Genomic DNA, 460,308 nt, shown 5'->3' on the forward strand with positions numbered 1-460,308 from the left:
CGGCACCTCGCCTAGGCTCGGCGTTCCCTCGCTCCGGTGTCCATCAGGGGGCATCGCCTACGGTCTGCTTCGCGACGACCTCCTCTCGATGTGTCCGGCTGCGCCGTACGGCGCTGCGCGCCCACCCCCTGATGAACACCTCCACTCGGCCTCCCGATAGGGGCGGGTGGATCAAGATCAACGGCGGCAGGCGAGCTAACGCTCGGCCTGTTGAGTGGTGGGGGCGAGTTCGATTTTTGTAGGAGCTGCCGCGGGCTGCGATCTTTTGATTTTGGCGACCTGACAGTCGGCCAATCTCCCGCAGGTGCATTCAGTTCAACTGTGGGAGCTGGCTTGCCTGCGATGGCGCCCTGACAGCCGACCAATCTCTTGTTGGTGTACACAGTTCAACTGTGGGAGCGGGCTTGCTCGCGAAGAGGTCATCGAATTCAACATCTCAGTTGACTGTCAGTCCGCTTTCGCGAGCAAGCCCGCAGTCCGGCGCTACCGCTCTTCCGGTTGATCGAAACTATCCAGTGCCCGATTCACCAGCAGTTCCCCCAACGAGACCATTTGCTGAATCGCCAGCGCCACATGCCGGCGCGTGCCTTCAAGCTCGAATGCCAGATCGCTGGCCAGCACATTCAACGACGCCAGGGTTTCCGAGGCATGCGCCAGCAAGGTTTCGTTATCCAGATCAGGGATGACCGCAAAGATATTGGAGGGGCGTTTATCGGGCAGGTTGCCCTTGTCGAACGGTGGTTTCAGGTAGTGATCCAGCGCCCGCTCGGCGGCGTCGTGGAGTTTTCTCGAGTCGTTGGAGGCGTAAGGGGAAGTACTTGGGGTTTCAGGCGGATTTGTAGTGATTTTGTCCAAGATGACGCTCCTAAGTGTACCTAACCTAGAGTGTGTTCGGACGGTCAAACCCGGTCGCTGAATTGGCAGCGACCACCAAAGACTAGTGATGCGGCTTCCCACCGACAACCTGAAAACCATGTCGGAAGCTTCTCTGAGTCCTACGTTCCGGCGGCAGTTTAAAGACGGTGCGGAACTACTCCCGTAGCAGCTGCCGAGCCTGCGAGGCTGCGTTCGGCTGCGTAGCAGTCGTTGAATCAGGCCGCGGGTCCTTCCAGGTAAAACGTGGATGCAGGATTTGCGAGGACTTCGTCCTCGAACGCAGCCTCGCAGGCTCGGCAGCTGCTACGGTTCGGAGCGTGGGAACGATTTCATCGGCCACAAAAAAGGCGACCACCTCGCGGTAGTCGCCTTTCTCTTAACTGCGGTTAACGCTTATTCCGACAGTTTGTAAGCGATCACATAGTCGCCCATCTTGGTCCCCAACGAACCATGACCGCCAACCACCAGCAGCACGTACTGTTTGCCGTCCTTGCCGGTGTAGGTCATCGGTGTGGCCTGACCACCGGCCGGCAGGCGCGACTTCCAGAGTTCCTTGCCGTTGTTGACGTCATAGGCGCGCAGGTACTGGTCCAGGGTGCCGCTGAGGAAGCCGACGCCGCCGGCAGTAACGATCGAGCCGCCCATGCTTGGCACGCCGATCGGCAGACCGATAGGCAGTGGCGAGCTGTCGCGGCTGGTGCCGTTTTTGCGCTTCCAGACCACTTTGTTGGTGGTCAGGTCGATACCGGCGACGTAGCCCCAGGCTGGAGCTTGGCACGGTACGCCGAATGGCGACATGAACGGGTGCATGGTCACCGCGTACGGTGCGCCGGTGTTGGGTTGGATGCCCGAGGTCTCGCTCTCGCGCTTGCTCCCGGCAGCCACTTCAGCCTGCGGGATCAGTTTGGAGACGAATGCCATGTAGTTCGGGCTGGTGAACAGCATCTGGCGAACCGGGTCGAGCGACACGCTGCCCCAGTTGAACACACCGACGTTACCCGGATAGATCAGGCTGCCCTGCAACGACGGCGGGGTGTACTGACCTTCGTAGCGCAGTTGCTTGAACTGGATGCGGCAGAGCATCTGGTCGAACGGGCTGGCGCCCCACATGGCTTTTTCGGTCAGTTCAGGGCCGAGCAGGTTGAGGTCCGAGCGGGCCTGGGTCGGCGCGGTATGGTCGCCGGTGACTGCGCCTTGCGGCGCCGGCACTTCGTGAATCGGCACGATCGGTGTGCCGTTACGACGGTCGAGCACATACAGGCTGCCCTGTTTGGTCGGTGCGATCAGCGCTGGCTTGATGCCGTCGGCGGTCTTCATGTCGAGCAGGGTCGGCTGGCTGCCGACGTCCATGTCCCACAGGTCGTGGTGAGTGAACTGGAAGTTCCAGCGGACCTTGCCGGTCGCCAGGTCCAGGGCCACCATGCCGGCGCTGAATTTCTCTGCGCCTGGCGTGCGGTCGGCACCCCACTGGTCAGGCATCTGGTTGCCCAGCGGCAGGTAGACCATGCCCAGTTTCTCGTCGACGCTGGCCAGCGACCACATGTTCGGCGAGTTGCGGGTGTAGGTCTTGCCCGGCGCCAAAGGCTCGGTCGCCTCAGGGTTACCGCTGTCCCAGTTCCAGACCAGGTGACCGTCGCGGATGTCGAAGGCGCGGATCACGCCGGACGGCTCGTTGGTCGATTCGTTGTCGGTGACGTGACCGCCCATGATCACCAGATCACGGGTGATTGCCGCCGGCGAGGTGGCGTAGTAGCCGCCGGGGGTGAACGGACCGATACCTTGGGTCAGGTCAACCACACCGCGATCGCCGAAGCCTTCGCAGACCTTGCCGGTGTCGGCGTTCAGGGCGATCAGACGAGCATCGGCGGTGGGCAGGTAGAGGCGACGCGGGCAGGCTTGCGCAACCGCTTTGCCAGCTTCGGAGATGACCGCGGCCGAAGCGTTGTCAGCCTTGGCGTAGGCGTTCTCGTCGTAGTAGGAAACGCCACGGCAGGTCATGTGGGCGAAGCCCTTGAAGCCCACCGGGCTCTTGATCTGCGGGTCGAAGCGCCAGATTTCCTTGCCGGTGTCTGGGTCCAGCGCCAGCACCTTGCTGTGGGCGGTGCAGGCATAGAGCATGCCGTTGACCTTCAGCGGGGTGTTTTCGTTGGTCAGCTCCACCGGGTCATCGGCGGTCGGCAGGTCGCCGGTGCGGATGCGCCAGGCTTCCTGCAACTTGCCAACGTTGGCCGGGGTGATCTGCTTCAGCGGCGAGTAGCGGTCGCCGAATTCGGTGCGGCCATAGGCCTGCCACTCGCCTTCGGGCATTGCTGGTGCGGTGCTGGTCATGTCGGCAGTGTCGCGGCCCAGCTCGCCCATGATCTCACCCGGGTGGGTGAACTGGCTGGCAACCGCGGTCGCGCCGGCCAGAACCACGGCCACGCTCAGCGCGGCAGTGCCCAGCGGAGCGGCGCCATCACGCAGTAGCGGACGGCGGAACCACGGCAACAGCAGGACTACGCCAAGGGCGAACCACAGCGACAGACGTGGCACTAGTTGCCACCAGTCGAGGCCGATTTCCCACAGCGCCCACACCGTACTGGCGAACAGCACCACGGCGTACAGGCCCAACGCCGCACGGCGGGCAGCCAGCAGCAAAATCCCGGTCAGCACCAGGCCGATACCGGCCAGCAGGTAATACAGCGAGCCGCCGAGCATGCTCAGCTTGATCCCCCCGGCCAGCAAGGCCAGGCCCATTAGCAGAAGCACGATACCGAGCAGGCTCGGTAGCAGACGGCTTCGACTCAAAGCACCATCAGTGCTCATAGTGTGGTTCTCCGTGACGTTTTAAGTAGTCCCGCGCCTGTTCACTGTAGATGACGATCAGGCGCAGGCAGGTTTCAGTACAAAAAGCTCAGTTGATGTACCCCTTGTGGGAGCGAGCTTGCTCGCGATGGCGGCTTGATATTCAACATCGATATCGACTGACAGATCGCTATCGCGAGCAAGCTCGCTCCCACAGGGTTTTGTAGCGTTTGTTAGAACGAGGACTGGATTTTGATCCCGCCGATCAGCGCGTCATCGACCTCATTCACGCCACCCGGATGGCGGATGTATTGCAGGTTCGGGCGCACGGTCAGCCAGTTGGTCACATGCACGCCGTAATAGAGTTCGGCGCTGTATTCGGTGTCTTGCGGCGGCAGGTAGGACGGGTCGTTGAAGTCGAAGACCCTGTGCGCCTCGTTGATCGCCTCGGCGTTTTTGCGAAAGGCCGGGTTGACGTGGACCCGGGCCATGGCGAAGCCGATGTCGTCCTTGCTGCGGGCATCGAACAGGCCTTTGTAGACGACGCCGGCCTGGACATAGTTGTCGACGGCGTTGGTCTTTTTGTCGTGCATCGTGCCGTTGGCAAACACACTCAAGCCTCGCGAGTTATCACTGGCGCGGCTGGTCAGCTGTTGCTGCACGCCCAGCCAGACGCCGTGCTTGCTCGATGCGCTGCGGTAGGGCTGACCACTCAGGGCGGCGGGTTGGCCGTTGCTGTCCTTATAGACGTCGGTGGCCTTGGCGCTGCTGTAGTAGTAACCGGCGCGGTATTCGCCCGGCAGACCGTTGAGTTTCGGTGTCCACACCAGCTCCACCGGCAGCACCGTGCCTTGGGTGCCGCTGCCGCTGAGCTTGAAGCCGTTGTCGCGATCCAGGTTTGACGGGTTCTGTTCATAGGCGCCGATTTGGGCGTAGAGCTCAGGCGTCAGGTGATATTTGACCCGCAGCGCCCATTGGCTGACCGGCCAGTTGTACCAGATGCCACCAGCCCAGTTGCCGACCTGAGACCCGCAGAACGCCAGGTTCTGGAAATCGCAGGGGAAGCTGTTGAAGTCTTCGCCTTCGCCAAAACGACCGGCCTTGATGTCGAGTTTCTGGTCGAAGAATTTCTGCTGATACCACATCTGCGTCAGCCGGGTGGTCTGGCCACGGCCCCAGACTTCCTGGGCCGAGGTGAAACCGCCGACACGCGGATCGTTGACCCGGTCGTTGCTGATGTTGTTGCCGCTGCGTTCGGTGATGGTCAGCTGAAATTCAGCGTCGTGCCAACCGAGGATTTTTTGCAGGTCCAGGTGCGTGCCGAGGCCGAACTGGTCGCTGTAGCGCGCGGTGCGGTCGTGGTCGTAGCCGCCGTGCAGGTTGCTACCCATCTCGCCGGTGTAGTCGAGCTTGAAGTCGTAGCCTTTCTCCGCGAGTTCGGTGCGTGTGCCGTTCCAGTCGCCGAGCATCCACGGTGAGTCGCTATCGAATGCAGGGGCAGCTTGAGCGCAGGTGGCAAGGCCGAGGGCGCTGAGCCCACCGATCAGGCTTATGGCTTTTCGGGCAGCAACAGTTGGGAAGACAGCGCTGTCTCGCAAAGTCTGAATGTCAGGCATAGAGAAGGAGTTCTTGGTCTTTTAGGGGAAGAGAGCTGAACGCTGCGAAGGGAAATCGGGCAGGTGAAGCGATTCAGCTTTTAGGGTTGCAAGGATAATGATCTGTAACAAAGAGAGAAAGGGCTTTTCTTGACATGGATCATTTCGGATTTGGTAACAGTGTGAGCAACGCATAAGTATCTTGCTGTCCTACGCCCTACGCCCTACGCCCTACGCCCTACGCCTGTAGCAGCTGTCGAGCCTGCGAGGCTGCGTTCGGCCGCGCAGCGGTCGTAAAGTCAGGCGGCGCGTTCTTTCAGGTAAACCGCGTACTCAGGATTTACGAGGACTGCGTCCTCGAACGCAGCCTCGCAGGCTCGACAGCTGCTACGGGTGTTGGCGGGGAATGGGGGGGAGGCTAAGCCTCCGCGCGGCACAGCTCGCTGACTATTTGCGCCAGTGCGTCATGCCGTGAAAAGTCCTCGGCAATGGCTCTGGCGTTCGCACCAAATGCTGGTGTTTGCAGGATCTGCTCCACCGCATGGGCAATCGCCTTCTCCGCCGGATAACTGGTGCCCAGATTGATCCCGCACCGGGCCCAGACCACTCGCGCAGCAGTTTCGGCTTTGTCTTCGCCGGTGCCGGCAACGATGATCGGTACGCCATGACAGAGTGCGCCGTTGACCGCGCCATAACCGCCGTTGGTGATGAATACCGAGGTCTTGGGCAGCACCTGATCGTAGGACACGAAGTCGGTGAGCCGGGCATTGTCCGGTAGCGCCGCATCGGTGGAACGTCCGCCAGTGAGGGCGAGCACCTTGACCGGCAGATCCGCCAGCGCTCGCAGGGTTGGCAGCAACAACTGGTTCAAGTCGGCGTTGGCCAGGGTGCCTTGGGTCACCACTATCAATGGCCGGTCATCGCCGGGAAACAGATCAGCCACGGTGTGGGTCGAGGGGCGCTTGACAGTCAGCGGCCCAATGAAGCGCACGCTGTCGGGCAAGTCCGCACGAGGGTATTCGAAGGCCGCGGTGGAGAGCTGGAGGAATCGGTCCGCGTTGAGAATCAAGCTGTCGGTGACCGCCGATTGCAGCAGCGGATGTCCATGCTCGCTGAGTGTGGCGTTGAAGTACGCCTGCACCTCATCAATCAATTGTTGGGTGGTTGGCTCCACCAGGGTGCTTCGGCTGAGGTCGTCGGGCAACAGTGCCGGGGGAATCCTCGGCCCGTAGAAAATCGAATCACGCGAAGACCAGGTCAGCGGCGTGACGCCAATGCACACAATCTTCGGTCGTTGAGCTTGTGGACCGAGCAACAGCGGCAGGGCGCCGTAAAAGGTGTTTTCGATCAGCACCACGTCAGGTGCGAACTCGCTGATCAAGCGGCGCAGGTCCTGATCCTGCAACGGCATGGCGTCGGCGAAGAAGTTCTTCAGTGCCAGGGCCATTTGCGCCGGGCCCGGTGGCAGCGTGGCGCGTAGCGGGAAGTGGCTTTCCAGATGACGGTAGTCGAAGTCGATGCGCTCATCGAAGGGATAGAACCGAGCGCCGGTTGTTTCGACTTCCTGGCGAAACAACTGGCCACTGAGTACGGCGACCTGATGTCCCAGCCGGATCAGTGCTCCGGCAATTTTCAGCAAGGGGAAGATGTGTCCCGGCGTTGCGGTAGCGGCAATCAGAATGCGTGCCATGGTGATGTCCTTATCGTTTGAGCGCAGTGTTGATGCACACTGGCGAGCCGTGGATATGCACCCGCTGCAAGTGCCGGGCACAGCGGCTGGTGAAGGCCTCGCGACCGTGCAGCAGGGAGAAGTTGTCGGCGATCACCACGTCGTTTTGCTGCCAGGCATGGGCGTAGAAATAACGCGGGTCATGCAGGCGTTCGTGCAGGTCCTGTTCAAAGTGCTCAATCTGTTCCGGCGCCAGGCCGTGGTATTCCAGCGCATGGCGGTTGAGGAAGCGCATGTCTTTTTCGGCCGGCTGGTTGTAGCGCAACACCCACTGCCCATCGCGTGGGTCGGGGACCAGCAAGGGCGAGCAGACTTCGCCGCCGTAGTGCACGACTTTCTGGATCCGGTACGTCACGCTAATGGTTTTCCACAGCTCTACACGCGCGGACGGTGCGTCGGCCAGCAGGGCTCGAGTGTTGAGGAAGGTGGTACGGCCGCCCTGGTTTTGTTCCGGTGCATTCAGGCAGTTGAACAGCTGGAACTCCGGGATTGTTGGCTTGTACATGCCGTCCCAGTGCAAGGGCACGCCGCTGTGATCGAAGATATGGTCGGTGGCGTCGAGGTGCTCGCGCACATCCAGCACCGCGCCGAATGGCCACATTTTGATTTCGCCCCACTGCTCGGCATAGCGGGTCAGTGACGGTGAGTCGACAAAGGTTGGGGCGAACCCGCGCAGAATCAGCAGGTGATGCTCGCGGGCCAGGGTCCGCAGTTCGCTGACGGGCAATTGTTCAACGGTCTGCCCGCTGAAGGCGGGACGGATCAGCAAGCCAAAGGGGCGGTTAGCCGTGACATGGAAGGACGTTGTGGCGTTGACAGCGTGATGGTTCATGGTGAATTACCAGACGTAGAAAGGACAGGACGCAGCGCTCAGGCCACTTCGACATGGCGCTGCGTGGTGACCTGGTAATGGCTGTGCGCGCCATCGACCCACACCGGTTCGGCGTTGATTTCCAGGGCTTCGGCTTTCTTCATCAGCACGAAGGTGCCGTCGATCTGCACGGCAGTGCCGTGCCATGGGGTCAGCCAGTCGTCCTTGGTCGGCAACATGTGGATGCCCATTTTCAGGCTCGATGCCGGCTGTGGATGGATCGACAGGCGAATGGCCTCGGGGAAGCACTGGGCCAGCAGATTGCCCCAGGCCCAACTGCTCTGAATCACCCCGTAGGCACGTTGCCGCGCATCACGCTGCAACGCGGTTTTGGAGCCTTGGTAGTCTGGCAGCAAGCCGTCTTCATAGAGAAAACGGGTGATGGCGCGGTACAGTCGCGTGCCGTCTTCATCGCTGATCAGTTGATCGCGGATCTCCTCCAGCGGGTCGGCATAACCTTTGATCAGGGTTGCGCGCAGGGTGTTGTAGTCGCTGCTCAGCGCAGAAAACTCCTGAATATCCCCCAGGTTCAGCACCTCCAGCTGCGACAGTTTTTCATCGCGGATCAGCGCTTTGATCTGGTGTTGATAGACGTTGATGGTGTCGTCGGGGACGCCGATCAGGTCGGAGAACACATGACCGTCGGAGCAGATCGTCAGCCGGGCGCCCGGTGCGTAGTGCTGCTGGATGTTCAGGCAGACCTCGTTGAGAAACCTCAGCGAGAGTTTTTCGGCCATGTCCGGCACCTCGCCCAGTACTTTGTTCGGGTTCGGTGATTTGGCCGGGAATGCCGGCAGCACAAACTGGATGGGGCGGTTCTGCGCCACGAAGGCTTCGATGCGCGGTAACTGGATTTGCCTGACGAGGTGGTCTTCTGCACGGATGTCCTGGTCGGCCGCCGAAAAGCGTCGGCGGTATTGCAGGATCTCGTCGAGGATGATCGAGGCGTGGGACTTGTGAGTGATTCCTTGCACGAAAGAGCTCCATTTGTTGTAGGAAACAAGAAGGCGTCAGCGTGAAGGGGGCGATAGGGCGAAGTGCGGTACATATGTATATGTTTTGATTTTTTTTACGTGCACGTGAGGGACGCGGGCGCGGTTACCGATTGTCTGGAAGTCACCTACAGTTAACCCTGCGATGACGAGCGTCATTGCCCAAGGCCCTTCCACCGCAGGACACCCTCGGCTAAGGTGCGCGGCTTCCTCTACTTTCTTCGTTCAAAGGCCCGGCATGACCGAACAGAACACCAACCCGCTGCACGGCGTGACCCTGGAACAGATCCTTAACACGCTGGTTCAACACTACGAATGGTCGGGGCTGGCCGAGCGCATCGACATTCGCTGTTTCAAGAGCGATCCGAGCATCAAGTCGAGCCTGACCTTTCTGCGCAAAACCCCGTGGGCCCGGGAGAAAGTCGAAAAGCTCTACGTAAAGTTGATGCGCACCAAACGTCCGCTCTAAGGAATCGCAATGCCCGCCGAGCCGACTCGACTGTCGCCCGTCATGAGCCGTTTTACCCGTTTGGCCGCCGTGCTTGGCTGGCTGGGATTGAGCATTCAGCTGTACCTGGTGTTTTACGGTCGCTGGAGTGTCAGCGCCAGCCAGCTCGGTGGGCTGGTGAGTTACTTCAGTTACTTTACGGTCCTGACCAATACGCTGGTGGCCTCGGTGTTGACCTGTGCCGTGACTACGCGTGAGTCGAAAGGCCGTACGTTTTTTTTACAGCCGTGGGTCAGCAGTGGGATCGCCGTGAGCATTACCCTGGTCGGCCTGGCGTACAGCCTGTTGTTGCGGCATTTGTGGCATCCGCAGGGCTGGCAGTTCGTTGCCGACGAGTTGTTGCATGACGTCATGCCGCTGCTGTTTCTGTTCTATTGGTGGCGGTGCGTACCCAAGGGCACCTTGCGTCTCGGGCACATCGGTTTGTGGGCGATTTACCCGGTGCTGTATTTCGCTTTTACCTTGCTGCGTGGGCACTCGCTGGGGCTCTATCCGTATCCCTTTATTGATGTCGAAAAACTCGGTTATCCCCAGGTGTTTATCAATGCCAGCGGGATATTGCTGGGGTTTGTGCTGATTGCACTGGTGGTGGTCGGGCTGGATCGCTGGCGCGGACATAAGTAACGACACCTCTTTGCGTGCTGCCCCCCGTAGCAGCTGCCGAGCCCGCGAAGCAGCCGTAAAATCAGGCAGCGCGTTCTTTCAGGTAAACCACATACGCAGGATTTGCGAGGCCTTCGGCCTCGAACGCAGCCTCGCGGGCTCGGCAGCTGCTACAGGATGTCGAACACCGTCAGGTGATCACTCTTCGTCGCTTTCGTCGAGTTTCCAGTAGCCGACGGCTTTCACCTGATCCTGATTCAAGCCCTTCTCGTCCAGCAGCACGCGGCGGATCTGTCGTGAGGCTCTGGATTCTGTCGCGATCCACGCATACAACTCGCCACTCGGCATGGGCAGTTGTTGCACGGTGGTCAGCAGGTGGTTTTTGCCGGCTTCGCGCAAGACCCAGATCACCTTGACCTCTGCCGGGCTCTCGAGGATTTGCTGTTCGGCGCCGTTTTCGATTTCCACCACCACCAGAGCGCGACGGTTATCCGCCAGGCCTTCGAGGCGGCGGGCGATGGCGGGCAGGGCGGTTTCGTCGCCGATCAACAGATAACTGTCGAACACATCCGGCACGACCATCGAACCCCGTGGCCCGCCGATGTGCAGGAACTGGCCGGGCGCGGCCTGCGCCGCCCAGGTCGCGGCAGGGCCATCGCCGTGCAATACGAAGTCGATGTCCAGTTCCAGCGTGTCCAGGTCGTAACGACGTGGCGTGTAGTCACGCATCGCCGGCATTGGCCCGTTGTCCTTGCCTGCGCCCAGCACCAGGGTTTCCAGTGTGGCGAGTTCCGCGGCGGTTTGCGGGAAAAACAGCTTTACGTGGTCATCGGTTCCGAGGCTGACGAAGCCGGCCAGTTCCGCTCCGCCGAGGGTGATCCGGCGCATGCGCGGGGTCAGGTCGACCACCCGCAGCACTTCCAGACAACGGCGTTTGAGTTCGTGGCTGACGCGGTGAATGGTTTGCACGATGACTTCAGTCATTCGCCTTCTCCTGAACAGATTGAACGACAGGGCCATCGACGATGGCTTTGGCAGTGTTGTTGAGCAGGTCGCGCACCCGCAGGATTTCTTCCGGGCTCCAGCGGCCGTGATGCATTTGCAAGGCGTGACGCAGGTTGTGCACCGCTTCGTGGATCTCGGCCGGTCGGTCTTGCCCGCGTAACGAACGCTTGCTGACCTCGATGCGCATGCGCACGCCGTCCAGGGCAATTGCCTGCTCGCTTAACGACAGACGTCCGGCGTCGGTGATGCTGTAGCGTTTTTTTCCACCTTCGGCATCGCCCTGGATCATTTCGCTTTCTTCAAGGAAGGTCAGGGTCGGGTAGATCACGCCGGGGCTCGGACAGTAGGCGCCGTCGAACATGCTTTCGATCTGGCGGATCAGGTCGTAGCCGTGGCACGGCTGCTCGGCGATCAGTGCCAGCAACAGCAGTTTCAGATCGCCGGGGGCGAAAACGCGCGGGCCGCGACTGCCGCGTTCGCGGCCGGGGCGTTTCTCAAAGCCGTCGTGGCCGTCGCCGTGCTCGCGGTGGGGGGAATGATGGTCTCTCATTTTTTGCTTCTCTTGTCATGCTTAGACATAACTTAAGATATATCTTTGCGGGTGAGCAAGGCATTTTCGGAGAGAGCCTTGCCTTGGCCGACGAGCGGTGGCGAGCCTCTGAGCTGTCATTCAGAGCAGTGGCGGAGACTTTTATCCTGAGGCCGGTTATTAGCCTGAAAGTTAAAGCTATCGCTCTAATGTACTTGAGCATATATTCTAAATTACTTAAAGGTCCCGTATTTACAAGTTGAAACCGCTGTATGGTTTTTTAGAAATAACTGTAGGTAAGGCATAACCTACAGTTAGTGTTTTGTATTTTGGTTTTTTATATTTTTTTCTGTCCTGTCATGAAGTTCTTGAACTACGCGGTCGTCGGAAGTTACCTGCTTACATTCCAGAGTGAACAGTCGATCATGCCCTGGCGTTGAAAGTCCAAACCAACACGAGCCTTTTTCGGGTAGGCGTTGTTTGAACTTTCAATGAGCCAATCCTTTTCAAGAAAACAGGTACTGAATGATGTTCAAGAAATTCGCAATCGCTGCTCCACTGGCTGTTCTGGTTCTCCAATCCTCCATGGCCTTCGCTGCAGGCGAAGCGGCTCACTCCATCAGCCTCATTGCTCACGTGCCAACCAATGGCTTCTATGTGGTACCGACTGACCCGGACCTGGTGAACAAGGACCAGGACATGAGTTACCAGCCGACCACCGGCAAGATGGGTGAAGTCAACGGCTTCTTCGATGTGCGCAACAACAACGGTTCGGTTCACGCCAGCCTGGAAAGCGCGCCGAAGCTGATCTCCGGTGCCACAACGATCGATCTGCAAGTGTTGCTCAACAACAAGGTATTGACCACGACACCGCAAATGGTCGTGGGTGAATCTGAGTCCGACGTGAACTACCGCGCACCACTGAATATCAAGGCGTTGACGACCAACAACGTGCCGGGCGACTACACCGGTTCAGTGGCAATGATCTTCGATGCCGTTCCGCCGGTCCAGTAATCGGACGATCAGGCACTAAACGCTAACTTCTATAAGTAGCGTTACCCGGCGGACAACCTGTATGGCCTGTCCGCCGGATTCCAACCCGTTCGCAATCAGAGTAAGAGTTCATGTTCCCGATGACACCCATCGCGGCTGCGCTTGCGCTGTTGTTTTGTGCCAGCGCGGCAGCGGCACCTGTTTCTGCCGGTACGACACCGCGAAGTCTGTTGGCCCAGGCCAAAGGTTTGCCAGCAGATTTCGAGGAACATTTTTTCGATGTGCCGTTGGCCGTCAGGGTGGAGCTCGATCAACAGCCACTGGGGGAAGCCATGGTGGTGTTGTCCCGTGACGATCGCATTACGTTGCTCGCATTCACCGATACCAGCGAAAACCGTTTCGGCCCCGCCGAACAAGAGAAGTGGGCCGCGTTTCTCAAGCCTGGCGTGGCGCTGGGGGCTTGTACCGGTTCCTGCCCGGATCAGGTACTGGCGGTGCATTACAACCTGGAAAACTCACTGGTTTCGATCCTCACCGAGAACGCCGAGCGCGATGTCGAAGCCAAACGCTACTACGATCAGCCCGACGGCGGCAGTAGCGGCCTGATGGTGCGTAACCAGCTCAACCTCAATGGCGGCCAGGATCAGGATCTGGGCGGACGCTTCGGCCTTGAAGCCAGCGCCAGCCTGGGCAACTGGAGCCAGACCTTCAACATGCAACTGGCCCGCCTCGGCGGCCCGGATAACAAGCTTTACCGAGCCGTGCATGAGCTTTACACCCAGCGCGAACTGCAAGGCAGTTTCTTGCGCCTGGGCTATTTCACCCCCAATTCCGAAGGACTGACTCGCCAACCCCGTACGTTTGGCACCAGCCCCGACACGGCTGTCGGTGTCATGTATGGCAGTTCCGACAGCCTGGCCATCAACAGCCCCATGCCCAGCGTCTATCCGATCTACGTCACGGCCAATCGCCAGGGCTCGGTGGAGATCTATCGCGATGGTCTGTTGATCAATACCCAGTCGGTGCCGGCCGGTTTGCAGACCCTCGACACCCGCCCATTGCCGGGCGGTATTTATGAAGTGGAAGTGCGGCTGATCGAAGATGGCCAGATCACCTCCACCACCCAGGAGCTGGTCTACAAACCCAACAACTGGCGTAACCTCGACGAGCGCTGGCGCTACAACCTGTTTGCCGGGGAAGAAAGCAAACTGCTGAGTAACTGGGACCAGCAGTCCAGCGGTAGCCCAACAGCCGGGGCCTCGATCAACTACCTGATGCATCCGCGGGTGATTCTAGGGCTGTCGGCGCGACAGATTCGCGAAAAAATGCAATATGGCACGTCCATCGACTGGACCCTGGCCAACCACATCAGCCTGTATGCCAACGTCTACCAAACGCAGGATCACGGTACCGGCCTCGATCTGCAAAGCCTCTACAACTATGGCGCCGGCAGCCTGGTGATCAGCCACAACCGTAGCTGGCTGGACACTACCGATATTTTCGAGACCCTGCCGGACGGCACTCGGGTGCGTCAGCGCAATGTATTCAAAGGCGAAACCAGCAACTCTTCGCTGGCGCTCAACCATCGGCTGAGCAGCAAGAATTCGCTCAATGCACGGGTGTCCCACAGTGAGGGCAATGTCAAAGGGGTCGGCGTCGATCTGGGTTGGAGCCAGCGCACCGTGCTGTTTGGCAGCGACGCCAACTGGCGCCTGTCGCTGTTCGATCGGCCGGGCAGTTTCAGCAGCGGCAATGATCGTAATCGCGGGGTCGATTTGAGCCTCAGCCTGGCACTGGGCACACCCGGCCAGCAGATCACCGGCAGCATCGGTTCGCGCACCGCTCGTGACGGCGGTCGTGACAACAACGCGTCGCTCGGCTGGCGTAAAGACCTCAAGGATCATGTGCTGCAAAACATCTCGGTCACCGCGCTCACCGATACCTACGGCGTCGGTGTGTCGAGCCTGGCGAATTTTCGCACCGATGCGATCAATGGCGATGGCTTCATCCAGCGTTCCTCCTACAACGGCAACTTCACCGGTGGTTTGAACATGGACAGCACGCTGGTGGTCGGCGGGCAGCAGATGCTCATGACCAGCCAGTACGAAATGCGTGGCGCCGGGATGATCGTCGATGTCGAGTCGGACATCGACGGCATCATCCTGCGCGCCGATGACTACAGCGGCGGCAGCGCGGCGTTGAAGCCGGGGCGCAATTTCATCCCGATCACGGCGTACCAGAACAGCTCGGTGAGTTTCGATTTCGAAGGCAACCATGTGCCGGCGGCCACCATCGAGCCGGCGCGTACCCGCTATCACCTGAACAAGGGCGGGGTCGACTACCGCAAGATCCAGGTGATGAAAACCCTGACCGTGTTGGGTCGGCTGGTCAACGAACAGGGGCAGCCGCTCAAGGGCCACCACGTGATCAACCACGCCAGCCGTGGCGTCACCGAGGTCGACGGCTTCTTCTCGATGGAAATGAACGCCGGTTCGCCGACCCTGGAAGTGCGCCAGGATAACCGTCTGCTGTGCCAGTTCCGTCTCAACGAGAAAGAACATCGCAGCGAAAACAACGTGTTGATGATCGGGGATTTGCGTTGCACGCCGGACACGCTTGCCGATGCAACCATTACCGATCAGAAGGCGGGCTAGGCCTATGAAAAGATTTGCTTTCTGGTTGGGGATATCGATGACTCTGAGTCCCCTTGGCTCGCATGCGGCAAGTCAGGAAATCCGGGCGTTGTTCCAGCCTGATCCCGCTCATCCAAACAAGAATGAATTTGTCAATCAGACGCCGAACAGCGGGTATTGCGCGAACTATCCGGCGCAGTGCGCCGATCACAAGATGTTCAGCATCCAGCTGCCGATCCGTTTCAACTCGATTCGCACCATACGGGCAGGCGAAGCTATCGCACTGAAAGTGCCGGCGAACTGGCGACAACTGACGATCACCAATAGAGATACACAGGAGACGGAAACCGTCGAGGTGCGCATTATCGGCATCGGTTCGGACTTCATGTTGAGTGATACCGCCGCCAATCTGGTGGGTGTGACGGACACGCTTGAAGGTCATCAGAAGCTGTGGACCACCAGCAGTTGGGTTTATGCACCGGCTCCCTGTCAGTACAGCGGAGTTGGCGCCTACTCGCCCAAGACCTACCGTTTTTTCTGGAAGGCTCCGGTCGAAGCAGCCTGTGCCAAGGTGGCCGCTTACACCATTCCGGCCATGTCGTTTGAAGGCGTCGATATCGCTTACGAACTGCGAACCCCCAATCCCCTCGGAATGTCCTCCGGGCTTTACACCGGTTCTTTGGCCTATACGCTCGGCTCGGGCGGGGATTTCGATTTCGGGCCATTGATGGACCCGGACGACAGAAGCCTGACCCTCGACTTCGTGCTGGATGTGCAACACACCTTGAAAGTCGACCTGCCGCCGGGGGGCAACAAGGTCACGTTGGAGCCCGAGGGTGGCTGGCAACGCTGGATCGACAGCGGGCGCAAGCCCGACCGGATTTACCGTGACCAACTCTTCTACATCTCGGCCTCGTCGCGCTTCAAAGTCAAGATGCTGTGCGACTCACTGGGCGGTTCCGATTGCATGTTGCGCGGCTCGATACCGGGAGGTAGCACCATGGTGCAAGTCAAACTCGACTTACCTTCCGGTATCGACGGCCCTGGTGGGGGTAGCGGTCAAACGCTCGCCCATAACCTGTGGATAGGTCCTTATCAGCCCACGCAGTACGTGGACCGAAAACCCGGCACGTTGCGATTTGAAATGCCGCGCAGTTCGATCGAGTACCTGCTGCGGCCTGGGGCCTCCGGAACGGCGCGTGGAAACATCACCATCATCTGGGACTCCGAAATCTGATCCGGCGCGTTAACCCTTTTCATTTTTTTCATGAGGTTCAAGACGATGACACGTCTGTTTATGTTGTGGCTGCTGGGTGTGTTTAGCGGGATGGCGAACGCCGGGCCGCAAATCAATGTCGGCACCGTGTATGACTATCTGGATGGCGACAAGAGTACCTACTTGAAACGGGTATTCAACAGCGGCGACAGCACCGCGTTCGTCAAGGTCAATGTGCTGGAAATCGTCTACGGCGCGGATGGCAAGCCGCAGGAGATCCCGGTCGAAACCGCTGCCGACGGTGCGTCGCGCAATGGAGTCATGGCCAGCCCGGCGCGGCTGATTGTCCCGGCCCAGGGCATGCAGGGCACCCGCTTGCTGTACCTGGGTGAACGGGACCGCGAGCGTTACTTCCGGGTGCGTTTCGTGCCGGTAGTGCCGGAAAAGGAAGATGAGTTCCTGGTCAACGATGAGGAACGTGATGACTACAAAAAGACCCTGTCGGCTGGGGTCAACGTGATGACCGGTTTTGGCACCGTGTTTTTCGTTCGGCCCAAGAATACCCGCTACGACACGGTGATCAATGACACGCCCGGCCGTTACGTGTTGCGTAACAACGGCAACACGGTGCTGGTGGTCGATGAATTCAAGAGCTGTTCGCTGAGCGATGAAGCCGACTGTGGGGCCACCACCAAGCACCACGTCATGGCCGGCCATACCTTCGAGTTCGACAAGGAAAAGGGCCGCGAATACCGATTCAAACTGATCGAAGGCGACAACAAGAAAGATCTGAAGGTGGCGAGCCGCTAACGATCTACCGCGTCAATGGAAGCAGGTATCGAACATGAACAAGCATTGCGCCGTCGTCGCACTGATGGCAATCACCGGACTGATGAGTGACACGACCTGGGGGGCCCGGGAAGAACATATCTTCGAGGTGTCCCTGACGATCCCGAGTCGGCCGTTTTATATCATTCCCGCGGAACCGGACTGGATCCACCGTCCTCAGCATCTCGAATGGAACTACCCCACCTCGACCATGGGTGGGTTGCGCAAGTATTTCGACGTGCGGCATGACACCAGTGCCATCGAAGCGCGGCTTGATAGCCCGGCCTACCTGTCGAACGGACGGTCGGGCGAGGATATCTGGCTGCGGGTCAGTTTCAATGGCGTTGTGCTGGGGCCTGAGGTACCGCCGCGAGAAGTGGTGTCGAAGGAAGACGCGGCGGTGGGCAAACGGGTGCTGCTGGAAATCGACCCGGTGAAACCCGCCGGCGGTTATCGGCCGGGAGACTACAGCGGCAACGTGATGCTGCTGTTCAACGCCAGGGCGCCGGGTGCTTGAAGGCCCGTTACACACTTCCACTGATCAGCAGGCGGTTTGCACACATGAAAAGGTCTACAGGCTGGCTGGGGTTGCTTGCGGCATTGAGCATGTCGGCGCCGCAGGCGGCGAATCAGGAAATCCGTGCTGTCTTCCAGCCCGATCCTGCCAAGCCCGGTAAAAACATGTTTATCAACACAACGCCGAACAGCGGTTATTGCGCGGACTATCCCGCGCAGTGCGCCGACAACAACATGTTCAGTATCCGGGCCCCGCTGACGTTCCAGTCGGTGCGTTCGCTGGTACCCGGCGACAACGTGTCGGTGCGCGTCCCTTCCAACTGGCGTCCGCTGGTCGTGACCAACAGGGATACGCAGGATACGGCGATCGTCGAAGTGCGCATGGTGGGCGTCGGCTCGGAATATCACCTGAGCCACACGGCCAGCAGTCTGGTCGGCATTACCAATCCTATCGAAGCCCATGGCCTGCTGTGGGGCAGTAGTTTTGTTTATGCTCCGCCCCCCTGTCAGTACGCCGGTATGGGTTTAGCGAACTCTTACACGTTCCGGTTTTTCTGGAAGGCACCGATCGAGGCAGCCTGCACCAAAACGGCTGCCTACAGGATTCCGTCGATGGCGTTCTCCACGCTCGATTTCGCCTACGAGTTGCGCACGCCCAACCCCCTGACCATGTCGACCGGGCAGTACACCGGCTCGATGCCTTACCTCCTCGGCTCAGGGGGACACATCGATTTCGGCCCATTGATGAGGCCAGTTGACAACTACCTGACCCTGGACCTGGTCCTGGACGTGCAGCACACCCTTAAAGTCGACCTGCCACCGGGTGGGAACAAGGTATCCCTTGAGCCCGAGGGCGGTTGGCAACGCTGGATCGCAAGCGGTATTCCGCCCGCGCGGATTTACCGTGATCAAGCGTTCAATATCTCTGCATCCGCGCGATTCAAGGTCATGATGCAGTGTGATTCGTTTCAGCCTTCCGGGCCAGATTGCCGATTGAGAGGACAGTCGAATACCACTTGGGTGCACACAAAGCTCAGTCTGCCCGGAGGTATCACGGGTCCCGGTGGGGGGGCGGTAAAAGATCTCCCGTTGATGAACAACGAGTGGGTGGGCCCGTTTCAGCCAGGCAGCTATGTGGATCGCCAGTTGGGCAACCTGCGTTTCGAGATGCCCCAGGACGCCATCGCGTATGCGGTGCGCCCCGGCGTCAATGACACATTGCCTGCGCAGATCTTTTTGCTCTGCGGGCATGTCGGCTGCCTGTACCCAATCCTGTTGGGCGGTTCGCAGATCGTCCAGCTGATCGAGTTTTTCCTGATGAATGCGTTTGTTGTCCTCGAGTTCTCCCGGGTAGGTTTCTCGCAGGTACCCACTGGCTTCTCGGGAGTTCCTTGCCTAGCAAGGCCTTCATTTCTGTGTCATCGAGGAAGTCCACGAGACGTTCCGCAAATTTGCCGGCCATCATGTCTGGAAGGCCGATGCTGAGTGTTGATTCATCCGGGGCATTGGCGTTGCCATAGGTGCGATGCGCCCCGCTCAAGTCAGCATTTTCATAGACCTTCAGGGCTTTGTCGGCGGGCCAGCCCGGCAAGTCCGGGGCTATTCGTTCAAACCAGTACGATGCCGGATCCAGAGGTTGCCCGGTACGAATGAGCTGGACTGTATTCTTGGTCTCATCCCAGGTCTTGAAGCGTGTGAGGGTATCGGCCAGCAACGGTGGCGGTGCGGCGTTCTCGACGTGCATCCTGCGTAACGAGTCGTCTGGAGTGCCGCTGATACTGCGAAGGTATCCAAGCTCCGTGTCGGTGTAGCCATCCACGGTGTGGCCCAGACGCCTCATCAGCCTGGAGCCTTCCCAGTCTTGCGGTTTTTCTCCCTCATGGGTCCAGGCCCCTTGACCGTTGTGACGCAGTTGCGGTGAATAAGCCTGTGGACGAGACGGGTGCTGGATGCGATGAAGGCCGCTGTCTGGATCGTGTTTCACCTCGTAATGCTTGCCTTCCAACGGCAAGATATTTTTGCCCGCGTGCTGGTGCAGACCCAGAGCGTCGGGATTCGACGTGGCGGCCAGCTGCAGATTCGGTTGTTCGTAAGGCTTGAGATCCGGGTTCCATAACCGGGTCTTGCCGTCGGACGATTGCACCGGCTTCATGCCGTCGACCAAGGGCGACAGTTTGAGACGAAATTCGTTACCGATCGCGGTGCCAGCGCCGAACGCGGCAAGCTGAATGACATCGGTAACGACCCCCACCACGTGGTCGGCCACCTCGGTCCAATGCCCTTCGGCCAGGTCCACCACGCCTTCGATGACTTCGGTGGTCAATTGATAGGCGGTATAGGCCAACATCAATTCACCCAGACCCGGAACAAAGGGGGTTATCACCAATAAGGCTGCGTTGAAAATGTCCGAGAGCATTTTCGTGAAGTTGTCCCACCACGCCCAGCGTGCCTCCCTGTCGGCTTTGGCCGTCGGCACGGCTATCTCTTGGGCGTCATTGATGATCTTGTTGATCTTTACCTGGTAAAGGTGCTCCCAGAGGTCCTTGGTGATCGGCGAAACACGAAACTCCAGGTAGGGCTTGTCCACGGGGGTTGAGCGCCATGACGGGCCTTGATCGAAGGGATCTTTTTCATACCATTCGATGATGTTCAGTCGCTGGTCGAGACCGGCGAAGAAATGTCCGCGCTGCTGCTGATCGACGAACTGGCTGAAGAACTGCCAGTAGTTGCCTTGGGTCGACGAGATGAGTTGGTTTTTCTGCAGCTGGCGCGTCAGCTCTTGCACGAACGCAAGGCCTGAGGTGTATTCCTTCAGCGGATGCTCGGGGTCATGGGGGACATACGCAATCAACCTGTCAGTACCGCGGCTTTGTTGTGCGACTGCGGTAAAAAGCACGATACCGGTCAAGGTGGCATCCATGATCGAGAGCTCGCAGCACTGCATGACTTTGCCATCCAGTGTGAGTCCGGTCTGGCCATCGATCATTCCCAGAACGACGTCGTGGGCGTTTTGCGTGACGTCCTTCTTCATCAATGCCAGATGCGCCGCTGCCTTGAGTGCGGTTTTCTGACTGGTATTGACCTTGTACTCGAGGACTGCTTTCGCCACCTCGTCATGCGGCAATAAAAATCGCCTGAGGTATCGGTTGTACCGAACACCGATATCCAGTTCCCGGCACAGTGTCTTGAATTGCTCAATGGACATCTTTTTCTTGATTGGTTTTACATCGAAGTGTCCATGTGCATCGGGTTTGCTAATGAAGTCGGAGTCAGCGGTAAATGCCTCGGCGCTTGCAAAGTTATGCAGCGCTGCATCCAGTAAGGATACGGTTCGGCTCGCGTAGCCCGGTTGTGTGTTAATGACATACCAAGGGGTTTCTTTGGGGAAGTAAAGGCGTAAATAAGTGGACTTTACATCTTCGTCAATTCCATGGATTTCTTTCAGTTTTGAGGTGAGCAGCGGTTCGGCGAACGAATAAATGTCCTGTATTTTTTCAAACAGTTGATCTGTCTGGTTTTGCGCATCCCAGGCATGCAGATTGGCGCTGTTCAGCCTGTCGTGGCCGTCATTGTCATACCAGTCCTTGATCGTTGCCCGCGTTGCGCTCAGCGCAAGTGCTCGGTTGAAAGAAGTATTTTTGAATGTGTCGCTTACCGAGTTTTTTATCAGTTCATAGTGATTGCCTTTGTTATGATTTGAAACGATTGAAGTTGTAGGTTGGGTGTCTTGCAAGTTTGCCATGAACATTGTCTTGGGTGTTGAGTGAGTCAGTAGCGTAATCCTCCTGGCCTGGAAAAAAAGTCGGAATAGTTGTTGGTAATGACTGGAATGTGACGTGTGATGCTTATTATTTTGAATGGAAGTAATACATAAATAGTGACTGTGGTTGCTCACGTTAAGTTATGGCGACCAAGTGGTCGCCTGCCGTCACCGCTGCGATACTTGAACCGGCTGACACATTGTGTGGCTGCCCGGTTGCAAGTAAGGCGTGAGAATCGGCGCCATACCCTTGAGCACCTGCACCGGCAACGCCGAGGTGAATTTAAAGGATTCGGCCGAGGCGCCTGGCACGAAGGCGGTGAGGGTGCCGAAGTGACTCTCGCCAATGTAGAACACGAACGTGGCGGTGCGGTTGATCGATTTCGAGCTCAGAACACGTCCCCCGGAACCGAAGGCTTCAATGCGGTTGTCACCGGTGCCGGTCTTGCCGCCCATGGCCAGCGGGGTGCCGTTTGGCAGTTTGAACGTACCGGCGACCCGTTTGGCGGTACCGGCGTCTACCACTTGTGACAACGCTTCGCGCATTGCCGTCGCTACTTCGGACGGCATCACTCGTTTGCCTTTGTCCGGGTCATTGATCACCGTTGTTTCATACGGTGTACCGGCGGCGAAATGCAGGCTGTCGATGCGCAGGGTCGGCATCCGCACGCCATCGTTGAGGATCGTCCCGATCAGCTCTGCCAGAGCTGCTGGCCGATCGCCGGAGCTGCCGATGGCGGTGGCCAGTGATGGCACCAGGTGGTCGAACGGGTAGCCGACTTTCTGCCAGCGCTGGTGAATGTCGAGGAAGGCTTCGATCTCCACCATGGTCCGGATGCGGCTGTCGCGAGCGCTCTTGTGCCGGCTCTTGAACAGCCAGCTGTAGACTTCCTGACGCTCGAATTCACTGGCTTTGACGATCTGGCTGAACTTGGCGTCAGGGTGGTTCAGCAAGTAGCCCATCAGCCACAGGTCCAGTGGGTGGACCTTGGCGATGAAGCCCTGGTCGGGCAGGTCAAAGGCGCCCGGCCCATAGGTTTTATAGAGTTTCTCCAGGCGTTCGTCAGTGAGTTTTTCGTTGGGTTTTCCCGTGGATTTTTCGATATTTTTATCGGTTTTCTTGGCCGTTTTCAGGTGCGCGCGCACAAAGCTGTTGAAGCTTTCCTGACTGGCCTCGGGCAACAGGTAACGGTGCACCGCGGCCAGGCGAATCGCCGTCGGGTGCATGCTGTCGAGGAAGGTCTCGAGGCGAGCCTGGGTGTCCTTCTTCTGGTACTTCTTCCAGAAGCGCAGTAAAAACGCGGTGCCCTCATGGTCGGCGAATTGCGCCAGATACTCCTGGCGCCGTGGGTTGTCATCGTCACTGAGCAACTGGCCGCTGCTGTTGGGGCCCGAGTAAGTGCTGTAGCGCACCAGGTCGCGCATCAGGCGAATGAACGGCAGGTTGATCGATTCGCGCAGGGCGTCGCGCAGGGTCGGGCTGCGGCCGTTGTCTTCCTTGCGGAAGTTGTGAAAGGTGTGCAGGCCGCCGCCAGTGAAAAATGATTCGCCGGGGTTGGCCGAGTACGTACGGTTGAGCGCTGCATCGAGCATTTTCGGCAGGCTGCGGTCAGCGTTCTGGATCAGGTAATCAACGGCCCAGCGGCTGATCACGTCCTGCTCGGGGACCGCGGTTTTTTTCAGCACGGCCGGTGGCTGGTCGCCATAACGGTCGTGCAGTTCGGAGATGATTTGCAGGTAGGAGGTCAACACCCGCAGTTTGGCGGTGGAGCCCAGTTCCAGTTTGCTGCCTTCGTTGATGTCGAAGGGTTGATCGGTGCTGTCGGTCTGCACGCGCACCCGCGAGCCATCGGGGGTCCGCTCGAACAGGGTGAAGCTGTAACGCACCTGGGTCGTGCTGGTGGGGGTCAGCAAGTGTTCGCCAAGCAGGCCCAGTTGTGCAGCATAGGTCGGGTCGGCCAGATGCTTGAGGTACTCGGTGGCTTTGGTTTGCAGGTCGTACTGCAAGGTGCTGGTGGCCGACAGGTCGAGGCGATCGAGGTCATACAAAGGGCGATTGAGCAGGGCGGCCAGTCGGCTGCGCGCCACACTGATGCCCTTGTTGGATTCGATCGGCTGAATGGTCGGCTGTTGTTGCCAGTCGCGGTAGGTCACCTTGCTGGCCAGTGCGGCAGCGGACAGCGGGTCGTCGATCACCCCATTTTGTGCGAGCAGGCGGATGTGGCTGTCGGTGAGGTCTGCCAGTTCGTCACGGCCATTGGCCAAGTAGTGTGAAGGCCGACGCTGGGCGATCATCAGCGACAGTACCTGGCGCAGGGCCAGACCGCGTTGAGACAGACTCAGCGGGTCACTGGCAACACTCGCCAGGGCTCTATTGACCTGATTGAAGTCGGCGCCGTACCACACGCGCAACCCTTCGGCCATGCCATGCACTTCACCGTGGCCAGGCACTGCCGACAACGGCACGCTGTTGAGGTAATCGCGCACGATGTTTTGACGAGCCGCGAGGGTTTGCGGGCCATCTTGATAAGCGCGCACGCTGGCGGAAATCATCTGGCGGATTTTCTCGCTGCCCGACACCGTGAGGCCATCGGGCGAGTGGCGGTATTTTTCCAGTTGAGTGGCCAGGGTGCTGCCACCGGCAGTCTGACCGGGCAGGTGCAGCAGTTTGGCGATTTGCGACCAGGCCGCCTTGCCAAAACGCGGCCAGTCCACAGCGGGGTTGGCCAGGGGTTGTTTGGGGTCGAGAAGGTCGCGGTTCTCGATGAACAGCAGGCTATGCACCACCAGTGGCGGGATTGCGTCAAAGCTCGAATACAGCTGCTGCGGATAGTTGTACTGATACAACGGCGAGGCGCGGCAGTCGGTAATGGACAGGCCAGCCTGGATTTTCTCCGCGTAGGGCACGAAGAAGCCCTTTTCGCTGTAGTCGAACAGTTTCGGTGAGAACCGGGTTTGCGCGGAGATCATGTAGCCACGCTTGAGCAAACGCGGCAAAAACTCACCCAGGGAGCTGTAGCCCAGGCGCTTGTCGAAAGGCCCGGCACCCGGATAGAAAATCGAATCGCTGGGCCCCGGTTGCATCGAGTAACTCAGCGATGCAGCAAACTGGCTGAATTCGCGCGATTGCAATTTCGAGGTGCGCATTTCCTTGGAGGCTGCCCAGCCGAGCGCAATCAGAATAATCAGTAACAACAACCAGAACAGTCGCCAACCATAACGAGGACGGCGAGTTTTTTTCGGTGAAGGCGCTTCTTCCACGCTATCGGTTGGTTCCACAGTTTTACTCGAATCGGATTGCCACAAAGCGCCCATAGTCGATTGATCCATTCACGCAGATTTATCGGACTTGTCTGAAGCTTAGTCGCTGGTTGGAACTGGTGAAAAATTTGTGAATGCAGAATTTCCGACGGTCGTCTGATCGTGACCCTGTGGGGAGGGGGCTTGCCCTCGTTGGCCGTTCCGCGTTCGGGCGTAGCAGTCGCAGGTAAAGGGCATGCGGTGTAGCCGAAGGAATGGGGGTACCGGTTTTGGGGCCGCTTTGCAGCCCAGCGGGGGCAAGCCCCCTCGCCACGGGTTCTGTGTTTGGTTCCAGATTTGGATGTTCACAGCCAGCTTGCATCCCAGAGCGAATAGTCTCCGATGTTTTCCACCAACCCGGCCCGCAATGGGTTGGCGACGATGTATCGGGCGAATGGGCGCAGGTCTTCACCGTCGCGTATTGCCCTGTCGTGGTAACCGCTTTGCCAGAGTGGTCCGTGCCGTCTCAGGGTTTTGTTCACTATCAGGGTGCAACGTGACTTGGTAGATCCCACCACGTGACTCAGTTGGTGATCTTGCAGTTCCAGTAACCAATGAAAGTGATCGGGCATTACTACCCAGGCCAATGAACTTACCTGGCCTTGGTCGTGAGCTCGTCGCAGTTCAGCGACAAGCAGGCGTCCTATCCGCCAATCGGAAAATATGGGTTGGCGATTGTGAATGACTGCAGTGATGAGATATGCGCGTCCAGCTTCGGAATATCGACCGAGCCGCAGGCGGTGAGAGTTTGGTTGGCTTGGCAATCCATTGCCTCCTGAATTCATCTTTGTGATTAACGCTAGCGCTCTATTGGCGGTTCCGGCGCTCTACTTGTTGCGTGAATATTCTGAATACAAAGCAGGACTCATGTGGCGAGGGGGCTTGCCCCCGTTCGGCTGCGCAGCAGTCGTAGATCTGTTACACACCGTGTGTCTGAAGAGCTGGGGATGCAGGTTTTGGGGCCGCTTCGCAGCCCAGCGGGGGCAAGCCCCCTCGCCACAGGATGACCTTCAGTATTGAGTGAGGGGTGAAAGGTGCGGGCTAGAGCTATCAAGCCGGTAAATACGGCCTAGGTAGGGGCATGACGCTGCACCATTGCTGTGCAATACTCGCTGCCGCTTCACTGGCGAGTTCACGGCTGAATCCCAGGTAATGCCCCTCCGCAAGGACCGCTTTTTCCGAGAGTTCTGGCTGAATCTTGTCATTTATAGAGTGAAAAGCCCTGCATGGAGCTTTTTATACTGCACGCCCCCGCTGATCTTGCAGGTTTTGTCCTACAGGACGGATCGACCCACGAAGTGGATCCGGTTTCAGGAAGTTCAGGCTTACCGCTCCGGGCTTCGACACTCGGTGGTCATATCCAATAACAATATGGAGGTTGTACCCCTATGCCCGTTGGCAATCACCAGCCCCTCGGCGAGACCGCTCACGGCGGCCCGCTCAAACGCGAACTCGGCGAACGGCATATTCGCTTGATGGCGCTCGGCGCCTGTATCGGTGTCGGTCTGTTCCTCGGTTCAGCCAAGGCCATCGAAATGGCCGGCCCGGCAATCATGCTGTCTTACATCATCGGTGGCCTGGCGATCCTGGTGATCATGCGCGCCCTTGGCGAAATGGCGGTGCACAACCCGGTCGCCGGCTCGTTCAGTCGTTATGCACAAGATTATCTCGGCCCGTTGGCAGGCTTCCTCACGGGCTGGAACTACTGGTTCCTGTGGCTGGTGACCTGCGTCGCGGAAATTACCGCGGTGGCGGTGTACATGGGCATCTGGTTCCCTGATGTGCCGCGCTGGATCTGGGCGCTGGCGGCGTTGGTGAGCATGGGTTCGATCAACCTGATCGCGGTCAAGGCCTTCGGTGAGTTCGAGTTCTGGTTCGCCCTGATCAAGATCGTCACCATCATTGCGATGGTGATCGGCGGTGTCGGTGTGATCGCATTCGGCTTCGGCAACGACGGCGTTGCGCTGGGGATTTCCAACCTGTGGAGCCATGGCGGTTTCATGCCCAATGGTGTGCAGGGTGTGTTGATGTCCCTGCAAATGGTGATGTTCGCCTACCTGGGGGTCGAGATGATCGGCCTGACGGCCGGTGAAGCGAAGAACCCGCAGAAGACTATTCCGAATGCCATCGGCTCGGTGTTCTGGCGCATCCTGTTGTTCTACGTCGGCGCGCTGTTCGTGATTCTGTCGATCTACCCGTGGAACGAAATCGGCACTCAGGGCAGTCCGTTTGTGATGACCTTCGAGCGTCTGGGCATCAAGACCGCTGCCGGCATCATCAACTTCGTGGTGATTACCGCCGCGCTGTCGTCCTGCAACGGCGGTATCTTCAGCACCGGGCGCATGCTTTATAGCCTGGCGCAGAACGGCCAGGCCCCGGCCGCTTTCGCCAAGACCTCGAACGGCGTGCCGCGTCGCGCCCTGTTGCTGTCGATTGGCGCGCTGCTGCTGGGCGTGTTGCTCAACTACCTGGTGCCGGAAAAAGTCTTTGTCTGGGTTACTGCCATCGCGACCTTCGGTGCGATCTGGACCTGGGTGATGATCCTGCTGGCGCAGCTCAAGTTCCGCAAAGGCCTGACCCCGGCTGAACGTGCCGGTCTCAAGTACCGCATGTGGCTGTACCCGGTGAGTTCCTACCTGGCGCTGGCGTTCCTGGTGCTGGTGGTTGGCCTGATGGCCTACTTCCCGGACACCCGCGTCGCGCTCTATGTGGGGCCTGCATTCCTGGTGCTGCTGACGGTGCTGTTTTATGTGTTCAAGTTGCAACCGACCAACGTCCCGCAGGGTGCGGTGCGCTCGGCTTCGTAATCGTATGAGGCTGTAAAAGCAAAAGCCCCGGTCGAGTGACCGGGGCTTTTTGGTTTCAGGCGGCTACCACTTGCGCCGGTCGGTTCAGCCGTTTGTTCCAATCCAGCCACGCGGCCAGTACCGCCATCAATCCCGCCCCCAGCAGGGCGCTGAAAATCTGCATGAGCAACGCATCACCGGCCAGCGAGTTGAGCATGTCCGCCAACGGCGCCAGCAGCACACCCAGACAAAACACTTCCAGCGAATAACGGCCCATGCGGCAGCTTTGCCGCGCCAGCCAGTTTTGCGTCCAGCCGCTGTTGGGCAAGAGTTTGGCGATGACGTAAGCCAGTGCCAGAAAGTGCAGCAGCCGCGCCGGTGACAGGTTGGTCTTGCTGATCGGGTACAGCCATTCGCCAAGCATCCGGGGCATGAACGCGTCATGCACCGTCGGCCATTTCCACGACACTGCGATCAGTCCGGTGATCAGCAGATAGGTCGCTGCCGCAACAAACAGTGGCTGATGTGGCAAGGCGCGGGTGTCCGGTACAGCGAGGCGCTGACCATGAATCGCCGCTGCACCTCCGAGGATAAACAGCAACTGCCAGGCCATCGGATTGAAGAACCACACGCCACCGTCAGTGGCCGCCAGGTTCCATTGAAACCACGGCGCCAGCATGTACAGCACCACCGACAACCCGACCACGTACTCGGCCTTGCGCAGCAACATCGGCAGCATCAGCGGCAGCCCGAGCAACAGCAGAATGTACAACGGCAACGGGTCCATCAGGTTGGGTTTGAAGCGCAGCAACAACTCATCGACCAAGGCCTGCTGCGGGTTGCTGAGGAAGTATTGCAGGCCCATTTCCTGGACCAGGTCACGGGTTTCCACGTGACTGTTGGCGAAGAACACGATGCCCATCAGCACCGCCAACAGAAAGATATGCGCCACGTACAGCACCCAGGCGCGGCGCAGGATTTTTACCGTCGCAACCAGCAAACCATCGCGTTGGGCAATCTTGCCGTAGGCCAGCACCGCCGCGTAGCCCGCCAGAAACACGAAGATTTCCGCCGCATCGCTGAAACCGAAATTGCGCACTGTGAAATGGGCGAGGGGGTTCTGCGGCACGTGATCCCAGAAAATGAAGATCAGCGCCAGTCCGCGAAAGAAATCGATACGAAGGTCGCGTCCTTGGGTCATGACAACGGGCTCTTGAAAAGGGGGGGTAAAGAGTGGTCCGCGGCGCAAAGGGTTGTGCGCCGCACATCGGCGGCGCGCAGGGTGGCGTGATTTGGCGGTAATTGCAAAGGCGGGCTATTACCGGATGTCTCTGCCGCAGGAGCAGCAGGGTGGGACACATCGATGATGGCTGAAGTGAGCCTTTTGGCCATTGGTCTAATCGTTGGCTGGAAAGTAGACAAGTGAGGCAGGGGTGCCAAGCTCTTTTCAGAGCGCGCGTTCAAACTGGAAACAAACGCAATGAACTTGAGAGCCGCATTTCACGGTTTCCCCAAATTCGTGTCGGTTGGCCTGCTGAATACGTTGATCCACTGGTCGACGTTTTTTGTTCTGCACACAGTCATGAGTTTTCGCCAGGCACCCAGTAACTTCGTGGGTTTTTGCCTAGCCGTTTCATTTTCCTTTTATGCCAATGCGCGATACACCTTCAAACAAAAAACCAGTCTTCTACGGTATTTGCTGTTTGTCGGGTTCATGGGCGTGTTGAGTTATGGCGTGGGGTATGTGGCGGATCAGTTGCTGCTGCCGGGGTTGATGACGTTGGTGGTCTTCTCGGGTATCAGTCTGGTCTGCGGTTTTTTGTACTCGAAATATGTCATCTTTCGGGGGCGTAAACAGTGAAGATCTCGCTGATTGTTCCAGTGTTCAATGAAGAACAGGCGATTAACCTGTTTTATCAGGCGGTTCGTCAGGAACTGTCGATCGCTGATTGCGACGTCGAGATCGTGTTCATCAATGACGGCAGTTCCGACCAGACCGCTGCGCAGGCCAAAGCCATCGCGCTGGCTGACGAGCATGTGCTGGTGATCAATTTTTCGCGCAACTTCGGCAAGGAGCCCGCGTTATTTGCCGGGTTGGAGTACGCCACCGGCGATGCGGTGATACCGATGGATGTCGACTTGCAGGACCCGATCAATGTGATCCCGTTGTTGATCCGGGAGTGGCAGAACGGGGCGGATGTGGTACTTGCCAAGCGCCACGATCGCACCGCCGACAGCTATATGAAGCGGCACAGCGCGGCATTGTTCTATCACCTGTTGAACAGGATCGCTTATACCCGGATAGAAGAGAACGTCGGTGATTTTCGGTTGATGGACCGCAAGGTCGTGAACGTGATTCGCACGCTCCCGGAGCACCGGTTGTTCATGAAGGGCATCCTCTCGTGGGCGGGCTTCAATACCGCCGTCGTCGAATACGATCGGGCCGAACGCGTGGCGGGCACCACCAAGTTCGATATCTGGAAACTGTGGAATCTGGCACTGGAGGGGATTACCTCTTTTAGTACGGTGCCCTTGCAGTTGTGGACGTATATCGGTAGCGCCATTTCCCTGTTTGCAATTGTCTATGCCATTTACATGGTGCTGGACAAGATTTTCTTTGGCAATAACGTACCGGGTTACCCTTCGTTGATGACCGCCATTCTATTCCTGGGCGGTGTTCAACTGATTGGTATCGGCATATTGGGTGAGTATGTGGGTCGGATTTATATTGAATCGAAACACCGACCGAGGTACGTGGTGAAAGATATTGTGGGTGGCAAAGGTCAGCGCGAATCGTAAAAAAACAGGTGAGGCCCGGGCCGGGAAAGGAGCGCCAAAATGAAGGTGGCGAGTGTATTGAGTAGGGAGTTGCTCGGCCGTGAAGTGTTTGTGTTTTTTTTACTCGCCACTCTTGTTTATGTACTCCCCCTGATACTGGTTGATTATTACTATATAGATGATAACTGGCGGTCCTTGGCGGCCGGTACTGGCTGGACGGAGCAGGGGCGGTTACTGGTCGAGCTGTTTTACAACGTCTTGAGCTTCACCTCGGGTGCACCCGACCTGTTCCCCTTACCCCTGCTGATCGCCACGCTTGCCATGGCGTTTGCCTTGACGAAACTGACGATGCATTACTACAAAATGCCCAGTGTTTCATGTTGTCTGGTGTTCCTGCCACTGTGGTACAGCCCGTTTTTTCTACAGAATTTATCTTATCAATATGACGGGCCGGCAACAGTGTTGAGCCTGGTGGCGGTGATCTATGCATTGGTATTTCAACATAAAGCTGGCGTCGTTCAGGTACTGGTGCCCGGCGCATTGATTGCAGCGGGGCTCAGTTTGTATCAACTGAGTATCAATGTGTTTTTGGGGTTGTGCTGCATCGAGTTCGTGAGAGCTCTTGATAATAAGGAATCCCTTGCCTGTTTGTTATCAATGGCAGGAGCGAAAGCCTTGCAGTTGGTGGCAGGCGTGATCATTTATTTTTTGTTGGCCTATCCACTCATGACCCATGAGCGCCTGGAGATGATTCCGTTTAATACGAACGGGCTATTGTTGATCCTGAACAATGCAGGTGTGTTAGTCGGAAAAATCGGATTGCTTTTTCAGGGCGGGAATCGTTGGCTGGCGTGGATGGTGCTGGTGTTTGCTGTCGTTGGAGGAGGGCGGGTTGGGCGAAATATTACCCAGGGGAAAGAGCCGTCGTTAAATAAGATGCTTTTGTTTTTTTTGTATTTCCTTATGGTTTTATTCCTGGTTTTTCTGGTGTCAGGTTCGGCCCTGTTATTCAGGTTTTTCAATGAGGGTGCCAGAACCCTGTTGGGTTTTGGCGTGCTGCTGGTATTTTTGTTTTACCTGGCTCATCAGTGGTTGGTGACGGTTGACGCCAGGCTTGGTGTTGCATTGATTGTGCCGTTGCTCAGTATGCTGTCGATGTCATATGCCTATGGACGGGTACTGAATCTGCAGAAAGAGTTTGGGCTGAATGCTGAATTCAATATGGCCTATGATATTGCTTCCCATCAACGCTTGCGCGAAGCGAAGCGGATATACATGTCGATTAACTATTCAAACAGTTGGTTGCTCAGCGCCAAGGGAAGTTTTGAGCGGATCCCGGTGCTGAAATACATACTTAATATTGATTTTTACATGTTGTCTGAAAACCTGCTCAGGGCGGGCATTACCAATGTCGTTATTGAAGATGAGCGGAGGAATGCGACGCTGGTAGGGTATCAAAGGTACACACCGGTGGTGGACAGTAAATTCTACTCTATGTACCTGATTGGCGATTATGGCTTTATCGTTATGAAGGAAGTGCCCTCTTCTGGAGAAGACAAGTGGTAAGGAAAATCGATGGCTCAACTATCAGCACGCTCCAGAGTACGTGCTGGATACTGCTGATTATTCTCGTGGCGGCAGGGGTGCGTTTTTACGCCTTGAGCCAACCCGCTGTCTGGGCCGATGAAGGGTTTACCTTGCTGTTGAGTTCTTATTCGCCTTCTCAAATCCTGTTCCATACGGCCCGGGATGTGCACCCGCCGCTGTATTATCTGCTGTTGCATGAATGGATGAATGTGTTCGGAAATGGCGTTTTTGCTGCTCGAAGCCTGAGCGCACTGGCGGACGTGGTCACCGTCGGGCTCGGCATCTGGCTGGTTTGTCTGGTCAGTACGCGACGGGCGGCGATGCTCGCCGGAGTCATGTTGGCGTTACTGCCCATAGCGGTACGCTACAGTCAGGAAGTTCGCATGTATGCATTGCTTGCGCTGTTAATGATAAGCGCGACGATTGCTTTCGTTTACTGGGTAAAAGGCTCAGGCAGTCATTGGCTGCTTGGCGTCTATGCGTTGCTGATGGTCGCGGGACTTTATACTCACTATTTTGCCGCGGTGTGCATGGCGTCACACTGGGCCTGGCTGTTGGTATCGAGGTTTAAGTGCAAGTTGTTAGCGCCTGCATGGTGGGTGGCCAATGGAACGGTCATTTTACTGTTCATGCCCTGGGTTCCGAGCCTGATGAACCAGTCAAGGTTTTCCGGGTTTAACTGGATAGCGCCGCTGGATGTTCCTACGGTGGTGTCAGCGCTCTGGCAGTTTGTGAGTTATAGCGATGGGCCAAAAGAATCAATCTGGCTGTTCTACAGTGTGCCGTTATTGATGTTGCTGGTATCAGCAGTGATTGTCATGCGGGACACGAGTGAGAAAAAACTCGGCACGTTGCTCGTCATGTATACCTGGTGTCCATTGGTATTGATTGCAGGGGTCTCACTGATTCGACCACTGTTTGTTTACCGTTATTTTGTGTTTGCTGCGCTGGGCTTTCCGATGATCCTGGCGGTGGCACTGGATGCACTGTGGGGGCGCGCAAAAACGTTGTTTTTTGTCTTGTTGCTATTGATAGTGTCGATGGAAAGTGTCGGGTTATATAACGTTCATCAACGGGGCCATGTTGTGTATGCCGAAGTCAACAAGGTCGATGTGTTGGCGGAATACATCAATGCCTCTGCTCGACCTGATGACGGTGTCGTGGTTGCCAACAGGTTTCTTTACTATCCCTTTGCGTACTACAACAAGACCGGCGTGATACCGAGGCTTTATACACCGCCGCAAAAGGACGGTACTTCCGGACGTCCCGACGGCTATCTGACTTCGACACTGACTCAACAAAACGCAGATAAGGTCTATCTCGATAATCTCGAACGCCTGACGCCGAGCTCAGGTCGGGTGTGGGTGTTGGACGGCCGTGGTGACGGGGCACAACAGGTCGTTATCCCTGAAAGCTGGCGGCTGCTCGATGCTTTTACCCAAGGGGATGGGGACGTCCGATTATTTTCAGTGAGTCCCGGAATTCCGTGAAGACCAAAAAAAAACAATCCGGGGCAGCTCCTTTGGCTAGCCTTTACCGATGACAGCAGGCCGTTTTATCGAGAGTGTTTAGCGTAAACACGGATTCACGATGACGCTGAGTCGTCCGTGGACAGGCACCTGTTTCTATCAGGTTTACGTTGTCGGGGGGGGGGGGGATATGCGCTTTCTGCGTCGTGACGATACGGGGTTTCTATCCCTGCGCTCATCGGTAGATAACGGTGGGTGGGTGCTGGTCATGATGCTCGCGGTTGTTGTTCGGTTTTATTGCATCAGCCTTCCTTATTTCTGGACCGATGAAGCGTTCTCGGCGTTGGTGGGGGTTCAGTCGCCGGAGCGTATCTGGTTTCACCTGGGGCATGACGTTCATCCGCCACTGTATTTTTTAGTGCTCCATGCCTGGATGGCGGTTTTTGGTGAGGGTGTGCTTGCGATTCGGACCTTGAGTGCGCTCGCGGGGGTGGCGACAGTCGCGTTGGGTATATGGCTGATGCGATTGATCAGCACACCAAGGGTGGCCTTGCTGGCCGGGTTGTTTCTGGCCTTGTTGCCGATATCTGTTCGCTACAGCCAGGAAGCCCGGATGTACACGCTGGAGGGGGTATGGCTGCTGGGCGCAACCATCGCCTTGGTCTATTGGCTTAAAAGCGCTCGCAACCGGTACCTGATGAGCTATCTCGTGCTCATGACAGCCGCGTTATACACCCATTACCTGGCTGTTTTATGTTTGTTGTCTCACTGGTTATACCTCGTTGTCTTGCGTCTTCAGCGAGATAAAACCCTTCACTACCTTTCGCGGCCAATGTGGTGGGGCACGAATGTGGCCATTGTTGTTCTTTATATTCCCTGGTTGATCAGTCTGGGTAATGAGCTGTTTTTAAATACGGAGCAGCTAAAGACCGGAGGGGATATTTTCTGGATCCCTGAATTGACGATCTATACGTTGCCTTCAGCGGTCTGGAAGTTTTTAACGGTGAAGAGTGGACTGGAGTTTGCCAGCCCGGTTTATGTACTGCTTCCGGCGCTGGTAATGGTATCGGTGGTGTGGGTCGGGCTCAAGGAAAGAAGCCGGTTGAAATTTGAGCTGTTACTGGTTATCTACGTGCTGTTGCCGGTGTTGATTGTCTTTGTGGTGTCATTCGGTTTCCCCATCTTTGTTGAGCGGTACATGGCATTTGCGGCGCTGGGCTTGCCGATGATTGCGGCGTTGGCAATCAGCCGGCTTGCCCGTCGTACACGTGCCCTGGCGTGGATATCTGTCCTGTTGATGGTCGGTGTTCAACTCTTTGGACTCAATACAATCTATCAACAACAAGATGATCTGGATGATCCACGCAACGCATCCCAGTATCCGCTTGACGACATTGTGTCGCGTATCAATGAGAACGTGATCGCAGGCGATAACATCATTGTGGATGGTGCGTACTGGTATTACAGCGTCGCTTACTACAATCGCTCCGACATTCAACCACGGCTGTTTCAGGCGCCCTGGGATAACAGCACGGCTCACCGACCTAACGGTTATGGTGCGTCCACGTTGATTTACCAGGACCGGGATAAAGTCTTTCTCGACAACCTTGTCAGCGTATCGCCCGACATCAAGCGAGTGTGGTGGGTGACATCGACGCGCCTGGCGGATGATGAAAACCATTTTCCAGGCAATTGGCAGTGTGTGTTCGCGCAAGGCGCGGGGGACATGGAGCTTCGACTCTATGTCACCCGCGCTTCCGCAGAGCAGACCATCACCACCACCGGCGGCTGTGCTACTCAGCCACCTGATAGTCGCGTGTATGCGTTACACGGCATTGGCCTCAAAACTGTCGGCCCGAGCCATCTGCCACATCCGTGAATAGAACTCGCCGTTCACTTCCCCGGTCAGCAACTCGCCGGGTTTGAGGAACACATGCAATTGGGAGAACAGTTTGATCTCGGTGGCTGACATGCGCCGTACCAGATGTTTGGCCGACAGTTGCGACGGGTGTTCGAGGCCTGCCGCAGCGAGCATTTCGGCCAGGGCCTTGAGCGTGCTGCGATGGAAGTTGAACACGCGCTGGGCCTTGTCCGGTACCACCAATGCGCGTTGGCGCAGGGTGTCCTGAGTGGCGACGCCGGTCGGGCACTTGTTGGTGTGGCAGCTTTGCGACTGGATGCAGCCGATGGCGAACATGAAGCCACGGGCCGAGTTGGCCCAGTCGGCGCCAATCGCCAGGACGCTGGCGATGTCGAAGGCACTGACGATTTTGCCGCTGGCGCCGAGTTTGATCTTGTCCCGCAGGTTCAGCCCCACCAGGGTGTTGTGTACGAACAGCAGGCCTTCACGCATCGGCACGCCGATGTGGTCGGTGAACTCGACCGGCGCAGCGCCAGTACCGCCTTCCTTGCCGTCGACCACGATAAAGTCCGGCAGGATGCCGGTTTCCAGCATGGCCTTGGCAATGCCCATGAACTCCCACGGGTGGCCTAGACAGAACTTGAAGCCCACCGGTTTGCCGCCCGACAGCTCACGCAGTTGCTTGATGAAGTGCATCATTTCGATCGGCGTGGAGAATGCGCTGTGGCGGGATGGCGACACACAGTCCTGGCCCATCGGAACGCCACGCGTGTCGGCAATTTCCTGGGTCACTTTGTGTTTGGGCAGGATGCCGCCGTGGCCGGGTTTGGCGCCCTGGCTCATTTTGATTTCGATCATCCGCACTTGCGGGTCCTGAGCCTGGGCGGCAAAGCGTTCCGGGTCGAAGCGTCCGTCGGCGGTACGGCAACCGAAGTAACCGCTACCCAGTTCCCAGGTCAGGTCGCCACCGTGTTCGCGGTGGTAGGGGCTGATGCTGCCTTCGCCGGTGTCATGGGCGAAGTTGCCGAGTTTGGCGCCCTGGTTGAGGGCGCGGATCGCGTTGGCGCTCAGTGAGCCGAAGCTCATGGCCGAGATGTTGAAGACCGAGGCCGAGTACGGTTTTGTACATTGCGGACCACCAACGGTCACCCGGAAATTGCTCGGGTCACTTACGGGGGCTGGGCGCATCGAGTGGCCGATGAACTCGAAACCCGATTGGTACACGTCGATCAGCGTGCCGAAGGGTTTATCGGCGCTTTCGTTCTTGGCCCGCGAATAGACCAACGAACGCTGGGCCCGGGAGAAGGGCAGGGCATCGCTGTCGGATTCGAGCAGGTATTGGCGGATTTCCGGGCGAATGCCTTCGACCAGATAACGGATATTGCCCAGGATCGGGTAGTTGCGGCGTACCGCGTGAGGGCTTTGCAGCAGGTCGAAAATACCCAGCAGGCTCAGCAGGCCAGTGACGATGGAGATTGGCCAGAGCCAGTCGTATTCAAGAAACGGCAGGCTGGCGAGGGTGAAAATCACACAGACGGCAAAGAAGGCGTAGCGGCTCAGGAGTGACAGGCTCATACGGTTTCCTTGGGTTCGGACTCAATCAGTTATTGGATCTACTTCGTAGCAGCTGCCGAGCCTGCGAGGCTGCGTTCGGCCGCACAGCGGTCGTAAAATCATGCAACGCATTGTTTCAGGCAAACCGCGTACACAGATTTGCGAGGACTTCGTCCTCGAACGCCGCCTCGCAGGCTCGACAGCTGCTACACGGGTGCGGCTCGGCACCTATGTCAATCGCTGGCCAGCCAGCGACTACGTGTTTTGTGCCTGGAGAAATATAGAGAACAGTTCGGACTGGGATTTGATCCCCAGCTTGCTGTAAATGTGTTTCTTATGGACTTTCACGGTTTCGGCAGAGATTTCCAGCTTACGAGCGATTTCCTTGCTGGAGCAACCGCTGAGCATCCAGCGACCGACGTCCAGCTCTCGGGCTGTCAGTTGTGTGCCCTTGAGCTGTTTCACCGAAGCTTCGAGACGCAAGCGCCAGTCGCTGTGTTGGGCCGGTTGCGCAGGCGTCAGTGTTTCATTGATCTCAAACGGCAGGCGCTGACGCATCAGGCTCGACACCCAAGGCTGGATCAGTGACAGCAGGGCTATTTGTTCGCTGCTGAAACGCTGCTTGCTACCCAGCGAAAGGCACAGCGTACGGTCACCCTCAAGTTGGCAATTGAACTGGATTTCGTCGGCCACCACATTCAGACGAAAGTAGCGCTGGTAATACTCGGTCAGTTCGAAATGCTCCGGCGCCACCTCGGACAAACGGTAGAGGCCGGTGCGCGATTGTTCGCGGCAGGCGATGTAGAAGGGGTCCAGCAGGAACAATCCCATGAGGTAGTCCTGAAACAGCTGGTCCGGGCTGCCGCCCTCGCTCGGGCTTTCGGCGAACACCTGCGGGTGTTGATCGTCATTGAAAAGCAGCGCCACCCAGCTGTCGAAGGTCACGTACTGATCCAGCAGGCGCAGCAGTTGCGTCCAGAAATTGGGTGTGTCCAAGGCGTCAATCAACTGCCCGACCGAGCGGTGCCAGGCGATGTCTTCCAGCGAGAGTTTCATTCGTCGATCCCTATCGGCCGATTTGCTGCGGTGCATACTGGCGCACAGGGACTGGCCGGGCAATCACCGAAAGATCGCAGATTCAGGTGACGAGGTTTGACTGGCGGATTGGCAGTTCGATCCGAAAGGTGGTGCCCACCCCGACTTCGCTGCGCACGGTAATGTCGCCACGATGCTTTTTCACAATGCCATAGGACAATGACAGGCCTAATCCGGTCCCCTGGCCCACCGGTTTGGTGGTGAAGAAGGGATCAAAGATTTTCTGCAGGTATTCGGGCGCGATGCCTGAGCCGGTGTCCGCCACTTCGAACCAGACCTTTTCCCCGGCAACCCCATTGCTCAGGGTAATGGTCCCGCGTTCGGGGCCCATGGCCTGGGCGGCGTTGACGATCAGGTTCATGATCACCTGATTGATCTGCGAGGGCAGGCACTCGATTTCGGGAAGCGTCTGATACTGCTTGATCACATCGGCCTTGTATTTGAGTTCGTTGGCGACAATGTTCAGCGTCGAATCAATGCCCGTTTGCAGGTTGACCGACTGCCACTCCTGGCTGGCATCCACGCGTGAGAAGTCCTTCAGGTCCCTGACGATTTGCCCGACCCGGTTGATGCCGTCCTTGGACTCCTTGATCAGCAGCGGAATGTCTTCGCGCAGGAAGTCCAGTTCTGCGTCTTTGCGCAATGTTTGGAGCTGTTCGAGAAGTTCAACGGAGCCAATGGCTTTTTCGGCCCCTTGATAGGCGTCGAGCATGCCCTGCAACTGCTTGAAGTAACCCTCCAGGGCGCCGAGGTTCGAAGAAATGAAGCCAATGGGGTTGTTGATTTCATGGGCGACACCGGCTGCCAGTTGTCCCAGGGACGCGAGTTTTTCCGACTGTATCAACTGGCTTTCGAGCAGCTTGCGTTCGTCGATCTCCTGTTGCAGTTCGACGCTCGCTTGCTGGAACTGCCGGGTCCGTCGTTCTACCAGGTGCCCCAAATGATCCAGTTGCACACTGGCGCGTTCGGTCATGTCCCATTTGCTGGTCAGGGTATTGGCCATCTGCTGGACTTCGATGTTGTCGAAGGGTTTTTTCAGGATCAGCAGCCGGTCGTGGGCCTGCAAGCGATTGAGCAGTTCATCCCAGGAGTAGTCGGAATACGCGGTACAGACCACCACCTGCAAACGCGGATCGGCTTGCCATAAGTGCTCGATGGTTTCGGCGCCATCCCAGCCCTGGGGCATGCGCATGTCGACGAACGCTAGCGCATAAGGGCGATTGTCCTGTCGGGCCTGGACCAGTTTGCCCAAGCCTTCCTGGCCAGCATAGGCCGAGTCCAGTTCGAAACTTGTGGTCGTTGTCTTGATTTGCGTACCGAACAGCGCCGACTCCATCTCGTCCAGCTCGCCGTGTTGCGGCAGCTCAGGAGTCAGGATCTTGCGAAAGTCGTCATGGATCGACGGGGTGTCGTCAATCAGCAGGATGCGTCGATTCGATGACTCGCTCATGTTTCACCTTCAGCGATTTTCAGGGGGATCTTCAAGGTAAACAGTGCACCTTTTCCCGGACCGTCGCTGTGGGCCGTCAGGTGCCCATTCATCTCGATGGCGGCGAGGGCGCAACTGTGCAGACCAAAACCGTGACCTTCCTTGCGCGTGGTGAAACCGTGGGCAAAGATCCGGGTCATGTTCTCGGCCGAGATACCTTCGCCTTCGTCCTTGACGCTGACCTGCAGCGTTGCGTCGTCGACCACCTTGACCCCCAGGGTCATTTCCCGGGGACGGTCGCTGAGGTCGGACATGGCGTATTTGGCGTTGCTGATCAGGTTGATCAGGATCAGCAACATCCGGTGTTTATCGCCCATGACCGTGGGCACTTCGGCGTAGTCCTTGACCACGGTGACATGGTGGCGGGTCAGGGCGCCCGAGTTCATGCGCAGGGCGTCTTCAAGCAGTTCGCTGACTTGAAGTGGCTCCATCAGGCTATTGGCCCCGGCGTAGGACTGCTGGGTGGCAACGATGTCCTTGATGTGGTCAACGCTTTTGCTCAATTGCGCCAGTTCGTCGGTAATGCCCTGCTGCTCAAGGGCAATGGCATCCACCAGTTGATTCAGGTAACCGGGCAGCAATTTGCCTTTTTCGTCTTCGGTGATGAAGTGCCCGAGGTCGCCCTGGTGCTCGTTGATCAGTTGCATCGCCTTGCCCAGCCCCAGCGCCTTGCTGTTGCGCAGTTTGCGGGTGACCAGGTCGGCGGAGATATTCACGCTGTTGAGCACGTTGCCGACGTTGTGCAGCACGTTGGTGGCGATCTCGGCCATCCCGGCCTGGCGTGCGGTGTCCAGCAGTTCGCTTTGGGTGTCCTTGAGTTCACGGGTGCGTTCTTCGACCCGCTGTTCCAGGCTTTCATTGGCGGCTTGCAGATCCCTGTTGACCCGGTTGATTTCCGCAAAACTGCGTAGCAGCCGGATGGTCATAACCAGCAACAGCAGAACCAGCAGCGCTGAAAACACCAGCATGTACAGGTGATATCGCTGCTCGTTCGCGTCGATCAATTGCTCGTCTTTATTGAACAGGTCGGTGATGTCGTCCAGGCGTGCAGCCACCGGTATCGCTTCGATCCGTGTCAGGAGGCTGTTGACGATCGGTTGTTCGCGCAGGATCAACGCGATGTGATTGCCCAGAATGTCTATCGGCTCATGAAATTTATCGGGCAGGCGCAGTTTGTTCACCGCCAGTTTGTTCTGGCCTACCAGGATGTCGGCGGCCCTCTCGTCATTGGTGACCTGTGCGAACTCCAGACTGCTGAGTAACAGGTCGTAGGTGTCGGTGGCGATGTTCTGCAGTTGCAGTTTGTCGTGATCCGGGAGGTGGGCGAGCTGGTTCTGGATATCGTCTTCGGCAGTCGGCAAGAAAGCCAGGGAGTTGCGCAATACCGCGTTATGGGATTTGAACTGCTCTACCAGGCGGGTCTTTTCCTTGATCAAAGCGAGGTAGGCGTCATAACGGGCCTGCCAGATTGCCGAGTCACTGTGCTCGTGGGCGGGTTCGATAGTCTCGAATTGTTGCCACAGGCGAGTCATCTCGGTCAGGGGCGCGACCAGCGGATCGTAGTCATGGCTGATGGCGATCCTGGCCTTGAGAATCTCGGTTTCCCATTGCGCGTTGAGTTGCTTCATCCGACCGATCAGGTCTCGAGCGTCGGGATAGCTTGAGGCCGGGTCGGAGCTGGACTTTATGTACAGGAACACCAGTGTGGAAGCGAGCAACAGGGTGATGCCGCTGAGCAACAGCAAACTGAGTCGACGGGACACTTTCATAAGGGTTTGCCTCCCCACTCGCCGGTCAGGGTCTTGAGGAATTTGATGATCAGGGCCTTGTCTTCTTTGGAGGGGATGCGTCCCAGCTGGAACTCGAACATCACATCAACGGCGTCTTCGAGGGTTTTCGCCGTGCCGTCATGAAAGTACGGCGCGGTCACCGCAACGTTGCGCAGGCTGGGGACCTTGAACACGTTGCGGTCTTCCTCGTCCTTGGTCACCAGGTAGCGGCCCAGGTCCGATTCGGTCGGGTTGCCCCGTGCCTGGAAGTAATCGCCCATCACCCCGAACTTCTGGAACATGTTGCCGCCGATGTTTACCCCTTGATGACAGGCGATGCAGCCGTAGTCCTTGAAGCGTTGGTAACCGTATTTTTCATCGAGGCTGAGAATGTCGGTATTGCCCTTCAAGTACTGGTCGAAACGCGAATTGGCGCTGAGCAGTGTGCGCTCGTAGGTGGCCAGGGCGTTTTGCACATTGGCCGCCGTGACCCCATTGGGATAAGCGTTGCCGAACGCCGAGTTGTAGGCCGGGTCAGTGGCCAGCATTTGCACCACGTGTTCCCAGTTGCTGCCCATTTCAGTGGGACTTTCCACCACTGCGTGAGCCTGGTCTTCCAGGGTCGCGGCGCGACCGTTCCAGAACTGCCGGAAGTTCAGGCTGGCATTCAACACGCTGGGGGTATTGATGCTCAGCGGCTGGCCGTTGAAACCGATGGAAAATGCCTTGTTGTCGGCGCCGCCCTTTTCCAGGCGATGGCAGCTGGCACAGGACAGGCTGTTGTTGACCGACAACCGTGTTTCGTTGAACAGCTGACGACCCAGTTCGACGCGCTGAGGGTCTTGCGCAGGTACCGGTGGCAGCGGTTTGAGGGGTTCGTCCAAAGGCTCGGCGCTCGCCGTCAGGCAGAGTCCGAGCATCAGTGTGGTGAGCAGCGTGAATCCATAGGGTGACATCTGATGATTCCTTTGCCGGGTGCCTGCACTGTTGGAGCGTCGGTCTACGTGTGCGGTAGTGTCTGCTGGCTGTCGGTGAGCAACTGTACGAATTCCTGGGGGAGTACGGCTTTGCTGAAGAAGTAACCCTGACCTTCCTCACACTGAAGCGCCTTGAGAAAGTCCAGTTGTTCCAGGGTTTCCACGCCTTCGGCGATGATATTGAGGTTGAGGCTCTTGCCCAGGCTGATGATGGCGCTGACCAGCGCGGCGTCGTTGTTTTCGGTGCTCAGCCCACGAACGAATGACTGGTCGATTTTCAACACGTCGACCGGGAACCGTCGCAGGTAGCTCAGGCTGGAATAACCGGTGCCGAAGTCATCGATTGCCAGGCGCACGCCCAATGCCTTGATGGCGTGCAAGGTTTGCACGGTGGCCTCGACGTTCTGCATCAGCACGCTTTCAGTGATTTCGAGTTCCAGCAGCGTTGGGTCGAAGCCGGTCTGCTCGAGGATTTTCACGATACCGTCGACAAAGTCGCGCTGACGGAAGTCGATGGCGGAAACGTTGACGGACATGCTGATCGCCGGCAATCCGGCCAGTTGCCAGGTGCGGGCCTGTTGGCAGGCCTGGGTCAATACCCATTTGCTCAGGGGAACGATCAGCCCACTGTCTTCGGCCACCCCGATGAAGTCTGTTGGGTACACCCAGCCGTGACCGGGTTTGAGCCAGCGGATCAAGGCTTCCGCACCGACCACTTTGCCAGTGCGCAGATCCAGTTTGGGTTGGTAATGCACGACGAACTCATTGCGCTCCAGCGCCAGGCGGATGCCGGACTCGATACTTTGCTGTTCACGGGCGCGCTGATTCATGTCGTCGGTGAAAAAGCGGAAACCGTTGGTACCGTTCTCCTTGACGTTGTGCATCGCCGTTTCGGCTTTCTTGATCAGCGGCACGGCATCGAAGCCGTCGTCCGGGTAGATGCTGATGCCCAGGCTGGCGGTCACGCTCAGGTCATGGCCGGCGATGTGCTGCTGGGTGCGGATGGCGTTCAGCAGCTTTTCGGCAACCCCTTTGGTTTGCTGGGGATGGTTGATGTCCGCGAGGATTATCACGAACTCGTCGGAGCCATAGCGAAACACCGAATCGGACTCACGCACCGTGGCCACCAGGCTCTGGCCGACCCGTTTGAGCATTTCGTCACCCGTCGGATGGCCCAGTGCGTTGTTGATGCGCTTGAAGCGGTCGAGCCCCAGAAATATCACCGCGAGTTGTTTGTCGTGTCGCCGTGAAAGGGCCAGGGACTGGGTCAGCCGGTCACCCAGCAGGGTGCTGTTGGGCAGGCCGGTGAGTACGTCGTATTGCAGCAGATGAGAGACTTTGAGCAGTTCTTGAACGCGGTCCTCGATGGTGCGCTCCAGGCTGAGCATTTTTATCGCGGCGTCCTGAGCCATCTGCCATTTCCAGGTCAGGGCACTGGCCATCTGGCGGATTTCCAGGCTGTCGAAAGGCTTTTTCAGCACCAGCAACTGGTCGCCGAACGCCAGGCGTTCGGCCATCGCTTCCCAGGTGTAGTCAGAGAAGGCGGTGCACAGGGCAATTTGCAGGTGCGGGTCGACCTTCCAGAGTTGTTCGATGGTTTCCAGACCGTCCCAACCCGGCGGCATGCGCATGTCGGTAAATGCCAGGGCATAGGGCCGGCCTTCGGCCTGAGCGCGCTTGACCAGTTCCAGTGCTTCTTTGCCCTGGTAGGCGGAGTCGAGGATAAACGTCGGGCGAGAGGGTTGTTCAGAGCCAAACAGCAGTTTTTCGGTGCCGGCCAGCGTCTGCTCGTCTGGCGCGTCGGGACTCAGAATCTTGCGAAAATCATGATGGATCGAAGGCATGTCATCGATGATCAGGATGCGCCGGTTGGTGGGGGCGAGTGATGGTTTCATCCCCGTTCCTCCGGTGGCTGAGGCGAATCTTCGTACACTGGGTTTGTTTTGCCGGGGAAGGTCACTGGCACGATGCTGCCGGCCATCAGCAACGCCGCGGCCTGCTGGCTGCTGACGGCTTTGCTGAAGTAGTAGCCCTGAGCGTTCATTGGCGAGCCGGTGGAGATCAGCGAGCTGCGCTGTTCCTGGGTCTCGACGCCCTCGGCAATGATGCCGATCCCCACTTCGCGGGCGAAATTGATGATCGCGCGCAGGGTCGTGGCGCTGGCGGGATCGCGGGTTGCGGTGTCGATGAAGGCCTGGGCGAGTTTGAGGTGATTGACCCGATAGGTCTTGAGGTAGTCGAACGAGGAGTACTCGGTGCCGAAGTCGTCGATGGCTATTTTCACCCCCAGCTCACGCAGGCGTGGCAGCACATCGTTGTGGGTCCATTTGGTTTGCGCCAGCGTCGCTTCGGTGACGTCGAAGCGCAGGTCCCAGGGGCAGAGGTTCCACAGGGCCGTGGTGCGCAACACGTCGTAGATCAGGTCCGGACCGCTCTTGAGTTGGGCCAGAGAGAGCTTGATTGCAATCACCGGAGGCGCCATGCCTGCATCGCGCCACTGACGCATTTGCTTGCAGGCCCGATCCAGCAACCAGTGCCCCAGCGCGATGATCGCGCCGGTTTTTTCCGCCGCAGGCAGAAACATCTCGGGCTCCAGTAATCCACGTTCTGGATGACTCCAACGGACCTGGGCTTCCATGCCGAGGATTTTCCCTGTGCTCAGGTCGACTTCGGGCAAATAGTGCAGTTCGAGCTCATCGCGCTCGATGGCTTGTTTCAAATCGTTGGCAATGGAAACCCGATCGAGTACTTCCTGATTGATCTCCTCGGAGTGGAAGTGGTACTGGTTGCGGCCTTTTTCCTTGGAGCGGTACAGCGCCATGTCGGCCTGAGCCAACAGACTCTCGGCACTCAGGCTGGTACTGGAATAAGTGCTGATGCCGATGCTGACCGAAACCCGTACGTTGTTGCCATCGAGGGTGTAAGGCAGCACCAGTTCATCGCGGACCTTGCCCGCCAGGGCCGCCGACTGTGTCGGATCGCCGGCATCGAGCTGCACGATTGCAAATTCGTCACCACCCAGACGCGCCACGATGTCGTTTTCGCGGACGCAGGCCTTGATGCGCCGGGCGACTTCCTGCAACAGCAAATCCCCGATGGGATGGCCCAGGGTGTCGTTGATGCGTTTGAAATGATCGAGGTCCAGGTAGAACACGGCGAATGTTGCCGCCCCCCGACGCGCGGCAGCGAATGCCTGGTGCAGACGTTCGAGGAGCGTCGCGCGATTGGCCAGCCCAGTCAGCCCGTCGGTGCGTGCCAGCAGGGAAATCTTCTCTTCGGCCAGCTTGCGTTCAGTGATGTCGATGATGATGCCTTCGACTTCCAGCAAGCGTCCGTCCTGGTTACGCACCGGCACGTAGCGGTTTTCGACCCAGCGCCAGTCGCCGGTACCGGTGCGCAGGCGAAACTCGATGGACGCCCCCGCCGCATCCCGGTCGAGTATCCGCGCCATGGCATTGTCGACTTTGCCCTGGTCCTCGGGATGAATCAGCTCCTGAGCCCAGTTTGCCGACGCCACCAATTGTGCGGCCACGTGACCGAACTTGGTGATGTTGTGGGAGATGTACATCAACGGAAACGAGGGTTCGCCGCGCAGCCGGTACAAAATGGTCGGGCTGTTCTGCACGATGATATTGGCGTCGGACAGCTCGCGGGTTCGCTCTTCGACCGCCAGCTCCAGCAGGTTCATCTTTAATGCGGCGTCTTCGGTCATTTGCCATTTGACGGTCAGGGCGCTGGCCATTTGACGGATTTCGATGGCATCGAAGGGTTTCTTCAGGATCAGCAGGCGATCGCCCAGCTCCAGCCGTTCGGCGATATCGTCCCAGGAATAGTCGGAGTACGCGGTACACAGGGCGACTTGCAGCTTTGGATCGACCTGCCAGAGCCGTTCGATGGTTTCCAGACCGTCCCAGCCGGGCGGCATGCGCATGTCGATAAAGGCCATCGCATAAGGAAGGTCCTTGGCCAGGGCGGCTTCGACCTTGCCCAAGGCTTCCAGGCCCTGAAAGGCGCTGTCGAGCACGAAACCCACGTCTGAAACCACCACTTGCGTGCCGAACAGGGCTTCCTCGGTGCTGCTCAACGCATCGTTATCGAGCGCGTGGGGGCAGAGGATCTTGGCAAAGTCCTGATGGATGGAGGCGGTGTCGTCGACGATCAGGATCCGTCGGTTGTTCCGCGCATACGGTGCCTTCATTGCAATGCACCGTTGCAGATGACCCAGCGCTGCGTTGTGTTCATGCGGCATCCCTTCCTGATCACGGAGCGTTACAGGTGCAGATCTTGGATCCAGGTACCCAGAGCATAGTCTGCAGCTGTTGAGTTCGCCGCCCGCTGCGTGGCAAATCTATTGCGAACTGTGCTGAAAAACCGTCTAGCCTGTAGTTCAGGCCCAGAAGTAGGGGACATTTCCTTGGGCGCTCACGAAACGATTGGGTTGTTTCAGATGAGGTAATGCCATGGATGAGCTGCTTAAACCCCGAGTGCTACTGGTTGATGATGAGGAGTCGATTCTCAATAGCCTGCGCCGGCTGTTGCGCGGCGAACCCTATGAAGTGCTACTGGCCGTAAGCGGCGTCCAGGCGCTGGAGATCATGGCTCAGCAACCGATCGATCTGGTGATGACCGATGCCCGCATGCCCAACATGGACGGTGCGACCCTGCTGGCGCACATCCACGAGCGCTATCCCGATACCGTACGCATCCTGCTGACCGGCTATGCCGACCCGTCGATGATCATCAAGGCGATCAATGAGGGGCAGATTCACCGTTACATCAGCAAACCCTGGAATGACGAGGAAATGCTGCTGACGTTGCGTCAGTCGCTGGCGTATCAACGCTCCGAGCGCGAGCGGCTGCGTCTGGTGCAATTGACGTGGGATCAGAACGAAGAGTTGAAGCTGCTCAACGTGTCCCTGGAAAAACGCGTCGCAGCACGCACTGCCGAACTGCAGCAGACCGCTGACATGCTCGATCTGGCCTACGAAGAGCTCAAGCACAGCTATGTCACCGGCACCGAGGTGTTTTCGCTGCTGGCCAATCTGCGTTTGCCACCGGCCAAGCAAACCAACCGGCAAATCATCGATCTGGTGCGTATCTACTGCCAGACCCATGGGCTGGACGAGGCCAGCAGCCGCGACCTGACCATGGCTGCGGCGCTTTACAACATCGGCAAGCTGAGCTGGACCGACAGCATGATGACGACCCCTTCAGACCTGTTGCATCACGCCGAACGGGAGCTGTATCGCAGTTATCCGAAACAGAGCGAGTCGCTGTTGATGACCCTTGAGCCGATGAAGGATGCCGCGCGCCTGATCCTGCATCACCAGGAACGCTGGGACGGCAGCGGGTTTCCCGATCGCCTCAAGGGGGAGGCAATCCCTTTGGGATCGCGCCTGCTGAAGCTGGCGGTGGACTTCATCGAATTGCAGTGCGGGCTGATTCTTGAGCGAAACATGAACAGCGATGAAGCGCTGCTGTTCATCCGCAAATACACCGGGCGTCTCTACGACCCGGAACTGGTGGAGGACTTCGTTCAGGTTTGCGCCACGTACCAGCGCGATATCACCCTCGGCGATCCGACGGTCAAGGTGCTGGGCACCCGCGACCTGGCGGCCGGGATGGTGCTGGCGCGCAACCTCAATGCCGACAACGGCATGCTGCTGCTCAATGCCGGCAAGGTGCTCAATGGCCCGCTGGTGGAAAAACTCATCGCCTTCGAGGCGATGGAGGGCGCCAAGTACAGTGTGTTTGTCCATGTGCCAGAGGCGTCGCAAACGGCTATCTCCGTGTAGGAACGGTAGTTTTTCGAGGTGACGCGGAACCTGCGCTCATGTGATCCTTGGCTCTTTTGTCCAAGGCCATCGTTGATCCATGACGCTTTCATCCGCTGTTTCACCGCGCATCATCCGCATCGCCGCCGCCCTGCTGATCGGCCCGGACGGCCGAACCCTGCTGGTGCGCAAGCGCGGGACCCAGGCCTTTATGCAACCGGGTGGCAAGATCGAGGCCTGTGAGCAACCGGTCGAAGCGCTGGCCCGCGAGCTGGAAGAGGAACTGGGATTGGTCATCGATACCACTCAAGCGGGTTATCTGGGCAAGTTTTCTGCACCCGCCGCCAATGAGCCGGGGTGTGTGGTCGAGGCCGAGATTTTTCAGCTGGATATCCAGCAACAGGTCACCCCGGCAGCAGAGATCGAAGAAGTGCTGTGGGTTGATCCGCACAACGTCATTGATGTCATCCTGGCGCCATTGACACGGGACCTGATCCTGCCGTTTTATCGAACCTCCCTGACGGCTTCGGCCTGAAGCACATGACAATCCAGCGACTCGATGCCAGCCATGCACTCGCTTACCGGGCGCTGATGCTTGAGGCCTATGACCGTCACCCGCAGGCGTTCACGTCGAGTGTCCGCGAGCGCGCGGTGATGCCCTTGAGCTGGTGGGAGTCACGCTTGACCAGCCCGCTGGACGTGCTGTTCGGCGCGTTTGAAGACGGCGAACTGGTGGGCATTGTCGGCCTGGCCTTCGAGGCGCGGGAAAAAGCCCGGCACAAGTCAACGCTGTTTGGTATGTACGTGTCAGACACGGTCAGGCAGCGCGGGCTCGGCTACCAACTGGTTCAGGCGCTGTTCACTGAGGCTCGGGGTCGGCCGGGGTTGAAGCTGATTCAATTGACCGTCACTGCGGGCAATGACGCCGCATTGGCGTTGTACCAGCGTTGCGGTTTCGTGCAGTTCGGGCTTGAACCTCTGGCGGTGCGGGTGGGCGAAGAGTACTTCGACAAGATCCATATGTGGCGCGAGATCTGAAACCAGTGCGATTACCTGTGGGAGCGAGCTTGCTCGCGATAGCGGTGTGTCAGTCGCATCAATGCTGGATGTGCCGCCGCCATCGCGAGCAAGCTCGCTCCCACAGTTGATCGGCGTTGCCCGATCCATGTGAGTCAGCGCACCGCACTGACGCCATCCAGGGTCGAGAGCGAGGTGTCCTTGGCCGTGTCCAGCAGGCAGTCGCGCATGTACGGTGCGTCGAGCATGTCGGCACGGATTGCGGCATACAACGTGGCAAACAAACCTTTTTCGCTGAGGCCCTGGCCATCAAACACCTCTTGCCTCTGGTCGGAAACCTGTGTCTACCTGTTATTTCTGACAGTAGGCAGCGCATCGGTACTGGGTGTTAGATGAGCGTCAGCCCGGCCGCTCACGTTGCGGCGACTCTTGCGAGAAGGAGATTGCCTATGAACGTTCCAGTTATCGCTCCCCAAACACAAGCCCCTATCCCGGCTCTTGACCCGATAGAGGTCGAGCCGACGATCGGTAATGATCTGGATTCGTTCGGCACCATCGGCAAGTTCAGAGCACTGATCAATACGACGAAACTGCTGTCGAGTGACAATTTCTATGTCGAGCTTACTGGCGAGCCCGGCACCCCGGCAGGTGGACAGTCTAAAAGCCCCACGTTACCTCTGGGGTCGGCAAACCCCACCAGGTCGCTGAATCTGGACAAAAAGGTCGTTGCGTTCCTTCTGGGCAAAAAAATGGAGGTGACGTACACCATCATACGGGTCGGTGAGGCCAATGAAACCTCTAAACCGCCCCTGGTTCTCAACGTGCTTCCCCTACCAAAGAGCGAGTTGAAAGCAGCGCTCATCCTGGAGGCAGAGAACGCCGGTAACGGGCCCGGACTGGACCTGATCGGCAGTACCGCCGACCTCACGTTGCGCTTGAAAAGCTGGCCGCTGATTGCCGAAAAGCAACGGTGCTGGATTTACCTGGAAGGCAAGAAAGCCGGTAATGTCGATCACCTGTTCACCGTGTTGCAATCGGAGCCTGTGGATGGAAACTGGATCACTCTCGGTTATCGCGATGTGACGGTGCCTCGCAGCTATTTCGCAGAGTTGATCGACGGCTCGGAGCTGAAGCTCATCGTCAAAGTCGCGCTGAATCAGGAAGACGACGAGACCCAGGCGTTTGATTTCGAGGAGCGAATTTATACGGTCAAGAATGTCGCCGTAGAGAACCCCGAAATCACCGAAGTGAAGGACTCCTTAGGCGTGCCGATCTCCAATCCCGGCTTGGCCAGCAGTATGCCGTTGAAACTCAAAGGCACGATGGATTCGGTAGACAAGGTCAAGATTTATAACGGCAACACGTTGCTGGGTGAGAGCGAGCAGACGGGGGCCGCCACATGGGGGTTCGATACGTCGAAGTTGCCTCCCGCAACGTATGCGCTCCAGGCCATAGGGCAGGGTGGCAGTTCAGGCACATGGGACATTACGGTGGTGAATCCCGTGACTATCCGCTCCGTCGAGGAACTCAACGGTGGACGCTTGATCCCCCGTGACGGTTCAACCACTCAGCGCGATGTGATGTTCAGAGGAACAGCCCATCCCTTACTTGAACTTAGATTTGAATCGCTGAGTAGCTATGCGGGGAATACCACGGTGTTGCCAAATGGCGAGTGGAGCCATCGCGTTGGAACGCTACAAACTGGAAATGTCAGAATCTCGGTTGGCGCAGACGAACCCAAATATGGTTGGGGGTCAGATTTTTGGGCATTTGAAGTCAAGAAGCCGTAGTCAATGTGGACGTTAACCCCCAAAGCTTATCGAACTCGACATAGGTCGCACCAAGGGAAGTTTCCCTTCATTTACCGGACGACAGCTTTTCAAGCTCCGTGTGATGGCCAGGCAGCGGCTATGGCTCAAATGCCTGGAAATTTACTGTGGCAGTGAGGTAGAAGAAGACTCTGCCAGACAGAAAAAGCCAGTGGAGAGTTGTTCCCTCCGCTGGCTTTTTATTGAGTCAGCGCACCGCGCTCACCCCATCCAGGGTCGAGAACGAGGTGTCCTTGGCCGTCAGCAGGAAGTCGCGCATGTACGGCGCGTCGAGCATGTCGGCGCGAATGGCCGCATACAGCGTGGCAAACAAACCTTTCTCACCCAGCCGTTTGGCCTTCACGTAACCCCGTGAACTGTACTCATGCAGCGCCCAATGCGGCATGCCGCAGACGCCACGACCGCTGGCCACCAGTTGCATCATCATCACCGTAAGCTCCGAGGTGCGCACTTGTGCCGGTTCGATGTCGGCCGGCTCCAGGAAGCGGGTGAAGATGTCCAGTCGATCGCGTTCCACCGGGTAGGTAATGAGGGTTTCGCTGAGCAGGTCTTCCGGGACGATGTACGGCTTGTTCGCCAACCGATGCTGGTTGGCCACCGCGAGCATCGCTTCGTAGGTGAACAACGGCACGTAGGTAATCCCGGCTAGCTCCAGCGGGTCGGACGTTACTACCAGGTCCAGGTCGCCACGGGCCAGGGCCGGCAGTGGGGCGAAGGAGAAACCCGACGCCAGGTCCAGCTCGACTTCCGGCCAGGCGTCACGGAACTGGTCGATGGTCGGCATCAGCCACTGAAAGCAGCTGTGGCATTCGATTGCCATGTGCAGCCGTCCGGCGGTGCCACCGGCCAGTCGTGCGATGTCGCGCTCGGCACCGCGCAGCAGCGGCAGGGTCGCATCGGCCAGTTGCAGCAGGCGCAGGCCGGCGCTGGTGAAACGCACCGGTTTGGTTTTGCGCACGAACAGTGGCATGCCCATGCGCTCTTCCAGCTCTTTGAACTGGTGGGACAGGGCGGACTGGGTCAGGTGCAGACGGTCGGCGGCTTCGACCAGGCTGTCGGCCTCGCGCAAGGCGTGCAGGGTCTTCAGGTGACGGATTTCGAGCACCGGGGTCTCCATGAATAGATTTTGTGATCAACACGAAAAGGTTGAGTTTGTCTCATGTTGGGTTGGCTGTCGACAATAGGCCATCTTTTACAGGGAGAAACACATCATGGCCTTGGCCCACACACTCGGTTTTCCACGCATCGGCGCCGACCGCGAGCTAAAAAAAGCCCTCGAATCCTACTGGAAGGGCGACCTCGATCAGGCCGGGCTGAAAATCGTCGGCCGTGAACTGCGGGCCAGACACTGGCAAGTGCAGAAAGACGCCGGTATCGACCTGCTGCCCGTGGGCGACTTCGCCTGGTACGACCAGGTGCTGACGCACTCGCTGACCTTTGGCGTGATCCCCGAACGCTTCGACAGCGCCAGGGATGCCCAAGGCCTGCCGACCCTCGACACCTTGTTCGCGATGGCCCGTGGCGCCAGCGCAAAGTGCTGTGGCGGTGAGTCAGCCAAGACGCACCATGCGCAGGAACTGACCAAGTGGTTCGACACCAATTACCACTATCTGGTCCCGGAATTCAGCGCCGACCAATCGTTCAAACTGAGCTGGGAACAGCTGTTCGATGAAGTCGACGAAGCCCATGCCCTCGGTCACCGCGTCAAGCCGGTGATCATCGGCCCTTTGACTTACCTGTGGCTGGGCAAGGCAAAAGGTAACGACTTCGACAAGCTTGATCTGCTCGAACGCCTGCTGCCGCTGTACGGCGAAATCTTCAATCGGCTCAAGGCCCAAGGTGTGGAATGGGTGCAGATTGACGAACCGATCCTGACCCTCGACCTGCCGCAAGCCTGGAAAAACGCCTTCGAGCGCGCTTACCACATCCTGCAGTATTCGCCGCTGAAAAAACTCGTGGCCACCTACTTCAGTGGCCTGGAAGACAACCTCGGGCTGGCCGTGAGCCTGCCGGTGGACGGCTTGCACATCGACGCGGTGCGGGCGCCGGAACAACTGGGCCAGGTACTCGATCGCCTACCGACGTACAAAGTGCTGTCGGTGGGCCTGGTCAACGGTCGCAATGTCTGGCGTTGCGAACTGGAACAGGCGCTGGCACAACTGAAACCGGCGCAAGAGCGCTATGGCGACAACCTGTGGGTCAGCAGTTCGTGCTCGCTGCTGCACAGCCCGGTGGATCTGGACCGTGAAGACACGCTCGATGCAGAGCTGAAGAGCTGGCTGGCGTTCGCTGTGCAAAAGTGCGGTGAAATCGCCGTGCTGCGTGATGCGCTCAACGATCCGCAAGCGCCGAAGGTCCAGGCTGCGCTGGCGCAGAGCCGTGCCGTGCAGACCAGCCGTGCGCAGTCGCCACGTATCCACAAAACCGAGGTGCAGGCGCGCATCAGGGCCATTCGCGACACCGACAGCCAACGCCACTCGGCGTTTGCCCAGCGTATCGAGTTGCAACGTGCACGCCTGCAACTGCCGGCTTTCCCGACCACCACCATCGGCTCGTTTCCGCAGACGGCGTCGATCCGTCTGGCGCGCCAGTCGTTCAAGCAGGGCAAGCTCTCGGCCAACGATTACACCGACGCCATGCACAGCGAAATCCGCCACGCGGTGCAAATCCAGGAACGCCTGGGGCTCGACGTGTTGGTGCACGGTGAAGCCGAGCGCAACGACATGGTCGAGTACTTTGCCGAGCAACTCGACGGCTACCTGTTCACCCGTTTCGGCTGGGTTCAGAGCTACGGTTCACGCTGCGTGAAACCGGCGATCATCTACGGTGACCTGAGCCGTCCGAAGGCCATGACCGTCGACTGGATCACCTACGCCCAGAGCCTGACCGACAAGGTCATGAAAGGCATGCTGACCGGGCCGGTGACAATGCTGATGTGGTCGTTCCCGCGTGAAGACGTGTCGCGTAAAGTCCAGGCGCAACAGTTGGCGCTGGCGCTGCGCGATGAAGTGGTCGACCTGGAGCAGGCCGGGATCAAAATCGTCCAGATCGACGAAGCGGCGTTCCGCGAGGGCTTGCCGCTGCGCCGGGCGCAGTGGCCGCAATACCTGGACTGGGCGGTGGAGGCGTTCCGCTTGAGCGCGTCTGGCGTGCGCGATGAAACCCAGATCCACACCCACATGTGCTACAGCGAATTCAACGACGTGATCGAATCCATCGCGGCCATGGACGCTGATGTGATCACCATCGAGACCTCGCGTTCGGACATGGAATTGCTCGAAGCCTTCAAGGCCTTCGACTACCCGAACGACATTGGCCCGGGCGTCTACGACATCCACTCGCCACGGGTGCCGGACACGGCCGAGATGGTCAAGCTGATGAGCAAAGCCGTGCAGCGGATCCCGGCCGAACGGCTGTGGGTCAACCCGGACTGCGGCCTGAAGACCCGGGCCTGGCCGGAGACGGAAGCGGCGCTGGTGAATATGGTGGCGGCGGCGCGGCAGTTGCGTAGTCAGCTGGCTTAATGAAAAACCTGTGGGAGCGAGCTTGCTCGCGAAGAGGTGTGTCAGTCGACATCAATGTTGCCTGACGCACCGCATTCGCGAGCAAGCTCGCTCCCACATGGATTGCTCCTGACTGCCAGAAATCGTGGCTAGCCGCTCCTTTTAAGCCTCAGAGATTTTCGAAGTGCGGCAACACCGCCGATCTTTTGCCGATATCGGCGTAAGGCAGGTCGGCGTCGTCAGCATGGGTCAGAAACCGGTGCTCCGGCAGTTTCAGGTGGGCTTTCTCAAAACCGCTGAATTCAGGCGCGGCTTTGGAATAATGAAAATGGGCATACCACAGCACCTTGGGTGGCGTGTGCGTCATATCCCAGACTTCGTACTCCTGCATATAGTCGTAGCGACCGTCCCGACGCTTGCCCAGGTTTTTGATCGCGCTGGTTTTGCGAATGACCACCGCGTTGTGAGTGACGAGGTCGTCGAGCATTCCATCGGTGGGTTTTTTGCTCAGCAGCGACTGCTGGGTGCGCAGGGCGCGTCCAGTGGCGATAAGTTCGGTGGCCTTGTCGCGCAGTTGCTGGATAACAGCATTGCTCGGGGCAATCTCCTCGATGCCAAGGGCGCGGCGGGTGAGCTCATTCGCCTCGCTGAGCATCATGTGTTCCAGGTCGACCGGGAGCATGTTTTGATCCGCATAGTCCTGAACCCTGGCCTGATAGGTGTCCTGTGATTGCATTCGCTGGCGGGCATCGGCCACCAACGAATCGAGGTTCCTGTGATGGGCGTGAGATGGCGGCGGCGGCGGCGACGGGTTCAGCAGACGGAACTTGCCATTGCTCCCTTGTTCCCAGATCTCCTCGTATCCACTACGCCCGGTCAGGGTGTAGCGGCGTTTTTGCGTGGAGGGTTCCAAGTGCTCCACACCGATCAGCAATTGATCGGTTTCAGTGGTGAAGACTTTTTTACTGATTTGCCCTGCTGGTGTCGCAGGTGCAGGCAGATCGATGGCCTTGCGAGCCCTCTCAGCCATTTTCTCTATACCGTCCATCAACAGCGGCACGGCTTCCAGGTGGAAGTGCTGTGGGTAGCTGGCGGTCCACGCATTCATATCGCGACGAAACTGGTTGTAACTCTCAATGCACTCTTGAAGAATCTGGTTGCGCTGAGCCTTGGTCGCACTGACTTGCGGCAGACTGTATTGAGCGAGCAAGCCCCGGTCGACCCGGTCCCTGATCGCTCGCGCCTGACCTTGAAGAAAGAACCAGGATAAATCGTTGCTGGTCTCATAGCGGGTGACCATTTCCAGCAAATTGCCTGTTCTCAAGTAGAGGATGTTTGCTTCGCTCAGGCGCCCGTTCAGCATGGTGACTTCCTGAGTCAGTTGGGCTTTTTGTGCGCTGACGGTGATGCGTTGGTACCAGTGGTTAAGCTCTCGCAGATGGGCGTCAATCGTGTTGAACTCCTTCACCATTTCAAGCCGCAGCTTCCTGATGTCTTCCAGTACGCGCAACCGCTCGGAGAGGGCTGTTGCAGGTAGCGCATCAAGCCTTTGCGTGAGTGCATCGATACTGTCCATCAGGGGACTGACGCGATGGTTGGCCAGGAACAACCGTTGCTTGTACCGGTCGGCGTGCATCAGGGCGACGTTGCTTTGGAAATCCAGGAGCACGCGCCTTTTGTTGCCGTGGGTGAGTGGAAGCAGGTCTACCAGCGTCTGGTGATAACGCCCGGCCAATTCGATATCGCCAATGAGGGCTGTTTCAAGCTGCCGCATCAGTGTTGCCGTACGATTGGCTGGAGGCGTGGTGTTGTAGGTGTCCAGGAGCGCATCGGTACGCTTTATCCGTGCATCGATTTGCAGCGCAATATTGTCGGCGCCCTCAGTCAATGCATGATTGCGACGAAACGCCTCGTCGACCCACCAGCGCGGCAAGCGCTCTCGGATGGCCCGCGGCCAGACGGGATCAAGGGTGTCTGCCAGATGCCCCAACAGGTTGCCACCACCGGGTCCTCCTCCTTCGAACGTCACGCCATGGACGCCAAAGTAAGTGTCCCAGTGTCCGGCTTCATCCAGCGCGATAGGTTGTTTGTAGGTTTTTTGAGTGGTGCCTTTCAAACGCCAGTTGCGCGAATCCTTGCTCCGCTCAACCTGGTAAACCCGTCCCTGGCGCACGATGAAGTCACCGTCGGCATGGCGATAGATATTGCGATAGATCCCATGGGTTGCAGTTTGCACTTGTGACAACGAGAGCGGTTTTTCATACTCGTAGCCGGCGAAGCGTTCGACCACCCTGCGCGCCTCGTGCAGGGAAGGAGCCTGCGTTATTGCACGTTTACTCAGCGCTGTCAGTTGACGCAATCGGGTCGCCGAGCGGGCGCCCTGAGGCGTGCCGGCGGCAACGCCTGGGAGGATGTCCATCGCTGCATCGATCAGGCACAACAGCATCGACTCGATCTCTGACAGTCCATCGCCGACCTCGCCACGCACGAATGCCGAGACAGCGTGATTGGCGCTGTTCCAGGCGTCATACAAGGCAATTGCGGTCCCGACGAAAGGCACCAGGCCAAGCGCCATTTTCATGTAGTTGAACACCCGTGGGCCCTGGAGCGTGTAACGCTCCAGGTACAAGGCATCGTTGGAACGGGACGTAGCGCGATGAGCTTCGATCAAGCGCCCCTTATGCGTATTGAGTAGATGGGCGGCCAGCGATGTGGTTGAGGGCCAGCGCGGGCCAACCCCGATCATGGCATCGAAGTGCCTGAGCGAGGCCTGATTGATGCGACTGATATGCGCCTGGACATTGCCTTGCAGAGCGCGCCCCGCCAGATAGCTGACCATCTCGTCGCGCAGGCACAGATTGAACAGGGCCTTGCGAGCCGTCTCCAGGTTGTTGTAGCGCCGTAGAAATTGACCGTCCGGGCTGTCTGGCAGATAGAGCAAGGTCATCGCACTGACTTGTTCCTCGATGAAGGTCACGCCCGCCAGAGTGACGGGACCTTCATTCGGCGTGTCCTTGCCGCCAGCGCTCAAATACGCCGGCCAGAGCACGATGCGCTTGCCATCGACGTGCCAGGCTTGCTGGGTATCGGCGTCGATGGCGATGTTCAATACCTGCTGTTCATCGCGGCTTATCTGCTTTTGCAGGCGGGCGCATTCGCCTTGCAGCTTGAGCATCAGCTGCCACGGCTCGATCAAGCATTCATGCCGATGCTCTCTCACGAACGCAGGTTCATCAGCCGAGCCCATGAATGTATCCAGAATCAATTTTTCATAGGCCTGAGCCAGGTCCAGCTCGGGCAGGATCCTGCGAAGATAAGGCAGGGTGATACCAGTCGTCAGGGCCTGGCGTTCGCTTTCATCTTCTGCTGCAACCTCCACCCGCATGTACGACAGCCGCAGCACTAACGGCTCCAGATTCATTGACGGGGTATTGTCGATATTGTGTTGGGCCAGGTCCTCGAGCGCCATCTTGCTGCGTGTGGCGCTGGGGAGCAGAACGAGCTTTTGTGGGGTTCCCGGCGCGCCGGGGGCAGGGATGAAATGCTTTTCCCACGACACCGAATCGGGTAGATCGAGCTGCACTTCAAAGTGGCCTTTGATGGAAAAGTCGCTTCGCAGCCGGGCATGCAGGCGCTGTCGGGTGAAGTCATTGCGAGGAATCAGCGCAATTTCCAGTTGCTCGTGGCTACGGTGCATCGCTCCGATGTAGGCCTGGATCAGTGCCTTGAGTTCGACGCTTTCATTCGCCCTCTGTTTTTTCAGCCAGTCGGGCAGGTGCGTGGCCAGGGTCGCGCTGCGGTCTTGCTCCAGACGGTGCGAGAGCGTCAGATGCCGTGCGGCATGCAAGGGCACCTGCAAGTTGGCCAGGGCCTGGAGGCGTAGTTTTTCCAGTTCATCGGCACGTTGTGCTGCCTGAGATTCATGGGTGTAGCGCTGACGAATCTGCGCGGCATTCTGTTCAAAATCGCCGGTCAGTTCATTCAGGCTGTACTGAATAGGGTCAGTGGTGATCCTGTTCAGGTTCAGGGCCCGGTGATCGTCCTGGTCCTGAATCTTGAACACCTCGCGCTCCAGCGCGCCTACGCTACTGAACCGTTGCAAACCGCCACCGGTGCCGGGCCAGTAAAGCAGCACGCTGTGCGGCGATGCCGCGTCGAGGAGCGAGCCCGGTGGCGCAATGACCCACGGACCGCTCAGTGCCTGGGTGGTGACCGTCGTTTTATCGCTGTTCTTTGCTGTCATGGTTAGTGACAGGCTGGCTACTACGCAGGTCGCACCGGGATCGCTGCCGTCGGGAACATCCAGCAAGGTCTGGAGCAGGCGGTATTCATCCTCGGTCAAATGCTCAAGGGCCCGTTGCAGTTCGGCCTCGGCACGCAGACCTGCCTTGTGCGCCTGATAGAGCGCCGTGAATTGTCGATTGAACGTCGTCAGGTCCAGGACACGAGACCTGTAAAGCAGTGCTGCGGCTGCCTTGTCGGCGGATTGCACGGCTGTTTCCAGGGCGGTGAGCGAGGCTTTGAGTGTTGTATGGCGGTCGCTTTCGAGATCGTTTCCCAAAAACCTTTCGAGCGCTTTGCTCTGCGCGTTCATGGCTGCCTGGCGCTCGGACCATGGGACATCGGCGTACAGGTTGCCGAATAGCGCCTGTTGATCGCCACTGGTGCTGCCGGCGATGGCTGGCGTGTTCTCAGGAATTGGCGGTAAGGCGAAGATAGTGGCACCACGGATATCGGGGGTTTTCATGCGTGCGCTGGCGAGTTGCGCCTGTTGCCAGTGCAAAAGAAGTTCGGTGATTCCGACTGTCAGTGGCTGAGTTCTGCTGCTGTATTCGAAACGGATGTCAGCGCTGGGCAGGTCCTGCGGGACGAGTGACTGTCGCGACAGCCAATCTTCCATGTCACCACGTTTTGCGAAGGCTTTTATCGCGACCGGTCGATAGGGCAGATACAGCCAGTGAGTCACAGGATGTGAGTCACCCACGCTGATGACCCAAGCGGCAGGGTATTGCACTTTAGTGTTGTCGCTCAACACCAGAGCCAGTTGTTCTGTGCGTACGGGCTGGTTGTTCAGGCGCAAATCAGTCGTCGTCGAATCCAGGAGCATCAACAGCGTTTGCAACTGTTCGGCAGTCAGGGCTCTTTGCGCGAATGCAACCTGGACGACCGCCTCGAAATGGTCGCGGTACAACCGGGCGGCCCGATCGCGTCGGGACAGCGGTGTACCCGGCGCTCTGGCGGCCCAGTAGGCATTCCAGGACTCGGTGTCGATCGTGACTGGCGTAGCCGGCGCATTGGCGAGCAGCTCGCCCAAGCCGATGCTGCTGTCGCGCCAACGGGCGGAAGCGTTGAGGAGCAGGCTTTCATCGAGGTTAACCGGCAAGGGCGACAAGGGCGGTCTGACGATCGTGGCAGGGACGGGGAGGTCGGGAAAGAATCTATCGGTCATTGAGAAATGGCTCGGTCTGGGTGGAGTGGCAGATCCACTCCTTGACGAGTCATTTAAGGGAAGTCTTGCGGGGCATTGGCACTACATAGTTATCGCGGCAGTGCTCGGGCTGTTGCTTGATTAATCTCGTTGGGCCATCCAGCTCAATGGGACATTTTATTAATCGACCATTCGGCACTCTTCATCAAACTGTCACGTAACTGTGGCAGCGCGCTTTAACAAAGTTCATCAGACTCGCGCTCTACTGGGGTTCTGCGTTTTGGTGTTTTTCATGCGGGTACGATTTTTTTCTACTGCGGTTTTTCTGGCCGCGCTGTTGTTGGGTCTACCGTCTTTGGCGGCGTCGCGTTGCGATGTCAATGTTCCGACCGAGCGGGTCGATCTGGCGCAGGTGAGCCTGGCGTACCAGAGCATCGGTCGTACGTCCGACCCTGCGTTGCTGCTGGTAATGGGCCTGGGTGGCCAGTTGATTCACTGGCCGGACGAAGTGGTGGTGGCGCTGTGCGAGCAGGGTTTCCGGGTGATTCGCTATGACAATCGCGATGTCGGGCTGTCGACCTGGCGTCAGGCTCCGGCCAACGCCAACCTGACCTTTGAGGTGCTGCGCTACAAACTCGGTTTACCCGTAGCGGCGCCGTACAGCCTGACTGATATGGCTGACGACGCACTCGGCCTGATGGATGCGCTGCACGTGGAGCAATTCCATGTACTGGGCGCGAGCATGGGCGGAATGATCGCCCAGCACCTGGCGGCCATGGCACCGCAACGGGTCGAGAGCCTGACGCTGATCATGACCAGCTCCGGCGCCGAAGGGCTGCCGGCGCCGAATGCGGCGCTGGTGCAATTGCTCTCACGGCGCAGTGCGCCGAACCGTGAGGTCGCACTGGAGCAGCAGGCCGATCTGCTGGCAGCGCTGGGCAGTCCGCAGGTGAGTGACGATCGTCAGGCACTGTTGCATCAGGCCGCGGTGGCGTACGACCGGGCGTTCAATCCTGAAGGCGTGAAACGCCAGATCATGGCGATCCTCGCTGAGCCGAGCCGGGTGGCGTTGCTCAACCAGCTGCGGGTGCCGACGCTGGTGGTGCACGGCACCGCTGATCCGCTGTTGCCGGTGATGCATGGCATTCACCTGGCGGCGCATATCCAGGGCAGTCAGTTGAAGCTGATTCCGGGGCTGGCCCATCGTTTTCAGGAAGCGTTCAAGGCGCCGTTACTGGCGGCGGTGTTGCCGTACCTGAGAAACCACCGTGAAGACGCCTCGCATTGGGCGCAGATCGATCCGGTACAGGCGCCGAATCTGTTGTAAGGCGGATCGTCCCCACGCGCAGCAAAGGAATGCCTCTACGGACGCTGCGCGTTCGGCTGTTGAAGGGACGCGGAGCGTCCCGGGCTGCATTCCCACGCAGAGCGTGGGAACGATCATGCGGAGGAGCGTGGGAACGATCTTCAGCGGACGATTTTGTCCACATGAATCCCGAGTTTCTTCAGTCGATACCAGAAGCTGCGCTCCGAGATACCGATCAGTTGCGCGGCGGCCGCTTGCACGCCATTGCTTTGTTGCAGGGCGGCAAGAATGTACGATTTCTCGACTTCCACCAGCGCGGCATCGAGGTCCGATGGCACGCCAGTACCTTCGTTGAGGGACACGCGGGCACCGTCGACGGTGGGTTTTGAGGCAAACAGGTACGCCGGCAGATCGTCTTCCTCGATCACTGCACCCGAGGCCACGATGGTGGCGCGTTCAACGCAGTTCTGCAGTTCGCGGATATTCCCCGGCCATGAATAATTGGCCATGGCCTGCAAGGCTTCCGGGCTGAAACCGGTGATGCGTTTGCCGGCGGTGGCGCCCAGGGTGTGAGCGAAGTGTCGGGCCAATGGCGCGATGTCTTCAACCCGTTCACGCAGGGCGGGCAGGGGGATCGGGAACACATTGAGGCGATAGTAGAGGTCTTCGCGAAACTCTTTGTTGGCCACCGCTTCCAGCAGGTTCTTGTTGGTGGCGGCGATCACTCGCACATCGACTTTGCGCTCGCGCGGGTCGCCCACCGGCTCGATCACTCGCTCCTGCAAGGCCCGGAGGATTTTTGCCTGCAAGGCCAGCGGCATGTCGCCGACCTCATCAAGAAACAGCGTGCCCTTGTCGGCCTGCATGAAGCGCCCGACCCGGTCCGCCACGGCACCGGTGAAGGCGCCTTTGCGATGGCCGAACATTTCACTTTCCAGCAATCCTTCGGGGATCGCCGCACAGTTCACGGCGACGAAGGGTTTGTCGGCGCGGTTGCCGTGTTTGTGGATGGCCCGGGCGACCATTTCCTTGCCGGTGCCGCTTTCGCCGGTGAGCAGGATGGTCGCATTGCTTTCGCGTACCGAATCCACTGCTTGCAGCACTTGACGGAAGGTCGGGCTGTCGCCCACCAGGCTGTCGATCTGCTGGTGTTCTTCAAGCTCGGCGCGCATGCGCTGGTTGTCTTTGAGAATGTCGCGAAATTGCAGGGCCTTGTTGACGGTGATGTCCAGCTCATCGATGTCGAACGGCTTGGCGATGTAGTCGAAGGCTCCATTGCGCATCGACTGCACGGCATTTTTCACCGTGCTGTAGGCCGTCATGACGATCACCGGCAGTTGCGGGTAGCGCACTTTGACTTCCGCCAGCAACTGCGGCCCGTCCATGCCGGGCATGCGCCAGTCGCTGATCACCAGGTCGATGTCTTCCTGTTCCAGTACCTTGAGCGCGTGCAGGCCATTGCTGGCGGTGAACACCTGGATGTCGTTCTGGCTCAGGGCTGAGGCCAACAAGTCGCAAAGCTTGGGCTCGTCATCGACCACCAGAATGTTATGCGTCATCACTGTCCTCGTCGTCGCTGTCGTCTTCACCGTTGGCCGGAATGTACAGGCTGAATGTGGAGCCGGCATCTTTTTCGCTGACGCATTCGACCCGTCCGTCGTGGTTTTCCATGATCGAGAAGACTTTTGCCAGCCCCAGACCGGTACCTGAAGCCTTTGTGGTGACGAACGGTGTAAAAATCCGTTCGAGCATGTCCGGTTCGATGCCCTGGCCGGTGTCGGAAACACTGATGACGGTGTATTCCTTATCGCTGGAAATGCCCAGGGTCAGGCGACCGCCGTCAGGCATTGCGTCAATGGCATTGATCACCAGATTCAGGCAGGCCTGTTTGAGTTGCCGGGCGTCGGCGTACATGGTTGCGGCCGGCGCGTTGTCCTCGATCCGAGCGTCGATGTTGTGGGTCGCAAGTTCCGGGGCGCAGAACCCGATCAGCTCATCGACCAGCGGTCGCACCAGTTGGGTCGAACGCATGGGCGCGTTGGGCTTGGCAAAGTCGAGGAATTCGGTGATCAGGTCGTTGATCCGGCTGACCTCGCTGACCACGTATTCCAGATGCCGTTTGTCGGTCTCGGGCAGGTCGGCGCGACGGTGCAGTAATTGGGTCGCGGTTTTGATGATGCCCAGCGGGTTGCGGATTTCATGGGCCAGGCCCATGGCCACTTCACCGAGGGCGTGCAAGCGATCGCGGCGGCGCAGTTGCGACTCCAGGTGCTGCAACTCGCCGAGACGTTCGGTCATGTGGTTGAAGGTGCTGCTCAGTTCGGCCAGTTCATCGCTGCCATAGACAGGCACTCGCTGACGATAATCGCCGTCGATCACCGCCCGAACGCCTTTGGATAGCGCGCGCAGGGGCTGGGTCAGGCGTTGCGAGACCAGCCAGCCGACACCCAGTGACAGCGCCGAGCTGAGGATGAAAATCAGGATGAACAGATTGCTCTGGTTCACCAGCCCGACCAGGCTGTTGTGGCGCAGCAGGCCACTGAAGATCACACCCTGAAGTTCACCGCTGTCATTGAGGATTGGCCGATAGATGCCGCTGTAGTTATTGGTGAACTGTTCGATCGGTTTTTTCGTGGTGCGCAGGATTTGCTCGATATCTTCGGGCACCTTCATGGGGTGATCGTCGAAGCGCTGGGTAGCGAAAATTTCCGAGAAGTCTTCGTCCTTGGCCAGGTACAACCGCAGGTCAAGGGAATGCACATCGGCGACGCTGGTGAGAAAGCTGCTGTCCAGGTAGTTGGCGAGGACCAACTGATAGTCGACCCCAGCCTGGGTTGTCTGGAAGGTCGAGACCAGGATGCCGGTGGACGCGCCCGTGACCTGAATGGTTTGCAGGACGGCTTTGGGCGCAGTGTTGATTTGCTGGACGATGTCGTCGGTCACGGTACTGAACAGCACTTTGTGATCGCTGGTGCGCACCAGCGCCACGACGTCGATGCCCATGGCTTCGGCAATGTCGGCGCTGAGGCGGTCCTGCCGGGCCGAGAGCCGGTCGTTGATCGGGCGGATGTGGCGCAGCAACAACTGGGCGACCCGCGTGTTTTCGCGCAGGATTTCCCGGACCTCGTCTTCGACGATCTTGGTCGATTCCTGCAACCAGATGCGCACGTTGCTATCGAAGATCTGTGACAGCGTGGTGGCCGCCAGTTCCGCAGCAATCATGGTCGGAATCACGCTGACCAGCCAGAATGCCAATACCAGCTTGCGTTGCAGGCTCCAGCGGGAGATGGCGAAGGGCAGGGCTTTACGGCGTCGGTCTTGTTTCATCAGGTTTCGCTTATCGCAGCAGCCATGGCGGGGTCGGACTTATCCGGTCGGACAAACAGTTTCACGAGTTTGAGCAAAGCGTTGAGCAGCGCGTTTCGGTGGTGAAAAAACAGCGTATTGCCTTCGAATTTACAGCCGAGCCGCAGCTTACTGGCATAACCGGCCTGGCCACACTCGTACAGCGCAATCTTGTGTTGAATACAGTAGTCGACATTGGCCAGCCAGCTTCTGAAGTACAGGTTGTACTCGCGGGTCTGTTCCAGGTCGTGGGCAAAAAATTTGTCCACCAGTCGATGTTCGTCCAGCAACAGCAGATTGAACGCCACCAGTTGCTCGCCCACCCAATACAGCACGCACGCGGCACGTTGGTCGAGGTGTTCAAGGATACTGGTGAAATACTCTGCCGACAGTCGTTCGAACTCCAGATCACTGCGCGCCAGGGTGGCTTCATACAAGCGCATCATCTGCGGCAATACATCGTCGACCGAACGTCGCCATTCGATTCGCGGGCCTTGTGCCCTAAGTTTGCGGCGTAAATCCTTGCGGGTGGATTTGCCCAGGGTGCCGAGGTAGGCATCAAGCGACCCAAACTCGATCGGCAATACCGCACTCGGTAAACCGGGCATGGTTTGCAGCCCGGCCTCGCGGCAGACGTCAATCCACTGCTGATCGTGGCTGGGTGCATCCTTGACGGCCAGAAGGCCGATACCTGCCTGGTTGGCATCGTTGCGAGCCAACGTCAGTAACTGACGCAGCAGTGCCGGACGTCGGTCTTCGGTGATGTGGCTGGCGGTACCTGCGTGGCATTGCTCGGTCACTGGCGATCCCAAGGCATACAAGCGAATATCCAGCATACCCGGCAGCCATTGGCGCAAGCGCTGCGTGATGCGTTTGCCGATGCCCTGCACCGTGGTGTCGAGCGAGTACTGGGTGGTAAATGCCGCGGCTGCGGCAATCAATGTGCTGCCTTCATAGAGTGCAAGGTAGCGCCACTGGAAGTCGGCGACCCCCGCCCGTTCAACGGCCCGGTAATAATCCCAGTCCTCCAGTTCCCCAGGGAAGCAGTCATTCCAGGCGCAGCGTTCGATGGCCTCGATGGTTGAAAAGGCATGGGCGGTAATCACGTCTTGTCCTTAAGCTACGCCAGTTGTCGATACTCTTCAGGCTTGCCAGGCTTCATGGAAAGCTGATGGACAAAGTCCGCGCTCAGGTCCACGACGCGGCGGTATTCCAGGTCAACTGTGATCATGTGATAGCAGTTGTCCAGCATGATCTTGGTGACCGGGCCGCCGAGATGACGTTCGACGTAATCGGCGTTCCAGCGGCTGGTGATGTCGTCCTCGATGGAGTGCAGTACCAGGGCCGGTGTCTTGATCGACGGCATGCGCTTCTTGACCACGGCATTCATCCGGTGCAATTCGCGCACGGTGACGCCTTCCATGGTCAACAGACCGGCATTGCTGCTTTCGCCGTCCTTCATCTGACGTTCGACGATCGCCCGCAGGCGCTCGTTCTTGATGCCATAAGGTGGCTTCTCTTCGAAGCTGCAGATGTGCACGCCGAACGGAATCTTCATCAACAACGGCGTCAGGAACGCCAGTTTGTGGATGCTCCAGCCGTCGTAGCGCAGGGTGGTTGAATACATCAGCAGGCCGGCGACCTGTCCTGGATGCTCGGAGGCTACATACATGGACATGACCGCGCCCATGGACAGACCGCCGACGAACACCTGTTCGTGCTTCTGGCGTATGCCCACGAATGTTTTGCGTACACCTTCGTACCAGTCCTGCCAGCCGGTGGCTTGCAGGTCGGCGTTGTCACCGCAGTGCCCGGCCAGGGTTGGCACGTACACCGTGCAACCCGATTTGGCCAGGCCAATGGCAACCCGACGCAACTCCGTCGGGGTGCCGGTCAGGCCGTGGATCAACAACACCGCGACCTCGCCACTGCCGAGAACGAAACCGGTACTGCCTTCTCCGAGATCGATCTCTGTTTCTTTCATCGTTTCATGGCCCGATCAAGCAGGCGGTCGAGCAGGGCGATGCCCAGGTCGATTTCCTCGTAGCTGATTTCCAGCGACGGGGCCAGGGTGATGACGTTCTTGTAGTAGCCGCCCACATCGAGAATCAGGCCCAGACGCTTGCCGTCGATTTCGATGTCGCCCTTCATGCCTTCTTCAACCATGAAGTCCAGGGTGGCCTTGTCCGGAGTGAAACCGTCCGGGCCGCAGATTTCGCAGCGCAGTGCCAGGCCCAGGCCGTCGACGTCGCCGATGATCGGGTAGCGTTTCTGCAGGTCCTGCAGACCGTCCAGGAAGTATTTGCCCTTGGCCATGACCATCGAGCCGTAGTCGACTTCGTGGGTCATCTTGAACATTTCCAGACCGACTGCAGTGCCCAGCGGGTTGGACGCGAAGGTGGAGTGAGTCGAACCTGGCGGGAACACCTTCGGGTTGATCAGCTCTTCGCGAGCCCAGATGCCGCCCAGTGGGTTGAGGCCGTTGGTCAGTGCCTTACCGAAGACGATCACGTCCGGTTTGACGTCGAAGTGTTCGATCGACCACAGCTTGCCGGTACGCCAGAAACCCATCTGGATTTCGTCGACAACCATCAGAATGCCGTGCTGATCCAGCACTTGCTTGAGTTCGCTGTAGAAGTTCATCGGCGGAATCACGTAGCCGCCGGTGCCCTGGATCGGCTCGACGTAGAAGGCTGCGTATTCGCTCTGGCCGACTTTAGGGTCCCACACACCGTTGTATTCGGTTTCGAACAGACGGGCGAACTGCTGCACGCAATGGCTGCCGTATTCTTCCTTGGTCATGCCTTTCGGGCCACGGAAGTGGTACGGGAACGGGATGAAGTTGGCACGCTCACCGAAGTGACCGTAGCGACGACGGTAGCGGTAGCTCGAAGTGATCGACGAGGCGCCGAGGGTACGACCGTGGTAGCCGCCTTCGAAGGCGAACATCAGGCTCTTGCCGTTGGTGGCGTTACGCACGACTTTCAACGAGTCTTCGATGGACTGCGAACCGCCGACGTTGAAGTGCACGCGACCGTCGAGGCCGAACTTGTTCTTGGCGTCGACCGCGATCATTTCCGACAGCTCGATCTTGCCTTTGTGCAGGTACTGGCTGGCGATTTGCGGCAGGGTGTCGATTTGTTGCTTCAGGGCGTTGTTCAGACGCGGGTTGGCGTAACCGAAGTTGACCGCCGAGTACCACATTTGCAGGTCGAGGTAGGCCTGGTCGCTGGTGTCCCACACGTACGAACCTTCGCAACGGCTGAAAATGCGCGGTGGTTCGATGTAGTGAACAGTGTCGCCGTAGGAGCAATACTTGGCTTCTTTTTCCAGAAGGATCTGGTCTTCAGCGGTAGCGATTCGGATATCAGACATGGTGGAAGAGTTCCTGATTTTGTAGCGAGAGTTCAGAAGAGGTTTCAAGCGCGAAGGCAGTGGCGTTGGCGGCGCTGCCTGCAGGCAGTTTGGCCAGCAGGGCCGGCAGTTCGGCGAAGCTGTCGAAGCGGGCGTAGGCGATGCCATTGCGTTCGCAATGTTCGGCCAGGCGGTCCTTGGCAAATACGAAGTCGGCGGTGGACGCCACGCACATGTCGGACTGACCGTCACCGATCACCAGCACGCGTTTGCTGCTGGGTGTGGATTTGCATTTGCAGTTGCCGGAAGCTGCACGGCAGGCGTCGCTCGAATACGGGAAGTCGATGCGCCAGCTGTTGTTGTCGACCTGGCGCAGGCGGTTGGCGAGGATCGGCAGGAGGCTGACGTAGTTACGCGCCAGAATCCGTGCGATACCTTGTTCGATGCCGTCGCTGACGACTTCGATGGAAGCACCCAGGCCGACCACGTGGTCGACAAAGTCAGGGAAGTCGGCATCGATTTCGACGCTGTCGAAGAACTCGAGCAGTTCGTTGGGGGTTGCCTTGACCAGCGATAGCTGGCGGCTGAGGCATTCACGCGAGCCGATAGCACCGCTCAGCCACTCGTCCTCGATCGCTTCCCAGCTCGGGTCGGCGAAACGTTGGAGAATGCTGTCGATCACGTCGGTGCGGGTGATAGTCCCGTCGAAATCACACACGATATGCCAGTCAATCATCTGCATTACCTATTGGGCAGGGGCGCGCTGATGCGCTTGCAACGGGGTATAGCAGGGAATGTGCCAAGTTGTTTCAAGCCCCATAGGCTGGGGCCCTGAGGTATGCTTGGCAGGAAATGTGTCCGGCTAGCTACAATTTTTGTAGGTTGCTACAAACAACATGAGTGCTTGCGCAGCAAAGTCGACCTGGGAGTTGATGCGCGCCTGTACTGATAAGGAATCGCTTTATGTTCAGGAACATTTGCGCACTGCTGGCCAGCCTGCTGTGCCTTGGCGGCTTTTGCGCCACCGCGCAGGCTGCCGGGATAACTGGTGAGGCGGGTCTCGGCATGAGCAATCAGCCCTATGACCCGACGGGTAGCCGTTATGAAACCGTGCCGGTGCCTTACTTCGATCTGGACTGGGGCGATGTCAGCCTCAGCACCGACGACGGTTTGACCTGGAGTGCCTTGAAAACCAATGGTTTCAGTGCCGGACCGTTTATCAATTACATTCCGGGACGCAACTCCAATGGCACGTTGCGGGGCCTGCACAATGTGTCGGCCATGGGCGAGGCCGGTGGCTTCGTTCAGTACAGCCCGGCTGATTTCTGGCGAATTTTCGCTTTCGTCGGCCATACCGTGGGTGCTAATCGCGGCCAGGGTGGTGTGCTCGGTCGGGTCGGCGGGGAAGTCGGTTATCCAGTGGGGCTGGGGATCATTGGCAGTAGCGAACTGAACGCGAATTTTGCCGATCGCCGGCAGACACAGACGTTCTTTGGTGTTTCCGAGAAAGACGCCCGGGATTCGGAGTTCCGTCCGTACAAGGCCAGTGGCGGCTTGCAGAATGTGGCGTTGACCCAGAACTTCGAGTTCCCGCTGGCCGCAAAGTGGTCGCTGGTGACCAGCGCCACCTGGAGGCACCTGACCAACTCGGCGGCGGACAGCACTATCGTCAAACAAGAAGGCCGCGTGAACCAGGGCGAAGTACAGGCGGCGATCAGCTACAAATTCGATTGACCTGAGCTCAGATCCCCCGTAGCAGCTGGCGTAGCCTGCGTTCGGCTGCGCAGCAGTCGTAATCAAGTAACACTCGGTATTTCTGGAAGCACCGGGTGGCCGGATTTACGACTGCTACGCAGCCGAACGCAGCCTTCGGCAGCTGCTACAGGTAAGTTTGGTCTGCTGTTTGCAATAGCTATGGAGAACTCAATTTCTCAGGAGTGCTTCATGGCTCGTCCCGCGTATCGTTTCCTTGCCTATTCGCTGTGGGATCTGGTCCCGATTGCGCTGGGTGTGGCTCATTTGGCGTTTGTTCTGTGGTTGGTGCTGGCCTTCCATGACCTGTCGTGGTGGGCCATTGTGCCGCTGGCGCTGGTCTATGCCGTCAGCCTGTCGTGGAGCATCAACAGCATTTCCCACAACCAGATCCACAACCCGTACTTCACCCTTGGCTGGATGAATCGGGCATTCGATCTGTTGTTGTCGGTCACCATCGGTTTCTCGCAGACCCTCTACCGCGACATCCACAATCGCCATCACCGTGGTAATTCAGACTTGCCGGATGCGCACGGAAAAACCGTCGATCCGCTGTCGATCTACCTGCGTGGCAAGGATGGGCAACCTGAAAACCCTTGGTCGTACACTTTTCTCAGCTTTTTCCGCGATGATCCCAAGCCGTTCTACGAAGAAATGCAGCGCAAGCGGCCGAGCGATGCGCGCTGGGTCAAGGTCGAGATTTATGTGACGGTGGCGGCGTATGTGGCGCTGGCGTTCTATGACTGGCATGCCGTGTTGCTGTTGCTGCCGTTCTGGTATCTGGGCCAGGCGCTGTCGTCGCTCAATGGGTATTACGAGCATTTTGGCGGTAATCCGGACTTGCCGATCGCTTGGGGCGTGAGCAGCTACAGCGTGCTCTACAACCTGATCTGGATGAACAACGGCTATCACGCCGAGCACCATTACCGGCCGAAAATGCACTGGACCCAGGTCAAGGCGTTCCATCGCGAAATTGCCGAGCAGCAACGAGCGGCGGGGGTGAAGGTGATTCCGGTGTCACACGGTTTGGGCTTTCTTACGGCCCACCGCAAAGGCTGACCCAAAAGCACTTTTGTGGCGAAGGGGTAAGTTAAGCCGCGACACGATCCGTAGCAGCTGGCGAAGCCTGCGTTCGGCTGCGCAGCAGTCGTAAAATCAGGCACCACGTTACTTCAGGTTAACCGTGGAGGCAGGATTTACGGCCGCTTCGCAGCCGAACGCAGGCTTCGCCAGCTGCTACAGGGAGTGTGCCGAGCCTTAATAGGGCAGTGGTGTTTCAGGTTTCTTCGCCTTCCGCCAGCAATGCTATCCCGCCCATGATCACCGCCACGCCCAGCCAGTGCAGTAGGCTGATATGTTCGCCGAGGCCGAGCCACGAGCCGAGCAACACGCCGACAAACACCAGGGAACTCAGCGGAAATGCCAGTGACAGGCTGCTGCGCCGCAGGATCAACATCCAGACGAAAAACGCCCCGATGTAGCAGGCGATGGCCGTCAGCACCCCAGGATTGCCGGCAACGGCGGCCAGCCATTGCAGGTTGAAATCCATCTGCCCCAGTTGATCGCCACCGACTTTGGTGGCGATCTGACCGCCACTTTCAAAACCGATCAGCAGCATCCAGAGCACCACGGTGCCCAGACGTCCGTGCAACCAACCCATAGTGCTGTTCCTTTCCATCATCGATTGAGCTTCAGGCATGGGCGACACACACGAGCATCACGCCCGCCGTAATCACCACGGTGCCCAGCCAGCGCCGGCGGCTGACGGTTTCACCGAGCACCACTTTGCCCGCCAGTACCACGCCGCAATAAGCCAATGCCGCGGATGGAAACAACAGGCTCAGCGGCGCGCGGGACAGGGCTTCGAGCCAGACAAAGAACTCGATGGCGTAGGCGCCGATCCCGCACCAGAGCAACGGCGCGTTGAACACCTGGCCCCAGAATGCATTCAGTCGAAAGCCGCCTTCGAGCTCCGGTAAACGGTCCAGGCCCAGCTTGAAACAAAGCTGACCGATGACGTCCAGAACAATCGAAAACGCCACCAGTAACACCACGGTCAAGGTCACGGGAATAACTCCTCGAACAGGCTGATCAGCGCCTGGTTGGTTGCCGCATTTCGCAGCAGATCGTCTTCGCTCCAGCGCTCGGGAGGCGGCTGGTCGGATTTGGCTTCCCAACGCTTGAACGCGTTGCTGAAGGCCGGTTGGGCGAATTCGCCGCAGACATCGATGCCGAGGATCCGTTTGCTCGCGGCCAACATGCGCAGGGCTTGCAGCAAGTGCGTCAACCGCATGCCGCCCTGATCCCAGTTGGTCGCGGCGTCTTCACTGGCCAGCACATCCTTGTCGATGGTGATCCACACCGCTTCGGTCGGCAGGCTCTCGATCAATTGCTGGAGAAACACCGGCCAATCGAGGTCCGCCAGGTTGCGCCAGTGCAGCAGGTTTTCCCGCTGTTGATGCCCGGCACCATCGCCGATCAAACCCCAGACCTGAGACGGCGGGTGCTGCCAGGGGAACAGCTGCAAGTCGCCACGCTTCAGCGCGCCGAGGTTGCCGCCACGCAGCTGCGGGTTATGCAGGTCATCGCTGCACGGCCCGAGGGTGACGATGCGTTTGATGTTCGGCAGTTTCAGTGCCCGGTTGACCCATGAACCGCAATGCCGACGCGGCGCGAAACGCACCCAGTCGGGATGGTTGTCGAAATGAATCAGGCTGACCGGCTCGGTAATCTCGGCAAGAAAAGCCGGAGTCAGGTGGTGGTAGTCACCGGAACCTATAAAGAAGATTTCCGGCTGCGGCCCCGTATGGCGGGGCCGTTCGCGCAGGCGTTCGGAAAAGCGTCGATAGTTTTTCTCGCTGGACCACAAACGCAGTTTGGGGCCGAGATCGAGCAGGTCCAGACGCTTGGCGCGACCGCTTTCCAACAGTCGGGCAATCGGCGCCTGGGCTGTGAGGCTGTGGTCGAGATCAAGGATATTCAAAACGTGTTTTACCCATGGCAGCGCCCCTGCAAGGCCGGCGCGAACAATCGTAAACGCAGGCCTGACGGGCTTTAGCGGGTAAATGCAAGGGACGGGCCAGCGTCGGGTTTGAATGACCGGGTTTGATCGTTCCTACGCTCCGCGTGGGAATGCCTCTAGGGACGCTCTGCGTCCAGTGACGCGGAGCGTCACGGGCTGCATTCCCACGCGGGAGCGTGGGAACGATCGAGTGGGAGCAAGCCGCCACAGGGGGGTGGTCAGGCGTGAACGCGGACCCAAACAGAAACCAACACCGTCGCCGCCATCAGCCATGCGAGCGCCGCCACCGCTAATGATGCCTCCAGTCGCAGCCGATCCACCATTACGTACAGTGTCGCCAGATAAACGAAGTACGGAATGATCGACCACATGCCAAACACGATGGTGGTCTTCAGGTCGTCCAGCGAGCGGCCCTTGCCGACGATGTAGTGGGCAATCAGTGCAAAGGTCGGAAACAGCGGCACCAGGCCTGCGATGTAATAGTTTCTGGTTTTGGCGAGGAAGGCGAGGATCACCACCACCGCGGCGCCCAGTGAAGCTTTCAACAGTAGATCCACGGAAATTCTCGCAGTGGGTTAGTGGCTCAAGCCGTATTTTTTAACTTTGTCGAACAGCGTGGTCTTGGCCATGCCCAGTTCCAGGCTGGCCTGGGTCAGGTTGCCGCCGCTGCGCTGCAAGGCGTCGTTGAGCAGGTTACGTTCGAAGGCTTCCACCGCTTCGGAGAACGCCAGGCCTTGGGCGGCACCACCGCTGCCGGATTTCTTGAAGGCCGGCAAACCCAGGGCAAATCGCTCGGCGACGTTGCGCAGCTCGCGCACGTTGCCGGGCCAGTCGTGGCTCATCAGGTTCGACAGGGTCTGGTTGTCCAGTTCAGGCAGCGCACGGTCAAAGCGCAGGGACGATTGCTGCAAGAAGTGTTCGAACAATTGCAGGATGTCTTCGCGGCGCTCACGCAACGGCGGCAGTTCCAGCGTCACTACGTTCAAGCGGTAATACAGGTCGCTGCGAAACTGACCGGCGCGGCTCAAGTCGTCGAGGTCGGACTTGGTTGCCGCGATCACCCGGCAGTCGACCGCAACGCTCTGGTTCGAGCCGAGCCGCTCCAGCGTGCGCTCCTGCAATACCCGCAGCAATTTGATTTGCAGCGGCAGTGGCATGCTTTCCACTTCGTCGAGGAACAACGTGCCGCCGTTGGCGTGTTCGATCTTGCCGATCCGGCGTTTGCCGGCGCCGGTAAACGCATTCGCTTCATGACCGAAGATTTCGCTTTCGAACAGGTTTTCCGGCAGTCCACCGCAGTTCAGCGCGACGAATTGCTGCGACTGACGGCGGCTGAAGTCGTGCAGGCAACGCGCGACCAGTTCTTTGCCGGTGCCGGTCTCGCCTTCGATCAGCACGTTGGCCGAGGTGTCGGCGACGTTGGCGATCAGCTCGCGCAGGTGCTGCATGGCGGGCGAGCGCCCGATGATCCGGCCCTCAAGGGAGTCACGCTCGGCCAGTTGTCGGCGCAGCGAGGTCACCTCTCGGGCGAGGCTGCGTTGCTCCAGGGCGCGGCGTGCGACGTCGACCAGGCGTTCGGGGGAGAACGGTTTCTCCATGAAGTCGTAGGCGCCTTTTTGCATCGCGCCCACCGCCATCGAGATGTCGCCATGGCCGGTGATCAGCACCACCGGCAGGCTACGGTCGCGGGCCTTGAGGCGGTTCAGCAGTTCCAGGCCATCGATGCCCGGCAGGCGGATGTCGCTGATGACGATCCCGGCAAAGTTGTCGCCGACCCGTGCCAGGGCCTCTTCAGCGCTGCCAACGCCTTCGCAGGGGATGTCTTCCAGGGCCAGGGCCTGCTGGCAACCGAGCAGGACATGGGGATCGTCTTCGACGATCAGCACACTAAGATCGTTGTTCATATCGGCTCGGCGGGAAGGGGGCTTACCAACGGTAAGCTGAGGACGAAAGCGGTACCACCGCTGGCCGGGTGCTCGACGCCGAGGTGACCGCCGGTGGCGGCCGCCAGGCTCGCCGACAGGGTCAGGCCAAGGCCCAGGCCCTGTTCGCCGGGTTTGGTGGTAAAGAAAGGTTCGAACAAGTGCTTGCGGGCTTCGGCGTCGATACCGTGGCCGTTGTCGCGGACGCGCAGGCGATATTTGCCGTCGACAACGTCACCTTCCAGCCATAACTCGGGTAATGGCTGCGCTTGCATGGCGTCCAGCGCGTTGCCGATCAGGTTGACCAGGATCTGTTCCAGGCGGGTCTGGTCGATCTGTACTTGCACGTCGCTGAACTCGCGGTGCAACAGCAAACGAGCGCTTTCAAGGCGTGCGCCGAGCAATTGCAAGGCGGCATCTACCGCTTTACCGAGGCTGGCCTGGCCCTGATCGTCGCCGCGCCGGGCAAAGGAGCGCAGGCTGGCGGTGATCCGGCCCATGCGGTCGATCAGATCGTTGATGGTTTTCAGGTTGGCACTGGCAATGTCCAGCTGACCGCGCTCAAGAAAGCGCACGGTATTGCCGGACAAGGTGCGCAACGCGGCCAGCGGCTGGTTCAATTCATGGGCAATGCTGGTGGACATCTGGCCGATGGCGGCAAGTTTGCCAGCCTGTACCAGTTCATCCTGAGCCCGGCGCAGCGTTTCTTCGGCCTGGCGCCGTTCGCGGATCTGGCTTTTCAGGCGCTCGTTGCTGGCCCGCAGGTCGGTGGTGCGTTCGGCAATCTTGCGTTCGAGCTGATTGTTGGCTTCTTGCAGCGCTTCGCGGGCGGCGAGGCGGGTGGCGATGACTTTGCGCCGTTCGTTCCAGGCAATCAGCAGGAACGCCACCAGCGCGAAGGCCACCGCGACCAGGATGCCCTGGTTGATCGCTTCACGACGCAAATCCCCGAGCGGTGTGAGCAGGGTGAAATTCCACGGTGTATCGCTCAAGGGACGGGTCTGCGACAGGTAGCTGATTTCCTGTTCATCGGAGACCAGTTCGGCGTTGGCCGGGAAGGTGATTTTTTCCACGCCTTCGGACAGTCGCTCGCGTGCCAGCGGTTCCAGTTCGTTGAGCGGGTACCAGTAATATTGCAGGCTGCGGGCCAGGCGCTCCTTGGTGTCGTCGCTGAGCGGGCGAACCGATTTGAGCCGGCGCGCCGGGTCGCTGGACAGAATGATGATGCCATTCTCGTCGCTGACAAAGGCTTCCAGGCGTGCACGCTGCCAACGCTCTTCCATGGCTTCGAGGCGGACTTTGACCACCGCGACGCCGATGATTTTGCCTTGCTCTTCCAGGCCATGCGCCAGGTAGTAGCCGGGTTCGCCGCTGGTGCTGCCGATGCCGTAGAACCGTCCGGGCTGGCCGCGCACGGCATTCTGGAAATACGCACGGAAGGACAGGTCTTCGCCGAGGTAGCTGTCGACATCGCGCCAGTTGCTGGTGGCCAGTACCCGACCGGTGGTATCCATCACGTAGATTGCCCGACTGCGGCTGCGCCGGTTCAGGCCTTCGAGGTAATTATTGACCGCTTGCCGGTGCTCGGGCGTAGGGTCGGCCAGCAGCTCTGAAACACTCGATTCGAGCTCCAGCAGGCTGGGCAGGTAGGTGTATTTGCTGATCTCGCTTTCAACTGCGCGGGCGTGCAGTTCCAGCTGACGCTGACCGTTCTCGCTGAGGCTGCGAATGCCGTAGTGCTCGCTGACCGAGAAGCCGACGTAACCCAGCCCGATCATCAGCAAGATGACCAGCGGTGGCAGAAACAGGTGGCGAATCAGACGGGGTTTCACGGCAAGTGATGGCGGCGCTGCGCGATAGAGGGTGGGGTCGCATTTCATCACAGATGCCTTGGGTCAACCACAACACAAATCTCCAGACCACCACCGGCCCCTGTGGGAGCGAGCTTGCTCGCGATAGGGGACTAACAGTCGACATCATCATTGACTGGTAGGCAGTCATCGCGAGCAAGCTCGCTCCCACAGGTGGGGAGCGGTGTTGTTATCAGTGCTGCAGAATCTTGTCGAGGAAGTGCTGCGCGCGGTCCGAACGGGCGTTGATGTCACCGAAGAACTCTTCCTTCTTGCAGTCTTCGATGATTTTGCCCTGATCCATGAAGATCACCCGGTCCGCCACTTTACGGGCGAAGCCCATTTCGTGCGTGACGCACATCATGGTCATGCCTTCGTGGGCCAGTTGCACCATCACGTCGAGCACTTCATTGACCATTTCCGGGTCGAGCGCCGAGGTCGGTTCGTCGAACAGCATGACGATCGGGTCCATTGCCAGCGCGCGGGCAATCGCCACACGCTGTTGCTGACCACCAGAGAGCTGGCCCGGGTGCTTGTGGGCGTGAGCCGAAAGGCCGACGCGATCAAGCAGTTGCAGGCCTTTCTTGGTGGCTTCTTCCTTGCTGCGGCCCAACACCTTGATCTGCGCGATGGTCAGGTTTTCGGTGATGGTCAGGTGCGGGAACAATTCGAAATGCTGGAACACCATGCCAACGCGCGAGCGCAGTTTCGGCAGGTCGGTCTTCGGGTCGGCGATGGACGTGCCATCGACCACCACGTCGCCTTTCTGGAACGGTTCCAGGGCGTTGACGCATTTGATCAGGGTGGATTTACCGGAGCCGGACGGCCCGCACACCACAATCACTTCGCCTTTTTTGACCTCGGTGCTGCAATCAGTCAGTACCTGGAAGTCGCCATACCACTTGTTGACATTCTTGATAGAAATCATACGGCAAACCTTTTTTGCAGACGCTTGACCAGCCGTGAGGCGGCAAAGCTGATTGTGAAGTACACGAGACCTGCGATGATCAGGAACTCATTGGCGCGGCCGATGATGTCGCCACTGGCGCGCGTAGCATTGAGGAAGTCCACCAGGCCAACGGTGTAGACCAGCGAGGTGTCCTGAAACAGGATGATGCTTTGTTGCAGCAACAACGGGGTCATCTTGCGAAACGCTTGCGGCAGGATGATCAGGCGCATCATCTGGCCGTAGCTCATGCCCAACGCCTTGGCTGCGCCCATCTGACCTTTGGGAATCGACTGCACACCGGCACGGACGATTTCGCAGAAGTACGCCGCTTCGAACATCATGAAGGCCACGATGCACGAGGTGAACGCACCGATCGGCGTGTCTTCGCCGGTGATCCAGCGCAGCACGAACGGTACCGCCAGGTAGAACCAGGTGATCACCAGCAGCAGCGGGATCGAGCGGAAGTAGTTCACGTAAGCGCCGGCAATGTTCGACAGCAGCTTGCTGTGAGACAGCCGCATCAGCGCCAGGATAGTGCCGAGAATGATCCCGCCGACGACGCCGAGCACCATCAGTTGCAGGGTCATGACCATGCCGTTCCACATGCCGGGGACGGCCTGGACGACGCCACTGAAATCGAGATCCATTATTTACCCCCCACGGAAATCAGGCCGGGCACCGCAACTTTCTTCTCGACCATGCGCATCAGCAGCATCAGGCTCATGTTCAGGGTGAAGTAGATCAGGGTGGCCAGGGTGAAGGCTTCGAACAGGTTGGCGGAGAACTCGGCGGTCTGTTTGGTCTGCGCGAGCAGCTCCATCAGGCCGATCAAGGAGGCGACGGAGGAGTTCTTGAACACGTTCAGGAATTCCGAGGTAAGCGGCGGAATGATGATCCGGTAGGCTTGGGGCAGCAGCACATTCCAGTAGATTTGCGGCAGCTTGAAGCCCATGGCGCGGGCGGCCGATTCCTGGCCACGCGGCAGCGCCTGGATACCCGTGCGCACTTGCTCGCACACTCGGGCGGCAGTGAACAGGCCCAGGCACACGACGACGCTCAGGTAGGCCGAGGTGGTCGGATTCAGGTCCTGCTTGTACCAGTCCTGCAGGTTTTGCGGCAACAGGTCGGGTACCAGGAAGTACCAGATGAACAGCTGAACCAGCAGCGGTACGTTACGAAAGAGTTCCACATAGCAGGTGGCGATGCCCGATACCAGGCGATTCGGTACGGTACGCATGACGCCGAGCACCGAGCCCAGCGTCAAGGCGACGATCCAGGCCACGATGGCGATGGCGATGGTCCAGCCCAATCCCGTGATGAACCAGTCGAGATAGGTCTCGCTGCCCACACCGGTGGACTTGAAGAACACGCCCCAATCCCAGTTGTAATTCATTAGGGTCTCCCCTCAGATCAATCGATGTACAAGTGCCCGCCTGGGAAACTCCGTTCCCTCTGATCTCGACGATCAGGCACACGCGATCGGCTCGACAACCACCGGTTCGAGTGTTTCCAGAAAGTGCCAGCAGGTAGTGACAGCCTCCTGAAAGGGTGCAGACCCTGTCAGGAGGTGGGTTAGTCAGAAATCAGGATTTCTTTTCTTCAGCCGCTTTGTCGGTCGGGTTGGCGATCAGGGCCTTGAGCTCGTCGCTCATCGGGAACATCAGGTTCAGGTTTTTTGGAGGGATTGGCTGCATGAACCACTTTTCGTAGATCTTGTTGATCTCGCCGGACTTGTAGGTCGCAACGATGGCGTCGTCCACAGCCTTCTTGAACGGCGCGTCGCCCTTGCGGACCATGCAGCCGTAGATTTCGTAGGACTGTGGAGTACCGGTCACGGCCCAGTCAGTCGGCTTCTTGGCCTTGGCCATTTCACCGGCCAGCAAGGCGTCGTCCATCATGAAGGCGACAGCACGGCCCGATTCCAGCATCTGGAAGGATTCGCCATGGTCTTTGGCGGAGATGACGTTCATGCCCATCTGCTTGTCGGCGTTCATCGACTTCAGAATGCGCTCGGACGTGGTGCCGGCGGTGGTCACGACGTTCTTGCCTTTGAGGTCGGCGAAGTCTTTGTACGGCGAATCGTTTTTCGACAGCAGCTTGGTGCCGATTTCGAAGATGCCAACGGAGAAGTCAACTTGTTGCTGACGCTCGACGTTGTTGGTGGTGGAACCGCACTCGATGTCCACAGTGCCGTTCTGCACCAGTGGAATACGGGTTTGCGAGGTGACCAGGTTGTATTTGACCTGCAGGTTCGGCATGTCCAGGTCTTTTTTGATGGCTTCGACGATTTTCAGCTGAATATCGTGGGAGTAGCCGACCGGTTTGCCGGAAGCGTCTGCAATGTAGGAAAACGGAATAGAAGCGTCGCGATGCCCCAGAGTAATGGTGCCGGACTCTTTGATCTTCTTCAGGGTGCCGGTGAGTTCGGCGGCGAAAACTGGCGTGCTGATCAGAGCGGCCGCAATGGCTGCGCCCAGGATATGGGGAACGATACGCATCAAATTTTCCTCAACATTGTTTTTATAGTGAGCCAGCTCATCGGCCCTTTTGTACTGCGGAATGCCTTGACGGCTCCTGACGTGTTGGCACATCAGACATTCGTCCCAAGTTGTAGAGCATGACTCGTGCCAGGCTTGGCCTTGTCGATTAAATTATTGATTTTAAAAGAAATTAAATATTTTCGGTGTTGGGTTTAGCACTCAAGAGTCCGGTTAACCGAATCGACTGATGGGTCGCGTTCGGAAAACCGAATGCAATCCCCCTGTCACCGAATGTCCTGTGGGAGCGAGCTTGCTCGCGATAGCGGTGTGCCAGGCGACCTCGATGCTGGGTGTGCAGGCCTCATCGCGAGCAAGCTCGCTCCCACAGTGGATTTGTGATGTGCATCAGAATACAAAAAGCCCCTGGACCTTTCAGTGCCAGGGGCTTTCGTTGAACCGGATTACCGATCAGGCCGCTTCGATCTTGCTGCGGTTCTGCTCGAGCTTGTTCAGGTACAGCTGCACGTTCTCTTGTTCCGCCTGGGTGGTGAACAGGCCCAGTTTGCTACGACGCCAGAGAATGTCGTGAGCGCTGGTGGCCCATTCTTCGCGGCACAGGTAATCGACTTCTCGGGTGTAAAGACCGCCCCCCAGGTGTTCGCCCATGTCCTTCAGGCTCTGTACACCTTCGAGCATGCGCCAGGTGCGGCTGCCATAAGTGGTCGCCCAGCGTCGGGCAATATCCGTCGGCAGCCAGTCGAACTTGTCGCGAATCAACGCGCTCAAGGCTTGTGGCGTGGTCATGTCTTCGCCGCCCGGCAGGGTCGCTTGTGCGGTCCAGCTCGGCTTCATGTTCTTGAAGTACGGTGCCAACTGCGCCATGGCCGACTCAGCCAGTTTGCGGTAGGTGGTCAGCTTGCCACCGAACACCGACAGCAGCGGAGCTTCTTCAGTGCCGCCGGACAGTGCCAGGGTGTAATCACGGGTCACGGCCGACGGATTGTCGGATTCGTCGTTACACAGCGGACGAACACCGGAATAGGTGTGCAGGATGTCGCTGCGGCTGACTTGTTTCTTGAAGTGCGCGTTGACCACTTTCAGCAGGTAATCGGTCTCGCCTTCAGTGATCGAGACTTTTGCTGGATCGCCGGTGTACTCGCGGTCCGTGGTACCAATCAGGGTGAATTGATTGAGGTACGGAATGGTGAACACGATGCGCTGGTCTTCGTTCTGCAGGATATGCGCGTGTTCGCCTTCGTACAGCTTCGGCACGATCAGGTGGCTGCCCTGAATCAGACGGATGCCGTAAGGCGACTCCATCTTCAGGTCATCACGAATGAACTTGGCGACCCATGGGCCGGCGGCATTCACCAATGCCTTGGCGCGGATCGAGAACAGGCTGCCATCGGCACGTTCCAGGTTCAGTTCCCACAGGTCTTTGCTGCGACGGGCACTGACACAGCGAGTCTGGGTGTGAACGTGGGCGCCTTTTTCGCGGGCGGCCATGGCGTTGAGCACCACCAGGCGGGCGTCGTCGACCCAGCAGTCGGAGTATTCGAAACCTTTGGTGATTTCGCTTTTCAGCGCGCTGTCGGCACCGAACTTCAGGCTTTTGGAGCCGGCGAGTTTTTCCCGTTTGCCGAGATGATCATAAAGGAACAGGCCTGCGCGGATCATCCACGCCGGGCGCAGGTGCGGGCGGTGCGGCAACACGAAGCGCATTGGCTTGACGATGTGCGGGGCCTTGGCCAGCAGTACTTCACGCTCGGCCAGGGCCTCACGCACCAGGCGGAATTCGTAATGTTCGAGGTAGCGCAGGCCGCCGTGGATCAGCTTGCTGCTGGCGGACGAGGTATGACTGGCCAGATCGTCCTTTTCGCAAAGGAACACCGAAAGACCGCGACCGGCGGCATCCGCTGCAATCCCCACACCGTTAATCCCGCCACCAATGACGGCGATATCGTAGACCTCGGCAAGAGGGGGCATAGGCAAGGTTGAAGTGGGCATCGGCTGGCCTCGGGGTTCTTTCAATATTTGAATTCGAACATTAATGTTCATTTGTGAAAATGGTAGCGCATAAAACCGGGCGCAGCTAGCTGACTTCGATTGAAAATTCTGATCGAAGAGAGGGGAAAGGAAAATTTTCGAACATTCAGGCCCTCGGTAGGGCGCGGAAGGTGTGGTGAATGGGCGGCCGCCATCGCGAGCAAGCTCGCTCCCACAGGGATTGCGCGGACTCTGTGGGAGCGAGCTTGCTCGCGATGGCGCCGGTATAGGCGACGAAAATCTCGGGGGGGGGTTAAACCACTTCCAGCCGAATCTTGTGCTGGCTCAGCAGTTGCGCCAGCGCTGGAACCGGCGCGTGGTCGGTCACCAGGCAGTCGATCAGGCTGATCGGTCCCAGGCGGACCATGGCGTTACGGCCGAACTTGCTGGAGTCTGCTGCCAGCAAGACTTGCCGGGCGTTGGCGATGATCGCCTGGGAGACCCGCACTTCCTGGTAGTCAAAGTCGAGCAGGCTGCCGTCTTCATCGATACCGCTGATGCCGACCAGCGCAAAGTCGACCTTGAACTGGTTGATGAAGTCGACGCAGGCCTGGCCGACTACGCCGCCATCACGGCGCACGTTGCCACCGGCCAACAGGACTTCAAAGTCATCCTTGGCGCTGAGGATCGAGGCGACGTGCAGGTTGTTGGTGATCACCTTGAGATGGCTGTGATTGAGCAGCGCCCGGGCGATGGATTCGGTGGTGGTACCGATATTGATGAACAGCGAGGCGTGATCGGGAATTTGTGCGGCGATGGCTTCGGCGATGCGTTGTTTCTCATCGCGCATCTGATCGGCCCGCATGGCATAGGCGGTGTTTTCGACACTTGAATCGTAAGCAGCGCCGCCGTGATAGCGACGCAACAAATTCACTTCCGCCAATTGATTGATATCGCGGCGGATGGTCTGCGGTGTAACAACAAATAGCTGAGCCATTTCCTCGATGCTGACGTAGCCGCGTTCGCGGACCAGTTCGAGGATTTGCTGCTGACGGGGAGGCAGATTCATAGGGCTTCCTTTGGGCTGCCGTGCAAAATTTGCCCATGATGCCGTAGGAATCTGCTCCCGACCAGTTACAACCGGATACGAATCCGGTACTTGGCTTATTCAGCGCCCTCGTGCGGTTCCCAGTTGCGGGTGCGGCTGACGGCTTTTTTCCAGCCGGCGTAGAGTTTTTCCTTCGCGGTTTCGTCCAGTTGCGGGTCGAACTCGCGCTCGATCACAGCCTTGCCGCGCAGTTCGTCCAGGCTGCCCCAGAAACCGCAGGCCAGGCCGGCCAGGTAGGCGGCACCCAGTGCAGTGGTTTCACGCATTTGCGGGCGTTCGACCTTGGTACCGAGGATGTCGGCCTGGAATTGCATCAGGAAGTTGTTCGCGACCGCACCGCCATCGACGCGCAGAGCCTTGAGGCGTTCGCCGGAGTCGTGTTGCATGGCGTCGAGTACGTCGCGGGTCTGGTAGGCAATCGACTCCAGTGCTGCGCGAATGATGTGATCCACGCGTACGCCGCGAGTCAGGCCGAACAGCGCGCCACGGGCATACGGGTCCCAGTACGGAGCGCCGAGGCCGGTGAAGGCCGGTACCAGGTACACGCCGTTGCTGTCCTTGACCTTGTTGGCGAAGTATTCGGTGTCGTGAGCGTCGTTGATGATCTTCAGCTCGTCGCGCAGCCACTGAACGGTGGAGCCGCCGTTGAACACTGCACCTTCCAGTGCGTAGGCGACTTCGCCGCGTGGGCCGCAGGCGATGGTGGTGAGCATGCCGTGCCGGGATTTCACCGCTTTGTCGCCGGTGTTCATCAGCAGGAAGCAGCCGGTGCCGTAGGTGTTTTTCGCCTGGCCCGGTTCAACGCACATCTGGCCGAACAGTGCGGCCTGCTGGTCACCGGCAATACCGCCGATGGCGATGCCGCTCTTGGTGTGGCCATAGATTTCCGATGACGACTTGACCTCCGGGAGCATCTCGCGCGGGATGTCCAGCACTTCGAGCATCTTCGCGTCCCACTCCAGGGTGTGGATGTTGAAGAGCATGGTGCGCGAGGCGTTGGTGTAGTCGGTGACGTGGGTCTTGCCGCCGGTAAATTTCCAGATCAGCCAGCTGTCGACGGTGCCGAACAGCAGTTCGCCTTTGCGTGCGCGTTCGCGGCTGCCTTCGACGTTGTCGAGGATCCACTTGAGTTTGGTGCCGGAGAAGTACGGGTCGGTGACCAGTCCAGTGGTTTCGCTGATGTATTGCTCGTGGCCGTCGCGCTTGAGTTGCTGGCAGATCTCGGTGCTGCGGCGGCATTGCCAGACGATTGCGTTGTAGATCGGTCGGCCGGTGGTCTTGTCCCAGACTACAGTGGTTTCACGCTGGTTGGTGATGCCGATGGCCGCCACCTGATCGTGATGCAGGCCGGCTTGTGCCAGGGCCTCGACCATCACGGCGCTTTGGGTCGCGAAGATTTCCATCGGGTCGTGTTCGACCCAGCCGGCCTGCGGGTAATGCTGGGCGAATTCACGTTGTGCAGTGCAGACCACGTTGGCGTCACGGTCGAAAATGATCGCCCGGGAGCTGGTCGTGCCCTGATCGAGGGCAATGATGTAGTTCTTATTCTGAATGTCGGTCATGTCGATTGCCTTGGACGAAATAAGGGAGTGGGTTGGGACGCGTGCTCAATGGTGGGCAGGATCACGCGCTACCGCTTTCAGGAAATTCGTGCTTTGCCTTCAATGGCAGGTTCTGCATCCTTTGTCGCAATTACGGGGCTTGGCAGGTGGCGGGCAATCAGCCCGCGATACGCTGCCGCGCCGAGGCAGGCACCAACGATCGGTGCAAAAACCGGAATCAGGAAGTACGGAATATCACGGCCGCCAGTGAAGGAAATTTCACCCCAGCCAGCGAAGAAAGTCATCAGTTTAGGACCGAAGTCGCGTGCCGGGTTCATCGCAAAACCGGTCAGCGGACCCATCGAGCTGCCAATGACGGCGATCAGCAGGCCGATCAACAGCGGCGCCAGCGGGCCTTTAGGCAGGCCATTGTTGTCGTCGGTCAGGGACATGATCACGCCCATCAGGATGGCGGTGATGATCACCTCCACCAGAAACGCCTGGGCTGTCGACAGAGCAGGGTTCGGGAACGTGGAGAACACCGAGGCCAGTTCGAGGCTGGCTTGTGTGCCACGAACCATTTGGTGAGTTTGTTCGAAATCGAAGAACAGGTTGCTGTAAAGCGTGTAAACCAACAACGCTGCGCAGAAGGCGCCAGCGACCTGGGAGAAGATGTAGAGCGGCAGTTTACGCTTCTCGAAATCGGCGAAAATGCACAGCGCGATGCTGACGGCCGGGTTCAGGTGAGCGCCGGAAACACCTGCGGTCAGGTAGATCGCCATGCTGACGCCGATCCCCCAGATGATGCTGATTTCCCATAGTCCAAAGCTGGCACCCGCGACTTTGAGCGCGGCAACGCAGCCTGTACCAAAAAATATCAATAAGGCAGTACCCAGGAACTCGGCCATGCATTGGCTTGAGAGCGATGGCTGTTGTGATGCAGTTGTCATTGAAAACCTCGTTTTTGTTGTTGTTGGGCGCTCTTCTCGAAATGGTCGGAGCGCGATTTTCACCGAGGCAGGATCCCCATCCTGGTCTCGGCCTACTGCGGGGTACTGCGTAGAAATGTTCGCACATTATTCAGATTCGAAAAAATATAGACAAGAAACACTGCTGTCAAAGGTCGAAAGTGAACCATCAGTCATATTTAAACTATTAATCAGGTGAATGATCATTTGGATGGCTGCGGGAAGTGGCTGGTTTTTTCCCCGCGCTTGGCTGTTTCTGGGCGGGCAGGAGTCGGTAATAGAGCCTTTTGCTCGGTGATGGCCTAGAATCCAGCGCAGTATTTTTCTGCTATCGCCAGGCTTGGAGCTGCCATGACCCCCGCATTGGATCTGTTGAAAAAAGTTCGTGCCGAACATCGTGTGCACAGTTATGAACATGATCCGAAGGCTGCGTCCTACGGTCTGGAGGCAGCGGAAAAGCTCGGGCTGGATCCGGCGCAAGTGTTCAAGACGCTGTTGGCCGCGAGTGAGAAGGGCGAGTTGCTGGTGGCTGTCGTACCGGTCGTCGGAAGTCTGGATTTGAAAGCGCTGGCGCATGCCGCCGGGGTGAAGAAAGTCGAAATGGCTGATCCCGCCGCTGCGCAACGGGCGACCGGTTACTTGTTGGGGGGCATCAGTCCGTTGGGGCAGAAGAAGCGTTTGCGCACGTTCATCGATAACAGTGCTCAGCCTTTCGCGAGCATTTACGTCAGCGCGGGTCGACGCGGTCTTGAGGTCGAGTTGGCGCCGACGGTGCTGGCCGAGCACACCCAGGCCAAATTCGCCGATATCGGCCGGGCCTGACTGCCGCGCTGTATGGTAAAAATCGGCAGGTTCTGTCTCTGGTTGCCGGTTAATGGCTGATGCATGCTCGCCTTCGCCTAACAAGAAGGAAAACACTCATGCAGCTAGCGTTTCATCAGGTCGACGCGTTCAGCGACCAACCGTTCAGTGGCAATCCGGCGATGGTTTATCGGCTCGACGCCTGGCTCGCCGATGAGCTGATGCAAAAGATCGCCGCCGAACACAACCTTGCCGAAACTGCGTTTGTGGTGCGCGAGGCGCAAGGCTGGCGTATCCGCTGGTTCACACCGACCACCGAAGTGCCGTTGTGTGGCCACGCGACGCTGGCCAGTGCTTATGTGTTGTTCGAGGTCTATAAAGAACCGGTGGAGCACCTGGACTTCATCAGCAAGTCGGGCCCCTTGAGTGTGAGTCGGGAAGGCGAGCGGCTATGGTTGGACTTTCCGGCGATTGAACTGCGCGAAGTCGGCGTAACCCTCGATGTGGAGCGGGCGCTGGGAGTGCAGGCGGTTGATGTGCAGGGTTCCAACGAATTGTTCGTGGTGCTGGAGTCGGAGCAGGCGGTGCTCGATTGCCAGCCGGACATGGCCGCGCTGGCAAAGCTGCCTTGGCCTGGCGCGATCGTGACGGCGCCTGGCTTGCGGCATGATTTCGTCTCGCGGTACTTCGCACCGGCCATCGGTATCAACGAAGACCCGGTCACCGGTTCGACTCATTGCAGCCTGATTCCGTACTGGGCGCAGCGTTTGGATAAATCGAGCCTGACGGCGTATCAGTGTTCGGCGCGGGGCGGGGAGTTGTTTTGCCGCCTGGAGGGCGAGCGGGTGAAAATCGGTGGTCATGCGACGCTGGTGGCCAGCGGGACGCTGATGTTGGGCTAACTGACAGCGGCAATCCAGTGTGGGAGCGGGCTTTTGTGGGAGCTGGCTTGCCTGCGATGGCATCAACTCGTTTCGGCACTAAACCGAGTCGCCTGCATCGCGGGCAAGCCCGGCTCCCACAAAAAACCGCTTTCACATTAGTCCGTATTGTTCAATGCGCAGCGCTGTACCGACGAACCCCGGACTCTACCGCTGGAATGTGCGCCGCTGTGCTGCCGGCTGCCTGGAACAGCACCAGGTGCTCGGCGGCCACGCGAATGCCGACATCGGCGCCGACCAGATGATCGGCATGGCTCGGGAAGATCGATTCCAGTTGGCTGCCGGTCGGCAACTGCAGGCGATACAGCGTCGATGCACCCAAAAAGGTCTTGCCAACGATCCGTGCCTTCAGCGGGCTGTCGGGCGCGTAAACGATATCGTCCGGGCGCAGCAACACATCCACCGCGCCACCGGCAGGCCAGGTGTACGCGCGATTACCGCGCAGCACACCGAGTTCGGTCTGTACCGATTCCGGGGTCTGCAGCTGACCGCGAATGAAATAGCCCTGACCGATAAAGCTCGCCACAAACGGTGTTTGCGGTTCGTGGTAGAGGTTGTAAGGCGTGTCCCACTGCTCCAGTCGACCTTCCTTGAACACGCCAACCTGATCACTGACGGCAAAGGCTTCTTCCTGGTCGTGAGTCACCAGAATCGCACTGGTGCCGCGAGCCTTGAGGATGTCCCGGACTTCATGGCTGAGCTTGCGGCGTAATTCGCCATCGAGGTTGGAGAACGGTTCGTCGAGCAACAGCAGTTGCGGCTCCGGTGCCAACGCCCGGGCCAGTGCCACGCGCTGTTGCTGGCCGCCGGAAAGTTCGTGCGGGAAGCGCTTGCCGAGGTGCTTCAGGTTGACCAGTTCAAGCATCTCTTCGGTGACGCGGTCTTTCTGTGGATGCTTGCGAATGCCGAAGGCGATGTTCTCGGCCACGCTCAGGTGCGGAAACAGCGCGTAGTCCTGGAACACCATGCCGATTCGGCGTTTCTCCGGCGCGAGGGTGAAACCGGCGCTGGAGATGGTTTCACCGGCCAGCTGGATCTCCCCTTCGTGAACCGGTTCAAAGCCTGCAATCGCCCGCAACGTGGTGGTTTTACCGCAGCCGGAAGAGCCGAGCAGGCAACCGATATCACCGGCATTGAGGTGCAGGTTGAGGTTCTGGACGACTCGCTGGTCCTGATAACCGCAGGCCAGATTACGCAAATTCAGCAGTAATGGATGACTCATGCGTGGTGGTACGAAGGCTCAACGAGAAACTCGAGCAGAGCCTTTTGCGCATGCAGACGGTTCTCGGCCTGATCCCAGGCAACCGAACGCGGGTCGTCGAGCAGGTCGAGGCTGATTTCTTCACCGCGGTGGGCGGGCAGGCAGTGCATGAACAACACATCCGCGGCGGCCAGATCGAGCAGGGCACGATTAACCTGGAACGGTGCGAACAGCTTGAGGCGTTTGGCGGTTTCTTCTTCCTGGCCCATGGAGGTCCAGACGTCGGTGCTGACCAAATGTGCGCCACGTACCGCTTCCCGAGGATCGCGGACGATGGTCACCCGATCTCCGGCCTTGGCCACGAACTCAGGATTTGGCTCATAGCCTTCAGGGCAGGCGATGCGCAGCTGGAAGTCGAACTGGATCGCCGCTTCTATATAGCTGTTGCACATGTTGTTGCCGTCGCCGATCCAGGCCACGGTCTTGCCCTGAATCGAGCCGCGATGTTCGAGGAAAGTCTGCATGTCGGCCAGCAACTGACACGGGTGCAGGTCATCGGACAGGCCGTTGATCACGGGCACGCGCGAGTTGGCGGCGAATTCGGTCAGGGTGCTGTGGGCAAAGGTACGGATCATCACCGCATCGAGCATGCGCGACATGACGATGGCGCAGTCGCCGATCGGTTCGCCGCGACCCAGTTGGGTGTCACGGGGCGACAGGAAAATCGCCTGGCCGCCTAGCTGGATCATGCCGGCCTCAAACGACAGCCGGGTGCGCGTCGAGGATTTCTCGAAGATCATCCCGAGTACGCGATTTTTCAACGGCTCGAACAGTACGCCGCGGTTACGCAGGTCTTTGAGCTCAATGCCTCGACGGATCACGCTGACCAGCTCTTCGGGCGTGCAATCCATCAGGGAGAGAAAGTGCCTTGCGCTCATCATTGACTACCTTTTTGCAACAGACCGCAGATACTCAAAGCCTTGTTTAACTGAAAAACGGGCGAGACCTGCGGCGAAAGCCGCACGGGGCGACGAAATAGGGGGAGACGCGATATTGACATTAAATGTCGCGTCTTACCAATAGGCTACGGTTTTTAGGGGATTTCAGAGGGGCTACGGGATGACCGCAGTCGCGCTTTTGAAGCCTGTTTCCTGACAGCAGCGACCTCTTTGTACACTGCCCTCGCGCGCCTTGGCAATCAAGCGGGGCGGGCTAAGCACAGTCTCGGTCGGTTTCTGACCTCTCGGCCGGGGTGGTTACAGGCAGGATCCGGCCTGCCTTCGCTTGAAACATTTGCTAATGCAAAGTGCTGGGTTATAACTAAGTCACGAGTGACACAGGAAGCTTTGGAATGGAATCGAAAGAACAGCAATTGCTGGAACTGCTGGGGCTCACGGCGCGCACCCTGACTCACCTGACCGCTTCCATGACCTCAATGTCCTTTGAGTTGATGCGCAGCGAGGATGACGTGACCAAGGCTGCGGGTCGACGGATGATCGACCGCATGGCCACCGTCAGCGCCGGGCTCGACGAGCACTGGCGCCTGATCGGCGAACTCACGGGCGTGCACATTGCCCAGGAGCAGATCGAAACCATCCAGGAAATCCAGCTTCAAGCGCCTCCCAGGCTTCCGTAGGGTTGATATCTGCGGGCCTGATAGGCCTCGATTCACAAGACGAACGTCGCTGGCGCAGCGGACAGTCGCGGCCCATAGTTTTGTTCCCGCAACCTCACACGGGTTGCCCTGAATAAAACAGAGAATGGCCATGACCAAAACTCTTCATCACCGTGCCTGCCACCTGTGTGAAGCCATTTGCGGCTTGACCATCGAAACCACTGCAACCGACGACGCTGGCGTGCAAATCACCTCGATCAAGGGTGATCCGCAGGACAGCTTCAGTCGCGGCCATATCTGTCCCAAGGCGGTGGCGCTGCAGGATATCCAGAACGACCCCGACCGCCTGCGACAGCCGATGCTGCGGGTCGGCAGCGAGTGGCAAGCGATTGCCTGGGACGAGGCTTTCGCTCTGGTGGCCGAGCGCCTGTCGGCGATTCAGGAGCGCCATGGCCAGAACGCCGTCGCGGTTTATCAGGGCAATCCCAGCGTGCACAACTATGGGTTGATGACCCACAGCAATTACTTCCTCGGCTTGCTGAAAACCCGCAACCGCTTCTCTGCAACCTCGGTCGATCAACTGCCTCAGCATCTCACCAGTCATTTGATGTACGGCCACGGTTTGCTGCTGCCGATTCCGGACATCGATCACACCGATTTCATGCTGATCCTGGGCGGCAATCCGCTGGCCTCCAACGGCAGCATCATGACCGTGCCGGATGTCGAAAAGCGCTTGAAGGCGATTCAGGCCCGGGGCGGCAAAGTGGTGGTGGTCGATCCGCGTCGCAGCGAAACGGCAGCGATTGCCGATCAACATGTATTTGTCCGTCCGGGCGGTGACGCGGCCCTGTTATTCGGCTTGCTCAATACGTTGTTCGCTGAAGGCTTGAGCCGTGACAGTCATTTGCCGGTAGACGGGCTGGAGGAGGTTCGTCAGGCCATCGCTTCCTTCAGTGCCGAGGACATGAGTCCGCTGTGCGCCGTGCCGGCCGAGCAGATTCGTCAGTTGGCGCGAGACTTCGCCAGCGCGAAGACCGCCGTGTGTTATGGCCGTATGGGTGTTTCGACCCAGGCGTTCGGCACCTTGTGTCATTGGCTGGTGCAACTGATCAATCTGGTCACCGGCAACCTGGATCGGGTCGGCGGCGCGCTGTGCACCGAGCCTGCGGTTGATCTGGTGGCGTCGACCTCGGGCGGGCACTTCAATCGCTGGCAAAGCCGCGTGTCTGGCCGTCCGGAATACGCCGGTGAGTTGCCAGTCTCGGCGCTGGCCGAAGAGATGCTCACCGAAGGCGAAGGGCAGGTGCGGGCGTTGATCACCGTGGCCGGTAACCCGGTGTTGTCGACGCCTAATGGCCGGCAGTTGGAGCAGGCGCTGGACGGGCTGGAATTCATGCTCAGCATTGACCTGTATATCAACGAGACCACGCGTTATGCGGACCTGATTCTGCCGTCGACCTCGGCGCTGGAAAACGATCACTACGACACCACGTTCAATATGTTCGCGGTGCGCAACGTCAGCCGTTTCAACCGGGCGATCCTGCCCAAGCCCGAAGGCGCGCTGCACGATTGGGAGATTTTCGTCGGCTTGGCCCAGGCTTTTGCGGCGAAGACTGGCAAAGAGCTGAAGCCGACGATGCCTCCGGCGAAGATGATCGACCTCGGTTTGCGAGCAGGGCGCTATGGTGATGCGTCGCTGCATAAGCTGTCGGTGGCGAATTTGTTCGATCATCCTCATGGGGTCGACCTTGGCGCTCTTCAGTCAAACCTGGCACCGCGTCTGAAAACCGCCAACCAGCGCGTGCAGGCGGCGCCGCCGGAGATCCTCGCCGACCTTGCTCGATTTGCCGCATTGCAGGCGCCGGCTGTCGATGAGCTATTGATGATCGGTCGCCGCCATGTGCGCAGCAATAACTCGTGGATGCATAACTATCACCGTTTGGTGAAAGGCAAACCGCGTCATCAATTGCTGATGCACCCGGACGATCTTTCCAGTCGCGGGCTCAGCGATGGGCAGCGGGTACGGGTCAGCTCGCGGGTCGGGGTGATTGAAGTCGAGGTGCTGAGCAGCGTCGAGATGATGAAAGGCGTGGTCAGCCTGCCGCACGGTTGGGGGCATGCCCGGCCGGGAGTGCAGATGACCATTGCCATGGGGCAGCCAGGCTCCAGTGCCAATGACCTGACCGATGAGCGCCAGCTCGATGAGTTGTCCGGAAATGCGGCGCTTAATGGTGTACCGGTGACCGTCGCGGCGGCGTAAGTGTCTGTCGGGGAGACCGAGCATGGCGCTCGGCTTTCCGTTACAATGCGTCACCGTGCCGACAACTGAGTCGGAAAGTTCAGCCGAGGTGCTCCATGGATATCATTGAAACTATTAAAGAGCAGATTGCTAACAACACCATTCTGCTTTACATGAAAGGCTCGCCGAATGCCCCACAGTGTGGCTTCTCCGCGAAAGCCGCTCAGGCCGTCATGGGCTGTGGTGAGAAGTTCGCTTACGTGGATATCCTGCAGAACCCGGAAATCCGTGCCAACCTGCCAAAGTACGCCAACTGGCCAACCTTCCCGCAATTGTGGGTCGCTGGTGAACTGGTCGGTGGTAGCGACATCATGACTGAAATGGCCGCTGACGGTTCATTGCAGGCCCTGATCAAAGACGCTGCGGCCAAAGCTGCTGCTGGCAAGACCGAAGCTTGATTTATAGGCAGAAGCGGCCACCTGGCCGCTCTTGCTGGTAATAAAAAGCCCCGCCTCTCGTAAGAGGGCGGGGCTTTTTATTGAGTCGAGTTCAGTGCTGTAGAACTTACTCGTCGCCCATCTGCGATTGCAGATAGTTCTCAAGACCGACTTTATCGATCAGGCTCAGTTGAGTTTCCAGCCAGTCGATATGCTCTTCTTCGGATTCGAGAATATCTTCAAGCAGTTCACGGCTGCCGAAGTCCCCGACTGTTTCGCAATGAGCGATAGCCACTTTGAGGTCGGCATGGCCGGTACGCTCGATGCGCAGGTCGCACTCAAGCATTTCCTTGGTGTGCTCGCCGATGTGCAGCTTGCCCAGGTCCTGGACGTTTGGCAGGCCTTCGAGGAACAGGATGCGCTTGATCAGCTTGTCCGCGTGTTTCATCTCGTCGATGGATTCGTGGTACTCGTGCTTGCCGAGCTTGTTCAGGCCCCAGTCTTCATACATGCGCGCATGCAGGAAATACTGATTGATTGCGACCAGCTCATTGCCAAGAATCTTGTTGAGGTGCTGGATAACCGTGATGTCGCCTTTCATGTGGGGTCCTGCCCTTTAATTACCCTGTAGACGGCGAAGTTTGAGCTTGGCAGTTGTTAGTGTCAAACCTAAGTTATTGAATACTATATGAAAATTAATCGGAATAAGAATGTTTGTGTTCCGCATCCTAACGCTAAGCGATTGAATTACAGGCATAAAAAAACCGGACGCTAAGTCCGGTTCTTTCGAATGTTCTATTTACGCTGTCGAAAATTCTACGGGGTAGGGGATCGCCGCCTGGCTCAATTGAAGGTCGGCCAGGGTTTCGCGAACCACTTGCTTGGCAAGGCAGGCGCATTTGCCGCATTGGCTGGCAACGCCGGTGGCTTGGCGTACCTCGCGGTAGCTGCAGCAACCTTCATAGATCGCATCGCGGATTTTTCCGTCGGTGACACCAGTGCAAAGGCAGACATACATAAAGTGAGAACCGTTGTGGGTTATGACTCAATTGCGACGGATCTTAATGTTAACGAGAATGATTGTCAAAGTGGTTTCGACAGGCTTTGCGCCAGGGCAGCGATTGCCTGACGAACGGCATAATGCGGCCCGGGATGGTGTCATCAAGCCTGCGCCGAGGTTTTTGATGTCGTTGTAAAAAGCGCTAAGGACAGGTGAAAAACGCGGTGTATGATGTCCGGTCTTTGCGAAGGGCACTCGAGTCATGAACCTGTCGTTTATCCGCGACAGACTGGTTCGATGCCGTTCTTCACGCCACCACACCAGGAGATATCCAATGAGCGTACTCGTAGGCAAACAAGCCCCTGACTTCACCGTACCGGCCGTACTCGGCAATGGCGAGATCGTTGACAGCTTCACCCTGTCCTCGGCCATCAAAGGCAAATACGGCCTGGTGTTCTTCTACCCACTGGACTTCACCTTCGTTTGCCCGTCCGAGCTGATCGCTCTGGACCACCGCATGGCTGACTTCAAGGCACGCAACGTTGAAGTGATCGCTGTTTCGATCGACTCGCACTTCACCCACAACGCCTGGCGCAACACCCCGATCAATGCCGGCGGCATCGGTCAGGTTCAGTACATCATGGCTGCTGACATGAAGCACGACATCGCCAAGGCCTACGACGTTGAGTCCGAAGGCGGCGTGGCTTTCCGTGGCGCATTCCTGATCGACGACAAGGGCGTTGTTCGCTCGCAAATCGTCAACGACCTGCCATTGGGCCGTAACATGGAAGAGCTGATTCGTCTGGTCGACGCCCTGCAATTCCACGAAGAGCACGGTGAAGTTTGCCCGGCCAACTGGAAAAAAGGCGACAAGGGCATGACTGCTTCGCCAGAAGGCGTTGCGGCTTACCTGACCGAGAACGCTGGCAAGCTGTAAGCCACGCGTCAGGCATAAAAAAACCGGCCGCTGAGGCCGGTTTTTTTATGGGCAGGATAAATCCGGCGACTGAATCAGTCGTTGAAATCTTCCCAGCCGCCCATTTGTTTCCAGCGATTGACGATGCCGCAGAACAGATCGGCAGTCTTCTCGGTGTCGTAGCGCGCCGAGTGGGCCTCGCGACCGTCGAAGTCGATGTCGGCAGCCTGGCACGCCTTGGCGAGGACCGTTTGACCATAGGCCAGACCGGCCAGTGTTGCGGTGTCGAAGCTGGAGAACGGGTGAAACGGGTTGCGCTTCATGTCCAGGCGCGCAACGGCGGCATTGAGGAAGCCCAGGTCGAAGCTGCTGTTATGGCCGACCAGGATCGCCCGTTTGCAGCCGTTGGCTTTCAGCGCCTTGCGCACGCCACGGAAGATGTCGGTCAGTGCCGCTTCTTCACTCACGGCCATGCGCAGTGGGTGATCCAGCTTGATCCCGGTGAACTCCAGCGCTGCAGCTTCGATGTTGGCGCCTTCGAACGGCTCTACACGGAAGAAATAGGTGTGATCGGGGTACACAAAACCTTTTTCGTCCATGCTGATGGTCGTGGCGGCAATTTCCAGCAAGGCGTCAGTGGCACAGTTGAAACCACCGGTTTCAACGTCGACGACAACCGGCAAATATCCACGGAACCTGGCTGCCATCGGGTGACGTGAACCACCTCCGCCTGAACTTTCCTGTTCGTCGTCGAAATGGTCTTCACTCACGCGTGTTCCTCCAGCAGGCGCCAGCGCAGTTTTTCACCGGCGCGCAGCGGGATGACAGTCAGCTCGCCGAACGGCAGGCTGGTTGGGGCGGTCCATTCTTCGCGGACCAGGGTAATGCGGTCGGTGTTCGCCGGCAGGCCGTAGAAACGCGGGCCGTTGAGGCTGGCGAAGGCTTCGAGCTTGTCCAGCGCATTACGCTGTTCAAAGGCTTCGGCGTACATCTCGATCGCGGCATAAGCGGTGTAGCAACCGGCACAGCCACACGCGGCTTCTTTGGCGTGTTGGGCGTGCGGGGCCGAGTCTGTGCCCAGGAAGAACTTCTCGCTGCCGCTGGTGGCGGCGTCAAGCAGGGCGACCTGATGGGTGTTGCGCTTGAGAATCGGCAGGCAATAGAAGTGCGGACGAATCCCGCCCACCAGCATGTGGTTGCGGTTATACAGCAGGTGGTGAGCGGTGATGGTTGCGCCAACGTTGGCCGAAGCCTCGTTGACGAACTGCACGGCATCGCGGGTGGTGATGTGTTCGAACACCACTTTGAGCGTTGGGAAACGCTCCACGACCCTGCGCATGTGCTCGTCGATGAAGATTTTTTCGCGGTCGAAGACATCGACATCGCCGCGGGTGATTTCACCGTGAATCAGCAAGGGCATCCCGACTTCGGCCATGGCCTCGATCGAAGGGAAGATCTTGTCGATGCTGGTAACACCGGAATCCGAGTTGGTGGTCGCGCCAGCCGGATACAACTTGGCGGCGTGAACGAAACCGCTGGCCTTGGCCTCGCGAATTTCATCGGGTGTAGTCCGGTCGGTCAGGTAGAGCACCATCAACGGTTCGAAACGGCTGCCGGCCGGGCGCGCAGCGAGAATGCGCTGGCGATAGGCGTCGGCTTCAGCGGCGTTACGCACCGGTGGTACCAGGTTAGGCATGATGATGGCGCGACCAAAGGTGCGCGCGACATCCGCGACAGTATTGGGCAACACAGCACCATCGCGAAGATGAATATGCCAGTCGTCGGGACGCAGCAGGGTCAGGCGGTCGGACATTGGGGATTCCAGGCGGGTCAAACTCAAGGGAATGCTACCGGAAAAGACTCTTCCAGGCACTCGCTATCAAGTTTTGCAGCAAGCTTCCGATATGACAAAGGTATGCCGTAATTATGTGTATCGGTCTTTTTGTTGTAGAAGCCAGTGGAGCCTCCCGTGCGCCAGCGTTATTTAGCCTTGCTCAGCGTGTTTGCCAGCCTTCCTGCCATGGCGCTCACTTTCCAGACGCGTCTGGAGAGCATCGAGTGGACGGTCGAAGGCGACAAGTTCGAATGTCGCCTGAGCCAACCGATAACCGATTTCGGCTCGGGCGAGTTCGTGCGGCGTGCAGGTGAGCAGGCAACCTTTCGTCTGAAGGCTTACAACCCGATGATCACCGGCGGCTCGGCGACGTTGCTCGCAGCCGCTGCGCCTTGGCAGCCGGGGCGCGGCGATATCAATCTGGGGTCGGTCAAGGTCGGCAGTGGTGATGTGCTGTTCAACAGCTCGCAACTCCAGGCCGGACGCCTTATCGGTGGTTTGATGGACGGTCGCAGTCCGCTGATTCGTCATTATTCGCGCGATGGCGGAGTGTCGGAGGTCCGTTTATTGCCGGTCAGTTTCAGCAAGGCCTACGCCGATTATCAGGCGTGTGTCGCCAAGTTGCTGCCGATGAATTACGAGCAGGTGAAGCAGGCTGAGGTTGGTTTTCCGGGAGGTGGTATCGATCTGGATGCGCAGGCCAAGGCCAAGCTGCAGGTCATGCTGACGTTCATGAAGGCCGACCCGACGGTCAATCACATCGAACTCGACGGCCATTCCGATAACAGCGGCAATCGCCTGACCAACCGTGACCTGTCCCGGCGCAGGGCGTTGGCGGTGATGGACTTCTTCAAGGCCAATGGCATTCAGGAGTCGCAAATCACGATGCGCTTTCACGGCGAACGTTATCCGTTGGCCCCCAACACCAACACCGCCAATCGGGCAAAGAATCGCCGGGTCAACGTTCATCTTGAGCGCGTTGCACCCACCGATAAACCGGCACCGCAAGTCAGTTCGGCAAGCAGTGCCGCGACGACCTCCTGAACCGGCTGAAATCGTCGCCCGCTCGACATAATCTGTCGCTTCATCATCATAAGCTGTCGCGCCTCTGTAATTTATCCTCTCGCAGCGGTAGACTTCTTGGCTTTCCGTAGAACCCCGTGGAGTGATGGCATGGCGGACGTAAACAAGGTCGTTCTGGCGTATTCCGGCGGCCTGGACACTTCGGTGATCCTCAAGTGGCTGCAGGATACTTATAACTGTGAAGTGGTGACCTTTACCGCTGACCTGGGTCAGGGTGAAGAGGTCGAGCCGGCCCGCGCCAAGGCACAAGCCATGGGCGTAAAAGAAATCTACATCGACGATCTGCGCGAAGAATTCGTGCGTGATTTCGTTTTCCCGATGTTCCGCGCCAACACCGTTTACGAAGGCGAGTACCTGCTGGGTACTTCCATCGCTCGTCCGTTGATCGCCAAACGCCTGATCGAAATCGCCAACGAAACCGGCGCTGACGCCATTTCCCATGGTGCGACCGGCAAGGGCAACGACCAGGTTCGTTTTGAACTGGGTGCCTATGCACTCAAGCCTGGCGTGAAAGTAATTGCCCCTTGGCGCGAGTGGGACCTGCTGTCCCGCGAGAAGCTGATGGATTATGCGGCGAAGCACGCGATCCCGATCGAACGTCATGGCAAGAAAAAATCCCCGTACTCGATGGATGCCAACCTGCTGCACATCTCCTATGAAGGCGGCGTGCTGGAAGACACCTGGACCGAGCACGAAGAAGACATGTGGCGCTGGACCGTCTCCCCGGAGAACGCCCCTGACAAGCCGCAGTACCTGGAACTGACTTACCGCAATGGCGACATCGTTGCACTGGACGGCGTCGAAATGACTCCGGCTACCGTGCTGGCGACCCTGAACCGTATCGGTGGCGAACACGGTATCGGCCGTCTGGACATCGTCGAGAACCGTTACGTCGGCATGAAGTCCCGTGGCTGCTACGAAACCCCTGGCGGCACCATCATGCTGCGTGCTCACCGGGCGATCGAGTCGATCACTCTGGACCGCGAAGTGGCTCACCTCAAAGACGAGCTGATGCCTAAATACGCCAGCCTGATCTACACCGGTTACTGGTGGAGCCCTGAGCGTCTGATGCTGCAACAGATGATCGATGCTTCCCAGGCGCATGTGAACGGTGTGGTTCGCCTGAAGCTGTACAAAGGCAACGTGATCGTTACCGGTCGCAAGTCTGACGAGTCGTTGTTTGACGCCAACATTGCTACCTTCGAAGAAGATGGCGGCGCCTACAACCAGGCTGATGCAGCCGGCTTCATCAAGCTGAACGCTCTGCGTATGCGGATTGCCGCAAACAAAGGCCGCAAGCTGTTCTGATGCTGTTGGCTTGATCAACGATTGTGGCCCCGTTTGTAACGGGGCCACAATGTGATCGAAGAATTCGTGTGTGGCTGTTTATCTCCTGAATCGGTGTCACCAGGCCTTGCGCTTCAACTTCCTGGATTGTCTGTATCCCCCTTTCTTTGCTGTTTCTGTCAGAGACTATTTACCCGGCGACGGTACTGGGTAGGTGTCAGTGCTGGCTGACGACGGTCACCGCCAAGGTGCTCAAGTTATAAATCAGGTAAAAAGAGTCGTTGGGCTCCAGGGCTTTTGCATCTGATTTTTTGAGTGCTCTTTCGTTAATCAAATGTTCCGACTCGCCATTTGTCAGAAAGACGATCACTTCGCGGTGGTGGTGTTTCCTTGAATAGAGAGCGCTCATCAAACTGTCGACATCTTTCTTTTTACGAGTCCATCGTGCATCAACGATCCGCATGCCATGTATCGACACAGGTAAAGACACTGGGTGTTGGGTCGACAGGTTCGCGATGAAGGTTATATGGGCGGGTGGAGCGGGCGCGTTCTGAAGCAGATAGTCGGGTTTACCTCCTTTGATCGAGTGGGGTTGATTGTCTTCTTCAACAGGGTCGTTGAGGGCGGTAATTCTGTTTTTTTCCGCTCGAGCAGCATCGTCGATGACTTTTACAAACTGCTTGCTCTTTTGAAAGTCAGAAGGTGCATACAATGATTTGTAATTGAAGTTTAGCGTGATAAAAAATAGAAAGAGCAGGTAAAAAGGAAAGCTGATAAGGAACCAGATGTAAGTCTGGCGCTCCTCGTTGTCAAGGAAGGGCAGCGATACGGCCGCCGAGGTTTCGGAGAGTGTCGCAAATATCGCAATGATGGTCATCGGGTTGGATATTCTTTTTTGAGGTTTTGTCATTTTGATTGCTCATTAAATAGTGATCTATAGTGGATTCCTTGTGGGTGAAGATGTTGAGTGGCAGTGATTGTCCGGTATTAAATATTTACTGTTTGTAAAGGGGGTTGTGGAGCGCTCTGCTTTGCAGTTTTATCACTGTTTTTAACGGATCAATAGCCTTCTTTTTATGTGATTTATGTAAGAGTAGGAAAAAGGGTTGTTTTATGGCGGTAGGCTCAAGTTTCGAATGGGCCTGTATGGTGTGTGTAATGTCAGCTGATTTTTTGATGCCCGCTAAAGAAAACTGTTGATCAGAGGAGGGTAAAGCCACGAGTAAACTTTAAGCGACATTGTTTTTTATGAAATCCTGTAGGGCGAATCCTTGTTGTTTGTAGGGATTGTCTCTCGGTGTGGGTGGTTGGGGTGGGCAGCATCCCAAGGTCGAAACGACTACGCTATTGTGCGGGCTCTAAAAATTCGAACAGCGAAAATTGGACTTGCCCATGAATAAAGTGCTGATCGTGGATGATCACCCCGTCATTCGTCTTGCTGTACGTATGTTAATGGAGCGTCATGGCTACGAAGTCATTGCCGAAACGGACAATGGTGTCGATGCCTTGCAACTTGCTCGTGAACAGATGCCGGATATCGTGATACTGGACATCGGTATTCCGAAACTCGATGGCCTGGAAGTTATTGCGCGCTTGACCTCGACCACCATGCCTTTGAAAGTGCTGGTCTTGACGTCACAGGCCCCCGGTCACTTTTCAATGCGTTGCATGCAGGCAGGGGCAGCCGGGTATGTCTGCAAGCAGCAGGACCTCACCGAGCTGCTCAGTGCAATCAAGGCAGTATTGTCCGGGTACAGCTACTTTCCGAATCAGGCCTTGCACTCGGTTCGCTCAAGTTTGGGGAATGCAAGTGAAGCAGACATGGTGGATCGTCTGTCTGGAAGGGAGATGATGGTTTTACAACAGTTGGCCCGAGGCAAGACCAACAAGGAAATTGCCGATGGCATGTTCCTCAGCAATAAAACCGTCAGTACTTACAAAACGCGTCTGCTATTAAAGCTCAATGCTCGTTCGCTGGTAGACCTGATCGAGCTTGCGCAGCGTAATGGTCTGGTTTGAGTTTCTCGGGGGCGCAGTGCTTTGCGCATGGAGACGCTTGAAGGTAAGCGGCATCTGGTTGGATTTTGAGTTGCCGGATGGCTTGCCCTGATGTTCGGGCGCTCCGGGTTCATTGAATCAGAGGGCATTGCCCAGTGGTTGAGGGCGTGCTGAAAAGCCTCCATTTCGGGAGGCTTTCAGGTGTCAAAGGTCAAAATCGTAATCGGCCAGCTGCTTTTGCAAGCGGCGCTCCTCCAAGAGATTATCGATGGTGCGACGTTTGCTCAGGTTGGTCTTCGCTACCTCTACCACAGGCTCGGCATCATCGGCCTCAACGGAGATGAAGTCGTCTTCTGTGTCCAGTTGTTCTTTGCCAGTGCTCATAACGTTAACTCCAGGCTAAGACTGCCATTGGCGCCTCTTATATCGACATTCTCCTGGCGGGTAAAAAAGATTTTTTCAATCGGTAAATCAATAAAAGTAATAGAACCTCAATCGTCAGAGGTCTTTTGCTTGTATTCGCACAGGTCTTCGATACGGCAACTGCCACAGCGGGGCTTGCGAGCCAGGCAAACGTAGCGCCCGTGGAGGATCAGCCAGTGATGAGAGTCGAGCAGATACTCCTTGGGCACAAACTTCATCAGTTTCTTTTCCACCTCGACGACATTCTTGCCTGGCGCTAATCCTGTGCGGTTGCTGACCCGGAAAATATGCGTGTCAACGGCCATGGTCAGCTGACGAAAAGCGGTGTTGAGCACCACGTTTGCGGTCTTTCTACCTACCCCGGGCAGCGCTTCCAGCTCCTCGCGGGTTTGCGGTACTTCACCGCCATGAAGCTCTACCAGCATTCGGCAGGTTTCGATGACGTTTTTTGCCTTGCTGTTGTACAGGCCGATGGTCTTGATGTACTCGGACAATCCTTCTACACCCAGCGCATAAATCGCTGCCGGGGTATTGGCCACCGGAAACAGCTTGGCGGTGGCCTTGTTGACGCCCACGTCGGTGGATTGCGCGGAAAGGATCACGGCGATCAGCAATTCGAAGGGCGAGGAGTAGGCCAGTTCGGTTTTCGGTTCCGGATTGTCTTCGTGAAGCCGGCGGAAAATTTCCAGGCGTTTTGCGGCATTCATGAGTAGAGCAGTTCCTTGAAGGCGGTCAGTGTGAGGTTGAGGCACCAGGCCAGGCTTGTTTGGCAGCTATGAGCAGTCCCAGCAGGATAAACCCGCCGGGGGCGAGGACGGCCAGTCGTATGCCGCCGTCAGCGGCAAACAGCCAGCCTTGTGCGTCGGAATCGGCAAACCCGATCAACCAGGACAGATGGCTGGCGAAAGAGCCATTGCCAATAGCTTCTCGCAACACGCCCAGAACTACCATCAGCCCAAAAAACAGGCTGGACAGGCGAACCCGGTCTCTCGCGCTTACCTGGGTAAAAAAACCGCCGTGCTCCAGCACAATGCACTGCAGGGCAATCAGTCCGGCATAAATTCCCAGTTGCCGATGCAGTTCAAAGGCCCAGGCCTGCAATGCCAATGTGGCGAGGCTGGTCAATGTGACGGCGAGCGAAATGCTGATGATCAACTGCATCGACGGGGCGATCCGCAGCCGCAACATGCTCATCTTCAGGCCGTAAACACCAATGACCAGCAGCGACAGCAGCGACAGGCTCAAGGTGTTAACCAGGGAGTCGCTGGCGCCGATCAACAGGGTCAATACCAGCGAGTTCTGCAACATCGAGGACTGGTTCATTGTCCGCTCCCGATCAGTTGTGGCTGATGCTCGTCGAAATAGCGTAACGCATCATGGAGCGCGTTGATCACCGCCCTGGATGTGACGGTTGCCCCGGTCAGTTGGTCGAACTGCCCCTGATCTTTTTTCAGTGCCCAGCCACTGTCACCGGGGTCGTTGCGCGACTTGCCGAAAAAGCCCTGAAGCCAGGGATTGGGCTGGTCGGCGATTCTCCCGCCCAGCCCGGGTGTTTCCGATTGCTTGAGGGTTTTGACCCCCAACAGCTTGCCGTTGATGTCGATCACGATCAGCAGTTCGATCGCGTTTTCGTAACCCGTCACCTGGCTGCGTAATATCACTGCGCTGGGTTTTCCACCTGCTGTGGCCAGGTACCCGCCCAGCAAGGTGCTGTTATTCAGCGCGATATCCTTGAGTTCGAGTGGCTGGTCCAATGGCTGATTGTCGTAGCTGCCGGCTGGCAGCATGTCGAACAGCTTGCGGCTTTCGATCAAGCGCTGCTCGGTCGAAATGTGTGGCGCAGCGGCGTGTTGCAGGAAAAATGTCGCGCCTGCACCCAGTCCGGCCACGACGACCAGCATCAGCACGCTGAGATTCCGGTTCATGGCGTACGAGGCTCTGGTTGTACGGCAGCGAGGCGTTCCAGGGCCGGTACGCAGAGATTCATCAGCAGCACCGCAAAGGCCACCCCGTCGGGATAACCGCCCCAGGTTCGAATCAGGTAGGTCAGCAGGCCGACGCCCGCGCCGAACATCAGGCGGGCTTTGGGGCTCTTCGCTCCGGACACCGGTTCGGTCACAATAAAGAATGCCCCGAGCATGCTCGCACCCGTCAGCAAGTGAAAGAGCGGCGAGCCGTGGGAGTCCGAACCCGAGCCGTTCCAGCACAGCAGACTGATGACGAACAGGCTGCCGAGCATGCCGACGGGGGCATGCCAGCTGAACACCCGCTGCTGTAACAGGAAAGCGCCGCCGGCGAGGAAGGCGAGGTTTACCCATTCGATACCTTTGCCGCCAACGTGGCCAAACGCCGGGTTGCCGGCGAAGAGTTCGTCCATGGTCAGGCTTTTGTTGATTCGCAGGCTATCCAGCGCAGTGGCTGTCACCCAGGCGTCTGGCTGCTCGGCACCGCTGAAGTTGAAACCGAAAATCTGTTGCAGGCCGGCGAGCAGATTCATCCCGTGGGACGTTGGCCAGTGGGTCATCTGTCGCGGGAAACACACCAGCACCAGCGCAAAACCGAGCATGGCCGGGTTGAACGGATTTTTGCCAACACCTCCATAAAGGTGCTTGCCGAAAAACATCGCGAATGCCGCAGCGCTGACCGTCAGCCACCATGGACAGTAAGGCGGTAACGCCAGTGCCAGCAAGGTGGCGCTGACCAACGCGCTGCCGTCGCTTAACGCAGGCTTGAGCGGGTACTTGCGCAAGCGTAGCACCAGCGCCTCAACCGCCAACGCGCTGCCGCAGGCCAGCAGCAGATTGATCAGAACGCCCCAGCCAAATAACCAGAACAACACCAGCATGCCCGGCACGGTGGCCAGTAAAACGCGCTTCATCGCCTGTTGCAGGCGATCATCGACCGGTTCAAGGGGCGACATAGGCGTTTACCTGGCGCTCGGCTTCGCAGAGCCTTTCGCGGGCCTTGGCCAGGAGCTCCGCCGGCGTATCAGGTTGCCGCTCGAGCTTGCTGACATCGGCGCGGGCATAAGCCAGTTCGGTTTTCAGTTGCCGCAGTTGAGCGTCGACGGGGCGCTTTTCGACGCGTACCAGATCGGGAGCCGGTTTTTCGCTGGCGCCTTCGGCAGCGTGCAGCGCTTGCTCGGCTTGAGCCAGGGCTGCGCTGAGCGCTTCCAGTTGCTCGGCCGGGGCTTCGCTGGCCTGGGCTTTTTTGAGCTCGGCGCGACGCATCGCCAGCTGGATTTTCGCGCGTTTGAGTTCGGCATCGTTGGCCGGCACCGTCGGTTGCACAGGTACTGACGGCATGGTGCTTTCGAAGTGCGCCAGGGCCTGCTCGGCGGTTTCGAACTGCTGCTGCAAAATGATCAACTGCGACTGTTGTTCGAAGGTCGGTGGATGCCCGAATGCCTTCAATGATTTGTTCAACTGCGCGCGACTCATCGCCACATCGATCTTGGCTTTTTTCAGCGTGGCATCGGCGGCAGCGGCTTTTTGTGCCTGGACCCGGGCAATGGCGTCCTGCAGCGGAGTGCTGCTGGCGTCGCTGTGTTGTGCGGCTTTTTGCGCGCGGGCCAGTCGTTCGGCGTGCTTTTGCTTTTCCTCACGACGCAGGCGCGCATTGCGCTGTTCGAAGCGCTGCCTTGCGTGATCGCGTTTGGCGGTGCGTGCCTGCAGTTCTTCGGGCGTGAACGCCAGGCCACCGATAACCGGCAGCACCTTGGCCGAGGGCAAAGGATGCATTTCGATGCAATCCACCGGGCAGGGTGCTACGCACAGATCGCAGCCGGTGCATTCGTCGATAAGCACCGTGTGCATCAGTTTTGCCGCACCGACAATCGCGTCTATCGGGCACGCTTGAATGCACTTGGTGCAGCCGATGCATTCGGCTTCACGGATAAATGCAATTTGCGCCGGTGCCGAGCCACGGCTGACGTCCAGTTCCAACACCGGGATTTTCAGCAGTTCGGCCAGCGCTGAAATGGTTTCGTTGCCGCCCGGCGGGCACTTGTTGATTGCCTCGCCATTGGCAATGCCTTCAGCGTAGGGCTTGCATCCGGGGTGGCCGCATTTGCCGCATTGGGTCTGCGGCAGGAGTGCGTCGATACGTTGAATCAGACTCATGTTTTGATCAGTCCGCTGAAGCCGAGAAAGGCCACTGCGATCAGTCCGGCGCTGATCAGGTCGATCGGCAGGCCACGAAAGGGCAGGGGCACATCGTTATTGAGCGTGCGCTGACGCAGGTCGCTGAACATACTCAGCACCAGCCAGAAACCCAGCCCGGCGCCAAGACACAGCGCTGCGTGATAGCCAAAGCCCTTATCACTCTGCATGCCGAACAGGCTCAGCCCCAGAACGCCAGCGTTACCTAGCAACAACGGCCACAAGCCGTCGAACGGTAACTGCGGCAGGGCACGCGTCAGCAGATTCAGCACCGGGGTGATCAGCAGCACGCTCAAGGGCAAAAACACAAACAGGTACAAGGACGTCAGCCCAAGCGGTATCAGCAACCAGTGATAGGCCGCATAACCCGGAAGGCCGCTGAGCAACATCAGGCAGGTGGTTGCAATGCCCAGGGCATGAACCTGACGACGCTCGATGGCAGGCTCACGCGTCGACTGCATCAACGGATCGACACCCAGCGGCCAGTGCACGATGAAGTTATTGATCAGGGCGGTGCTGATGAGCGTGAGCAGAATGTCGGTCATGGGCGTGCCGGGTTGAGCGAACGGGCCTGTGCATAAAGATTAGGCATTATCCGGCAAGCAGATATGAAAATCCCACCGCCGCGAGTCAACGCGACGGTGGGATCGGTTCAGCCAGGCACCTTACTTGATGCGCTGACCCGGCTTGGCGCCGCTGTCCGGGCTCAACAGGTAGATTTCTTCGCCACCTGGGCCTGCCGCCATGACCATGCCTTCGGAGATCCCGAAGCGCATTTTGCGTGGCTTGAGGTTGGCGATCATCATCGTCAGGCGACCTTCAAGCTTGGCCGGGTCCGGATAAGCGCTCTTGATGCCGGAGAACACGTTGCGTTGCTCGTCACCGATATCCAGGGTCAGGCGCAGCAGCTTGTCCGCGCCTTCCACGGCTTCGGCCTTGAGGATCAGGGCCACCCGCAGGTCGACGGCAGCAAAGGTATCGAACTCGATCTCTGGCGACAGCGGATCCTTGGCCAGTTCGCCATTCCCTTGTGGGGTGGCATCGCCGGTGTCGGTCTGGCTGGCGGCCAGGTCTTCTTTCGAAGCGTCGGTCATGGCCTGCACCTTGACCGGGTCGATACGGGTCATCAACGGTTTGAACTCGTTCAGTTGATGGTTGCTGAGCAGGGTCGTGTGATCGTTCCAGGTCAGCGGTGCGACATTGAGGAACGCCTCGGCGTCGGCAGCCAGCAATGGCAGCACGGGCTTGAGGAAGATCACCAGTTGGCGGAACAGGTTGACGCCCAGGGCGCAGATCGCCTGGACTTCCTCTTGCTTGCCTTCCTGCTTGTTCAGCGACCATGGCGCCTTGTCGGCGATCCAGGCGTTGGCGCGGTCGGCCAGGCCCATGATTTCGCGCATGGCACGGGCGAAGTCGCGAGCCTCGTAAGCCTCGGCGATGCTTGGCGCGGCGGCCAGGAACGCTTCGGTCAGTTCTGGCGCGGCATTACCGGCCACCAGCACACCGGCGTTGCCTTTGTGAATGAAACCGGCGCAGCGGCTGGCGATGTTGACGACTTTGCCCACCAGGTCGGAGTTGACCTTCTGCACGAAGTCTTCGAGGTTCAGGTCCAGGTCGTCGACGCCACGGCCGAGCTTGGAGGCGTAGTAGTAGCGCAGGTATTCCGGCGACAGGTGGTCCAGGTAGGTTCGGGCCTTGATAAAGGTGCCGCGGGACTTGGACATTTTCTGACCGTTGACGGTCAGGTAGCCGTGTACGTTGATGCCGGTCGGCTTGCGGTAGCCCGCGCCTTCAAGCATGGCTGGCCAGAACAGCGCGTGGAAGTTGACGATGTCCTTGCCGATGAAGTGGTACAGCTCGGCGGTAGAGTCCTTGGCCCAGTACGCATCGAAGTCCAGTTCAGGACGACGTGCGCAGAGGTTCTTGAAGCTCGCCATGTAGCCGATTGGCGCGTCCAGCCAGACATAGAAGTACTTGCCCGGTTCGTCCGGGATTTCGAAACCGAAGTACGGCGCATCGCGGGAGATGTCCCACTGTTGCAGGCCGACATCCAGCCATTCGGCGATCTTGTTCGCAACCGCGTCTTGCAGGGTGCCGCTGCGGGTCCATTCCTGCAGCATCTGCTGGAAGTCCGGCAGCTTGAAGAAGAAGTGCTGGGAATCCTTGAGCACCGGCGTGGCGCCCGAGATCGCCGACTTCGGATCTTTCAGGTCGGTCGGCGCGTAGGTGGCACCGCACTTTTCGCAGTTGTCGCCGTACTGGTCTTCAGTGCCGCATTTCGGGCAGGTGCCCTTGATGAAGCGGTCGGCCAGGAACATTTTCTTTTCCGGGTCGAAATACTGGGTGATCGAACGCGTGGCGATGTGCCCGGCGTCACGCAGCTTCAGGTAGATCTGACTCGACAGCTCACGGTTTTCTTCGGCGTGAGTGGAGTGGAAATTGTCGAAGTCCACCAGGAACTCGGCAAAGTCGGCGCTGTGTTCAGCCTGTACGTTGGCGATCAGTTGTTCCGGGGTGATGCCTTCTTTTTCTGCGCGCAGCATGATGGCCGAACCGTGGGCGTCGTCCGCGCAGACATACGTGCATTGATTGCCGCGATGCTTCTGGAAGCGCACCCACATATCGGTCTGGATGTACTCAAGCATATGGCCAAGGTGGATTGAACCATTGGCATAGGGCAGGGCGCTGGTGACGAGGATCTTGCGTGGCTCGGACATGGGGCTCGGCTACTTGATGAAACGGAGGTCGGCCACTATAAAGCGCCGGCGCATATTTTTCACCCCGTGGGTGCGTTTTCCACCGCCCCCGTACCTCGTAGCAGCTGCCGCAGGCTGCGTTCGGCGGCGCAGCCGTCGTAAATCCTGCCACCACGGTTTATCAGATAGACCGCGTCAGCCGGATTACGACCGCTTCGCAGCCGAACGCAGGCTGCGCCAGCTGCTACGGGTCCGTGATTGGCCATTCGAATTTTGTCACATCCTGAAAGCATGCCGTCCGACGTGCGGAACAGGTACGATAGCCACCATGTTCTCCCAGCCTTGTTATCGGAGTTGCCCATGAGCGCCGTCAATCGCGCAGCGGTGGAAGCCGTCCTTCGTCAGTACACCGACCCTTACTTGAACCAGGATCCGGTCAGCGCCGGTTGCCTGCGCAGCATCGACATTCAGGGCGACCGCGTCAGCGTTCAGCTGGAACTGGGCTACGCCGCCGGCCTGTTCAAGAGTGGCTGGGCGCAAATGTTGCAAATGGCGATCGAGGGCCTGGAGGGCGTGACCTCGGCCAAAGTCGACATCAGCACTGTGATTGCCGCGCACAAGGCTCAGGCGCAGATTCCAGGCCTGGCCAACGTCAAGAACGTGGTCGCGGTGGCGTCCGGCAAGGGCGGTGTGGGCAAATCCACTACCGCCGCCAACCTCGCGCTGGCGCTGGCCCGCGAAGGCGCCAAGGTCGGGATCCTCGATGCCGATATCTATGGTCCGAGCCAGGGCATCATGTTCGGCATCCCGGAAGGCACCCGACCCAAGATCAAGGATCAGAAGTGGTTCGTGCCGATCGAGTCGCATGGCGTTGAAGTCATGTCCATGGCGTTTTTGACCGACGACAACACGCCGATGGTCTGGCGTGGCCCGATGGTCTCCGGCGCCTTGCTGCAACTGGTGACGCAGACCGCCTGGAGCGATCTGGATTATCTGGTGATCGACATGCCGCCAGGCACCGGTGACATTCAACTGACCCTGGCGCAAAAAGTCCCGGTGGCTGGTGCGGTGATCGTCACCACGCCGCAGGATCTGGCATTGCTGGACGCGCGCAAAGGCGTGGAGATGTTCCGCAAGGTCAACATTCCAGTGCTCGGCGTTGTGGAAAACATGGCCGTGCACATTTGCTCCAACTGCGGTCATGCCGAGCATCTGTTCGGTGAAGGCGGCGGCGAGAAGCTGGCCAGCCAATATGGCGTCGAACTGCTGGCATCGTTGCCGCTGTCGATGGTAATCCGCGAGCAGGCTGACGGCGGCAAGCCAACAGTAATTGCCGAGCCGGACAGCCAGATCGCGATGGTCTACCAGGAACTGGCCCGTCACGTCGGTGCGCGGATTGTCTTGCAGGAAGCCGCCACGCCAGCGATGCCGAACATCACCGTCAGCGACGATTGATACCTGTCAGATAGAACACTAATAACTGTGGGAGCGAGCTTGCTCGCGATGAGGCCATAACATTCACCATTGAAGGTGACTGTTACACCGCTATCGCGAGCAAGCTCGCTCCCACATTTTTTTTGTGTATGGCTTAGATACGCAAACCGCCGTCCATCTCCAGGATCCGGCCGGTGTAATAGTCGTTCTCGAAGATATAGGCCGCCGAATGGGCGATCTCTTCGGGCTTGCCCATGCGCTTGAGCGGAATGCCGGAAGTCATTTTCTCCAGCGCTTCAGGCTTCATGCCCAGGGTCATTTCGGTTTCGATGAAGCCCGGCGCAATACCGGCCACACGAATGCCGTAGCGCGCCAGTTCCTTGGCCCAGGTTACGGTGGCCGCAGCAACCCCGGCCTTGGCGGCGGAGTAGTTGGTCTGGCCGACATTGCCGGCGCGGGAGATCGAGGAAATGTTGACAATCGCGCCGCTGGTCTTCAGCTCGATCATTTTCGCCGCTACTTCACGGGTGCACAGGAATACGCCGGTCAGGTTGACGTCGATCACGGCCTGCCATTGGGCCAGGCTCATTTTGGTCATTTCGCCGTCCTTGACCTTGATCAGCAGGCCATCGCGCAGGATCCCGGCGTTGTTGATCAGGCCGTGGATCGCGCCGAAGTCTTCGGCAACCTGGGCGACCATGTGCGTCACCTGTTCTTCATTGGCGACGTTGCACAGGTAAGCGCGAGCCTCGACGCCGGCGGCTTTGCAGGCGGCGACGGCCTGGTCGAGCTTCTCCTGATTGAGGTCGACCAACGCCAGTTTCGCGCCCTTGGCGGCGAAATACTCGGCCATCGAACGACCTAAACCCTGGCAACCGCCGGTGATAATGATTACTTTGTCAGTGAGTTGCATTCGCATGCCCCAATAGCAGGTCAGAGTGGTTTCCTTTTAGAGAGCCTCTCGATCTGCACCTGACGTGGCCTGGCTGCACATGAGAATTGCCCCGATGGCGTCGCTGGAACTTTGCCCAGGTGCCTGTCCGTTTTTTTGACGGATTCTATATAAGGAGTCATAAATTGAGCGTTGAAGCTGCCAAGCATGCCCGAGAATTGCTGCTCAAGGAATACCGTGGAGTGCTCTCGACACACTCCAAGGCGATGCCCGGTTTCCCGTTCGGCTCAGTGGTTCCTTATTGCCTGGACGAACAGGGCCGGCCGCTGATCCTGATCAGCCGGATCGCCCAGCACACTCATAATCTGCAAAAAGATCCCAAATGCTCACTGCTGGTGGGTGAGCGCGAGGCTGAAGACGTGCAGGCCGTTGGTCGCCTGACCTACCTGGCCGAAGCGGAAAAAATCGAAGACCAGGCCTCCATCGATGCCGCCGCCGAGCGTTATTACCGCTATTTCCCGGACTCGCAGAATTATCACAAGGCACATGATTTCGACTTCTGGGTACTCAAACCGATACGGCATCGCTACATCGGCGGTTTCGGTGCGATTCACTGGGTCGACCAACTGACCCTGGCCAACCCGTTTGCCGGCAAGGCCGAAGCGAGCATGATCGAACACATGAATGCCGACCACGCCAAGGCCATCGCCCATTACGTCGAGCTGGCCGGCTTGCCGAAAACCGCACCCGCTCAGTTGGCCGGCATCGACGCCGAAGGCATGCACCTGCGCATTGGCCAGGGGCTGTACTGGTTGCCGTTCCCGGAGGTTTGTAATACGCCGACACAAGTACGCGAAGCCTTGGTTTTGCTGGCTCACGCCGAGCAATGGCCGAAAAATGCGACAGCCGACGCTTGAAATCACGAAACGGCGACGTCATCTACGTTCTACTTGCAAGGCATTCTTGCGTTGAGGAACCATTTGATGCGCCCTTTTTTGTTGCTCTTTCTGCTGTTCCCGGTGTTGGAGCTGTTCGTATTCGTCAAGGTCAGCGCGGCCATCGGGTTTTTCCCGGCGCTGCTGCTGATCATTCTCGGCTCGATGTTCGGCGTGTTCGTGCTGCGCATCGCCGGCCTGGCTACCGCATTGCGTGCTCGTGAAAGCCTGAACCGCGGCGAGTTGCCAGCGCAGACCATGCTCGAAGGCCTGATGCTGGCCTTGGGCGGCGGTCTGTTGATCCTGCCAGGTTTCATCAGCAGCGTGATCGGTCTGATCATGATCTTGCCGATCACCCGTCGGCTGCTGGCCAACGCGATGCGCAAGCGCGCCGAAGAGCAGGCAATTCGTCAGCGTGCCTTTGCCGATGATCTGCAACCGCGTGGCGGCCCGGCTCCGCGTCAACCGCTGGGCCGTGAGCCCAACGTGATCGAAGGCGAGTTCGAGCACCGCGATTCCAAGTAACTGTTTCAATGACACGGCACCTTCGGGTGCCGTGTTCGTTTCTGTGGTCGGTGCCGTAAAAAAAATCACTGCCCAGCCCTTGTAATAAGCTTATGCGCCCTTATGTAACGGTCACCGCAAGGTTTCTGGTGAAGATCACCAGACAGACTTCCGCGGTTCGCTTGACGAGCCGCAACCGGCAACGCCGGAATTTAACCCGCCGGGATTACACCGGCCGCTGAAAACCACAATTAGGAGAGATCGACAATGAAGCTTCGTCCTCTGCATGACCGCGTCGTCATCCGTCGCAGCGAAGAAGAAAAGAAAACCGCTGGCGGTATCGTTCTGCCAGGTTCGGCTGCCGAAAAAGCCAACAGCGGTGAAGTCCTTGCTGTAGGTACCGGCCGCGTGCTGGACAACGGTGAAGTGCGTGCGCTGGCCGTGAAAGTGGGTGACAAGGTTGTGTTCGGCCCGTACTCCGGCAGCAACACTGTGAAAGTCGACGGTGAAGACCTGCTGGTAATGGCTGAGAACGAGATTCTCGCTGTTATCGAAGGCTGATTTGCGCTCAATTTCCCGCTACTACAAAAGTATTTAAGGAATATCGATCATGGCTGCTAAAGAAGTTAAATTCGGCGATTCCGCCCGTAAGAAAATGCTCGCCGGTGTCAACGTCCTGGCTGACGCAGTAAAAGCGACCCTGGGCCCTAAAGGCCGTAACGTGATCATCGAGAAGAGCTTCGGCGCTCCGACCATCACCAAGGACGGCGTTTCCGTAGCCAAAGAAATCGAACTGAAAGACCGTTTCGAAAACATGGGCGCGCAGCTGGTCAAAGACGTTGCCTCCCGTGCCAACGATGACGCAGGCGACGGCACCACCACCGCGACCGTTCTGGCTCAATCGATCGTCAACGAAGGCCTGAAAGCCGTCGCTGCCGGCATGAACCCGATGGACTTGAAGCGCGGTATCGACAAAGCGACCATCGCTATCGTCAAAGAGCTCAAAGCCCTGTCCAAGCCATGCGCTGACACCAAGGCAATCGCTCAGGTCGGCACCATCTCGGCCAACTCCGACAGCTCCATCGGCGACATCATTGCCGAAGCCATGGAAAAAGTCGGTAAAGAAGGCGTGATCACCGTTGAAGAAGGCTCGGGCCTGGAAAACGAACTGTCGGTTGTAGAAGGCATGCAGTTCGACCGTGGCTACCTGTCCCCGTACTTCGTCAACAAGCCAGAGACCATGACCGCCGAACTGGACGGTCCGCTGATCCTGCTGGTCGACAAAAAGATCTCGAACATCCGCGAAATGCTGCCAGTACTGGAAGCCGTTGCCAAAGCCGGCCGTCCTCTGCTGATCGTTGCCGAAGACGTTGAAGGCGAAGCCCTGGCGACTCTGGTAGTGAACAACATGCGCGGCATCGTTAAAGTTGCTGCTGTCAAAGCCCCAGGCTTTGGCGACCGTCGCAAGGCCATGCTGCAGGACATCGCTGTTCTGACTGGCGGTACCGTTATCTCCGAAGAGATCGGCCTGAGCCTGGAAAGCACTACCCTGGAACACCTGGGTAATGCCAAGCGTGTGATCCTGTCCAAAGAAAACACCACCATCATTGACGGTGCTGGCGTTGAGGCTGACATCCAGGCTCGCGTTGTTCAGATCCGTCAACAAGTGGCTGACACTTCGTCCGACTACGACCGTGAAAAACTGCAAGAGCGTCTGGCCAAGCTGTCCGGCGGCGTTGCAGTGATCAAGGTTGGCGCCGGTTCCGAAGTTGAAATGAAAGAGAAGAAAGCTCGCGTTGAAGACGCCCTGCACGCTACCCGTGCAGCCGTTGAAGAAGGCGTGGTACCTGGCGGTGGCGTGGCACTGGTTCGCGCTCTGCAAGCGATCTCCGAGCTGAAAGGCGACAACGATGACCAGAACGTAGGCATCCAGTTGCTGCGTCGCGCTGTTGAAGCGCCACTGCGTCAGATCGTTGCCAACTCCGGCGATGAGCCAAGCGTTGTTGTCGACAAGGTCAAGCAGGGCAAGGGTAACTACGGTTACAACGCTGCTACCGGCGAATACGGCGACATGATCGAAATGGGTATCCTGGACCCGGCCAAAGTGACTCGTTCGGCTCTGCAAGCGGCTTCGTCGATTGCCAGCCTGATGATCACCACCGAAGCCATGATCGCCGAGATCAAGGAAGACGCACCAGCTGGCGGCGGCATGCCAGACATGGGCGGTATGGGCGGCATGGGCGGCATGATGTAAGCCAGCCTTACCCTGTACGAAAAAACCCCGCTGGCGTAAGCCAGCGGGGTTTTTTATTTTCTGTGAAGATGATCGTTCCCACGCTCTGCGTGGGAATGCTGCCCGGGACGCTCTGCGTCCCTGACAGGGTTTGGATCAACAGATCTATCCCTGAGCCACTCTTGGCCTTAAGCTGCGCGGTCCAAGACGGCCGTAACTGTGTACGGAGCAAGTGCCCATGCGAATTCTATTGGTTGAAGACAACCGCGACATCCTCGCCAATCTGGCTGATTACCTGGGGCTTAAGGGTTATACCGTGGATTGCGCGCAGGACGGTTTGTCAGGTCTGCACCTGGCGGCCACCGAGCATTACGACCTGATCGTGCTCGACATCATGCTGCCCGGCATCGATGGCTACACCCTGTGCAAACGCCTGCGCGAAGATGCCCGGCGCGATACCCCGGTGATCATGCTGACCGCCCGTGACCAACTGGATGACCGCCTGCAGGGCTTCAAGTCCGGTGCCGATGATTACCTGGTCAAACCGTTTGCCCTGTCTGAACTGGCGGCGCGCATCGAGGCGGTCATGCGCCGTACCCAGGGTGGCGGTCGCCGTGCCTTGCAGGTTGGCGATCTGAGCTATGACCTCGATACGCTGGAAGTGACCCGCGAAGGTCGCCTGCTGAAACTCAACCCGGTAGGCCTCAAGCTGCTGGCGGTGTTGATGCAGAAGAGCCCGCACGTCTTGCGTCGTGAAATACTCGAAGAAGCCCTCTGGGGTGATGACTGTCCAGACAGCGACAGCCTGCGCAGTCACGTCCATCAGTTGCGTCAGGTGATCGACAAGCCGTTCGCCAAACCTTTGCTGCAAACCGTGCACGGCGTCGGCTATCGTCTGGCCGAGGGGCGTGATGGAGTTTAAGCAGAGCCTTGCTCAGCGGATCATTATTGCCTTTGCCTTGATGAGTGCGTTGGTGGCGGGGGCATTCGCCATAGGCATTGTGGCGACCGTGCATCTGGTCGAAGCAAAGCTGATTTCTGCAGGCCTGGGTGGCGATTTACAGCGCTTGCTGTTGATGGACAGTATGGCCGACTGGAGTCACCGTCCCGAGCCCGATCAGTTGTTCTACTTCAGTGGAGGCCCCGGCGACTTTGACTTGCCCAGGGATCTGCGGCATCTGAATGCGGGCTTTCATGAAGTATTTCGCGAGCAGCTGTCATACCACGCGCTCGTCGAGATCGTTGACGGCCGACGCTACGTCCTGCTGCAGGATCAAAGCGATTTCGAAGAGCGCGAGCGAGTGCTGTTTGCCGTGGTACTGGTGGGGTTTGTATTAAGTCTGGCATTGGCGGTGTTCCTCGGTTGGGTGCTTGCGCGCAAGGTCATGGCGCCGGTAGTCCGGCTGGCGCGCCAAGTGCGTCACCGCGATCAACTGCTCGGTCTGGCACCGCCCCTGGCGCCGGACTATGCCGCCGATGAAGTCGGTGAGCTGGCCGTCGCCTTCGACGCCACGCTGGGCCGATTGCGTCAGGCGCTTAGCCGTGAGCGGCTGTTCACCAGCGACGTCAGTCACGAGCTGCGCACCCCGTTGATGGTATTGGCCAGTTCCTGTGAGCTGTTGCTGGAGAATCCGGACCTCGATCAGCGCAGTCGCAACCAGGTCGAGCGGATTGCTCGTGCCTGTGAAGAGATGCGCGATCTGGTCCAGACCTTCCTGATGCTCGCCCGGGCCCAGCGCGAAGATGCCAGCATGTCGCCGCAACAGACCCTGGGGCAGGTGGCCGAGGACTTGCTCGGCCTGTGGCGCCAGCCGATCGAGGACAAGGGGCTCACGCTGTTTTATGAACCCGGCAACCCGACGGATACGCGCTATAACGCGACATTTCTGCACGCGGTCATGGGTAACCTGTTGCGTAATGCCTTGCACTACACCGACAGCGGGTTCATTCGCCTGACCATTCTGCCCCGCGGTTTTCTGGTCGAAGACAGCGGCGTCGGTATTCCCGAAGAGAAGCGCGAAGCGATGTTCGAGCCGTTTGTGCGCGGTGGTGAGAAGCGTGGGGAGGGGCTTGGGCTGGGCCTGTCGCTGGTGCAGCGAATTTGTGAAAACCAGGGCTGGAGCGTCAGTCTCAGCACCATGGAACCCAACGGCTGCCGCTTTTATGTCGAATTGGGCAAGCCGGACGCCTGATGCCTCGGTCGCGACCGTAGAAGCGGAGTTCAAGCAGGCGGATTTTCGGGTTCAGGAACATTTGGGCTTTATCCCGCTCTATGGCATGCAGCGCGTTTATATATTACGAAAGAGGCAACAGGATGGCAGTTGGACAGGTATCGGAAATGGAAGTCGCTCCTGAAGAACGCTTCAATTATTTCTGGAATCAGCGTGGCGAGTGGGTAGAAGCACCCAATGTGCGTCGAGGCGGGGAAAGTGGTGTGCAGCGGGTTCGTGCCACCAATGGTCGGCTGCTCTATGCCAAGCGTCAGACGGGGCACATTTACCGAAGCTGGTTGCACCCGTTCGGTCGCCCGACGGTGTTACGTGAGCTTGATGCGCTGAACGGTCTCCGTTCGCTGAATGTTCGAGTGCCTGAGTTGGTGTTCTGTGGCGCCCAGCGTGATCCGGTGCATCAGTGGCGAGCGCTGTTGGTGACTGCCGCACTGGACGGTTTTGTCGAGATTGAAGACTGGTATGCCAGCGGTGGACGCGAGCGCCACGGCGAGGCGTTGCATGAACGAGTGCTGCAAGACCTGGCCGAGAACCTGGCGCGGATGCACAAGGGGCGCTGGCAGCATAGCTGCTTGTATATCAAACACGTTTTTGTGCGCGTTACCGGTGAAGGTGAAGCGGCCAGGGCCGAAGTGGCGTTGCTCGATCTGGAGAAGTGCCGGCAGCGTCTGACCCGCCAGCAAGCGGCTTCGCATGACATGAAACAGCTGCGCCGCCACTCGTCGTGGGGCTCGGCAGATTGGGAGAAGCTCAACTATTTTTATAACAAGGCATTTGGCAGCTCTATCAAAGGTTTGTAGCGATGAAACTAGAAATTGCTAGGGGTCTTTTTTTGGCAGGAGCCTTGGCAGTTGTTTCATTGGCGGTGGTTGGACTGGAGCAGCCACGTACGCAAGTGCTCAGTGCAAAGCATGGGGGCGCGCATTGCCCGCTACCACGGGCTGCGAAGTCAACTACGGTGACCCACTCCGATAATGATGAATTGTTGTTGTTCATGCTCGGCATGACTCAGGGAATGAAACACCAGAGTTGAAAACCCTCAAGCCCACATCAAAGGCCTCGTATACGCGAGGCCTTTTGTTTTTGAACCCTGATCTTCAATTTGCCGCTCTCCCCCTGTGGGAGCGAGCTTGCTCGCGATGACGGCTTAACATTCAACAATGATGCCGGCTGTCAGTGAGCTATCGCGAGCAAGCTCGCTCCCACATACGGAACTCTCAGGGTTTGTCGGGCTTGGCCAGCAACGTGTAGATGCAGGGCAGCACGAACAGGGTGAACAGTGTCCCGATCGACATACCCGTGGCGATCACCATCCCGATATCGTAGCGGCTGACGGCCCCCGCGCCGGTGGCGATGATCAACGGCACCATGCCGAAGACCATGGCAGCGGTGGTCATCAATACCGGACGCAGGCGAATGGCTGCCGCTTGTTCCACGGCTTCGCGTGGCGCCAGGCCCTTGTCCTTGCGCAACTGGTTGGCAAACTGGACGATCAGGATCCCGTGTTTACTGATCAGCCCGATCAAGGTCACCAGCCCGACCTGGGTATAGATGTTCATGCTCGACCAGCCCAGGAACAACGGGATCAGCGCGCCGCAAATCGACAGCGGCACGGTCACCAGAATCACCAGTGGGTCGCGGAAACTTTCGAACTGCGCCGCCAGCACCAGGAAAATGATCGCCAGCGCCAAGGCAAAGGTCACCCACAAGGCGCTGCCTTCCTGGACGAACTGCCGCGAGGTGCCGCCGTAATCGAAGGCAAACCCCGGCGGTGCTTCTTCCTGGGCGATCTGGCGCACGGTATCAATCGCCTCGCCCATGCTGACTGTCGAAACGCCGGAAAGAATCGCCGAATTGAGTTGCTGGAACTGATTCAGCTGTCGCGGTCGTGCCCGGTCACTGATGTTGATCAAGGTCGACAGGGGCAACAGTTCACCTTTGGTGTTTTTGACGTAGTAGTTACTCAGCCAGTCAGGGTTGTCCCGGTAAGGTCGTTCGACCTGGGCGATGACCTTGTAACTGCGCCCCTCGATGGTGAAGCGATTGATCTCGGCTTCTGCCAGCAACGTCGACAGCGTCACGCCCAGATCCTCCATCGAGACGCCCATTTGAGCGGCCTTGGCGCGGTCGATATCAACCACCACTTCGGGCTTGTCGAAGGCCAGGTCGATGTCGAGGAACGCGAACTTGCCGGATTCCAGGGCACGCTTCTTCACCCGATTGACCAGCTCCAGTAATGGCTCGTAGTCATTGGCGGTGTTGATCACGAACTGGAACGGCAAGCCTTCACCCGTGCCCGGAAGAGAGGGCAGGTTGAAGCCGAAGATTTGCAGGCCGGTGATGCTCGAAAGCTTTTTCTGCACCTCAGGCAGAATTTGCATCTGGGTTCGTTTGCGCTCATTCCAGGGTTTGAGCAGGAAACCGCCAATACCTGACTGCACGCCATTGAATCCGTTGATCTGGAAGGACGAGTAATACTCGGGAAACACCTTGAATATCGCGAGGAATTCGTCGGTGTAGGTGTTCAGGTAATCCAGGTTGGCCGTTTGCGGGGCGTTGGCCATCATGAAAATGACGCCCTGGTCTTCATCTGGTGCCAGTTCCGATTTGGTGAACTTGAGAAACACTGGAATCAGGCACAGCACGATCACGGCGAACACCAGCACCACCGGCCGGGTATTGAGCGTGCCGTGCAGAACGCTCTGATAACGACGCTTGAGTCCTTCGAAAATCAGATCGAGGCGATGGGCCAGGCCTGACGGGTTTTCATCGTGACGCAAGAGCAGCGCGCACATCATCGGCGACAGCGTCAGGGCAACGATCCCGGAGATCACCACGGCACCGGCCAGGGTCAGCGCGAACTCCTTGAACAGAGCGCCGGTCAGGCCCGTCAGAAAGCCGATGGGCGCATAGACCGCCGCCAGGGTGATGGTCATCGAGACCACCGGCATGGCGATTTCCCGGGCGCCTTCGAGGGCTGCATCCAGCGGCGTTTTGCCTTCTTCTATGTGCCGGTGGATGTTTTCCACCACGACGATGGCGTCGTCCACCACCAGGCCGATCGCCAGCACCATCGCCAGCAAGGTCAGCAGGTTGATCGAGTAGCCCATCAGTTGCATGAAGAACATCACGCCGATCATCGACAGTGGAATGGTCACCACCGGGATCAGCACCGAACGCAGCGCGCCAAGGAACAGGAACACCACGACAATCACGATCAGCACGGCTTCGAAGAGGGTTTTCACCACTTCATTGATCGAGGCCTGAATGAACAACGTGGCGTCGTAGGCAATTTCAGCCTTGAGGGTGGGGGGCAGCTGGGATACCAGCTCCGGCATGAGCTTGCGCACTTCCTTGATCACGTCCAGCGGGTTGGCGGCCGGTGTGGCCTTGATCCCGATGTACACCGACGGTGTGCCGCCGAAGGAGCTGACGGTGTTGTAGTTCTCGGCGCCCATCTCCACGCGCGCCACATCCCTGAGCAGGACCCGACTGTCGCCGTCGACTTTCAGCGGAATCGCGGCGAAGGCTTCGGCGGTCTTCAAGTCAGTGTTGGCGTTGATACTGGTGACGACGTACTCACCTTTGACTTCACCGGCGGCGGACAGGAAGTTGTACTGGCGTACGGCGTTGGTGACGTCACTGGCACTCAAGCCGAAACCGGCGAGTTTTACCGGGTCGAGCCAAAGACGCATGGCAAACACCTGGTTGCCGAGAATGGCGGCTTCAGCCATGCCGGGAAGAGTGGCGAGCTTGGGCTGGATCACCCGCGACAGATAATCGGTGATCTGCGGGTTGCTCAATTCCTTGCTGTAAAAACTCATATACATCAGCGCCGAGGCACCTGCGGCTTCCTTGCTCAGCACCGGGTCTTCCGCGTCTTTGGGCAGCTTGTTCTTGACCTCGTTGGCTTTGGCCAGCAGCTCGGTGAACAACCGGTCGCTGTTGGAGCCGATGCGCGCATAAATCGAAATCACCGAGAAGTTCTGGCGGCTGACCGAGGTCATGTAGTCGATGCCTTCGGCACTGGCCAGGCTTTGCTGCAAGGGTTGGGTGATATAGCCCTGGATGGTTTCGGCGTTGGCGCCGGGGTAGGCCGTGGTCACCGTGATCAGCGCGTTCTCCATTTGCGGATATTGGCGCAGCGGCAGTTTGCTCCAGGCCTGGAAACCCAGCAGCACAATCAGCAGGCTGACCACGGTGGCGAGCACTGGGCGGCGAATGAACGGATCGGTAAAAGCCATGGGAATTCCTTGATCAGTTCGTGCGCGGTTGGCTGGTCTGTTCAGTTGGCAGGTTCTTGTCGGGGCTGACGACAATGTGCGTGCCGTTGTCGAGTTTGATCTGACCGGCACTGACCACTTGCTCGCCGTTCTGCAGGCCTTTGTTGATCAACACCAGGCCTTCGCGCCGCTCGCCGGTTTCGATGAAGCGCCGCTCGGCGATCAGGATCGGCTGGCCCTGGTCATCTTTCTCGACGTTGCCGTTCGCGTCCTTCTTCTGGGCGACCACGTAGAGCGAGTTGCCATAGAGGGTGTAGGTGATCGCGCCTTCCGGTACGACGATTTTGGGCTGCGGGTCCGGCAGCATGACCTGCAGGCTGGCGAACATGCCCGGCAGCAGCTTGCCGTCCGGGTTGGCGAGAGTGGCTCGTACCAGCACGTTGCGGGTGCTGCTTTCGACCTTGGGGTTGATCGCGCTGATGGCGCCGGGGAAGTTCTCGGTCGGGTAGGCCGGGACCGTGACTTGAACCGCCTGACCGAGGGCGATTTTCGGCACCGATTGTTCCGGCACGAAGAAGTCGACGTACAGGCTGCTCAAGTCCTGCAGGGTGGCAATGACCGTGCCGCTGGGCAGGAAGTCGCCGACGTCCACCTGACGAATGCCGATAGTGCCGCTGAAGGGCGCGACGATGTGTTTCTTCGCCAGCGCAGCCTTGAGCTGATTGACCGTGGCCTTGTTCTTGGCGAGTACAGCGGTGAGCCGGTCGAACTCGCCCTTGGAGATCGCCTGGCTACCGACCAGTTGACTGCCACGGCCGTAATCCAGTTGCGCCAGGCCCAGATCGGCCTGGGCGGTTTCCAACAGGGCGCTTTCAACGGCGCTGTCGAGCTGTACGAGCGGCTGGCCGGCCTTGACCTTCTGCCCGGATTCGAACTGCACGTCCTTGACCGTACCGGCGATCTCCAGACTCAGGTTGACCCCTTGCAGCGCCTTGAGTGTGCCGACCGTGGGCAAGCGGGTTTGCCAGGGCCGTTCGGTGGCCGTGGCCACGGCAACGCTCACCGGTGGTCTTGGCACAGCGAAGGTCTGGATCATCTTGTAGATGGAGAAGGCCTTGTAGCCTCCCAGCATCAGGACGATCAACAGCACAACACCCAACATGATCAGCATGCGGCGACGCAGCATATTCCACTTCCTTGGAAAAAATCAGGCGAGACAGACCGAACATTACTCCGTGTATGCGGGTGATTCCAGATAGCATTTTCTCGGCGCTCACGCCTGCCCCGTAGCAGCTGGCGCAGCCTGCGTTCGGCTGCGCAGCGGCCGTAAATCCTGCCGCCACGGTTAGCCTGACACACCGCGGCGTATGATTTTACGACTGCTGCGCAGCCGAACGCAGGCTGCGCCAGCTGCTACGGGGGAGTGTGATTCAGACCAGATGCAGGTGGTTTATTGATCGTTCCCACGCTCCCGCGTGGGAATGCAGCCAGTGACGCTCCGCGTCTCCTGCCGAAGCGGACGCAGAGCGTCCGGTGAGGCATTCCCACGCAGAGCGTGGGAACGATAAAACGATCAATTTGGCAGCGCAGATTTCAGACCAGATGCAGGTGGTTATCCCAGAGCCCTGCGGGGAGTTCGAGGGGTTTTGCCATCAGCGGTGTCTGCCGACAATCATAGAAACGGCAACGCCCTTGTCCCGAAGTCACGACAAAACCATCGGCCACTGCACCGACACCGGCACAGTCGGGCAGCGGTGCATCGAGGCGCACTTCGCCGCTGTCCAGGTCCCAGATGAAAAACCGGTTGCCACGCGGCGCGGTGAGTGCCACCAGCCGCAAGTCACTGTGCACCGCGACACTCGCGGTGTAGTGCCCCATGGCCTGCAACTGGTGCTCGGCGACCGGGAATGGGACAAAGGGCTGGCCGGGACGCTTGATCGCCAACAGCTCGGATGATTCATGGGCGGCGCCCATGAACTGCTGGCCGGTGACAATGGTGCCGTCGCTGGCGATCCCCATGTGACGCACGCTGTTCATCTGCTGGGCCAGGGTTTCCTTGCTCAGCAGGCTGCCGTCGCGTTGCATCAGCACCAGGCTGGGTTCCATGGCGTCGAGGTTCATCTCGACCCGGCTTTCGGCTTCGGTACGAATCCCGCCGTTGGCCACCACCAGGGTTTCACCGTCGGGCATCCATGACACCTGATGCGGGCCGATGCCGTGGGTGGAAATCTCACCGCTGTAAACCAGCCGCTGACCCTCGAAACGGTATACCCCGAGCAGGCCGCGACCCGGGTCGCTGGTGTCGTTTTCGGTGGCGTACAGCCAGTCGCCGCTTTTATGAATAACCGCGTGACCGTAGAAGTGCCGGTTCGGTTGCGACACCACGGTTTGCAGCAGCGTACCGTCACGCAGATCGACCAGATAGCTCTCGGTGCCCGGCCGTCGCGCGACGAACAGGGCTATCGGCAGAGCAGGGTGGTTGATGATGTCGTGGCAGCGCTGGCCGACTTCGGTGGCGAACACTCGAGTGCCGTCCAGCCGATAGCCGACGGCGTAATGTTTGCCGTCGCTGTCGTCGCGTGCCGAAAGCAGCAAAGGACCGTGGTCCTTTTGCTTGAACAGCTTCCAGCCGCCCAGCGTCACGGCGCCCAGCAACAAACTGCCTAAAGTCAGAGCCTGACGTCGCAGCATGGCGCTACCCCTCATCAGTCACCGTCGTTGGCGTTGAAGCCCAGTTGGATGCCCAGCGCCTTGGCCAGTTCACCTTCGTGCAGGCGATGGACGACGTTGAGGCTGTCGTAAAGGTCGTTGAGTTGCTGGCGACCGGCATCGTCTGTGAGCATTTCGGTCAGCGAGCGCTGGCTGCTTTCAAACAGTTTCAACGACGCGGCGTAGGCGGCATCGATCTTGTCCGCCAGCGGCTTTTGTTCGGCCGGCAGCAGGCCGCGCAGGCCCTTGTTGTCGACGCCGACCCAGACCGTCCGCGCGGCAGCCAGGCTCGATTCCATGCTTTGCAGCGACGAATGACTGCGCCATGCATCTGCCTGGAACGGCTGTGGAATGCCCTTGGTCTGACGACCCATCGGCGTGCCGAGTTTTTTCTTCAGGGTGTCCAGTGCGGTCACTTGAGCGCGCAGCAAATCGGCGATGGCTTCGTGGGAGTCGGCATAACGCTGGTTCGGGAATTTGCTCATCTGGGCCAGCATGCCGTCGGTGCTGTTCCAGCTCGCGAGGATCTCTTCGGCCAGCTGTTTCTGACGTGCGCCGATGGCAGTCAGCAGCGGGCAGTAACGGGCTTTTTGCGCGGCGTCGGCCACGTTGGTTTTTTCGTCGAACAGAATGTACTCATAGGCCGAGAGGCCCTGCACGACGACGCTGGATTTGGCCAGCGCAGCGGCATCGATTTGCGGTTGTGCGCTGACCAGTTGCTCGACCTGACGGCCGACCAGGTTTTTCTTGTCCGGCCAGAACTGCACCTGCCAGGAGCGATTGCCTTCGGCCAGCGGGCCGACCAGCAACGGTTGCAATTGTGCCCAGGCTTTTTGTGCATGGAGGAAGTCGGCGCGAGCCGTTGCCAGGTCCGCCTTGCCTTCGCAGTAGGCCAGCGCACTGACGGCCAATTGGCGGTCGGCTTCAACCCAGCGACTGTAGGTCGGCAGGATCACTTGCTTGGCGATGGCTGCCGAGGTGACGGCTTGAGGGTCCTGGGGCGAGCAGGCACCCAGGACGAGTGCGGCAAGGCTGGTGAACAACAGCTTGGGGCGGAACATGTCGGGCTCCCTTTTTTATGGGCAAAAGCGTATGGGAAATGCGTCAAAGAGAATTCAAAAAGGCCAGCAATGCAGCGCGTTGCTCGGCATTGAACGCTAAAACCTGCTGCTGCGCCGCGCGTGCTTCACCGCCGTGCCACAGCACGGCTTCGAGCAGGTTGCGGGCGCGGCCGTCATGCAGAAACTGCGTGTGGCCACTGACCGCTTGCGTCAGGCCAATGCCCCACAACGGCGGGGTGCGCCAGTCGCGGCCTGAGGCCTGGAATTCGCTGCGGTTATCGGCCAGCCCTTCGCCCATGTCATGCAACAGCAGATCGCTGTAGGGGCGAATCACTTGATTGGCCAGTTCCGGTTCTGCGGCATTCGCGGCGGTGGTGAATTTCGGTGTGTGGCAGGACTGGCAACCGGCCTGATAGAACAGGTTTTTACCGGCCAGCACCTGCGCCCCGTTGACGTCACGGCGGGCCGGGACGGCCAGGTTACGGCTGTAGAACAGCACCAGGCGCAAGATGTTGTCGCTGACTTCCGGCTCGCCATCCGGGCCATTGCCGTTAGGCGCCTGGAGGCAGTCAGTCTGGGCCGGGGTGCAATCATCGAACGGTCTCAGACTGGTGGTGAGGCCCATATCACCGGAAAACGCGTGAACGTTTTGCTGATTGAGATTCGGTTGCCCGGCTTTCCAGCCAAAGCGCCCCAAAACGGTCTTTTGCTGCGCGTCATCCCACACCAGGTTCGGACGTCCGGCGATGCCGTTTTTGGCTTTAGCCTGGGCGTCGGCGTTGGCCAGAATATCGGCGTCGGAGATGGCTTCGAGCAGTCCGAGGCCAATCATCGGCGGGGCAACTCGAGCGGAGAAAAGCGTGTCGGGATGCATCGGGCCGTAGCCCAGTTGGGTGATCAGCAGCCTGGGTTTGCGCAGTTCGATTTCAGTGCCATCGGTAAAGCGTACCGGGACTGGATCATAGTCGACTCGAACCTTGCCTTCGGGGGCAACGCCGGGCACGGCCATGTCCTGGAGTTGCCCGCCGTAGACCGGCTCAGGCACCACACCCATGTGCTCAATGACCTTGGCGTAGGCCGGGGTGTTGGGGATCGACAGGCGCACCAGCATCGATACCGCGTTATCGGAATCGGCTGTCGGCGGATGACCGCGACCGTCCTTGATATGGCAGTTCTGGCAGGCGTTGGTATTGAACAGCGGGCCGAGGCCGTCGCGGGCGGTGGTGGTCGAAGGGGCGATCACCCAAGGGCTGCGGAAAAAGCTGTTGCCGACGCTGAAGTCCAGCCGACGGGTCGGCGAGAGATTGGCTGAAGGCAGGGAGAACGCATTCTGGTCGGTCTTTCTGACAGTCGCCGCGCCACCGGAGCGGGCTTCACCGGGTTCGGCCTTGGTAAAACGCGGGGCGTCATCGCAGGCACTCAGGCCCAGGGCCAGAAGCAGTGCAGACAAGCGAAGAGGCAGCGAAGGCATCAGCAATCCTGAAAGACGAGCAAAACAAGGGCGCAAAGTCTAACAGGGCAGAAGAGTTTGAATAAGAGGAATTATCGTTCGCTCTCACAGGTAAACCGCGATCCCCCCCCTGTGGGAGCGAGCTTGCTCGCGATGGGGTCATCATTGCCGACATTGATTTTGAATGTGTGACCGCTATCGCGAGCAAGCTCGCTCCCACAGGGACGGATGCCAGGCTGACAAAAAAGGCGACCCGAAGGTCGCCTTATTGGTCGGTCAGTGTTGATCAGAACTCGTGATCAGCGTTGTCCGGGTTCAGGTCGCTGATGCCCAGTTTGCCGGCAGCCTGTTCGATCGAGGTGGTCTGCTTGACCAGTGCCGCAATGGCGTCACGCACAATCTGGTTACCCGCGGTGTTGCCGGCAGCGATCAACTGGTCGTAGTGCTCACCCTTGTTGGCGTGATCAACCATGACCTGGATTTTCGCCTCGGTGGCGGCCAGATCAGCCTTGAGCGCAGCATCGGCAGCCGGGTCGGCTTTGGCCACCAGCGACGACAGGCTGGCGCCGGTCATTTTGGTGCCGTCGGTGCGGGTGTATTCGCCCAGGTACACGTTACGAATGCCTTTGGCATCGTAGAAGTGCGAGTTGTGGGTGTTGTCGCTGAAGCAGTCCTGTTCGTCTTCCGGGGAGTTGGCTTCCAGGGAAACTTTCATGCGCTCGCCTGCCAGTTCGCCCAGCGAGAGGCTGCCCATGCCGAAGAGCATTTTGCGCAAACCGCTTTCTGCCGGTTCTTCTTCCAGCTCGGCGCGGTAGTTGTCAGGCACGTTCGGCTTCCAGTTGCCGACCATTTCTTCCAGGTCGCTGACCAGCAACTGGGTCACGGCTTTCAGGTAAGCGCGACGACGATCGTTGTGGCCACCGGTAGCCCCGGCGCCTTCCAGGTAGTCCGAAGCCGGACGGTTGCCAGCACCAGGGCCGGTGCCGTTCAGGTCCTGGCCCCAGAGCAGGAATTCGATGGCGTGGTAACCCGTTGCGACGTTCGCTTCGGAACCGCCCAGCTCGTTCAGGCTGGCGAGTTTTTCCGGCGTGATGTCGGTCACGTCGATCTTGTCTTCACCCACCTGGATGGTCGTGTTGGCGATGATGTTGGCGTTGGCGCCCGGGTTACCCAAGGCGTGCTCGTAGCTCTTGTCGACGTAGTCGATCAGGCCTTCGTCGAGCGGCCAGGCGTTAACCTGACCTTCCCAATCGTCGATGATGGTGTTGCCGAAGCGAAACACTTCGCTCTGCAGGTAAGGCACGCGTGCGGCGACCCAGGCTGCACGAGCAGCTTTCAGGGTTTCGGCATTCGGCTTGGCGAGGAAAGCGTCGATGGCGGCTTGCAGGGTTTTCGCAGTGGATTCGGCATCGCTGAAGACCGCAAAAACCATGTCGGCGTAGTGCGCGACAACGGCTTTGGCTGCGGCCTCATCGACTTTGCCAGCGTCAGCAGGTGCAGCAGGTGCAGCAGGTGCTGCGGTGCTGGCGGCCGGAGTAGGCGCTTGAGGAGCAGCAGCCTTGTCTTTTCCTTCGCCGCAACCGGCGAGGGAAATAGCGATGGCCAGCAAACTGGCGGTAGCCAGAGGCATACGAATCATGGCGAACATCCTGCTTCGGTAAATAATGGACAGGCGCGGGGGTGCGCAAAACTGCGACATAATGCAAATCTTTCGCATTATGTGTAAAGGGCCGCGATTGGAAATATTTCTTGTTTACGAGGGTGGTTGCGCCTGCACATGACCTGCACATGACCTGCACATCACTTGTAGCAGCTGGCGCAGCCGGCGTTCGGCTGCGAAGCAGTCGTAAATCCTGACGCCGCGATTTACCTGACACAACGCAGTGCCTGATTTCACGACTGCTGCGCAGCCGAACGCAGGCTGCGCCAGCTGCTACAAGGTCCGAGGTGAGATCAAGCTGCGTACTTACAAGATCAACGCATTACTGCGTTGGGCCTGTTTCAGATAAGCGGCCAGCTCTCGCGCAGGCAGCGGTTTGCTGTAGAAATAGCCCTGACCTTCGTGACAGCCTTCAGAGATGATGTAAGCCTCTTGTTCGGTGGTTTCCACGCCCTCGGCGATTACCTGCATGCCAAGGCTTTTGCCGAGCTGGATGATTGCGCGAACGATGGTTGCATCGTCGTCGTCATCGAGCAGGTCCTGAACGAAGCTCTTGTCGATCTTGATCTTGTCCAGCGGCAGACTTTTCAGATAACTCAGCGATGAGTAGCCGGTCCCGAAGTCGTCGATGGCGATCAGCGCCCCCGAACGGCGCAGGCTGAGCAGGTGTTGCGCGGCGGTGCTGATGTCTTCCATCAGGCCGGTTTCGGTGACTTCCAGCTCAAGGCTGCGCGGCGGCAGGCGATACATTTGCATCAGGTTGTTGACCACCCGCGGCAGCTCGGCGTGGTGCAGTTGCACGGTCGACAGGTTGACCGCCATGCGCAGGTCGCTGAACCCCTGGTCATGCCAATCGCGCAGTTGTCGGCAGGCCTGGTCCAGCACCCATTCGCCGATGGCGATGATCGTGCCGTTCTGCTCTGCCAGTGGAATGAACAGATCCGGCGGCACCAGCCCGTGTTCCGGGTGTTGCCAGCGAATCAGTGCCTCGACACCGACCACCCGGTGATCGCGGTAGCTGACCTGCGGTTGGTAAACCAGATAGAACTGATTGCGGGTGAGGGCGTCGCGCAGGTCTTTTTCCAATTCGCGGCGACGACGCATTTCGCTGTCGACGCTGGCGATATAGAACTGATAGCGATTGCGCGAACGGGTCTTGGCCAGGGTCATGGTCTGTTCGGCTTTCTGCAACAGCTTCTCGGTGCTGTCGCCATCTTCCGGGAACAGGGTGATGCCGATGGTTGCGCGCAGGCGGATTTCCTGATGATCGAGGGCAAACGCCGCTTCCAGGTCATCGAGGATGCTTTGCGCCAGCTCGGCGGCTTCGTAGGGTTGCTCGATATCGGCCTGAACCAGCGCGAACTGATCGCCCCCCAGGCGGGCGAGCGCGCCGAGACGGCCACTGTGGGCACGCAGACGGTCGGCCAGGGCCAGCAGCAATTGGTCGCCGGTCTGGTAGCTGAATTGCTCGTTGATGCCTTTGAAATCGTCCAGGCCCACACACAGCACGGCGACCCGGCGTTGCAGGCGGCCGGCGTCTACCAGAATCTTGTCCAGTTGCTGCTGCAATTGCTGACGGTTCGGCAGGCCGGTGAGGAAATCGTATTGCGCCATGCGCAACAGGCTGTTTTCGGCTTCGTGGCGTAGGTGGGTATTGCGTTCGATGGACTCGAGCAACTGGTTGGCGGTGTTGATCCAGATCCCCAGTTCGTTCTTTTCGTGGCCCTTGAGCTGCGGAATCTTGTGTTCGCTGGGACGGTCGGGATTGACGTTGGTCAGGTGTTCGATGATCCGTGACAGCGGTTTGGTCAGCAGCCAGTGATAGACCAGGTACAGCACCAGGCCCATGGCCATGGCCCGCAATACGCCCGAGATGAAGATGATCACCGAGCTGACAATAAAGCCCTGACCGTAGGTGGCGGTGTCGAGGGTGATGCTGAGGTCGCCGTAATATTCGCTGTAGGGGCCGCGTCCCACCAGTTGCGTGGTGAACGTGCGTTCCTGGCCCAGAATAAGGTCGGTCAGCCAACGGCTGTGAGAATGCTGCAAGTCACGGGATTTTTCCGCAAGCATGGCTTCATTGGGATGGCCGATGGAGGCCATGCGCACGGCGTCGTCCTGGAACAGGCCTTCGATAACCTGCATACCCATTTCCCGATCGAGGCTGTACACGGCCTGGGTCGAGGGGTCGCGGAACATGTCGAGGATGCGCTGGGCATCATTGGCCACGGCCTGGCGCGTTTTATAAGCATCGAAAACAATCTGCGCACAGCTCAACACCACACCGACGATCAATGCCGACAGGAGCACGACCCGGAGCAACTTCACCGACAAGCTGTTTTTGAGTTCCAGCTTCAAAGGGTTTTTCCTTGTTCCGTGCGGGTAACGTCAAGTTGCCATGAGTATTGGCAATCCGATGATGGCAGTCAAAGGGACAATCAAGCCATGCAAATTTTGTCTGCCGGCTTGGCCTCATTACCGGGGATGGTTGGCAATGGGAACCTATTAGTAGTGTTTCGGTAGACAGCTCCCGCAACTTGAGGGGCAGGGGCGAATATTTGTGTCTGGTTGATGGTAGACGGCTGTGGCGCAGGGGCAAGGGAACGCTTGTTTTCGGGGTGTTGCAGGTGGGTTTCACAATGTTCAGCCATAAAAAAACCCGGCAATGCCGGGTTTTTTGACTGCAAGCAGACTTAAGCGGTGAAGGTTTTGCCTTCGAACTGCTCAGCCACGAACTTCCAGTTGACCAGGTTCCAGAACGCTTCAACGTACTTCGGACGCAGGTTGCGGTAGTCGATGTAGTAAGCGTGTTCCCAGACGTCGCAGGTCAGCAGCGGGGTGTCGCCGCTGGTCAGCGGGTTGCCGGCGCCGATGGTGCTGGCCAGGGCCAGGGAACCGTCAGCTTTTTTCACCAGCCAGCCCCAACCGGAACCGAAGGTGCCGACCGAAGTCTTGGTGAATTCTTCTTTGAACTTGTCGAACGAACCGAAAGCCGCGTTGATTGCTTCAGCCAGTGCGCCGGTTGGTTGACCGCCAGCGTTTGGCGCCAGGCAGTTCCAGTAGAAAGTGTGGTTCCAGACCTGAGCGGCGTTGTTGAAGATGCCACCCGAAGAAGTCTTGACGATTTGTTCCAGGGTCTTGCCTTCGAACTCGGTGCCTGGCACCAGGTTGTTCAGGTTCACGACGTAGGTGTTGTGGTGCTTGTCGTGGTGATATTCCAGCGTTTCCTTGGAAATGTGCGGCTGCAGTGCATCGTGTGCGTAAGGCAGTGGCGGCAATTCGAAAGCCATGGTGATTCTCCTAATCAGGTCAGTTGCGGTGAGCGCAAGGCCGATCACGGGCGGCCAGACAAGCGCCGGGAGTTTGTACTCTTTGCGGCGCAGGTGTCGGATCATAGCACCGGGGGGGCGGCTTAACCACGCAACAACTGTGTGGAATAGAGGTTTGAAGGGGGTGCCCTCACTCAATGGCGGATCGCGTTGGAGCTGTGATCGTGCCAGGCAAGGCGCGGGACGCAGAAGATGCTTTTTGCCTCTTCAAGTCCCGCAACGCCGCATGGCACGATCACAGCTCCAACCCGGAGGGCCGCCGCCCCGCAAAGCGCAATCCGTCGTTGTTCGTCGCTCATTTGGACCACCAAACTTCACTCCTCACGCCTAGTCTTGCGCTTTGCGGGTCGGCGGCGCGACCGCCATTGAGTGAGGGCACCCCCTTAAGCCCTTTGTAATAATCAGGCAGCGCTGATCAGTTGAAAGGCCACGGTAAACATCATCACCGCCACCAGCAGGTCGAGAATCCGCCAGGTGCTTGGGCGTGCCAGCCACGGCGCCAGCCATGCGGCGCCCAGCGCCAGGGTGAAAAACCACAGCAATGACGCACTGGCCGCGCCCACCACATAAGCGCCGGGTTCTGTTTGTTGGGCCCCGAGCGAACCGATCAGCAACACGGTGTCCAGATACACGTGAGGGTTGAGCAGTGTCACCGCCAGTGCACTGAGCAACACCGCGCGCAATGAACGTACGGTCTGGTTCTCACCCTGTTGCAGGCTTTGCCTGGAACAGGCACGACGCAGGGCCAGGCTGCCGTACCACAGCAGGAAGGCCGCGCCACCCCAACGGGCGATCGCCAGCAACAGTGGATTTTGCGCGAGGATCGTCGCCAGCCCGAACACTCCGGCGGCCACCAGTAACGCATCGCAGGTCACGCAGAGCGCCGCCACTGGCAGGTGATGTTCGCGGCGCAGGCTTTGCGCCAGCACGAACGCATTTTGCGTACCGATCGCCATGATCAGTCCTGCAGCGACCAACAGGCCGTTCACATAGCTTTGCCACATAAGGGTTACTCCGCGTTTGCCGCGAGTTGCCGCAGTACCGACATCGCGCGTTTGGCGTCGGCCTGGCCGACAAACAAATGGTCGTGGTAATAGCCGGCAATCACGTTGCAGCTGATTCCGGCCTGGCCGAGGGCTGTGGCGAATGCGGCAGTCAGGCCTACGGCTTCGAGGGCTGAATGCACATTGAGGGTGATCCACGCCGCCAGGTAGTCGAAACTCAATCCGGCCTTCTCGGCTTGCGAGCGCTCAAGGATCACCGTCAGGCCTTCCTGTTCGCGAAAGCTGCCGATGATTTCGTAGTCCTTTGGCAAATGGCCGTCGCGAAGCGTGCAGAACACGTATTCGCCGTTGTTGAGCTGCGGGCTCATGCTGCGCAGCAGGGTGTTCAGTGAGGTTTCGCCAGCCATGTCGCTGATCCTTGTTGAAGAGTTCTTGCTGGTCATTCTCCAGTCCCAGGCTGTATAAGAAAAACCAATATTGCTGATCGCTCATTAGGAAAACTGATGTTCGACTATAAATTGTTGTCCGCCCTTGCTGCGGTGGTCGAGCAGGCCGGGTTCGAACGCGCGGCTCAGGTGTTGGGGTTGTCGCAATCGGCGATCTCCCAGCGCATCAAGTTGCTCGAAGCGCGTATCGGCCAGCCGGTGCTGGTGCGGGCCACGCCGCCAGCACCGACCGAGATTGGCCGGCGTCTGCTCAACCATGTGCAGCAGGTGCGTTTACTGGAACGTGACCTGCAAAGCCTGGTGCCGGCGCTGGACGAAGAAGGCCTGCCGGAGCGCTTGCGCATCGCGCTCAATGCCGACAGCCTGGCCACGTGGTGGGCCGAGGCGGTGGGCGATTTTTGCGCCGAGCAACATCTGTTGCTCGACCTGGTGGTGGAAGACCAGACCGTTGGCCTCAAACGCATGCGTGCCGGTGAAGTGGCAGCGTGCGTGTGTGCCAGCGAGCGCCCGGTGGCCGGTGCCCGCAGTGTGTTGCTGGGTGCCATGCGTTACCGCGCGCTGGCCAGCCCGGCGTTTATTGCCCGGCATTTTCCCCAAGGGGTCAGGGCCGATCAGTTGGCCCGCACGCCGGCGCTGGTGTTTGGCCCGGATGACTTTTTGCAGCATCGTTACCTGGCGTCATTGGGCGTGGACGGTGGTTTCGAACATCATCTGTGCCCGTCATCCGAAGGTTTTATCCGTCTGACCGAAGCCGGCCTGGGTTGGGGGCTGGTGCCGGAGTTGCAGGTGCGCGAACAGCTTGAGCGCGGTGTTCTGGTGGAGTTGTTGCCAGATAAACCGATTGATGTGCCGTTGTACTGGCATCATTGGCGCAATGGTGGCCAGTTGTTGGGGTTGCTCACCGAGCATCTGGTACGTTTATCCAGGCAGTGGCTGGTGCCGTTGGACTGACGGGCAGCGTCAAGAGCACACGAAATCTGTAATGCGACACGCATGAAAAACGAAACACATCGGAGCAACTCATGAAAATTCTGGTCACCGGCGCAAGCGGCTTCATTGGCGGGCGCTTTGCGCGATTCGCCCTGGAGCAGGGCCTGGACGTGCGGGTCAACGGCCGCCGGGCCGAAGGCGTCGAACATCTGGTACGGCGGGGCGCGGAGTTCGTCCAGGGCGACTTGAGTGATGCAGAACTGGTTCGCGAGCTGTGCGCAGACGTCGAAGCCGTGGTGCATTGCGCGGGTGCGGTGGGGCTTTGGGGGCGTTATCAGGACTTCCATCAGGGCAACGTGCTGGTCACCGAAAACGTGGTCGAAGCCTGCCTGAAACAAAACGTCCGGCGGCTGGTGCACTTGTCGTCACCCTCGATCTACTTCGATGGTCGCGACCACCTGGGGCTGACCGAAGAGCAAGTACCCAAGCGCTTCAAGCATCCTTATGCAGCGACCAAATACCTGGCCGAGCAAAAAGTCTTCGGCGCCCAGGAGTTTGGTCTTGAAGTACTGGCTCTGCGCCCGCGCTTTGTCACTGGCGCAGGTGACATGAGTATCTTCCCGCGTCTGCTGAACATGCAGCGCAAAGGGCGTTTGGCAATCATCGGCAACGGCCTGAACAAGGTCGATTTCACCAGCGTGCAGAACCTCAACGAAGCCATGCTCAGCTGTTTGCTGGCGACGGGTTCCGCGCTGGGCAAGGCCTACAACATCAGCAACGGTGCGCCGGTGCCGCTGTGGGATGTGGTCAATTATGTGATGCGCCAGATGGACGTCCCCCAAGTGACTCGCCACCGCTCCTATGGCTTGGCCTACAGCATTGCTGCGCTGAACGAGGGCTTTTGCGCACTCTGGCCAGGGCGTCCGGAGCCGACGCTGTCACGTTTGGGCATGCAAGTGATGAACAAAAACTTCACCCTCGATATCAGCCGCGCCCGGCATTATCTGGACTACGATCCCAAGGTCAGTCTGTGGACGGCGCTCGATGAGTTTTGCGGCTGGTGGAAGGCCCAGGACCCGGGCGCAAAATAAACTCTGAACCGAGCCAACTGATCACGGTCGATCAATGCGGCGAGTTCAGGGTTTATACTCGTCGCATTTAGCCATCACTGTGGTTCAGAAAGGTTGCCTCATGTCCATGCGTAACGATGCCAACGACGACTTCGATGATGTACCGAGCCTGCGTGCCGATCCCCTCGATGCCGACGATTTTCCAACCGCCGCAGCTGCCCGTGAACACTCCGGCGTACATGCGCGAAGCGCGAGCAGGGGCAAAGTAAAAGTCCCGAACACCGGCCCGTTGTGGGCCTTGGTCGGGGCGTTGCTGTTTGCCTTTGCCGGCCTTGCCTGGTGGAGCTTTCAGCAGATCTCGCTGATGGAGCAGCAACTGGTCGCGACCCAGGAAAGCTTTGCCCGCATCAGCGAGGAAGCCGCCGGACGCTTGCAGGATATTTCCGGCAAAGTGGTCGCCAGTCAGTCGAATGTCACCAGCGACAGCGAAGCGCTGAAACTGAAAATCAAGCAACTTGAAACCAAACTGGTGGAGCAGAACCAACAGCAGCAAGGCGTGGTTGGCCAGGCGTCGGACCTGGACAAGCGGCTGGCACAGATCGCTGCGCAAAGCGTCGAGCAACATGCCGTCAATGCTCAGTTGCAGACCGATCTGAAAGCCCTGAGCACTGACGTGGCGACCCTGAAAAATACCCCGAGCGACACCAGCAAGTTCGATGCCCAGCTGAAAAGCCTCGGTGCCGAAATCGCCGCGTTGAAGAAACAAGGCAACCCGAGCGCGGCGATCGAACGCCTGGAGCAAGAAATGGTGGTGATCAAAAGCCAACAGGACAACCGCCCGGCTGCCGCTCAAGGCAGCAATGCGAATGTCGCCGAGTTCGACGCCTTCCGTGGCCAGGTCACGCGCAACATCACCACCTTGCAGAGCCAGATCCAGAACTTGCAACAGCAGCTCAACGCTCGACCTTGATGCGGGGCGAAATCCTTGTGGGAGCGTGGCTTGCCCGCGATTACGGTGGGTCAGACGACATCTAATCGTCTGACAGTCAGTCATCGCGGGCAAGCCACGCTCCCACAAGGTTTTGCGCTGTCTATCAGTCAGTGAGCTTTATCTTCCCGCCCGCGCAACACTCTGTTCGGCATCGCAATCGCCGCCGCCAGCCCCAGCAACGACACCGCCGCGCTAACCATCAGCAAATGCCGGAAGGTCAGCAGCAGCTCGGCGCGCAAGGCGTTTTGAGCGTCGCCCGGTGCGGCGTTCAAACCATCAAGCAAGACGTTCCCGGAGCTACCCTCGGCGATCAGCGACGAGCCGGTCAAATGGGCGAAACTCGAATCCTGCAGCAGCGCCAGCAACAAGGCCGACATCAATGCCACGCCGACCGCGCCACCGAGTGAGCGAAACAGGTTGGTGGTGCTGGTGGCGACGCCGATGTCGCGTTGTTCCACCGAGTTTTGCGTACCGACCAAGGAGGTCGGGAACTGCATGCCGGCGGCAATGCCGCTGAGCATCATGAAGAAGCTGCTGATGAGCACCGCTTGCGGTGGGCTGAACGCCATGCCGAGAATCGCGATCGGGGTGAGCAGGGCGCCTGTCAGGATCATCGGTTTGTAGCGACCGGTCACCGAGGTCCGGCGACCGGCGAAGTAGGCCCCCATCGGCAACCCCATCGCCAGCGGCAACAGGTGCAGCGCCGCACTGTCGGCCCCGGCCCCGGTGACACTTTGGAAGCGCAGCGGCATCAGCACGATCAACGAAATCGCCTGGAAACTGGTGAAGAAAATCGTGCACCAGCAGAGGAGCGCATTGCGGTTGGCGAACAGGTGCATCGGCAGCAACGGCTCGCGCGCCCGCCGCTCATGCCAGACGAACAGCGCCAGCGTCAGCACCGCGCCCGCCAGCAACCCGAGCACTTCGCTGCTGCGCCACGAATGCCCCTGGCCAATCTGAGTGATGCCCAGCAGTAACGCGGTCAGGCCGATGATCATCAGCAGCGTGCCCAAGTAATCGATGATCGGCTTGCGCTGCGGCACCGGCAAACCTACCAGCGTGCGGTTGGCCACCAGCCAGGCGCCGAGGCCCAACGGCAGGTTGATCAGGAACACCCAGCGCCACGACAGGTACTCGGTCATGTAACCGCCGAGCACCGGCCCGGCCACACTGGCCACTGCGTACATGCTGCTGAAGTAACCCTGATAACGCCCGCGTTCGCGGGGCGGCACGATGTCGCCGATGATCGCCTGACTGACCGAAATCATTCCGCCAGCGCCGATGCCCTGAATGATCCTGGCGAGGACCAGTTGCTCCATACTCTGGGCCATGCCGCAAAACACCGAGGCCAGGGTGAACAACCCCATGCCGAACAGCATCAGCCGGCGACGGCCGTAAAGGTCGCCGAGCTTGCCGTAGATCGGCACTGCCACGGTCATCGCCACCATGTAGCCGGAGATGACCCAGGCCAGCAGGCTGAAATCCTTGAACTGGGCGGAAATGGCCGGCATCGAGACGGCGACGATGGTTTGATCCAGCGCCCCGAGAAAGATCGCCAGCATCAGGGAGACCAACACGCTGCGGATGGCCGGTTTGGTGGAGTCAGGCTGGTTCAGATTGGTCACGGGTCAAACCTGCGGGCGGTGATTAACCCGCAAGAGGCAAGGCGAGCGGGGATGCCCGCCAGTGTAAGTCGATAGCCTGCTATTCGATAGCCTCATACGGAAGCCCGACGTAATTTTCTGCAATGGTTTTTCGACCGGCTTCGGAGTCGACGAAGTATTCGAGTTCCGATTCGCTGATGCGCTGGCTGAAGGCATCGTTGCCTTCGAACGTGTGCAGCATCGAGGTCATCCACCAGGAAAAACGTTCGGCCTTCCAGACCCGGCGCAAGCAGATTTCCGAGTACTTCTCCAGCAGCTCGGTGCGGCCGTCGCGGTAGACCTTGAGCAAAATGTTGAACAAGGTGCTGACATCGCTGGCGGCCAGGTTCAGGCCTTTGGCACCGGTGGGCGGGACGATATGGGCCGCGTCGCCGACCAGGAACATCCGCCCGTACTGCATGGGCTCGACCACAAAACTGCGCAGCGGCGCGATGCTTTTTTCGATCGACGGTCCGGTCACCAGCGTATCGGCAAGCGCCTGCGGCAGGCGCGATTTCAGCTCCTCCCAAAAGCGTTGATCGGACCAGTCCTCGACTTTCTCGTCAGTGGGCACCTGCACGTAATAGCGGGTACGCGTGGTCGAACGCATGCTGCACAATGCGAAGCCGCGAGCATGTCGGGCGTACACCAGTTCATCGTGGACCGGCGGGGTGTCGGCGAGAATACCAAGCCAGCCGAACGGGTAGACCCGTTCGAAAATGTTCAGCGTGTCGGCGGGAATCGATTGCCGTGCGACACCATGGAAACCGTCGCAACCGGCGATGTAGTCGCAGTCCAGGCGCCAGGTTTCACCGTCCTGTTCAAAGGTCAGGAACGGTTCGTCGGATTTCATCCCGTGGGGTACCACGTTACTGGCTTCGTAGAGGGTCGATGCCCCCGCCGACTCACGTGCGGCCATCAGATCGCGGGTGACTTCGGTCTGGCCGTAGATCATCACGGTTTTGCCGCCGGTCAGGGCGTGCAGGTCGATGTGCACCTGGCGCTCACCGAGGGCCAGCTGAAAGCCGCCATGCACCAGACCTTCAGCGTCCATGCGCTGGCTGACGCCGGCCTGGCGCAACAGATCGACCATGCCCTGTTCCAGGACCCCGGCGCGGATTCGCTCCAGCACATACTCAGGCGTTTGGCGTTCGACGATGACTGTGGCGATACCGGCGTTGTGCAACAACTGGCCGAGCAGCAGGCCAGAGGGGCCGGCACCGATTATGGCGACTTGGGTTTTGAGGGTTTTCATTGTTGTTATGGCTCGCAAGCTTCACGCGGACAAAGTCGGTGAATGGTTTTATGAATCGAGTGCTTGCATTTTTCGCTTGTGAGTCGGTCAATTGAAGGTGAAAACTGCGCCGAAACCTGTACATTTCGCCAATCGGGGCGATTATCGCCCGTTAAGCTGAGGCCTGGACTGAAGTTATGAACAAGCCTGCCCTTCCTGCGATTCCTGTATTCAAACTCTATGGCGAGAGCCTGGACTGGCCGACCCCTGACCTGTTGCATTGCGAAACCATTTCCAAACGCAGCCGGGAACATCAATGGGAAATCAAACCCCATCGGCATGCCGATTTATGTCAATTGCTGTTCGTGTACAAGGGCCAGGCGGAGCTTGAGATCGAGGGCCAGCGTACGCAGCTGAGCGAAGCCGCGATCCAGATCCTGCCGCCGCTGTCGGTGCATGGTTTTCGATTTTCCGAAGACGTAGAAGGCTTTGTGGTGACGCTGGCGGCGCCGCTGGTGGCTCATCTTCAAGCGCAACTGGGCAGTTCGGTGAATGCCCTGGCAGTGGCCGAGAGTTACTCGGCAGGAAGCGACGCGGACTACCTCAACAGCCTGTTTTCAGCCTTGCAGAATGAATACATCGGGCACCAGCCCGCACGCGAAATGCTCATGCATTCGCTGGTCAGCGTGATCATGGTGTGGGTCAGCCGCCAGGTGATTCAGCGCCGCGCCGCCAGTCAGCGACCACAGCGTGCACGCGAATACCTCAACGGGTTTATTCAACTGGTGGAAGAGAATTATCGCCAGCACGTGAAGGTCGAGGATCTGGCACACCGATTGGGGATTTCCGTGTCCCACCTCAACGGCACCTGCCGCGAGCTGGCGGGACAACCGGCATTGCAGATCATGCATGAGCGTCAGTTGCTGGAGGCCAAACGACTGCTGACCTACACCAGCATGACCATCTACGAGATGTCGGATGTGTTGGGGTTCTCCGACCCAACCAACTTCACACGGCTGTTTCGGCGCCGCGTCGGGATCTCACCGAAAGCGTTTCGGGATCGCTTGAAAGCCGATCAGGATAGTGAGGGCTAGGGGCCCTAATGCCTGTCAGTTAAGGCACAAACCTGTGGGAGCGAGCTTGCTCGCGATAGCGGTGGGTCAGTCAACATTGATGTCGAATGTTATGCCGTCATCGCGAGCAAGCTCGCTCCCACATGGATTGCGCTTAACCGACTGGCATTGGGCTAGGGGCCTGGTTATTTGAGGTTCAGGGTCGCGGTGTGTGGAATGCACCGTTCGAAGTTGCAGCTGGCGTACTCACGCGGAAGCTGCCGGGCCTGTTCAACGCGATAGGCGGCGGTGCCATACAACGCCAGCGCGGCGGTGCAAGTGATAAAGATCGCGAGATACCTTCTGGTTTTGACGTTCATGGCGCTGACCTCTGAACCGGTACCCCTTATGTTTTAAGGGGTACTGATATCAGCATAGGTCAGTGGTGGTGAGTTGCCATAAACCCCCCTCGCCACAAGGTAGGTGTTCTGCCTTTAAAGGCCCACATCCCACGCAGGTGTTTCGGGAAATCTCGACACCAGAAAATCCAGCATGCTGCGCAGCGCTGCGGGCATGTGTTTGCGTGAGGCGTACACCGCGTACATGTTCATCTGCCGGGGTTCGGCGTGCGGCAGCAGGCGCACCAGTTCGCCACTGTGGATGTGCACACCGGCCTGGTAGCTGGGCAGCATCGCCACGCCGGCACCGGCCATTGCTGCGCGCAACAGCGTGCTGGCTTCGTTGGCGCTGATGTTGCCCTGCACTGGCACCGAAACCTGCTCGCCGTCCTGTTCGAAATGCCAGAGGCTTTTGCCGAAGTAGGAGTGGGTCAGGCAATTGTGCTGGCTCAAATCCTCTACCCGTTGCGGTGTCGGGTGTTCGCGCAGGTAGGCGGGGGAGGCGCAGATCACTGAACGGCAGACGGTCAGCCGCCGGGCAATCAGGTTCGGGTCCAGGTCGTTGCTGGTGCGGATCGCGAGGTCAATGCGCTCGTCCACCAGGTTCACCGTGCGATCGAGCATTTGCATGTCGATACTGACGCCGGGAAAGCGTTTGACGTACGCCGCCATGGCGTCGGCCAGTTGCGCCTGGCCGAACGAGGTGCTGACGCTGATCCGCAGCAAGCCGCGCGGCGCATCGTCCGGCTCGCTGACGGCGGCCTGCATGTCGCTCGACAGATCGAGCATCTGCCGGCAACGCGGCAGGATCTCGGTGCCGGCGGTGGTCAGGCTGAGTTTGCGCGTGGTGCGGTGCATCAAGCGCGCCCCGACCCAGTCCTCCAGTTCGGCCAGATAGCGCGACACCACCGGGCGCGACAGGTCCAGATGATCGGCCGCGGCTGACTGGCTGCCGAGGTCGACGACGGTGACGAACACCCGCATTGCTTGGAGACGATCCATGATTTGCCCGCTTTCAGAAACAAACTATGTTCAAGCATCGCATTTTTTGTAGCGAGTCAGGCAACTAAGCTCTGTCCCATCGCCAAACACGGCTTATGCACAACGGAGCAGCACCATGATCGGCTTCACTTCTCTCAAGCGCCTTTTACTCGCCACCGCCACCCTGGGCTTTGCCGCTCATGCGGCAGCCGCCACTCCGGCACTGACCCTGGACGTCTACAACCCGGGCGCCGCTGCGATTTTTCCGGTGACCTCGGTACTGGTCAGCGGTGAGAAAGAAGCGATTCTGGTGGACGCGCAATTCGGCAAATCCCAGGCCGAACAGGTGGTGGAAAAAATCCGCGCCAGCGGCAAGCAATTGACCACCATCTACATCAGCCACGGTGACCCGGATTACTACTTCGGCCTGGACACCCTCACCGCCGCGTTCCCGAAAGCCAAAGTGCTCGCCTCACAGCCAACGGTTGATCACATCAAGGCCACCGTTGAAGGCAAAGTAGCGTTCTGGGGACCGAAACTGGGGGCCGATGCACCGGCAAAAACCATCGTGCCGGGTGTGCTCAAGGGCCATAGCCTGACCCTGGAAGGCAAGCAGCTCGACATCATTGGCCTGGACGGCAAGCAACCGGACCGGACCTTTGTCTGGATCCCGTCGATCAAGGCCGTGGTCGGCGGTGTAGTGGTCGCGGAAAACATCCATGTGTGGATGGCCGATACTCAAAGCGCGCAGTCCCATGCCGACTGGTTGACTACCCTGAAGACCATCGACAGCCTGAAACCGAACACCATCGTTCCAGGTCATTACCTGGGTGACAGCGCACGTTCGCTGGCCGCTGTGCATTTCACCGCCGACTACATCAAGGCGTTCGACGCTGAAACTGCCAAGGCCAAAGACTCGGCCGAGTTGATCGCCGCGATGAAAAAGCGTTACCTGAACCTCGGCGAAGAAAGCTCGCTTGAGCTGAGCGCCAAAGTCGCCAAAGGCGAGATGAAGTGGTAACCCAGTTTCACTGAGTAACCGAATGATCGTTGATCGTTCCCACGCTCCGCGTGGGAATGCAGCCCGTGACGCTCCGCGTCACACTTGAACTGGAGAATCTCATGAGCAAGATCGCAATCATTGGCGCCACCGGTCGTGCCGGTAGCCAACTGCTGGAAGAAGCCCTGCGTCGCGGTCATAGTGTCACCGCCATCGCCCGCGACACCTCGAAAATCAGCCCACGTGCCGGAGTCGTCAGCAAGAATGTTGATGTTGCCGACGGCGCGGCGCTGCAAGCGGCGGTTGCAGGTGCTGATGTGGTGATCAGCGCGGCACACTTTTCGACGATCCCGGCCAGCGCGATTATCGAGCCGGTCAAAAAGGCCGGCGTGAAACGTTTGCTGGTGGTCGGCGGTGCCGGTTCGCTGTTGGTGCCGGATGGCAGCAAAGTCATCGAATCCCCGAACTTCCCTGAAGAGTACAAGGCCGAGGCCACTGCCGGTGGCGTCTACCTCGACACCTTGCGTCAGGAAAAGGATCTGGACTGGACCTTCCTTTCACCGTCGGCGCTGTTCGTCGAAGGCGAGCGTACCGGCACCTTCCGTGTGGGCAAGGACCATCTGCTGGTGAGCGCCGAAGGCAAGAGCTGGATCACCTTCGCCGACTACGCGATTGCGATGATTGATGAAGTCGAGAAGCCTGCGCATAGCCGTCAGCGGTTTACCGTAGGCTACTGACCCACAGGACACCACGCGCTCCCTGTAGCAGCTGGCGCAGCCTGCGTTCGAGCGCGTAGCGGTCGCAATCCGGCACATGCGGTTTACCTGAAGAATCGCGTGTGCAGGTTTTACGAGCGCTGCGCACTCGAACGCAGGCTGCGCCAGCTGCTACGGGGGGAAGCGTTTGAGATCAGATTCAACGCGCCTGCGCCTGCACCACCAACCACTCCATCAATTCACGCAGCTGTGGCGACGGTCCGGGTTTCTGCGGGAACACCAGGTAATACCCCAGCCCCGTTTTCACCTTCAAATCAAAAGGCATGACCAGCCGTCCGGCACTCAGGTCATCGCCGATCAACGACCAATCCCCAATCGCCACACCCGTTCCTTGAGACGCCACGGACATCGCCAGGTCCAGGGTTTCGAAATGCTGACCCTTGCCGAGTGTGTTGAGGTTGACGTCCGCCGCTTTCAGCCAGGCCTTCCAGTCCCGCTGATCGCGCGTTGGGTGCAGCAGCAAATGTTGACTCAGGTCTGACGGGCTGTGCAGCGGCACCGGGCCGTCGAGCAGTGGCTGCGAACAGACCGGCGTCAGTTGCTCGTCAAACAGGTGCAGTGACGCCAGTGAACTGTCCGGTGGTGCGCCATACATGACGGCGGCGTCGAACTGCTCGCGATGAAAATCCACGCCATGTTGCACCGTGGTGGTCAGTTCCACCGGCACGTCCGGACGTTCCTTTTGCCATTGCAGCAAACGCGGCAGCAGCCAGCGCATGACGCAGGTCGGGGCCTTGAGCTGCAAGGTTTCGCGGTGTGCACCGACCTGTTCCACGGCCTCATCGATCAAGCCGAACACTTGCTGAATCCGTGGCAACCACTCGAGTCCCTCGGCCGTCAGGCTCAAACCGCGTGCCTGACGGTGGAACAGCGTGTAGCCCAAATGCTCTTCCAGCCCGGCAATCTGCCGACTCACCGCGCCCTGAGTGATGTGCAGCTGCTCGGCCGCCCGGGTGAAATTGCAGCACTGGGCCGTGATCAGGAACGTGTGCAGCGCGGGAAGGGGGGGAAGTCGTTTCATGGGACGCCAGGCATGAGGTGAGGACATGGCGAGTATGACTTTTTATCGATTGTTGCGGCTACCCGCTGACCGTTCCAATAACGCCATGACTGAGCACCGCGGCGAGCCATCCAATGCCGCGCGGGGCCAGCGTCTCAACGAACAAGAAGGGTAAAGATATGGCGACGTGCGGCGAAGTATTGGTCAAGTTACTCGAGGGTTACGGGGTCGAGCAGGTGTTCGGCATTCCCGGCGTGCATACCGTTGAGCTGTATCGCGGGCTGGCCCGTTCGAGCATCAACCACGTTACTCCGCGTCACGAGCAGGGTGCCGGCTTCATGGCTGACGGTTATGCACGCACCAGCGGCAAACCGGGTGTGTGCTTTATCATCACCGGCCCCGGCATGACCAACATCACCACCGCCATGGGCCAGGCCTACGCCGATTCGATCCCGATGCTGGTGATCTCCAGCGTGCAATCGCGCAGCCAGTTGGGCGGCGGACGCGGCAAGCTGCACGAGCTGCCGAACCAGGGCGCACTGGTGGCCGGCGTTGCGGCGTTCTCCCATACGCTGATGTCCGCTGCCGAATTGCCAGGTGTGCTGGCCCGTGCTTTCGCTTTGTTCCAGGCCGGTCGTCCGCGTCCGGTACACATCGAAATTCCGCTCGACGTGCTGGTCGAAGATGCCGATGCTTTGCTCGCCAGCCAACCGGTGAGCATCACTCGCGCCGGTGCAGCGCCGTCAGCCGTGGCGCAGATGAGCGAACTGTTGGCCAACGCCAAACGCCCGTTGATCCTCGCCGGTGGCGGTTCGATTGACGCGGCGGCCGAGCTGACCCGGCTCGCCGAATTACTCGATGCACCGGTGGCGCTGACCATCAATGCCAAAGGCATGCTGCCGTCGGCTCACCCGTTGCTGATCGGTTCGACCCAAACGCTGGTGGCCACCCGTGCCCTGGTAGCTGACGCCGATGTGGTACTGGCCATCGGCACTGAGCTGGCCGAGACCGACTACGACGTGACCTTTGCCGGCGGCTTTGAGATTCCGGGCACTTTGCTGCGGGTCGACATCGATCCGGACCAGACCGTGCGCAACTACCCGCCGAAGGTGGCGCTGGTCTCCGACGCACAAAGCGCGGCCCAGGCCTTGCTCGACGGCGTGGCCAAATATTCGCTGGCCGAACGCAGCAGCGACTGGGGCCAGGCTCGTGCCGCCAGCTTGCGTGCCGAACTTGAAACCATCTGGGACGCGCCAACCCGTGCGCAGACCTTGTTCTTGCACACCGTGCAGGATGAGTTGCCGGAAGCGGTATTTGTCGGCGACTCGACCCAACCGGTGTACACCGGCAACCTCACATTCAACCCGGAGCGCCCGCGTCGCTGGTTCAACTCGTCGACCGGTTACGGCACCCTCGGCTATGCCTTGCCGGCGGCTATCGGCGCGTGGCTCGGTGGTGGTCAGGAGCGCAACAGTCGTCCACCGGTGGTGTGCCTGATCGGCGATGGCGGCCTGCAATTCACCTTGCCGGAACTGGCCAGCGCGGTGGAAGCACGCACCCCGGTCATCGTCCTGCTGTGGAACAACCAGGGCTACGAAGAGATCAAGAAGTACATGGTCAACCGCGACATCGAACCGGTTGGCGTCGACATCTACACCCCGGATTTCATCGCCGTGGCCAAAGGCCTGGGCTGTGCGGCACATGCCGTCAACGGCGTTGAAGAGCTGCGCGCTGCACTGCGTGCGGCCACCGATCGCCAGGGCCCGACCCTGATCGAAGTCGATCAGACCCAGTGGATGAAGGCGGTGTCGGCATGAGCTTTCCAATCATCCAGGAAGGGCTGTACATCGACGGCCAATGGTCGGCCGGCGACGAGCACTTGCGGGTCATAAATCCGGCGACCGAAGCGCTGTTGACCACCGTCAAAGGCGGCGATCAGCGCGCGGTCGATCAAGCGGTCACGGCGGCCAGCGCGGCGTTTGTGCAGTGGTCGAAAACCAGCGGTGCCGAACGCGGCGCGGTGCTGCGCAAGATCGCCAATGGAGTGCAGGCACGCCGCGAGCGCTTGATGCATTTGCAGTCGAGCAACAACGGCAAGCCACAGTTCGAAGCGGGCATCGACGTCGACGACGTGATCGCCACGTTCGAGTATTACGCGGGTCTGGCCGAAGCGCTGGACGCCGGCCAGGACCGCGTTGTGGAACTGCCGAGCGAAGACTTCGCCGCCCGCGTGCGCCGTGAAGCGTGCGGTGTGGTCGGGTTGATCGTGCCGTGGAACTTCCCGATGGTCACCACCGCCTGGAAGCTCGCGCCAGCCTTGGCGGCGGGGTGCTGCGTGGTACTCAAACCTTCGGAAGTCACGCCGCTGCCGGAGCTGGAACTGGCGGCGATCATCGCCGAGAGCGGCTTGCCCGACGGTGTGTTCAACCTGGTCTGCGGTACGGGCCTGGCGGTTGGTGCACCGCTGTCGGCTGATCCGCGTGTAGCGAAAATTTCTTTCACCGGCAGCAACGCGGTCGGCGTTCAGGTCATGCAGCGTGCGGCGGAAACCGTCAAAGGTGTGAGCCTGGAACTGGGTGGCAAATCCTCGCTGCTGGTGCTGGCGGATGCCGATCTCGACCTGGCCGTCGAGCTGGCCTGTGGCGGTGGTTTCTTCAACGCCGGACAGATGTGTTCGGCCACCAGCCGGGTGTTGGTTGCCGATGAACTGGCGGACGAATTCCTGCTGCGTCTGACGGCGGGGGCCGAGGCGATTCGCGTGGCTGACCCGTTTGACCCCGAGGTTGAAATGGGCGCGTTGGTCAATCAGGCGCAATACCAGCGCGTGCTGGGCCACATTGATCGCGGCTTGAGCGCGGGGGCGCGGCTGGTGTGTGGCGGTGACCGGCCTGCCGATCTGCCGCATGGCTATTTTTTGCGGCCGACCATTTTCACTGAAGTGCCCCTCGACAGTGCGTTGTGGTGTGAAGAGATTTTTGGTCCGGTGCTCTGTGTGCGCAGTTTTGCCACGGAGCAAGAGGCGATCGAGTTGGCCAACGACAGCCAGTTCGGTCTGGTGGCCAGCGTGGTCAGCCGTGACCCGGTGACCGCCGAACGGGTCGCCAACGCCTTGCAGGCGGGGCTGGTGTGGATCAACGCGCCGCAGGTGATCTTCCCGCAGACGGCGTGGGGCGGCTACAAGCAGAGCAGCATCGGCCGCGAGTTGGGGCCGTGGGGCCTGCAGGCGTTTCAAGAAATAAAGCACGTGATTCGCGCCGTCTGACGGCACGAAAACGGCCCACGCATGCCTCGTAACGAGGCATGCGCCAGGGACATGGCACCAATGATTTTTTTTCGATTGTTGCGCGTTTTGCGTGACCTCAGGATGAACCCGCAGACCTCGCTACAACCCTTGTAACACGGGGGCTGGCAGCGGATCGAAGAGCGCGGGCGCAAGGGATGCTCCTAACTCATACCTACAACAATAAAGGGAGTCCTTCATGGGCGATCATGATCTGAACAGAAGACAATTCATCAAGACCGTCGGTGTTGCATCGGTTGCGGCGGCCGCCATGAGCATGCCGTTCATCCGCGCCAACGCCAGCGATACACGCTTTCAGGGCAAGACCCTGCGGCTGTTGACCTGGTCCGATGACACCGGGCTTGCGGCGCTGCGCAACATCGCCGCGACCTTTGAAGCCAAGACCGGCGCCAAGGTCATCGCGGACCGTACCGGCAGTACTTCGGAAATGGTCGCCAAACTGAAGGCCGGTGGTGATCGCCCGCAATACGACGTCATCACCCTGGCTGGCGTCGGCGCTGAAGGCCTGGCCGCTGCCGGGTTGCTGGAAAAGCCTGACCTGAACCGCATTCCCAACCTGATCGACGTACCGGAGAAATACCGCACCGGGGCCAACGGTCACGGTATCGGTTACCTGCTCTGGTGCAACAGCCTCGTCTACAGCAGCCGCACGCAGAAAGAAGCCCCGGACAGTTACGCGGCCCTGTGGGACGCAGACCTGGCGCCGAACATTTTCCTGCCGCCGCCGAACTGGACCGAGGCCATGGACCTGATCATCATCGCCGCCAAACTGGCCGGTGGTGACGAACACAACATCGAACCCGGCTTCAAGAAACTCGCCGAGCTCAAGAGCCGCGTGGTGACCCTGGGCGAAAACCCGAACCAGATCGCCGAGCTGTTCCGCACCGGCTCCCTGGACATGGGGGGTCTGTACGCTCCCGCGTTCTTCCCGAAACAGATTCGCGACCCGGCCTACGGTCTGAGTGCAACCTTTGGCATGAAGGAAGGTTTCTACACCGACCTGATGCAGTCGGTCATGCCGAAGAACCGTCCGGGCGATACCGACCTGGCCTATGCCTTCATCAACCACTCCCTCGACCCGCTGGTGCAGGGCAAGATGGCCGAAGACATCTACAACGGCCCGGTCAACGCCAAGGCAATCATCTCTGCCGAAGCGCGCAAGAGCCCGTACATCCTGACGCCGGAGCAGATTGCCGAGAAGGCGATCATGCACGACAACGCCTTCCTGGCGACTGTGCATGACCAATGGATTCGTCGTTACACGGAAATCTTCTCTTCCTGACGTCTGCCGAACACAGCCCTTTGGAGCACCACAACCCCCCTGTGGGAGCGAGCTTGCTCGCGATAGCGGACTGTCAGTCGACATCAACGTCGACTGATGAGCAGTCATCGCGAGCAAGCTCGCTCCCACATGGAAAGTGCGCTGGCTTCACGTCCTGTGTTCACTCAGCTGCTTTCCATTGACGAGACCATTGCTATGGAACACCAACCTCTGACCCAAACGGTCGGCGCCGCTGTCGTACGCCCCCGCTTCGGCGTTTCGCCGACGACGCGCGCCTGGTTATTTCTTTCGCCATCGATGCTGTTTCTCGGTGTGCTGATTGCTGCCAGCCTGCTGGTGTTGCGCATGAGCGTCGGCACCCAAGGCGCGGAATGGAGCGGTTTCAGCCTGGCCAGTTATGCCCAGCTGCTGGAACCCTATTACCTCAAATCGCTGATGCTGACCTTGCGTCTGGCATTGATCAGCGCGGTGATTGCCGTGCTGCTGGCGATTCCGGTGGCGTACACCATGTCGCGCCTGACCTCGCCGTTGCTGCGTCGAGTGTTCCTGGCCGCCGTGCTGTTGCCGTTGCTGGTCAACCTGTTGCTGCAAAGCTACGGCTGGCTGGTGATCCTAGGGCCTGGCGGGATGCTCAACCAGGCACTGATGGGCCTGGGCCTGATCAAGCGTCCGATCATGCTGCTCTACAACCAGAACGGCGTATTGATGGGCCTGGTACAAACCGCTTTCCCGTTGGCCGTGTTGCCGATTGCCAGCGCCATGCGCGGCGTTGCCCGTACTTACGAGGAAGCCGCGGCGACCTTGGGCGCGAGCCGCTTGAAGGTGTTTTTCCAGGTGGTGCTGCCGATGAGCATGCCGGGAATCATCACCGGTGCGACCCTGGTATTCGCCTACAACGCCAGCAGCTTTGTGGTGCCTTTGCTGCTCGGTGGCCGGCGGGTGCCGATGCTTGCAGTGATGGTGCATGACCAGATCGCCCCGCTGATGAACTGGCCGGCCGCCTCTGCGGCGGGTGTGGTGCTGATCGTCACCACGCTGGCCATCATGACCTTGTCCGAATACATCACTGGCCGTCGTCGGCGCATGCTGGAGGCTTCGCAATGAGCACGTTGAGCAAGAAGCGCCTGTCGCTGTTGCCAGGCGATACCGGTAAATTTGCCGGGATCCTTTCAGGTGTCATCCTGTTTCTGGCGGTGTTGCCGATCCTGACCATGATCGTCATGTCGTTCAGTGGTTCTTCGAACCTCGACTTCCCGCCCAGCAGTTACAGCCTGCAATGGTACAAGGCCGCCTGGCACACCTTCGTGTCCCCGGACGCCAGCGATGTGCTGAGCCTGGGCAAAGCCATGACCACCAGCCTGATGGTGTCGTTCATGGCCATGATCTTCGCCACCCTTGTTGCGGTGCCGGCGGCGTATGCGCTGACCCGTCTGGAGTTCCGTGGCAAAGCCGTTGCACTGCAATTGATGTCGCTGCCGTTGGTGTTTCCGATGGTGGTACTGGGCCTGGCGTTGTTGCTGGTGTTCGACAGCCTGCCGTTCCAGATGACGGTTTCGCGACTGGTGATTGCTCACGTGATCCTGGCCTTGCCGTTTGTGGTGAAAAACTGCACCGCGGCGATGCTGTCTATCGGCAGTGAAGTCGAAGAGGCCGCACAGATGCTCGGCGCTTCGCCGACGCGGGCGATTGTCGATGTGGTCGTGCCGTTGATGAAGTCGGGGATCCTGGCCGGGATGCTGCTGGCGTTCATTGTCTCGTTCAACGAATTCACCGTGACCTACTTCCTCTACACCATCGATGTCATGACCGTGCCTATCTGGATGTTCAGCCGCACCGTGTCGTCGCTGGACCCAACCGTATTCTCGTTTGCCGTGCTGATCGTGCTGATCGACTTCGTCCTGATCTGGGCGTTGGAGAAGCTGGTTGGTGAAGGTGGCGTTTCCTTTTGATTTGAGGTAAGCAACATGACTGGTTTGATTCTGGAAAACGTCGAGAAACGTTACGGCACGGCGTGTGCGGTCAAGGACGTCAATCTGCACCTGCCTGAGGGCAAGCTGGTGTGTTTTCTTGGCCCTTCGGGCTGTGGCAAAACCACCTTGCTGCGAATGATCGCCGGCCTGGAAACCCTCTCCGGCGGCGAGATTCGTCTGGACGGTGAAGACATCGGCAACACACCGGCGCACCTGCGCAACTTTGGCATGGTGTTTCAGTCGCTGGCGCTGTTCCCGCACATGACGGTCGGCGAGAACATTGCCTATCCGCTGAAACTGCGTGGTGTGAGCAAGGCCGATCAGCAGGCGCGGGTGGTGGAGTTGCTGGAACTGATTCAGTTGCAAGAAATGATTGATCGCCCGGTTGCGAAGCTCTCGGGTGGACAACGCCAACGCGTAGCGATTGCCCGGGCGATTGCCTCGCACCCGAAAATCCTCCTGCTCGACGAACCGCTGTCGGCCCTCGATGCCAAGCTGCGCGAATCGATGCAAGTGGAGATTCGTCAGCTTCAGCAACGCTTGAACATCACCACCATCATGGTCACCCACGACCAGCGCGAAGCCATGACCATGGCCGATATCGTGGTGGTGCTGGGGCAGAATCGGGTGCAGCAGGTCGGCACGCCGATCGAGATCTACCGGCATCCGGCCAACGAGTTCGTCGCCGACTTTATCGGCTCGGGGAACATTTTCCCGGCCACCGCATTGGGTGACGGCAAAGTCGGTTTGCCCGGTGGCGATGCGCTTCAGGTGCCGATTTGCAGCAGCATCGTGGTGGGCGAAAAGGTCAAGATGCTGGTGCGTCCCGAGGACCTGCAGCTGTCGCACCCACAGGCAACTGCCGGTAATCGCTTGCTGGGCAGGGTGACGTTCGTGCGCGATATCGGCGCGACCATCGAAACCACGGTCGAGTGTTCCGGGGTGTCGCTGACAGCGTTGAGCACGCCATGCCAGGGCATTGGCCTGAGCATCGGCAACCCGGTGTCGGTGACCATTCCATCTGAAGCCTGCCGCGTACTCGGCGCCTGACTTTAGAGACGGGTTGCTTTAACTGGCGCTATCGCGAGCAAGCTCGCTCCCACAGGTGATCGGTTGTGTTCACAGAATCTGTATTCACAAATGATCCACTGTGGGAGCGAGCTTGCTCGCGATGAGGCCGGCACAGCCTGCCGAAAAGTCTGATCAAACAGACATCCGCAACCGCGCCAGATCCCGCAACGGCGGCGCACCAAACAGTCGGCTGTACTCGCGGCTGAACTGCGAGGGGCTTTCATAGCCCACGCGGTATCCTGCCGCCGAGGCGTCGATGCCCTCGGCGAGCATCAAGCGCCGCGCTTCCTGCAGACGCAGTTGCTTCTGATACTGCAGTGGACTCATCGCTGTCATCGCCTTGAAGCGATGGTGCAGGGTCGACACGCTCAAGTTCACTTCCTTGGCTAATTCATCAATGCGCAACGGCTGCTCATAGTTGCCGTTGAGCCATTTGATCGCCTGACCGATGCGATGGCTCTGGCTGTTGGCGACGGCGATCTCATACAGCCGATGGCCCTGTGGGCTGCGCAACAAGCGATAGAGAATCTCCCGACGAATCAGCGGCGCGAGCATGGCGATGTCTTTCGGGGTGTCGAGCAAGCGCGCCAGACGCAGCACGGCATCGAGCATCGGCTGATCCAGCTGTTCGACATACAGGCCACGTCCGGCAGGGCGGGTGGGCACGCCGATGGGCCCGGCGTCGGCGATCAATGCGGTGATTTCCGCCGGGTCGATATCCAGGCGCAAGGCCAGGATCGGTTCCTCGGGCGAGACATCGACCACCCGCCCGCTGAGCGGCATCGAGACCGAGACCACCAGATAGTTAAGCGGGTCGTAGTTGAAGACTTCGTCGGCCAGCCGAACTTCCTTGCGCCCTTGGGCCATGATGCACAGTGCCGGTTGCGCGAGCACCGGGGCGAAGTCGTGGGACTGGCTGTGCCGAGACAAAAACAACGAACCGATGGCCGTCGCGTAGCTGCCATCCTCGCAGGTATTGCGACGAATGATTGCCGAGAGCTCCACACGCTGTTTTTCCATGTTGGCGTCCAGCGGGGCGTGAGTGGAATCCAGAGATGGCATGCAAAACATCCTCGGCAAGGAGATGGGATGAGCACAGCTTAAATTTGTGCAAGTCCAGGTGGTAGGCGAATCCTGCGCAAAACTTGCCTGATCCTGCTGTGTGGTCGGATTCAGCATAGAGAACGTGAACAGAACGCGGGAAAACTTGCTTGAAACCCCTTTGTCACATTTGCGCAGCTGACCTGGCACTGGTTTGGCGGCAGTCAGCTGCGGGTGCAGGATTGTGCAATAAGCCGGCAGGAATCGACTAACGGGCCTGGCGCCTGTCGCTTAATCTCTGTCCCTGTTGCAGCTTCTCTCAGGCTGCAGATCGTCTACATCAGGGAGAGTCGAACATGTCCACGCAGATCCCCGTCAGCCATATGGCTTTTGTCCGCGCTCGTGCAGGCCGCTCGATGGAGTTGGGCGCGCGTTTGAGCAGCCTGATCGAACCGTCGCGTCAGGCCAGCGGTTGCCTGCACTTTGCCTTGCAGCATTCGTTATGCGATCCCGAACTGTGGCTGGTGTCCGGTTTTTGGGTTGACCAGCAGGCCATGACCGCCTATTTCGGCACCCCGGCCATGCAGATCTTTGCCGAGCTGGTGCAAGAGTTGGTGGTCAACAGCCTGGATTTCCATACCTTCAGCGAAGTCTCGGCAGCTCAGGCTCGCGGCGAATATCCGCAGTTCAACAGCGCGTCACTACACCAGTTGGCCAGTTGACGGTTTAGAATGGCCGACTTTCCATTGGCCAGGATCCGCGACATGGCACGTAAAGAGTTTGCACAGTTCGAAGCTGTTTCCGCCGTAGTACCGGGTGAGGGAGGCTACAGCGCCGCCATCGCCGTCAAAGCCCTGGGTGGCTCAGGCGCCCCGCGTTTTCACAAAATCCTCGATGAACAGAAATTCAAGACCGCCTTCGAAGCCGATCAGGCTGCCGAGCAGAAGCTTGAGCAGTTGACCGACGTCGCCGAAGACGGCGAACTGGTCTGGTAACCCTTTGGCTTATGCCTTGGTCGCCCCCGGGCGGAACATCTTGAACAAGGCCTCAGGCCCCAACTGAAAGTAATCCGCCGGCCCACCGCCGCGCAGAATCGGTTCTGCCGCGGCGGTGTCGTACACCCCATCCTTGAGCAGCCACTTGGCGATATGCACGGCGACCACTTCGCCGAGGATCAGCCAGCTCGGCACCACTTCCTTGTCTGCACGTTGCAACTGAATGATCTGCGTGACCTTGCACTCGAAGGACACCGGGCTTTCAGCGACGCGCGGCACCTGAATGATTTTCGAGGCTGCCGGCGTCAGCCCGGCCAGTTCGAACTCGTTGACGTCGGCCGGGACCGTCGCGCAGCTCTGGTTCATCTGCTCGGCGAGCGGACGGGTGGCCAGGTTCCAGGCGAATTCGCCGGTCTGCTCGATGTTGTTCAGGCTGTCTTTACGGCCAATGCTTGAGAACCCGATGATCGGCGGAATGTAGTTGAACGCGTTGAAAAAACTGTACGGCGCCAGGTTCAGCCGGCCTTCGGCGTCCTGCGAGGAAATCCAGCCGATAGGCCGCGGGCCGACGATGGCGTTGAACGGGTCGTGGGGCAGGCCATGGCCCAGGGCAGGTTCGTAGTAGTGAATGTCGTCGGGCATTGCGCGGGTTCCTGAATGCAAGGCTTGAAGGGATGAAGGTCATAGTGCAAGGGCTGAAGGCTTATTTCCAGCTGTCATGGAACATCAAAACAATGAGAGCCAATGTGGGAGCGAGCTTGCTCGCGATGATGGCGGCACATCCAGCATTGATGTGACTGACTGACCGCTATCGCGAGCAAGCTCGCTCCCACAGGGATTGTGTTGGCTTTAGACATTTCTTGTTCCCCCTGAAACAACTAAGCCCGGCCGAAGCCGGGCTGTGAAGTCTGCCCAAGGTGTTAGCCGATAGCGGCGGCAGTACCGGTGCGATCAAAACCATCGGCGGCGATAGCGTCAGCGGTACCGGTGTGATCAAAGCCGTCAGATGCGACCTTGGCCGAGCCAGTGCGATCGAAGCCATCAGCAGCGACTTTGGCCGAGCCGGTGCGGTCGAAACCGTCAGCAGCGACTTTGGCCGAGCCGGTGCGGTCGAAGCCGTCAGCGGCAACCTTGGCCGAGCCAGTGCGATCGAAGCCGTCAGCAGCGACTTTGGCGGAGCCGGTGCGATCGAAGCCATCAGCGGCGAAAGACGCCGAGCCCGTGTGATCGTAACCATCAGCCGCCACAGCGGCAGAGCGTTCAGCGGTGAAAGCGCCAGAACCGGTGCGGTCGTAACCGTCGGCGGCGAAGGTGTTGGCGGCCAGTACGGAGAGAGTCAGAGCGAAGATCAGTTTGGTTTTCATGATGTGTACTCCAAGTGTGTTTGCGTGTTGTGCGTTGGGTATGGAGCTCATACTACGCACATAAAATTGATTAAAAAGCGCAAATAAATGCTAAAAACAATCGATTAAATAGATGTTAAGGCCGTGGCAGAGTATTTCCAGACGCTGCTTCGAGGCCTGCATTGTGTATACGCACGAGACGTCGATATGGATTCAAACGGCGATAGCGCAAGAGTGTGGTCAGGGCATTAACGGATCGTTATCGGTTCGTCGCGGGTTTGGCGGGGGGATTGGTGGTGTGCAGAACAAGTACGCGAGTCGTGGGGCTGCTGAGTTGTCTTGATCGGCTCGGGACCGAGGCGCGGCCATCGCGAGCAAGCTCGCTCCCACACTGACCGAGTCAGGCACAGACTTTGTGTCTGACATCGATCCAATGTGGGAGCGAGCTTGCTCGCGATGGGGCCATGGCAGTCACCGTTGCAGTGACTGCCAAACGCGGTCAGTCAGTCTCGATCCGCGAGTGCTTGCGGGTGTCCTTCATAGTCACATACACCAGCAACGACACCGCGATGCAGGCCGTGACATACCAGTAATAACCGGTTTCCATGCCGATGCTCTTGAACCACAGGGCGATGTATTCAGCGGTACCGCCGAAGATCGACACCGTCAGCGCATACGGCAGGCCCACACCCAGGGCGCGGATTTCGGTGGGGAACAGTTCGGCTTTGACCACCGCGTTGATCGAGGTATAGCCGCTGACGATGATCAGCGCCGCCATGATCAGGAAGAACGCGCCCCACCAGGTCTGGATGGTGTGCAGGGTGGTGAGGATCGGCACGGTGAACAGGGTGCCGAGAATGCCGAAGGCAATCAGGATCGGCCGCCGCCCGACTTTATCCGACAAGCCGCCGATGACCGGTTGCAGGCACATGAACAGAAACAGTGTGGCTGCCGAAATGGTGGTGGAGTCGGAGATGCTCATGCCGACCGTGTTCACCAGGTATTTCTGCATGTAGGTGGTGTAGGTGTAGAAGGCCAGGGTGCCGCCCATGGTCAGGCCGACCACGGTCATCAGTTCCTTGGGATGACGCAGCAGGGTGCGCATCGCGCTTTCTTTGGACTTCTCTTTCTTGGTGAACGACTCGGTTTCTTCCATGCCGCGACGCAGGTACAACGCAACGATGGCACACAGTGCACCGATGCCAAACGGAATGCGCCAGCCCCAGTCGTACAGTTGTTCAGTGGTCAGGGTTTGCTGCAGCACGATCAACACGCCCAGGGCGATGAGTTGGCCGGAGATCAGCGTGACGTACTGGAAGCTCGAGAAGAAGCCGCGACGTTCCTTGGTCGCCATCTCGCTCAGGTAAGTCGCCGAGGTGCCGTACTCGCCACCGACCGACAGGCCCTGCAGCAAGCGGGCGAACACCAACAGAATCGGTGCGCCGACGCCGATGGTTTCATAACCCGGGCTCAACGCGATGATCAGCGAGCCGAAGCACATCAGGTACACCGACGCCATCAGCGCGGCTTTACGTCCGGCACGGTCGGCATACAGGCCCATCAGCCAGCCGCCAATCGGGCGCATCAGGAAGCCCACGGCGAAAATCGCAGCGGTGTTCAGCAGTTGGGCGGTGGTGTCGCCTTTGGGGAAAAAGGCTTTGGCGAAGTACAGCGAGAAGGCGGCGTAGACATACCAGTCGTACCACTCGACCATGTTGCCGACAGAGCCGCTGAAGATCGATTTGATGCGGCTGGCCGTGGTCTTTTCTTTGGCAGGCACAGCTGCCGACCCAAGAGGCAGGGTTTGTGAGTTATCCATGACGGATCCTTCATTTAATTGTTTTTGTGGAGCGCGCGTAAACGCAGCCTGCGAGAGCTATAGCAGGAGCTGTGCCAAGGGGGAGAGGGGCGGTTTAGAGGGGTTTGAAGGAATGAGTGAGCGGAAAACCGCTTATTTTGAAGGGGGCGTGAGCGGAAAATCGCTTATTCAGTTCATTGATTTGCGTTGCCTGTACCTGCGTCATCGCGAGCAAGCTCGCTCCCACAGTGGATCGGCGGCATACACAAAATCCGAGCCTGACTCAGTCAGTGTGGGAGCGAGCTTGCTCGCGATGAGGCCAGTACAGACACTACAAAAACTCAGCTTTCTCGCAGGAACATCTCTCGGGTCAGCCCATGCCGCTGCATCTTTTCATTGAAGGTCCGGCGCGGCAGTTGCAGTTCTTCCAGCACGGCTTTGATGTCGCCCTTGTGCCGGGTCAGCGCGGCTCGCAGGCAGTGGGCTTCGAAGGCTTCCTGCTGGGCGGCAAGGGACTGGCCGGGCTCGATGCCGACCGGTTCCGGTTCACCCAGGCCCAGCACCTGACGCTCGGCGACGTTCGCCAGTTCGCGCACATTGCCCGGCCAGTCGTGGCTCAGCAACCGACTCAACTGCGGGCCACTCAGAGGGGGAAAGCTGCGTCCCAGCCGCTGTGCGGCGGCATGAGCGAAGTGCTCGAACAACAATGGAATGTCCTCACGCCGTTCGCGCAACGGCGGCAGGCGCAACTCCGCGACGTTCAGCCGATACGCCAGGTCTTCGCGAAAACGCCCGGCGCGGGCTTCATCCAGCAGGTCGGGCTTGGTCGCGGCGATGATCCGCAGGTCCACGTGAATGCTCTGGTTGGAGCCCAGCCGTTCGAGCTTTTGCTCCTGCAACACGCGCAGCAATTTGACCTGCTGAGCCAGCGGCATGCTTTCGATTTCATCGAGGAACAAGGTGCCGCCATCGGCGTATTCAAGCTTGCCGATACGTTTGCCCTGAGCACCGGTGAAGGCGCCGCTTTCATGACCGAACAACTCGGCTTCGAACAGCTGCTCGGGGATCGCCGCACAGTTCAGTGCCACGAACGGCTTGTCAGCGCGCGGGCCGAAATCATGCAGGCAACGGGCGACCAACTCTTTACCACTGCCGGTTTCGCCGCGGATCAGCACGTTCACCGGCAGCGCCGCGAGGTCCAGCACCTGGCGGCGCAGGGTCTGCAAACCACGGGAGACGCCCAGCAGGCTGGCGTCGAGTTTGCTGCGGTTGTCGGCTTGTTCGTGCAGGGCACGGTTTTCCAGTACCAGTCGACGTTTGTCCAGCGCCCGGCGCAGGCTGCTGAGCAAGGTTTCGGGGCTGAAGGGTTTTTCGAGGAAGTCGTAGGCGCCATCGCGCATGGCTTCAACGGCCATCGGCACATCGCCGTGACCGGTCAGCAGGATCACCGGCAAATCGGTGTCCAACTGTTGCAGCCGGGCCAGGAGTTCCAGGCCGGTCATGCCGGGCATCCGCACGTCGCTGAGGATCACTCCGGGAAAATTTGCCGGCAGCTGCGCCAGGCATTCATCGGCGCGGCTGAACAGCTGGACCTCGAACCCCGAGAGGCTCAGCCACTGTTCGACGGCATCCCGAATACTGCTCTCATCGTCGACCACGATCACCGAGTTCAACATTGAATGTGCGCCTCCAGATCGATGGGCAACGTGAGGGTGAAAACCGCGCCGTCGCCGTGATTGTCGGCGCTCAGGCGACCACCAAGTTCATGCACGATGGCGAACGATACCGCCAGCCCGAGGCCCAGGCCATCACCCACCGGTTTGGTGGTGAAGAACGGGTCGAAGACATTGGGCAGATCCTGCGGCGCAATACCGCCGCCGTTGTCGGCGACGCTCAGGCACCATAGCTGTTCGTCGGCTTCAAGACGGATTTCCAGGCGCTTGAGCGGTTTGTCACGCATCGCATCGAGGGCGTTGCGCAGCAGATTGATCAGCACCTGTTCCAGGCGAATTGCATCGCCGCGCACCCAGGCCGGGCGACTCAGGTGCAAGACGCAGTCGATCTGTTCATCGCGCAGCCGGGCGTCGAGCAGTTGCAGCGATTGATCGACCACCGATGCCAGGTCCAGCCGCTCGCGCAATCCACTGGGGCTTTTGCGCGCGAATGTCTTGAGGTGGCCGGTGAGGGCGGCCATGCGCGTCAACATCTCATCCACCGGCTTCAGCGCTTTATACGCATCGTCGACGCGGCCGTGATCGAGCAGCAGGCGCAAGGTCGCGAGCTGCATGCGCTGGGCAGTGAGTGGCTGGTTGATTTCATGGGCCAGGGCCGCCGACATTTGCCCCAGCGCCGCGAGTTTGGCCGATTGCACCAGACCGTCCTGGGCGGTGCGCAAATCGCGGGTGCGCTCTTCGACCAGGCGCTCGAGCTCTTCGCGGCTGCGCTGGCGCAACCTGGCCAGACGCCAACGTTGACTGAGGAACAGCAGCAAAAACACCAGTGTCAGCCACACTCCGGCGGCGGCCAGCCCGGCGTTACGCAAGTCTTCGAAGGCCACTTGCGGGCGACGCAGCAGGTGCAAGGTCCAGCCTTCGGTGCTCAAGGGCAGCGACTCCCACAGGTAATCCGCCGCACCATCGGGACCGTCGACGCGGGCCAGGTAACTGTTCTGGTCAAAGTGCCGAATCGGCTGATGATCGAGCGGGGTCAGCGGCTGCTTGTCGTATTGGCGCGTGGCTTTGAGCTCGGCGCGATCAGTGTCTGACAGCGCGCCCAGCAACCGATAGCGCCATCCCGGCTGATTGGCGATAAACACAATGCCCCGCGCATCGCTGACCAGCAGGGTGTCGCTGCCCTGACGCCATTCACGTTCCAGCTCTGGAAACTCGAGTTTCACCACCATGGCGCCGAGAAACTCGCCGTTATCGCCTGTCACCGCACTGGACAGAAAATAGCCGGGAATTCCACTGGTCACGCCCACCGCGTAAAAGCGCCCGGCGCCCTGGCTGCGGGTCTGGCTGAAATAAGGGCGGAAACCGTAATTGTGGCCAACGTAGCTGCTGGGCAAACGCCAGTTACTGGCAGCCACCGCAAGGCCCGTGTGATCCAGCAGTTCCAGGGTGGACGACTGCGCCGCACCGTTGATCTTTTCCAGTTTGCGGTTGAGTGCGTCTTGCTGCTGCGGGCTGACCGGGCCATCGAGCGCCGAACGCAGTTCCGGGTCCAATGCAAGCACGGCAGGCAGCGCGCGGTAGCGTTCGATCAGGGTATGCAGGGAATTGGCGTACAGCGCCAATTGTTGATTGGCGCGGGCGGCGTCGTCCACCTGGGCCTGGCGTTCGGCGTGGCGCATGGCAAGACCGGCGGCCAGGGCCGCACCGGCGAGGATCATCAGGACGTAGAGCGTCAGACGCAAGGAGCGAAAGGTCGGGAACATGTTGCGACAGTTCAGGTAGGGGAAAGCACCATAGCATGGAGAACCTGAAAAGTCGGGATGGCTCCAGAGAGGTGTCGATCGTCATCTTTTCCTGATGTATTCGGAATACTTATCAAGCAATACGATGCCTCGTTCTGCCTGGGCGATGCGGGTCTCCCTCTTTTGCTCAAGTTTTTCGAGTTTGATTGTTTTTGAATCGTTTGTTCCGAGATGGCCGGTTGCACTGTCAAATACCTTATGTGCAGCACCTTTTACGCCGTCTGCATAAAACTCGGGGACCCCTAAGGTATTGAAGGCTGCCGGTACGTCGCTTCCGTCTTGCTCGAGTAACTCCACAATCCGAACGAGCCCGAAGCGTAACGCTTCAATGCTTTCCTCTGGTATGCCGATATGGGCGATACCCGCATCTTTGATGGAGGTTCCAGCCTCGATAATGCTGCTTGCAGCGGGAAGGCCCGCTTCTCCAAGCGTAATTGATACCGCCAGCTTTGCGGATTTTTCCTGCCCTTGGCTGGTTCGTGGATCATAGGAACCCATGATATTTTTTACTTTTTGCCGGGTGAAAAGTCCGGTGGACTCAGCGTGTATTGTATGTGGATCAAGTTTTGAAGCGTTGGGTAGCATCGAGGTTGAGAATTCCCCCTTCTTGCCAAGTTCGTCTGCGATCAGGCCTGTAATAAATGAAGCTGCAAAGGCTACGATGGGGCCTGGGACACCGGGTAAAGCAAGCTTTGTCGCTGTAGATACACCTTCTTTGGCCAATCCTTTTGCAGCGTGGAACGTCAGGTTCTTAATCAGGCGTTTATTGATGTCAGTTGAGTTGAAACTGTTATTGATCTGATAGTTCAAGGATTTCAGTTCCTTGCCCAAGGTGGACAAGACACTGGCGTAGTAAGTCAGATCTTGCCGTAACTGTTCGTGATCTTCTTTGTTGGTACCGCCGTTATCAATGGAACGAATGGGGTTGCTGCCGACCATTTGGTACCGATTCAACCCGTCCACATTCCCCGCGGGATCGGGGCTGACCCAACGCCACAACCACGGCGCGTAATACCGGGCGCCATAGTAATAAAGCCCACTGACATCCATCTCCTTGCCCGAATAGCGAAGGGTCTTGTAATCGGCCTCCACCTCTGACCGCGCTGCGTACCAGCAGGTACCGCCGTAGGAGTAATAGAACTCCAGGCTGATCAAGGCGCCATTGCGATCCAGCTCCAGAGCGATGGAATTGAGGTGATCGCCGAGGTGGTAACGCAATTGATCGGGCTCGATGTCGGCAGGTATTCCACTGACCCAATGCAGGCAATGCACACTGCCCACGCCGGTCGACAGGGTGATGACGTGCAGTTGCTGGCCATCGCTGCGGGTGCGGATTTCCAGTCCTGGCAAATAGCGCACGTCGTGGAAGTGGTTGGCGGATGGGGTATGCCACACATGGTGTTTGTAGACCCGCACACCTTGGCTATAGAGATAGGTTTCTTCATCGTCGGGAAGGCCGTTGCTGTGGGTGAGCAAGGTCACTTTGGCCAGTTGATCGCGGGTGTTCCAGCTCATGGGCTGGCCACGTTGCAGTAATAGCTGGTTGCCGTGGGGGTCGAAGAGATTTTTGAAAATCGGTACCGGATCGCCTTCTTCCCAGCTCACCCCCCGGTTGCTGTGTTCATCGATGCACATTTGGCGAGTGAAGTTATTGCCGTCGCGGCGGTGACATAACTTCGTCAGGTTGTTGCCCCGGTCGTAATCGTAGTGCTGGGTGTAGTTGAAGCGGCGACCGGGGTCGATGGGCGTGATCAAATCAGGCAAGCTTGGCTGAGGATTGGGTTTTTCGGCCTCGAAACCACTCGCCCGGATCAGACGGTACAGCGAGTCATAGGCGAATGTGCGAAGTCCATCGACGCGCTGGTTGGCGAAGAACACCGTGCTCAGTGTGTGGTCTTCGATGCGCAGCACATTGCCCACGCGATCGTGGAGGTACTCAAGGTCCTGGCACAGCGCTTTACCAGGTATTCCGGCTTTGAGCGTATGCAGTCGACCGTCGATGGGGTTGTAGCCCCAGATGCTGACTACGCCATTGCCGGCGCGCTGTTCGATGACTTTGCCGTCGGCGTTGTACTGCGCGTCTTTGAGAATGTCTTGACGCGGGCTGGCGGTGTCGAGTTGAAGCATGACTTGCTTGAGTTGCCCCGCAATGTTGTAGCGAGTGTGCTGCAGATGGCCGCCGGCATCGGTTTGGGTATCGAAGTGATCCGAATCCAGATAAATCAGTGCCGGGGCACCGCTGCCATCGAGGTCGGCGATTCGTACCCGCGCCGCGTCGAACTTCCCGTACTCGAAGGGCAAGGTGTCCATGACGAACCCTTTGCCGAAACGTCCGTGGCCCAGGTTCGGCCAGCATTTGATCTCGTCGTTGCGAATGCGGCACAGGTCCGGCAAATCGCTACCCAGCATACGGCCCAGAAACACCAGCTCGCTGCGTGAAGTGCTGAACAGCGGCAGGCTGTCGTTGTCGGGCTCGTGGGGCACGTCCTTCGCGGGCCCAAAACCGTCTTCCCGGAGGCTGGGATAAAGACGCACGCTTTTTGGACCGATCAGCGCCAGTGAACTGAGGCCATTGCCGGTCAGGTCGCCGAACTGTGCCAGAGCGTTGAAGAACTCCAGGGGAAAGTAGGTGAAGGTACTGAACGGCGACCAGCTGCGGTCAGGGTTCAGGGCAAAGAAACCACTGTAGTCCGGTTGCGCAAGGATCCAGTCCAAACGCCCATCACCGGTCAGGTCGTTGAGCGACTGCTTTACCGGTTTACTGCCATCGGCTACCGGAATGGTCGGCAATACCCGCCACGGGCCGTAGATGATTTCATCGGGGTGGTTTGGCCCGCGCTGCGGCTCACGGTAGTACCAGGCCTGATCGTATCGGCAGAGGAAGCCCGGTACACCCTCGCCATACAGGTCGAGGCATTGATGGTGTTCCCCGTCCTGGATACCGGGCACGTGTTCAAAAGGGAAGAACGGCGTCGGCTGGGTGTTGATATCGGGCGATGAATACTCGAACTCCATGGGCGGCATGTTTTCCACCGCATCACTGGCGTCGTAGGCTTGGTAGTGCGCGGCGCACAGCTGGCTGTAGAACGCTGGCTCCGGGTGGTATTCCAGTAACAGGCGTTTGACCAGCGCAGGCTTTGGCCCCAGTTCAGCGGGGAAGTAGTGAAACATCAAGACTTGCTGGCACAGGCGTCGAGTGCTCAATTCGAAGCCATGGCCGTAAGTAAAGAACGAGTCTCGGCGAATTAGCCACTCACCGATGTCATCGTCTGGTTGTAGAAACGGTTCCCCGTAAACGGGTTTTTTACTCCAGTCGAGCGTGCGTTCACCATAGTCGAACAGCAGATGAAAGTGCCAATCCAGCATGGCCGGGTTGTCCACCGTCCAGGCGTACAGATGCTTGCTGGCGCTGAAGTTGCCGTAACACACACGCCGCAGATAGCGCTGGGCCCGGTAATCGTGGGGTTGATCGTCGAGCAGGTCTTCAGGTTTGTACTCGTAGGCGATGTGGTCGCCATGGGGGGTCATGCTTTCGAGCAACAGCCAGGCGCCGACCCGTAGCCTGTCGTGCGGATCGGCGCGTCGCGAAGCCTCGGTCTTGCCGTAGATATGCAGACTGCCGTCGGCCTGGTGCACCAGCCAGAACGGTGGTTCGCCAGATTTGGCGCTCGGTTGCCAGAGTTCGAACAGATCGAAGGCGCCTTCGACCCGAGGCCAGTAACGGACCACTGAATGCTTGCCGACAGGTTCACCGTTGTAGTGATCTTCGAAGCGTGACTGGATGTGCCCATCCTTATCGAGCTCGGGCATCATCGGATCACCGCTGGGGCTCAGGAAGACGTCGTCTTGGAGGTAACGCGGCACGCCTTTGCTGGTCTGGCGAGTGATGGTGCTGACGGTCAAGCGCCAGCCGATGCCAAACGGGCCGTTACCCGCCTGGCTGTCGTAGCTCAGCCCCAGTGCCGGATTAAAGCCGCGTCCCGACGAGATCGGCAGAGGCAGCTGGAAGGAGGCCTTGCCGCTGGTGCCAATCGCGCCCCAGCTTTTGCCAATCGTGGTAATCGCGGCACTCTTGGCAATGGAAGGCGGGGTGATGCTTTGGGAGGCTTGATCTTCCATGGTCGACCCTGTTCCAGCCTGGCGAGCGGATGACTCACGCTACCAAGTTGGGTACACGCCGTAACCTGTCAGACCTGACAGGTGAGAAGGGTTTTTCTAGAACGAATACGCTTAACTGCAAGGTTTTTTATCGCCATCTGTTTATAACGTCTTGCGCGGAAGGCAGGCGAAAAAAAACCGCGCTGTTTTTGCAAACAACGCGGCTTTCTTTTCCAGCGGTTAAAGGCTTACTGCACTTCTACCGCCAGGCTATCACTGATTTTCTTCTGCCAGATGGCCGGGCCGGTGATGTGCACCGACTCGCCCTTGCTGTCGACCGCAACGGTCACCGGCATGTCTTTCACGTCGAACTCGTAGATCGCTTCCATGCCCAGTTCGGCGAACGCCACCACGCGGGATTTCTTGATCGCTTGCGCCACCAGGTAAGCCGCGCCGCCGACTGCCATCAGGTAAACCGCCTTGTGGTCCTTGATCGCTTCGATCGCTGTCGGGCCGCGTTCGGATTTGCCGATCATGCCCAACAGGCCGGTTTGCTCGAGGATCTGGCGAGTGAACTTGTCCATCCGCGTTGCAGTGGTCGGGCCCGCCGGGCCAACCACTTCTTCGCGCACCGGATCGACCGGGCCGACGTAGTAGATGAAGCGACCCTTGAGGTCTACCGGCAGGGTTTCACCCTTGTTCAGCATCTCGACCATGCGCTTGTGCGCAGCGTCGCGACCGGTGAGCATCTTGCCGTTCAGCAGGACGGTTTCGCCCGGCTTCCAGCTCTGCACTTCTTCCGGCGTCAGGGTGTCGAGATTGACGCGGCGGGCCGACGGGCCGGCTTCCCAGACGATTTCCGGGTAGGCGTCCAACGGTGGCGCTTCCAGCGACGCCGGGCCGGAACCGTCGAGCACGAAGTGCGCGTGACGGGTGGCGGCGCAGTTGGGGATCATGCACACCGGCAACGAAGCGGCGTGGGTCGGGTAATCCATGATCTTCACGTCGAGCACGGTGGTCAGGCCGCCCAGGCCCTGGGCGCCGATGCCCAGTTGGTTGACCTTCTCGAACAGCTCCAGGCGCATCTCTTCGATACGGTTCTGTGGGCCGCGGGCCTTCAGCTCGTGAATGTCGATGGATTCCATCAACACTTCCTTGGCCATCACCGCGGCTTTCTCGGCGGTGCCGCCGATGCCGATGCCGAGCATGCCCGGTGGGCACCAGCCAGCGCCCATGGTCGGAACGGTTTTCAGCACCCAGTCAACGATCGAGTCGGACGGGTTGAGCATGGCCATTTTCGACTTGTTCTCGGAACCGCCACCCTTGGCTGCCACGTCGACTTCCACGGTGTTACCCGGAACGATCGAGTAGTGGATCACCGCCGGGGTGTTGTCCTTGGTGTTCTTGCGAGCGCCCGCCGGGTCGGCGAGGATCGAGGCACGCAGGACGTTTTCCGGCAGGTTGTAGGCGCGACGCACGCCTTCGTTGATCATGTCGTCCAGGCCCATGGTCGCGCCATCCCAGCGCACGTCCATGCCCACGCGGACAAACACGGTGACGATGCCGGTGTCCTGGCAAATCGGACGGTGGCCAGTGGCACACATGCGCGAGTTGATCAGGATCTGCGCGATCGAATCGCGGGCGGCCGGCGATTCTTCACGCAGGTAAGCCTCGTGCATCGCCTGGATGAAATCCACGGGGTGGTAGTAGGAAATGAACTGCAGGGCGTCAGCAACGCTCTGAATCAGGTCGTCTTGCTTGATCACGGTCATGAGTCGCGCTCCTCTAAAAGACGGGAACATTCAATAAGGTGCTTGCAGTTGGGGTGCATCGGTCGGCTGCAAACACCTTTCAAGGCACGCCGGGGTTGCTGGCGCGACGCTAAAAAGGCGCGGCAGTATACCGCGCCTCGAAGCCGGACACACCCGCCGGCAGTCAAACCTTGGTCGCATGCCACAACACCGACTTTCAGACGACAGGGCAGTTGTGGCGAGGGGCAAGCCCTAATGCCGGTAAGTCCAGGGATTTCAGGCTCGGCATATTCCCTGTAGCAGCTGGCGAAGCCTGCGTTCGGCTGCGAAGCAGTCGTAAAATCAGACACCACGTTTTTTCAGATTAACCGTGGAGGCAGGATTTACGGCCGCTGCGCAGCCGAACGCAGGCTTCGCCAGCTGCTACGGATCGTGTGGCGGCTTTTGCCCCCTCACCAGAAGGGATCGATGTACTTTATCGCCCCAAATTTGAATGGTCATTCTTGAGGTGCAACACTAAAGTGGCATCCGGCATTCCAGAGTCGGAGACTGTTATCAGCCCCCCTTCACCCGGTGAGTCAACGATTGACCCATAACGCTATCCAGAGTCTGTTACTCAAGCGCTTCATTTTGGCGACGGGTACGTATGCGCTGGTGTTATTGCTGCTGTGGCTGGCGATTCTCAGTGGTCACTATCAAGGGCCGGTGCGCGGTGCAGTGATCGGCACGCTGCTGGTGATACTCAGCCAGTCAGTGTTGTTCGCGGTGTTTTCCACCGGGCGCAATCTGCGCTTTGCCGACCCCAGCCTGACCGAAGTTCAGGTGCTGCTGGGACTGGGCTGGCAGACCTGGGTGATCGCTCATCTGGACGTGGCCCGTGGCGCCTTTCTGGTGTTTTACCTGTTGATTCTGCTGTTCGGCCTGTTCCATCTGCCGCGCCGAGCGTTTGTCCGGTGTGCGGTATTGGTTTTTGTAAGCTTTGCAGGCCTTAACCTCTGGGAAGGCTATCACCTCGAACTGGCCGACCCGGCGCTGGCGGCGCTGCAAGTCTGCGTGTTGTTTATCGTGCTGGTCTGGCTGACGCTGTATGCCCGCTACGTTCAGACCTCGCGCCAACGCATGCGCAAGCGGCGGTTTGCCTTGCAGGCGCATCAAGACACCTTGCGCGGGATGATGCGCCAACTCGAAGACCTGGCGGCCACCGACGAACTCACCGGGCTGTTCAACCGCCGGCATTTTCTGCGTCTGGCCTCGCGCGAGCTGCACAGCATGGAAGAGGGCGCGGTGCATGGTCTGGCACTGATTGACCTCGACCACTTCAAACGCATCAACGACAAGTATGGCCATGCGGCCGGCGATCAGGTGTTGCAGGCGTTCGCCGGTGTCGCCACGGCCTGCCTGCGTGAAGATGATGCGCTGGCGCGTTATGGTGGTGAGGAATTTGTGCTGTTGCTACCCGATTGTGATCCCGAGCGCCTGACCTCCTGCTGCGAGCGGCTGCGCATTGCCTTTACCGAGGTCGAGCTGATCGGTCTGCACGTGCAGGACCTGAGCCTGTCCGCCGGCATGACTTTGCTAGAGCCGAGCGATAATCTGGACGATGCCTTGCAGCGTGCCGATCAGGCGCTTTATCGCGCCAAGCGCGACGGTCGCAATCGCTGCGCCGCGGCTTGGGAGAACATCGATGCCTGAGTTGCGAGTGGGCGAACTTCAGTGGTCGGTGGCCGCGGGCAGCAACCTGCTCGATGCCCTGAACCAGAAGGGCATGCACGTGCCCTACAGCTGTCGCGCCGGCAGTTGCCATGCGTGCCTGGTGCAATGCGTCAAAGGCGAGGTGAGCGATCGACGCCCCGATGCGCTGAGCGCCGAGCAACGTATGCAAGGCTGGCGGCTGGCCTGTCAGTGCGAGGTCGTCGATGACCTGCACGTGGCGGTGTTCGATCCGCTGCGTGATGGCTTGCCGGCCACCGTTGAGGCGGCCGACTGGTTAAGCCCCAGCGTATTGCGCCTGCGTTTGCAGCCTGAGCGTCCCCTGCGTTATCAGGCCGGTCAGCATCTGGTGCTGTGGGCCGGGAACGTAGCACGCCCGTATTCGCTGGCCAGCCTGCCGCAGGAAGATCGCTTTCTGGAGTTTCACCTCGACTGCCGCTTGCCGGGCGAATTCAGCGATGCGGCACGCGTGCTGAAAATCGGCGACCCGATTCGCCTGGGCGAATTGCGCGGCGGTGCGCTGCACTACGACCCCGACTGGCAAACCCAACCGTTGTGGCTGCTGGCGGCCGGCACCGGATTGGCGCCGTTGTTCGGCGTATTGCGCGAGGCGTTGCGCCAGGATCATCAAGGCCCCATTCGGGTCATTCACCTGGCCCATGATGCCAGCGAGCATTACCTGGCCAAACCCTTGGCCGCACTGGCTGCACAGCGTCCCAACCTGAGCGTCGAGCTGTTGACGGCGGCTGAGTTGTCGGCGGCTTTGGCGCAATTACGCCTTGTTTCCCGGCAAACCCTGGCCTTACTCTGCGGGCACCCCGACAGTGTCGACGCCTTTGCCCGGCGCCTGTACCTGGCAGGGCTGCCGCGCAATCAACTGCTGGCCGATGTGTTCGTGCCGCGGGGTTGAGCGCGAAATCACTTTCACGAGACTCACCATGACCAACGCCATCCTGCTGGAACGTGAGCGCGGGCTGCTGACCTTGCGCCTGAACCGCCCGGACAAGAAAAACGCCCTGACTCGCGCCATGTACAGCCAGTTGGCGGACGCCCTGCAACAGGCCGACGCCGACCCCGAGATCAACGCCATATTGATCACCGGCACCCACCAATGCTTCACCGCCGGCAACGACATCGCCGATTTTCTTGAAGAACCACCGAGCGACCTCGCAAGCCCAGTGTTCCAGTTCATGCGCAGCTTGCTGGAATGCCGCAAACCGGTGATCGCTGCGGTGGCCGGCGCCGCCGTGGGCATCGGCACCACCTTGCTACTGCATTGCGACCTGGTGTACATCAGCACGGATGCGAAGTTGCGCATGCCATTCGTCAACCTCGGGTTGTGCCCGGAGTTTGGTTCCAGCCTGATCCTGCCGCGCTTGCTCGGGCAAGCGAAGGCCGCCGAGCTGTTGCTGCTGGGCGAAGGATTCAGCGGTGAACAGGCCGCCGCCTGGGGCATCGCCACCGCCGCGCTGCCTGATGGCGAGGCCGCACTGGCCAAGGCGCGCGAGATGGCATTGCGCTTCGAAACACTGGCGCCCGAAGCGGTGCGTATCAGCAAGCAGTTGATGAAAGCCCCGGACCGCGAGCAACTGCGCAAAGCGATCGAGGAGGAGGGCAACCTGTTTGTCCAACGGCTGCGCTCGCCGGAAGCGATTGCGGCGTTGTCGGGGTTTATCAACAGAACCTGAAGGTTGCAGATCCGTCCGTAGCAGCTGTCGAGCCTGCGAGGCGGCGTTCGGGGACGAAGTCCTCGCAAATCCTGCATACGCGGTTTTCTGGTAATAACGCGTTGCCTGTTTTTACGACTGCTTCGCAGCCGAACGCCGCCTCGCAGGCTCGACAGCTGCTACGGGGGCGGTTCTGCACTGTATTTCAACGTGAGGTTGTGGTGTTCAGGAAGCGGGCGATGAGGGCTGCCTTGCCGCCGGTACCAACTACCAATACCTTCCCATTCTTTTGCAGAGCCATGGCATTGGCGACCGTGTAATGGTCCTCGAATTTGGCAGAGCTATAGCCTTTCCCGTGACCAAAGTCCGTATCCAGTGTTCCATTACTCAGGTGGCGAGCCACCACGAATGAGGGATCACCGCCTGTCGGTCCCATTCTTCCGGCCACGATGGTTTTTCCATTGAATTGGCCGACGCCATAAAACAGGACGTTGCTGCCTGCCGCGAAGGATTGAAACAGCAGCTTGCCGCTATTGAATGTTGGATCGAGTTGGCCGTTCTTGGCGAAGCAGGCCAGCGCTCCTTTGCGTGGAGACAACCCCCAACCTGCGGCAAGAACCTCTTCTGCGCCAAGTAGGGCGAGCTTTTCGAACGTGAGTTCGGGGTCGGCGAGCAGTGCGAACCCTTTGTCGGCGAAGCCTTCGTCAAAGGGGCCGTCTTCATTGAGACGAGCCACCATGCCTTTACCTGCCAGCGTTCCGCACACGGTGATTTTTCCGTTGTGCACCAGAACGTCTTTGATGGTGCTATTGCCCCAGTGCTGATTGGTCACCGGGACACAACCGGTCTTGTTAAAGCTGGTATCAAACGAGCCGTCATCGTTGAGCCGAATCAGCAGCGCAACCAGGGCAATCCAGATCGGCATGTACATTTCCATGACCACATAGATTTTCCCATCCGCCACCGTGCAAGGCCCCGAGGCGCCGTTGCTGGTGGTCGTCAGCGGTGTAGCGCCCAGGCCAAGGCTTTTGGCAAGGTTTACAGGCGGTTTGACCGTCAGCAGGCCTTTCACACCAAAGCGTTCATCCAAACGCCCGTCGTCATGAAGGCGAGCCAGCACAACCTCACCTTTTTTCCTATCGATACCGGACAGCAGGATTCTGGGTTGACCACCGACCTCGAGAAAAAGGATCTGGCACAAGTGGGTGTCTTGCATGGGGCCAAAATGTACGACTACGTAACCATCCTTGCCGAACGCCGTAACTAAAGTACCATCCGTGTGCAGGCAGGCAATGCCTAGCTTGTAGATACCATCGTCATTGGCGTCGACGCCTCCACCGACGTAGATCCTGCCGTTCGGGCCTTCGGCAATACATTCACCTGTCGTATTTCGGGCATTGGGAAACTGCAGAATGACTTTACCGTCTTTGTCTTCGCCAAATTCCAGGTCAAGATCACCGTCGACTTGAGCGTTCGGTGCTGTGTACTGGCTCATCGTTCTATTCCTTTAATGGGAGTGAGTTATCCGTCGAGAACTGCCAACGACGAGCCGTAACAACCAAGCGCACGTACGCCTTGATGACAGCGATAGCAGCAGTGGACGGAATCAATTAAAGGGGTTGAACGGAGAGGGCGTCTACTGTCAAACCTGACAGGTGTGGTGTTGGCGTTGCGCTTTTATTCTTGATTGATGGCGGCGTCGGATCGTCAGCAACTGCGCAAAGCGATCGAGGAGGAGGGCAGCCTGTTTGTCCAGTGGCTGCGTTCGCCGGAAGCGATTGCGGTGTTGTCGGGGTTTATCAACAGAGCCTGGATTTTTGTTGACTGGGCGGGCCTCATCGCGAGCAAGCTCGCTCCCACAGTTGATTTGAGGTGTTCACCCAATTTGTGTCCACTACAAACCCCCTGTGGGAGCGAGCTTGCTCGCGATGGGGGCGGACCGGGCGACGCATGTCCAGGGTCAAAAACCAAAAAGCCTCGTCATTCACATGACGGGGCTTTTGCGTTTCAACGGTCCGAAACTCAGACCATCTTGTCGCCAACGTGCAGGATCTTCATGCCGTTGGTGCCGCCGATGGTGTGGTAGCTGTCGCCCTTGGTCAGGATGACCCAGTCGCCTTTCTCGACCACGCCGCGTTTGAGCAACTCGTCGATCGCGGCCTGGCTGACTTGCTCAGGCGGCAGCGATGCCGGGTCGAACGGTACGGTGTAGACGCCACGGAACATGGCCGCGCGGGCCTGGGTTTCGCGGTGCGGGGAGAACGCGTAGATCGGCACCGAGGAACGGATGCGCGACATGATCAACGGCGTGTAGCCACTTTCGGTCAGGGCGATGATCGCCTTCACGCCCGGGAAGTGGTTGGCCGTGTACATGGCCGCCAGCGCGATGCTCTGGTCGCAGCTTTCGAACACTTTACCGATGCGGTGGCTGGAGGTTTTGCTGGTCGGGTGCTTTTCAGCGCCGATGCAAATCCGCGCCATGGCCTGGACCGCTTCGAGCGGGTATTGGCCGGCGGCGCTTTCCGCCGAGAGCATCACGGCGTCGGTGTAGTCGAGCACGGCGTTGGCCACGTCGGACACTTCAGCGCGGGTCGGCATCGGGTTCTGGATCATCGACTCCATCATCTGGGTCGCGACGATCACCGCTTTGTTGTGGCGGCGTGCGTGCAGGATGATCTTCTTCTGAATACCCACCAGCTCAGCGTCGCCGATTTCCACACCGAGGTCACCACGGGCGACCATCACGGCGTCCGAGGCCTTGATCAGGCCGTCGAGGGTTTCGTCATCGGCCACGGCTTCGGCGCGCTCGATCTTCGCCACCAGCCAGGCGGTGCCGCCGGCCTCGTCGCGCAGTTGGCGGGCGTATTCCATGTCGGCGGCGTCACGTGGGAAGGACACGGCGAGGTAGTCGACTTCCATTTCGGCGGCGAGCTTGATGTCGGCCTTGTCTTTTTCAGTCAGGGCCGGAGCCGTCAGGCCACCACCGCGACGGTTGATGCCTTTGTGGTCCGACAGCGGGCCGCCGATGGTCACGGTGCAATGCAGTTCGGTGGCGGTGGCGGTATCGACGCGCATCACCACGCGGCCGTCGTCGAGCAGCAGCTCGTCGCCCACGCCGCAATCCTTGACCAGGTCCGGGTAGTCGATGCCGACCACTTGCTGGTTGCCTTCGGTCAGCGGATGGCTGGTGGAGAAAGTGAATTGATCACCGATCTTCAGTTCGATGCGCTTGTTGGCGAATTTGGCGATACGGATTTTCGGGCCTTGCAGGTCACCCAGCAGGGCGACGAAGCGGCCGTGCTTGGCGGCGAGGTCACGCACCAGCTTGGCGCGAGCCTTGTGCTCGTCGGGGGTGCCGTGGGAGAAGTTCAAGCGGGCGACGTCCAGGCCAGCCAGAATCAGCTGTTCGAGAACTTCCGGCGAGTTACTGGCCGGGCCAAGGGTAGCGACGATTTTGGTACGACGGACGGACATGCAGAGACTCCTGAGTTCAAGCGCTGAGTGAGGCTACTACGGTCCGTGGGTGTAGTCATTGTTCGTTTGCACTACTTTTTCGTTTGTTTATTGAAACGAACATTCCTGAAAATTTTCGTAACCGTCCAATGAGAAGCACCTACCGTTTGTCGGCACTGTTAGTTTTAACAGGTAGGCAGGCATCAGGGGGCGGGGTTGAATGCTCTGGAACCTCGTTAATAAATGACGAGTCAAGGAGATGAACATATGACCACGGCTACTCAGGTACTGGTTATTCCGGTAATCGTTCAACCGGCAGAGGGTGCAACAGAGCACAACAAGGTCAGGGTATCGGGAACCGCTACGGCAGGTGCCGTCGTTACCATTGCCAAGGCAGGGGACCCCAGCCATTTGCATTTGAAACTCGTCGCGGCGGCGGACGGTCATTGGTCAGGTCCTTTTGCTGAAAACCTGCCCAAAGGTGTGCATCGGATTCAGGCACACCAGACCCTTAACGGTGTCGTATCTCCTTGGTCATCACCTCGAACATTTACAGTCATCTGACCGACACAGTTTCCGGTGTTCAAAAGCCCACTGAGCCTTGGCGGTTCAGTGGGCTTTTTTCGCTTGATCCGGTGATTGAAGATTTTCGCCGACGGGTCGATACAGAGCACAAGACAGGAGAACCCCCATGCGATTCGTGCTCATTGCCGCCCTTGCCCTCAGCGCCACGGGCTGCACCCGTTGGTCGATGGACCATCATTTGAACAACGCCTACCGCGCTTATGACCGAGGCAATTGCGAGGACGCGATGCTCGAGTTGTCCCAGGTCGATCGCAACAGCCGGGCGCGGCGCTATATACAGCCGGAAGTGTCGATGCTGCGCGGCCAGTGCCTGGAACGCCAGAAGCTCTACGTCGACGCGGCCCAGACCTACCAGTTCATCATTGCCCAGTACCCGGACAACGAGTACGCGTACCGCGCCCGCGCACGGCTGGAAACCTTGCAGTCGCTGGGCTGGTACCCACCGCGCAGCAGCGCCAAAAGTATGCCCGCGCCTTTGTAATGCGGCAGGTCTTTGAAGCAAACGTCGAAATACGCTGCAAGACCGCCCCTGTAGCAGCTGCCGAGCCCGCGAGGCTGCGTTCGGCTGCGAAGCAGTCGTAAAATCAGGCAACGCGGTCTTTCAGTAATACCGCGTCTGCAGGGTTTACGAGGACGTTGTCCTCGAACGCAGCCTCGCGGGCTCTGCAGCTGCTACGACGGTTTAGGCAGAAAAATGTGTCGATACCCGGGCATTTAAAGGCTTGGGGTGTGCCCGCCTTGAGCTAATCTTCGATTAGCGCGTTTTAGAATGTTCAACCTAAATCACGTTGATACCTGTGACCGGCAGCGGCGACGATCGCACCGGAATCGGGGAGAGCGCTCCTGTCTGGCAGGCACGTTCCGAAGTATCAGTACGACCCTGCTCAGGGGGCTTTCCATCGTGATAAACAGCCTGTTCACTGACCGCCGGATCGAGCGGCATCAACTGCCGTATTTTCTGAGAGTGTTCAACAGCGTCACCGACAAGCCTGTCGGCTTTATCGGCAATGTCACGGATGATGGCCTGATGCTCATTTGCCCGCTGCCGATGATGGTCGGTGCAGCGTTTGACCTGCGCCTGAAAATCCCCGCCAGCGAAGGTGTCTTGCAAGTCATCGACCTGCGTGCCCGTTGCCTGTGGTGCCGTGAAGACGCCACCCCCCACCACTACGACGCCGGTTTCGAGGTGCAACGCGCACCGCCTGAATACGGGCAGCTGGTGAGTGCCTTGCACCAGTACTTCAGCTTTTACCCGATGCCGGCTTCGGTCTGATCTTCTACGCACATTCACTGCCAGAAACACCGCCCCGTAGCCCGTAGCAGCTGTCGAGCCTGCGAGGCTGCGTTCGAGGACGCAGTCCTCGCCAACCCTGCGTACGTGGTTTTACTGAAAGACCGCGTCGCCTGATTTCACGACTGCTTCGCAGCCGAACGCCGCCTCGCAGGCTCGACAGCCGCTATGGGGGTGTCTCAAGGTTTTGCGGTGGTGTTTTTTGGGTGGAGGCCGGGAAGCCAGCCGCCACCCAAGGCGCCTACAGCTGCAGCCCGTAGTTGATTGGCTGGATCGGGTACTCGTTGTCCAGCGCCTTCTCGACCAACAACAACCCGTGCTCGGTCAATTGATGGATCGCCAGCGCCAGGTTGCGGTGCTTGTCTTCCAGGTCATCGGACAGGTCGAGGATCAGCGTGCTCACCGAGCAGAATGTCTCGTAGGTGTAAGCCATCAGGGCTTCGTTGTTGATATCGGGGAGCACGGCGAAGAACTTCAGCGAACGCCGTTCATAGTCGCGCGGGTTGCCGGTGCCGGGTTTGAGGTAGTGATCGAGCGCCTTGTGCGCGGCGGCGTGGAGCTTTTTCGAGTCGGGGGAATCGTAGGGGGAAACGTTGTCGTATTCGGGGGGATTCGGCGTAGCTTTGAACATTTTCCTGTTTCCTTGAGTGGGGCTGCCACCGACTCGCGACTAAACGAGGGGTGGCGGCTGAACGCAGGTTAGTCGACCGGGAGGAAACACGAAAAACCGGCGCGCCCGAGGGCGCCCTGCGCACAGCCACCATAGAGTTCAGGGATAGGGAATACCTGACCATCTGGAGCGCAGTGCACCTACGTGTAACCTCCGAGCGACTAAACCCGATCGCTGATGGGCAGCGACACGAGAACAATAGAAGCCAGGGCCAAGGTGCACAAGCCGGCGGATTCTGGCGGATCTGTAGGCTGCGGCGCAAGGAGATGTAGCCCCGGGATGAGGACTCGTGTGGGTTGTCAGCGTTGGTCTCGGATCGACTACCGTTCGTCAGAACTGTCAACTATGACAGGTTAACTGTTTTTTGTTGATGAGATACAAAACAGCCATGCGTGATTAATCTCACTAGTGGAGTTATAAGCAATGGCCGATGACAGTCCACAAAACCCCATGGCTGTAACCTCATTCATTGAGCCTGCCAATAATGCAACTGTGAATTCTCCCGTGAAATTTTACGCGATGGTAGAGGGTGTGTTTCTCGGTGAGTGGCCCTACGAATTAAAAGATATAACAAATAATAAAATGTATACGGGGAATACGCAGATTCTGGTAGGGATGAAAAGAACACTGGAGTTGGCGGGTGGCAGCTACACTTTCGGCTGCCGGATAAAGGTTTCAAACTCTAGCTGGACTGATTGGGGGTATGTAAGCTTTGTTGCGAAGATTATCACTCCGGTTATCGATTTGCCGAATGAGGGCGAATCTACCGGGAGACAGCCAACATTTACCGGGAGGGGAACACCTGGTGCGTCGCTACGATTAGTTAAAGCACATGATGCGAATACCGTTTGGAGTGAAACAGTAAAAATTCCAGATACAGGGACGTGGACCGTAGGCGTTAATCGAGAGTTGCCGTTTGGGCGCTATTCAATGACGGCAGAACAAGTTTACTTCGAGAGCACACTCTACGCGCTGGCCCGTACTATCAACGTTACCGCCCCCCCGCCCACGATTACCTTGCCCAGCTCAGGCTCCCTTGTGTCCAATCCTCTTAAATTCAAAGGGGCCGGGAGTGCCGATGCCACTATCGTCGTGGTGTCTTCTTCAAATCACTCGATCGCGTATTCAGACGGGATTAAGGTGCCCGTCTCAGGTCTCTGGGAAGTATCGGCTAAAAACTCTCTCTCAGGCCTGCACTCTGTACAAGCTCAGCAGACGGATCACCGCGATTATCGAGAACGGGATGTCGCCCATCTTCGAGGGCATCTGCTGGCCCGGGGCTGAGGCCATTCTTGTCTTCAGTGATAGCCCCGACACTCACCCCATTTCAGGTGAGACCGGCGACTGGTGCTTTGAGCGTCCCACTCCCTTTGCACCCGAGGTGGTGCATACGGTTAAGGTGTTCCAAATATTCAATGGGGAGACTTCGCCGGAGGCGAGCAAGACCTTTAGTGTGCACAGGTTTCTTGATCAACCAATCATTACTAAACCTCAGCAAGATGAAGAGGTTGGCCCCAACCTGACCATCGAAGGTAAAAACGGAGTGGCGGGTGCCACGATGCAGCCGCGCGACGCCCAATTCGACAGGCCCTTGGGTCACCGACCTGGTCCAGGTTAAAGGCGAAGGCCAGGACGGTGAGGGTGTGCTGACGGACTGGTTCAACCCTGATGAGACGTTGGCGGTGGCTATCAAGGTCATTGGCGCGGAGTGGCAGGCTACGGCCAATAAGGCGCTGAAACCGGGGGGGAACTGGCTCCGGTTTAAGCAACACCTTGCGGATGGACCGCAAGACCCACCTGTGCACTCTGACTGGGCCGAAAGCAATCGCTTCGAGGTGGTCCCGTCGAAGTCAGCATCTGAATAGTCCCGTTCACGACTCCGACGAACGGTCGACGCTACTGTCAGTTATGACAGTAGACGCCAGCCGTGCGCGGGCGCCCAATCCGGCTATTGAATAGAACGTCGCAACGCACTGTCATCCCTACCAGGAGCTTCACCATGGCGGCCACCAAGACTCCTCGCAAGACTCCCGCCCCCCTCCTGCAGCTGTACAACCAGGTGTTTCCCCCGAAGCTGCGCAGACGCAAAGGTTATGCATTGCTGGGGCGTTACATCAGGCAAGGAGGATCGGTTTTTACGTTGGTGGAAAAGGGCGTCCATGGCCTGGTGCGTGACTTCGGCATCAGTCCGACCGATGCGCAACACTTTCTGCGGCGCGCCAATGCACTGGCATTCCATGTGCAGCGTCAGTTCATCGAGCAGACCTTGACCGGCGCAAAGCCCCCGCAGAGAAAGCCGCTGAGCGGGCCGTTGTCGATGGTCGAGGGACCGAGTTACGAGCAGTTGTTTTCCACCGATTTCGATGCGCTGTGCCCGCCTGACGCGCTGGAGTCCATCACCTCGCCGGTGGCGTATCTGATCTGGCTGCTGATGCGGATCCGCAATCACATTGAGCCTCATGGCGACAAGGATAACCAGAACCCCGACCTAAGAATGATGCCGCTCATGGATCGACGCAGGGACATTGAACCGTCGCTTATCGACTTCATATCGGTTCATCAATCAGTGTCCTCGGTGGACATCATCATCCCGGTACTGGAAACCTTCATCAAGGCTCACAGCGAGGGGGACGTTGACGTAGATGACGCCATGAGCGAGGCCCGCTTTCCCAATGGAATGCCCTACTCCCGTGCCTGGACGACGATTGATTTTGTCGCCCGGCATCATGACCTGTCGGTGGGGGAGATGGCGCGGGTGGTTGACCCGGCTTCTCCGTATTTTCTGTCGCCCTATGGGTGGGGCGGTCATGCGGGGCGAGCCTTGTTACAGGCTTTGGGGTTGGGGCCTTATCAGCAGGCGTTGTTGATCGAGTCGCCACTTAATGCCGGGGACGACGGCGCAGTGGAGCGCTTTTATACACTGAACTTCGGAACCTATGGTCTCGAGCATCGGAATATCTATCAGGTACCGTTTTTCTGCGAAAAGACAAAACTTGAGGCGCGGCAGCTTGAGGCGTTGCTGTCGATTCGAAGTTTTGCCCCGACGCGGTCTGCCAATGTGCCTCTAAATAAAAATGACGCATCGTTGATTCCAACGGGCGCGCAGTCCGGGTCGGTTTACCTTAATGCGGGCGAGACCCCTTCTGTCGGTATCGATTTCGGGGAGGACGCGGGGAGCTTCCTTCACCGGTTGACGGATTGGAGCAACTCACGCGTCGACCGCATGAACCGCAAGTTGCGTCTGGACCAATGGTTGGGGCTGCCTCCCGATCAGGTCGATGCGTTGCTCATGGCGGCCATCAATGCCGAGGCTCACGCTCAGCCGCCAGAACACAAGTGCTGGATATCGAATAACACGCTGCAGGCCATTGGCTTGTTTCAGGAGTTGCGCGAGCGCTGTGGTTGTAGCGCCGAGGACTTCGCTGTGTTTATCCATGAACTGTCGATTTTTGGTCGTGGTGAAGTGCTCTCGCAGTTTGATCGGGTATTCAACGCGCAACCGTTTTCTTCCGAGCCGTTGCAGATCGGTGATTGCACGTTCCCAGTGTCCCCTGCCCCTGGCGAGGAGGGGTTGACCGTCCATAAGATCTGCCATGCCCTGGGGATCAACCTGCACACTTACCGTCACCTGGCGGAGGCCATTGCCCAGGCGCTTGGGCGCAAGCAAACGCTGGAACGTGACGTGAAGACGCTGTCGAGCTTTTTCCGCATGGTGAAGCTGCCCCGGATGCTGGGTATTACCCCGGTGGAGGCCATCGTGTTGCTCATGACGTTGGGGGGCGTCAGCTGGCTCAACGCGCTGGCCGGTGTGCCCCGGATCCAGTCGAACAAGCAGCCAGGCATACCCAGTGTGCTGGACGTGATTTATGGCATGAACTCGTGTGTTGACTGGTGCACTGAGCATGAGCTGCCCATGGCCTGGATGCTGCAGCAGGTTACGCCCAATACGGTGCCGCCGGCAGCATCCTCGGATGAGCGCCAGTTGTTCGAACACCTGCAAAGCCTGCTGAGCGCTGCGCTGTTTTCCAATGCCGCATTACTGATGGCCGGTGTTCCACCATTGGCGGGTGGAGCTGACTGGCTGGACTTGCTGGCCGCACTGGTCGACCACAAAGGTTTGGTGCTGACACAAGCGGAAGCGAACGAGCGCGATTACCTGACGTACGCCCGCGAGCTGCTTGATGTGGCGGTCAGGGCCGGCATTGGCGAAGGCGATGCGGCCTCACGCGCGCCGATCGTCGAGAAAATGCTCGAGGTGCTGCTCCTGGCCAGGGCGGGCCAGGTGTCGGTGGTCAAGGAATGCCTGGCGCTTTACGCGGGGTTGAGGTCGGAGCTGGTCGTGCTGGTATTGACCTGGGCGGGGGGCACTGTTTATCAGGTCCTCGGGCAAGCGCTTGAACAAAGGGTTAAGGACGATGAGGTGTCGGCCTACCGGCGACGGGCAGAGGACGAAGCTGGGGGGCTTCTGATATTGCTGGCCGAGGTCCGCCGTCGCAGTGCAGTGGCGGTGAAATTCGACCTTGGCACAGCGGTTCTGGAGGATCACCTGAGCTACGGCTACCGCGCCTGGATGAACCTTGAGGACAAGCACGAGCTCTCGTTGAGCACACTGTATTACCTGACAGTACTGACTCAGGCGTTTGCATTGGGTGTCCATAGGGGCCGGCTCCGTTGGTAATGCCGACGCAGTGGTGGTTGATCGCATCACAGGTCAACCTGTCAAGAATGTGATAGTGCTCTGGAGTTTCGCAGGCAAGCCTTTAGCCCCTACAACCACAGATGATGACGGCAGGACGAGCAATACATTCAGTACACTCCTGCTGGGGCGTCAGAAACTCACGGCTAAGGTAGAAGATAGCACCGGTAGTTCAGCCAAAAAGGAAAGGGACGTGATAGTGACGTGGACTGAGTAAGCGGTCGGAGCAGACAGCGCCATACTGCGGCCCGATTTCAGCCTGGCGTTTTTGACTAAAGCACCCCGGCCTTCTTCCAGCTCAAATACCGCGTCACCAACTCCGCGCCCAGTTCGCTGGGCCGCACATCCAGCACCGGCACTCCATGGGCGCTCAAGCGTTCATGGAGTGCGGCCCGGGCATTCAAGTAATCAACCGTGCCGCAATAGGCCAGCGCTTCAGGCAAGGTTTGCACCGGTGTTTGACGTAACTGATCCAGAACTTCTTCGCGCAGGCTGGCCACCAGCACCCGATGTTGTTTACCGATGCGTTTGGCTGCGCTGAGTAGTTCTTCGTCGTCTTCGTCACGCAGGTTGGTCACCAGCACCACCAACGCCCGGCGTTTTTGCCGGGCCAGCAATTGGCTGGCGGCGGCCTGGTAGTCGGCCGGGCGTTGGCTGCTGTCGAGGTCGTAAACAGTGTTGAGCAACACGTTGAGCTGGCCGGTGCCTTTGACCGGTGCGAGGTAGCGTGGTTGATCGCCGGCGAAGGTGCAAAGGCCCACGGCGTCGCCCTGACGTAACGCCACGTAGCTGAGCAGCAGGCAGGCATTGAGCGCATGGTCGAAATGCGCCAGTTCACCATCCTGGCTGCGCATGTGGCGACCGCAGTCGAGCAGGAAGATGATCTGCTGGTCGCGCTCGTCCTGGTACTCCCGGGCAATCGGTGTGCGTTGGCGGGCGGTGGCTTTCCAGTCGATCTGACGCAGGCTGTCGCCTTCGCGAAACTCACGCAGCTGATGAAACTCCAGACCCAACCCGCGCCGCTGCCGCTGGCGGACTCCGAGCTGGCTCAGCCAGTTGTCGACGGCCAGCAACTGCGCGCCATACAGGCGGGCGAAATCCGGATAGACGCGGGTGCTGTCGGTGACGTTCAGGTAGCGCCGGGCAGACCATAGACCGAAAGGGCTGGGCAGGTTGATTTCGCAGCGTTCGAAGCTGAAATGACCGCGCCGCAGAGGGCGCAGGCGATAGCTGATCAGGCTGTGCTGGCCGGGTTGCAGTTCGACCGAGTGCGGCAGGTGTTCGAAGCTCAGGCCGTCGGGGACGTGGTCGAACAGTTGCACGTTCAGTGGTTGCGAATAGTCGTGCGCAATCTCCACATGGACTTCACTCCAGCGCCCGAGCGCGAGGCTGCCGGGCATCTGGCGTTGCACGACGGGCGACGGCAGGCGCATCAGCCGGACGGCATCGAGTAGCGCCAGCAATAGAAGCGCCAGCAACAAGCCCCAGTTGATCGACAACAGGCTCGGCGCAACGCTGAAGCCTAAGGCTCTGAAAGCACCGAGCACGATGCTCAGGCCCAGCAGGACCGCAAGCCAGATCAGCAAGAGGCGGGTGGGTTTCATCGATTCAGCCGACTCCTGAAGGTACAACGTTGCGCGCGCCTTTCTCCTGTAGCAGCTGGCGTAGCCTGCGTTCGAGTGCGTAGCGCTCGCAAACGGCTAATACGCCATCTATATGAAAGAACGAAACCTGCAAACCTGCGAGCGCTACGCACTCGAACGCAGGCTACGGATCTCATTGGGGTGGAGGCATTCATATCCTTGGCGCCGGAACCTGATCAAGCAACTGCCTGAGCACCTGGTCGACCTCCAGCCCTTCGATATCCAGCTCCGGGGCAATGCGCACGCGATGGCGCAACACGGCCAGTGCGCAGCCTTTGATGTCATCCGGAATCACGAACTCGCCACCGCGCAGCAGCGCCCGTGCCCGCGCGACCCGCACCAGGGCAATCGTCGCCCGTGGGCCGGCGCCGAGGGTCAGGCCGGGCCAGTTGCGGGTGGTGCGCGCCAGGCGCACGGCGTAGTCCAGCACCTGTTCGTCCAGCGGCAGGTCGCTGGCGATCCGTTGCAAGGCCAGTACATCCTTGGCTTGCAGGACGGTGCGCAGCGGTTGCACATCGAGCATGTCGGCGCGGGTCGAGCGGCTGACCTGACGAACCATGTCCAGCTCCTGAGCGGCGTCGGGGTAGTCCATGCGTACCTTGAGCATGAAACGGTCGAGCTCCGCTTCGGGCAAGGGGTAAGTACCTTCCTGTTCGATCGGGTTTTGCGTCGCCAGCACCATGAACGGTTGCGCAATCGGCAGGGCGCGGCCTTCAAGGGTGACCTGGCGTTCTTGCATGGCTTCGAGCAGCGCGGCCTGGGTTTTCGCCGGTGCGCGGTTGATTTCGTCGGCCAGCAGCAGGTTGGTGAATAGTGGGCCTTTGCGCAGTTTGAACTGTTCGGTTTGCAGGTCGTACACCGCATGCCCGGTGACGTCGCTGGGCATCAGGTCCGGGGTGAACTGAATACGCGCAAACTCGCCACCGAAGCAGCGGGCGAGGGCACGCACCAGCAAGGTCTTGCCCAACCCCGGAACACCTTCGAGCAGCACATGGCCACCGGCAATCAGTGCGCTGAGCACATCGTCAATGACCACGTCCTGGCCGATAACGGCCTTCTGCAATTCAAGGCGCACCGCTTGCGCCAGTTGGCTGGCGCGCTGGCGTTGTTGGGCGGCATGGGTCAGGCCGGCAGGTTCGATGGAGTCATTCATAAGGCATTCCTGAGGGTTTGCAGGTGGGCGACCTGACGGCTGAACTCAGCGCTGGACAACCGCTGTTCGGTCCGCGGGCTGAGTGCCTGGCTGATGGCGCGGGTCGGTTGACCGGTCAGGCGCGCGAGCACCTGCCATTGTTCGGCGACGCCAAGTTGTTCGAAGCCTGGGTGACGGTGTCGGGCGCGGCGCAGTACATCCTGTTGCAGAGTCTGCAGCAGGCTCTGCTGACCGCTGCGGCGCAGCATGAAGTGTGCGCTGGCACGCAAGTGTTCCTGAAGTTGCCGACGGGCTTTGGGGGCCGGTGCCTGCACGGGCCCCTGACGTAACCCGGCATGCCAGATCCACAGGCCGATCAACGCGATAAGCGCCACCAGTGCCTGCGGGAAATAACGCAGCAGCAAGGTCGGCAGGTTGTCGTGATCGATATTGAAAAGCAGGGTCACGCCGGTGTCCGAATACAGGTACCAGAGCAGCCAGGCATTGTCGTATTGGTCGATGTTCGGGTTCTTCCACAATTCGGCGTCGGTGACCACCGTGATGGAACCCAGGCCATAGCTGAGTTGCATCATGTGAGTGGCCAGTGCGCTGTTGGCCCAGGACTGCGCGAGGTTTTTCGGGTCTTCGAGGTGGAACTGCGGATCGAAGCTGGCGTAGGCCGGAGCGTCTTCGTCTTCGAGATAGAGTTTGGTCAGGTTCGGGTAAGGGTCTGCTTCGGCGCCAGGGGGTGGATTGCCGAGATCCTTGCTCATGGATTGATGCAGTTGCACCCGGTCGAGCAGCAGGTCGCCGCTCTTGCCGGTTTTTTCATCCCACAAGGCTTCGGCCACAAACAGCAAACGTCCACCGGCACGGGTCCAGTTCAGCAGCTGATCGGCCTGGCGCGGGGTCATGTTGGCGCGATCACCGAGCAGTAACAGGCTTTGTTGATGCGGTTCCAGATACGGCAGGATGTCGAGGCTGTTGGCGTGAGTCACGGTCAGCCCTTGTTGACGCAAAAAGTGTTCGGCCGCCAGGTACGGGTTGGCCCGGGCTTCGGGGGAAGGACCGTGGTCGATGACTTCCTGATAGGGCGTGGCCTGCTGGTACAGATAAACCGCCAATGCCGCGAGCAGCCCGGCAATCAGCAGGCCAGGCATCAGGCGCCGATTCAACGTGCGGCTCCCGGGCCGAACAACGCCCGCCAGCCGTCACACAGTTCCTGTTGCAGATGCGCCGGAGGCAAGCGATGCCCGTAGGCCATGTTCTGCCAGTGCACCGTCAACGTGCTGCTGAAGGTTTGCAGGGCCGGTTCTTGTAGCTGTTGGACCCGTTCCAGCACCTGGCCCTCGGTGTCGGCGGTTTTCAGCGGAAGGTTGAAATCGTGCAGCAAACGGCTGAGCAAGGCCCGGTAGAGCAGCCCGAGGGCTTCGCGGGGCTGGGTCGACCAGAGGCTTTCGACGCTGGCGGCGATATCGTCCGGCAGGGTTTCGCGGCCCAGGTCAAGGCCGAACAGTTGCATCGGCGCCGGGTGTGCGGGCGTGTTGCGCAGTCTCGGCCGGCGGCTGACAAAGGTCCGCAGCCAATCTCGGTAGCGCCAGATCAGCAACGCGAAGGCACCGATGACGCTCGCCCACAGCAGCACCTCGATGGCCTGTGCCAGGCCGGCGAAGCGCTGGCTGTCGAGCAGTGCAAAAAACGCTTTGAGCCAACCCGGTGTTTGCGTGTCGGCAGGTTGATCGGGCGTTTCTTTACCAAAGCGATAGTGGGTAACGGTCTGCGGGTTCTTGAACGGTGGCGTGTCGAGTATGGCCTTGATGCTGTGGCTGGCGGCCTGGCTGGTCAGCGGCTGCTGGAGCAGGCGCGGGCTGTCGGGGGCGTCGGCGGGTTCGGCGGCCCAGAGTGACTGCGTGGCGGGCAACCACAGTAGCCCGAGCATCAGCAGGCAGGCAGCAACGCTGCTCAGGCGTTGGCGCAGACGGCGGAACACCAGTTCGATATCCCAGGCTTCGAGTCGGGTGCGACGGTTCAGGTACAGGCTGAAACCGCAGGCGACATAGATCGGTTCCCACATGATCAGGATCAGCGCGTAGAGCGCATTGATCAGGTGGTCCAGCCAGAGCCAGTCTTGCTCAGGGGTGGCGATCAGCGTTTGCCAGTCCCAGTTCAGTTCGATTTGCGCGGGCAGCAAAAGATAGAACAGCACCATCAGGCCGATCCACAGGGCGACTTCCAGATGTGCGCCAATCAGCGTCAGCCAGCGTGCTGCGCCGCGATCGCGTTGTTGCAGCACGACCAGGCGCTGCTCGCGCGCCAGACCGCTGAGCGCTTCAAGCTGCACGACCGGCATGATGAAACTGCGACTCAGGCCAAAGCGCCGCCATGTCAGGCTGGCCAGCAGCTGTGGTTTGAGCAGTCGCGGCCATTGGCGCAACGCCTGCCTCAAGGTCGGGGTCTCGCCGAACAGGGCGCTGGAGAGGATGTACAGCGGCAGCCGTTCGAAGGCCGGTTTCAACCACCAGAACAGCAGCACGGCCATTGAGGGCGAGTCCCACAGCAACAGGCTCAGCAGGGCAAACACCGGCAGCGTGACGATTGCCCAACTGGTCATCAGCAGGCGGCGATGTTGCTGGCTCAGCAGTACGCCGAGGTCCATGGCTTCCCAGGTGGTGCGAGGGCGGATGACCACACTGGCGTCACTCAGGCGCATGGCGTGTACGTCCGGCAACCATCAGGTAAGTCGCCATCACTAACCAGAGGGCTGCGCCCACCAGGTATTTGATCAACGGGGCAAGCCCGGTGCGGGATGACCAATAGGCTTCGATAAACGCGGCAAGTAGTAGAAACAGCATCACGCCGCAGATCATCAATACGCTTTTATGCGCCGCCAGGCGAAGTGCTTCACTGCGTGGCAAGCGGCCGGGGGCGATCAGCGCCCAGCCCAGTTGCAGGCCAGCGGCGCCGGCCAGGGCGATGGCGCTGAGTTCGAAGGCACCATGGCCGATAACGAACGACCAAAAGTTTTCCCCGTAGCCGATGTGCGTCAGGTGACCGGCGACCGCACCGATCATCAAACCGTTGAAGAACAGGAAAAACACGCTGCCCAGGCCAAACAGCAATCCGCTGGCATAGGTCTGAAAGGCGATGCCGATGTTGTGCATGATGTAGTAACCGAACATCACCCAGTCATCGCTGGCTGCACGTTCACCCATGCGCCCCAGGTGACCGGCTGCCGGGTCGTACATGCTTTGCATCTCGGACACCTGCCCGGCCGGGACCAGGTTATAAATCAGCTCGGGGAACAGGTAAACCAGCACACCGATGCCGATCAGCGAGCCGAAAAACAGCAGGCTTGAGACCAGCACGAAAGGCCATTGCTCACGAACCAGTCGCGGGAAACCGGCGAGGACAAAGGCCAGCAGATGGGCGCCGACCCGGCCGCGATGCCGGTAAAGCTGTTGGTGCCCGCGCAGGACCAGCTGTTGCAGAGGGTCGATCAGGTAGCTGCTGTAGCCGCGCTCCTGTGCCAGTGCGAGGTGCTGGCACAACCGCCGGTAATCCTTGGGGAACGCTGTGCCATTGATGGCGTCGGCTTTGCCCCGTTCGAGCAAATCGAGTCGTTGGGAAAATTGATCCCATTCGGCCCGATGGCGATTTTCGAAAAGGCTCTGCTTCATGTCGGCCCCAGCAAACCGCGCGCGATGCCATTGAGCTTGGCAACTGCATGGGGCGGTGAAACGTGGAGCGGCTCGGCGAGGATGCTGGCGAGCTCATTGACCCGTTCGCTGGAGAGCTCCGCCTGACGCTCGGCGAAACCCAGCACTGCGCGTTGTTCATTGAGGGTCAGCGCAAAGGGCAGGTGCAGTGCCGGCGCCTGCGGAATCTGTGGTCGGGTGACCGCTTGTTCGCGGTAGATCACCAGTGTGCCGGCCGCAATATCGCCCAGCCGTTTGAAGGTCGGATGCTGCAGGCAACTGATGGCGCCGAGGCTGTAGCCGAACGGCAGCATGTCGACGAACCGCAGCAGGTTGCGGATCAGCGAGGCCGGCCAGCCAACGGGCGTTCCATCGTCATGCACGACGCGCAACCCCATCAGCTGTTTACCCGGCGAGCGGCCCTGGTTGAGGACCTCGAACAGCACCATGTACCACCAACTGACCAGAAACAGCAGCACCGAGCCCAGCCCGATGCCGACGTTCCCCAGCAAGGCCAGGAGCATAAACAGCAAGCCCAGCACCAGCCCGCGCACCCCCAGGTCGATGGCAAATGCCAGTACACGGGGCATCAACCCGGCCGGTCGCAGTGGCAGATCGATGCCTTCCGGCGTTTCAACCTGATACCGCGTGTCCAGTGGCGGGGGCAGCGTTGCTTTCCTTGGCAGTGCTGACGTCATGCGCATGATCAACCTGAGGTGGATTCAATACCGACTCGATGCTAGCAGCCTTCGCAGCGCTAACGACATAACTATGTATGACAAGGTATCGACGAGAAATGCTTGAATAGCAAGATTGCTGGTCGGCGCCGCGTTTGAGCGCCTAGACTTCGCCCGTCTCAAGTTCAGGAACGCCCCGTGACCTCCATCTTCTGGTACGACTACGAAACCACAGGCATCTCACCGCGCTGCGACCGTCCGCTGCAAATGGCCGGGATTCGCACCGACCTCGACCTCAACGAGATCGACGAGCCGGTCAATCTCTACTGCCAGCCAAGCGACGACATCCTGCCGCACCCGGCGGCGTGCGTGATTACCGGCATCACCCCCGGCCGCCTGGCGGAGCACGGCTTGAGTGAGGCCGACTTCATGACCCGGGTTCATGCGCAGCTCGCGGCCCCCGGAACCTGTGGTGCCGGTTACAACACCTTGCGCTTCGATGATGAAATGACCCGTTACAGCCTGTACCGGAATTTCTTTGATCCGTATGCGCGGGAGTGGCAGGGCGGCAACAGTCGCTGGGATCTGATCGACGTGGTGCGTGCGGCCTATGCGTTGCGCCCGGACGGTATCGTCTGGCCCGAAGAGGACGGCCGTGTCACGTTGAAACTCGAACGCCTGACCGCCGCCAATGGCATTGACCATGGCCAGGCTCACGATGCGTTGTCCGACGTGCGCGCGACGATTGCCTTGGCGCGGTTGATCCGCGACAAGCAGCCGAAACTCTACGACTGGCTGTTCAAGCTGCGCAGCAAGCAGAAGGTCATGGATCAGATCCGGCTGTTGCAACCGATGGTGCATATCTCCGGACGTTTCTCGGCAGCCCGCAGCTATGTCGGGGTGGTCTTGCCGTTGGCCTGGCACCCGCGCAATCGCAATGCATTGATTGTCTGCGACCTGCATCTCGACCCGCAGGGGCTACTCGATCAGGACGCCGAGACCTTGCGTCAGCGTTTGTACACTCGCCGCGAGGATTTGGCCGAAGGCGAATTACCGGTGCCGCTCAAACTGATTCACATCAACCGTTGCCCGGTGGTGGCACCGTTGTCGGTGTTGCGCGCCGAAGACCAGCAGCGATTGCAACTGGACATGGCGCAATATGAGGCGCGTGCACTGCGTCTAAGTGACGCACAAGAAGTATGGCGAGATAAAGTTCTGGCCATTTATGCCCGCGAGGATTTCACGCCGAGCGAGGACCCTGAACAACAGTTATACGACGGCTTCATTGGCGATCGGGACCGGCGTTTATGCGAACAAGTCCGAAATGCGGACCCGATGCAATTAGCGCAAGAGCAATGGCCGTTCGATGATGAACGTTTGCCGGAATTATTATTTCGTTATCGAGCCCGTAACTTTCCCGAGACCTTGAGTCACGAGGAGCACGAGCGCTGGAGATTATTCTGTCAGCAACGTTTGTCAGACGCCGGATGGGGAGCGCCCAATACCTTGCAGGGGTTTAATGAGGCAATGGTGCAATGGTCGCTTAGTGCTACAGCGATTCAGCAACAGGTACTGGACGAGTGGCGCGAGTATGTCGACTCATTACGCAAGCGTTTGGAGCTTTGAAACAATCGGTACAAATACCTGAAAGCGGGGCATAAAAAAACGCCAGCGAAGGCTGGCGTTTTCTGGTGTTCGCAAATGAACCTGCGAAGCGGGTTGCGGCTTAGCCCAGCAGGGTAGCCCAGCCTTCAACCACGTCACCGCCCCACTTGGCTTTCCACTCTTTCAGAGTCTTGTGGTTGCCACCTTTGGTTTCGATGACTTCGCCGTTGTGCGGGTTTTTGTATTGTTTAACCTTGCGAGCACGCTTGGTGCCGGTAGTTTTTACAGCGCCGCGTGGTGCTTTAACTTTGGACTCTGGATCCAGCAGGGCGATGATGTCGCGCAGGGACTTGGAGTATTCGCCCATCAGGGTACGCAGTTTGCCTTCGAATTCCAGCTCGGTTTGCAGTTTGTCGTCTTGGGACAGGTTCTTCAAACGGGCTTGCAGCTCTTTGATAGCTTCTTCGGTGGCACGGTATTCGTTGATCAAGGACATGAGGACTACCTTATGTTGGGCGCTGGATGACAGGGTACAGTGGCGCAATAATAGTCAGGGTGTTTCATCAAGTAAACATTTAAGCCGGCTTTTATTTAATTTAATTAGAGTGTTCAGCGAAAAAAGCCTCACGCCGCTGTTCAAACTTGTCAGGGCTTCATCACAGATATTCACAAAAGCCTGCTTGCGTATTTCGCCAAAGAACATTGTTGAGCGTTCAGAGGCCGCCAATCGGTAGGGCGAGGCAGTGTTCTACAGGGCGGGGCATCAGGAATACTGCAGTTTTGCTGCGTAATCGCTAGAATAGCGGCCTTTGCGAAGTTCTGGAGTTTTTCCCCCATGCGCACTTTTCGGCTAGTGATTGCTTGCCCGGACCGCGTCGGTATCGTTGCTAAAGTCAGTAACTTTCTGGCGTCACACAATGGCTGGATCACTGAAGCGAGCCATCACTCGGACACTCTCAGTGGCTGGTTCTTCATGCGTCACGAAATTCGAGCCGATTCGCTGCCGTTCGGCCTTGAGGCGTTTCGTGAGGCCTTTGCACCGATCGCCGAAGAGTTTTCGATGGACTGGCGTATCACCGACACCGCGCAGAAAAAACGCGTGGTATTGATGGCCAGCCGCGAATCCCACTGCCTGGCCGACTTGCTGCACCGCTGGCACAGCGACGAGCTGGACTGTGAAATTTCCTGCGTGATTTCCAACCATGACGACCTGCGCAGCATGGTCGAGTGGCATGGCATTCCTTATTACCATGTGCCGGTGGACCCGCAGAACAAAGAGCCGGCATTTTCCGAAGTGTCGCGCCTGGTCAAACAGCATGACGCCGAAGTGGTGGTGCTGGCGCGTTACATGCAGATCCTGCCGCCGGAACTGTGCACCGAGTACGCTCACAAGGTGATCAACATTCACCACAGCTTCCTGCCATCGTTCGTCGGCGCCAAGCCGTACCACCAGGCGTCGATGCGTGGCGTGAAGCTGATCGGCGCGACCTGCCACTACGTGACCGAAGAGCTGGACGCCGGTCCGATCATCGAGCAGGACGTGGTGCGCGTGAGCCACAGTGACAGTATTGAAGACATGGTGCGTTTCGGCCGTGACGTCGAGAAGATGGTGCTGGCCCGCGGCCTGCGCTATCACCTGGAAGACCGCGTGCTGGTGCATGGCAATAAAACCGTAGTGTTCTGATGATCGTTCCCACGCGGGAGCGTAGATCGTTCCCACGCGGGAGCATGGGAACGATCTACGCAAGAGTGAGGTAGGGGAGATGGCTGATCCACTGGATAAGGCAACATCCAAAGCCCCCGCGACGTTGGGCGAGGGGTGTTTGAGTCGGTACGACCCGGATGAGCTGAGCCCTGAAAACGGCACGGAGTTTCCCGGTGCTGCGCAGCTGTGGGAGCAGTTGAAGCCAGACGCTGACGATGAAACTGCGAGCCCTGAAAAGATCCCGAGCGCAACGCATAACCTGTAGCAGCTGGCGAAGCCTGCGTTCGGCTGCGAAGCAGTCGTAAAATCAGGCACCACATTTTTTCAGGTTAACCGTGGAGGCAGGATTTACGGCCGCTGCGCAGCCGAACGCAGGCTTCGCCAGCTGCTACAGGTCGCGTACTGGCTTACTAAGCCTGTTTGAACTTCATCAGTTTGTTCAGCAGTGGTTTACCGGCCATCACCAGGAACACCGGTGCGCCGGCCAGCAAGTAGAAGTAATAGGTCACCGCTCGCCAGATCAGAATCGCGGCCGCCGCCGTCGATTTTCCCACCATGGGCGCCAACAGCGCTGCCGACGTCAATTCCGCTGCGCCGGCACCGCCCGGCAACAGGCTGAACTGCCCGGCGCTGAGTGAGAGCATCTGGATCAAAAAGCTCCAGGCCCACTGAAGATCCGTGCCCAACCCCCGCAAAGCCAGATACAACACGCTGTAGCGCAGTAACCAGTGCACGCAGGTCAGCGCAAATACGCTGATCAGTGTGTGCGCAGGCAACTTGAGTGTGTCCGTGAAGGCTGCGAGAAAGTGCAGCAGCTTGCGTGCCCAGCGGCGCCGGGTGGCGGGGTTGAGCTTGAAGTGCTTGAGCACGCGACCGCTGAGGCGAATCAACAGGCGATGGTAGCGTGCCACCACCACACAACCGAACAGGCCGCCGACCATCGAAATGGCGCTGAGCGTCAGCATCCACTCCAGGTTCTGACTCAGGTGCTGAAACAGCGCATACACCACGATGGCGATCAGCGCGCAGAGAAAGAACAGCAAATCGCTCAACTGATCCATGGCGAACACCGCACTGCCATGGGCCGGGCGTACGCCATTGCGGGCCAACAAGGCCATCAGTGTCAGCGGTCCACCGCCGCCGCCCGGGGTCGCGCAAATCGCGAACTCGGTGGACATCACCACCCCAAGGCATTTCAGGCGGCCAATCCGGCTGCGCTGTTCACCCAGCAACAAGCGCAGGCGCAAGGAGTTGGTGAACCAGCAGAGCAGGATTATGCCTGGCATCGTCAGCAACAATGTCGGCGGAAAGTGCTGCAGCCGTGGCCAGAGTTCATTGGCGCCGAGCAATAGCGGGATCAGCAGCGCGCAGAGCAGGGCTGCGACCAGCCACAGGACGCGACTCATGCGGCGTGACCGACCTGAGCGCTTTGCGTGCGCAGCCACTGGGCCTTGGTCATTGGCACTCGGCCGTCATTGAGCAAGCGTTCGAGGGTGTGCAGCCAGTAAGTGCGGGAATACTCATGGCGCAGGTCGACCGGGTGTACGCCCAGGCGAATCACCGGGGCGTGCTGCCAGCGCAATTCGCGTTGAGTGCTGACGATTTTCGACACACCACGACGCCAGGCACTGCGCGCGCTCCAGACCAGGCCCGGGGCGTCGATCGGGGAGAAATCCGGCAGGCGATACAGGTGCTGCGGATCACTGGTGTAGCTCAGCGGTAACTGGCGCAAGGCTTGCCGCGTGCCCTCGCTCATCAGCCAGGCCGGTGCAACAAAACCCTCCAGTGGCCAGTGGTAACGGCTGAACAATTCGATCCCGGCGAGCAGGCGGGCCAGCGCAGCCGGTTGCGAAAGGCTGTAGAACTCGCCTTCATGGGTGTAGACCCGGCGCATGAACCAGTCACGGGGGCGCGCCGTTAGCGGGCTGTCATCGCAATGGTAGTAACCGTGAAGTGCCAGTTCGTCGCCGCGTTCGATACGGCGGGTCAGCACGCACCGAAAATCCGGATGGCTATCGAGGTGGTGGTGTTTATGAAAATCGGGGACGACCAACCACGTCATCGGCACCTCGCCGAGCGCGTCCACCGCTTCGACAAACGGCTGATAGTCGGCCCAGGTTTGCGGGGTGACGTCATGCAGCACCAGAAGCAGGCTGGGCGTGTTCATGGCGTCAGCCATTGCTCAGCAGCGACAAAGGGGCGCCGAGGACTGCGTAATAGTGACCCAGCAGGCTGTTGACCACTGAATCCCAGGCGTAATGCTGTTCGACATGGCGGCGGGCGTATCGACCGAGATCGTTACGCTGTGCAAACAGTTCGCGCACCGCGTTGGCCATCGCCACTGGATTGTTGGGGGCGCAGAGTATGCCGCAGCGCTCGTTGATGATTTCGTTGAAGGCGCCCGCCGCCACTGCGACCACTGGAATGCCACAGGCCATGGCTTCGAGAACCACCAGGCCAAAGGTTTCCTGATCGCCTGCATGCAGCAAGGCATCGGCGCTGGCCATCAGCCGGGCCACCTGTGGTGCAGGGCAGAACTCATCGATCAGCGTGACGTTATCCGGTACCTGTGCCGACACCGAGGTGCCGACCAGCAGCAGGTGATAACGGTTTCCCAGACGCTTCATGCAATTGAGCAGGACGGGAATGTTTTTCTCCTTGGAACCTCGCCCGGCGAATATCAGCAGTCGAGTGTCTTCGGCGATCTTGAGTTTCGCCCGAAGATCCGGATCACGGGCGTCTGGATTGAAGGTTTGCAGGTCCACGCCCAAGGGTTGGACGTAAACGTTTTTGACCCCAAGCCCCATGAGCTTGTCAGCCATGATCCGGCTCGGCGTCAGCACCCGGTCAAAGTTGCCGTACAGCTTGCGGATATACGCTTCGACATTGTGCGTGATCCAGTTGCCCACACGGTTGCTCGCCAAATGCGGCAAGTCGGAGTGATAGAAGCCAATCACTGGAACATCCAGTTCACGCCGCGCATCCAGTGCTGCCCAGGCTGTCAGGTAAGGATCGCCGACTTCTATCAGGTCCGGTTGCAGGTCGTGCAGGGCATTGCGCCAGGGCGTCAGTCGCAGCGGGAAGCGATAGCCTTTGCCGAAGGGCAGGGCCGGGGCGGGTACCGTGTAAACACCGTCCTGCTCGCTCAGCCGTGCCCCCGGAACCAGCAAGCTGTGACGAATCCCCGGCTTGCGGCCCAGACGGCGGTGCTTGGCATCCAGATAGGTGCGCACGCCACCGCTGGCCGGTGCGTAGAACATGGTGATGTCAGCGATATGCACGATGACCCTCCCTTCTATCCGTTGTTCTCCTTAGGGATGACCCTTATGAAGAATAGATGTTCGGTTGGGTATTTGTGGCGGGGTGTCAATGAGGTGTTGTGGTGTTTGGCAGGCCGTTATCGCGAGCAAGCTCGCTCCCACAAGGGTTCGCGCTGAACCTGTGGGAGCGAGCTTGCTCGCGATGGGGTCTTCAAAGGCGCATCAGATTCTGAAACTGCCTACCAACTGCTTCAACCGCGCCGCTTGCTGCTCAAGATCGGAACACGCTCGCAGCGTCGATTGCAGGTTTTCCACGCCTTCCTGATTCAGGGTGTTGATTTCGGTGATGTCGACGTTGATCGACTCGACCACGGCGGTCTGTTCCTCGGTGGCGGTGGCCACCGACTGGTTCATGCCGTCGATCTCGCCGATGCGCAAGGTCACGCTGTTCAGGCGCTCACCGGCGAGGTTGGCGATCTCCACGCTGTCCTGGCTGTGACGCTGGCTGTCGCTCATGGTGCTGACCGACTCACGGGCGCCGACTTGCAGCTCCTCGATCATGGTCTGCACTTGCTGCGCCGATTCCTGGGTGCGGTGCGCCAGGTTGCGCACTTCGTCGGCAACCACCGCGAAACCACGTCCGGCCTCACCGGCCCGCGCCGCTTCAATCGCCGCGTTGAGTGCCAGCAGGTTGGTTTGCTGGGAGATGCTGGTGATCACCTCGAGAATCTGCCCGATGTTCACGGTTTTGCTGTTCAGCGACTCGATGTTGGTGCTGGAGGCGCTGAGCATGCTCGACAGCTGATTCATCGCCGCGATGCTGCGGTCGACCACTTGCTGGCCATCTTCGGCCAGGCTGCGCGCATCGCTGGCCTGGTGCGAGGCTTGCGCCGCGTTACGGGCGATCTCCTGAGCCGCAGCGCCCAACTGATTGATTGCCGCTGCCACGCTGTTGGTCCGGCTCGATTGTTCGTCAGAGTTGAGCATCGACGAGTTCGAGGCGCTGACCACTCGCAGAGCGACTTCGTTAACGTGCTCGGTCGCCGACGACACTTCGCGGATCGAACCGTGGATACGCTCGACGAAGCGGTTGAACGCGCTGCCCAGGATGCCGAACTCGTCCTGGCTCTGGATGGTCAGGCGGCGGGTCAGGTCGCCTTCACCGTCGGCAATGTCCTGCATCGCGCGGGTCATGACGTGCAGTGGCTGGATCAGGATACGGATCAGCATGCCGAGCAAGGCGATGATGATTGCCACGGCAATGATCGTGGCAATGATCGCTGAGGTGCGGAAACTGCTGAGCATCGCGAAGGCTTTGTCTTTGTCCACCGACAGGCCGACGTACCAGTTGACCGATGGCAGGCCTTTGATCGGCGTGAAGGTGACGATGCGGGTTTTGCCATTGACCTCGACTTCAGTGATGCCGCCACCGATACGCGGGGTGTTCGTCGGGTAAGCCTCGCTGAGGGATTTCATCACCATGGCTTTGTCGGGGTGAACCAGGATCTTGCCGTCGGCGCTGACCAGGAAGGCGTAGCCCATGCCACCAAAGTCACGCGCGGTCAGGGTCTCGATCAGGGTTTGCAGGCTCAGGTCACCGCCAACCACCCCCACGCTTTGTCCGGCTTTTTTCGAGGCGGTGGCGATGGAAATGATGGTCTGGCCGGTCGCCGCATCGATGTAAGGTTCGGTGAGCGTCGAGCCGTTGCTGTTTTCCGCGCCTTTGTACCAAGGACGAACCCTTGGGTCGTAGCCATCCGGCATCTTGGAGTCGGGGCGGTTGATGAACGTACCGCTGGCATCGCCCAGGTACCGGGCCATGAAGGTCGACGCCAGGGCATTCTGCTCAAGCAGGTTGGCAACGTTGCCGTGTTCGGGGTTGAGGGCGATGTTCTGGGCCAGGTTTTCCACCATCAGAATCCGCCCGGAGAGCCAGGACTGGATATTGGAGGATGTGACATCGCCCATCTCATGCAGGTAATTGTCCAGGTCCTGGCGAATCGCGTTGCGCTGTAGATAGTCGTTGTACAGCGTGAACGAAGCGAAGGCGGCAATAACGATGAGCGCGGCGGCAAGCAGGATCTTGTGGCTGAAGCGCAGATTTTTGTTCATGGCTTGTGGTGTCCGCTAAGGTCATATTTGTTGGGGCGTGTTGCGTTGAAAAGCGCGCGCAAAATAGGCGCTGTTGCACATAAGCTGATTATTCCGTCTGTCCTTAGGGAATTATCGGACCTGATTTTCAGTCTGGTCTCTTGCTTGTATCTATCGGCTGCGCAGGACTAAAGCTTAATCAGGAGCGACGAAATGCCTGACTCATTGCAATTCGTTATCGGCGCAGGGCTTGAAGTCGGCGATGCGACAGGCGGTCAATCAGCTGGGGCGACAACGGGTCCGCGGTTTGATGGGGTCATTGCCGGACGGCAGCAAACGCCGCTAACTTTCTTTTGGATGCGCACGGTCAAAGTGTGGGAGCGGGCTTGCTCGCGAAGACCATCGATCAGTCAGCATTAATGTTGAATGTTGGACCGCTTTCGCGAGCAAGCCCGCTCCCACATTATGAAATGTGTGTCAGGTCTTGGGTTTTGCGTGCGCCGCCAGGCGTTCCAGCGCTGCGCGCAATTTCGGATCACTGATACCGTCAGCGGTGGCCTGAATGGTCGCCGCTGCATCGCTCGACAGGTCCATGGTGTGGCCGGCGGCCCCTTGCTGCACGGTGGGTGGCTGTACCTTGAACAGGATTCGCGTCAGGCTGGCGAACTCGTCGAACAGCTGTAATTGCCGTTGCAGACGCTTTTGCTGATAGCGCAGACGGGTTGCCCAATGACCGTCGGTGACGATCAGCAGCAGGCTGCCCTCGCGCCACGACGCCACATGACAATGCTCACGGGCGGCCGGCTGCAGCTGGCTTTCCAGCAAACGTTGTAAATGACCCAGGCGTTGTGCGTGGCCGAAAATGGCTTTTAACGGTTTGGCTTCGCGAAGCAGAACGGCGGGTGCTCTGGCCGTAAGAGGGCGAAATGCCATGATCAGACACCTGAAGTAACAGAGCCGCCATGGTAGCAGAAAGCACTTGATGCGCCTGAGCCATTGCTTTGTGAGCGCTTTACTCATTAAATCAATGAGTAACTTCTGGCGTGAATGGCTTGAAGTTCAGCAAAATGCCCTTATTTTAAGTGAGCCCCGTAACAGCGCTGTGCATGCATCGTGGAACAACGCCACTTTCCTCACCATCGTTTCCGGGTAGAATGCTCGTTCGCATGCGGCCATGAGGGCTGCACGGGCGACTCACGGGGCCGCCCTCCATCCCTTTGTGTGGAAGATCCTGCCGATATGTTTGCGCCTTTGTTAAAGAAACTTTTTGGAAGCAAGAACGAGCGTGAAGTCAAACGCATGCTCAAGACGGTACAGATCGTCAATGCCTTCGAAGAGCAAATGGTGGCCCTTTCGGACGATCAGCTGCGCGCCAAGACTGATGAGTTCAAGGCCCGTATCGCCAAAGGAGAAAGCCTCGACAAACTGCTGCCTGAAGCCTTTGCGGTTGCCCGCGAAGCCGGCAAGCGGATTATGGGCATGCGCCACTTCGACGTTCAGTTGATTGGCGGCATGACCTTGCACGAAGGCATGATTGCCGAAATGCGTACCGGTGAAGGCAAGACCCTGGTGGCGACACTGGCGGTTTACCTGAATGCGCTGTCCGGCAAGGGCGTGCACGTTGTGACCGTGAACGACTACCTGGCTCGTCGTGACGCCAACTGGATGCGTCCGCTCTACGAATTCCTCGGCCTGAGCGTCGGCGTGGTAACGCCGTTCCAGCCGCCGGAAGAGAAGCGTGCTGCCTACGCCGCCGACATCACCTACGGCACCAACAACGAATTCGGTTTCGACTACCTGCGCGACAACATGGCGTTCAGCATGGAAGAAAAATTCCAGCGTGAACTCAATTTTGCCGTGATCGACGAAGTCGACTCGATCCTCATCGACGAAGCCCGTACCCCGCTGATCATTTCCGGTCAGGCCGAAGACAGCTCCAGGCTCTATATCGAGATCAACAAACTGATCCCGCAACTGGAACTGCATATCGAAGAAGTGGAAGGCGAAGTCACCAAGGCTGGTCACTACACCGTCGACGAGAAGACCCGTCAGGTCGAGCTCAACGAAGCCGGTCACCAGTACATCGAAGAAGTGCTGACCCGTATCGGCCTGCTGGCTGAAGGCGAGAGCCTGTACTCGGCGCACAACCTGGGCCTGCTGACCCACGTTTACTCCGGTCTGCGCGCGCACAAACTGTTCAATCGCAACGTCGAATACATCGTCCAGGACGGTCAGGTCGTACTGGTCGACGAACACACCGGTCGTACCATGCCGGGTCGCCGTCTGTCCGAAGGCCTGCACCAGGCTATCGAGGCCAAGGAAAACCTGAACATCCAGGCCGAAAGCCAGACCCTGGCGTCGACCACGTTCCAGAACTACTTCCGTCTCTACAGCAAGCTGTCCGGCATGACCGGTACGGCTGACACCGAAGCGTTCGAATTCCACCAGATCTATGGTCTGGCGGTGATGGTCATTCCACCGAACAAGCCGCTGGCGCGTAAAGACTACAACGACCTGGTGTTCCTCACCGCGGACGAGAAGTACGCTGCCATCGTTGCCGACATCAAGGAAAGCATGGCTCAGGGCCGTCCGGTTCTGGTGGGCACCGCGACCATCGAAACGTCCGAGCACATGTCCAGCCTGCTCGTGAAGGAAGGCATCGAACACAAGGTTCTGAACGCCAAGTTCCACGAAAAAGAAGCTGAAATCATCGCGCAGGCCGGTCGTCCCGGTGCACTGACCATCGCCACCAACATGGCCGGTCGTGGTACCGACATCCTGTTGGGCGGTAACTGGGAAGTGGAAGTCGCCTCCCTCGAAGATCCGACGCCCGAGCAGATCGCCCAGATCAAGGCCGACTGGCAGAAGCGTCACCAGCAAGTGCTCGAGTCGGGCGGTTTGCAGGTGATTGCCTCCGAGCGTCACGAATCGCGCCGTATCGACAACCAGCTGCGTGGTCGTGCCGGTCGTCAGGGTGACGCCGGTTCCAGCCGTTTCTACCTGTCGCTGGAAGACAGCCTGATGCGCATCTTTGCCTCTGACCGGGTGAAGAACTTCATGAAGGCCCTGGGCATGCAGCCTGGCGAAGCGATCGAGCACCGCATGGTGACCAACGCCATCGAAAAGGCTCAGCGCAAGGTTGAAGGCCGTAACTTCGACATTCGCAAGCAACTGCTCGAGTTCGACGACGTCAACAACGAACAGCGTAAAGTGATCTATCACATGCGTAACACGTTGCTGGCCGCTGACAACATCGGCGAAACCATTGCCGACTTCCGTCAGGACGTGCTCAACGCAACGGTCAGCGCGCACATTCCGCCGCAATCGCTGCCAGAGCAGTGGGACGTCGCCGGTCTGGAAGCGGCCCTGCAAAGCGACTTCGGCGTGACACTGCCGATCCAGCAATGGCTCGACGAAGACGATCACCTGTACGAAGAAACCCTGCGCGAGAAGCTGATGCACGAGCTGCTGGCGGCGTACAACGAGAAAGAAGAGCAGGCGAGCGCCGAAGCGCTGCGCACCTTCGAGAAGCAAATCGTGCTGCGCGTTCTGGACGACCTGTGGAAAGACCACCTGTCGACCATGGACCACTTGCGTCACGGCATCCACTTGCGTGGCTATGCGCAGAAGAACCCGAAGCAGGAATACAAGCGCGAGTCGTTCACGCTGTTCTCCGAGCTGCTGGATTCGATCAAGCGCGACTCGATCCGTGTGCTGTCGCACGTTCAGGTTCGCCGCGAAGATCCGGTCGAAGAAGAAGCGCGCCTGCGTCAGGAAGCCGAGGCATTGGCCGCACGCATGCAATTCCAGCACGACGAAGCCCCTGGCCTCGAACAGCCGGAGTTGTTGGGTGAGGAGGTCGATGTGGCCCTTGCTGCCGCTCCAGTGCGTAACGAACAGAAACTGGGTCGCAACGAACTGTGCTACTGCGGTTCGGGCAAGAAGTTCAAACACTGTCACGGCCAGATCAACTAAGATTTCTGCCAGACATTGAAATACCCGCGCCGCGACCGGCATCAGCCGTCGCGGCGTTTTACCATTTAAAACACCGATGCCAGGTTAAAAAGAACAGGGCGACGACGGTGCAGACATTACATTAAGAGGAGCGCTTTCATGGCTGTTGGTCTTGGTCCTTTGCCAACGTTGCACCCGGTTGCCGGTTTTGAACTCGGTATCGCTTCGGCCGGCATCAAGCGCCCCGGGCGCAAAGATGTCGTGGTCATGCGCTGCGCCGAAGGTTCCACGGTGGCCGGTGTGTTCACGTTGAACGCGTTTTGCGCGGCTCCCGTGATTCTGGCCAAACAACGTGTACAAGGTCCGGTACGTTACCTGCTGACCAACACCGGCAATGCCAACGCCGGTACCGGTGAGCCTGGTTTGGCTGCCGCCGAGCGCACCTGCGCCAAGCTGGCTGAATTGACCGGCGTCGACGCCAGTCTCGTGCTGCCGTACTCCACCGGCGTGATCGGCGAACCGCTGCCGGTCGAGAAGATCGAAGGCGCGCTGCAAGCTGCCCTCGACGACTTGTCGGAAAATAACTGGGAGGCTGCGGCCACCGGGATCATGACCACCGACACCCTGCCAAAGGGTGCAAGCCGGCAGTTCCAGCATGAAGGCGTGACTATCACCGTCACCGGTATCAGCAAAGGCGCCGGGATGATTCGCCCGAACATGGCGACCATGCTCGGTTACATCGCCACCGACGCCAAGGTTTCCCGCGAGGTGTTGCAGAACCTGTTGCTGGACGGCGCCAACAAGTCGTTCAACCGCATCACCATCGATGGCGACACCTCGACCAACGACTGCTGCATGCTGATCGCCACCGGTAAAGCCGCGCTGCCGGAAATCACCTCCGCCAGCGGTCCGCTGTTCGCGGCGCTGAAGCAGGCGGTGTTTGAAGTGTGCATGGACGTCGCCCAGGCCATCGTTCGCGATGGCGAAGGCGCGACCAAGTTCGTTACCGTTGAAGTCAACGGCGGCGGCAATCACCAGGAGTGCCTGGACGTCGGCTACACCGTGGCGCATTCACCATTGATCAAGACCGCGTTGTTTGCCTCCGATCCCAACTGGGGTCGTATCCTGGCAGCCGTTGGCCGTGCCGGCGTGCCGAACCTGGACGTGAGCAAGATCGACGTGTTCCTCGGTGAAGTCTGCATCGCCAGCCGCGGTGCCCGCGCCGCGACTTACACCGAAGCCCAGGGCTCGGCGGTAATGCAGCGTGAAGAAATCACCATTCGTATCGAGCTGGGTCGCGGTGATTGCAGCGAAACCATCTGGACCACTGACCTGTCCCACGAATACGTGAAGATCAACGCCGAATACCGCACGTAACCAGGATTTAGACCGAGTTGTCCCATTCGCGAGCAAGCCCGCTCCCACAGGAGATCTTCAGTGAACACAGTATTTGTGTACAACAGGATCAAATGTGGGAGCGGGCTTGCTCGCGAAGACGGACGACCAGACACTAGACATTCTGGCTTGTTCCCCTGACGAGAAGGCACCAAAACATGAGCCTCCACCTGATCATCGGCGACAAACTGTATTCCTCCTGGTCCCTGCGCGGCGCTCTGGCGCTGGAACTGGCCGGCGCGACCTACACCGAAGAACTGATCAAGCTGAACCAGCCGGACACCCGTGAACGCCTGCTCAAGCATTCGCCGACTGGCAAAGTCCCGTTGCTGAAAACCGAACACGGGACCATTGCCGACTCGTTGGCCATCGCCGAGTACCTGGTCGAGCGTTTCCCGAACGCCAACCTCTGGCCGAAGGATATTGCCGCCCGCGCCCAGGCCCGTTCGGCCTGCGCACAAATGCACAGCGGCTTCTTCGCCATGCGTGGCAACATGCCGTTTGACCTGAGCCATGATGCGCCGTTGTCGCCGATGCCGCCTGAAGTGCAGGTGGAGATCGAGCGGATGCTGGCGTTGTGGGCTGAATGCCGCGCGGTCGCAACCGAACCCGGTCCGTTCCTGTTCGGTAGCGTAAGCCTGGCGGACGCCTTCTTCGCCCCGATTGCCGTACGCCTGCGTACTTATCAAGTGGCGTTGCCGGCGGTTGATGCGGCTTATGTCGAGGCGATTTACCAATGGCCAGCCTTCAAGGCCTGGCAGAAAGCCGGTTTAGAGGAAATAGTGCGGTGAAACGAGTTCACGTAGCAGCGGCTGTCATCCGTGATGCCAGCGGCAAGATCCTCATCGCTCGCCGCGCCGATACCCAGCACCAGGGTGGCCTGTGGGAGTTTCCCGGCGGCAAGGTCGAGGACGGCGAAGCGGTGCAAGCCGCGCTGTCGCGCGAGCTGCAGGAAGAGTTGGGCATTGTGGTCAGTGCCGCTCGGCCATTGATCAAGGTTCAGCACGACTATCCGGACAAGCAAGTGTTGCTGGATGTCTGGGAGGTCTCGGCGTTTACCGGCGAACCTCATGGCGCCGAAGGCCAGCCTCTGGCGTGGGTAACGGCGCGTGAACTGCGCGACTACGAGTTTCCGGCCGCCAACCAGCCGATTGTGGCGGCTGCGCGTCTGCCAGGCGACTACCTGATCACCCCGGAAGGCCTGGAAACGCCGGCCCTGCTGCGCGGTATTCAGAAAGCCATCGCTGGCGGGATCAAGCTGATCCAGTTGCGTGCGCCTAATGGCTATGACCCGCAATACCGCGATCTGGCGGTGGATGCCGTGGGTTTGTGTGCCGGCAAGGCGCAACTGATGCTCAAGGGGCCGTTCGAGTGGTTGGGAGATTTCCCGGCCGCCGGTTGGCACCTCACCGCCGCGCAATTGCGCAAATACGCCAGCGCCGGGCGTCCGGTACCCGCCTCGCGCTGGTTGGCGGCGTCCTGTCACAACGCTGAAGAACTGAGCCTGGCCGAGCAGATGGGCGTGGACTTCGTCACCCTGTCACCGGTCCAGCCGACCCAGACTCACCCGGACGCGTCACCGCTCGGTTGGGAGCAGGCCTCGCAGTTGATTGCAGGGTTCAGCAAACCGGTGTTTCTGCTGGGTGGTGTTGGGCCTGCCGAACGGCAGAAAGCCTGGGAAGCGGGCGCGCAGGGCGTGGCGGGGATTCGGGCGTTTTGGCCTGAGGCCTGATTCTGCGGTGTGGCTACTGGCCTCATCGCGAGCAAGCTCGCTCCCACATTGGATTTGTGTACGCCTCGATCCACTGTGGGAGCGAGCTTGCTCGCGATGACGGCCTTACAGACGACAATTCTCTTCCGGGCTAAGCCTCAGGCTTCGCTGCTGCCTGCCACAAAATCTCCGCAATCCCCTGGCGCTTGGCAATCAGCCGGGCCGCCACAAACAACAGGTCCGACAAGCGATTGATGTACGCCAGGCCAACCCCGGCCAAGGGCTCCAGCGCATTCAAATGCTGACAACGCCGCTCGGCACTGCGTGCCAGGCTGCGGCAGACGTGGGCTTGGGCAATCAAGGCTGAACCGCCGGGCAGTATGAAGTTCTCCAGCGGTCCCAACTCTTCGTTCCAGACATCGATCGCCGCCTCCAGGCGTTCGACTTCTGCGGCATTCAAGGCCTGATACACCGGCATTGCCAGTTCGCCACCCAAGTCGAACAACCGGTGCTGACACGGCTCTAGCACCTCGATCACCTCCGCCAGGCCAGGATGGGTGTGGCGTTGCTCGGCCAAGCCAGCCAGCAGCAATCCCAACTGACTGTTCAGCGTATCGACTTCGCCGATGGCCTCGACCCGCGGATGGTCCTTCGGCACGCGGCGACCGTCGCCAAGCCCGGTTTCACCTTTGTCGCCGGTGCGGGTGTAAATCTTCGACAAACGAAAACCCATGCTTAGCGCTCCAGTTGTTTGAGTTCGTGAGAGGCGAGCGGCGTAGTGCCCGCCAATGGCAGGCGCAAGGTGAAGCACGTGCCTTGGCCGAGGGTCGATTGCACTTCCATCTGACCCTTGTGGTTGTTGGTGATGATGAAGTACGACACCGACAATCCGAGGCCGGTGCCCTGGCCGATTTCCTTGGTGGTGAAGAACGGTTCGAAGGTGCGTTTGCGCACGTTCTCGCTCATGCCGACGCCGTTATCCTCGACCTGGATTTCCGCCCATGGCGGATTCAGTCGGGTGCGCAGAATGATGCGTCCCGGTTCTGTGGCGTCTTCGCGTTGGTGAATCGCCTGAGCAGCGTTTTTCAGCAGGTTGAGCAGCACTTGTTCCAGTTCGTTGGCGGTGCCGGGCACTGGCCCCAGTTGCGGGTCGAACTGACGAATGATGGCCTGGCCCTTGAAGTCGAAGCCGATGGCCAGGTCGAAGTCGTTGCTGGCGATCTCCACGGCTTGATCAATCAATGCCGGCAGGTCGCACGGGGCCATCTGGCGGTTGCTGCGACGACTGAAACTGAGCATGTGGGTGACGATTTTCGCGGCCCGGGCGCCGGCCTGTTGAATGCCGTCGAGCAGTTGCGGTACTTCGCGGCTTTGCAGGTAGCGATTGACGCTGTCCAGTTCGATGCCGATCTGTTCGGCGGTTTCGATGTTCTTCGGCAGGTCGGCCGACAAGCGCCGGCGAATGTTCTGCACGTTGTGCAGGATCGCTCCCAGGGGGTTGTTGATTTCGTGGGCCATGCCAGCGGCGAGGCCGCCGACCGAGAGCATCTTCTCCGACTGCACCATCATTTCTTCAAGGGACAGGCGCTGGGTAATGTCGTCGATCCGGATCACCACGCCGCGTCCGGCACCGCCCATCAACGGATAAAAAGTCAGTGCGTAATGCTTGGGCTCATCGTCCTTGACCCAGGTGACGCGCTCGATCTTGACCACGCTGTGCTGCTCGACGGTTTCCTTGAGCTGCGGCAGGAACGGTTTCAGCGGTTCAAAGGCGAGGAAGATCGGCTGGTTCAGCGCTTCGTCCAGGCGCGTACCGGAAAGCGCGCTGGCCTCCTGATTCCATTGGGTCACGTAGAGCTGTTCATCGAGGGCGATCAGCGCCGAAGGCATCGAGTCGATGATGCTGTTGAGGTAGTTCTGGAAGCCGGTGAGTTTCTTCTCGATCTTGCTCCGCACCTGGACTTCCAGTTCCAGTTTGCGGTTGGTATGACGGGTTTCTTCGGCCAGGCCCTGGGCCTGGTCGTAGGCGGCCTGGGAGTCGTCCCGAGCGCGCTTGAGTTGTTGTTCACGGGCTTCGATGCGCGAGAGCATGGTGTTGAAGGCTTCGGCAAGGCTGCCGATTTCGTCGTGGTTACCGCGAGATGCGCGCAAGGCGTAGTTTTCTTCGCGAGTCACCTGCCGGGACAATTCTTCGAGTTCATGGATCGGTCGGGTGATCAGGCGTTTGATCTGCCGGGCAATCACCAGCCACAGCAGCACGCTGAAAATCAGGATTCCGAGGCTGGCAGTCAGGGTGCCGGTGTAGAAAGCCATCGGCAATTCGCTGCTGGCCACCAGCAGCAGATGGCCGGGCGCCTCGCCGGGGCGCAGCAGGGTTATCAGCTGATTGCTGCGAAATTCGGTGGCCTGCCAGGCTTCGATATTGCGGTAGTGCTCGGGTAACTTGAGTTTTTCGCCGTGCTGCGCCTGGGCCAGGCGCAGGCCTTTGCCGTCATACAATGCCGCAGCTCGCAGCGGTGAATAGCTGTTGAGTTCGTTGAGCAGCCTCTGGGCTTCTTCGGGAGAGTTGAGCGCCTGGGCGGCGATGGACGGATTGGCCACCAGCCGGCCGATGGTCTGCAAGGCCTGCGGGGCCATGCTTTCCTGGGAGATCCAATAGGCGGCGCTGATAAAGGTCAGGTTGGCCACCAGCAACACGGTGGTCAACAGCACCAACAGGGCGGCCAGCAGTTTCTGGCCGACCGGCAGGTTTTCAAGGCGCTGGCGCAATGGCATTGGGGTCGTCGCTACAAAGGAACAGGAAGGCAGCGTAGCCGTTGCTCAGTCGCTGGGCAATCCGCGTGCATGCAGGTGCGTAATCAGCCGCGCCTGCAATTGGTTGAGGTGCGGCAGCACCAGTTGGTGCCTCGACGCAACGGCGCAGGCGTGCCCGAGCAGGTAGCTGATCTCGGTTCGGCGTTGATTGGCGACGTCCTGGTACATCGACGAGAAGTTGGCTGCAGTCGCTTGAATCACCCGCTCGACTTCCTGCTGCAGGTTTTGCGCAGCGTCCGGCTGACCGCAACGCTCCAGCAGCTCGCTCAGCTCGGCACAGAGGGTGGCGACCTCGCAATGGTGTTGCTGCAAGCCGCCGTTGCGGCAGTCATGCAGCACGGTCAGGGGGTTGATTGCGCAATTGAGCGCGAGTTTGCGCCACAAACGGGTCAGGATGTCCGTGCTCCATTCGTGGGGGATGCCGGCGGCGCTCAGGTCATCCAGCCAGATCGGCGGGGTAGGGTGGCTGGCATCGCCGAGCCAGGTGTAGCCATGGCCGGCAAACACCACGCGCCATTCGTCATCGCGAAACGCGCCTTCGGTGCTTGAGGCGAAGATGCAGCGCGCCTGCGGGACACGCGCGGCGACGGCGTCCTGACTGCCGAGGCCGTTCTGCAACAGAATCAGCTCGGCGTTGGGGGCAAGACGCGGTGCCAGTTGTGCCACCGCACTTTCGGCGTCGTAGGCTTTGCAGGCCACCAGCAAGCGGTCTATCGGACCACCGTCGTCGACAGTCTCGCCGGGAATCGCATAACGCTGCGCTTCGCCTTGTTCGACCAGGGTCAGCCCGCCGGCGGCCTGATAGGCCTGCAAGCGCGCCGTGTCGCGCAGAATCAGTTTCACCGGCAGGCCAGCGCGTGCCAGGCGTGTGGCCCACAGGGTGCCCAGGCTGCCGGCGCCAAGGACGTGCCAGGTGGTCGACATCAGTTTTTTGCTCGGATTGGCAGACGCATGTGAGGCTCGCAGCGTAGGAAGGTAAAGACCCGTTATAATCAGCGCGGATTTTAACCGCAAGCCAGGTGTGCTCCATCTCTATTGAGCGTGCCCTTTTTATTGGAGAGATTACATGCCGTCGTTCGACGTGGTATCCGAACTGGACAAACACGAACTCACCAACGCGGTCGAGAACGCCGTCAAGGAACTCGACCGTCGTTATGATTTGAAAGGCAAGGGCAGCTTCGAGTTCAAGGAAAAGGACCTGACGGTCAATCTGACCGCCGAGGCTGACTTCCAGCTTGAAGCGATGATCGAGATCCTCAAGCTGGCATTGGTCAAGCGCAAGATCGATGTGCAGTGCCTTGAGGTAAAAGACGCCTATGCTTCCGGCAAGCTGATGAAGCAGGACGCCGTGCTCAAGGAAGGTATCGACAAGGAGTTGGCGAAGAAGATCGTTGCTCACGTCAAAGACGCCAAGCTCAAGGTCCAGGCCGCCATCCAGGGCGAGCAGGTACGGATCACCGGCAAGAAGCGTGACGACCTGCAGGAGGCCATTGCGGCACTGCGCGCCAAGGAATTTGGCATGCCGCTGCAGTTCAACAACTTCCGCGACTGATCAGTCTTCAGGGAACCTCCGGGCGTTAATGACGTCCGAGGCCCATGTAACGGCAGAAACGATTGAGCCATCATCCTTGGTTCGGTCTTTCTGCCGTGCAGTTTTTACGTGCCGGGTAGCCGGGAATCAGGAGAGATAAATGGACATAAATGCTGAAGTGGACAACCTGGTCAAGGCTTCCCAGGCCTGGGTCCCAATGATCATGGAATACGGCAGCCGTGTGCTGCTGGCGGCCGTTACCCTGGCCATTGGCTGGTGGCTGATCAACAAGCTGACCCACAAGGTTGGCAAACTGCTGGCCCTGCGCAATGCTGATCTGGCGTTGCAGGGGTTTATGAGCAGCCTGGCGAACATCATCCTCAAAGTGCTGCTGATGGTCAGCGTCGCGTCGATGATCGGTGTTGAGACCACCTCGTTTGTCGCGGCCATCGGTGCTGCCGGTCTGGCGATCGGTCTGGCATTGCAAGGCAGCCTGGCGAACTTCGCTGGCGGGGTGCTGATTCTGTTGTTCCGTCCGTTCCGTATCGGTGACGTGATCGAAGCCCAGGGCATTACCGGTACAGTCGATAGCATTCAGATCTTCCACACCCTGCTGCGCACTGGCGACAACAAAACCGTCATCGTGCCCAACGGTAATCTGTCGAACGGCATTATCACCAACCACAACCGTCAGCTGACCCGTAAAGTGGTGTTTGACATCGCTGTGAATTACGACGCCGATTTGCAGAAGGCGCGTGAAGTGCTGCTGGAATTGGCCAAGGATGAGCGCGTGATGGCGGATCCTGCGCCGGTAGCAGTGGTCTCGACCCTGGGCGACAGCTCGATCACGGTTTCCCTGCGCGTCTGGGTGAAAACTGCCGATTACTGGGATGTGCTGTTCCAGTTCAATGAACACGCCCGCGATCGTTTGAAGGCGGCAGGGATTGATATTCCGTACCCGCAACGAGTGATTCGTATGGTTCAGGAAACGGCGTAACCAATGCCGGTTTATTACTTGGCTTTTTGGTCAAGTATCGGTAACGAACTCAAGGGGCGATAAGCCCCTTGAGTGTTTTTACAGTCTGCTGTTTTGTTGTGCTGAAATTGGAATGGAGTGCTGGCTTATTATTAGCTGGCTATTAATTAAAGTTGATTTCGTGCTGTCATCAAGCAGACATAAAAAAAGGCCCATCAGTGATGGGCCTTCTTTATATCAAGCGAACAACTGTAGTCGTAGCGATTACAGGATGTTCAGCGGGTACTCGGTGATCAGGCGGAACTCGTCGATATTGCCTTCGGCCTGGTCAGTATTACCTCTGTGCCAAGCTTGGCGAGCACGGAAGGACAGGTCCTTGAGTGGGCCAGTCTGGACAACGTACTTGGCTTCCAGGTTGGTCTCGTTGTGACGACCGTCTTCGCCGTAGCCGTAGGCACGGTAAGGGCTGTCAGCAGCCATCTTGGTGCCGTCGATGCCTTGACCGTGAGCATAACGAGCCATGAAGCTCAGGCCTGGAATGCCGTATTCGGCCATTTTCAGGTCGTAACGTACTTGGACGGATTTTTCTTCAGGGCCGTTGAAGTCAGAGTACTGAATCGAGTTGGCCAGGAAGATCGAGTCGCCGCCGCGGTTGTTATCGCCTACACCGATGTAGTCGAATGGTGTATCACCGTGGACCTGCTGGAAGGCCAGAGTAACGGTGTGCGCCTTCAGGAAGGAGTAGGCCGCTGCCAGCGAGTAGGTGGTGTTGTCGATTTTGCCTGCTTTCGCTGCACCGGTATCGTTTGTCTGATACAGGTTGAAGTCGAAGTTCAGGGACTGGTCAGTCGCCAACGGAATGGTGTAGTTCGCGTTGCCGTAGTACTGGGTCCAGGTGTCCTGGAACTTGGCACCGTAGAGCGAAACGCTCAGGTTGTCGTTGATGCCGTATTTACCACCCAAGTAATCAGCAGCTTCGACCTTGGTGCCAGCGTACTGGGTCCAAAGCTCGCCATTGTGACGGGTTTGGTCCTGGCTGCTACCGCCGGTGAAGTGACCGGCTTCGACATCGAGGTTTTTGATCTCGCTGCTCTGCAGTTGGAAACCGCTGGCAGTTTGCGAGAACATACGGGAGCCGCCAACAGCGAATACCGGGGCGGTGGAAGGTACGAAGTCACCCACTTTCAGCTCGGTTTTGGAGATGCGCACCTTCAGTGCTGCACCCGCTTTACCCATTTCGCTGTTGACGTCTCTATGACCGTTGCTGTCCCGGGTGGTGCTGCGGCTCATGTTGCCCGTACCCGACTGCGCGTCTGTGCCGTCCAGTTTAAAGGCGTAATCGCCGTAGGCTTCAACGCCCACACCAACGGTGCCCTGGGTATAGCCAGAGTTGAACTTGCCCAGTACGCCCTGAGTCCAGTCTTTCTGGTCTTCAGCGCCATTTTTGTTGTTGCGGTTGAAGTAGTAGTTCTTCAGTACCACGCCAGCCGAGGCGCCTTCAACGAAACCTTTTGCGTCAGCCTGGTCGGTTACAAACGGGTCGGCCATAGCGACTTGAGTGCCGGTAGCTGCAGTAACAGCCAGGGCGATCATGCTCCACTTCATCACGCGCATCGTGATTTGCTCCTTTGGTTTTAGAAGAGTACTGCCGTCCCACCTGATTTATTATCTGGGCGGCTCTTTCTTTTTGTGTCGGCGCAAACTTATATCACGCCGACAATGTTGGCGATACTTGCGTATCTAACCTTTCAGCTTCTTTACGGCCCTGTCGCAAAATGCGCTGTAGAGGTCGTAATTTCACAAATTTTTTGCCTTTGGACTGACAACTTCAGCGTTGTTTTCCAAGGCTTCAGTATCAGAAAAAGAAATCCCTGTCCTGCACTTGAAGCTCCCTGGGCAGCCATGCCGCTATTGTTATGAGCCTTAAGGTTCCGACTTCCAGCGGATGCCTTACAGGCGATGTGTGTATGAATGCAACAAGCGTGCACAAATCGGCTTTTTGTTGCCGGCTTTTTCAAAAAAAACCGCCTTAATGACTAAAGCCCCATAAAGCCGGGGCTTTCAAGGCCGATTTGTTTGAGCTTGACTCCGTGGTTCTTCTGGTGTTGCACCACGAAGGAGCATGGGTAACAGCACTAGAATGTTACTGGTTCACCCTCCCTGGTGAGTAGACGGCGGATGCTCGACGGTTTCAGCGTAGACGCACTGTGCAGATTTGGTGCAAAAAATTTTCAAGGCTGTACGAAATTCGTACAACGAAGACCTCGAATGCAGATCTACATTCGCTGATAGGTCGTTGATTTTTTGACGAAGCGCCGAGGTCTGGTGCTGAGGTGGTGCGTCGAGAATGAAAATGTTCAGTGTCGGGGCGCTCGTGCGTTGAGCGTTTGTATCGGGTCGTCCGGCTCGGGGGCTGTGTGCCCTGTTTTTTCGCAGTGAACCGTGCGGCGTTCGCGGGTATGCTGCTGTTATATACGGGCGGTTAGCCTTCGGGCTGGGCGCTAAACTGAGTCTCATGCAAAGTGCGGGAGTGCGCGCGGTGTTCGCCTTAGATCCACGACTTGAACAAGACACCCTGCCGATTGGGGATTTCCCACTAAGTCGGTTGTTGCTGTCCAATGATTCGAATTACCCCTGGTTTATCCTGGTACCGCGTCGTGAGGATATCAGCGAGTTGTTTCAACTGGATGTCGCCGACCAGCAGCAGTTGTGGCGGGAAACAACCGAGTTGGCCGAAACGCTCAAGGATTCGTTCGATGCCGACAAGTTGAATGTCGCGACCTTGGGTAATGTTGTCAGTCAGCTACACATGCATGTCATTGTGCGTAAGCGCGATGATGTCGCCTGGCCAGCCCCGGTTTGGGGCAAACACCCGGCCAAGCCTTACAGTGCCGAAGAAGTGGCAGTAATTCGCGAACGGCTGCGTTTGGTTTTGACCGATGACTTCACGTTTCTGGAGGGCTGAACCATGAGCCTGGAAGAACGCGTTACCGAACTTGAAAGTCGTCTGGCGTTTCAGGATGACACGATTGAAGCGATGAATGATGTGCTGGTGACACAGCAGCGAGTGGTCGAGCGCTTGCAGTTGCAAATGGCAGCGTTGCTCAAGCGCCAGGAAGAGATGGTCGGTCAGTTCGAGTCTTTCGAAGAAGAGGCTCCACCACCGCATTACTGAGTGCCGGCTGTGGCGACACATCGGCAGGCGATAAAAAAACCGCGATGCAGCCAGGCTGCATCGCGGTTTTTTAGTGTGGGCGCAGCAGTACTGAAATCAGCGACGCGGCAACGCGGCGATCACGTCTTCAGCTTGCAGGCCCTTGTCACGGTTCATGACGGAGAACTCCACGCGCTGGCCTTCGACCAGGACGCGGTGACCTTCACCACGGATTGCACGAAAGTGCACAAAAATATCGTCTCCGGAATCGCGAGAAATGAAACCGAAGCCTTTGGAGGTGTTGAACCATTTGACGGTGCCGGTATCACGATTGGTCATGTCGTAATTTTGCGTAGCGGCAGCAGGAGAAGATTTATAAAAGCTGATGGCCAGGTGCAGAAGTACGGCGACCAGGGCGACGATGAGGCTAAGCAGAACTGCGGGCTGACCACCAATGACCGGCATCGGTGCGAGGAGGGTCAGGGTTTGCACGACAACGGCAAGCACCAGCAAGGCGCTGACCAGATTTTGCAGTTGGTGACGTGGACCTTTGTTCCAGTAAGGGATAACCGGCGCGAGGGTCAGGTTGAGCAAGCCGAAGAACGCCAGGTACAGCGCGTCAGGTTGTTGCAGGTAAGGTAAGGCTTCGGTTCGCAAGCTGGGGATAAAGGACAGCAGCAGAGCCGCTGCGCCCGTTAGCAGGTGGACGATTTTCAACATTTTGATTAACTCACGTTAAGACGGATCACAAGGAAGAGCTGATTGAGCACGGTTCGCTTCTGAACAATGGGAGGCGCTGGACACGTACCCGGTATCAGCCTATGCGCTGCACCCAGGGAAATAGAGGCAGCGACACGCCTCTATTTAACAGCAAAGCCCTGGCCTTCTCAAATCAAGTGCAGAGGGCGTGGCAGCGGGGGAGGGAGGCGGTTTGTGCGGTACTGTCTGCAGGTGTTGCCTGAAGGCTTGTTCTAGAGAGCTCGATCGGCTTTTTGGCTTGCTGTGGGCAGAGAAAACGCCTTGAGTTCGTGGATTCAGGGCGTTTTTCTACTATAGAGGGGAAAGAGGTGCGCGAGTGCCAGATGGTACCCGGTGCCGTCAGTGCTTCTCCTGTCCGTGGTCTGAGATGCTTCTCTGATAGGGCGACGTCCGAGCATTTTTCGGCTTTTTTCGCTCGGTGGTTTTGACTTTTCCTGCGCTGAATTTCTGCTTTATAGACAGATGTAGGACCGTGTTAATGGTCTCCCTAAAGTTGTTGGCTTGTCCTACGTTGATGGTCATAAAGTCATCTGGATATAACTATCCGCCTGCGTTTCTATAAGGAAACAGAGGGTTGCTCTCGTTGAAAGCAAGTATGACAAAGGAGTGTCAACGGTATGAGTCAAGGAATAGGGCAAGGGACAATCGAAGTCGCTCGGTTTCAAGATGTAAGGCAGGAGGGGAAGAGAGATCCTTTTGTCCGGGAGTTTGATATGGGATTGGCGCGCCCGTTGTCCCGATCGGTGCGTTTGAATGGATTTGCCACCTGTTTGCGCCTTGAGCAGGTCTATTGGGACATTTTGACCCGGATGGCGAAAATCAATTGTTGCTCGGTGAGCGCTTTGCTTTCCTACGTTGATAGAGAGGTGCACCTGCGTCATGGCGGGGTGAAAAATTTCAGCGGGCTGGTCCGGGTGGTGTGCGTTGTGCACAGTTTGAATGAGGACGCCTGTAGCGTTGAATGACGTGCGGCTACGTGATGGGGACGGCTCGTGTGGTCAGGCGTCATCCGGTTGAGCATACGCCTGTGCAGTGTTACGGCTGCACAGGCTCGATTTAATGGATATAATCCCGCCCTTTGCCGCGAAACCCGACGTTTGCGCGGTAATAATCTGATTGCCGAGACAACCCCATGCCGATGTACGACTATCAATGTGCTTCCTGTGGTCATCAGTTGGAAGCCATTCAGAAGATCAGCGCAGCACCGTTGGTCGACTGCCCTGCCTGCCAGGTACCCGAGCTTAAGAAAATGCTGTCCATGCCAGGCTTCCGCCTCAGCGGCACCGGCTGGTACGAGACCGATTTCAAAACCGGTTCGAAGAAGAATCTGGCCGGCGGCGACAAAGCTGACTAAGTTGAACGACACGCGTGAGCTCTTGCATCATCAGGCACCTTATTGAAGTGTGGTGGTGCGGCAAGGCCTCCAAACGAATTTCGAATTACGAGAAGTGAAACCACTACCATGATGCGCAGCCATTATTGCGGCCAACTGAACGAAAGCCTGGAAGGTCAGGAAGTTACTCTTTGCGGATGGGTCCACCGTCGTCGTGACCACGGCGGGGTGATCTTCCTCGATATCCGTGATCGTGAAGGTCTGGCCCAGGTGGTATTCGATCCGGATCGCGCCGACACCTTCGCCGCCGCCGACCGTGTGCGCAGCGAATACGTGGTCAAGATCACCGGTAAGGTGCGCCTGCGTCCAGCCGGTGCCGGTAATGCCAACATGGCTTCGGGCATGATCGAAGTGCTGGGCTACGAGCTGGAAGTATTGAACGAAGCGGAAACCCCGCCGTTCCCGCTCAACGAGTTCTCCGACGTTGGCGAAGAAACCCGCCTGCGTTATCGCTTCATCGACCTGCGTCGTCCGGAAATGCTCGAGAAGCTGCGCCTGCGTTCGCGCATGACCACCAGCATCCGTCGCTACCTGGACGAGAACGGCTTCCTCGACGTAGAGACGCCGATCCTGACCCGTGCCACCCCAGAGGGTGCGCGTGACTATCTGGTACCGAGCCGTACTCACGCTGGTAGCTTCTTTGCCTTGCCGCAATCGCCGCAGCTGTTCAAGCAACTGCTGATGGTCGCCGGCTTCGACCGTTACTACCAGATCGCCAAGTGCTTCCGCGACGAAGACCTGCGTGCCGACCGTCAGCCGGAATTCACCCAGATCGACATCGAGACCAGCTTCCTCAACGAAGCCGAGATCATGGGCCTGACCGAGGGCATGATCCGCAACCTGTTCAAGGAAGTGCTGGGTCTGGAATTCGGTGAGTTCCCGCACATGACCTGGGACGAGGCCATGCGTCGTTACGGTTCCGACAAGCCGGACCTGCGTAACCCGCTGGAACTGGTTGACGTTGCCGACCAGCTCAAGGAAGTCGACTTCAAGGTCTTCAGTGGCCCGGCCAACGACCCGAAAAGCCGTATCGCCGCTCTGCGCGTTCCGGGCGGGGCGAGCATGCCGCGCAGCAAGATCGACGACTACACCAAGTTCGTCGGCATCTACGGTGCCAAGGGCCTGGCGTACATCAAGGTCAACGAGCGCGCGAAGGGCGTTGAAGGCCTGCAGTCGCCAATCGTCAAGAATATCCCTGAAGCCAACCTCAATGTGATCCTCGATCGCGTTGGCGCGGTTGATGGCGACATCGTGTTCTTCGGTGCCGACAAGGCCAAGATCGTCAGCGAGGCGCTGGGCGCACTGCGGATCAAGGTCGGTAACGACCTGAATCTGCTGACCTGCGAGTGGGCACCGATGTGGGTTGTCGACTTCCCGATGTTCGAAGAGAACGACGACGGCAGCTTCACCGCCTTGCACCACCCGTTCACCGCACCGAAGTGCACGCCAGAAGAGCTCGAAGCCAACCCGGCGACCGCTCTGTCCCGTGCCTACGACATGGTGTTGAACGGTACCGAGCTGGGTGGCGGTTCGATCCGTATCCACCGCAAGGAAATGCAGCAATCGGTCTTCCGTCTGCTGGGTATCAGCGAAGCGGAACAGGAAGAGAAATTCGGCTTCCTGCTCGACGCCCTGAAATACGGCGCGCCGCCGCACGGTGGCCTGGCTTTCGGCCTCGACCGTCTGGTGATGCTGATGACCGGCGCCCAGTCGATCCGTGAAGTGATCGCCTTCCCGAAAACCCAGAGTGCTGCCTGCGTCATGACTCAGGCTCCTGGCCTGGTCGATGCCAAGGCGCTGCGCGAGCTGCACATTCGTCTGCGCGAACAGCCTAAGGCTGAGTAAAACTGAGCACCCTGGCACATCGCTCGATGCGCCAGGGTGTCAGATCCAGATTGTGTTGCCCGCTCGCCTTCATGGGCGTGCGGGCATTGTTTTATAGAGAATTGTTTTAAAGAGAATTTGGAGCGAGTTATGGCGGGTCATTCCAAGTGGGCGAACATCAAGCACCGCAAAGAACGTCAGGATGCCAAGAAGGGCAAGATTTTCACCAAGTGGATTCGTGAACTGACTGTCGCGGCCCGTCAGGGTGGCGGTGATCCGGGCTCCAACCCGCGTTTGCGTCTGGCGCTGGATAAAGCCCTTGGCGCGAACATGAGCCGTGACATCATCGATCGCGCAGTCGCTCGTGGTGCTGGCGCTGCCGACACCGACGACATGGTCGAGCTGAGCTACGAAGGTTATGGTCCGGGCGGCGTAGCGGTGATGGTCGAGTGCATGACCGACAACCGCAACCGCACCGCAGCGGCTGTCCGTCACGCGTTCAGCAAATGTGGCGGCAACCTGGGGACCGACGGTTCGGTGGCCTACCTGTTCGAGCGCAAGGGGCAGATTTCCTTCGCGCCGGGCGTCGACGAAGACGCGTTGATGGAAGCCGCCATGGAAGCCGACGCCGATGATGTGGTCACCCACGAAGACGGCTCGATTGACGTGTTCACTTCGTTCGCTGGCTTCTACTCGGTTCGTAATGCCCTGGAAGCTGCTGGCTTCAAAGGTCATGACGCGGAAATCGTCATGCTGCCGACCACCAGTGCCGAACTGGACCTGGAAGGTGCCGAGAAAGTCCTCAAGCTGATCGACATGCTCGAAGACCTGGATGACGTGCAGAACGTTTACTCCAATGCGGATATTCCGGAGTCGGTGGCCGCGCAACTGGGCTGACGGGCGACGCAGATCTGCTGTGGGAGCCGGGCTTGCCCGCGATGACGTCGGCAGGCTCGACATTGATGTTGAATGTTCTACCGCTATCGCGGGCAAGCCCGGCTCCCACAGGGTTTTCGGCAGGGCTGCAAAATGTGCACCCGGCACAGCCTGCTCTGTGCTGGCCTCACTCTCTTAACCCGCAGGCGTTATGACTTTAATTCTTGGTATCGACCCCGGTTCGCGCATTACCGGTTACGGCGTGGTACGCGATACCGGTCGTGGCTGCGTGTACGTGGCCTCGGGCTGTATTCGTACCGGCAGCGGCGAGTTGCATGAGCGGCTGCAAATTGTTTACCGCGGTGTGCGTGAAGTTATCCAGACCTACGGCCCGGTCACCATGGGGATCGAAAAGGTCTTTATGGCCCGTAACGCCGACTCGGCCCTGAAGCTGGGCCAGGCCCGCGGCGCGGCCATCGTTGCCGGCGCCGAAGAAAACCTGGAAATCGCCGAATACACCGCAACCCAGGTCAAACAGGCGGTGACCGGGACGGGGGCGGCGAATAAAGAGCAGGTGCAGATGATGGTCATGCACATGCTGAAGCTGACCAGCAAACCGCAAATCGACGCCTCGGACGCCCTGGCAATCGCCATTTGTCATGCTCACACGCGATCCAGCCTGTTACCTCATGGTCTGGGCACGGCTCGCAGTCGCGGCGGTCGCCTTCGCCTCTGATCTGATAGCATCAGCCCCACTCATTTTGTCCGTTGAGCGTTTTGCGCCTGTTTTGTCGGCAACCACGCTCACTTTGGTACTCGTCAGCCAGTTCTGGCCAACGCTTAAGGATTTGAAACGTGATTGGACGTTTGCGCGGCACCTTGGCTGAGAAGCAGCCGCCGCACCTGATTCTGGATGTAAATGGTCTGGGCTATGAGCTGGAAGTGCCGATGACCACGCTTTATCGACTGCCGTCGGTCGGAGAGCCGATCACCTTGCACACCCATCTGGTTGTGCGTGAAGACGCACAGCTGCTCTACGGTTTCATTGGCAAGCGTGAGCGTGATTTTTTCCGTGAGCTGATCCGCCTCAATGGCGTGGGCCCCAAGCTGGCACTCGCATTGATGTCGAGCCTTGAAGTCGATGAGTTGGTGCGTTGCGTGCAAGCGCAGGACACCTCGGCGTTGACCAAGGTGCCGGGCGTCGGCAAGAAGACTGCCGAGCGTTTGCTGGTAGAGCTCAAGGATCGTTTCAAGGCTTGGGAAACTGTGCCGAGCATGTTCGCACTGGTGCCTAATCAGCCGGATGCGCCTATGCCAGTGGCCACCGCGGAAAATGACGCGGTGAGTGCGTTGATTTCCCTGGGCTACAAGCCGCAGGAGGCCAGCAAGGCGATTTCTGCCATCAAGGAGAAAGGCTTGAGCAGTGAAGACCTGATTCGTCGCGCCCTGAAGGGAATGATTTAAGTGATTGAAGCTGATCGTCTGATTGCCGCCACGGGTGGCCCCCGTGACCGCGAAGAAGTCCAGGACCGCGCGATTCGTCCCGTCAGCCTGGCCGAATACATTGGCCAGCCGACCGTTCGCGAGCAGATGGAACTGTTCATCCAGGCTGCCCGCGGGCGCAACGAATCCCTCGATCACACGTTGATCTTCGGTCCGCCGGGGCTGGGTAAAACCACCTTGGCCAACATCATTGCCCAGGAAATGGGCGTGTCGATCAAAAGCACCTCGGGGCCGGTCCTCGAGCGTCCGGGTGATCTGGCGGCGCTGCTGACCAACCTCGAACCGCATGATGTGCTGTTCATCGACGAGATCCATCGGCTGTCGCCGATTGTCGAAGAAGTGCTGTACCCGGCCATGGAAGACTTCCAGCTCGACATCATGATCGGTGAAGGGCCGGCGGCGCGTTCGATCAAGCTCGACCTGCCACCGTTCACCCTGGTCGGCGCCACCACCCGCGCCGGGATGCTGACCAATCCGTTGCGTGACCGTTTCGGTATCGTTCAGCGTCTGGAGTTCTATAGCACGGCGGATCTGGCGACCATCGTCAGTCGCTCGGCGAACATCCTCGGCTTGCCGCTGGACCCGGAGGGCGCCTTTGAAATCGCTCGTCGGGCCCGTGGTACGCCGCGTATTGCCAACCGCCTGTTGCGCCGGGTGCGTGACTTTGCCGAAGTCCGGGCGAAGGGGCATATCACTAAACCGATTGCCGATCTGGCGCTGAACCTGCTGGACGTCGACGAGCGTGGCTTCGATCACCAGGACCGGCGTCTGCTGCTGACCATGATCGAGAAGTTCGATGGAGGCCCGGTCGGGGTGGACAGTCTCGCGGCGGCAATCAGCGAAGAGCGGCACACCATCGAGGATGTGCTGGAGCCCTATCTGATTCAGCAAGGCTATATCATGCGGACCCCGCGTGGACGGGTAGTGACCCGGCATGCGTACCTGCATTTCGGTTTGAATATCCCGTCACGGTTAGGTGAAATGCCCGTGCCAGACGAGTTTCTTGATGCAGTAGACGAATGACGACCACTGCGTGCCGATTTATTTCGGCTTTGTGCGGTCCTACGGGACTGCAATTGCCGATCTTTCGCACGAAAGTCGTTCGAGAATGAAAAACAGTTGCCTGGCCGGATTGGCAACCTGAGGAGTAACCACTAGAGTATGCGCGCGCAAAACGGGCTTGAGTCGTTCGCACATCGTTGTCGCGTTTATTACGAGGACACCGATGCCGGCGGCATCGTGTATTACGTTAATTACCTTAAGTTTATGGAGCGGGCTCGAACCGAGCGGCTACGGGAGCTGGGCTTTGCCCAATCGCAGCTTGCTGGTGAGGACCTGTTGTTCGTCGTGCATTCCAGCGAAGCGCGCTATCACGCGCCGGCGCGACTGGACGACGAGCTTCTGGTAAGTGCAGAAGTAATCGAATTGAACCGCGTCAGCCTGCGCTTTAAACAGCAGGTCAGGCGAGCCGCGGATAATGCACTGCTCTGCGAAGGGCAGTTTTTGGTGGCCTGTGTGCGCACCCATAGTTTGAAACCCCGGGCCATTCCCGAAGCTCTACGTGCGGCCTTTGCCGGCGTGAGCGGCGCGGGTACACACTCAGAGCAGGAGATAAAGCGTGGAAGCTAACGTCGTCGACCATTCCTCCATGTGGAGCCTGGTCAGCAATGCCAGCGTTGTGGTGCAGTTGGTAATGCTGATCCTGGTAGCCGCATCGGTGACCTCGTGGATCATGATCTTTCAGCGCAGCAACTTGTTGCGCGCCGGTCGACGTGCCCTGGAGAGCTTTGAAGAGCGCTTCTGGTCCGGCATCGACCTGTCCAAACTCTACCGTCAGGCCGGCAGCAACCCTGACCCGGATTCCGGCGTAGAGCAGATCTTCCGTGCAGGCTTCAAGGAATTCTCCCGTCTGCGTCAGCAGCCAGGCGTTGATCCGGAAGCGGTCATGGAAGGTGTGGCACGTGCCATGCGCGTGGCCATTTCCCGCGAAGAAGAAAAGCTCGAGCAGAGCCTGCCGTTCCTTGCGACCGTCGGTTCCGTCAGCCCGTACATCGGCCTGTTCGGTACAGTCTGGGGCATCATGAACTCCTTCCGCGGCCTGGCAACTGCCCAGCAAGCGACCCTGGCCACCGTGGCTCCAGGTATTGCCGAGGCACTGGTTGCAACGGCAATCGGCCTGTTCGCGGCGATCCCGGCTGTTATCGCTTACAACCGTTTCTCTGCCCGCAGCGAAACCTTGCTTAGCCGTTACTACACCTTCGCCGACGAGTTCCAGGCGATCCTGCACCGCAAAGTGCACACCAGCGAAGAATAAGCAGGTAATTCCCAATGGCTTTAATCGCTCGAGCTCGCAAAAAGCGCAAGCCGGTTGCCGAGATGAACGTGGTGCCTTACATCGACGTGATGCTGGTACTGCTGGTCATCTTCATGGTGACCGCACCGATGCTCAATCAGGGCGTGAAAGTTGATCTGCCCAAGGTTTCCAGTGAAGCCTTGCCGCAAGACAACAACACCCAGGTCCTGACCATTTCGATCAAGGCTGACAAGACCTATTACTGGAACCTTGGCAGCGAAGTCGACACCGATAAGCAGCAGGACAGGGCCATGACCCTGCCGCAGATGACCAGCGCCGTGACCAAAATCATCAGCGCCGGTAATGAAAACGGCAAGCACACCCAGGTCTTCATTCGTGGCGACAAGAGCGTCGATTACGGCTCCGTCATGGGCGCCATGGGTGGGTTGCAGAAAGCCGGGGTCGGTAATGTTGGCTTGATTACCGAGGCGCCCTGATGCAGCAACAGCGAGAGCCGACAGCCTCGGAAAGCTACTTCTGGCCTAGTGTCTGGGCGATCGGCCTGCACGTGCTGGTGTTTGGCATGCTGTTCGTCAGTTTTTCCATGACCCCGGAACTGCCGCCGGCCAAGCCGATCGTCCAGGCGACCCTGTACCAACTGAAATCGAAAAGTCGGGCGACCACCCAGACCAATCAGAAGATTGCGGGTGAAGCGCAGAAATCTGCTGCGCGCCAGACCGAAGTCGAACAGATGGAACAGAAGAAGGTCGAGCAGGAAGCGGTGAAGGCTGCGGAACAAAAGAAAGAAGCGGCGGCTCAAAAAGCCGAGGAAGCCAAGAAGGCCGACGAGTCGAAGAAAGCGGAAGAGGCGAAAAAGGCTGATGAAGCCAAGAAAGCCGATGAAGCGAAGAAGACCGCCGAAGCCAAAAAGGCCGAACAGAAACAATTGGCTGATATAGCCAAGAAGAAAGCTGAAGAAGAAGCCAAGAAAGCCGCTGAAGAAGAGGCCAAGAAAGAGGCCGCTGAAGAAGCGAAGAAAAAGATAGTCGAAGACGCGAAGAAGAAAGCCGCGGAAGACGCCAAGAAGGTAGCTGAAGCAAACGAGGCGAAGAAAAAAGTCGCCGAGGAAGCGAAGAAGAAAGCTGCTGCCGATGCTGCGAAGAAAAAATCGCAGGAAGCGGCGCGTAAATCTGCCGAAGAGAAAAAGGCTCAGGCCCTGGCTGATTTGCTTTCCGACACTCCGCAGCGTCAGCAAGCCTTGGCCGATGAGCAGGGCGATGAAACCGCGGGCAGTTTCGATGATCTGATTCGTGCTCGGGCAGCGGAAGGTTGGGCTCGTCCTCCTTCGGCACGCAAAGGCATGACGGTCGTGCTGCAAATCGGCATGTTGCCCGATGGTACGGTGACTTCGGTCGGCGTGGCCAAGTCCAGTGGCGATGGTCCGTTTGACGCTTCGGCTGTAGCGGCGGTCAAGAATATTGGACGTTTGACAGAAATGCAGGGAATGAAACCGAGCGATTTCGCTCCCTATCGTTCATTCAAGATGACATTCACACCTGAGGATCTAGCCTTGTGAGAAACCTTCTTCGAGGAATGCTTGTCGTTATTTGCTGCATGGCAGGGATAGCGGCAGCAGATGAAAAGAACATTCTGGTCACCAGCGGCAGTGACCGGGCAACACCGATTGCGGTCGTTCCATTTGGCTGGCAGGGCGGTAGCGTCCTGCCGGACGACATGGCGGAAATCATCGGTAACGACCTGCGCAACTCGGGTTACTACTCGCCGATTCCGAAGCAGAACATGATCAGCCAGCCGACTCAGGCCAGCGAAGTCATCTACCGTGACTGGAAGGCCTTGGGCGCCCAGTACATCATGGTCGGCAGCATCGTTCCGGCGGGCGGTCGCCTGCAGGTGCAATACGCACTGTTCAACGTCGCGACCGAGCAGCAAGTGCTGACCGGTAGCGTGTCGGGTGGCGTCGATCAACTGCGCGACATGGCGCACTACATCTCCGACCAGTCGTTCGAAAAACTGACCGGCATCAAGGGCGCGTTCTCCACGCGTCTGCTGTATGTAACGGCTGAGCGTTTTTCGGTGAACAACACGCGCTACACCCTGCAGCGTTCGGACTACGACGGTGCTCGTGCCGTGACCCTGCTGCAATCGCGTGAGCCGATCCTGTCGCCGCGTTTCGCTCCTGATGGCAAGCGCATTGCCTATGTGTCGTTCGAGCAGAAGCGTCCGCGCATTTTCATGCAGAACATCGACACCGGTCGCCGCGAGCAGATCACCAACTTCGAAGGCCTCAACGGCGCGCCAGCCTGGTCGCCGGATGGTTCGCGCCTGGCGTTCGTGCTGTCCAAGGACGGTAACCCGGACATCTACGTGATGAACCTGGGTTCGCGTCAGATCACTCGCGTGACGGCTGGCCCTGGCATCAACACCGAACCGTTCTGGGGCAAGGATGGTTCGACCATCTACTTCACCTCCGACCGTGGCGGCAAGCCGCAGATCTACAAGACCAACATCAATGGTGGTGGTGCGGAGCGTGTGACCTTTATCGGTAACTACAACGCCAACCCGAAACTGTCGGCTGACGAGAAGACGCTTGTCATGATTCACCGTCAGGATGGCTTCACCAATTTCCGGGTGGCGGCTCAGGATTTGCAGCGCGGTAGTGTAAAGATCCTGACAGACACCAACCTAGATGAGTCAGCCACTGTTGCGCCCAACGGCACCATGGTAATCTACGCCACCGCCCAGCAGGGCCGGGGAGTCTTGATGCTCGTGTCCATCAATGGACGCGTAAGGCTCCCGCTTCCTACCGCTCAAGGCGAAGTCAGAGAACCTTCCTGGTCCCCTTACCTGAACTGACGCGGCGCTACACGTTTTACTTAACACATTGGGGTTCATTAGGAGTTTCACGATGGAAATGCTGAAGTTTGGTAAGTTTGCTGCGCTGGCCCTGGCCATGGCTGTAGCTGTAGGTTGCTCGTCCAAAGGCGGCGACAACGCCGGTGCAGGCGCTGTAGATCCAAACGCTGGTTACGGCGCTAACACTGGTGCAGTTGACGGCTCCCTGAGCGAAGAAGCTGCTCTGCGCGCAATCACCACCTTCTACTTCGAATACGACAGCTCGGACCTGAAGCCAGAAGCCATGCGCGCTCTGGACGTTCACGCCAAAGACCTGAAAGGAAACGGCGCTCGCGTTGTTCTGGAAGGCAACACCGACGAACGTGGTACTCGTGAGTACAACATGGCACTGGGCGAGCGTCGTGCGAAAGCCGTTCAACGCTACCTGGTACTGCAAGGTGTTTCCCCAGCTCAGCTGGAACTGGTTTCCTACGGTAAAGAGCGTCCAGTTGCTACTGGCCACGACGAGCAGTCCTGGGCTCAAAACCGTCGCGTCGAACTGCGTAAGTAATTCGTCATGCGAACGTGCCGTCGTGCTGTAACTGTTCTGGCTCTCAGCCTCGCACCGCTTGCGGTGTGGGCTGCGGTTCCTGTGGTCGATGACAACTCCGGTTATAACAATAGCGGGAGCAGTTATCCGCCTGCGGGTTACGGTACGAACGGCGCCTATGCCGGGGGAGGGGTTACGGCCCCTGCCTCGGCACAGGGCGTGCTGTTCAACCAACTGCAACAAATGCAGGAACAACTCGCACGCCAACAAGGTGCGATCGAAGTTCTGCAAAATGATGTAGCGCGCATGAAGCAGGAAAACCTGGAGCGATACCAGGATCTTGATCGGCGTATTGGAACCGGCGGTGCACCCGCTGCGGCTCCTCAAAATTCTCCAGCCGGTGGCGATATGAATGCCGCCGGTGCAGCAGCAGGTGCAGGTGCGAGTGCTGCCACTCAAGCCCCTGCGGCCAGCAGCGAACCGGGTGATCCGGCGAAGGAAAAGCTCTATTACGATGCGGCCTTCGACCTGATCAAAGCCAAGGATTTCGACAAGGCCAGCCAGGCGTTTGCGGCATTCCTGCGCAAATACCCGAACAGTCAGTACGCGGGCAATGCCCAATACTGGTTGGGCGAAGTGAACCTGGCCAAGGGCGACTTGCAAGGTGCAGGTCAGGCTTTCGCCAAGGTTTCGCAGCTGTACCCCAAGCACGCCAAAGTGCCTGATTCGCTGTACAAGCTCGCTGACGTAGAGCGCCGCCTGGGTCATACCGACAAGGTCAAAGGCATTCTGCAGCAGGTGGTTTCCCAATATCCGGGTACGTCCGCCGCTCAGCTGGCTCAACGCGATCTGCAGCGCATGTAAGGCTGTTTGAGCCGTTTACAAGAAACCCGCGCTTGCCGCGGGTTTTTTCGTTAGAATTCACCCCCTTTTTTATGAAACACCGCTTTTAGGGATCTGCGCGTTGGCGGGGTTCCTTTAAGTGCCTGACGGAGGCGGACAGCCTGTTTAGCTGTTACGCCCGTGGCGACTATGCAAGACACATTGAGAATTACCGAAGTTTTTTACTCGTTGCAGGGTGAAACGCGGACTGCTGGGCTGCCCACTGTATTTGTGCGCCTGACCGGTTGCCCATTGCGTTGCCAATACTGCGACAGCGCCTATGCCTTCACTGGCGGCACCGTTCGCCCGCTCGACGATATCCTCGAACAAGTGGCCGGTTTTCGTCCGCGCTACGTTTGTGTCACTGGCGGTGAGCCGTTGGCACAACCCAATGCCATTCCTTTGCTCAAGCAGCTGTGTGACGCCGGTTACGAGGTGTCGCTGGAAACCAGTGGCGCCCTGGATATTTCGGCGGTCGATCCGCGGGTCAGCCGAGTGCTCGACCTGAAAACACCAGGGTCGAAAGAAGCGCATCGCAACCTCTACGAGAACATCGCACTGCTGACGGCCAACGATCAGGTCAAGTTCGTGATCTGCTCTCGCGAAGACTACGACTGGGCGGTGTCCAAGCTGATTCAGTACGGTCTTGACCAGCGTGCCGGCGAAGTCCTGTTCTCGCCGAGTCACCATGACTTGAGCGCGCGCGACCTGGCGGACTGGATTGTCGCGGACAATCTGCCAGTGCGCCTGCAATTGCAGCTGCATAAATATCTTTGGAACGACGAGCCGGGGCGCTGAAATGGCTGAACAACTGAACACTACTGAAAAACGTGCGGTCATCCTGCTGTCCGGTGGTCTGGACTCGGCCACAGTTGTGGCGATGGCCCGTGCTGACGGTTACAGCTGCTACACCATGAGTTTCGACTATGGTCAGCGTCACCGCGCCGAGTTGCAAGCTGCCGAACGTGTAGCGCGTGATCTGGGCGTGATCGAGCATAAGGTGATTGGCCTGAACCTGAACGGCATTGGTGGTTCGGCATTGACCGACAGTTCCATCGATGTGCCTGAGGCGCCGAGCGAAGGTATCCCGATCACTTACGTGCCGGCCCGCAATACCGTGTTCCTGTCCCTGGCTTTGGGCTGGGCCGAAGTGCTCGGCGCTCGCGACATTTTTATCGGCGTGAATGCGGTGGATTATTCCGGTTACCCGGATTGCCGTCCCGAGTTCATCGAAGCCTTCGAGCGCATGGCCAACCTGGCGACCAAGGCCGGGGTAGAGGGGAACGGTTTCCGTATCCAGGCACCGCTGCAAAATCTCAGCAAGGCGCAGATTGTCCAGGCGGGCGTGAAGCTTGGCGTCGACTATGCACTGACGGTTTCCTGCTATCAGGCAGACGATAACGGCCGCGCATGCGGCAAGTGCGACAGCTGCCGTCTGCGTGCAGAAGGCTTCCTGGCGGCCGGAATCAGCGACCCAACCGTTTATTTTTGATTTATTTCAAATTAGGTGTTGAATAGTCCTTAAAAATCAGTATTATACGCGCCACCACACAGCGGGTCGTTAGCTCAGTTGGTAGAGCAGTTGGCTTTTAACCAATTGGTCGTAGGTTCGAATCCCACACGACCCACCATTTTAAAAAATCTGGAAGGCCCACGTAAGTGAGGATTTCCGGGTTTTTTTTTGCCCGCGATTTGAGCCTGGCTCAATTCGGGTGCTGCTCCGCGTGACACAGGTCAGAATGATCTTTTGCATCTCGGGGATATTCTGTAGCCTTGCGCAGCTTCAACGCTGTCCGTGCCTGATGAATACTCACTCTCCCGGCGGTACCTTTTGTGGTCCGGAGCCGGGTGTATACTCGACTTACGCGCGAAAGCGCCCGCAGGTCTTGCGATCATGACGCAAATTTCCGAACGCCTTCTGGTACAAGCCCACCTCGACGCCAAACAGCCCAAACCGCTGAGTGCCGAAGAGCAAGCCTATTACCGCAGTGCCATCGCCGCCGAGCTCAAGGCTCAGGACGCGGTGCTGGTTGCTCACTTCTATTGTGATCCGATCATTCAGGCCCTGGCCGAAGAAACCGGTGGCTGTGTTTCCGATTCACTGGAAATGGCCCGCTTCGGCAATGCGCACCCGGCCAAGACCGTGGTGGTTGCCGGTGTGAAGTTCATGGGCGAGACCGCAAAAATCCTCAACCCGGAAAAACGCGTGCTGATGCCGACCCTGGAAGCGACCTGCTCGCTGGACCTGGGTTGCCCGGTCGACGAGTTCTCGGCGTTTTGCGATCAGCACCCGGAGCGCACGGTGGTGGTGTATGCCAACACCTCGGCAGCGGTGAAAGCGCGGGCAGACTGGGTGGTGACATCCAGCTGCGCGCTGGAGATTGTCGAGAGCCTGATGGATAACGGCGAAACGATCATCTGGGGCCCGGACAAACACTTGGGCACCTACATTCAGCGCCAGACCGGCGCCGATATGCTGCTTTGGGACGGTGCCTGCATCGTTCACGAGGAGTTCAAGGCCAAGCAGCTGGAAGACATGAAAGCGCTGTATCCGGATGCCGCCATTCTGGTGCACCCGGAGTCGCCGACTGCGGTGATCGAGTTGGCCGATGCGGTAGGTTCTACCAGCCAGTTGATTGCCGCTGCGCAAAGGCTGCCGAACAAGACCCTGATCGTGGCGACCGACCGCGGCATTTTCTACAAGATGCAGCAGCTGTGCCCGGACAAGGTCTTCATCGAGGCGCCTACGGCCGGTAACGGCGCGGCATGCCGCAGTTGCGCGCATTGCCCGTGGATGGCGATGAACACCCTTGAGCGCACGCTACAGTGCCTGCGTGAGGGGTCGGGCGAGATCTTCGTCGAGCCGGCGTTGATTCCTCAGGCCATTCGCCCGCTCAAGCGCATGCTCGACTTCACGGCGGCAGCGCGGATGAAGCTGGCCGGTAACGCCTGAGATCGTTCCCACGCTCCCGCGTGGGAATGCAGCCCGTGACGCTCTGCGTCACTGGACGCGGAGCGTCCCTTGAGGCATTCCCACGCAGAGCGTTGGAACGATCAACGCCCCGAGTATTCGGGGCGTTTTTGCATCTGGCAGGTTATTTTTTCTTCTTCGGGATCCGCACCAACTGGCTGTTGGAGTACATGTCGTGCCAGCTGCGCTTCTGCTTGTCGAAGAGCACCCAGAAGAAGCCCAGGCCTGCGCACAGCAAGGAGGCGATCGACACCACAAAGCGCAACAGCGCCTGCCACAGGCTGATTGCCGAGCCGTCGGCGTTCTGCACGCGGATGCACCAGACCTGCATGCCGAGGGTCTGACCGGACCAGGTCCAGAATTTGGCAAAGAAGCCAAACAGCACGAACAGCAAAATGGTCGAGAACAACGGATCGCCATCCAGCGCGCCGGCCTCGGTCAGGGCGCGCATCTTCTCTTCGCCGATGATTGCCATCTGCACCATCTTGTAGATGCCACCCGTGACGATCAGCAGGGCGGTGCATAGCAGGAAGTCGTAGAACATCGCTGCCAGGCGACGGCCCAGGCCGGCGACGGGGAATTCACCCTGGGGGCTTAGCAGGTGTTTCGACATGGAGTGGCTCTCGGCTGAAAAAAGAAGCCATTTTACGGAATTACGCGTACAAAAAAGCCCCTGATGTCAGCATCAGGGGCTTTTTCGTTACAGAAGATCAGCCTTCTGCTTGTACTTCGTCAGCTTGCATGCCTTTTTGGCCCTGCACAGCGATGAAGGTGACTTTCTGGCCTTCTTTCAGGCTCTTGAAGCCGTTGCCCTGAATGGCGCGGAAATGCACGAACAGATCCGGACCGCTTTCTGGAGTGATAAAACCAAAACCTTTCTCGTCGTTAAACCACTTGACGGTGCCGCTCTGACGTTGGGACATTTCTTATTTCCTTTGACGCAAAAAATTGATGACAGTCTCTTTCTCATGAAAGAGTACTGGGGCTGGTTGCAGGAGAGTAAGAGGCGTCGAACGGGATGTAGCTAACTTGTAGGCTACTGCCCAGGTCACGATTCCAAGCGACCCATGCAAACACAGTGAACAAACTCTACGCCAACTACGGGAGAAAAAACAAGCCCCGTGGAAGCCGCGTATTGCTTGGCTTGATGGCTGTTTCGCATGATTGTTAGTGCGGCTTATTCGATAGCCTTGTTCAATTGTTTTCGATTGTTATAAGCCAGGTTCACAATCGAAGTAGCTGATCAAGGCATGCACTGTTTTATGGCGGTTGCGTTACAGATTAGTGCACTGTTACGCAACCGCGTTACTTATAGGAACAATCAATCAACCACGATAGTAGCGTTGTGGAACAAATGGCATTTTGCTTACAAGCAAAGGCACCTTTTTCCCACGTACAATCGCCCAAACCTGGGTATCGAGTGCGATGTAAGCATTGTCGAGGTAACCCATGGCCAAAGGACCGCCCAAGGTCGGCCCGAAGCCGCCGCTGCAGACGCTGCCGATGATTTCGCCTGCTTCGTTGACGATTTCCGCACCTTCGCGCACCGGCGTGCGTTCCTGAGGCAGCAGGCCAACGCGTTTACGGCTGACACCGTTTTGTTGCTGGGCGAATACGGTTTCGGCACCCGGGAAACCACCGGCACGCGCACCGTCGGCACGCCGTGGCTTGGAGATGGCCCATAGCAGGCTGGCTTCGATCGGTGTGGTGTCGGTGTTCATGTCGTGGCCGTAGAGGCACAGGCCGGCTTCCAGGCGCAGCGAGTCACGGGCGCCGAGGCCGATGGCCGCGACTTCCGGCTCGGCCAGCAACGCACGAGCGAGGGCTTCGGCATCGGCGGCAGGTACGGAGATTTCGAAACCGTCTTCACCGGTGTAGCCCGAACGGCTGACAAAGCAGTCGACGCCGAGCAAGGTCACGCGGGTGAACTGCATGAACGTCATCTTCGCCACTTCAGGGGCCAGACGCGCGAGCACGGTCACTGCGGCCGGGCCTTGCAGGGCGAGCAGGGCGCGTTCTTCGAACAATGGCTCGATGCTGCATTGATCGCCGATGTGCTGGCGCAGGTGCGCCAGGTCCTGGTCCTTGCAGGCGGCGTTGACCACCAGGAACAACTCATCATTACCGAGGTTGGCGACCATCAGGTCGTCGAGGATGCCACCGTTCTGGTTGGTGAACATCGCATAGCGCTGCATACCCACCGGCAGGTCGATGATGTCCACCGGCACCAGGGTTTCCAGGGCCTTGGCGGCGTTGGCGCCGGTCAGGCGGATCTGGCCCATGTGCGAGACATCGAACAACCCGGCCTGATCACGGGTGTGCTGGTGTTCTTTCATCACTCCGAGCGGGTACTGGACCGGCATGTCGTAGCCGGCGAATGGCACCATGCGCGCACCGAGTTCGATGTGCAGCGCGTGCAGCGGGGTTTTCAACAGGTGTTCGGTGGACATATGCAGCTCCTGAAAATTGCACTGATGCAGATGCGTCGGCATCAGCACTCGATAATGTTGACCGCCAAACCGCCACGGGCGGTTTCCTTGTATTTGCTTTTCATGTCGGCGCCAGTCTGGCGCATGGTGCGGATGACCTTGTCGAGGGAGACGAAGTGCTGACCGTCGCCGCGCAAGGCCATGCGCACCGCATTGATGGCTTTGACCGAGCCCATGGCGTTGCGCTCGATGCACGGCACTTGCACCAGCCCGCCAATCGGGTCGCAGGTCAGGCCGAGGTTGTGTTCCATGCCGATTTCGGCGGCGTTTTCCACTTGCTGCACCGTGCCGCCGAGCACTTCGCAGAGGGCGCCGGCAGCCATTGAGCAGGCCACGCCGACTTCGCCCTGGCAACCGACTTCGGCGCCGGAGATCGAAGCGTTTTCCTTGTACAGGATGCCGATGGCAGCGGCGGTGAGCAGGAATCGCACCACGCCGTCTTCGTTGGCACCGGGGATGAAGCGCATGTAGTAATGCAACACTGCGGGGATGATCCCGGCTGCACCGTTGGTGGGCGCCGTGACCACACGCCCGCCGTTGGCGTTTTCTTCGTTGACCGCCAGCGCATACAGGTTGACCCAGTCGAGCACCGACAGCGGATCGCGCAACGACGATTCCGGGTTCTTGCACAGTTGTCGATGCAGCGCCGCCGCACGACGCTTGACCTTCAAGCCACCGGGCAGAATCCCTTCGTTACGGCAACCTGCGGCCACGCAGTCCTGCATCACTTGCCAGATCTTCAGAAGGCCGGCACGAGTTTCCGCTTCCGGGCGCCAGGCGCTTTCGTTGGTCAGCATCACCTGGCTGATGGACAGCCCATAAGTGGCGCAATGGCCGAGCAGGTCCTTGGCGCTTTTGAACGGGAAGGTCAGCGGCGTCGCATCTTCCACGATGCGGTCGGCGCCGGCGGCGTCTTCGTCGACCACAAAACCGCCACCGACCGAGTAATACTCGCGGCTGCGGATCTGGATGCCGGCTGCATCGAAGGCGCGAAAGATCATGCCGTTGGGGTGATAGGCCAATGGCTTGCGGATCATCGCCAAGTGGAGTTTTTCGTTGAATTCAATGACGTGCTCACCGAGCAGGTTCAAGCGACCGCTGCTGCGAATTTCAAGCAGGCGAGCGGCGATGTTCTCGGTGTTCACGGTGTCCGGGTGTTCACCTTCCAGACCCAGCAACACGGCCTTGTCGCTGCCGTGGCCTTTGCCAGTGGCGCCGAGCGAGCCGTAGAGCTCGACTTTGACGCAGGTGGTTGCCGCCAACAGGTTTTCACGACGCAGGCCTTCGACGAAGCGCGCAGCGGCGCGCATCGGACCGACGGTATGGGAGCTGGAGGGGCCGATGCCAATCTTGAACAGGTCGAACACGCTTAACGACATGGTTGTTCTCCGGTTTCTTGTTATAGGGACCGGCACAAATCCTTGTGGGAGCGAGCTTGCTCGCGATAGCGGTCTTTCAGTCGACATCCCTGGTGAATGTCAGTCCGCAATCGCGAGCAAGCTCGCTCCCACAGGATTTTGTGGTGTCCATGAGGGGCGGGTGAGTCCGCCCCCCTGCATAGATCAAGCGTAGCTTTCGATCGACGGGCAGGCGCAGATCAGGTTGCGGTCGCCGAACACGTTGTCGACCCGACCGACCGGTGGCCAGTATTTGCCTTCGATCAACGACGCCACTGGATACACCGCTTGCTCACGGCTGTACGGGTGCGCCCACTCGCCAACGATTTCCGCAGCTGTGTGCGGCGCGTTTTTCAGCGGGTTGTCGTCCTTGTCCAGGGTGCCATTTTCCACCGCGCGAATTTCTTCGCGGATGCGGATCATGGCGTCGCAGAAACGGTCCAGTTCTTCTTTGGATTCACTTTCGGTCGGCTCGATCATCAGCGTGCCGGCCACCGGGAACGACATGGTCGGTGCATGGAAGCCGAAGTCGATCAGGCGCTTGGCGACGTCATCGACGCTGATGCCGCTGCTGTCTTTCAACGGGCGCAGGTCGAGGATGCATTCGTGGGCGACCAGACCGTTGCTGCCGGTGTAGAGCACTGGGTAGTGTTCTTCCAGACGACGGGAAATGTAGTTGGCGTTGAGGATTGCCAATTGCGAAGCCCGCTTGAGGCCAGCGCCGCCCATCATGCGGATGTACATCCAGGTGATCGGCAGAATGCTCGCGCTACCAAACGGTGCCGCGCAGACTGCGCCTTCCTTGCGTTCCATGGCCGCGTGACCCGGCAGGAACGGCGTCAGATGCGATTTCACGCCAATCGGGCCGACGCCCGGGCCGCCGCCGCCGTGCGGGATGCAGAAGGTTTTGTGCAGGTTCAGGTGCGACACGTCGCCGCCGAACTTGCCCGGTGCGCAAAGGCCGACCATGGCGTTCATGTTGGCGCCGTCGATGTACACCTGGCCGCCGTTGTCATGAATGATCCCGCAGATTTCGCGGATGCCTTCTTCGAACACACCGTGGGTCGACGGGTAGGTGATCATCAGCGCGGCGAGGTGCTCGCGGTGCTCGATGGCTTTGGCGCGCAGGTCTTCGATGTCGACGTTACCACGGGCATCGCAGGCGGTGACGACCACGCGCATGCCGGCCATGTTGGCAGTGGCCGGGTTGGTGCCGTGGGCCGACGACGGGATCAGGCAGATGTCGCGGCGTTCTTCGCCACGGCTCTGGTGGTAGGCACGGATCGCCAAGAGACCTGCGTATTCGCCTTGGGAGCCGGCGTTCGGTTGCAGCGAAATTGCGTCGTAACCGGTGGCAGCGCAGAGCATTGCTTCCAGTTCGTCAGTCAGTTGCTGGTAACCGGCGCTTTGCTCGGCCGGGGCGAACGGGTGCAGGGCGCCGAACTCGGCCCAGGTCACCGGGATCATTTCGCTGGCGGCGTTGAGTTTCATGGTGCACGAACCCAGCGGGATCATGGTGCGGTCCAGCGCCAGGTCCTTGTCGGCGAGCTTGCGCAGGTAGCGCATCAGCTCGGTTTCCGAGTGATAACGGTTGAACACCGGGTGGCTGAGGATCGGCGATTGACGCACCAGTTCAGCCGGGATGCGGCTTTGTACCGAGGCGGCCAGCGCGGCGAAGTCTGGCAGGGCTTTGCCTTCAGCCAGCACGCTCCACAGGGTTTCGATGTCGGCCTGGCTGGTGGTTTCGTCGAGGGACAGACCCAGGCGCTCGCCATCGATGACACGCAGGTTGATGCGCTGGGCGCGGGCCTTGTCGTGCAGGGCCGCGGTGTTGGCGCCGGAGGCCAGGGTCAGGGTGTCGAAGAAGTGTTCTTGCTCGACTTTCAAGCCCAGTGCGCTCAAGCCTTTGGCGAGGATCGCGGTCAGGTGATGAATGCGGTTGGCGATCTGCGTCAGGCCTTTAGGGCCGTGATACACGGCGTACATGCTGGCGATGTTGGCCAGCAGCACTTGGGCGGTGCAGATGTTACTGGTGGCTTTCTCGCGGCGGATATGTTGCTCGCGGGTCTGCATGGCCAGGCGCAGGGCCGGCTTGCCGAAACGGTCTACGGAGACACCGACCAGACGGCCCGGCATGTCGCGCTTGAACGCATCCTTGGTGGAGAAGTAGGCCGCGTGTGGGCCACCGAAGCCCAGCGGCACGCCGAAGCGTTGTGCACTGCCAATGGCCACGTCGGCGCCGAACTCGCCCGGCGGGGTCAGCACGGTCAGGGCCAGCAGGTCGGCGGCGACCGCCACCAGCGCATTCGCCGCGTGGAAGCGTTCGGTCAGCTCGCGGTAGTCGAACAGGTCGCCGTTGCTCGCCGGGTATTGCAGCAGAGCGCCGAAGAATGCGCTGACATCCGTCAGTTCACGTTCGTCGCCGACCACCACGTCAATGCCCAACGGCTCGGCACGGGTGCGCAGCACATCCAGGGTTTGCGGGTGGCTGTGGATCGAGGCGAAGAAAGCGTGGCTGCCCTTGTTCTTGCTCAGGCGTTTGCAGAAGGTCATGGCTTCGGCAGCGGCAGTGGCTTCGTCCAGCAGGGAGGCGTTGGCGATCGGCAGGCCGGTCAGGTCGCTGATCAGGGTCTGGAAGTTCAGCAGCGCTTCCAGGCGGCCCTGGGAAATTTCTGGCTGGTACGGGGTGTAGGCGGTGTACCAGGCCGGGTTTTCCAGCAGGTTGCGCAAGATCGGCGATGGCGTGTGGCAGTTGTAGTAGCCCTGGCCGATGTAGGTCTTGAACAGTTGGTTCTTGGCGGCGATGGCTTTGATTGAGGCCAGGGCCTCGGCTTCGCTCAAGCCGTCTTCCAGTCCGAGAACGCTGGTGCCTTTGATGCTGTCGGGGATGACGCTGGCGCTCAGGGCTTCCAGCGAGTCAAAACCGAGGCTGTTGAGCATGGCTTGCTCATCGCCTGCGCGCGGGCCGATGTGGCGCGCGATGAATTCGTTGGCGGTGCTTAGATTGATAGTCATTGCGGCTCCTCAGGCTTCGGCGTTGGCTTTGATCAGACGGTCGTAAGCGTCCTGATCCAGCAGTTTGGCGACAGCCGAGGCGTCGGTAGGCTTGAAGCGGAAGAACCAGCCTTCGCCCAGCGGATCTTCGTTGACCAGCTCAGGGCTGCTGTCCAGCGCCGGGTTCACTTCCAGGACTTCACCGTCCAGTGGCATGTAGACGCCGCTGGCGGCTTTTACCGATTCCACGGTGGCCGCTTCAGCGCCTTTGTCGTAGGACTGCAGCTCAGGCAGTTGTACGAAAACCACGTCGCCCAGGGCGTTCTGTGCGAAGGCGGTGATGCCGACAGTGACAGTGCCGTCAGCTTCGGTGCGCAGCCATTCGTGATCTTCAGTAAAACGCAACTCGCTCATGGAAACTCCTCAGGGCCAGACTCGTCTGGTGGACGCGATTGAATGCTCGTGCAGGGCAGAGCTGAATAGCCAGATACATAGCAAGAACGCGGCCAACGTTTTTTATTCGTTATAAATCAATATGTTAATAAATATTGTGGGCGAGATGGAAAACACGGCTGTAGCGAAATCGCTACGGATTGAGGCGTGTAAAAAAGCCTATGGGGATCAAAGCCTTGCGCAGCGCAGTTTAATCGAGTGTGTAGCGAAATCGTTCCGCTGTAGCGCATTCAGTACAGATGGAGGTCGTTTTTGGCGCAACTGCGGAGTTTGATGGTGTAGCAGCGGGCCTCATCGCGAGCAAGCTCGCTCCCACACTGGTTTGTGCCGGCCACACATTATGTGATCACCGAAAATCCCTTGTGGGAGCGAGCTTGCTCGCGATGAGGCACTCAAGCCTTGCCGGGTATGCCGTACTTGCGCAATCGATGGGCGATGGCGGTGTGGGAGGTTTGCAGGCGGCTGGCCAGTTGGCGGGTCGAGGGGTAGTTGACGTAGAGCTTTTCCAGCAGGGTTTTCTCGAACGCTTCCACGGCCTGCTCAAGGCTGTCGACATCCACGTCGCTTTCGCGCGCCACGGAGGTGCCGGCGATGTCCAGGTCGCCGATGTCCACCAGGCTGCTTTCGCAAATGGCTGCGGCGCGGAAGATCACGTTCTGCAATTGCCGCACATTGCCCGGCCAGCGGTTGCCGAGCAGGGCCGGGTAAGTGCCGGGCGCCAGGCGACAGACCGGGCGCTGGATCTGTGCGCAGGCCTGCTGCATGAAGTAGCGTGCCAGCAACAGGATGTCCTGACCGCGCTCACGCAGCGGCGGGACTTCGACGTTGAGCACGTTGAGGCGGTAGAACAGATCTTCACGGAACGCGCCTTCGCTGACCATTTTTTCCAGGTCGCGGTGAGTGGCGCTGAGGATCCGCACGTTGACCTTGACCTCGCGATCGCCACCGACCCGACGGAAGCTGCCATCGTTGAGGAAACGCAACAGTTTGGCCTGCAGGTACGGCGACATTTCGCCGATCTCGTCGAGGAACACCGTGCCCTGGTTGGCCAGTTCCATCAGGCCTGGCTTGCCGCCACGCTGAGCGCCAGTGAAGGCGCCGGGGGCGTAGCCGAACAGCTCGCTTTCGGCGAGGTTCTCCGGCAATGCCGCGCAGTTCAACGCCAGAAACGGCGCGCTGTGTCGGGCGCTGATCGCATGGCAGGCGCGGGCCACCAGCTCTTTGCCGGTGCCGGTTTCACCCTGGATCAGCAGCGGCGCATCGAGCGCCGCCACCCGTTGCGCACGGGCCTTGAGGGTGCGGATCGCCGGGGACTCACCGAGCAACGCATCGAAACCTTCGGCGTGATCGTGGTGCAACGCCGAGAGTTGTTCACCGATGCGATTGGGTTGATACAAGGTCAGCAGGGCGCCGGCATCGGTGATGGGCGTGGCGTCCAGCAGCAAGGTCTGGCCGTTGACGGTGATCTCGCGCAACGGCAGGCGGAAGCCGTTTTCCAGCAACGTGTCCAGCAGCGCCGGATCGGCGAACAGCTCGGCGACGCTTTCCCCGGCCGGTTCACGGCCGTACAAGGCGATCAATGCCGGGTTGGCCAGCAACACGTTGCCGGCGCTATCAAGGGCCAGCACCGGGTCGGTCATCGCCGCCAGCAGTGCATCGAGTTGCAGGTGCCGACGCTGTCCGGGAAGAATGTCGACCACTGTCACCGCTTGCACGCCGCGCACGCTGAACAGCGCATCGCTCAGCTCTTCGAGCACTTGCGGGCTGAGGGTCGGCGCGTCGATATAAACGTTCGGCGGCACCATTTCCACCGCATCCAGGTTGAGATTACGCCCACCGAGCAAGGCCAGGACTTCCTGGGTGATGCCGACGCGGTCGATGAAGCTGACGTGGATACGCATGGGACGGTTCAGTGTTCTGGAGTGCGGAGGGTGGCAAGTATGCCTTGGGGCGGGCTAATGGTGAAATCCTGCGCAGGACTTCACGTCAACACCGAACCAATGTGGGAGCGAGCTTGCTCGCGCTAGCGGTCTTTCAGTCGACATCCATGGCGAATGTCAGTCCGTCATCGCGAGCAAGCTCGCTCCCACAGGGGGCGTGGGGGTTATTCCAAGTGTTCGGGTTTCATCGGATCACCGGATTTCACATCCAGTTGCGCACGCACATCTTCGAACATCTCGTCGTAGTACTTGTGCAGTGAGATGATGTTGGCAGTCTTGGGCATGCCGTACTTCTGTGTGATGCGTGTGGCGTGTCGGGCAAAGTCGAAGGCCTGGTCTTTGGCCAGGAAGAAGTCTTCCTTCAGGTCCTTGCCTTCGACCGAGCCATGCACCGTGAAGAGCATGCCCTTGCCTTCCTTGGGGTCGGTAGTGACCTCATAGTCAATGCACAGGTTGTAGCTGAAGTCGTCCTTGTTCAGTGCATGGCGCTCGATGTGCAAGTGACCGGGCTCAAATATGGCCATGGGCATCTCCTTCAAAGGCATTGAAACGGGGCGGGCATGAGGCCGGCCCCGGTTGTTTTCATTGGTACGTGATACCAGGTTCAGCCGTGCTGATACGGGTGCCGGCGTTGCCCTGGACGATGGCTTCGATGTCCGAGAGTGAACCGATCACCGCGACTTTTCCAGTGTTGCGGGCGAACTCGCAGGCAGCCTGGACTTTCGGCCCCATGGAGCCGGCCGCGAAGCCGAGTTTTTCGATGTCGTCCGGGTGGGCCCGGGCGACGGCCTTCTGGCTCGGCTTGCCGAAGTCGACAAATGCGGCGTTGACGTCGGTGGCGATCACCAGCAAGTCACTTTCAAGCTGTTCGGCCAGCAGCGCCGAACACAGGTCTTTGTCGATCACCGCTTCCACGCCCTTGAGCTTGTGGTGTTCGTCGTACATCGTCGGAATGCCGCCACCTCCTGCGCAGATCACGATGCTGCCTTTGTCCAGCAGCCACTTGACCGGGCGGATTTCGAAGATGCGCTTGGGTTTCGGGCTGGCCACCACGCGACGGAACTTGTCGCCATCCGGGGCAATCGCCCAACCTTTTTCGGCCGCTAGTTTTTCTGCTTCGGCCTTGGAATAGACCGGGCCGATGGGCTTGCTCGGGTGTTGGAACGCGGGGTCATTGGGGTCGACTTCGACTTGGGTCAGCAGGGTCGCGAAGGGCACTTCGAAGTCCAGCAGATTGCCCAGTTCCTGTTCGATGATGTAGCCGATCATCCCATCGGTTTCAGCACCCAGCACGTCCAGCGGATAAGGGCTGACAGAGGTGTAGGCGGCTGCCTGCAACGACAGCAGGCCGATTTGCGGGCCATTGCCGTGGGCGATCACCAGTTGATTGCCGGGATGGATCTTGGCGATCTGTTCCGTGGCGATCCGGATATTGCCGCGTTGATTGTCCGCGGTCATGGGCTCACCACGACGGAGCAGGGCGTTACCGCCCAGTGCAATGACGATACGCATAATGCAGTCCTTCTAATCAGAGAAGTTGCGAGCGACTAGGTCTCCTGTGGGAGCGAGCTTGCTCGCGATAGCGGTGTGACAGGCAACATTGAAATCGACTGACAGTGCGCCATCGCGAGCAAGCTCGCTCCCACATTGGCTGTGTTCAGCCAGAGGAGCCGCGTTGGTCGTTAGATATCCGCCAGCGCCGAGACCAGGATCGCCTTGATGGTGTGCATGCGGTTTTCCGCTTGCTCGAAGGCGATGTTGGCGGGCGATTCGAAGACTTCCTCGGTCACTTCAACGCCGTTGGCCAGGTTCGGATAACGCGCCGCGATGTCCTTGCCGACCTTGGTTTCGCTGTTGTGGAACGCCGGCAGGCAGTGCATGAATTTCACCCGGGGGTTGCCCGAGGCTTTCATCATGTTGGCGTTGACCTGGTACGGCAGCAGTTGCTCGATACGCTCGTCCCACGCTTCGACCGGCTCACCCATCGACACCCAGATGTCGGTGTGAATGAAGTCCACACCCTTGACGGCTTCTCTCGGGTCTTCGGTGATCGTGATGCGTGCACCGCTTTCTTCAGCGAAGGCTTTGCACTGATCGATGAAGTCCTGATGGGGCCACAGCGCTTTCGGCGCGCCGATGCGCACGTCCATGCCGAGTTTGGCGCCGATCATCAGCAGCGAGTTGCCCATGTTGTAGCGCGCATCGCCGAGGTAGGCGTAGCTGATGTCATGCAGCGGCTTGTCGCTGTGCTCGCGCATGGTCAGGGTGTCGGCGATCATTTGGGTCGGGTGGAATTCAGCGGTCAGGCCGTTGAACACCGGTACGCCAGCGAACTTGGCCAACTCTTCGACGATTTCCTGTTCGAAGCCTCGGTACTCGATCGCATCGAACATCCGGCCGAGAACGCGGGCGGTGTCTTTCATGCTTTCCTTGTGGCCGATCTGCGACGACACCGGGTCGATGTAGGTGACGTGAGCCCCTTGGTCATGGGCCGCGACTTCGAAGGCGCAACGGGTGCGGGTCGAGGTTTTTTCAAAGATCAGCGCGATGTTCTTGCCTTTGAGGTGCGGCTGTTCGGTGCCGGTGTACTTGGCACGTTTCAGGTCGCGGGACAGGTCCAGCAGGTAGTGCAGCTCGCGATTGGTGTGGTGCATCAAACTCAGCAGGCTGCGATTACGCATGTTAAAAGCCATTTTGGATCTCCTTGGGTTTCGGTTATCCCCAAGGCCGGTGCTCTGTAAGCCCCGGCCAAGGTTTGAAGGTTAATAGTCAATCGGGTCGCGGATGATCGGGCAGGTCATGCAGTGGCCACCGCCACGACCGCGGCCGAGTTCACTGGCGCTGATGGTGATGACCTCGACCCCGGCCTTGCGCAGCAAGGTGTTGGTGTAGGTGTTGCGGTCGTAACCGATCACCACGCCGGGTTCGACGGCCACCACGTTGTTACCGTCGTCCCACTGTTCGCGTTCGGCGGCGAAGCTGTTGCCGCCGGTTTCGACGACGCGCAGGGCCTTGAGGTTGAGCGCGGCGGCCACGGTGTCGAGGAAGCTGGTTTCTTCGCGACGGATATCGATGCCGCCCGGTTTGCTTTCGTCAGGGCGTAGGGTGAAGGCGACGATCTGGTTCACCACTTCAGGGAAGATCGTCACCAGGTCGCGGTCGCAGAAGCTGAACACGGTGTCCAGGTGCATCGCCGCGCGGGATTTCGGCAGGCCGGCAACGATCACCCGCTCGACCGCGTTGTGCTTGAACAGGTTCAGCGCCAACTGGCCGATGGCCTGACGGGACGAGCGTTCACCCATGCCGATCAACACCACGCCGTTACCGATGGGCATCACGTCGCCGCCTTCCAGCGTGGCGTTGCCGTGCTCCTGATCCGGGTCGCCGTACCAGACCTGGAAGTCGGCGTTGGTGAACTCCGGGTGGAACTTGTAGATGGCGCTGGCCAGCAGGGTTTCCTGACGGCGCGCCGGCCAGTGCATCGGGTTCAGCGTGACGCCGCCATAGATCCAGCAGGTGGTGTCGCGGGTGAACTGGGTGTTCGGCAGTGGCGGCAGAATGAAGCTGGAATGGCCGAGGAAGTCGCGGAACATTTCGATGGTCTTGCCACCGAAGCTGTTGGGCAGGTCATCGGCCGACACGCCGCCAATCAGGAATTCGGCGATCTTGCGCGGTTCGAGGCTGCGCAACCAGGCGTCGACTTCGTGGACCAGGCCGACACCCACCGAGTTGGCGGTGATCTTGCGTTGCAGAATCCAGTCCAGCGCTTCGGGGTTGGCAACGATGTCAGTCAGCAGGTTGTGCATTTCCAGCACGTCGATATCGCGCTCACGCATCTTGGTGACGAAGTCGAAATGGTCACGCTTGGCCTGAGCCACCCACAGCACATCATCGAAAAGCAGTTCATCGCAGTTGTTCGGGGTCAGCCGCTGGTGAGCCAGGCCTGGGGAGCACACCATGACTTTGCGCAGTTTGCCGGCTTCGGAATGTACGCCGTACTTAACTTTTTCCGTGGTCATTACAGATCCTCCAGATAACAAAACAGTCGAGTGTTACAAGTGGGTGCTACAAGGTCAGGAAGCCGTCGTAGAGTCCGTAGGCCGCCACCAGCGCGCCAATGACTACCGCGGTGAAAATCAGCTTCTCGATGTTGGTGAAAACCGGTTTGCCCAACTCGCGCTTGGCCTTGGCGAACAGGATTGCGCCGGGGGCATAGAGCAGGGCGGACAGCAGCAGGTATTTGATGCCGCCGGCGTACAGCAGCCAGATCGCATAGATCAGCGCAGTGGCACCGATGACCAGGTCTTTCTTGCGTTCGGCCAGGGCGTTTTCGTAGCTCTCGCCGCGCACCGCCAGCAGCAGGGCATAGGCCGCCGACCACAGGTACGGCACCAGAATCATCGAGGTGGCGAGGTAGATCAGCGACAGGTAAGTACTGGCCGAAAACAGGGTGATGATCAGGAAAATCTGGACCATCGCATTGGTCAGCCACAGGGCGTTAACCGGCACGTGGTTGGCGTTCTCGCGGCGCAAAAACTCCGGCATGGTGTGGTCTTTGGCGGCGGCAAACATGATCTCCGCACACAGCAGCACCCACGACAGCAATGCACCCAGCAACGAGATGACCAGGCCGACGCTGATCAGCACTGCGCCCCAGTGACCGACGACGTGTTCAAGTACGGCGGCCATCGACGGGTTCTGCAGTTTGGCCAGCGCCGGTTGAGTCATGATGCCCAGCGACAGCACGTTCACCAGCACCAGGAACAGCAGCACGGTGATGAAGCCGATGACGGTGGCTTTACCGACGTCCGAACGTTTTTCCGCTCGGGCCGAGAAGATGCTCGCGCCTTCGATGCCGATGAACACCCAGACGGTGACCAGCATCATGTTGCGCACCTGGTTCATCACGCTGCCCAGGTCGGGGTTTTTGAGGCCCCAGATGTCGGCAGTGAAGATGTCGAGTTTGAAGGCGAAGAGTGCGATCAGGACGAACAACAGCAGCGGCACGACTTTGGCGACGGTGGTCACCAGGTTGATGAACGCCGCTTCCTTGATCCCGCGCAGCACCAGAAAGTGCACGGCCCACAGCAGCAGCGAAGCGCCGATCACCGCCGCAGGCGTATTTCCCTCCCCAAATAGCGGGAAGAAGTAGCCGAGGGTACTGAACAGGAGTACGAAGTACCCCACGTTACCCAGCCAGGCGCTGATCCAGTAACCCCAGGCGGACGAGAAACCCATGTAGTCGCCGAAACCGGCCTTGGCGTAGGCGTACACGCCGCCATCGAGGTCAGGCTTGCGGTTGGCGAGGGTCTGGAAGACGAACGCCAGGGTCAACATGCCGACGGCGGTGATCGCCCAACCAATCAAAACCGCCCCGACGTCGGCACTGGCGGCCATGTTTTGCGGCAAAGAGAATATTCCGCCACCAATCATGGAACCCACTACCAGAGCGACTAACGCACCGAGTCGTAGTTTTCCGGGAGATTCAGACATTGCATGACTCCATTGCCGGAGAAGAGAAACCGCAGAATAAACTCGCTCGCTGATAGAACAGCTGATCTGGGTCAGTTGATGGTCACATTCCATTGTTAATGACTGACGTGTGAATACTTCCGGAATAGTCTGTACGTGCCACAAAACGCTTATTCCAGAGCGCTTTGCATAAATTGATCGGGAATGGCTGCTAATCGCTGCGAGCCTTGAAGCCAGTTGTTTTTTCAGAATGTGCAAATTTTGTGCGTCTGTTTTCAGTACAGAATTGATTTATCCGGGATAACGCACAAAACTGGAAAAATGCCTGCGTGGCATTGCCGGGAAAGTTCTAAATAAGAGTTATTTTTTGCCGTTATCTGATTAACGTCATGCCCCGCTGCATATTTAATGGAATGAACATTTGTTATGGTTTCAAAGCATGACAAACAGTCGATTTGAGAGGAGAGGTAAGGATGTCGCAAGCGACGCAAACGCTTCGACTCGGCGTGGTGGTCGGCTCGATGATTGGCGGGGCGCTGTCACTGTGAGGCTGTTGCTCGACTATCAACCGCCTTATGACTGGCCGGCGATGCTCGGCTTTTTGTCGGCGCGGGCGATTACCGGATTGGAGAGCGTGGTCGATGGCGTGTATTCGCGCAGCATCAGCCTGAACGGTGTGCACGGTACGTTTTCGATTACACCTGCGGCCGGTGATGCGCTGGAAGTGAGGCTGGATTTTCCTGATGCGTCAGCCACGCCTGAAGTCATTGCGCGGTTGCGGCGGATGTTCGATCTGGACGCGGATCTGCCGCGCATCCATCAGCAGCTGGCGGTTGATCCGTTGATGGCGAGGTTGATTGCCGAGCGTCCTGGCTTACGGGTACCGGGGACGTGGGACGGGCTGGAGCTGGCGATTCGTGCGGTGCTGGGTCAGCAGATCACGGTCGGCGCCGCGATCAAGCTGGCGGGTAAGCTGGTAGCGCAATACGGTGAACCGTTGTCTGCGCCGCTGTCAGGATTGACTCATGTGTTTCCTCAAGCGGCGGTGTTGGCGGCGGCGGATCTGGCAACGTTAGGAATGCCGAAAAGCCGTGGGCGGACGCTGTCTGGCGTAGCGCAGGCATTGCTTGATGATCCTTTGTTGTTTGAACCGGGTCGGGACGACGGCGTTGCGCGATTGCTGGCATTGTGGGGGATTGGCGACTGGACGGCGCAGTACATCGCGTTGCGACAGATGCGCGAGATGGATGCGTTTCCGTCAGGGGATGTGGGATTGATCAACGCACTGGTGGCGCTGGAAGGCGGGCCGGTGACGCCGCGCGAATTGTTGGTCCGTGCCGAGGTTTGGCGCCCGTGTCGGGCGTATGCGGCGCAGGTACTGTGGACGTCGTTGAGTCGGGCTGACTGAAATTGTTTCAATGGTTGCGTTGGCTGTTCGGTCGTCATCGCGAGCAAGCTCGCTCCCACCTTTGATTTGTGGTGATCACAAATGGTGTGTCCACATCAGACCAGTGTGGGAGCGAGCTTGCTCGCGATGGCGGTGGAACAGTCACCACCACTGCGCCCGATGGGAACCCAATTCCCCGGCCGGGATCGCCCACTGCAACGGCGTCCCCGTGATCTTCAGCGGCACATGCAACCGATGCGCCGGGCCCCAAGGTGTCTGTTCAACCAATATTCCCTGATCACTGTCATCTTCGGCCCGTAACGCCTCATCCGTTCCCGGTCCCTGTTCAACCAGCAACTTTGCCGTGCGTGCCAGCGACAATCGCGCCGAGCTGCCGTGCCCTGTCAGCAACCGCTCGGTCAACGCCTTGATCGCACTGGCCGCCATCAGGTAACCCGTGGCGTGGTCTAGCGCCTGAACCGGCAGCGGTGTCGGTTTATCCGTCTGCTTCCAACCCATCCCTGCCTCGGCAATGCCGCTGCTCATTTGCACCAGGCTGTCGAAGCCCCGACGGTTTTGCCAAGGGCCGCTCCAGCCGTACGCATTCAGGCAAATATCGATCAGGCCGGGGGCGAGTTTCTGCCGTTCGGCGGTGCCGTAGCCGAGGAGTTCGAGGGCATTGGCGCGATAACCGTGGAGCAGAATGTCGGCGTCCTTGAGCAGGCTTTCAAACACCTGGCGATCGCTGCTGCTGTGCAGGTCGAGGCGGGCGCAACGTTTGCCCAAGGTGACTTCCGGGACCACTCCCGGTTCGTTCCATTGCGGCGGATCAATGCGCAACACGTCGGCACCCAGCCCTGCGAGGAAGCGGCTGGCAACAGGGCCGGCGAGGACGCGGGTCAGGTCCAGCACCTTGATGCCCGCCAGCGGTTGCGCGACCGAACCGTGCCAGGCGTTTGAGCACTCGCTGTTGCCGACGGAAAAATGAATCAGCGGTTCGGTGTTGACCGCCACCCCTTGAGGGTGGGACTGCCATTGTTGCCATGAGCGCATTTCGGCGGCGCAACCACCGGCTTCGACTATCGCGTGTTCCAGATCTCTTTTGGCCCACAGGGCGACTTTGGCGGCCATCGCGCTGCGATCAAAGCAGTGTCCCAGCACCTGCTCGGCGGCGCTGCGGTGATGAGGGGCATTGGTGTGCAGGCGAATCCAGCCGTCGTGAGTTGCGTAGTCGCCTGCGATGGGGTCCCACAGCGGTGGCACGTTCCAGCCGATCGGGCGGATCGAGGCGGCGAACCAGAAGGAGGCGAGACGACGGTCGACTTCAAGAGCCGGTAAACGACCGGTCTGTTGCCGGAGCAATTCGCTGGCGGCCTGGCCGGCAACCGCGATGCTGGCGCTGGCGAGGTCCGTTACGGCAAACGCCGAGGGCAGGGCGCCGCTCGAGGTAATGGTGATCGCGGTAGTGGGCAAGCCGAGTGCGGCTTGAATGGACGTCAGGAAATCAGTCATCAAAGGCCCTCCGGAAGAGAGAACGATCATAGTTCAAAACTGTGGGAGCGAGCTTGCTCGCGATAGCGGAACTTCAGTCAACATCCATGTTGAATGTCAGTCCGTCATCGCGAGCAAGCTCGCTCCCACATTGATCCGGGGTGACACAAAAAGTGTGATTACCTGCCGTCAAGGATGGGAGCGCTTACATCCAGAACTGATCCATCAATTTCATCGGGTGCGTCGCCTGCGGGTTCAGTTTCAGGAGAGTTGCGGCAGGGACTCGGGCCGCGACCAGATCCACACATTGCCCAGGCTCATGCCGGCGATGGCCAGGTAGATCGGCCAGCCGTGATCGAGCATCACCAGCATCAAACCTGCGCACAGCAGCATGCTGACAGTGGCACTGACTTTGGCCCGGCGGGCGACGATCTTGCCGTTGCGCCAGTTGCTCAGGATCGGCCCGAACAGGCGATGGTTTTCCAGCCAGGCACTCAGGCGCGGCGAGCTTTTGGTAGCGGCCCAGGCCGCCAGCAGAATGAATTCGGTGGTCGGCAAACCCGGCACGACGATGGCGATCAGGCCCAGCGCCAGGCTGATGTAGGCGAGGAGGCCGAAGAGGAGGCGGGTGAGTCTGGAGGATGAAAGCTGAGTCATGGGTCTCATGGTGAGCCGCGTGGTGCACGAGCGACAAGTGTTTATCAGGTCTTGCGGGCATCCACGTTCAATGTGGGAGCGGGCTTGCTCGCGAAAGCGGTCTGACAGTCGACATCAACGGTGAATGTCGGTCCGTATTCGCGAGCAAGCCCGCTCCCACAGGATCGCATTAAGGTCAGGCTAACTCTGGCGCGGTGGCGTAAGCCTGTTCCAGCAGTACGGTGAAGCGGTTGAAGGCGTCGATGGCGCCTTTCTCGACCGCCGCTTCTTCTTCGGCACTGAACTCAAGGCCGTCGAGGGTTTTGACGAAGCGTTTCCAGCCTTCGGCGCGGCCACCGGCTGGCTCTCCCAGGTGACGGGCACCGAAGGTTTCGCTCAGGCCCAGGCCCACGGCGCGCTTGATCAGGAACGCGGCACCGAGTTTCGACCCCTCGGAGACGAAGATCCAGCCCAGGGCCTCGGCCTTGCTCGGGCTGTTCACGGCGCCTGCCACCGGGGCCGGGATGTCGGTTTCCAGGTCGGCCAGGTCAGCCTTGGCGGCTTTGGCGCGGCAACGCTCTGGCAAGTCCGGGACGATGGTGATCAGCTCGGCATCGTTGTACAGCGACACCAGTTCCGACTGGAACAGGTACTGGGCAACCACGAAGCGGGCGAAGTTGGCTTGGGTTTCGAACGGTGCGTGAGCTTTCACCAGTGCGTCGAGTTTGCTGTGCGGCTCGTTGGTTATCTGGTTCAAGCGTTGCGAGCGCAAGCTCGGGCGTTCAGAGGTTCGGGCGGCGGTCATGTAGAAGTCCTTGAGAATGAAAGGCGCGTTGTAACTAGACGAACCAGACGACGCGGCAGCGTAAAAAATCCTCACTGCGCTTTGATCTGAAAAGCGCAGCGAGGCTCCATGGATCAGATATCCCAGATCAGGTTGATCGCGAAGTTGCGACCTGGCTCGGTCAAACGGTCGAGGTTGGCCGGGCTGAGCACGGCGGCTTCACCGACGCTGTCGTAACCGCGCACGTTGTCCCACTGCCAGTATTTCTTGTCGGCCAGGTTGTACACGCCAGCGCTGACGGTGACGTCGTCGGTCACTTTGTAGAAACCGCTCAGGTCGACCACGCCATAGCCCGGCGTCTTGAACTGGCTGCTGACGCCGTCTGGCGATTTGAAGCTGCTGCTATCGACGAGGTTTTTCTTCTGCACCAGAGTCCAACTGAGCAAGGCGCCGTAGTTGTCCTGGTCGTAACCCAGGCCGAACACGCCGGTCAGCGGGTTGACCGCATTGAGCGGCTCGCCGGTGTCGTTGTTGCGACCGTGGGCGTAAGCCACCGAGCCCTGGGTGTAGAGGCCTTGTGGCGCGCCGAAGGAGTCGAGGTTGAGGCGACCTTTGAGTTCGACGCCCTTGATGGTCGCGCGTTTGATGTTGTTGCTCTGGAACGTCAGCTCGTTGTAGCCCGGGGTGACGGCGTCTTCGTTGATGAAATCGCGATACTTGTTATAGAACACCGCCACATCGAAGTGACCGGATTCGAAGTTGCCGCGCAGTCCGGTCTCGTAGCTCTGGCTTTTTTCCGGCCCCAGATTCGGGTTCGGCTCCACGCGGTAGCCGGTGGTGGTGTTTTCGAAACGGCCATACAGCGCCTTGGCGGTCGGGGTGCGGAAACCTTCGGCGTACTGGCCGTACCAGGTGTAGTTGTCGGTCAGGGCGTAGGTCAGGCCGAACTTGGGCGACACGCGATGCCAGGTCTTGTTCTCGTCGCTGACCGTGCCTTTGCCGTCGGCGGCCACGGTGTTGAGGAACTCCTGGGTGATGTGCGGCTTGAGCTGGGTGTAGTCGTAGCGCAGGCCCGGCAGGAAGGTCCATTTGTTCCAGCTGATCTGATCCTGGGCGAACAGGCTGTAGGTGTTGATGGTCGGATCCGGGAAGTCGCTGGACTTCTTCAGCACATCGCTAGGGCTGATTGCTCCGATCGCTGTGCAACCACGGCCAACGGCAAGGCACGTTCCGCTACCGCTGCGCGAGCCGGTGACTTTCTCTTGCTTGATAGTGGTGCCGTACGTCAGTAAATGGTCGGTTTCACCAAGGCTGAAGGCCTTATCGAGTTGGGCGTCGAATACCCACTGCTTTTCTTCATAGAGGGTTTCGCGGCTGCGCATCACGTTGCGGCTGAACGGGAAGTAGTTTTCCAACGTGCTCTGGTCGGTCTTGGCGATCTGGTAGTTCAGGCTCCACTTGAGGTGATCGACCAGCAAGGCATCGAGGGCGAAGCTGTTTTCCAGGCCGAAGCGTTCGCGGGTGATGGTGTCGTTGCCGGTGCGCGAGCGGTACATGCCCATTGGCTGGCCATTGTTGAACGGGCCACCGACGGCGCTTCGCTGGTCGGTGTCACGGTCGTCCTTGTACTTTTCGTAGGTCAGGCCCAGGCGCGCGTCATCGGCGTAATTCCAGCCGGCTTTGGCCAGCACGTTGGTGGTGCGCACGTCTTCCGGGTTGGCGGCGGTGCGATTGAGCCCCGTGCCGTTGTTGCTGCCGAAGGATTCGGTTTCGTGACCATCGCGTTGGCTGAAATGCAGCAGGCCGTCGAACTGCTCGGCGCGCCCGGCGACGGTTGCGGATTTCAGCCAGCTGTCATCGGCAGAGTTGTAGCCGGTTTTGAGGCGGGCGCCGACGTCTTTGCCGGGCTTGATGATGTCGTCCGGGTCGAGGGTGAAGTAGCTCACCGCACCGCCGATGGCGTTGCTGCCGTACAGCACCGACGCCGGGCCGCGGAGAATTTCCACGCGTTTGATGATTTCCGGGTCGACGTAGTTGCGCTGGGTCTTGGCGTACGGGCCGTTGAAGAAACCGTTGGGCACTTCGACGCCATCGACCTGGGTCAGGATCCGGTCGCCGTCGATACCGCGAATGTTGTAGCCGCTGATGCCGCCACGGGTGCCGGTGCCGCCGACCGAAACACCCGGTTCGTAGCGCACCAGTTCCTTGATGGTGTTGACGTTGTCGTGGTCCAGCTCTTCGCGAGTGTGCACGGTGACGGTGCTCGGTACGCTGTCGACGCTCTGCTCCTGACGGGTGGCGCTGATGGTCATTTGTTGCAGGGCGAGGGTGCCGCCGACACTGCGTTTTTCCAGCACGATGTTGTTATTGCCGAGTTTGCGATAGCTCAGGTTGGTCCCCACCAACAGGCGATCGAGGGCTTTTTCCGGGGGCAGTGAGCCGTGTACACCCGGCGAGGCGACGCCTTCGGCCAGTTCGGCCGGCAAGCCGACCTGCCAACCGGTTACGGCGGTGAAGGCATTGAGTGCCGACACCAGTGGCTGCTGGGCAATCGCGAACGAGTAGTCGCCCATGTTACGGCTCGGTTGTTCGGCAGTGGCGGCCATGACCGGTGCCGTGCCGGCCAACAGAATGGCGGCAGTCAGCAGGGACAGCACGCAGGAAGGTGAAGAGGACCGGCGGGTAAGGCGAGAGGACATCAATAGCGCTCCGTGTCGCACGAATCTTATAGGTGCAGATCCGCATCAAAGATGCGAATCAATTGCATTGGCTATAACGAGACGAACGATGAAGCGCTATCGAGTAAAAATAATTCTCATTTAGTTCAGGATCACCAGCGCCGGAAATTCCTCGAGTCTGGCCGAGGTGATGTGGGCCAGCGAGCGAACCACGTCCAGCGGTTGGTCGAGGCGGTAGTTGCCAGTCACCGCGACGTTGGCCAACTGTTCGTTGGTGTTGATGATCCAGCCCGGGTAGTAGCGGCGCAGTTCTGCCAGCACCTGGCTCAATGGGCAGTTTTCGAACACCAGTCGGCCCTGGACCCAGGCCAGATCGGTCGCCGGGTCGAGTCTGGCCGGTTGATCGAAACCATTGGGGCCGATACGAATGCTTTCGCCCGCGCTCAAGCGCACGCGGGCGTTACTGTGGGTGGTGCGCAAGTCGACGTCGCCGCGTTGCACGCGAACTTGCGCAATGCCGTCCAGGTAGCGCACGGCAAACGTGGTGTCGCGCACGCTGGCCGTGACCGGGCCGGCGTCGATTTCCAGTGGCAGGCCGCGATTGGCCGCCACCTCGAAATAGGCTTCGCCCTGATACAGGCGGGCGATGCGCTGCTGGTCGTTGATAGTGCTGGAAAACGCCGAGTTGGTGTTCAGCAGGACTTTTGAACCGTCCTCCAGTTGCAGGCGCTGGCGCTCGCCGACCACGGTCAGATGATCCGCCTGAATCCGCATCGGCAGGTTGCTGAAGCTGAACAGCCCGAGGATCAACACTGCCGCCATGGCCAGCGGTTTCCAGTGCGAGCGCAGACGGTCAAGTTTTGAGACCTTGCGTTTGGTAGTGCTCAAGCTTTGGGCGCACTGCGCGACCTGCGGCCCGTCCCAGATCGCCTGGGCCTTGGCGAATGCTTCGGCGTTGCGCGGGTCGGCGGCAAGCCAGTGGTGAAATTCGAGGCTTTGTTGCTCGCTCGGACTGTCCAGCACGATCAGCCAGTCCAGCGCCTGATCCATGGCGCTGCTGCTGACTGAATCCCGCGCCGGGGTTGGCGGGTGGGAGTGTGGGCTGTCCGTCACGGGTGTTCCTCGGCTGCGTCTGCGCGCGGCTGGTGTTTGATAGGGAGAGTGCAAACGTCGGCTAAGGGTAGCAAAGCCTGAGCCATGACGCCGTTGTGCAAAATAATGGCTGACAGGTTCAGTGCTCGTTGAGGCGATCAGCGACACCGACGCAGATCGCCATGATCAGCTTCAGGTCTTTTTGCACGGTGCTCAAGGACACGCTGAGCTGTTCGGCGATTTCCAGATAGCTGTGCCCGTGCAGGCGACTGAGGATGAAGATCTGCTGTTGGCGCGGGGTGAGTTGGCTGAGGCTGATGTTCAAGCGTTCGAGCAACTGTTCGGCATGGGCGGCGTCCTCGGCACTGCTGAGCGGCGCGGCGATGCTTTGCACGACGTCCAGCGGAACGTCTTCGAGCATCGTTCGAGACTGAATGCGCCGTGCGCGCAAATGGTCCAGCGCCAGGTTGCGGGCGGTTTGAAACACGAAAGGTTCGAGGTGATCGATGGCCCGTTCACTTAATGCGCGGGCCACTCGCAGGTAGGTTTCCTGCAAGAGGTCCTCGGCAGTGCTGTGGTTGTTGACCATCCGCTCCAGGGTCCGCAGCAGCGAGACCCGCTGCGCGAGGAAGACATGGTGGAAGCGCGATTGACTCACAGTAGGACCTGATCCATTTCAAGCGAATGATAATGCTTATCATCTGAGTGAAAGGTCAAGCGCTACCGGTGAGAATTATTTGCGGTCTTGCAGATACGCCGGGTAATCGGGGATCCGGTACTCGTGCGGTTGATCCATCAGCGGGCTGCTGAGCAGGTAGTCGGCGCTGCATTCATTGCAGGCCACTGGAATGTTCCAGACCGCCGCGACCCGCAGCAACGCCTTGATGTCCGGATCGTGAGGTTGCGGCTCGAACGGGTCCCAGAAGAACACCAGCATGTCGACCCGCTGCTCGGCGATTTGTGCGCCGAGCTGTTGATCGCCGCCCAACGGGCCGCTGATCATGCTTTCAACGGGCAGGCCCAGGCGTTTGCTCAACAGCATCCCGGTGGTGCCGGTGGCCACAAGCTCGTGTTGAGCGAGCTTGTCCTTCTGCCGTTCGGCCCAGTCCAGCAAGAACACTTTGCAGTGATCATGGGCAACCAGGGCGATGCGTTTGCGCGCCGCCATGGTTTTGGTGGTAAAGCTGATACCGATCATCGGCGGCTCCACGAGCAATCGGCCTTATTCGGCGTTGCACAGGGCGAGGCAGTTATCGAGCATACGGTTGGAGAAACCCCATTCGTTGTCGTACCAGGCCAGCACCTTGAGCAGCTTGCCGCTGGACTTGGTGTGGTTGGCATCGAAAATCGACGACAGTGGGTTGTGGTTGAAGTCGCTGGAAACCAGCGGCAGGGTGTTGTAGCCAAGGATCTTCGAGTGCTGGCTGGCTTCTTTGAGCAGTGCGTTGACCTCGCCTGCGCTGGCTTCACGCTTGAGCTGCACGGTCAGGTCCACCAGCGATACGTTGATCACTGGTACGCGCACCGACATGCCGGTCAGTTTGCCGGCCAGTTCCGGCAGCACCAGGCCCACCGCTTCGGCGGCGCCGGTCTTGCTCGGGATCATGTTCTGGGTGGCCGAACGGGCACGGTACGGGTCGACGTGGTAGACATCGGTCAGGTGCTGGTCATTGGTGTAGGCGTGGATGGTGGTCATCAGACCGCTCTCGATGCCCAGCTCGCGGTGCAACACCTGAGCCACCGGAGCCAGGCAGTTGGTGGTGCACGACGCGTTGGAAATGATCTGGTGCGATTGGCGCAGGATGTCGTGGTTGACCCCGTACACCACGGTGGCGTCGGCGCCTTTGGCCGGGGCCGAGATAATCACTTTGCGCGCGCCGGCGCTAATATGGGCGGCGGCTTTGGCACGGTCGGTGAACAGACCGGTGCATTCGAACACGACGTCGACCTTCTCGGCAGCCCACGGCAAATCAGCCGGGTTGCGAATCGCGCTGACCGAAATCCGGTCGCCGTTGACGGTCAGGCTTTCCTGATCGTGCTGCACATCGGCATCGAAGGTGCCGTGTACGGTGTCGTACTTGAGCAGGTGGGCATTCATCGAGCTATCGCCCAAATCGTTGATGGCGACGATCTGCAAATCCTGACGGTAGCCTTGGGTATACAGTGCGCGAAGGACATTGCGGCCAATGCGGCCAAAACCATTGATTGCGATTCGTAGAGTCATATGAAAAGCGCCTTCGTCATATTTGTTGTTGGAATTACAAGATTATTCGCAAAAAAATAGAAAACAAGCCTTTTTAGTGGCAATATTTTGTTTTATCTACAACGAGTGACCTGAATCAACTGGTCCGAGTGGTCAAGAAAACCGTCAGCGCGTCACGCGTCGATGCCTCTTGATCAGCATAGACACGAACAGGTCGCCACATCCGTTAGCCTGGAGTTCTACACATGCATCCCCGCGTACTTGAGGTCACTGAACGGCTTGTCACCCGTAGCCGCGCTACCCGTGAGGCCTACCTTGCACTGATTCGCGGCGCCGCCAGCGATGGCCCGATGCGCGGCAAGCTGCAATGCGCCAACTTCGCCCACGGCGTGGCCGGGTGTGGCACCGAAGACAAGCAAAGCTTGCGGATGATGAACGCCGCCAACGTGGCGATTGTTTCGTCATATAACGACATGCTCTCGGCGCATCAGCCGTACGAGCACTACCCGGAACAAATCAAACACGCGCTGCGCGAGATCGGTTCGGTCGGCCAGTTCGCCGGTGGTGTGCCGGCCATGTGTGACGGCGTGACCCAGGGCGAGCCGGGCATGGAACTGGGCATTGCCAGCCGCGAAGTGATCGCGATGTCGACTGCTGTTGCGCTGTCGCACAACATGTTCGACGCGGCGATGATGCTCGGCATCTGCGACAAGATCGTGCCGGGCCTGATGATGGGCGCATTGCGCTTCGGTCATCTGCCGACGATTTTCGTTCCGGGCGGGCCGATGGTGTCGGGCATTTCCAACAAGGAAAAAGCCGACGTGCGTCAGCGCTACGCCGAAGGCAAGGCCAGTCGCGAAGAGCTGCTGGAATCGGAAATGAAGTCCTACCACAGCCCCGGCACCTGCACCTTCTACGGCACCGCCAACACCAACCAGTTGCTGATGGAAGTCATGGGCCTGCACTTGCCGGGCGCGTCCTTCGTCAACCCGAACACGCCGTTGCGTGATGCCCTGACCCGCGAAGCTGCGCACCAGATCACCCGCCTGACCAAGCAAAGCGGCAACTTCATGCCGATCGGCGAAATCGTCGACGAGCGTTCGCTGGTCAACTCGATTGTTGCGCTGCACGCCACGGGTGGCTCGACCAACCACACTCTGCACATGCCAGCCATCGCCATGGCAGCCGGTATTCAACTGACCTGGCAGGACATGGCGGACCTCTCCGAGGTGGTGCCGACCCTGAGCCACGTCTACCCGAACGGCAAGGCCGACATCAACCACTTCCAGGCTGCGGGCGGCATGTCGTTCCTGATCCGCGAACTGCTGGAAGCCGGCCTGCTTCACGAAGACGTCAACACGGTGGCCGGCCATGGCCTGAGCCGTTACACCCAGGAACCGTTCCTGGAAAACGGTGAGCTGGTGTGGCGCGAAGGCCCGATCGAAAGCCTCGATGAAAACATCCTGCGCCCTGTCGCTCGTGCGTTCTCGCCAGAAGGCGGCCTGCGGGTCATGGAAGGCAACCTCGGTCGTGGAGTGATGAAAGTCTCGGCCGTGGCGCCGGAGCATCAAGTGGTCGAAGCACCGGCGATGGTCTTCCAGGATCAGCAAGACCTGGCCGATGCGTTCAAGGCCGGCCTGCTGGAGAAGGACTTTGTCGCGGTGATGCGCTTCCAGGGCCCGCGCTCCAACGGCATGCCGGAACTGCACAAAATGACGCCGTTCCTTGGTGTGTTGCAGGACCGTGGTTTCAAAGTCGCATTGGTCACTGACGGACGGATGTCCGGCGCGTCGGGGAAAATCCCGGCGGCCATTCACGTCTGCCCGGAAGCTTATGTCGGCGGCCCTTTGGCGCGCGTGCAAGAGGGCGATATCATCCGCGTCGATGGCGTCAAAGGCACCTTGCAGCTGTTGGTGGACGCCGATGAATTTGCCGCTCGCACACCGGCCAAAGGCCTGCTGGACAACGGCATTGGTTGTGGTCGCGAGTTGTTTGGCTTCATGCGCATGGCCTTCAGCTCGGCAGAGCAGGGCGCCAGCGCCTTTACCTCTGCCCTGGAGACCCTTAAGTGAAACTAGCGCTGGTCGGTGACATTGGTGGAACCAATGCGCGTTTTGCGTTGTGGAAAGACCAGCAACTGGAGTCGATCCGGGTGCTGGCGACAGCCGACTATGCCTGCCCGGAAGACGCCATCGGCGTCTACCTGAGCGGCCTCGGCCTGGCGCCCGGTTCGATTGGCGCGGTGTGCCTGTCGGTGGCCGGCCCGGTCAGCGGCGACGAGTTTCGTTTTACCAACAACCATTGGCGGCTGAGCCGCAAGGCCTTTTGTCAGACCTTGCAGGTCGACCGGTTGTTGCTGGTCAACGACTTCTCGGCCATGGCGTTGGGCATGACGCGCCTGCAACCGGGCGAGTTCCGGGTGGTTTGCGAAGGCACGCCGGAGCCGTTGCGCCCGGCCGTGGTGATTGGTCCTGGCACCGGCCTCGGGGTCGGCACCTTGCTGGATCTTGGCGAAGGCCGTTGGGCCGCATTGCCGGGGGAGGGCGGGCACGTCGACCTGCCGCTGAGCAGTCCGCGAGAAACCCAACTGTGGCAGCACATCTACAACGAGATCGGTCACGTCAGTGCTGAAACAGCACTGAGCGGCAGCGGATTGCCGCGAGTCTATCGGGCGATCTGTGCGGTGGACGGGCATGAACCTGTGCTCGATACCCCGGAAGCCATCACCGCCGCCGGCCTCGCGGGCGACCCGATTGCCGTGGAGGTGCTCGAGCAATTCTGCTGCTGGCTCGGTCGAGTGGCCGGCAACAACGTGCTGACCACCGGTGGACGTGGCGGTGTCTACATCGTCGGCGGAGTGATTCCACGGTTTGCCGATTTCTTTCTCAAGAGTGGTTTTGCCCGCTGCTTCGCCGACAAGGGCTGCATGAGCGAGTACTTCAACGGCATTCCGGTCTGGCTGGTGACCGCACCGTATTCCGGTTTGACTGGTGCAGGTGTGGCACTGGAACAGGCACATTAATGATCGTTCCCACGGTCCCCGTGGGAATGCAGCCCGTGACGCTCTGCGTCACTGGACGCGGAGCGTCCCCGGAGGCATTCCCACGCAGAGCGTGGGAACGATCATAGATCCATGAACGATCAGGCATAATCCGTCCCAACACTAACAACAAGGATGCCTTCGAAGTGAGCTCAGTCAACAAGTCGATTTTGTTGGTCGATGACGATCAAGAGATACGCGAGTTGCTGGACACCTACCTCAGCCGCGCAGGGTTTCAGGTGCGGACCACGCCCGACGGCGCTGGTTTTCGCCAGGCGTTGAACGAGGCACCGAGTGATCTGGTGATCCTTGATGTGATGCTGCCGGATGAAGACGGATTCAGTTTGTGTCGCTGGATTCGCCAGCACCCGCGTCAGGCGCAGGTGCCGATCATCATGCTCACCGCCAGTTCCGACGAGGCCGACCGGGTCATTGGCCTGGAGCTTGGCGCCGACGATTACCTTGGCAAACCCTTCAGCCCCCGTGAATTGCAGGCGCGAATCAAAGCCTTGCTGCGCCGTGCCCAGTTCGGTCAGGAGCGTTCTGGCGGCGAGGTGTTGGCCTTCGATGAATGGCGGCTGGACATGGTCAGCCACCGGCTGTTTCACACCGACGGCGAGGAGGTTATTCTCTCCGGCGCCGATTTCGCGCTGCTGAAACTGTTCCTCGATCACCCGCAGGAAATCCTCGACCGCGACACCATCGGCAATGCCACCCGTGGCCGCGACCTGATGCCGCTCGATCGCATCGTCGACATGGCCGTCAGCCGTTTGCGCCAGCGTCTGCGCGATACCGAAAAACCTCCGCGTTTGATTCGCACCGTGCGCGGCAGTGGTTACCAACTGGCCGCCAATGTAGTCGCCAGCAATGGCCACTGAGTTCTTCAGGCGCCTGATACGGCGGGTCCCGGTGCCGCGTTCACTGCTTGGGCGGATGCTGTTGCTGACCCTGCTGGCGGTGTTGTTCGCGCAGACGCTGTCGAGCGTGATCTGGGTTTCGCAATTGCGTGCCACGCAGTTGGAAGGGCTGGTCACTGCAGCTCGCAGTCTGGCCCATTCGATGACCGCCAGCGTCAGCTACTTTCGCTCCTTGCCGGTGGCCTACCGACCGCTGGTTCTCGATCAGTTGCGCAGCATGGGCGGCACCCGTTTTGTGGTGACACTCAACGACAAACCGCTGGAAATGCAGCTGTTGCCGCCAACCCCGCGCAAAGAAGCGGTGCTGGCGGCAGTGGATGAAGTGCTGCGGCAATCGTTGGGCGCGGACACCAATATCTCCGTGCAATTCGTCAGCCCGGACGACCTGCGGATCTTCAATGGCGGTTTGAAACTCGACGAATTGCCGAGGTCCTGGGCGCATTACGCGTTGACCCTGGAACCAGTCAATCCACCAGTGCTGGTTACCCAGATCAAACTGGCCCAAGGCGAATGGCTGTACATCGCTTCGCTGTTGCCCGAACCCTATACCAGCCTGGAAGAGCAGGGCCTGCCGTCGCAGCAGGTCTGGTTCATCGTGCTCACCAGCGGTTTTCTGTTGTTGTTCATCGGGCTGTTGGTGCACTGGCAGAGTCGGCCGCTCAAGCGTCTGGCGCGGGCGGCGCGGGACATGTCGCTGGGCGCCGAAGTGGAGCCGGTGGCCGAGGGCGGTGGCAGTGAGGTGGTCGAAGTCGGCCGCGCCTTCAACGCCATGCGCGAGCGCATCAGCCGCTACCTGACGGAGCGCAGCCAGTTGTTCAGTGCGATTTCCCATGACTTGCGCACCCCCATCACGCGCCTGCGCCTGCGGGTCGAGTTGCTGGAGGATGAGCGGCTGCAAGCCAAGTTCGGGCGTGATCTGGATGAATTGGAGCTGTTGGTCAAAGGCGCACTGCAATGCGTCAAGGACACCGACATTCACGAAAACATCGAGCCGGTGGACCTCAATCATGTGCTCGATTGCCTGGTCGAACCTTACCTGGCGCCCAACGGCAATGGCCGGGTAACCCAGCAAGGCCGGGCGCTGGCGCCGTATCCCGGCAAGCCGCTGGCGCTCAAGCGCTGCATCGGCAACCTGATCGACAACGCCCTCAAGTACGGGCAGAACGCCCATCTGCACATCGATGACGACGACACTGCATTCATCCTGCACGTCGACGACGAAGGCCCGGGAGTACCTGAGCAGCGACTGGAGCAGGTGTTCGAACCGCACTTCCGTTTGGCCGGACAGCAGCAGGGTTATGGGTTGGGGTTGGGCATCGCGCGCAATATTGCCCATAGCCATGGTGGGGAAGTGAGCCTGCAAAACCTGCGAGAGGGCGGACTGCGGGTGACGTTGCAGTTGCCTCGCAGTGTTGATTAGAGACACCGCGTCGACTTCATCGCGAGCAAGCTCGCTCCCACATTGGACTTGTGTACGACGATGAACCAGTGTGGGAGCGAGCTTGCTCGCGATGGCGTCAGTCCCTACAACACATTCCTCTGGCCAATGTCACAAGTCAGTGACACACCGGGCCCCCTTCGTTACCTGCCCGCCACCGCCCGTTGTTTAGACTCCCCACAGTCATAACAACAAAAAAAGGCACCCCATGAACACCACCCCACCTGCCTTCAGCAGTTGGCTGAACGCACCTGCCCATCAGCAATGGCTGGCCGACGAAGGCCTGCGCCTGTTGGCGTTCGCCAAGGCATCGAAGCTGCCTGAAGGCTTCGGCAACCTGGACGAACACGGCCAATTACCGGCTGACGCCCAGGCCCACACCATGAACACCGCCCGCATGACCCACAGCTTCGCCATGGCGCACATTCAGGGCTTGCCGGGGTTTGCCGAGCTGGTAGATCACGGCATCAATGCCCTCAATGGCCCGCTGCGTGACGCCGAGTTCGGTGGCTGGTTTGCGGCGCCCGATCACCGTGATGGCGATACCGGCAAGGCCGCTTATCTGCATGCTTTCGTGGCGCTTGCCGCGAGTTCTGCGGTGGTTGCCCAAAGGCCTGGAGCAGATGCCTTGCTCAGTGATGCCATCGCTATCATCGAGCAGCATTTCTGGAGCGAGGAGGAGGGCGCGATGCTCGAATCCTTTAATCGCGACTGGAGCGAAGAGGAACCCTATCGCGGTGCCAACAGCAGCATGCACGCCACCGAAGCCTTTCTCGCGCTGGCTGATGTCACGCAGGACAGCCGTTGGTTGAACCGTGCGCTGCGGATTGTCGAGCGGGTGATTCACGGGCATGCGGTAGCGAATCAGTATCTGGTCGTCGAGCATTTCGATCGAGACTGGCAGCCACTGCGCGAGTACAACCACGACAACCCCGCCGATGGCTTTCGTCCTTACGGCACCACGCCGGGCCATGGTTTCGAATGGTCACGGTTGCTGCTGCACCTCGAAGCGGCACGCGTGCAGGCCGGTATGCTGACCCCCGGTTGGCTGGTGACCGACGCGCAACAACTCTTCGCCAACAACTGCCTTCACGGATGGGACGTCGATGGCGCGCCTGGCATTGTCTACACCCTCGACTGGGACAATCGCCCGGTCGTGCGCCAGCGTTTGCACTGGGTTCACTGCGAAGCCAGTGCCGCCGCCAGTACCCTGCTCAAACGCACCGGTGAGGCGCAATACGAAACCTGGTACCGGCGTTTCTGGGAGTTCAGCGACCGCTGTCTGATCGACCGGATTCACGGCAGTTGGCACCACGAACTCGACCCGCAAAACCGCCCGAGCGCGCAGATCTGGGGCGGCAAGCCAGACCTCTATCACGCCTGGCAAGCGGTGTTGATTCCACGCTTGCCGCTGGCACCGAGCATGGCCAGTGCATTAGCTCAAGGCTCTAGTTCGGCACTTATGTAACCATGCAGTGACATTTTGCCGTCGCTTCGTTACCTGCCAAGCGATCTACGCTGTTTAAACTCGTTTGCAGCGCAAGCACCAGACTTGCATGCATAACAACAAGAAAGGTACCGCTAGATGAATGCGATTTCTCGCCTCGCCACTGTCGTTTCTCTTGCCACGCTGTTTCCCCTGACTGCATTTCCTCTCAGCACCCTTGCCGCCGATTCCAAAGGTTCCGTGGAAGTCGTGCACTGGTGGACTTCGGGCGGTGAAAAAGCAGCGGTCGATGTCCTCAAGGCTCAAGTCGAAAAAGACGGCTTCACCTGGAAGGACGGTGCAGTCGCCGGCGGTGGTGGCGCTACGGCCATGACCGTACTCAAAAGCCGCGCCGTAGCGGGTAACCCGCCGGGTGTCGCGCAAATCAAAGGTCCGGATATCCAGGAGTGGGGCAGCACTGGCCTGCTCAGCACCGATGCGCTGAAAGGCGTTTCAAAAGCTGAAAACTGGGATGGCCTGCTCTCGAAGAAAGTCTCCGATACCGTCAAATACGAAGGTGATTACGTCGCCGTGCCGGTGAATATTCACCGCGTCAACTGGCTGTGGATCAACCCGGCGGTCTTCAAGAAAGCCGGTATCGAAAAGGCCCCGACCACCCTCGAAGAATTCTATGCCGCTGGCGACAAACTGAAAGCTGCCGGCTTCATCGCCCTGGCCCACGGTGGTCAGCCTTGGCAGGACAGCACCGTGTTTGAAGACGTGGTGCTCTCGGTCATGGGCCCTGAGGGCTACAAGAAAGCCCTGGTCGACCTGGACCAGAAAACCCTGTCCGGCCCGGAAATGGTCAAGTCCTTCACCGAGCTGAAAAAACTCACCGGCTACATGGACCCCAACCGCGCGGGTCGTGACTGGAACATCGCTGCCGCCGACGTCATCAATGGCAAGGCTGGCATGCAGATGATGGGTGACTGGGCCAAGAGCGAATGGACCGCCGCCCACAAGGTAGCGGGCAAGGACTATGAGTGTGTGCCATTCCCGGGCACTGAAAAAGCCTTCACCTACAACATCGACTCCCTCGCGGTGTTCAAGCTCAAGGCTGATCGCACTGGCGATATCGCCGCTCAGCAAGACCTGGCCAAGGTCGCGCTGGGTAAAGATTTCCAGAAGGTCTTCAGCATCAACAAAGGTTCGATCCCGGTGCGCACCGACATGCTCAATGACATGAGCGCGTCGGGCTTCGACTCCTGCGCCCAGGCGTCGGCCAAGGATTTCCTGGCTGACGAGAAGACTGGCGGCCTGCAACCGAGCATGGCGCACAACATGGCCACCTCCCTGGCTGTGCAAGGCGCGATCTTCGATGTGGTGACCAACTTCATGAACGACAAGAGCGCTGACCCGGCCAAGGCCAGCGCCCAACTGGCATCGGCCATCAAAGCCGCCCAGTAGTCCCAAGTGCCGCAGGTGCGCCTGCGGCCTTTACCTGAGAGTGATTTTCCCTGTGGGAGCGAGCTTGCTCGCGATAGCTGACTGACATTCAACAGAGATGTCGACTGTTATTGCGTCATCGCGAGCAAGCTCACTCCCACAAGGGGTCACTGTGCGCATTCACTTCTCTTCACCTGGATTATCCCGATGAGCTCTGTGGCGGTTTTCAGCAAAGCCTCACCGTTCGACGCACTGCAGCGCTGGCTCCCCAAACTGGTTTTGGCGCCGAGCATGCTGATCGTCCTGGTTGGCTTTTACGGTTACATCATCTGGACATTCGTTTTGTCCTTCACCAACTCCAGCTTCATGCCGAGCTACAAATGGGTCGGCCTGCAGCAATACGTGCGGTTGATGGAGAACGACCGCTGGTGGGTCGCGAGCAAGAACCTCGCGGTCTTCGGCGGCATGTTCATCGGCATCAGCCTGGTGCTCGGGGTGTTTCTGGCGGTGCTGCTCGATCAGCGCATTCGCAAGGAAGGCTTCATCCGCACCATCTACCTGTACCCGATGGCGCTGTCGATGATCGTCACCGGTACCGCCTGGAAATGGCTGCTCAACCCAGGCCTGGGCCTGGACAAGATGCTGCGTGACTGGGGCTGGGAAGGCTTTCGGCTGGACTGGCTGGTGGATCAGGATCGCGTGGTTTATTGCCTGGTGATCGCCGCTGTGTGGCAAGCCTCCGGGTTTGTGATGGCGATGTTCCTGGCTGGCCTGCGCGGTGTCGATCAGTCGATCATCCGTGCCGCTCAAGTCGACGGTGCGAGCCTGCCGACCATCTATTTGAAAATCGTCCTGCCGAGCCTGCGTCCGGTGTTTTTCAGCGCCTTCATGATCCTCGCGCACATCGCGATCAAGAGCTTCGACCTGGTGGCGGCGATGACCGCGGGCGGTCCGGGTTACTCCTCCGACTTGCCGGCGATGTTCATGTATTCCTTCACCTTCAGCCGTGGCCAGATGGGCATTGGTTCGGCGAGCGCGATGATGATGCTCGGCGCGATCCTGGCGATTCTGGTGCCGTACCTGTACTCCGAACTGCGAGGCAAACGCCATGAGTAATCAACTTGGCAAACCAGCCTTGAGCTTTAGCCGCATAGCGATCTACGCGACCTTGTTGCTGGCCGCTGCGGTGTACCTGATTCCGCTGGTGGTGATGCTGCTGACCAGCTTCAAATCCCCGGAAGACATCCGCACCGGCAACCTCTTGAGCTGGCCGCAAGTGATCGATGGCATTGGCTGGATCAAGGCCTGGGACGTGGTAGGCGGCTACTTCTGGAACTCGGTGAAGATCACCGTGCCCGCGGTGCTGATCTCGACCTTCATCGGTGCAATGAACGGCTACGTGCTGTCGATGTGGCGCTTCCGTGGTTCGCAGTTGTTCTTCGGCCTGCTGTTGTTTGGCTGCTTCCTGCCGTTCCAGACCGTGCTGCTGCCAGCCTCGTTCACCGTCGGCAAACTCGGCCTGGCCAACACCACCACGGGCCTGGTGCTGGTGCACATCGTCTACGGGCTGGCGTTCACCACACTGTTCTTCCGTAACTACTACGTGAGCATTCCGGATGCGCTGGTCAAGGCGGCGCGGCTGGATGGCGCGGGCTTCTTCACGATCTTCGGGAAGATCCTGCTGCCGATGTCGATTCCGATCGTGATGGTCTGCCTGATCTGGCAGTTCACCCAGATCTGGAATGACTTCCTGTTCGGCGTGGTCTTCGCCAGTGGCGATGCCCAGCCAATCACCGTGGCCCTGAACAATCTGGTCAACACCAGCACCGGGGTCAAGGAATACAACGTTGATATGGCGGCGGCGATGATCGCCGGGCTGCCGACACTGCTGGTCTACATATTCGCTGGCAAGTATTTCCTGCGTGGGCTGACGTCCGGCGCGGTCAAGGGGTAGAACATGGCAACTCTCGAATTACGCAACGTCAACAAAACCTACGGCAGCGGCTTGCCGGACACCCTGAAAAACATCGAACTGAAGATCGATGATGGTGAGTTCCTGATCCTCGTCGGCCCATCCGGTTGCGGCAAGTCGACCTTGATGAACTGCATCGCGGGCCTGGAAAACATCAGCGGCGGGGCGATTCTGGTGGACGACGCTGACATCAGCGGCATGAGCCCCAAGGATCGCGACATCGCCATGGTGTTCCAGTCCTACGCGCTGTACCCGACCATGAGCGTGCGCGACAACATCGCCTTCGGCCTGAAGATCCGCAAAATGCCGGCGGCTGAAATCGACGAGGAAGTGGCGCGGGTCGCCAAGCTGCTGCAAATCGAACACCTGCTCAGCCGCAAGCCCGGCCAGCTCTCTGGTGGTCAGCAACAGCGCGTGGCCATGGGCCGTGCGCTGGCGCGGCGGCCGAAGATTTATCTGTTCGACGAACCGCTGTCCAACCTCGACGCCAAGCTGCGGGTCGAGATGCGCACCGAAATGAAACTGATGCACCAGCGCCTGAAGACCACCACGGTCTACGTGACTCACGACCAGATCGAGGCCATGACCCTGGGCGACAAAGTGGCGGTGATGAAGGACGGGATAATCCAGCAGTTCGGCACGCCGAAGCAGATCTACAACGATCCGGCCAACCTGTTCGTTGCCAGCTTCATCGGTTCGCCACCGATGAACTTCATCCCGCTGCGTTTGCAACGCAAGGACGGCCGTCTGCTGGCATTGCTCGACAGTGGCCAGGCGCGTTGCGAGCTGCCGTTGGGCATGCAGGACGCCGGTCTTGAGGACCGCGAAGTGATCCTCGGCATGCGCCCGGAGCAGATCGTTCTGGCGAACGGCGAGGCCAATGGTTTGCCGACCATTCGCGCCGAAGTCCAGGTTACCGAGCCGACTGGTCCCGATACGTTGGTGTTCGTCAATTTGAACGAAACCAAAGTCTGCTGCCGTCTGGCACCGGACGTTGCACCGGCCGTGGGCGAGACCCTGACCCTGCAATTCGATCCATCGAAAGTGCTGCTGTTCGATGCCAAGACGGGCGAACGTCTGGGGACGGCGGGTCAAGCGAAAACCGGGACTCACAGCGACAACGTCGCTCAATTCAAAGGGCGCTGAAGATCAAATTGTGGGAGCGAGCTTGCTCGCGATAGCTATCTGACATTCAACATCGATGTCGACTGAAACACCGCTATCGCGAGCAAGCTCGCTCCCACAGGGGGGATATGTGGCGGATGGGGACATCCGCCGCAATCGCTGTAAACCGCGTTAGATAAAAACAGTTAATAACAATAAAGACGAGGATGTAGGGATGAAAAAGAAGAACAACGCTCAGCTTATCTGCCAATTGTCAGCTGTTGCGGTGCTGATCATGGCTGGTAACGCACACGCGGCTGACGCATTCAGCGCCGACTCCAAATGGATGACGGGGGACTGGGGTGGCGAGCGGACCAAGCTGATCGAGCAAGGTATCGACATCAAGGCGGATTACGTCGGTGAAGTGGGCGCCAACCTCCACGGCGGCTACAACCACGACAAGACTGCGCGTTACGCCGACCAGTTTGGTCTGGGCGTGGCGCTGGACCTGCAAAAGCTGTGGGGCTGGGACAACACCCAGGCCAAGATCCAGCTCACCAACCGTAACGGTCAGAACATCTCCAATGACCGTGTCGGCGACCCGCGTGCCGGCACCTTGAGTTCCTCCCAGGAAGTCTATGGCCGTGGCCATATGGTCCGTCTGACCCAGTTGTGGGTCCAGCACCAGTTCCTCGACAATAAACTGGACGTCAAAGCCGGTTACTTCGGCGAGGGCGAAGACTTCAACACCTTCCCTTGCGAGTTCCAGAACCTGGCGTTCTGCGGCTCCCAGGCGGGTAACTGGGCGACCGGCATCTGGTTCAACTGGCCGGTCATGCAGGCGGCGCTGCGCGTGAAGTACAACATCACGCCTGAGTTCTATGCGCAGATCGGCGCGTACAACCAGAATCCATCGCAACTTGAGCACGGTAACGGCTTCAAGCTCAGCGGCAGTGGTACCAAGGGCACCGTGTTGCCGGTCGAACTGGTCTGGTCGCCGAAGGTCAACAACCTGCCGGGCGAATACCGTGTCGGTTACTACAAGAGCACTGCCGACGCCAATGACGTCCGTAAAGACGACAATGGCAATGATGCAGCGACCACAGGCAACGCCTTCCGCAGCCACGACAGCAAGCACGGCTACTGGTTCGTGGCGCAGCAACAACTCACCAGCCACAACGGTGATGCTTCTCGCGGTCTGAACGTCGCGGCCAACGCCACTTTCCACGATAAGGACACCAACGTCGTCGACAACTACCAATCGCTGATGTTTGTGTACAAGGGCCCATTCGACGCACGTCCAAAAGATGACGTCGGGATCGGTTTTGCCCGTATCCATGTCAACGATGACGTGAAGAAAAACGCCGAGTTGGTCAACGCCGCCAATGGTGTCAGCGACTACGACAACCCGCTGTTCTCGCCACTGCGTTCCACTGAGTACAACTACGAGATCAACTACGGTTTCCACGTTACCAACTGGCTGACAGTGCGTCCTAACCTGCAATACATCACTCACCCGGGCGGTGTTGATGAAGTCGACAACGCGCTGGTGGCCGGTTTGAAAATTCAGTCGGTGTTCTAACGCTGTTGCGATAAGCTCCTCTCCATGTGCGCATTTTTGCGGACGGCCAAGGCTGTCCGCTTTTTTTTGGGGCGGCGCAGCCTCTCAGGTAGGACAGATGATTTTCAGGACCGCGGCACATGCTTGAGCATCCGCTACAACGCTTCTTCAAATCCCTGCGCGAGCGCCCGGTGTTTGCCTGGGAGCGCTATCAGCAGCGCGAGGTGCTGGTGATCGACCATCCGCTGTGTCAGGCGGTGTTCAGTCGTCAGGGTGCGCAGTTGCTGCATTTTCAGCCCTCGGGCCAAAAGCCCTGGCTCTGGTGCGCGGCGAAGTGGCCGCAGGTCGGGGCGATTCGCGGTGGCGTGCCGGTGTGCTGGCCGTGGTATGGCCGTCATCCAAGCGAAAATGCCTGGCCGTCCCATGGTTGGGCGCGGCTGATCGACTGGAAACTGATCGACAGCAGCACCGATGACGACGGCGTGCGCCTGCATTGGCAATTGCAGCTGTGTGACTGGCAAGTAGACCTGTACGCGCACTTGGGTGAGCGCATGGATTTGCGCCTGAGCACCGAGCATCAGGACAGCCTGCCGTGCCAGCTGAGTCATGCATTGCACGCCTATTGGCGTATTGGTGACGTTGCTGAGATAGCGCTGTCTGGACTCGATGGCGCGCAAGGTTATGACCAGCTCAAGCGCGAGTTCTGCGAGCAAAAAGGCGAGTTGCGGGTAGAGGGAGGCTGTCAGCGGGTGTTCCAGCACGAGGGCGAGTTACAGCTCAAGGACCACGCCTGGCAACGCCAGTTGTGCATCGATACCGGTGACAGCGCGGATACGGTGGTCTGGCATCCCGGGTCACGGCCGCTGCTGGGAGTGAGCTGGAATGAGGTCTCGGAGTTTGTCTGCGTGGAGGCAGCCTGCGGAGGCACCGATAGCCTGAGCCTGGCACCGGGAGAGCGGGCGCATTTGAGTTTGCAGGCGCGGATGGGGGCTTAGCTCAAGATTGCGCTGTTGCGGCTGGCGCCATCGCGAGCAAGCTCGCTCCCACAGGTTTTGTAAACAGCACAATTCAATGTGGGAGCGAGCTTGCTCGCGATGAGGCCCTAACAGCCAATGGAGCTTTCGTCCTAACTGAATTCATCCCCGATCGGATACCGGCTGGCGTTGAGGCTTTCCTTGATCTTGCGCAGGTGCGGCTGGAAGTCGACGCCGCGGCGCAGGGTCATGCCGGTGGCGAGTACGTCGAGCACGGTCAGCTGGATGATTCGCGACGTCATCGGCATGTAGATGTCGGTGTCTTCCGGCAGCGGGATGTTCAGGCTCAAGGTGCTGGCCTTGGCCAGTGGCGAACCCTCGGCCGTCAGACCCAGCACCGAGGCACCGTTTTCGCGGGCAATGCGCGCCACCTCGACCAGTTCGCGGGTGCGCCCGGTGTAGGAGATGATCACGAACAGTTCGCCGGTGTGGGCCACCGAGGCAATCATCCGCTGCATCAGCACGTCGGCGTGGGCGGTGACCGCCAGGTTGAAGCGGAAGAACTTGTGCTGAGCATCCAGCGCTACCGGGGCTGACGCACCGAGGCCGAAGAAGTGGATCTGCCGGGCCTGGATCAGCAAATCCACGGCGCGGCTGATCAGGTTCGGGTCCAGTGCCTGACAGGCGCTGTCCAGCGAGGCGATGGCGCTGCCAAAGATTTTCTGGGTGTAGGCTTCCGGGTTGTCGTCGGCTTCCACCGCGCGGCTGACATACGCCGCGCCGCTGGCCAGGCTTTGGGCCAGTTGCAGTTTGAGTTCCGGGTAGCCGCTGACACCGAACGAACGGCAGAAACGGTTGACCGTCGGCTCGCTGACCGAGGCGGCCTGGGCGAGGGCGGCAATACTGAAGCGAGTAGCCTGCTGTGGGTTGAGCAGGATGACTTCGGCGACCTTGCGTTCGGCCTTGTTCAGGTCTGCAAGGCGATTCTGGATTTGTTCCAGTAAATTTCGCACGCGGTCCATTTATGTTCCTTAGGTCGGCTATGCAGATTGGGCCTGTGAAGCGGCCCATAATGGTGGCCTATCCTACTGATGGCCCCGACCGACCACCACTCGGAATCTGTATTTTGGAAAAATGTTGTGGTTATTACTACATTTTTCCTTGAGCGATGCCTTAAAAAAAGGTATTTGTAGCTTAACTTGATAAAAGAACAAACATCATGCCTTCGATTACGGTTGAACCGTGCACCTTTGCCTTGTTCGGCGCCTTGGGCGATCTGGCCCTGCGCAAGCTGTTTCCTGCCTTGTACCAACTGGATGGCGCTGGCCTGCTGCACGAGGACACGCGCATTATCGCACTGGCCCGTGAGCCAGGCAGTGAGCAAGAGCATCTGGCATTTATTGCCCGTGAACTGCGCCATTACGTTGATGCCAAGGAACTCGACGAAGCCGTGGTCGAGCGCTTCCTGGCACGCCTGACGTACCTGCATGTCGACTTCCTCAAGTCCGACGACTACGTCGCCCTGGCCGAGCTGGCCGGTTCGGCGCAGCGGATGATTGCCTACTTCGCGACGCCCGCTGCGGTGTACGGCGCGATTTGCGAGAACCTGGCGAAGGTCGGCCTGAGCGAAAACACCCGTGTGGTGCTGGAAAAGCCGATCGGTTCGGACCTCGAGTCGTCGCGCAAGGTCAACGACGCAGTGGCGCGGTACTTCCCGGAAAACCGCACGTACCGCATCGACCACTACCTGGGCAAAGAGACGGTGCAGAACCTGATCGCCCTGCGTTTCGCCAACAGCCTGTTCGAAACCCAGTGGAACCAGAACTACATTTCCCACGTGGAAATCACCGTCGCCGAGAAAGTCGGGATCGAGGGCCGTTGGGGCTACTTCGACAAGGCCGGCCAACTGCGCGACATGATTCAGAACCACCTGTTGCAGTTGCTGTGCCTGATCGCCATGGACCCGCCAGCGGATCTTTCGGCTGACAGCATCCGTGACGAGAAAGTCAAAGTGCTCAAGGCGCTGGCGCCGATCAGTCCGGAAGGCCTGACCACCCAAGTGGTGCGCGGCCAGTACATCGCCGGTCACAGCGAAGGCAAGTCGGTGCCGGGTTACCTGGAGGAGGAGAACTCCAACACCCAGAGCGACACCGAAACCTTCGTCGCCCTGCGTGCCGACATCCGCAACTGGCGTTGGGCCGGCGTGCCGTTTTACCTGCGTACCGGTAAACGCATGCCGCAGAAACTGTCGCAGATCGTCATCCACTTCAAGGAACCGTCGCACTACATCTTCGCCCCCGAGCAGCGCTTGCAGATCAGCAACAAGCTGATCATCCGCCTGCAACCGGACGAAGGTATTTCCTTGCGCGTGATGACCAAAGAACAAGGCCTGGACAAGGGCATGCAGCTGCGCAGCGGTCCGTTGCAGCTGAATTTTTCCGATACCTATCGCAGCGCGCGGATCCCCGATGCCTACGAGCGGTTGTTGCTGGAAGTGATGCGTGGCAATCAGAACCTGTTTGTCCGTAAAGATGAAATCGAAGCCGCGTGGAAGTGGTGTGACCAGCTGATCGCCGGGTGGAAAAAGTCCGGTGATGCGCCCAAGCCGTACGCGGCCGGGTCCTGGGGACCGATGAGCTCCATTGCACTGATCACGCGGGACGGGAGGTCGTGGTATGGCGATATCTGAATTCAACCTGCCTCAGGGCGTCCGCGCTCATGAGTTTCGCAGCCCGGTGTTGCTGGCCGAAGGCCTGGCACTGACGGTGGCCAAGCAACTCAGCGATGCCATCGATGCCCGCGGCAGCGCGACGCTGGTTGTCTCTGGCGGACGCAGCCCGGTAGCGTTTTTCCAGCACCTGGCCAAACAGGCACTGGACTGGTCCAAGGTCGTGGTGACCCTGGCGGACGAGCGCTGGGTACCGGTGGAGCATGCCGACAGCAATGCCGGTCTGCTCAAGCGCTACCTGTTGCAAGGCCCGGCGGCCAAGGCGAAGTTTCTCAGTCTCTACAGCGCCACTGCCAACCTTGAACAGGCTGCCGAGCAGGCCGACCGCTTGCTCGCCGAGTTGCCGGCGATCGACGCGCTGGTGCTGGGAATGGGCGACGACGGTCACACCGCTTCGTTGTTCCCCAATAGCCCGAACCTGACCGAAGCCTTGCAGGCCGACGGCACACGCCGTTGCTTGCCGATGCTGGCGCCGACCGTGCCGCACCAGCGCCTGACCATGAGTCGTGCGCTGCTGGCCTCGGCACAGTTCACCGTGCTATCGATTTCCGGTCAGTCCAAGCTGACCACCCTGAGTGCCGCACTGGCCGGTGACGATGTCGCCGCAATGCCGATTCGCGCGTTTCTGCAACCCACGTTAGAGATTTACTGGTGCCCATGAACCAAGGATCAGCCGCTATGACAAACACTCAACCGACCGTTTCCATGGCGGACAAAGTTGCCCTGATCGACAGCCTCTGCGTCAAGGCGCGGATTCTGCCGGTGATCACCATTGCCCGCGAGCAAGACATTCTGCCACTGGCCGATGCCCTTGCCGCAGGTGGGTTGACGGCCCTGGAAGTGACCCTGCGTTCGCAGTTCGGCCTCAAGGCCATCCAGGTTCTGCGTGAGCAGCGTCCGGAGCTGGTCACCGGTGCTGGCACCGTGCTCGATCGCAACATGCTGGCCGCTGCTGAAGCCGCCGGTTCGCAGTTCATCGTGACCCCAGGCATTACCCGCGATCTGCTGGAAGCCAGCGTCGCCAGCCCGATTCCGCTGTTGCCGGGCATCAGCAACGCCTCCGGGATCATGGAGGGCTACGCCTTGGGCTATCGCCGCTTCAAGTTGTTCCCGGCGGAAGTCAGCGGTGGCGTGGCGGCGATCAAGGCCCTTGGCGGCCCGTTCGGCGAAGTACGTTTCTGCCCCACTGGCGGTGTTGGCCCAGCCAACATCAAGAGTTACATGGCGCTGAAAAACGTGATGTGCGTCGGCGGTAGCTGGATGCTTGATCCGGAGTGGATCAAGAACGGCGACTGGGCACGTATCCAGGAGTGCACCGCCGAGGCGCTGGCCCTGCTGGACTGATTGGTTTTACCGGCGGTTTTTTACGCAGAATCGTTGTAGTTGTGTTCTACGGCTTTACGGCGCACTTGGTCAGTGCGCCGTTTTTTTTTGCCTGTGGAAAAGCGGCGGCCCTGTAGCAGCTGTCGAGCCTGCGAGGCTGCGTTCGAGGACGAAGTCCTCGCAAATCCTGCGAATGCGGTTTACCTGGAAGAACGCGCCGCCTGAATTTACGACCGCTGCGCGGCCGAACGCTGCCTCGCAGGCTCGACAGCTGCTACGGGGAGTTGGAACGCCTATAGCGGCATACATAGTTACCGCAATCCACCCCGGAGATCTGTTTATCCTTCGAGTCACTTATGGAGGAAGCAACTCATGGAAGAACACGCAACAACCATGGCAACCGGGCCAGTCTGTTTATTGGCCCCTGAACAGATTGCCGGCCCGTACTTCAGAAACCCCAGGTTGATCCGAAGAAACATCAGTGAAGGTGCCAGCGGTATTCCGTTGCTGCTCAAACTGAGCATTGTCGACGTCAGCACCTGCGAACCGGTGACGGATGCCTTGGTGGATATCTGGCAATGCAATGCGCGAGGGGCCTATTCGGGCTGGAGCAGGATCGATCCGGATAAAGAGGTCGATGTCGGCGATATCGGCTCGGTTCCGCGTACCGATGACGATACCTATTTGCGCGGTGGGCAATTCACCGATCGCAAAGGCGTCGTCAGGTTTACCACGATTTATCCGGGGTTTTATGCAGGGCGCAGCGTGCACATCCACGTTGCCGTTCGAATCGTAACCGGCAGCAATCACCTGGAGGCGCGGCATGTTGCCTGGGTCGGCCAGCTGTACCTTCCCGAGGTGACGTCACGTTCGGTGCTGAACGCCAAAGACTACAGCGGGCGGAGCATTTCGCCGCTGCGCAACGATCAGGATGAGCTTTTTACCCAAATGCATGGGGAAGACTCGATACTGAAAATCCACACCATTGCCCGTGATTCCTGGGAAGACGGTTATTTCGGGCAGTTGACCATCGGGATCGACAAGCGCGCGATGTCAGCGCAGATCAAGCCCGAAGACTTCGACATCTATACCGTGTGAACACCAGAAGCTCCGGTGTTCATCGCCTCAACTCAGTTCGATCAGGGCCCGAGCCAGCCGCTGCATTTCCTGCGCAGTACTGGTCAGGCCCGGTGTGATGCGAATACAACTGCCGCACGCCGAACCGCTGCGGGTCACGGTGAAGAGGTTGTAGTCGTTGAGCAGGCGGTCGACCATCGCTTGCTGGTCGGCATGCCGGGTGAAGCGCATCGAGGTGATACCGCAATACAGGCGCGGATCATCCGGGGTCATGACTTCAATGCCCTGCACATCGCGAACGGCCTCGACCCACAGATTGCGCAAGTAATTAAGTCGCGCACCCTTGGCGGCTGCGCCACCGATGGAACGATGTTCTTCGAACACCAGCGGCAAGGTCAGTAACGCCGGAATGTTTGGCGTGCTGTAAGGCGTGCGCGAGCGAATGTCGGTGAGCGGAAAGTGAAACTCGCCCATCTCCGGATCGATATCGGCCAGACGTTGTGGTGCGATGTAGATAAACCCCAGGGTCAAGGGTGCACCGATCCATTTGTGCAGGTTGTAGCCGGCAAAAGAGATGCCCAGGTCATCAAGGTTGAATTCGATCTGACCGAGGGCGTGGGCGCCGTCGAGGATCACGTCGATCCCGTGCTCTTTGGCCGCCTCGGCAATCGCCTTGACCGGCATCACCAGGCCGGTGCGATGGGCGACGTGGGTCAGTGCCATCAGCTTGAGCCGTGGATAACGCACGAACGCCTCGCGGTAGCTCGCCACCAATGACTCGAAGCTGGCGGGATGGGCGTGTTCGATCTCGATCACTTCGACGCCGCGATGGCGTGCCAGCCAGCGCATCGCACTTTTGACCGTGTCGTATTCCAGATCGCACAGCAGCACCTGATCGCCCGGTTGCAAGCCGTTGTAGTTGCGAATCAGCGATTGCAGCGCGTCCGAGGCGTTGCGGGTCAGGGCTACCGCTTCGGCGGGCACCTGCAAGAGCTCGGCCAGTTGCCCGCGTATTTCCACGCTTTCGATTTTTTCGAAGCGCTGGCGCACATGCACCGAGTTGCTGCGGTTGATGAGCTCGATGTTGCGTTGGTACTCCTCGACCACGGTACGCGACATGCGGCCGAAGTAACCATTTTCCAGATTGATCGGACCTGGCTGGACTTCGTAGCGGTCGGCGAACGTTTGCCAAAAAGCTTCATCAAGGGCGCGGCGAGTGTTTTCTGGCATGGGGCGACTCGTTCAGTGGTTCAGTGGCGTGGTTTGGGTTTGCCATGTTTGGCGCGTAGCGGGTCGAGCAAGTCGGACAGGCCGTTGTGATCGATTTCCTGCATCAGGGCCAGCAAGCCACCCAATTCACCGTGGGGGAAACCCTCGCGGGCGAACCAGTTCAGGTATTGGCCGGGCAGGTCGGCAATGATGCGACCCTTGTATTTGCCAAAGGGCATTTCGCGGGTGACCAGCAGTTCAAGCTTTTCGGGATTCATCGATCGCTCGTCTTGATTCAAACAGTCTGGAAAATACAGGCATTCTGCATGCAGGCCAATTGACAGATCATGCAAATAACTCGGGTGCAGATGCTTGGAAAAAATTTAACTTATTGAAATATAAGGAAAAAATCCAACTAAAGGGCTGGCACACGAGATGCAGCGTTTTATGTAGTTCTCTCAGTCTGCGAGGAATTGAAAAATGACTGACATCAATAAAGAAGTGATTTCAGTCCTGAACGACCTGATCGAGATCAGCAAGGACGGTCAGGAGGGTTTCAAGACCTGTGCCCAGGACATCAAGCATCCTGAACTCAAGGCGCTGTTTGTCAAACGCGCTGCCGAGTGCGCCACCGCGGCGGCTGAACTTCAACATACCGTGCGTTCGATGGGTGGCGATCCTGAGACCAGAACCCGTGTCGGCGGTGATAGGCATCGTCGTTGGGTCGGCCTCAAATCATTGGTCACCGGAAAGAGCGAAGAGGTGGTGCTCAACGAAGCCGAGCGTGGCGAGGATCATGCCCTGAAGGCTTACAAAGCCGCGCTCGAGATGATCAACGAAGACAATCTGCTGGGGATTCGTGATCTGGTAGAGCGTCAGTATCACGGTGCGCAACGCAATCACGATCAGGTCAAAGCCTTGCGTCACCAGGCTCGCGCCCGCTCGTAAGTCGGTCAACAACGCCTGGATCAAAAGATCGTTCTCACGCTCTGCGTGGGAATGCATCCAGTGACGCTCCGCGTCACATAACGGCTGGACGCAGAGCGTCCGGGGCGGCATTCCCACGCGGAGCGTGGGAACGATGATGGGCATCAGCCAATGCTGATCGCGGGCAGTGTCGGCAAGGTCACGGTCTGTTGCTTGCGCGGTGCGAGGATTTCGGCCTCGCCGTCCACGACCAGCTCATCGCGCTGGTTGAATACCCGAGTGGCGATGCGCACGCGGAATTTCGGCAGTTTCTCGAGGATTTCCAGGCGTACGGTCAGGGTGTCGCCGATTTTTACCGGCTTCTGAAAGCTCATTTGCTGACCGATATAGATAGTCCCCGGCCCAGGCAGCTCGCAGGCGACGGCGGCGCTGATCAGCGCACCGCTGAACATGCCGTGGGCGATGCGTTCCTTGAACATGCTCGCTGCCGCAAACTCGGCGTCCAGGTGCACCGGGTTGTGGTCTCCGGACATCGCCGCGAACAGCTGAATGTCGCGTTCTTCGACGGTCTTGCTGTAGCTGGCGGTCTGGCCGACTTCGAGGGCTTCGTACGGGGTATTGGTAACCTGGGTCATGTGTCTTGAATCCTGTGACGAGTTAAGTGTGATAACCAAACATTATTCGGTTCGGGGTGGCCGGCGATGGCTCAGTGCCTCAGCCAGCCATTTGAGCAGGTCCGCGGTCACTTCATCGCGGTTGCTCTCGTTGAACAGTTCGTGCCGGGCTTGCGGGTAGATATTGAGCTGCATGCACTGGTTGCCGGCGCCGCGCAGTGCGTCGGCCAGAGCCTTGAGACGTTTGCCTTCGCTCACCGGATCACATTCACCACCGATCACCAGCAACGGCAGGCCCGGATCGATCTCCGCGAGATTGGACGCTTTGCTGATTTGCTGCAAGCCGCCGAGCAGGTCGATCCACAGCTGGTTGGTGCAACGGTAGCCGCAGAGCGGGTCGTGGACGTACTTGTCAACTTCGTCCGGGTCGCGGCTGAGCCAGTCGAACCGGGTGCGATGGGGCTTGAAGGGCTTGTTGAATGAACCGAACGACAACCACTCGATCAATGCACTGCGACCGGTAGCTCCCTGGCGCCAGCGTTCGAAACGTGCAATCAGGCGCGCTACGCGATAGAGCGCAACTGGCTGGAAGTTCGAGCCACTGAGTACGGCGCCGTACAGGCTGGCGCTGTGATGCAGCAGGTACGCCTGGGCGATGTAGCTGCCCATGCTGTGGCCCAGCAGCACGATAGGGATGCCCGGATGGTGTTGGCCGATGTGTTGGTTAAGGCTGGCCAGGTCTCCGACCACTTTGTGCCAACCGCCCTTGTCCGCGAAATGCCCGAGCACGCCGTTTTCGGCGGTTTTGCCGTGGCCGCGCTGGTCCAGTGCGTAGACACCGTAACCCTCGGCGCATAAAGCCTGCGCCAGCCGCGCATAACGACCGCTGTGTTCAGCCATGCCGTGGGACAGCAGAATCACCGCCTTCAGCGGGCCTTCAGGCAGCCACTGGTTGACGAAAAGTCGACTGTGATCGCTCGCGGTCAACCAGAATGTATCGTGGATCATGGCGATTCCTTTGCACGGTTTTGTTTAGGCGCGGCGTCGTTGCATTGTATAGCTCATCAACGGCAGGGCGTGCGATGTGGGTGTCCCCCAGCAGCAAGATTCACGCTATCAATGAAGCTGGTGCGTATATTTGCCTGAATCACCATAGCTGCTAGTGTCCCAGAAGCCCCGCATTTCAGCGTCACAGAGAGGCGGCCCGGATTCGCTCAGGTAAAGAGGACAAAAACAATGCAACCTGATTTCTGGAATGACAAACGCCCGGCCGGCGTACCCAATGATATCGATCCGGGTGCCTACAAGTCGGTGATCGAGGTGTTCGAGCGTTCCTGCAAGAAATTCGCTGACCGTCCGGCGTTCAGCAACATGGGTGTGACGCTCACCTATGCCGAGCTTGAACGCTACAGCGCGGCGTTCGCTGGCTACCTGCAAACACAGACCGACCTGTTGCCCGGTGATCGCATCGCGGTGCAGATGCCCAATGTCCTGCATTACCCGATTGCCGTGTTCGGTGCGTTGCGTGCCGGGCTGATTGTGGTCAACACCAATCCGCTGTACACCGCGCGTGAGATGCGTCACCAGTTCAAGGACTCCGGTGCCCGGGCGCTGGTGTACCTGAACATGTTCGGGCAGAAGGTCCAGGAAGTACTGCCCGACACCGAGATTCAGTACCTGATCGAAGCGAAGATGGGCGACCTGATGCCGACCGCCAAGGGCTGGCTGATCAACACCGTGGTCGACAAGGTCAAGAAGATGGTCCCGACCTATGACCTGCCGCAGGCGATTTCCTTCAAGAGCGCGTTGCGCCTGGGCCGCGGTCAAGGCATCAAGCCATTGAAGGTCAGCCTCGACGATGTCGCCGTGCTGCAATACACCGGCGGCACCACGGGTTTGGCCAAAGGCGCGATGCTGACCCACGGCAATCTGGTCGCCAACATGCAGCAGGCCCGCGCCTGTCTTGGCCAGTTCGGCAGCGATGGCAAACCGCTGCTGCGCGAAGGTCAGGAAGTGATGATTGCGCCGCTGCCGCTGTACCACATCTATGCCTTCACGGCGAACTGCATGTGCATGATGGTGACCGGCAACCACAACGTGTTGATCACCAATCCACGGGACATCGCCGGCTTCATCAAAGAGCTGAAAAACTGGCGGTTCTCGGCGCTGCTCGGGCTCAACACGCTGTTCGTCGCGTTGATGGACCATCCGGACTTCAAGACCCTGGACTTCTCCAGCCTCAAACTCACCAACTCCGGCGGCACCGCACTGGTCAAGGCCACCGCTGAACGCTGGGAGCAGATAACCGGTTGCCGGATCACCGAAGGCTACGGCTTGACCGAAACCTCGCCAGTGGCCTGCACCAACCCGTATGGCGACAAGTCACGCATTGGTACGGTCGGCCTGCCAGTGCCGGGCACCACATTGAAAGTCATCAATGATGAAGGTGTCGAACAGCCCATGGGCGAGCGGGGCGAGCTGTGCATCAAGGGCCCGCAAATCATGAAGGGCTACTGGCAGAAACCCGAAGCCACCGCCGAGGTGCTGGATGCCGACGGCTGGTTCAAATCCGGTGATATCGCAGTAATCGACCCGGACGGGTTTGTGCGGATTGTCGACCGCAAGAAAGACATGATCATCGTCTCGGGTTTCAACGTGTACCCGAACGAGATCGAGGACGTGGTGATGGCGCACCCGAAAGTCGCCAACTGTGCGGTAATCGGTGTGCCCGACGAGCGTTCCGGGGAGGCGGTGAAGCTCTTCGTAGTGGCGCGTGAAGCGGGGGTCAGCCTTGAAGAGCTGAAGGCCTACTGCAAGGAAAATTTCACCGCCTACAAGGTGCCCAAGCACATCGTGCTGCGTGAGTCGCTGCCGATGACGCCAGTGGGCAAGATATTGCGGCGGGAGCTGCGCGATATCGCTTGATACCTGAAGGCTGCGCTTAGCGCATTCGCGGGCAAGCCCGCTCCCACAAGGTCAGCGTGACCCCCTGTGGGAGCGGGCTTGCCCGCGATGCTTTTAGGGGGAGAGGCCCATTTCACGGGGCTTTCAAGGTATTATAGAATTTTTGCTCTAAAATGACTGCTTGCTATTCTTGAGTCATCAAAGTGACTGTAGGGGCTTCTTTTGGCTCTAGTAGGGCCTTGGCAAAGCTGCTACTCTCGGCGCGCTTTGTGACTTCTCGGCCTTTGTAAAAGCCGGACTCACCAATAAAAACACACCCAATAATAATCGCATCAAATGCGGTGAAGAATTCGCGTTGCTGAGGAGTGGGCTTCCATGATCGAAGACTTTTGGAAGGATAAGTACCCAGCTGGAATTGCTGCCGAGATCAATCCAGACGAGTATCCGAATATTCAGGCAGTGTTAAAGCAATCCTGCCAACGCTTCGCCAACAAACCGGCCTTTAGTAACCTCGGCAAGACACTCACCTACGGTGAGCTGTACGAATTGTCCGGTGCTTTTGCCGCTTACCTGCAACAGCATACCGATTTGCAGCCGGGCGATCGAATCGCCGTGCAACTGCCAAACCTGCTGCAATACCCGATCGCCGTGTTTGGTGCCATCCGCGCCGGCTTGATCGTGGTCAACACCAACCCGCTGTACACCGCGCGGGAAATGGAACACCAATTCAACGATTCCGGCGCCAAGGCGCTGGTGTGCCTGGCGAACATGGCGCACCTGGCCGAGGCCGTGGTGCCCAAGACCGGCGTCAAGCACGTCATCGTCACCGAAGTGGCCGACCTGCTGCCACCGCTCAAGCGCTTGCTGATCAACAGCGTCATCAAGTACGTGAAGAAGATGGTCCCGGCCTATCACCTGCCCAAGGCCGTCAAGTTCAATGAGGTCTTGAGCAAAGGCCACGGCCAGCCCGTGACCGAAGCCAACCCGGCCAGCAGCGACGTTGCCGTGCTGCAATACACCGGCGGCACTACCGGCGTGGCCAAGGGGGCAATGTTGACCCACCGCAACCTGGTGGCGAACATGATGCAGTGCCGGGCGCTGATGGGTTCCAACCTGAATGAAGGTTGCGAAATCCTCATCACGCCGCTGCCGCTGTACCACATCTATGCCTTCACCTTTCACTGCATGGCAATGATGCTGATCGGTAACCACAACATCCTGATCAGCAACCCGCGCGACCTGTCGGCGATGGTCAAGGAACTGTCGAAGTGGAAGTTCAGCGGTTTTGTCGGCCTGAACACGTTGTTCGTGGCGCTGTGCAACAACGAAGCGTTCCGCAAACTGGACTTCTCAGGCCTGAAAATCACCCTGTCCGGTGGCATGGCCCTGCAACTGGCCGCTGCCGAACGCTGGAAAGCCGTGACCGGTTGTGCCATCTGCGAAGGTTACGGCATGACCGAGACCAGCCCGGTGGCCACCGTCAATCCAAACCAGAACATTCAGATAGGCACGATCGGTATTCCGGTGCCGTCGACCCTGTGCAAAGTCATCGATGACGCCGGCGTTGAACAGCCGTTGGGCGAAATCGGCGAACTGTGCGTAAAAGGTCCGCAAGTGATGAAGGGCTATTGGCAGCGCCAGGAAGCCACCGATGAAATCCTCGACAGCGAAGGCTGGTTGAAGACCGGTGACATCGCGCTGATCCAGCCAGACGGCTACATGCGTATTGTCGATCGCAAGAAAGACATGATTCTGGTCTCCGGTTTCAACGTCTACCCGAACGAGCTCGAAGACGTACTGGCCACCTTGCCGGGCGTGCTGCAATGCGCAGCCATTGGTGTACCGGACGAGAAGTCGGGCGAGGCGATCAAGATTTTCATCGTCGCCAAACCGGGGGTAACCCTGACCAAAGAGCAGGTGATGACGCACATGCGTGCCAATGTGACCGGCTACAAAGTGCCGAAAGCCATTGAGTTCCGCGATGCGCTGCCGACCACCAACGTCGGCAAGATCCTGCGTCGCGAACTGCGTGACGAAGAGTTGAAGAAACTCGGCTTGAAGAAGGTCAGCGCATAAAACAAAAGCCCCGCAGATGCGGGGCTTTTTGTTGCTGGCAGAGAAATCTTCTGTGCCAGTCAGGCCGCCTTCGCGAGCAAGCCCGTTCCCACATTTGATCTTCAGCGAACACAAAATGTGTGTACAACCGAAATCCAATGTGGGAGCGAGCTTGCTCGCGAAGCTTTTGCTGTCAGAGGCGGAACTGCGCGAAATTGACGTTGGTGCCAGCCGGGCGCATGTCCTGAAGGTACGAGTCCTTGTCGGCGCTCAGTTCCAGGCTCAGGGCCGCCTTGCGCTTGCCTTCATTGCGCACCACCAGGCCTTCGAGTTTCTCGCGCAGGAACACCGTCGGCACTTTCAGGTGCAGCAGTTCGTCGGTGGCCGGCGTGTACATCAGCAGGTGAACCCACTCGTACTGACCAATGGCCAGGCGCGCAACCGGGATATCAAACCACCAGATGTTGCGGTTGCGGTTCAATTCGGTGAAATGGCAGTTGTTGACGCCAAGCACTGCACCGCCGAGTTCCTGGTTTCTGCGGGCAATGGCCTGCTTTTTATCGAGTTTCATAACGTTCCTACGGGATTGGATCTTCAGCGCCACGGCCTGAATACGTTGCGCATTCTCGGGGGTTAGCTGGCAAACATAAAGCCCAACCTGCATGTGCTGATGAAATGACCGTGTGAAAATAAATGGAACGCTGTGCAGCGCCCACCAGTCAACCACTAGGTAACGACACTGACCTTTGAATGTTCACAGGAGAAATACCATGAGCAGCACTGGCGATAAAGTTAAAGGCCTGGCCAACGAAGCGGTCGGCAACGTCAAGCAAGGTGTGGGTAAAGCCACCGACAATCCCAAGTTGCGAGCCGAAGGCAAGCTTCAGGAGAAGAAAGGCGAAGCCCAGCAAGCGCTCGGCAAGGCTAAAGATGCGATCAAGAAAACCATTGATAAAGCCTGATCCGATAACCCGCGTTAATGCATGCGACGGCCATCCACGGATGGCCGTTTTTATGTCGGTTACTGTTATTTAACCTCCCCGAAATTGTTTCAAAGTCGCCAAGTAGGTTACTTTGATGTAGAAAACGGCCCCTGAGTCGCCCCCGACTTCAACCTTTTGCGGCGAAAGGAGACGCTATGATGTTCCCGGAGTTGAAAGGCTTACCCTTGCATCGCGTGATGATGCGCACCGTCACTGAGTTCATCAATGACGAGATGTCGACGTATGCCTCGGCGCTGGCCTATCAGATGCTGTTCTCGCTGTTTCCGTTCATTCTGTTCCTGATCGCCCTGATCGGTTTCCTGCACCTGCCGGATTTCTTTTCCTGGCTGCGCCTTCAGACAGAGTTGGTGTTGCCGCCGCAAGCACTGGAACAAGTGAACCCGGTGATCGACCAGCTCCAGCAATCCAAGGGTGGATTGCTCTCGGTGGGTATCGTCATCGCCCTGTGGACCGCCTCGGCGGGTGTGCGGCTGATGATGAGCGCGATGAACGCGGCCTACGATGTGGTCGAAGGCCGGCCGATCTGGAAGCGTTTCCCGCTGTCGATCTTCTACACCGTCGGCGTTGCCGGCATGCTGCTGGTCGCGGCTGCATTAATGGTGCTCGGCCCGCAGGTAATGGAATGGATTGCGTCGCAGATCGGCATGGAAGAGTACATTGTCATCCTCTGGACGATACTGCGCTGGCCGGTGATCGTGATTTTGCTGATGGTCGCGGTCGCGTTGATGTACTACGTGATGCCTGATGTGAAGCAGAAGTTTCGCTTCATCACGCCGGGCTCGGTACTGGCAGTGGTAGTGTGGATCATCGCTTCGCTGGGTTTTGGTTACTACGTCAAGACCTTCGCCAACTACAATGCCATGTATGGCAGTATCGGCGCGATCATCGTGCTGTTGCTGTACTTCTACATTTCCGCTGCGGTGCTGTTGCTCGGCGCGGAGATGAATGCGGTGATCGATCACATGTCGAACGAAGGCAAGCATCCTGGCGCAAAGGGCCTCGGCGAACACGACGAAAAACAACATGTTTCGGGACTGGGGCGGGACCACTCGCTCAACCCGACCACTGACGAAGCCTGACGATGATCCGTGAAATCCTGAAAATGGGCGATGAGCGCCTGCTGCGTATCGCTGCGCCGGTACCGGCCGAAATGTTCGACAGCCCCGAACTGTGGCAGTTGATCGATGACATGTTCCAGACTATGGAAAGTGTCGGTGGCGTCGGCCTGGCAGCCCCACAGATCGGTGTCGACCTGCAACTGGTGATCTTCGGTTTCGAGCACAGCGAACGTTACCCGGACGCTGATGCCGTACCGCAGACGATCCTGATCAATCCATTGATCACGCCGCTTGATCCGACGCTGGAAGAGGGCTTCGAAGGTTGCCTGTCGGTACCGGGGCTGCGGGGGGCGGTGGAGCGTTATCAGCACATTCGCTATGAAGGCGTCGATCCCAAGGGCGAGCCGATTGTGCGCATCGCTTCGGGGTTTCACGCCCGTGTGGTGCAACACGAATGCGATCACCTGATCGGCCGGTTGTACCCGTCGCGGATCACCGACTTTCGCAAGTTCGGGTTTACCGAGGTGATGTTCCCGGATCTTGATCCGGCGGCTGATGATTGATCCGACATTTCACCTCACCCTCCTGTGGGAGCGAGCTTGCTCGCGATAGTGGTGAGATAGTCGCTATCAATATTGACTGTCAGGCCTTCATCGCGAGCAAGCTCGCTCCCACAGTTTGAAAACCCATGGCGATCATCGGCTTGTTACGCTTATAGCGAGCCAGACGCTCGGCCAGTGCATAGGGCAACAACGGGTCCGCAGTAAAACCATTGCGCTCATAAAATTCGCGCAAGTCCGGGTGGCAGAACAGCCACACCGGGGCTTCGGTCTGCAATAGCGCCTGGGTCATCAACCCCGCCGCAATGCCTTGCCCCCGAAGGGCCGGGTCGACAAATAACCCTGTCAGCCAAAACCCCTCCGCCGTCGGCCGCAAACAGAGCCCGGCGATGATCTCGCCACGCTTGCCAACCCACAGTTGAGCATCGCGAACTGCTTTCATCGATGACTGGTGAGTGCGGTAAAACTTGTTCAGCAACGGCCACAACGGCTCGGCAAGCTGGATATACTGGGTGTTGGGCATGTGCGAGAGGGTCACCGCGAAAAATGCGCCTATTATAAAAGAACCAACGCTGCGAGATAGGTGTATACCTGATCTCATATTCCCAGTTGGTGGAGCGTGCATCATGAGCAAAGGCTTGGATTCGAAGAAAGCGGCGAAAAAGAAACCGACCAAGACAGCCGTTGAAAAACGCGCTGACAAAAAGGCCAAAAAAGTCGGTGTGTTCGGGCACTGAGCCCGCTTTGACGGAGCCCGGCAATCGGGCTCCGCGTTCATTTCCAGTTAAATAACCTATCGAGCTGCAAGATTTCCCTGCGTCGTTGCACAGAAGGGGATAAGGCCGACTTTGTCTGTTGGCTTGTCCTGTTCTGAGCCGAGCCATGTCCTATTACCTTGATCAAAACCTGCGTGAAGAAATTGAAGCCCTGCGCCGAACATTTGCCGGTCGTAGTGAATGGCCGACCTGGCTGCTGTTGATCGGTGTGTACGCGGCCTGGTTTGGCGTGCTGCTGGCCAGTACCTGGTTGGGACTGTGGTTGAGCACGCTGCTGCTGATACCGATTGTGGTGCTGTGGATGTCGGTCCAGCATGAGCTGTTGCATGGGCATCCGACGCGCTTTACCTCGTTGAACAAACTTCTCGGCTACGCACCTTTTGCTGTCTGGTACCCGTACACCCTGTACCGCGACAGCCACCTCTTGCATCACCGCGACGAAGACCTGACGTTACCTGGCCGCGACCCGGAAAGTCGCTACGTGAGCACGCGACAGTGGCAGGGCAGTTCAGTGTTCGAGCGCAGCCTGCACTGGCTGAACAAAACCGTGTTGGGGCGCTTCGCCGTCGGTGCGCCGCTGGCGTTGCTGGCGCTGGCCAAGGAAGAACTCCAGCGCTTGCGCCGAGGTGATCGCCAGGCCTGGTTGATGTGGCTGACCCATGGCGCGTTGACCGTACTGATGCTGACCTTCATCGCGGGTTACAGTGCTGTTCCTGTCTGGCATTACCTGTTCTTGATCAGCGTGCCGGCGTTGTCGGTAGGGATGATCCGTTCCTACTATGAACATCGCCCGCACCGCGAATCGCAAAAGCGCACCGTGCTCAACGAGGCTGCCTGGCCTTGGCGCTGGTTGTTCCTTAACCTGAATCTGCACCTGGTGCATCACGATCTGCCGGGTTTGCCGTGGTTCTATTTGCCGCAGGTCTATCGCGCACGGCGCGAACAATGGCAGGCGCGTAGTGGCGGGTTTCTGGTGCGCGGCTATGGTGAGCTGTTGCGTCAGCACGGGCTCAGGCCCGTGGACAGTCCGCAGCATCCTTTCAGTTGAGAACCGGCATGATTTCAGGTTTTGCAGAATTACTGATGTACGTCGCCCCCGAGCCGATACGTCAGGCCAATGAGCACTGGCTGGCGCGTATCGTCGAGCGGCTCGACGCGACCCGTTTGAACGCTGAAGGCCTGTCATTGATGGAGCTTTGGCTGGCCCCGCAATTACTGCTCACGCAGACCTGTGGCTATCCGCTGATGACGACACTGCGCGGGCAGGTGCGGGTGATCGGTCGGCCGCGTTATGAGCTGCAGGACAGCAGCGCTGGCAACCATTGCAGCCTGCTGCTGACCCGGGCCGACGACCCGCGCCGAACCTTGCCGGCGCTGCTGGGGTGCCGAGCGGTGATCAATGGCGAGGACTCCAACAGCGGGATGAATCTGTTGCGTCACCGCATCGCCGCGTTGCAACGCAATGGTCAGTTTTTTTCCAGCGTGGCGGTCAGCGGTAGCCACCGTGAAAGCCTGCGCTGGCTGCGTGACGGACGCGCAGACCTGGCGGCCATCGACAGCGTGACTTTCGCTTATCTGGCGCGGCACGCACCGCAGGAAGTCGAAGGTTTGCGGGTGGTGGCGCGCAGTGCGTTCAGCCCGACCTTGCCGTATATCGGCGTCGCCAGCCTGACCGATGAGCAGGTCGAGCACCTTCGCGAGGTGATGAACCAGGCGTTGAATGAACTGCCTGAGGTGGTTGAAACCCTGGGGCTCCACGAGGTGTTGCCGGCCACTGAAAGCGACTACCGGATCCTCCTCGATTACCGGCAGGAAGCTGAAGAGCTGGGGTATGGACGCTTGCGTTGAGGGGTGAAACGGTTGCCAGACATTGCGCCTGTATATATTCATAAAAAATATATAAAAATAGTTTTTAAGTATTATTAAGGAATAAGTCTCCTTGCTAGGATCACTGCACCGGACCACCGGACATCCAGCGCAACCCTAGTTATTGGAGCCTCCATGTCCGGCACCGACCCTTCTCACCGTGAATACGTGGGCGGATTGTTCCGCAGTCATTACCCGTGGCTGTGCTCGCAATTGCGCCGCCACCTCGATTCCAGCGCCAGTGCCGAAGACATTGCTGCGCAGACCTTTGAAACGTTGCTGTGCTCTCCGCAACTGGTGCCGATCCGTGAGCCCCGTGCACTGCTTGGCACTATCGCCAAACGCCTGATTTATCGGTCCTGGCGCCGTCGCGGCCTGGAGCACGAGCACCTTGATCAGTTGCTGCATGAGCCGCCTCGCCCAAGTTCGTCACCTGAAGACCTGATTCAGGTACAGCAGGTACTCAACGGCCTGGAGCAGGCTTTTGAACGCGTGCCGGGCAAGGTCAAGGCAACGTTTCTGTTGTCCCGGCTCGACGGCCTGACGTACCCGCAAATTGCCCGTGAATTGGGTATTTCCCTGCGCTCGGTCAGCGTTTACATGGCCCGTTCCCAGGCGCTGTGCAGCCTGTGGCGCGAGCCGTCGCATGTTCATTCATCGTTCAGACAATCCAGCTTTCAGAGGTCCGCATGAGATCCATCAAATCCCTGCTTGGCAGTTTGCTGCTGGCGGCAAGCCTGACCATGACTCAAGCCCCCGCCGCAGAAAAAGTCGCGCCGATCCACTTCGGCGACATCACTTGGGAAAGCGGCAGCCTGATCACCGAGATCCTGCGGTTGATCGTCGAGAAAGGTTACGGCTACCCGACCGACACGCTGCCGGGCAGCACCGTCAGCCTTGAAGCCGCCCTGGCCAAGGATGATATTCAGGTCATCGGCGAGGAGTGGGCGGGGCGTAGTCCTGCCTGGATCAAGGCACAGGCCGAGGGCAAAGTGTTCGGTCTGGGCGATACCGTCAAAGGCGCCACCGAAGGCTGGTGGGTGCCGGAATACGTGATCAAGGGCGATCCCGAGCGCGGGATCAAACCGCTGGCGCCGGAGCTGAAATCGGTCGCCGATCTGGCGCGCTACAAGGACGTGTTCCGGGATCCGGAAGACCCGACTCGCGGACGCTTTCTCAACAGCCCGACCGGCTGGACCTCGGAGATCGTCAACAGCCAGAAGCTCAAGGCCTATGCGTTGACCGAGAGCTTCGTCAACTTCCGCACCGGCTCGGGGGCGGCGCTGGATGCCGAGGTCAGTTCGTCGATTCGGCGCGGCAAGCCGGTGCTTTTCTACTACTGGTCGCCAACACCGCTGTTGGGGCGTTTCAAATTGGTGAAGCTCGACGAACCGGCCTTCGATGCCGAGGCCTGGAAAACCCTGGCCGACGCTAACAACCCACACCCCAAAGGTACGCGCTCGATGCCGGCCAACCTCGCCATCGGCGTCTCGGCACCGTTCAAGGCCCAATACCCGGACCTGGTGGCGTTCTTCGAGAAAGTCGATTTACCGATCGATCTGCTGAACCAGACCCTCGGCCAGATGAGCGAAAAACGCCAAAAACCGCGCAAAGTCGCACAAGCCTTCCTGCGCGAGCAACCGCAGGTGTGGCAAGGCTGGGTACCCACGCAGGTCGCGACGAAAGTCAGCAGCAGTTTGTAGGCGTGTCATTCAGCGGTGATGGCGCCCATGAAGGCGCCATCGCCGGCTTGTCAGCGATCAATCTTCAGGCGTTAGCCACTTCGGCTGCCAGCGCCTCGCTCACGGCCTGCCGTGAGCCAATCCGCGCCTGAAAACGCTCCAGCGGCGGCCATTGCTCCAGGTCGATATCAAACAAGGACGTCCACCGCAGCACGGTGAACAGATAGGCATCAGCGATGCTGAAACGTTCGCCCAGCAGATACTCCTGTTGCTCCAGCGTCTGGGTCAGCACGGCAAACCGCTTGAACAGTTTCTCCTTGAAGAGCGCTTTCACCTGATCAGGGAACTGCGCATTGAACAGCAGTCCCAGAGCGCCATGAATCTCACTCGAAATGAAGTTCAGGACTTCCTGCAAGCGCACTCTTTCCCAGGATCCGCACACCGGTGCAAGGCCGGCAAGCGGGCGAAGATCAGCCAGGTATTGCAGGATGGCTGGTCCCTCGGTCAGCACATCGCCGTTATCCAGTTGCAGCGCCGCGACATAGCCTTTCGGGTTGATCGCAAGAAAGTCGGCACCGTCGCCGGTCATCTTCGTTCGGTTGTCGACGCGGACCAGCTCGAATGGCAGTTGCAGTTCACGCAGAACAATGTGCGGTGCAAGGGAGCAGGCTTGAGGCGAAAAATACAACTTCATGATCAGGGTTCCAGGTGAGGATTTTGATCAGTGTCATGGTCGCCCGCGCATGTCGTAAAATTAATCTTTCAGACATCAGCCATAAGGATAGCTACTGCCATGATGAACCTGATGCATTGGCGGATGCTGGTGGCTATCGCCGACACGGGCAACATTACTCGCGCTGCCGAACAGGTGGGCATGACTCAGTCAGGTGCCAGTCAAGCGCTGGCCTTGCTTGAGGACATGCTCGGCATCCAGTTGTTTGTCCGGGAAAACCGTCAGACCTTGCCGACCGCAGTCGGAGTACACGTGATCGAACAGGCGCGGGTGATGCTCCAGGCCCTTGAGACCATCCGGGCCACTGCCGACGCGGCGCGGGATATTCAGCGTGGCACGATCCGTCTGGCCAGTTTTCCGATGGTGCTCGCAACGTTTCTGCCGCCGCTGTTGCGTCAGTTCAATCAGCTGTATCCCGGTATTCAGGTGGTGGCGCTGGAGGTCAGCGACAACGAAGTTGAAGCGTTGCTTGGCGCTGGCCTGGTTGATCTGGGGGTGGTGCTCAATCCCCCACCTGAACGCAACGCCGGAATGTTGGGGCGAGATACCTGGGTTGCGGTGCTGCCGATGGCGCACCCATTGGCTCGAGGAAACCATGAGCACGGATTGAGGTTGGAAACGTTGGTCGGGCAGCCGTTCGTGCTGGCCACTGGCGGATGCAGCGTCAATGCCCGCAGCCTGGCAGCGGATGCAGGTCTTGCGCTGCTGGATGTCCGGGTTGAAGTTCGAGAGTGGGCCAGTGCGTTCACGCTGGTTCGGGAAAACGTCGGGGTGACGCTGGTTCCGGAAATGACCTTGCCAGCCAATCGCAAGGGGTTGCGCGTACTGCCGTTGGCGGTGCCTGTTCATCGAGAGTTTGCGCTGGTCGCCACACCGCTCAGGGAGCCCTCTGCAGCGGTCCAGGCGCTGCTGGCGATGCTCCATCCTGCGGCGCTCTGAGCATCGATAAAAAGATGGCCTATTGATGGCCTTGCATCCGTGGCGTTGCTGTCTATGCTCACTCGTAGCTACTGATGCCGGTCAATTTATAAAGCGTGAAAGTCTCGATGCCTCAGCCTGATTGTGCTTGAGTCAGTGTTTTGCGGCCGGCTGTAAATTGAATGATCAATAAGAGTGCGCAATTGAAGGCACTGCGCTGAAAAGGAGTGTTTCTTAGAGGGAATTACTTGTGAATGTTGGGTTGGCCCCTGCACGGGGCGTCAAGAAAAGGATGGCTTGATAAGAGCGTTGCAGTATGGACACTCCGATTAATCATCATTGATCACCTGACTCTTATCCTTCGTGTGAGGATGCGTTTGCCTGTTCTGTGGAAAGTCGTCGTAAGTCCAGTGAAAGACTGGGAACTTCCGTTCATCAAAAGACAGCGCTGAAGGTGATACCACCATGTTCAATCGACACCACAAGTCTGACCTGCTTGAGATAGAGCGATTTAGTTGCGCGTTGAGCGAGGCCAATGCCAAGTTGGCGGCGATCAGCCGCTCCATGGCAATGATCGAGTTTGACCCCACCGGTGTGATCCTCGAGGCCAACGAAAACTTTTGTAAGGCCGTCGGCTATTCCATCGAGGAGCTGCGCGGCAAGCATCACCGTATTTTTTGTGAAGAGGAGTACGCCAAGAGCGAAGATTACCAGCGCTTCTGGCGTGAGTTGGGGCGTGGCGAATCAAGCAGTGGCACTTTCTTGCGTTTGAACAAGAGCGGCAAGGAAGTCTGGCTTGAGGCCAGTTATATGCCGGTGATCGGGACTGACCGACAAGTACGAAGCGTGATCAAGGTGGCCTCGGACATCACGGCCCGAATCAATAAAGAGCATGAAAACCAGAGCGTAGTGAATGCCTTGGGCCGTGCCATGGCGGTGATCGAGTTCTCCCCCGACGGCAGGGTGATTACCGCCAACGATAACTTCTTGCAGACCATGCACTATTCGCTTAACGAAGTAGTGGGTCAGCACCACAGCCTGTTCTGTCATCGATCAGAGAGCGAGTCTGCGGCCTACAAGGCGTTCTGGGCTTCGCTCAACCGTGGCGAATTCCATTCGCGTCGGTTTGAACGGGTCGACAAACACGGTCGCATGGTCTTTCTCGAAGCTTCGTACAACCCGATCTTCGACACCAAGGGCCGCTTGTACAAAGTGGTGAAGTTCGCCAGCGACATCACCCGGCAGATGACCACGTTGCAGACTGCCGCCGAGTCGGCCCATTCAACCTCGGTGCAAAACGATGCGTGCGCCCAGAAAGGTTCGCAGGTGGTGCAGCAGACCGTGCAAATCATCGAAGAGATCTCCAGGGATCTCAACGAAGCGGCCCTCAGCATCGATGCGGTGAGCAAACAGTCCGACATCATCGGCACCATTGTTCAGACCATTCGCGGTATCGCCGATCAAACCAATCTGCTGGCACTCAACGCCGCTATCGAGGCTGCGCGGGCCGGCGAACATGGGCGAGGATTTGCGGTGGTTGCCGACGAGGTGCGTAGCCTGGCGGCACGTACCAGCCATGCAACCGTGGAAATTGTAGAGGTGGTGCGCAAGAACCACGACTTGTCCTTGAGTGCCGTGTCGAGCATGCAGTCAAGTTTGAGCCGTACTGGACTGGGCGTGGAACTGGCCAATGAAGCGGGCGAGGTGATCCTGGAAATCCAGCAGGGTTCACGGCATGTGGTAGACGCCATCAGTCAGTTCAACTCGACATTGCAACTCAGTTAAAACGTCATGCAACGGAAAGGATCTTCGATCAAGTGCTATTACTTGATCGAGAATCCTTTTTGCAGTTCGAGCGACTATTTACGAGTGCACGCGAAGCGGGTTGCTCAGTCGACCCACGATATCGAGCGCGCTGTCGAGCAAGCGCATACGCATGAACGATTTGGCCGGCCAGTCCTGTTTCAGCAAGGCCAGACGCTCGATTGTCCAGCGCTGCGGCTCGACCCGTTCGCGCAGGTGGTCAAAGCAGTCGCCGACCTGAATGGCCAACTCATTCCAAAGTGCATCTTCCGGCATCTTCCAATGCCGGGTGCAGAGTAGAACCAGCTCCCCGAGATGGCACATGAAGGTGGTGTGCAAGAGTTTGTCGCGCACGAAGTCTGCATCGTCATACAGCGTCATCTGCGGGTCATGCAACTGAAGGTCGAGGCCTTGCCGGTGCAAGGTCTGGCGGTGAATCCGGATGTCGCCGAAATCACGCACCAAGAGTCGGCTCAACTGTCCCTCGGCGCTCATGACCATGAAGCTGTTCTGCTGGTGCGCCTCGAACGCGACCCCGTAGATCAGGTACAGACCGAGCAATCCGGGGACGGCGATCGACAGATAATCACGGAAAAAACGCAGCAGTTCCGGTCTGCCATCGCCTCCTTGAGCCAACCTGATCCACTGGCGCAGTAACGGTTGTCCATGTTCGTCGAGGGCGAACAGGCTGCCAACGGGCACGGCCATTTCACCCGGCTGCAACACGCTCGACGGGTTGTCCCGGTAAAGCACTGCCAGGTGCCGGGAGCGTTCGTCATCGACCGGTTGCGGCGCGTAATGCACGCCGATGCGTTCCGGCACGATGTTCAATACGGTACGAATCTGCGGCTCCTGCTTGAGTATTCGCAGCAACAATCCGCTGACCCTTGGCCCCATGCGTGCCGAGCGTGGTGAAAGGGTGCGTTGCACGCTGGTCAGTCGCAGCGCCACAGGAAGCTTGACCATTGGTGAACAGCGGTTTGCATTGGGCACCAGGGTGCGAAACGACATGGTCGGCTGACCGTTGAACGCAATGATGGTGGTCGGGACCAGCAAGCCACCGGCAATCTCGCGAGCGAACGAGCGCGGTAGTTCCTCGGCGGCTTGCCATGGATGGACAGGGAGGGGCAGGTAGTCATCCGGGTCGAGACCTTTGGTTAGAAGGTGCCGGATCAATTGTTCGGCCGCGAGCGGAAAATGCCCTTGCCACCAGTCGCGGTAATGCTCGGGTTCGTTCAACGATTCGACGTGAGCCCATTGTCGATGCAAGGCGCACAGCACGACGGGCACGCAGGCTTCGAATTCCGGTGACAAAGCAATGACCTCAGGAGTGCTCAAGCCAAGCTTGGTCTTGTAGTTCGGGTGCCATGGATGACCCAGCGTGCCCCACTGTTCAAGCACCGATGTCGGATTCGGGTGGGAGGGGTTGCTCTTGAGCCAGGTCAGCAGATTATCGTCATCGGCGAGTTTGAATTGTTCACGCAGTTGCCGGCTCCAGCCGTGGTGAAAGGCCTGGCATAAGGTGGCGTTGCAGAAGCTGTCATCAAGCTCCTCGCACAGACGAACGAGCACTTCGGGCGACGGTAAAGGTTCAAGTTGCGTGCAGAGCAGGTTTAGCAACTGTGAAGGAAACAGCAGTTTTTGTGCTGGGCATTCAGAGCGATGCAGCGTGATGTCGCCCTGTAGGTCCCAGCTGTTCATCCGCGTGGGGATGAGTCCTTCGAAACACAACCGGGCACCATCGAGCAGTGTGAGCCAATGCATCGAGCCCCTGGCTTGCAGGACTTCGGGATTCAGCAGGCCTTCGCGCAGCAGTGCCTGCAACAATCGCTGAAAGCTTGCGCGGGTGCTGAGCTCGAGCGTATCGGCCAGATGGCCAAGGTTTATCCGGCGAGACGTGAACGCCTCGGTCGCCAGCGCTTCGCTCCAGCGTGAGAGTAACCATTGCTGTTTTTGCGGGTCCGTGTGCATGACATAAGACTCCTTGGGGCGATTAAAGGCAGCTCCAAACAGGCTACGGCAAGCGCAAAAAAATCGATGGCAAGCGTTTCCGGTAAACGTGTGAGACGCATCCGATGGTGGTGGCGGGAAGGTCCGAGAGCAGGTTGCGCGAGGCAATCAATTTACCAGCAGCTCGCTCCAGATCGGGGTCGAGCAGGGGCTAGGGATATGTGGATCAAGCGCGGGTTGCCTGAGAATCCAGCCTTGAAGCTGTTGATTGAGTAAGACAGGCGTTGATTCAACGCACTCACCCTTAGGGGGAACCGCTGTTTGCTCGACGGACACAAATAACGGGCCCGGCAGATCGAACAGTGTCTCTGAGTGCCTCACTGTGCCGCTATCCTTGCTGGCAACGCAGGCGTTTCGTCGACCGCTGAGGTCGGTAGTCGTTACCCACACTTCATCGAGGCTGGCGTGCCCTACATCCATTACAAGCGCCGGACCTTCACCTTTTGGATGGGCGGCGAGGCAGTTTATGACGGCTGGCATGAACTTGGGGTCGTTCAGAAATTGAGTCCAGCTCGCCGGCTCGGATGCAAGTGTTGGCATTGACACGCCAGCGGCTAGAGCGACAAGGGTCATTGCTGTTTTCAGGGCGTACATGTCGTCATCCGATTTTCAGAGTTGCGGATTCTGCCCCCACAATAACGAGTGTGCCCGGTAAAGATGTATCAGCGTTTGGCTTGGCCACCCTCAACGTAGCAGGGTTGAGGGTGGCGCTCTATTCGGACGTGTAGAGCCGCCGGTATCAGGTGCTTTCGCGAACCTTCAACTCAAAACCCATATCAACCACAGGTTTGGCGATCGAGTTGCCGGCCATCAAGGTCAGCATGTGCTCGGCGGCGCGCCGGCCGATGGCTTCACGCGGGGTGCTGATGCTGCTCAGGCGCGGCACCATGTGCGCCGAGGCTGGCAGGTCGTTGAAGCCAAGGACGGCGACTTGTTCGGGGATCTTGATCCCGTGACGCATGGCTTCGAGCAGGGCGCCATGGGCCAGGTCGTCGTTGCCGAAGAAAATCGCGTCGACCTGCGGATGGCTCGCCATCATCTGCAGGAATAATTCGCCGCCAAGGCCCACCGAAGACGGGCGCGGTGTCAGCAACTCAAGGTCAGGGTCGTACAGGCCCGCTTGCTGCAAGGCACGCCGGAAGCCTTCGCCGCGCAGCAAGGTGCGTTGGTCGAGCTGTGCGCCAATGTAGGCCAGGTGCCGCCGACCGCGCGAGATCAGGTGCTGTGCGGCGGTTTCGCCAGCACTCAATTGCGAAAAACCGACACAGTTCAGACCGGCACCCGGGTCCAGGTCCATCATGTAGACGCAGGGGATATTGCTGGTCTCGATCATCCGGCGGGCGCTTTCGGTGCGATCGAAACCGGTCAGCAGCAAGCCTCTTGGCTGATAGGCCATGTAGTTGCGCAGCAGGTTTTCTTCTTCATCACGGGAATAGTGATAGTTGCCGATCAGCACTTCGAAGCCTTTGGGACGCAGCACCTGATGGATGGCTTCGAGGGTTTCGATGAACAGCAGGTTTGACAGCGATGGCACCAGGACCACCACCGAATGGCTCTGGGCCGAGGCCAGGGCGCGGGCAGCCGGGTTGACCACGTAGTTCAGTTCGAGCGCGGCCTGCTGGACCTTTTCCACCAGTTCGGTGGCGACAGTGCTGATACCGCGCAAGGCTCTGGACGCAGTGATTGGACTCACACCTGCCAGGCGGGCAACTTCGTTGAGGGTAGGGCGGCCGGTGGTGCGGGTATTTTTATCGTTTTTAGTGGAGGTCATCGGGCAGCTTGCCAAACAAAATTCAAGGCACTAAGGTAGCGCTGTCTCGATGCGGCTGCAAATGCTTGAGCAGGGTTTGCCTGATCCCTGCTTTTTGGCGTTGGGAAAGAACGTGCTGCAACCCATAAAAATGACAAGAAGGCGTCGGCAATGCCTGCTTTTGCACTAGAGTTTCACGTAGCAAAGGTAGCGCTGTCTGCGCGCTGAGGTGTTACATGAGTCAACCTATCACCGCCCTGGTCATCATGGGCGTGGCCGGCTGCGGCAAGTCCAGCGTCAGCGAAGCCCTGTGCCTGCTCAGCGGCGCAACCGGCATTGAAGGCGATACCTTTCACCCTGCCGCCAATATCGAAAAGATGAGCGCGGGCATTCCCCTCAACGACGACGACCGTGCCGGCTGGCTCGACAGCCTGTGCGATGAGCTGCGTCGCGTCGATGCCTCGGGCGCACGCCCGGTGCTGACCTGCTCGGCGCTCAAGCACAGTTACCGTGAACGCTTGCGCAGCGCCTTGCCGGGCCTGGGTTTCGTGTTCCTTGAATTGACCCCTGAAGTCGCCGCCGATCGCGTGGCCCATCGTCCGGGGCACTTCATGCCTTCGACCTTGATCGCCAGCCAGTTCGCGACCCTTGAATCCCCCGTTGGCGAGCCACTGACCCTGGCGCTCGATGCCTCGAAGCACAACGTCGATGAGCTCGCCCGGCAGGCCCATGCCTGGTGGCTCGATCATGGTTTGAAACTCGCCGGCTGAATGTTGCTGCAAGAGATAGCGCTGTCCTGACGGCTTCTGAATAACCCGCTTCAATAACAACAACAAACAGGAGATACCCCCCATGTTTGGCATGTCCCACGAGTCGTTTTTGCTGCTTGATGCAGTGATCACCGTGATCGGATTGATCGTCCTGATCACCCGGTTCAAGTTTCACCCCTTCATTGCATTAATCATCGCCGCAGCTTTTCTCGGGCTGACCTCGGGCATGCCGATTGGCACCATCATCAAGGCGTTCCAGGACGGTTTCGGTGGGGTACTCGGGTTTGTCGGGATCATCCTTGCGCTGGGTACCATGCTTGGCAAGATGATGGCCGAGTCGGGCGGGGCGGATCAGATCGCCCAGACCCTGATTCGCGCGTTCGGCAAAGAACGCGTGCAATGGGCCATGATGTTTGCGGCCTTCCTGGTCGGTATCCCGTTGTTCTTCGAAATCGGCTTTGTGCTGCTGATTCCGCTGGTGTTCATTGTTGCCCGGCGCACCGGCGTTTCAATCATCAAGATCGGCATCCCGTTGCTGGCCGGCCTGTCTGCCGTGCACGGTCTGGTTCCGCCGCACCCGGGCCCATTGCTGGCCATCGGGGTGTTTGGTGCGGACATCGGTAAAACCATTCTCTACGGTCTGATCGTTGCGTTGCCGACCGCTATCATTGCCGGCCCGATCTACGGCACGTTCATTGCCAAGTACATCCCCGGCCATCCGAACCAGGAACTGGTGGATCAACTGGCTCGCGAGCCTCACTCCAGCACCTTGCCGAGCTTCAGCATCACGCTGATCACCGTGCTGTTGCCGGTGTTCCTGATGTTGCTGAAAACCTTTGCCGACATCGCGCTGCCGGACGGGCACTTCTTCCGCACCTGGATGGACATGATCGGTCACCCGATCTCGGCGTTGCTGCTGGCGTTGCTGCTGTCGCTGTACACCTTCGGGCATCGGCAGGGCATCGGCTCCAAGCAGATTCTGAAACTGCTCGACGCCAGCCTGGCGCCGACCGCTGCGATCATTCTGATCATCGGTGCCGGCGGTGGCTTCAAGCAGATGCTGGTGACCAGTGGTGTGGGCGATGTGATCGGCCACATGGCGGTGAGCGCGCAGATTTCGCCGATCCTGCTGGCCTGGCTGGTCGCGGCGGTGATCCGCGTGGCCACCGGTTCCGCGACTGTGGCGACCATTACCGGTGCAGGCATCGTGGTGCCGGTGGTGGGGATGATTCCGGGCGTGAACCGCGAGTTGTTGGTGCTGGCCACCGGCGCGGGTTCGTTGATCCTGTCGCACGTCAACGACGCAGGCTTCTGGCTGGTCAAGCAGTACTTCAACATGACCGTAGCCGAAACCTTCAAGACCTGGACCGCGATGGAAACCATTCTGTCCGTCGTCGCGCTGGGCTTCATACTGTTGTTGTCGCTGGTGGTTTGATTCATGGCGGTGCCTGCACAGCGTGCGGGCACCGGACTGACAGAGTCACCCGAGCCGCGAGAGGATGATCAGTCCTTGTCGCGGCTTTCTTTTTTCCCCATCCCCAATCCCTGAATACCACTCGTCGGCACTGTCAACTTTGACAGGTAGGCGTTGTGTTGTGCCGCGCGTAAAAGTTGCTCATGAACTTGTGACTCATTTACGCGTGCAGGGAGAAAACATCATGGCCACCAATCAACCAGGTGCAACGCAAGCAAACCGAAGCGTCAGAGTGAGTCAGCTTGTTTATGACACGGATCCAGGCACTCCGGTTAACGGTGCAATGTGGGGGGTAGGGGCCGCAGAACTAACCTATGAGCTCAATAACTTTGATTCCGCCACGCGAGATGATCAGCTGTCCTATACCCCCGGTCGGATGGCCAAGAATGTCTTCAATCAGTATCAAGACAATGGCTACAGGTGTTTTTGCTATTACAGTGACTGGGGCATTGGTGATGATCGTTATGGCGAAGGACCTCCCAAACCGACTCCAGCACTTGCAGCGGGAGGCCGTGGAACTGACATCATGCGGCTTCTGGGTAAGCCCGGAACCTTCGATAAACTCGTGCTTGGATTTGCCGCGATTGTGGGGGACAAGGGGGTCAATCAAAATGTGATCAATAAGGCCGTGATCAACTGGGGCCTCTCTCCTGCGGTAGACCCGAAGGAACCGACACAAGCAGAGTTGGATGCTGCGGAGCTTATCGCTCTTGCGCTCGCGATGTTTATCGACCCCTGGAATGATGTCGCCGCCTTTATCAATTGCGGATTTCCGGGGTGGAAAAGCAATGACTATGCAGACCTCTATCATCCCGCCAAAGCGCAAGGCGTATTGGGTGCGCTGCTTAAGCTTCAAACGGCTGATCCAAACCTGAAGCTTTCCTTGAGTCTTGGTGGTTGGTCAATGAGTCATGCCTTTTATCACGTTGCGCGCGACCCAGTTAAAACCGCGCGTTGCATCGACTCAATTGCCGCAATCTTTACGCTATGGCCGATGTTCAATGAAATCGATATCGACTGGGAATACCCCTCGGTATCCGGAAGTGAGCCGGAAGCGGGTGATACTTGGAAAGGTAATGATTTTGATGATGACGATCCGGCTTATTTTGCAGTGTTTATTCAGGCGCTTAAAACCAAACTGGCTGCCATCGGGAAAGGCAGTGTAAAAATCAGCATCGCGGCCATTGCCGACCCGGTCAAGTTAGCCAAATCCAATATTCTGTTGCTGATCCAAGCGGGTCTTGGAGGCATCAACCTGATGTGTTATGACTTCTTTGGTTCGCCTTGGGCAACGAAAATCCAGCACCATTGCAACCTGTATCGCAGCGATCCCAATGATATTACCGAGAACTCCGTGCATTCAGCGGTGCAGTACCTGTTGGGGTTGGGTGTGCCGTCGGAAATGATTTTTATCGGCTACGCCGGTTACAGTCGAAATGCTCAGCAAGCGGTGCTGACGAGTGTGTCACCTTTGGTGGGAACTTACAGCCAGAAGCCGGGGAAGAACACGACGCCAGGCTGTTTTGAACCGGGTATTACCGAATGGCCCGGCATGATGAAACATTATCTGGATCTGGAAACGAAGCTTCCGCTCAATGGTTTTACCTTGTACACCGACGACAAGGCCGATGCGGACTTTCTCTACAACCCAACGACCAAAGTGTTCATGTCCCTGGATACTCCTCGTACTGTTAAGGCCAAAGGCGAGTACGTGGCCACATGGGATCTGGGAGGGCTGTTCATCTGGATGGGAGACCATGACAACGGCATGCTGAACAACGCCGCACGTGAAGGGGTAGGGTGCAAAGTCTTGAATGAGGTGATCAAAATGGACCCCTTCTACTATAAAGGCGCAACTTTCTTACCGTCGCCATAACACTACCAATCAGCTCCCCAAAACGAAAAATGCCCCTGTGAGCACAATCCACTCACAGGGGCATTTTCTATTCCGTTCAGAAAACCGCGATATCAACCCGCCGCCGCATCGGCCCGGAACATCCCGCGAATCCCGCGTACCGCCTGACGAATCCGGTCCTGGTTTTCGATCAGCGCAAAACGCACATGATCATCTCCGTATTCACCAAACCCGACCCCCGGCGACACACAGACCTTGGCTTCGGCCAGCAGCTTCTTGGCGAATTCCAGCGAACCCAGGTGCGCGTAGGCTTCGGGAATCTTGGCCCAGACGTACATCGAGGCTTTCGGGTTTTCGACCATCCAGCCCAGTTCATGCAGGCCTTTGACCAGCACGTTACGACGCTGCCGGTACTGCTCGGCGATGTCTTTGACGCACTGTTGATCGCCTTCCAGCGCGGCGATGGCCGCCACTTGCAACGGGGTGAAAGTGCCGTAGTCGTGGTAGCTCTTGATCCGCGCCAGGGCGTTGACCAGTTCCGGGTTGCCGACCATAAAACCGATCCGCCAGCCGGCCATGTTGTAGCTCTTGGACAGGGTGAAGAATTCCACCGCAATGTCCTTGGCGCCCGGCACCTGCATGATCGACGGGGCTTTCCAGCCGTCGTAGACGATGTCGGCGTAGGCCAGGTCGTGCACCACCAGTACGTCGTACTGCTTGGCGAGGGCGATTACCCGTTCGAAGAAGTCCAGCTCGACGCACTGCGCGGTCGGGTTGGACGGGAAGCCGAGAATCATCATCTTCGGCTTCGGAATCGAGCCGCGAATGGCTCGTTCCAGCTCGGCGAAAAAGTCCACGCCGGGGATCAGCGGCACCGAGCGCACCTGGGCGCCGGCAATCACCGCGCCGTAGATGTGGATCGGGTAGCTCGGGTTCGGCACCAGCACCGTGTCGCCCTGATCGAGCGTGGCGAGCATCAAGTGCGCCAGGCCTTCCTTGGAACCGATAGTGACGATGGCTTCGCTTTCGGGGTCGATGTCGACCTGGTAGCGATCCTTGTACCAATTGGAAATCGCCCGGCGCAGACGCGGAATACCCTTGGAGGTGGAGTAGCCGTGGGTGTCTTCGCGCTGGGCGACGGTCACCAGTTTCTCCACGATGTGTGGCGGAGTGGCGCCGTCGGGATTACCCATGCTCAAGTCGATGATGTCTTCGCCACGACGACGGGCGGCCATCTTCAGCTCGGCAGTGATATTGAATACGTAAGGGGGGAGTCGATCTATGCGCGCAAAGCGGCGCGGCGAACCTTGTTCGGCCATTGTTGCCTCGATAACGTAAGCGCCCGGAACCGTCCGAGCGACGCTGGCCACTGCGGTGGCCTGTGGCGGAAGATAAGGGCGCCGATGGCCGATTGTCTAGTGGCGAAGTTCAACTAATTTCCACGACAGGGTTGATCGTATGCGCAAGTTTTCACGTTCAACCTGCGCGCGCATGCTTCTTGCAGAAATTGGCAATTACTCAACTACCACCTTTAAACGAGATGAAAAATGGAGTTTTCCAGCGGCTTTTTGCTGAGTCTTTCACTGTGCCTGGACATCGGCGTGGCCAACATTGCGATGATCACACTGGCCATGCAACGCGGCTATTTTCAGGGTTTTGCATTGGGGCTGGGCACCTGTGTCGGTGACCTGGTATACGCGGTGCTGGCGCTGGCCGGCATGACCGTGTTGTTGCAGTACTCGGCAGTGCGCTGGGTGTTGTGGATTGGTGGTTCGGCGTTGCTGCTGTACTTCGCGGCGAAGATGATTTACTCGGCGATTTATCACAGCGCCGTGTTGGCGGAGGCGGGTGAGGTCAGTGCCGGTTCTCATCGGCGGGAGTTTTTCCGTGGGATTTTTCTGGCAATGTCGTCGCCTAGCGCGATTCTCTGGTTCGCCGCCGTTGGCGGTACGCTGATTGCCCGTTCCGGGGGCGGTAGCCTGACCAATGCCGCACTGTTTCTGACAGGATTCTTTTGCGCCGGGCTGCTGTGGTGCGTTGCCCTGTGCCTGGCGGCGACCCAGGGCGGCAAGCTTTTGGGTGACAAGCTACTGCGCTATTCTTATATGGCATCTGCAGCGATCTTCTGCTATTTCGCGGTCTACGTGATTATTTCTGGCTATCAGGAATTTATCCTCCCAGCGGCGGTTGCAGAACTTCCGGGCCTTTGACTGGGGGAATCCGGTTTGGCTTCTATACTTGCAGCCGAACCCACCTTCAGTTGCAGGAGTTGATTCATGGATGATCCAAAAAAGGGCGAACTCGCTGAGCCACGCTTCGAAACGGGGCATTTTCTGCTGATCGCCGGACTTGGTGGGCGGTTTAGCGCGGACACCACCGAAGGCATTCCCAAGCTCTGGGAGAAATTCGTACCGCATATCGGTAACGTTCCAGGGCAGATCGGGGAGGTCACCTATGGCGTCTGCTGCAACCCGGACGGTAAAGGCGGGTTTGAATACATCGCGGGTGTCGAAATCAGCAAGCTCGATGACCTGCCGGAACTCTACCGCTGGATCGAAATACAGCCTCAGCACTACGCGGTGTTCAAGCACGAAGGTGCGCTGGACACCCTGCCGCAAACCTTTGAGTACATCTGGAAAACCTGGTTGCCGAAGTCGGGTCATGAGGCTGCCGATGCCCCGGAGTTCGAGCGCTACAGTGACGACTTCAACCCGAAGCTCAATACTGGCGTGCTGGAAATCTGGGTACCGCTCAAAACGGCCTGAACGGGTTGAGAGGCGGCGCATTCAGGCGCCGCCGCCACTCGGCATCTGCACTATTTATCTTTGCTGATTCGCCGCGCTCGCAATACATCGATCGTCAGCGTGATAAAGCCAAAAGCACTGATAGTGAACAGCATAAGAAGACCGACCTGAACGCTACTCATGGTGAGTTTCCCTCTTCATGGCGAAAGACAGAGACAAGCAATAGCCCGAACCTTGCGCGAAAGAAAGCCGCTATACGAAGGCTTTACGGGCTTGCAAATGATCGATATGCCGTCCTTATTAATTTATGATTTGCTCCCTCTTTTTCGCTGATCGAGCCACGCCATGAACTCCCCCACGACTGTCATTCGCCAGGTCAAGCCGGCTGATCTTGATCGCTGCTTCGCCATCGAAACCCAGGCCTATGAAGGTGATGAAGCGGCCACTCGCGAGAAAATCGCCACGCGCATCGCCACCTGGCCGCAAGGTTTTATCGTGGCTGAGGTCGACGGCGTCGTTGCCGGGTTTATCAATTCGGGTGCGGCGTATCAGGTGGAAATGGCGGATGAGGCCTTCAAGGAAATGATCGGCCATGACCCGGATGGCCCGCAGGTGGTGATCATGTCGGTGGTGGTGCACCCGGATTTCCAAGGGCTGGGATTGGCGAAACGGTTGATGGCCGAGTTCATTATCCGCATGCGGGATTTGGGCAAGATCCGCATCAACCTGATGTGCAAGGAACGGCACATTCCGCTGTATGCCGGGTTTGGTTTCGCCTACCTCAAGGAGTCCGCGTCCGATCACGGCGGCATGGCCTGGCATGAGATGGTACTTGAGCTGTAACGAATATCTTCCGAATACCGAGTATCTACTGTGGGAGCGAGCTTGCTCGCGATGAGGCCAGTACCTTCAATGCTTATGTTGACTGTCAGGCCGCCATCGCGAGCAAGCTCGCTCCCACATTGGTTAGTCGTCTCAGTAGAGGCTGTTCAATGCTCTGATCGGCGCTTCTCGATCATACGCCTCTGCATCGAACTGACCGTCATTCAGGCGCTTGTGAAAGGCGCCCGCGGTGGGCAGGGCCGAGCGGTCCAGGTACTTTTCCGGGTTCCACAAATCCGAGCGGACGATCGCCTTGGAACAGTGGAAATAGGCGGCTTCGACCTCTACCAGAATCACCGTGCGCGCCGGTTTGCCGTTCACCGCAAAACTTTCCAGCAGTTCGGGCTCGGCGCTGATCCGTGCGCGGCCATTGACCCGCAATGTCTCGCCAATCCCGGGAATGATGAACAGCAACGAGATCCGTGAATCGAGGACAATATTGCGCAAGGTGTCGATGCGGTTATTGCCCGGGCGGTCGGGGATCGCCAGGGTTCGCTCATTGATAATCCGTACGAAACCCGGCGTATCGCCACGAGGTGAACCGTCCATGCCGTCAGGGCCGACCGAGCTTACGATGACCAGCGGCGAGGCGCGCACCATCGCCTGGTAATCGAGGTTGAGAAAGGGGATTTCCTTGCGCACGGCGCGGTCGTGGGGCAGGCCGTAAATCGCCTCAAGTTGTTCGATAGTGGTCAGCATTGTTCACTTCATCCATGAAAAGTTATCGGGCGTTCAGAACGCCAGGGCCATGCGCCGCTCGTAACCGATCCGGCCTTTGTAGGCATTGCCGCTGTCGACCCAGCCTTGCTTGAGGTAGAGCCCGAGCGCCGATTCGTTGTGCGCATCCACCGACAGCTCCAGCCCCTTGATGTCTGGCCAGGCCTGGCGCGCCGCGAGTGGCAGGGCTTGCAGGAGGGCGCTGCCATAACCCTTGCCCTGGTGGCGGTGATCGACCTGTAGCGCGTGCAGGGTCGCGGTGTCTTCATGGGCCCAGTGCGGCAGGAACGGCGGACGCTTGAGCAGCAGGAACGCTACCGGAACTCCGTCGACGAGCAGGGCAAAACCCTTGATGCCGTCACGCGGTGCTGACAACAAGGTGTGCAGGGCCATGTCGATATCGCCGGAGAATTGCTTCTGCCGGTCAGGGATCTCAATGGCTTCCAGTTGCTGGCATTGAGCGGGTGTCAGCTGTTCGTAGGGAACGAGTTGGGTCGTCACTGGTGGTGTCCGTGGTCCGACAAAGGTGAAGTGCGGATTTTAGCCAGTTTGCCCGGTCGGCATTTATTTTATTTGAGCGGTCGATTTGCTGTGTTGCCAGACGACTAGGGGTGGCTTCACATAAAAAGTCCACTGATGTTCAGACGCTGTAAACGCGGCCACCCTGATCGTCGGGATTTTCGCCAAATGCTCAATCTGCAGCCATAGTTGATCAGCTTGATGACGGAGAGTCTTATGAAATACCTATGCCTGGTCTACAGCGACGAACGGCTCCTGCATACCTCGCCCGACAGCCCCCACGACGCCGAGTGCATGGCCTACGCCGAGTCGGTTCAGGGCAGCGGCCGGATGCTCGCCGCCGAGGCGCTGGAGTCCGTTCAGACCGCCACCACGGTGCGTATGCGCGGCGGCAAACTGTCGATCACCGACGGCCCGTTCGCCGAAACCAAGGAGCAACTGGCCGGTTTCTACCTGATCGATGCGAAGGACCTGAACGAGGCCATTCAGGTCGCCGGCAACATCCCGGCGGCCCGGGTCGGCAGCGTTGAAGTGCGCCCCGTCCGTGAGTTGAATCGTTGATGACCACAGGTCTGTCGGGTTGATGCCGGGCGAGTCGGTCAAGGCGCTGGTCGAGGCGGTTTATCGCAACGAATCGCGGCGCATACTCGCCACGTTGATTCGCTTGCTGGGGGATTTCGACCTCGCCGAAGAGGCGTTGCATGAAGCCTTCTTCGTCGCGGTCGAACGCTGGCAGCGCGATGGCGTGCCGGATAATCCGCGCGCCTGGCTGGTGTCGACCGGGCGTTTCAAGGCCATTGACGGTTTGCGCCGTCGCGCACGATTTGCGGCTTCTCAAGCGGCGTTGGTGGCACAGCTGGAAGCACTCGAAGAGACTGACTGGAGTGTCGAGGATGTGGAAGACGATCGCTTGCGGCTGATCTTCACCTGCTGCCACCCGGCCCTGGCGGCGGATGCGCAGGTGCCGTTGACGCTGCGTGAAGTCTGCGACCTGACCACTGAGGAAATCGCCCGGGCCTTTCTTGTTGCACCGTCCACCATTGCCCAGCGCATCGTGCGCGCCAAGAACAAAATCCGCGACGCGAAAATCCCCTATCAAGTGCCTTCCGTTGCCGAGTTGCCCGAGCGCCTCGAGAGCGTGTTGCGAGTGATTTACCTGGTGTTCAACGAAGGGTATTCGGCATCGGTCGGCAGCGAGCTGACCCGCGAAGACCTGACCCGCGAAGCGATCCGGCTTGGCCGCTTGCTGATGGAGCTGTTGCCGGAGGCCGAAGTGATGGGGCTGTTGGCGCTGATGCTGCTCAATGAATCGCGACGCCCGGCCAGAACCTCGGCGTCGGGTGAGCTGATCTTGCTCGATAAGCAGGATCGTTCGCTGTGGAATGCCCAGATGATTGCCGAAGGCTCTGCCTTGATCGAACGCGCGTTGGGCACGCGTGGCTTTGGACCTTATTGCCTGCAAGCAGCGATCTCGGCGGTGCATGCCGAAGCCGCAACGGCCGAGCAAACCGACTGGCCGCAAATTGTTGGGCTGTATGACGTGTTGCTGCGGGTGCAGCCTTCGCCGGTGATCGAACTCAATCGCGCGGCGGCGCTGTCCCGGCGCGATGGGCCGCTGGCGGGGTTGACGCTGGTCGAAGGGATTCTTGCCCGTGGCGAACTGCTCGACTATCACCTGGCCCATTCGGCGCGCGCCGAGTTCTGTCGGCAGCTGGGGCGGGTTGAAGAGGCGAGGGCGGCGTATCGGCGCGCCCTTGAACTGACCCGGCAAGAGCCGGAGCGACGGTTTATCGAGCGGCGGTTGAGCGAGCTCAAGTGATGGCCGCACCGCATACCTCATCCGTATCTGTATCCGACCCCCGCATCCCGCATCCCGCATCCCGCATCCGCATCCGTATTCGTATCCCGCATCCGCATCCGCATCCGTAGCAGCTGCCGAGCCTGCGAGGCTGCGTTCGAGGACGAAGTCCTCGCAAATCCTGTGCACGCGGTTTGCCTGGAAAAGCGCGTTGCCTGATTTCACGACCGCTTCGCGGCCGAACGCAGCCTCGCAGGCTCGGCAGCTGCTACGGATACGGGATACGGATGCGAAATGTGGATGCGAGATGCGAGATGCACCATGTTTCACTCCAGCATCTTCGCCAACAGCCAACTCCCCGCCGGCCCCGGCGGATGCAGGCGCGACCAAAGGGCATCGACCGCCACCGGCTTCGGCCAGCCGCGGACCTTGAGTTCTTGCAACGAACCCGCACCAAAACGCTCGACCAGCCAGCGTGGCAAGGGCGCCCAACCAAAACCGCCTTGGGCCATTTCCAGCAGCATCAGGTAACTGGGCGCCGACCAGACCCGGCCTTGGGCGCGTGTTTCGTAGGGATTGATGATGGTCGCCAGGCGCAATTCACGGTGCTGTTGCAGCGTTTCCTTATCGACCTTTTGCAGCGCCGCCAGCGGATGTTCGGTTGACACGAACAAGGCAATTTCCGTGCGCTCGTCGACCGTCGCGTTGTTCAGGTCGGCCGGGTAGTCGGACTGCATTTCGGCGAAGGCAATATGCGCGCGCCCGCGTTGCACCAGGGCGATCAAATCGTCGCACTCGGCAATCAGGCATTCGAGCTCCAGGTCCGGGTAGCGCTGCTCGAAGTCACTCAATGCCGCTTCAAAGCGATCGGACTGGTAGGTGTCGGAAATCGCCACTGTCAGCTTCGCCTCAACGCCTTGGGACAGTTGCGCGGCGGTCATTTCCAGGCGGCTGGTGGCGGCCAGAATGTCTTCGGCGCGTTGCAGCATGACATGCCCGGCCGAGGTCAGGCTGGGCTTGCGGCTGCTGCGATCGAACAGGGTCACGTTCAGGTCGATTTCCAGGCTGGCGACGGCCGCGCTGATGGTCGACTGGCTCTTGCCGAGTTTGCGCGCCGCTGCAGAAAACGAGCCTTGGGTCGCTGCCTGGACGAACGCCAGCAGCACTTCATGTGAGGCCATGAACTATCGCCTTGATCGATGGTTACTGGTTATGAAGTATCGGTGCGGTGGTAGATGATGGCAACCACATTCACCCAGGGAGCTTGATGATGAGCACCAACAAATCCTTTATCGAACGTGTTTTTCAGGCCATTGGTTTCGAGCTGCTGGCAGTCATGTTGTGTACACCGTTGCTGGCGTGGCTGATGGACAAACCGATGGTCGAGATGGGCGCCGTGACCATTGCCATCGGTCTGATCGCCTTGGCCTGGAACGTGTTGTTCAACGGTCTGTTCGACCGTCTGCTCAAGCGTCTGGCGCTTACCCACAGTGCCGCAACCCGAGTAGTGCACGCTTTGCTGTTCGAAGGGGGGCTGGTGGCGGTCAGTGTGCCGCTGATTGCCTGGTGGTTGAACGTCAGCCTGTTGCAGGCGTTGATTCTGGACATTGGGGTGTTGCTGTTTTTCCTGCCGTACACCTACGTCTACCACTGGGTTTATGACGTGGTGCGTGAGCGACTGGTAATGCGTGAGTCTTGCGAGGGATAAAAGCCAAGATCGTCCGAATCGCGTCCGGACGATCTTTTGATCCTGATTACAAAAACATCCCGCCCGATGCCTCAATGCGCTGCCCATTGATCCACTGGCCACCCGGCGCCAGCAGCAACGCAATGGCGGCGCCGATGTCGTCAGGCTGGCCGGCGCGACCCAGTGCCGTATTGCTGGCCACCAGTTGATTGATGTCCGCGTTATCGCGCACCGCACCGCCGCCGAAATCGGTTTCGATGGCCCCGGGCGCGAGGATATTCACCGTAATGTTGCGGGCCCCAAGCTCCTTGGCCTGGTAGCGCGTCAGCACTTCCATCGCCCCTTTCATCGCCGCATAAGCCCCGTAACCCGGCAGGCTGAAGCGGGCCAGGCCGCTGGAAATATTGATGATCCGGCCGCCGTCATTCAGCAGCGGCAACAGATTCTGGGTGAGGAAAAACGGCCCCTTCAGGTGAATGTTCATCAGCAGGTCGAACTGCGCGACGGTGGTGTCGGCGAAGTTCGCGTGCACACCGACCCCGGCGTTGTTGATCAGGAAGTCGAAGTGCTGGCGGTCGAAGTGGTTTTTCAGGACATCCCCGACCTCTGCGGTGAAGGCGCTGAAACCTTCACTCTGGCCGACGTCGAGTTGCAGCATGGCGGCGCGACCGCCAAGGCTTTCGATGTGCGCGACCAGCGCCTGGGCTTCATCAGCGCGGCTGTTGTAGGTGCCGATGATGTCGATGCCCTGAGTCACCAGATGCAGGGCGGTACTTTTGCCGAGGCCACGGCTGGCGCCGGTGATCAATGCGATTTTGCGGTTCATGGGAGGTTCTCCAGAGCAGTGAGTGATGATGGGAGAAAGTTTATTTATCCGCCTTTATGTGATAAACAGGCTTAAATCGGAATCACTGGTCGGATTAGCCGAACAATAAAGAGTTGGCCTCATGAACAAACTGGAGCTGTTGCGCACCTTCGTCCGGGTCAGCGAAATGTCGAGTTTCACCCTCGCGGGCGAAAGCCTCGGCTTGCCCCGGTCCACCGTTTCCGAACACGTCCAGGCCTTGGAAACCCTGCTCGGCACACGCCTGCTGCAACGCACCACGCGCAAGGTTCAGGCGACTCAGGACGGGTTGGTGTTGTATGAGCGCAGCAAGGACTTGCTGTCGCACATGGATGAAATCGAAGGGCTGTTTCGCCAGGACGAGGCCTCGCTGACCGGGCGGATTCGCATCGACATGCCGAACATCCTGGCCCGTCGGGTGGTGATGCCGAGACTGCCGGAATTCATGGCCCGGCACCCTCATCTGGAACTGGAAATCAGCAGCACCGACCGCCGGGTCGATTTGCTCGGCGAAGGGTTTGATTGCGTGTTGCGGGTCGGCGCGCAACCGGATCAATCGGTGGTCGCTCGTCACCTGTGCGACTTTGCCATGGTCAATTGCGCCAGCCCTGCCTATCTGCAGCGCTATGGTGTGCCGCAGCGGCTCGAAGACCTGGCGCAGCATCGGCTGGTCCATTACGTCGGTGTGCTGGGTTCGCGTTCGGAAGGTTTTGTGTACGAGGAGGAGGGCAAGCTGCATAGGATGCCGATGGCCGGCAGTGTGACGGTCAACAATACCGACGCTTACGAGTCAGCGTGTCTGGGTGGATTCGGGTTGATCCAGGCGCCGCTGACGGGGATGCAGCCGTACCTGCTCAGCGGTGAACTGGTGGCCGTCTTGCCGCAGCTCAACGCACCGCCGATGGAGGTTTCGCTGCTCTATGCCCGGCAACGGCATTTGCCATTGCGCGTGCGGGCATTCATGGACTGGCTGGGGCAGGTGATCCAGCCCTTGGCCTGAAGCACGACAAATCCCCCTGTGGAAGCTAATGCTGTTCACTTAAGCCGTAATGCGATCTGTAGCAGCCTTCGGCAGCTGCTACAAAGAATGCCTCGCGGCTGAAATTGCTTAAATGAACAGCATTACCCTGTGGGAGCGAGCTTGCTCGCGATGAGGCCATAACATCCGACATCTATGTCGACTGTTCTGCCGCCATCGCGAGCAAGCTCGCTCCCACAGGAGGTTACGCGTCAGATGTGGAAGTAACCCACGCAGGAATCGAACGGCAGGCGCTTGAGCTCGATCTTGTTCAGGTCGAACACTTCGCGCAGGGCTTTGGTTTCGCCCGGGAAGTTGCGGTAGGCAACTTCGTCCAATACCACGATGGCGCCTTTTGGCATGTACGGCAGGAAGGTTTCCAGCGCGACTTTGGTCGACTCATACAGGTCGGTGTCGAGGATCAGCATGGCCACGACCAGGTCCGGACGGGTCTTGACCCACTCCGGCGCGGTCTTGCAGATATCGCCCTTGACCAGTTCGCAACGCGGGATGCGGTTGACCGGACGCAACAGGTCGTTGGCGTCGATCATGTCCTGGATCAGCGACTGGTCGGTGTCGGAGAACATGGTCTCGTTGACGTCGGCCGGGTCTTCGTCCTTGTTGATGCTCTGGAAGCCTTCGAAGGTGTCGAAGCCAACGATCGAACGGTTGATCGCATAGGGTTCCAGGATCATCGACAGGTGCATGTAAAGCATCAGCGAGTTGCCCTTGTACACGCCGCACTCGATGATCGCGCCCGGGATTTCGGCGACCTTCTTGAACAGCTCCATGCGCGACAGTGCAGCGGTCACGCCGATGCGGTTGGCGAACACGTAAGGGGCATCGGCCACGTACTCGGCGTCGACCCGCTTGAGAACGCCAGCGCGGGTTTCGTTGTATTGGGCCTCGGCAGGCGTAATGCGACGCTTGGTCATGATTGGATTCCTTGGAAATTCGAGAAGTCGTGGGCGTGGAAATAGTCTTTGAAACCGGCGCCGACATCCGGGCACGCGCTGTCGACGTTGATCGCGCCGCGCTTGTGCTTCAGGTCGTCGAGATGCATCAGGCGGAAATCCACGCTGAAGCGGGTTTGTTCGGTGTAATTGGGAACCGTGCCGTGCAGGTGTGAACCCGAGAAAATCAGCATTTCGGCGGTGTTGCCGGCAATGCGGATCTCGGACGCCGCGTCGATGTCCTCGGTCGGCACCGGGTGCTGACGGGCTTCTTCCTTGACGTTGTCCTTGGCGCGCTGGCGTTGCACGTCGATCCAGTCGGAGAGGCTCCACTGCGCCGAGGTGTTCTTTACCGGCTTATCGAAGTACGCCGGGTTGATCATCATGGTCTGGTCCGGCTGGATCGTATAGACCGGCATCCAGGTGTTGATCTGGCAGTCGACGCCGCCGTACCAGGTGTCACGATGAGGTTTGTACGCGTAGCTGACGCCGGCGTGCAGGTAATCGTAGTTGGGCACGACGCGAATCCGTGGCACGTCGAAGATGAACTCTTCGGGGGCTGCACCGATTTCTTCGGTGAAACCACGGATCAACTCTTTGGCCCGCAGGCTATTGGTGAACTGGCCTTTGAGCCGGGTCACCAGCACCACGAACTCTTCCACCGGCATCAGGCGGTGCAGGGCCTGGTGGTCAGTCTCGCCGTCAAACGCGGCGGTGATGCTTTCCTGAGCAAAAGCACAGAGTTCTTTTGCTGCAGTGAGCTGGGTGTTCAGGAAGATATCGCCAGCGTAGATGGCGCTTTTGAAGTCAGCTTTCTTCTGAAGCTGATTGATGTACAGATTCACGGTTCCCCCTCCTGAATGCATCGGGTCTCTTAAGAGTCGGCACCAAGGTAACAAACTGAAGCCCGATCCAGCGGGTGCTGAATCAATTAGTGCTTAATCCACTGATTTTGCGACGAAATGCCTGTCGAGTGAGCGCGCCGCTGATGGCTCCTATAAAAAAACTCCCGAACCGATTGCCCGGTTCGGGAGTTTTTTACGTGCTGTCAGGTTCAGAACAGTTGAGTGAACAACCAGTACAGACTCCCGGACAGCAGAATCGCCGCTGGCAAGGTCAGCACCCAGGCCATCAGCAGGTTGCGGATGGTCTTCATCTGCAAACCTCCGCCGTTGGCCACCATGGTCCCGGCCACGCCGCTGGACAGCACGTGAGTGGTCGATACCGGCAGGCCGAACATGTCCGCCGCGCCAATGGTCAGCATCGCCACGGTTTCTGCCGAGGCGCCCTGGGCGTAGGTCAGGTGGGTCTTGCCGATCTTTTCACCGACCGTGACCACAATGCGCTTCCAGCCGACCATGGTGCCCAGGCCCAGCGCAATCGCCACGGCGATTTTCACCCACAGCGGAATGAAGCGCGTGGCGTTGTCGATCTGCTGTTTGAACAATTGCAGTTTGCCCGTGGTGTCGGCATCGAAGTCACCGACCTTGTTCTTGTCCATCAGGCGAATGGTTTCGCTGGTCAGGTACATGTCGTTACGCACGTTGCCCATGGCTTCGGACGGGACTTTGGCGAGCGATCCGTAACCTTTCACTTCGTTGCCGATGTTGCCCGCCAGAGCGGCGAGGGCGGGGATCAGTTGCGGTGTTACTTCCTTGCTGCGCACGTATTCGGACAGCACGGGGCGCGGGTCGGCGGGGGCCGGTAGCGGAGCACTCTTGACCAGCGCTTGCTGGGTCACTTCGGCCACGGCGGCGAATTGCAACGCCTGGTCGGCCGGCATGGTGCGGTTCAGCGCATAGGCCATCGGCAGGGTGCCGACCAGAATCAGCATGATCAGGCCCATGCCTTTCTGGCCGTCGTTGGAGCCGTGGGCGAAGGACACGCCAGTGCAGGTCAGGATCAGCATCCCGCGAATCCACCACGGTGGAGGTGTGTTGCCTTTCGGTGCTTTGTACAGCGCACGATTTTTGACGAAGACGCGCAGGGCCAGCAGCAACAGCGCGGCAAATACGAAGCCGATCAGTGGCGACAGCAGCAACGCGTAACCGACCTTGGTGGCCTGTGCCCAGTCGACGCCGCTGGTGCCGTCGCGGCCGTGCATCAACGCATTGGCGACGCCGACACCGATGATCGAGCCGATCAAGGTGTGGGATGACGAGGCCGGCAAGCCCAACCACCACGTGCCGAGGTTCCACAGGATTGCTGCGATCAGCAGGGCGAAGATCATCGAGAAACCGGCGGATGAACCGACTTGCAGAATCAGCTCCACGGGTAGCAAGGCGATGATGCCGAACGCTACGGCGCCGCTGGACAGCAACACCCCGAGGAAGTTGAAGCACCCTGACCAGACCACCGCGAAATGCGGCGGTAGGGAGTGGGTGTAGATCACCGTTGCCACGGCGTTGGCGGTGTCGTGGAAACCGTTGACGAACTCAAAACCCAAGGCAATCAACAGCGCCACGCCGAGGAGCAGAAACGGCGTCCAGGTGGTCACCGTGGTGCCGAGGTCATGCATGTCGTGCATCAGGCTGTAGGCGGTGAACAGCAGCCCCATGGCCAGCACCGCGAAAAACACCACGGCGGTCAATACGCCGGGTTTTTTATCGAGTTGCGGGCCGGCACTGCTGGCGGGGGCGTTGGAGGCGGCGGTCAAGGAAGGCGTAGCCATGGCCGGACAATCCTGTGTCAGGGAGGGGTGTCGGTCATGATCGTTGCCGAATGTTACAGCGAGACTGCTTTGGGTCAGTGTTTGGGTTTTTAGCAGTTCCACCGATCGTTCCCACGCTGAGCGTGGGAACGAGGGGGGGAGGTGGGGGCGGATCAATAATCCGCCCGCTTGCGAAACGCCCAGCGCCCGGCCAGTACCGTGAACGTCGCGACCAGTGCCACCAGAATCCAGAACCCTTCCGGGTCGCCGGCAAGGGGAATCCCGCCGACGTTCATGCCGAAGAAGCCGGCAATGATGTTGATCGGCAGCGCCAGCACGGTGACCACGGTCAGGGTGAACAGCGTGCGGTTACTCTGCTCGTTGAGGTTGGCGGCGATCTCTTCCTGCAACAGCTTGATCCGTTCGCCCAGCGCCGTGAGGTCGTTGATGATCAGTGCGAACTCCTCGGTGGACTTGCGCAGTTCCTTGACGTCGTCCTTTTGCAACCATTGCGGCGGACGGTTGAGCAGGCGCAGCAACGAACCTGGCTCCAGCGCCAGCAACCGTTGCAAGCGCACCAGCACTCGACGATTGGCGCCCAGTTCGGCACGGTTGGTGGACAGCCGCGATGACAGCAACTCGTCTTCGATCTGGTCGACACTCTGGCTGGTCTTGCGCACGATCTGCGTCAGCACTTCGCCCTGGTCGCGGAGCAAATGCACGAGCAGTTCCAGTGGCGAACGAAAGCATTCGCCGGCCTTGACCGAAGAGCGCAGCTTGTCCACCGAGTGCAGGGGTTGCAGGCGCGCGCTGATGATCAAGCGACTGCGGGCGCAGACCCAAAGGGTCGAGACGTCTGACGACACCATGCTGCTGAGGTTGAACACCACGTCGTTGACCACCGCCAGCAGCGCCGAATCGACGTGCTCGATGCGCGTCGAACGCGAGCCTTCATGCAAGGCTTCGAAAAACTCCTCCGGCAACTCCAGGTGCGCTTTCATCCAGCGCTCGCACGCGGCGTGGGCGAGGTTCAGGTGCAGCCAGAGGAACTCGTCCTCGGCGCCCGGTTGTTGCAGCAACTGCAGCGCCTTGGCCGAATCGATCTCGCGGCCGCGTTCGCCCGGGCGAAAGCTGAAACCGTAGAGCAGGCCGAACAGGTCAGAATCGCGGTGGCGTTGATCGATGCTGTGGTTCATGGAGTCTCGCTGAAGGGAGGCGCCTGTCGTACGTTTCACAGGCTCACATGAGCGGCATCATGGCAACGCGGTTTGACGGTTTTGTGACAGTTTGGTGGCGCGTGTAATAGAACTTCTACCGGCGGTCGGATCGGCGTCAAGAAACCGTGGCGCCTGCCGATGACGGCTAAGTTGGCTCAGGCACTTTGGTGTCCGGCCCGCATGTTGTCGACAGGGAGGTCCGGACATCTCGCATGCCGTACTGGTGCGAGCCTTATCCCTGTCATGAGTATCACTCGATGTTTTTGCAAAAATCCCTGAGAGCGCAAATCCTCGCACTGCTGAGCGGCAGCCTGATCGCGATGTTGCTGATTGCCTTGGCCTGTTTTCACTTTCTCTCCAGCGGGGTGCAGAACTATCGCAACCTGATCGAAGGCCCGTTACGGACCTCGCAACTGATTGATGAAGCCAACCTGCAATTCAAGGCTCAGGTTCAGGAGTGGAAAAACGTCCTGTTGCGCGGCAAGCAACCGGCTGACCTGGACAAATACTGGAAGCAGTTCGAGGACCGTCAGGGTGATGTACAGAACATTCTCGGCGAGTTGACCCGCCAGCCGGGTATCGACCCATCCCTTAAATCCCGCCTTGAAAGCCTGCGTGATGCGCACCGGGTGCTCGGCGCTGCTTATCAGAAAGGTCGGGAGGCTTACCTGGCCGCCGGTGCCGATCCTTCGGCCGGTGATAACGCGGTCAAAGGCGTGGACCGCGCCACCAGTGAACAGATGAGCGAGTTGGTCAACGAATTGCGCAAGCAGGGCCGCGAGCAATCGACGCTGATCAGCGCCAGCGCCGATCGCACCGTGCTGCTGGGCATCCTGGTAATGCTGGTGTCGGGCCTGTTGATTGGCCTGCTCAGCCTGTGGCTGGTCAACCGCAATCTGGTGGAACCGATCCGCAAACTGATCGAATACGTCGCGCACTTGAGCCAGGGCCGTTTCGCTGAGCGGGTGGCGAGTGATCGTCAGGATGAGTTGGGCAGGCTGGCGGTCGCGGCCAACACGCTGCGCGATTTCCTTGCCGAGACTTTCAGCCGCTTGCAGCGCAGCGCCTCGGATCTGGACAGCGCCAGCGGTGAGCTGAACTCGATTGCGACGTTGATGGCCCATGGCACCAGCGAACAGTTCAACCGCACGGATCAAGTCGCCACGGCGATGAACGAAATGTCCGCCACCGCCCAGGAAGTTGCTCGTCATGCGGCCGACGCGGCACGGGCCGCCGATGATGCCGATCAGTCGGCACAACAGGGCGAGAAAGTCATGCAGGGCACGATTCACACCATCACCCAGATGCGCGGTGAAATCGCCAACACTGCGACGGTCATCCGCCAACTGGAAACCGATAGCGGGCGCATCGGCAAGGTGCTGGAAGTGATTCGCGGCATCGCCGAGCAAACCAACTTGCTGGCACTGAACGCCGCCATCGAAGCCGCGCGGGCCGGTGAAGCCGGGCGCGGGTTTGCCGTGGTGGCTGATGAAGTGCGCAGCCTGGCCCAGCGCACGGCGGCGTCGATCATCGAAATCAACCAGATCATCCAGAGTGTGCAGACCGGTGCGATAGATGCGGCGCAGGCCATCGAAAGCGGCCAGTCGCGCAGCGAGGAAAGTGTTGAGCAGGTCACGCAGGCCGGGGCCATGCTCGAGCGCATTACTGCGTCGGTGGAGGCGATTCGCGACATGAACCGCCAGATCGCCACCGCTGCTGAAGAACAGACCTCGGTGGCCGAAGACATTTCGCGCAACCTGACCGAGATCACCAGCATCGCCAGTACCAATCTGGACAACGTGCAGCGCACTGAAGCGGCGAGCAACAACCTGCACGGGTTGTCGGGGCAATTGAATGCGGTGACGGCACGCCTCGGTGCCTAGCCAACTGGAAATGTGTATCGGCACGCTAACCGTGTCGGTACACGATTGATCTCAAGTGCGGGTGTTGCGCGTCGATGATTCGGTTATCCCTAACCTCATCGAAGGAAACACCCATGGTCAGCCTCACATCGGTCTCGATCAATCAGACTCTGTCCACGACCACCAGCAAGACGGCCATCAGCGACAGCACCGATACCGACATCACGCAAAGCACCACCGCGACGGGCAGTTCGACTGCCGACAGTGGCAAAGTTACAGCCGGCGGCGGCGCGCCTGCATCAGGTGACAGCAGTTCGAGCAGCAGTGAGTCGGACACGGTAAAAGAACTGCGCAAGCAGATCGCCGAGTTGCAAAAGCAATTGCAGGAGCAAATGCAACAACTGCAAGCCGCTCAGGCCAGTCAGGAAAGCGCGGATGCCAAAGCGGCGAAAGTCGCCGCTGCCGAATCGCAGATCGCCACCACCTCGGGTTCATTGCAAACCGCTACGGCGGCGTTGACGCAAGCGCTGCAAGAGTCCGGCAGCAGCACGTCGGGGTCGTTGGTCAGTACGACGGCGTAACGGCGCGGCGGTGTTGCCGGTCATACCCATCAGATGCGAAAAAGCCGCACAACCTCAAGGGTGTACGGCTTCTGTGTCGGTTCGATTTACTTGTCTTGTGTGTTGCTCAGCACTTTGCCGGTTTTGGCGTCCAGCTTCACGTCCCATTCGACGTTCTTCGCGTCGCGGATTTCGACCTTGTACTCATAAGCACTGGTTTTGGCATTGTGCTCCAGCTCGGTGTCGGTGATGTTTGCGACAGTAGTGCCAGGGTGCTCGGCCAGCGCGGCCTGATTGAGTTTCTGCATGTCCATCACCGTACCGTCCTTGAGCAGACCCGGGATCAGGTCCGGGCGCACATCAGCCATGGCAAAACCGGTTGTCAGGGTCAGGGCCGCGGTGGTGAACAGGGCAGTCAACGTCTTCATGGGGCATTCCTTGGGTGAGCTGTTTAAGTGGCGTCAGGTTAGCCAGCGCAACTTAATTCATCCTTAAAATCGCCTGAGCCTGGACGTTCCCGCGCAAAGCATCATGAGACGGCGCGCTATTGAACACTGCCAAATCCGTAGCAGCTGGCGCAGCCTGCGTTCGGCTGCGCAGCAGTCGTAGAATCAGGCAACACGGAGTTTCAGGTTCAACGCAGACACAGGTTTCACGACTGCTGCGCAGCCGAACGCAGGCTGCGCCAGCTGCTACGGGGGATTACGTGGCCCCTCTGGTTTTGCCGTACCACCCGTGACGCTCCCTCTCGGGAGCGATCAATAGCGGGCGGCCACTCAGAAGCCGTTGTTCTCAAGCAACTGCGCAACGCTGCCCGCTGCCGGGCGCTTGTAGTACTTGAGCAGTTCGCTGGCGCGGTTGGTGAAGATGCCGTCGACACCGGCGTCCATGACCTTCTTGTAGTCCACCGCATCGTCGATGGTGTAGACGTGCACCAACATGCCTTTGTCGTGGGTGTACTGGTTCATCCACGGTTGCACCAGGTCCGAATAGCTTTGATCGCCGCCGTTGGTCAGCGCTGCCGAAGGGCCAGTGCCGATGGCGCCCTGAGACTTGGCGTAGTCGACCCATTGCTCGAATTCGGCTTTGTCCTTGGGTTCCTGTTTGGCGTAGTAAGTGGCTTTGTCCTTGTCCCCGGATTCGGCGAAGGTCACCTTCGACTTGGGCTCGATGCTGCCTTCGCCCACCCACAGCAGGAGAATCTTCGGCACTTGCGGCATTTCTTTTTGCAGCAGTTCGAGGCTGCTCTTCTCGAAGGTTTGCAGGATCACTTTGCCTTTGCCCTGGCCGACGCTCAGCTCACTTTTGGCCAGCTTGGAGCCTGCCGGGCTCAGCCAGCCACGGTCCTGAAGCTTGTCCTTGAGGTCGCGCTCGATGCCGGGAAACTGTTTTGGCTCTTTGGTTTCGATGTAAAGCCCCGGCTTGTGCAGCGGGTTGCCTTCGGCGATATCGATGATTTCGTCCAGGGTCAGGATTTTCAGGCCGGCGTAACTGGCGCGTGCGCGATCCGGGTGCGCGGTATTGAACCAGCTGCCGGCATCCAGGGTTTTGAGTTCGGCGATGGTGAACGCATTGGCCGGGCTGTCCTTGCGTTCAGGAAACTTGGTGGCAACGTCGGTGGTGCGTTGCAGGTTGTTGTCATGCAAGGCGAACAGCACGCCGTCCTTGCTGCGTTGCAGGTCCATTTCCAGGTAATCGGCGCCCAGGTCGCGCGCCAGTTTGTAGGAGGCGGCAGTGGATTCCGGTGCATCGAAAGAGGCGCCGCGGTGGGCGATCACTGCCGGGTGCGGGATCCCGGTGGCGGTGGCCAGAGCGGTCGGGCTCTGCTGGCTGGTAGCCTGTGCCTGGCCAAGGCCGAGCATCAGACTCAGCAACAGGGCACTTTTGGTGAAGGTAACAGGCATTGTCGAGGTCCTTTCGTAAGAAGCGATTTCAAAGACCTACCTTTTAACAATTGAGCGCCGGATGCGCTATCGCCAAACCGACATTAACGTGTGTGAGGGGCGATTTTTCCGCGCTTTTGTGCAGCCCTTTGCAGTACGATCCACCTCGGCAAATTCCCCGTCAGAGGGAAATTCCGAAACATCCGTTATCCCGCCCCTGCGTGTAAACCATCGTTCAGCCGTCCTTCGGGACGCATCCGTGAGGTTTACCATGCGCATCACGTCCGAACTCATCTGCCAGGCCGCCGACCAACTCAAAGGCTTCGTCGGTTTCAATCGCAAGACCGCCCGGTACATCGTCCGCTTCAGCGAAGACGCCTTTGGCATGGACGTCGCCGACGACGCGATCATCCCTGCCAGCGAATTCGTCTGGGCGCCTGAGGACGGTCAAGCCATGACCCTCAAGCGCGAGTTGATCCGCTTGCTGCTGGAGCAGAACATCGACGACCGGATCAACATCACTGAACCGCTGCGGGTTTATATGCGGCGTGAGGATTTACCGGAAATCAGTGCGCTGCGCCGTCGGGTTCAGGCCGGCTGACGCTCGAAGGCATAAGCGCGTTCGACTTTGCATACCCGCGTGTGAAACGCTTCATACCAGGTCGAGCGCCCGCGCTCGCGAGTTGCACTGTGCTCGGCGTGTTGCTTCCAGGCGAGAATTGCTTCTTCGCTGGACCAGTAGGAAACGGTGATGCCGAGCCCGTCCTCACCCCGGGCCGACTCCACACCGAGATACCCTGGTTGGTCGCGGGCAAGTTCGACCATGTGCTGTGCTGCTTGCTCGTAACCCTGATCGGCGGCGGTGCGCAGTGAGGTGAAAATCACTGCGTAGTAAGGCGGTGAAGGCGTGTTGGCGATCATCTGGCGTTCCTCGCGCAGGCCTGGATAAAGGCGTTGACCAAGGGGGGAAGGGTGCCGGCTAGTGCCGCACGTTCAGGTTGAAACAAGGTGGCGACGAAGAACGGATGATTGCTGAGCTCCACGGCCCGCAGATCACCTGCCGAATCGTGACCGGTAGCTTTAAGGTTGTGTGTCAGCAGTTGTTCTTCGAACGCCGGATTGACGCCATAGCGGCAGTGATAGCCTTCATGAATCTCTGTGGCCTCGTAGGCGTTGGCGATCAGCGAGCCTTCAATCAACCGGATGCTGTCGACGATCTCGACCAGCGAGCAGGTCAGCGGCGTGAGCACGGTGCGAATGGCGTCTGGCGAAGTTTCGCCATGCTCGGCATCGGCCCATCCCAGAACGTTGCGCGCGTATTCCAGCACCGCGTGTTGAAAACCACCGCAGGTGCCGAGGAAGGGCCGCTGCTGTTCCCGGGCAAAACGGATCGCCCGCAGCGCGCCGTCCATGTTGCGGTAAGGGCTGGCAGGCACGCACCAGAAGCCGTCGAAGTCAGCCAGTTGGGTGTTTGCATTAATCTGGTCAGTGGCCAGCCACTCAACGTGCATTTCGACTTCAGCGTGTTGTGCGGCCATGTTCAGCGCCAGGGGAATTGCCTGATGAGCAGTGACCTGTGGGTCGTAGTCACCGATCAGTGCAATACGCAGTTGAGGGCTCGCTTCCATGGTGTCTCCCAAGACTTGTTGATTGTTGAAACCCACTATAGATTGGCGTTCACGCAATCAATAGTGGCGTTTACCCAAGTGTTCAATGCATCGCTGCACTATCAGCTGGATTACCCGGACCTCGCCTTGATTCTCGCGTTGGTGCGCGGCGGCTCTCTGGCACGGGCGGCGGCGCTGTTGAAGGTCGACGTTTCGACGGTGTTTCGTGCGGTTCGGCGCCTGGAAGCGGCGTTGGGTCAGGCGCTGTTCGAGAAAAGTCGCGCCGGTTATTTGCCGACCGCCCTGGCCCGAACACTGGCCGAGCAGGCCGAACGCGCGGAGCAGGCGCTGGAAGCCGCGCGTATTGGCGTGGAGCAGGGCGGTGACGTCATCAGCGGCACCGTGCGCCTGACCTGCACCGATTCGGTCTTGCACGCGTTGCTGTTGCCGGCACTGGCGCAGTTCATGCCGGCGTATCCGGCGCTGACCCTGGAACTGAGCACCTCCAACGATTTCGCCAACCTCAGCCGCCGCGATGCCGATATCGCCTTGCGCTTGACCCGCTCACCCCCGGAGCATCTGGTTGGGCGGCGATTGGGCGCTGTGTCGTACCGGGTGTGCGCGAGTGCGGCGTATCTGAAATCGGTCGAGCCGAGTGATCTGACGCGGTTGAGCTGGATCGCTCCGGATGACTTTTTGCCCGACCATCCGACCGTGATCTGGCGTCGTCAGCAATTTCCCGGTGTGCTGCCGAGCTATCGCTGCAACAGCATGCACTCGGTCACCGAGTTGGTACGCGCCGGGCTTGGGGTGGCCGCGTTGCCGGACTTTCTGATCGACCCGGCGCAGGGGTTGCACCCATTGAGCGAACCCCTGCTCGGTTACGACACCAGCCTGTGGTTGCTGACCCGTCCGGACTGCCGCGCATTGCGCTCGGTGGTGACGCTGTTCGACGAGTTATCACGCAGGGTGCAATTGCCGGATCAGGAGCGTTGCTGATCCTTCAGAACGTGTTGATGCATCTCCGTGGTCAGGTTTTCAATGCGCTCAGTCAGCTCTTTGGTCATTTCGGTCAGTCGGGTGTTTTGCTCAAGCAACGCCAGTAACTGTGCGGAGGTCTTCGCGGCTTGTGCTTGCCGTTCGGTGTTGGCAATCGCCAAGGTCTCGCGGTGTAGCGCGTCGGCTTCGGACTGGGCTTTGTCGCGGGCGGCCTGACGGGTTTGCGCGAGCAGAATCAATGGCGCGGCATAGGCTGCTTGCAGGCTGAACGCGAGGTTGAGGAGGATAAACGGGTAGACGTCGAAGGTCGTTAACCCCGTGACGTTCAGGGCAATCCAGACCACGACAATGAGGGTTTGTGCGCCGAGAAAGGTCGGGGTGCCGAAGAAGCGTGCAAACGCTTCGGCCTTCAACGCAAAGGTGTCATTGCCGAACGTCGATGCCAGATGAGCGTGCGGCCGGTGGAAGCGCAAGTGATCGACGGGGGCAACAGATTCTGTTTCAGGCTTGGTTGAATTCATGATGCTCTCTGCAATGCCATGGGACTGAGACTCACTATAGCCCGGCAGCCTCTTGGCTGACGCGACCGCTTTTTTGTGCTGATCCTTGTGTCCGATACGCTTTGAAACACTTTGTTGTATTTAGTCAGAGCTTCCGCCCATGGGGTAAAACACGTGAACCGTGTCATTTATTCCACGTGCACTGATACGAGTCCTTCAAAGCCACTGAATGCCTACCGTTGATAGCAGGCCAGAAACATGTCCAGCGTCGACTCCACAACCGTCGTTTGCATCTCGGGTGACAGTGGCGGACAGTTCAGGGAGATCTGCGGCCAGAAGGCAAATGCCTTGAGCATTCCCTGTACCTGCTGGGCAGCAAAGGCTGGATCTACAGGCTTGAGCCGACCGTCAGCCTGAGCCGCGCGAATCCAGGAGGTCAGCCCTTCTTCACGTTCGCCAATGCGCTCGACCATGTCCTGGACCCGTTCTGGCGAATGGATGGTGGCGGCGATGGCAACCCGTGCCAGATCAAGGAAATTGGTGTCTCCCAGCAGCTCCAATTTGCAGTGCAGTAGCTGGCCCAGCTGCTCGCGCAGCGGCAGGTCTGTGCGATAGCAATTGTCCTGTTGAGCGGTGACGTTGGTCCACAATCGTTGCAGGATTTCAGTCCACAGCTCTTCTTTACTGGGGAAGTGGTTGTACACCGTGCGCTTCGACACGCCCGCAGTGGCGGCAATCTTGTCCATGCTGGTGATGTCGAAACCGTTGGCACGGAATTCGGCAATCGCCGCCTGAACAATGGCTTCGCGTTTACGGTCGGTGAGGCGCTGTGGAGCTGTCATAAATACGCTTCGGCAGAAAAAAGGAAGAATTACACTCGGCAGTTTACTTGCTCACGGCTTTGTTGCAATCTTGAAACTACACTGTGCAGTGTAGTTGAGCGGTTAAAAAATAGAGTTTGCGGCTGACGCGTGCGTGCATTGGCCATTTATCGTCCGAAAAAGAAACGCCGCACCTCGTCGGTTTTTCTGGAGTCACTCAAACATGGCCACTTTCTCTTACCAGGCGGATAGCGCCACTGAACTGAAAACGTCCCGGCAAGAGCAGGGGCAATACCAAAATCATGCGGCCGTACCGGGGCAAGGCTTTCGCAAGACCCTGCGAATTTTCTGGAACATGATTTTCCACAAGCCGAGTAACACACGACCGGCCGGTGTTATTCCGGTTCAAGCGCTGACTCGCGAACAGCTTTTCGACGCGCCGAATCACAGCGTGTTTCGGCTGGGGCATTCCACCGTGCTGCTGAAACTGCGCGACAAGTTCTGGCTGACGGACCCGGTCTTCGCCGAACGCGCATCGCCGGTGCAATGGGCCGGCCCCAAGCGCTTTCATCAGCCACCGATCAGCCTCGAGGAGTTGCCACCGATCGAAGCGGTGATTCTGTCCCATGACCATTACGACCATCTCGATCATCAGTCGATTCTCAAGCTGGCGGACAAAACCAAACACTTTCTTGCGCCGCTGGGTGTGGGTGAGACGCTGATCAAATGGGGTGTCGATGCGAGCAAAGTGCGTCAACTGGATTGGTGGGAAGGCACTCAGATCGAGGGGATTCATTTCATTGCCACGCCGTCGCAGCACTTTTCCGGTCGCGGGCTGTTCGATGGCAACAGCACGCTCTGGGCCTCGTGGGTGATGATTGATGGTGGCAAACGGATTTTCTTCAGTGGTGATACCGGTTACTTCGACGGTTTCAAAGCGATCGGCGAACAGTTCGGCCCCTTCGATCTGACCCTGATGGAAACCGGCGCGTACAACGTCGACTGGCCGCTCATCCACATGCAACCGGAAGAAACCCTGCAAGCCCACATCGACCTCAAGGGCCGTTGGCTGCTACCGATTCACAACGGCACTTTCGATTTGTCGATGCACGCCTGGCACGAACCCTTCGACCGCATATTGGCCTTGGCCTGGGAGCGCAGTGTTTCCATCACCACACCACAAATGGGCGAAGCGTTCAGCCTTGGCCAACCGCAACGTGGGGAGGCCTGGTGGTTGGAAGTTGAAGAGACGACCGTTCAGTTGATCGTTAATAGCTAGGGACGTACGCCTATTCCACGGATTGTTCTGCGCAGATGCTGGTACAGCAGACTCTGCCAGTGTTGGGGGAAGGGAACCCCTATCAGGAGAAAACCACTTCAATCCGACCTTCGCGTCTCGATCTCGGCACTGGTTTGACGATGATCTGTACATCGCGTCCGAGCCGTGAGAGACACTCCATCATCTTGGCTTCACTGATGCCCCGAAATTTTCCGCGAAGCATTTCGGAAAGTTTTGGCTGTGATAACCCCAGGATCTCGGAGGCCTGAACTTGGGTCAGGTGGCGAGCCTTTATGATTTCGCCGATCTTTGCCGCGAGCTGGGCTTTAAGGTGCATTTCGATGGTGTCTCGACTTTCTAGGTCGTCATAAATATTTCCGATGCTTCCTTCGATCTCAATCATGTCTAGATCCTTGATATATTTTTCTGGATATCACTCAATCATCGCGTAATCCGCCCGTCCCACCGGGTCTGGCGTAGAGCCTCTGACGCTCATGCCTCGGCCCGGTGCAAAGCCTGGGAAGAACACCAGGCCTTCGGCTTCAAACCGATAGGCGAGGGCCAGGCGGGTGACGTCGAGCACTTCACCGCCCGCCTCAAACCGGCGGATAGCCTCAACGGTAACCCCGGACTCCCTGGAAAACTCCTCCAGCGACCAGCCCAGCATCGCACGGGCTTGTGCGCTGTGTGCGGGGGTGAATTGGAAAAGGGCGATACGTTCCAGGGTGATTTTCATCGCAAGAGAGGCCATGGTTTTCTCCGGGTTCGAAATGGGTTATTCAATAAGTACTGTGTTTTTGTACAGTTGTTTTCAACCCGGATCAAACTCAATTTTTTGATCGATGCTATTTCGGTTCTTCAAGGTAGGCGGTGGGCGCTTGCCCCAGCACCCGGCGAAACATCGTCGAAAACGCCGCAGGGCTTTCGTAGCCGAAATCCAGGGCAATCCTCGTCACCGGTTCATCTGCGGCGAGCCGCGCCAGAGCCAGTACGACGCAGGCGCGTTGCCGCCATTGGCTAAAACTCAACAGGGTCTGCTGACGAAACAATCGGTTGAAGGTGCGAAGGCTGATGTGCAACTGATCGGCCCAATGCTGTGGTGACTGATGAACGTCAGGTTGCTGGAGGAAACTCTGGCAGAGTGCGAGCAGGCGTTTATCCGCAGGCAGCGGAATGTGCAGGGGCAGGCGGGCGCTGCGTGCCAGTTCATGCAACAACAAACTGATCAACACACCGTCGCGTTCCGTTTCAGCGTATTCGAGTGGCAGCTCCACCGCTTCCATCAGCAGTTGCCGCAGCAGCGCTGAAACCCCGATCACCTGACAATTGCTGCCCAACGCGTTCATCGCTGTGGGTTCGATGTACAGGCTGCGAGTGCTGACCCCGAGCATCAACACTTCATGCGGCACACCCGCTGGAATCCACACCGCGCGCTGCGGTGGCACTACCCAATTACCGTCGTCGGTGCTGACCTGCATCACACCCGTGGCGCCGTACAACAACTGCGCCCGACGATGGCGGTGACGCGGCAGCAGATGCCCATTCGGATAATCCGTTCCAATCGCCACCACGGCGCGTGGCGTGTGGTCGAGCAAATCAATCGATGTGTTGCGCATAGAACAAGCATCCAGCGGTTGGCGTAAACGCAAACATTATTGGCTGACTTGCTGAAGCAGGCCAAGCAGCGTCCTTCTATCGTCGAGCCCCACTCAACCGATGGACGATGCTCAATGTTTTATCTTCTGCTGGCGCTTTTTGGCGGCATGACTGGCGTCACCGCCGTGCTGTTCGGATTTGGTGGTGGGTTCGTCGTGGTGCCGCTGCTGTATCGGATGTTGATATTCAGCCATGGTGCTGACGACCCGGTCAGCCAATCGGCGATGCACATAGCGGTCGCCACGTCGACCTGCGTGATGATCGTCAATGCCTCGGTCGCCACCGGCAAACACCGTCGCGCAGGTAACCTTGTTCGGCATTACCTGTGGCCACTGGGCGGGTTCATCGGGCTGGGCGCCGTCTTTGGTGCAATCGCGGCGATGTGGATGGACGGCGAAGTGATCCGCTATGCGTTCATCGCTTATCTGGGCGTCACGATTGTGGATTGCCTGCTACGACGCGGTTTTCTCACAGCCGCTGACGGAATGACCCCACGGCGGTTGGGCAGGGCGGAAGTCTCCGGTGGCGGCGTGAGCATTGGCGCGATTGCGACGTTTCTCGGCGTCGGCGGCAGCGTCATGACCGTGCCGTTGTTGCGACGTTGTGGTCTGAGCATGTCCCAGGCGACGTCCATGGCCAATCCGTTGAGCCTGCCCGTAGCGTTGGCCGGAACATTGACCTATATGGTCATGGCCGGATTCACACCGTTCGATCTGGGCCCCTGGTTTATCGGTTACGTCGACCTGCTGGCCTTTGCACTGTTGACCCTGGGTTCGATGCTCGGGATTCGCCTGGCAACGCCCTGGATCGGACGCATACCGGATCGGGTGCATGCGCGGGTTTACGTCGGTCTGTTGATTCTGGTAATGCTCGGCATGTGCTTGAGTTGAGCGTGGTGTAATCAACCTTCCAACCCCGGCACCTCCCGAATAATGAAGTGATCCAGATTCTCGATATCACCACTGAACACCCTGAATGTCTGCTCGGGGTTTTTCTTGCTCGGCACCTGCTTCAACTCCGGCGTCACGCCATAGAAGAAGCAATAAAGCTCCCGCTCGCTGCCGATGGCGCCTTTGATTTCCTCCAGGAAGGCTTTGCGCTTGCGGTAGTTCTCGATCAGGTTTTTGCTCAGGTAGACGTTCACCGAGAAGGGCTTCTTGTCGAGCCAGACCTTCTTCTCGAAATCGATGCGGAAACTGGTGTTGTAGTCCTTGATCGCCTTGATCTTGCCCCAGTAAATCAGCCCCTTGTTGTCCTGCAGGTATTCGATCTTTTTGAAGAACGCGCCGTAAGACGCCGTGTGCTCGCCAATCTTCAGCGGCATGCGTTTGAGCAGGTCCTTGTTATCGAAATTCGACACGAAGCACTCCACCGGGTGAGCGAAGACGCTGGTCTTGTCCGGTGCCGACTCGCGAGTCGGGTGCTCGGTAGTGCTGGTCGTGGCAGACGGTTGCGGCTGTTCCCGAGGCGCATCGACATCCGGCAGTGGGGTGTACGGCTTGCGCACATACTGACGCCGGGTCAGCAGCAGCTCTGACGGAAAGTGCTCCTCTGGCCCGTCGTCCGTTTCTGCACCTTCTGACGCCGGCGTTCTGAGGCTGACATAAGGGCAGCCTTCGATATGTCGGGTGCCGGGCAGGTTCTTGAAGTGCGGCGTGCGGATGTAATTGACGTTTTTCGCGTTGAACGTCCCCAGCCCATTCGCCTCGTCGAACGCCGTGCGACAGTCGTCGTTGGGGCACTGGAAGCGCTCCTTGGCCGAGTCGAAGTCCATGGTTTCGTCGAAGTTCAGATCGCGCACGTCATAGATCGACAGCTTGTCGTCGAGGCTGATGCAGTAGGCGGTGTCGAATTTCATGCGCGCTCGGGTCCTTGAGAGGTAGGTGGCGTATTAATAGCGGGTGGCGCGTGATGGCGCACCTGTTGATTCACGTTCGTCGCATCAACGCCCTTTGCAATTGGACAAGACCCCATAGCCTGACTAGCGTTGTGAGGTGGGCCGCATTGCTCCTTTCCTCATCCTGAGGTCTTGATTCGAGCTGACTTTGTGCCACATCTACAAGGAGGTAAGGATGTTTGGGTCGGTCGTTCTGGACGCGATTCTCGGGATGTTGGCGCTGTTCACGCTGCTGGGTATTTTCGTCACCACCCTCACTGAAATCATTCAATCGTTCTTCCAGAAAGTCCGGGCGAAGTACCTTTATAACGCCCTGAAGCTGTTGTTCACCGGCAAATTGAAGGGGCTGAACGACAGCGACCTCGCGTTCTTCCAGCAGGTGCTCGATCACCCGATGATTCAGTCCATGGCGCCACCGGGCAATCGCCCCAGTTACCTGGACCCGGCGATGCTGGCGCAGGTGGTGATCACGCTGCTGCTGCACAAAGACGACACCACGACTCTGGATATTCCCCTCGACGAACTCAATGCAGCCCTGACCAAGGGCATTGCGCAGGTTCCGTCCGAGCACTTGCGCCGCGCACTGTCGACGATGCTTGCGGCGGCCCAGGCCAAAGTCACCACGGCCCAGGAGCTGCTGTGCGCGTTCAAGACCCGGCTGGAGCACTGGATCAATGCGGTGATGGACCGCGCCGAAGGCTGGATGCGGCGCAATGCCAAAGTCGTTTCGCTGGTCTGCTCGCTGGTGATTTGCCTGGTGCTCAATGTCAACGCGTTCGACCTCATGCAGGGCATGGTGCGCAATGACACGTTGCACGCGGCAGGCATGCAGATGGCCAACAATCTGGCGACGAACAGCGCATCCGCAACGCTCGATCAAGCCTGCGCGAATCGGGATGACAAGGCCCAGTGCCAGTTCGATTCGGCATTGAGCAGTTTGCAGGCGCTGCCTCAGGGCGCTATCGGCTGGAACAACTTGCCGGCGTTTTTACACCACGATCAGACAAACAAAATCGCCTGGTTCGGCTACTGGTTGCTTGGGGTCATGACGGCGGCGTTGGCTGCCTCGTTGGGCGGTGACTTCTGGTTCAAGATGTTGAGCCAGATGATCCGCCTGACGGGCAGCAAAACAGTCCCACAGCCCAAGCCCTGAGCTCGATCGGGCACATCAACTCAGGGAGAGCAGCATGTCGAACAACTGGCCCGACGAGATTAAGCACGTCGTTGTGCTGATGATGGAAAACCGCTCGTTCGATCATCTGCTGGGGGATTACACCAGCATCAACCCCGCGTGCGACGGCATCAACCGTAAAGCGCCGAGCACCAACCCGCTGAAGGACGCCAGTGGTAATTCGGCGGTGATCACTCAAACGGCGGAAACACCTGACTACTTCGCCCTGTGGGCACCGCCCGCGCCTTCGCCACCGGCGCTGCCGGCCAAGGACAGCGAAGGTTTCGACCTGGGTCACGAGTTCGTCGATGTGGTGAAGCAACTGGATGTGTCACTCAAGACCAGCCTGACTGCACCCAAGCTCGATGGCTTTGCGCAGGACGCCTACGACAAGGCCCGCAACGATCTGAAGGTGTACAAAACTTACTCGCAATCCATGGCCCAGCGGGCGATGAACTACATCCCGTTTGGCTCCACGCCCGCCGCCGATCCGCTGCCGGCGATCCAGGGGCTGGCGCGCAACTTCACCGTGTGCGACCGCTGGTTTGCCTCGGTGCCGGGCCCGACCTGGCCGAACCGTTTTTTCGCCATGCTCGGCAGTTGCAACGGCCACTTGCTGATGCCCTCCACAGGCACCGTGCTGGCCGGTATCAAGAGCTTGATCGCACAATTTGGTGGCGACAGCATTTTTTCGCTGCTGCGCGACAAGGGCCACGACGTGCGCATTTATTCCGACGGTGCCATCCCGCTGGCGGCGCTGGTCAAAGGTGGCTTGCAGCACATGAGCATCGACGACTTCAAGTCGGATGTTGCTGGTAACAAGCTTCCCGAACTGTCGTGGATCGAGCCGAGCTATGGCCTGCTCAACGGCAAACTCGGGCCCAACGTTTCGCACCATCCACCGGAAGACCTGCGCTTTGGCGATCAGTTTGTCGGTGAGGTGTTCAACGCCTTGTCGGCCAACTCCGACCTCTGGAGCAAAACCCTGTTCGTGCTGCTGTACGACGAGCATGGCGGCTTCCATGACCATGTGGTGCCACCGACTTGCGTGGCGACGGGGTCAACGGTTGATGTCGACTGGCCCAATCCCTTCACTCGGCTGGGCATCCGCGTACCGGCGATCCTCGCCTCGCCGTGGCTCAATCCCGGTCTGATTCCGTGGACCGACAACCTCCAGGCGCAGCATTACGACCACACCAGTTTGCTGGCCTTTCTCTGCGATCATTTCCAACTGCCGCGCAGTGCCCTGGGTGCAAGGGTGGTCGCGGCCCAGCACTTCGGCAACGCGCCGATCTGGCGCACAGCCGCAAGCGTTGCTCCTGCACCGAAACTGGCCGCCACCGCCGTGCCAAGCCGCGCCGGGCTGCCCTTGATCGAGTCCCAACTGGCGACCCAAAGCCGGCAGGTGGTGGACAGCGCCACCGGTTACCTCGATGGCCTGGATCCGGAGCAGATCTGGAAAAACAGCGCCCAAGGTGTCAGCAGTTTCCTCGACAGCCGCACCCGGGCATTGGTTGATCCCGGCCAGGCCGCCCTCACGTCCGCCGCGCCCAGTGCCGACAGCCTGGAGGCGAAACTGCGGCGCCTGCAGGATTTGATGGCCACTGCCCACGGTCAAACGGTGGCTGGCGTTGCGGCGCCCGCCGTCAAAACCTTGCAAGCTGGGGCGGTGCCGGCTGTTGTGCCCGCGCAACTGCGAGTCCTGTGCCTGCCGGGTGTGGGATTCACGCAGCCCGCCAATGGGCAGGGCAGTACCGACGCGAACTGGCGGGAGCAATGGCGCACGCTGATCCGCAGCCAACTGGCGCAGAACGGTCGCGTTATCGACGACCAGGACATCGACTTTCTGCCCTTCGATGATCAACTCAAGTCTGGACCAGACTTCGCCCAGATCACCCGCGGCCTGGCCATGTTGCGGGACGACGCCAGGGGCAAGGCCGACGAGGATTTCGGCAGTTGGGGCCTGCCGGTCAATCAGATGCTGCGCACCACCGTCGGCGCCATCGTGCAATGGATCGAAGACGCCGATTTACGCACCGCACTGACCCAACACCTGTTGGCGAAGATCGACGCGTTCAACCCGCAGATCATCTTCGCCCAAGGGCTGGGCAGCCTGATCGGTTACGACGCCTTGCGCCGTTCGGTGGCCAAGAAAGGTTCGGCGCTGAAACTCGTCGATGGCCGGGTGTTCGTCAGCTTCGGCTCGCCCATCGCACTGCCACTGGTGATGCGCGAAGTGTGGGGCGGGCGGGTCATGCGCCTGAGTGAAAACGGACGAGGCATTCGCCGTTGGTTCCACCTCTACAACCCCAACGACGGCTTGCTGACCCGGCCGATCACCTCGCCAGACTCGGCACGGGTCGACCTGCAAACCGAGTTCAGCGTGCCGCTGCGTGATGACCTGCTCGACCTCAATCACGCAGCGCAAGCTTACTTATCGTCCGCCACCAGCCAGACCGGCCTCTGGCCACAACTGGCTCGCGATGTGGTGGCGGCAAGCGCTCTGGAAGTGCCGGCGTTCCTGTCCCGCAGCGGCCAACGCAAACGCCGCGCCCTAGTGGTCGGCATCAACGATTACCCCGAACCGGGCGCGCGCCTCGACGGCTGCATCAACGACACCTACCTGATCAGCCGCATGCTCCAGGAAAGCGGCTACGACGCTGGCGACATTCGGTTGCTGCACGACGCCCGAGCGACACGGGCGAACTTCGTCGAGCGCCTCGAATGGCTGGTAGAAGGCGCCCGCGCCGGCGACGAACGCGTGCTGTTCTATTCCGGCCACGGCACCCAATTGCCGGCCTACAGCAGCAGCGGCGAAGCCGACCGCATGGACGAAACCCTGGTGCTCTACGACTTCGACTGGGACGACGAAAACACCCACTTCACCGACAAACTGTTCCGCCAGTTCTACAGCCACCTGCCATTTGACCCGAACGGCCACGGCGCCAAACTGACCGTCATGTTCGACTGCTGCTACGCCGGCGGCATGACCCGCGGCAACGGCCGCGTGCGCGGCATCACCCCACCCAGCGACATCCGCCACCGCATGCTGCGCTGGGACCCCTACGCCGGCGACTGGGACCGCCGGGTGTACGCCGCCGACAGCGACGGCCGCGACTTCAGCGAACACGACCACACCTCCCGCGGACTCACCCGCACCCGCAGCACCCAAGGCGCCGCCACCGGCCTACGCCCCGAGAAAAAAGCGCAACTGCAACGCCAAGGCAAACTCTACGGCCACCACGGCCCCTACATGCCCCTGATGCTCTACGCCGCCCGAGAAAACGAAAAAGCCAACGAGTATGAGGTTGGCTCCACCAGCTACGGCGCCTTCACCTACGCCGTGGTGGAGCAACTGCGCAAGTTGCAGCAGGAAAATGCGACGTTGGGGTTTGATAAGTTGATCGAGCAGGTGGGCAAAGTGCTGAGTGCGAGGTCGTTGGGGCAGACACCGGAAATTGTTGGACCGAGCGGGGTGAGGGAAGCGGTGTGCCCGTGGAAGATTAGTGGGTTGGGTAAGTGAGGGAGGAAGCTGAGTCGAACGCTGACGCTTTCAAGGCCTGAGTTCGACTCAACCTCCCAGGTCGCAGTCATTCGCCCCGACACCTCGGTCAGTCCCCTCGCCCCTTTGGGGAGAGGGTTAGGGTGAGGGGGCGATTCCACTGATGCCCACTTGAGAAGTCATTTTTGACAGAAGGTCAACTCAACACCTTGTCTATCGAAAGTCTACGACTCGGGCTAGCTTGGCTAATTCTGTGGAGGTGCCATATGACTGAACTGGTACAAGTAAACATGCGCGAAGCAAAATCCCAGCTCTCCCAACTTGCCGAGCGTGCATGGCATGGCGACGAGATTGTGATTACTAAGGCCGGTAAACCTTATCTGGATCTGCTGCCCCATATCGATACGCCTCGGGTACGCAAGCCTGGGCGGTTGAAGGGGAAAATCCGGATATTTGCGAATTTTGACAATACTGCTTGAGTGACATCTCTCATTTACTGATCGAGAGTCGTAGAATTCTTTCGCTGATCGTGTAGGAGTTTTCTCTTAATTTGGTAGGCTTCATCCTCTGCTAAGAGGATGAATGGATGCCAGCTGTCATTGTCGAAAATGATGAGTCGAAGTGGGCCGATCAAACAGGGGCGCTTTACCACTTCCCGAAGCAGTACAGGGCGATTCTTACCGAAGGAACCGCGGTGCTGTATTACAAAGGCAAAATGAGAAACAAGGCTTTTTCGGATCAGCGCCTGAGCGCCGACCCTCATTATTTTGGTGTTGCTCGAATAGGGAGGGTGCATGCAGACAAGAACAGCACAAAAGGTGACTTGTTTGCAGTCATTGAGGGCTTTAAACCCTTTGAATCTGCAGTTCCGAACAAAGTTGATGGGGTATACCTTGAGCCGATTCCTCCAAAACTCAAAGATAATTACTGGCGTAACGGTGTCCGGGTAATTGATCAAGCCGCATTTGACAGCATCCACGCCCTTGCGGTGTTGAAGTCGGATCAGGTCGATGATTCCAGCCTAACCGATGGTGCGCAGGATTTTGAGACTAGGACCGTCGGTATTGAAGGGAAAAAAATCACATATTTCGGTGTGAAGTATGAGCGCTGTCCAAAGCTTCGGCGCCAAGCAATAGCTATTCATGGGCTCAAATGCAAAGCCTGTGGTTTTGATTTCGAGAAGGCGTATGGCGAGCATGCAAAAGGCTTTATCCATGTGCACCATGTGAAGCCCATTTCCGAATATGAGGAGGATCAGTCAGTCGATCCAGCGACAGACCTGATTACACTCTGCGCAAACTGCCACGCGGTTGTCCATAAGAGGCCGGATACGCTGCTGAGCGTCGAGCAACTGAAAAGCATGCTCCATGGTCGGTGGGTTTTCGACGATTTGACCTAAGGTAGTTAGATGATGTGAGGCAAATCTTGCTGGATACATGCCTCACACGTTAACTGTTTCAAACCTCAGTTCACATGGATAAAACGAGTTGCGATCTGCCACCAAGAGCGTTTTCGCTTTGGTGTTCTCCTATATTCAGATAGCTCTGGATCAGACATGACCTGCGGTAGGTCTCGCAGCCTGACCCAAGGTTCGTTATGCCAATGCAGCAGGCTAAGCGACAGTCCGGGCCACTTCAGTAAGCTCACATTCGGCAGCGTCATATTTACGGGTTGGTGTGCATCACGCAGTACCGCCACCACTTCATGGGTTAGCCATTGCCGCAGGTTGCGGTTTTCAGGGAAATGGTGATGGATAAGCAGTGCATAAGCACCAGATTCACTGATCATGAGTGATCCGTGATTTTCGCCATAGCGGCGAAGCCAGAGCATGCGCTTTTGATCTGGATCGAGTTTGCGTACTGCTCGTTCATCGAGGTATCTCCCAAGTAAACGGCCAAAGTCGCGAGCGCAGAACCAAGCTTGAGATTCCAGCCAGATAGCATGTAGATGACGGTGGTGGCGGATGAAGAGTATCGCTTCGAAGTGGTCATCAATCATGCTCGACCACCTGAGGGTTTAGCCATTTGTAGGCGGATAGAAAAGTCATTTACATAGCCTCTACAAGCATTTGGGTTGGCCCAACGTAGAGGATGTAAATAACCCCAACAGACTACACCGCATCTCACAAAACCAAGAGGACACATCAAAAGTCCGGTTGGCATTATGGGGAGAGGTAGTCGCTACGTTGGGCGTTTCTTAGGCACCTTCCAATAGAGTAGTGGTGGCACAGGGGCGTGGGTAGGTGATTGTTTCGCTGATTGTTGTAGGAGATTGCTTGTAGGGCGCAGGGAGAGGTTCGTGTCTGGAGGTACTTCAGTCTCTTGAAATTCACACTCGGAAGGAAAGGTGTTCTAAGACGAACCGTCCAGCTTCAAAAAACAAAAGGCCGCCATTCGGCGACCTTTTTCAAGCAAGCATCTCAAGCCAGAAATCAATCCCAGCTCAAAGCCCCACCAGTCTGATACTCAATAACCCGAGTCTCAAAGAAATTCTTCTCTTTCTTCAAGTCCATGATCTCGCTCATCCAAGGGAACGGGTTAGTCGTCCCTGGATACTCTTCTTTCAAACCAATCTGCGACAAACGACGGTTAGCGATGAACTTCAGGTAGTCCTCCATCATCGCCGCATTCATGCCCAGCACGCCGCGAGGCATGGTGTCACGAGCGTATTCGATCTCCAGCTGAGTGCCCTGCAGAATCATCTGCGAAGCTTCTTCCTTCATTTCAGCATCCCACAGGTGTGGGTTTTCGATTTTGATCTGGTTGATCACGTCGATGCCGAAGTTCAGGTGCATGGATTCGTCGCGCAGGATGTACTGGAACTGCTCGGCGACGCCGGTCATTTTGTTGCGGCGGCCCATGGAGAGGATCTGGGTGAAGCCGCAGTAGAAGAAGATGCCTTCCAGAACGCAGTAGTAGGCGATCAGGTTGCGCAGCAGTTCTTTGTCGGTTTCGACGGTGCCGGTTTCGAACTTCGGATCGGAGATCGAACGGGTGTACTTCAGGCCCCAGGTGGCTTTTTTCGCGACCGATGGGATCTCGTGGTACATGTTGAAGATCTCGCCTTCATCCATGGCCAACGATTCGATGCAGTACTGGTAGGCGTGGGTGTGGATCGCCTCTTCGAACGCCTGGCGCAGGATGTACTGGCGGCATTCCGGGTTGGTGATCAGGCGGTACACGGCCAGCACCAGGTTGTTGGCAACCAGGGAGTCGGCGGTGGAGAAGAAGCCGAGGTTGCGCATCACGATGCGGCGCTCGTCGTCGGTCAGGCCTTCCGGGTTTTTCCRGAGGGCGATGTCGGCGGTCATGTTGACTTCTTGCGGCATCCAGTGGTTTGCGCAGCCGTCCAGGTACTTCTGCCAGGCCCAGTCGTATTTGAACGGGACGAGTTGGTTGAGGTCGGCGCGGCAGTTGATCATGCGCTTTTCGTCGACCGCAACGCGGGCAGAAGCGCCTTCGAGTTCGGCCAGGCCTTCGGCGACGTCGAGTTTGTCGAGGGCGGCCTTGGCGCGAACGATCGCAGCCGAGTCGGTGGCGGTTACGGCGCGAGCTTCAAGGGCTGCGGCACCACCGGCGCTGTCGAGGCGGTCCATGTTGGCTTCAGTTGCGTGGCCAGCATTGGCGCCTTTGGCGACAACTTCGCCGTCTTCTTTGTCGAATTCGTCCCAGCTCAGCATGACGTGTCGTCTCCTGCGTGAGGGCCAGTCGCCCGTGTGAAAACACTGATGGTCGGTTTTTCACACGGTCCGCTGGCCGCGTTGTCTCTAAAAGGAATCGTTTGTTGCAGCAATACGCAGGCAAAAAACAGAAATGTGTACGGGTGTCCTGAAGTCGCTAAGGGCGGAGATAACGTCGTCAGCTCCTGCGGTGGCCTCAGCGTCCTGCATCCTCCTGTAAGGGGATGTTGCAGGCCCGATTTACGGGCGCATTATAGGTGTTTTTTCACGGTTGTGGTGCGACGAAGTGGCTCAGAGAACCCTCGGCAGGGCGCGTAATCAAGGCGGAGCAAGGGTTTACAGGGCTTTGGCCGGTGAAGATTTTTTTTGCTGTTTTTTGGCGACTCGGCAGCGTTGATGACGTCGGTGTTGGCTGGCAAAACGCCGCAAGCCCGATGGGGTGGGACTTGCAGGGGAGATGGGGTGTTTTTCGGGGCGCGATTGTGTGCAGTTTTGGGTGACAATTGTTGATCGGATGATCTGTTCAAAAAACAACCAAAAACGGCTTTTTACACTACATGTAGTGTTTTGGTTCGGGTTTCTGTGTCTCCAGACACAACGACGCCCGACGAAGGCCGGGCGGTGATGTCGGGTTCGGCAATCAGCCAAACCTCAGCGTTGATGATCAGCCGTTGGAGCAGCCGTTACCCATTACGCTGTAGCGCAGAATATGCCGTTGACCTTTCGAGTCTTCATATTCCATGCGGGCTGGTACAACTTCGCAAACGCTTGGAACTTCGCTCATGGAGATAACTTTGGCGATGTCCAAGTGAGTCGAGTAAGTGTATTCCTCAACCGGTACGGTGTTGCTGGCAGCATCAGTCGGGATCTCGTCTGCCATGGCGGTTACGCACAGACTGCTGAGGGCCAGAACCAATAAAGCTTTCATTTCAATTTTACCTTTCTGAGGTCGAATGGGGTCACGCAACCTTTTTGGGGTTGCGTGTGGAACTTGATTGCAGAGTGTTGGATTAACTGCCTTCGTGGGGGCTGCAACTGGGTTAATCACGCTTGCCTTGTTGGCGAGGCTGATTTTAGGCGTGCGAGTTACCCGTATATAGGTGTGCTTTTGATAAAGACTTTTGGCATTTCCTGTAACAATCTCGTAAAAACGACCATGTAGACTCCCGAATCACCTTTCTAAAAACGCCTGAAACCCGCGTAAATCGCGGTGTCTGAGCGGCTTGCTCGGTAAATACGACATTTTGTAGGGGCTTGTTACTACCATCGTCGAATGGTTCTATAGGCCCGCCCCGGGCTACAACGGGGCCATACAAAAACAACTATTCCACCGAGGTAAGAAAGATGAGTGCGGCTTCTCTGTATCCCGTTCGTCCCGAGGTTGCGGCCAACACGCTGACTGACGAGGCGACCTACAAGGCCATGTACCAGCAGTCGGTCGTCAACCCGGACGGCTTCTGGCGCGAGCAAGCCAAGCGCCTCGACTGGATCAAGCCTTTCACCACGGTGAAGCAGACGTCCTTCGACGATCACCATGTCGACATCAAATGGTTCGCCGACGGCACCCTGAACGTTTCCTATAACTGCCTGGACCGCCATCTCGCCGAGCGTGGCGATCAGATCGCGATCATCTGGGAGGGCGATGACCCGGCCGAGAGTCGCAACATCACCTACCGCGAGCTGCACGAACAAGTCTGCAAGTTCGCCAACGCCTTGCGCGGCCAGGATGTCCACCGCGGCGACGTGGTGACTATCTATATGCCGATGATTCCCGAAGCCGTGGTCGCCATGTTGGCCTGTACCCGGATCGGTGCGATTCACTCGGTGGTGTTCGGCGGCTTCTCGCCGGAAGCCCTGGCCGGTCGGATCATCGACTGCAAATCGAAAGTGGTGATCACCGCTGACGAAGGCCTGCGTGCCGGCAAAAAGATCTCGCTCAAGGCCAACGTCGATGACGCGCTGACCAACCCGGAAACCAGCAGCATCCAGAAGGTCATCGTGTGCAAGCGCACCGGTGGCAACATCAAGTGGAACCAGCACCGCGACATCTGGTACGAAGACCTGATGAAAGTCGCGGGCACTGTGTGTGCGCCGAAAGAGATGGGCGCTGAAGAAGCGCTGTTCATCCTGTATACCTCCGGCTCCACCGGCAAGCCGAAGGGCGTGCAGCACACCACCGGCGGTTATCTGTTGTACGCCGCGCTGACCCACGAGCGCGTGTTCGACTACCGTCCGGGCGAAATCTACTGGTGCACCGCCGACGTCGGCTGGGTCACCGGCCACACTTATATTGTCTATGGCCCGCTGGCCAACGGCGCGACCACCTTGCTGTTTGAAGGTGTGCCGAACTATCCGGACATCACCCGGGTGGCGAAGATCGTCGACAAGCATAAGGTCAACATCCTCTACACCGCGCCAACCGCGATCCGCGCCATGATGGCCTCGGGCACCGCAGCCGTTGAAGGTGCGGATGGCAGCAGCCTGCGTCTGCTGGGTTCGGTCGGTGAGCCGATTAACCCGGAAGCGTGGGACTGGTACTACAAGAACGTCGGCCAATCCCGTTGCCCGATCGTCGATACCTGGTGGCAGACCGAAACCGGCGCGACCCTGATGAGCCCGCTGCCGGGCGCTCACGCGCTCAAGCCAGGCTCGGCGGCGCGTCCGTTTTTCGGGGTGGTGCCGGCGTTGGTGGACAACCTGGGCAATATCATCGAGGGCGTTGCCGAGGGTAACCTGGTGATTCTCGATTCGTGGCCAGGTCAGGCGCGTACGCTGTACGGCGATCACGACCGCTTTGTCGACACCTACTTCAAGACCTTCCGTGGCATGTACTTCACCGGTGACGGCGCGCGTCGCGATGAAGACGGTTACTGGTGGATCACCGGGCGTGTGGATGACGTGCTTAACGTTTCCGGTCACCGCATGGGTACTGCCGAGATCGAAAGCGCGATGGTCGCTCACCCGAAAGTCGCCGAAGCGGCGGTGGTCGGTGTGCCGCATGACATCAAAGGGCAGGGCATTTATGTCTACGTCACCCTCAACGGTGGCGAAGAGCCGAGTGAAGCGCTGCGCCTGGAACTGAAAAACTGGGTGCGCAAAGAGATCGGACCGATTGCCTCGCCGGATGTGATTCAGTGGGCGCCAGGCCTGCCGAAAACCCGCTCGGGGAAAATCATGCGCCGTATCCTGCGTAAGATCGCCACGGCGGAATACGAGGGGTTGGGGGATATCTCTACCCTGGCGGACCCGGGTGTGGTGCAGCATTTGATTGATACGCACAAGACCATGAGCGTCGCGTAACAGCGGTTCCTGAGTCATCGAAAGCCCCGCCCGGTGTTGAGCCTGGTGGGGCTTTTTTGTGGTGATCGGGTTTGGAATCTCTATTGCTTGGGCTGGCCTCATCGCGAGCAAGCTCGCTCCCACAGGGGATTTGTGGGGTTTGCAAGGTTTGTGTTTCCACACGATTTAGTGTGGGAGCGAGCTTGCTCGCGATGGCGGTCTGTCGGGCAGCACATCAACAACGAATATTTATCGGCTTCCCCCGTACGACGCTTCCCACTGTTACCCGCCCCGCCTCAAGTAACTAAATGTGTAACCGCTCGCCCGCTTTCGAGACATTGGGAAACGCAAAGCCCCGTTCCAGGGCCTCCTCAGGCCACCTGAAAAAGAAGACACAACGCTGCGCTTGCCGGATTAGAAGGGTTTGCGAATAATAGGCCCGCAATTTGCAATATAGATCGGTTCACTGTCTTTTGCTCTTGCATGAATTTGCAGGGCTGTCAATGTGCTCGGTCGGGTTTCTCGGTGCTTCTGTAATTTGTTGTCGCATTGAAGAAATATCGGCTTCGGGCCTGTCGTTAGAATGCCGATCACTCGCTCGCCGTTGCCCGCGTTGAAATCAAAGCTGATCTCACCGCAACAATCCTACGACGCAGCGCCGCTTTCCGTTTCCACCCATTCGCATATTGGGCTGTCGCTCACTCTGCCGTTTTCGCCCTATACCGATGGAGTCCTAAGATGAAGAAACTCGTGCTTCTTGGCGCCCTGGCACTGTCCGTGCTGTCCCTGCCAACGTTCGCCGATGAAAAGCCTCTGAAAATTGGTATCGAGGCGGCTTACCCTCCGTTCGCGTCCAAGGCTCCGGATGGCAGCATCGTCGGTTTCGACTACGACATCGGCAACGCCCTGTGCGAAGAGATGAAGGTCAAGTGCGTTTGGGTCGAACAAGAGTTCGACGGTCTGATCCCGGCACTCAAAGTGCGCAAGATCGACGCGATCCTGTCGTCCATGTCGATCACTGACGACCGCAAGAAGTCCGTGGACTTCACCAACAAGTACTACAACACCCCGGCACGTCTGGTCATGAAGGCCGGTACGCAGGTCAGCGACAACCTGGCCGAGCTCAAGGGCAAGAAAATCGGCGTGCAACGCGGTTCGATCCACAACCGTTTCGCTGAAGAAGTCCTGAAGCCGCTGGGCGCTGAAGTCAAGCCGTACGGCTCGCAGAACGAAATCTACCTGGACGTGGCTGCCGGTCGCCTCGATGGCACCGTGGCAGACGCTACCTTGCTGGATGACGGCTTCCTGAAAACCGACGCTGGCAAAGGCTTCGCCTTCGTTGGCCCGGCGTTCACCGACGTCAAATACTTCGGCGACGGCGTAGGCATCGCGGTTCGTAAAGGCGACAAGGCTGAGCTGGACAAGATCAACGCAGCCATCGCGACCATTCGTGAGAATGGCAAGTACAAGCAAATCCAGGACAAGTACTTCGCGTTCGATATTTACGGTAAGTAAATAGCTCGCACGTCCATCCGAAATGGCGCAAGCAACAGGATCTCTGAGGTTTGCGCCATTTTTTCATCCCAACTTTCGAGGACCTGAATCATGTTGAAAGGCTACGGGGCTGTCATCCTCGATGGCGCATGGCTGACGCTTCAGCTCGCCTTGTCGTCCATGGCCTTGGCCATTGTTCTGGGTCTGATCGGGGTCGCATTGCGCCTGTCGCCGGTACGCTGGCTGGCCAGGCTGGGCGATCTGTATTCCACGGTGATCCGCGGGATTCCCGATCTGGTGCTGATCCTGCTGATTTTCTACGGCGGTCAGGACTTGCTCAACCGTGTGGCGCCATTGCTCGGCTATGACGACTACATCGACCTGAACCCGTTGGTCGCCGGTATCGGCACCCTGGGTTTCATCTTCGGTGCGTACCTGTCGGAAACCTTCCGTGGGGCCTTCATGGCAATCCCGAAAGGCCAGGCAGAAGCCGGTGCGGCATACGGCATGAGCAGTTTTCAGGTGTTTTTCCGGGTATTGGTGCCACAGATGATTCGCCTGGCGATTCCGGGCTTCACCAACAACTGGCTGGTATTGACCAAGGCGACTGCGCTGATTTCGGTGGTCGGTCTGCAAGACATGATGTTCAAGGCCAAGCAGGCGGCAGATGCCACCCGCGAGCCTTTCACCTTCTTCCTCGCAGTGGCCGCGATGTACCTGGTGATCACCAGTGTCTCGTTGCTGGCATTGCGTCACCTTGAGAAGCGCTACTCGGTAGGCGTAAGGGCGGCTGATCTATGATCTTCGACTACAACGTCATTTGGGAGGCCTTGCCGCTGTACTTCGGCGGCCTGGTCACCACCCTGAAACTGCTCGCGCTGTCGCTGCTGTTCGGTTTGCTGGCCGCCTTGCCGCTGGGCTTGATGCGGGTTTCCAAGCAGCCGATCGTCAACATGTCGGCCTGGCTCTACACCTACGTGATCCGCGGCACGCCGATGCTGGTGCAGCTGTTCTTGATCTACTACGGTCTGGCGCAGTTCGAAGCGGTCCGTGAAAGCTTCCTTTGGCCGTGGCTGTCCAGCGCGACGTTCTGTGCGTGCCTGGCCTTTGCGATCAACACCAGCGCCTACACCGCGGAAATCATCGCCGGCAGCCTGCGCGCTACGCCGAACGGTGAGATCGAAGCGGCCAAGGCCATGGGCATGTCGCGCTTCAAGATGTACAAGCGCATCCTGCTGCCGTCGGCCCTGCGCCGGGCGCTGCCGCAGTACAGCAACGAAGTGATCATGATGCTGCAGACCACCAGTCTGGCGTCCATCGTGACCCTGATCGACATCACCGGTGCCGCGCGTACCGTGAATGCTCAGTACTACTTGCCGTTCGAAGCCTACATCACCGCAGGCGTGTTCTACCTGTGCATGACGTTCATTCTGGTGCGCCTGTTCAAGATGGCCGAGCACCGCTGGCTGGGCTACCTCGCCCCGCGCAAGCACTGAAACCACTGACTGACTGTTTTTGTGAGAACCGACAGCATGTACAAACTTGAAGTCCAAGACCTGCATAAACGCTATGGCAGTCACGAAGTGCTCAAGGGCGTGTCCCTGAAAGCGGCGGCCGGCGATGTGATCAGCATCATCGGCTCCAGTGGCTCCGGCAAAAGTACTTTCCTGCGTTGCATCAACCTGCTTGAGCAACCGCACGCCGGCAAGATTCTGCTCAACAACGAAGAGCTGAAACTGGTGGCGAACAAGGACGGCGCGCTGAAAGCCGCCGACCCGAAACAGCTGCAACGCATGCGTTCGCGGCTGTCGATGGTGTTCCAGCATTTCAATCTGTGGTCGCACATGACCGCGATGGAAAACATCATGGAAGCGCCGGTTCACGTCCTCGGCATGTCCAAGGCCGAAGCCCGTGAAAAGGCCGAGCTGTACCTGGCCAAGGTTGGCGTGTCTCATCGTAAAGATGCCTACCCTGGCCATATGTCCGGTGGCGAACAGCAACGTGTGGCGATTGCCCGTGCGTTGGCGATGGAACCTGAGGTGATGCTGTTCGACGAACCGACGTCGGCACTCGACCCGGAGCTGGTGGGCGACGTGTTGAAAGTGATGCAGGCGCTGGCCCAGGAAGGTCGGACCATGGTCGTGGTGACGCACGAAATGGGCTTTGCCCGTGAAGTGTCGAACCAGTTGGTGTTCCTGCACAAAGGCGTGGTTGAAGAAAGCGGCAACCCGCGTGAAGTACTGGTCAATCCACAGTCCGAACGTCTGCAACAATTCCTGTCCGGCAGCTTGAAATAATCAGGACTGCCGTTGTGCACAAGGATAGTGCATGCTTCGCAATTTAGAGGCCCGCCCCCGATCCTTGTGGGAGCTGGCTTGCCAGCGATAGCGGTAGGCCAGTTTGCATCTCTGGTACAGACATACCGCCATCGCTGGCAAGCCAGCTCCCACAGGGGATCCTTGCTGGCTTTGAGATTTGTGTTCGTTTACGGGCTAGCATTGGCCCATGCCTTCATCACTGTTTCGTTTCGGATTGCCCGCCATGACTGCCCATCGAATTGGTTTCCTGATTTGGCCCAGCACTAAAGCCTTGACGCTGGCGCTGGCCGAGGAGGCCTTGCGTGTTGCTCAGCGCGTGCATCCGGATGTTGTTTACGAACTCTCGTTTCTGCAGGCCGAAGCACCTGCCGAGGGGGCCTGGCAATTGCCGGGTGAGCCCTGGACCGGCAAGCTGGAAAATTTCCAGAAGCTGTTCCTGCTGGCCGATGAGCCGCCGACGACGTTGGCGCCAGCGCTCAGCAGCGCACTCAAGCAATTGGTGCGTGCCGGTTGTGTGATTGGCGGTCTGTCGGCCGGTGTCTATCCGTTGGCCCAGCTCGGTTTGCTCGATGGCTATCGTGCTGCGGTGCATTGGCGCTGGCAGGATGATTTCGCCGAGCGTTTCCCCAAGGTCATCGCTACCAGCCATTTGTTCGACTGGGATCGTGATCGCCTGACCGCGTGCGGCGGGATGTCGGTGCTCGATCTGTTGCTGGCAGTGCTGGCCCGTGACCACGGCGCTGAACTGGCTGGCGCGGTGTCCGAAGAGTTGGTGGTTGAGCGTATTCGTGAGGGGGGTGAGCGTCAGCGCATCCCATTGCAGAATCGCCTCGGCTCCAGCCATCCAAAGCTCACGCAGGCCGTGTTGCTGATGGAAGCCAACATCGAAGAGCCGCTCACCACCGACGAAATCGCCCAGCATGTGTGCGTGTCCCGTCGGCAGCTGGAACGGATTTTCAAGCAGTACCTCAACCGCGTGCCGAGCCAGTACTACCTGGAACTGCGCCTGAACAAGGCCCGGCAGATGTTGATGCAAACCAGCAAGTCGATCATCCAGATCGGCCTGTCGTGTGGCTTCTCCTCGGGGCCGCATTTCTCCAGCGCCTACCGCAACTTCTTCGGCGCCACGCCGCGGGAAGATCGCAACCAGCGGCGCAGCAGCAGCCCGTTCGAGTTGTCTTCGGTGCCGTCCGAGCGCGGCTAACCAATGACTGAGCAGGTCATGGGAGGCGCTCCCATGACCCAGCGTACTCAAGTGATCATTCAGCTTTCCATATCAACGTCAGGCGCAATGTCGTCAGGGCGAGGCATTCCGGCAACGGCGTCGATGCCCAGCGTGTTCCCCGTTTCATGGAAGTAAGCCGCAATACGTTGCAGGCTTTGTGCGGAGAATGGATTGCCACTGAGGTTGAAGTTTGCCGTGTTATCGGGATTGGCTTCCATCAACTCGATCGGCATTTCGGTGATTGCGTTATTGGACAGATCAACATCAGTCAGGCTGGTGCTGGTGAGCAATCCCTTCGGCATTTCTGTGAGTCCGGTGTTGCTCAGGTCCAGGGAAGACAGTTCCTTCATGTGGCTCAGGTCAGGTATCAGGCCGAGTGGATTGTCTGCGAGATTCAGGTTGTCGAGGTTTTCCATGCCGGCGAGTGCATCCAGGGTTTGTCGGGTCAAGGTGATGCGGCACTCTGGCAGACTCAGCACCGTCAACCTTCTCATTTTGAAGACCGCGTCGGGAATGTTGTCCAACTGATAGCCCCGGATGGCAAGGTTGCCGAGGTTGGGAAAATAATCCAGGAAGCGGTTTGCCCTTGGGGCTATGTTGCCTGTGCTCGTCAGGTAGAGTTCCAGGATGTGCCCGAAGTCGGCCGTCAGTACAGGCAGGTCGCCCATGATCGACAGGTTGGACACGAAGTCGAATCCGCCAGTGGACGCATGCTCTACCGGTATTTTACGCCAGCACTGTTCCAGGCTTTCCTTGAATTCCTTTCTTTTGTATTGCTCTTGCAGCAGCTCCTCGGCGCTCAGCGGTTTACCGGTGACGGGGTGATCGGGAATGTCGGTCAGGCGCCATCGCCGTTGTGCCGCAAGGCCGGTTTGTACGCGTCGGGTCGGGTTGGATGTTCAATCTGGTACTCACCGGCGAAAGGCCCTTCGCTCACGGCATAGTGTGCCTGATCGAGGGGCAGTGTCTGCTTCCCTTGATCTTGATGCAGGCCCAGTTCATTGGCCCTGGAGTTCCGTCCCGGAATGGTTTTCTGCTGGTAGTTGGTTAAATCGGGCTCCCAGTATCGGGTTTGACCATTGGGGATTTTGACCGGCAAAAAGCGATCGATGTAGGCCACGACCTCTTTAGGCAATACTTTGCGAAACTCGCCCGCTCCGATGGCGCCACCGACCGAAAAGACCCCCAGTTGTATCAGCGATTCCACTGCGCCCATGAGGTGTTCGAACGCTTCGGTGGTTTGCCCCTGCGCCCATTCGATAATCCCTTCGAAGGTTTCGTCGAGCAGCTGATAAGCCATGTAGGCCATCATGGCTTCACCCAAAACGGGCACAAAGGGCGCAATGACGAAGGCTACAGTCTCGAGAATCGTCGAGGCTATTTTGATCAGGGTATCCCAAAGCGCCCAGCGGGCTTTCTGATCGGCTGTTGCGGTAGGGACGGCGATGACGCGTGCGTCATTGAGAATCTTGTTGAGTTTCGCCTGAAAGAGATGCAGCCACAGGTTGTCGTTGAATGGTGTGGCTGCAAGCTGCAGATCAGGACGGTCGATGGGCGTTTCCCGCCATGCAGGCAGGGAGCTTCCTGGAACGGGTGGGTGCCACGTCAGGTGTGTCAGGCGACTATTCAGGCTGGCGAAGAAAACACCTCGTTGTTCGTGGTTCACGAACCGGCTGAAGAAGTGTTGGTAATCCTTCGAGCGCAACTGTCGGGTCAGTTCGACCGCTACCTCGGCCGTCGAGGCGTACTCTTTGATCGGGTGCTCGGGGTCATCCGGAACATAAACCACCACTCTTGCCGAATCTCGAGCCTGATCCAGGGCAGGGGCAAACACTACAATGCCGGTGAGGGAGGCGGACATCATGCTCAAGTCGTGACATAGCAAAGCCTGCCCGTTCAGTCGTATGCCTTGCAGCCCATCGAGCAGTCCGCCGATCAGGCGAAAGTAATTCTCGCCGATGTCACCGTTCATCCGCGCCAAGTGCAGGGCGGCCTTCAGCGCGGCTTTTTGACTCGCGTCTACCTTGAGTCGCAATACCGCTGCGGCGGCCGGGTTGGAAAAGCCGAGATTGTCTTCGAGATAGGTTGTGTACCGAGCGCCGATATCCAGCTCTCTGCACAGCTTGATAAAGGCCGGGATGGTCAGTTTGTTTTTGATGAGGGGCAGTGTGTCGAACTGCCCCGTCGAAGAGGGCGCGGTGATGAAGGTCGAGTCGGTTTCATAGGCGGTGTCTTCGGTTTCCTTCTCTTCGAAGTTATGCAGGGCCGCGTCCAGCAGCGACACGGTCCAGGCGCGGGCGCCGGTCTTGATCGGAAACCCGGGGACTGTCGCGGGTATGTACAGGCGCAGGAATGTTGTGCTGACGTCCAGGTCCAGGTCGAAGCGGCTTTTCAACGCTTGTTTGAGCAACGGTTCGGCGAAGGCTCGGGCGTCTTGCAGGTGCGCCAGCCGTTGGTCGACATCATTTTGCGCCGTCCAATGTGCTGCGTTGAGTGCCTTCAGCTCCCGGTGCTGTGTGGCCGGCGCAGCCTTGAGTCGCTCGAGGAGGCGCGGCTGAGTGTTCTTCAGTGCCTGGCGCCTGGCAGGCAAGGCGTTGTCAAGCCATTCGGGAATTGCATCTTTGAGGTGTTGATAGTGGCTATCGGGGTGTTCCGGATAGATCGCGTCGGTTGTGGCTGTTGGTTGTTGTCCTTCAGGCAAGTGCATCGTGCTAATCCTTTAGCGTTTAGAGAATGCCAAAGGAAATCAGGAACCGGCGATCAGGGTGCGGTACATAATTAGAGGGCCGGCGAGTTTTCGAAATCAAATCCCGGCAACGCTGCCGCTAACCCTGCGGGGCAGTTTAAACTGCGCCTTTGCGACGCTATTTGTCGCATTGCCGTAAACCCGGGGAAAACCTGTGTTTGCGCTATAAGAAGTTGTCGCTTGGCGGCAAGGCCGGGCTGAAAACTGTCCTTACAATCCCCCCATCGCTCGCCAGTTTCAGGCGGGTGTTTCTCATCAGGAGACTCCGATGTCCGTTGAGCACGCTGCGGTACAACGCGCCGATTTTGACCAGGTAATGGTTCCCAACTACGCGCCTGCCGCTTTCATTCCGGTGCGTGGCGCCGGCTCCCGCGTTTGGGACCAGTCTGGCCGCGAGCTGATCGACTTCGCCGGCGGGATCGCGGTTAACGTATTGGGTCACGCCCATCCGGCGCTGGTCGGTGCCTTGACCGAGCAAGCGAACAAGCTGTGGCACGTGTCCAACGTGTTCACCAATGAGCCGGCCCTGCGCCTGGCCCATAAGCTGATCGACGCGACCTTTGCCGATCGTGTGTTCTTCTGCAACTCTGGCGCCGAAGCCAACGAGGCCGCCTTCAAGCTGGCCCGTCGTGTTGCTCACGATCGTTTCGGTTCCGAGAAATACGAAATCATCGCCGCGCTCAACAGCTTCCATGGTCGTACCCTGTTCACCGTGAACGTCGGTGGCCAGTCGAAGTACTCTGATGGCTTCGGTCCGAAAATCACCGGCATCACTCACGTCAAGTTCAACGATCTGGAAGCGCTCAAAGCGGCCATTTCCGACAAGACCTGCGCGGTAGTGCTGGAGCCGATCCAGGGCGAGGGCGGCGTATTGCCGGCTGATCTTGCGTACCTGCAAGGCGCTCGTGAACTGTGCACCGCACACAACGCGCTGCTGATTTTCGACGAAGTACAAACCGGTATGGGTCGCAGCGGCGAGCTGTTTGCCTACCAGCATTACGGCGTGACGCCGGACATCCTGACCAGCGCCAAGAGCCTGGGCGGTGGTTTCCCGATCGCGGCGATGCTGACCAGCGAAGCGCTGGCCAAACATCTGGTGGTCGGCACTCACGGCACCACTTACGGCGGTAACCCGCTGGCGTGCGCCGTCGCTGAAGCGGTGATCGACGTGGTCAACACGCCTGAAGTGCTGAACGGCGTCAAAGCCAAGCACGATCTGTTCAAGACTCGCCTGGAGCAGATCGGCGCCAAGTACGGCCTGTTCACTCAAGTGCGTGGCCTGGGCCTGCTGATCGGTTGCGTCTTGAGTGAGGCCTGGAAAGGCAAGGCCAAGGACGTGTTCAACGCGGCCGAAAAAGAAGGCCTGATGATTCTGCAAGCCGGCCCGGACGTGATTCGCTTCGCGCCAAGCCTGGTGGTTGAAGACGCGGACATCGAAGAGGGCATGGCGCGCTTCGAACGCGCCGTGGCCAAACTGACGCAAGCCTGATAGTCCCTTCGACGCCTGATCATTCAGGCGTCGAACCAAATTCTTATGCCGGGCCCAGATTGATGTGGGAGCGAGCTTGCTCGCGATGAGGGGCTGACAGCCAACATCTTTGTTGTCTGACAGGACGCAATCGCGAGCAAGCTCGCTCCCACAGTGTCTCAAGGATTGGGCCGGTTTATTTTCCTCAAAGAGTTTTTCGAGAAAGGAGTGACACCATGCTGGTGATGCGCCCCGCGCAAATGGCTGATCTGGGCGAGGTACAGCGTCTGGCTGCGGACAGCCCGATTGGTGTCACCTCCTTGCCGGATGATGTCGAACGCTTGAGCGACAAGATCGCCGCAAGCGAAGCGTCGTTTGCTGCCGAAGTCAGCTTCAACGGTGAAGAGAGCTACTTCTTCGTCCTTGAAGACACCGCCACCGGCAAACTGGCCGGTTGCTCGGCCATCGTTGCATCGGCCGGTTATTCCGAGCCGTTCTACAGTTTCCGTAATGAAACCTTCGTGCACGCCTCCCGCGAGCTGAAGATTCATAACAAGATTCATGTGCTCTCCCAGTGCCACGACCTGACCGGCAACAGCCTGCTGACCAGCTTCTACGTGCTGCCGGAGCTGGTCGGTTCGCCTTGGTCGGAACTCAACTCTCGCGGTCGCTTGCTGTTCGTCGCCAGCCATCCGGAGCGTTTCGCTGATTCGGTGGTCACCGAGATCGTCGGTTACAGCGACGAAAATGGCGACTCGCCGTTCTGGGATGCCATCGGTCGCAACTTCTTCGACCTCAACTACGCCGCTGCCGAACGTCTGTGCGGGCTCAAGAGCCGGACCTTCCTCGCCGAACTGATGCCGCATTACCCGATCTACGTGCCGCTGCTGCCGGACGCCGCCCAAGAGGCGATGGGCCAGGTGCACCCACGGGCGCAGATCACCTTCGACATCCTGATGCGCGAAGGCTTCGAGACCGATCACTACATCGACATTTTCGACGGTGGCCCGACCCTGCACGCTCGTGTCTCGGGGATTCGTTCGATTGCCCAGAGCCGTGTGGTGCCGGTGAAAATCGGTGAGCCGGTCAAAGGTGCCGGTCGTCAATACCTGGTGGCTAATGCGCAGTTGCAGGATTACCGCGCGGTATTGCTCGAGCTGGATTATGCGCCGGGCAAACCGGTAACCCTGGATCTTGAAGCCGCCGAGGCCTTGGGCGTCGGTGAAGGTGCCAGCGTGCGCCTGGTGGCGGTTTAACGCCTGCTTTTAATGTCTAGAAAGCAGAGAGTTTTTACGGGTGGCGTAAGCGGCCCGTTTGAGGAGATAGCATGATCGTTCGTCCCGTACGCAGCAGCGATTTACCCGCGCTGATCGACCTGGCCCGCAGCACCGGCACCGGCCTGACTACCTTGCCGGCCAACGAAGAGCGTCTGGCTCATCGGGTTGGCTGGGCTGAAAAGACCTTTCGCGGCGAAGCGGGGCGCGGCGACGCGGACTACCTTTTCGTGCTCGAAGACGATAACGGTCGCGTGGTGGGGATTTCCGCCATCGCCGGCGCTGTCGGCCTGCGTGAGCCTTGGTACAACTTCCGGGTCGGTCTGACGGTCAGCGCGTCGCAAGAGCTGAACATCTACCGTGAAATCCCGACGCTGTTCCTGGCCAACGACCTGACCGGTAATTCCGAGTTGTGTTCGTTGTTCCTGCACGCCGATTACCGTTCCGGCCTCAATGGCCGCATGTTGGCCAAGGCGCGGATGCTGTTCATCGCCGAATTCCCGCAGCTGTTCGGCAACAAGATCATCGCCGAAATGCGCGGTGTGTCCGATGAAGCCGGCCGCTCGCCGTTCTGGGAAAGTCTGGGTCGGCACTTCTTCAAAATGGAATTCAGCCAGGCCGATTACCTGACGGGCGTGGGCAACAAGGCGTTCATCGCTGAGCTGATGCCGAAATTCCCGCTGTACACCTGCTTCCTCTCTGAAGACGCGCGCAATGTGATCGGTAAGGTTCACCCTGACACCGAGCCAGCGCTGGCGATGCTCAAGAGCGAAGGCTTCAGCTACCAGGGTTACGTCGACATCTTTGACGCCGGCCCGGCCGTGGAATGCGAAACCGGCAAGATCCGTGCGGTCCGCGACAGCCAGGCGCTGGTGCTGGCCATCGGCACCCCGGGTGACGACGCCACACCATTTTTGATTCACAACCGCAAACGCGAAGACTGCCGGATCACTGCCGCTCCCGCACGCTTTGCCGCCGGTACCCTGGTGGTTGATCCGTTGACCGCCAAACGTCTTCAACTCAATGCCGGCGATCAAGTGCGTGCCGTGCCGTTGTCTGCTGCTCGGGAGTCGAAATAATGAATTCGCTATACATCGCCGGTGAATGGCTGGCGGGCCAGGGTGACACTTTCGAATCGTTGAATCCGGTCACCCAGCAAGTGCTGTGGTCGGGGCAGGGCGCCAGCGCTGCTCAGGTCGAGAGCGCCGTGCAAGCCGCACGTCAGGCCTTCCCGGCCTGGGCCAAACGTTCCCTGGAAGATCGCATCGGCGTGCTGGAAGCCTTTGCCGCCAGCCTGAAAAAACACGCTGACGAACTGGCTCACTGCATCGGTGAAGAAACCGGTAAGCCACTCTGGGAAGCCGCGACTGAAGTGACCAGCATGGTCAACAAGATCGCCATTTCGGTGCAGAGCTACCGCGAGCGTACCGGCGAGAAGAGCGGCCCGCTGGGCGACGCCACCGCAGTGCTGCGCCACAAGCCTCACGGCGTGGTGGCGGTGTTTGGTCCTTACAACTTCCCTGGGCATTTGCCGAACGGTCACATTGTTCCGGCGCTGCTGGCCGGTAACAGCGTGCTGTTCAAACCCAGCGAACTGACCCCGAAAGTCGCCGAGCTGACGGTCAAGTGCTGGATCGAAGCCGGCCTGCCTGCTGGCGTGCTGAACCTGCTGCAAGGCGCGCGTGAAACCGGGATCGCCCTGGCGGCCAATCCGGGTATCGATGGTCTGTTCTTCACCGGTTCCAGCCGTACCGGCAACCACCTGCATGCGCAGTTCTCCGGTCGTCCGGACAAGATCCTCGCGCTGGAGATGGGCGGCAACAACCCGCTGGTGGTCGATCAGGTCGCAGACCTCGACGCCGCGGTGTACACCATTATTCAGTCGGCGTTCATTTCTGCCGGTCAGCGTTGCACCTGCGCCCGTCGCTTGCTGGTACCGCAAGGTGCCTGGGGCGATACGCTGCTGGCGCGTCTGGTGGCGGTCAGCGCGACAATCGAAGTCGGCGCGTTCGATCAGCAACCGGCACCGTTCATGGGCTCGGTGGTTTCTCTGGCCGCTGCCAAGGCACTGATGGATGCGCAAGAACACTTGCTCGCCAACGGCGCCGTGTCGCTGCTGGAAATGACTCAGCCACAGGCTAACGCTGCGTTGCTGACCCCGGGCATTCTTGATGTGAGTGCGGTTGCCGATCGTCCTGACGAAGAGCTGTTCGGCCCGTTGCTGCAAGTGATCCGTTACGTTGATTTCGAGGCGGCGATAGCTGAAGCCAATAACACCCAATACGGTCTGGCGGCAGGTTTGCTGTCGGATTCCGAAGCGCGTTATCAGCAGTTCTGGCTGGAAAGCCGCGCCGGTATCGTCAACTGGAACAAACAGCTGACCGGCGCCGCGAGCAGCGCGCCATTCGGCGGTGTGGGTGCTTCGGGCAACCATCGCGCCAGCGCCTATTACGCCGCGGATTACTGCGCGTACCCGGTGGCCTCGCTGGAAACCCCAAGCCTGACCTTGCCGGCCGCCCTGACCCCTGGCGTAAAAATGGCGTGATGCCCAATCGCGAGCAAGCTCGCTCCCACAAGGGCGATGAAATCCCTGTGGGAGCGAGCTTGCTCGCGATGGCCGCGCCTCGGTCTTGAAGAACAGTTACTGAAGCCTATAACAACAGATTCTCGTGGAGCCTCGCTGATGAAATCCTATGAAGTCAATTTTGACGGTCTAGTGGGGCCGACCCATAACTACGGCGGTCTGTCCTACGGCAACGTCGCGTCCCAGAGCAACAGCCAGCAGTCTTCCAACCCGAAGGAAGCAGCGCTGCAAGGCCTGGCGAAAATGAAAGCGCTGATGGAAATGGGCTTTCAGCAAGGCGTACTGGCGCCGCAAGAACGTCCGGATGTTGGTGCACTGCGCCGCCTGGGTTTCAGCGGCACCGACGCACAAGTGATCGAGCAAGCCGCCAAGCAGGCGATGCCACTGCTGGTTGCCAATTGCTCGGCGTCGAGCATGTGGGTGGCCAACGCCGCCACGGTCAGCCCGAGCGCTGATACCGCCGACGGTCGCGTGCATTTCACCGCCGCCAACCTCAACTGCAAATATCACCGCAGCATCGAGCACCCGACCACCAGCCGCGTGCTAGGGGCGATGTTCGCTGACCAGAAACACTTCGCCCACCACGCAGCGTTGCCTGCCGTGGCGCAGTTCGGCGACGAAGGTGCAGCCAACCACACGCGTTTCTGCCGTGAGTACGGCGAAGCCGGTGTCGAGTTCTTCGTGTTCGGTCGCAGCGCGTTCGATACCCGTTACCCGGAACCGAAGAAGTACCCGGCGCGTCAGACTCTGGAAGCTTCGCAGGCGGTCGCCCGTCTGCACGGCTTGAGCGATGACGGCGTGGTCTACGCCCAGCAGAATCCAGCAGTGATCGACCAGGGCGTGTTCCACAACGACGTGATCGCGGTGGGTAACGGCGAAGCGCTGTTCTATCACGAGGATGCGTTCCTCGATACCGAGCAGTTGCTGGCGGAACTGTCGGCCAAGCTGGCCAAGCGTGGCGGTCAGTTCAAGGCGATCTGTGTGCCGCGTTCTCAGGTGTCGGTCGAAGACGCCGTGCGTTCTTACCTGTTCAACAGCCAGTTGCTGTCGCGCGCTGACGGTTCGATGCTGCTGATCGTGCCGCAAGAGTGCCAGAACAACCCGCGCGTCTGGCAGTATCTGCAAGAGCTGACCAGCTCTGGCGGCCTGATTCGCGAAGTGAAAGTCTTCGATCTCAAGCAAAGCATGCAGAACGGTGGTGGCCCGGCTTGCCTGCGGTTGCGTGTCGCACTGAATGAAACTGAGCTGGCAGCCGTCAACCCAGGGGTTATCATGACCCCGCCGTTGTATGGCACGCTGACCCAATGGGTCGACAAGCACTACCGTGACCGCATGACCGAAAGCGATCTGGCGGACCCACAATTGTTGCTTGAGTGCCGGACGGCACTGGATGAACTGACGCAAATCCTTAAACTGGGCGCGGTTTATCCATTCCAGATCAATTGAAAGCCCGCGTCCTGCTCATGAAGAGCCGGACGCGTTGCTTTATCTCCCGATGAGAACGTAATAATGAGCGATACCCTGCAGCTGATCCTTGAAGACACCGACGGCACTCAGCTGGAAACCTCTTGCACCCGCGTTGCGGTAATGTGGCAAGGCAAAGAGTTGTGGATTCAGCACGACGGCCGTGGCCAGCTGCTGATCGGCGTTGACGTCGAAGAAGGTGACGCTGAATACGCCAACCTGCTGCTGCGCCCATTGGCGACTAATCTGGTAAGTCTGCAACTGGAAATGGAACCGGCTGAAATCGGTGACGAAGACCACGTGCACGGCCCGGATTGCAAACACGATCACTAAGGAATTCGCTCTATGCTCGCCCTCGGCAAACTGCTTGAACTGACCCTCGCCGGTCGTGAACCGGCGGAGAAGACTCAACTGACTGTCGAAGGCGTGCGGATGCGCTGGCTGAGCGAAGGGGCGCTGGAAGTCCGGCCCCCCGAGGCTCGCGACAATGGCCTGGACTTGCTGTTGTCGGCCGGCATCCACGGTAACGAAACAGCGCCGATCGAGTTGCTCGATCGCCTGTTGCATGACATCGCCCGCGGAGAGTTGAAGCCGCGCGCACGTATTCTGTTCCTGTTCGGCAACCCCGATGCCATGCGCCGCGGTGAGCGTTTTATCGAGCAGGACGTCAATCGGCTGTTCAATGGCCGTCACGAACTCAGCAGTGGCTCTGAAGCACTGCGAGCCTGTGAACTGGAGCGCTTGGCGGCGAGTTTCTTCAATCTGCCCGACCGCGCCCGTTTGCACTACGACCTGCACACCGCGATCCGTGGCTCGAAGATCGAGCAGTTCGCGCTGTATCCCTGGAAAGAAGGTCGCCAGCATTCCCGTCATGAACTGGCCCGCCTGCGCGCTGCCGGCATGGAGGCAGTGCTGTTGCAGAACAAGCCGTCCATCGTTTTCAGTTCATACACCTACGACAAGCTCGATGCCGAGTCTTTCACCCTTGAGCTGGGCAAGGCCCGGCCGTTCGGGCAGAACGACGGGGTTAACGTTTCGCGTCTCGAAACCCTTCTGAAGCAGATCATCGAAGGCACCGAGCCGGAGTCGGCAGAAGAGAGCCTGGATGGCTTGCAGCTATTCAGCGTGGCGCGGGAAATCATCAAGCACAGCGACAGCTTCCACTTGAACCTGCCAGCGGACATCGAGAACTTCTCGGAGTTGAAAAAGGGTTATCTGCTGGCCGAGGACATCGCCCAGACCCGCTGGATCGTCGAGGAGGAGGGTGCGCGAATCATCTTCCCGAACCCGAAGGTCAAAAACGGCCTGCGCGCCGGTATTCTGATTGTCCCGACCACCGACGAAGACCTGGCCTGACCCGGACCCCAAGCCAAACCGAGAACCAATGTGGGAGCGAGCTTGCTCGCGATAGCGAGCTAACAGTCAACATCCTCGTTGAGTGTTAAACCGCCATCGCGAGCAAGCTCGCTCCCACAGGTTTTGTGTTTAGACGGCTACCGCGCGGTGCTCGCTACGACGCAAGGCACGCATCTTGTGCAGCGTGTCGGCGCAGGTCTTTGCCGCTTCCTGGCCCTTGTGCACGAAGTGCTCGAAGAAGAACTTCTGGTGCTCTTCGCCGGCATGGAAGTGGTGCGGGGTCAGCACGACCGAGAACACCGGCACTTCGGTTTCCAGCTGAACCTGCATCAGGCCGCTGATCACCGACTGGGCAACGAACTCGTGACGGTAGATGCCGCCGTCAACCACTAAGCCTGCAGCGACGATACCGGCATAGCGGCCAGACTTGGCCAGCAGCTTGGCATGCAGTGGAATTTCAAAGGCGCCGCCGACTTCAAAAAAGTCGATATCCGATTCCTGATAGCCCTGAGCGACCATCTCGCTGACGAAACCCTTACGGCTCTGATCAACGATTTCCTTGTGCCAGCACGCTTGGATAAACGCTACGCGCTCGCCCTGATGGTTTTTGCTTTTGCTATCGATTGCGGTGGGTTGCATCTGTTCTGACTCCTGTTTGTGTGAAAAACAGGGCGTTATGAATCGAATGGGATTTAAGGGTACGTGCAGGTCAGACGTGCAGAATATGCGCGTTGCCCACGGACGGCCCTTTGGTGCCAATCCCGTTCTCTCTTCATCCGGACTATGACCGTCGGCCCCGGGATCACACCGGGTCTGCTGACCTTGTCGTCACCTGTTGCCGAAGCATCAGAGACCCCAAGCGCTCGCGGGCTATGCGCATTGCGCGCAATTACCGCCGGTGGGGAGTTGCACCCCGCCCTGAGAACGTTTTGCTGCCAGGTTTTCTGGCGGCGGAGAGTTTTTAACACATATTTGTGGGCTGCGCATGGCTGCTTTCTGATGATATACATCGGTTTTTCCGTTGGCTTGAACCGGCTTTTCCGGTCCGGGCCTTGATTAATCGCGGCGTTGGCCGCAGTAATCCCCTTAGAAAGAGATTTCCCTTATCAGCAGCGACGTTAGCGTCCTATTCCGAGGCCTGATTCATGAGCGTTATCGATCTTCGTAGCGACACCGTCACCCAACCGACCGCAGGGATGCTCGACGCGATGGCCAACGCGGCCACCGGGGATGACGTCTACGGCGAAGATCCGACGGTCAATCAGCTTGAGGCTGAACTGGCCAGGCGTCTGGGCTTTGCTGCGGCGCTGTTCGTGCCGACGGGCACCATGAGCAATTTGCTGGGGCTGATGGCCCACTGCGAGCGCGGTGACGAGTACATCGTCGGTCAGCAGGCGCACACGTATAAGTACGAAGGCGGCGGGGCAGCGGTGCTGGGTTCGATCCAGCCGCAACCGCTGGAAGTTCAAGCCGACGGTTCGCTGGACCTGGCTCAGGTGGCAGCGGCGATCAAGCCGGACGACTTCCACTTCGCCAAGACCCGGTTGCTGGCGCTGGAAAACACCATGCAAGGCAAGGTACTGCCGCTGGAATATCTGGCGCGGGCTCGCAGTTTTACCCGTGAGCACGGTCTGTCGCTGCACCTGGACGGCGCGCGGTTGTACAACGCAGCGGTCAAGCTGGGCGTCGATGCGCGGGAAATCACCCGGCACTTCGATTCGGTATCGGTGTGCCTGTCCAAAGGCCTGGGCGCGCCGATCGGTTCGGTGCTCTGTGGTTCGACCGAGTTGATCGGCAAGGCCCGACGCCTGCGCAAGATGGTTGGCGGCGGCATGCGTCAGGCTGGCATCCTCGCAGCGGCGGGCTTGTATGCGCTGGATCACAACGTGCAACGCCTGGCGGATGACCACGCCAACGCACAGTTTCTGGCTGAAGGCCTGCGCGCGGCGGGGTATACAGTCGAACCAGTACAGACCAACATGGTTTACGTGCAGATGGGCGATAAGTGCGAAGCGCTCAAGGCGTTTGCCGGTGAGCGCGGGATCAAGCTCAGCGCCGCCTCACGTTTGCGTATGGTCACTCACATGGACGTCAACCGGGCGCAGATCGAGCAGGTGATCGCGACTTTCGTCGAGTTTTCTCAAAACTGAAGGTGTTAGCCGTCCAATTGACTGTCTGTATCGTACAAACACACTGTACCTGCACACTAACGCCGATATAATGCGGCCCTTTGCCGTCGCTTCGTCTGTTGACGATTCGTACAGGCCTTTGGCCGCAGTCTCCGTGGAAGAACCTAATGAAAAGCGCAGAAATCCGTGAAGCCTTCCTTCGCTTCTTCGAAGAGCAAGGCCACACCCGTGTAGCCTCCAGCTCTTTGATTCCGGGCAACGACCCAACCCTGCTGTTCACTAACGCGGGGATGAACCAGTTCAAGGACTGCTTTCTGGGCCAGGAAAAGCGCGCCTATACCCGCGCCGTCAGCAGCCAGAAGTGCGTTCGCGCTGGTGGCAAGCACAACGACCTGGAAAACGTCGGTTATACCGCCCGTCACCACACCTTCTTCGAAATGCTGGGTAACTTCAGCTTCGGTGACTACTTCAAGCGTGATGCGATCACCTACGCCTGGACCTTCCTGACCTCCGACAAGTGGCTGAACCTGCCGAAGGAAAAGCTCTGGGTCACGGTCTACGCCAGCGATGACGAGGCCTACGACATCTGGACCAAGGAAGTCGGGGTTCCGGCCGAGCGCATGGTTCGTATCGGCGACAACAAAGGCGCGCCATACGCGTCCGACAACTTCTGGACCATGGGCGATACCGGCCCGTGCGGTCCTTGCACCGAGATTTTCTACGATCACGGCGCCGACATCTGGGGTGGCCCACCGGGTTCGCCAGAGGAAGACGGCGACCGTTACATCGAGATCTGGAACAACGTCTTCATGCAGTTCAACCGCACCGCCGATGGTGTGTTGCACCCGTTGCCAGCGCCGTCGGTGGATACCGGCATGGGCCTGGAGCGGATCAGTGCCGTGCTGCAACACGTTCACTCGAACTATGAAATCGACCTGTTCCAGAGCCTGCTGAGCGCTTCGGCCAAGGCCATCGGTTGCACCAACGACAACCAGGCTTCGCTGAAAGTCGTGGCTGATCACATTCGTTCCTGCGGTTTCCTGATCGCCGACGGCGTGCTGCCGTCCAACGAAGGTCGCGGCTACGTGCTGCGCCGGATCATTCGTCGCGCTTGCCGTCACGGCAACAAGCTGGGCGCCAAGGGCAGCTTCTTCTATCAGATCGTTGGCGCACTGGTTGCCGAGATGGGTGAAGCCTTCCCTGAGCTGAAATCCCAGCAGGCGCACATCGAGCGCGTGCTGAAAGCCGAAGAAGAACAGTTCGCCAAAACCCTGGAGCAGGGCCTGAAGATCCTCGAGCAGGATCTGGCTGAGCTCAAAGGCGATGTGGTGCCAGGCGACGTGGTGTTCAAGCTGTACGACACCTACGGTTTCCCGATGGACCTGACCGGCGACATCGCGCGTGAGCGCAACCTGACCATCGACGAAGCAGGCTTCGAACGCGAAATGGAAGCCCAGCGCGTCCGTGCCCGTTCGGCCAGTTCCTTCGGCATGGACTACAACAGCCTGGTCAAGGTTGATGTGGCCACCGAGTTCACCGGTTACACCGCTCACAGCGGTTCGGCCAAAATCGTTGCTCTGTATAAAGACGGGCAATCGGTCGACGTGTTGAGCGAAGGCGAAGAGGGCGTAGTCGTTCTCGATCAGACGCCGTTCTATGCGGAGTCCGGCGGTCAGATTGGTGATTGCGGCTTCCTCCAGGCTGGCGCTGCGCGTTTCGACGTGCGCGACACCACCAAGACTGGCGGTGCGTTCCTGCACCACGGTGTGCTGGATTCGGGCAGCCTGACCATTGGCTCGCCGGTTGAGGCTCAGGTGGACGCTGATGTGCGTCACGCCACTTCGCTGAACCACTCCGCGACGCACTTGCTGCACGCTGCATTGCGCCAGGTGCTGGGCGAGCATGTTCAGCAGAAAGGCTCCTTGGTCGACAGTCAGCGTCTACGCTTTGACTTCAGCCACTTTGAAGCGATCAAGCCTGAACAGCTGAAAGCGTTGGAAGAAATCGTCAACGCCGAAATTCGCAAGAACTCCGAAGTTGAAACTGAAGAAACCGATATCGACACCGCCAAGCAAAAAGGCGCCATGGCGCTGTTTGGCGAGAAGTACGGCGACAGCGTGCGCGTACTGAGCATGGGCGACTTCTCCGTCGAGCTGTGCGGTGGTATCCATGCCAATCGCACTGGCGACATCGGCCTGCTGAAAATCATCAGCGAAGGCGGCGTGGCTTCTGGCGTGCGTCGTATCGAAGCGGTGACAGGCGCTGCAGCACTGGCTTACCTGAACGCTGCGGAAGAGCAACTCAAGGAAGCGGCCAACCTGGTCAAGGGCAGTCGCGATAACCTGATCGACAAGCTGTCGGCTGTGCTTGAGCGCAACCGTCTGCTGGAAAAGCAACTCGAGCAGTTGCAAGCCAAGGCCGCCAGTGCGGCGGGCGACTACCTGTCGGCTTCTGCCCAGGACGTCAAGGGCGTGAAAGTACTGGCCGTGCGTCTCGACGGTCAGGACGGCAAGGCGCTGCTGGCGCTGGTCGATCAACTGAAGAACAAACTCGGCCGCGCAGTGATCCTGCTCGGCAGTGTCCATGAGGAAAAGGTCGTACTGGTTGCAGGTGTAACCAAGGACCTGACTGGCCAACTCAAAGCCGGTGATTTGATGAAGCAAGCCGCTGCAGCAGTGGGCGGGAAGGGTGGTGGTCGTCCGGACATGGCGCAAGGCGGCGGTACCGACGCTGGCGCACTGGATGCTGCATTGGCCCTGACCGTGCCGTTTGTAGAGCAGGGTATTTAAGGCTGCGTGCCGAGCCCGTCGTCTAGTGGCGGGCTTCGCAGCTGTTTGAGTGATTAATGGGCGCCCTTCATGGGCAGAGGCGGCTTTGAAATGGCTTTGATCGTACAGAAATTTGGAGGCACCTCAGTCGGCACTGTCGAGAGAATCGAGCAGGTCGCCGACAAGGTTAAGAAATTCCGCGAAGCCGGCGATGACCTGGTGGTTGTGCTGTCTGCAATGAGCGGCGAGACCAACCGTCTGATCGATCTGGCCAAGCAAATCAGTGGCGACGATCAACCGGTTCCGCGTGAGCTGGATGTCATCGTCTCCACCGGTGAGCAGGTGACGATTGCACTGCTGGCCATGGCGCTGATCAAGCGCGGCGTACCGGCGGTGTCGTACACCGGCAACCAGGTACGGATTCTGACGGATAGCGCGCACAATAAAGCGCGTATCTTGCAGATTGATGACCAGAAGATTCGCGGTGACCTGAAGGCCGGTCGTGTCGTTGTCGTTGCCGGTTTCCAGGGCGTCGACGAGCACGGCAACATCACCACCCTCGGTCGTGGCGGTTCCGACACCACCGGCGTGGCGCTGGCAGCGGCCCTGAAGGCTGATGAATGCCAGATCTACACCGATGTCGACGGCGTCTACACCACCGACCCGCGCGTAGTGTCCGTGGCTCAGCGCCTGGACAAGATCACCTTTGAAGAGATGCTGGAAATGGCCAGCCTCGGTTCCAAGGTGTTGCAGATCCGCGCGGTCGAGTTCGCCGGTAAGTACAACGTTCCGCTGCGCGTACTGCACAGCTTCAAGGAGGGTCCGGGCACCCTCATTACTATTGATGAAGAGGAATCCATGGAACAGCCGATCATTTCCGGCATCGCTTTCAACCGCGATGAAGCCAAGCTGACCATCCGTGGCGTGCCAGACACCCCGGGCGTGGCCTTCAAGATTCTCGGCCCGATCAGCGCCGCGAACATCGAAGTCGACATGATCGTGCAGAACGTTGCGCACGATAACACCACCGACTTCACCTTCACTGTGCACCGCAACGACTACCAGGCGGCCCAGACCGTGCTGGAAAACACCGCTCGCGAGATCGGTGCCCGTGAAGTCGTTGGCGACACCAAGATCGCCAAGGTATCGATCGTCGGCGTCGGCATGCGCTCTCACGCAGGCGTTGCCAGCCGCATGTTCGAAGCTCTGGCTAAAGAAACCATCAACATCCAGATGATCTCGACTTCGGAAATCAAGGTTTCCGTGGTGATCGAAGAGAAGTACCTGGAATTGGCTGTGCGCGCTCTGCACACAGCTTTCGAACTGGATGCACCGGCCCGTCAGGGCGAGTGATGCTCCTCTAAGGGCGCGGTCTGACCGCGCCCTTTGTTTTTTTGAGTGGCGCAGCTGAAGCCTGTTCTTTTGCTCGTGCTAGTCAATACTTAGGCGTGTAGGGCTGCGATCGTTCTGGTTGTAGGTCGAGCGCCTTTTTTTTGCAGACTGTTGTCCCTGAAATGAAATGCGTGAGGAGAAAGGTATGCTGATTCTGACTCGTCGGTGCGCAGAAAGCCTGATTATTGGTGATGGCGAAATCACCGTGACCGTGCTCGGCGTCAAAGGAAATCAAGTGCGTATTGGCGTTAACGCGCCGAAAGAGGTGGCTGTTCACCGTGAGGAAATCTACCTGCGGATCAAGAAAGAGAAGGACGACGAACCAAGCCATTAATTTTTATCGTTTTTTATGTTTGCAAACGGGGAAAAGGTTGGTTAAGATACGCCCCGTGTTGCGGAGAGCTGGCCGAGTGGCCGAAGGCGCTCCCCTGCTAAGGGAGTACACCTCAAAAGGGTGTCGGGGGTTCGAATCCCCCGTTCTCCGCCATTATTTGTTTAGTACGTTGTAATCTGGCTTCTTCGGTAAGTTGTTGAAATTACTAGAAAAAGTGCTTTACAAAAAGATTTAACGGCCTATAATGCGCGGCAACAAATGCACTCGTAGCTCAGCTGGATAGAGTACTCGGCTACGAACCGAGCGGTCACAGGTTCGAATCCTGTCGAGTGCACCATTTAAGGGTTGTTTGCAGTAATGCAGGTAACCTGGCTTCAACCAGTTGTGGTCTGGTCTAAAAACACAAAATGCACTCGTAGCTCAGCTGGATAGAGTACTCGGCTACGAACCGAGCGGTCACAGGTTCGAATCCTGTCGAGTGCACCAAACACCAAAAAGCCTGCGTCTAACGCGGGCTTTTTGCTGTCTGGGATTTGCCTTTTACGCATCCCTTCTCATCGAACACGATTTGCGCGCTACGGCCTTTCTTGCTGTCGTAGCGATAATTCGTCGTCGCGTTCCGAATACTGATCTTGTCTGGTTTGCCCAGTGCGCTTTCAACGTCCTGCTGGCTCATGCCTGGAATGATCCGCTGATTGATGATCGCTTCGCGACGCTCCTTGGCGCTGAGCAGATTTCCGCATTTGTCATTCATTTGGCCGACAACGGTCGGATCTCTCGATGTGCTTTTGATGCCTGATGTTTCCAGGTGGTTGGCACTGGGGGGCATTGCCTCGAATGTGAAAACGCTTGGGTTGTAAATGTTCTGTCGCGACAGTGCCTCTCCAGGAGGGCAGCTCAGCGTCGTGTAAGTGATACGGCCCTCGGCGTCTTCACATCGATGTACAGCCATTGCAGTGGCCTGTAGGGGCGTGCAGAGCAGGGTGATCAACAGGGTTGCGAGTGTTTTCCTGAGCATTGGACGTCCTCCATGACGGTCACGATCAAGGGTAGTCAGTACATTTCTCCCAGGGGGTGTGTTTTCTTTTCAGGATGAGTCGTCGCAGTTTCACGGATGCGGACAGCGCTCAGGTTTATCTCGCAAGCGCTTGTTTCAGGCTGGATTTTTTAACGTTTAAACCCCTCGGGCGGTGTATGATTGCGCCCGTCAGCCCCGCCGGGGCTTGTGGAATACCTCCATGGACTTACCCAGTAGTTACTCAGTACCCCGTTTTACCAATCATGAATTGACTGATTGATCCTTCCGGCGTGCCCCGCTGCTGGGAGTGGAGTTCGCCTATGACCGAAGTTGAAGTAAAGAAAACGCAAGAAAGCTTGCAAGACCGCCTTGCTCAAGTCGTTGAGCTGCTGCATCGCCAGCGGGTGGTCGAAGACCTGACTCATCGCCAGGAAGGTCATCATCACGATCTGGTCGAGAACCTGGTCCACCGGCAAAACCTCGTCGAGTTGCAGCGCAAACTCGATGATCTGCACTCCGCCGACGTTGCCTACATTCTTGAAGCCTTGCCGCTTGCCGAGCGTCTGACTGTCTGGCAGTTGGTCAAGGCCGAGCGCGATGGCGACATCCTGCTTGAAGTGTCCGACTCGGTTCGTGAAACCCTGATTGCCGACATGGATGATCAGGAGCTCCTGGCGGCGGCCAAGGAGATGGATGCCGACGAACTTGCTGACCTGGCCCCCGAGCTGCCGCGAGACGTCGTCCACGAACTGATGGAAACCCTTGATGGTCAACAGCGTGAGCGCGTTCGCTCCGCGTTGTCCTATGACGAGGAGCAGGTCGGTGCGTTGATGGACTTCGAGATGGTGACGATCCGTGAGGATGTCAGTCTTGAAGTGGTTCTACGTTACTTGCGTCGCCTCAAAGAGCTGCCAGGTCATACCGACAAATTGTTCGTGGTTGACTACGACGGTGTGCTCAAGGGTGTGCTGCCGATCAAGCGACTGCTGGTCAACGATCCTGACAAGCAGGTCTCGGAAGTCATGGCCAGCGATCCGGTGAGTTTTCACCCGGATGAAGACGCCTACGATGCCGCACAGGCTTTTGAGCGTTACGACTTGATTTCGGCCCCGGTGGTCGACAAGAACGACAAGCTCATTGGTCGTCTGACCATCGACGAGATGGTCGACCTGATTCGTGAAGAGAGCGAAAGCGAAGTTCTCAACATGGCGGGTCTGCGTGAAGAGGAAGATATTTTTGCGTCAGTCTGGAAATCCCTGCGCAACCGCTGGGCCTGGCTGGCGATCAACCTGATTACCGCGTTTGTGGCATCGCGGGTAATCGGTTTGTTCGAGGGGTCTATCGAGAAGCTGGTGGCTTTGGCGGCGTTGATGCCGATCGTTGCCGGTATTGGCGGTAACTCCGGCAACCAGACGATCACCATGATCGTTCGTGCAATGGCGCTTGATCAGGTCAGCACCGGTAATACCTCGCGTCTCATGCGCAAGGAGCTGGCGGTTGGTTTGATCAATGGCCTGGTCTGGGGTGGGGTCATCGGCGTGGTGTCTTACATGCTGTACGGCAGTTGGTCGCTGGGCGTGGTGATGACTGCCGCGATGACCTTGAACCTGTTGCTGGCGGCGTTGATGGGGGTTTTGATTCCGATGACCCTGGCGCGCTTCGGACGCGATCCGGCGATGGGTGCGAGCGTCATGATCACGGCCATGACCGACAGCGGTGGTTTCTTCATCTTCCTGGGGCTTGCGACAATCTTCCTGCTCTGAGTTTCCATTGTGCGGTCCTGCTCAAACCAGCAGGCCGCGCATCTTCATTTTCCAATCTGTTAGCGTAATGTCGATGGCAACTGAACTTGCCGTTGAGTAAGCGATTGGCTGAATTTCAGGCAAAAAAAAGCCAGCACATGGCTGGCTAGAGCTTACGGGATGCAATCAGGAGGCGTCTGCAGCCATTTCAGCGTCATGGGCAATCAGCGAAACCAGTGCGTTTTGCTGGCGGTGGGAGAGTTGGCGGAAACGTTGAAGCAGTTCGCGTTCGTGCAGTGACAGCTCGGGGCTGTCCAGGCGCATGCTCAATTCTTCGCCCAGCGCGCCTTCCTGAATAAGACTCTGCTCAAGGCGGGCGATGATCTCGGAATTCATGCTGCGGTGATGATTGCGAGCCACCTCGGCAATGCGTTCACGCATCCCGTCTGGCAGACGTACGACGAACTTGTCAGCCGTACGGCTGGAATAAATTGCCTGTTTCAATGGGCGCATATATTTAACCGGTTAGTTCAGGGGAGCGGTTCTCGGAATTGGCCGCAGGATGTCATGTAGGACAAGCCTCGTCGCCAAATGTTCAACCTGAATTGATATGAGGCCCGCATCATGCCTCAAAGTTGCCAGATCATTGGCGTCAATTCTGTGACAAATATTGAACTGGAAGCAGGCGTTATGCCAGCACCAATTATCAGAAATGCGGACTGGTTTGAAAACAGTCACCGGGCCCGTACATCTGACCGCGTCCTCTTTGCCCGACAGATGGGTGCTTGGGCGCCCCTGAGCGTGCATGCTATGCGGATACGATCTTCGTTCCTTACAAGATACAGAGTAGTGGCAAATGGCCGATTTACTAGGGCGGGCACGCAATGGGGGGTGATATGGGGATGCGCGGCAGACTTATTTATTTGATGGGGCCGTCCGGCTCCGGCAAAGACAGCCTGATCGATGCGGCTCGCGACTCCTTGCTTGGCCTTGATTGCGTTGTGGTGCGCAGGGTGATTACCCGGTCGGCTGAATCAGTCGGCGAAGACGCTTTGAGTGTTTCCAGGGAGCAATTTGCTCAAATGAGGCGCGAAGGCGGTTTTGCGCTGTGCTGGCGTGCCAATGGGCTTGATTACGGCATTCCGGCAGAAATCGATCGCTGGTTAAGTGACGGCCGCCATTTACTGATCAACGGCTCAAGAGGTCATTTGTCCGAAGCCATGGCGCGTTATCCGACGTTATTGCCCATAGTGCTGACGGTAAAATCCGATGCCCTGCGCAAACGTCTGGAACGGCGAGGGCGTGAGAGCGCTGAGGAAATCGAAGCCCGACTTGAGCGCAATGCGCTGTTTTCAACGGATGCTGCTCGAGAAGACCCGGAAGGAATTTTTCAGCTGGATAATTCTGGTGAGCTTTCGACTGCCGTCGACAACTTGCTGGCTCTATTGATGCGAGCGGGTATCAGCACAAAAGCGGATCGAATCTGAGCCCGTGATCGAAGCCGGCGTTTGCCTACACTTAATAAGCCCTACAGACGACATGACAAAACCGGGCCTGCCCGTTAACATGCACGCCGTCCATCGCGCCGCATGTCCTTGCGGCCGGCATGTGTCTCAGTAGCTCAATTGGATAGAGCATCCCCCTCCTAAGGGGAAGGTTGGCAGTTCGAACCTGCCCTGGGACACCATATATATACAGGGCCTCTCCAGCCTCTTTCCCGAGAAAACACTTTTTCCGTGAGAGCAGAGCAGCAGGAGGCCAATGAAAAGCCCCACCGGGCAATGACCGGTGGGGCTTTTTATTATCTGAATAAGCGCGGCTGATACGTATCGGTTACGTTGCCCGACACTGGCCGAATCCAGGCTGTTACCTTCCCGGGCGTATTGTCACTTCTGCAACGTTCGGCAGGCCAATAAAGTAGTGCCTTCAGTGTGTTTGCAGGGACGCGAGTGCTTGTGGGCCCTGTTGTCCACTGATCCCCCAATCACGGAAGAGGTGACACCATGAGTTTCGTAACCGTTGAAAAAAACCAGAGCAGCGCCCCCTCGGAAGCCGACCTGAAAAAAGCCATGGTCGAGTCCGGTGGCACACCGGGCGTGGTGACTGGAAACAACGCCAGCCGAACCCTGACCTATACCGGCACGGTCAATCACACGGTGTATGAGAACAAGCTGATCCAGATCGCCAAAGGCAAGCGAACCAGCTGGAACTTTGTCTGGGCTGATGTCCTGGTGAGTTGAGGTCACGGCGGGGCAATCTTGCGGTTGCCCCTTCTGTTCAGGAATCGTCACTGCCACTTTGGGCGAAGTAACCTGTCAGCGACCGACAGATGGATTCGGCCAGATCCTCCTGGGTGGCGATGCCATAGGGGCTATTGCGATCGAACTGCGCCGACCAGCGGATGCGGCCCTGAGCGGCATCGATCAGGCGTACCGAGGCCCGGACGCGAGCCGCTTCCACCCGCACGCTACCCTCCAGGGAGTAGCTGCCTCGTCCCGCCCGTCCCAGGGGGGATGCTGTTACGCTACTGCGCGGCACCTTCATCAACACATGGTTCGTACGTGGCTGCATCTGTTCGAACGACGCGAATAGCCTGCAGCTCAACTCTTCGTACAGGCCTCGGGTAAAGTCGTCGCCATGGCGGGTGATGCAGGTAAACGGCAGGATCTGCAGGACAGGATGGCGTGTGGTGATCCTCCTGGGCCTGAGTCGCTCGTACGCCAGTCGGTAACAACCGGGCGGCACGCTCAGGCGTACCGGGTCCTGCTGACCAAGGGTGGCGTAATGACTGGTGAGTTTGCGCCGCAACCGGCCGACTTGCACCCGCACCACCGGATCGTCGCTGGTGCAATAGACCGCCGGGTCGCGGCGGAACACCGCGATGCCTATGGCGTGCTCGGTGAGAGGGATGTCCGAGCATTGGAGGTCGTGCTCGACCAGGAACCGCAGCAGGCTGCCCATTCGGCTCGATTTGGCAAACAACGGGCTGCTCAGTAGGCGCGTCAGCAGTTGCTCCACCTCTTCCCGGCCGAGTGGCTCGGGAACAGTCTCCAAACTCGAATTGCCAATGCGCTTGATCACCTTCGGCCTGCCTCCCTGCAGGTTGCAGTCTGTCGCTCGCCACGGCCAACGGCCGCTCATGGATCGGCTTGAGCGCTGCCAAGTCGTAGCTTAGCAGCTGCAACAGGGCGGGTAAGAGATTGAAGTGGGTGAGTCATACCCCGAGATTTATTGAGGCGTTTTGCAGCACACCCACATAAACCCACAATTGTTTGCCAACGCCTATAAGGGAACGCCACAACTGGCCGATAACCCGATGGGCCGTTGTCCTGCGCGACGCCTCAATGGGCAGCGAGTTTGAGCTGGTCCCTGCATTTGTCTTTGGGTTCATCTTCTTAATTGCCTGGAATCTTCGATGCTGGCGTACCACCAAAAAAGCTTTTTGATCGTCGATGATTTCTCGGATTTCCGTAGTTCGGTCAGGTCGATGTTGCGTGAGCTGGGTGTCAAGGATGTCGACACTGCCGACACGGGTGAGGTGGCGCTGCGCATGTGTGCGCAGAAGCGCTACGACTTCATCTTGCAGGATTATCACCTTGGCGATGGCAAGAAGAACGGTCAGCAGGTGCTTGAAGACCTGATGGTCGAGAAGCTGATCAGCCATGAAAGCGTGTTTCTGATGGTCACTGCCGAGAGCAGTCAGGCGATGGTGCTCAGTGCGCTCGAGCATGAGCCGGATGCGTATCTGACCAAGCCTTTCAACCGCGCTGGCCTGGCCCAGCGACTGGAACGACTGGAGCAGCGCAAGACGTTGCTCAAGCCGATCCTGCAGGCGCTGGATCGGGGCAAGCCGGTTGAAGTCCTGAATGCCTGCATTGAGCTGTGCAAGCAGGACCCGCGCTATTCGCCGCTGTGCCTGCGCTATCGCGCCGATGCGTTGCGCGACATGAATCAGAATGAGGCGCTGGAGCGCTTGTACAACAGCATTCTGGCGGATCGCCCGTTGCCTTGGGCCTATGTCGGTCTGGGGCGATTGATGTTCAAGCGTGGCCAGATCGCTCAGGCAAAAGCTGTCTACGAAAAGGCGCTGAAGGCTTTCCCGATGATGCCGGCGCTGTATGACGGCCTGGCCGAAGTGCTGGTCGCTGAAGGCGACACCAAGGCTGCGCAGAATGTGCTGGAGGAGGCCGTTCGCCTGTCGCCATTGGCGGTGCGCAGGCAATCGTTGTTGGGCAAGTTGGCGATGACCAACGAAGACTTCGAAGGTGCGGCGAAAGCCTATCGTCAAGCGGTCTCTCAAGGGGCGCAGTCACGTTTCAAGGACCCTGAAAGCAATCTGGGTCTGGCTCATGCACTCATCAGTAAAGGCAGTGAAAAGGGCCTGGATACCCGTACTCGACTGGAGATCAACCAGACTCTGAGTGCCGTCGCCAAGGAAAACATCAACGATCCGGGGCTGCAGATCCGGGCGCGCTTGATGAAAGCCACCAGCCTGCTGCTCAACGATGCCGAAACCGCTGAGAAGCTGACGGAGCAAGCACTGGCTCGTCTGGATGGCATGGAGCAGTTCATGAGCGCCGAAGCGGCGTTGCTGGTTGCCAAGCAGTTGAAGATGCTGGGTCAGGCTGATGCCGGTAATTCGATGTTGAAAAACTGCGCCGAGATTTACGGCGACGATCCGGTGGTGATGCAAGGCATCGCCCAGCAGACCGACGACCCGGCGATTCTCAACTCCGGCAACGCGGCGGCCGATCTCAACCGCCAGGGTGTGCGCAGTTACAAGGCGGGCGCGTTGCCCGAGGCGCGGGAGCTTTTCCGTGGTGCACTGTTGTTGCAGCCGAAGAACATCAGTATTGCCCTCAACATGGCGCAATCGCTGTTGCACGGGGCCGATGCCAGCCTCGATTCCGCGCTGCTGGAAGAGTGCCGTACGTGCCTGAAAATGGTGGGCATGATGCCCGAGAGCGATGCGCGTTATCCGCGTTATCAGAAGCTGCGAAGCAAGGCGTTTGGCGAATGAATGATGTTGACGAGGGGCTCGACTTTTCCACGGTGATTGCCTCCACCGTACACGACATGAAGAACTCCCTGGCGTTGCTGATGCAGGCCCACGGACAGTGGCTTGCGCGCTTGCCTGCGGCTCAACAGCACACCGCCGAGCAGGGCGTGATCGACTACGAGTTCGCTCATCTGAACGGCATGCTGGTGCAGCTGCTGGGGCTCTACAAACTCGGCGTCAACCAGTTGCCATTGCGCCCGGACTATCACGAGCTGGACGATTTCATTGAGGCGCAGCTGGCGGCGCATCAGGACGTGTTCAAGAGTCGCGGCCTTGTGGTGACTTATGAGATCGATCCCTTGAGCCCTCTCGGATTTTTCGACCGGGAGCTGATTGGGACGGTACTGGCCAATGCGATCAACAATGCCATTCGTCATGCCCGGCATTCGTTGTTGATCAGCATCGGTGAGGAAACCGGGCAGTTGCTGTTGTCGATCAACGACGACGGCGAGGGTTTCCCGGCCCAGATGATCGAGCGTCAGGCGGATTACGTGCAGGGCATCAATCCGGCCAGTGGCAGCACCGGCCTTGGTCTGTACTTCGCCGAGCGTATTGCACACCTGCACCAGCGCAGCGGTGTGCACGGGCGTACCGAGATCCGTAATGGCGGCCCGTTGGGAGGCGGGTTGTTCAATCTTTACCTGCCCTGATACCTGCCACGCCGAGCACAGTTTTTTTGTAGGACATATTTGTGCTGCAGTGCTTGATATTCCGAACAGCTGGTGCCTATTTTGTACATGTCGCCGTTCGCGGCTTGCACAACTTCAAGGATAGAGTCATGACGACCGATGGCCAGCGTTCACTCGCGCAGCGATTGACGGGCATTGATGAGATTGAATGTGTCACCCCGGATCTCAATGGCGTGCCGCGTGGCAAGGTCATGACCGCAGAAGGATTTCTTGAGGGGAGGCGTTTGCAGATGGCGCGTGGCGTGCTGCTGCAATGCATCATGGGTGGTTATCCGCCGGCACGGTTTTACGGCAGTGACGACGGCGACCTGGCGCTCAATGCCGATCCGAAACAGATTCACCGTCTGCCCTGGAGCAAGCAGCCCCGCGCGTTGGCCATTTGCGATGCTGATGAGTTGTCCGGGGAAAGTTCGCGTCTCTCGACTCGCGGTCAGTTGAAAGCGGTAATCGCCCGTTATGCCGCCCGTGGTTTGGCGCCCGTGGTGGCGACCGAGATGGAGTTCTTTGTTTTTGCACCGAACACCGACCCGACCCAACCTTTCCAGCCGCCGGTTGGACTGGACGGACGTCGCGAGGAAGGTCATTCGGCATTCAGTGTCAGTTCCAACAACGGTTTGCGCCCGTTCTTCAATGAAGTCTACGAATGCATGGCAGCCCTCGGTTTGCCGCGCGATACCTTCATGCACGAGATGGGCGTCAGCCAGTTCGAAATCAATCTGCTGCACGGTGATCCGCTGCTGCTGGCCGACCAGACATTCCTGTTCAAGCACCTGCTCAAGGAAGTCGCGCTCAAGCACCACCTGACCGTGGTGTGTATGGCCAAGCCACTGGCGCATACGCCGGGCAGTTCGATGCACATTCACCAGAGCATCGTCGAGACGGGCACGGACCGAAATGTGTTCAGCGATGACGCTGGGCAGCCGACTGCAATCTTCCGTCATTTCATCGGTGGCCAGCAGGCCGGTATGGCGGATTTCACGGCGTTGTTTGCGCCGAACGTGAACTCTTACCAGCGTCTGTGCCATCCTTACGCATCGCCGAATAATGCCTGCTGGTCTTACGACAATCGGGCCGCGGGTTTGCGGATTCCAGCCAGCTCGCCAGAGGCGCGTCGGGTCGAGAATCGTCTGCCGGGCGCCGACGCCAATCCATATCTGGCGATTGCCGCCAGTCTGGCGGCCGGGTTGTATGGCATTGAAAACGAGCTGGAGCCGACGCCGGCCATTCAAGGCGAGTTTGAAGTGCCGGACAGTTTGTCGTTGCCGTGTACCTTGCATGCTGCTCTTGAGCGTCTGAAACGTAGCCAATTGGCGAAGGAACTGTTCGGCAAGGAGTTCATCGAAGGTTACGTCGCTTCGAAGACCATGGAGTTGACCAGTTTCTATGATGAAATCACTCCCTGGGAGCGGCGCGTTTTAGCAGCCCAGGCCTAACCGATTCGTCGCTGTCGGGCTATCGTTGACGGTAGCCCGGTACTCACTGCAAGGAGCCGCTCGGAACGCCGATGCGCCAAATCCTGAAATCCTTTCGAGCGCTTTATTTCGCCTCCCTGATGATGTTGATCGGCTCGGGCCTCCTCAGTACATACTTGGGCTTGCGCCTGGCAGCGGACCATGTCGACAGTCTGTGGGTCGGTGCGCTGATGGCGGCCAACTACTTCGGCCTGGTGCTGGGCGGGAAAATCGGTCACCGGTTGATCGCCCGGGTCGGTCATATTCGGGCCTACTCGGCCTGTGCCGGGATCGTTGGTGCGGCGGTGCTGGGGCACGGCCTGATCGACTGGCTACCGGCCTGGCTGGTGCTGCGGATGGTCGTCGGTCTGGGCATGATGTGCCAATACATGGTCATCGAGAGCTGGCTGAACGAGCAGGCTGATGCCAAGCAGCGCGGGGTGGTGTTCAGCGGCTACATGATCGCTTCGTACCTGGGGCTGGTGCTGGGTCAGTTGATTCTGGTCATGCACCCGTCCCTGGGGCTGGAGCTGCTGATGCTGGTGGCGTTGTGTTTTGCGCTATGCCTGGTGCCGGTTGCGCTGACGCGGCGGATTCACCCGGCGCCCTTGCACCCGGCGCCGATGGAGCCGCGCTTTTTCATGAAGCGGGTTCCGCAGTCCCTCAGCACGGTGCTCGGCGCGGGCCTGATCGTCGGTTCGTTCTATGGTCTGGCGCCGTTGTATGCATCCCAGCAAGGGCTTTCCACTGAGCAGGTCGGTCTGTTCATGGGGAGCTGCATCTTTGCCGGGTTGCTGGTGCAGTGGCCGTTGGGCTGGTTGTCGGATCGTTATGATCGGGCTGTACTGATTCGCAGTTTTGCCTTTTGCCTGGCGTTGGCGGCGTTGCCGTTGGCGATCATGCCGCAGGTGCCGCTTGAGGTGCTGTTTATCGCTGGCTTCGCCTGCTCGCTGGTGCAGTTCTGTCTGTACCCATTGGCGGTGGCGTTTTCCAATGACCACGTCGAGGGTGATCGGCGGGTATCGCTGACCGCCATGTTGCTGGTGACTTACGGTGTGGGGGCGAGCATCGGGCCGCTGGTGGCGGGTGTGCTGATGAAGTTGTTCGGCAGTCAGATGCTGTATGCGTTCTTCAGTTTCTTCGCATTGGTGCTGGTATGGCGCATCCGGCCAAAAGCGGTGACCAATCTGCATCAGGTTGATGACGCGCCGCTGCATCACGTGGCCATGCCAGACAGCATGTCGAGTTCGCCATTGGTGGCGGCTCTCGATCCGCGGGTCGATGAGCAGGTCGTGCATGACCAGATGCAGAATGGCGCGAGTCCTGTTCCGGACTCCGAGCAGGGCATAAAGGCCGATGGCGAGGACGCCGACGACGCTGACGAAAAACCGGATGATCCGGGGGCGGAGCATCCGAAAAGCTTTACCGAGGCCAGGCCTTAGGGGCAAAAAAAACGGGCAGTCACCGAAAGGGACTGCCCGTTTTTTCAAGCGTGTGGATCAGATGTCGTCTTTGTCGAAGCGACGCGCTTCGCGTTGCAACTGATAGACGAAGCGCTCGACCTGACGCTGCACCAGCCCGCTCATGTTGTGGAAGCGTACGCCGGCGAAGGTGGTGTCGATTTTCTCTTCGTGATGCAGATAACGCAGCTCGACCGGTGCGGTCATGCTGCCGAAGGGCAGGGCGGCGATGAAGCGTTCATAGACCTGGCCCAATTGAAGTCCGCTGGTGATGTCGCCATCAAAGCGCAGCTTGCAACCCGTCGCCGAGATGTCCAGCAGTTTACCGCTGACAGGCGTCTTGAGCTTTTCGCCACCGAGTTCGATGTTCACCAGTTGTGCCAGTTTCAAGGCTGCGCGAAACGCATTGCGACGTTGGTGATAAACCACTTCGTCGGGCAGCGTGCCACGGTAGCAGCGGTCGCCGTTGGACTCGTCGATGGTCAGTGTACCGTTGCTTTCCCAGGCAATGCGTACGCCATCATGAAAGCCTTCAACCCGAAAAGCTTCGCCGGCAAGCAGGTAGCGTTCACCATCGCGGGGGATCATTTCGTCCAGGGCGATCATATTGCTGTCGCGATCGATATCGATCAGGTAGCTCTGAAAGCGCTGGCTGCGTTCATGGAACGTGATGATCAGGGGATCATGGCTCTCTTGCAGCATCCGCAGGTTGCCGGTGATTTCCAGCGGGGTGCTGAGCACCTTGGGTGGCTGCGGAGCATCGTCCGCGCTTGAGGCGTTGAACACGGTTTATCAATCTCCAGACAGAATACGATCGCACGCAAGAGCTAGCATTCTGCCAGCATGTTTCGTGCCTTGATAGAGCACGCTTATTTATGAGTTCAAGCCTGACTGAGCGCGCGGGGCTTCACAAGCATGGAGGTTGACCCGCGGGCGTCATAAAGTGCTGGAGGTTCGCCACCATTAAGGATTTTCAGCTGATTGGCGGTGGTGGCTTGTTGCACCTGGATCGAGCGGCCATTGAGCTCGTTGGCGGTTTGGCAATCTGCAAGCAGTCGGGTCAGGGCGTCGCTTTGGGTCAGCAACTGATCGCCGATACTTGAGTGGGCGGCGAACTGCTCCAGGCCTGCGCGGTTGGCAGGAAGGTTCAGGCTCGCGAGAATTTCGCTGCGTTTGCGGCCATGCTGTTCCAGCAAAATGATCAGAGCCTGTTTCTGCGCCAGAATCTCTTCGAGCAGCGGCATGTCACGGCCGTGCAGGGCGAGGGATTCGGTCTTCAGCAGCTCCAGCAACTGTTGAGCTGGAGCAAAGTCGTCGGTGATCAGTTGCAGTAAATTAGTGTCGTGCATGGCTGGCCTTGGGTTTTAAGCGTCCAAAAGCCTGGCGCAGGCCTTTGGCTAGCGCTGGGCTTCGAAGTTGAGCAGTTTGCTGGCTACACGGTTGCTGTCGACCTTATAGCTGCCATCGGCGATCGCTGCTTTCAACTCGGCCACGCGGGCGTTGTCGACGGCAGGCTGATCGTGCAGCTTGTCAGTGATCTTCTGCAACTGTTGAGCCTCATTGCTGAGGTGTACCGATTCCCCGCTTTGGGTGGCACCGACCTGTTCGGTCGAGGTGCTCAGCGGCGCGGATTTGCCGGCATCGCCGGTGTCCTTGCTGACGCTGGTCCGCGTGCTGCTTGCAAGCGTGGGGGAGCTGTTTAAACGGCTGAAATCGATGACCATGATAAAAAACCTCTGGGAATTTGGACGCTTGCCATGTTTTCGGCCATGCCCGGGAAAACTTTAGGCTCAATCGTCGATGAGCCCGGGCGCGTCGGTATTTGCCCTGCGTGAGGCACAGTTTAGGGAACAGGACGGTTGTGCGCCAGTTATCTACATGGAGACTTCCACCTGCCCCGGGGCCATGACTTGCGCCTTGATGACCCGTTGGGAGTTGAGGTTTTTGACTCTGATCTGCTCGTTCAGGCCGCCATTGGACAGTGCTTCGCCGGGCATTCGCACACTCAATGTGCCGCTGCGGGCGGTGATGACCACCTGATCACCCTTGCGCACGACTTCTGCCTGCTCCAGATGGACGAGGGTAATCACCTGATCGCTGACCATTGGTCGGACAAGTTTTTGTCCGATGGCTTGATCGACGTTTGTCAGATATCCCTGATTGATCAGGCTGATATCGCGCTCACGCAACATGACATCTGAAGGGTCGATGATTCCGGCTCGCTTGAGGGGGCGGGTGGTGGTGACGACCTGGCGAAACAGGCGGACTTGAGCGGGTACGAAGACGGTCCAGGGGGAGGCGCCTTCGCAACGGACTTTCACCGTGACCCGGCCCAAAGGTATGGCCGGGCTCTCCAGTGTCGCTGTCAATTCCTTGTCGCACGCCGGCATGTGCATGCGCGGGTCGAGCTTGTTGACTTCGATTTCGTAGCGCCCTGCGGTTTGACTGGTGGCCAGATAGTCTTCTACGGTGAATTCAAGAAAGCCCTGAGTGACGCCGATAAGTAGATCAGGCAAGGTAACCGGGTCAGCAAAGGCAGGGCTGCCAACGTTCAACAGGCATACGGCTGACAGGGCGCCGAGGAATTTGCGGCACATTGCTGTCAGGCGTCGGGAAAATGTCGTTTTTGTGTTCATGGCAGTTAAAAAGCAAGCGCCGTGCCGTTTAGTGATGAATGTGCGTCGCAACACACTTAGCGTTGGTGTAGGAGTCTGGGCATGGCTGGTGTAATGGATTCGGTTAACCAGCGCACGCAACTGGTAGGGCAGAATCGCCTGGAGCTGTTGTTGTTCCGTCTCGACGGCCAGCAGCTTTACGGGATCAACGTGTTCAAGGTTCGGGAGGTGCTGCAATGCCCCAAACTGACCCTGATGCCCAAGTCCAGTCCCGTCGTGTGCGGTGTGGCGAATATTCGGGGGGCAACCATTCCGATTCTGGATCTGGCAATGGCGACCGGCTCAGGCGGGTTGCAGGATCAAAGCAATCCCTTCGTGATCATCACGGAGTACAACACCAAGACTCAGGGTTTTTTGGTGAGATCGGTCGAGCGGATCGTCAACATGAACTGGGAAGAAATCCATCCGCCGCCCAAGGGCACGGGTCGCGATCATTACCTGACCGCTGTGACTCGCGTCGACAATCAGTTAGTCGAAATCATCGACGTGGAAAAGGTCCTGGCGGAAGTTGCGCCGACGTCGGATGCGATTTCGGTTGGCGTGATCGATGCCGATACCCAACACAAGGCAATCTCTTTGCGAGTGCTCACGGTCGATGACTCGTCGGTGGCGCGCAAGCAGATCACGCGTTGCCTGCAGACGGTGGGGGTTGAAGTCGTTTCGTTGAACGACGGCCGGCAAGCGCTGGATTACCTGCGCAAACTGGTCGATGAGGGCAAGAAGCCGGAAGAAGAGTTTCTGATGATGATTTCCGACATCGAAATGCCCGAAATGGATGGCTACACCCTTACGAGCGAGATCCGTAGTGACCCTCGCATGCAAAAGCTCCATATCATCCTGCATACTTCGTTGTCAGGTGTATTCAATCAGGCGATGGTGAAGAAAGTCGGTGCCGATGACTTCCTTGCCAAATTCCGTCCTGATGACCTGGCATCCCGGGTAGTCGACCGGATCAAAGCAGCAGACAACAGCTAGTGGCCTTCGCTCCTGGCGTTCAACACGATTTAAGAGGCGGCATCATTGTCTACGGGTAATTTGGATTTCGAACAGTTCCGGGTCTTCCTGGAGAAAGCCTGTGGCATTTTGCTCGGTGAGAACAAGCAGTATCTGGTGTCGAGCCGTCTCAACAAACTGATGGAACAGCAAGGCATCAAGTCCTTGGGTGAGTTGGTGCAGCGGATGCAGACCCAACCGCGCAGTGGTTTGCGCGAGATGGTGGTGGACGCGATGACGACGAACGAAACCCTCTGGTTTCGTGACACCTATCCGTTTGAAGTCTTGAAGAACAAAGTGCTGCCTGAGTCCATCAAGGCCAGTCCCGGGCAGCGCCTGCGGATCTGGTCGGCGGCGTGCTCGTCCGGGCAGGAACCGTATTCGCTGTCGATGTCGATCGACGAGTTCGAGCGGGTCAATATGGGGCAGTTGAAGATGGGGGTGCAGATCGTTGCCACCGACCTGTCCGGGACCATGCTGACCAACTGCAAGACCGGCGAGTACGACAGCCTGGCGATCGGTCGCGGTCTTTCGCCGGAGCGTCTGCAACGTTACTTCGACCCGAAAGGGCCGGGGCGCTGGGCAGTCAAGGCACCGATCAAGAGTCGGGTGGAGTTCCGCTCGTTCAACCTGCTGGACAGTTACGCCAGTCTCGGCAAGTTCGATATCGTGTTCTGCCGCAACGTGTTGATCTACTTCTCTGCCGAAGTGAAGAAAGACATCCTGCTGCGGATTCACAGCACGCTGAAGCCGGGTGGTTATCTGTTCCTGGGGGCTTCCGAAGCGTTGAACGGTTTGCCGGATCACTATCAGATGGTTCAGTGCAGCCCGGGGATCATCTACCAGGCCAAGTGATTGGGCGGTAGTCGGTACTGCATGAAAACGGGAGTCCTCAGGGGCTCCCGTTTTTTTTTGCCCGCCAAATTCCCCGGCACCCGCCCCCCCTGTGGGAGCGAGCTTGCTCGCGATAGCGGTGTGGCAGGTGCATTGATGTCGACTGACACGACGCCATCGCGAGCAAGCTCGCTCCCACAGGGGGCAGTGTTGTTCTTTCGTTGTTCTTTCAGGTCGTGGGAAGCGGCAGAAAAGCGGCAGGCGACGGAAATCCGTTGCCGCTTTTCTGGCATTGCCGCTTTGCCGTCGCCCGCAAAGCCCCGGTTTACGGGGTTTTAGAAGCTGGCACGGGGCTTGCTATACCCCTGTTACGAAAAATCAGGTCACCCAAAGGTTTCCGACATGAGCATCAGCTTCGATAAAGCGCTCGGTATCCACGAACAAGCCCTGGGCTTCCGCGCTCAGCGTGCCGAAGTGCTGGCCAACAACATTGCCAACGCCGATACCCCGAACTACAAGGCTCGGGATCTGGACTTCTCGTCGGTGCTGGCCGCCCAGAGCGACAAGAACAAGAACGGCACCTTTGCTTTGAACATGACCAACAGCCGTCATATCGAAGCCCAGGGTATGAGCAGTGGTGAGGAGTCGTTGCTGTATCGCACGCCGATGCAACCGTCGATTGACCAAAACACCGTGGACGCCCAACTGGAACAGTCGAACTACGCGGAAAACGCAGTCAACTTCCAGGCCAGCTTCACGCTGCTCAACAGCAAATTCAAAGGGCTGGTATCAGCCCTGCGCGGGGAGTAATTCATGTCTCTGTCCAGTGTTTTCAACATTGCCGGTAGCGGCATGAGTGCTCAAACCACTCGCTTGAACACCGTCGCCAGTAACATCGCCAACGCCGAGACGGTCTCTTCGAGCATCGATCAGACCTACCGTGCCCGTCACCCGGTGTTTGCCACCATGTTCCAGGGCGGTCAGTCCGGTGGCAGCGATTCGCTATTCCAGAATCAGGATGCCGCAGGGCAGGGCGTACAGGTACTCGGCGTAGTCGAAGATCAAAGCAACCTCGAAGCACGCTACGAGCCGAACCATCCGGCGGCTGACGCCAAGGGTTACGTGTATTACCCCAACGTCAACGTGGTGGAGGAAATGGCCGACATGATTTCCGCCAGTCGTTCGTTCCAGACCAACGCGGAAATGATGAACACCGCCAAAACCATGATGCAGAAGGTCCTGACCCTCGGTCAGTGATAAGGGGCGATTTTTATGAGCGTTACCGATTCCACCGGCGGCCTGAGCATGACCGACCTGCTGGCGAACTCCTCGGTCAAGACCAGCGGTACGGCCGCGAATGGCCTTTCCGCAGCAACCAGTAGCGCGACCGGCGGCAAGGCGCTGGGCAAGGATGCGTTCATGCAATTGCTGGTGACCCAGCTAAAGAACCAGAACCCGCTTTCGCCGCAGGACAACAGCGCATTCGTGGCTCAACTGGCGCAGTTCAGCAGTCTTGAAGGGATCACTTCCCTCAATACGACTGTAAGTTCTCTCGCCAGTAATTTCAGCTCTTCCCAGGCCTTGCAGGCTTCTTCTCTGGTGGGCCGTTCGGTCATTGCACAAACCAGCACCGCTCAGATCAGTGACCCGAGCAAGGGGCTGACCGGTACGGTAAACCTGACTTCGTCGATCTCCGACGGTACGGTGAAGATTAGCGACTCAAGCGGAAATGTCGTAAGAACACTGAACCTGGGCACCCAGCCTGCGGGCAGCGCCAGCTTCAGTTGGGACGGCAAGGACAGTAGCGGCGCCTTGGTTCCGACGGGCACCTACACCTTCAAGGCCAATGCTCCGGTCAACGGCACGGCGACCGATCTGGCGACCTACCTGCCAGCAACGGTCAACAGCGTGACCCTGAGTCAAACCGGCGGCGAGCTGATGCTCAATCTTGCAGGTCTGGGCCCTATCGCCCTGTCCAAAGTTCAAACCATTGGTATATAGAGCCGGCTAACGCGGCATAAAGGAGTGGAATATGTCTTTCAATATCGGCCTTAGCGGTCTCTATGCAGCCAACAAACAACTGGACGTGACCGGTAACAACATCGCCAACGTTGCGACCTCCGGTTTCAAGTCCTCCCGTGCAGAATTCTCGGATGTCTACTCGGCGACCAAGCTGGGTAACGGCAGTAAAGTCGTTGGCAGCGGCGTGCGCCTGGCCAACGTTTCCCAGCAGTTTACCCAGGGTGATATCAGCAACACCGGTAACGTGCTGGACATGGCCATCAACGGCTCTGGCTTCTTTACCCTGAGCAACAACGGCTCGACGTCCTACACTCGTGCCGGTACGTTCAAGGTCGACAAGGATGGTTTCGTTACCAATACCGATCAAACCGCCCGTTTGCAGGGTTACGGTGTCGATGCCAACGGCAAGATCATCAACGGTGTGTTGACCGACCTGAAAATCGATACCTCGAACCTGGCACCAAAACCGACTTCGACCGTGTCCTCGACGATCAACCTGAACTCGACTTCTCCGGTGATTGACGACACGCTCCCGGCTAACAAATTCGATCCAGGCACACTCGCCACCTACACCAAATCGTTCAGCACGCCGATTTATGACAGCCAGGGCAACTCGCACGTCATGGATCAATACATGGTGAAGACCGGTGCCAACACCTGGAAGACCTACACCCTGGTAGACGGTCGCAACCCGGATGCCACTGGCAGCGATCCGAAGGTCACCCCTCCGATTGCTACGACCATGACGTTCGATACGACTGGCAAACTGGTCTCGGTGGCAACACCACCGGCGACGCCTGCGGCACCTAACGCAACCAACACCGTGACGTTGGCCAGCTGGGTGCCGGGTAAGGTCACCAACGGTGTGTGGGCGGCCAACGGCGCGGCACCAAGCGCTAGCGGCACGACCATTTCGATGACTAACACCACGCAGTTCAACGCTGATTCGGCCCGCTCCATCCCGGCTCAGGACGGTTACGCCACGGGTGAAATCACCAACCTGACCATCGACGGCACCGGCACCCTGTTCGCCAACTTCAGCAACAACCAGAACAAGGCGATCGGCCAGGTCGCCCTGGCCAGCTTTACCAACGAGCAAGGTCTGCAAGCGGTTGGCGGCACCAGCTGGAAAGAAACGTTCGCCTCGGGTATCCCGGGTTATGACGCGCCAACCACTGGTTCGCTGGGTTCGATTCAGTCCAACTCCCTGGAAGAGTCCAACGTCAACCTGACCAACGAACTGGTCAACCTGATCAAGGCGCAGAGCAACTACCAGGCCAACGCCAAGACCATCTCCACCCAAAGCACCATCATGCAGACCATCATTCAGATGACCTGATGCTGGTTGGCGGGTAACGCTGCACAAAGAGCCCCTCGCAAGAGGGGCTTTTTTGTGCTCGGGATTTCTGTTGGGGGCAGAGCTTCTGGTTGTCTGTGCTGGCCCCATCGCGAGCAAGCTCGTTCCCACAGGTGATCTCTGGTGTTTGCAAATAGTACATTCACAGGAGATCCAATGTGGGAGCGAGCTTGCTCGCGATGGCGTCAGTACGGTCATTGCTTTCCTGAAGGCAAAAGAAAACCCCCGATCAATCCAGAGGATTCATCGGGGGTTTCAGGTAAGCGCCTCGCAGCGCTTACCGGCTCAGCTTATTGGCAGGCTTCGCAATCCGGCTCGTCGATGGCGCAGGCCTTCGGTACTGGAGCAGGACCGGCTGGAGCCGCCAGGACCGAGTCGTCACCGTGGTTGCCGCCGCTGGAAACAGCGTTCAGCTTGCCGGTGTTGATGGTCGACTTCTCGGTGCTGGTCGCGGCCAGGGCACGGAGGTAGTAAGTGGTTTTCAGGCCACGGTACCAGGCCATGCGGTAGGTCACGTCGAGTTTCTTGCCCGATGCACCGGCGATGTACAGGTTCAGCGACTGAGCCTGGTCGATCCACTTCTGACGACGGCTGGCCGCGTCAACGATCCACTTGGTGTCGACTTCGAAGGCGGTCGCATAGAGCTCTTTGAGTTCTTGCGGGATGCGTTCGATCTGCTGCACGGAACCGTCGTAGTACTTCAGGTCGTTGATCATGACCGAGTCCCACAGACCGCGAGCCTTGAGGTCGCGAACCAGGTACGGGTTGATCACGGTGAATTCGCCCGACAGGTTCGATTTCACGTAGAGGTTCTGGTAAGTCGGTTCGATCGACTGCGAGACGCCAGTGATGTTGGCGATGGTCGCGGTCGGTGCGATGGCCATGATGTTGGAGTTACGAATACCTTTTTGTACGCGAGCACGCACCGGTGCCCAGTCCAGGGTTTCGTTCAGGTCAACGTCGATGTACTTCTGGCCACGTTGATCGATCAGGATCTGTTGCGAATCCAGCGGCAGGATGCCTTTGGACCACAGCGAACCCTGGAACGTCTCGTAAGCGCCACGCTCGTCAGCCAGGTCGCAGGAAGCCTGGATCGCGTAGTAGCTGACCGCTTCCATCGATTTGTCGGCGAACTCGACCGCAGCGTCGGAACCGTAAGGGATGTGCTGCAGGTACAAAGCGTCCTGGAAGCCCATGATGCCCAGGCCGACCGGACGGTGCTTGAAGTTGGAGTTCTTCGCTTGTGGCACCGAGTAGTAGTTGATGTCGATCACGTTATCGAGCATGCGAACAGCGGTGTTCACGGTGCGTTCCAGCTTGGCGGTGTCCAGCTTGCCGTTGACGATGTGGTTCGGCAGGTTGATCGAGCCCAGGTTGCAAACGGCGATCTCGTCCTTGTTGGTGTTCAAGGTGATCTCGGTGCACAGGTTCGAGCTGTGAACCACGCCAACGTGCTGCTGTGGGCTACGCAGGTTGCATGGGTCTTTGAACGTCAGCCATGGGTGGCCGGTTTCAAACAGCATGGAGAGCATTTTGCGCCACAGGTCTTTGGCCTGGATGGTCTTGAACAGCTTGACCTTGCCCGGGTACTCGGTCAGGGCTTCGTAGTACTCGTAACGCTCTTCGAAGGCCTTGCCGGTCAGGTCGTGCAGGTCCGGAACTTCGGACGGCGAGAACAGGGTCCACTTGCCGTCATCGAAGACGCGCTTCATGAACAGGTCAGGGATCCAGTTGGCAGTGTTCATGTCGTGGGTACGACGACGGTCATCACCGGTGTTCTTGCGGAGTTCGATGAACTCCTCGATGTCCATGTGCCAGGTTTCCAGGTAAGCGCAGACAGCGCCTTTGCGCTTGCCACCCTGGTTAACGGCGACAGCGGTGTCGTTCACTACTTTCAGGAACGGTACGACGCCCTGGGATTTGCCGTTGGTGCCCTTGATGTACGAACCCAATGCGCGAACCGGAGTCCAGTCGTTGCCCAGGCCGCCAGCGAATTTCGACAACATGGCGTTGTCATGGATCGCGTGGTAGATGCCCGACAGGTCATCCGGCACGGTGGTCAGGTAGCAGCTGGACAACTGAGGACGCAGGGTGCCGGCGTTGAACAGGGTCGGGGTCGAGGACATGTAGTCGAAGGACGACAACAGGTTGTAGAACTCGATCGCACGGTCTTCCTTGTTCTTCTCTTCGATCGCAAGACCCATGGCCACGCGCATGAAGAAGATCTGCGGCAGTTCGAAACGCACGCCATCCTTGTGGATGAAGTAACGGTCGTACAGGGTTTGCAGGCCCAGGTAAGTGAACTGCTGGTCGCGCTCGTGGTTGATCGCCTTGCCGAGTTTTTCCAGGTCGAAGGTGGCCAGGACCGGGTTCAGCAATTCGAATTCGATACCCTTGGCGATGTAGGCAGGCAGGGCCTTGGCGTACAGGTCGACCATTTCGTGGTGAGTTGCGCTTTCGGCGACTTCCAGGAAGCTCAGGCCTTCGGCACGCAGGGTGTCCATCAGCAGGCGCGCGGTCACGAACGAGTAGTTCGGCTCACGCTCGACCAGCGTACGGGCGGTCATCACCAGCGCGGTGTTGACGTCGGTCAGGGCCACGCCGTCGTAGAGGTTCTTCAGGGTTTCGCGCTGGATCAGGTCGCCGTCGACTTCTTCCAGACCTTCGCAGGCCTCGGTGACGATGGTGTTCAGACGGCCCATGTCCAGTGGGGCAAAAGTGCCGTCGGCGCGGGTGATGCGGATCGACGGGTGAGCCTGTACCGCTTCCTCGGCAGGGGCACGTACAGCGCGCTCTTTGGAGCGGGCGTCACGGTAGATCACGTAGTCGCGAGCGACTTTCTGCTCGCCGGCACGCATCAGGGCCAGTTCGACCTGGTCCTGGATTTCTTCGATGTGGATGGTGCCGCCCGATGGCATGCGACGCTTGAAGGTCGCGGTGACTTGTTCGGTCAGGCGGGCAACGGTGTCGTGGATTCGCGACGAGGCAGCAGCGGTGCCGCCCTCAACTGCGAGAAACGCTTTGGTGATGGCGACGGTGATTTTGTCATCGGTGTAAGGAACGACAGTGCCGTTACGCTTGATCACGCGCAGTTGGCCTGGCGCGGTGGCGGACAGATCCGAATTCGAATCAGTGGCCATCGGCGCGGTGCCCTGCGGGTTCTCGCGAGTTGTGTCGGTTTGCATGGGTGTCTCCACGTTCTCTATGTTTGTTTGGGCACCATGAAGGCGCCCACCGTTCCGTCCTGAAGCACTACAACCGGCAAGCGCCGGGCATAACAACTTCGGGACAGTCAGGAAGGGGCTGTTGAGCGCCGCTTCCTTGCCGAAGTCTTTGGTCTCAGGCCTGGGGCCGAAAACCGAATTCCGTTTGGGTGACAGTAATTGACTGCAACACCCGTACCGTTTTCGCCGTTGGCGGCTAAAAAACAGTCGCCATCCGCAGGTGCGGTTTGGGCTTCTGAAAATACGTTTGGTTCAACCAGACAGAGGCAATAAAAGCGCTTGAATTTGGTGTCTGATTTGTGTTTGGTTTTTTGCGTAAACCCCTACATGTAGGGTTTTTTTTAGCGCGAGCTACAAGATAATGCGTTTTGGGGGGTGATTGCAACGTACTACCTGTGGATAAAGCTGTGCGTAAAATGTGTATGAAACTGTCAATCGGCGTGTAGGCCGCAACCCTGCTGGGGTGAACCGTTTGTCATGGAATTTTGCCCTGAAAAATAGCCTTGGGCGTATTTTTGAGGGCGCGAACCCTATCACAAAAAAACGCAGTTACCGAGCGCATTTGCCAGCTTGTGTTCTCAAGGGAAGGCGTTGCTACAATCGGTCACTGCATACGCAGACTTATCCACTCCAATCATTACAAAAAGACGAGTGGAGCCTTCCTTAATAGTGTTCGGCAAAGAGGTCACCCGTGGAGCAAGAAGCCTGGCAGGTATTGATTGTCGAGGATGACCAGCGCCTGGCTGAGTTGACTCGTGAGTATCTCGAAAGCCACGGTCTGCGGGTCACCCTCGAAGGCAATGGAGCGCTGGCGGCGGCGCGGATTATCGCCGAGCAACCGGACCTGGTGATCCTTGACCTGATGCTCCCCGGCGAAGACGGCCTGACGATTTGCCGCAAGGTCCGTGATCACTACGACGGACCAATCCTGATGCTCACGGCGCGCACCGACGACATGGACCAGATCCAGGGTCTGGACATGGGCGCCGATGACTACGTGTGCAAACCGGTGCGCCCGCGTTTGTTGCTGGCGCGTGTCCAGGCCTTGCTGCGACGTAGTGAAGCACCCGAGCCTGCGGCACCGGAAAAACTCCGTCGCTTGCAGTTCGGCCCGCTGGTCGTCGACAACGCGCTGCGTGAGGCGTGGCTGCAGGACACTGGCATCGAGTTGACCAGTGCCGAGTTCGATCTGCTCTGGCTGCTGGTGGCCAACGCCGGGCGGATTCTGTCTCGCGAGGAGATTTTCACGGCGCTGCGAGGCATCGGCTACGACGGTCAGGATCGTTCGATCGATGTGCGCATTTCGCGGATCCGGCCGAAGATCGGCGATGACCCGGATCACCCGCGACTGATCAAGACCATTCGCAGCAAGGGGTATCTGTTCGTTCCTGAAGCCTGCGTAGATCAGCCCCTGTGAATTCGATCTTCCTGCGCATTTATGGCGGCATGTGCGCTGCGCTGATTCTGGTGGCGGTGCTTGGTGTACTGGCCTTGCATCTGCTCAATCAGGTGCGCAGCGAGCAATACCGCGAGCGTCTGGCCCACGGTACGTTTTCCTTGATGGCCGACAATTTGCAACCGATGAACGAGACCGAGCGTCATCGCGCGTTGCTGGTGTGGGAGCGTTTGCTGGGCATTCCCTTGAGCTTGCAGACGTTCGCCCAGACCGACCTCGACCTGAGCCAGCGCACACGGGTGCTGCACGGCCAGGCATTGGTGGAGCAGACCGGCCCGCACGCGGCGAAGGTCTATCGGTTGGTCAGCGATAAAGAACAGCTGGTGCTGACGGGGGAAGTGCAGCAGATCAGCGAGCAACTGGCGCGGGCGACCATTTACCTGTTGGCTGATGAGTTGGTGCGTTATCCGGTGGCCGAGCAGCCCGAGCGTCTTGAGGTGTTGAAGAAGGACAAGGGCTTCGGCTTCGAGCTGCAACTGATTACGGTAGATCAGGCGGACATGGACGAAGACCAGAGCCGTCGGGTCTCTGAAGGCGACACGGTGATGGCGCTGGGCAAGGGCGGCGATTCGATCCGGGTGTTTGCCGGGATGGTCGGTACGCCCTGGGTGCTGGAAATCGGCCCGCTGTATCAGATGAACCCGTACCCGCCGGAGTGGCTGGTACTGATCGCTGCATTGGGCCTGAGCCTGATCGGGTTGATCGTCTATTTGCTGGTGCGCCAGCTGGAGCGCCGCTTGCGAGGTCTGGAGTCGGCCGCCACACGGATCGCCAAAGGCAGCCTGGAAACCCGCGTGCCGGCACGCGGTGCGGATTCGGTGGGGCGATTGGCGGCGGCGTTCAACGGCATGGCCGAGCACCTTCAGCAACTGCTGGCGATTCAGCGCGAACTGGTGCGCGCGGTGTCCCATGAGCTGCGCACGCCCGTTGCGCGGTTGCGTTTTGGACTGGAGATGATCAGCACGGCGAGCACGCCGCAAGCGCGGGAGAAATACCTCGAGGGCATGGATCACGACATCCAGGACCTCGATGGCCTGGTGGACGAAATGCTCACGTATGCGCGGCTGGAGCAGGGTTCGCCGGCGTTGAATTTTCAGCGCGTCGACCTCGATGCCTTGGTCAATCAGGTGATCGGCGAACTGGCGCCCTTACGCGCCAACGTGACGGTGCAACGGGGTCTGTGCCTGTCGGCGGCCGATTGCGATGGGGCCTGGGTCGAGGCTGAGCCGCGTTACCTGCATCGGGCGTTGCAGAATCTGGTGAGCAACGCGATGCGTCATGCCCAGTCCCAGGTGTCGATCAGTTATCAGGTGGGGCAGCAGCGTTGTCGCGTCGATGTCGAAGACGATGGGCCGGGCGTGCCGGAAAGTGCCTGGGAAAAGATCTTCACGCCATTTTTGCGTCTGGATGACAGCCGCACCCGGGCGTCCGGTGGGCACGGCCTGGGACTGTCCATCGTGCGCCGGATCGTTCACTGGCATGGCGGTCGGGCGTTGATCAGCAAGAGTAAAAGCCTGGGGGGCGCGTGTTTCAGTCTGAGCTGGCCACGTAATCAGGAAAAGCCTTGAGATCTTTAGCGTCTTTAAGGACCTCTTCGCGAGCAAGCCCGCTCCCACATTAGATTTCCAGTGTTCACAAATCATGTGTTCACCGCAGATTAAAGGTGGGAGCGGGCTTGCTCGCGAAGAGGCCCTCCCAAACACTGAAACTCTTCAGGCCTTGATGCTGACCAGGCTCAACAGCTGTCCATCGTGCACGGCAAATTGCGCATCCAGTTCCGCACCGTAATGCCATTCGCCGGAGAGGTCGGTCAACAAGCGCAGGCGCACATGCCCGCTCTCGGCCCATTCCAGCACTTCGGCATGTTCGAAATAGAAGCGCTTCTGCACGATGGGGTAGAGCGCCTTGAACAGGCTTTCCTTGACCGAGAAGGTCAGGGTCACCCACAGCGCCAGCTGATCACCAGGGCCCGCGGCCATGCGTTCGAGCTCGGGTGGGGTGAGGATCTCGCCGGCCAGACGCTCGGCACGTTCGGCGTTCAGCAGGTTTTCCAGGTCCATCCCCAGGCTGCGCCAATGCGTCTTGCGCGCGACAATAGCGGCGGCCCGGCCGGTGCTGTGAGTGATCGAACCACAGATATGCGCCGGCCATACGGGCGCGCGGTCCTCGCCAATCGCCGGAATGCAGTCCAGGCCCTCCAGTTGCTGCAAGGCGGCCCGGGCACATACCCGTCCGGCGAGAAACTCGGCCTGACGTTTGGCGACCGAGCGCTGGATGCTGGGAGGCGGTTCGATCGTGCTGCGCCGGAAGTCATCGAACACCAACAATGACGGATCGAAACGAGTGCTGAGCAGCACCGTGTCGGGCAGCGCATCAGGCAACGGCCAGTGGGCGTCGAGCGGCGTGCAGCAGGCGGGAAGAGCGGGGAGCGGGTTCATCCCGGCATTTTGCCGGGTTGACCAAGAGCTGGGTAGCCCCGGTTAAACCTGTACACCGCTGATCGTTCCCACGCGAGCGTGGGAACGATCAGTGGAGGAGGGTTAGCCAAAGATTTTTTTGAAGAACGCCTTCATATCCGCCCACGAGCTTTCATCGGCGGCTTTGTTGTAGCCGATGTCCGGACCGCCGTGATCGCCATGGCTCAGTCGATCGGCGTCCGGATTGCTGAAGCCATGCTTGGCACCCTTCAGGCTGACGAACTTATAGTCGGCGCCAGCCTTGTCCATTTCGGTTTTGAACGCTGCCACTTGATCCGCAGTGATCATGCTGTCCAGATCGCCGTGTTCCACCAGTACTTTGGCCTTGACGCTGCCAGGCGTCGCGGGGGTTTTGGTCGCCAATACGCCGTGGAAACTCACCACACCCGCCAGCGGTGCCCCTTGGCGGGCGGCATCGAGGACAATCCCGCCGCCGAAGCAGTAACCGATCGCCGCGAGTTTTTTCGGATCGGTCTGCGGTTGTTTTTTCAGCAGATCAAGCCCGGCATTGAAGCGGGCACTGGCCGTTGCGCTGTTTTTCAGCGCTTCATTCATGAATGCCATGGCGTCATTCGGATGTTCGGTGTTTTTGCCTTTGCCATACATATCGATCGCCAGTGCGCTGTAACCCAGTCCGGCGAGGTCACGCGCCCGGCGCTTGGCGTAGTCGTTGAGCCCCCAGAATTCATGGACCACCACCACGCCCGGACGAGCCCCCTGAATGCTGTCGTCATAGGCGTAATAGCCGATCATTTCAGTCCCGTCGACACTCTTGTAAGGGATCTCCTGAGTCTTGATTGCCGCTTGGCCGAGGCCGCTCAAGGCGAGTAAAACGAGTGCGATCAATACGCGCATGGTTGATGCTCCTTTATAAAGACGTCCAGACAGCCTAGTCGATCCTGTTCAGTCCGAGTTCAGCGGCTGGTGGTTAACCTACAGTCACAATTGTGGTATCGGTTACTTCGTCAGGGTTGTCCGGGATGATGCAGCAGGTTTTGCCAAACACCTTGGTTGAACCGGGTTACCGTTACTGGCGTATTAGCAATCGAGGTGCGAGGTACCTGTGGAGATGTTGATTTTGCCTGGGAGAGCGTTATGAAACTGCTGGTCGTCGAAGACGAAGCGCTGCTGCGTCATCACCTGCAAACTCGCCTGACCGACAATGGCCATGTGGTCGAGTCCGTGGCCAACGCCGAAGAGGCCTTGTACCAGACCGGGCAATTCAACCATGACCTGGCGGTAATCGACCTCGGTCTGCCGGGCATGGGCGGGCTGGACCTGATTCGCCAACTGCGTGCGCAAGGCAAGACCTTTCCGATCCTGATCCTGACCGCGCGCGGTAACTGGCAGGACAAGGTCGAAGGCCTGGCCGCCGGTGCCGACGATTACGTGGTCAAGCCGTTCCAGTTCGAAGAGCTGGACGCGCGCCTGAACGCCTTGCTACGCCGCTCCAGCGGTTTTACCCAGTCAACCATCATTGCCGGGCCACTGGTGCTGGACCTCAATCGCAAGCAGGCGACTCTCGAGGAGCAGCCGCTGGCATTGACCGCTTACGAGTACCGGATCCTCGAATACCTGATGCGTCATCACCAGCAGGTGGTCGCCAAGGACCGGTTGATGGAACAGCTCTATCCGGACGACGACGAGCGTGATCCTAACGTGATCGAAGTGCTGGTCGGCCGCCTGCGGCGCAAGCTGGAAGGGCCGACCGGCTTCAAGCCGATCGATACCGTGCGTGGTCTGGGCTACCTGTTCAACGAGCGCTGCCGGTGATTCGATCGCTGCGCCTGCGCCTGATGCTCGCCGCCACGACGCTGGCGGTGCTGTTCATGCTGGCCTTGTTGCCGGCCATGCAGGGCGCGTTCAGCCTGGCGCTGCAAGATTCGATCAAGCAGCGCCTGGCCTCGGATGTCACCACACTGATTTCTGCTGCGCGGGTTGAAGGCAACCGATTGCTGATGCCCACGCAGTTGCCGGACGAGCTCCTCAACCTCACCGACAGTCGTCTGTTGGGCTACATCTATGATCGCGACGGTCATCTGGTCTGGCGCTCGCGGGCGACGCATGACGAGGACATCAGTTACCGACCGCGTTACGACGGACACGGCGATCAGTTCGCGCGGATTCGTGAGGCCAACGGTCAGGAATTCTTCGTCTATGACGTCGAGGTCAAATTGCTCGGCGGTAAAAGCGCAGCGTTCAGTATCGTCGCGCTGCAGCCGGTGCGTGAGTACGAGCAGACGCTCGAAGGCCTGCGGGAAAATCTCTACCTGGGTTTTGGCGCCGCGTTGCTGGTGTTGTTGTCGCTGCTGTGGATCGGCCTGACCTGGGGCTTGCGGGCCTTGAAGCGCTTGAGCCAGGAACTGGACCAGATCGAGAACGGTGCCCTGGAAAGCCTCAGCGAAGAACACCCCCGCGAACTGTTGCGCCTGACGGGCTCGCTGAACCGTTTGCTGCGCAGCGAGCGTGAACAGCGCAGTCGCTACCGCGACTCTCTGGATGACCTGGCCCACAGCCTGAAAACCCCGTTGGCGGTGTTGCAAGGGGTCAGTGAAGGCATGGCCCAGCGGCCGGAAAATCGGGAGCAGGCGTGGGTGCTGCAATCGCAGATCGAGCGCATGAGCCAACAGATCAGCTATCAGTTGCAGCGCGCGAGCTTGCGCAAAAGCGGTCTGGTGCGTCACCAGGTGCGATTGCGGCCGGTGCTGCAAAGCCTTTGCGACACACTGGACAAGGTCTATCGCGACAAGCAGGTACGGACCTCATTTGATTTGCCGAACCCCTGCTACGTGCCGATCGAGCAGGGCGCCTTGCTGGAAATGCTCGGCAACCTGCTGGAAAACGCCTATCGCCTGTGCCTGGGCGAAGTGCGCGTCAGCCTGCGGCAAACCATGAGTGGTGTTGAGCTGTGTATCGAAGATGACGGCCCGGGCGTACCGCCGGATCAACGTGCGCGGATTCTCCAGCGCGGCGAACGGCTGGACCGCCAGCACCCGGGGCAGGGCATCGGCCTTGCGGTGGTCAAGGACATCATCGAGAGCTACGGCGCCCAGTTGACCCTGGGGGACTCAGCCTTGGGCGGCGCGGCATTCCGGATTCATTTCCCGGTGGTTTGACCGGAAGGTGCGGAATGCTTTTGGGGCCCCATCGCGAGCAAGCTCGCTCCCACAGTGGATCTGCTGTGAGCACATTAATTGTGAACACCTGAGATCAAATGTGGGAGCGAGCTTGCTCGCGATGGGGCCAGTGGGGACATCCAGAAAATCAGCCCTGAAACTCAATTCTCCTGCGCGCGATAAGCGCCTGGCGTCAATCCGGTCCACTTCTTGAACGCCCGGTGAAACGCCGACGGTTCGGAGAATCCCAGTTGTTCGGCGATCTGTTGCAACGACAGGTCGGCACGGCTCAGGTGATAAATCGCGATGTCGCGGCGCAGTTGGTCCTTCAATTCCTGAAAACTCGAACCCTCTTCACGCAAGTGTCGACGCAAGGTCTGCGGGCTGATGTGCAGGTGTGCGGCAACCGCTTCAAGGTCTGGCCAGCGCGCACTGTCGCGGCTGAGCAGGCGCCGTAGCTGGCTGCTGAGGCTATCGCCGTCATCCGGGCGCGACAGCAGGTCGGCGGGCGAGCGTTCGAGGAAATGCTTGAGGGTTCGTTCATCCTGCAACAACGGCATGTGCAGGTAACGGCTGTGGAACAGCAGGCTGCTTTGCTCGGCCGCGAACACCATCGGGCAGGGGAACAACAGGTCGTACTCGGCAGCGTGCCCGGGTTTCGGGTAGCTGAAGCAGGCCTGTTCCAGACGAATGCGCTGGCCGATCAGCCAACTGCCCAGTCGATGCCAGATCACCAGCTGACATTCGCTGAAAAAGTGATCCGGGTCCCACAGCCGAGCATCATCCAGGCTCAAACGAACCATTTCACCTTCCCGGGTCAGGGTCAGGCGCGGAGCGTCGGGGAATAGGCTATAAAATAATAAGCCGCGACTGAGTGCTTTCTCGAGCGTGCGGCAGTGAATCAAGGCATGGCACATCATGGCGAAGGTGCCGCGTTTGCTTGGGCCGCGGGCAAAGCCCAGGTATTCGTCATCCAACGCTTGCCAGAGCCCTTGCAGCAGGCTGGTGAACTGTTCGGGCGCGATTCTGGCGCGAGGTTCGTCGAGCAATTCGACGCTGATCCCCAGCTGCTGCAACAGACCCGAATAGTCATAGCCGCGTCGGCGTGCGCCACCGAGGGCCGCACGAGCAAAATGACTGGCGATGGTACGTTCGCGCATGGGGTCTGGTCCGTCCATTGAGAGGCGGATAGTAGCCACGGCCTCGTGGCGGGACAAGGCGGATATCCGCCAAATTGTAGGACGAGAGCCGGTCGATGGGCGGAAATCCGCCACCCCGGTCGGGTGGTCAAGGCATGAAGGAAGACCGGCAACCCTGATGGCAAAAGGCTTTTGGACGTTTTTGGCAAGGTGGCACGGGCTTTGCGATAAGGGCGAGAGGTCTGCCAGCGCGCAGCTCGACAAAACAAATCCCTCCGGTGCAGGAGGGTTCGCACTTTAGGTGTCGTCTGCGTCAGATGATTGATTGCAGCGCGGTGCTCTTGAGGAACTTTGTAATGACGACTCGTCAGCCACTGTACAAATCCCTGTATTTCCAGGTGATCGTTGCCATCGCTATCGGCATCGCGCTCGGTCACTACTACCCGCAAACCGCCGTGGCACTCAAGCCGCTGGGTGACGGGTTCATCAAACTGATCAAAATGGTCATCGCTCCGATCATCTTCTGCACCGTGGTCAGCGGTATCGCGGGCATGCAGAACATGAAATCGGTGGGCAAGACCGGCGGTTACGCGCTGCTGTACTTCGAAATCGTTTCGACCATCGCGCTGCTGGTGGGGCTGGTGGTGGTCAACATCGTGCAGCCAGGTAACGGCATGCACATCGATGTCAGCACCCTGGATGCTTCCAAAGTGGCTGCTTATGTCGCTGCCGGTGCTGATCAAAGCGTCGTTGGCTTCATCCTGAACATCATCCCGGCCACCATCGTCGGTGCGTTCGCCAATGGCGATATCCTGCAAGTACTGATGTTCTCGGTGATCTTCGGTTTCGCCCTGCATCGCCTGGGTGCCTACGGCAAGCCGATCCTGGACTTCATCGATCGCTTCGCCCACGTGATGTTCAACATCATCAACATGATCATGAAGCTCGCGCCAATCGGTGCCCTGGGCGCCATGGCTTTCACCATCGGTGCCTACGGCGTTGGCTCGCTGGTGCAACTGGGTCAGTTGATGGCGTGCTTCTACATCACGTGCGTGGTGTTCATTCTGGTCGTGCTGGGCAGCATCGCGCGCGCTCACGGTTTCAGTGTGCTGAAAGTGATTCGCTACATCCGTGAAGAGCTGCTGATCGTGCTGGGTACTTCCTCTTCGGAATCGGTACTGCCACGCATGCTGATCAAGATGGAGCGTCTGGGCGCGAAGAAATCCGTTGTGGGTCTGGTGATCCCGACCGGTTACTCGTTCAACCTCGACGGTACTGCCATCTACCTGACCATGGCCGCGGTGTTCATCGCTCAGGCGACCGACACCCACATGGACATCACGCACCAGATCACCTTGCTGATCGTGCTGCTGCTGTCCTCCAAAGGCGCCGCCGGTGTGACCGGTAGCGGCTTCATCGTGTTGGCCGCCACTCTGTCTGCAGTCGGTCACTTGCCGGTTGCCGGTCTGGCACTGATCCTGGGTATCGACCGCTTCATGTCCGAAGCCCGCGCCCTGACCAACCTGGTGGGTAACGCGGTTGCCACCCTGGTCGTGGCCAAGTGGGTCAAAGAGCTGGATGTCGACCAGATGCATGAGGAACTGGCTTCCGGTGGTCGCGCAATCACCAATACGCATGGCGAAGACGATGTGCATGTGGCTGAAAGCCCGGCCCCGACTTCGGTGAAGTAATTCTTCGCGTTGATGAAAAACCCGCTTCGGCGGGTTTTTTATTGCCGCAGATTTGAGCGCAAAGGTCAGTCCGGCTGATGGTTAAGGTGATTGCTGCCAGGTCATCGGCTGCCTAGGCTTTAGGTATCGCTTAGGGAGAACGCACATGCACGGGCCACTTGCATCACTCAAGGTTCTGGATTTCTCGACGCTGTTGCCGGGGCCGTTCGCCTCGCTGTTGCTGGCGGACATGGGAGCCGAGGTGCTGCGGATCGAATCGCCAACCCGGATGGACCTGGTGCGGGTTTTACCCCCCCACGATCAGGGCGCTTCTGCCAGCCACGCCTACCTCAACCGCAACAAGCGCAGCCTGGCGCTGGACCTCAAGCAGCCGGCAGCGCTGGAGGTGATCAAGCAACTGCTGCAAGACCACGACATCCTTCTCGAGCAGTTTCGCCCGGGAGTGATGGAGCGTCTGGGGCTGGGGTACGAGGCCCTGAAGGCGATCAATCCGCGGCTGATTTACGTCTCGATCACCGGTTACGGCCAGACGGGCCCCTACAAGGACCGCGCCGGTCACGACATCAACTATCTGGCACTGGCCGGCGTGTCCAGCTATACCGGGCACGAGGATAGCGGGCCACTGCCGTTGGGCATTCAGGTCGCGGACATTGCCGGCGGTTCGCTGCACGGGGTGATCGGTCTGCTGGCGGCGGTGGTAGCCCGTCAGCACAGTGGCCAGGGGCAACACCTGGACGTGAGCATGACCGACTGCGCATTCAGCCTGAATGCCATGGCGGGTGCAGGGTATCTGGCTTGCGGTGTGACGCCGGGGCGCGAAGATCAAATGCTCAATGGCGGCAGCTTCTATGACTATTACCGCACTCGCGATGGTCGCTGGATGTCCGTCGGCAGCCTGGAACCGGATTTCATGCAGCAGCTGTGCACGGCGCTGGGTCAGCCGGAGCTGGCGGTACTGGGGCTGTCACCGGTTCCCGAGCAGCAAAAGGCGCTGAAGCTGGCGTTTCAGATCGAATTCGAAAAACATGACTTCGCCGAACTTTGCACACTGTTTGCCGGGCTCGATGCTTGCGTTGAGCCGGTGCTGAGCCTGGCCGAAGCGGTCGAGCACCCGCAGCTGAAGGCTCGGGATCTGGTCACCCGGGTACCACGCAACGACGGCACCACGCAGGCGCAGATGGCGTGTCCATTGAAGTTTTCAGAGGGCTTGCCCGAGCCACGACATATCGGCGCGGCGTTGGGTGAGCATACCGATCAGGTGTTGGGTGAGTTGGGGTATAGCGCTGAGCGGATTGAAGACCTGCGGCGTAACAAGGTGGTTTTGTAGGGTTTTTGAGGGCCTCATCGCGAGCAAGCTCGCTCCCACAGGGGATTTGTGAACGACGCAGATCCAGTGTGGGAGCGAGCTTGCTCGCGATGGCGTCGGTATGGACGCCACACACCCTGCTACTCGACCCGCGACTCACCGGTAAACACCAGCGTCTGTCGGCAACGCCGGCACAAATACCGTCGTCCTTGTCGCACCAGGCTATGGCGCTGGGCCGAGAACGGGAAATCGCTGTTGGCGCAGGGGCAGCGGTAGATGTAGCGGGTCACGCTGCGGCGTTTGATGGCGTAGGTGTGGCAGCGATTGGGCGGCAGTTCGTACACCCCGCGCATGATCAATTGCCATTCTTCGCCGTGCGGCTGTATGCGGTCGCCAAACAGTTGATGGGCGATCAGGTGCGCGACTTCGTGAGCCACGGTCTGTTTGAGAAAGTCTTCGGCGTTTTCCCGGTACAGCTGCGGATTGAAGCGCAGCAGGTTTTCATGCAGGTGCGCTACGCCGGCCTTCTGGCCACGTAACTTGAGGCTGACCACCGGGCGTTTGAAGGAGCGTTTGAAAAAGGATTCGGCTTGTTGGAAACAGTCTTCGACGCGGGAATTGAGTTGCTCGGGCATGCTTGGCGGATCTCCAGAGGCGTCGAGTATGCTGCAAACCGTGCTCATTGCGAATCGCTCAGGCGCCGAATGGTCGTCGCGTAATAGAGAAGGCCGCCTTGCGGCGGCCTGTGTTGGCAGATCCCTGTTTGTTTTATAGGCAGCGTCCTTCGCCCGCTTCATTTGCTCGTTGCAAGTTGCCCGTACTAGTTGGTATAGACCGGGCCGACGCCCAGGCCCCAGACGATCACGGTGAACGCCATGATCGCAACCAGCACCACCAGCCCTACGGCGAGCACTGAACTCGAGAACAGAAAACCTTCATCCGACGGAATGTTCATGAAGGTCGGCAGCCCCACATACAGCAGGTACACGGTGTAGCAGATGGCCGCGGTGCCGACGACCATGCCCAGCCACATATGTGGGTACAACGCCGCCAGACCGCCGATGAACAGTGGCGTGGCGGTGTAGGTGGCAAACGCGACACAGCGCGCCAGGCTCGGGCTGGCGTCATACGTGCGAGCCATCCAGTGAATGAACGCGCCCATCACCGCGACCCCGCCGAGCATCGCCAGGTACGACATGATGGTCATCCAGAGCGCGCTTTCCTGGGTCAGCATGACCGGTGCGCGGCTACCGATGACCCAGCCGACCTTGGTGGTGCCGATAAACGCCGAGATAGCCGGTATTGCCGCCAGAATCAGCGTGTGGGTGAGGTACATGTGGCTGATACTTTCCTCTTGGTCGCCACGGATTTCTTTCCATTCTTGATCAGGGTGGGTGAACAGCCCCACGACGTGATGGATCATAGTCAGTCACTCCTTCGTGATTGCTATCGCCCCCCAGCGGAGCGCCTACGGGCCAGTGGCCAAGTTGGTAGAGGTCTGAAATGCGTGCGACCTTAAGTCGCAGTATAGAAAGTACTGGCTGCCAAAGGTGGGGGGCTTTAGAGCAAATCGCGCTGTAAACCCCGGGGCTAATCGCATCGCCGCATGACAACGCATCATTTGTGGCCAGTTTCATTCCTGTGGCGAGGAGGGGTATCCGCTCGGCTCTTCGCCCCCGAAGCGTTTTTGCGTAAAATGTCGGCCTTTCGTCACACCTCGCGGATTTCAAGCGCCATGGGCACTCTTTCGGTCAACCAGAACAAACTGCAGAAACGTCTACGCCGACAAGCCGGTGAAGCCGTCGCCGATTACAACATGATCGAAGACGGCGACAAGGTCATGGTCTGCCTGTCCGGCGGCAAAGACAGCTACACCATGCTCGACGTGCTGATGCACCTGCAGAAGGTGGCACCGATCAAGTTCGAGATCGTCGCGGTGAATATGGACCAGAAACAGCCGGGTTTCCCTGAGCATGTGCTGCCGGCCTATCTGAAAGAGCTGGGCGTGGAATACCACATCGTTGAAAAAGACACCTACTCGGTGGTCAAGGAACTGGTGCCGGAAGGCAAGACCACCTGCTCGCTGTGCTCACGCCTGCGTCGCGGCACGCTCTACACCTTCGCCGACGAAATCGGCGCGACCAAAATGGCCCTCGGTCATCACCGCGACGACATCGTCGAGACGTTTTTCCTGAATATGTTCTACAACGGCTCGCTCAAGGCCATGCCGCCGAAGTTGCGTGCCGACGACGGCCGTAACGTAGTGATCCGCCCGCTGGCCTACTGCAACGAGAAAGACATTCAGGCTTACTCGGACTTCAAGCAGTTCCCGATCATCCCGTGCAACCTCTGCGGCTCCCAGGAAAACCTGCAACGTCAGGTGGTCAAGGAAATGCTTCAGGAATGGGAGCGCAAGACGCCGGGCCGCACCGAAAGTATTTTCCGCGGTTTGCAGAACGTCATTCCGTCGCAGTTGGCGGACCGCAACCTGTTCGACTTCACCAACCTGCGTATCGACGAAACCGCAGCGTCGCGTTTCGTCAACGTCGTCAACCTCTGAACAAAATGTGGGAGCGAGCTTGCTCCGGGCGGCGTTCCGACGATTGCGTCCTGTCAGTCGACAACAATACCGGCTGACACACCGCCATCGCGAGCAAGCTCGCTCCCACAGGTTCTTATGGCAGGCCGTTTTTATTTCATTGCTCAGGAGAGGGCATGCGCGATTACAAGTGGCTGCACGAATACTGTCTGAACCGTTTTGGTTCGGCAGCCGAACTGGAAGCCCATCTGCCCGTGCCCAAGACTCCAGCACAACTGCGCAAGATCAGCGATGATCGCTACCTGTCGACTTTGGCGTTGCGGGTGTTTCGTGCGGGCCTCAAGCACAGTCTGGTGGACGCCAAGTGGCCGGCATTCGAAGAAGTGTTCTTCGGGTTCGATCCGGAAAAGGTCGTGCTGATGGGCGCCGAGCACCTTGAGCGACTGATGCAGGACGCGCGGATTATCCGCCACCTGGGCAAGCTCAAGAGCGTGCCGCGCAATGCGCAGTTCATCCTGGACGTGGCGAAAGAGAAGGGCAGCTTCGGCGAATTGATCGCCGAGTGGCCGGTGACCGATATCGTTGGCCTGTGGAAATACCTGGCCAAGCACGGGCATCAGCTGGGTGGGTTGTCGGCACCGCGGTTTCTGCGGATGGTCGGCAAGGACACCTTCGTGCCGAGCTATGACGTGGTCGCGGCGTTGAATGCGCAAGAGATCATCGACAAGGTGCCGACCAGCCTGCGCGATCTGGCGACGGTGCAAAACGCCTTCAACCAATGGCACGCCGAGAGTGGCCGGCCGATGTGTCAGATTTCGATGATGCTGGCTTACACCGTCAATCATTGAGACTGTGTCGCTGCCATCGCGAGCAAGCTCGCTCCCACACTGGATCTGCGTCGTTCACAAATCTCCTGTGGGAGCGAGCTTGCTCCGGGCGGCGCTCCGACGATGGCGTCCTGTCAGGCGACGGAGATCTCGCCTTCGCCGGCCAGTTTACGGTTCAACTGAAACCGCCAGCGCACATACAGCAGCGCCGAGCAGAACACCGCCAGGCTCGCGGCCATTTCCAGCAAACCAAACACCTGCCGATTCGGGTCGAACGCGGCAGTCGCGCCCTTGATGAAATACAGGTTCACCACAAAGCACATCCATGAATGCCCGCGCGGGCTGCCGCTGAGCATCCCCGGTGCCAGCAACAACAAAGGCACCAGTTCAATCAGCAGGATGACCCACGGCCGTGCACCATGCAGGTCGGCGATCATCAGGTAATAGGCGCAGAGCAATCCTGCCAGGCCGAAGTAGCACAGCAGGCTGATGACGCGCATCGCCCGAACTCGCGGTTCGAGCCAATCGATGGAGGGCAGCACCTTCGGCTTTTTGGCCACGTTAGCGCTCCAGTTTCAGGGCGGTTTTCGCCAAGCGCAGACCCAGGGCCCGGCACAAGGCGACTTCATGCTCGTTCAAGCCGCTTTTGCCGTCAGCACCGGCATGATGGCTGGCGCCGTAAGGCGTACCGCCACCGCGGGTTTCGAGCAATGCCGATTCGCTGTAGGGCAGGCCGGTGATCAGCATGCCGTGGTGCAGTAATGGCAACATCATCGACAGCAAGGTGGTTTCCTGGCCACCGTGCAGGCTGGCCGTCGAGGTGAAGACCCCGGCCGGTTTGCCCACCAGTGCGCCGGTCAGCCACAGGTTGCTGGTGCCGTCGAGGAAGTACTTCAGCGGCGCCGCCATGTTGCCGAAGCGGGTCGGGCTGCCAAGAGCCAGGCCCGCGCAGTTTTTCAGGTCGTCGAGGCTGGCATACAGCGCGCCTTCGTCGGGAATGTCCGGCGACACCGCCTCGCATTCGCTGGAGATCGCCGGCACCGTGCGCAGGCGCGCTTCCATCCCGGCCTGTTCCACGCCACGGGCAATCTGTCGGGCCATTTCATTGGTCGAGCCGCTGCGGCTGTAATACAGAACCAGAATGTACGGCGCACTCACGGCAGAATCTCCAGCAGGTTCTCTATCGGACGGCCGATGACGGCTTTGTCACCGACTTCGAGAATCGGTCGCTCCATGAGTTTCGGATGCTCGGCGATGGCGGCGATCAATTGCGCTTCGCTCAGGCTGCTGTCAGCCAGGTTCAGGGCTTTGAATTCGTCTTCGCCGGTGCGCAGCAGTTGCCGGGCGCTGATGCCGAGTTTGCCCAGCAGGCTTTGCAGTTGCGCGGCGTTCAGCGGGGTTTCCAGGTAGCGGACCACGGTTGGTGTCAGGCCACGGGCTTCCAGCAGTTCCAGCGCACCGCGGGATTTCGAGCAGCGCGGGTTGTGATAAAGCGTCAGATCGGTCATGTGCGGTTCGCATCTTGCGTAAGGTGGCGGCTATTCTACCTGTGCAGCGAGCAGTCCTGAACCTTGGGAGGCGATGGGTCGCAGCAGAACCTGTTTTTTTTTGAGTAAGGATGACCTCATGACAAGGCGACTGACAGCAGCATTGGCCCTCTTCGCAACCTTGCTGCTTGGCGGCTGTGGCTATGACTACGGCACCGATCAACTGGGACAGAAAGTGGCGTCCGAGCGGTTGGATGGCCGATGGTTTGTGCTTAATTACTGGGCCGAGTGGTGTAGTCCGTGCCGTACCGAGATTCCGCAATTGAACGTTTTGGCTGAACAGCTCAAAGGTCAGAAGATCAGTGTGTTCGGGGTCAATTTCGACAATGTGCAGGGCGAAGAGCTCAAGAGCGCCAGCGAAAAGCTCGGGATCACGTTCACCGTGCTGGCCCAGGATCCGGCCGACCGCTTCGAATTGCCACGCAGCGAGGCGCTGCCGGTGACCTACATCATCGATGACAAGGGCAAGGTGCGCGAACAGTTGATGGGTGAGCAGACGACGGCGGGGGTGATGGCGAAGCTCAAGGCGTTGCAGGCGATGAATTGAGTTGACTGATCGTTCCCACGCTCTGCGTGGGAGCGTCACATGATGCATTCCCACGCGGGAGCGTGGGAGCGATCAGCGTCGAGGTTAATCAGCCTTCCTCAAGCCACCAGCGCAGCGGCTTGCCTTCAACGGGCCAGAAGCGTATTTGCTCGATCGGCGAGATGTCCCAGCGCTGCACGGTTTCCAGTGCTTGCAGGAAGCGTTTTTCCTGTTCCATCAAGGCCGGGGCGCACATTTTGCGGGTGCTGCCGACTTTGCCGAAGCTCAGCTTGTCACCGTCCAGCGTGTAAGGCGCGAACCAGTGGTTGCAGCCACCATTGCCATAAGCGCGACCGTCTTCACCCAGGGTGATGGTCAGGTGGCTGTAGTCGATCAGCGGGCGTTCGCCGATCCACTCCAGCACATAGCTGCGATCCTGCTGCAGTTGCACCGGCTCAGCGGCACAGCCCAGCAGGCTGACGCCCACCATCGCGGCCAGAACGAGGTGTTTCATTACACGGGCTCCTGGCATTTCGGGCACAGGTGCTTCTCGCTGGCGGTGGTCCAGCCCAGTTCGGCAATCCGTGCGGTGGCGGCCGGTTTTTCGGCCTTGTTGCCCAGCTTGGCGTCGACCGCGAACTCGAACTTCAGCTCTTTGGCGCAGCTGTCGCAGTTCACTTGCCAGTTGTGGATCGCCAGTTCACCAAACACCGGACCATTGGCCACGGCAACCCACTGGCCCATGGGCTTGAGCAGGTGGCGAACGTTTTCAACGGTCAGGCGCATGGACAGGTCCTTGCTGCCTTTGAGGGTGACCAACAGCACATCATCGGCGCGGATCGAGCCGCCGTTGCCGGTGACTTGATAGCGCCCCGGCGTCAGCGCGCGGCATTCGGTCAGGGTGTGTTGCGGGTTCATCAGGCTGTAGCGGAAATCGTGTTCGACCATGGGTCCTCCAAATATGCGCGATATGCTAGCACGCGAGAGAATCGGACATGGTCCATGGTTGCGACCTTCGATCAGGCCAAATCAGCTTTCGACCTGATTGTGAGGTGTGCCAGCGGCCCAATCGATGATGTTCTGCAAGGTGGTCGTGGCAATGGCGGCCAACGCTTCGTGGGTCAGGAAGGCCTGGTGCGCGGTGACGATCACGTTGGGGAAGGTCAACAGCCGCGCCAACATGTCGTCTTGCAGCGGCAGGTCGGAGCGGTCTTCGAAGAACAGTTGGGCTTCTTCTTCATAGACGTCCAGCCCCAGATACCCCAATTGACCGCTTTTCAGTGCGTCGATCAACGCGGGTGTGTCCACCAGGCCGCCACGCCCGGTGTTGATCAGCATGGCGCCGGGTTGCAGATGCGCCAGCGACTGGCGGTTGATCAGGTGCTTGCTCTCGGCGGTCAGCGGACAATGCAGGCTGATGATCTGCGCTTCGGCCAACAGCTCCGGCAATGGCAGATAGCGGGCACCGAGGGCCTCGACCGCAGGATTGGGGCAGGGGTCGTAAGCCAGCAGCTTACAGCCAAACCCGGCCATGATTTTCGCGAAGGTGGCGCCGATCTGGCCGGTGCCGACCACGCCGACGGTCTTGCCGAACAGATCGAAACCGGTCAGCCCGTGCAGGCTGAAATCGCCTTCGCGGGTCCGGTTGTAGGCGCGGTAGAGGCGGCGGTTCAGTGCCAGGATCAACGCCACCGCGTGTTCGGCCACGGCGTGAGGCGAGTAGGCCGGCACGCGGACGATGCTCAACCCCAGGCGTTTCGCGCAAGCCAGGTCAACGTGGTTGTAACCCGCCGAGCGCAGGGCGATCAGACGCGTGCCGCCGGTGGCCAGTTGTTCAAGCACTGGCGCGCTGAGGTCGTCATTGATAAAGGCGCAGACCACTTCATGCCGTTCGGCCAGCGCCACTGTGTCCAGACTCAGGCGCGCGGGCTGGAAGTGCAACTCGATACCGGCGGGTATTTTGGCTGCGAGAAAGCTCTCGCGGTCGTACGTCTGGCTGCTGAAGAGAATCGTGCGCATCATGTCCTCCTGGAAATCTCACGTCATTCATCATTCCCACGCTCCCGCGTGGGAATGCAGCCCGGGGCGCTCCGCGTCCCAAGAGCGGACGCGGAGCGTCCAGCGAGGCATTCCCACGCAGAGCGTGGGAACGATCAATCCGTGGGGGTAGTGCGCTGAGTTTAACCCTCAACACCGGCCGCGCTATTGCGCTGGGTCAAGCGCCAATGCGCGCGTGCGAGGCCAGGCGGTTGATCGCCCGCTCAAGCTCTTCCAGCGCCACCAGGGCTTTGGGGTCTTGTTGCTTGAGCAGGGTTTCACTGCGCTGGCAGGCCGCACGCAACTGCGGAACGCCGCAATAGCGCGTCGCCCCGTGCAGGCGGTGGACCCGTTCGATCAGGGCATTCTGGTCATTGCTTTCACGGGCGACGCGAATCGCCTCGCGATCGGCTTCCAGTGAGGCCAGCAGCATCGCCAGCATGTCGGCCGCCAGATCGGCTTTGCCGGCCGCCAGGCGCAGGCCTTCATCCGGGTCGAGCACCAGCAGGTCGCTGGTGCTGCCATAAACGTCGGCCCGCTCCGGACCGTGGTTACGCAGGGCCAGCCCGGTCCACTTCAACACCACCTGCGCCAATTGGCGTTCGCTGATCGGTTTGGTCAGGTAATCGTCCATGCCGCTTTGCAGCAAGGCGCGTTTTTCGTTGGCCATGGCGTGGGCGGTGAGGGCGACGACCGGCAACGGCGTGCAATGTCGTTCGCTTTCCCATTGGCGAATCGCTTCGGTGCTTTGGCGTCCATCCATGCCCGGCATCTGCACGTCCATCAGCACCAGGTCAAAGGCTTCGGTCTGCACGGCCTTGATCGCCGCGGAACCGCTTTCGACAGCCAGCACCTTGGCGCCCATGTCTTCAAGCAGCGTCTGCACAAGCAACAGGTTGGCCGGGTTGTCGTCGACGCAGAGTACTTTCGGTGCGCGGCTGGAAACCGGTTCGCCCGGCTCGTTGCGCAACTGACGCGGGTTGACCAGATCCGATAGCGCGCGACGCAGCTTGCGGGTGCAGGCCGGTTTGGCCTGCAATTGGCTGTGAGGGTTGGGCACCGAGAGATGGAACAGCGTCTGCTCAGTGGTCGGGCACAGCACCAGCACTTTGCAGCCCAGGTGTTCGAGGTCCCAGATATGCTGATTCAGCCGCTCCGGCGGCATGTCGTTGGAGGTGATGCCGAGCACGGCGAGGTCGATCGCCTGCTCGGTCTGGTGCGCGCCGGTGACGCCGTTGGTCAGGCTTTCCAGGGTGTTGAACGGTGTCACTTCAAGACCACAGTCTTCCAACTGGTGCTGCAAGGCCTGGCGTGCCAATTCGTGGTTTTCCAGCACCGCAACGCGCCGTCCGAGCAACGGTGGTCCTGGCAGGTCTTCGGCATCGTCGCGGGTTTTTGGCAGGCTCAGGCTGATCCAGAATTCCGAGCCTTCGCCCGGCGTGCTGTCGACGCCAATCTCACCACCCATCTGCTCGATCAATCGCTTGGAAATCACCAGCCCCAGGCCGGTACCGCCCGGTTGCCGCGACAACGAGTTGTCGGCCTGACTGAAGGCCTGAAACAACGCGCGCACGTCCTGATTCGACAGGCCGATGCCGGTGTCCTGAATGCTGATGCGCAGTTGCACGCTGTCTTCGTGTTCTTCTTCAAGCATGGCGCGGGCGACGATGGTGCCTTCGCGGGTGAACTTGATCGCGTTACTCACAAGGTTGGTGAGTATCTGCTTGAGCCGCAGCGGGTCGCCAACCAGTGACAGCGGCGTGTCGCGGTACACCAGGCTGACCAGCTCGAGCTGTTTGGCGTGGGCGGCCGGGGCGAGGATGGTCAGGGTGTCCTGGAGCAGATCGCGCAGGTTGAACGGAATGCTGTCGAGTACCAGTTTGCCAGCCTCGATTTTCGAGAAGTCGAGAATCTCGTTGATGATCCCCAGCAGGCTGTCGGCGGACTTTTCGATAGTGCCCAGATAGTCGAGCTGACGCGGTGTCAGTTCGCTTTTTTGCAGCAAGTGGGTGAAACCGAGGATGCCATTGAGCGGCGTGCGAATCTCGTGGCTCATGTTGGCGAGGAACTCGGACTTGATCCGGCTCGCTTCCAGGGCTTCCTTGCGCGCCAGGTCCAGCTCGATGTTCTGGATCTCGATGGTTTCCAGGTTCTGCCGGACGTCTTCGGTGGCCTGATCGATGCTGTGCTGCAATTCTTCCTGAGCATTTTGCAGGGTGCTGGCCATACGGTTGATACCCGAGGCCAGCTCGTCCAGCTCCTGGCTGCCAAGCGGGGGCAGGCGGGTTTCGAGATGGCCGTCCTTGAGTTGCGCCACGGCCTGCTTGATCAGGTTCAGCGGTGTATTGATGGTGCGGCCCATACGCAATGCCAGCAGCGCGGTGCCGACCAGGCCTGCGGCGATCAACAGCACGCTGGCGAACAGACTGCGATAACCGCGCAGCAGCATGCCGTTGTGGGAGAGTTCCAGCTCGACCCAGCCCAGCAAGCGATCGGACTCATCGGGGATCAGCTCGCCGGCCAGGTTGCGATGCCTGCCAAACACCGGCAACAGGTAGCGGGTGGCGTCGTTGCTGGTGCGTTGCAGCATGTGCGTGCTGTCGCCAGTGGGCGGCTGGTTGAGCATCAGCGGCCCGGCGTGCGCCAGTTGCGTGCGGTCCGGCGCCAGGAACGACACGGCGCGCACGTCCGGTTGCTCCAGTGACTGGGTCGCAATGCGTTCCAGCAGGTCGTCATTCTTGTGGCCCATGGCCGGGGCGACCAGCGGTGCCAGTTGTTCGGCGATCATTTCGCCGCGTTGCAGAAGTTGGGTTTGCAGGTCGGACTGTTGCATCCAGGTGAAGTAGCCGCCCAGAACCAAGGCCATCAGGCTGGTCGGCAACAAGGTCAACAACAATACGCGACCTTTGATCCCCAGTTTCTTCAGCACGTCACTCTCCTGCTATCACGCTGTTTATAGATGACCGTGCGTGCATCCGGCACGCGCTACCCGCGCAGTGTAGCGATTTGCTGGCAGGCAATCCCGGCAAATTATCCAGAGCTTTGTGACGGTTTGAACGTTACGGGGAGCCGCGACGAAAGTCGCGGGTTGCTCACTGCCGGGCAATCTAGAATAATCAGTGATTGAGAATGACTTGCAGAAGCTAATGACTCCCGTATCTGTTGTCCCCCCTCGTATCCTGGCGATTGAAGACGACCTTGTATTGGGGGCACATGTTCATGAACATCTGGGGCGCTGTGGTTTTCAGGTGACCTGGTGCCAGAGCGGCGAGGACGGGCTGGCGATTGCTCGCGAGCAGACCTTCGATATCGTGCTGATGGATATTGTGTTGCCAGGCATGGATGGCCTGGCGCTATTGACCGATCTGCGGACCCGCGATTCCACCCCGGTGCTGCTGATGTCGGCACTGGGCTCCGAAGCGGATCGCATCAGCGGTTTTCGTCAGGGCGCCGACGACTACCTGCCCAAGCCTTTCAGCATGGCCGAATTGCGGGTGCGCATCGAAGCGATCCTGCGGCGGGTGGCCCTGGACCGTCGACATACGCTGCCAGCGATCAACGGCGACGTTCACAGCCTGCGTTTCGACGATGAGCTCTGTGACGTTCACTATGGTGAGCAGTGGGCCGGGCTGACCCGCAGCGAATACCGGCTGCTGGAAACCCTGAACCGCAATGGCGATGAAGTGCTCGGCAAGGCTTTCCTTTATCAGCAGGTGTTGCAGCGCGGCTACGCGCCCCACGATCGCAGCCTGGACATGCACATCAGCCAGATCCGCCGCAAACTCAAGACCATCGGCTACTGCGAACGGGAAGTGCGCACCGTCTGGGGCAAGGGTTATGTATTGAGTGCGCTTGATGAAATGGTCTGACCGGGTGGCGCCTTTGAACAACCTTGATGAACAGCCCCGCGCTTTCGATCAAATGTCCGAACGCCGGCAAACCGCCGTGGCTGTGCAGCAGCAACTATTACGCGACTTGTCTCATGAACTGCGCACATCGTTGAGCCGTCTACGCGTGGCCAGCGAAAGCGAAGAGGATCTGCTGCAACTGCGCGAGCGCATCAGTCGCGAAGTCGATGGCATGCAACGGTTGGTAGAAGACACCCTGCAGCTGGCCTGGCTCGGCGCGGAGCACTTGCCATTACCGGACGAGGCCATCCAGATTCAGGCACTTTGGGAAATGCTCGCGGAAAACGCCTGCTATGAAAGCGGCTGGCCCTCCGAGAAATTGCACTGCGCGGTGGAGGCTTCATGCTGGGTTCGGGGAAATCTGAATACCTTGGCCCAGGCGCTGGAAAACATCCTGCGCAATGCCATCCGCCATTCTCCGACCGGTGGCAGCGTGCGTCTCGATGGCCGGCGCGATGGCGATTATTGGCTGCTGTGGCTTGAAGATCAGGGCGGCGGTGTCGCCGAACACGATCTGGAACGCATCTTCGAACCGTTCACCCGACTCAATGGCTCACGCCCCGGCAATGGCGGCTTTGGCCTGGGGCTGAGTATCGCGCGCAATGCGGTGCAACGTCAGGGTGGGCGCTTGTGGGCGGAGAATACCGGGGCAGGGTTGCGGCTCAATATGCGGTTGTTGGCTGATCTTGATGGCGCCAGTGCCGACGCCATCGCGAGCAAGCTCGCTCCCACAGGGGATTTATGAGCGACACAGATCCAATGTGGGAGCGAGCTTGCTCGCGATGGCAATCTGCAAACCAGCACAAAAACAGCGCTTATTCCCATTAGCCATAAGCACCACACTTTGCGTGATATGGCCTGCGCACGTTTGCCGGTATGATGGTCGCCCCCGCTGTCTGGATTGCGAATACGCCATGACCTTGCAGTACCCCACCATCGCCGATTGCGTCGGCAACACTCCGCTGGTTCGTTTGCAGCGCCTGCCCGGCGCCACCAGCAACACCCTGCTGCTCAAGCTCGAGGGTAATAACCCGGCGGGTTCGGTCAAGGACCGTCCGGCGCTGTCGATGATTACCCGTGCCGAGCTGCGTGGGCAGATCCATGCCGGCGATACGCTGATCGAGGCGACCTCCGGCAATACCGGGATTGCCCTGGCCATGGCCGCAGCGATCAAGGGTTACAAGATGATCCTGATCATGCCCGACAACTCCAGCGCCGAGCGCAAGGCCGCAATGACCGCCTATGGCGCCGAGCTGATTCTGGTCAGCCAGGAGGAGGGCATGGAAGGTGCTCGTGACCTCGCCGAGCGGATGCAGGCTGAGGGTCGCGGCAAGGTGCTCGACCAGTTCGCCAACGGCGACAACCCCGAGGCGCATTACACCGGTACCGGCCCGGAAATCTGGCGCCAGACTCAGGGCAGCATTACCCATTTCATCAGTTCCATGGGCACCACGGGCACCATCATGGGTGTCTCGCGTTACCTGAAAGAACAGAATTCGGCCGTGCAGATCGTCGGCCTGCAACCGATGGAAGGCTCGGCGATTCCGGGTATCCGTCGCTGGCCGCAGGAATACCTGCCGAAGATCTATCAAGCCGATCGGGTTGACCGCATCGTCGACATGGCCCAAAGCGAAGCCGAAGACGTGACCCGTCGTCTGGCGCGCGAAGAAGGCATCTTCTGTGGCGTGTCCTCGGGTGGTGCTGTAGCAGCGATGCTGCGCCTGTCCAAAGAAGTCGAAAACGCGGTGATGGTCGCGATCATTTGTGACCGTGGCGACCGTTACTTGTCGACCGGCATTTTCGACGCGCCCAACTGATGGCGAAGCAAGAGAGAGGCCTGCGCTTCCAACCCACTGGCGGCAGCAAGGCCCCGCAAGTCCCGACCGGCAAAAAGCAGCGCTTGACCATCGAGCGCCTGGCCAATGACGGTCGCGGTATCGCGTTTTTCGAAGGTCGTACCTGGTTCGTCATCGGTGCACTGGCCGGTGAAGAAGTCGAAGCTCGCGTCCTGGGTGCCCATGGCAAAGTCGTCGAGGCGCGCACCGAACGGGTCTTCGTCGCCAATCAATTGCGTCGTCCGGCGCCGTGCGCTCATGCCGGGCGCTGCGGCGGTTGCAGCGTGCAGCATCTGCCCCACAACGAACAGCTCGCCCTGAAACAGCGCATGCTCGCCGAGCAGTTGTCGCGGGTGGCCGGTGTCGAACCGGAGCAATGGGCAGAGCCCTTGAGCGGTCCTGAGTTCGCCTACCGACGTCGCGCCCGAGTGGCGGTGCGCTGGGACGTGAAGGCAAAAAAACTCGAAGTCGGTTTTCGTGCCGCCGGCAGCCAGGACATCGTCGGCATCAATGATTGCCCGGTGCTGGTACAGCCCTTGCAGCCGATCATGAGCGGCTTGCCGGAAATGCTCCGGCGTTTGAGCAAGCCTCAAGCGTTGGGTCATGTGGAATTGTTCGCCGGTTCATCCCTGGCACTGTTGTTGCGCCACATGGCGCCACTGTCTGAAAACGACCTGAGCATCCTCAAGGAATTCTGCGCATTCCATGATGCCCAATTGTGGCTGCATGGCGAAGGCGAGCCGCAACCGGTCGATGCCGATCAGGCGTTGGGTTACCGGCTTGAGCAATGGAATCTGGAGCTGGCGTATCGTCCGGGTGACTTCATTCAGGTGAACGCCGGGGTCAACGAAGCGATGGTCGCCCAGGCGCTGGAATGGCTGAAGCCTGCCGCTGACGAACGCGTGCTCGATCTGTTCTGCGGCCTGGGCAACTTTGCCTTGCCGCTGGCGCAGCAAGTTCGTGAAGTGGTGGCGGTCGAAGGCGTGCAGACCATGGTCGAGCGCGCAGCTGCGAATGCCGCTAGCAACAATCTGCATAACGCGAAGTTTTTTCAGGCCGATTTATCCCAGCCTTTGGCTGATGCCAAATGGGCCAGCGAGGGCTTTTCTGCGGTACTCTTGGACCCACCGCGCGACGGTGCTTTCGAGGTGGTGCGCACACTCGCATCGCTGGGTGCCAAGCGCTTGGTTTATGTGTCGTGCAACCCGGCAACTTTGGCCCGCGACACGGTCGAACTGATCAAGCAGGGCTACCGGTTAAAACGTGCCGGGATCCTCGATATGTTTCCTCAGACGGCACATGTCGAGGCCATGGCGTTATTTGAAGCGAGCTAGGATGGCTCGTCTGGTCCGACCAGACCGCTCATGCATCAGCCCTTCAGCCCGGCAGGGTGCATGAGCAACGAAGGTCAGCGATTTGACGCATTGAATCTGCGTCGTAGGGAAGGTAAGCAAGATGGTACAGGTGAGAGCACACCAGCCGATCAATACCGACGGCAGTATCAATCTCGAGGCTTGGCTCGATCATGCGGTCAGTGTCGATCCGGCACTGGATCGCGAAGCCTTGAAAGAAGCCTGCGAGTTCGCTCGTCAGGCCGAACAGCAAGACAAAGCGGCGAAGAATCTCTGGTCCGAAGGTACGTCGAGTTTTCGTACGGGCCTTGAGATCGCAGAGATTCTCGCCGACCTCAAGCTCGATCAGGATTCTCTGGTCGCGGCGATCCTTTACCGTGGCGTACGCGAAGGTCATATCCCGCTGCCGGCTGTCAGCCAGCGCTTTGGTCCGGTGGTTGCCAAACTGATCGATGGCGTGCAGCGCATGGCGGCGATCAGCGCCAGCCTGAGCCCGCGCCAATCGTTGGTGCTGGGCTCTCAGGGCCAGGTGGAAAACCTGCGCAAGATGCTCGTGGCCATGGTCGACGACGTGCGCGTGGCACTGATCAAACTGGCCGAGCGCACCTGCGCGATCCGTGCGGTGAAAACCGCCGATGACGAAAAGCGCAACCGGGTCGCCCGGGAAGTCTTCGACATCTATGCGCCGCTGGCTCACCGTCTTGGCATCGGTCATATCAAATGGGAGCTGGAGGACTTGTCCTTCCGTTACCTGGAGCCTGACCAATACAAGCAGATCGCCAAGTTGCTGCACGAGCGGCGCCTTGATCGCGAGCGGTTCATCAGTGATGTGATGAACCAGTTACAGGCCGAATTGCAGGCCACCGGCGTCGATGCCGACATCAGCGGCCGGGCCAAACACATCTATTCGATCTGGCGCAAAATGCAGCGCAAGGGTCTGGAGTTCAGCCAGATCTACGACGTGCGTGCGGTGCGCGTGCTGGTGCCGGAAATGCGCGACTGCTACACCGCGCTGGGCATCGTCCACACCTTGTGGCGGCACATCCCGAAAGAATTCGACGACTACATCGCCAACCCGAAAGAGAACGGCTACCGCTCGTTGCACACGGCGGTCATCGGTCCTGAAGGCAAGGTGCTGGAAGTGCAGATCCGCACCCACGCGATGCACGAAGAGGCCGAGTTGGGCGTTTGCGCGCACTGGCGCTACAAGGGCACCGACGTCAAATCCGGCTCCAATCACTACGAAGAGAAAATCTCCTGGCTGCGTCAGGTGCTCGAGTGGCACGAAGAGCTGGGCGATATTGGCGGTCTGGCGGAACAGCTGCGGGTCGATATCGAGCCGGATCGGGTGTACATCTTCACCCCCGACGGTCACGCGATCGACTTGCCAAAAGGCGCCACACCGCTGGACTTCGCCTACCGCGTACACACCGAAATCGGTCACAACTGCCGGGGCGCGAAGATCAACGGGCGGATCGTTCCGCTCAACTACAGCCTGCAGACCGGTGAGCAGGTCGAGATCATCACCAGCAAACACGGCACGCCGAGCCGCGACTGGCTGAACCCGAACCTGGGCTACATCACCACCTCGCGAGCGCGGGCGAAAATCGTCCACTGGTTCAAATTGCAGGCACGTGACCAGAACGTTGCGGCCGGTAAAACCCTGTTCGAGCGCGAACTCAATCGCCTCGGTCTGCCGCAGGTGGATTTCGAAAAGCTGGCCGACAAGGCCAACATGAAAACCGCCGAGGATATGTTTGCAGCCTTGGGTGCCGGCGATTTGCGCCTGGCGCAACTGGTCAACCTGGCGCAGCAACTGGTCGAGCCGGAACGCGGCAACGAACAGCTGGAACTGATCCCGCGCAAAGCCACTGGCTACAAGCCGGGTAAGCGCGGCGACATCCAGATTCAGGGCGTCGGCAACCTGATGACCCAAATGGCCGGCTGCTGCCAGCCGTTGCCGGGCGATGCGATCGTTGGCTACATCACCCAGGGCCGCGGTGTCAGCATTCACCGCCAGGACTGCGCCTCGGTGCTGCAACTGGCCGGGCGCGAGCCTGAGCGGATCATCCAGGTCAGTTGGGGCCCGGTGCCGGTGTTGACCTATCCGGTGGACATCATCATTCGTGCCTACGACCGTTCCGGTCTGCTGCGTGACGTATCGCAAGTGCTGCTCAATGAGCGGATCAACGTGCTGGCGGTCAACACCCGCTCGAACAAAGAGGACAACACCGCGTTGATGTCCCTGACCATCGAGATTCCGGGGCTGGACGCATTGGGGCGATTGTTGGGGCGTATTTCCCAGTTGCCGAACATCATCGAAACCCGGCGTAACCGCACCCCGTGACGATCGGTGTGGAAGCTGCTTCATGTGGGAGCGAGCTTGCTCGCGATGGCGGTTGTCCAGTCAACAGTTATGCTGGATGTGCCGGCCCTATCGCGAGCAAGCTCGCTCCCACATGGGTTTTGTGAAGAGATTGATAGATGTATTCACTTCAAGACTTGCTACACCTGATGAACCGGCTGCGGGATCCGCAGTTCGGCTGTCCGTGGGATATCAAACAAACCTACCAGACCATCGTCCCGCACACTCTGGAAGAAGCCTATGAGGTGGCCGACGCCATCGAGCGCGGCGACTTCGATCATTTGCAGGGTGAGTTGGGCGATCTGCTGTTCCAGGTGGTGTATTACAGCCAACTGGCGCGGGAGGAGGGGCGTTTCGAGTTCATTGGCGTGGTCGACAGCATCACCCGCAAACTGATTCGTCGTCATCCCCACGTATTCCCGACCGGTGATCTGTACGCGCCGCTGGATATCCCGCGCCTCAGTGAGGAGCAGGTCAAACAGCGCTGGGAGGAGATCAAGGCCGAGGAGCGGGCCGAGAAGTCCCAGGCCCCTGAACAATTGTCCTTGCTCGATGATGTGCCAGCAGCGCTGCCCGCATTGTCCCGTTCGGCCAAGCTGCAAAAGCGCGCGGGGCAGGTGGGTTTCGACTGGCCGGATGCATTGCCGGTGCTCGATAAGGTCCGCGAAGAGCTTGATGAAGTGCTTGAAGCCATGGCGGATAACGACGCGACGGCGATCAGTGACGAAGTCGGCGATCTGCTGTTTTCCGTGGTCAACCTGGCGCGTCACCTCAAGGTCGATCCCGAAAGTGCATTGCGCGGCGCCAACAGCAAGTTTGAAAGACGCTTCCGATTTATCGAACAGGCATTGCGCGACACCCGTCGTCCCATAGAAGATTGCACCCTCGAAGAGTTGGACGCCTTGTGGGGCGAAGCCAAACGTCAGGAAAAGAATTTGCCCAGCTGCGGCTGAGCTGTTGCCTAAGTGAGTAAGCACCATGAGCCTTTCCCTTCGCGACCAGTTGCTCAAAGCAGGGCTGGTCAACCAAAAGCAGGCCAAACAGGTCGGCAAAGAAAAACAGAAGCAGCAACGTCTGGCCCATAAAGGTCAGATCGAACTCGATGATTCCCAGCAGCGTGCGGCCCAGGAAGCCATGGCCGAGAAGGTCAAGCGCGACCAGGAACTCAATCGCCAGCAGCAGGAAAAAGTCGAGCAGAAGGCTCGCGCGGCGCAGGTCAAGCAATTGATCGAAGTCTCGCGCCTGCCGAAGCTGACCACCGACGACTACTACAACTTCGTGGACGACAAGAAGGTCAAGCGCATCTCCGTCAACACCCTGATGCGCAACAAGCTCAGCAGTGGTTCCCTGGCGATCGTGCATCACGCCGGCGGCTACGAAGTGATCCCGCGTGAAGCGGCCCTGAAGATCCAGGAGCGCGATCCACAGCGCATCGTGCAGCTGAATGTGAAGACAGAAGAAGTCAGCGCCGAAGACGATCCGTACGCGGCCTATCAGATCCCTGACGATCTGATGTGGTAAGCCTTTAGAGGTTGCAACAACGACAAACCCCGCTCATTGGCGGGGTTTGTTGTTTTCAATGCTGTTATTACACGGAACGGGCGTCTCGTTGCTGTTCCAGATTTTCCAGTTCGGCCTTGTAGCTGTGGGCATCGCTCTCGGAATGGAACATTCCCACCAGCATGTCTTGTTGATAGACGTCCCAGATCCGGATACCGGCGGCTACGCCTTCGTGGGATTTATGTGAATCGTCGCGTTCAGTTACTTTTACAGTCATCTGCTGGCTCCAATCTCAATTGTTCTGCAGCAAGGCGTGTGCAGGCCTTTGTTATATGTTTTGTTAGCTTGCTAAGTAAATGCCTTCGGCCGGTAACGATCTTTTGCAGAAATTGAAAAAATCCTGCAGCCCTTGCAGGCCGTGACATTCGGTCGCAGGGTGTTGAGTTTTATGACAAAAATTTCATCTGTTGGCGTGTTTTGACTCTGCTCGAAAGGTCTCTTTAGTCTGCCTGTATAGCCACTATCACAGGATTGCACATGCGACTAGCTGACACTTTTTACAGCTATTGGCGCCTGCTTATGCGTGCTTGAATCGAGTCGACAGCACGAAGTCCTTTCTTTGCACAGTAAGGGGCGATGGGTCATGAACCCGTGACTTTGTCTGTGTGTGATGTGCTTTTTCCACTTTAAGGAGATGAGCCATGACGGCATTCAAAGTGGCGGTAAGTGGCGAGCGGGATCATTCGTTTGCAGATGAAGGCATATTTGCGCTGCCCTCAAAGACTAATGACGCGGTTTCGCTGATAGTGGATCAGGCCGGCTCGTTGACGTTTGCGGTACGGGCGGACCCTCAGTTCTGTCTTTGTCGGACAGACGTAAATGGCAAGCTGGATACTGATTTTGGTACTGATGGGGAGGTGCGTTGGCAATTTAAAGACGGGCAATCTTCAATTCTAGGCAAGGCATTGCTTCAGGCCGATGGGAAAATCCTGCTGGTGGGGAATAATTATCTCAATATTCTGCGTGGCCAGCCTGCATTGGCACGCTTGAACACCTCTGGAAGTCCGGATCTGGTTTTCGGTCGGGTGATACTGCAGCTATTCCCGGACGTTAATATTGATATACATCGAACCAGCGGGTGCCTGCAGCGCGATGGCAAGATACTCGTGATTTGTGGATACCGTATAACTGCTACCAAGGAGCTTAAGATTCTGCTGGTCAGGCTCTTGCAGAGTGGAGAGTTTGACCCTGGGTTTGGTGACGACGGTGTTGTCGAACTCTCCCACGCAGACCACGAGTTCGACTTGAGGCATGTCGACGTGCAGCCCAGTGGCCGTATTCTTGTGGTTGGAGCATCTTCCTCAGGCCAGGCTGCTGTGATTGGGGTTGATACCATTGGCGGGGTGGACACGGGGTTTGGGGATGAAGGTTTTGCACTGATTGGAGCGCTTGGTGCAGACTATTTTTTCAGCAAATTGTTGGTATTAGCTGACGGCCGCCTTCGTTGCATTGGTAAGGCCGGTAGTTCTGGCGCTCTGCTGGTGGGGCTCGATGAGGACGGTAAGCCCGATCAGTTATTCAATAATGGCGTGCAGATCATAACCCGAGAGCTTCTCGGCACATGGTGGTCAATCTGCGAGCAGGATGATCAAAAGCTACTGGTTGTAGGGAATTCTGGAGGGAATGTAGTGGATCAGGTGTGCACGCGGTTCTTGTCGCAGGGAGATCGTGACACTACATTTGGTTGGTCAGGACTTATCTATCATTCTGGAAGGGCTACCGATAGTGTGCTCCAGCCCAGTGGGCGCTGGGTAACTACTGCGTCCGCACTAACTTACTATTCGGCACGGCTTAATGGCCTCCTCACCTGAAACGCTCCACCTGTTTGGTATGTCCATCAAGCAGACGAAAAAAAGCCCCGCATTCAGCGGGGCTTCTCATTTGAGCCAGATCAGCTGCCTTTGACAGCCTTGCCGTCAACCGTACCGTCGAGGAGCATGATGTTGTACTCCTTGCCGTCGGTCTCGACTTGGCGCAGGGCTACCAGGATGTAGCCCCAGTCCTTGGCGAACCACATTTCGGTGATGCGCTTGTTCTGTGTCGGGTCGCGGACACGTTCGACCTTGATCGCATCGACCGAGCCGGCCTTGGTCTGGACTTTCTCTGAGCCGATCACGCGGAAATCGTAGGTGTCGGTGTCTTCACCTTCGACCACTTGGTAGCTCATGCTTTTCTTGCCGGCGGCTACATCGCGCTGCAAGGCCAGTTGGTAGGTGGACTTGTCCAGCATGCCGGTGTTGAGCGGTACCTTGACCGGATCGCCGCGATCGGTGCCGGTGACCATCTTGGTGGTCCAGTCGAAGTCCAGATTGACCTTCTTGGCTTTGCCCAGGCCACCGCGTTCGAAGCGATATGACTGAGGCAGCAAGGTGTCCTTGTCCAGCTTCAGGGTACTTTCCTCGGTCAGACTGGCGACCAGCATGGAGGCCTTGAAATTCAAGGTCCAGGAGCCGTTGTCATTTTTCGACAGGCTGCGTTCGGCCGAGCCGCTCATCGGGAGCTGCTTCCAGTCGGCGGTGTAGCTGGCGGAGAACGGTTGAAGGTCTGCCGCCTGCGCAAGGGGCAGGGCGAGCAGAGCACAAGCGAAGAGCAGGGCGCGACGCATAAAATCTCCTAGTTTCGAATCAAGTGACCGCTGGCCGCGAGTAACTGACCATCCAGTAAAGCACCCTGTTCGCCAAGGCTCAGTCGGCCCTCGGCAAACCAGCGTACGGCCATCGGGTAAATCTGGTGTTCGCGGGCGTGAACCCGTTGCGCCAGACTTTGCGGCGAATCGTGCAACTCTACCGGTATTACTGCCTGTACGACCAGTGGTCCGCCATCGAGTTCCTCGGTGACGAAGTGCACGCTGCAGCCATGTTCGGTGTCGCCGGCTTCCAGCGCTCGCTGATGAGTGTGTAACCCTTTGTATTTGGGTAGCAGCGAAGGATGGATATTGAGCAGGCGACCCTGATAGTGACGGACGAAATCAGCGCTGAGAATACGCATGAATCCGGCCAGTACCACAAGCTTGGGTTGGAAGGCGTCGATCAATTCGATCAAGGCGGTATCGAAGGCCTCGCGACCTTCGAAAGCCTTGTGATCCAGGGTGCGGGTGTCGATACCCGCATCCCTGGCGCGCTGAAGGCCATAGGCGTCAGCGCGGTTCGAGATGACGGCGCAAATGCGTACAGGGTTGTCCGCGTTTTGCGCGTCGTCGATCAAGGCCTGCAAGTTACTGCCGGTGCCGGACAACAGCACCACGACATCACAGGTTGCGGGCATTTGCTCTTGCATCAATGCGCCTTGAGGTTCTTCAGCTCAACCTGTGCCGCACCTTCGGCAGCGGTAGCGATCTGACCGATGACCCAAGGCTGCTCGCCGGCTTCACGCAGTACGTTCAGCGCGGTTTCAACGTGTTCTTGAGCCACGCAGATCACCATGCCGACGCCGCAGTTCAGCACGCGGTGCATTTCGGTTTCGTCGACGTTGCCTTTCTCTTGCAGCCAGTCGAACACCGCCGGACGGGTCCAGCTTGCCACGTCAACCACCGCCTGAGCGCCTTTTGGCAGAACGCGCGGGATGTTGTCGAGCAGGCCACCACCGGTGATGTGGGCCATGGCTTTGACTGCGCCAGTGTCTTTGATCAGCTTGAGCAGCGGCTTGACGTAGATACGGGTTGGCGCCATCAGCAGGTCGGTCAGCGGCTTGCCGTCGAGCTGGATGTTTTCGATGTCTGCACCGGACACTTCGATGATCTTGCGGATCAGCGAGTAGCCGTTGGAGTGCGGGCCGGAAGACGGCAGGGCGAGCAGGGCATCGCCAGCGGCGACTTTCGAACCGTCGATGATTTCCGACTTCTCGACCACGCCCACGCAGAAGCCGGCCAGGTCGTAGTCTTCGCCTTCGTACATGCCAGGCATTTCAGCGGTTTCACCGCCCACCAGCGAGCAGCCGGACAGTTCGCAGCCAGCACCGATGCCGGTGACGACTTGAGCGGCGGTGTCGACGTTCAGTTTGCCGGTGGCGTAGTAGTCGAGGAAGAACAGCGGTTCGGCACCGCAGACCACCAGGTCGTTGACGCACATGGCAACCAGGTCGATACCGATGCTGTCATGCTTGTTCAGGTTCAGAGCCAGGCGCAGCTTGGTGCCAACGCCGTCGGTGCCGGATACCAGCACGGGCTGCTTGTAGCCAGCCGGGATTTCGCAGAGGGCGCCGAAACCGCCCAGGCCGCCCATGACTTCCGGGCGCGCAGTGCGCTTGGCGACGCTCTTGATGCGTTCGACCAATGCTTCACCGGCGTCGATGTCTACACCGGCGTCCTTGTAGCTCAGGGAGGGTTGCTTGCTCATGATCCAGGCCTTTAGGGGGGATTCAGGGGTAACGACCGAGTTCGGCGAGTGCACTGAAATACGTGTGGCGCGATTGCCGCGCGAGTATTTCAGAGTACCCAGCCGTTGCCGGTCTACGAAGGCGCGCGATTTTATCAGGCTTGAGGGGCAGCGGCCATCCTCGGGCCGACGGGCAGAGGCATATCGTGTTAAAAAAACCGAAAATGCCCGAACTGGTGACCTCGCTCGTGGCTGTATAAGGTATAGCCGGTAACCGGCTATCGTTATGACAGAGTGAAAACTTCCATCGATTGCGTGAATGTTTTGCGCAGGCCGGGGGTCACAGCCTTGCTCAAGTCTGTTCATGCGGTCTGTTCCAGCCGCTTTTTGTCGTCGGGAATTCTCCATGCGTTTGTGTAAATTACTGTTTGTGGGCTGTTTGTCGTTGGTCAGCCTGGCGAGTCATGCCCAAACCGTTAACGGTCTCTATCAGGTGCGCGAGCCGGTCAGCAGTCAGGCGCCGGAAGAGCGCGATCAGGCCACCCAGCGTGCGCTGGATACCCTGGTGCTGCGTCTGACCGGTGACGCCAAGGCCGCGCAGAGTCCAGGGCTGGCGGCGCTTCGCAAGGACCCGCAGCAGATCATCAGCCGATACGGCTATGACGCCGGGCCGCCGGAAAGCCTGCAAGTCGATTTCGATCCAGTCAGCACCGATCGGGCGCTGCGTCAGGCCGGGCTGGCCCTGTGGGGCGCCAATCGGCCGTCGATTCTCGGTTGGTGGCTGAACGATTCGACCGAAGGCTCAAGCCTGGTGGGCGACGGTCAGGCCAGTGCCGCGCCATTGCGGCGGGCTGCACAGCATCGGGGGCTGCCGTTGCGCCTGCCGCTGGGTGACCTGAACGAGCAGATCGTCGCCACCGCGCCGCATCTGGAAGGCAATGATCCGGCGCCGCTGCATGGCATCTCTGAACGTTACGGCGCGGACGCCCTGTTGGCCGTGCATGCGCGGGAAGAGGGCGGTCAGTGGCAGGCCAAGTGGCATTTATGGCTGGGTGACCAGCGCGAGCAAGGCAGCGTGCAAGGGGCCGACAGTGCGGCCGTGGCCGATGCGGTATTGCTGGCGGTGAGTCAGCGCCTGGCGCCGCGTTTCGTTGCCAGGCCGGGAGCATCCAGCGAGCAGGTGCTTGAGGTGCAAGGCATGAATCTGGAGCGCTACGCGGTACTGGGGCGCTTGCTGGAGCCATTTGGTGCGCACTTGCAAAGTGTCGATGGTGACCGGATCGTGTATCGCGTCAACGGCAGTGCCGATCAACTGCGAGCGCAGTTGAGTCTGGCGAAGTTGCAAGAAGTGTCGGCGGGCGTTGCGTCTGCACCGGTTCAGCCTGCGGTCAGCAGTGTGGCACCTGCGGTCGCCCCGGTACCTGCGCCCAAAGCGCAGTTGAGTTTCCGTTGGTAGATTTTTCTTTCTTTATATAGAAGCTGGAGTGATTCATGGCCGATACACGGCGTTGGGTGTGGCTTGGTGGGATAGCCCTGCTGTGCGCATTTGTGTACCTGTTGCATCCGATCCTTACACCGTTCCTGGTGGCGCTGTTGCTCGCCTATCTGTTCGATCCGCTGGTGGATCGCCTGGAGGCATTCGGGCTGTCGCGAACCTGGGGGGTGGTCGCAGTGTTCGCGCTGTTCACCTTGGTCGTCATGACGTTGTTGCTGGTGTTGGTGCCAATGCTGGCCAAGCAGCTGTTCCGCTTGTATGAACTGGCACCACAAATGCTCGATTGGTTGCAGCACACGGCGATGCCCTGGGCGCAGTCGAAATTCGGGTTGGCGAATGGGTTCTGGAAGTTCGACAAGGTCAAGGCCGCGATCACCGAGCACATGGGGCAGGCCACTGATATCGTCGGTATCGTGCTGAGCCAGGCCACCGCATCGGGTTTGGCATTGATCGGATGGCTGGCCAATCTGGTGTTGATCCCGGTGGTGAGTTTTTACCTGTTGCGCGATTGGGACTTGATGATGGCGAAGATCCGCAGCCTGTTGCCGCGTGACCGTGAGGAGCGTGTGGTATCGCTGGCGGACGAGTGTCACGAGGTGCTTGGCGCATTTGTTCGTGGGCAGTTGCTGGTGATGCTGGCATTGGGTGTGATCTACGCGGCGGGCCTGATGCTGGTCGGGCTGGAACTCGGGCTGTTGATCGGTCTGATTGCCGGTCTGGCAGCGATCGTGCCGTACATGGGATTTGTGATCGGGATTGGCGCGGCGTTGATCGCCGGGTTGTTTCAGTTTGGTGGCGACCTGTATCCGATGATCGGGATTGTCGCGGTGTTCATGGTCGGTCAGGCGCTGGAAGGCATGGTGCTGACGCCGTTGTTGGTGGGAGACCGGATTGGTCTGCACCCGGTGGCGGTGATCTTTGCGATTCTCGCGGGTGGAGAGCTGTTCGGTTTCACCGGGATCCTGCTGGCATTGCCAGTGGCGGCGGTCATCATGGTGCTTGTTCGCCATCTACATGATTTATATAAAGATTCTGGCATGTACAGCGGTGTGGATGATTCGGATTGATCAGCCCTGTCGATTAAGTGCCCAAGGACGCCCGGCGGATTGCCGGGCGAGCCTGTAAAACTCTCCCGGCTGTCACATACGCCGTCAAACAAACCTCGGCGATCCCCGCAAGTTAACGCAAACCTTTGATTTTGCTTATGGTCTGCCGCATTGTGCGGCTGGCGTCACGGGTATAAACTTTGCAAACTTTACACAGAGGCCACTAACGGTTCGTTTGAACTGTTCAGTCAGCATGAAACCGATTCAGCTGCCCCTAGGTGTGCGTCTGCGTGATGACGCTACCTTTATCAACTACTACCCTGGCGCCAATGCCGCTGCACTCGGCTATGTCGAGCGGCTGTGCGAAGCCGACGCCGGCTGGACCGAAAGCCTGATCTATCTCTGGGGCAAGGACGGTGTAGGGCGTACGCACTTGCTGCAAGCCGCGTGCTTGCGCTTCGAGCAGTTGGGGGAGCCCGCGGTGTACCTGCCGTTGGCCGAGTTGCTGGATCGCGGTATCGAAATCCTCGACAACCTTGAACAGTACGAACTGGTCTGCCTGGATGACTTGCAGGCAGTCGCAGGGCGGGCTGATTGGGAAGAGGCGTTGTTCCATCTGTTCAATCGCCTGCGAGACAGCGGTCGGCGCCTGCTGATCGCCGCTTCGACCTCGCCACGCGAGTTGCCGGTAAAACTGGCAGACCTCAAGTCCCGCTTGACCCTGGCGCTGATTTTTCAGATGCGACCACTGTCCGATGAAGACAAGTTGCGTGCGTTGCAATTGCGCGCGTCTCGTCGTGGTCTGCACCTGACCGACGAAGTCGGGCATTTTATTTTGACGCGCGGTACTCGCAGCATGAGCGCGTTGTTCGAGCTCCTTGAGCGCCTGGATCAGGCTTCTCTGCAGGCTCAGCGCAAGCTGACGATCCCCTTTCTCAAAGAAACCCTGGGCTGGTAAAGCCGCGGCCTGTAGCGCGTTTCGGCATCTTTCAGGCGTCAGAAAGCCCGCTTCCGGAAAGGGATCCACGGCGCGTGCAGATTTAAAATGGGCTTAAGCGCTTAGATGTTGACGAGAAACCGATAAGTCACATTTGGATCGATTGAATTTGCAAATGAGGACGATAGAAGGCATAGTCTCGCCTTCTTTACAACTTCAGCCACGGTCGTGCCCATGCTAAATCGCTTCGCACCCCTCGTGCCTCTCGCACTTGTCACCCTGCTTTTTGGTTGCGCGGTTCATTCCCCGGTCTCGCAACAACAAAACGATCAGCAGATTAAAAATTCAGCGACTGCCCAGTCTTCCGTTATTTATCAGGAAGAGCTGGCTACCGAAAAAGAACTGGCAGACTTTGCCAGCAACAAGCCTTACCAGCTTCCGGTTTTGGCCGACAGCATCCTCGAGCGTGGCCTGTCCCTGGTCGGTACCCGTTACCGTATGGGCGGTACCTCTGAAGCCGGTTTCGATTGCAGCGGTTTCATCGGCTATCTGTTTCGTGAAGAGGCTGGCATGAACTTGCCGCGCTCCACTCGCGAAATGATCAACGTAAATGCCCCGTTGGTCTCGCGCAACAACCTGAAGCCTGGCGACTTGCTGTTCTTCGCCACCAATGGCCGTCGCGGTCGCGTCAGTCACGCCGGGATCTACCTGGGTGATGACCAGTTCATCCATTCCAGCAGCCGCCGCAGCGGTGGTGTCCGGGTCGATAACCTGGGCGACAGCTACTGGAGCAAGACCTTCATTGAGGCCAAGCGAGCACTCGCCATGGCGCCAACGACAGTCACGGCACGCAAGTAAGCGGACTTTTTGTAAGGCCAACTTAAAGTCTTACTTGAAGTTTGGCGCGTAGCCGCTAGAATCCTGATCTATTGTTGACTAACTAACCGCGTAAGCCCTGCTTACGCGGTTTTGTTTTCAGCCTCTCGGCAGAGAAAGCCGCAGCCAGATCAGGATGTTCTGTATATGACGATGTCGGCCCGCCTTGTACTCATCTTCTTCGCAGCGCTGCTCAGCGCCTGCGCCAGTCGCACTCCGCCGCCTGTCAAAGTCGTTCGCGCCCCGGTTTTCGCTCCCGCCCAATCGTTCTCGCCTGCCGCTGAAGACGTGCTGATTCGCGCGCTGGGTCTGGTCGGCACGCCTTATCGTTGGGGCGGCAATACGCCGGATTCAGGTTTCGATTGCAGTGGTCTGATCGGCTACGTCTACCGTGATGCGGCGGGTATTTCCCTGCCACGCTCCACTCGCGAAATGATCGGCATGCAAGCGCCGGATATTGGCCAAGAGGCTCTGCAGACCGGCGATCTGATCTTCTTCGCCACCAATGGCGGCTCGCAAGTCAGCCACGCCGGGATCTACGTCGGTGAAGGTCGCTTCGTGCATGCACCCGCAACGGGTGGTACGGTGAAGCTGGACTACTTGTCCAAGGCTTATTGGCAGAGAGCCTATCTGAGCGCCAAGCGTGTCATTCAGCCTGAGCATCTGGCGCATAACCCGTAGTTCGCAGAGGTTGTCATGACCGCTCGCACACTCAATCTCGACGATTCCCTTTATAACTACCTGCTCGACGTTTCCCTGCGCGAAACGCCGCTGCAGCGCCGCCTGCGTGACGAAACCCAGGCGCTGCCCATGGCACGCTGGCAGGTGGCGCCCGAGCAGGGTCAGTTTCTCGCGTTGCTGGTCAAGCTGACGGGCGCCAGGCGCTTGCTTGAAGTCGGCACCTTCACCGGTTACAGCGCCTTGTGCATGGCGGCCGCCTTGCCGGATGACGGCACGTTGATCTGCTGCGACATTCCCGGAGAGTACAACGCCACGGCGCGCCGTTACTGGCAAGAGGCTGGCCTCGCCGAGCGCATCGATTTGCGTTTGGCCCCCGCACTGCAAACCCTGGCTCAACTTGAGCAGCAAGGGCAGGGCGGTTGCTTCGATCTGATCTTCATCGATGCCGACAAGGCCAACTATCCGGCTTATCTGGAAAGTGCTTTGCGGCTGCTGCGAAGCGGTGGGTTGGCGGTATTCGACAACACGCTGTGGAGTGGGCGAGTACTGGAAGACAATCCTGGGAGCGAAGACACCCGAGCCATCCAGGCACTCAATCGTGCCTTGAAGGATGACTCGCGTGTCGATCTGTCGTTGTTGCCGCTGGGCGATGGTCTGACCTTGTGCCGAAAACGCTAGACGCCTGATCGGCCTAAGGTGCAACTCTGTCAGCCGCGAGCCTCTTTGAGCAGCAGTGCGATGCCCGGATGGTAGTTGCCGGCTTCGTTGTGCAATTTGCGGTAGGGGTAGGGGAAGTACCAGGCCACGGCGCAGGTGTGTTCCTTTTGCAGGTCGTCGACCATGTCCTGGAGTTCTTCCGGCGTAGGACTGTGCTGGGTCTTTTGCGGGGCAACGAACAGGCAGCCGAGTTTCAGGTCGCTGGCATAGCTGATTTTTTTCGCATCGCTCACGACATCGAGCAAGGCCTGGGTCAGATTCAGGTTGTTGACTCGTGGCCAGCGTTGCGTGGCTTGAAGGTAGGCACGTTCTTCTTTGCTGGCGATAAACAGATCGGCGCGGCCATTGCGCTCACCTTCCTCGATCTGTTTTTTCGTCGGAGTCTGTTCCAGAGTGACCATTTCAGCCATCCACGCCGCCGCCGAAAGCAGGCTCAGGTTGGCGCGTTCGTCAAACCAGTAAGGGCTTTCGTTATCGCCGCGTACCGCGTTGTAACGGTCGATGCACTCGAACCAGCATTCCAGCACCGGGCGCAGGAATTCCAGCTTCGGGTTACTGATGATCATGCCTTGCATGTTGCTCCCCTTTTTGTTCTTGTGGTGGCAGATTGTGGCTCTTTGATATCATCGCTTTCAGTGTGGCACAAGATTGGCGCCAGTTTATTGATCGGGGTCGGTTTCTATCCATCGATGAGCCCCCGGCTTTAATTGACGCTCCACCCCCAACCCTCTAACCTTCGCGACTTGTTTCAGGTGCTCTGTGACCCAGTGGTCGACCGAGTGAAACAGGGAAGCCGGTGAGGGCGCGTTCTTTGACAGAGCGGGCGACGATCCCGGCGCTGCCCCCGCAACGGTAAATGAGTAAAAACTGCGCTTTGAGCCACTGTGTCGAAATGACATGGGAAGGCGCGCAGTCAGGCGCAAGCCGCTCATGAGTCCGGAGACCGGCCTGATCCATCCAGCGGCATCACGGTGGGCGATGCCAGGCTTCTTGCCGTCTATTTCTATGCCTGCCCGCCGTTATCCAGCCTCAACGGAGAGCTCCCCCATGACTGATTCCCCTGATCGTGACGAACGCCATCTGGCACGCATGCTGCGCAAGAAAGCCGTGATCGATGAACGTATTGCCAACTCGCCGAATGAATGCGGCTTGCTGCTGGTCCTGTCCGGCAACGGCAAGGGCAAAAGCAGTTCTGCGTTCGGTATGCTCGCCCGGGCCATGGGCCATGGCATGCAGTGCGGCGTGGTTCAGTTCATCAAAGGGCGCAGCAGTACCGGCGAGGAGCTGTTTTTCCGGCGCTTCCCGGAACAAGTGCGCTTCCATGTGATGGGCGAAGGTTTCACCTGGGAAACCCAGGATCGCCAGCGCGATATCGCCGCCGCCGAGGCTGCCTGGGAAGTCTCCCGCGAACTGCTGCGTGACCCGGGCGTTGGTCTGGTGGTGCTCGATGAGCTGAATATCGCCCTCAAGCACGGTTATCTGGACCTCGATCAGGTGCTCAGCGATTTGCAGGCGCGCCCACCGATGCAACACGTGGTGGTCACCGGCCGTGGCGCCAAGCCGGAAATGATCGAGCTGGCCGACACCGTTACCGAAATGGGCATGATCAAGCACGCTTTCCAGGCCGGGATCAAAGCGCAGAAAGGCGTTGAGCTGTGAGTGAGCCTCGTTTTTGCCCGGCGGTACTGATTGCTGCACCGGCTTCCGGTCAGGGCAAGACCACTGTCACCGCCGCGCTGGCCCGTTTGCACCGCAATCAGGGGCGCAAGGTCCGGGTATTCAAATGCGGCCCGGACTTTCTTGATCCGATGATTCTCGAGCGCGCCAGCGGAGCGCCGGTTTATCAATTGGACATGTGGATGGTCGGCGAGCAGGAAAGTCGTCGGCTGTTGTGGGAAGCCGCCGCTGAGGCTGATCTGATTTTGATCGAAGGCGTCATGGGCCTGTTCGATGGCACGCCGTCCAGCGCCGATCTGGCGCGGCATTTCGGTGTGCCGGTGCTGGGCGTGATCGATGGCACCGCCATGGCACAGACATTCGGCGCGCTGGCGTTGGGGCTGGCACGTTATCAGCCGGACTTGCCGTTTGCCGGTGTGTTGGCCAACCGCGTTGGCACCTTGCGTCACGCGCAATTGCTTGAAGGCAGCCTCACCGAAGGCCTGCGTTGGTATGGCGCCTTGTCCCGGGAAACCGGGATCGAACTGCCTAGCCGTCACCTGGGTCTGGTCCAGGCTAGTGAATTGAATGACCTCGATCTTCGCCTCGACGCGGCCGCCGAAGCGTTGGCCAGCAGCTGCGAAGTAGCATTGCCGCCCGCCGTCGAGTTCGCTGCGCCTGACGTGATTGCCGCCGAGCCATTGTTGGCCGGTGTGCGAATTGCCGTGGCTCGCGATGAAGCGTTTGCCTTCACGTATGGCGCGAGCCTCGACTTGTTGCGGGCGATGGGCGCCGAGTTGCGATTCTTCTCGCCAATCCATGACCGTGAACTGCCAGAAGCCGACAGCCTGTACCTGCCTGGTGGATACCCGGAGTTGCACCACGTGGCGTTGGCTGAAAACTGCACAATGCTCGATGCGATTCGCGCACATCACGCCGCAGGCAAACCGTTGTTGGCTGAATGCGGCGGCATGCTGTACCTGCTCGACTCACTGACCGATGTCGACGGCACGCGTGTCGAGTTGGTAGGGCTGCTGGCCGGAGATGCGGTGATGCAAAAGCGTCTGGCCGCGTTGGCCTTGCAAGCGGTCGAGTTACCTGAAGGCGCGTTGCGTGGCCACACCTACCATCATTCGTTGACCAGCACCGAGCTTGAGCCGATCGCTCGCGGCCTGAGCCCTAACGGCGGGCGCGGTGCCGAGGCGGTTTACCGTGACGGACGGATGACGGCCTCTTATGTGCACTTCTATTTCCCGTCCAATCCATCGGCGGTCGCCGCGCTGTTCGCACCAGACCTGAATCTTGTGGGAGCGGGCTCGCCCGCGAAGAGGCCATGACCGACAACACATTTTCCGAGGCCGAGCGCGAAGCGATTTATCGCGCGATTGCCGAACGTCGCGACATGCGTCACTTCAGTGGCGGCAGCGTCGAGCCCGAACTGCTTCGGCGTTTGCTCGAAGCTGCGCATCAGGCGCCGAGTGTCGGCCTGATGCAGCCTTGGCGGTTCATCCGCATCAGCGATCGGGTGTTACGCGGCAAGATCCAGCAACTGGTGGAAGAAGAACGCATCCGTACTGCCGAAGCCCTCGGCGAGCGCACTGACGAATTCATGAAGCTGAAGGTCGAAGGCATCAACGACTGCGCCGAAGTGTTGGTAGCCGCACTGATGGATGATCGCGAGCGGCATATCTTTGGCCGTCGTACCTTGCCGGAAATGGACATGGCGTCGTTGTCCTGCGCGATCCAGAATCTTTGGCTGGCGTCCCGTGCCGAAGGTCTGGGCATGGGCTGGGTCTCGTTGTTCGAACCGCAGGCATTGGCGGATTTGCTCGGCTTGCCGCCGGGGGCCAAACCGCTGGCGGTGTTGTGCCTGGGACCGGTCAAGGAGTTTTACCCGGCGCCGATGCTGGTCCTTGAAGGTTGGGCGCAAGCGCGTCCGCTGAGTGAACTGTTGTACGAGAATTTTTGGGGAGTGAGTCAATGAGTGTGGCGTTGCTGAGTGTCGCCGGCGTAGCGCTGGATGCGCTGCTGGGCGAACCCAAGCGCTGGCATCCGCTGGTGGCGTTCGGCCGTTTTGCCGATCGTATCGAGCAACGTTTCAACTCCGCCGGCCGCGGCTGGCGCAGTCATGGCGTCACCGCCTGGGTGATGGCGGTGTTGCCGCTGACCCTGTTGATCACTGCATTGTCCTGGCTGCCCTACATTGGCTGGGTCGTCGAGATCCTGGCATTGTATTGCGCGCTCGGTCTACGCAGCCTTGGCGAACATGTCGAGCCGGTGGCTCAGGCCTTGCGCAGCGACGACCTGGATGAAGCACGCAAGCGTGTCGGCTATCTGGTCAGCCGTCAGACCAGCGAGCTGGACTCGACCGAAGTGGCCCGCGCTGCCACCGAATCGGTTCTGGAAAACGGCAGCGACGCGGTATTCGCCGCCCTGTTCTGGTTTGCCGTCGCCGGTGCGCCGGGCGTGGTGCTCTATCGTCTAAGCAATACCCTGGACGCCATGTGGGGTTATCGCAATGAACGCTTTGAACGCTTTGGCTGGGCGGCGGCGAAAATCGACGATGTGCTCAACTATATCCCGGCGCGCCTGGTAGCTTTGACCTACGCGCTGCTGGGCAAAACCCGTTTGGCACTCAAATGCTGGCGCACCCAGGGGCCGACCTGGGACAGTCCGAACGCTGGGCCGGTGATGGCCGCTGGCGCGGGCGCTCTGGGCGTCGAGTTGGGCGGTGCGGCGATCTATCACGGTGAACTGCATCAGCGTCCGCAGTTGGGCGAAGGTGTGCCAGCAGATGCCAGCTCCATCGACCGCGGCTGGCAACTGGTTCAGCGCGGGGTGTGGTTGTGGTTGCTGATTCTCTGTGTGGGGGCTGAGTTTTATGCTTGAGCACGGTGGCCGCTTGCGCAAGGCGGCGTTGCAGTACGGCATCGCCGAAGCCGATTGGCTCGACTTGTCCAGCGGTCTGGCACCTTGGCCGTGGGCGATCCCGGACATCCCGTTACGGGCCTGGGCGCGCTTGCCGGAAACCGATGACGGCCTGGAACAGGCTGCACGCGAGTACTACGGCGCCACACAGGTGCTGCCGGTTGCTGGCTCCCAGGCGGCTATCCAGTTGCTGCCACGCCTGCGTCGCTCCGGAAAAGTCGGCGTGCTCTCGCCATGTTATGCCGAGCATGCCGAAGCCTGGCGTCGCAACGGCTATATCGTGCGTGAAGTGCTGGAGCAGGAAGTCGACTTTTTCCTCGATAGCCTCGACGTGCTGGTGGTGGTTAACCCGAACAACCCCACCGGCCTGAGTCTGACCCCGGAGCGCCTGCTCGACTGGCATGCACGGCTGGCGCAGCGCGGCGGCTGGCTGGTGGTCGACGAAGCCTTCATGGACAACACCCCGCAGTTGAGTCTGTCGTCTTATGCCGATCAGGTCGGCTTGATCGTCTTGCGTTCGTTCGGAAAGTTTTTCGGCCTGGCCGGGGTGCGATTGGGTTTTGTGCTGGCCGAGCGCAAATTGCTCAAACTGCTCGCCGAGCAGGTCGGTCCTTGGTCGGTCAGCGGGCCGACCCGGATATTGGGTCAGGTCTGTTTGCGTGACACCCAAGGTCACGCTCGCCAGCGTCTGCGCAGTGAAGAAGCGAGTCAGCGTCTGGCTGAAGTCCTCGAACGCCACGGCTTCAAGCCGCACGGTGGTTGCGCGTTGTTTCAGTGGTTGATCACCGAGCGAGCAGAGCGTCTGCACGAATTCATGGCCCGGCGTGGCATCTTGCTGCGCCTGTTCACGCACAACAGCAGCCTGAGGTTCGGCCTGCCGGCGGATGACGCCGATTGGCAGCGCCTCGAGCACGCTTTTGAAGCCTACACCGAGGAAACCTCATGACCACGTTGATGGTGCAAGGCACCACCTCGGACGCCGGCAAAAGTACCTTGGTAACCGCGTTGTGCCGCTGGCTGACGCGCCAGGGTGTTCGCGTGGTGCCGTTCAAGCCGCAGAACATGGCACTCAACAGCGCGGTGACCGCCGACGGTGGCGAAATCGGCCGCGCTCAAGCCGTTCAGGCCCAGGCGGCCAACCTTGAGCCACACACCGACATGAACCCGGTGCTGCTCAAGCCGAATAGCGATACCGGCGCACAAGTGATCATTCACGGACGTGCCGTAACCACCATGAACGCAGTCGCCTATCACGACTACAAAGCCATCGCCATGCAAGCGGTGCTCGCCTCTCACGAACGCTTGAGTGCCGCCTATCCTGTGGTGATGGTCGAAGGCGCGGGTTCACCCGCCGAGATCAATTTGCGTGCCGGCGACATTGCCAACATGGGCTTCGCCGAGGCGGTGGATTGTCCGGTGGTGCTGATCGCCGACATCAATCGCGGCGGGGTATTCGCGCATTTGGTCGGCACGCTGGAGTTGCTGTCAGCTACTGAGCAGGCGCGGGTCAAAGGCTTCATCATCAACCGTTTTCGCGGCGATATCGCCTTGCTGCAGCCGGGCCTCGACTGGCTGGAAGAGCGCACCGGCAAGCCGGTGATCGGCGTGCTGCCGTATGTCATGGATCTGCACTTGGAGGCCGAAGACGGCATCGATCAGCGCCAGGCCGATAAGGCCGAGCAGGTGCTCAACGTCGTGGTGCCGGTATTGCCGCGTATCAGCAACCACACCGACTTCGATCCACTGCGTCTGCATCCGCAGGTCGATCTGCAATTCATCGGGCCGGGTCAGCCGATTCCGCCTGCCGATCTGATCATCCTGCCGGGCTCGAAGAGCGTGCGCAGCGACCTGCGCTACTTGTGCGCCAACGGCTGGGATGCGGCCATTACCCGTCACTTGCGTTACGGCGGCAAGCTGCTCGGCATCTGCGGCGGTCTGCAAATGCTCGGCGAGCACGTGCATGACCCGCTGGGGCTGGAAGGCGCGGCGGGCTCCAGCGCCGGTCTTGGTTTGCTGGCGTTCGAAACCGTGCTCGAAGAAGAGAAACAGCTGCGCAATGTGCGCGGACATCTGACGTTGGAAAACGCCGAGGTCAGCGGTTATGAAATTCACGCCGGGGTCACCACCGGCATTGCTTTGGAGCAGGCGGCGGTATTGCTGGATGACGGTCGCAGCGACGGAGCTCAAAGTGCTGACGGACAGGTGCTGGGCACGTATTTGCACGGCCTGTTCGAATCCCCGGCGGCGTGCAGCGCGCTGTTGCGCTGGGCCGGATTGCAGGACGTACAGGAAGTCGATTACCACGCCTTGCGCGAGCGCGATATCGAGCGGTTGGCGGACTTGGTGGAGAAGCATCTGGACACTGGGTTGTTACGTGAACTCTGTGGGGTTTGAGGTGGTTGTGCTGGCCTCATCGCGAGCAAGCTCGCTCCCACATTGGGTGTGAGGTGTTGCTCCATTTTGTGATCAATACAACTCCCCCTGTGGGAGCGAGCTTGCTCGCGATGACGTCGGTTGTCACACCGCCATTTAGAGGTTTATGACCATGTTGCAACTGATCCTCGGCGGCGCCCGCTCCGGTAAAAGCCGTCTGGCTGAAAAGCTCGCCAGTGAAAGCGGTCTGGCGGTGACGTACATCGCTACCAGCCAGCCGCTGGATGGCGAAATGAGTGCTCGCGTGGCTCATCACCGCGAACGCCGTCCGCCTGAATGGGCACTCATTGAAGAACCACTGGAATTGGCCCGGGTGCTGCGCGAAAGCGCCAGCGCCGAGCGTTGCCTGCTGGTGGATTGCCTGACCTTGTGGCTGACCAATCTGCTGATGCTGGAAGATCCCGAGCGTCTGGCGCATGAGCGTGAAGCCCTGCTGGAGTGCCTGGCATCACTGCCGGGAGAAATTGTTTTTGTCAGCAACGAGACCGGTCTGGGTGTCGTGCCGCTGGGCGAATTGACTCGCCGCTATGTCGATGAAGCCGGTTGGTTGCATCAAGCCCTGGCTGAGCGCTGTCAGCGTGTCGTGTTGACCGTCGCCGGCCTGCCCCTGACTTTGAAAGGTACTGCGTTATGACTCATTCCTGGTGGTTGAACCCGTGCAAGCCGATCAATGCGCAAGCGCATGAGCAAGCCGCGGCCCGACAGCAGCAACTGACCAAACCGGCGGGCTCCCTCGGGCAGCTGGAGTCGGCGGCGGTGCAATTGGCGGGGTTGCAAGGCCGGGTCAAGCCAAGCCTGAATCAGCTGTGGATTGCGATTTTTGCCGGTGATCACGGGGTGGTCGCCGAAGGGGTTTCGGCGTTTCCGCAGGAAGTCACCGGGCAGATGTTGCATAACTTTGTCAGCGGTGGCGCAGCGATCAGCGTGTTGGCGCGGCAACTTGAGGCACGGCTGGAAGTGGTCGACCTTGGCACCGTCACGCCTTCGTTGAATTTGCTGGGCGTGCGTCATCTGCACATCGGTCCGGGCACTGCGAATTTTGTTCACGGCCCGGCGATGACGCAAATCCAGGGCGAGCAAGCCTTGCAGGCCGGCCGCGATAGCGTGCTGCGGGCGATTGCTGAAGGCTCCGAGCTGTTTATCGGTGGCGAGATGGGCATCGGCAATACCACCGCCGCCAGCGCTGTGGCCTGTGCGTTGCTCGATTGCCCGGTGGCGCATCTGACCGGGCCGGGCACCGGTCTGGACGTTGCAGGTGTCAGCCATAAAGCCCAGGTGATTGAACGCGCTCTGACGTTGCATGCCGCTCAGCGTGGCGACGTGTTGCAGACGTTGTTCAACCTCGGTGGTTTTGAAATCGCGGCGTTGGTCGGTGCCTATTTGGCCTGCGCGCAGGAAGGTTTGGCGGTGCTGGTCGATGGCTTTATTTGCAGCGTGGCCGCATTGGTCGCGGTGCGCCTGAATCCGGCGTGCCGCGAGTGGTTGCTGTTTGGTCATCGGGGCGCGGAGCCAGGTCATCGGCATGTATTGGAAACGCTGAGCGCTGAACCTTTGCTGGATCTCGGCCTGCGTCTGGGTGAGGGCAGCGGTGCCGCGCTGGCAGTGCCGTTGCTGCGTCTGGCCTGCAATCTGCACGGGCAAATGGCGACCTTCGCTGAGGCGGCCGTGGCTGATCGTCCGGCATGACGTTGCGTCTGGATCTGCTGCGTCACGGTGAAACCGAACTCGGTGGCGGTTTGCGCGGCAGCCTGGACGACGCGCTGACCGCCAAAGGTTGGGAGCAGATGCGCGCGGCGGTGATTGACCAAGGTCCATGGGATCGCCTGGTCAGCTCGCCGCTGCAACGATGCGCGCGCTTTGCCGAGGAACTGGCTGAGCAGTTGGGCTTGCCGGTCCTGCTGGACAAGAATCTGCAAGAGCTGCACTTCGGCGCCTGGGAAGGGCAGAGTGCAGCAGCGCTGATGGAAACCGACGCCGAAGCGTTAGGCAAGTTTTGGGCTGATCCCTACAGATTCACGCCGCCGGAAGGTGAACCGGTGACTGCGTTTTCCGCACGGGTGCTGGCGGCCGTCGAGCGCTTGCATCAGGCCTATGCCGGCGAGCGGGTGTTGCTGATCAGTCACGGTGGGGTCATGCGTCTGTTGCTGGCCCGCGCACGCGGGTTGCCGCGCGAGCAATTGCTCAACGTTGAAGTCGGTCATGGCGCGCTGTTTTCGTTGTGCGTCGAGGCTGATGCCGTGCTCAGGGAGGAGGGGTGAACATGCTGCCGTTCTGGATCGCCTTGCAGTTTCTCAGCAGCTTGCCAATTCGTCTGCCAGGCATGCCGGCGCCTCAGGAGCTTGGCCGTTCGCTACTGTTTTATCCATTGGTGGGGCTGCTGTTTGGCGGGCTGTTGTGGGCGCTGAATGGGCTGTTGTTCGGTACGCCAGCGTTGTTGCATGCGGCGTTGCTGTTGAGTGTCTGGGTGATGCTCAGCGGTGGTTTGCACCTCGACGGTCTGGCTGACAGCGCCGACGCCTGGCTCGGCGGATTTGGCGATCGCGAGCGCACCTTGAGCATCATGAAGGATCCGCGCAGTGGGCCGATCGCAGTGGTGACACTGGTGTTGGTGCTGCTGCTCAAGTTCACGGCGTTACTGGCGTTGATTGAACAGCACTCCATGGCCGGCTTGATCCTCGCCCCATTGATTGGTCGCAGTGCCTTGCTGGGGCTGTTTCTGAATACACCTTACGTGCGCTCTGGTGGCCTGGGGCAGGCGCTGGCCGATCATCTGCCGCGCAAGGCCGGTCAGCAAGTGTTGTTGCTTAGCGCGCTGGCGTGCGTGCTGATCGGCGGCTGGAGCGGTGTGGTTGCGCTGGTGCTGGCGGCTCCGATGTTCTTCTGGTTGCGCCAGGTGATGTTGCGGCGTCTGGGCGGGACCACTGGCGATACGGCAGGGGCGTTGCTGGAGCTGCTGGAAACGGCGGTGCTGGTGGGTTTGGCGCTGCTCTGAGAGTGACCTTCAGCATGCGCGACCTAACAGCTGTTTGATAATCAAACTTGCTTTAACTTTTTCGCGGGTATATACACGCACCATGCTAGCCTCACAATGTTTATGCACCAACCTGCGTCGCGCTGCTCGTGGCGTCAGCAGGCATTACGACGGCGCCCTCGACGGCTTCGGGATCAACGTTGCGCAGTATTCCTTGCTGTGCAATTTGCAGCGCCTCGATCAACCGAGCATTTCAACCCTGGCGGAAGCCATGGGCCTGGATCGCAGCACGTTGGGGCGTAATCTGCGGGTGCTCGAGGGGGAAGGGCTGGTGAGGCTGGTCGAGGGTGAAGATCAGCGCAATCGCATCGTGCAACTGACCGAAACCGGGCGTGAACGTCTGGCGGCAGCCTTACCGGCCTGGGAAGCGGCGCAACAGCGGCTGATTGATCGTCTGGGTGCAGAGAAGCGTGCAACCTTGCTGGCCTTGCTGGATGAACTCGCCTGAGGCGGCGGGCCTTTCCAAATTTAAGCCAGAACTTAAGCGGGTATATACCCGCTACCGGAGAATAAGAATGACATCAATATGGCGTACCAGCGGTTGGGTTCTACTCGGGAGCGCACTGATTCTTGCGTTGTCGCTTGGCGTGAGGCATGGCTTCGGGCTGTTCCTGCCGCCGATGAGCGCGCAGTTCGGCTGGGGTCGCGAAGTGTTCGCCTTTGCCATCGCCCTGCAGAACCTGATCTGGGGGCTGGCGCAGCCATTCACCGGGGCCTTGGCGGACCGCTTCGGCGCGGCGAAAGTGGTGCTGGTCGGTGGCGTACTGTACGCCGTGGGTTTGGTGTTCATGGGCTTGTCCGATTCGGCCTGGTCGCTGTCGTTGAGTGCCGGCCTGTTGATTGGTATCGGCCTGTCCGGTACCTCGTTCTCGGTGATTCTTGGTGTAGTGGGTCGAGCCCTGCCGCCAGAAAAACGCAGCATGGGCATGGGTATCGCCAGTGCTGCCGGTTCCTTCGGCCAGTTCGCGATGTTGCCGGGCACGCTGGGGTTGATCGGCTGGCTCGGTTGGTCGACCGCGCTGCTGGTGCTGGGAATGCTGGTGGCACTGATTGTGCCGCTGGTCAGTATGCTCAAGGACAAACCGCTGCCAGTGCTCGGTCATGAGCAAACCCTGTCCGAGGCCCTGCGCGAGGCGTGTTCGCACTCGGGCTTCTGGTTGTTGGCGTTCGGCTTTTTTGTCTGTGGTTTCCAGGTGGTGTTTATCGGCGTGCATTTGCCGGCCTATCTGGTCGACCAGCATCTGCCTGCCAGCGTCGGCACCACAGTGCTGGCGTTGATTGGCCTGTTCAATATCTTCGGTACTTACACCGCCGGCTGGCTCGGCGGGCGCATGTCCAAACCGCGTCTGTTGACGGGGCTCTACCTGCTGCGTGCGGTGGTGATCAGTCTGTTCATCTGGGCGCCAGTCACGCAGACCAGTGCTTATCTGTTTGGCATGGCCATGGGGTTTCTCTGGTTGTCGACAGTGCCTTTGACCAACGGCACGGTAGCGACGCTGTTTGGTGTACGAAACCTCTCTATGCTCGGTGGTATCGTTTTCCTTTTTCACCAGTTGGGCTCGTTCCTCGGCGGCTGGTTGGGTGGGGTGGTTTACGACCGGACAGGCAACTATGACTTGATCTGGCAGGTGGCAATTCTCCTCAGTCTGTTGGCGGCAGTCTTGAACTGGCCTGTACGCGAGCGCCCGGTTGCGCGCTTGCAGGCTCAGGTGAGTGCGGCATGAACAGGGTCGTAGCCTGGTTCGCCGCTGCCGGTGCTGGCGCGCTGTTGTTGGCGCTGGCCTGGTGGGGCTGGCACCAGGGAGGGCTGGTGCTGATGCAACTCGGTATGGGTTCTTGCTGAGTCAGCGCCCACTAAAAAGCCCCGCCTCTGTGCAAGAGAGCGGGGCTTTTCAATTCAGCCAGTGAGCTGTTCAGGCTCGCCGTGAATCAGAAGCGGTAGGTCGCGCCGACACCAAAACCGTTGGCGCTGTTTTCATACTTGGCGCTGTAACTGTCTACCAGATTGGAGCGATTCACCGTGACAGCTTCTTCCTTGAGGTAGGAGTAAGCGACGTCGATGGTCAGATCATCAGTGACGTTGTAGCCAGCGCCAAGGCTGAAGATTGTGCGGTCACCGGTAGGAATACGCGGCGAACGGTCAGTATTGTTGGTAGGCGACTGGTCAAAGGTCAGGCCGGTACGCAATACCCACTGCTTGTTCAACTGGTAGGACGTACCGATGGCGTAGGCCCAGGTATTGTGCCAGTTCTGCTCTTCGGTGATGGTGCCGAACAGGGCTGGGGACAACGCACCGCCCTGTGCCGCAGTGACACCTTCGTTATTGACGGTGATGTCTTTCAGGCGGCTCCAGCGAGTCCAGGTGGAACCTGCATACACGGTCCACGCATCCGTCAGCTGTTGCGTCACGGAGAAATCGACCGATTCAGGGGTTTCGATTTTCAGCGAAGCGTCGTATCGATTGCTTTGCAGGAAGGCGGAAGGTGCGTTTGCGCCTGCGGTGATATCGGTATGACCTTCGAGTTTGTATTTCACTTTCGAGTGATAGGTCAGACCGACGCGAGTCGTGTCGGTTGCTTGTACCAGAACACCGAAGTTGTAGCCCAGAGCGGTATCGTCCCCTTTGATTTTGACGTGGGTGTCGCCAAAAAGAGGTACGTCCGACTCAAGAGTGCCGCCAATGCGGTTAATGGTCGGGCCGAAACCGATCGATACTTTGTCGTTAAAGGCGTAGCTGACGGTAGGTTGGACAGTTACAACCTTGACTTCACTCTTGCTGCCGAAGCCGCCACCCTGGAAGCCACTTTCATAGTTGGTAATCAGACCAAAAGGTGCATAGACACCGAGACCGAATGCCCAGTGATCATCTATCGGCTTGACGTAATAGCCCATCGGAACGGCCGTGAGTGGCACCATATCGCCTTTGTTGGTACCCGGATGGGCGCCTTGGGCGTCTTTGATATCAGTCGAGGCATCGATAGCTGCCAGCCCGCCAGTGATTTCCTGACGCTTGATTCGCGACATGCCGGCAGGGTTGCCAAATACAGTACTTGCATCATCGGCAGAAGAAGAGCGTCCCGCAAAACCAGTCCCCATCCCACTGATGCTCTGTTCGTTGAGGGCAAAGCCACTTGCGAAGATCTGGGTGGATGCCAAGGCAACGGCAAGGCTAAGGGTGGTTTTGAGCATTACTTTTTTCATTATTAGAACTCCTGGTGATCACCGGGGCGAAAATTACCAACATTTTCGTTCCAGCGCTATAGGCTGTATGGCTTGAGATAGAGCGCTTTTGTAGGACAATCAGACCAAATTCGCGTCTATATGCGCGATCTTGCAAATTGCCCGATTAACAGGCGATCTGATTCAGCGGTGATACACAGGTTTGCCAGGCACAGGTGAAGTCGCGCAGACGACCTTGCGGCTGGAAGGTCTGGCGCCAGATTCGGGCCATGCCCAGCAGGTCATCGGCTTCGGGGAGCGGGGTATTCTGTTCTTCTATTAATAGCCAGGCGATGGCAGTGGCGTAGCGCAGGTTGACGGTCAGTTCGAGGTGCGGGCCGCTGAGGAATGCATGCTGGCTGGCAAGACCGCGAACCAGGCTGGCGCGTTCCGGGTCCAGCGCCAGGTAGTGATCCCAAAGCGCCTGGTGACGAGGTTCGGCGATCCGGTACAGGCCATGCCCGCGGCGGTCATGCAGGGCGGAACCGAGAGCGGACTGACTGGCTGCAACACCCAGTAGCAGAGATTCGGCAATCGTGCTGTGGCGTCCGAGGTAAATCAGTGTCGGACGGATCACATAACGGCACAGTTCGCTGGCGGCGATACCCATAAAGCCCTCGAAACGTGAAGTGGGCGGCGATTCCTGAAAGGAGGGGCTTGGCAGCGGTGGATCGGTTCAGGATCGCCGGAAGCGGATCAAGCCGCTTGAGTTGAAGTGTAGTGTCATATTCGTGCCGTAAAGGACTGTTTTTAAAATATTTCCGGCTTCGAGTTATAACCGTTATATCGCTTGGTGCTTAAGCCGGTACAGCGAATGGAGAAATATCAGGCAATAAAAAGCCCTGCTTTTCAGGCAGGGCTTTTGAGGTTTTCAGCCTTTCTGGCGTCTCAGGCAACCAGTGCCTGACGGGTACGCTCGATCACGGCCTGCAGCGGCTCGGCGCTGGAGTATTGATCGGGGTACAGGCGTTCGCTGTGACGAGCGATGCCGTGTTCATTGACCAGGGTGAAGCTGAAGCAGCCTTTGCGAGCAGCCATGATCAGGCAGTTCATTGGAGCAAAAGCGTTGGTTAGGGTGCGAATGGCATCCTGAGTGTGGATTTGAGTAGACATGGTTATTGGGTGTTCCTACAAATGACACGGATAAGAACCGTGCAACGTTAAAACGTTCCAGTAACGTCGATCACCATTGATCGAACGAAGAACCCGACTGGAACAAAGCAGCCAGTTGAAGCGCTATGATTTTTGCGCGCTTGGGCCGGCAGGTAGGTACTTAGGAGGGCAGGCAACACATCAAGGGCAAAGGTTCTGGGCCCGGGGTGAAGATCCTGATCAATTTGCAGGTTGGTTCGGTCAGAGTAAGTGAGCTTCGCAACACCCTTTGCTTTCGATTCAAAGGCAGTGTTGTCGCAAGCGTTACCTGGAAACCATCGAGGTGGTCGGTCCCGTGATGTCGGTAGAGGCTTCTCTTTAGGGAAGGTATACCGCAGGAGTTGTTCGACCAGAATTGACTTTCAGCTTGGTACTAACGCCGCGGATACTAACGGATTGAATTCGAGAAAGGAAGTGTGTTAGGCAAAAAAACTTTTGCGCGTGCTTGAATCACTCTACTCGCTGGCGGGAATTTGCCGTACCTGGAGCATTTGTAGTCGCGGGAAAAACGTCGCGACGAAAGTAAAGCACACAATTGGGTCGCCTGGTGTCCGGTGGTATGAGCCTTCACCTCGCTTGAAATGCAGGTGCCGTGAGGCTTGTTGTGACTGATTCCCTATAAAACGCACGAAAAAAGGGCGGTGATATAACCAGCTCAAAGGGACTTGTGCACATTAGTTGCGCGGACTGTCACCCGCCTGTCATTTCACCTTCAAGTGCAGTGGGTGCCTGTAGTGGAAATTTAAGTCAATGAAAAACATCGCTTTTTTTTACTGGTGAAAAAATCGTCAGTTTGACTGCGAGCCCCATTCCACAGGGCTTCTGGCGAGTTCAGGGTGGGTTGTCCACTGAGTTATCCACAGCTTCTGTGGATTGTCCCAAGCGCTTGCTCTAGGACGGGCGTGCAGGCTTTTTTCGACTTTACCCGTACGAAAAAAAGAGTAGAGTGGCGCGCCTTCCGATTCGTCCCACAGTGTTTTATGAAGTTTCGCTCAGTACCAACCTCTGATACCTCCATCACCTCAGGCGTTACTCCACCCAAGCGTTTTTCGATTCGAGTCGCCGAATGGTTGCTCGATAGTCCACGCCTGGGCGATAACCCCAACATCAAACATTTCGCCGGGCGTTTGCTCAAGGCTCCAGCCCGTGAAGGGGTGGTGGCTGCGCAAAGTCGTCTGGGGCTATTGATGTGCCGCGAATGCGGCAATGCCCGGGATCGGCGCATTGGCCAGGACCTGCTGCGCCAGGCCGCGCGTGCCGGCGACCGGCGTGCCCGGCAGGAACTCGGTCAGATCGAAGACTGAGCTGTCCAAGCCCCTACGGCTTGGTTAACCTTCGCGCTTTAATTCATCGGCAGGAGTCGTCATGGCTATGGACGTGACCAGTGTGTTGCTCGGTCTGGCGGGTGCTGCGCTACCGTTATTGATGCTGGCGTGGCAGCTTCAGCGGCGCCAGAGCACCGCGCAGTCCGAGCTGTCACTGCTTGAAGAGCGCTTGGGTACTGCGCAACTGGCGCAGGACGGTCTGAATGCGCAACTCGATGCCTGCCGTGATGAAATCAGCGACCTGAGTCAGGCCAATGCGGCCAAGCAAGCCGATCTGGCTGCCGTGCGCCGTGAAGTCGAGCTGTTGCAGATCGAGCGCGACAACGCCCGTGATGCGGCCCATGCCTGGAACCTTGAACGCAGCAGCAAAGAGGCCGAGTTGCGGCGGCTGGACGCTCAGGCCGCCTCGTTGAATGCCGAGCTGCGTGAGCAGCAGGAAAGCCATCAGCAACGCCTGAGCGACCTGCAAGGCTCGCGGGACGAGCTGCGTGCGCAGTTCGCCGAGCTGGCCGGGAAAATCTTCGATGAGCGCGAACAGCGCTTTGCCGAAACCAGCCAGCAGTGTTTGGGCCAATTGCTCGACCCACTGAAAGAGCGCATTCAATCCTTCGAAAAACGCGTCGAGGAAAGTTATCAGGCGGAAGCCCGCGAGCGCTTCTCGCTGGCCAAGGAGCTGGAGCGTCTGCAGCAACTGAACCTGCGCTTGAGTGACGAGGCAACCAACCTCACACGAGCGCTCAAGGGACAGAAAACCCAAGGCAACTGGGGTGAGTTGATTCTCGAACGAGTGCTGGAACACGCAGGCCTGGAGAAGGGCCGCGAGTACCAGACTCAAGTCAGTCTCAAAGGCCCGGATGGCGAGCGCTTCCAGCCCGATGTGCTGATTTATCTACCGGGCGACAAGCAGGTGGTAGTCGACTCCAAGGTCAGTCTGACGGCCTATCAGCAATACGTGGCGGCTGACGACGACGCGATTGGCCAGGCCGCGCTGAAGCAGCATGTGCTGTCGTTGCGTAATCACGTCAAGGGCCTGTCCGACAAGGACTATAAGCGCCTGGACGGTCTGCACAGCCTGGATTTCGTATTACTTTTCGTGCCCATCGAGGCGGCATTTTCCGCGGCATTGCAGGCCGAGCCGAATCTGTTTCAGGAAGCGTTCGATCGCCATATCGTCATTGTCAGCCCGACCACTTTGCTGGCGACGTTGCGCGTCATCGACAGCCTGTGGAAGCAGGAGCGCCAGAGCCAGAACGCCCGGGAAATCGCCGAGCGCGCAGGTTGGCTATACGACAAGTTCGTGCTGTTCATTCAGGATCTGGACGAGGTCGGCAATCGCTTGCAGCAACTGGATAAAGCCTACAGCGCCGCACGCAACAAACTGACGGAAGGCCGCGGCAATCTGGTCAGCCGCAGCGAGCAGCTCAAATTGCTCGGCGCACGGGCCAGCAAGAGCTTGCCGACCGATCTGCTGGAGCGGGCGATGACCGATGTCGATGGGTTGGCCGAGCTGCCGGAATAAACGCATAACGCTGTGGTGCGGGAGCGTTGATCGTTCCTACGCTCTGCGTGGGAATGCCTCACTGGACGCTCTGCGTCCGCTTCGGCAGGTGACGCGGAGCGTCACAGGCTGCATTCCCACGCGGGAGCGTGGGAACGATCAAATGGGGGCGCCGAGTTGCCGGAGTAGCGCCTACAACGGCAAATGCCGACTCAACAACGCCCGCAACGCCGCCGGCTTCACCGGTTTCGGCAGGTATTCCAGGCCAGCCGCATGCACTTGGGCAACCATCTCCGGTCGCCCGTCCGCACTGATCACCACACCAGGCACCGGCTCACCCAGTTGGGCGCGTAGCCAGGCCATGAGCTCGGTACCGGTTTCGCCATGGTCGAGGTGGTAATCCACCAGTGCCAGTTGCGGGCGCATGCCATCGCTGAGCAGCGCGATGCACTCATCGCGATTGCGCGCGGTATACACCTGACAGCCCCAGCGCGAGAGCAGGCTGTTCATGCCAATCAGAATGCTGTCTTCATTATCGATACACAGCACCTGCACGCCTGTCGGCAGTCGGCCATTAAGCTTGGCAATTTTACCGGGCACACTGGCTTGACCATGGGCCAGAGGCACACTGACGCTGAACACACTGCCTTTGCCTGGCCAGGAACGCACTTGCAGTTGATGACCCAGCACCCGGCACAAGCCGTCGGCAATCGCCAGACCCAGGCCCAGACCTTTTTCGGCACGGGTCTGGTGGCTGTCGAGGCGCTTGAACTCTTCGAAAATAACCTGGCGTTTGTCTTCGGGAATCCCCGGGCCACGGTCCCAGACCTCCAGGCACAGCTGATCGCCCTTGTGTCGCACGCCCAGCAGCACGGGGCCTTTGGCGTAGCGGAAGGCGTTGGTCAGGAAGTTTTGCAGAATCCGCCGCAGCAATTTGATATCGCTGTCGACCCGTAGGCGACTGCCACGCAGGCGAAATTTCAGCCCTTGCTCTTGCGCCAGCGCCTTGAATTCGGCGCCGAGGGTGTCGAACAAATCATTCAGTGCAAATGGCTTGCGATCCGGGTTGATCTTGCCGTTTTCCAGGCGCGAGATGTCGAGCAGGTCACTGATCAAGTCCTCGGCCGAGCGTAGCGAACTGTCCAGATGCTGCACCAGTTGCCGGGTCTCGCAGGTGAGATCGTCGTTCTGGTGGGAGAGGGCGGCCGAGAACAGTCGTGCGGCGTTCAATGGCTGCATCAGGTCGTGGCTGACGGCTGCAAGGAAACGGGTTTTCGACTGGTTGGCCGACTCGGCGGTACCTTTGGCTTCGGTCAGCGCGATGTTCAACTGCGACAGCTCATGGGTACGCTCGGCGACGCGTCGCTCCAGGCCCTCGTTGGCCTCGGTCAGCGCTTGCTCGGCTTCGCGAAACGCGGTGATGTCGGTGAAACTCATGACAAACCCGCCGCCCGGCATTGGATTGCCGATCAGCTCGATCACCCGGCCATTGGGGAACAACCGCTCCGAGGTGTGGGCGCGCCCCTGGCGCATCCAGTGCAGGCGCCGGGCAACGTGGACTTCCGCTTCGCCGGGGCCGCACAGGCCGCGTTCGGCGTTATAGCGAATGATGTCGGCAATCGGTCGGCCGACGCTGATCAGGCCGTCCGGGTAGTTGAACAGTTCAAGGTAGCGGCGATTCCAGGCCACCAGTTTCAGCGACTGGTCGACCACACTGATGCCTTGGGTGATGTTCTCGATCGCGCCTTGCAGCAAGGCGCGGTTGAATTGCAGCACTTCCGAGGCTTCGTCAGCGATTCGTACCACATCCTCGAGCTGCATTTCCCGGCCTTCAATGGCCGCTTTTACGACGGCGCGGGTTGATGAAGCCCCGAGTACACCGGCGAGCAAGCGTTCGGTGTGGGCGATCCATTCACCGTCGGCATTCTGATTCGGGTTGAAGCCTTTGCCTTGGCGGTAGGCGAAGCGGATGAAGCTCTGGCGTGCCCGTTCTTCGCCGACAAAACGTGCAGCGAGTTGCAGCAGGTCGTCGATTTGCACCGCCAGCATCGAGCGCGCGCTCGGCCGTGTGCTGATCTCCTGGCCAATGAAACGTCCGGCCTGCCAGTGCTCCGAGACCCGTGTACGCGACAGCACCGACACCCAGGCGAACAAGGTGAAGTTACCGGCCAGCGACAACACCACGCCTTGGGTCAGCGGGGAAATCGGCAGGTTCAGCGGGTTGCCGTGCAGCCAGCCCAGCCCCGGGAAGCTCTGCAGCGACCAGCCCAGGCTGTTGGCGGCGATGGGCAGGATCAAGGTGTAGAACCAGAGGAACGTCCCGGCAGCGAGACCGGCAAATACCCCGCGGCGGTTGGCCTGTTTCCAGTACAGCGCACCGAGCATTGCCGGCGCCAGTTGGGTCACGGCGGCAAACGCGATTTGCCCGATGGTGGCCAGGCTGGCGGTCGAGCCGAGCAGGCGATAGGAAACATAGGCCAGCAGCAGAATGGCGACGATGCTCACCCGTCGCACCGATAGCATCCAATAGCGGAACACCTCGAACGGCCGCTCGGCGTTTTTCCGGCGCAGCAGCCATGGCAGCAGCATGTCGTTGGAAACCATGGTCGACAGCGCAACGCTGGCAACGATCACCATGCCGGTGGCGGCCGATGCGCCGCCGATAAACGCCAGCAGCGCCAGTGCCGGATGGGCCTGGGCCAGTGGCAGGCTGATCACGAAGGAGTCGGGCAGTACCGAGCTTGGCAGCATCATTTGCCCGGCCAGCGCAATCGGCACCACGAACAGTGCGGCCAATGCCAGATAAGCCGGGAACACCCATTTTGCCAGGCGCAAATCCTGTGGTTCGATGTTCTCCACCACGGTCACATGGAACTGTCGTGGTAGGCAGATGATCGCCATCATCGCCACGCCCGTCTGCACCACCATCGATGGCCAGTTGACGGTTTCTTTCCAGTATTCTTCCAGACGTGGCGCGAGCATGGCCTGATCGAACAGGTCGTCGAAGCCGTCGTACAAACCGTACGTGACGAAGGCGCCGACGGCGAGGAAGGCGAACAGCTTGACCAGCGCTTCGAAGGCAATCGCCAGCACCATGCCACGGTGGTGCTCGGTGGCATCGAGGTTGCGAGTGCCGAAGACGATGGTGAACAGCGCCAGAATCAACGACACAACCAGCGCCGTGTCCTGGGCACGGGTGCCCATGGCGTCGGGGCCTGCGCCGATCAACAGGTTTACTCCCAGGACGATGCCTTTAAGCTGCAAGGCGATGTAGGGCAATACGCCCACCAGACAGATCAGTGCCACTACCACTGCCAGCGATTGCGACTTGCCGTAGCGGGCGGCGATGAAGTCGGCAATCGAGGTGATGTTTTCCTGCTTGCTGATCATCACCATTTTTTGCAGGACCCACGGCGCGCACACCAGCAGCAGGATCGGTCCCAGATAAATCGGCAAAAACGACCAGAGTTGTTCGGCGGCCTGACCGACAGCACCAAAGAATGTCCAACTGGTGCAGTAGACTGCCAGCGACAGGCTGTACACCCAGGCACGCATACGCGGTGGCAGCGGAGCGCTGCGCCGGTCACCGTAAAAGGCGATGGCGAACATGACGGCCATATAGGCCAGGGCGACGGTGGCAATCAGCCCGCTGGACAACGACATGGTAACTCCAGGCAAAAGACACCCGGGACGCAAACCCGGTCTGACAGTCTCGCACGACCACTTCGGTTAGTCAGTGTCGACCAAGGTCGTGGCGCGGCGGGGTGTCGCAGGGAAATTTTCTTTGTCGACACCGACCTCATCGCGAGCAAGCTCGCTCCCACATTGACTCAGTGTCGATCACAAGTAATGCGGGCGACATCAATCAACTGTGGGAGCGAGCTTGCTCGCGATTGCATCAGGCGCTAAGGCGTCACTGACCCAGCGCGATATCGATCAACCGATGCAACTCTTCAACCTCAAGCGCCGCCGACGCGAACAGGATGCGGAACACCGTCGGCGCCACCACCATGTTGATCAGTCGGTCGACACCGGGCTTCGGCTCATTCGGATAGCGGTCCAGTATCGTCTGCAACTGCCCGCTGAGAATGCTCACGCAATACCCCGGCGTGGCGCTCGATTGCACGTCGCGCATCATGTTGCGGCCGGGCTCCGAACTCATTTCGTCCAGATACTGCTCGGCCCAGGCGCGCAGGTCGCTACGCAGGGTGCCGGTGTTGGCCGGTTCGCTGTCAGGACGCATGCGTACCAGCGCGACGTCGGCCAGCAGTGCCGACAAATCGCCCCAGCGTCGGTAGATCGTCGACGGTGTAACGCCTGCGCGGGCGGCGATTTGCGGCACAGTCACGCTTGAACGCTCCTGCTCTTCGAGGAGTTCGCGCACTGCCGAATGAATCGACTCTTGCACCCGAGCGCTACGACCGCCCGGGCGTAAACCTTCTTTAATGGCCATGTGTCGAACCTTAACACAAAGAATTTGCTTTAAGCAGAAGCCAGTAGCACACTCTGCAAAAGCAAAAAGTTAGCTTTTGCGGAGTGTGCCCATGTCCAGTTCTGTCTCAAACCGTTCCAGCCTAGTGTTCCTGGCGATCACCTTACTGAGTTTTCTCGCCGCTTCCAGTGCACCAACGCCGCTTTATCACCTGTACCAGGAGGCGCTGCAGTTTTCTCCGGCAACCCTGACGCTGATTTTCGGGGTCTATGCCTTTAGCCTGCTGGCGGCGCTGCTGACGGTCGGCTCGTTGTCGGATCATCTGGGGCGCAAACCGGTGATCTTCGCTGCGTTACTGCTGGATATGCTGGCGATGTTGCTGTTTATCAATGCCGACAGTGTGGCTTGGCTGATTGCTGCGCGGGTGCTTCAGGGGTTCGCCACCGGCATGGCCACCAGCGTACTCGGTGCGGCGTTGCTCGATACCGACCGGCAGCAAGGCCCGTTGGTGAACAGCGTTGCGCCGCTTCTGGGCATGGCGTGTGGCGCATTGGGTTGCGGATTACTGGCGGAGTACGCGCCGCAACCGCTGCAATTGACCTACTGGATTCTGTTTGGGCTGTTTCTGCTGCAAGCGCTGTATGTCTGGCGTTTGCCAGAAAGCGTCAGTCGGTTACCCGGCGCCTGGGCGTCGCTGCGTCCCACTTTGCATGTACCTCCTCAGGCACGACGGGCGCTGTGGCTGGCGCTGCCGGTGGATGTGGCGGTCTGGGCGGTGGGCGGCTTCTTCCTGTCACTGGCGCCATCGCTGGTTCGTACGGCAACCGGTTCGACCTCCAACCTGATCGGCGGCGGCCTGGTGGCCGTGTTGACGGTCAGCGGCGCATTGATGATCTTCACGTTGCGTAATCGCCCGGCAGACAAAGTCCTGCGCTTGGGCGCGAGCCTATTGGCGATCGGCATCGCGCTGATTCTGACCGCCGTGCACAGCGCCAGCCTGCCGCTGTTCTTCTTCGCGACTCTGGTGGCCGGCAGTGGTTTTGGTGCCGGCTTTCTCGGTGCCTTGCGCAGCGTGGTACCGCTGGCCTTGCCCCATGAGCGCGCGGGGTTGATGTCGGCGTTCTACGTGCTGAGTTACCTGGCGTTCTGCCTGCCGTCGCTGTTGGCAGGCAACCTGACCCGGACCTTCGGCCTGGTCGTCACCACCGATGGCTATGGAGTGGTGTTGATTGTGTTGTCGCTAGGGGCGTTGTTGGGGTTGATGCGTCAGCGGCCGGTCAAACTCTGTGGGGCATCGAGTAATCCTTAGCGCAGCAGAGACGCTCCTATGCATATATCTGCAAAACAGATAACAGTTAGAGAAATTACCCGTTATATAGATATTCGATTCGGTTCTACCATGAGCTCTACCTCACCCGAGGACAGGAGTTCACGATGCAATGTCCCAACAGCAACAAAACCGTTAATCGGCCTTTGAGCCATTTACAGCACCCTCGCGAAGCAATTCGTCAGTTCACCCCGAACTGGTTTGCCGCGACCATGGGCACCGGGGTCCTGGCCCTGGCGCTCGCCCAATTGCCGGTGTCGATTCCCGGCCTGCATGCCTTCGCTGAAGGCCTGTGGATGTTCAATATTTTCCTTTTCCTGCTGTTCAGCGGGTTGTACGCCGCGCGCTGGGCGTTTTTCTTCGATGAAGCGCGACGGATTTTCGGCCACTCCACGGTTTCGATGTTTTTCGGCACCATTCCCATGGGGCTGGCGACCATTATCAATGGCTTCCTGCTGTTCGGCCTGCCGCGTTGGGGGGAGGGCGTTGTGCACCTGGCAGAGGTGTTGTGGTGGCTGGATGTCGCCATGTCGCTGGCCTGCGGCGTGTTGATTCCATACATGATGTTCACCCGTCAGGAGCACAGCATCGACCAGATGACCGCTGTCTGGCTGCTGCCGGTGGTGGCTGCGGAGGTCGCAGCGGCCAGCGGTGGTTTGCTTGCGCCGCATCTGGCTGACGCCCACTCGCAACTGGTGGTACTGGTGACCAGCTACGTGCTGTGGGCGTTCTCGCTGCCGGTGGCGTTCAGCATCCTGACCATCCTGCTGCTGCGCATGGCCCTGCATAAACTGCCCCACGAAAACATGGCTGCGTCGAGTTGGCTGGCACTGGGGCCGATTGGCACCGGGGCGCTGGGCATGTTGTTGCTGGGCAGCGATGCGCCGGCGATTTTCGCCGCCAACGGCTTGCCGGGTATCGGTGAAATTGCCGCCGGACTGGGCCTGGTCGCAGGCATCACGCTATGGGGCTTCGGCTTGTGGTGGATGTTGATGGCGGTGCTGATCACCTTGCGTTACCTGCGTGGCGGGATTCCCTTCAACCTCGGCTGGTGGGGGTTTACCTTCCCGCTGGGTGTCTACTCGCTGGCCACGCTGAAGCTGGCAAGCACCTTGAACCTGACTTTTTTCAGCCTTTTTGGCAGCGTTTTGGTGGTCGCGTTGGCGATCATGTGGCTGATCGTCTCCAAGCGCACTGTTCAAGGCGCCTGGCGCGGTGAGTTGTTTGTTTCGCCGTGTATTGCCGGATTAGCGAAATAATTCGCAAAGTTTAGGTAAGGTTGTGGCCTGGATCGCTGTACGGCATTCCAATAAGAGCATCCAAGCCACACAGGGACATGGAAGATGAGCCACCCTTCGCAGTTCACCTTGCTTCGCAAGCGGCGGTTTCTGCCGTTTTTTGTTACGCAGTCCCTCGGGGCGTTCAACGACAACATCTTCAAGCAGTCGTTGATCCTTGCCATTTTGTACAAGCTGACCATCGAGGGTGACCGCTCGATCTGGGTCAACCTGTGTGCGTTGCTGTTCATCCTGCCGTTCTTTCTGTTCTCGGCGCTGGCCGGGCAGTTCGGTGAAAAGTTCGCCAAGGACGCGCTGATCCGTCTGATCAAACTCGGTGAAATCGCGATCATGGCGGTCGGCGCAGTCGGCTTCCTGTTCGATCACCTGTCGCTGATGCTGATGGCACTGTTCGCCATGGGCACTCACTCGGCGCTGTTCGGCCCGGTGAAGTACTCGATCCTGCCCCAGGCCCTACACGAAGAAGAGCTGGTGGGCGGTAACGGGCTGGTGGAAATGGGCACCTTCCTGGCGATTCTGGCCGGGACCATCGGCGCCGGGATCATGATGTCGTCCAGTCATTACGCACCGATCGTCTCCACGGCGATCATCGGTGTCGCGGTGCTGGGCTATCTGGCTAGTCGCGGCATACCGCGTGCTGCAGCGTCGACCCCTGAGCTACGGTTGAACTGGAATATCTTCAGCCAGTCCTGGGCGACTCTGCGTCTGGGTCTGGGGCAAACGCCTGCAGTGTCGCGCTCGATTGTCGGCAACTCGTGGTTCTGGTTTGTCGGGGCGATTTACCTGACGCAAATCCCGGCCTACGCCAAAGAGTGGATGCACGGCGACGAGACCGTGGTGACACTGATTCTGACGGTGTTCTCGGTCGGTATCGCGCTGGGTTCGATGCTCTGCGAGAAACTCTCCGGACGCAAAGTCGAGATCGGTCTGGTGCCGTTTGGCTCTTTTGGGCTGACAGTGTTTGGCTTGCTGCTGTGGTGGAGCTCCGGTGGTATCCCGCAAAGCGTTCAAGGTCATGGCTGGATCGAAGTGCTTGGCTTCGGTCATACGTGGTGGGTGCTGTTCGATATTCTCGGGCTGGGGGTTTTCGGCGGTTTCTACATCGTGCCGCTGTACGCGTTGATTCAGTCGCGTACCGCCGAAAACGAGCGGGCGCGGGTGATCGCAGCCAACAACATCCTCAATGCACTGTTCATGGTGGTCTCGGCGATTGTCTCGATTGTGCTGCTGAGCATCGTCAAGCTGTCGATTCCTCAGTTGTTTCTGGTGGTGTCGCTGCTGAACATTGGCGTCAACGCCTACATCTTCAGCATCGTTCCCGAGTTCAGCATGCGTTTCATGATCTGGCTGCTCAGCCATTCCATGTACCGCGTGCAGCACCGCAACCTTGAGCTGATTCCTGACGAAGGCGCGGCGTTGCTGGTCTGCAACCATGTGTCGTTCGTCGATGCCTTGCTGATTGGTGGCGCAGTGCGTCGGCCGATTCGCTTTGTGATGTATTACAAGATCTATAACTTGCCGGTGCTGAACTTCATCTTCCGCACGGCGGGGACCATTCCGATTGCCGGGCGCCAGGAAGACAGTCAGATTTACGAAAAGGCCTTCAAGCGAATCGCCCAGTACCTGAAGGATGGTGAGCTGGTGTGCATCTTCCCGGAAGGCAAGTTGACCGCCGATGGCGAGATCAATGAGTTCAAGGGCGGGCTGACGCGGATACTGGAAGAGACGCCGGTGCCGGTGATTCCATTGGCCTTGCAAGGGTTATGGGGCAGCTTCTTCAGTCGCGATCCGAACAAGGGATTCTTTCACCGCCTCTGGTCGCGGGTGACCGTGGTGGCCGGACCGGCGGTGGCGGTAGAGGTCGCGCAGCCAGCACAGTTGCAGGCGCTGGTTGGCGAATTGCGTGGCACCGTTAGATAGTAGGTGTTTTGGCCGGCCTCATCGCGAGCAAGCTCGCTCCCACACTTGATCTGTGAACGACACGAAACCAATGTGGGAGCGAGCTTGCTCGCGATGACGGTAGAGGCCTAAGTACTGACTTTGAGCCCAACCAACCCGGCAATGATCAGCGCGACGCTGGCCAGGCGGAACAGCGCCATGGATTCACCAAACAGGATGATCCCGGCGATAACCGTGCCCACGGCACCGACGCCAGTCCAGATGGCGTAGGCAGTGCCCAGCGGCAGATCCTTCATGGCCAGGCCCAGCAGACCCAGGCTGATCACCATGGCGCCGACAGTCAGGACGGTGGGAAGAGGGCGGCTGAAGCCGTCGGTGTATTTCAGGCCAACGGCCCAGCCGACTTCAAACAGGCCAGCGAAAAACAGAATGATCCAAGGCATGAAGACCTCCATCGATTGACGGGGTCGTCCCCAGATTAGTAACTCGATCGAGCCGCGAGGTCGTCCTCGCGATGCGCACTATAGTGCCCATTATTAACCTGGGGATCAAGTTCAGGGTCAGTCGGTTGCTTGTTGGGCAGCCAGTTCGCGGTCGTGTTTCTCGCTCATCCGGCGGAAATACGTCGAGAGCAACGCCCCGGAAATGTTGTGCCAAACGCTGAACAACGCGCTCGGCACCGCCGCCAGTGGCGAGAAATGGGCACTGGCCAGCGCCGCGCCCAGCCCCGAGTTCTGCATGCCGACTTCCAGGGCAAGGGATTTGCGTTGCGCCAGCGGCAGCTTGAACACGCGTCCGGTGAAGTAGCCCAGCAGAAAACCAAAGCTGTTATGCAGCATCACCACGGCCATGATCAGCAGACCGGATTCGGCAATCTTTGCCTGACTCGCCGCGACAACGGCGGCGACGATGATCACGATGCTCACCACCGAAACCAGCGGCAGCACCTCTACCGCGTGGCGCACCCGATCTCCCAGCAGGCGTTGGGCAACCACGCCGAGCACGATCGGCAGCAACACCACTTGCAGGATCGACCAAAACAGTTCCATGAACGATACCGGTAACCAGGCCGAGGCCAATAACCAGATCAGGGCGGGCGTCAGCACCGGAGCGAGCAGGGTGGTGACGGCGGCAATCGCTACCGAAAGCGCCAAGTCACCGCGGGCCAGCCAGGTCATCACGTTCGACGAGGTGCCGCTTGGGCAGCAACCGACCAGAATCACCCCGACGGCGATTTCCGGTGGCAGGTGGAACGCCTGGCAGAGCAACCATGCCACGCCAGGCATGATCACGAAATGTGCGACCACGCCCAGTGCCACGCGCCACGGATGGCGGGCTACTTCAGCGAAGTCTTCAAGTTTGAGGGTCAGGCCCATGCCGAACATCACCAGCCCCAGCAACGGCACGATCGCACCTTTCAAACCGATGAACCACGCCGGTTGCAGGAAGGCCACTACGGCGAAGATCAAGACCCAGTAAGCGAAAGTGTTGCCGACAAAGCGGCTCAGTGCTGCCAGTGCACGCATGACCTGTTCCTTATTATTAAGTAACACCGCAAAACAAGTGTGGGAGCGAGCTTGCTCGCGATGCGGGACTGACATTCAACAATGATGTTGACTGAAACTCCGCTATCGCGAGCAAGCTCGCTCCCACAGTAGATATCACAAGCTTTTAGATCCCTTGCGGAGTCTCTTCGCCGCCCAGTGCCTCAACCAGCGCCGGGAGGAAGTCGCCGAAGGTCAGCATCATCAACGTGAAGCTGGCGTCCAGTTGGCCGAGGGCTTCATCGCCACCGTCCTGTTCTGCCTGATCCTGCAGCAGGTCTTCGAACTTCAGGCGCTTGACCACCATCTTGTCGTCGAGGACGAACGACAGTTTGTCTTGCCAGGCCAGGGACAGCTGAGTGACCACTTTACCGGTGCTCAGGTGCAACTGGATTTCTTCGCTGGTCAGGTCCTGACGCTTGCAACGAACAATGCCGCCGTCTTCGTGGGTATCGCGCAGTTCGCACTCATCCAGTACGAAGAAGTCGTCGGCGGCTTTCTGGGTAGTGACCCACTCAGTCATGGTCGCGGTCGGGGACATTTTTACAGTCAGCGGACGTACTGGCAGCGTGCCGATTACTTCACGCAGAGTGGAAAGCAGGTCTTCGGCGCGTTTCGGGCTGGCGGAGTTGACCAGGATCAGCCCCTGTTTCGGTGCTATGGCGGCAAAGGTCGACGAGCGACGGATAAAGGCCCGCGGAAGGAACGCCTGGATGATTTCATCCTTGATCTGATCACGCTCCTTCTTATAGACCTTACGCATTTGCTCGGCTTCGATCTCTTCGACCTTTTCCTTGACCGCGTCGCGCACGACGCTGCCTGGCAGAATGCGTTCTTCCTTGCGAGCGGCGATCAGCAGGAAGTCACCGCTGACATGCACCAGAGGTGCATCTTCGCCTTTGCCAAACGGCGCGACGAAACCGTAGGTGGTCAACTCCTGGCTTGCACATGGACGCGCCAGTTTGGTGGCCAGTGCAGTTTCCAACGCCTCAGCATCAAAAGGCAGATCTTGGGTCAGGCGATAGATAAGCAGGTTTTTGAACCACATGGGGTGAGTCTCTCCTTTATACAAAGGGGGGCATTATTCTCCGCGCAGCGTCATAGGCCAACCCTCAGCTAAGCCTTTGGAAGGCCTGAAAAAATTATTTTAAAAAGTGCTTGCCAGAGGTTGGGCTGCTCCGTAGAATGCGCGCCACACCGAACGTGAAGGGTGATTAGCTCAGCTGGGAGAGCGTCTGCCTTACAAGCAGAATGTCGGCGGTTCGATCCCGTCATCACCCACCATTCGCATTCAGTGTTACGCGCAGCGGTAGTTCAGTCGGTTAGAATACCGGCCTGTCACGCCGGGGGTCGCGGGTTCGAGTCCCGTCCGCTGCGCCATATTCGGTAACCTGGAACGCTGAACGCCAGGTCACCACGGAAAGCCCGCTCACGCGGGCTTTTTGCTGTAAGAGTTCCATGCGATGTGTGTTGTTTCATTGAAATTCAGCTTTTTTAATAAATTTCTTAATTAAATCAGCATGTTATGAATTTTTGTGGCACAATGCGCCCCGCAACGAAGGTAAAGGGTGATTAGCTCAGCTGGGAGAGCGTCTGCCTTACAAGCAGAATGTCGGCGGTTCGATCCCGTCATCACCCACCACTTACTTTCAACGCTACGCGCAGCGGTAGTTCAGTCGGTTAGAATACCGGCCTGTCACGCCGGGGGTCGCGGGTTCGAGTCCCGTCCGCTGCGCCATATTCGGTAACCTGGAACGCTGAACGCCAGGTCACCACAGAAAGCCCGCTTAATGCGGGCTTTTTGCTGTCTGGGGTTTTGTTAAGTCATTACCTCTAATAGAAAAGCGACCTTCGGGTCGCTTTTTTCGTTTTCGGCTTACTGTTCAGCATTGCGTGCGTGCCGGTAATCACTGACCGCTTCGTACACTGCCTTGCGTAGCCGATTGATACCGCCAATAGGGCGATGAGCTTCCAGGCCAAACCAGGGGTTGAAGGACTGGTTATCGCATTGCAGGTTCAGCGCTGGCGTGTCGAAGTCCTGGGCGGGGATCCGGATCCGCGCCACGGTCTCGAACGGCGCATCGCTTTCGCGCCATTCGATGCTGGTGTCTTCGATCGGCATGTATCTGGTCGGGTCCTGGCGCTGGATCTGCAAGACAAAACACGCGGGCACCCGATCCGTTGATAACTGTTGATTCAGTGCACTGCGCAAAAAGTTTGGCAGCGCTTGATTCTGCGCAGGCAGGGTGTAGCCGGGGCAGCTGTCAGGGTCTGGTGCGACACGAAACTTGGCATTCGCCGTACCGAATTTATACGGCGAGACGGAAAAATAAGTGGTCTGGGTCGGGCTGGCCGGGGCTGGCGCCAGGGTCACCAAGGCAATGAACAGGTGACGTACCTGCCAGCTGCGCGGATCCCAACTCGGAAAGAACGCCATGATTTGCTTGCCATCGGCCTGGGCTGCGACGTTCTGACGGTACTCGGCGACATTGCTGACGAAGAAGTTCGGATGGCTGAACATCACGAAGTCCTGCTCGTTGCGGCTCTGCTGATCCTTGAGTAGCTGCGTTCCCGGTACATCAAGCAATTTGATCGCCATGCCTCGGGCATCGCGCACGCTATCGAATTGTGGATAGGCGTTGCCGTTGGACAGTCGCAAGACAGCTTGCCAGGTCTTGCCGGCTTCGCTAAAGACACCTTGGCGCAGTTCAGGCGCCAGGTCGGCCGACACTTGAACCTCGGCCTTTACGCAGCCATGCGCCTTGGCGTGGGCATCGCGCAGGAAGCGAGTGTTTTCGCGGTGCTGGTCGACGATGCGCACGGCGGTCTGGATGATGTCCCGCGTCATTGCCGCTTCACCCGCCGGAATCTGTTCTTTGGCAGAGACCGGGCCGCTGTGATGCCAAGCGAACCAGGCTGTCGCCACCGCCCAGCCCAGCAAGCCGAGACCCACCAGGAACAGCAAGGTCTTGCCGAGCAATACGCCGACGCGCAGCCAAAGCGTGATCAACATGCACAAGTCCTTTGGGCAGAGGTGATGGTCATGGTAGTTGCGATTCCAAAGGGCCACCGAGCACCCTCAGGTATTCCAGTAGTGCCCAGCGCTCTTGGGGTTGCAGCAGGCGGCCAATGACCCCATTGCCTCGTTCGCCGGCACGAAATTCGTGACCACTGTTGTGGTTGCCGGTGATTCGCGTGTCGAATTCAAAACCGTTGCTGAAGGCTTCCGGGCGATAACCCAGGTGCTGCGGGTCGTATTCGAACGTGCCTCTATAGAAAGTGGTTGCGCGCTCATCCTGCGGCGAGAGCAGTTGGTAGATGTTCGGTACTGAACCGTTATGCAGAAACGGTGGCGTCGCCCAAACGCCCACCAACGGTCGGGCCTTGTAGGCGCGTAGTTCACGAACGCCAATCGGAAGGCCGAATCCATCCATGGCGGGGCGCTCTTCAGGCGTGACGTTGGCATCACGGTAAGCGCGGTTCTCGACGAAGGCCGTTACGTAGGCCAGTCCTTTGGCAACCGAGAGTTTGCTCAGGTCCAGTGGTCCGGCAGGCGTTGGGTGCAGTTTGACGTCCAGTTTCGTCAGTTCGTCCCGGTCCCACTTGAGCGCGCTCAGGTCGAAACGTTGGTCGGCGATGTTGTTGGCGGCGCCTGGGTCGGTGCCAATGACGTCCACCGGCAACATTTTCAATTTCTGCTCAGGTCGACCATTGGTCTCTGTCACGTTCGGTACATGGCAACCGGCGCAGTTTTCGGCGAACAGCGTGCGGCCCTTGGCGGCCAACGGTCTGTCGATGCTACCGAGCACTGCTTCGGGCCAGGCCGGTGGTTTGAGTCGCTTCAGGGTTTCTTCGATCAGATGCAGGTCACGTACTCGCACGCTCGAAGGGTAGCGATCGTCGCCCTTGAGCGGTTGGCCGGCGGCATCGAAGAAGCTCAGCGTCGCGCCGACGCCCAGAGCTTCGCCGATGTTGCGCGCCATGGGTTGCTGCGCTGAGCCGTTCCATTGCACCCAGTCGAAACTCCAGATATCCCATAGCTGCGGGTAGTCCACGGGCGCATTGGCCACTCGGTAGTTGTTCGGCGAAATGGCGTCGCCGAAACTGGCATTGGCGATACGGCCGAAAGCGTCGGTACGGCCTGGGCCTTCTTCGGTGGGGTATAGGCCGCGGTGGGTGTCATTCCAGGCAGCGCGCAGGAAAGTATCCAGCGACGTTTTGAAGTCCTGGCGCAGTTGTGAGTGCTGGGCGTCATAGTCCGGACCGAGCACATTGCGTGCGAAGCGTTCGAATTTCCAGGGGTTGTAGTAGGTCGAGGCGAGGCTTGCGACCAATGCCTGACCGAAACTGCCGCCGCGCAGAGTGGGGACACTGGAAGGCAATACGTGCTGGGCCGAGCCACCGTCGATGCGTATTGCCTGGCCTTTGAAGCGCAGCTCGCCGGTGTGGCAGGCGGCGCAGGTAACATCCAGATACTCTTCTTTACTGCCTGGATTCTGATGACGGGCGAAGCCGACGGGCAGGTTGCCGGGGTTGTTTGGCGTAGCTTTCTGGGTGGGATCCACCAGAAAACCAAAACGCGCCAGGTATTCGGGCGTGGCAAAGCGTTGCTCCGAGAACGGCAGTTCAAGTGCTGTGAACCAGTTGTAGCGCAGGCCTTTGACCTGCGTACCCTGCGGCGTGAAGTAGTAGGTCTGGCGGTCGGCGGCGTCCCACTGCTCGAGGTAGTTCACCTGCTCGACTGGCGTATAGGCAGGCAGCTTCGGGTTGGCGACGTAATACAGGACCACCGCCAGAGCGACCGCCAGCAGGGTGATTATCAGCAACAGCACACGGATCAAGAGGCGCAAGTTAGACTTCCTTGTCGATTTATAGCCTTGTTATGCCTTAGCTCCGGGTACGCGGCAAGTGGCCATTACGCCAGACGCTGTAGGAACCGGCGTTTATTACACTGAGAAGAAGCTGACAGAAGCTTCATGACCACCCCGCGCAAAATGCGTTAAAAGACCTGAACTTATCGGAGCTTTCCTGCTCTCATGCCGGTAGCCATTGGTCGTGGCGGCCTGATAAGCTCGCGGCTTTATTCGATTGCCCTTTAGGCGCATGAACAAGGAAATAGCATGAAACAGCATCGGTTGGCGGCGGCGGTGGCCCTGGTTAGCCTGGTACTCGCGGGTTGTGACTCGCAGACCAGCGTTGAGCTGAAAACCCCGGCGCAAAAAGCTTCCTACGGTATTGGCCTGAACATGGGCAAGAGCCTGGCTCAGGAAGGCATGGATGACCTGGATTCCAAAGCCGTAGCCCAAGGCATCGAAGATGCCGTCGGCAAGAAAGAACAGAAGCTGAAGGATGACGAACTGGTCGAAGCTTTCGCTGCGCTGCAAAAGCGCGCTGAAGAGCGTCTGGCCAAGATGAGCGAAGAGTCGGCAGCTGCTGGCAAGAAATTCCTCGAAGACAACGCGAAGAAGCCGGGTATCGTTACCACTGCTTCGGGTCTGCAGTACGAAGTGGTCAAGAAAGCCGATGGCCCACAGCCTAAGCCGACTGACGTAGTGACTGTTCACTACACTGGCAAGCTGACCAACGGCACCGTTTTCGACAGCTCCGTCGAGCGCGGAAGCCCGATCGATCTGCCGGTCAGCGGCGTGATCCCGGGTTGGGTTGAAGGTCTGCAACTGATGCACGTTGGCGAGAAGTACAAACTGTACATCCCTAGCGATCTGGCCTACGGCGCACAAAGCCCTAGCCCGGCAATCCCGGCCAATTCGGTGCTGGTATTCGACCTGGAACTGCTGGCGATCAAAGATCCGGCAAAACAAGACGCCGCCAAGTAATCAGCGTCTGTTATAAAAACAACGCCCCGTTCATACGGGGCGTTGTTGCATCTGGCGTTCAGTGGTCGACAATTCAAGCGAACGGACGCGGTGGAGTGGAGTCACAGCATTGAGGGTGCCGCAGCTAAACGCAGCAGGTTGCCAAGTCAATGAAATATTGGGTTTTTTTATGTGAGTAAAAAACGCCCGATCTGAGCCGGGCCCTTGTAAGACGGGGCCTTCAGGCGTGAAAAGCGGCTCTGTTCACAAGGTTATCCACAATTTGTGTGGATAACATTTCAGCGGGAGAGATGATGAAAGCACCCTGGGATTTCGCTCGATTTCTACCCTTGGCGGGAAGGTTGCTCAGTCGCGGGCGATTACCTGCCCTGTTGTTTGCCGTTGCCAGAAAAGGCGCGAGCCAGGGTAACCGTTTGGGCAAACTTAAAGACGACCTGCGATTGCTGCAGGCATTGTGCCTGGCGTACTGGCGCGGCGAGTATCGGGACATCAGTCGCAAGTCGATGCTGACCGTGGTGGCGGGGCTGATGTACTTCCTCAGCCCACTTGACGCGATCCCGGATTTCATCCCGGTATTTGGCATGCTCGATGACATCGCCGTGCTGGCCTGGGTGATGAAAACCCTCGATGACGAACTGAACGCTTTCCGTGCCTGGCGCGACCGTCAGAGTCCAGAAAAGCTTGCGGTCGTGGAGCGCTTGCCTGATACACCGGAGCAATTGCAACTGCAAGGCCCGAAAAAAACCTGAGTTGAATCAGGTTCATCCACAGATTGATCCCCCCTCGCGACCTTGGCGGCTGTTAGGATTACACTTCTAAGGAAAAGTGCTGACTCGCTAAGTGTTGTTGTCCTACGGGGTAGTCATGGATATTCAGATAATTGCACGTGATGGCGAACCCGAATACGCGGTTCTGCCGTGGGCTCAGTATCAAGCGTTATTGAAAGCAGCAGGCGTCACTGAACAACCACCGCGTGAAGCGACAGTCCATCACGCGGCCGCAGCAGACCAGGTTCTTCCGGGTCTGGATCAACTACGCAGTTTGCGCGAAGGGAAGGGCATCGCCATTGAGGCGCTGGCCCGCACGGTAGGCATCAGCCCGTCTTACCTGGCCTTGATCGAAAGTGGCGAGCGTCAACCCGACGCAGCGATTCGCCGCAGCCTGGCCTGGGAATTGACGGTGCCGGGATGGAGGGATGAATCGTGAGCGTACGCATCAGTCGTCAACATTGGGACGGTTTAATCGGCGAACTGGATCAGGCCCGCCGCCAGCGTCATCTTCTGACTTATCGTGCTTTGCTTGAACGTTTGCAGTTGCCAAGCCCGGCCATGCAAACCCTGACTGCCGCGCTTGAGCACCTGGCAGCTCTGGATGCACGGGCCGAGCAGCCGCTGCGCAGTTCGCTGGTGATCAGCCAGGGCGCTAGCCGTCTGCCGCGCACCGGGTTCTTCGAATGCGTCGAGCGGCTGGGGCGTTTCTCCGGGCCTTCCGATGGCGTGGCTGCCGCGTCCTGGCATGCATCGGAAGTGGTGCGGGTGTTTGAGTACGAATACCCCGAATCTGCGGAGGCCTGAATGCTCTGGCGACTCAAGGCCCGTGCCAGTTACTGGCTGGCACGCAGGCTGTTTCATTGGTCATGGTTTGTCCGCCAGCCACGTGGCTGGAGCTGGCTTGAAGGCCAGTTCGCACGCATGGCGAACCTCGGTGATGTCGGTGCGCAAAGCTTCTATGGCCACATTCTGACGTTCCGTGGCCAAGGCCTCGGAGCTCGTGAAGAGGGCGTACGTTTGTTGCGCCTTGCCGCATTGGCCGGGGACGGTAAAGCGGCCTATCAGGTCGGCGTGATCAGCCTTGCCGGAGCACCGGGCAAGGCCCCTGATGCTGCCGAGGCGGCGCGCTGGTGGCAGATGGCGGCCAAGGCCGGACACCCGCTGGCCGAGATCAAGCTCAAGGAACTGGCGTCACGTGATGCTTGACGGCCACTCTCACATGGGCTGATCCGGTTTGCCTGCGATCGCGGGTAAGCCACTTTCCTACGGGCGTTTGTAACCTATTCGCCGATCAAGCAGTGCCCGCTCTGCTTGATTGAGCCATTCCCTTTTCATTAGCGAAATACCCTACATCATCCTCCGTTTGTCCTGACTTCATTCCCCGCGCAATCCCCGCACAGTCTCGCGTCCCACAGCGACCGCGCGAAGATTGCGAATGCTCGATCCAAAAAAACTGCAGGCCTTGAACACTGCCATTGGCCATTTGGTCATTGCTGCGCTGAACCCGAAAGACCCGGACATTGCGGCGGTCTTCAATGACTTTCGGCACTGCCTCAGCGATTACGATTCCTGGGCCGAAAGTTTCTGGACGGGCGCAGGGCTGGATGTCGAGCAGGTGTTCAAGGTCGGCAACGACGTCAGCCTCAGCGCCCCGAAAAACTCGACCACACCGATCAGTGCCACCGTTGCATCCTGTCCGGCCGGTGGATCATTGACCCTGGTGCACATGTTCAAGGCGGCGCGTTTCGTGCCGATCGGCAATACCCCAGTGATGCTCGAAGCATTGGTCGATGGGCCGGACGGGGATGAGGTGGTCGGCGAGCCGGTCCACGCAATGATCGGCCCCAGCGGCATCCTCGAAGTCCCCGAATGCTGGCGTGGCCAGCGGCACCGAATCACCTTTTACCCCAACGTCTCTCAAGATCACGTCAAGGCGCTCTACGCCTCTTATCAAACCATCATTGCCGAGCTTGAGGACTGGCTGCGAAGCGAATGGACGAACGAGTTTCAACCATTGTGGGCGAGCTTTTCGCAGAGCGGTTTTCTTGAGCGCTACAACGCGTTGCAGCAGGCTGATCAACGGGGTGTTGAAAGCGCCTTGCTCGACCTTTGGGATGATGTTCAGCAGCTCTATCACTTGCTGGCCGACCTGCAAACCAACAGTGAAAAGCTCCTCGAGTACCTGACCCAGGCCGAGCTCGAAACCCTGCTCAACGCTTCCACAGAAGCGATTGCCAATGGCTTGCTGGTGCTCAGCGATGAACCGTTGCTGTTCATCTATCTGGCGGCCGTCACCAGTTGGTTGCGGATGCTGCCGCCGCAGTACGAAGCCGAAGTAATGGCCGAAATTCGTACCGGCGTATTGATCGGATTGCTGCTGGCTTGCGTGACCGGACCTATGGGCGTTGGGGCGGGTGTGGGCGCCAAAGTGCTGGGGAAGATCAAGTCACAGCGTGCTCGACAGTGGCTGGCAACCTTGAGCATCCGGCTGGCGCAAGTGTCGAGCAATCAGCGTTTCAGCAGTCACGCCGATGCGCTCAAGCCGCTGATGGTGAGTGCCCGGAAGGCGTCACTGGCGCCAACACCCCGAGGGCCTCTGAAGATTACCCCCCGCGAAGCGCAAACCCTTTACGTGAAAAACCCTGCGGCCATCGCCCGCGACAAGTCTGGGCCCAGGACCAGCCTGAGCAAGCAGGAGCATCACGACAACGCCCCGGATCAGGCGAAAAACCCCAACGGCGACAGCGCCGATTCGGCAGATAAAACCGCCACCCACAACTGCCCGGTGTCGATGGTTACCGGTGAAGAACTGCTGACCCTCACCGATGGAGAGCTCGACGGCGTACTGCCGTTTGCCTTCACCCGGCTCTATCGCACCAGCGCCGCCGAGATCAATAGCGGACTGGGCTTTGGCTGGAGCCATTCGCTGGCGCATCGCCTGGAAATCGACGGCGACAACGTCGTCTGGATCGACCACGAAAACCGCCGCACACGCTTTCCGAGACCCAGCACCGAGCGTCCGGCGATCCACAACAGTTTGTCCCGTGCGGCGATTTATCTGGGCGACGACGCCGATGAATTGATCCTCGCCCAGGCCGGTGAGGCGACACGGTTCTACCATTTTCGTGACGGTAACCTCACGGCCATCAGCGACCCTTACAACAACCGCCTGCGTATCACCCGTGATCGCCAGGCGCGGATCAAACGTCTGGACAACGGCGCCGGTCGCGCCTTGCTGTTGTGTTACGACCGGCGACATCTGATCGCCGTCGACTATCAAGTCTATCGCGCGGCGGCGAGTGCCGATGAAGCCTGGCAAACCGAGCAAACGCTGGTCACCTATCGCTATGACGACTGCCATCGACTGATCGAAGTCGTCAACGCCGCGGGCGAAAGCGAGCGCTACGACTACGACAATCAGGCGGTGATTCTCCAGCGGCAACTGGCCGGCGGCGCAAGTTTTTTCTGGGAGTGGGAACGCGAAGGCAAAGCCGCCCGATGCGTGCGGCACTGGGCGAGTTTTGCGCAGATGGACGCACGTTATGCCTGGGACGATAACGGCAGCGTCACGGTGCAGAACGCCGATGGCAGCCAAGAGGTTTACGTCCACGATCAGCAGGCGCGGCTGGTGCGCAAGGTCGAGCCGGACGGTGCCGAACACCTGAAGGCTTACGACGATAACGGTCAGTTGGTGGCCGAGAAAGATCCTCTCGGCGGCGTCACCCAATACACCTATGACGACGCCGGGCGGTTGCTGGCGGTCATTCCGCCAGAAGACGAACCGACTTGCTACGAGTATCACAACGGTTTCGTTCGGGTGATGCGTCGGGGCAAGGCGCGTTGGAAGTACCAGCGAAACATTCATGGCGATATCACCGAACAAATCGACCCTGATGGGCACATCACCCATTACCAGTACGATGATCGAGGGCGACTGCTGTCGATCCGCTATCCGGATAACAGTTGTCACCTTCTTGTCTGGAACAACCTCGGGCAACTGACCGAAGAGCAATTGCCGGACGGTGGCCGGCGCTATTTCGCTTACGACGCGTTGGGCCGGCAAAGTCGCCGTCAGGACGCACAGGGTGCGGTCACCCAGTATCAGTGGGACGTTCTCGGCAGGCTGATCCAGACCACTTTGCCGGGAGGAGTCACCCGCGCCTTCAGCTACAACGCCTACGGAAAACTCATCGCCGAACGCGATGAGTCTGGCCAGGTCACGCGCTACGAATACGCCGATGACCTGCATCTGGTCAGCCGTCGCATCAATGCCGACGGCAGCCAGCTGCACTATCGCTACGACAACGCGCGGCTGTTGCTCAGCGAAATCGAAAATGAGGTGGGCGAAAAGTATCAGCTGGCGTACGGCACCAACGGGCTGATCGAGCAAGAAACCGGCTTTGATGGTCGGCGCACCGCGTACCGCTATGACCTCAACGGCCATCTGCTGGAGAAAACCGAGTTTGGCGATGACGGCTCAACGCTGATCACCGCCTACCAGCGGGACTCGGCAGGGCGGTTGCTGGTCAAGACCTTGCCCGATGGCGAGAAGGTCGACTATCGCTACGACAGCCTTGGTCGTCTGGTCAGCGTCGATGACGGTTGCGACCACCCGTTGGAGTTCGAGTACGACCAGCAGGACCGGCTGATCACTGAGCATCAAGGCTGGGGCACGCTGCGTTATCGCTACAACGCTTGCGGTCAACTCGATCACCTGCGCCTGCCGGACAACAGCACCCTCGACTACCACCACGCCAAGGGCGGGGCACTCACCGCTATTGACCTCAACGGCTCGCGGCTGACCACGCATATCTTTGACGCGGGACGCGAGCAGCAACGCCAGCAGGGCCAATTGCTCAGTCGGTATCACTACGATGAGCAGGGTCGGTTGCACGCCCACGCGGTCTCTCTCGCTGAACAGCCACGCCATC

The 460,308-nt window shown here is 59.0% G+C and carries 403 protein-coding genes, 9 tRNA genes, 7 pseudogenes and 2 riboswitches (1 of these 421 only partly in view); of the genes and pseudogenes, 226 read left to right on the plus strand and 193 right to left on the minus strand.

Going from position 1 to position 460,308, the window contains the following annotated elements:
• Positions 1–483 precede the first annotated feature (483 nt).
• The 6 genes from AC1DIG_RS05515 to AC1DIG_RS05540 form a co-directional block, all read right to left on the minus strand.
• Positions 484–855, minus strand: a complete 372-nt coding sequence (locus tag AC1DIG_RS05515) for a DUF6124 family protein (protein ID WP_477766474.1) — start codon at positions 853–855, stop codon at positions 484–486.
• 414 nt (positions 856–1,269) lie between these two features.
• Positions 1,270–3,681 (minus strand): glucose/quinate/shikimate family membrane-bound PQQ-dependent dehydrogenase, encoded by a 2,412-nt coding sequence (locus AC1DIG_RS05520; protein ID WP_477766475.1) that lies wholly within the window; start codon positions 3,679–3,681, stop codon positions 1,270–1,272.
• Between the two features lie 212 nt (positions 3,682–3,893).
• The gene (locus tag AC1DIG_RS05525; RefSeq protein ID WP_477766476.1) at positions 3,894–5,276 is read right to left on the minus strand and encodes a carbohydrate porin; all 1,383 of its coding nucleotides are present in this window, start codon (positions 5,274–5,276) and stop codon (positions 3,894–3,896) included.
• A gap of 397 nt (positions 5,277–5,673) precedes the next feature.
• Positions 5,674–6,945, minus strand: a complete 1,272-nt coding sequence (locus tag AC1DIG_RS05530; protein WP_477766477.1) for a glycosyltransferase — start codon at positions 6,943–6,945, stop codon at positions 5,674–5,676.
• 10 nt (positions 6,946–6,955) lie between these two features.
• Positions 6,956–7,816, minus strand: coding sequence for a TauD/TfdA dioxygenase family protein (locus tag AC1DIG_RS05535; RefSeq protein WP_477766478.1), 861 nt, complete (start codon positions 7,814–7,816; stop codon positions 6,956–6,958).
• 38 nt (positions 7,817–7,854) lie between these two features.
• Entirely contained in the window at positions 7,855–8,829 is a 975-nt protein-coding gene (locus tag AC1DIG_RS05540) for an L-tyrosine/L-tryptophan isonitrile synthase family protein (RefSeq protein ID WP_477766479.1), read from the minus strand.
• A gap of 256 nt (positions 8,830–9,085) precedes the next feature.
• Here AC1DIG_RS05540 and AC1DIG_RS05545 point away from each other — a divergent pair, with 256 nt between their 5' ends.
• Positions 9,086–9,316, plus strand: coding sequence for a VF530 family protein (locus tag AC1DIG_RS05545; RefSeq protein WP_019693422.1), 231 nt, complete (start codon positions 9,086–9,088; stop codon positions 9,314–9,316).
• Positions 9,317–9,325: 9 nt separating this feature from the next.
• Positions 9,326–9,979, plus strand: a complete 654-nt coding sequence (locus AC1DIG_RS05550; protein ID WP_477766480.1) for a Pr6Pr family membrane protein — start codon at positions 9,326–9,328, stop codon at positions 9,977–9,979.
• Positions 9,980–10,156: 177 nt separating this feature from the next.
• On the opposite strand, the gene AC1DIG_RS05555 is transcribed toward AC1DIG_RS05550, so the two are convergent.
• Together AC1DIG_RS05555 and AC1DIG_RS05560 are read right to left on the minus strand one after the other, a co-directional pair.
• Positions 10,157–10,942: a siderophore-interacting protein gene (locus AC1DIG_RS05555; RefSeq protein ID WP_477766481.1), complete on the minus strand. Its 786-nt coding sequence runs from the start codon at positions 10,940–10,942 to the stop codon at positions 10,157–10,159.
• Positions 10,935–11,513, minus strand: a complete 579-nt coding sequence (locus tag AC1DIG_RS05560) for a PadR family transcriptional regulator (RefSeq protein WP_477766482.1) — start codon at positions 11,511–11,513, stop codon at positions 10,935–10,937. Before AC1DIG_RS05560 ends, AC1DIG_RS05555 begins: the two co-directional genes overlap by 8 nt.
• A gap of 507 nt (positions 11,514–12,020) precedes the next feature.
• Here AC1DIG_RS05560 and AC1DIG_RS05565 point away from each other — a divergent pair.
• From AC1DIG_RS05565 to AC1DIG_RS05585, 5 genes are all read left to right on the plus strand, one after another.
• Positions 12,021–12,506, plus strand: a complete 486-nt coding sequence (locus AC1DIG_RS05565) for a CS1 type fimbrial major subunit (RefSeq protein ID WP_477766483.1) — start codon at positions 12,021–12,023, stop codon at positions 12,504–12,506.
• A 110-nt stretch (positions 12,507–12,616) separates the two neighbouring features.
• Positions 12,617–15,139 carry a CS1-pili formation C-terminal domain-containing protein gene (locus AC1DIG_RS05570; RefSeq protein ID WP_477766484.1) on the plus strand — a complete coding sequence of 841 codons (2,523 nt, stop codon included), beginning with the start codon at positions 12,617–12,619 and terminating at the stop codon, positions 15,137–15,139.
• Between the two features lie 88 nt (positions 15,140–15,227).
• Positions 15,228–16,355, plus strand: a complete 1,128-nt coding sequence (locus AC1DIG_RS05575) for a hypothetical protein (protein WP_477766485.1) — start codon at positions 15,228–15,230, stop codon at positions 16,353–16,355.
• 45 nt (positions 16,356–16,400) lie between these two features.
• The gene (locus AC1DIG_RS05580) at positions 16,401–17,144 is read left to right on the plus strand and encodes a molecular chaperone (protein ID WP_477766486.1); all 744 of its coding nucleotides are present in this window, start codon (positions 16,401–16,403) and stop codon (positions 17,142–17,144) included.
• Positions 17,145–17,178: 34 nt separating this feature from the next.
• Complete coding sequence (locus AC1DIG_RS05585) at positions 17,179–17,679, plus strand: CS1 type fimbrial major subunit (RefSeq protein WP_477766487.1); 501 nt, start codon at positions 17,179–17,181, stop codon at positions 17,677–17,679.
• 1,206 nt (positions 17,680–18,885) lie between these two features.
• Here the strand turns inward: AC1DIG_RS05585 and AC1DIG_RS05590 are convergent.
• The 3 genes from AC1DIG_RS05590 to AC1DIG_RS05600 form a co-directional block, all read right to left on the minus strand.
• Positions 18,886–21,420, minus strand: a complete 2,535-nt coding sequence (locus AC1DIG_RS05590) for a dermonecrotic toxin domain-containing protein (protein ID WP_477766488.1) — start codon at positions 21,418–21,420, stop codon at positions 18,886–18,888.
• 186 nt (positions 21,421–21,606) lie between these two features.
• Positions 21,607–24,753, minus strand: coding sequence for a transglycosylase domain-containing protein (locus AC1DIG_RS05595; protein ID WP_477766489.1), 3,147 nt, complete (start codon positions 24,751–24,753; stop codon positions 21,607–21,609).
• Between the two features lie 290 nt (positions 24,754–25,043).
• Positions 25,044–25,502: an REP-associated tyrosine transposase gene (locus tag AC1DIG_RS05600; protein WP_477766490.1), complete on the minus strand. Its 459-nt coding sequence runs from the start codon at positions 25,500–25,502 to the stop codon at positions 25,044–25,046.
• Positions 25,503–26,126: 624 nt separating this feature from the next.
• Here AC1DIG_RS05600 and AC1DIG_RS05605 point away from each other — a divergent pair.
• A pseudogene (locus tag AC1DIG_RS05605) lies at positions 26,127–27,553 on the plus strand (amino acid permease).
• 47 nt (positions 27,554–27,600) lie between these two features.
• Here the strand turns inward: AC1DIG_RS05605 and AC1DIG_RS05610 are convergent.
• Complete coding sequence (locus AC1DIG_RS05610) at positions 27,601–28,725, minus strand: OpgC family protein (RefSeq protein ID WP_477766491.1); 1,125 nt, start codon at positions 28,723–28,725, stop codon at positions 27,601–27,603.
• 279 nt (positions 28,726–29,004) lie between these two features.
• Between AC1DIG_RS05610 and AC1DIG_RS05615 the strand changes: the two genes are divergently transcribed.
• The 5 genes from AC1DIG_RS05615 to AC1DIG_RS05635 all read left to right on the plus strand — a co-directional run bounded on the left by AC1DIG_RS05615 (position 29,005) and on the right by AC1DIG_RS05635 (position 35,237).
• Positions 29,005–29,385 carry a GtrA family protein gene (locus AC1DIG_RS05615; RefSeq protein WP_477766492.1) on the plus strand — a complete coding sequence of 127 codons (381 nt, stop codon included), beginning with the start codon at positions 29,005–29,007 and terminating at the stop codon, positions 29,383–29,385.
• Complete coding sequence (locus AC1DIG_RS05620) at positions 29,382–30,323, plus strand: glycosyltransferase family 2 protein (protein WP_477766493.1); 942 nt, start codon at positions 29,382–29,384, stop codon at positions 30,321–30,323. Before AC1DIG_RS05615 ends, AC1DIG_RS05620 begins: the two co-directional genes overlap by 4 nt.
• 39 nt (positions 30,324–30,362) lie before the next feature.
• A complete protein-coding gene (locus AC1DIG_RS05625) occupies positions 30,363–31,868 on the plus strand; it encodes a glucosyltransferase domain-containing protein (RefSeq protein WP_477766494.1) in 1,506 nt (501 codons plus the stop codon).
• Positions 31,862–33,379 (plus strand): glycosyltransferase family 39 protein, encoded by a 1,518-nt coding sequence (locus AC1DIG_RS05630; protein ID WP_477766495.1) that lies wholly within the window; start codon positions 31,862–31,864, stop codon positions 33,377–33,379. Before AC1DIG_RS05625 ends, AC1DIG_RS05630 begins: the two co-directional genes overlap by 7 nt.
• A 169-nt stretch (positions 33,380–33,548) precedes the next feature.
• Positions 33,549–35,237: a glycosyltransferase family 39 protein gene (locus tag AC1DIG_RS05635; protein WP_477766496.1), complete on the plus strand. Its 1,689-nt coding sequence runs from the start codon at positions 33,549–33,551 to the stop codon at positions 35,235–35,237.
• Here the strand turns inward: AC1DIG_RS05635 and AC1DIG_RS05640 are convergent.
• From AC1DIG_RS05640 to AC1DIG_RS05670, 7 genes are all read right to left on the minus strand, one after another.
• Positions 35,184–36,794 (minus strand): FMN-binding glutamate synthase family protein, encoded by a 1,611-nt coding sequence (locus tag AC1DIG_RS05640; RefSeq protein WP_477766497.1) that lies wholly within the window; start codon positions 36,792–36,794, stop codon positions 35,184–35,186. The two genes, AC1DIG_RS05635 and AC1DIG_RS05640, sit on opposite strands and share 54 nt — an antisense overlap.
• 234 nt (positions 36,795–37,028) lie before the next feature.
• Positions 37,029–37,829, minus strand: a complete 801-nt coding sequence (locus tag AC1DIG_RS05645; protein ID WP_477766498.1) for a helix-turn-helix transcriptional regulator — start codon at positions 37,827–37,829, stop codon at positions 37,029–37,031.
• A gap of 82 nt (positions 37,830–37,911) precedes the next feature.
• Positions 37,912–39,318, minus strand: a complete 1,407-nt coding sequence (locus AC1DIG_RS05650; protein ID WP_477766499.1) for an ATP-binding protein — start codon at positions 39,316–39,318, stop codon at positions 37,912–37,914.
• The gene (locus tag AC1DIG_RS05655) at positions 39,315–41,126 is read right to left on the minus strand and encodes a DAHL domain-containing protein (RefSeq protein WP_477766500.1); all 1,812 of its coding nucleotides are present in this window, start codon (positions 41,124–41,126) and stop codon (positions 39,315–39,317) included. The genes AC1DIG_RS05650 and AC1DIG_RS05655 overlap by 4 nt, the downstream gene beginning before the upstream one ends.
• Positions 41,123–42,082, minus strand: coding sequence for a cytochrome-c peroxidase (locus AC1DIG_RS05660; RefSeq protein WP_477766501.1), 960 nt, complete (start codon positions 42,080–42,082; stop codon positions 41,123–41,125). The genes AC1DIG_RS05655 and AC1DIG_RS05660 overlap by 4 nt, the downstream gene beginning before the upstream one ends.
• 44 nt (positions 42,083–42,126) lie before the next feature.
• Entirely contained in the window at positions 42,127–43,998 is a 1,872-nt protein-coding gene (locus AC1DIG_RS05665; protein WP_477766502.1) for an EAL domain-containing protein, read from the minus strand.
• Positions 43,995–46,301, minus strand: coding sequence for a GGDEF/EAL domain-containing response regulator (locus AC1DIG_RS05670; protein WP_477766503.1), 2,307 nt, complete (start codon positions 46,299–46,301; stop codon positions 43,995–43,997). Before AC1DIG_RS05670 ends, AC1DIG_RS05665 begins: the two co-directional genes overlap by 4 nt.
• A 262-nt stretch (positions 46,302–46,563) precedes the next feature.
• Between AC1DIG_RS05670 and nosR the strand changes: the two genes are divergently transcribed.
• The 3 genes from nosR (at position 46,564) to AC1DIG_RS05685 (ending at position 48,915) form a co-directional block, all read left to right on the plus strand.
• Positions 46,564–47,898, plus strand: coding sequence for a response regulator c-di-GMP phosphodiesterase, NosR family (gene nosR, locus AC1DIG_RS05675; protein ID WP_477766504.1), 1,335 nt, complete (start codon positions 46,564–46,566; stop codon positions 47,896–47,898).
• 79 nt (positions 47,899–47,977) lie between these two features.
• On the plus strand, positions 47,978–48,412 hold the full coding sequence (locus AC1DIG_RS05680; RefSeq protein WP_477766505.1) for an NUDIX hydrolase: 435 nt from the start codon (positions 47,978–47,980) through the stop codon (positions 48,410–48,412).
• A gap of 5 nt (positions 48,413–48,417) precedes the next feature.
• Complete coding sequence (locus AC1DIG_RS05685; RefSeq protein WP_477766506.1) at positions 48,418–48,915, plus strand: N-acetyltransferase family protein; 498 nt, start codon at positions 48,418–48,420, stop codon at positions 48,913–48,915.
• A gap of 134 nt (positions 48,916–49,049) precedes the next feature.
• Here the strand turns inward: AC1DIG_RS05685 and AC1DIG_RS05690 are convergent.
• Positions 49,050–49,193 (minus strand): annotated as a pseudogene (locus AC1DIG_RS05690) (LysR family transcriptional regulator); the annotation flags it as partial.
• A 150-nt stretch (positions 49,194–49,343) separates the two neighbouring features.
• Here AC1DIG_RS05690 and AC1DIG_RS05695 point away from each other — a divergent pair.
• Positions 49,344–50,684: a hypothetical protein gene (locus AC1DIG_RS05695; protein WP_477766507.1), complete on the plus strand. Its 1,341-nt coding sequence runs from the start codon at positions 49,344–49,346 to the stop codon at positions 50,682–50,684.
• Positions 50,685–50,910: 226 nt separating this feature from the next.
• Here AC1DIG_RS05695 and metR read toward each other — a convergent pair whose 3' ends face one another.
• On the minus strand, positions 50,911–51,828 hold the full coding sequence (gene metR, locus AC1DIG_RS05700) for a transcriptional regulator MetR (protein ID WP_477766508.1): 918 nt from the start codon (positions 51,826–51,828) through the stop codon (positions 50,911–50,913).
• A gap of 106 nt (positions 51,829–51,934) precedes the next feature.
• Between metR and metE the strand changes: the two genes are divergently transcribed.
• Positions 51,935–54,247 (plus strand): 5-methyltetrahydropteroyltriglutamate--homocysteine S-methyltransferase, encoded by a 2,313-nt coding sequence (gene metE / locus AC1DIG_RS05705; RefSeq protein ID WP_477766509.1) that lies wholly within the window; start codon positions 51,935–51,937, stop codon positions 54,245–54,247.
• Between the two features lie 148 nt (positions 54,248–54,395).
• Here metE and AC1DIG_RS05710 read toward each other — a convergent pair whose 3' ends face one another.
• A complete protein-coding gene (locus AC1DIG_RS05710) occupies positions 54,396–59,675 on the minus strand; it encodes a dermonecrotic toxin domain-containing protein (protein WP_477766510.1) in 5,280 nt (1,759 codons plus the stop codon).
• A gap of 271 nt (positions 59,676–59,946) precedes the next feature.
• On the opposite strand from AC1DIG_RS05710, the gene AC1DIG_RS05715 reads away from it, so the two are divergent.
• Positions 59,947–60,981 carry an alpha/beta fold hydrolase gene (locus AC1DIG_RS05715; protein ID WP_477766511.1) on the plus strand — a complete coding sequence of 345 codons (1,035 nt, stop codon included), beginning with the start codon at positions 59,947–59,949 and terminating at the stop codon, positions 60,979–60,981.
• Positions 60,982–61,121: 140 nt separating this feature from the next.
• On the opposite strand, the gene AC1DIG_RS05720 is transcribed toward AC1DIG_RS05715, so the two are convergent.
• From AC1DIG_RS05720 to AC1DIG_RS05745, 6 genes are read right to left on the minus strand one after another with little or no spacing between them, the layout of a single operon-like run.
• Positions 61,122–62,519: a sigma-54-dependent transcriptional regulator gene (locus AC1DIG_RS05720; protein WP_477766512.1), complete on the minus strand. Its 1,398-nt coding sequence runs from the start codon at positions 62,517–62,519 to the stop codon at positions 61,122–61,124.
• Positions 62,509–64,287 (minus strand): sensor histidine kinase, encoded by a 1,779-nt coding sequence (locus AC1DIG_RS05725; RefSeq protein WP_477766513.1) that lies wholly within the window; start codon positions 64,285–64,287, stop codon positions 62,509–62,511. The genes AC1DIG_RS05720 and AC1DIG_RS05725 overlap by 11 nt, the downstream gene beginning before the upstream one ends.
• Positions 64,287–65,411 (minus strand): GNAT family N-acetyltransferase, encoded by a 1,125-nt coding sequence (locus AC1DIG_RS05730; protein ID WP_477766514.1) that lies wholly within the window; start codon positions 65,409–65,411, stop codon positions 64,287–64,289. The genes AC1DIG_RS05725 and AC1DIG_RS05730 overlap by 1 nt, the downstream gene beginning before the upstream one ends.
• Positions 65,412–65,425: 14 nt before the next feature.
• Positions 65,426–66,289 carry an alpha/beta hydrolase gene (locus tag AC1DIG_RS05735; RefSeq protein WP_477766515.1) on the minus strand — a complete coding sequence of 288 codons (864 nt, stop codon included), beginning with the start codon at positions 66,287–66,289 and terminating at the stop codon, positions 65,426–65,428.
• Positions 66,286–67,680, minus strand: a complete 1,395-nt coding sequence (locus AC1DIG_RS05740; RefSeq protein WP_019693385.1) for an aspartate aminotransferase family protein — start codon at positions 67,678–67,680, stop codon at positions 66,286–66,288. Before AC1DIG_RS05740 ends, AC1DIG_RS05735 begins: the two co-directional genes overlap by 4 nt.
• Positions 67,673–68,395, minus strand: coding sequence for an MtnX-like HAD-IB family phosphatase (locus AC1DIG_RS05745; protein ID WP_477766516.1), 723 nt, complete (start codon positions 68,393–68,395; stop codon positions 67,673–67,675). Before AC1DIG_RS05745 ends, AC1DIG_RS05740 begins: the two co-directional genes overlap by 8 nt.
• 227 nt (positions 68,396–68,622) lie before the next feature.
• Here AC1DIG_RS05745 and AC1DIG_RS05750 point away from each other — a divergent pair, with 227 nt between their 5' ends.
• Positions 68,623–69,393 (plus strand): MipA/OmpV family protein, encoded by a 771-nt coding sequence (locus tag AC1DIG_RS05750; protein WP_477766517.1) that lies wholly within the window; start codon positions 68,623–68,625, stop codon positions 69,391–69,393.
• Between the two features lie 210 nt (positions 69,394–69,603).
• Complete coding sequence (locus AC1DIG_RS05755) at positions 69,604–70,470, plus strand: fatty acid desaturase family protein (RefSeq protein ID WP_477766518.1); 867 nt, start codon at positions 69,604–69,606, stop codon at positions 70,468–70,470.
• Between the two features lie 217 nt (positions 70,471–70,687).
• Here the strand turns inward: AC1DIG_RS05755 and AC1DIG_RS05760 are convergent, their stop codons facing one another.
• From AC1DIG_RS05760 to AC1DIG_RS05825, 14 genes are all read right to left on the minus strand, one after another.
• Positions 70,688–71,092, minus strand: a complete 405-nt coding sequence (locus tag AC1DIG_RS05760) for a DMT family transporter (RefSeq protein WP_477766786.1) — start codon at positions 71,090–71,092, stop codon at positions 70,688–70,690.
• Positions 71,093–71,102: 10 nt separating this feature from the next.
• Complete coding sequence (locus AC1DIG_RS05765; protein ID WP_477766519.1) at positions 71,103–71,477, minus strand: DMT family transporter; 375 nt, start codon at positions 71,475–71,477, stop codon at positions 71,103–71,105.
• Complete coding sequence (locus tag AC1DIG_RS05770; RefSeq protein ID WP_477766520.1) at positions 71,474–72,394, minus strand: arginase family protein; 921 nt, start codon at positions 72,392–72,394, stop codon at positions 71,474–71,476. The genes AC1DIG_RS05765 and AC1DIG_RS05770 overlap by 4 nt, the downstream gene beginning before the upstream one ends.
• Before the next feature lie 257 nt (positions 72,395–72,651).
• On the minus strand, positions 72,652–72,981 hold the full coding sequence (locus tag AC1DIG_RS05775; protein ID WP_477766787.1) for a GlpM family protein: 330 nt from the start codon (positions 72,979–72,981) through the stop codon (positions 72,652–72,654).
• 27 nt (positions 72,982–73,008) lie between these two features.
• A complete protein-coding gene (gene aauR / locus AC1DIG_RS05780; RefSeq protein ID WP_477766521.1) occupies positions 73,009–74,337 on the minus strand; it encodes a two-component response regulator AauR in 1,329 nt (442 codons plus the stop codon).
• Positions 74,334–76,235: a two-component sensor histidine kinase AauS gene (gene aauS / locus AC1DIG_RS05785; protein WP_477766522.1), complete on the minus strand. Its 1,902-nt coding sequence runs from the start codon at positions 76,233–76,235 to the stop codon at positions 74,334–74,336. Before aauS ends, aauR begins: the two co-directional genes overlap by 4 nt.
• Positions 76,236–76,398: 163 nt before the next feature.
• A complete protein-coding gene (locus AC1DIG_RS05790) occupies positions 76,399–77,133 on the minus strand; it encodes an amino acid ABC transporter ATP-binding protein (protein ID WP_477766523.1) in 735 nt (244 codons plus the stop codon).
• Positions 77,130–77,801 carry an amino acid ABC transporter permease gene (locus tag AC1DIG_RS05795; protein WP_477766524.1) on the minus strand — a complete coding sequence of 224 codons (672 nt, stop codon included), beginning with the start codon at positions 77,799–77,801 and terminating at the stop codon, positions 77,130–77,132. The genes AC1DIG_RS05790 and AC1DIG_RS05795 overlap by 4 nt, the downstream gene beginning before the upstream one ends.
• Positions 77,801–78,547 (minus strand): amino acid ABC transporter permease, encoded by a 747-nt coding sequence (locus AC1DIG_RS05800; protein ID WP_427541075.1) that lies wholly within the window; start codon positions 78,545–78,547, stop codon positions 77,801–77,803. Before AC1DIG_RS05800 ends, AC1DIG_RS05795 begins: the two co-directional genes overlap by 1 nt.
• 190 nt (positions 78,548–78,737) lie before the next feature.
• The gene (locus AC1DIG_RS05805) at positions 78,738–79,652 is read right to left on the minus strand and encodes a glutamate/aspartate ABC transporter substrate-binding protein (RefSeq protein ID WP_477766525.1); all 915 of its coding nucleotides are present in this window, start codon (positions 79,650–79,652) and stop codon (positions 78,738–78,740) included.
• Positions 79,653–80,102: 450 nt separating this feature from the next.
• Entirely contained in the window at positions 80,103–81,641 is a 1,539-nt protein-coding gene (gene glpD / locus AC1DIG_RS05810) for a glycerol-3-phosphate dehydrogenase (RefSeq protein ID WP_477766526.1), read from the minus strand.
• Positions 81,642–81,933: 292 nt separating this feature from the next.
• Positions 81,934–82,689, minus strand: a complete 756-nt coding sequence (locus AC1DIG_RS05815) for a DeoR/GlpR family transcriptional regulator (RefSeq protein WP_054593817.1) — start codon at positions 82,687–82,689, stop codon at positions 81,934–81,936.
• Between the two features lie 95 nt (positions 82,690–82,784).
• Positions 82,785–84,290, minus strand: coding sequence for a glycerol kinase GlpK (gene glpK / locus AC1DIG_RS05820; protein ID WP_477766527.1), 1,506 nt, complete (start codon positions 84,288–84,290; stop codon positions 82,785–82,787).
• 77 nt (positions 84,291–84,367) lie between these two features.
• Complete coding sequence (locus AC1DIG_RS05825) at positions 84,368–85,219, minus strand: MIP/aquaporin family protein (protein WP_477766788.1); 852 nt, start codon at positions 85,217–85,219, stop codon at positions 84,368–84,370.
• A 369-nt stretch (positions 85,220–85,588) separates the two neighbouring features.
• Between AC1DIG_RS05825 and ybaK the strand changes: the two genes are divergently transcribed.
• Together ybaK and AC1DIG_RS05835 are read left to right on the plus strand one after the other, a co-directional pair.
• Entirely contained in the window at positions 85,589–86,059 is a 471-nt protein-coding gene (ybaK, locus tag AC1DIG_RS05830; protein ID WP_477766528.1) for a Cys-tRNA(Pro) deacylase, read from the plus strand.
• Between the two features lie 98 nt (positions 86,060–86,157).
• Positions 86,158–86,940: a PhzF family phenazine biosynthesis protein gene (locus AC1DIG_RS05835; protein ID WP_477766529.1), complete on the plus strand. Its 783-nt coding sequence runs from the start codon at positions 86,158–86,160 to the stop codon at positions 86,938–86,940.
• Positions 86,941–87,091: 151 nt separating this feature from the next.
• On the opposite strand, the gene AC1DIG_RS05840 is transcribed toward AC1DIG_RS05835, so the two are convergent.
• Together AC1DIG_RS05840 and argF are read right to left on the minus strand one after the other, a co-directional pair.
• On the minus strand, positions 87,092–88,201 hold the full coding sequence (locus AC1DIG_RS05840; protein WP_477766530.1) for an ABC transporter ATP-binding protein: 1,110 nt from the start codon (positions 88,199–88,201) through the stop codon (positions 87,092–87,094).
• The gene (gene argF / locus AC1DIG_RS05845) at positions 88,198–89,118 is read right to left on the minus strand and encodes an ornithine carbamoyltransferase (RefSeq protein WP_477766531.1); all 921 of its coding nucleotides are present in this window, start codon (positions 89,116–89,118) and stop codon (positions 88,198–88,200) included. The genes AC1DIG_RS05840 and argF overlap by 4 nt, the downstream gene beginning before the upstream one ends.
• 413 nt (positions 89,119–89,531) lie before the next feature.
• Between argF and AC1DIG_RS05850 the strand changes: the two genes are divergently transcribed.
• From AC1DIG_RS05850 to grxD, 3 genes are all read left to right on the plus strand, one after another.
• Positions 89,532–89,816, plus strand: coding sequence for a hypothetical protein (locus AC1DIG_RS05850; protein ID WP_477766532.1), 285 nt, complete (start codon positions 89,532–89,534; stop codon positions 89,814–89,816).
• 130 nt (positions 89,817–89,946) lie between these two features.
• On the plus strand, positions 89,947–92,055 hold the full coding sequence (locus AC1DIG_RS05855; protein ID WP_477766533.1) for a molybdopterin oxidoreductase family protein: 2,109 nt from the start codon (positions 89,947–89,949) through the stop codon (positions 92,053–92,055).
• Between the two features lie 95 nt (positions 92,056–92,150).
• Positions 92,151–92,492, plus strand: a complete 342-nt coding sequence (grxD, locus tag AC1DIG_RS05860; protein ID WP_019693361.1) for a Grx4 family monothiol glutaredoxin — start codon at positions 92,151–92,153, stop codon at positions 92,490–92,492.
• Between the two features lie 106 nt (positions 92,493–92,598).
• On the opposite strand, the gene bfr is transcribed toward grxD, so the two are convergent.
• Both bfr and AC1DIG_RS05870 read right to left on the minus strand, forming a co-directional pair.
• Positions 92,599–93,072: a bacterioferritin gene (bfr, locus tag AC1DIG_RS05865; protein ID WP_019693360.1), complete on the minus strand. Its 474-nt coding sequence runs from the start codon at positions 93,070–93,072 to the stop codon at positions 92,599–92,601.
• A 198-nt stretch (positions 93,073–93,270) separates the two neighbouring features.
• Positions 93,271–93,489 (minus strand): bacterioferritin-associated ferredoxin, encoded by a 219-nt coding sequence (locus AC1DIG_RS05870; RefSeq protein WP_477766534.1) that lies wholly within the window; start codon positions 93,487–93,489, stop codon positions 93,271–93,273.
• A 316-nt stretch (positions 93,490–93,805) separates the two neighbouring features.
• Between AC1DIG_RS05870 and AC1DIG_RS05875 the strand changes: the two genes are divergently transcribed.
• Entirely contained in the window at positions 93,806–94,408 is a 603-nt protein-coding gene (locus tag AC1DIG_RS05875) for a peroxiredoxin (protein WP_019693358.1), read from the plus strand.
• Positions 94,409–94,482: 74 nt separating this feature from the next.
• On the opposite strand, the gene rnt is transcribed toward AC1DIG_RS05875, so the two are convergent.
• Together rnt and pyrC are read right to left on the minus strand one after the other, a co-directional pair.
• The gene (gene rnt, locus AC1DIG_RS05880) at positions 94,483–95,157 is read right to left on the minus strand and encodes a ribonuclease T (RefSeq protein WP_477766535.1); all 675 of its coding nucleotides are present in this window, start codon (positions 95,155–95,157) and stop codon (positions 94,483–94,485) included.
• Complete coding sequence (gene pyrC / locus AC1DIG_RS05885; RefSeq protein WP_477766536.1) at positions 95,154–96,200, minus strand: dihydroorotase; 1,047 nt, start codon at positions 96,198–96,200, stop codon at positions 95,154–95,156. The genes rnt and pyrC overlap by 4 nt, the downstream gene beginning before the upstream one ends.
• 156 nt (positions 96,201–96,356) lie before the next feature.
• On the opposite strand from pyrC, the gene AC1DIG_RS05890 reads away from it, so the two are divergent.
• Together AC1DIG_RS05890 and AC1DIG_RS05895 are read left to right on the plus strand one after the other, a co-directional pair.
• Positions 96,357–97,265, plus strand: coding sequence for a flagellar protein MotY (locus tag AC1DIG_RS05890; protein ID WP_477766537.1), 909 nt, complete (start codon positions 96,357–96,359; stop codon positions 97,263–97,265).
• A 129-nt stretch (positions 97,266–97,394) separates the two neighbouring features.
• The gene (locus tag AC1DIG_RS05895; RefSeq protein ID WP_019693354.1) at positions 97,395–98,612 is read left to right on the plus strand and encodes an argininosuccinate synthase; all 1,218 of its coding nucleotides are present in this window, start codon (positions 97,395–97,397) and stop codon (positions 98,610–98,612) included.
• 196 nt (positions 98,613–98,808) lie between these two features.
• On the opposite strand, the gene AC1DIG_RS05900 is transcribed toward AC1DIG_RS05895, so the two are convergent.
• Positions 98,809–99,501 carry a hypothetical protein gene (locus AC1DIG_RS05900; RefSeq protein WP_477766538.1) on the minus strand — a complete coding sequence of 231 codons (693 nt, stop codon included), beginning with the start codon at positions 99,499–99,501 and terminating at the stop codon, positions 98,809–98,811.
• A 482-nt stretch (positions 99,502–99,983) separates the two neighbouring features.
• Between AC1DIG_RS05900 and AC1DIG_RS05905 the strand changes: the two genes are divergently transcribed.
• Positions 99,984–100,610: a response regulator transcription factor gene (locus AC1DIG_RS05905; protein ID WP_054593803.1), complete on the plus strand. Its 627-nt coding sequence runs from the start codon at positions 99,984–99,986 to the stop codon at positions 100,608–100,610.
• A gap of 183 nt (positions 100,611–100,793) precedes the next feature.
• On the opposite strand, the gene AC1DIG_RS05910 is transcribed toward AC1DIG_RS05905, so the two are convergent.
• The 8 genes from AC1DIG_RS05910 to metG all read right to left on the minus strand — a co-directional run bounded on the left by AC1DIG_RS05910 (position 100,794) and on the right by metG (position 107,889).
• A complete protein-coding gene (locus AC1DIG_RS05910) occupies positions 100,794–100,973 on the minus strand; it encodes a PA3496 family putative envelope integrity protein (RefSeq protein ID WP_019693351.1) in 180 nt (59 codons plus the stop codon).
• A gap of 107 nt (positions 100,974–101,080) precedes the next feature.
• A complete protein-coding gene (gene nth, locus AC1DIG_RS05915) occupies positions 101,081–101,719 on the minus strand; it encodes an endonuclease III (RefSeq protein WP_427532975.1) in 639 nt (212 codons plus the stop codon).
• Positions 101,720–101,744: 25 nt separating this feature from the next.
• Positions 101,745–102,335, minus strand: a complete 591-nt coding sequence (locus AC1DIG_RS05920; RefSeq protein ID WP_477766539.1) for an Rnf-Nqr domain containing protein — start codon at positions 102,333–102,335, stop codon at positions 101,745–101,747.
• A complete protein-coding gene (locus tag AC1DIG_RS05925) occupies positions 102,332–102,937 on the minus strand; it encodes an RnfABCDGE type electron transport complex subunit G (RefSeq protein ID WP_477766540.1) in 606 nt (201 codons plus the stop codon). The genes AC1DIG_RS05920 and AC1DIG_RS05925 overlap by 4 nt, the downstream gene beginning before the upstream one ends.
• Positions 102,934–103,932 carry an RnfABCDGE type electron transport complex subunit D gene (locus tag AC1DIG_RS05930; protein ID WP_477766541.1) on the minus strand — a complete coding sequence of 333 codons (999 nt, stop codon included), beginning with the start codon at positions 103,930–103,932 and terminating at the stop codon, positions 102,934–102,936. Before AC1DIG_RS05930 ends, AC1DIG_RS05925 begins: the two co-directional genes overlap by 4 nt.
• Entirely contained in the window at positions 103,919–105,133 is a 1,215-nt protein-coding gene (gene rsxB, locus AC1DIG_RS05935; RefSeq protein ID WP_477766542.1) for an electron transport complex subunit RsxB, read from the minus strand. Before rsxB ends, AC1DIG_RS05930 begins: the two co-directional genes overlap by 14 nt.
• Positions 105,130–105,717, minus strand: coding sequence for an Rnf-Nqr domain containing protein (locus AC1DIG_RS05940; RefSeq protein ID WP_477766543.1), 588 nt, complete (start codon positions 105,715–105,717; stop codon positions 105,130–105,132). Before AC1DIG_RS05940 ends, rsxB begins: the two co-directional genes overlap by 4 nt.
• A 120-nt stretch (positions 105,718–105,837) precedes the next feature.
• Positions 105,838–107,889 (minus strand): methionine--tRNA ligase, encoded by a 2,052-nt coding sequence (gene metG, locus AC1DIG_RS05945; protein ID WP_477766544.1) that lies wholly within the window; start codon positions 107,887–107,889, stop codon positions 105,838–105,840.
• A gap of 339 nt (positions 107,890–108,228) precedes the next feature.
• Between metG and apbC the strand changes: the two genes are divergently transcribed.
• Positions 108,229–109,323, plus strand: coding sequence for an iron-sulfur cluster carrier protein ApbC (apbC, locus tag AC1DIG_RS05950; RefSeq protein WP_477766545.1), 1,095 nt, complete (start codon positions 108,229–108,231; stop codon positions 109,321–109,323).
• Between the two features lie 133 nt (positions 109,324–109,456).
• Here the strand turns inward: apbC and AC1DIG_RS05955 are convergent, their stop codons facing one another.
• A complete protein-coding gene (locus AC1DIG_RS05955; protein ID WP_477766546.1) occupies positions 109,457–110,215 on the minus strand; it encodes an SDR family oxidoreductase in 759 nt (252 codons plus the stop codon).
• A 164-nt stretch (positions 110,216–110,379) separates the two neighbouring features.
• Here AC1DIG_RS05955 and AC1DIG_RS05960 point away from each other — a divergent pair, with 164 nt between their 5' ends.
• From AC1DIG_RS05960 to AC1DIG_RS05995, 8 genes are all read left to right on the plus strand, one after another.
• Positions 110,380–111,111, plus strand: a complete 732-nt coding sequence (locus AC1DIG_RS05960) for a HugZ family pyridoxamine 5'-phosphate oxidase (RefSeq protein WP_477766547.1) — start codon at positions 110,380–110,382, stop codon at positions 111,109–111,111.
• A 66-nt stretch (positions 111,112–111,177) separates the two neighbouring features.
• Positions 111,178–111,654: an FxsA family protein gene (locus AC1DIG_RS05965; RefSeq protein ID WP_477766548.1), complete on the plus strand. Its 477-nt coding sequence runs from the start codon at positions 111,178–111,180 to the stop codon at positions 111,652–111,654.
• A 246-nt stretch (positions 111,655–111,900) separates the two neighbouring features.
• Positions 111,901–112,194 carry a co-chaperone GroES gene (locus AC1DIG_RS05970; RefSeq protein WP_008032125.1) on the plus strand — a complete coding sequence of 98 codons (294 nt, stop codon included), beginning with the start codon at positions 111,901–111,903 and terminating at the stop codon, positions 112,192–112,194.
• 49 nt (positions 112,195–112,243) lie between these two features.
• On the plus strand, positions 112,244–113,887 hold the full coding sequence (gene groL / locus AC1DIG_RS05975) for a chaperonin GroEL (RefSeq protein WP_054593791.1): 1,644 nt from the start codon (positions 112,244–112,246) through the stop codon (positions 113,885–113,887).
• A 217-nt stretch (positions 113,888–114,104) separates the two neighbouring features.
• A complete protein-coding gene (gene colR, locus AC1DIG_RS05980) occupies positions 114,105–114,788 on the plus strand; it encodes a two-component system response regulator ColR (RefSeq protein ID WP_054593790.1) in 684 nt (227 codons plus the stop codon).
• Complete coding sequence (locus AC1DIG_RS05985) at positions 114,778–116,058, plus strand: sensor histidine kinase (RefSeq protein ID WP_477766549.1); 1,281 nt, start codon at positions 114,778–114,780, stop codon at positions 116,056–116,058. Before colR ends, AC1DIG_RS05985 begins: the two co-directional genes overlap by 11 nt.
• A 122-nt stretch (positions 116,059–116,180) precedes the next feature.
• Positions 116,181–116,894, plus strand: a complete 714-nt coding sequence (locus AC1DIG_RS05990) for a lipopolysaccharide kinase InaA family protein (RefSeq protein WP_477766550.1) — start codon at positions 116,181–116,183, stop codon at positions 116,892–116,894.
• Between the two features lie 2 nt (positions 116,895–116,896).
• A complete protein-coding gene (locus AC1DIG_RS05995) occupies positions 116,897–117,127 on the plus strand; it encodes a hypothetical protein (protein WP_477766551.1) in 231 nt (76 codons plus the stop codon).
• A 184-nt stretch (positions 117,128–117,311) separates the two neighbouring features.
• On the opposite strand, the gene AC1DIG_RS06000 is transcribed toward AC1DIG_RS05995, so the two are convergent.
• The 10 genes from AC1DIG_RS06000 to AC1DIG_RS06045 all read right to left on the minus strand — a co-directional run bounded on the left by AC1DIG_RS06000 (position 117,312) and on the right by AC1DIG_RS06045 (position 131,937).
• Positions 117,312–120,338: a multidrug efflux RND transporter permease subunit gene (locus AC1DIG_RS06000; RefSeq protein ID WP_477766552.1), complete on the minus strand. Its 3,027-nt coding sequence runs from the start codon at positions 120,336–120,338 to the stop codon at positions 117,312–117,314.
• 13 nt (positions 120,339–120,351) lie between these two features.
• Complete coding sequence (locus AC1DIG_RS06005) at positions 120,352–121,503, minus strand: efflux RND transporter periplasmic adaptor subunit (RefSeq protein ID WP_477766553.1); 1,152 nt, start codon at positions 121,501–121,503, stop codon at positions 120,352–120,354.
• A gap of 407 nt (positions 121,504–121,910) precedes the next feature.
• Positions 121,911–123,008, minus strand: a complete 1,098-nt coding sequence (locus tag AC1DIG_RS06010; protein ID WP_477766554.1) for a DUF1513 domain-containing protein — start codon at positions 123,006–123,008, stop codon at positions 121,911–121,913.
• Positions 123,009–123,022: 14 nt separating this feature from the next.
• On the minus strand, positions 123,023–124,087 hold the full coding sequence (locus tag AC1DIG_RS06015; RefSeq protein WP_477766555.1) for an imelysin family protein: 1,065 nt from the start codon (positions 124,085–124,087) through the stop codon (positions 123,023–123,025).
• A gap of 43 nt (positions 124,088–124,130) precedes the next feature.
• Positions 124,131–125,558: a di-heme oxidoreductase family protein gene (locus tag AC1DIG_RS06020; RefSeq protein WP_477766556.1), complete on the minus strand. Its 1,428-nt coding sequence runs from the start codon at positions 125,556–125,558 to the stop codon at positions 124,131–124,133.
• Between the two features lie 265 nt (positions 125,559–125,823).
• On the minus strand, positions 125,824–127,176 hold the full coding sequence (locus AC1DIG_RS06025) for an imelysin family protein (RefSeq protein ID WP_477766557.1): 1,353 nt from the start codon (positions 127,174–127,176) through the stop codon (positions 125,824–125,826).
• 327 nt (positions 127,177–127,503) lie between these two features.
• The gene (locus tag AC1DIG_RS06030) at positions 127,504–129,555 is read right to left on the minus strand and encodes a putative bifunctional diguanylate cyclase/phosphodiesterase (protein ID WP_477766558.1); all 2,052 of its coding nucleotides are present in this window, start codon (positions 129,553–129,555) and stop codon (positions 127,504–127,506) included.
• Positions 129,556–129,890: 335 nt separating this feature from the next.
• Positions 129,891–130,487, minus strand: coding sequence for a superoxide dismutase (locus tag AC1DIG_RS06035; protein ID WP_071553613.1), 597 nt, complete (start codon positions 130,485–130,487; stop codon positions 129,891–129,893).
• A 440-nt stretch (positions 130,488–130,927) separates the two neighbouring features.
• Positions 130,928–131,530 carry a LysE/ArgO family amino acid transporter gene (locus tag AC1DIG_RS06040; protein WP_477766559.1) on the minus strand — a complete coding sequence of 201 codons (603 nt, stop codon included), beginning with the start codon at positions 131,528–131,530 and terminating at the stop codon, positions 130,928–130,930.
• A gap of 5 nt (positions 131,531–131,535) precedes the next feature.
• The gene (locus AC1DIG_RS06045; RefSeq protein WP_477766560.1) at positions 131,536–131,937 is read right to left on the minus strand and encodes an ACT domain-containing protein; all 402 of its coding nucleotides are present in this window, start codon (positions 131,935–131,937) and stop codon (positions 131,536–131,538) included.
• Between the two features lie 96 nt (positions 131,938–132,033).
• Here AC1DIG_RS06045 and AC1DIG_RS06050 point away from each other — a divergent pair, with 96 nt between their 5' ends.
• The 3 genes from AC1DIG_RS06050 (at position 132,034) to AC1DIG_RS06060 (ending at position 134,946) form a co-directional block, all read left to right on the plus strand.
• Positions 132,034–132,927: a LysR family transcriptional regulator ArgP gene (locus AC1DIG_RS06050; RefSeq protein WP_019693323.1), complete on the plus strand. Its 894-nt coding sequence runs from the start codon at positions 132,034–132,036 to the stop codon at positions 132,925–132,927.
• 71 nt (positions 132,928–132,998) lie between these two features.
• Positions 132,999–133,997 carry an NAD-dependent epimerase/dehydratase family protein gene (locus AC1DIG_RS06055; RefSeq protein ID WP_477766561.1) on the plus strand — a complete coding sequence of 333 codons (999 nt, stop codon included), beginning with the start codon at positions 132,999–133,001 and terminating at the stop codon, positions 133,995–133,997.
• 106 nt (positions 133,998–134,103) lie between these two features.
• Entirely contained in the window at positions 134,104–134,946 is an 843-nt protein-coding gene (locus AC1DIG_RS06060; protein WP_477766789.1) for an ATPase, read from the plus strand.
• A 128-nt stretch (positions 134,947–135,074) separates the two neighbouring features.
• Here the strand turns inward: AC1DIG_RS06060 and AC1DIG_RS06065 are convergent, their stop codons facing one another.
• Both AC1DIG_RS06065 and pobA read right to left on the minus strand, forming a co-directional pair.
• Positions 135,075–136,592 carry an MDR family MFS transporter gene (locus AC1DIG_RS06065; RefSeq protein ID WP_477766562.1) on the minus strand — a complete coding sequence of 506 codons (1,518 nt, stop codon included), beginning with the start codon at positions 136,590–136,592 and terminating at the stop codon, positions 135,075–135,077.
• A gap of 79 nt (positions 136,593–136,671) precedes the next feature.
• The gene (gene pobA / locus AC1DIG_RS06070; RefSeq protein ID WP_477766563.1) at positions 136,672–137,865 is read right to left on the minus strand and encodes a 4-hydroxybenzoate 3-monooxygenase; all 1,194 of its coding nucleotides are present in this window, start codon (positions 137,863–137,865) and stop codon (positions 136,672–136,674) included.
• A 176-nt stretch (positions 137,866–138,041) separates the two neighbouring features.
• Between pobA and AC1DIG_RS06075 the strand changes: the two genes are divergently transcribed.
• The gene (locus AC1DIG_RS06075) at positions 138,042–138,938 is read left to right on the plus strand and encodes a helix-turn-helix domain-containing protein (RefSeq protein WP_477766564.1); all 897 of its coding nucleotides are present in this window, start codon (positions 138,042–138,044) and stop codon (positions 138,936–138,938) included.
• Between the two features lie 164 nt (positions 138,939–139,102).
• Here AC1DIG_RS06075 and AC1DIG_RS06080 read toward each other — a convergent pair whose 3' ends face one another.
• On the minus strand, positions 139,103–139,276 hold the full coding sequence (locus AC1DIG_RS06080) for a hypothetical protein (RefSeq protein ID WP_020723547.1): 174 nt from the start codon (positions 139,274–139,276) through the stop codon (positions 139,103–139,105).
• 114 nt (positions 139,277–139,390) lie between these two features.
• Positions 139,391–140,296 (minus strand): LysR family transcriptional regulator, encoded by a 906-nt coding sequence (locus tag AC1DIG_RS06085; RefSeq protein WP_477766565.1) that lies wholly within the window; start codon positions 140,294–140,296, stop codon positions 139,391–139,393.
• Positions 140,297–140,411: 115 nt separating this feature from the next.
• On the opposite strand from AC1DIG_RS06085, the gene AC1DIG_RS06090 reads away from it, so the two are divergent.
• Together AC1DIG_RS06090 and AC1DIG_RS06095 are read left to right on the plus strand one after the other, a co-directional pair.
• On the plus strand, positions 140,412–141,296 hold the full coding sequence (locus AC1DIG_RS06090) for an MBL fold metallo-hydrolase (RefSeq protein ID WP_477766566.1): 885 nt from the start codon (positions 140,412–140,414) through the stop codon (positions 141,294–141,296).
• A 101-nt stretch (positions 141,297–141,397) separates the two neighbouring features.
• Positions 141,398–142,012 (plus strand): NAD(P)-dependent oxidoreductase, encoded by a 615-nt coding sequence (locus AC1DIG_RS06095; protein ID WP_477766567.1) that lies wholly within the window; start codon positions 141,398–141,400, stop codon positions 142,010–142,012.
• A gap of 178 nt (positions 142,013–142,190) precedes the next feature.
• Here AC1DIG_RS06095 and AC1DIG_RS06100 read toward each other — a convergent pair whose 3' ends face one another.
• Entirely contained in the window at positions 142,191–143,072 is an 882-nt protein-coding gene (locus AC1DIG_RS06100) for a LysR substrate-binding domain-containing protein (RefSeq protein WP_054593761.1), read from the minus strand.
• A 158-nt stretch (positions 143,073–143,230) separates the two neighbouring features.
• On the opposite strand from AC1DIG_RS06100, the gene AC1DIG_RS06105 reads away from it, so the two are divergent.
• The 6 genes from AC1DIG_RS06105 (at position 143,231) to AC1DIG_RS06130 (ending at position 150,654) form a co-directional block, all read left to right on the plus strand.
• The gene (locus tag AC1DIG_RS06105; protein ID WP_477766568.1) at positions 143,231–144,868 is read left to right on the plus strand and encodes a 5-guanidino-2-oxopentanoate decarboxylase; all 1,638 of its coding nucleotides are present in this window, start codon (positions 143,231–143,233) and stop codon (positions 144,866–144,868) included.
• Positions 144,865–146,313, plus strand: a complete 1,449-nt coding sequence (locus tag AC1DIG_RS06110; RefSeq protein WP_477766569.1) for an aldehyde dehydrogenase family protein — start codon at positions 144,865–144,867, stop codon at positions 146,311–146,313. Before AC1DIG_RS06105 ends, AC1DIG_RS06110 begins: the two co-directional genes overlap by 4 nt.
• Positions 146,314–146,530: 217 nt before the next feature.
• Positions 146,531–147,634: an extracellular solute-binding protein gene (locus AC1DIG_RS06115; RefSeq protein WP_477766570.1), complete on the plus strand. Its 1,104-nt coding sequence runs from the start codon at positions 146,531–146,533 to the stop codon at positions 147,632–147,634.
• Between the two features lie 195 nt (positions 147,635–147,829).
• The gene (locus AC1DIG_RS06120) at positions 147,830–148,738 is read left to right on the plus strand and encodes an ABC transporter permease (protein ID WP_477766571.1); all 909 of its coding nucleotides are present in this window, start codon (positions 147,830–147,832) and stop codon (positions 148,736–148,738) included.
• Positions 148,735–149,583 (plus strand): ABC transporter permease, encoded by an 849-nt coding sequence (locus tag AC1DIG_RS06125; protein ID WP_477766572.1) that lies wholly within the window; start codon positions 148,735–148,737, stop codon positions 149,581–149,583. The genes AC1DIG_RS06120 and AC1DIG_RS06125 overlap by 4 nt, the downstream gene beginning before the upstream one ends.
• A 15-nt stretch (positions 149,584–149,598) precedes the next feature.
• Positions 149,599–150,654 carry an ABC transporter ATP-binding protein gene (locus tag AC1DIG_RS06130; RefSeq protein ID WP_477766573.1) on the plus strand — a complete coding sequence of 352 codons (1,056 nt, stop codon included), beginning with the start codon at positions 149,599–149,601 and terminating at the stop codon, positions 150,652–150,654.
• Positions 150,655–150,807: 153 nt separating this feature from the next.
• On the opposite strand, the gene AC1DIG_RS06135 is transcribed toward AC1DIG_RS06130, so the two are convergent.
• Positions 150,808–151,737 carry an AraC family transcriptional regulator gene (locus tag AC1DIG_RS06135; RefSeq protein WP_477766574.1) on the minus strand — a complete coding sequence of 310 codons (930 nt, stop codon included), beginning with the start codon at positions 151,735–151,737 and terminating at the stop codon, positions 150,808–150,810.
• A 335-nt stretch (positions 151,738–152,072) separates the two neighbouring features.
• Here AC1DIG_RS06135 and AC1DIG_RS06140 point away from each other — a divergent pair, with 335 nt between their 5' ends.
• Complete coding sequence (locus AC1DIG_RS06140) at positions 152,073–152,438, plus strand: putative quinol monooxygenase (RefSeq protein ID WP_477766575.1); 366 nt, start codon at positions 152,073–152,075, stop codon at positions 152,436–152,438.
• A gap of 9 nt (positions 152,439–152,447) precedes the next feature.
• Positions 152,448–152,711: a hypothetical protein gene (locus tag AC1DIG_RS06145; RefSeq protein WP_054593752.1), complete on the plus strand. Its 264-nt coding sequence runs from the start codon at positions 152,448–152,450 to the stop codon at positions 152,709–152,711.
• Positions 152,712–152,720: 9 nt separating this feature from the next.
• Here the strand turns inward: AC1DIG_RS06145 and AC1DIG_RS06150 are convergent, their stop codons facing one another.
• The 7 genes from AC1DIG_RS06150 to AC1DIG_RS06180 all read right to left on the minus strand — a co-directional run bounded on the left by AC1DIG_RS06150 (position 152,721) and on the right by AC1DIG_RS06180 (position 165,197).
• Entirely contained in the window at positions 152,721–153,353 is a 633-nt protein-coding gene (locus AC1DIG_RS06150; RefSeq protein WP_477766576.1) for a flavin reductase family protein, read from the minus strand.
• Between the two features lie 278 nt (positions 153,354–153,631).
• Positions 153,632–154,075, minus strand: a complete 444-nt coding sequence (locus AC1DIG_RS06155; RefSeq protein WP_477766577.1) for a heme utilization protein — start codon at positions 154,073–154,075, stop codon at positions 153,632–153,634.
• A 478-nt stretch (positions 154,076–154,553) separates the two neighbouring features.
• Positions 154,554–155,873 (minus strand): MFS transporter, encoded by a 1,320-nt coding sequence (locus AC1DIG_RS06160; protein ID WP_019693300.1) that lies wholly within the window; start codon positions 155,871–155,873, stop codon positions 154,554–154,556.
• 320 nt (positions 155,874–156,193) lie between these two features.
• On the minus strand, positions 156,194–157,528 hold the full coding sequence (locus AC1DIG_RS06165) for a sigma-54-dependent transcriptional regulator (protein WP_477766578.1): 1,335 nt from the start codon (positions 157,526–157,528) through the stop codon (positions 156,194–156,196).
• The gene (locus AC1DIG_RS06170) at positions 157,522–159,288 is read right to left on the minus strand and encodes a sensor histidine kinase (protein WP_477766579.1); all 1,767 of its coding nucleotides are present in this window, start codon (positions 159,286–159,288) and stop codon (positions 157,522–157,524) included. The genes AC1DIG_RS06165 and AC1DIG_RS06170 overlap by 7 nt, the downstream gene beginning before the upstream one ends.
• Positions 159,289–159,369: 81 nt before the next feature.
• Positions 159,370–163,446 carry a SpvB/TcaC N-terminal domain-containing protein gene (locus tag AC1DIG_RS06175; RefSeq protein ID WP_477766580.1) on the minus strand — a complete coding sequence of 1,359 codons (4,077 nt, stop codon included), beginning with the start codon at positions 163,444–163,446 and terminating at the stop codon, positions 159,370–159,372.
• 227 nt (positions 163,447–163,673) lie between these two features.
• Entirely contained in the window at positions 163,674–165,197 is a 1,524-nt protein-coding gene (locus tag AC1DIG_RS06180) for a fumarate hydratase (RefSeq protein WP_007945624.1), read from the minus strand.
• 564 nt (positions 165,198–165,761) lie between these two features.
• Between AC1DIG_RS06180 and AC1DIG_RS06185 the strand changes: the two genes are divergently transcribed.
• From AC1DIG_RS06185 to AC1DIG_RS06195, 3 genes are read left to right on the plus strand one after another with little or no spacing between them, the layout of a single operon-like run.
• Positions 165,762–166,868 (plus strand): GGDEF domain-containing protein, encoded by a 1,107-nt coding sequence (locus AC1DIG_RS06185; protein ID WP_477766581.1) that lies wholly within the window; start codon positions 165,762–165,764, stop codon positions 166,866–166,868.
• A complete protein-coding gene (locus AC1DIG_RS06190; RefSeq protein ID WP_477766582.1) occupies positions 166,861–167,796 on the plus strand; it encodes an iron-sulfur-binding ferredoxin reductase in 936 nt (311 codons plus the stop codon). The genes AC1DIG_RS06185 and AC1DIG_RS06190 overlap by 8 nt, the downstream gene beginning before the upstream one ends.
• Positions 167,797–167,824: 28 nt before the next feature.
• Complete coding sequence (locus tag AC1DIG_RS06195; protein WP_477766583.1) at positions 167,825–168,574, plus strand: enoyl-CoA hydratase-related protein; 750 nt, start codon at positions 167,825–167,827, stop codon at positions 168,572–168,574.
• Between the two features lie 184 nt (positions 168,575–168,758).
• Here the strand turns inward: AC1DIG_RS06195 and AC1DIG_RS06200 are convergent, their stop codons facing one another.
• Complete coding sequence (locus AC1DIG_RS06200) at positions 168,759–170,048, minus strand: hypothetical protein (RefSeq protein WP_477766584.1); 1,290 nt, start codon at positions 170,046–170,048, stop codon at positions 168,759–168,761.
• A gap of 192 nt (positions 170,049–170,240) precedes the next feature.
• On the opposite strand from AC1DIG_RS06200, the pseudogene AC1DIG_RS06205 reads away from it, so the two are divergent.
• A pseudogene (locus AC1DIG_RS06205) lies at positions 170,241–170,360 on the plus strand (enoyl-CoA hydratase); the annotation flags it as partial.
• A gap of 215 nt (positions 170,361–170,575) precedes the next feature.
• Here the strand turns inward: AC1DIG_RS06205 and pyk are convergent.
• A complete protein-coding gene (pyk, locus tag AC1DIG_RS06210; protein WP_477766585.1) occupies positions 170,576–172,027 on the minus strand; it encodes a pyruvate kinase in 1,452 nt (483 codons plus the stop codon).
• Positions 172,028–172,273: 246 nt separating this feature from the next.
• Between pyk and AC1DIG_RS06215 the strand changes: the two genes are divergently transcribed.
• From AC1DIG_RS06215 to AC1DIG_RS06225, 3 genes are all read left to right on the plus strand, one after another.
• Positions 172,274–172,570, plus strand: a complete 297-nt coding sequence (locus AC1DIG_RS06215; RefSeq protein WP_477766586.1) for a hypothetical protein — start codon at positions 172,274–172,276, stop codon at positions 172,568–172,570.
• A 127-nt stretch (positions 172,571–172,697) separates the two neighbouring features.
• Entirely contained in the window at positions 172,698–173,072 is a 375-nt protein-coding gene (locus tag AC1DIG_RS06220) for a tetratricopeptide repeat protein (protein ID WP_103315042.1), read from the plus strand.
• 432 nt (positions 173,073–173,504) lie between these two features.
• Entirely contained in the window at positions 173,505–173,864 is a 360-nt protein-coding gene (locus AC1DIG_RS06225) for a PilZ domain-containing protein (protein ID WP_477766790.1), read from the plus strand.
• Between the two features lie 259 nt (positions 173,865–174,123).
• Here the strand turns inward: AC1DIG_RS06225 and AC1DIG_RS06230 are convergent, their stop codons facing one another.
• Positions 174,124–174,513, minus strand: a complete 390-nt coding sequence (locus AC1DIG_RS06230) for a DUF6124 family protein (protein ID WP_477766587.1) — start codon at positions 174,511–174,513, stop codon at positions 174,124–174,126.
• Positions 174,514–174,975: 462 nt separating this feature from the next.
• Between AC1DIG_RS06230 and AC1DIG_RS06235 the strand changes: the two genes are divergently transcribed.
• The 3 genes from AC1DIG_RS06235 to AC1DIG_RS06245 all read left to right on the plus strand — a co-directional run bounded on the left by AC1DIG_RS06235 (position 174,976) and on the right by AC1DIG_RS06245 (position 179,230).
• Positions 174,976–175,836 carry a hypothetical protein gene (locus AC1DIG_RS06235; protein ID WP_477766588.1) on the plus strand — a complete coding sequence of 287 codons (861 nt, stop codon included), beginning with the start codon at positions 174,976–174,978 and terminating at the stop codon, positions 175,834–175,836.
• Positions 175,796–176,170, plus strand: a complete 375-nt coding sequence (locus AC1DIG_RS06240) for a hypothetical protein (RefSeq protein WP_477766589.1) — start codon at positions 175,796–175,798, stop codon at positions 176,168–176,170. The genes AC1DIG_RS06235 and AC1DIG_RS06240 overlap by 41 nt, the downstream gene beginning before the upstream one ends.
• A 381-nt stretch (positions 176,171–176,551) precedes the next feature.
• Complete coding sequence (locus AC1DIG_RS06245) at positions 176,552–179,230, plus strand: Tc toxin subunit A (protein WP_477766590.1); 2,679 nt, start codon at positions 176,552–176,554, stop codon at positions 179,228–179,230.
• Positions 179,231–179,520: 290 nt separating this feature from the next.
• Here the strand turns inward: AC1DIG_RS06245 and AC1DIG_RS06250 are convergent, their stop codons facing one another.
• From AC1DIG_RS06250 to AC1DIG_RS06275, 6 genes are all read right to left on the minus strand, one after another.
• Positions 179,521–180,852 carry a DUF58 domain-containing protein gene (locus AC1DIG_RS06250; RefSeq protein WP_477766591.1) on the minus strand — a complete coding sequence of 444 codons (1,332 nt, stop codon included), beginning with the start codon at positions 180,850–180,852 and terminating at the stop codon, positions 179,521–179,523.
• Positions 180,853–181,042: 190 nt separating this feature from the next.
• Positions 181,043–182,044, minus strand: coding sequence for an AAA family ATPase (locus AC1DIG_RS06255; protein ID WP_477766592.1), 1,002 nt, complete (start codon positions 182,042–182,044; stop codon positions 181,043–181,045).
• Positions 182,041–183,198 (minus strand): DUF4350 domain-containing protein, encoded by a 1,158-nt coding sequence (locus tag AC1DIG_RS06260; protein ID WP_477766593.1) that lies wholly within the window; start codon positions 183,196–183,198, stop codon positions 182,041–182,043. Before AC1DIG_RS06260 ends, AC1DIG_RS06255 begins: the two co-directional genes overlap by 4 nt.
• A complete protein-coding gene (locus tag AC1DIG_RS06265) occupies positions 183,195–184,733 on the minus strand; it encodes a DUF4129 domain-containing protein (protein WP_477766594.1) in 1,539 nt (512 codons plus the stop codon). Before AC1DIG_RS06265 ends, AC1DIG_RS06260 begins: the two co-directional genes overlap by 4 nt.
• Positions 184,720–185,700, minus strand: a complete 981-nt coding sequence (locus tag AC1DIG_RS06270; protein ID WP_477766595.1) for a stage II sporulation protein M — start codon at positions 185,698–185,700, stop codon at positions 184,720–184,722. Before AC1DIG_RS06270 ends, AC1DIG_RS06265 begins: the two co-directional genes overlap by 14 nt.
• Complete coding sequence (locus tag AC1DIG_RS06275; RefSeq protein WP_477766596.1) at positions 185,697–186,422, minus strand: RDD family protein; 726 nt, start codon at positions 186,420–186,422, stop codon at positions 185,697–185,699. Before AC1DIG_RS06275 ends, AC1DIG_RS06270 begins: the two co-directional genes overlap by 4 nt.
• A gap of 171 nt (positions 186,423–186,593) precedes the next feature.
• On the opposite strand from AC1DIG_RS06275, the gene sbcB reads away from it, so the two are divergent.
• On the plus strand, positions 186,594–188,021 hold the full coding sequence (gene sbcB / locus AC1DIG_RS06280; RefSeq protein WP_477766597.1) for an exodeoxyribonuclease I: 1,428 nt from the start codon (positions 186,594–186,596) through the stop codon (positions 188,019–188,021).
• A 100-nt stretch (positions 188,022–188,121) separates the two neighbouring features.
• Here the strand turns inward: sbcB and mvaT are convergent, their stop codons facing one another.
• The gene (mvaT, locus tag AC1DIG_RS06285) at positions 188,122–188,496 is read right to left on the minus strand and encodes a histone-like nucleoid-structuring protein MvaT (RefSeq protein WP_005790963.1); all 375 of its coding nucleotides are present in this window, start codon (positions 188,494–188,496) and stop codon (positions 188,122–188,124) included.
• Between the two features lie 339 nt (positions 188,497–188,835).
• Between mvaT and purU the strand changes: the two genes are divergently transcribed.
• Complete coding sequence (gene purU / locus AC1DIG_RS06290; RefSeq protein ID WP_477766598.1) at positions 188,836–189,684, plus strand: formyltetrahydrofolate deformylase; 849 nt, start codon at positions 188,836–188,838, stop codon at positions 189,682–189,684.
• 79 nt (positions 189,685–189,763) lie between these two features.
• Positions 189,764–189,970 carry a hypothetical protein gene (locus tag AC1DIG_RS06295; protein WP_477766599.1) on the plus strand — a complete coding sequence of 69 codons (207 nt, stop codon included), beginning with the start codon at positions 189,764–189,766 and terminating at the stop codon, positions 189,968–189,970.
• Positions 189,971–190,115: 145 nt separating this feature from the next.
• Here the strand turns inward: AC1DIG_RS06295 and AC1DIG_RS06300 are convergent, their stop codons facing one another.
• The 6 genes and pseudogenes from AC1DIG_RS06300 to AC1DIG_RS06325 form a co-directional block, all read right to left on the minus strand.
• Positions 190,116–191,111, minus strand: a complete 996-nt coding sequence (locus AC1DIG_RS06300) for a lysylphosphatidylglycerol synthase transmembrane domain-containing protein (RefSeq protein WP_477766600.1) — start codon at positions 191,109–191,111, stop codon at positions 190,116–190,118.
• Positions 191,108–191,884 (minus strand): DUF2334 domain-containing protein, encoded by a 777-nt coding sequence (locus tag AC1DIG_RS06305; protein ID WP_477766601.1) that lies wholly within the window; start codon positions 191,882–191,884, stop codon positions 191,108–191,110. The genes AC1DIG_RS06300 and AC1DIG_RS06305 overlap by 4 nt, the downstream gene beginning before the upstream one ends.
• The gene (locus AC1DIG_RS06310; protein WP_477766791.1) at positions 191,877–192,965 is read right to left on the minus strand and encodes a glycosyltransferase family 4 protein; all 1,089 of its coding nucleotides are present in this window, start codon (positions 192,963–192,965) and stop codon (positions 191,877–191,879) included. Before AC1DIG_RS06310 ends, AC1DIG_RS06305 begins: the two co-directional genes overlap by 8 nt.
• Before the next feature lie 222 nt (positions 192,966–193,187).
• Positions 193,188–193,952, minus strand: a complete 765-nt coding sequence (locus tag AC1DIG_RS06315; protein ID WP_475847595.1) for a methyl-accepting chemotaxis protein — start codon at positions 193,950–193,952, stop codon at positions 193,188–193,190.
• 93 nt (positions 193,953–194,045) lie between these two features.
• Positions 194,046–195,077 (minus strand): annotated as a pseudogene (locus tag AC1DIG_RS06320) (HAMP domain-containing protein); the annotation flags it as partial.
• 456 nt (positions 195,078–195,533) lie between these two features.
• Complete coding sequence (locus AC1DIG_RS06325; protein ID WP_427531709.1) at positions 195,534–195,989, minus strand: DUF721 domain-containing protein; 456 nt, start codon at positions 195,987–195,989, stop codon at positions 195,534–195,536.
• Between the two features lie 306 nt (positions 195,990–196,295).
• Between AC1DIG_RS06325 and secA the strand changes: the two genes are divergently transcribed.
• The 4 genes from secA to AC1DIG_RS06345 all read left to right on the plus strand — a co-directional run bounded on the left by secA (position 196,296) and on the right by AC1DIG_RS06345 (position 202,137).
• A complete protein-coding gene (gene secA / locus AC1DIG_RS06330; protein ID WP_477766602.1) occupies positions 196,296–199,031 on the plus strand; it encodes a preprotein translocase subunit SecA in 2,736 nt (911 codons plus the stop codon).
• Positions 199,032–199,169: 138 nt separating this feature from the next.
• Positions 199,170–200,387: a bifunctional glutamate N-acetyltransferase/amino-acid acetyltransferase ArgJ gene (argJ, locus tag AC1DIG_RS06335; protein ID WP_054593724.1), complete on the plus strand. Its 1,218-nt coding sequence runs from the start codon at positions 199,170–199,172 to the stop codon at positions 200,385–200,387.
• A 176-nt stretch (positions 200,388–200,563) separates the two neighbouring features.
• On the plus strand, positions 200,564–201,196 hold the full coding sequence (locus AC1DIG_RS06340; protein ID WP_477766603.1) for a glutathione S-transferase family protein: 633 nt from the start codon (positions 200,564–200,566) through the stop codon (positions 201,194–201,196).
• Positions 201,193–202,137 (plus strand): Nudix family hydrolase, encoded by a 945-nt coding sequence (locus AC1DIG_RS06345; protein WP_477766604.1) that lies wholly within the window; start codon positions 201,193–201,195, stop codon positions 202,135–202,137. The genes AC1DIG_RS06340 and AC1DIG_RS06345 overlap by 4 nt, the downstream gene beginning before the upstream one ends.
• Positions 202,138–202,267: 130 nt before the next feature.
• On the opposite strand, the gene AC1DIG_RS06350 is transcribed toward AC1DIG_RS06345, so the two are convergent.
• From AC1DIG_RS06350 to AC1DIG_RS06360, 3 genes are read right to left on the minus strand one after another with little or no spacing between them, the layout of a single operon-like run.
• Positions 202,268–202,849 (minus strand): cob(I)yrinic acid a,c-diamide adenosyltransferase, encoded by a 582-nt coding sequence (locus AC1DIG_RS06350; protein ID WP_477766605.1) that lies wholly within the window; start codon positions 202,847–202,849, stop codon positions 202,268–202,270.
• A gap of 2 nt (positions 202,850–202,851) precedes the next feature.
• Positions 202,852–204,891, minus strand: a complete 2,040-nt coding sequence (locus AC1DIG_RS06355) for a sensor histidine kinase (protein WP_477766606.1) — start codon at positions 204,889–204,891, stop codon at positions 202,852–202,854.
• Positions 204,892–204,936: 45 nt separating this feature from the next.
• A complete protein-coding gene (locus AC1DIG_RS06360) occupies positions 204,937–205,854 on the minus strand; it encodes a putative 2-dehydropantoate 2-reductase (protein ID WP_477766607.1) in 918 nt (305 codons plus the stop codon).
• Positions 205,855–205,996: 142 nt separating this feature from the next.
• On the opposite strand from AC1DIG_RS06360, the gene AC1DIG_RS06365 reads away from it, so the two are divergent.
• Together AC1DIG_RS06365 and AC1DIG_RS06370 are read left to right on the plus strand one after the other, a co-directional pair.
• On the plus strand, positions 205,997–206,482 hold the full coding sequence (locus AC1DIG_RS06365; RefSeq protein ID WP_019693270.1) for a YajQ family cyclic di-GMP-binding protein: 486 nt from the start codon (positions 205,997–205,999) through the stop codon (positions 206,480–206,482).
• Between the two features lie 139 nt (positions 206,483–206,621).
• Positions 206,622–207,458 carry a mechanosensitive ion channel family protein gene (locus tag AC1DIG_RS06370; RefSeq protein WP_477766608.1) on the plus strand — a complete coding sequence of 279 codons (837 nt, stop codon included), beginning with the start codon at positions 206,622–206,624 and terminating at the stop codon, positions 207,456–207,458.
• A 243-nt stretch (positions 207,459–207,701) separates the two neighbouring features.
• Here AC1DIG_RS06370 and AC1DIG_RS06375 read toward each other — a convergent pair whose 3' ends face one another.
• Positions 207,702–209,051: an OprD family porin gene (locus AC1DIG_RS06375; RefSeq protein ID WP_477766609.1), complete on the minus strand. Its 1,350-nt coding sequence runs from the start codon at positions 209,049–209,051 to the stop codon at positions 207,702–207,704.
• Positions 209,052–209,976: 925 nt separating this feature from the next.
• Between AC1DIG_RS06375 and AC1DIG_RS06380 the strand changes: the two genes are divergently transcribed.
• Together AC1DIG_RS06380 and AC1DIG_RS06385 are read left to right on the plus strand one after the other, a co-directional pair.
• Entirely contained in the window at positions 209,977–210,402 is a 426-nt protein-coding gene (locus AC1DIG_RS06380; RefSeq protein WP_477766610.1) for an HIT family protein, read from the plus strand.
• A 3-nt stretch (positions 210,403–210,405) separates the two neighbouring features.
• On the plus strand, positions 210,406–210,612 hold the full coding sequence (locus tag AC1DIG_RS06385; protein ID WP_123426650.1) for a SlyX family protein: 207 nt from the start codon (positions 210,406–210,408) through the stop codon (positions 210,610–210,612).
• A gap of 96 nt (positions 210,613–210,708) precedes the next feature.
• Here AC1DIG_RS06385 and AC1DIG_RS06390 read toward each other — a convergent pair whose 3' ends face one another.
• Positions 210,709–211,311 (minus strand): cold shock domain-containing protein membrane protein, encoded by a 603-nt coding sequence (locus AC1DIG_RS06390; protein WP_401115883.1) that lies wholly within the window; start codon positions 211,309–211,311, stop codon positions 210,709–210,711.
• A 656-nt stretch (positions 211,312–211,967) separates the two neighbouring features.
• Here AC1DIG_RS06390 and AC1DIG_RS06395 point away from each other — a divergent pair.
• The 18 genes from AC1DIG_RS06395 to nadA all read left to right on the plus strand — a co-directional run bounded on the left by AC1DIG_RS06395 (position 211,968) and on the right by nadA (position 226,477).
• Positions 211,968–212,315 (plus strand): ribbon-helix-helix domain-containing protein, encoded by a 348-nt coding sequence (locus AC1DIG_RS06395; RefSeq protein WP_477766611.1) that lies wholly within the window; start codon positions 211,968–211,970, stop codon positions 212,313–212,315.
• Between the two features lie 167 nt (positions 212,316–212,482).
• Positions 212,483–212,704, plus strand: coding sequence for an FmdB family zinc ribbon protein (locus AC1DIG_RS06400; protein WP_477766612.1), 222 nt, complete (start codon positions 212,483–212,485; stop codon positions 212,702–212,704).
• A gap of 108 nt (positions 212,705–212,812) precedes the next feature.
• Positions 212,813–214,588 (plus strand): aspartate--tRNA ligase, encoded by a 1,776-nt coding sequence (aspS, locus tag AC1DIG_RS06405; RefSeq protein WP_019693262.1) that lies wholly within the window; start codon positions 212,813–212,815, stop codon positions 214,586–214,588.
• Between the two features lie 129 nt (positions 214,589–214,717).
• A complete protein-coding gene (locus AC1DIG_RS06410; protein WP_071553665.1) occupies positions 214,718–215,464 on the plus strand; it encodes a YebC/PmpR family DNA-binding transcriptional regulator in 747 nt (248 codons plus the stop codon).
• A 190-nt stretch (positions 215,465–215,654) separates the two neighbouring features.
• Positions 215,655–216,179, plus strand: a complete 525-nt coding sequence (ruvC, locus tag AC1DIG_RS06415) for a crossover junction endodeoxyribonuclease RuvC (protein WP_019693260.1) — start codon at positions 215,655–215,657, stop codon at positions 216,177–216,179.
• A 119-nt stretch (positions 216,180–216,298) separates the two neighbouring features.
• Entirely contained in the window at positions 216,299–216,907 is a 609-nt protein-coding gene (gene ruvA / locus AC1DIG_RS06420; RefSeq protein ID WP_427531680.1) for a Holliday junction branch migration protein RuvA, read from the plus strand.
• On the plus strand, positions 216,908–217,969 hold the full coding sequence (ruvB, locus tag AC1DIG_RS06425; protein WP_054593713.1) for a Holliday junction branch migration DNA helicase RuvB: 1,062 nt from the start codon (positions 216,908–216,910) through the stop codon (positions 217,967–217,969).
• Between the two features lie 138 nt (positions 217,970–218,107).
• Entirely contained in the window at positions 218,108–218,575 is a 468-nt protein-coding gene (gene ybgC, locus AC1DIG_RS06430) for a tol-pal system-associated acyl-CoA thioesterase (RefSeq protein ID WP_427536112.1), read from the plus strand.
• Entirely contained in the window at positions 218,565–219,260 is a 696-nt protein-coding gene (gene tolQ, locus AC1DIG_RS06435) for a protein TolQ (protein WP_019693256.1), read from the plus strand. Before ybgC ends, tolQ begins: the two co-directional genes overlap by 11 nt.
• Before the next feature lie 23 nt (positions 219,261–219,283).
• Complete coding sequence (gene tolR, locus AC1DIG_RS06440; RefSeq protein WP_162174768.1) at positions 219,284–219,736, plus strand: protein TolR; 453 nt, start codon at positions 219,284–219,286, stop codon at positions 219,734–219,736.
• The gene (gene tolA, locus AC1DIG_RS06445) at positions 219,736–220,815 is read left to right on the plus strand and encodes a cell envelope integrity protein TolA (RefSeq protein WP_477766613.1); all 1,080 of its coding nucleotides are present in this window, start codon (positions 219,736–219,738) and stop codon (positions 220,813–220,815) included. The genes tolR and tolA overlap by 1 nt, the downstream gene beginning before the upstream one ends.
• A gap of 17 nt (positions 220,816–220,832) precedes the next feature.
• On the plus strand, positions 220,833–222,113 hold the full coding sequence (gene tolB / locus AC1DIG_RS06450; RefSeq protein ID WP_477766792.1) for a Tol-Pal system beta propeller repeat protein TolB: 1,281 nt from the start codon (positions 220,833–220,835) through the stop codon (positions 222,111–222,113).
• Between the two features lie 52 nt (positions 222,114–222,165).
• Positions 222,166–222,663 (plus strand): peptidoglycan-associated lipoprotein Pal, encoded by a 498-nt coding sequence (pal, locus tag AC1DIG_RS06455; RefSeq protein ID WP_054593710.1) that lies wholly within the window; start codon positions 222,166–222,168, stop codon positions 222,661–222,663.
• A gap of 6 nt (positions 222,664–222,669) precedes the next feature.
• Complete coding sequence (gene ybgF / locus AC1DIG_RS06460; protein ID WP_477766614.1) at positions 222,670–223,506, plus strand: tol-pal system protein YbgF; 837 nt, start codon at positions 222,670–222,672, stop codon at positions 223,504–223,506.
• 168 nt (positions 223,507–223,674) lie between these two features.
• A complete protein-coding gene (gene queE, locus AC1DIG_RS06465) occupies positions 223,675–224,322 on the plus strand; it encodes a 7-carboxy-7-deazaguanine synthase QueE (protein ID WP_019693250.1) in 648 nt (215 codons plus the stop codon).
• Position 224,323: 1 nt separating this feature from the next.
• Positions 224,324–225,016 carry a 7-cyano-7-deazaguanine synthase QueC gene (gene queC, locus AC1DIG_RS06470; protein ID WP_477766615.1) on the plus strand — a complete coding sequence of 231 codons (693 nt, stop codon included), beginning with the start codon at positions 224,324–224,326 and terminating at the stop codon, positions 225,014–225,016.
• 63 nt (positions 225,017–225,079) lie between these two features.
• Positions 225,080–225,155 (plus strand) — tRNA-Lys (locus AC1DIG_RS06475).
• Positions 225,156–225,418: 263 nt separating this feature from the next.
• Positions 225,419–226,477 (plus strand): quinolinate synthase NadA, encoded by a 1,059-nt coding sequence (nadA, locus tag AC1DIG_RS06480; RefSeq protein WP_477766616.1) that lies wholly within the window; start codon positions 225,419–225,421, stop codon positions 226,475–226,477.
• Positions 226,478–226,619: 142 nt separating this feature from the next.
• Here the strand turns inward: nadA and AC1DIG_RS06485 are convergent, their stop codons facing one another.
• The 12 genes from AC1DIG_RS06485 to arcD all read right to left on the minus strand — a co-directional run bounded on the left by AC1DIG_RS06485 (position 226,620) and on the right by arcD (position 241,261).
• Positions 226,620–227,108, minus strand: coding sequence for an RDD family protein (locus tag AC1DIG_RS06485; protein ID WP_477766617.1), 489 nt, complete (start codon positions 227,106–227,108; stop codon positions 226,620–226,622).
• 97 nt (positions 227,109–227,205) lie between these two features.
• Positions 227,206–227,418 (minus strand): cold-shock protein, encoded by a 213-nt coding sequence (locus tag AC1DIG_RS06490; protein WP_007931076.1) that lies wholly within the window; start codon positions 227,416–227,418, stop codon positions 227,206–227,208.
• Positions 227,419–227,820: 402 nt separating this feature from the next.
• Positions 227,821–228,945 carry a glycine cleavage system aminomethyltransferase GcvT gene (gcvT, locus tag AC1DIG_RS06495; RefSeq protein ID WP_477766618.1) on the minus strand — a complete coding sequence of 375 codons (1,125 nt, stop codon included), beginning with the start codon at positions 228,943–228,945 and terminating at the stop codon, positions 227,821–227,823.
• 41 nt (positions 228,946–228,986) lie between these two features.
• The gene (locus AC1DIG_RS06500; protein WP_019693241.1) at positions 228,987–230,363 is read right to left on the minus strand and encodes an L-serine ammonia-lyase; all 1,377 of its coding nucleotides are present in this window, start codon (positions 230,361–230,363) and stop codon (positions 228,987–228,989) included.
• Between the two features lie 183 nt (positions 230,364–230,546).
• Complete coding sequence (gene gcvP, locus AC1DIG_RS06505) at positions 230,547–233,396, minus strand: aminomethyl-transferring glycine dehydrogenase (RefSeq protein ID WP_477766619.1); 2,850 nt, start codon at positions 233,394–233,396, stop codon at positions 230,547–230,549.
• A gap of 9 nt (positions 233,397–233,405) precedes the next feature.
• Positions 233,406–233,789, minus strand: coding sequence for a glycine cleavage system protein GcvH (gcvH, locus tag AC1DIG_RS06510; RefSeq protein ID WP_123426670.1), 384 nt, complete (start codon positions 233,787–233,789; stop codon positions 233,406–233,408).
• Between the two features lie 431 nt (positions 233,790–234,220).
• Entirely contained in the window at positions 234,221–235,729 is a 1,509-nt protein-coding gene (locus tag AC1DIG_RS06515; RefSeq protein WP_477766620.1) for a sigma-54-dependent transcriptional regulator, read from the minus strand.
• Positions 235,730–235,932: 203 nt separating this feature from the next.
• On the minus strand, positions 235,933–236,292 hold the full coding sequence (locus AC1DIG_RS06520; protein WP_477766621.1) for a DUF5064 family protein: 360 nt from the start codon (positions 236,290–236,292) through the stop codon (positions 235,933–235,935).
• 58 nt (positions 236,293–236,350) lie between these two features.
• Complete coding sequence (arcC, locus tag AC1DIG_RS06525; protein WP_477766622.1) at positions 236,351–237,280, minus strand: carbamate kinase; 930 nt, start codon at positions 237,278–237,280, stop codon at positions 236,351–236,353.
• Between the two features lie 170 nt (positions 237,281–237,450).
• Positions 237,451–238,461 (minus strand): ornithine carbamoyltransferase, encoded by a 1,011-nt coding sequence (locus AC1DIG_RS06530; RefSeq protein WP_477766623.1) that lies wholly within the window; start codon positions 238,459–238,461, stop codon positions 237,451–237,453.
• Between the two features lie 69 nt (positions 238,462–238,530).
• Positions 238,531–239,787, minus strand: a complete 1,257-nt coding sequence (gene arcA / locus AC1DIG_RS06535) for an arginine deiminase (protein ID WP_477766624.1) — start codon at positions 239,785–239,787, stop codon at positions 238,531–238,533.
• Positions 239,788–239,833: 46 nt separating this feature from the next.
• Positions 239,834–241,261 carry an arginine-ornithine antiporter gene (arcD, locus tag AC1DIG_RS06540; RefSeq protein WP_477766625.1) on the minus strand — a complete coding sequence of 476 codons (1,428 nt, stop codon included), beginning with the start codon at positions 241,259–241,261 and terminating at the stop codon, positions 239,834–239,836.
• 523 nt (positions 241,262–241,784) lie between these two features.
• Here arcD and AC1DIG_RS06545 point away from each other — a divergent pair.
• The gene (locus tag AC1DIG_RS06545) at positions 241,785–242,648 is read left to right on the plus strand and encodes a DNA-3-methyladenine glycosylase family protein (RefSeq protein ID WP_477766626.1); all 864 of its coding nucleotides are present in this window, start codon (positions 241,785–241,787) and stop codon (positions 242,646–242,648) included.
• A gap of 141 nt (positions 242,649–242,789) precedes the next feature.
• Here the strand turns inward: AC1DIG_RS06545 and AC1DIG_RS06550 are convergent, their stop codons facing one another.
• The 8 genes from AC1DIG_RS06550 to gap form a co-directional block, all read right to left on the minus strand.
• On the minus strand, positions 242,790–244,139 hold the full coding sequence (locus AC1DIG_RS06550; RefSeq protein WP_477766627.1) for a CoA transferase: 1,350 nt from the start codon (positions 244,137–244,139) through the stop codon (positions 242,790–242,792).
• A 240-nt stretch (positions 244,140–244,379) separates the two neighbouring features.
• Positions 244,380–244,775 (minus strand): YbaN family protein, encoded by a 396-nt coding sequence (locus tag AC1DIG_RS06555; RefSeq protein WP_477766628.1) that lies wholly within the window; start codon positions 244,773–244,775, stop codon positions 244,380–244,382.
• 175 nt (positions 244,776–244,950) lie between these two features.
• Positions 244,951–245,559, minus strand: a complete 609-nt coding sequence (locus AC1DIG_RS06560) for a biliverdin-producing heme oxygenase (protein ID WP_477766629.1) — start codon at positions 245,557–245,559, stop codon at positions 244,951–244,953.
• A gap of 113 nt (positions 245,560–245,672) precedes the next feature.
• Entirely contained in the window at positions 245,673–248,237 is a 2,565-nt protein-coding gene (locus AC1DIG_RS06565; RefSeq protein ID WP_477766630.1) for a TonB-dependent receptor, read from the minus strand.
• A 120-nt stretch (positions 248,238–248,357) separates the two neighbouring features.
• Complete coding sequence (locus AC1DIG_RS06570; RefSeq protein WP_477766631.1) at positions 248,358–249,329, minus strand: FecR family protein; 972 nt, start codon at positions 249,327–249,329, stop codon at positions 248,358–248,360.
• A 118-nt stretch (positions 249,330–249,447) separates the two neighbouring features.
• A complete protein-coding gene (locus tag AC1DIG_RS06575; protein WP_477766632.1) occupies positions 249,448–249,966 on the minus strand; it encodes an RNA polymerase sigma factor in 519 nt (172 codons plus the stop codon).
• A 75-nt stretch (positions 249,967–250,041) separates the two neighbouring features.
• Positions 250,042–250,506: a methylglyoxal synthase gene (locus AC1DIG_RS06580; protein ID WP_477766633.1), complete on the minus strand. Its 465-nt coding sequence runs from the start codon at positions 250,504–250,506 to the stop codon at positions 250,042–250,044.
• A gap of 24 nt (positions 250,507–250,530) precedes the next feature.
• A complete protein-coding gene (gene gap, locus AC1DIG_RS06585) occupies positions 250,531–251,532 on the minus strand; it encodes a type I glyceraldehyde-3-phosphate dehydrogenase (RefSeq protein WP_477766634.1) in 1,002 nt (333 codons plus the stop codon).
• Between the two features lie 224 nt (positions 251,533–251,756).
• Between gap and edd the strand changes: the two genes are divergently transcribed.
• From edd to AC1DIG_RS06640, 11 genes are all read left to right on the plus strand, one after another.
• Positions 251,757–253,583 carry a phosphogluconate dehydratase gene (edd, locus tag AC1DIG_RS06590; RefSeq protein ID WP_477766635.1) on the plus strand — a complete coding sequence of 609 codons (1,827 nt, stop codon included), beginning with the start codon at positions 251,757–251,759 and terminating at the stop codon, positions 253,581–253,583.
• Complete coding sequence (locus AC1DIG_RS06595) at positions 253,580–254,533, plus strand: glucokinase (RefSeq protein WP_477766636.1); 954 nt, start codon at positions 253,580–253,582, stop codon at positions 254,531–254,533. Before edd ends, AC1DIG_RS06595 begins: the two co-directional genes overlap by 4 nt.
• Positions 254,534–254,697: 164 nt before the next feature.
• Positions 254,698–255,429: a response regulator gene (locus tag AC1DIG_RS06600; protein WP_019693222.1), complete on the plus strand. Its 732-nt coding sequence runs from the start codon at positions 254,698–254,700 to the stop codon at positions 255,427–255,429.
• Between the two features lie 31 nt (positions 255,430–255,460).
• Positions 255,461–256,888 (plus strand): ATP-binding protein, encoded by a 1,428-nt coding sequence (locus tag AC1DIG_RS06605; RefSeq protein WP_477766637.1) that lies wholly within the window; start codon positions 255,461–255,463, stop codon positions 256,886–256,888.
• Between the two features lie 226 nt (positions 256,889–257,114).
• Positions 257,115–258,374, plus strand: a complete 1,260-nt coding sequence (locus AC1DIG_RS06610) for a D-mannose isomerase (protein WP_477766638.1) — start codon at positions 257,115–257,117, stop codon at positions 258,372–258,374.
• 117 nt (positions 258,375–258,491) lie between these two features.
• Positions 258,492–259,799: an ABC transporter substrate-binding protein gene (locus tag AC1DIG_RS06615; RefSeq protein ID WP_477766639.1), complete on the plus strand. Its 1,308-nt coding sequence runs from the start codon at positions 258,492–258,494 to the stop codon at positions 259,797–259,799.
• Positions 259,800–259,985: 186 nt separating this feature from the next.
• Positions 259,986–260,894, plus strand: coding sequence for a carbohydrate ABC transporter permease (locus tag AC1DIG_RS06620; RefSeq protein WP_019693218.1), 909 nt, complete (start codon positions 259,986–259,988; stop codon positions 260,892–260,894).
• On the plus strand, positions 260,887–261,732 hold the full coding sequence (locus AC1DIG_RS06625) for a carbohydrate ABC transporter permease (protein ID WP_054593683.1): 846 nt from the start codon (positions 260,887–260,889) through the stop codon (positions 261,730–261,732). The genes AC1DIG_RS06620 and AC1DIG_RS06625 overlap by 8 nt, the downstream gene beginning before the upstream one ends.
• Before the next feature lie 3 nt (positions 261,733–261,735).
• Positions 261,736–262,896 (plus strand): ABC transporter ATP-binding protein, encoded by a 1,161-nt coding sequence (locus tag AC1DIG_RS06630; RefSeq protein ID WP_019693216.1) that lies wholly within the window; start codon positions 261,736–261,738, stop codon positions 262,894–262,896.
• Between the two features lie 193 nt (positions 262,897–263,089).
• Positions 263,090–264,436: a carbohydrate porin gene (locus AC1DIG_RS06635; RefSeq protein WP_477766640.1), complete on the plus strand. Its 1,347-nt coding sequence runs from the start codon at positions 263,090–263,092 to the stop codon at positions 264,434–264,436.
• Between the two features lie 119 nt (positions 264,437–264,555).
• Complete coding sequence (locus tag AC1DIG_RS06640; RefSeq protein WP_477766641.1) at positions 264,556–265,410, plus strand: D-hexose-6-phosphate mutarotase; 855 nt, start codon at positions 264,556–264,558, stop codon at positions 265,408–265,410.
• A gap of 131 nt (positions 265,411–265,541) precedes the next feature.
• Here the strand turns inward: AC1DIG_RS06640 and AC1DIG_RS06645 are convergent, their stop codons facing one another.
• Complete coding sequence (locus AC1DIG_RS06645; protein ID WP_173859948.1) at positions 265,542–266,402, minus strand: MurR/RpiR family transcriptional regulator; 861 nt, start codon at positions 266,400–266,402, stop codon at positions 265,542–265,544.
• A 206-nt stretch (positions 266,403–266,608) separates the two neighbouring features.
• Here AC1DIG_RS06645 and zwf point away from each other — a divergent pair, with 206 nt between their 5' ends.
• The 4 genes from zwf to AC1DIG_RS06665 all read left to right on the plus strand — a co-directional run bounded on the left by zwf (position 266,609) and on the right by AC1DIG_RS06665 (position 270,538).
• A complete protein-coding gene (gene zwf / locus AC1DIG_RS06650; protein WP_427536057.1) occupies positions 266,609–268,078 on the plus strand; it encodes a glucose-6-phosphate dehydrogenase in 1,470 nt (489 codons plus the stop codon).
• Complete coding sequence (gene pgl, locus AC1DIG_RS06655; protein WP_477766642.1) at positions 268,065–268,778, plus strand: 6-phosphogluconolactonase; 714 nt, start codon at positions 268,065–268,067, stop codon at positions 268,776–268,778. The genes zwf and pgl overlap by 14 nt, the downstream gene beginning before the upstream one ends.
• A gap of 17 nt (positions 268,779–268,795) precedes the next feature.
• Complete coding sequence (locus AC1DIG_RS06660) at positions 268,796–269,461, plus strand: bifunctional 4-hydroxy-2-oxoglutarate aldolase/2-dehydro-3-deoxy-phosphogluconate aldolase (protein WP_024264889.1); 666 nt, start codon at positions 268,796–268,798, stop codon at positions 269,459–269,461.
• A gap of 351 nt (positions 269,462–269,812) precedes the next feature.
• Positions 269,813–270,538, plus strand: coding sequence for an intradiol ring-cleavage dioxygenase (locus tag AC1DIG_RS06665; RefSeq protein WP_477766643.1), 726 nt, complete (start codon positions 269,813–269,815; stop codon positions 270,536–270,538).
• Positions 270,539–270,565: 27 nt separating this feature from the next.
• Here the strand turns inward: AC1DIG_RS06665 and AC1DIG_RS06670 are convergent, their stop codons facing one another.
• Together AC1DIG_RS06670 and AC1DIG_RS06675 are read right to left on the minus strand one after the other, a co-directional pair.
• Positions 270,566–271,747 (minus strand): aminotransferase class V-fold PLP-dependent enzyme, encoded by a 1,182-nt coding sequence (locus AC1DIG_RS06670; protein ID WP_477766644.1) that lies wholly within the window; start codon positions 271,745–271,747, stop codon positions 270,566–270,568.
• 20 nt (positions 271,748–271,767) lie between these two features.
• Positions 271,768–272,004 carry a DUF3820 family protein gene (locus AC1DIG_RS06675; protein WP_019693207.1) on the minus strand — a complete coding sequence of 79 codons (237 nt, stop codon included), beginning with the start codon at positions 272,002–272,004 and terminating at the stop codon, positions 271,768–271,770.
• A 202-nt stretch (positions 272,005–272,206) separates the two neighbouring features.
• Between AC1DIG_RS06675 and AC1DIG_RS06680 the strand changes: the two genes are divergently transcribed.
• Positions 272,207–272,674, plus strand: coding sequence for a PA2169 family four-helix-bundle protein (locus tag AC1DIG_RS06680; protein WP_477766645.1), 468 nt, complete (start codon positions 272,207–272,209; stop codon positions 272,672–272,674).
• A gap of 143 nt (positions 272,675–272,817) precedes the next feature.
• On the opposite strand, the gene AC1DIG_RS06685 is transcribed toward AC1DIG_RS06680, so the two are convergent.
• Entirely contained in the window at positions 272,818–273,288 is a 471-nt protein-coding gene (locus AC1DIG_RS06685; protein WP_071553717.1) for a MaoC family dehydratase, read from the minus strand.
• A 42-nt stretch (positions 273,289–273,330) separates the two neighbouring features.
• Positions 273,331–274,275, minus strand: coding sequence for a lysophospholipase (locus tag AC1DIG_RS06690; RefSeq protein WP_477766646.1), 945 nt, complete (start codon positions 274,273–274,275; stop codon positions 273,331–273,333).
• Between the two features lie 228 nt (positions 274,276–274,503).
• Between AC1DIG_RS06690 and fadD2 the strand changes: the two genes are divergently transcribed.
• Positions 274,504–276,192: a long-chain-fatty-acid--CoA ligase FadD2 gene (fadD2, locus tag AC1DIG_RS06695; RefSeq protein ID WP_477766647.1), complete on the plus strand. Its 1,689-nt coding sequence runs from the start codon at positions 274,504–274,506 to the stop codon at positions 276,190–276,192.
• 354 nt (positions 276,193–276,546) lie between these two features.
• The gene (gene fadD1, locus AC1DIG_RS06700) at positions 276,547–278,247 is read left to right on the plus strand and encodes a long-chain-fatty-acid--CoA ligase FadD1 (RefSeq protein WP_477766648.1); all 1,701 of its coding nucleotides are present in this window, start codon (positions 276,547–276,549) and stop codon (positions 278,245–278,247) included.
• Positions 278,248–278,419: 172 nt separating this feature from the next.
• Here fadD1 and AC1DIG_RS06705 read toward each other — a convergent pair whose 3' ends face one another.
• Positions 278,420–278,797, minus strand: a complete 378-nt coding sequence (locus AC1DIG_RS06705; RefSeq protein WP_054593671.1) for a hypothetical protein — start codon at positions 278,795–278,797, stop codon at positions 278,420–278,422.
• 199 nt (positions 278,798–278,996) lie between these two features.
• Here AC1DIG_RS06705 and AC1DIG_RS06710 point away from each other — a divergent pair, with 199 nt between their 5' ends.
• The 3 genes from AC1DIG_RS06710 to def all read left to right on the plus strand — a co-directional run bounded on the left by AC1DIG_RS06710 (position 278,997) and on the right by def (position 280,851).
• Positions 278,997–279,188, plus strand: coding sequence for a CsbD family protein (locus tag AC1DIG_RS06710; RefSeq protein WP_427532081.1), 192 nt, complete (start codon positions 278,997–278,999; stop codon positions 279,186–279,188).
• 176 nt (positions 279,189–279,364) lie between these two features.
• Positions 279,365–280,309, plus strand: coding sequence for a YihY/virulence factor BrkB family protein (locus tag AC1DIG_RS06715; protein ID WP_477766649.1), 945 nt, complete (start codon positions 279,365–279,367; stop codon positions 280,307–280,309).
• Between the two features lie 2 nt (positions 280,310–280,311).
• Complete coding sequence (def, locus tag AC1DIG_RS06720) at positions 280,312–280,851, plus strand: peptide deformylase (protein WP_019693200.1); 540 nt, start codon at positions 280,312–280,314, stop codon at positions 280,849–280,851.
• Between the two features lie 79 nt (positions 280,852–280,930).
• Here the strand turns inward: def and AC1DIG_RS06725 are convergent, their stop codons facing one another.
• A complete protein-coding gene (locus AC1DIG_RS06725) occupies positions 280,931–281,371 on the minus strand; it encodes a GNAT family N-acetyltransferase (RefSeq protein ID WP_477766650.1) in 441 nt (146 codons plus the stop codon).
• Between the two features lie 359 nt (positions 281,372–281,730).
• Here AC1DIG_RS06725 and AC1DIG_RS06730 point away from each other — a divergent pair, with 359 nt between their 5' ends.
• The 4 genes from AC1DIG_RS06730 (at position 281,731) to AC1DIG_RS06745 (ending at position 285,193) form a co-directional block, all read left to right on the plus strand.
• Positions 281,731–282,672, plus strand: coding sequence for a fatty acid desaturase (locus AC1DIG_RS06730; RefSeq protein ID WP_477766651.1), 942 nt, complete (start codon positions 281,731–281,733; stop codon positions 282,670–282,672).
• Between the two features lie 8 nt (positions 282,673–282,680).
• Complete coding sequence (locus tag AC1DIG_RS06735; protein ID WP_477766652.1) at positions 282,681–283,472, plus strand: phosphate/phosphite/phosphonate ABC transporter substrate-binding protein; 792 nt, start codon at positions 282,681–282,683, stop codon at positions 283,470–283,472.
• Positions 283,473–283,625: 153 nt separating this feature from the next.
• On the plus strand, positions 283,626–284,183 hold the full coding sequence (locus AC1DIG_RS06740; RefSeq protein ID WP_477766653.1) for a sigma-70 family RNA polymerase sigma factor: 558 nt from the start codon (positions 283,626–283,628) through the stop codon (positions 284,181–284,183).
• Positions 284,180–285,193 (plus strand): ABC transporter substrate-binding protein, encoded by a 1,014-nt coding sequence (locus tag AC1DIG_RS06745; RefSeq protein ID WP_477766654.1) that lies wholly within the window; start codon positions 284,180–284,182, stop codon positions 285,191–285,193. The genes AC1DIG_RS06740 and AC1DIG_RS06745 overlap by 4 nt, the downstream gene beginning before the upstream one ends.
• Before the next feature lie 64 nt (positions 285,194–285,257).
• Here the strand turns inward: AC1DIG_RS06745 and gstA are convergent, their stop codons facing one another.
• Positions 285,258–285,866 carry a glutathione transferase GstA gene (gstA, locus tag AC1DIG_RS06750; protein WP_477766655.1) on the minus strand — a complete coding sequence of 203 codons (609 nt, stop codon included), beginning with the start codon at positions 285,864–285,866 and terminating at the stop codon, positions 285,258–285,260.
• 99 nt (positions 285,867–285,965) lie between these two features.
• Here gstA and AC1DIG_RS06755 point away from each other — a divergent pair, with 99 nt between their 5' ends.
• The 3 genes and pseudogenes from AC1DIG_RS06755 to AC1DIG_RS06765 form a co-directional block, all read left to right on the plus strand.
• Positions 285,966–286,844, plus strand: coding sequence for a LysR family transcriptional regulator (locus AC1DIG_RS06755; protein WP_477766656.1), 879 nt, complete (start codon positions 285,966–285,968; stop codon positions 286,842–286,844).
• Positions 286,845–287,288: 444 nt separating this feature from the next.
• Positions 287,289–288,059, plus strand: a pseudogene (locus AC1DIG_RS06760) (PAS domain-containing protein); the annotation flags it as partial.
• 117 nt (positions 288,060–288,176) lie between these two features.
• Positions 288,177–288,608, plus strand: a pseudogene (locus AC1DIG_RS06765) (methyl-accepting chemotaxis protein); the annotation flags it as partial.
• Positions 288,609–288,686: 78 nt separating this feature from the next.
• On the opposite strand, the gene AC1DIG_RS06770 reads toward AC1DIG_RS06765, so the two are convergent.
• From AC1DIG_RS06770 to gntR, 3 genes are all read right to left on the minus strand, one after another.
• Positions 288,687–290,597 (minus strand): IucA/IucC family protein, encoded by a 1,911-nt coding sequence (locus tag AC1DIG_RS06770; protein WP_477766657.1) that lies wholly within the window; start codon positions 290,595–290,597, stop codon positions 288,687–288,689.
• A 147-nt stretch (positions 290,598–290,744) separates the two neighbouring features.
• A complete protein-coding gene (locus AC1DIG_RS06775) occupies positions 290,745–291,230 on the minus strand; it encodes a hypothetical protein (protein ID WP_477766658.1) in 486 nt (161 codons plus the stop codon).
• A gap of 145 nt (positions 291,231–291,375) precedes the next feature.
• Complete coding sequence (gntR, locus tag AC1DIG_RS06780) at positions 291,376–292,407, minus strand: HTH-type transcriptional regulator GntR (RefSeq protein ID WP_427536022.1); 1,032 nt, start codon at positions 292,405–292,407, stop codon at positions 291,376–291,378.
• 215 nt (positions 292,408–292,622) lie between these two features.
• Between gntR and AC1DIG_RS06785 the strand changes: the two genes are divergently transcribed.
• From AC1DIG_RS06785 to AC1DIG_RS06795, 3 genes are all read left to right on the plus strand, one after another.
• On the plus strand, positions 292,623–293,156 hold the full coding sequence (locus AC1DIG_RS06785) for a gluconokinase (protein ID WP_477766659.1): 534 nt from the start codon (positions 292,623–292,625) through the stop codon (positions 293,154–293,156).
• Between the two features lie 82 nt (positions 293,157–293,238).
• Entirely contained in the window at positions 293,239–294,591 is a 1,353-nt protein-coding gene (locus tag AC1DIG_RS06790; RefSeq protein WP_477766660.1) for a GntP family permease, read from the plus strand.
• 223 nt (positions 294,592–294,814) lie between these two features.
• A complete protein-coding gene (locus AC1DIG_RS06795; protein WP_477766661.1) occupies positions 294,815–296,506 on the plus strand; it encodes a glycosyl hydrolase family 18 protein in 1,692 nt (563 codons plus the stop codon).
• Positions 296,507–296,598: 92 nt separating this feature from the next.
• On the opposite strand, the gene alaC is transcribed toward AC1DIG_RS06795, so the two are convergent.
• On the minus strand, positions 296,599–297,804 hold the full coding sequence (gene alaC / locus AC1DIG_RS06800) for an alanine transaminase (protein WP_216741992.1): 1,206 nt from the start codon (positions 297,802–297,804) through the stop codon (positions 296,599–296,601).
• Positions 297,805–298,032: 228 nt separating this feature from the next.
• Between alaC and AC1DIG_RS06805 the strand changes: the two genes are divergently transcribed.
• From AC1DIG_RS06805 to AC1DIG_RS06815, 3 genes are all read left to right on the plus strand, one after another.
• The gene (locus AC1DIG_RS06805) at positions 298,033–298,695 is read left to right on the plus strand and encodes a LysE family translocator (RefSeq protein ID WP_477766662.1); all 663 of its coding nucleotides are present in this window, start codon (positions 298,033–298,035) and stop codon (positions 298,693–298,695) included.
• A 66-nt stretch (positions 298,696–298,761) separates the two neighbouring features.
• Positions 298,762–299,250: a GyrI-like domain-containing protein gene (locus tag AC1DIG_RS06810; RefSeq protein WP_477766663.1), complete on the plus strand. Its 489-nt coding sequence runs from the start codon at positions 298,762–298,764 to the stop codon at positions 299,248–299,250.
• Positions 299,251–299,574: 324 nt separating this feature from the next.
• On the plus strand, positions 299,575–300,072 hold the full coding sequence (locus AC1DIG_RS06815) for a GNAT family N-acetyltransferase (protein ID WP_477766664.1): 498 nt from the start codon (positions 299,575–299,577) through the stop codon (positions 300,070–300,072).
• A gap of 132 nt (positions 300,073–300,204) precedes the next feature.
• Here the strand turns inward: AC1DIG_RS06815 and AC1DIG_RS06820 are convergent, their stop codons facing one another.
• Both AC1DIG_RS06820 and AC1DIG_RS06825 read right to left on the minus strand, forming a co-directional pair.
• Positions 300,205–300,810, minus strand: coding sequence for a pyridoxamine 5'-phosphate oxidase family protein (locus AC1DIG_RS06820; RefSeq protein ID WP_477766665.1), 606 nt, complete (start codon positions 300,808–300,810; stop codon positions 300,205–300,207).
• 33 nt (positions 300,811–300,843) lie between these two features.
• Entirely contained in the window at positions 300,844–301,329 is a 486-nt protein-coding gene (locus tag AC1DIG_RS06825) for a GNAT family N-acetyltransferase (RefSeq protein ID WP_477766666.1), read from the minus strand.
• Between the two features lie 234 nt (positions 301,330–301,563).
• Between AC1DIG_RS06825 and AC1DIG_RS06830 the strand changes: the two genes are divergently transcribed.
• Together AC1DIG_RS06830 and AC1DIG_RS06835 are read left to right on the plus strand one after the other, a co-directional pair.
• Complete coding sequence (locus AC1DIG_RS06830; RefSeq protein WP_477766667.1) at positions 301,564–301,908, plus strand: YciI family protein; 345 nt, start codon at positions 301,564–301,566, stop codon at positions 301,906–301,908.
• A gap of 22 nt (positions 301,909–301,930) precedes the next feature.
• Positions 301,931–303,166, plus strand: a complete 1,236-nt coding sequence (locus tag AC1DIG_RS06835; RefSeq protein ID WP_477766668.1) for an RNA polymerase sigma factor — start codon at positions 301,931–301,933, stop codon at positions 303,164–303,166.
• 305 nt (positions 303,167–303,471) lie between these two features.
• Here the strand turns inward: AC1DIG_RS06835 and AC1DIG_RS06840 are convergent, their stop codons facing one another.
• Positions 303,472–304,326, minus strand: coding sequence for a LysR family transcriptional regulator (locus AC1DIG_RS06840; RefSeq protein WP_477766669.1), 855 nt, complete (start codon positions 304,324–304,326; stop codon positions 303,472–303,474).
• A gap of 89 nt (positions 304,327–304,415) precedes the next feature.
• Here AC1DIG_RS06840 and AC1DIG_RS06845 point away from each other — a divergent pair, with 89 nt between their 5' ends.
• On the plus strand, positions 304,416–304,853 hold the full coding sequence (locus AC1DIG_RS06845) for a multidrug/biocide efflux PACE transporter (RefSeq protein ID WP_477766670.1): 438 nt from the start codon (positions 304,416–304,418) through the stop codon (positions 304,851–304,853).
• Positions 304,854–304,899: 46 nt separating this feature from the next.
• On the opposite strand, the gene AC1DIG_RS06850 is transcribed toward AC1DIG_RS06845, so the two are convergent.
• Positions 304,900–305,658, minus strand: a complete 759-nt coding sequence (locus AC1DIG_RS06850) for an SDR family NAD(P)-dependent oxidoreductase (protein WP_477766671.1) — start codon at positions 305,656–305,658, stop codon at positions 304,900–304,902.
• A 121-nt stretch (positions 305,659–305,779) separates the two neighbouring features.
• Here AC1DIG_RS06850 and AC1DIG_RS06855 point away from each other — a divergent pair, with 121 nt between their 5' ends.
• Positions 305,780–306,676, plus strand: coding sequence for a LysR family transcriptional regulator (locus AC1DIG_RS06855; RefSeq protein ID WP_477766672.1), 897 nt, complete (start codon positions 305,780–305,782; stop codon positions 306,674–306,676).
• Positions 306,677–306,906: 230 nt separating this feature from the next.
• On the opposite strand, the gene AC1DIG_RS06860 is transcribed toward AC1DIG_RS06855, so the two are convergent.
• The 4 genes from AC1DIG_RS06860 to AC1DIG_RS06875 form a co-directional block, all read right to left on the minus strand.
• On the minus strand, positions 306,907–307,629 hold the full coding sequence (locus AC1DIG_RS06860) for a TylF/MycF/NovP-related O-methyltransferase (protein ID WP_103314960.1): 723 nt from the start codon (positions 307,627–307,629) through the stop codon (positions 306,907–306,909).
• Positions 307,626–308,492 (minus strand): hypothetical protein, encoded by an 867-nt coding sequence (locus AC1DIG_RS06865; protein ID WP_477766673.1) that lies wholly within the window; start codon positions 308,490–308,492, stop codon positions 307,626–307,628. The genes AC1DIG_RS06860 and AC1DIG_RS06865 overlap by 4 nt, the downstream gene beginning before the upstream one ends.
• A 209-nt stretch (positions 308,493–308,701) precedes the next feature.
• A complete protein-coding gene (locus AC1DIG_RS06870; RefSeq protein ID WP_477766674.1) occupies positions 308,702–310,318 on the minus strand; it encodes an inorganic phosphate transporter in 1,617 nt (538 codons plus the stop codon).
• A gap of 152 nt (positions 310,319–310,470) precedes the next feature.
• The gene (locus AC1DIG_RS06875; RefSeq protein WP_019693178.1) at positions 310,471–311,493 is read right to left on the minus strand and encodes a transporter; all 1,023 of its coding nucleotides are present in this window, start codon (positions 311,491–311,493) and stop codon (positions 310,471–310,473) included.
• 278 nt (positions 311,494–311,771) lie between these two features.
• Here AC1DIG_RS06875 and AC1DIG_RS06880 point away from each other — a divergent pair, with 278 nt between their 5' ends.
• Both AC1DIG_RS06880 and AC1DIG_RS06885 read left to right on the plus strand, forming a co-directional pair.
• Positions 311,772–313,397 (plus strand): methyl-accepting chemotaxis protein, encoded by a 1,626-nt coding sequence (locus AC1DIG_RS06880; protein ID WP_477766675.1) that lies wholly within the window; start codon positions 311,772–311,774, stop codon positions 313,395–313,397.
• Between the two features lie 113 nt (positions 313,398–313,510).
• Positions 313,511–313,957: a hypothetical protein gene (locus tag AC1DIG_RS06885; RefSeq protein ID WP_477766676.1), complete on the plus strand. Its 447-nt coding sequence runs from the start codon at positions 313,511–313,513 to the stop codon at positions 313,955–313,957.
• Between the two features lie 86 nt (positions 313,958–314,043).
• On the opposite strand, the gene AC1DIG_RS06890 is transcribed toward AC1DIG_RS06885, so the two are convergent.
• Together AC1DIG_RS06890 and AC1DIG_RS06895 are read right to left on the minus strand one after the other, a co-directional pair.
• Positions 314,044–314,364 carry a PepSY domain-containing protein gene (locus AC1DIG_RS06890; protein WP_477766677.1) on the minus strand — a complete coding sequence of 107 codons (321 nt, stop codon included), beginning with the start codon at positions 314,362–314,364 and terminating at the stop codon, positions 314,044–314,046.
• A gap of 348 nt (positions 314,365–314,712) precedes the next feature.
• On the minus strand, positions 314,713–315,840 hold the full coding sequence (locus AC1DIG_RS06895) for a glycerophosphodiester phosphodiesterase (RefSeq protein ID WP_477766678.1): 1,128 nt from the start codon (positions 315,838–315,840) through the stop codon (positions 314,713–314,715).
• A 250-nt stretch (positions 315,841–316,090) separates the two neighbouring features.
• On the opposite strand from AC1DIG_RS06895, the gene AC1DIG_RS06900 reads away from it, so the two are divergent.
• A complete protein-coding gene (locus AC1DIG_RS06900; RefSeq protein WP_477766679.1) occupies positions 316,091–316,420 on the plus strand; it encodes a DUF2025 family protein in 330 nt (109 codons plus the stop codon).
• On the opposite strand, the gene AC1DIG_RS06905 is transcribed toward AC1DIG_RS06900, so the two are convergent.
• Both AC1DIG_RS06905 and AC1DIG_RS06910 read right to left on the minus strand, forming a co-directional pair.
• Positions 316,408–316,740, minus strand: a complete 333-nt coding sequence (locus AC1DIG_RS06905) for an antibiotic biosynthesis monooxygenase family protein (RefSeq protein WP_477766680.1) — start codon at positions 316,738–316,740, stop codon at positions 316,408–316,410. The genes AC1DIG_RS06900 and AC1DIG_RS06905 overlap by 13 nt on opposite strands.
• Complete coding sequence (locus AC1DIG_RS06910) at positions 316,737–317,447, minus strand: CTP synthase C-terminal region-related (seleno)protein (protein WP_477766681.1); 711 nt, start codon at positions 317,445–317,447, stop codon at positions 316,737–316,739. Before AC1DIG_RS06910 ends, AC1DIG_RS06905 begins: the two co-directional genes overlap by 4 nt.
• Positions 317,448–317,462: 15 nt before the next feature.
• Here AC1DIG_RS06910 and AC1DIG_RS06915 point away from each other — a divergent pair, with 15 nt between their 5' ends.
• On the plus strand, positions 317,463–318,425 hold the full coding sequence (locus tag AC1DIG_RS06915) for a LysR family transcriptional regulator (protein ID WP_477766682.1): 963 nt from the start codon (positions 317,463–317,465) through the stop codon (positions 318,423–318,425).
• On the opposite strand, the gene AC1DIG_RS06920 is transcribed toward AC1DIG_RS06915, so the two are convergent.
• Together AC1DIG_RS06920 and AC1DIG_RS06925 are read right to left on the minus strand one after the other, a co-directional pair.
• Entirely contained in the window at positions 318,410–318,946 is a 537-nt protein-coding gene (locus AC1DIG_RS06920; RefSeq protein ID WP_477766683.1) for a DUF1003 domain-containing protein, read from the minus strand. The genes AC1DIG_RS06915 and AC1DIG_RS06920 overlap by 16 nt on opposite strands.
• 212 nt (positions 318,947–319,158) lie before the next feature.
• Entirely contained in the window at positions 319,159–319,767 is a 609-nt protein-coding gene (locus AC1DIG_RS06925; protein WP_477766684.1) for a TetR/AcrR family transcriptional regulator, read from the minus strand.
• A 202-nt stretch (positions 319,768–319,969) separates the two neighbouring features.
• Between AC1DIG_RS06925 and AC1DIG_RS06930 the strand changes: the two genes are divergently transcribed.
• On the plus strand, positions 319,970–321,025 hold the full coding sequence (locus AC1DIG_RS06930; protein ID WP_477766685.1) for an MBL fold metallo-hydrolase: 1,056 nt from the start codon (positions 319,970–319,972) through the stop codon (positions 321,023–321,025).
• A gap of 82 nt (positions 321,026–321,107) precedes the next feature.
• Here the strand turns inward: AC1DIG_RS06930 and AC1DIG_RS06935 are convergent, their stop codons facing one another.
• The 3 genes from AC1DIG_RS06935 to AC1DIG_RS06945 form a co-directional block, all read right to left on the minus strand.
• Positions 321,108–321,428 (minus strand): helix-turn-helix domain-containing protein, encoded by a 321-nt coding sequence (locus AC1DIG_RS06935; RefSeq protein ID WP_477766686.1) that lies wholly within the window; start codon positions 321,426–321,428, stop codon positions 321,108–321,110.
• A gap of 30 nt (positions 321,429–321,458) precedes the next feature.
• Complete coding sequence (locus tag AC1DIG_RS06940; RefSeq protein ID WP_054593632.1) at positions 321,459–321,776, minus strand: helix-turn-helix domain-containing protein; 318 nt, start codon at positions 321,774–321,776, stop codon at positions 321,459–321,461.
• Between the two features lie 94 nt (positions 321,777–321,870).
• On the minus strand, positions 321,871–322,641 hold the full coding sequence (locus tag AC1DIG_RS06945) for an AraC family transcriptional regulator (protein WP_477766687.1): 771 nt from the start codon (positions 322,639–322,641) through the stop codon (positions 321,871–321,873).
• 114 nt (positions 322,642–322,755) lie between these two features.
• Between AC1DIG_RS06945 and AC1DIG_RS06950 the strand changes: the two genes are divergently transcribed.
• The gene (locus AC1DIG_RS06950; protein ID WP_477766688.1) at positions 322,756–323,571 is read left to right on the plus strand and encodes a sulfite exporter TauE/SafE family protein; all 816 of its coding nucleotides are present in this window, start codon (positions 322,756–322,758) and stop codon (positions 323,569–323,571) included.
• A gap of 11 nt (positions 323,572–323,582) precedes the next feature.
• On the opposite strand, the gene AC1DIG_RS06955 is transcribed toward AC1DIG_RS06950, so the two are convergent.
• Complete coding sequence (locus tag AC1DIG_RS06955) at positions 323,583–324,539, minus strand: hypothetical protein (protein ID WP_477766689.1); 957 nt, start codon at positions 324,537–324,539, stop codon at positions 323,583–323,585.
• A gap of 214 nt (positions 324,540–324,753) precedes the next feature.
• On the opposite strand from AC1DIG_RS06955, the gene AC1DIG_RS06960 reads away from it, so the two are divergent.
• The 4 genes from AC1DIG_RS06960 (at position 324,754) to AC1DIG_RS06975 (ending at position 330,650) form a co-directional block, all read left to right on the plus strand.
• Positions 324,754–325,731, plus strand: coding sequence for a hypothetical protein (locus AC1DIG_RS06960; RefSeq protein WP_477766690.1), 978 nt, complete (start codon positions 324,754–324,756; stop codon positions 325,729–325,731).
• A 34-nt stretch (positions 325,732–325,765) separates the two neighbouring features.
• Positions 325,766–329,272, plus strand: a complete 3,507-nt coding sequence (locus AC1DIG_RS06965; protein WP_477766691.1) for an alkaline phosphatase family protein — start codon at positions 325,766–325,768, stop codon at positions 329,270–329,272.
• A gap of 245 nt (positions 329,273–329,517) precedes the next feature.
• Complete coding sequence (locus AC1DIG_RS06970) at positions 329,518–329,730, plus strand: type II toxin-antitoxin system Phd/YefM family antitoxin (protein ID WP_477766692.1); 213 nt, start codon at positions 329,518–329,520, stop codon at positions 329,728–329,730.
• 107 nt (positions 329,731–329,837) lie between these two features.
• Complete coding sequence (locus AC1DIG_RS06975; RefSeq protein ID WP_477766693.1) at positions 329,838–330,650, plus strand: HNH endonuclease; 813 nt, start codon at positions 329,838–329,840, stop codon at positions 330,648–330,650.
• Positions 330,651–330,715: 65 nt separating this feature from the next.
• Here the strand turns inward: AC1DIG_RS06975 and AC1DIG_RS06980 are convergent, their stop codons facing one another.
• The 3 genes from AC1DIG_RS06980 to AC1DIG_RS06990 form a co-directional block, all read right to left on the minus strand.
• Positions 330,716–331,249: a BRO-N domain-containing protein gene (locus AC1DIG_RS06980; RefSeq protein WP_477766694.1), complete on the minus strand. Its 534-nt coding sequence runs from the start codon at positions 331,247–331,249 to the stop codon at positions 330,716–330,718.
• Between the two features lie 433 nt (positions 331,250–331,682).
• A complete protein-coding gene (locus AC1DIG_RS06985) occupies positions 331,683–332,930 on the minus strand; it encodes a ribonucleotide-diphosphate reductase subunit beta (protein ID WP_477766695.1) in 1,248 nt (415 codons plus the stop codon).
• A 664-nt stretch (positions 332,931–333,594) separates the two neighbouring features.
• Positions 333,595–333,858 carry a DUF2790 domain-containing protein gene (locus tag AC1DIG_RS06990; RefSeq protein ID WP_477766696.1) on the minus strand — a complete coding sequence of 88 codons (264 nt, stop codon included), beginning with the start codon at positions 333,856–333,858 and terminating at the stop codon, positions 333,595–333,597.
• A gap of 416 nt (positions 333,859–334,274) precedes the next feature.
• On the opposite strand from AC1DIG_RS06990, the gene acs reads away from it, so the two are divergent.
• From acs to argR, 6 genes are all read left to right on the plus strand, one after another.
• The gene (gene acs / locus AC1DIG_RS06995) at positions 334,275–336,230 is read left to right on the plus strand and encodes an acetate--CoA ligase (RefSeq protein WP_477766697.1); all 1,956 of its coding nucleotides are present in this window, start codon (positions 334,275–334,277) and stop codon (positions 336,228–336,230) included.
• Positions 336,231–336,947: 717 nt separating this feature from the next.
• A complete protein-coding gene (locus tag AC1DIG_RS07000; protein WP_477766698.1) occupies positions 336,948–337,724 on the plus strand; it encodes an ABC transporter substrate-binding protein in 777 nt (258 codons plus the stop codon).
• Positions 337,725–337,814: 90 nt separating this feature from the next.
• The gene (locus AC1DIG_RS07005; protein ID WP_477766699.1) at positions 337,815–338,504 is read left to right on the plus strand and encodes an ABC transporter permease; all 690 of its coding nucleotides are present in this window, start codon (positions 337,815–337,817) and stop codon (positions 338,502–338,504) included.
• Complete coding sequence (locus AC1DIG_RS07010; protein ID WP_019693167.1) at positions 338,501–339,199, plus strand: ABC transporter permease; 699 nt, start codon at positions 338,501–338,503, stop codon at positions 339,197–339,199. Before AC1DIG_RS07005 ends, AC1DIG_RS07010 begins: the two co-directional genes overlap by 4 nt.
• Positions 339,200–339,235: 36 nt before the next feature.
• Positions 339,236–340,000, plus strand: a complete 765-nt coding sequence (locus AC1DIG_RS07015) for an ABC transporter ATP-binding protein (RefSeq protein WP_019693166.1) — start codon at positions 339,236–339,238, stop codon at positions 339,998–340,000.
• A gap of 244 nt (positions 340,001–340,244) precedes the next feature.
• Positions 340,245–341,225 (plus strand): transcriptional regulator ArgR, encoded by a 981-nt coding sequence (argR, locus tag AC1DIG_RS07020; RefSeq protein ID WP_477766700.1) that lies wholly within the window; start codon positions 340,245–340,247, stop codon positions 341,223–341,225.
• Positions 341,226–341,284: 59 nt separating this feature from the next.
• Here argR and AC1DIG_RS07025 read toward each other — a convergent pair whose 3' ends face one another.
• Positions 341,285–341,914 (minus strand): leucine-rich repeat domain-containing protein, encoded by a 630-nt coding sequence (locus AC1DIG_RS07025; protein ID WP_477766701.1) that lies wholly within the window; start codon positions 341,912–341,914, stop codon positions 341,285–341,287.
• 170 nt (positions 341,915–342,084) lie between these two features.
• Positions 342,085–343,953 carry a dermonecrotic toxin domain-containing protein gene (locus AC1DIG_RS07030; protein ID WP_477766702.1) on the minus strand — a complete coding sequence of 623 codons (1,869 nt, stop codon included), beginning with the start codon at positions 343,951–343,953 and terminating at the stop codon, positions 342,085–342,087.
• A gap of 307 nt (positions 343,954–344,260) precedes the next feature.
• On the opposite strand from AC1DIG_RS07030, the gene AC1DIG_RS07035 reads away from it, so the two are divergent.
• From AC1DIG_RS07035 to astE, 7 genes are all read left to right on the plus strand, one after another.
• Entirely contained in the window at positions 344,261–345,481 is a 1,221-nt protein-coding gene (locus AC1DIG_RS07035) for an aspartate aminotransferase family protein (protein ID WP_477766703.1), read from the plus strand.
• A gap of 215 nt (positions 345,482–345,696) precedes the next feature.
• Positions 345,697–346,716, plus strand: a complete 1,020-nt coding sequence (gene aruF / locus AC1DIG_RS07040) for an arginine/ornithine succinyltransferase subunit alpha (RefSeq protein ID WP_477766704.1) — start codon at positions 345,697–345,699, stop codon at positions 346,714–346,716.
• A gap of 71 nt (positions 346,717–346,787) precedes the next feature.
• Positions 346,788–347,813 (plus strand): arginine N-succinyltransferase, encoded by a 1,026-nt coding sequence (astA, locus tag AC1DIG_RS07045; RefSeq protein ID WP_054593619.1) that lies wholly within the window; start codon positions 346,788–346,790, stop codon positions 347,811–347,813.
• The gene (gene astD / locus AC1DIG_RS07050; protein ID WP_477766793.1) at positions 347,810–349,279 is read left to right on the plus strand and encodes a succinylglutamate-semialdehyde dehydrogenase; all 1,470 of its coding nucleotides are present in this window, start codon (positions 347,810–347,812) and stop codon (positions 349,277–349,279) included. The genes astA and astD overlap by 4 nt, the downstream gene beginning before the upstream one ends.
• 138 nt (positions 349,280–349,417) lie before the next feature.
• Positions 349,418–350,764 (plus strand): N-succinylarginine dihydrolase, encoded by a 1,347-nt coding sequence (gene astB / locus AC1DIG_RS07055; RefSeq protein ID WP_477766705.1) that lies wholly within the window; start codon positions 349,418–349,420, stop codon positions 350,762–350,764.
• Between the two features lie 63 nt (positions 350,765–350,827).
• Positions 350,828–351,115, plus strand: a complete 288-nt coding sequence (locus AC1DIG_RS07060) for a hypothetical protein (RefSeq protein WP_019693158.1) — start codon at positions 350,828–350,830, stop codon at positions 351,113–351,115.
• 12 nt (positions 351,116–351,127) lie between these two features.
• Positions 351,128–352,138 carry a succinylglutamate desuccinylase gene (astE, locus tag AC1DIG_RS07065; RefSeq protein WP_477766706.1) on the plus strand — a complete coding sequence of 337 codons (1,011 nt, stop codon included), beginning with the start codon at positions 351,128–351,130 and terminating at the stop codon, positions 352,136–352,138.
• A gap of 129 nt (positions 352,139–352,267) precedes the next feature.
• Here the strand turns inward: astE and AC1DIG_RS07070 are convergent, their stop codons facing one another.
• The gene (locus tag AC1DIG_RS07070; RefSeq protein ID WP_103318651.1) at positions 352,268–352,777 is read right to left on the minus strand and encodes a 6,7-dimethyl-8-ribityllumazine synthase; all 510 of its coding nucleotides are present in this window, start codon (positions 352,775–352,777) and stop codon (positions 352,268–352,270) included.
• A 120-nt stretch (positions 352,778–352,897) separates the two neighbouring features.
• A riboswitch (FMN riboswitch) is annotated at positions 352,898–353,068 on the minus strand.
• 215 nt (positions 353,069–353,283) lie between these two features.
• Between AC1DIG_RS07070 and ltaE the strand changes: the two genes are divergently transcribed.
• From ltaE to AC1DIG_RS07105, 7 genes are all read left to right on the plus strand, one after another.
• Complete coding sequence (gene ltaE / locus AC1DIG_RS07075; protein ID WP_477766707.1) at positions 353,284–354,288, plus strand: low-specificity L-threonine aldolase; 1,005 nt, start codon at positions 353,284–353,286, stop codon at positions 354,286–354,288.
• Between the two features lie 146 nt (positions 354,289–354,434).
• On the plus strand, positions 354,435–357,056 hold the full coding sequence (gene alaS, locus AC1DIG_RS07080; RefSeq protein ID WP_477766708.1) for an alanine--tRNA ligase: 2,622 nt from the start codon (positions 354,435–354,437) through the stop codon (positions 357,054–357,056).
• Between the two features lie 90 nt (positions 357,057–357,146).
• A complete protein-coding gene (locus tag AC1DIG_RS07085) occupies positions 357,147–358,388 on the plus strand; it encodes an aspartate kinase (protein ID WP_071553787.1) in 1,242 nt (413 codons plus the stop codon).
• A gap of 184 nt (positions 358,389–358,572) precedes the next feature.
• Positions 358,573–358,761, plus strand: coding sequence for a carbon storage regulator CsrA (gene csrA, locus AC1DIG_RS07090; protein ID WP_003178872.1), 189 nt, complete (start codon positions 358,573–358,575; stop codon positions 358,759–358,761).
• Between the two features lie 62 nt (positions 358,762–358,823).
• Positions 358,824–358,914 (plus strand) — tRNA-Ser (locus tag AC1DIG_RS07095).
• Positions 358,915–359,021: 107 nt separating this feature from the next.
• A tRNA-Arg gene (locus tag AC1DIG_RS07100) sits at positions 359,022–359,098 on the plus strand.
• Between the two features lie 72 nt (positions 359,099–359,170).
• Positions 359,171–359,247, plus strand: a tRNA-Arg gene (locus AC1DIG_RS07105).
• Positions 359,248–359,266: 19 nt separating this feature from the next.
• Here the strand turns inward: AC1DIG_RS07105 and AC1DIG_RS07110 are convergent.
• Positions 359,267–359,779: a cell envelope protein SmpA gene (locus tag AC1DIG_RS07110; protein ID WP_477766709.1), complete on the minus strand. Its 513-nt coding sequence runs from the start codon at positions 359,777–359,779 to the stop codon at positions 359,267–359,269.
• Between the two features lie 320 nt (positions 359,780–360,099).
• Here AC1DIG_RS07110 and mgtE point away from each other — a divergent pair, with 320 nt between their 5' ends.
• A complete protein-coding gene (mgtE, locus tag AC1DIG_RS07115; protein WP_477766710.1) occupies positions 360,100–361,542 on the plus strand; it encodes a magnesium transporter in 1,443 nt (480 codons plus the stop codon).
• Positions 361,543–361,707: 165 nt separating this feature from the next.
• On the opposite strand, the gene AC1DIG_RS07120 is transcribed toward mgtE, so the two are convergent.
• Positions 361,708–362,034, minus strand: a complete 327-nt coding sequence (locus AC1DIG_RS07120) for an Arc family DNA-binding protein (RefSeq protein WP_003178899.1) — start codon at positions 362,032–362,034, stop codon at positions 361,708–361,710.
• A gap of 389 nt (positions 362,035–362,423) precedes the next feature.
• Here AC1DIG_RS07120 and phnN point away from each other — a divergent pair, with 389 nt between their 5' ends.
• The 3 genes from phnN to AC1DIG_RS07135 all read left to right on the plus strand — a co-directional run bounded on the left by phnN (position 362,424) and on the right by AC1DIG_RS07135 (position 363,761).
• Positions 362,424–363,008 (plus strand): phosphonate metabolism protein/1,5-bisphosphokinase (PRPP-forming) PhnN, encoded by a 585-nt coding sequence (gene phnN / locus AC1DIG_RS07125; protein ID WP_477766711.1) that lies wholly within the window; start codon positions 362,424–362,426, stop codon positions 363,006–363,008.
• Between the two features lie 123 nt (positions 363,009–363,131).
• Positions 363,132–363,208, plus strand: a tRNA-Arg gene (locus AC1DIG_RS07130).
• Between the two features lie 316 nt (positions 363,209–363,524).
• Positions 363,525–363,761, plus strand: a complete 237-nt coding sequence (locus tag AC1DIG_RS07135; RefSeq protein ID WP_123426791.1) for a hypothetical protein — start codon at positions 363,525–363,527, stop codon at positions 363,759–363,761.
• A 37-nt stretch (positions 363,762–363,798) separates the two neighbouring features.
• Here the strand turns inward: AC1DIG_RS07135 and AC1DIG_RS07140 are convergent, their stop codons facing one another.
• Complete coding sequence (locus tag AC1DIG_RS07140) at positions 363,799–364,662, minus strand: hypothetical protein (protein ID WP_477766712.1); 864 nt, start codon at positions 364,660–364,662, stop codon at positions 363,799–363,801.
• Positions 364,663–364,936: 274 nt separating this feature from the next.
• Here AC1DIG_RS07140 and AC1DIG_RS07145 point away from each other — a divergent pair, with 274 nt between their 5' ends.
• From AC1DIG_RS07145 to AC1DIG_RS07160, 4 genes are all read left to right on the plus strand, one after another.
• On the plus strand, positions 364,937–366,541 hold the full coding sequence (locus tag AC1DIG_RS07145) for a response regulator (protein WP_477766713.1): 1,605 nt from the start codon (positions 364,937–364,939) through the stop codon (positions 366,539–366,541).
• Positions 366,538–367,230 (plus strand): sensor histidine kinase, encoded by a 693-nt coding sequence (locus AC1DIG_RS07150; protein ID WP_477766714.1) that lies wholly within the window; start codon positions 366,538–366,540, stop codon positions 367,228–367,230. Before AC1DIG_RS07145 ends, AC1DIG_RS07150 begins: the two co-directional genes overlap by 4 nt.
• 230 nt (positions 367,231–367,460) lie before the next feature.
• Complete coding sequence (locus tag AC1DIG_RS07155) at positions 367,461–368,702, plus strand: glutamine synthetase family protein (protein WP_477766794.1); 1,242 nt, start codon at positions 367,461–367,463, stop codon at positions 368,700–368,702.
• Between the two features lie 71 nt (positions 368,703–368,773).
• A complete protein-coding gene (locus AC1DIG_RS07160) occupies positions 368,774–370,162 on the plus strand; it encodes an MFS transporter (RefSeq protein WP_477766715.1) in 1,389 nt (462 codons plus the stop codon).
• A gap of 57 nt (positions 370,163–370,219) precedes the next feature.
• Here the strand turns inward: AC1DIG_RS07160 and AC1DIG_RS07165 are convergent, their stop codons facing one another.
• The 4 genes from AC1DIG_RS07165 to flgA form a co-directional block, all read right to left on the minus strand.
• Positions 370,220–370,966, minus strand: coding sequence for a flagellar brake protein (locus AC1DIG_RS07165; RefSeq protein WP_477766716.1), 747 nt, complete (start codon positions 370,964–370,966; stop codon positions 370,220–370,222).
• Positions 370,967–371,061: 95 nt separating this feature from the next.
• Positions 371,062–371,529 carry a flagella synthesis protein FlgN gene (locus AC1DIG_RS07170; RefSeq protein ID WP_477766717.1) on the minus strand — a complete coding sequence of 156 codons (468 nt, stop codon included), beginning with the start codon at positions 371,527–371,529 and terminating at the stop codon, positions 371,062–371,064.
• 48 nt (positions 371,530–371,577) lie between these two features.
• Positions 371,578–371,904, minus strand: a complete 327-nt coding sequence (gene flgM, locus AC1DIG_RS07175) for a flagellar biosynthesis anti-sigma factor FlgM (protein ID WP_347927763.1) — start codon at positions 371,902–371,904, stop codon at positions 371,578–371,580.
• A 150-nt stretch (positions 371,905–372,054) separates the two neighbouring features.
• Positions 372,055–372,816: a flagellar basal body P-ring formation chaperone FlgA gene (flgA, locus tag AC1DIG_RS07180; RefSeq protein ID WP_477766718.1), complete on the minus strand. Its 762-nt coding sequence runs from the start codon at positions 372,814–372,816 to the stop codon at positions 372,055–372,057.
• A gap of 81 nt (positions 372,817–372,897) precedes the next feature.
• Here flgA and AC1DIG_RS07185 point away from each other — a divergent pair, with 81 nt between their 5' ends.
• The 6 genes from AC1DIG_RS07185 to flgE all read left to right on the plus strand — a co-directional run bounded on the left by AC1DIG_RS07185 (position 372,898) and on the right by flgE (position 378,043).
• Positions 372,898–373,830, plus strand: a complete 933-nt coding sequence (locus tag AC1DIG_RS07185; RefSeq protein WP_477766719.1) for a chemotaxis protein CheV — start codon at positions 372,898–372,900, stop codon at positions 373,828–373,830.
• Positions 373,831–373,875: 45 nt separating this feature from the next.
• The gene (gene cheR / locus AC1DIG_RS07190; protein ID WP_477766720.1) at positions 373,876–374,703 is read left to right on the plus strand and encodes a protein-glutamate O-methyltransferase CheR; all 828 of its coding nucleotides are present in this window, start codon (positions 373,876–373,878) and stop codon (positions 374,701–374,703) included.
• 381 nt (positions 374,704–375,084) lie between these two features.
• Complete coding sequence (flgB, locus tag AC1DIG_RS07195) at positions 375,085–375,492, plus strand: flagellar basal body rod protein FlgB (protein ID WP_477766721.1); 408 nt, start codon at positions 375,085–375,087, stop codon at positions 375,490–375,492.
• 3 nt (positions 375,493–375,495) lie between these two features.
• Entirely contained in the window at positions 375,496–375,939 is a 444-nt protein-coding gene (gene flgC, locus AC1DIG_RS07200) for a flagellar basal body rod protein FlgC (RefSeq protein ID WP_007937507.1), read from the plus strand.
• Between the two features lie 15 nt (positions 375,940–375,954).
• Positions 375,955–376,683 (plus strand): flagellar hook assembly protein FlgD, encoded by a 729-nt coding sequence (gene flgD, locus AC1DIG_RS07205; protein WP_477766722.1) that lies wholly within the window; start codon positions 375,955–375,957, stop codon positions 376,681–376,683.
• 31 nt (positions 376,684–376,714) lie between these two features.
• Positions 376,715–378,043 carry a flagellar hook protein FlgE gene (gene flgE, locus AC1DIG_RS07210; RefSeq protein WP_477766723.1) on the plus strand — a complete coding sequence of 443 codons (1,329 nt, stop codon included), beginning with the start codon at positions 376,715–376,717 and terminating at the stop codon, positions 378,041–378,043.
• A 308-nt stretch (positions 378,044–378,351) separates the two neighbouring features.
• Here the strand turns inward: flgE and AC1DIG_RS07215 are convergent, their stop codons facing one another.
• On the minus strand, positions 378,352–381,246 hold the full coding sequence (locus AC1DIG_RS07215) for a ribonucleoside-diphosphate reductase subunit alpha (protein ID WP_054593593.1): 2,895 nt from the start codon (positions 381,244–381,246) through the stop codon (positions 378,352–378,354).
• A gap of 730 nt (positions 381,247–381,976) precedes the next feature.
• Between AC1DIG_RS07215 and AC1DIG_RS07220 the strand changes: the two genes are divergently transcribed.
• Together AC1DIG_RS07220 and AC1DIG_RS07225 are read left to right on the plus strand one after the other, a co-directional pair.
• Complete coding sequence (locus AC1DIG_RS07220) at positions 381,977–382,702, plus strand: response regulator (protein WP_054593592.1); 726 nt, start codon at positions 381,977–381,979, stop codon at positions 382,700–382,702.
• Entirely contained in the window at positions 382,699–384,309 is a 1,611-nt protein-coding gene (locus tag AC1DIG_RS07225) for an ATP-binding protein (protein WP_477766724.1), read from the plus strand. Before AC1DIG_RS07220 ends, AC1DIG_RS07225 begins: the two co-directional genes overlap by 4 nt.
• A 144-nt stretch (positions 384,310–384,453) precedes the next feature.
• Here AC1DIG_RS07225 and AC1DIG_RS07230 read toward each other — a convergent pair whose 3' ends face one another.
• Positions 384,454–385,179: a 4'-phosphopantetheinyl transferase family protein gene (locus AC1DIG_RS07230; protein WP_477766725.1), complete on the minus strand. Its 726-nt coding sequence runs from the start codon at positions 385,177–385,179 to the stop codon at positions 384,454–384,456.
• 102 nt (positions 385,180–385,281) lie between these two features.
• Positions 385,282–386,073 carry a dienelactone hydrolase family protein gene (locus AC1DIG_RS07235; RefSeq protein WP_477766726.1) on the minus strand — a complete coding sequence of 264 codons (792 nt, stop codon included), beginning with the start codon at positions 386,071–386,073 and terminating at the stop codon, positions 385,282–385,284.
• A gap of 240 nt (positions 386,074–386,313) precedes the next feature.
• Between AC1DIG_RS07235 and AC1DIG_RS07240 the strand changes: the two genes are divergently transcribed.
• Both AC1DIG_RS07240 and AC1DIG_RS07245 read left to right on the plus strand, forming a co-directional pair.
• Positions 386,314–386,991, plus strand: coding sequence for a response regulator (locus tag AC1DIG_RS07240; protein WP_477766727.1), 678 nt, complete (start codon positions 386,314–386,316; stop codon positions 386,989–386,991).
• Positions 386,988–388,334 (plus strand): ATP-binding protein, encoded by a 1,347-nt coding sequence (locus AC1DIG_RS07245; protein ID WP_477766728.1) that lies wholly within the window; start codon positions 386,988–386,990, stop codon positions 388,332–388,334. Before AC1DIG_RS07240 ends, AC1DIG_RS07245 begins: the two co-directional genes overlap by 4 nt.
• Before the next feature lie 161 nt (positions 388,335–388,495).
• Here the strand turns inward: AC1DIG_RS07245 and AC1DIG_RS07250 are convergent, their stop codons facing one another.
• Positions 388,496–389,494, minus strand: a complete 999-nt coding sequence (locus AC1DIG_RS07250; RefSeq protein WP_477766729.1) for an AraC family transcriptional regulator — start codon at positions 389,492–389,494, stop codon at positions 388,496–388,498.
• Positions 389,495–389,829: 335 nt separating this feature from the next.
• Here AC1DIG_RS07250 and AC1DIG_RS07255 point away from each other — a divergent pair, with 335 nt between their 5' ends.
• Positions 389,830–391,164, plus strand: coding sequence for a dicarboxylate/amino acid:cation symporter (locus tag AC1DIG_RS07255; protein ID WP_477766730.1), 1,335 nt, complete (start codon positions 389,830–389,832; stop codon positions 391,162–391,164).
• A gap of 145 nt (positions 391,165–391,309) precedes the next feature.
• Positions 391,310–392,491 carry a CaiB/BaiF CoA transferase family protein gene (locus AC1DIG_RS07260; RefSeq protein WP_477766731.1) on the plus strand — a complete coding sequence of 394 codons (1,182 nt, stop codon included), beginning with the start codon at positions 391,310–391,312 and terminating at the stop codon, positions 392,489–392,491.
• Between the two features lie 119 nt (positions 392,492–392,610).
• Here the strand turns inward: AC1DIG_RS07260 and AC1DIG_RS07265 are convergent, their stop codons facing one another.
• Positions 392,611–393,105 (minus strand): SprT family zinc-dependent metalloprotease, encoded by a 495-nt coding sequence (locus AC1DIG_RS07265; RefSeq protein ID WP_427530333.1) that lies wholly within the window; start codon positions 393,103–393,105, stop codon positions 392,611–392,613.
• A 185-nt stretch (positions 393,106–393,290) separates the two neighbouring features.
• On the minus strand, positions 393,291–393,893 hold the full coding sequence (locus tag AC1DIG_RS07270; RefSeq protein WP_054593582.1) for a Yip1 family protein: 603 nt from the start codon (positions 393,891–393,893) through the stop codon (positions 393,291–393,293).
• Positions 393,894–394,205: 312 nt separating this feature from the next.
• On the opposite strand from AC1DIG_RS07270, the gene ttcA reads away from it, so the two are divergent.
• Positions 394,206–395,030, plus strand: a complete 825-nt coding sequence (gene ttcA / locus AC1DIG_RS07275) for a tRNA 2-thiocytidine(32) synthetase TtcA (RefSeq protein WP_054593581.1) — start codon at positions 394,206–394,208, stop codon at positions 395,028–395,030.
• A 155-nt stretch (positions 395,031–395,185) separates the two neighbouring features.
• Positions 395,186–395,857 (plus strand): DNA-3-methyladenine glycosylase I, encoded by a 672-nt coding sequence (locus AC1DIG_RS07280; protein ID WP_427530336.1) that lies wholly within the window; start codon positions 395,186–395,188, stop codon positions 395,855–395,857.
• A 113-nt stretch (positions 395,858–395,970) separates the two neighbouring features.
• Here the strand turns inward: AC1DIG_RS07280 and AC1DIG_RS07285 are convergent, their stop codons facing one another.
• The 3 genes from AC1DIG_RS07285 to arsC are packed head-to-tail and all read right to left on the minus strand — an operon-like array spanning position 395,971 to position 397,344.
• A complete protein-coding gene (locus tag AC1DIG_RS07285; RefSeq protein ID WP_477766732.1) occupies positions 395,971–396,396 on the minus strand; it encodes a DUF2069 domain-containing protein in 426 nt (141 codons plus the stop codon).
• 1 nt (position 396,397) lies between these two features.
• The gene (wrbA, locus tag AC1DIG_RS07290) at positions 396,398–396,994 is read right to left on the minus strand and encodes an NAD(P)H:quinone oxidoreductase (RefSeq protein ID WP_019693120.1); all 597 of its coding nucleotides are present in this window, start codon (positions 396,992–396,994) and stop codon (positions 396,398–396,400) included.
• Positions 396,991–397,344 (minus strand): arsenate reductase (glutaredoxin), encoded by a 354-nt coding sequence (gene arsC / locus AC1DIG_RS07295; RefSeq protein ID WP_054593577.1) that lies wholly within the window; start codon positions 397,342–397,344, stop codon positions 396,991–396,993. The genes wrbA and arsC overlap by 4 nt, the downstream gene beginning before the upstream one ends.
• Before the next feature lie 118 nt (positions 397,345–397,462).
• Here arsC and AC1DIG_RS07300 point away from each other — a divergent pair, with 118 nt between their 5' ends.
• On the plus strand, positions 397,463–397,930 hold the full coding sequence (locus tag AC1DIG_RS07300) for a TlpA disulfide reductase family protein (RefSeq protein ID WP_477766733.1): 468 nt from the start codon (positions 397,463–397,465) through the stop codon (positions 397,928–397,930).
• Between the two features lie 88 nt (positions 397,931–398,018).
• Here the strand turns inward: AC1DIG_RS07300 and AC1DIG_RS07305 are convergent, their stop codons facing one another.
• From AC1DIG_RS07305 to AC1DIG_RS07320, 4 genes are all read right to left on the minus strand, one after another.
• Positions 398,019–398,423 (minus strand): META domain-containing protein, encoded by a 405-nt coding sequence (locus tag AC1DIG_RS07305; RefSeq protein WP_477766734.1) that lies wholly within the window; start codon positions 398,421–398,423, stop codon positions 398,019–398,021.
• The gene (locus tag AC1DIG_RS07310) at positions 398,423–398,857 is read right to left on the minus strand and encodes a hypothetical protein (protein ID WP_477766735.1); all 435 of its coding nucleotides are present in this window, start codon (positions 398,855–398,857) and stop codon (positions 398,423–398,425) included. The genes AC1DIG_RS07305 and AC1DIG_RS07310 overlap by 1 nt, the downstream gene beginning before the upstream one ends.
• A gap of 81 nt (positions 398,858–398,938) precedes the next feature.
• On the minus strand, positions 398,939–399,928 hold the full coding sequence (locus tag AC1DIG_RS07315) for a 2-hydroxyacid dehydrogenase (protein ID WP_477766736.1): 990 nt from the start codon (positions 399,926–399,928) through the stop codon (positions 398,939–398,941).
• Between the two features lie 196 nt (positions 399,929–400,124).
• Complete coding sequence (locus AC1DIG_RS07320; RefSeq protein ID WP_477766737.1) at positions 400,125–402,875, minus strand: response regulator; 2,751 nt, start codon at positions 402,873–402,875, stop codon at positions 400,125–400,127.
• A 217-nt stretch (positions 402,876–403,092) separates the two neighbouring features.
• On the opposite strand from AC1DIG_RS07320, the gene AC1DIG_RS07325 reads away from it, so the two are divergent.
• The 7 genes and pseudogenes from AC1DIG_RS07325 to AC1DIG_RS07355 all read left to right on the plus strand — a co-directional run bounded on the left by AC1DIG_RS07325 (position 403,093) and on the right by AC1DIG_RS07355 (position 410,927).
• Entirely contained in the window at positions 403,093–403,815 is a 723-nt protein-coding gene (locus AC1DIG_RS07325) for a response regulator transcription factor (protein ID WP_477766738.1), read from the plus strand.
• A 28-nt stretch (positions 403,816–403,843) separates the two neighbouring features.
• Positions 403,844–404,599: pseudogene (locus tag AC1DIG_RS07330) on the plus strand (sensor histidine kinase); the annotation flags it as partial.
• Between the two features lie 169 nt (positions 404,600–404,768).
• The gene (gene cysM, locus AC1DIG_RS07335) at positions 404,769–405,671 is read left to right on the plus strand and encodes a cysteine synthase CysM (protein ID WP_477766739.1); all 903 of its coding nucleotides are present in this window, start codon (positions 404,769–404,771) and stop codon (positions 405,669–405,671) included.
• Positions 405,671–407,023, plus strand: coding sequence for a 23S rRNA (uracil(1939)-C(5))-methyltransferase RlmD (gene rlmD / locus AC1DIG_RS07340; protein WP_477766740.1), 1,353 nt, complete (start codon positions 405,671–405,673; stop codon positions 407,021–407,023). Before cysM ends, rlmD begins: the two co-directional genes overlap by 1 nt.
• Before the next feature lie 121 nt (positions 407,024–407,144).
• Positions 407,145–409,388: a GTP diphosphokinase gene (gene relA / locus AC1DIG_RS07345; protein WP_477766741.1), complete on the plus strand. Its 2,244-nt coding sequence runs from the start codon at positions 407,145–407,147 to the stop codon at positions 409,386–409,388.
• A gap of 137 nt (positions 409,389–409,525) precedes the next feature.
• On the plus strand, positions 409,526–410,359 hold the full coding sequence (gene mazG / locus AC1DIG_RS07350) for a nucleoside triphosphate pyrophosphohydrolase (RefSeq protein WP_477766742.1): 834 nt from the start codon (positions 409,526–409,528) through the stop codon (positions 410,357–410,359).
• A gap of 25 nt (positions 410,360–410,384) precedes the next feature.
• Complete coding sequence (locus AC1DIG_RS07355) at positions 410,385–410,927, plus strand: DUF2058 domain-containing protein (protein ID WP_477766743.1); 543 nt, start codon at positions 410,385–410,387, stop codon at positions 410,925–410,927.
• A gap of 67 nt (positions 410,928–410,994) precedes the next feature.
• Here the strand turns inward: AC1DIG_RS07355 and AC1DIG_RS07360 are convergent, their stop codons facing one another.
• Positions 410,995–411,183, minus strand: coding sequence for a hypothetical protein (locus AC1DIG_RS07360; protein WP_054593565.1), 189 nt, complete (start codon positions 411,181–411,183; stop codon positions 410,995–410,997).
• 424 nt (positions 411,184–411,607) lie between these two features.
• Between AC1DIG_RS07360 and AC1DIG_RS07365 the strand changes: the two genes are divergently transcribed.
• On the plus strand, positions 411,608–412,777 hold the full coding sequence (locus AC1DIG_RS07365) for a hypothetical protein (RefSeq protein WP_477766744.1): 1,170 nt from the start codon (positions 411,608–411,610) through the stop codon (positions 412,775–412,777).
• A gap of 80 nt (positions 412,778–412,857) precedes the next feature.
• On the opposite strand, the gene AC1DIG_RS07370 is transcribed toward AC1DIG_RS07365, so the two are convergent.
• The 3 genes from AC1DIG_RS07370 to purM are packed head-to-tail and all read right to left on the minus strand — an operon-like array spanning position 412,858 to position 415,300.
• Positions 412,858–413,571, minus strand: a complete 714-nt coding sequence (locus tag AC1DIG_RS07370) for a DUF3108 domain-containing protein (protein WP_477766745.1) — start codon at positions 413,569–413,571, stop codon at positions 412,858–412,860.
• Between the two features lie 8 nt (positions 413,572–413,579).
• Positions 413,580–414,230 (minus strand): phosphoribosylglycinamide formyltransferase, encoded by a 651-nt coding sequence (purN, locus tag AC1DIG_RS07375; RefSeq protein WP_477766795.1) that lies wholly within the window; start codon positions 414,228–414,230, stop codon positions 413,580–413,582.
• 11 nt (positions 414,231–414,241) lie between these two features.
• Positions 414,242–415,300: a phosphoribosylformylglycinamidine cyclo-ligase gene (purM, locus tag AC1DIG_RS07380; protein WP_145020505.1), complete on the minus strand. Its 1,059-nt coding sequence runs from the start codon at positions 415,298–415,300 to the stop codon at positions 414,242–414,244.
• Between the two features lie 385 nt (positions 415,301–415,685).
• Here purM and AC1DIG_RS07385 point away from each other — a divergent pair, with 385 nt between their 5' ends.
• From AC1DIG_RS07385 to AC1DIG_RS07410, 6 genes are all read left to right on the plus strand, one after another.
• Positions 415,686–416,735, plus strand: coding sequence for a DUF2066 domain-containing protein (locus AC1DIG_RS07385; protein WP_477766746.1), 1,050 nt, complete (start codon positions 415,686–415,688; stop codon positions 416,733–416,735).
• A 35-nt stretch (positions 416,736–416,770) separates the two neighbouring features.
• Positions 416,771–417,841, plus strand: coding sequence for an AI-2E family transporter (locus AC1DIG_RS07390; protein WP_477766747.1), 1,071 nt, complete (start codon positions 416,771–416,773; stop codon positions 417,839–417,841).
• Between the two features lie 232 nt (positions 417,842–418,073).
• Positions 418,074–418,778, plus strand: coding sequence for a DnaA regulatory inactivator Hda (gene hda / locus AC1DIG_RS07395; RefSeq protein ID WP_008033543.1), 705 nt, complete (start codon positions 418,074–418,076; stop codon positions 418,776–418,778).
• Positions 418,779–418,991: 213 nt separating this feature from the next.
• The gene (locus AC1DIG_RS07400) at positions 418,992–419,615 is read left to right on the plus strand and encodes a C40 family peptidase (RefSeq protein ID WP_427530364.1); all 624 of its coding nucleotides are present in this window, start codon (positions 418,992–418,994) and stop codon (positions 419,613–419,615) included.
• A 165-nt stretch (positions 419,616–419,780) separates the two neighbouring features.
• Positions 419,781–420,314: a C40 family peptidase gene (locus AC1DIG_RS07405; protein WP_477766748.1), complete on the plus strand. Its 534-nt coding sequence runs from the start codon at positions 419,781–419,783 to the stop codon at positions 420,312–420,314.
• A gap of 15 nt (positions 420,315–420,329) precedes the next feature.
• The gene (locus AC1DIG_RS07410; protein WP_477766749.1) at positions 420,330–420,992 is read left to right on the plus strand and encodes a class I SAM-dependent methyltransferase; all 663 of its coding nucleotides are present in this window, start codon (positions 420,330–420,332) and stop codon (positions 420,990–420,992) included.
• Positions 420,993–421,021: 29 nt separating this feature from the next.
• Here AC1DIG_RS07410 and AC1DIG_RS07415 read toward each other — a convergent pair whose 3' ends face one another.
• The gene (locus AC1DIG_RS07415; RefSeq protein WP_477766750.1) at positions 421,022–421,606 is read right to left on the minus strand and encodes a hypothetical protein; all 585 of its coding nucleotides are present in this window, start codon (positions 421,604–421,606) and stop codon (positions 421,022–421,024) included.
• A gap of 158 nt (positions 421,607–421,764) precedes the next feature.
• A riboswitch (cobalamin riboswitch) is annotated at positions 421,765–421,997 on the plus strand.
• 81 nt (positions 421,998–422,078) lie between these two features.
• On the opposite strand from AC1DIG_RS07415, the gene cobO reads away from it, so the two are divergent.
• The 13 genes from cobO to AC1DIG_RS07480 all read left to right on the plus strand — a co-directional run bounded on the left by cobO (position 422,079) and on the right by AC1DIG_RS07480 (position 432,922).
• On the plus strand, positions 422,079–422,690 hold the full coding sequence (cobO, locus tag AC1DIG_RS07420; protein WP_477766751.1) for a cob(I)yrinic acid a,c-diamide adenosyltransferase: 612 nt from the start codon (positions 422,079–422,081) through the stop codon (positions 422,688–422,690).
• Entirely contained in the window at positions 422,687–424,024 is a 1,338-nt protein-coding gene (locus AC1DIG_RS07425) for a cobyrinate a,c-diamide synthase (RefSeq protein WP_477766752.1), read from the plus strand. The genes cobO and AC1DIG_RS07425 overlap by 4 nt, the downstream gene beginning before the upstream one ends.
• Positions 424,021–424,671: a 5,6-dimethylbenzimidazole synthase gene (gene bluB, locus AC1DIG_RS07430; RefSeq protein WP_477766753.1), complete on the plus strand. Its 651-nt coding sequence runs from the start codon at positions 424,021–424,023 to the stop codon at positions 424,669–424,671. The genes AC1DIG_RS07425 and bluB overlap by 4 nt, the downstream gene beginning before the upstream one ends.
• Positions 424,668–425,576, plus strand: coding sequence for an adenosylcobinamide-phosphate synthase CbiB (gene cbiB / locus AC1DIG_RS07435; RefSeq protein ID WP_477766754.1), 909 nt, complete (start codon positions 424,668–424,670; stop codon positions 425,574–425,576). The genes bluB and cbiB overlap by 4 nt, the downstream gene beginning before the upstream one ends.
• On the plus strand, positions 425,569–426,561 hold the full coding sequence (gene cobD, locus AC1DIG_RS07440) for a threonine-phosphate decarboxylase CobD (RefSeq protein ID WP_477766755.1): 993 nt from the start codon (positions 425,569–425,571) through the stop codon (positions 426,559–426,561). The genes cbiB and cobD overlap by 8 nt, the downstream gene beginning before the upstream one ends.
• Positions 426,558–428,009, plus strand: coding sequence for a cobyric acid synthase (locus AC1DIG_RS07445; RefSeq protein WP_477766756.1), 1,452 nt, complete (start codon positions 426,558–426,560; stop codon positions 428,007–428,009). The genes cobD and AC1DIG_RS07445 overlap by 4 nt, the downstream gene beginning before the upstream one ends.
• 151 nt (positions 428,010–428,160) lie before the next feature.
• On the plus strand, positions 428,161–428,682 hold the full coding sequence (gene cobU / locus AC1DIG_RS07450; protein WP_477766757.1) for a bifunctional adenosylcobinamide kinase/adenosylcobinamide-phosphate guanylyltransferase: 522 nt from the start codon (positions 428,161–428,163) through the stop codon (positions 428,680–428,682).
• Positions 428,679–429,734, plus strand: coding sequence for a nicotinate-nucleotide--dimethylbenzimidazole phosphoribosyltransferase (gene cobT / locus AC1DIG_RS07455; protein ID WP_477766758.1), 1,056 nt, complete (start codon positions 428,679–428,681; stop codon positions 429,732–429,734). Before cobU ends, cobT begins: the two co-directional genes overlap by 4 nt.
• On the plus strand, positions 429,731–430,306 hold the full coding sequence (gene cobC / locus AC1DIG_RS07460; RefSeq protein WP_477766759.1) for an alpha-ribazole phosphatase family protein: 576 nt from the start codon (positions 429,731–429,733) through the stop codon (positions 430,304–430,306). Before cobT ends, cobC begins: the two co-directional genes overlap by 4 nt.
• 2 nt (positions 430,307–430,308) lie before the next feature.
• Complete coding sequence (locus AC1DIG_RS07465; protein ID WP_477766760.1) at positions 430,309–431,040, plus strand: adenosylcobinamide-GDP ribazoletransferase; 732 nt, start codon at positions 430,309–430,311, stop codon at positions 431,038–431,040.
• Between the two features lie 82 nt (positions 431,041–431,122).
• Entirely contained in the window at positions 431,123–431,527 is a 405-nt protein-coding gene (locus AC1DIG_RS07470; protein ID WP_019693086.1) for a MarR family winged helix-turn-helix transcriptional regulator, read from the plus strand.
• A gap of 67 nt (positions 431,528–431,594) precedes the next feature.
• On the plus strand, positions 431,595–432,803 hold the full coding sequence (locus tag AC1DIG_RS07475) for an MFS transporter (protein ID WP_477766761.1): 1,209 nt from the start codon (positions 431,595–431,597) through the stop codon (positions 432,801–432,803).
• Complete coding sequence (locus AC1DIG_RS07480) at positions 432,800–432,922, plus strand: hypothetical protein (protein WP_477766762.1); 123 nt, start codon at positions 432,800–432,802, stop codon at positions 432,920–432,922. The genes AC1DIG_RS07475 and AC1DIG_RS07480 overlap by 4 nt, the downstream gene beginning before the upstream one ends.
• Before the next feature lie 86 nt (positions 432,923–433,008).
• Here the strand turns inward: AC1DIG_RS07480 and AC1DIG_RS07485 are convergent, their stop codons facing one another.
• The 3 genes from AC1DIG_RS07485 to AC1DIG_RS07495 form a co-directional block, all read right to left on the minus strand.
• Positions 433,009–434,280, minus strand: coding sequence for an OmpP1/FadL family transporter (locus AC1DIG_RS07485; RefSeq protein ID WP_477766763.1), 1,272 nt, complete (start codon positions 434,278–434,280; stop codon positions 433,009–433,011).
• 145 nt (positions 434,281–434,425) lie between these two features.
• On the minus strand, positions 434,426–434,908 hold the full coding sequence (locus tag AC1DIG_RS07490) for a hypothetical protein (RefSeq protein ID WP_019693082.1): 483 nt from the start codon (positions 434,906–434,908) through the stop codon (positions 434,426–434,428).
• 278 nt (positions 434,909–435,186) lie between these two features.
• Entirely contained in the window at positions 435,187–435,411 is a 225-nt protein-coding gene (locus AC1DIG_RS07495) for a hypothetical protein (RefSeq protein ID WP_007898912.1), read from the minus strand.
• 1,019 nt (positions 435,412–436,430) lie between these two features.
• On the opposite strand from AC1DIG_RS07495, the gene AC1DIG_RS07500 reads away from it, so the two are divergent.
• Positions 436,431–436,754 (plus strand): sel1 repeat family protein, encoded by a 324-nt coding sequence (locus AC1DIG_RS07500; RefSeq protein ID WP_477766764.1) that lies wholly within the window; start codon positions 436,431–436,433, stop codon positions 436,752–436,754.
• A 175-nt stretch (positions 436,755–436,929) separates the two neighbouring features.
• Positions 436,930–438,294 (plus strand): DNA recombination protein RmuC, encoded by a 1,365-nt coding sequence (locus AC1DIG_RS07505; protein ID WP_477766796.1) that lies wholly within the window; start codon positions 436,930–436,932, stop codon positions 438,292–438,294.
• Between the two features lie 171 nt (positions 438,295–438,465).
• Here AC1DIG_RS07505 and AC1DIG_RS07510 read toward each other — a convergent pair whose 3' ends face one another.
• Together AC1DIG_RS07510 and AC1DIG_RS07515 are read right to left on the minus strand one after the other, a co-directional pair.
• Entirely contained in the window at positions 438,466–441,936 is a 3,471-nt protein-coding gene (locus tag AC1DIG_RS07510) for a hybrid sensor histidine kinase/response regulator (RefSeq protein ID WP_477766765.1), read from the minus strand.
• Between the two features lie 250 nt (positions 441,937–442,186).
• Positions 442,187–442,726 (minus strand): TetR/AcrR family transcriptional regulator, encoded by a 540-nt coding sequence (locus tag AC1DIG_RS07515; RefSeq protein ID WP_477766766.1) that lies wholly within the window; start codon positions 442,724–442,726, stop codon positions 442,187–442,189.
• Positions 442,727–442,817: 91 nt separating this feature from the next.
• Here AC1DIG_RS07515 and AC1DIG_RS07520 point away from each other — a divergent pair, with 91 nt between their 5' ends.
• From AC1DIG_RS07520 to AC1DIG_RS07530, 3 genes are all read left to right on the plus strand, one after another.
• Entirely contained in the window at positions 442,818–444,014 is a 1,197-nt protein-coding gene (locus AC1DIG_RS07520) for an MFS transporter (RefSeq protein WP_477766767.1), read from the plus strand.
• 125 nt (positions 444,015–444,139) lie between these two features.
• A complete protein-coding gene (locus AC1DIG_RS07525; protein ID WP_477766768.1) occupies positions 444,140–445,291 on the plus strand; it encodes a TDT family transporter in 1,152 nt (383 codons plus the stop codon).
• A gap of 84 nt (positions 445,292–445,375) precedes the next feature.
• The gene (locus AC1DIG_RS07530; RefSeq protein ID WP_477766769.1) at positions 445,376–447,250 is read left to right on the plus strand and encodes an MFS transporter; all 1,875 of its coding nucleotides are present in this window, start codon (positions 445,376–445,378) and stop codon (positions 447,248–447,250) included.
• Between the two features lie 107 nt (positions 447,251–447,357).
• Here the strand turns inward: AC1DIG_RS07530 and sugE are convergent, their stop codons facing one another.
• From sugE to rdgC, 3 genes are all read right to left on the minus strand, one after another.
• Positions 447,358–447,672, minus strand: coding sequence for a quaternary ammonium compound efflux SMR transporter SugE (sugE, locus tag AC1DIG_RS07535; protein ID WP_123580246.1), 315 nt, complete (start codon positions 447,670–447,672; stop codon positions 447,358–447,360).
• A 117-nt stretch (positions 447,673–447,789) separates the two neighbouring features.
• Positions 447,790–448,755: a bile acid:sodium symporter family protein gene (locus AC1DIG_RS07540; RefSeq protein WP_427546031.1), complete on the minus strand. Its 966-nt coding sequence runs from the start codon at positions 448,753–448,755 to the stop codon at positions 447,790–447,792.
• 145 nt (positions 448,756–448,900) lie between these two features.
• The gene (gene rdgC, locus AC1DIG_RS07545; RefSeq protein WP_095147961.1) at positions 448,901–449,821 is read right to left on the minus strand and encodes a recombination-associated protein RdgC; all 921 of its coding nucleotides are present in this window, start codon (positions 449,819–449,821) and stop codon (positions 448,901–448,903) included.
• Between the two features lie 160 nt (positions 449,822–449,981).
• Here rdgC and AC1DIG_RS07550 point away from each other — a divergent pair.
• From AC1DIG_RS07550 to AC1DIG_RS07565, 4 genes are all read left to right on the plus strand, one after another.
• Positions 449,982–450,057, plus strand: a tRNA-Val gene (locus AC1DIG_RS07550).
• Positions 450,058–450,076: 19 nt separating this feature from the next.
• Positions 450,077–450,153: transfer RNA gene (locus AC1DIG_RS07555), tRNA-Asp, on the plus strand.
• Between the two features lie 186 nt (positions 450,154–450,339).
• Positions 450,340–450,415, plus strand: a tRNA-Val gene (locus AC1DIG_RS07560).
• 19 nt (positions 450,416–450,434) lie between these two features.
• Positions 450,435–450,511: transfer RNA gene (locus tag AC1DIG_RS07565), tRNA-Asp, on the plus strand.
• A 138-nt stretch (positions 450,512–450,649) separates the two neighbouring features.
• Here the strand turns inward: AC1DIG_RS07565 and AC1DIG_RS07570 are convergent.
• Together AC1DIG_RS07570 and AC1DIG_RS07575 are read right to left on the minus strand one after the other, a co-directional pair.
• Complete coding sequence (locus tag AC1DIG_RS07570; RefSeq protein ID WP_477766770.1) at positions 450,650–451,786, minus strand: catalase family protein; 1,137 nt, start codon at positions 451,784–451,786, stop codon at positions 450,650–450,652.
• 28 nt (positions 451,787–451,814) lie between these two features.
• On the minus strand, positions 451,815–453,623 hold the full coding sequence (locus tag AC1DIG_RS07575) for a di-heme-cytochrome C peroxidase (RefSeq protein WP_477766771.1): 1,809 nt from the start codon (positions 453,621–453,623) through the stop codon (positions 451,815–451,817).
• Positions 453,624–453,893: 270 nt separating this feature from the next.
• Here AC1DIG_RS07575 and AC1DIG_RS07580 point away from each other — a divergent pair, with 270 nt between their 5' ends.
• The 6 genes from AC1DIG_RS07580 to AC1DIG_RS07605 all read left to right on the plus strand — a co-directional run.
• Positions 453,894–454,607: an FKBP-type peptidyl-prolyl cis-trans isomerase gene (locus AC1DIG_RS07580; protein ID WP_477766772.1), complete on the plus strand. Its 714-nt coding sequence runs from the start codon at positions 453,894–453,896 to the stop codon at positions 454,605–454,607.
• A 293-nt stretch (positions 454,608–454,900) separates the two neighbouring features.
• Positions 454,901–455,356, plus strand: coding sequence for a YkvA family protein (locus AC1DIG_RS07585; RefSeq protein WP_477766773.1), 456 nt, complete (start codon positions 454,901–454,903; stop codon positions 455,354–455,356).
• A 115-nt stretch (positions 455,357–455,471) separates the two neighbouring features.
• A complete protein-coding gene (locus AC1DIG_RS07590; protein WP_477766774.1) occupies positions 455,472–455,813 on the plus strand; it encodes a helix-turn-helix domain-containing protein in 342 nt (113 codons plus the stop codon).
• Positions 455,810–456,181, plus strand: coding sequence for a hypothetical protein (locus AC1DIG_RS07595; RefSeq protein ID WP_019693066.1), 372 nt, complete (start codon positions 455,810–455,812; stop codon positions 456,179–456,181). Before AC1DIG_RS07590 ends, AC1DIG_RS07595 begins: the two co-directional genes overlap by 4 nt.
• The gene (locus tag AC1DIG_RS07600; RefSeq protein WP_477766775.1) at positions 456,182–456,583 is read left to right on the plus strand and encodes an SEL1-like repeat protein; all 402 of its coding nucleotides are present in this window, start codon (positions 456,182–456,184) and stop codon (positions 456,581–456,583) included.
• A 229-nt stretch (positions 456,584–456,812) separates the two neighbouring features.
• Positions 456,813–460,308: the 5' portion of an RHS repeat-associated core domain-containing protein gene (locus AC1DIG_RS07605; RefSeq protein ID WP_477766776.1), read on the plus strand. 1,373 nt of this gene lie beyond the right edge of the window; only the first 3,496 of its 4,869 coding nucleotides appear in the window; it begins with the start codon at positions 456,813–456,815; its stop codon lies beyond the right edge, outside the window.

The sequence above is a fragment of the Pseudomonas sp. 05N431 genome (genome assembly GCF_056397005.1).

Coding starts and splice junctions, on each gene's coding strand:
- AC1DIG_RS05520 (WP_477766475.1), bottom strand. CDS start 3,681: ATGAGCACTGATGGTGCTTTGAGTCGAAGCCGTCTGCTACCGAGCCTG.
- AC1DIG_RS05525 (WP_477766476.1), bottom strand. CDS start 5,276: ATGCCTGACATTCAGACTTTGCGAGACAGCGCTGTCTTCCCAACTGTT.
- AC1DIG_RS05530 (WP_477766477.1), bottom strand. CDS start 6,945: ATGGCACGCATTCTGATTGCCGCTACCGCAACGCCGGGACACATCTTC.
- AC1DIG_RS05535 (WP_477766478.1), bottom strand. CDS start 7,816: ATGAACCATCACGCTGTCAACGCCACAACGTCCTTCCATGTCACGGCT.
- AC1DIG_RS05545 (WP_019693422.1), top strand. CDS start 9,086: ATGACCGAACAGAACACCAACCCGCTGCACGGCGTGACCCTGGAACAG.
- AC1DIG_RS05550 (WP_477766480.1), top strand. CDS start 9,326: ATGCCCGCCGAGCCGACTCGACTGTCGCCCGTCATGAGCCGTTTTACC.
- AC1DIG_RS05555 (WP_477766481.1), bottom strand. CDS start 10,942: ATGACTGAAGTCATCGTGCAAACCATTCACCGCGTCAGCCACGAACTC.
- AC1DIG_RS05560 (WP_477766482.1), bottom strand. CDS start 11,513: ATGAGAGACCATCATTCCCCCCACCGCGAGCACGGCGACGGCCACGAC.
- AC1DIG_RS05565 (WP_477766483.1), top strand. CDS start 12,021: ATGTTCAAGAAATTCGCAATCGCTGCTCCACTGGCTGTTCTGGTTCTC.
- AC1DIG_RS05570 (WP_477766484.1), top strand. CDS start 12,617: ATGTTCCCGATGACACCCATCGCGGCTGCGCTTGCGCTGTTGTTTTGT.
- AC1DIG_RS05580 (WP_477766486.1), top strand. CDS start 16,401: ATGACACGTCTGTTTATGTTGTGGCTGCTGGGTGTGTTTAGCGGGATG.
- AC1DIG_RS05585 (WP_477766487.1), top strand. CDS start 17,179: ATGAACAAGCATTGCGCCGTCGTCGCACTGATGGCAATCACCGGACTG.
- AC1DIG_RS05590 (WP_477766488.1), bottom strand. CDS start 21,420: ATGGCAAACTTGCAAGACACCCAACCTACAACTTCAATCGTTTCAAAT.
- AC1DIG_RS05595 (WP_477766489.1), bottom strand. CDS start 24,753: ATGGGCGCTTTGTGGCAATCCGATTCGAGTAAAACTGTGGAACCAACC.
- AC1DIG_RS05610 (WP_477766491.1), bottom strand. CDS start 28,725: ATGACCCAAGGACGCGACCTTCGTATCGATTTCTTTCGCGGACTGGCG.
- AC1DIG_RS05615 (WP_477766492.1), top strand. CDS start 29,005: ATGAACTTGAGAGCCGCATTTCACGGTTTCCCCAAATTCGTGTCGGTT.
- AC1DIG_RS05625 (WP_477766494.1), top strand. CDS start 30,363: ATGAAGGTGGCGAGTGTATTGAGTAGGGAGTTGCTCGGCCGTGAAGTG.
- AC1DIG_RS05635 (WP_477766496.1), top strand. CDS start 33,549: ATGCGCTTTCTGCGTCGTGACGATACGGGGTTTCTATCCCTGCGCTCA.
- AC1DIG_RS05640 (WP_477766497.1), bottom strand. CDS start 36,794: ATGAGCCTGTCACTCCTGAGCCGCTACGCCTTCTTTGCCGTCTGTGTG.
- AC1DIG_RS05645 (WP_477766498.1), bottom strand. CDS start 37,829: ATGAAACTCTCGCTGGAAGACATCGCCTGGCACCGCTCGGTCGGGCAG.
- AC1DIG_RS05650 (WP_477766499.1), bottom strand. CDS start 39,318: ATGAGCGAGTCATCGAATCGACGCATCCTGCTGATTGACGACACCCCG.
- AC1DIG_RS05655 (WP_477766500.1), bottom strand. CDS start 41,126: ATGAAAGTGTCCCGTCGACTCAGTTTGCTGTTGCTCAGCGGCATCACC.
- AC1DIG_RS05660 (WP_477766501.1), bottom strand. CDS start 42,082: ATGTCACCCTATGGATTCACGCTGCTCACCACACTGATGCTCGGACTC.
- AC1DIG_RS05665 (WP_477766502.1), bottom strand. CDS start 43,998: ATGAAACCATCACTCGCCCCCACCAACCGGCGCATCCTGATCATCGAT.
- AC1DIG_RS05670 (WP_477766503.1), bottom strand. CDS start 46,301: ATGAAGGCACCGTATGCGCGGAACAACCGACGGATCCTGATCGTCGAC.
- nosR (WP_477766504.1), top strand. CDS start 46,564: ATGGATGAGCTGCTTAAACCCCGAGTGCTACTGGTTGATGATGAGGAG.
- AC1DIG_RS05680 (WP_477766505.1), top strand. CDS start 47,978: ATGACGCTTTCATCCGCTGTTTCACCGCGCATCATCCGCATCGCCGCC.
- AC1DIG_RS05685 (WP_477766506.1), top strand. CDS start 48,418: ATGACAATCCAGCGACTCGATGCCAGCCATGCACTCGCTTACCGGGCG.
- AC1DIG_RS05695 (WP_477766507.1), top strand. CDS start 49,344: ATGAACGTTCCAGTTATCGCTCCCCAAACACAAGCCCCTATCCCGGCT.
- metE (WP_477766509.1), top strand. CDS start 51,935: ATGGCCTTGGCCCACACACTCGGTTTTCCACGCATCGGCGCCGACCGC.
- AC1DIG_RS05710 (WP_477766510.1), bottom strand. CDS start 59,675: ATGACCGATAGATTCTTTCCCGACCTCCCCGTCCCTGCCACGATCGTC.
- AC1DIG_RS05715 (WP_477766511.1), top strand. CDS start 59,947: ATGCGGGTACGATTTTTTTCTACTGCGGTTTTTCTGGCCGCGCTGTTG.
- AC1DIG_RS05720 (WP_477766512.1), bottom strand. CDS start 62,519: ATGACGCATAACATTCTGGTGGTCGATGACGAGCCCAAGCTTTGCGAC.
- AC1DIG_RS05725 (WP_477766513.1), bottom strand. CDS start 64,287: ATGAAACAAGACCGACGCCGTAAAGCCCTGCCCTTCGCCATCTCCCGC.
- AC1DIG_RS05735 (WP_477766515.1), bottom strand. CDS start 66,289: ATGAAAGAAACAGAGATCGATCTCGGAGAAGGCAGTACCGGTTTCGTT.
- AC1DIG_RS05740 (WP_019693385.1), bottom strand. CDS start 67,680: ATGTCTGATATCCGAATCGCTACCGCTGAAGACCAGATCCTTCTGGAA.
- AC1DIG_RS05745 (WP_477766516.1), bottom strand. CDS start 68,395: ATGATTGACTGGCATATCGTGTGTGATTTCGACGGGACTATCACCCGC.
- AC1DIG_RS05750 (WP_477766517.1), top strand. CDS start 68,623: ATGTTCAGGAACATTTGCGCACTGCTGGCCAGCCTGCTGTGCCTTGGC.
- AC1DIG_RS05755 (WP_477766518.1), top strand. CDS start 69,604: ATGGCTCGTCCCGCGTATCGTTTCCTTGCCTATTCGCTGTGGGATCTG.
- AC1DIG_RS05760 (WP_477766786.1), bottom strand. CDS start 71,092: ATGATGGAAAGGAACAGCACTATGGGTTGGTTGCACGGACGTCTGGGC.
- aauR (WP_477766521.1), bottom strand. CDS start 74,337: ATGAACAACGATCTTAGTGTGCTGATCGTCGAAGACGATCCCCATGTC.
- aauS (WP_477766522.1), bottom strand. CDS start 76,235: ATGAAATGCGACCCCACCCTCTATCGCGCAGCGCCGCCATCACTTGCC.
- AC1DIG_RS05790 (WP_477766523.1), bottom strand. CDS start 77,133: ATGATTTCTATCAAGAATGTCAACAAGTGGTATGGCGACTTCCAGGTA.
- AC1DIG_RS05795 (WP_477766524.1), bottom strand. CDS start 77,801: ATGGATCTCGATTTCAGTGGCGTCGTCCAGGCCGTCCCCGGCATGTGG.
- AC1DIG_RS05800 (WP_427541075.1), bottom strand. CDS start 78,547: ATGAATTACAACTGGGATTGGGGCGTGTTCTTCAAGTCCACCGGTGTG.
- AC1DIG_RS05805 (WP_477766525.1), bottom strand. CDS start 79,652: ATGCGTATCGTTCCCCATATCCTGGGCGCAGCCATTGCGGCCGCTCTG.
- glpD (WP_477766526.1), bottom strand. CDS start 81,641: ATGCCCACTTCAACCTTGCCTATGCCCCCTCTTGCCGAGGTCTACGAT.
- AC1DIG_RS05815 (WP_054593817.1), bottom strand. CDS start 82,689: ATGAATCTGCCTCCCCGTCAGCAGCAAATCCTCGAACTGGTCCGCGAA.
- glpK (WP_477766527.1), bottom strand. CDS start 84,290: ATGACCGACATTCAGAATAAGAACTACATCATTGCCCTCGATCAGGGC.
- AC1DIG_RS05825 (WP_477766788.1), bottom strand. CDS start 85,219: ATGACAACTGCATCACAACAGCCATCGCTCTCAAGCCAATGCATGGCC.
- ybaK (WP_477766528.1), top strand. CDS start 85,589: ATGACCCCCGCATTGGATCTGTTGAAAAAAGTTCGTGCCGAACATCGT.
- AC1DIG_RS05835 (WP_477766529.1), top strand. CDS start 86,158: ATGCAGCTAGCGTTTCATCAGGTCGACGCGTTCAGCGACCAACCGTTC.
- AC1DIG_RS05840 (WP_477766530.1), bottom strand. CDS start 88,201: ATGAGTCATCCATTACTGCTGAATTTGCGTAATCTGGCCTGCGGTTAT.
- argF (WP_477766531.1), bottom strand. CDS start 89,118: ATGAGCGCAAGGCACTTTCTCTCCCTGATGGATTGCACGCCCGAAGAG.
- AC1DIG_RS05850 (WP_477766532.1), top strand. CDS start 89,532: ATGGAATCGAAAGAACAGCAATTGCTGGAACTGCTGGGGCTCACGGCG.
- AC1DIG_RS05855 (WP_477766533.1), top strand. CDS start 89,947: ATGACCAAAACTCTTCATCACCGTGCCTGCCACCTGTGTGAAGCCATT.
- grxD (WP_019693361.1), top strand. CDS start 92,151: ATGGATATCATTGAAACTATTAAAGAGCAGATTGCTAACAACACCATT.
- bfr (WP_019693360.1), bottom strand. CDS start 93,072: ATGAAAGGCGACATCACGGTTATCCAGCACCTCAACAAGATTCTTGGC.
- AC1DIG_RS05870 (WP_477766534.1), bottom strand. CDS start 93,489: ATGTATGTCTGCCTTTGCACTGGTGTCACCGACGGAAAAATCCGCGAT.
- AC1DIG_RS05875 (WP_019693358.1), top strand. CDS start 93,806: ATGAGCGTACTCGTAGGCAAACAAGCCCCTGACTTCACCGTACCGGCC.
- pyrC (WP_477766536.1), bottom strand. CDS start 96,200: ATGTCCGACCGCCTGACCCTGCTGCGTCCCGACGACTGGCATATTCAT.
- AC1DIG_RS05895 (WP_019693354.1), top strand. CDS start 97,395: ATGGCGGACGTAAACAAGGTCGTTCTGGCGTATTCCGGCGGCCTGGAC.
- AC1DIG_RS05900 (WP_477766538.1), bottom strand. CDS start 99,501: ATGACAAAACCTCAAAAAAGAATATCCAACCCGATGACCATCATTGCG.
- AC1DIG_RS05905 (WP_054593803.1), top strand. CDS start 99,984: ATGAATAAAGTGCTGATCGTGGATGATCACCCCGTCATTCGTCTTGCT.
- AC1DIG_RS05910 (WP_019693351.1), bottom strand. CDS start 100,973: ATGAGCACTGGCAAAGAACAACTGGACACAGAAGACGACTTCATCTCC.
- nth (WP_427532975.1), bottom strand. CDS start 101,719: ATGAATGCCGCAAAACGCCTGGAAATTTTCCGCCGGCTTCACGAAGAC.
- AC1DIG_RS05920 (WP_477766539.1), bottom strand. CDS start 102,335: ATGAACCAGTCCTCGATGTTGCAGAACTCGCTGGTATTGACCCTGTTG.
- AC1DIG_RS05925 (WP_477766540.1), bottom strand. CDS start 102,937: ATGAACCGGAATCTCAGCGTGCTGATGCTGGTCGTCGTGGCCGGACTG.
- AC1DIG_RS05930 (WP_477766541.1), bottom strand. CDS start 103,932: ATGTCGCCCCTTGAACCGGTCGATGATCGCCTGCAACAGGCGATGAAG.
- rsxB (WP_477766542.1), bottom strand. CDS start 105,133: ATGAGTCTGATTCAACGTATCGACGCACTCCTGCCGCAGACCCAATGC.
- AC1DIG_RS05940 (WP_477766543.1), bottom strand. CDS start 105,717: ATGACCGACATTCTGCTCACGCTCATCAGCACCGCCCTGATCAATAAC.
- metG (WP_477766544.1), bottom strand. CDS start 107,889: ATGTCCGAGCCACGCAAGATCCTCGTCACCAGCGCCCTGCCCTATGCC.
- apbC (WP_477766545.1), top strand. CDS start 108,229: ATGAGCGCCGTCAATCGCGCAGCGGTGGAAGCCGTCCTTCGTCAGTAC.
- AC1DIG_RS05955 (WP_477766546.1), bottom strand. CDS start 110,215: ATGCAACTCACTGACAAAGTAATCATTATCACCGGCGGTTGCCAGGGT.
- AC1DIG_RS05965 (WP_477766548.1), top strand. CDS start 111,178: ATGCGCCCTTTTTTGTTGCTCTTTCTGCTGTTCCCGGTGTTGGAGCTG.
- AC1DIG_RS05970 (WP_008032125.1), top strand. CDS start 111,901: ATGAAGCTTCGTCCTCTGCATGACCGCGTCGTCATCCGTCGCAGCGAA.
- groL (WP_054593791.1), top strand. CDS start 112,244: ATGGCTGCTAAAGAAGTTAAATTCGGCGATTCCGCCCGTAAGAAAATG.
- colR (WP_054593790.1), top strand. CDS start 114,105: ATGCGAATTCTATTGGTTGAAGACAACCGCGACATCCTCGCCAATCTG.
- AC1DIG_RS05985 (WP_477766549.1), top strand. CDS start 114,778: ATGGAGTTTAAGCAGAGCCTTGCTCAGCGGATCATTATTGCCTTTGCC.
- AC1DIG_RS05990 (WP_477766550.1), top strand. CDS start 116,181: ATGGCAGTTGGACAGGTATCGGAAATGGAAGTCGCTCCTGAAGAACGC.
- AC1DIG_RS05995 (WP_477766551.1), top strand. CDS start 116,897: ATGAAACTAGAAATTGCTAGGGGTCTTTTTTTGGCAGGAGCCTTGGCA.
- AC1DIG_RS06000 (WP_477766552.1), bottom strand. CDS start 120,338: ATGGCTTTTACCGATCCGTTCATTCGCCGCCCAGTGCTCGCCACCGTG.
- AC1DIG_RS06005 (WP_477766553.1), bottom strand. CDS start 121,503: ATGCTGCGTCGCCGCATGCTGATCATGTTGGGTGTTGTGCTGTTGATC.
- AC1DIG_RS06010 (WP_477766554.1), bottom strand. CDS start 123,008: ATGCTGCGACGTCAGGCTCTGACTTTAGGCAGTTTGTTGCTGGGCGCC.
- AC1DIG_RS06015 (WP_477766555.1), bottom strand. CDS start 124,087: ATGTTCCGCCCCAAGCTGTTGTTCACCAGCCTTGCCGCACTCGTCCTG.
- AC1DIG_RS06020 (WP_477766556.1), bottom strand. CDS start 125,558: ATGCCTTCGCTGCCTCTTCGCTTGTCTGCACTGCTTCTGGCCCTGGGC.
- AC1DIG_RS06025 (WP_477766557.1), bottom strand. CDS start 127,176: ATGATTCGTATGCCTCTGGCTACCGCCAGTTTGCTGGCCATCGCTATT.
- AC1DIG_RS06035 (WP_071553613.1), bottom strand. CDS start 130,487: ATGGCTTTCGAATTGCCGCCACTGCCTTACGCACACGATGCACTGCAG.
- AC1DIG_RS06040 (WP_477766559.1), bottom strand. CDS start 131,530: ATGTGGCAAAGCTATGTGAACGGCCTGTTGGTCGCTGCAGGACTGATC.
- AC1DIG_RS06045 (WP_477766560.1), bottom strand. CDS start 131,937: ATGGCTGGCGAAACCTCACTGAACACCCTGCTGCGCAGCATGAGCCCG.
- AC1DIG_RS06050 (WP_019693323.1), top strand. CDS start 132,034: ATGTTCGACTATAAATTGTTGTCCGCCCTTGCTGCGGTGGTCGAGCAG.
- AC1DIG_RS06055 (WP_477766561.1), top strand. CDS start 132,999: ATGAAAATTCTGGTCACCGGCGCAAGCGGCTTCATTGGCGGGCGCTTT.
- AC1DIG_RS06060 (WP_477766789.1), top strand. CDS start 134,104: ATGCGTAACGATGCCAACGACGACTTCGATGATGTACCGAGCCTGCGT.
- pobA (WP_477766563.1), bottom strand. CDS start 137,865: ATGAAAACCCTCAAAACCCAAGTCGCCATAATCGGTGCCGGCCCCTCT.
- AC1DIG_RS06075 (WP_477766564.1), top strand. CDS start 138,042: ATGAACAAGCCTGCCCTTCCTGCGATTCCTGTATTCAAACTCTATGGC.
- AC1DIG_RS06080 (WP_020723547.1), bottom strand. CDS start 139,276: ATGAACGTCAAAACCAGAAGGTATCTCGCGATCTTTATCACTTGCACC.
- AC1DIG_RS06085 (WP_477766565.1), bottom strand. CDS start 140,296: ATGGATCGTCTCCAAGCAATGCGGGTGTTCGTCACCGTCGTCGACCTC.
- AC1DIG_RS06090 (WP_477766566.1), top strand. CDS start 140,412: ATGATCGGCTTCACTTCTCTCAAGCGCCTTTTACTCGCCACCGCCACC.
- AC1DIG_RS06095 (WP_477766567.1), top strand. CDS start 141,398: ATGAGCAAGATCGCAATCATTGGCGCCACCGGTCGTGCCGGTAGCCAA.
- AC1DIG_RS06100 (WP_054593761.1), bottom strand. CDS start 143,072: ATGAAACGACTTCCCCCCCTTCCCGCGCTGCACACGTTCCTGATCACG.
- AC1DIG_RS06105 (WP_477766568.1), top strand. CDS start 143,231: ATGGCGACGTGCGGCGAAGTATTGGTCAAGTTACTCGAGGGTTACGGG.
- AC1DIG_RS06110 (WP_477766569.1), top strand. CDS start 144,865: ATGAGCTTTCCAATCATCCAGGAAGGGCTGTACATCGACGGCCAATGG.
- AC1DIG_RS06115 (WP_477766570.1), top strand. CDS start 146,531: ATGGGCGATCATGATCTGAACAGAAGACAATTCATCAAGACCGTCGGT.
- AC1DIG_RS06120 (WP_477766571.1), top strand. CDS start 147,830: ATGGAACACCAACCTCTGACCCAAACGGTCGGCGCCGCTGTCGTACGC.
- AC1DIG_RS06125 (WP_477766572.1), top strand. CDS start 148,735: ATGAGCACGTTGAGCAAGAAGCGCCTGTCGCTGTTGCCAGGCGATACC.
- AC1DIG_RS06130 (WP_477766573.1), top strand. CDS start 149,599: ATGACTGGTTTGATTCTGGAAAACGTCGAGAAACGTTACGGCACGGCG.
- AC1DIG_RS06135 (WP_477766574.1), bottom strand. CDS start 151,737: ATGCCATCTCTGGATTCCACTCACGCCCCGCTGGACGCCAACATGGAA.
- AC1DIG_RS06140 (WP_477766575.1), top strand. CDS start 152,073: ATGTCCACGCAGATCCCCGTCAGCCATATGGCTTTTGTCCGCGCTCGT.
- AC1DIG_RS06145 (WP_054593752.1), top strand. CDS start 152,448: ATGGCCGACTTTCCATTGGCCAGGATCCGCGACATGGCACGTAAAGAG.
- AC1DIG_RS06150 (WP_477766576.1), bottom strand. CDS start 153,353: ATGCCCGACGACATTCACTACTACGAACCTGCCCTGGGCCATGGCCTG.
- AC1DIG_RS06155 (WP_477766577.1), bottom strand. CDS start 154,075: ATGAAAACCAAACTGATCTTCGCTCTGACTCTCTCCGTACTGGCCGCC.
- AC1DIG_RS06160 (WP_019693300.1), bottom strand. CDS start 155,873: ATGGATAACTCACAAACCCTGCCTCTTGGGTCGGCAGCTGTGCCTGCC.
- AC1DIG_RS06165 (WP_477766578.1), bottom strand. CDS start 157,528: ATGTTGAACTCGGTGATCGTGGTCGACGATGAGAGCAGTATTCGGGAT.
- AC1DIG_RS06170 (WP_477766579.1), bottom strand. CDS start 159,288: ATGTTCCCGACCTTTCGCTCCTTGCGTCTGACGCTCTACGTCCTGATG.
- AC1DIG_RS06175 (WP_477766580.1), bottom strand. CDS start 163,446: ATGGAAGATCAAGCCTCCCAAAGCATCACCCCGCCTTCCATTGCCAAG.
- AC1DIG_RS06180 (WP_007945624.1), bottom strand. CDS start 165,197: ATGACCGTGATCAAGCAAGACGACCTGATTCAGAGCGTTGCTGACGCC.
- AC1DIG_RS06190 (WP_477766582.1), top strand. CDS start 166,861: ATGCCTGAGTTGCGAGTGGGCGAACTTCAGTGGTCGGTGGCCGCGGGC.
- AC1DIG_RS06195 (WP_477766583.1), top strand. CDS start 167,825: ATGACCAACGCCATCCTGCTGGAACGTGAGCGCGGGCTGCTGACCTTG.
- AC1DIG_RS06200 (WP_477766584.1), bottom strand. CDS start 170,048: ATGAGCCAGTACACAGCACCGAACGCTCAAGTCGACGGTGATCTTGAC.
- pyk (WP_477766585.1), bottom strand. CDS start 172,027: ATGTCCGTCCGTCGTACCAAAATCGTCGCTACCCTTGGCCCGGCCAGT.
- AC1DIG_RS06215 (WP_477766586.1), top strand. CDS start 172,274: ATGACCACGGCTACTCAGGTACTGGTTATTCCGGTAATCGTTCAACCG.
- AC1DIG_RS06220 (WP_103315042.1), top strand. CDS start 172,698: ATGCGATTCGTGCTCATTGCCGCCCTTGCCCTCAGCGCCACGGGCTGC.
- AC1DIG_RS06230 (WP_477766587.1), bottom strand. CDS start 174,513: ATGTTCAAAGCTACGCCGAATCCCCCCGAATACGACAACGTTTCCCCC.
- AC1DIG_RS06235 (WP_477766588.1), top strand. CDS start 174,976: ATGGCCGATGACAGTCCACAAAACCCCATGGCTGTAACCTCATTCATT.
- AC1DIG_RS06240 (WP_477766589.1), top strand. CDS start 175,796: ATGTCGCCCATCTTCGAGGGCATCTGCTGGCCCGGGGCTGAGGCCATT.
- AC1DIG_RS06245 (WP_477766590.1), top strand. CDS start 176,552: ATGGCGGCCACCAAGACTCCTCGCAAGACTCCCGCCCCCCTCCTGCAG.
- AC1DIG_RS06250 (WP_477766591.1), bottom strand. CDS start 180,852: ATGAAACCCACCCGCCTCTTGCTGATCTGGCTTGCGGTCCTGCTGGGC.
- AC1DIG_RS06255 (WP_477766592.1), bottom strand. CDS start 182,044: ATGAATGACTCCATCGAACCTGCCGGCCTGACCCATGCCGCCCAACAA.
- AC1DIG_RS06265 (WP_477766594.1), bottom strand. CDS start 184,733: ATGCGCCTGAGTGACGCCAGTGTGGTCATCCGCCCTCGCACCACCTGG.
- AC1DIG_RS06270 (WP_477766595.1), bottom strand. CDS start 185,700: ATGAAGCAGAGCCTTTTCGAAAATCGCCATCGGGCCGAATGGGATCAA.
- AC1DIG_RS06275 (WP_477766596.1), bottom strand. CDS start 186,422: ATGCGCATGACGTCAGCACTGCCAAGGAAAGCAACGCTGCCCCCGCCA.
- mvaT (WP_005790963.1), bottom strand. CDS start 188,496: ATGTCCTTGATCAACGAATACCGTGCCACCGAAGAAGCTATCAAAGAG.
- purU (WP_477766598.1), top strand. CDS start 188,836: ATGCGCACTTTTCGGCTAGTGATTGCTTGCCCGGACCGCGTCGGTATC.
- AC1DIG_RS06295 (WP_477766599.1), top strand. CDS start 189,764: ATGGCTGATCCACTGGATAAGGCAACATCCAAAGCCCCCGCGACGTTG.
- AC1DIG_RS06300 (WP_477766600.1), bottom strand. CDS start 191,111: ATGAGTCGCGTCCTGTGGCTGGTCGCAGCCCTGCTCTGCGCGCTGCTG.
- AC1DIG_RS06305 (WP_477766601.1), bottom strand. CDS start 191,884: ATGGCTGACGCCATGAACACGCCCAGCCTGCTTCTGGTGCTGCATGAC.
- AC1DIG_RS06310 (WP_477766791.1), bottom strand. CDS start 192,965: ATGTTCTACGCACCGGCCAGCGGTGGCGTGCGCACCTATCTGGATGCC.
- AC1DIG_RS06315 (WP_475847595.1), bottom strand. CDS start 193,952: ATGCTCAACTCTGACGAACAATCGAGCCGGACCAACAGCGTGGCAGCG.
- AC1DIG_RS06325 (WP_427531709.1), bottom strand. CDS start 195,989: ATGGCATTTCGCCCTCTTACGGCCAGAGCACCCGCCGTTCTGCTTCGC.
- secA (WP_477766602.1), top strand. CDS start 196,296: ATGTTTGCGCCTTTGTTAAAGAAACTTTTTGGAAGCAAGAACGAGCGT.
- argJ (WP_054593724.1), top strand. CDS start 199,170: ATGGCTGTTGGTCTTGGTCCTTTGCCAACGTTGCACCCGGTTGCCGGT.
- AC1DIG_RS06340 (WP_477766603.1), top strand. CDS start 200,564: ATGAGCCTCCACCTGATCATCGGCGACAAACTGTATTCCTCCTGGTCC.
- AC1DIG_RS06350 (WP_477766605.1), bottom strand. CDS start 202,849: ATGGGTTTTCGTTTGTCGAAGATTTACACCCGCACCGGCGACAAAGGT.
- AC1DIG_RS06355 (WP_477766606.1), bottom strand. CDS start 204,891: ATGCCATTGCGCCAGCGCCTTGAAAACCTGCCGGTCGGCCAGAAACTG.
- AC1DIG_RS06360 (WP_477766607.1), bottom strand. CDS start 205,854: ATGTCGACCACCTGGCACGTCCTTGGCGCCGGCAGCCTGGGCACCCTG.
- AC1DIG_RS06365 (WP_019693270.1), top strand. CDS start 205,997: ATGCCGTCGTTCGACGTGGTATCCGAACTGGACAAACACGAACTCACC.
- AC1DIG_RS06370 (WP_477766608.1), top strand. CDS start 206,622: ATGGACATAAATGCTGAAGTGGACAACCTGGTCAAGGCTTCCCAGGCC.
- AC1DIG_RS06375 (WP_477766609.1), bottom strand. CDS start 209,051: ATGCGCGTGATGAAGTGGAGCATGATCGCCCTGGCTGTTACTGCAGCT.
- AC1DIG_RS06385 (WP_123426650.1), top strand. CDS start 210,406: ATGAGCCTGGAAGAACGCGTTACCGAACTTGAAAGTCGTCTGGCGTTT.
- AC1DIG_RS06390 (WP_401115883.1), bottom strand. CDS start 211,311: ATGTTGAAAATCGTCCACCTGCTAACGGGCGCAGCGGCTCTGCTGCTG.
- AC1DIG_RS06395 (WP_477766611.1), top strand. CDS start 211,968: ATGAGTCAAGGAATAGGGCAAGGGACAATCGAAGTCGCTCGGTTTCAA.
- AC1DIG_RS06400 (WP_477766612.1), top strand. CDS start 212,483: ATGCCGATGTACGACTATCAATGTGCTTCCTGTGGTCATCAGTTGGAA.
- aspS (WP_019693262.1), top strand. CDS start 212,813: ATGATGCGCAGCCATTATTGCGGCCAACTGAACGAAAGCCTGGAAGGT.
- AC1DIG_RS06410 (WP_071553665.1), top strand. CDS start 214,718: ATGGCGGGTCATTCCAAGTGGGCGAACATCAAGCACCGCAAAGAACGT.
- ruvC (WP_019693260.1), top strand. CDS start 215,655: ATGACTTTAATTCTTGGTATCGACCCCGGTTCGCGCATTACCGGTTAC.
- ybgC (WP_427536112.1), top strand. CDS start 218,108: ATGCGCGCGCAAAACGGGCTTGAGTCGTTCGCACATCGTTGTCGCGTT.
- tolA (WP_477766613.1), top strand. CDS start 219,736: ATGCAGCAACAGCGAGAGCCGACAGCCTCGGAAAGCTACTTCTGGCCT.
- tolB (WP_477766792.1), top strand. CDS start 220,833: ATGCTTGTCGTTATTTGCTGCATGGCAGGGATAGCGGCAGCAGATGAA.
- pal (WP_054593710.1), top strand. CDS start 222,166: ATGGAAATGCTGAAGTTTGGTAAGTTTGCTGCGCTGGCCCTGGCCATG.
- ybgF (WP_477766614.1), top strand. CDS start 222,670: ATGCGAACGTGCCGTCGTGCTGTAACTGTTCTGGCTCTCAGCCTCGCA.
- queE (WP_019693250.1), top strand. CDS start 223,675: ATGCAAGACACATTGAGAATTACCGAAGTTTTTTACTCGTTGCAGGGT.
- queC (WP_477766615.1), top strand. CDS start 224,324: ATGGCTGAACAACTGAACACTACTGAAAAACGTGCGGTCATCCTGCTG.
- nadA (WP_477766616.1), top strand. CDS start 225,419: ATGACGCAAATTTCCGAACGCCTTCTGGTACAAGCCCACCTCGACGCC.
- AC1DIG_RS06485 (WP_477766617.1), bottom strand. CDS start 227,108: ATGTCGAAACACCTGCTAAGCCCCCAGGGTGAATTCCCCGTCGCCGGC.
- AC1DIG_RS06490 (WP_007931076.1), bottom strand. CDS start 227,418: ATGTCCCAACGTCAGAGCGGCACCGTCAAGTGGTTTAACGACGAGAAA.
- gcvT (WP_477766618.1), bottom strand. CDS start 228,945: ATGTCCACCGAACACCTGTTGAAAACCCCGCTGCACGCGCTGCACATC.
- AC1DIG_RS06500 (WP_019693241.1), bottom strand. CDS start 230,363: ATGTCGTTAAGCGTGTTCGACCTGTTCAAGATTGGCATCGGCCCCTCC.
- gcvP (WP_477766619.1), bottom strand. CDS start 233,396: ATGACTATCAATCTAAGCACCGCCAACGAATTCATCGCGCGCCACATC.
- gcvH (WP_123426670.1), bottom strand. CDS start 233,789: ATGAGCGAGTTGCGTTTTACTGAAGATCACGAATGGCTGCGCACCGAA.
- AC1DIG_RS06515 (WP_477766620.1), bottom strand. CDS start 235,729: ATGCGTATCCACGTCAGCTTCATCGACCGCGTCGGCATCACCCAGGAA.
- AC1DIG_RS06520 (WP_477766621.1), bottom strand. CDS start 236,292: ATGGCCATATTTGAGCCCGGTCACTTGCACATCGAGCGCCATGCACTG.
- arcC (WP_477766622.1), bottom strand. CDS start 237,280: ATGCGTATCGTCATTGCACTGGGCGGTAACGCCCTGCTCCGTCGTGGT.
- AC1DIG_RS06530 (WP_477766623.1), bottom strand. CDS start 238,461: ATGGCTTTTAACATGCGTAATCGCAGCCTGCTGAGTTTGATGCACCAC.
- arcA (WP_477766624.1), bottom strand. CDS start 239,787: ATGACCACGGAAAAAGTTAAGTACGGCGTACATTCCGAAGCCGGCAAA.
- arcD (WP_477766625.1), bottom strand. CDS start 241,261: ATGTCTGAATCTCCCGGAAAACTACGACTCGGTGCGTTAGTCGCTCTG.
- AC1DIG_RS06550 (WP_477766627.1), bottom strand. CDS start 244,139: ATGACTGATTTCCTGACGTCCATTCAAGCCGCACTCGGCTTGCCCACT.
- AC1DIG_RS06555 (WP_477766628.1), bottom strand. CDS start 244,775: ATGACTCAGCTTTCATCCTCCAGACTCACCCGCCTCCTCTTCGGCCTC.
- AC1DIG_RS06560 (WP_477766629.1), bottom strand. CDS start 245,559: ATGACCGCCGCCCGAACCTCTGAACGCCCGAGCTTGCGCTCGCAACGC.
- AC1DIG_RS06565 (WP_477766630.1), bottom strand. CDS start 248,237: ATGTCCTCTCGCCTTACCCGCCGGTCCTCTTCACCTTCCTGCGTGCTG.
- AC1DIG_RS06580 (WP_477766633.1), bottom strand. CDS start 250,506: ATGATCGGTATCAGCTTTACCACCAAAACCATGGCGGCGCGCAAACGC.
- gap (WP_477766634.1), bottom strand. CDS start 251,532: ATGACTCTACGAATCGCAATCAATGGTTTTGGCCGCATTGGCCGCAAT.
- edd (WP_477766635.1), top strand. CDS start 251,757: ATGCATCCCCGCGTACTTGAGGTCACTGAACGGCTTGTCACCCGTAGC.
- AC1DIG_RS06610 (WP_477766638.1), top strand. CDS start 257,115: ATGAACACCACCCCACCTGCCTTCAGCAGTTGGCTGAACGCACCTGCC.
- AC1DIG_RS06615 (WP_477766639.1), top strand. CDS start 258,492: ATGAATGCGATTTCTCGCCTCGCCACTGTCGTTTCTCTTGCCACGCTG.
- AC1DIG_RS06620 (WP_019693218.1), top strand. CDS start 259,986: ATGAGCTCTGTGGCGGTTTTCAGCAAAGCCTCACCGTTCGACGCACTG.
- AC1DIG_RS06625 (WP_054593683.1), top strand. CDS start 260,887: ATGAGTAATCAACTTGGCAAACCAGCCTTGAGCTTTAGCCGCATAGCG.
- AC1DIG_RS06630 (WP_019693216.1), top strand. CDS start 261,736: ATGGCAACTCTCGAATTACGCAACGTCAACAAAACCTACGGCAGCGGC.
- AC1DIG_RS06635 (WP_477766640.1), top strand. CDS start 263,090: ATGAAAAAGAAGAACAACGCTCAGCTTATCTGCCAATTGTCAGCTGTT.
- AC1DIG_RS06640 (WP_477766641.1), top strand. CDS start 264,556: ATGCTTGAGCATCCGCTACAACGCTTCTTCAAATCCCTGCGCGAGCGC.
- zwf (WP_427536057.1), top strand. CDS start 266,609: ATGCCTTCGATTACGGTTGAACCGTGCACCTTTGCCTTGTTCGGCGCC.
- pgl (WP_477766642.1), top strand. CDS start 268,065: ATGGCGATATCTGAATTCAACCTGCCTCAGGGCGTCCGCGCTCATGAG.
- AC1DIG_RS06660 (WP_024264889.1), top strand. CDS start 268,796: ATGACAAACACTCAACCGACCGTTTCCATGGCGGACAAAGTTGCCCTG.
- AC1DIG_RS06665 (WP_477766643.1), top strand. CDS start 269,813: ATGGAAGAACACGCAACAACCATGGCAACCGGGCCAGTCTGTTTATTG.
- AC1DIG_RS06670 (WP_477766644.1), bottom strand. CDS start 271,747: ATGCCAGAAAACACTCGCCGCGCCCTTGATGAAGCTTTTTGGCAAACG.
- AC1DIG_RS06675 (WP_019693207.1), bottom strand. CDS start 272,004: ATGAATCCCGAAAAGCTTGAACTGCTGGTCACCCGCGAAATGCCCTTT.
- AC1DIG_RS06680 (WP_477766645.1), top strand. CDS start 272,207: ATGACTGACATCAATAAAGAAGTGATTTCAGTCCTGAACGACCTGATC.
- AC1DIG_RS06685 (WP_071553717.1), bottom strand. CDS start 273,288: ATGACCCAGGTTACCAATACCCCGTACGAAGCCCTCGAAGTCGGCCAG.
- AC1DIG_RS06690 (WP_477766646.1), bottom strand. CDS start 274,275: ATGATCCACGATACATTCTGGTTGACCGCGAGCGATCACAGTCGACTT.
- fadD2 (WP_477766647.1), top strand. CDS start 274,504: ATGCAACCTGATTTCTGGAATGACAAACGCCCGGCCGGCGTACCCAAT.
- fadD1 (WP_477766648.1), top strand. CDS start 276,547: ATGATCGAAGACTTTTGGAAGGATAAGTACCCAGCTGGAATTGCTGCC.
- AC1DIG_RS06705 (WP_054593671.1), bottom strand. CDS start 278,797: ATGAAACTCGATAAAAAGCAGGCCATTGCCCGCAGAAACCAGGAACTC.
- AC1DIG_RS06710 (WP_427532081.1), top strand. CDS start 278,997: ATGAGCAGCACTGGCGATAAAGTTAAAGGCCTGGCCAACGAAGCGGTC.
- AC1DIG_RS06715 (WP_477766649.1), top strand. CDS start 279,365: ATGATGTTCCCGGAGTTGAAAGGCTTACCCTTGCATCGCGTGATGATG.
- def (WP_019693200.1), top strand. CDS start 280,312: ATGATCCGTGAAATCCTGAAAATGGGCGATGAGCGCCTGCTGCGTATC.
- AC1DIG_RS06725 (WP_477766650.1), bottom strand. CDS start 281,371: ATGCCCAACACCCAGTATATCCAGCTTGCCGAGCCGTTGTGGCCGTTG.
- AC1DIG_RS06730 (WP_477766651.1), top strand. CDS start 281,731: ATGTCCTATTACCTTGATCAAAACCTGCGTGAAGAAATTGAAGCCCTG.
- AC1DIG_RS06735 (WP_477766652.1), top strand. CDS start 282,681: ATGATTTCAGGTTTTGCAGAATTACTGATGTACGTCGCCCCCGAGCCG.
- AC1DIG_RS06740 (WP_477766653.1), top strand. CDS start 283,626: ATGTCCGGCACCGACCCTTCTCACCGTGAATACGTGGGCGGATTGTTC.
- AC1DIG_RS06745 (WP_477766654.1), top strand. CDS start 284,180: ATGAGATCCATCAAATCCCTGCTTGGCAGTTTGCTGCTGGCGGCAAGC.
- gstA (WP_477766655.1), bottom strand. CDS start 285,866: ATGAAGTTGTATTTTTCGCCTCAAGCCTGCTCCCTTGCACCGCACATT.
- AC1DIG_RS06755 (WP_477766656.1), top strand. CDS start 285,966: ATGATGAACCTGATGCATTGGCGGATGCTGGTGGCTATCGCCGACACG.
- AC1DIG_RS06770 (WP_477766657.1), bottom strand. CDS start 290,597: ATGCACACGGACCCGCAAAAACAGCAATGGTTACTCTCACGCTGGAGC.
- AC1DIG_RS06775 (WP_477766658.1), bottom strand. CDS start 291,230: ATGTACGCCCTGAAAACAGCAATGACCCTTGTCGCTCTAGCCGCTGGC.
- gntR (WP_427536022.1), bottom strand. CDS start 292,407: ATGACCTCCACTAAAAACGATAAAAATACCCGCACCACCGGCCGCCCT.
- AC1DIG_RS06785 (WP_477766659.1), top strand. CDS start 292,623: ATGAGTCAACCTATCACCGCCCTGGTCATCATGGGCGTGGCCGGCTGC.
- AC1DIG_RS06790 (WP_477766660.1), top strand. CDS start 293,239: ATGTTTGGCATGTCCCACGAGTCGTTTTTGCTGCTTGATGCAGTGATC.
- AC1DIG_RS06795 (WP_477766661.1), top strand. CDS start 294,815: ATGGCCACCAATCAACCAGGTGCAACGCAAGCAAACCGAAGCGTCAGA.
- alaC (WP_216741992.1), bottom strand. CDS start 297,804: ATGGCCGAACAAGGTTCGCCGCGCCGCTTTGCGCGCATAGATCGACTC.
- AC1DIG_RS06805 (WP_477766662.1), top strand. CDS start 298,033: ATGGAGTTTTCCAGCGGCTTTTTGCTGAGTCTTTCACTGTGCCTGGAC.
- AC1DIG_RS06810 (WP_477766663.1), top strand. CDS start 298,762: ATGGATGATCCAAAAAAGGGCGAACTCGCTGAGCCACGCTTCGAAACG.
- AC1DIG_RS06815 (WP_477766664.1), top strand. CDS start 299,575: ATGAACTCCCCCACGACTGTCATTCGCCAGGTCAAGCCGGCTGATCTT.
- AC1DIG_RS06820 (WP_477766665.1), bottom strand. CDS start 300,810: ATGCTGACCACTATCGAACAACTTGAGGCGATTTACGGCCTGCCCCAC.
- AC1DIG_RS06830 (WP_477766667.1), top strand. CDS start 301,564: ATGAAATACCTATGCCTGGTCTACAGCGACGAACGGCTCCTGCATACC.
- AC1DIG_RS06835 (WP_477766668.1), top strand. CDS start 301,931: ATGCCGGGCGAGTCGGTCAAGGCGCTGGTCGAGGCGGTTTATCGCAAC.
- AC1DIG_RS06840 (WP_477766669.1), bottom strand. CDS start 304,326: ATGGCCTCACATGAAGTGCTGCTGGCGTTCGTCCAGGCAGCGACCCAA.
- AC1DIG_RS06845 (WP_477766670.1), top strand. CDS start 304,416: ATGAGCACCAACAAATCCTTTATCGAACGTGTTTTTCAGGCCATTGGT.
- AC1DIG_RS06850 (WP_477766671.1), bottom strand. CDS start 305,658: ATGAACCGCAAAATCGCATTGATCACCGGCGCCAGCCGTGGCCTCGGC.
- AC1DIG_RS06855 (WP_477766672.1), top strand. CDS start 305,780: ATGAACAAACTGGAGCTGTTGCGCACCTTCGTCCGGGTCAGCGAAATG.
- AC1DIG_RS06860 (WP_103314960.1), bottom strand. CDS start 307,629: ATGACCAAGCGTCGCATTACGCCTGCCGAGGCCCAATACAACGAAACC.
- AC1DIG_RS06870 (WP_477766674.1), bottom strand. CDS start 310,318: ATGGCTACGCCTTCCTTGACCGCCGCCTCCAACGCCCCCGCCAGCAGT.
- AC1DIG_RS06875 (WP_019693178.1), bottom strand. CDS start 311,493: ATGAACCACAGCATCGATCAACGCCACCGCGATTCTGACCTGTTCGGC.
- AC1DIG_RS06880 (WP_477766675.1), top strand. CDS start 311,772: ATGTTTTTGCAAAAATCCCTGAGAGCGCAAATCCTCGCACTGCTGAGC.
- AC1DIG_RS06885 (WP_477766676.1), top strand. CDS start 313,511: ATGGTCAGCCTCACATCGGTCTCGATCAATCAGACTCTGTCCACGACC.
- AC1DIG_RS06890 (WP_477766677.1), bottom strand. CDS start 314,364: ATGAAGACGTTGACTGCCCTGTTCACCACCGCGGCCCTGACCCTGACA.
- AC1DIG_RS06895 (WP_477766678.1), bottom strand. CDS start 315,840: ATGCCTGTTACCTTCACCAAAAGTGCCCTGTTGCTGAGTCTGATGCTC.
- AC1DIG_RS06900 (WP_477766679.1), top strand. CDS start 316,091: ATGCGCATCACGTCCGAACTCATCTGCCAGGCCGCCGACCAACTCAAA.
- AC1DIG_RS06905 (WP_477766680.1), bottom strand. CDS start 316,740: ATGATCGCCAACACGCCTTCACCGCCTTACTACGCAGTGATTTTCACC.
- AC1DIG_RS06910 (WP_477766681.1), bottom strand. CDS start 317,447: ATGGAAGCGAGCCCTCAACTGCGTATTGCACTGATCGGTGACTACGAC.
- AC1DIG_RS06920 (WP_477766683.1), bottom strand. CDS start 318,946: ATGAATTCAACCAAGCCTGAAACAGAATCTGTTGCCCCCGTCGATCAC.
- AC1DIG_RS06925 (WP_477766684.1), bottom strand. CDS start 319,767: ATGACAGCTCCACAGCGCCTCACCGACCGTAAACGCGAAGCCATTGTT.
- AC1DIG_RS06930 (WP_477766685.1), top strand. CDS start 319,970: ATGGCCACTTTCTCTTACCAGGCGGATAGCGCCACTGAACTGAAAACG.
- AC1DIG_RS06935 (WP_477766686.1), bottom strand. CDS start 321,428: ATGATTGAGATCGAAGGAAGCATCGGAAATATTTATGACGACCTAGAA.
- AC1DIG_RS06940 (WP_054593632.1), bottom strand. CDS start 321,776: ATGGCCTCTCTTGCGATGAAAATCACCCTGGAACGTATCGCCCTTTTC.
- AC1DIG_RS06945 (WP_477766687.1), bottom strand. CDS start 322,641: ATGCGCAACACATCGATTGATTTGCTCGACCACACGCCACGCGCCGTG.
- AC1DIG_RS06950 (WP_477766688.1), top strand. CDS start 322,756: ATGTTTTATCTTCTGCTGGCGCTTTTTGGCGGCATGACTGGCGTCACC.
- AC1DIG_RS06955 (WP_477766689.1), bottom strand. CDS start 324,539: ATGAAATTCGACACCGCCTACTGCATCAGCCTCGACGACAAGCTGTCG.
- AC1DIG_RS06960 (WP_477766690.1), top strand. CDS start 324,754: ATGTTTGGGTCGGTCGTTCTGGACGCGATTCTCGGGATGTTGGCGCTG.
- AC1DIG_RS06965 (WP_477766691.1), top strand. CDS start 325,766: ATGTCGAACAACTGGCCCGACGAGATTAAGCACGTCGTTGTGCTGATG.
- AC1DIG_RS06970 (WP_477766692.1), top strand. CDS start 329,518: ATGACTGAACTGGTACAAGTAAACATGCGCGAAGCAAAATCCCAGCTC.
- AC1DIG_RS06975 (WP_477766693.1), top strand. CDS start 329,838: ATGCCAGCTGTCATTGTCGAAAATGATGAGTCGAAGTGGGCCGATCAA.
- AC1DIG_RS06980 (WP_477766694.1), bottom strand. CDS start 331,249: ATGATTGATGACCACTTCGAAGCGATACTCTTCATCCGCCACCACCGT.
- AC1DIG_RS06990 (WP_477766696.1), bottom strand. CDS start 333,858: ATGAAAGCTTTATTGGTTCTGGCCCTCAGCAGTCTGTGCGTAACCGCC.
- acs (WP_477766697.1), top strand. CDS start 334,275: ATGAGTGCGGCTTCTCTGTATCCCGTTCGTCCCGAGGTTGCGGCCAAC.
- AC1DIG_RS07000 (WP_477766698.1), top strand. CDS start 336,948: ATGAAGAAACTCGTGCTTCTTGGCGCCCTGGCACTGTCCGTGCTGTCC.
- AC1DIG_RS07005 (WP_477766699.1), top strand. CDS start 337,815: ATGTTGAAAGGCTACGGGGCTGTCATCCTCGATGGCGCATGGCTGACG.
- AC1DIG_RS07010 (WP_019693167.1), top strand. CDS start 338,501: ATGATCTTCGACTACAACGTCATTTGGGAGGCCTTGCCGCTGTACTTC.
- AC1DIG_RS07015 (WP_019693166.1), top strand. CDS start 339,236: ATGTACAAACTTGAAGTCCAAGACCTGCATAAACGCTATGGCAGTCAC.
- argR (WP_477766700.1), top strand. CDS start 340,245: ATGACTGCCCATCGAATTGGTTTCCTGATTTGGCCCAGCACTAAAGCC.
- AC1DIG_RS07025 (WP_477766701.1), bottom strand. CDS start 341,914: ATGGGCGACCTGCCTGTACTGACGGCCGACTTCGGGCACATCCTGGAA.
- AC1DIG_RS07030 (WP_477766702.1), bottom strand. CDS start 343,953: ATGCACTTGCCTGAAGGACAACAACCAACAGCCACAACCGACGCGATC.
- AC1DIG_RS07035 (WP_477766703.1), top strand. CDS start 344,261: ATGTCCGTTGAGCACGCTGCGGTACAACGCGCCGATTTTGACCAGGTA.
- aruF (WP_477766704.1), top strand. CDS start 345,697: ATGCTGGTGATGCGCCCCGCGCAAATGGCTGATCTGGGCGAGGTACAG.
- astA (WP_054593619.1), top strand. CDS start 346,788: ATGATCGTTCGTCCCGTACGCAGCAGCGATTTACCCGCGCTGATCGAC.
- astB (WP_477766705.1), top strand. CDS start 349,418: ATGAAATCCTATGAAGTCAATTTTGACGGTCTAGTGGGGCCGACCCAT.
- AC1DIG_RS07060 (WP_019693158.1), top strand. CDS start 350,828: ATGAGCGATACCCTGCAGCTGATCCTTGAAGACACCGACGGCACTCAG.
- astE (WP_477766706.1), top strand. CDS start 351,128: ATGCTCGCCCTCGGCAAACTGCTTGAACTGACCCTCGCCGGTCGTGAA.
- AC1DIG_RS07070 (WP_103318651.1), bottom strand. CDS start 352,777: ATGCAACCCACCGCAATCGATAGCAAAAGCAAAAACCATCAGGGCGAG.
- ltaE (WP_477766707.1), top strand. CDS start 353,284: ATGAGCGTTATCGATCTTCGTAGCGACACCGTCACCCAACCGACCGCA.
- alaS (WP_477766708.1), top strand. CDS start 354,435: ATGAAAAGCGCAGAAATCCGTGAAGCCTTCCTTCGCTTCTTCGAAGAG.
- AC1DIG_RS07085 (WP_071553787.1), top strand. CDS start 357,147: ATGGCTTTGATCGTACAGAAATTTGGAGGCACCTCAGTCGGCACTGTC.
- csrA (WP_003178872.1), top strand. CDS start 358,573: ATGCTGATTCTGACTCGTCGGTGCGCAGAAAGCCTGATTATTGGTGAT.
- AC1DIG_RS07110 (WP_477766709.1), bottom strand. CDS start 359,779: ATGCTCAGGAAAACACTCGCAACCCTGTTGATCACCCTGCTCTGCACG.
- mgtE (WP_477766710.1), top strand. CDS start 360,100: ATGACCGAAGTTGAAGTAAAGAAAACGCAAGAAAGCTTGCAAGACCGC.
- AC1DIG_RS07120 (WP_003178899.1), bottom strand. CDS start 362,034: ATGCGCCCATTGAAACAGGCAATTTATTCCAGCCGTACGGCTGACAAG.
- phnN (WP_477766711.1), top strand. CDS start 362,424: ATGCGCGGCAGACTTATTTATTTGATGGGGCCGTCCGGCTCCGGCAAA.
- AC1DIG_RS07135 (WP_123426791.1), top strand. CDS start 363,525: ATGAGTTTCGTAACCGTTGAAAAAAACCAGAGCAGCGCCCCCTCGGAA.
- AC1DIG_RS07140 (WP_477766712.1), bottom strand. CDS start 364,662: ATGAGCGGCCGTTGGCCGTGGCGAGCGACAGACTGCAACCTGCAGGGA.
- AC1DIG_RS07145 (WP_477766713.1), top strand. CDS start 364,937: ATGCTGGCGTACCACCAAAAAAGCTTTTTGATCGTCGATGATTTCTCG.
- AC1DIG_RS07150 (WP_477766714.1), top strand. CDS start 366,538: ATGAATGATGTTGACGAGGGGCTCGACTTTTCCACGGTGATTGCCTCC.
- AC1DIG_RS07155 (WP_477766794.1), top strand. CDS start 367,461: ATGACCGCAGAAGGATTTCTTGAGGGGAGGCGTTTGCAGATGGCGCGT.
- AC1DIG_RS07160 (WP_477766715.1), top strand. CDS start 368,774: ATGCGCCAAATCCTGAAATCCTTTCGAGCGCTTTATTTCGCCTCCCTG.
- AC1DIG_RS07170 (WP_477766717.1), bottom strand. CDS start 371,529: ATGCACGACACTAATTTACTGCAACTGATCACCGACGACTTTGCTCCA.
- flgM (WP_347927763.1), bottom strand. CDS start 371,904: ATGGTCATCGATTTCAGCCGTTTAAACAGCTCCCCCACGCTTGCAAGC.
- flgA (WP_477766718.1), bottom strand. CDS start 372,816: ATGAACACAAAAACGACATTTTCCCGACGCCTGACAGCAATGTGCCGC.
- AC1DIG_RS07185 (WP_477766719.1), top strand. CDS start 372,898: ATGGCTGGTGTAATGGATTCGGTTAACCAGCGCACGCAACTGGTAGGG.
- flgB (WP_477766721.1), top strand. CDS start 375,085: ATGAGCATCAGCTTCGATAAAGCGCTCGGTATCCACGAACAAGCCCTG.
- flgC (WP_007937507.1), top strand. CDS start 375,496: ATGTCTCTGTCCAGTGTTTTCAACATTGCCGGTAGCGGCATGAGTGCT.
- flgD (WP_477766722.1), top strand. CDS start 375,955: ATGAGCGTTACCGATTCCACCGGCGGCCTGAGCATGACCGACCTGCTG.
- flgE (WP_477766723.1), top strand. CDS start 376,715: ATGTCTTTCAATATCGGCCTTAGCGGTCTCTATGCAGCCAACAAACAA.
- AC1DIG_RS07215 (WP_054593593.1), bottom strand. CDS start 381,246: ATGCAAACCGACACAACTCGCGAGAACCCGCAGGGCACCGCGCCGATG.
- AC1DIG_RS07230 (WP_477766725.1), bottom strand. CDS start 385,179: ATGAACCCGCTCCCCGCTCTTCCCGCCTGCTGCACGCCGCTCGACGCC.
- AC1DIG_RS07235 (WP_477766726.1), bottom strand. CDS start 386,073: ATGCGCGTATTGATCGCACTCGTTTTACTCGCCTTGAGCGGCCTCGGC.
- AC1DIG_RS07240 (WP_477766727.1), top strand. CDS start 386,314: ATGAAACTGCTGGTCGTCGAAGACGAAGCGCTGCTGCGTCATCACCTG.
- AC1DIG_RS07250 (WP_477766729.1), bottom strand. CDS start 389,494: ATGCGCGAACGTACCATCGCCAGTCATTTTGCTCGTGCGGCCCTCGGT.
- AC1DIG_RS07255 (WP_477766730.1), top strand. CDS start 389,830: ATGACGACTCGTCAGCCACTGTACAAATCCCTGTATTTCCAGGTGATC.
- AC1DIG_RS07260 (WP_477766731.1), top strand. CDS start 391,310: ATGCACGGGCCACTTGCATCACTCAAGGTTCTGGATTTCTCGACGCTG.
- AC1DIG_RS07265 (WP_427530333.1), bottom strand. CDS start 393,105: ATGCCCGAGCAACTCAATTCCCGCGTCGAAGACTGTTTCCAACAAGCC.
- AC1DIG_RS07270 (WP_054593582.1), bottom strand. CDS start 393,893: ATGATCCATCACGTCGTGGGGCTGTTCACCCACCCTGATCAAGAATGG.
- ttcA (WP_054593581.1), top strand. CDS start 394,206: ATGGGCACTCTTTCGGTCAACCAGAACAAACTGCAGAAACGTCTACGC.
- AC1DIG_RS07280 (WP_427530336.1), top strand. CDS start 395,186: ATGCGCGATTACAAGTGGCTGCACGAATACTGTCTGAACCGTTTTGGT.
- arsC (WP_054593577.1), bottom strand. CDS start 397,344: ATGACCGATCTGACGCTTTATCACAACCCGCGCTGCTCGAAATCCCGC.
- AC1DIG_RS07300 (WP_477766733.1), top strand. CDS start 397,463: ATGACAAGGCGACTGACAGCAGCATTGGCCCTCTTCGCAACCTTGCTG.
- AC1DIG_RS07305 (WP_477766734.1), bottom strand. CDS start 398,423: ATGAAACACCTCGTTCTGGCCGCGATGGTGGGCGTCAGCCTGCTGGGC.
- AC1DIG_RS07310 (WP_477766735.1), bottom strand. CDS start 398,857: ATGGTCGAACACGATTTCCGCTACAGCCTGATGAACCCGCAACACACC.
- AC1DIG_RS07315 (WP_477766736.1), bottom strand. CDS start 399,928: ATGCGCACGATTCTCTTCAGCAGCCAGACGTACGACCGCGAGAGCTTT.
- AC1DIG_RS07325 (WP_477766738.1), top strand. CDS start 403,093: ATGACTCCCGTATCTGTTGTCCCCCCTCGTATCCTGGCGATTGAAGAC.
- cysM (WP_477766739.1), top strand. CDS start 404,769: ATGACCTTGCAGTACCCCACCATCGCCGATTGCGTCGGCAACACTCCG.
- rlmD (WP_477766740.1), top strand. CDS start 405,671: ATGGCGAAGCAAGAGAGAGGCCTGCGCTTCCAACCCACTGGCGGCAGC.
- relA (WP_477766741.1), top strand. CDS start 407,145: ATGGTACAGGTGAGAGCACACCAGCCGATCAATACCGACGGCAGTATC.
- mazG (WP_477766742.1), top strand. CDS start 409,526: ATGTATTCACTTCAAGACTTGCTACACCTGATGAACCGGCTGCGGGAT.
- AC1DIG_RS07355 (WP_477766743.1), top strand. CDS start 410,385: ATGAGCCTTTCCCTTCGCGACCAGTTGCTCAAAGCAGGGCTGGTCAAC.
- AC1DIG_RS07360 (WP_054593565.1), bottom strand. CDS start 411,183: ATGACTGTAAAAGTAACTGAACGCGACGATTCACATAAATCCCACGAA.
- AC1DIG_RS07365 (WP_477766744.1), top strand. CDS start 411,608: ATGACGGCATTCAAAGTGGCGGTAAGTGGCGAGCGGGATCATTCGTTT.
- AC1DIG_RS07370 (WP_477766745.1), bottom strand. CDS start 413,571: ATGCGTCGCGCCCTGCTCTTCGCTTGTGCTCTGCTCGCCCTGCCCCTT.
- purN (WP_477766795.1), bottom strand. CDS start 414,230: ATGCCCGCAACCTGTGATGTCGTGGTGCTGTTGTCCGGCACCGGCAGT.
- purM (WP_145020505.1), bottom strand. CDS start 415,300: ATGAGCAAGCAACCCTCCCTGAGCTACAAGGACGCCGGTGTAGACATC.
- AC1DIG_RS07385 (WP_477766746.1), top strand. CDS start 415,686: ATGCGTTTGTGTAAATTACTGTTTGTGGGCTGTTTGTCGTTGGTCAGC.
- AC1DIG_RS07390 (WP_477766747.1), top strand. CDS start 416,771: ATGGCCGATACACGGCGTTGGGTGTGGCTTGGTGGGATAGCCCTGCTG.
- hda (WP_008033543.1), top strand. CDS start 418,074: ATGAAACCGATTCAGCTGCCCCTAGGTGTGCGTCTGCGTGATGACGCT.
- AC1DIG_RS07400 (WP_427530364.1), top strand. CDS start 418,992: ATGCTAAATCGCTTCGCACCCCTCGTGCCTCTCGCACTTGTCACCCTG.
- AC1DIG_RS07405 (WP_477766748.1), top strand. CDS start 419,781: ATGACGATGTCGGCCCGCCTTGTACTCATCTTCTTCGCAGCGCTGCTC.
- AC1DIG_RS07410 (WP_477766749.1), top strand. CDS start 420,330: ATGACCGCTCGCACACTCAATCTCGACGATTCCCTTTATAACTACCTG.
- AC1DIG_RS07415 (WP_477766750.1), bottom strand. CDS start 421,606: ATGCAAGGCATGATCATCAGTAACCCGAAGCTGGAATTCCTGCGCCCG.
- cobO (WP_477766751.1), top strand. CDS start 422,079: ATGACTGATTCCCCTGATCGTGACGAACGCCATCTGGCACGCATGCTG.
- bluB (WP_477766753.1), top strand. CDS start 424,021: ATGACCGACAACACATTTTCCGAGGCCGAGCGCGAAGCGATTTATCGC.
- cbiB (WP_477766754.1), top strand. CDS start 424,668: ATGAGTGTGGCGTTGCTGAGTGTCGCCGGCGTAGCGCTGGATGCGCTG.
- cobD (WP_477766755.1), top strand. CDS start 425,569: ATGCTTGAGCACGGTGGCCGCTTGCGCAAGGCGGCGTTGCAGTACGGC.
- AC1DIG_RS07445 (WP_477766756.1), top strand. CDS start 426,558: ATGACCACGTTGATGGTGCAAGGCACCACCTCGGACGCCGGCAAAAGT.
- cobU (WP_477766757.1), top strand. CDS start 428,161: ATGTTGCAACTGATCCTCGGCGGCGCCCGCTCCGGTAAAAGCCGTCTG.
- cobT (WP_477766758.1), top strand. CDS start 428,679: ATGACTCATTCCTGGTGGTTGAACCCGTGCAAGCCGATCAATGCGCAA.
- cobC (WP_477766759.1), top strand. CDS start 429,731: ATGACGTTGCGTCTGGATCTGCTGCGTCACGGTGAAACCGAACTCGGT.
- AC1DIG_RS07465 (WP_477766760.1), top strand. CDS start 430,309: ATGCTGCCGTTCTGGATCGCCTTGCAGTTTCTCAGCAGCTTGCCAATT.
- AC1DIG_RS07470 (WP_019693086.1), top strand. CDS start 431,123: ATGCTAGCCTCACAATGTTTATGCACCAACCTGCGTCGCGCTGCTCGT.
- AC1DIG_RS07475 (WP_477766761.1), top strand. CDS start 431,595: ATGACATCAATATGGCGTACCAGCGGTTGGGTTCTACTCGGGAGCGCA.
- AC1DIG_RS07480 (WP_477766762.1), top strand. CDS start 432,800: ATGAACAGGGTCGTAGCCTGGTTCGCCGCTGCCGGTGCTGGCGCGCTG.
- AC1DIG_RS07485 (WP_477766763.1), bottom strand. CDS start 434,280: ATGAAAAAAGTAATGCTCAAAACCACCCTTAGCCTTGCCGTTGCCTTG.
- AC1DIG_RS07490 (WP_019693082.1), bottom strand. CDS start 434,908: ATGGGTATCGCCGCCAGCGAACTGTGCCGTTATGTGATCCGTCCGACA.
- AC1DIG_RS07495 (WP_007898912.1), bottom strand. CDS start 435,411: ATGTCTACTCAAATCCACACTCAGGATGCCATTCGCACCCTAACCAAC.
- AC1DIG_RS07500 (WP_477766764.1), top strand. CDS start 436,431: ATGAAGTTTCGCTCAGTACCAACCTCTGATACCTCCATCACCTCAGGC.
- AC1DIG_RS07510 (WP_477766765.1), bottom strand. CDS start 441,936: ATGTCGTTGTCCAGCGGGCTGATTGCCACCGTCGCCCTGGCCTATATG.
- AC1DIG_RS07515 (WP_477766766.1), bottom strand. CDS start 442,726: ATGGCCATTAAAGAAGGTTTACGCCCGGGCGGTCGTAGCGCTCGGGTG.
- AC1DIG_RS07520 (WP_477766767.1), top strand. CDS start 442,818: ATGTCCAGTTCTGTCTCAAACCGTTCCAGCCTAGTGTTCCTGGCGATC.
- AC1DIG_RS07525 (WP_477766768.1), top strand. CDS start 444,140: ATGCAATGTCCCAACAGCAACAAAACCGTTAATCGGCCTTTGAGCCAT.
- AC1DIG_RS07530 (WP_477766769.1), top strand. CDS start 445,376: ATGAGCCACCCTTCGCAGTTCACCTTGCTTCGCAAGCGGCGGTTTCTG.
- sugE (WP_123580246.1), bottom strand. CDS start 447,672: ATGCCTTGGATCATTCTGTTTTTCGCTGGCCTGTTTGAAGTCGGCTGG.
- AC1DIG_RS07540 (WP_427546031.1), bottom strand. CDS start 448,755: ATGCGTGCACTGGCAGCACTGAGCCGCTTTGTCGGCAACACTTTCGCT.
- rdgC (WP_095147961.1), bottom strand. CDS start 449,821: ATGTGGTTCAAAAACCTGCTTATCTATCGCCTGACCCAAGATCTGCCT.
- AC1DIG_RS07570 (WP_477766770.1), bottom strand. CDS start 451,786: ATGTTGATCACGCTTTGGCTGCGCGTCGGCGTATTGCTCGGCAAGACC.
- AC1DIG_RS07580 (WP_477766772.1), top strand. CDS start 453,894: ATGAAACAGCATCGGTTGGCGGCGGCGGTGGCCCTGGTTAGCCTGGTA.
- AC1DIG_RS07585 (WP_477766773.1), top strand. CDS start 454,901: ATGAAAGCACCCTGGGATTTCGCTCGATTTCTACCCTTGGCGGGAAGG.
- AC1DIG_RS07590 (WP_477766774.1), top strand. CDS start 455,472: ATGGATATTCAGATAATTGCACGTGATGGCGAACCCGAATACGCGGTT.
- AC1DIG_RS07600 (WP_477766775.1), top strand. CDS start 456,182: ATGCTCTGGCGACTCAAGGCCCGTGCCAGTTACTGGCTGGCACGCAGG.